Consider the following 461,373-nt stretch of genomic DNA (forward strand, 5'->3'; position numbering starts at 1 on the left):
GTTATCTAATTTCGGCAATGTTCGATCGAGACGTGACTGTTTGAACTTGTATAATAAATCTACAATTTCTCCCAATGTCACTTTAAATACATTTGGTACTGTAGGTACACCATTTTCAATCGTTGGATTTCCTTCAATAGCACGTTTTATTTCAGCGACGATATCATCCACGTAGTTTAGCGTTAGTTCAACATTCCGATTATTAACTTGAATCTCTTCGTTACGTGCAATTTTGTAACAAAATGTTGCTATCACAGAGTTATAATTCGGCTTACACCACTTACCGAATAAATTTGGCCATCGATAAATATAAACCGTATTGCCATACTCTTCGGCATACTCTCTTAATAGCTGTTCACCTTGCAACTTACTCTCACCATAAGGATTATCTTGTGTTGCTTGTATTGAAGACGATAATAATATCGCTGGCTTTTTCGTATTTCTAGTTAATATATCAAGTACATGATCTAAATAACTCACGTTTCCTAAGCTGAATTCTTTGTCATGTTCAGGTCGATTAACTCCCGCTAAATGCACGACAAAGTCTGCTTTCAACAACGCTGACTCTAATTCTTCCTCTTTAGTTTGTCGATGTACTTCGAAAATATGATGATCTGTCGTTGATGTTAAATCTGCTTTCAAGTTTTTTCCTACAAAACCCTTTGCTCCTGTAATTACAATATTCAACGTCAATCTCTCCTATCTCATTGAAGCTTTATAATCATTCAATTCGTTTCTAACATATTCTAGTGTTAAAAGTTTTTCTTTTATCTCTTCCACCGTTAAAATATGTGTATTATCGGAGTTATATTCATAAGATTGCGTAATCTTTTCGTTACCGGTTTCAACATAATTACTATAATTTAAATCTCTGGAGTCTGCCGGCACTCTAAAATAATCACCCATATCTTCACATTGTGCGTATTCTTCTCTCGTCAACAATGTTTCTGCTTTTTTCTCTCCATGTCGCGTACCAATGATTTCAATTGCATTATCAGCTTCAAACAATTCTAATAATGCGGTCGCAAGATCCCCTACCGTTGAACTTGGTGCTTTTTGAACCATAATATCGCCTGTCTCTGCATGCTTAAATGCATGAACAACTAGTTCTACCGCATCTTCTAAGCTCATTAAAAATCTTGTCATATCAGGATCTGTAATCGTTAAAGGTTCTCCAGCTTTGATTTTATCGATAAACAAAGGAATTACTGAACCTCTTGAAGCCATTACATTACCGTATCTTGTACCGCAAATAAGCGTTTGTTCACTACGAATATTTCTTGATTTAGCTACGAATACTTTTTCCATCATTGCTTTCGAAATACCCATAGCATTAATAGGATACGCTGCCTTATCTGTAGATAAACATATGACTTTTTTAACATTTTGATGAATAGCACTTTGTAAGACATTTTCTGTACCAATAATATTTGTCTTCACTGCCTCAACTGGAAAGAATTCACATGACGGCACTTGTTTTAAAGCTGCTGCATGGAATACGTAATCAACATCTCGCATTGCTGTTTCTACACTTTGACTATCACGCACATCACCAATGTAGAACTTTAATTTTGAATTATTATATTTTTTTCGAATGTCATCTTGTTTTTTCTCATCGCGTGAAAAAATACGAATTTCTTTAATATTAGAATCTAAAAACCGTTTCATAACAGCATTACCGAATGATCCTGTGCCCCCAGTAATTAATAAAATTTTGTCATCGAACATAATTATCTCCCTTTTTGCCATTGGCATAGTTAATAATTTTTTCTTTACTAAAGTCATTGACGATGTCTTGAATAATCGCTTCAACTTCATTACATTTCATATGTTGTACTTTGCCACGATAAATTTTTTCAAATACTTGTTCAGGGTGAATTTCATCCTTATTCATCAATTCTTCATACATTTTTTCACCAGGTCTAATCCCTGTAAAAGTAATGCGTATATCGTCTTCTTTCTTACCACTTAACTTAATTAAATTTCGTGCTAAATCTACTATTTTCACTGGTTCTCCCATATCTAACACAAATACTTCGCCACCTTCTGCTAATGCCCCTGCCTGCAAAACTAGTCTAGAAGCTTCAGGAATTGTCATAAAGTAACGTGTCATTTCAGGATGTGTCACAGTAACTGGCCCACCTTCTTCAATTTGACTTTTGAAAAGTGGAATCACAGATCCTCTCGATCCAAGTACATTACCAAATCTCACTGCAACAAAATTTGTTCGATGCGTTTCATCATTTAAACTTTGAATAATCATTTCTGCAATTCGCTTTGAAGCTCCCATGACATTAGGTGGATTAACGGCTTTATCCGTAGAAATCATAACGAATTTCTTTACCTCTGCATTTTTAGCAGCTTCAGCAGTATTTTTCGTACCTAAAATATTATTACGTACTGCTTCTTCAGGGTTGTCTTCCATTAACGGCACGTGCTTGTGTGCTGCTGCATGATAAACTGCGTATGGTTTATACATTTCCATAATTTCAAACATACGCGCTCTATTTTGCACATCCGCTATAATAGGAACGATATCAACATTTTTTCCGAAGCGATTTCGCAATTCACGATTGATTAAATAAATACTGTTTTCACCATGGCCAAGTAGAATAATACGTTCTGGATAGAAATTACAAACTTGTCTACAAATTTCTGATCCTATTGAACCTCCAGCGCCCGTAACTAAAATAGTTTTATTCGTCAATTCATTTGATATCATATCCATATCTAATTCAACAGGATCTCTGCCAAGTAAATCTTCTACTTCAACTTTTTTCAGTTGGTTCACTTCTAACTCACCAGACATGACGTCTTCTATATTTGGCATTTTCAATAACTCTACGCCATCCATATGGCAAATATTATTAATTTCTTTCAAACGCTCTTGACCAATAGTTGGAATTGCAATGATAATTTTTTTAATCTTATATTTCCTCACTAGTTCTGGAATATCCGCGATTTTACCTTGGACTTTTACACCCTCAGTAATTGTGATATTACGTTTATGTTCGTCATCATCGACTGCTAATACCGGTTCAAGTTTCATTTCGTCACTTTTCAACATTTGTCTAATCAGCATTGAACCTGCTTGACCAGCACCAACAACTAAAGTTGGCTTCTTATTAAATGACTTACCTCCAAGGTATTTCCGATAAATACGCCAAAATAACCTTGAGCCACCTATTAAAATCAAGTGCATCATCCATGTAATTAAATACAACCTAAAAAACGGTCTATTGCCTGTAACAATTGTCACGAACACCATCGTAATAACGATAGATGTCGTCACAGCTTTAACAATTAAAATCAATTCACTCACACTGGCATATTCCCACGCTCGATGATACATATTAAAAATAAATGCTGAAATATGATGCGATATGAATAGTGATATAGCTGCCAATATTAATAATTTGACAGAATATGTTTTGAAATACGGTTCTAAAATGTAATAACTTACGAATACTGAAAATGTCACTATCAGTGAATCGATTAATGCTAGTATTAAAAGCCGCAATTTCACAGATAAATGTGCCATAAAACCCCTCATTTGCTGTTTATAACCCAAACCATCTTTTCTGTTTATAATCTTGTTGTGGCATTCGTTTAGGAATTTTTTTATCATCAACAACTAACTTCGCATTACTAATAAATCCGTTCATATCTTCATAATAATCACGTAATTTCTTATCATTAAATAAGTCTTTCATTAAGAACGGTCTGATTTCTGTGTTATGCGCATCTGAACCGATGAAATGTGTCAGATTGTTTTCAATCATTTGAATTGCTAATTTTCTAATTTTTTTACCGGAAATACCCGCTAATGACGCCGTTGTCACTTGACTTAAAGCACCTTTGTTAATTAAATCGTATAGTATGTCAAGGTTTTGACTTATTGCTTTATTCCGCTCTGGATGTGCAATAATCGGTACAAAGCCTTTACTCTGTAATTCGAAAAATAATTGATCAGTATAGTGTGGAACTTCATTTGATGGAAATTCTATTAGTAAATAGCGTGAATCATTAATACCGGTAATAACTTTTCGATCAATATCATTAAGGATTTGATCGGTAATTCTTATTTCCTGACCATAATAAAACTTTAGATTTAGTGCTTGTACTTCCTCTAAGCTTTCAATATGGTTTAAACATGATTTCACTTTTTCTATAGGTGTGGTATATCGAGGATGTAAGTGATGTGATGTTACAATGATTTCTGTAACACCTTGTGTTGTCGCTTGTCTTAAAAGATCCAGCATCTCTGTTTCATTTGTCGGACCGTCATCGATATTCGGCAATATATGGTTATGAATATCAATCATACCTATTCATCTCCATAATAGTGATAATAACTAGAAGACTTATCTACTTTTGCCTTATTTAAAATGACGCCTAGAATATTACTGCCTGCTTTTTCCATAAGTGTTTTAGCTTTTTTAACTTCATTTTTATCATTTTTTTCACTATCAATGACTAACAGACTATCTTTAATAGCACGTGCATATAGTTGTGCATCAGTCACGGTATTAACTGGCGGTGTATCGACAATAATGATGTCATAACGCTCATTGAAAAGATTAACTAACTCTTTAAATCTTTCAGAACCAATTAATTCTGTTGGATTAGGAGGTACAGGACCAGCTGTTAGTAAATCTAAATTATCAATTTCTGTCGTCGTAATAGCTTCTGACATAGTCGTTCTACCAATGATTAAATTCGATAATCCATTATTATTTTGTTCATTAAAAATATAGTTTTGTGTTGGCTTACGCATATCCCCATCGATAATTAACGATTTATAACCTGCTTGTGCATAAGTAATCGCTACATTGGATACGACTGTACTTTTACCTGCACCAGGCTTTTCAGAAGTAACCAATAAGCGCTTTACTTCACCATTTGCTTTTGAAAACATGATGTTTGAACGTATACCTCGAAACTTTTCACTAATTGTTGATTTTGGTTTTTCATACACAAATAGTGTTGTTGTCGTATTTTCCTTTTTTGACATAAGTAGCAACCATCCTTAATTAAATTTTTGAATTGAACCCAATACAGGCAATCCTAATTCTTTCTCTACATCTTCTTCATCTTTAATTCGCTTATCAAAAATTACTTTGAAGAAGATATATATAAGCGCGACAACTAATCCTAAAAAGAGTGCACCGATTAGATTCACTACAGTTTTTGGTGCGACTTTAACTGCTGTACCGTCTGCTTTAGATAAAATTGATACGTTATCCACACTCATAATCTTCGGAATTTGTTTACTTGTAACTTTAGCGAAGCTATTCGCAATTTTTTCCGAATCTTGTTTATGACCACTTTTAACTTGGATGTTGATAAGTTGTGTATTTTCTTGGTTTGTAATTGTCAACATACTCGATAATTTAGATGGTGAATACTTATCATTTAAGTCCTTTGACACCTCATCTAAAATTCTAGGACTTTTAACAATTTCTTTATACGTATTTACAAGTTGAATATTACTTTGAACCTCTTGCGCCATAAACTGAGGATTGTCACCCTTAGTTTGATTCACTAAAATTTGAGTATTAGCTTGATATTTAGGTGATAAGACGAAAAATGTAACAATAGCGCTAATAATTAAAAATAATAGCGGTAAAATAATTAAAATCTTCAAGTTTTTTTGTAATACTTCTTTAATTTTTGTTAATTCTAATGTACTTTCCATTATTTACCTCCCTTAAAAATTTTCATTAAAATTGGTATTATATATATAGTATTTACATATTACATATCGTTTAAACAATTAATTACTTTTAAACCGCATTATTTTCGCCTTTTTATTTATATGAAATTAAAAATAATTATACTCTAAAGTAGTAATAGTTTGTGAAAAGTGTACCAATCTTAATACTTTCTTTATTAAAAAAATTGATTGTCTAGGTTGTATCTCTCTGAAGATTTGGCAATAAAGAAAAGCCGATAACCGTATAATGATTATCGACTTTAAGTTTATGTGGCATTTTTTACTTTTGTAATTTCAGGTGAGTTAGATGATTATTATCAGATAGATTATTGCTTATAATCATATGATGTTTGAATGATATCTTTGATTTCACTGATTAGCGCTTCTTTAGGATTAGCAGTTGTACACTGATCTTCAAATGCGAGCTCTGCCATTCTATCAATTGACTCATTTAATTCTTCTTCAGACACACCTTGTGATTTCAAATTCATTTCAATTCCGACTGATTGACCTAATTCGTAGACAGCTTTAGCTAATGATTCTACGAGTGCTTCTGTCGTATTACCTTTTAATCCTAAGAATTTGGCAATATCTGCATAATCTGTATCTGCTCTGAAGAACTCATATTTAGGGAATAATGCATGTTTTTGCGGGTCTTTGGCATTATAACGGATAATATGCGGTAGTAATATCGCATTCGCTCTACCATGCGGAATACCATATTCCCCACCAATTTTATGCGCAATTGAGTGTGCAATGCCTAAGAATGCATTTGCAAATGCCATACCAGCCAAAGTTGATGCGTTATGCATTTTCTCTCTTGAAACTTTATCACCTTTTTCAACAGATGATTTTAAATATTCGAACGTCAATTTAATCGCTTGTAGACTCAAACCTCTTGTGTAATCTGAAGCCATTACAGATACATATGATTCCATTGCATGCGTTAGTACATCCATTCCTGTATCTGCTGTAACGCTTTTTGGCACACTCATCACAAATTGAGGGTCAATAATTGCAACATCAGGTGTTAAAGCAAAATCAGCCAACGGATATTTTACATTTGTTTCACTATCTGTGATAACTGCAAATGGTGTTACTTCTGAACCTGTACCTGATGTCGTAGGGATACAAATGAACGTCGCATTTTCAGGCATGCCTATTTTATAAGTACGTTTACCGATGTCTAGGAACTTTTGTTTAGCACCGAAGAATGATGTCTCAGGGTGTTCAAAGAACATCCACATTGCTTTTGCAGCATCCATCGCTGAACCACCACCAAGTGCAATGATTGTATCCGGTTGGAAATCAACCATCATTTCCAGACCTTTATATACTGTATTCGTTGATGGGTTCGGTTCGACTTCGCTAAATATTTTAATTTGAGGCTGTTCCGTTCTTTGTCTTAATACATTCTCAACTGTTTTTGTATAACCGAATTCGACCATACCAGGGTCACAGACAATCATCACTTTTTCAATCTTGTCCATTGTTGTTAGACTCATGATTGCATTTTCTTCAAAATAAATTTGAGCAGGCACCTTGAAAATTTGAGTATTATTACGTCGTTTAGCAATTGTTTTAATGTTTAATAAATCTGTCGCACTAACATTATGTGAAATTGAGTTTCTACCGTACGAACCACAACCTAATGTTAAAGACGGAATCAATTCGTTATACATATCACCAATACCTCCAACCGCTGATGGTGTATTTACAAGTACACGACAAGCTTTCATTCTTAGTCCAAAATCTTTTTGTAATGTTTCATCTTCTGTATGGATAACGGCTGTGTGTCCTAATCCACCAAAATGTAGTGTGTCTTCACAAATTTGAAATGCTTGTTTTGTAGATTGGGCTTTTACTAAGGCTAATACTGGAGATAATTTTTCACGAGATAACGGATAGTCTGAACCTACACCGCTAATTTCGGCTATGATAAGTTTTGTATTTTCGGGGACAGGTATACCTGCTAATTCAGCTATTTCAACTGCAGATTTACCGACAATATCAGGTTTAATACTTGTTTTTTGTTCATTCATAATTGCATTTTCTAAGCGTTGTAATTCATCTTTTTTAACAAAGTATGCTTGATGTGCTTTAAATTCATTAGTAACATCTTTATAAATTTCTTTATCAATGACTACAACTTGTTCAGAAGCACAAATCATACCATTATCAAATGTTTTTGAACCAATGATATCATTTACTGCACGCTTAATGTGTGCTGTTTTTTCAATGTAAGACGGCACGTTACCTGGTCCCACACCTAATGCCGGTTTGCCAGTTGAATATGCAGACTTAACCATGCCCGAACCACCTGTTGCTAGAACTAATGCAATACCTTTGTGATTCATTAATTGTTTTGTTGCTTCGATAGAGGGCACTTCAATCCATTGAATAATATCTTTAGGTGCACCTGCCTTCATTGCCGCTTCTAATACAACTTCTGCTGCACGCTTCGACGATTCTTGCGCACTTGGATGGAATGCAAAAATGATTGGATTTCCTGTCTTAATTGCAATCATCGCTTTAAAAATAGTTGTCGACGTAGGATTTGTTGTTGGCGTAACACCACAAATAACACCAATTGGTTCCGCTACATACGTTAATCCTTTTTCTTTATCTTCACCAATAATCCCTACTGTCTTATTGTCTTTTATTGAATTCCATATATATTCAGAAGCGTATAAATTTTTAATCGCTTTATCTTCGTATATACCTCTTCCAGTTTCTTCATGTGCTAATTTTGCTAGCACCATATGTTGATCAACAGCTGCTAAGCTCATTTGATGAACAATATGATTAATTTCTTCTTGTGACTTTTTAGATAATGCTTCTAATGCCTTTTTCCCTTTGTCAGCTAGAGCATCAATCATAATTGCCACTTCTTGTTCTTTCGATCCACGATTTTCTTTTTCAGGTATAGTTAACATATACAACCACTCCTTTATACTTTGTGAATTATTTCACAAACATTATAGTACATGTCTCTCAGGATATAAAGAAAATTCTATACAAAAAAGTTTAATTTCGAATATTATTTGAACAAATATCAAATTTTAAAATAAATGTTTTCATGAAATCATTGTTATTTCGGTGTTTTTAGAATGATTTTATAATCATAATTTTTTCAATGACATAATTTATTCATAATTATATATTTAATTCTGAATATTCTTTAATAGCCTAAAAAGCTTGTTATATCGCACAAAACACAACATTAAAAGGTCCTTGTCGATACCTATCAACAGATGTTGCAAATAAAAACCTCGAACTGAAATGATAATCTTTTCAGCTCGAGGTTTAAATATTGGTGTCTTATTTATATAGATTCGTTATATTATATTCTCTATTTTCATTAACATAATCCTTAAAGAGTTTTAAATTAATACCTGCTAGATGATTCAAAAATGTTTCATCAACTTTTAAATAATTCAATAATTTTTGTGGTGTCAGTATATTTCTATCAAAATACAACTTTAATAAACTATTCATTTTGACAGGACGTGACATTTCAATCACGTCGTCTAAAGGCTCTTTACTTTTATAGCCTTTTTTATTTAATGATGCCCAAAAATATCTGTACTGAGTACTAGACATTAGACCTAGATAATAGGCTCTCATTGCAATTGCTTGTATAGAAACATACCATTTTTCTTTCAATACAGCTAAATAATCAGGATTTGATTTTTTTGTCATTTGATCAAAGTCTTTTTTAAACGCTTCTTCAGGTAGTAAAAATTCAGAGGCGAAAATATCTGCCTCATGTTCAATTGTCTTATATTCTTCAGGAGATAATAAATCGAATTGAATATGACGATGTAGAACGAGATGTCCCAGCTCATGTGCAAGATCAAAATTCCTTCTAACTGCTACCCCCTTATTTGTACCCAGTATAATAAAAGGTGTCTGATCTTTACTCCAAAAACTATATGCGTCTATACTATCATTAATTCGCTTTTCGTAGATAACTATACCCGCTTTTTCAAGCATAAATAATAGTGCTTCATTGCTTTCGTCTTGAAGAATTTTAGCCCTCACAACTTTAGCAGTTTCTTTTATGCTTTCTTTTTTATTTAGTGATTCTAAATTGCCATTCAACAAGTCATCTAAATTATTTATTAAAGATAAAATAATATTATCCGGTATCTTTACAAAGGAAAATAAGTAGCTAGTTAAATTAGATAAATACATTGCTTGATAATATTGCTTATTTAATAGTTTCGTAGATACTTTATAATTTTTTGCTCTAAAAGCTATACTATGTTTATCGACAGAATTTATTAGGAGCTCTTCGGGCTGCTCGCTAATAAAGTAGCTAGATTTAACATTAAAAATAGATGTCATATCATAAATTTTATTAATTTCTGGCATCATATTTTTTGTTTCATATTGCCAAATTGCTTGTTCACTTACATTTATTTTTTCTGATAATTCTTTTCTACTTAGAGCATTAAGCTTTCTCACGTATTCTAAATTCTTGCCAATAAACATTAACTTCACCTTTCGCTTTCAATCATATCGTTATCTTCATCGATACTGATACCAAATGCATGTTCTACATCTATGAATTCTAACTCTCCATCGTTTTTAAGTACTTCTAACTCTTCTTCGTCAATATGATAATCTTCTCTTTCTACTATTACTTTGTCTAACAATGGTGTCAAATCATCAACCATAATTGCAGAATTTGTTTCTGGATTTGGCAACCATTGTTTGATTGCAGCTAATTGCTTTGATTCTTTATCAATACGATATGTAATAATTAAAAAATAAGAATTAATATCTCTATTACTGCCTTCTTTTATATTAAATAATATACTATCTGCAGTCATTTGATGCCTAATTTTAAAATCTTCTCCAACAGTATCAAAATTAATGCCACTATTCTTAGCTATAAGTCCCTCTAGGTAGTTTTTACTTTTTTGATTCTTATCAGCAACTAAACTCTTCCCTACGCTTACATTTTTTTCATCAAAGTAATCTTCATTTTTCAATATAAACATGATATTATTTTTCTCTTCATCCTTATTAAATATAAACTTTAAATACTTCCATGATGGTCCAGCATTTTCTTTAATATACTTAACAAAATTTTCCAAATGCTTAGCAACTTGATTTTCAATATGATTAGATTTGGTGTACACATAGGCATCACTAATCACCATACGTTTCTTGACTTCATTTCTCTCATTAACATAGTCCTTATATCCCGCGAAAATTCCTTTAACAATAGATTCTCTTACTTCTTGTTTAATTGTTTCCAAATTAATCACTTCATAATATTAAGTTATATAAAATATAAGCCTTGTTTTTTGTAAAATCAACATTTTTCTTAAAGTATATTGGTGTTTAAGAGTGATTAGTTTAAACAAAAACAAAAACTTACCCGATTAAAATCAAGTAAGTTTTACATATATCCGTCACTTTTCAACTTTAAAATCAACAACTTGCGGGATGCGCATCAATTTATTATTTGATAAAAAATCAATAAGTAATTGTGCGCCTTCAACTTGAATATCTTTTACAACTGGCGCGTCGATATACATATCATACTGACCACCGCCAACTGCACGATAATTATTTACACAAATTGTATATGTCTGCTTTAAATCAACTGCGTGACCTTGAATCATCATATTGCTCACACGTTGTCCCTTTGGTCTTCCAACATGAATGGTATAACTTACGCCACCATATATATCATAATTAAAGTGTTGGGGTTTGGGTTCAAGGAAGTCTGCGCTCACACTTACTTCATCATTTTTCACGTCAAAATATTCTGCTGATCGTTCAATGGCTTGTTTAAGTTTGAAACCACTTACAGCTAAAACTTTAAATGTATTTGGAAATGGGTAATTGTTAATAACATCTCGCATCGTCACGACTTGCTTGAAACCACTAGCAGAATCAAACAAAGCTGTACAGGCAACATCTGCTCCACTTTTTTCTAATAAAGCGTAATTCATAAAATTAGTAAAAGGATGCGGAGCTACACGTGCCTCAAATGCATGATTAATCATCATATCATATGGCAATGTTGTAATTTCGTAATCTAACCAGTCCTCTAGCTGCTTTCGTATATGTTGGTCATCTTCATCAATAGTAAATGTGGGATCATCTATAACAGGAAGTAATTCACATGATTCAACGGATACATTTTCATATTCATCAGTACTCAAGACAACTTTGCCTACAGTTGTACCTCTCGTACCAGGTTGAATCACAGCCGTTTGCTTAAACCTTTCAGCAATTTGTCGATGTTGGTGACCCGTAATAAAGATATCTATATCTTTAGAAAACGCTTCTAACATGCCATATCCTTCATTTTCACCCGTTAACACTTCGGTCGGCGTACCACTTTCTATATCCTTTTCAAATCCACCATGGTAACAAACCACAATGATATCTGCATATCGCTTCATTTCAGGTAAGTGTTGTTGAAGTGTTGCAAAAGCACTATGAAACGTAAGTGACTGAATATGCTCTGGTTGTTCCCAATGGGGAATAAATTGTGTCGTTAAACCTATCACACCAACCGTTTGATCTCCAACCTGAAAATACTGCACACCGTTATCAGTCAATGTACTATCATTTTCATAAATATTAGCGCACAAAACTGGATAATTGAGTCTGCGTAAAGTGTCTTTTAAGTATGGTAATCCATAATTAAATTCATGATTACCAAGCGTACCAAAGTCGAATGCCATTCGATTATAAAAATCAACTAAAGGCTGGCTACTGCCGCTATGCGCGATTAAGTAATTACAAAATGGTGACCCTTGCAAAAAATCACCATTATCTATTTTAAAACTTTGGTCATACTGCCTTCTGTCTTGTTCTATAACATGATTCGCTAGTAACAATCCCATAGGCTGATATTGATTTCTACTCGTAAAATCTGTTGGGAAAATATAACCATGTACGTCACTCACGACATAAAATGCTATGTTTGACATCCTCACTCACTCCTTCAATCACAAACATCTTTCTTATTTCTATTATATATTTATTTGAAGTCTGTTGTAATCAAGGTTTTGTCACCGAGTTTTAAACGAATCTTTGAACCTTCCATACTTTCGAGTACTTTGGCATTGACCTTAATTGTGGCATTTCCGTTTTCATCTGCTTTAACTGTTGGCAAAGTACTGTAACCTGGCGGGTTATAATCGTTATCTTTACTTGAAAATTGTCCGATTTGACGTCCTCCTTCTTTGTAAATACCAACTCTAAGATTTTCAAGTGTTTGATTTGCTTCAAATCCTTTTAAATGTATTGTCACTTCAAATGGCTCATTTACAGAAACATTTTGCGGGATATCAAATGATACTTTTTCGGTCTGATTTGGTGGCGTATGATCATCTGGTGTGTTTGGCTGAGGATCCGCGCCTTTTTCACTGCCATAACTACCTGCTTTAAATGTTGTTGGGTCATACCATTTATAACCACTCGGCGGTTGTGACCATGGCTCTTTTTCAGGCTCAGTTGAACGCTCTGGTCGTTCAAAATCAAGCAACTTAGTCTTTGTATCTAATGTTAGGCCACTCGCCTTAAGTGATTTCCCATCATTATCTTTAGACATCCAAGCTGTTATATTATTTAATAGCTTACCGTTGTCTTGTTCTTTAAAACCATCATATGTTTTCTTCTTTTCTCCATTATCTTCTCTCACATATTTGGGCGAACTATCTTCCACAAGTGATGAATCACCGATAAATGCTGCTTTACCTTTTCCAACTTTAGAAATTGCTACATAGGGACCTTCTGCTTTACCGCCCCCATTATAAATACCTTGATCTACAGCATGTGACCATTTACTTTTCGCTGGCAATTGTTCTGGTGTATACACAATACCTTTTGCTTTCTCTGGATTAGTAATTGCTAATGTCGAACCGGCATGCATAGATACAGATTTCACACCTTCAGTAATACCAAAACTTTCTTTTGAAGAAACAATATTGCTCGTATTTAAATCACCTAGTGCATTATATCGAAAACGTACGCCAAAGTTTGTAGATAACCAATCTGAACTTTTCACACCTTGCATTGCAGTAGAACTTTTTTCTTCTGCATTCATACCTTTCGACATATCTTCATACGCTCCACGTCGATAACCATTCATTGCCTCTGATGAATCAATACGATTTAAATTTCGGTCAGCATTGTAATGGTCTGAAATAAAGACAACATTTCCCCCTTGTTTCACATAGTTAACAATTGCTGCCTGTTCTGATTCTTTGAAAGGAATGTTAGCCTCAGGAATTACAAATATTTTGGAACTTTTCAAACTTGCTTCTGTTATGTTCGAATGACCATCAATAGCTTTAACGTCATAACCTTGTTTTTGTATTGAATCCGCATAATCTGAAAATGCACCATCACTAACCCAATCTGCAGCACCAGCTGTTTGACCATGAGAACGATCGAATAATACTGTTTGCTGTTGCTTTGTAGGTTGCGATTCATGCGTTATAGCTAAAGATTGCGGTAAAGCACTTAATGATACCGTTGCAACAATTGCAGAGACAGTTAATGACTTATATATATTTTTCATTTTTTGAGGCTCCTTTTAAAATAAATTTGTTCTTGAATTATAGGATAAATATATGTTTGAAATGGGCAATTTAACGAAAATTTTACAAAATCTTATCACACTCTTAAAGAAAGTTATTAAAATTCATTTTTATAAAATACTTTTTAGCATTTAAATGTGGTACGCTATAAGTGTAATTTCATTGCATACATATTACACGATTAAGAATGTGAAGGGGACAGTTATCAAATGAAAAATTTTAAGTGTTTATTTGTATTAATGTTAGCAGTCATTGTTTTTGCAGCAGCATGTGGAAATTCAAGTTCTTTAGATAATCAAAAGAACGCTAGTAATGATTCGGATTCTAAATCAGGAGGATACAAACCTAAAGAATTAACAGTTCAATTTGTACCTTCGCAAAATGCTGGAACATTAGAGGCTAAAGCAAAACCATTAGAAAAATTACTATCTAAAGAATTAGGGATTCCAGTTAAAGTGTCTGTATCAACTAACTACAATACAATTGTTGAAGCTATGAAGTCTAAAAAAGTTGATGTTGGTTTCTTACCACCAACGGCATACACATTAGCACATGATCAAAAAGCAGCTGATTTATTATTACAAGCACAACGTTTTGGTGTAAAAGAAGATGGTTCAGCAAGTAAAGAACTTGTAAATAGTTATAAATCAGAAATTCTTGTTAAAAAAGACTCAAAAATTAAAAGCTTGAAAGATTTAAAAGGTAAGAAAATTGCCTTACAAGATGTAACATCAACTGCTGGATATACATTCCCACTTGCGATGTTAAAAAACGAAGCAGGTATTAATGCAACTAAAGATATGAAAATTGTGAATGTTAAAGGTCATGACCAAGCAGTTATCTCATTATTAAATGGAGATGTAGATGCTGCAGCTGTATTTAACGATGCACGTAATACTGTGAAAAAAGACCAACCAAATGTATTTAAAGACACACGAATTTTAAAATTAACACAAGCTATTCCGAATGACACAATTTCTGTAAGACCAGATATGGATAAAGACTTCCAAGAGAAATTGAAAAAAGCTTTTATAGACATTGCTAAATCAAAAGAAGGTCACAAAATTATTAGCGAAGTTTATTCACATGAAGGATACACAGAAACGAAAGATTCAAATTTCGACATTGTAAGAGAGTACGAAAAATTAGTTAAAGATATGAAATAATCATTATTTAACCAATGAATCATTATCGAATTTGGTATTAAAAGCTTTCGTTCAATAGATATATTCTAGATTAATATTGAAAAGCTAGGCGCTAAACTGAAACAGATATAGAAAGGTGTCGCTGTACATTTGAAACTATTTGTACACAGAAACCCAATGTCTATGATATTTCAGTTTACCTTGGCTTTTCTTTATTAAAGAAAGGTGTCAAACATGAGTCAAATCAAATTTAAAAACGTCAGTAAAGTCTATCCTAACGGTCATGTAGGCTTGAAAAATATTAACTTAAATATTGAAAAAGGTGAATTTGCAGTCATTGTCGGACTATCTGGTGCTGGGAAATCCACGTTATTAAGATCTGTAAATCGTTTGCATGATATCACGTCAGGTGAAATTTTCATTCAAGGTAAATCAATCACTAAAGCCCATGGTAAAGCATTATTAGAAATGCGCCGAAATATAGGCATGATTTTCCAACATTTTAATTTAGTTAAACGGTCAAGTGTATTACGAAATGTACTAAGTGGACGTGTAGGTTATCACCCTACTTGGAAAATGGTATTAGGTTTATTTCCAAAAGAAGACAAAATTAAAGCAATGGATGCACTAGAACGGGTCAACATCTTAGATAAATATAATCAACGCTCTGATGAATTATCAGGTGGCCAACAACAACGTATATCTATTGCACGTGCGCTATGCCAAGAATCCGAAATTATTCTTGCAGATGAACCAGTTGCTTCATTAGACCCATTAACAACGAAACAGGTTATGGATGATTTAAGAAAAATCAACCAAGAATTAGGCATCACAATTTTAATTAATTTACATTTTGTTGACTTAGCAAAAGAATATGGCACACGCATCATTGGTTTACGTGATGGTGAAGTTGTCTATGATGGTCCTGCATCTGAAGCAACAGATGACGTATTTAGTAAAATATATGGACGTACAATTAAAGAAGATGAAAAGCTAGGAGTGAACTAACATGCCTTTAGAAACACCTACAAAGTATGACTCCCTTTTAAAGAAAAAGGTTTCTTTAAAAACGAGTTTTACCTTCATGTTAATCATTGTGCTTATCATTTGGAGCTTCATTTATACGGGGTTTAATTTTGGAGATTTAATGATAGGAATACCTCAAATAGGTGATCTATTCAAACAAATGATTCCACCTGATTTCGAGTATTTACAACAAATTACAACGCCAATGTTAGATACCATTCGAATGGCTATCGTAAGTACAGTATTAGGTAGCATCGTTTCAATACCAATTGCGTTATTATGTGCTAGCAATATCGTTCATCAAAAGTGGATTTCAATACCCTCGCGCTTTATTTTAAATATAGTTCGTACTATTCCAGATTTGTTATTAGCAGCAATCTTTGTGGCTGTATTTGGAATCGGTCAAATTCCAGGGATATTAGCATTGTTTATTTTAACTATCTGTATTATTGGAAAATTATTATATGAATCATTGGAAACGATAGATCCAGGTCCAATGGAAGCAATGACGGCTGTTGGCGCTAATAAAATAAAATGGATTGTTTTCGGTGTTGTACCACAAGCCATATCGTCATTTATGTCATACGTATTATATGCATTTGAAGTAAATATACGTGCTTCAGCTGTGCTTGGATTAGTCGGCGCTGGCGGTATTGGATTGTTTTATGATCAAACACTTGGTTTATTTCAATATCCAAAAACAGCAACGATTATTTTATTTACTTTAGTTATCGTCGTCGTCATTGATTACATCAGTACGAAAGTGAGGGCACATCTCGCATGACACAGGAAATAGAAAAATATAATGTTCACACAAAAGCACACAAACGAAAATTGATTAAAAGATGGCTTATTGCAATTGTCGTCTTAGCTATTATCATCTGGGCATTTGCAGGTGTACCAAGTTTAGAACTTAAAAGTAAATCATTAGAAATCTTAAAATCCATATTCAGCGGATTATTCCATCCTGATATCAGCTATATCTATATACCAGATGGCGAAGACTTATTACGTGGTTTACTTGAAACCTTTGCGATAGCCGTTGTAGGTACTTTCATCGCCGCAATTATCTGTATTCCATTAGCATTTCTAGGTGCAAATAATATGGTAAAGCTACGCCCAGTTTCAGGTGTTAGCAAATTTATTTTAAGTGTTATACGTGTCTTCCCAGAAATTGTAATGGCACTTATATTTATCAAAGCTGTTGGCCCAGGTTCATTTTCAGGTGTATTAGCTTTAGGTATCCATTCCGTAGGTATGCTTGGGAAACTTTTAGCTGAAGATATTGAAAGTCTAGATTTCAGTGCTGTAGAATCATTAAAGGCCAGTGGTGCGAATAAGATTAAAACACTCGTATTTGCAGTCATACCACAAATTATGCCTGCCTTTCTATCACTCATACTTTATCGCTTTGAACTAAACTTACGTTCAGCTTCTATACTGGGGCTAATTGGGGCTGGTGGTATCGGGACACCACTCATATTTGCCATTCAAACACGTTCTTGGGACCGTGTAGGTATTATATTAATCGGTTTAGTACTAATGGTCGCAATTGTCGATTTAATTTCCGGTTCAATCCGAAAACGTATTCTTTAACATTAAATCAGGATACTCCTGAATAAGAGGTCCTACCGTCTTACGTTTCTCTATTATAATAAAAACAGCAGTGAAGAAAACTATTATTATAGTTAACTTCACTGCTGTTTTTATTATATCTAAATTTATTCTATTTTAATTCCTTTAAATAACTTTTACCGAACTCTGGTAATGTTACGTTGAAATTATCTGCTATAGTTGCACCGATAGAGCTGAATGTAGTATCACTTTCTAGTGCATGACCACCTTTAAATTTCGGACTGTACATAATTACTGGGATGTATTCTCTCGTATGGTCCGTACCTGGCGCTGTCGGGTCATTACCATGGTCTGCTGTAATAATTACTAAATCGTCTTCTTTTAAGTTGCTAAACAGTTCTGGCAAGCGATCATCGAAATCTTTAATTGCTTGTGCATAACCCGGTTTATCACGACGATGACCGTATAATGCATCAAAGTCTACTAAGTTTAAGAAGCTAATACCTGTGAAATCTTTCTTAACAATTTTCATCAATTGATCCATACCGTCCATGTTACTCTTTGTACGAACCGCTTCTGTTACACCTTCACCATCATAAATGTCATTAATTTTACCGATGGCAATGACATCATAACCACCGTCTTTCAAATGATCTAAGACAGTTTTACCAAATGGTTTTAACGCATAGTCATGTCGATTAGATGTACGTGTAAAGTTTCCTGGTTCACCAACATATGGACGTGCGATAATACGACCAATTAAATATTTAGGGTCTTTTGTCAACTCACGAACCTTTTCACAAATATCATATAACTCTTCTAATGGGATAATGTCTTCATGTGCAGCAATTTGCAATACTGGGTCTGCACTTGTATAAACAATTAAGTCACCAGTTTTCATTTGGTGCTCGCCCCACTCATCGATAATTTGCGTACCCGATGCCGGTTTGTTAGCAACAACTTTACGACCTGTCATTTCTTCAATTTGTTGAATTAACTCTTCAGGGAATCCATTAGGGTATACTTTAAAAGGCTGCATAATATTTAATCCCATAATTTCCCAGTGACCAGTCATTGTATCTTTACCAACTGAAGCTTCACTCAATTTAGTATAGTATGCTTCTGGTTGTTCAACTGCATTTACTACTGGTAATTTATCGATGTTCCCTAGACCTAACTTTTCAAGGTTTGGTAAAGTTTGATCGAAGCCTTCTAAGGTATGTCTTAAAGTATGTGAACCTTCATCTTTAAAATCAGCTGCGTCTGGCGCTTCACCAATACCTACTGAATCCATTACGATTAAATGTACACGATTAAATGGTCTTGTCATAGCTATCACTCCCAAATTTTATATATATTAGTAATCTGAATCTGCTTCTAAACCTTGCATAATTTGAACGCCTGCGCTCGCACCAATACGTGTCGCACCCGCTTCAACCATTTTATTGAAATCTTCTAAATTACGTACGCCACCTGATGCTTTTACTTCTACATCTGCACCTACTGTATCTTTCATTAATTTAACGTCTTCTGCAGTCGCACCGCCACCTGCAAAACCTGTTGAAGTTTTAACGAAGTCCGCACCAGCCGCTTTTGTTAATTCACTCGCTTTTACGATTTCGTCATGGTCCAACAATACCGTCTCAATAATCACTTTTACTGTGTGACCTTCCGCAGCTTTAACCACTGCTTCAATGTCTTGTTGTACATCATCAAAACGCCCATCTTTTAATGCGCCGATGTTGATGACCATGTCAATTTCATCTGCACCATTTTGAATTGCATCTTCTGTTTCAAATACTTTCGTTGCAGTTGTCGACGCACCTAATGGGAATCCTATTACCGTACAAACTAGCACCTCTGAATCAGCTAGTCGCTCTGCTGCATATTTAACATGCGTTGGATTCACACATACAGATTTAAAATTGTATGCTTTCGCTTCATCGATGATTTGATCGATTTGCGTACGTGTTGACTCAGGCTTCAATAAAGTGTGATCTATATATTTCTCAAATTTCATACTTACTACTCCTCGTGTTATATAATCTCTTTATTTAATTTTACTATAAATACGAATATATCTCGCGAATTTATATCTATTTATTTTTCAGATTGTGTCCAACGATTTAAGATGACGAATAAAACTAATCCGACAATACTCATTAAACCTAAAATAATTAAAATAATACCGAAATGTGAACTTAATGCATCATTGCCTGGGAAATTTAATGCTTTAAAATCGATTAAAGCCGCAGCAATCGCAATACCTACAGATACCGCCACATTAATAATTAAATTATAAAAACCAATAGCCACACCTGTCATATTAAGATCTATTGTTTTAATGGCTTCGTTAAGTAAAGGTGCATACATTAAAGCAAAGCTACCTGCAAAGAATATCATAGAAATGACGAAGATTGAAATGTGATTACCTACTGCAAATGCAGGTAAAATCAAGCTCAGTGCGATTAAAATAATTGCTGTGATAATCGCTTGTTTTGAATTAAGATATTCGCCGATTTTACCACTTAGTGCACCAACGATGACTGCTACAATATAACCCGGTACTAATAGCAGTGATGTTGTGTCTAGCTGAAGATGATAAATTTGTTCCATTATGAATGGGAACGTAAAAATATAACCCAATTGGATGGCATACATTACAAATACTATAAATAAAAATGAAGCATAACGTTTATTTTGGAAAAATGATTTGTTTACTAATGGACGTTGCGCATTTTTAATATATATCGCAAAAACGATAATCGCAATTAAGGCACCAATCATATATAACCAATTAAAGTTCGTAATAAACAGCATAACTGTTGTAGCGATAGTTGCCACTAGAATTAAGCCAACAAAATCTAAATGAGCTTTATTTGTATTATTTTCTTTTGGTAATAATTTAAATAGGAATGGCAACGTAAATACTACGATTAATGCAATTAAAAACATATTTGTCCAGTGTAAATACGTAGAAATAAATCCACCTGATAATGTACCGATAACTAATGACAAGGAATAACTGCTCGTACTTAAGCCAAGGTAAGTCTTCTGGTCCTCTTTAGAAAGATACTTTGCAACATATATCACATATAATGTCTCTGCAGCAGCTAAACCTGCAGTTTGAATAATACGTCCAACTAAAAGTAATGCGAATTGATGTTGGAAAATGTAACCAATAATTGATCCGATAATGATTAATATCACGCCATAAATAAATAGTGTGCGTATACTAATGGCATCAGATAATGAAGCGTATACTACAGCGCCAATACCAATTACTAAACCGGCTAATGTCGCTTGCCAACTTACTGTCGTTACTGAAATGTTTAAGTCATCAGCAATGGCTACAGAAATCAATTTGAATGAGTTGTCTATAACCAAACTGAATACAAATAAGAATAATAAAATAGGTACTGCTTTCTTTATTTTAGAATATTCAACATTCATAATCATCTACACCAATGACAGTGCAATTTCAATCATATCTGTAAATGCACGTTCCCTTTCCTCAGGTGTTGTTGACGTTTCATGAATTAAATGATCGCTCACTGTGAACACACCTAATGCTTCGACACCAGCGTAAATTGCATTCATGTATAATGCAGCTGATTCCATTTCTACACCTAAAATACCCATACGCATCCAACGTTCACTCGCTGTTGTATCCGCGTTATAGAAAATATCACTTGATAACACATTACCTACATGATGACGTACACCTTTGTCACGTGCTGTTTCAACAGCTTTTTCTAATAACTGATAAGAAGCAATTGGCGCAAAATGACCTGGTAATTGATATTGTTGAACGTAATTTGAATCAGTAGAGGCACCTTGTGCAACAATCACATCATATAAATCAATGTTTTCTTGCATCGCGCCACAAGAACCAACGCGAATTAATTTTTTACAACCAAATGTATGAATTAATTCATAAGAGTAAATGCCAATAGATGGCATACCCATTCCTGAACCCATGACAGAAACTTTTTTACCTTTATATGTTCCGGTAAAACCAAACATATTTCGCACTGTATTGAACTGTTCCACATCGTCCAAATATGTTTCTGCAATGAACTTAGCTCTTAACGGATCTCCTGGCAATAGAACCGTTTCTGCAATTTCGACGTCATTCATTGGTTTAATGTGTGGTGTTGATTTCATAAAATATTCCTCCCAATATTTGTATAGTAATTTGTCTATTTGTCTAACCATGTATATAATAATATTTTTTAAAAGCGCTTTCAAGCATTACATTTTGACAATATTAAGAACATTTTACAGTTATCTCTACTGATCTTGCATAAAACCAATGTTCAAGTTGTTTCTATGTTTAATTTTTATAATTTTTCCAATTCGAGTAAAAATTATTGTATGATGAGAATGATTAAGTAACTTTATGGAGGTTGTCTACGTGACGCAAACACAACCAAAATTTTTAACGATTTATAATACGTTATATAAAGAAATTCAAATAGGAAAATATCCGAGTGGCCATGCATTACCTACTGAAAAGGAACTTTGTGCGCGCTTTGATGTCAGTCGTATGACTTTGCGCCAAGCTATAAAATTGTTAGCCGAAGATGGCATCGTAGAGAGTACAAGAGGGAAGGGACACTTTGTTATTCCACAAACAAATGCCCAACACGCTTCAAGTATGGATCAATTTAAGCATCCACTTGATCAAATATTATTAGATCGTGTATCTATGTCATCAATTAATTATCGTGTTGATTTAGAAAGTGAATATACAAATCATTTGTTTGCAAACCATCCTTCTGCCGTCATTGCAATGGAACGCTATTATCAAAAAAAGGACAACCATTCTAAGCAAGCTGATGCATTTTGTTTTACCTTTATACCGTTAAATGTCATTGACACATTTAAAGTGAATACACAAAACGAAGACGACATGAAGACGTTCGTTGAGCAAACGATTTATAGCAATGCATATCAATCAGATTTAAAAATGTCTATTACCAAAGCGCCCCACTTCAAAAATCATAGTCACGTGTTTGATGGTGATACACATTGTTGGCTGATTATTGAAACATTGTACGCACAAACGCCCTATCCGATTATGATTAATAAGTGGTATATTCCACAGGAAATATCTGAATTAACACTGACACGTATAAGACAATCGGATTATTAAAATTATTGAAAAAAAATCATGTGATGACTGTTTAGCTATTGTTTAATCGACAATAACTTTCAGGTAATCACATGATTTTTCTACTTTAAAACGTATGATGTTTATTTATTTGTTGAACGTTGTCTAAATGCTAAGAATAACCCAGATACTAATAGTAGTGCGGCAATACTTGCAGTAAGAATACTTGATGTCATACTTTCACCAGCAGCTGGTAAAACTTTTTTGTTACTTTGGTTCATTTGATGGTTTGATGATTGCATATGACCTTGTTGCATGTGTGGCTGTTGGTTCATGTGTGTGTTCTGATTCATATGACCTGTTTTATTTTGCACCATTTCACTACCACCATGATTAACACCATTTGCATCTACATTCGTTTGATAAAAATTGCCATCTTTTGTTACAGGTAACGCATGGCCATTCATATCTCTAACAGCATGTGGTTTAAATACCCCTACATTAGTTGTAATTATCACATTGTATTTATCAGCAATATTTTGCGTCGCATCATACAATTTCATATTATAGTCTTGCATATTACTGCCAGCGCTTAATTGGGGTAAAGCTTTCTCTAATTCAGTATATTGTGCTTGCGTCATTCCTTGTGGTACTACTCCGCCATAAGGGCGATGATTTTGTACATTTTGGCTTTGTTTATTCGACACATTCATTGAAGTTGTGTCAGCATGCGCATTTTGAAAAGGCATACTTGAGAATACTAAAGTGCTTGTTACAATTAAAGAACCTACTGTTGCTAATTTTTTCATTGTCTTTTCCCCTTATATTACAATTTGATTACATTTATATTATCATATGATTACAAAAGAAATGCAACAAAATTTTTGAATCATTACAATTTTTTATAAAAATTTCACTTTAGATTCACAATAATTACTTATTTTGTCAATTTATTTAATGTCAATATGTTGATTAATCAATAGTGTTGTCTGATGTATATAGCATTTAAGTCATCGTTATAGTCAACAATAATAAGGTATTTCGAGTTGAAATTTATCTTATTATTTTGCCACTTTTACGCGCTATCCCATTACACAAAAACGAATAAGTAAAGATATTAAGTACAAAAAAGGTGAAACACCTAATAGATGCTCCACCTCAATTATATTAAGTTATATTATTTTGCTGCTTGGTATAATTCATCAACTTTTTTCCAGTTAACAATATTCCAAAATGCAGTCATATAGTCTGGACGTTTATTTTGATATTTCAGATAGTAGGCATGCTCCCAAACATCAAATAGTAAGATTGGTGTTTTGCCTTCTGTTAATGGATTATCTTGGTTTGGCGTTGTCACAATTTCTAATTTTCCATCATTAACAACTAACCAAGTCCAACCTGATCCAAATAATGTTGTTGCTTTATTTGCAAATTCATTTTTAAATTCATCTAAAGTGCCCCACTGCGCTTTAATGTCGTCTATTACGCCACCTTTTTCTTCAGAATTAGGTGATAGTATTTCCCAGAATAATGAATGGTTAAAATGACCACCGCCATTATTACGGACTGACATCCTCATCGCTTCCGGTACCTTGTCTAAGTTAGCAATCATATCTGCTAGTGATTGATGCTCTAACTCTGTTCCTTCAACTGTTGCGTTTAATTTCGTCACGTACGTATTGTGATGTTTGTCGTGATGAAACTCCATTGTTCTTTGATCTATATATGGTTCCAATGCATCATATGCATATGGTAAATTTGGTAATTTAAATGCCATAAGTATATTCCTCCTTTTATGAATATACTTTTATAATAATTAATTTCGGGTGTGTTTTGCAATAATTATTATTTATTTGTTATATCCAATTATATAAAATTTAAATATTCGAAATTGATATAATATTTAATATTGAATGCAAAAAGGCATTTAACTGCTTTTGTTTCCCGCTTTTAAAGAGAATTAAAAAAGACAACTTCCATTTTTCAATAAGAAATTGCCTTTTCTTCTTATTCTTAAATTTCTAAAGTATAGCGTTACCGATACTTAAATTGTTTTATGTCGAAGATGCCTCAATATTTGCCATACGTATTGATTTTTCATAGTCATCATTAATAAAAGATAAACTACTATACCAATCGCAATTAATAGCAGCGTAGCGTACATTGTAGGAGGCAAATAATGATTGACCACACCAAGCACAATAAACATCATAACGGCAGCAATGACACATTGAATCGTACTTACAATATTCAACTTCACATTGATTTTAGTAATATCAATAAATCGCCAAATGAGCAAGAAAAACTCTGTAATTAAACGCGCAATAGCAGCACCGTAAATTCCATAAAAATATATCAAAACAAGACATAATACTAAATTCATTACCGCACCAATAGTGATTGACGCATTATATAATCTTATTTTATTCACTATTAATAAATATTGCCTGCTTATCAACATATTTAAAGGAATGATTAATACAAGTATCGCTAAAATGGTCATCAATGGGACAGTTGATGCGAATTCCTCACCAAAGAACCATAAATAAAATGATGGCATAATTGCAATCAAACCAAAGACCATAGGTATTGTTAATATCAATTGAATATTCATATTATTAGCTAACGTTTTAGTTAAACTATGTGATTGCTGGATACACATTTTAGTAATACGCGGAATCATTACAAGATCAAATGTATTAATCATTATAATTGCGACCGTTAAAATATTAAATGCGTTAGAAAAGATACCAACTTGTTGGTATGTGCCTACTAAACCAAGAACAACGCAAGAAATACTAGTGTATAAGTTGAGTTGACCATTTGGTAATAAATATGCTAATGACGAACGAAACAATTGCCAGACGTGTATCCAATTAACCGAAACAAAGCTAATGTATCGTTTTAAATAGATAAACAAAGGTAATTGGTTTAATACTGTCACAATAGCAATAGTAAATACATACAATGATAAATCTGATTGATCTTTCACAAAGATAACAACGACACTTAATACAATAACAGACGCAACAATATTACTAAGGCTAGGTATTTTAAACTTTTCAGTTCCAGCATAAAACCATGAAATATCGAGTGCTGCACCTATAATATAGATTCCTTGTAGTAGGAAAATAAGATAGTAATCATCTATAAATATAGTAATTACGACCATATACATCGCAAAAACTGTTAACGCTAAAAATAATTTACTGACAAAGATATCCCAAAACTGCTGAGACAATTGCCGTTTGTCGTTAACGGACTTCGCGATAACTCTATTAAAATATAACTGAACGCCAACACTTGCAATCATCAAAAAGTATTGCACGATATTGAAAGAAAATGAAACAATACCCACACCACTGGGACCAAATGCACGTGAAATAATGGGTATTGTAATCAGCGGTGTCATCGTTCTAATCAATTGGTATAGCCCTTGATAAATAATATTTTCTTTTAGTGAATCACTCTTCATTACGATCCCTTTCCATCTTTTCATATTGAACAATAAAGACGATAATTCCTAAAATAAAAGCGACATATCTTGAGTTATTAAACGATACTGTTAAAAAGTAAATCAGCATCGTCAACATTACAACAATTGCTGTTACATTTTTCCCAGAAATATTGAATCTAAATAATTCAAATAATAAATAAATCATAAATATGATAAATAACGCACCGAATAAAATGCCCCATTCCGCAAAAATTTGCAAATATGTATTATGGGCAACAAGTAAAATACCATTAATTTGCGAGCCAATATGTACATAATCCACTAAGCCAACACCAAAACCTAATGTATATTTAATTACTGAAATGGCATTTATCCATACAACACTTCGCTCAGATCCACTATCATTTAATGATGCAAACCCCTCTTCAAAAATAGACGCCATTCGATCTAATGACGGTAAGGCATCAAGGTCGCTTAATTGGAATAAATAGTAGTTTATATTATAAAAGGTAAAACAAAGTAGAATTAACATAATCACTAACATACTCACAACACTTACTGCATTTCTACTAAATAACTTTTTAATAAAGAAATAAATGGCTAAGACGATTAATATGATAAACGCAGTCTTAGACCCCGTTGTAGTTAAAGACCATAGCAAAATACCACATGCAAGGACCTTGAATATGTAATTATGAATATACTTGTAAGCAAGTACCAATGTAATAATCTGTGTCATCGCGAAATAGTTAGGGTCATTCATTAATCCTTTTGAACGTATTTCATCAAAGTATAATAATTTCATTAGTAAAGGGGACTTGTTCAAACCAGCTATAATACAAAATAGACCTATAGTCACACTGCTTATAATATAAGAGGTAACGATCACTTTTTTGCTATTACCTAACTTAAAGATGATCATCCCTAAATAGAAATAAATGACTACAAATGCATATTTAACTGTAGATGCAAGAACTTCCTTAACCGTAATAAATATCAAATCATCAAAAAATAGTAAACAAAGCGTAATAATCATACGATATGTATACAAAATAATGAAAAACTGTAAAAAATGATTTGCCTTTAATAAATGGTTGGCGAAAAACAGTAAATAAACTAATATTAGTAATGTGATAAAGTCAGCTATAGAAACATTCACACCGGCAATAACCGAAGATTGCTGAATAAAAACCGCTAAACCGATAAGTAACAATGTTAGATATTTACTATTGTGTTGATTTTCCATTATAAACGTCTTCCACTTCTTTAATCATTTTCTCCTCTGTAAAACATTCTAAATAACGTTTTCTAGATTGGTTACTCATTTTGATGTAATCACTGTCTATTAAATATTTTTCCAGGACTTTGGCAATAGTTTCAGGTTGATTGTTCACTATACATATACCATTATCAGTTACTAATTCCGAAATGCCACCAACATGACTAGCGATGACAGGCAACCCTGTAGCCATCGCTTCGATAATGCTAATTGGCAAACCTTCATGCTTACTTATTAAAATAAACGTATCGTATTGTGATAATAAATGACTCGCATTAATGACATTGCCCAAAAATGTGACATCATTTTCTAACCCAGCTTGTACAACTTGTTGCTGACAATCATTTAATGTAGGTCCATCGCCTATAAATGTAAAATGCGCATGATTACTGTTATGTAATTTCAATATCTCTATTGCCGCGATTAGATTTTGTGGCAATTTTGGATAAGCAAATCTTGCAATCATAACAAATTGATGTTTTGTCGAGTCATTAATCTGTAAATCTTGTTTATTAGGCAACATTCCAACAACTTCGCCAATATTGTTATGTGATTGGCTTTTTAGCGTTTGCTTAACAGCGGGAACATCTGCAATTCCATTATGTATAGTGGTTAATTTCAATCGATTAAATCGATATTTTAACGCTAACTGTTTATCGAAATCTGAAACACAAATAATGCTATCTGTAATACGTGACATTAATTTTTCAATAACTAGATATAGAAATTTTTTAGCTGGTTTAACACCCTCTGTAAAAGCCCATCCATGCGCAGTAAAAACTACACGTGTGTCTTTCGATTTCGAAATGAACTTCGCAATTCGTCCGACCGTTCCAGCTTTGGAAGAATGTAGATGGATAACATCAGGTTTAATTTTCGAGAATAACTGTGCTAACACTTTGACAGCTAAAATATCTTGTTTAAAGTCAATTGGACCTACTAAATGTTCGATAATAATTACATTGACTCTTGCATCTAGTTGTTCAATCATTGGTCCATGATTGCCTACAATGACATAAACATCATGGTGTACGCAAAAATGGTTAGCGAGTTGAATGAGATGTGTTTGTGCACCACCATTATCTGCTTTAGTAATACAATATATAATTTTCAACTGTTACAAACCCCTTTAATGCTATACTTTCAATTTCTTAACATGGCTATCTCATCAGATGAATAGTATTTATAGCCATGCAAATCAATGATGGCAAATATTTCTTAATGCCATTTGATACTGTCTCAAGGGATTCCTCGTTATACTGTAACAATTGGTCACAATCTTTAAAATGTAACTTTTATTTAAACTTATTAAGCAAATTAAGACTACCTTGAGCCTTCCCCTGTAATAACAACCATCAATGTTCTAATTGATATATATAATTCCATCATTAAGCTACCTTTATGTATATATTTCATGTCATATTTTAATTTTTGTTGTGGTGTTAAGTCATATCCACCTTGAATTTGCGCAAGACCTGTTAATCCTGGTGTAACAAGACATCTTTGCTCAAATCCTATTATTTCTGAACTAAATAATTCTACAAATTCTGGACGTTCCGGGCGTGGTCCAATAAAACTCATTTCCCCTTTAACAACATTAATTAGTTGTGGTAATTCATCAATGCGTGTTTTACGAATAAACTTCCCGACATTTGTTATACGATCATCATCTTTATCAGCCCATTGCGCACCGTTTTTCTCTGCGTTTTTACACATCGAACGTAATTTGTATATTTTAATTAATTTACCCATCTTCCCAACTCTAACCTGACTATAAATAGGGTTTCCTGGCGAATCTATGACGATAGCAATGGCGAATATGAACATAATCGGAAATGTTAAAAATAATAAAACGATACTTAATACCAAGTCAATCGCACGTTTGATTGGAAAATAGCCCTTTTTTACTTCTTCTAGTGTGTCTAATTTTCTTTGATAGGCGTAACCCTTATTATGGACAGCTTCAATGCCAATTTCACGACATTTCCACTTCTTTCGCTGTAACTTCTTCAATATTATCTACCTCAAAATTAAAGTAATCCTTTAAGCCTGTTTCCACAGTGTATTTAGGAACAAATCCTAATGCTTTTAAATTAGAAATATCTGCATAAGAATGCTTAATATCTCCCTTTCTTGCTTCTTTAAAATCATGCTCGACTGATTTTCCATATAATTCACCAATAATGCGATAAACCTCTAGCAAATTCGTAAATGTACCCGTACCAATGTTATAACCATGTCCAACCGCATCTTTATGCTCCATAATTAAGCGCACAGATTGAACAACATCATAAACATAAACAAAGTCTCTCGTTTGCAGACCATCGCCAAAAAATGTAAAAGGCTTGTTATGTTCAAATGAATCGAACATTTTTGAAATCACACCTGAATATTGAGACTTAGGATCTTGCCTTGGCCCAAATACATTAAAGAATTTAACAACAGCTGTTGGAATGTTATATAGCGAGCAATAATTTAATGTCGTACGTTCGCCGTAATATTTATCTATTGCATATGGTGATAATGGTAGAATTAATGATTGATCACTTTTAGGTAAATCAGGTAAATCACCATAAACGGCTGCAGATGATGCAAAGATGAATCGTTTTATATGACTGTTATATTTTTTAATGGTTTCTAATAATTTCAACGTTGCTACGACGTTTATTTCTTGAGATAAGATAGGTTTCTCAACCGACTCAGCGACACTAACTAATGCTGCTAAATGAATAACATAATCAAATTGATATGTCTTCATGATTTGTTCAACTGCATCATATTCACGAATATCTAATTCAAACACATGATCGTCAGCCAAACTTTTAATATTTTCTCGTTTACCTGTTCTATAGTTATCTAGAACATAAACATCATAATCTTGTTGCAAATCATCTACTAAATGTGACCCAATAAAACCAGCCCCACCAGTTATCAAAACTTTTTCCAAATCTTCCACCTCATTTATACATTAAAAATATATCACAAAAACATAAAGTATTGTAAGCTTTTTATCGGTATTTTTTATTTATAAAAATAAAATGCGATAACTTTGTGAATTTTTATGTAGATAAATTAGATAGTGGTGTTTTATGATGTTTTAGCGTAACTATGCTTGATAGAATTTAGTAATGCTTTCAACTGATGCATTAGACTGTGACATCATAACTCACTTAAGAGCTTCTGTTATTAATTTTCTACTAATACAATCCCTTCTAAGTGCACTAAAAAATCCTTACTGCTAAGTGATTAAACTTAACAATAAGGATTTATTTATTATTAATGGATGATTATTAACGGAATCTCATACCACCATCTACAATAATTGTTTGTCCAGTAATGTAATCAGAGTCTTTACCAGCTAAGAAGCTCACTACATTTGAAACATCTTCGGGTTGTGAAACTCTGCCCAAAGCAATCTGACTTGTAAATTGTTCCCAACCCCATGCTTCAGGTTTACCCGCTTCTTCGGCTGTTGCCACTGCGATACTTTCCATCATTGGTGTTTGAACGATACCAGGTGCGAAGGCATTCACAGTAATACCTTCAGACGCTAAATCTTGTGCGGCTACTTGTGTTAAACCTCGCACTGCGAATTTTGTACTGCAATATAAAGACAAGCCTGGGTTACCCTCAACGCCTGCTTGAGATGTTGCATTGATAATTTTACCGCCATGATTGAATTTTTTAAATTGTTCATGTGCGGCTTGAATACCCCATAGCACACCTGCAACGTTCACGCCATATACTGTTTTAAACTGTTCTTCAGTAATTGTATCGATTGGTGTTGTTGGTCCAAGGCCGGCATTGTTAACCATGACATGGAAATCGCCAAATTGCGCTGCAGTTTGTCTTACTGCATTAAATACATCATCACGGTTTGATACATCTGCTTTGATAGCAATAGCTTTTGTACCATCACTTGATAATTTAAGTGCAGCTGCTTTTGCCCCTTCTTCATTGAAATCAACAACTGCTACTTTGAAACCATCTTCCACTAAACGTTCTGCAATTTTAAAACCAATCCCTTGTGCTCCGCCAGTTACTAATGCTACTTTGTTGTTTGTCATAAAGATCACTCCTCAAATTACTTTCCTTTAATTACATTTTACTCCTCTTCATTTGAATAGTACAACAAAGGTAACTCCATTTAACAAAATATTCAGATATTTAAGGTATAGTTAAACGCACTACCTTTAGTGATTGGCAATGCGTTTAAATGTCGTTTTAAAAGTGTTTATGTTGAATATTATTTTTTAAGTCTCTCGATTAGTTTGTCATCAATCTTTTTTCGAGACATGGTCTTTTGATTCAATCGGCGGTTCCGTATTATCACTGTCAACTTTAGTTGTAGCTTCATCTTTATGTACTTCTTCGTTTAATCCTTCTAGGTTTTTAGTCGTGGGATTTTTAAACTCAGGATGTTCCATCATGTCTTGACTATCAAGTTCCTTTTTACACGTGTCTTTATGTGATGCTTGATTTGCGTTCCCTTTACTTTTTTGAATAGTGGTAGTATCTGATGTAGATACTAATTTTTTTCTACCTAAAATAGATATGGCTGAAACAAACCAGAGTATTGCAGATACAAAGTTGCATAATACTAAAGCGATAATAGCCAATACAATTAATATGACACCATTTGAAATCCTTTCTTTAAATAAGTCAGATGCCAATACGATGACAGGTACGATTGAAAGTATAATTACAAATATAGAAATTATTGCCGATATAACTATCGTTACTATTAAATAATCAGCTCTGCTACCTGACAATAAATAGAAAAGGCCGAAAATTAGTCCATAGCAAATTACAAACCCACATAAAGTTATAGCCATGAGTACTATATAAGCTATTTGAAAATATAAACCTATCTTTATGAATGATTTTTCTACATTTTTTTCCATGTCTATTCCCCATTTATTTAATATTTATACTTTACCTTAATATACCTTATTTTATTTAATTTTTATATGCAAAATACAAAAATGGAGAACTTCAATATTTATAAAATATCAAAAGTTCTCCACACTATATTGTTTTATTATATTTTCGCTATTAATAGGCTAAATCATCATATTTCCCTCAACATCACAGTAAAACTATTGCTCCACCAAGTATACTTTTTCAGTATAACATCTCATATTGGCAAACTTATCTGCTAAAAACTGCTTCCAATTGCGCAGTTGTTCAACATCATCATCTTGTTTAAGTAATGCCAGTGGTACTTGAAGATTAAGACATCGTCCTGAAATATTAAAGCGTGTCACACCTGCTGGCACAGTTTCCCCTTTATGAACAACCGCTTCAATTTCCTTATAACTCAATGGCTGATACTTCATGAGTACATCTTGTTGAGAAAGACAAGGATATGTACCTTGTGCAATTCTCTCTACAGAACAACAACCACTATAACTTGCGACAACCTTTTCCCATACTTGAAAATGTGCTTCGCCTAAATCTTTTGTATACAAATATTGTTCTGTATCACCATGACACATCGTAATAAATGGCGCTTCTTGTCTTGTCTCAGTAGTCCATGGTAAGCGATGTTCTTGTTGTAACGTTTCCCACCACACACCAAATGGAACTTTATGTTGCCATGTACTAATTGAATATTGTGTTTCATGGATTTCTTGCACTGGAACTTTCTTACATCCTAACGCTTTCAAACTTGTATACCGATGCACACCATCTATAACCATATATCTACCATGTTGCATCGCTGTCACTAAAATAGGATGACGTATAAAATCATCTGCTTCAATACTACTTTTCGTTTTTTCCAATCTTAAAGGTTCGAATGTTTCGTGAAGATCAATCTTATCTACTGGTACCAATTTTAAATGTTCATGAATATGATTCAATAGTTATTCATCCTCCTTTGTTTGCGTTAAATAAATAAATTCAGGATGTGGATGGCTTAAGAAATCGTGATGTGAAATAGACCATCCGTATGCACCTGCATATTTGAAAACAATAACGTCGCCTGTACTGATTGCCTCTATCTGTATTTCTCTAGCAAAGACATCTTTCGGTGTACATAATTGACCGACTAACGTTGTGTCCTGTCTCGAAATTGAAACTTTTTCAAATGAATATGGATTGTCCTTATAGCGATAAATGTCAAAAGGATGGTTATGCTGCCAAGATACCGGCAGTCTAAATTGTTGCGTACCTCCTCTTAAAATGGCATACCAAGCACCATGTACTTTCTTAATGTCTAGCACTTCTGTCACATAGTAACCAATATGTGCCACAATAAAGCGCCCACATTCAAAGTTCAATGTCACATCTTCCATTTCTTGCTCAACGATAAGTGTTTTAAAATTTTCTACAAAATTATCCCACTCAAATTGGCTAGTTAAATCTGCATAGTTAACGCCTATGCCACCACCAAGATTGATATGTTTGAGAGGAAATTGATGTTTTTCAGACCATGCCTTTGCTTTTTTAAAATAAAGTTTCACTACATCGACATGTAAATTCGAGTCTAAATTGTTAGAAATAGAATGAAAATGAAATCCATCTAGATGAATATTTGGCATTGCTAGCGCAGCTTCAATGACATCATCAACTTCGTCTTCAGAAATACCAAATTGTGTTGGGCGTCCTGCCATATGCAACGTTGCATTGGGAAATGGTCCTGCTAAATTAACACGCAATAAAATGTGTTGTGTCTTATCTTCATCTTCTAAGATGGCATTTAGCCGTTGTAATTCATGCATACTTTCAACATGAATACGCTGAACACCTTCACTTACTGCATATCTTAGTTCCTCGTCTGTCTTACCAGGGCCACCAAAAATAATATGATTTGCTGGTTTAAAAACAAGACCTTTTGCTATTTCACCTTGAGATGCAACTTCGAATCCTTCAACATACTGACTAATTGTATCTAGGATTGTTCGTTCACTATTTGCTTTCATTGCATAGTACATCTGACAATTACTAGGCAATGACGATGTAATATGTTGCAAATGATGTTCCAGTCCGACTAAATCATAGATATAATGACAAACTGGATGAGATTGTGCTTTTAACTGTTCAATAACAGGTTGAACTATACGCATTAGTCTTCATCCCCCTTCTGTTTAGACGTCGCTAGAGATGCACTTAAATGGCGATATATTTTTCCGCGATCATCACCTAAAATAAATGTTTGTACACCTTGTGCCTGCCATTTTGCAATATCTTCATCTTCACGTGGTAATGCACAAAAATGTTTACCATGTGCATTCACAACTTCAAAAATATGTTGAACATGTGATGTTACTTGATCATCACGCGTTTGCCATGGTATGCCAAGTGACTGGGATAAATCTGCGGCACCTTCGACTATCATGTCTAAACCTTCGACTTGTGCTATATCGTCAATGGCCATAACCCCTTCAACATCTTCTATCATGGCAATCACCATAATATGCTCATTAGCCATCTCCATTGCATCAAGTAATGGTGTACGTCCAAATCTTGCCATGCGACCACCATTCAAACTTCTTAATCCTTGCGGGTAATAACGACTTAATTTCACAATATGCTCAACTGTCTCACGATCTTTAACGTGTGGCACAATAATACCTCTCGCACCCATATCCAACACTTTAATGATATCTCTATCTATCACTGCAGTGACACGTACAATTGGTATAATATGCGCTGCTTCAGCTGCACGAATTAAATGCGCTAGTGTCTCATCATTAATCGCCACGTGTTCTGTATCAATCACAACAAAGTCATACCCGCTTGCTGCGATAACCTCTATCATCAATGGGTCCGGTATAGAATTAAAAATGCCATAAACTGAATCACCATTGTTTAATCTATGTTTCAGAGATAGTTGTTGCATCAGTAATACCTCCTACACCTAATGGATTTGTAACATGATGAATTCTTAACTCGGAGTCACTTAATAATCGACGTGTCGTTAACTTTTCAACTTGAATCGTAGGTTCAAACAAATCAAAATGTTGATAGTTATTCAGCTCTGGAAATGCTTCTTGATACGCCTCAATGATGCCTTTAACCCATTTCCATTGCAGCTTCTCATCGATACCATATTGCTTTTCAATAAATAAGATGATTTCGGCGATATTAATAAAGAAAAATGCATCATGTAAAAAGTCACGTACTAAACGTTCATCATCTGTTTCAATAAATGAATTACTATTCACTTTTTTATGTGCTTCTGGCATTGGCTTTAATGTCAGGTGTGAAGCAGCTTCACTTAAATGCTCACGCTTAAAACGAACACCATCATGGAAATCTTTTAAGGCAATACGTGTAGGCCAACCATTTTCATGAATGAGCATCATATTTTGTGCATGCGATTCAAAGGCAATACCGTGATAATAAAGCATATGAATCATTGGACGAATCGCTACAGCTAAAAATTGCTTTGTCCAAGCTTCAGAACCATATTGTTTAATCCAATTTTCAATGAATGGTACACCATCCTTATCACTCGCATAAAGTGCATTAAATGGTATCGCATCCTCTTCATCGATTAACATATGATATATATTTTCACGCCATATAACACCTAACGCACCATAAACTTGAGTTTGTTTATAAGGCGAAAGTTGTGTATTTAAATAAGACTGTCCTAAGACTTCCCCTAGAAAAGCTGTCTTTAATTCATCTTTTAAATACGTATCTTGTTGCTGTATCTGCTTTAACCAATCCGTAATTTGCGCTGCATTTTCAATTGTATGAGGCGCCAACACTCGTTTCGTTGAAGTATTCGTTATACTTATTGGTACCTTTAAATAATATTTTGTCGTGTCTATTGGCGACATCGTACGAATCGATTGTTGAGGGTGATATAGCTCATCACTTTCCCCTAACCATAGTACTGTGCCATTAAGCCTTTCTTCAGCCAAATCAACTTGAATGACATGTTCAAACTGCCATGGGTGTACAGGTATCATCTCAACATCATTTACATGTTTGCCAGACGCTTCAATTTGCTGTACAAAATGTTCATAAGTCTTATCGCCAACTTGTTGACGTAACATTTCGTTAACTACAACATTTCTTGATACCGTCGTTTCTACTTTATCTTTGTCGATAGCTAACCACTGCAGTTTAACGTTTGGTACAAAGTCAGGACCAAATTTCAAATTATCACTCAACGTAAATCCTAAACGTGATTTGTAACTTGGATGATACTGATGCCCTTCCATCGCATAAAATTCATAGTCGTTAAATGTCTCAGGTGTTGCTGGTGGGTTTGATTCTCGATACTGCATACTTTGCGTATCTTTTAGTTCTGTCTGTAATAACTCGACAATAAATTGTTCTAGCTTTTCATCATTTTTAGGAAATGTAAATACAACCTCTCTCAGTAATTGTGTATAGTCTGTTGTTGTATCTGCCTCATCTCCTACGACACGCTCAATTGGTGATGTGATACGTATACGATCAAAGCTATGTGTCTTTTCAGCAGTAAAACGATACTCTGAATCATTTCCTTCTATTGTAAAATAACCGACACCATCTTGATATGACGCTTTATACACAACAATATTCTCATAAATAAGCGATGATACCAATTGGTACATCACTCTAGTCTTTACACGATTAAGAATTGTTTGATTCACAATACGATACCTCCTTGTTATGACAAATTGGATTTGGTATATGTGTATAAATAGGGTTTGCACCACAATCATTCAATTTACTCATCAAATTCGCTTTAGCCGCAATGGTCGGCGTTTGATATAAATCTTCTACACAGTCAATAAATACTGCGTTATTCGCATATTCTTTTTTCCAAGTCATAAGACGATGCGCTACAAGTTTCCATAACACAACTTCATTTCTAGTCGCTTTACCAATAGTTGATACTAAATGTCCTAAGTGATTTACTACAACGTAATATTTAAGACGATGCCACGCTTCATCATGTGCATATACAACAGGGCTAGATGCTGCAACAACATTTGGCACAAGCTGTTTTTCAGTAGCAATCGTTCTAGATAGACAAATACCTTCTAAATCTCTGACATAGCACACTTCTGGTATGCCATCTTTTAATTCAATTAATGTATTTTGTACATGTGCTTCTAGACTAATGCCTGTGTTACTAAACAGCTTTAATATCGGCAATAATGTACGATCCAAATAACATTCAAGCCATGCTTCTGGTGCTAAACCACTTTGCTCAATCACTTGTGATAACTTAGAGGTCGGTGAATCAGGCATCGTTTCAAATAATGACGCCAATACATGAATATCTTTATCAGCATGGTAATTCGGTATCCCTTCACGAACAATCATGGCACTATTTGTTAATAAATCCATTTCAGGTTCAACTGTTTGCCCTAATGGATTCGGTAACAATGCACGATATCCTTCTTCAAACATCAATTTAAAATGGGGTGTTTCAACCTCATCTTTGACTGATGCGATAACTTGCGCGGCATCAATTGTCCGTTCAATCTGTTCAAGGTCATTCGTACGTATAAAATTAGTGATTTTAACGTGTATCGGTAATTTCAAATAAATGTTTAATGCTTTTGAAAATACAGTTCTAACCGAAGACGTCGGGTACACTGAATCACCGGAAACGCCAAGGTCTTTTATCAAACCTTGTTCACTATATTGCATATACTGTGGATGCTGTCGCAACACATTGATTTGATAAGGATGTATTGGTAATAAAATAAAATCTTTGGGTATCTCTGATATGTCTATATCTGCTAATTGATACAACACTTTCTCAACCTGATCTTCTTTACCTTCTACATAGCGCGTGAGCAGAACATCTTGATGCACAGCTAAATAATGCAATTGGAATGATGTATGACATTCGGGTGCATATTTCTCTAAATCTGCTTCTGAAAACCCACTTGCACTCTTAGGAGTCGGATGAAATGGATGACCTAAATATAAAGATTGTTCTGAAACGATATAGCGATCCTCTGCGTAGTCTATTGTGTTACTTTGCAAATAACGCGCCGTGCGATGAATGCTATTATCGATGTCAGACATAATTTGCGCCATATGTTGTTGCACTGCCGTTTGATTATCTGCACTTTGAGCCATATGTTGCAAAATACGCGCAATGGCTTCTTTATATGTTGTTAATTTCTTACTTTTACCATCAATAAGCCATACTTCTGGATGATACATATGATGCCCCATCGCAGACCAATAAGCGAATTGACCTGTTAACGTTTCGAGCTCAGATAATTGTATAGACCATTGATGATTTTGAGGTGGTACTTGATATAAATTTTCTTCTCTAAAATATTCATTTAAAATACGTTCGATAGCCGCATACGCTGCATGTTGTATTAATTCTTTATTTTGCACTTTTTTGTTTCAACTCCCATAATTTCATTAATGTGTGATCGTTGATTTGATTAGTGATGGTTGAACAAATTAAAAATAAACTACTTACAGCAAATACTATGCCCATAACGATAAACGTAGTAGCTGGTGTAGTATAACTTGTAATGGCAGCGCCACTAAGACTACCAATAATTTGACCAATAACTAACATACTATTTGTCGTACCAACAAATGTGCCTTTAAGTTGTTGATGACACGCATTCACGACGACAAACATGACACTTTGAATCAATGCACTATATGTTAATCCTTGAAGTATTCTTGCAGCCATTAAAAATTCTACATTCGTCGCTAAACCTTGCAGTATCGCACTACAACCACATGCAATCGTGGCAAATATATATACTGATTTAACATATGATTTATCATTAAAGCGCCCCCATAAAGGCGCGCTTAATATCGAAGCCGTCCAAAATGCGGACTGTAAAAATCCAATCACACTACGGTCATCTATCGCTGTATGATTCACTGATGAAGCAAGTGGTGATAATGCAGTTAGCATGCCATACATAGCAAAGTTTGCTAAAACGCCAACGATAATAAATCGACATGTTTGTTGTGTGCATAATAGACATTGAAATGAACGGCGAATACCTTTATTAATATTTGGTGTTTGTGATTTTGGCATATGTGTCGTTTCAATCAATTTTAATGCACCGAAAATACAGACAATAAAAGTAATAACGGCAATACTCATCAGTAACGCACTAAAACCTAATATCGAAGCTGTAACACCGCCAATTAATGGTCCCACAAGAGACCCTGCGCTGACTGAACTTTGCAGTCTTCCTAATACCTTTCCACGATCTTCAGCTGGCGCCTCTGCACTCGCAAACGCACTTGATGCATCAACAACACCACCAAATAGTCCCTGCAATAACCTCACAAGTACAAACTGTAATGGTGTAGTACACAATGCCATTAAAAATAAACATACCGCCAAACCAAGTAACGCTCGTAGCACCATCCATTTTCGACTGATCTTATCACCTAGCTTCCCCCATATCGGCGAAGCTATCATCGTCGTTACAGCTGGAGCAGCAATCGCTATACCACTCCACAACTGTATTTCTACGACTGATAGATTTTGTAGTGATGCCATATAAATTGGCAATAATGGCACAAGTACTGTCAGTCCAGCAATCGCTATAAACTGACTGAGCCATAAAATGCGAAAGTTACTGCGCCATATAGACTGATTAATCATATGTCACCATTGGATTTGGTACGGTAGTTAAACCTGAAGGCATACTACCTCCACCACTATCACGTTGATATAGCAATGGTAATAAAATTTGTTTAAATGGCCACGTCTGTTTATCAAATAAAATATGTCTGACAGCTAGCTGATCAGTTGTAACCCAGGAAATAGTTGCCACTTCATTTTTTAAAATTTGTTTTAACAACGACATAAGTTCATGCTCACTTACACCAAATAAATCTTGAATTGCATCAATAATGGCATATAGATTTACCGATACAGCTAATGTTTGAAAATAAGCAAAGAATGTTTCCAAATCTTCATTAATTAGCGTATTAGGTGTATCTTCTCTGACGACATACTTCGGCAATGAAAGCTGATGTGCTGTTAGCCATGGTTTATAAATTCTGACAGTATCATGATCACGTAACACGCATTTTTGTACACGTCCATCTTCAAATGACAACAATATATTTTGACCATGCAACTCTGGTAATGCGCCGTATTGCATAAATGATAGTGTTACCTTTAAAAAGACTTGTGCGATATCTTCAAATAACGTCATGACATCTTTTTTAGAAATATTATCTTTTCCACAAATCATTTGATATAAGGTGCGATCATTTGCCGCGAGTGCTGCCATTGACACTAGCTGTTGCGTATCATTTTTGGCTAGCACTTCGGGATATTTTCTTAGCTGAACAGTTAAATGACCTAATTGATCTTTGAAAATATCATTATCTTGACCCATATATGACCACCAAGCTGTTTCATCACAAACTGTGACATACTTAGCTAACATGGCATCTTTTTCTATAAGTTGACGTAATAATCGTTCGGCTTGTTCTCCGTTTTTCATGTAACGCGTAGGCGTTAGCCTTAATGCGCCTAATGACTGCATTGCAAATGGCACTTTAACATGGTTATACGGCGCTGCGATATTAATTAATGAACGCATACTTGAAGCCGATAGATAATCTCCAAATTTTAATGGTAATGGTACAACCAATTTTTCCCTAATCTCTTTCGCAAAGACGTTCGGCAAAATATGTTGATATTGCCAAGGATGTACAGGAAATAGTACATAGTCATCTATTGATAACCCTTGATCATGTAACATATCTGTCGCTTGTTCTTTTATAGGTGCTGTCAATGATTCTAATTCATCAATATTTGCAGTATCGCCATGAATCATTTGTGTCTTTTTAACTGCTGCAACCATTAAAGGAAATGATTGATTTAATTCAGCTTGATACACTTGATAATCCGCTTCTCTTAATCCTCTTTTTTCTTTAGCTAATGGATGAAATGGACGATCTTTTAAACTTGCAAACTGTTCGGACATCACAAAAGGATGCGACGCTAAATCTAATTCTGATAATTGTTTAGCAAGCTGTGTGGCAGCAGTAGTCAGTCCTTCTTCAACGCGAGCCACTTCCCATTCATGACTTAAATCACAATTCATATTAGCGATTGTTTGCCAAAATTCAGCTGCCGTTAAAGGTTGCTTAGACGCCCTTCCCTCTATCGTAATTGGTTGTGAACTTTCATAACGAAACATATTTAAAGCACTAAAATAAACAGGTATCTTTATTTGTTGTGTTTCACGTTTGTATATCAAAATGGTTTGTCCATTTTCTTTAGTAATCTCACTATTCGATACAATACCGGCTATATCTTCAAATAATAATGCATCAACTAAATCCCTTAATATTATCGTTTGTGCTGTATTGACTGCTGTATGATTCTGCAATGTTCAGACACCTCGCATTCTTAATATAGGTTCAATGTTGTCCCAATATTTTGTTGTTGTGCCTGTTGATAAATAAAGTAAGCACTTGAAATATCTTCGATAGCCATACCCATCGGATTAAGTAATATGATTTCATCATCGTCTTCACGTCCTGGTGTGTCACCTGTCACAAGTTGCCCTAGTTCAGCATGAAGTGCTTCTTTGCTGAATTTACCTTCTAACACCAATTGGTTAATAGTTTTCTTTTCTCGATTACATTGTGACCAGTCATCTACTACGACTTTGTCAGCTTTAATAAAGACTTCTTTATGCACATCCATGATAGAAATGTTGCTAATAAATGCACCCTTTTGTAACCAATCATATTCAATATATGGTTGATCCGTTACGGTACATGTAATGACTACTTCACCATTTGATACTGCTTCTTTAGCATTTTCTGTCGCAATAAAATTAATTTCCGGACGCTGTTGTTGCCATCTATCAACAAAGCGTGCACACGCTTCAGAGAATTGATCGTAAACAAAAACGCGTTCAATATGATCGAATTGCTCTAACATACTTTGTAATTGCTTGTCTCCGATTAGCCCGCAACCAATGATTGTTAAGTCTTTAAATCCTTTTTTAGCCAAATGCTTAGCTGCAATCACTGAAACTGCTGCAGTACGCATACTACTAATCAAACTTGCTTCCATAACTGCAATTGGATAATTCGTTTCTGGATCATTCAAAATAATGACACCACTTGCACGCTCCATATTACGTTTCGATGGATTGTCGTGCTTACTACCTATCCACTTAATACCTGAAATTGCGTGTTCACCACCGATATGACTTGGCATTGCAATAATTCGATCTGCGATGTGTCCATTTTCAGGATCCTGTCTTAAATACGGCTTAAGCGGTTGTACAAAATCATTGTGCGCATGCGCTGTTAATGCTTCTGTTAATGCGTCAACATAAACTTGTGAATGATTTCCTCCCGCTTGTTCAATATCTGATCTATTTAAATACAACATCTCTCTATTCATTCTGATTTAACTCCTTGTCTTGATTTCATTTTTTCTAACCATGTATCTGAATAAACTAAATCTAAGTAACGATCGCCTCGATCTGGTAAAATCGTGACAATTGTTGCACCTTCTTCAATTGACGTTATCAACTGCTCAATCGCTGCAATAATCGAACCTGTTGAACCTCCAGCAAATATACCTTCATAATCAATCAGTTTTCGACAGCCCAAAGCAGATTGATAATCATCTACATGGATCACTTGATTAATTTCTGATCTATTCAATATTTCGGGTACACGACTAGCACCGATACCAGGTAATTCTCTATTAATAGGTTTGTCACCAAAAATGACTGACCCTTTCGCATCAACAGCAACAATTTGTGCGTTTGGATGCACTTCTTTAATTTTTCTACTCATACCCATAATGCTACCTGTCGTGCTGACTGGCGCGACAAAATAATCTATAGGTTGCTTAATTGTTTCAACAATCTCTGTGCCTGCACCATGATAATGGGATTGCCAATTTAACTCATTCGCATATTGATTAATCCAATATGCATCGTCAATAGTGGCTAACAGTTCTTGCACCTTTGCAATACGAGTCATTAAATAACCCCCATGTGCATCAGGTTCTTCAACCATTTCTACATTGGCACCATAACTTTTAATAATTTTCAAATTTGTTGGTGATATTTTAGGATCAACAACACACGTGAGTTTTAATCCCTTGATTTTAGCTATCATTGCCAACGCAATGCCTAAATTACCAGAAGTACTTTCAATTAAATGTGTATTCTCAGTGATTAAACCATGTTTAATACCATGTTCAATGATGTACTTGGCAGGTCGATCTTTCATGCTGCCTCCAGGATTCATATACTCTAACTTTGCAAACACTTCATGTTTCGGAAATAGTTGATGAAGTTGAACCATAGGTGTTTGCCCTACAGAATCTAACAATGAATCGTGACATGCTTGACTTTTTTCAATCAAAAGCGCTTCCTCCTCAAATTTAAAATTCTATAATATTGTGTGTTACCTAATTGATAATGATTCTCACTATCAAGTAATTAGGATTATATTTTTTATGCATTTATATGTCAAATAATTATAAGTTGCATGTAAATCATAAATATTTTATTGACTTAGGAAAAAATTTAATTCATACTAAACCGTGATAATGATTCTCATTGTCATACATCACGAAGGAGGCTAATTAGTCAATGAATAAAGTAATTAAAATGCTTGTTGTTACGCTTGCTTTCCTACTTGTTTTAGCAGGATGTAGTGGGAATTCAAATAAGCAATCATCTGATAGCAAAGATAAGGAAACAACTTCAATTAAACATGCAATGGGTACAACTGAAATTAAAGGGAAACCAAAGCGCGTTGTTACACTATATCAAGGTGCCACTGACGTCGCTGTATCTTTAGGTGTTAAACCTGTAGGTGCTGTAGAATCATGGACACAAAAACCGAAATTCGAATACATAAAAAATGATTTAAAAGATACTAAGATTGTAGGTCAAGAACCTGCACCTAACTTAGAAGAAATCTCTAAATTAAAACCGGACTTAATTGTCGCGTCAAAAGTTAGAAATGAAAAAGTTTACGATCAATTATCTAAAATCGCACCAACAGTTTCTACTGATACAGTTTTCAAATTCAAAGATACAACTAAGTTAATGGGGAAAGCTTTAGGGAAAGAAAAAGAAGCTGAAGATTTACTTAAAAAGTACGATGATAAAGTAGCTGCATTCCAAAAAGATGCAAAAGCAAAGTATAAAGATGCATGGCCATTGAAAGCTTCAGTTGTTAACTTCCGTGCTGATCATACAAGAATTTATGCTGGTGGATATGCTGGTGAAATCTTAAATGATTTAGGATTCAAACGTAATAAAGACTTACAAAAACAAGTTGATAATGGTAAAGATATTATCCAACTTACATCTAAAGAAAGCATTCCATTAATGAACGCTGATCATATTTTTGTAGTAAAATCAGATCCAAATGCGAAAGATGCTGCATTAGTTAAAAAGACTGAAAGCGAATGGACTTCAAGTAAAGAGTGGAAAAATTTAGACGCAGTTAAAAACAACCAAGTATCTGATGATTTAGATGAAATCACTTGGAACTTAGCTGGCGGATATAAATCATCATTAAAACTTATTGACGATTTATATGAAAAGTTAAATATTGAAAAACAATCAAAATAATTAAGGAGTTTTACGATGCTACTTAAACCAAAATACCAAATCGTTATTGCTGGTTTATGTCTTGCAATAGTAGCTATCTTAAGTTTAATGATTGGAAATACGCTTGTGTCACCAGGTACGGTGATACAGGCGTTATTCAACTTTGATAGTGAAAACGATTTACATGATGTTGTCACTGGTGCACGGGCGTCGAGAACAATCATTGCGCTATTGACAGGCGCCGCACTAGCAGTCTCAGGTTTGTTGATGCAAGCACTTACACGAAACCCAATAGCATCGCCGGGGCTTTTCGGTGTCAATGCAGGCGCAGTATTTTTTGTCATCTTTAGTATTACATTTATCCAAATTCAATCTTTTAAAATGATTGTTGTCATCGCGTTTTTGGGTGCTATTGTTGTTACAGTCTTAGTCGTTGCACTAGGGATGTTTAGACAAACCCTATTTTCACCTCACCGTGTCATTTTAGCGGGTGCCGCGATTGCGATGTTATTTACAGCTTTTACTCAAGGCATTCTCATTATGAATGAAACAGACTTACAAGGCCTATTATTCTGGTTGAGTGGCTCCGTTTCATTACGTAACATTTGGGATATCCCATGGATTATTCCGCTTGTATTGATACTTATTTTAATTGCATTTAGCATGGCTGCACACATCAACATCTTGATGACAAGTGACGACATTGCCACTGGACTCGGACAAAACATAAAATTAATCAAATGGATGATTATAATGCTCATTAGTATGCTAGCAGGCATCTCGGTTGCTGTAGCTGGATCAATCGTCTTTGTAGGACTTATTGTACCGAATATTAGTAAACGATTATTACCACCAAACTATAAGTATTTAATTCCTTTTACTGCATTAACCGGCGCAATCCTAATGATTATCTCAGACATTGTTGCTCGTATTATTATTAAGCCACTAGAGTTGCCTATCGGTGTCGTTACCGCTGTCATTGGCGCTATTGTCTTAATCTATCTTATGAAGAAAGGACGTCAACGCTTATGACCGAAAAGATTAATAAAAAGGACAATTACCATCTCATCTTCGCGTTAATCTTTTTAGCCATCGTTTCAGTGGTAAGTATGATGGTTGGTTCAAGCTTTATACCATTACAACGCGTACTGATGTACTTTATAAATCCAAATGACAGTATAGATCAATTCACTTTAGAAGTATTACGCTTACCTCGCATTACACTTGCGATATTAGCTGGTGCAGCACTAGGGATGAGCGGTTTAATGTTACAAAATGTCTTGAAAAATCCAATTGCCTCACCAGATATTATCGGAATCACAGGTGGTGCTAGCTTAAGTGCTGTTGTCTTTATTGCATTTTTCAGCCATTTAACGATACATTTACTTCCTCTATTTGCTGTATTAGGTGGCGCAATTGCAATGGTGATTCTATTAGTGTTTCAAACGAAAGGTCACATTCGACCGACAACACTCATAATCATCGGTATTTCAATGCAAACATTATTTATTGCACTTGTACAAGGGCTACTTATTACAACAAAGCAACTATCTGCAGCCAAAGCTTATACTTGGTTAGTCGGAAGTCTTTACGGTGCAACGTTTAAAGATACATTCATTTTGGGTATGGTAATCGTAGCTGTTATTCCGTTGTTATTTCTTGTTATACCTAAAATGAAAATATCTATACTTGATGACCCTGTAGCGATTGGCTTAGGTTTACATGTACAACGTATGAAGCTGATTCAATTAATCTCTTCTACAATACTCGTATCTATGGCAATCAGTTTAGTAGGAAATATTGGGTTTGTCGGTTTAATTGCACCACACATCGCGAAAACAATCGTTCGCGGAAGTTATGCTAAAAAGTTACTAATGTCAGCAATGATTGGTGCCATATCAATTGTTATCGCAGACTTAATTGGACGCACCCTATTCTTGCCTAAAGAAGTGCCGGCAGGTGTATTCATTGCTGCGTTTGGTGCACCATTCTTCATATACTTATTATTAACCGTGAAAAAGTTATAAAGATATTATTAAAACAAAATGACCTCACAACAACGTTAGCAAAATGATTCAGCTAACTAACAGTTGCGAGGTTTTTTTATACATATAGTTGTTGTTAATGTTAACAAGCGTCGACTTTCTTAATTACATATTAATACTTTATATACAAATAACACCGACTCATATTCTATAATATCAATCAATATTCTTCGATTTTTCAAATATCGATAACTATTTCTTATTTAAATATAGTGTTTGATAATGTCATTTATTCAAAAACACAAATTTTAATAAAAATATCATATTATTTTTAATTGTAAATTATGGATTATTTTTCTTATTATATTGTGTTATATTAAAATAAAGTGCATATACAAGGAGATAGAACAATGAAATATAATAACCATGACAAAATTAGAGATTTTATAATCATTGAAGCATATATGTTTCGTTTTAAGAAAAAAGTCAAGCCTGAAGTCGATATGACTATAAAAGAATTTATATTACTGACTTATTTATTTCATCAGCAAGAAAACACACTTCCATTTAAGAAGATTGTTTCAGATTTATGTTATAAACAATCGGATTTAGTACAGCATATAAAAGTACTTGTGAAACATTCATATATTAGTAAAGTTCGAAGTAAAATTGATGAGCGTAATACTTACATTTCAATATCTGAAGAACAACGAGAGAAAATTGCAGAACGTGTTACATTGTTTGATCAAATCATTAAACAATTTAATCTTGCAGATCAAAGTGAATCACAGATGATACCAAAAGATAGTAAAGAATTTCTAAACTTGATGATGTATACAATGTATTTCAAGAATATTATCAAAAAGCATCTAACATTAAGTTTTGTAGAATTCACAATTCTAGCTATTATCACTTCTCAAAATAAAAACATCGTTCTTCTTAAAGATTTAATTGAAACAATCCACCATAAATACCCTCAAACTGTTAGAGCTCTCAATAATTTAAAAAAGCAAGGCTATCTAATAAAAGAACGCTCAACTGAAGATGAAAGAAAAATTTTAATTCATATGAATGACGCGCAGCAAGACCATGCTGAACAATTATTAGCTCAAGTGAATCAATTATTGGCAGATAAAAATCATTTACATCTTGTTTTTGAATAATATCTCTATTACGCAAGTGTGCTGTATTCTAAAGTGCACTTGTGTTTTCTATTTTTTAATAAAACCTCAGCACATTATGAACAACTTTCTATTTTCTATATCTCTTAAAACCATTTCCGAAATTAAACCTCAGCACATTCAAAATTCCATTTTATTCTTAAAAATATTTTTTAACTCATATGTAATAAACCGCTTTCATTATAAAAAATATCTATATATTTTATCTGTTTTTATTAATCGGAATAGCGTGATTTTGCGGTTTTAAGCCTTTTACTTCCTGAATAAATCTTTGGACAAAATTTTTATTTTATAAGTTGTAAAACTTACCTTTAAATTTAATTATAAATATAGATTTTAGTATTGCAATACATAATTCGTTATATTATGATGACTTTACAAATACATACAGGGGGTATTAATTTGAAAAAGAAAAACATTTATTCAATTCGTAAACTAGGTGTAGGTATTGCATCTGTAACTTTAGGTACATTACTTATATCTGGTGGCGTAACACCTGCTGCAAATGCTGCGCAACACGATGAAGCTCAACAAAATGCTTTTTATCAAGTGTTAAATATGCCTAACTTAAACGCTGATCAACGTAATGGTTTTATCCAAAGCCTTAAAGATGATCCAAGCCAAAGTGCTAACGTTTTAGGTGAAGCTCAAAAACTTAATGACTCTCAAGCTCCAAAAGCTGATGCGCAACAAAATAAGTTCAACAAAGATCAACAAAGCGCCTTCTATGAAATCTTGAACATGCCTAACTTAAACGAAGAGCAACGCAATGGTTTCATTCAAAGTCTTAAAGACGATCCAAGCCAAAGCACTAACGTTTTAGGTGAAGCTAAAAAATTAAACGAATCTCAAGCACCGAAAGCTGACAACAATTTCAACAAAGAACAACAAAATGCTTTCTATGAAATCTTGAACATGCCTAACTTGAACGAAGAACAACGCAATGGTTTCATCCAAAGCTTAAAAGATGACCCAAGTCAAAGTGCTAACCTTTTAGCAGAAGCTAAAAAGTTAAATGAATCTCAAGCACCGAAAGCTGATAACAAATTCAACAAAGAACAACAAAATGCTTTCTATGAAATCTTACATTTACCTAACTTAAATGAAGAACAACGCAATGGTTTCATCCAAAGCTTAAAAGATGACCCAAGCCAAAGCGCTAACCTTTTAGCAGAAGCTAAAAAGCTAAATGATGCACAAGCACCAAAAGCTGACAACAAATTCAACAAAGAACAACAAAATGCTTTCTATGAAATTTTACATTTACCTAACTTAACTGAAGAACAACGTAACGGCTTCATCCAAAGCCTTAAAGACGATCCTTCAGTGAGCAAAGAAATTTTAGCAGAAGCTAAAAAGCTAAACGATGCTCAAGCACCAAAAGAGGAAGACAACAACAAGCCTGGCAAAGAAGACAACAACAAGCCTGGTAAAGAAGACGGCAACAAACCTGGTAAAGAAGACGGCAACAAACCTGGTAAAGAAGACAACAAAAAACCTGGCAAAGAAGACGGCAACAAACCTGGTAAAGAAGACAACAAAAAACCTGGCAAAGAAGATGGCAACAAACCTGGTAAAGAAGACGGCAACAAGCCTGGTAAAGAAGATGGCAACAAGCCTGGTAAAGAAGATGGCAACAAGCCTGGTAAAGAAGACGGCAACAAGCCTGGTAAAGAAGATGGCAACAAGCCTGGTAAAGAAGATGGCAACAAGCCTGGTAAAGAAGATGGCAACAAGCCTGGTAAAGAAGACGGCAACGGAGTACATGTCGTTAAACCTGGTGATACAGTAAATGACATTGCAAAAGCAAACGGCACTACTGCTGACAAAATTGCTGCAGATAACAAATTAGCTGATAAAAACATGATCAAACCTGGTCAAGAACTTGTTGTTGATAAGAAGCAACCAGCAAACCATGCAGATGCTAACAAAGCTCAAGCATTACCAGAAACTGGTGAAGAAAATCCATTCATCGGTACAACTGTATTTGGTGGATTATCATTAGCGTTAGGTGCAGCGTTATTAGCTGGACGTCGTCGCGAACTATAAAAACAAACAATACACAACGATAGATATCATTTTATCCAAACCAATTTTAACTTATATACGTTGATTAACACATTCTTATTTGAAATGATAAGAATCATCTAAATGCACGAGCAACATCTTTTGTTGCTCAGTGCATTTTTTATTTTACTTACTTTTCTAAACAACTTCTGAAACGCCTCAACACTTTCTACTCTGATTACATATACGACATTTTTAGACATTAAAAAATCGAACTAGACAAGATGCTCATTGCATTTCGTACTAGTTCGATTCATGAATAATTAGATTTAAAATGTCATTTGAATCCAAGTGACAACATTATTTATATTTAGAATATTAACGTTAGTATAAACGTCCAAACACAAATAAAGGCAACAAATATAATACTGTATTTTAACGTCATTTTTAATAATGCAGATTCTTCACCAACTTTTTTAACAGCTGCAGTCGCAATGGCAATTGATTGTGGTGAAATAAGTTTCGCTGCTACACCACCTGCAGTGTTAGCCGCCACAAGTAATGAACCGCTTGTTGAAATTTGTTGTGCCACTGTCGCTTGAATAGGTGCGAATAAAGTATTGTTATTTACAACTGAACCAGTCATAAACACACCAATCCAACCTAATACTGGAGAGAATAATGGGAAAATTGCTCCCGCTTTAGCAATACCTTGTCCAATTGCTACAGTCAAACCACCGTATGTCATAACTTTAGCAATAGCTAGGATAGCTGAAATTGTAAGGATCGGTAACCATAATTCTTTAATTGCTTCGACCAATAAAGCACCTGCACTTTTCCATTTTAACTTCGTAATTAAAATTGTAATAATTACTGTTAATAAAATCGCTGTCCCAGTTGCACCAATTAAATCGAGACGCAACGCAATTCCTTTAGGCGATAAATCACTCACAGTATTTGGAATTGGCAATTTTATTACTAAACTTTCAAGTGCACCTCCAGGTTGGAATAATTTTTTGAAGAATGGTGCACTCCATACTAATACAAAGGCAGTTAAAATGACGAACGGACTCCAAGCAAAGACAATTTCTTTAGGCGTTCGTTTTTGAATTTTATGTTCAGACGCTTCCAATCTGAAAATGTTTTTCGGTTTAAATTTACGACAAACAAATGCTAACACCACCATTGTTGCTAGTGATGGAATAATGTCTGCTAGTTCTGGACCATGGAATATTGTTAATAATAATTGTAATCCAGTATATGTACCACTCACTGTTAAAATGACAGGTAAAATTTCTTTAATACCTTTCATACCATCTACAATGAATACTAAAACAAATGGAATAATAAAGTTTAAAATTGGAAGTGTTAATGCTGAGTATCTCGCAACATCTAATGTTGTAACGCCTCCACTTAAGTTAAACGTATCAATAATACTAACTGGTAAACCAATTGCACCAAAGGCACCCGCCGCACCATTAGCAATTAAACATAACATCGCTGCTTTTAATGGTTCAAATCCAAGTTGAATTAATAATACTGCACAAATCGCAATTGGCACACCAAATCCTGCTGCACCTTCTAAAAATGCGTTGAAACAAAATCCAATTAATAATAGTTGGATTCTTTGGTCCTCTGAAATACTTGCAATACTATCTTGAATAATAGAAAATTGTCCTGTTTTAATAGAAACTTTATATAACCAAACTGCCATTAAAACGATATATCCTATTGGGAAAATACCGGCAACAACGCCTTCTGTAATCGCACCTGCTGATACACGCGCTGGTAATTCAAATACAAATAAAGCCACAATCAATGTAACAACCAAAGTTGTCAATGCTGCATAAATGCCTTTCATTTTAAAAACGGTTAAGCATAATAAAAATAAAATAATAGGTACTGCTGCAACTAAGGCTGATAATCCAACATTATCGAATGGATTTACAGTAAGTAGTGTCATAATGACTCCCTCTCTTTATATAAAATATTTATCATCCTGATTAATCTACAACCTATTTCAACTTATATTTTGCGATGATCACATATTTAAAATGTAACACTCCTATATGTGACAGGCAATCGAATTTTTACAAAAAGTTCACAAAATATACACAATATTTAACTATAATAAATAATATATCATTTTAATTATAAATACTAGATATTATTTATAATAATCTCAGGAATCCGCTTCAAAACTGCATCATGACAGTTTATATTTTTATTGAGAATCTCTCATTTTATGAATTGTAGGAAGTAAACAAAATATGACAAGCGTCAAACCAATGATAATGATAAATATCATATTAAACCATAGTAAATTGAATTGATGATGGTGTTGTATTTGCCAAATTTCTAATACTGTGAAGATAGACATATAGCTCATAATCTCTAAATTTAACGTACTTAAAAATAATTTAATCGCTCGAATTTCACGTGGTGTATGATTATAATGTGACCATTTGGCAAATCGTTCATAGTATCTACCTGCAATGAAAAATATAAGCCAAATCACTATAAATGCGCTATTAATCAAAAGCAGCACCCATTTATCAGCAAAGTTATCAGCATCCCCTGCTAAATTATAGTGAATAGGTACTTTGGTTGGTAATTTTGAATAAGTCACTACTGTATAGCACATCATAGCTAAGTAAATAAGTAGACTTAATATTGTAAAAGACCTGATTTTAGACATTCTATCGCCTCTTTCTTTACATTTTATGTATAACACTCTGCCTATTTTACCTTTTAATTACATTACCCCAAACGATTAAACAATATGTAATGATACTATAATTGCGTCAGGAGTATCCGCTTGTTAAATGTACATAGCTTATATTTAGCTGTTTAACATGCCACATAATGATTCGAATTATTCCAAGTCCCGCACCTCAGAATCAAAAAACATTCGAGTGATAAAATTTTAAAAATCAAAAATATAAAAATGATCTAATTTCGTCAAATTTACCAATATAAATACTAATATTTGCAATTCACAAAGGGGTATAGTCTGAGTGTATTCTAATACGAAAGGACTTGGTGGATATGTATTACAGTTATGGAAATTATGAAGCATTTGCGCGCCCTAAAAAACCTGAAAATGTAGAAAACAAATCCGCTTACTTAATCGGATCTGGTCTAGCTTCACTTGCTGCAGCTTGTTTTTTAATAAGGGATGGTCAAATGGAAGGTTCTAAGATTCATATTTTAGAAGAGTTACCCAAAGCGGGCGGTAGTCTTGATGGTGAAAATATGCCTTTAAAAGGCTATGTTGTCCGAGGTGGTCGTGAAATGGAGAACCACTTTGAATGTTTGTGGGATTTATTCAGATCTATCCCTTCACTTGAAATTGATCATGCGTCAGTATTAGATGAATTCTATTGGTTAAACAAAGAAGACCCTAACTATTCTCGCTGTCGTGTTATTGAGAAACAGGGTCAACGTTTAGTCACAGATGGAGACTTCACTTTGACTAAAACGGCGATTAAAGAAATTTTAGATTTATGCTTAACGAATGAAGAAGATTTAGATGATGTCAAAATAACAGATGTATTTTCCGACGATTTCTTTAATTCAAACTTTTGGATTTACTGGAAAACGATGTTTGCATTTGAACCGTGGCATTCTGCAATGGAAATGCGTCGCTATCTAATGCGATTCGTTCATCATATTGGTGGTCTCGCAGACTTTTCAGCTTTAAAATTCACTAAATATAATCAATATGAATCCTTAGTATTACCTATGGTTGAATATTTAAAATCGCATGGGGTTCAATTTGAATACGATGTAAAAGTAAAAGATATTAAAGTAGATGTTACGACAAGTCAAAAAATTGCCCGAGAAATATTAATTGACCGTAATGGTAATGCAGAATCTATTAAACTGACTATAAACGATCTTGTCTTTGTGACAAACGGTAGTATTACAGAAAGCTCTACTTATGGTGATAATGATACACCAGCGCCACCAACTGACGAATTAGGTGGTAGTTGGACACTATGGAAAAATTTAGCACGACAAAGTCCTGAATTTGGTAATCCTGATAAGTTTTGCCAAAATATTCCTAAAAAAAGTTGGTTTGTTTCTGCAACATCGACAACAAACAATAAAGATATTATCGATACAATAGAAAGCATTTGTAAACGTGACCCTCTTGCAGGCAAAACGGTTACTGGCGGAATTATTACAATCAATGATTCTGCATGGCAAATCAGTTTTACAATCAATCGTCAGCAACAGTTTAAAGACCAACCTAAAAATGAAATATCTACGTGGATTTATGCCTTATATTCAGATGTAAACGGCGATTATATTAAAAAGCCAATCACAGAATGTAGTGGTAATGAAATATGTCAAGAATGGCTATATCACTTAGGTGTACCAACTGACAAAATTGAAGACTTAGCAAAACATGCATCTAATACGATTCCTGTTTATATGCCATATATTACCTCTTATTTCATGACGCGTGCTATCGGCGACAGACCTTTAGTCGTCCCGCATCAATCACAAAATTTAGCATTTATTGGTAACTTTGCAGAAACAGAGCGAGATACTGTATTTACAACAGAATATTCGGTTCGTACTGCCATGGAAGCTGTTTATCAATTACTAAATATAGATCGTGGTATTCCAGAGGTCATCAATAGTACATTTGATCTTCGCGTCTTAATGGATGCCGTATACGAACTGAATGACCATCAAGATTTGCGCGAGATTACTAAAGATTCGAAAATGCAAAAACTCGCATTAGCAGGATTCCTTAAAAAGATAAAAGGTACGTACATTGAGTCATTATTAAAAGAGCACAAATTGTTATAACGAAAACCATTAATAGATTTTTATTTGGTGATTTCAAATCATGGAGTGGGATAGAAATCATATGTTCACAAACTTTATTTCATTATCCCACTCACATGATTTTTTTGATGACACATAATTGCATGATTGATTGCATCATTTTGTTAAACAAGTGATTACAAACCTGCCATTTCACACTGAAAATTTACATAATAAGTGACGATATTTTACAAGTCATATACAAATAACATATATTGTTAAATAATTTTACCTAATCTTAACATTAAATTTACAATTATAAGCGATAATCAAAATATAAAGCTTATTTGAGGTGAAATAATGGAAATGTCGGTTACAGAAGTCATTTTCTCCTTTTTAGGTGGTTTAGGTATTTTCCTTTACGGCTTAAAAATCATGGGAGACGGACTTCAAGCATCAGCAGGAGACAGGCTACGAGATATTTTAAACAAATTTACATCAAATCCAGTATTAGGTGTTATTGCAGGTATCGTTGTAACTATTTTAATACAAAGTAGTTCAGGTACGACAGTTATCACAATCGGACTGGTAACAGCTGGATTTATGACGTTAAAACAAGCCATTGGAGTGATAATGGGTGCTAATATCGGAACAACGGTAACAGCATTTATTATCGGTATAGATTTAGGCGAATATGCAATGCCAATTTTAGCATTAGGTGCATTTTTAATCTTTTTCTTTAAGCGCTCTAAAATCAATAACATTGGCCGCATACTATTCGGTTTCGGTTCTCTATTCTTCGGTCTAGAATTTATGGGTGATGCCGTTAAACCTTTAGCATCATTAGATGGATTTAAGCAATTAATGCTTGATATGTCTACAAATCCAATACTTGCTGTCATTGTCGGCGCAGGGTTAACAGCACTAGTTCAAAGTTCAAGTGCGACGATTGGTATTTTACAAGAATTTTATCAACAAGATTTAATTAGCTTAAACGCAGCAATCCCTGTGTTACTAGGCGATAATATTGGTACAACGATTACAGCTATCTTAGCTAGTTTAGCCGGCTCAATCGCTGCAAAACGTGCGGCGCTTGTACACGTCATCTTTAACTTAATCGGGGTAATTATCTTCACAATTTTCTTGCCAGTTGTGATTCATTTGATTAGTTTGTTACAAGATGTATGGCACTTAAAACCAGCGATGACGATTGCAGTATCACATGGTATCTTCAACATAACAAATACTTTGATTCAATTACCATTTGTAGCAGGTTTAGCATGGATAGTTACAAAGCTTGTCCCAGGTAAAGATATTGCTGATGACTATAAACCTCAGCACTTAAACAAAGATCTTGTTTATCACGCACCTGGTGTTGCATTACAAGAAACTCAAAAAGAATTACAAAATGTGGGTCAGATTGTCTTATCAATGTTTGAAGACATTCGCGAAATTACAAAAGACGACAAAAAATTAATCAAAAAGCTTGAACAAAAGCATCAAGCTGTTGAAACAATCAATGATAGTATTCGAAATTATTTAGTTAGAATTTCTACAAAAGCCATTACGAAGGCAGACGTTGAGCGTTTAGCAGTTATGTTTGATGTCAATCGCTCTATTTTAAAAGTAGCAGAGCTAACAGAAGAGTATGTCGCTCAATTAAAACGCCAACATGATGAAGATATTCGCATTACAGAAGATGCACAACGCGGTATGGATAAATTATTCAACCATGTTGCTGAGTCATTTGATAAAGCCATTGACATGTTAGATGTTTATGACAAAACGAAAAAAGATGAAATTGTAGAGCGTAGTAGAGAATCATTTAATATTGAACATAAACTACGCAAAGGTCATATTAAACGCCTTAATCGTGGTGAATGTACAACAAAAGGCGGATTACTATATATCGATATGATTGGTGTTCTTGAACGTATCGGTTATCATTCACGAAATGTTTCTGAAGCACTTGTTGGTCTTAACGATGATGTACCTACAGATGAAGAAATTGCAACAACTGAAATTTAATTTTTAATGTCTTATTTATATTCATATTTTTTAAAATTAGAGATTCAGATGCATGTAAAAAGCCAATCCAACATTCATGGGTTGGCTTTTTTGTTTAGCAAAATTTATTATCTTAAATCGGCTAGAACCACTGATATAATAATGCTTCATTAGTATGCGGTAAGCATGACGGACACTGTTCTCGGAGTCTGACCCCGAAACGTTTAATATACACTTTTACACGTCGCCTTCATTGAAGCGAATTGCCATAACCTTCACATTATATATAGTTCTTTCCATATAAATGTCCAAATTTTTAGAACAACGCAATAAATAACCATCCACCTAACTTATCAAAAGTTTAAGTGGATGGTTTTTTATTTATATTTATATTAGTGTTAATCCAATCATAGATTTATCTATATGCACTGCTCTATACATTTCCTCATTTAATTTGCTTTATTTTCATTTAAATCATTATCAAAACACTGGGCATGTCATCGTTATTATTTCGCATCTTTGACACGTTTATCATCATTAGGAATCGCAAATAAAATTGCGATAAATGCCATGATTCCCATTAATACGTTAACCCAAAGTGCAATCATCGCACCTGTATGAATGCTCGTTGCAGCAACTGCACCGGCATATACTGCACCACTAATTGCGACACCGAATGCACCACCAAGTGATGAAGCCATTTTATAAATACCTGAAGCAACGCCAACTTTATCTAACGGTGCATTTGAAATAGCTGTATCTGTAGAAGGTGTTGCATAAATACCTAAGCCTAGTCCAAAACATAAATATCCTACGACACAACTGATAACATAAAATATGCCTGGTAAGAATACTAATGAAATAAGTGCAATACCAATGATCACAATGAATGTACCTAATAACATTGGTCGCTTAGAACCCATTTTTTGTAATAATTTTTCACCAACTCTAATCATCAATAACACCATGATTAAATAAGTGATTGATAAGTATCCTGCCTGCAATGCTGTATAACCTAAACCTTGTTGTACGAATGTATTCGCTACAATTAATGTACCTGCAACACCGTTTAATAAGAAGTTCGAAATCGTTGCACCTGTATATGGTTTATTTTCAAATAATTTAAAATCAATAAGCGGATTATCTACTTTTTTCTCAACATTTAAGAAAATAAAGAATGCTACAATTACGATTGCAATCAAACCAAAGAACCATAATGATGTATAACCAAGTGCTGCACCTTTAGTAATGACAACGTTTAAACTTAATAACATAACTACTAGAACAATTAGACCTGCAACGTCAAATTTATGTGTATTGGTAACTTCTGATTTCGTTTCAGGCGTCCCTTTGATGAGTAACATTGAAAGTACGGCAACGATGATTGAGAAGATGAAAATCCATCTCCAACCCATAGTTGTCGCAACTGCCCCACCGAAGAGTGAACAGATACCACTTCCACCCCAAGAACCGATAGACCAATAGCTTAAGGCACGCTGACGTTCAGCACCCTCATAATAAGTTTTCATAATGGCCAATGTGGAAGGCATAATACACGCTGCTGATACGCCTTGTATAATACGGCCTAAAATTAGCAATGCTGGTAAATTTGTAATAATAATTAATGCTGAACCAATAATACTTAATAATAAGCCGATATTTGTCATTTTCACGCGTCCAATTTTATCTGCTAGGCCGCCTGCTCCAACAACAAACATGCCTGAAAATAGTGCGGTTAGACTTACCGCAATACTAATTGTTCCCATGTCTGCACCAAAACTTTGTTGTAAATTTGGCACAACATTTACAAGTGATTGTGCAAACAACCAAAATGTAATAACACCTAATACAATACCTAAGATTAACTTGTTGCCCCCGCGATACGTTTCATTCATGTTAGTTATCTCCTTTAAGGTAATCTAAAACAACTGTCCCTACAGCTTCTGCCGAAATAAGTAATGATTTTTCTGAAATCTTAAATTTAGGATGATGATGTGGGTAAATTTCACCATCTTCCACAGCTGCACCTGTATAAATAAAGGCACTTGGTCGTTCCTTAGCATAGTATGCAAAGTCTTCTGAAGGTGGTTGTGGTTCACATATTTCGACACCAAATTCAAGGTCTGCTTCTTTTAGCGTCTTAGCCACGTACTCAGTAAACTCTGGATCATTATATAATGCAGGATAATCATCGTTATATTCTAATGTGCAAGTTACACCATACAATGCTTCTAATCCTTTTGATAAACGTTTAATTTCTTTTTCAATTGTTGCTTTTGTAGCATCTGTTAATCCACGTACATCACCTTCAATTTCAACAACATCTTTAATAACATTGAATTGACCTTTACCGTCAAATGAACCGATTGTGACAACACCGGTTTCAAATGGACTTAGTCGTCTAGATACAACTGTTTGTAACGCTGTGACGAAGTAGCTACCTGCAACAATGGCATCATTGGCCATATGTGGTGATGAACCATGACCACCTTTACCTTGAACTTTCAATTTGAAGAATGCGCGTCCTGTTTGAACATAACCAGGTCTGTAATACACATTACCTGTTTCCATTGTGCTCATGACGTGTACACCTAATACATGATCAACACCGTCTAATACACCATTTTCAATCATTGCTTTAGCACCACCTGGTGGTACTTCTTCAGCTGGTTGATGTATCACAACGACTTTTCCTGTAAAACTATCTTTCATTTCGGCAAGCGTCTCTGCTAATACAAGCATGTATGCTGTATGTGCATCGTGACCACATGCGTGCATAACACCTTTATTTTGTGATGCAAAAGATAATCCTGTATCTTCAGTAATGGGTAATGCATCAAAGTCTGCACGGATTGCTAATGTTTTACCAGGTTTCCCTGAATCAATCGTTACTTTAATTCCACGTGGTCCGACATTCGTTTCTACTTCTACATCTTTACCTTTGTAAAATTCAGCGATGTATTTCGCCGTTTCATCCTCATGAAAAGATAATTCTGGATGCTGATGTAAATAACGTCTGATCTCAATCATTTTGTCTTCTTTTGATTTTAAAGCTTCAATTAATTGTTGATTCATATCATTCATCTCCTTAGTTACATCATATATGATTGATCATTATTTATATTGCCAACAACAGAGATGTTAACCATTAATTTTTTGCAATTTTAACTTTGAATACAAAAAATCACAAATTATGTATAACAAAATTTGCGATTTGTGATCATTTTATGAACTTGGGTAACGTTTTACTTCAATTAAGTGAATCCCATTCGTAATCATTTTAATGTTTAATGCCAGCGTATCCGTCACATCTATATCGTACACTTCTAATTTTGGAAAACTCATTCGATTAACGTAATCTATAGAGTCCTTGTCCATGCCATGTATCGTATGATGTTTTCGCCAAAGATTAAATAATGCACCATTTTCTTTATCTAAGGTAAAATGTTTAATCTTATATATACCTTCTTCTAGGGCATTTATGTTCAAATGAATCATTTCCGTCGCACGCATATTCATTTGATTGTCCAACGCTAAGTATGGATTAAAATGCTTTGCATCATATAACAATATTTGAAAATTTGAATCAGTTCCCGTGACAATACATGTATCATCAGAATATAAAATATTGCTTGTTAATTTATTAAATAACAATGCCGTGAAATAGACCGGACGTTTTCCATTATATTGATGAAACAGTTCAATAGAATTCATATAATCCCGTTCATTTTTACAATGACTGACGTGCAAATCATAATTCAACCAATACCCGATCCCCTCTACCTTTGAGCTTAATTTTAATAATTGCTCAATGATGATACCACCTCTAAAATATTCGCCGTTTGTAATAAATGTATCACCCGTCAATGTATTCCAATTGAGTAAAATGAGTGGACGCTTTAGGTGATGACGATGCATTAAGTCGATAAGGTAATTCGTTTTATTAATAATCATTTGACTCGCGGTTTTAAATTCATCATCATTCATTTTATTAAAATCAACAGCATCATTTGAATTAGCATCAAATACAAAATGGTCGATGTGTGGCTCAAGTCGTTTCAACAATGGTAGATGTCTTTCCGTAGCTTGATCTAAGTGAACGTACAAGCCACCATTGGGGAATAATGCTTTAAAATAATCAATCATTTCAATCAAAGAATTGTGCAATGTCGTCACATACAAGTTGAACTTCAAATCTTTTCTATGACTGACATGCAGGGCAACGTGATGGATAAATACTTTGAATGCATCGATATAATCTCGTGAGTCATACTGATTCAAATGCATGGTTAGACTAAAATTATGATCTAATAAAAAGTCTAAACACAAATCAATATCATAAAATATATTCGAAATTTCTGCATCATACGTGAATGGCGCATTGAGCTTTTTCATAATATATGGCATCACATCATATGCTAATACTTCATTGACTTGAAAATCACTATGACATGTAAGCAACTGTGATTGATACTGTGTATTGAGCAAATTCCTCAAATAGCCCACTTGAATAATATGATTAAATTGATTTAGTTGGTGATTGGTTGGTTGAAAGGTAATCTCTTTATAGTTCACCTTTTCAATATCTTCAATGAAATGATTCATTTCTTCAATGTAGTCATTTAAAAGTAATATCAATTCACGGTCGTGATAATTATGTTGTGCCGATTGCTGATTTTCAGTGATTGCTGGACGATCACCTCGATATTGTTTAGGCGTTTGATGCGTAAAGTGTTTAAATGTTCTCGCAAAGCTCGCTGCACTTGAAAAGCCATTTTGCAATGCAATATCAGTAATCGTTTCATCTGTGTATGTCAAATCGAGTTTCGCATGCTCAATTCGCGTCGTATTTAAGAAATGCTGGAATCCTACACCTAGCGATTCTGCAAACTTTTTAGACAGATGGCTCTCTGACCACCCAACATATTCGCTTAATTCCGAAAGGCTTAAGTCTTCATGAAAATGTAACTCGATATAGTCGCATACTTGATTCACTTTATCATCATTTAAGATACTTTGGTTCGAATGATATGTACGCGGAACATAATGAATCATATGCATAAGCAACTGAATGACAAGTTGTTGCTCAGTCAATTTAGACAACTCATTATGTCGAATATGTGTTGAAACCAGTCTTGCCATTATATTTCTCAGTTGATGTATATTTTTTGTTGTGGTCGCATCTGTTAAGTGAAAATATAGACAATGCACATCATCAAACTTGTCTGCTAAATATTTCATTTGGAATTGGATATAACATATGATGCCATCTTGTTGAAGTTGAAATCGATACAAGTCGCGGTGGTTAATGATGAAAATGTCGCCACTGTTGCATTGCGTCATATTATTTTCATCATAAATGTGTGCCTCACCTTTAATAACAAAACCAATCATTAAACCATTGAGCCTTTTGAAATCTAACATACTCTCAGTTTCTACTCGAATTAAATAATCACGTTGCATACTATCCCTCAATTCAGTAATATGAATACGTTTATTTTACATTATTTTACAGCAACATATTTGAATTTCATATTGAATCGTGTGTGTGGATGATTATTTATCCTCACTTGGTTCAAGATGTAGGCTATCACTAAAGTAAATATTTTCTCCTTTTTTCTCTACAAACGTAAATTCAATATCTTTATATCCAACTGATGAGCCTTTTAAATTACCTGTACCTTTCAACAATAACTTTGGTGCTTTATTTGTTGGTATATCATATCTTTTACGTAATTGCTTTACATTATAATCATCATTCGTTAATTGATATTTGGCTGAATAACTCGGCACCTCTGGATTATATGAAATATCTCCATCTTTGTACTTCGACAAATCTTTAAAGCTGCCATATTGCGCGAAGAACTTAAAGTTCTCGATTTCTTTTTTTATGTTCTCATCTTTGATATCTTTTGTTGGAATGATTTTATTATCGACCATTTTAACAGGATACTTTTTTTCGTTATCACGATGTATACCTTTATCTTGTCTTTCTATAACATCAACATAGTAATAGCCATTTGTTGTTCTTGAATTTCTATTCATATATAAAACCATACCTTTTACGTTCATATCTTTTCCATTAGGTTGAATCGACATTGACGAACGAACAATCCATGTACCTTTATCATTTTTATCAAATTGATCATCACGATAACCTTCTTTATCGTATAAATCCTCTAGATTTTTAATCGGATACATACTCAATGTCTTCTCAAAACTTTTCTTAATTTCCGCTTCTTTACCCATGCCGCAACCAGCAGTAATACTAATGACTAAAAACAGAAGATTAATACCTAGCACTAATTTGTTTAATCGTTTCATCATCTTACAACTCTCTTCTTTTTAAAATGATTTACTTTTGCAAATTACATATTAATATCAATTTATAACACTTTTTCACTTTAATATTATCAAAAATTCCACAAACAATCTGTTCAATTTATAATATTGTTGAATCATTACTTATTTTCAAAATAAAAACGAGTAGTGAAAATAATTAGAATCTAACTATTTTCATACTCGTCTTAATATCATTATTGAATCCTTATTTATTACTATCTATAATTTCGCTTACGATATCATCATATCCAGGCCACGGATACCCTGCATAGTCAACAATCAGCCAACCCGTTCTAGCTTTCCCATTTGCTTTAATCGTTTTTGCAATTTCAGGATTTATATGTGATGCATAGTTATAAGTACTATTAAATGCGCTGCCTCCAGACGCTACACTTAAGAAATTCACATATACATTGTCTTTGTTACTATCCGTTTTTGCTTTAGCCAATAAATTTTTAACAGCTTCAACTTTTTTATCATAGTAATCTTTATACTCATCTTGTACTTGTAAATTTAAGCTACCATTATTAATTTTCGTTTCAAATGTCGCGTTATCTGCCCATTGAATGCCAGACGTGTCAGCACCATAACCACTTTTTATGTATGTACCACCCATTCTATTGAATAGGACAATTTTACCTTTTGTCTCTTTTAAAGTAGGGTTCGCGTTACTTCCTGTGTAAAAAAGATTCTGATATTGCGGGTTATTATAATAATATTCTCTAAAAATCTCTTCAAATGTCTTCGTAACTTTAGAATCGCTATCGTAGTCCTTTTTCATAGACATCACAATTGTTTCGTTTGGATAGGCACTCAAATAATATTTAGCATCATCGAGAAATTTTCCTAATTCATGATGCAGATAAACCATGCCGTGATGAACTGAAATCATATTATCAGCACTTGCTCTACCTCTAATATCAAAAAACCTGACTCCTGACTTCATTTGAGTAAGGTAATCTTTATCTTGAGTCTTTGCCCAAACTGATTTTACCGGGTCAGTTAAAGTGAATGAGCCACTATCATGTGAGCCTGGCATATTAATCTCAGTTAAATGTTTGCTTTCATCAAGTTTACTCATCCAATTTTCTGGACTTTTACTCAACGAATCTAACGCATGTGCTGAATGATACCAACCACCCATCACTACTAAAATGATACTTAAAAACAAAGTCTTAATACACTTTTTCATAATATCAACTTCTTTCTATATTTAATACATTAATTATACATCTTTTTTAAATAAAAATATGTGTAAAATTTTAAAACTTATTTAATTGATGTTTTAATAATGTATTATAGGAATTATTGACATATGATTAAAAATCCTTAGAATAGTTCTTTACATATATAAGTTAAAAAAGGAGCTAGCTTTATAATCGCCAGCTCCTTATCGTTATTTTTTATCTTCCATTGTGTAACATACGAGGCCAAATATAATACCACCTATGCTCCAAACGATTAAATCACTTCTAGTATTTCCTAAGTCAGTGAAACCGTATATATCAGCTACAGTGCCTGCTGTCAGCGCCAATGATGTAAATAAAATTGCTACTAAAATTGATTTTAGTTTAACGAAATCCTTACTATTTTTCTTATTTTCTTTATCTTTGCCACGCTTAACATCGTACTCTTTCAAGAAACGCAGTCCAATTAGTGATTCAATTAAAATCAAAACGATGATGATTTGAGTGGTGATTGATAGTTTAGGCTCCAAAATGTGAATGAATATGTTAGAAATTACTAACGCAAGCAAAACGAGCATTGAATATGCATATAAAATAATAAATTTTGCCCCTTTTAATTCTTCAGTTGTTTCATTCTTGTCTGTTTGAGATCCACTTATTGCATTTAATATCCAGTTGTTAAATTTCTTCATTATTCAATTTTACTCCTTTTAAAATGTATAAATTGCGCGGTAATTAAGTATCACTTGATTAGCCTATAGAAATGCTGTCATTTCATTTTACATTTCTTTCTTTAAAAATGGTCTCATAAAATGGTTTCGACTGTATTCTTTGCATGTCACCAATTACATAAAACTCTTTTTTAGCCCTTGTCACTGCAACATTTAACAAGTTTGGTTTTTCGCATGACCAGTTCACAGCACCATCTTGAGTATTATCAGTACCTATTACAAAATACACCTTTTGAGCCTCTTTACCTTGAAAAGTATGAACAGTACCAATGGATTTATCGACCCATTGATTAATTTTTGTACGTTCAATATCAATTCTAGTCGGTAGTTGTTGCTTTAATATACGTTTAACCTGTTTTTGTACTGCTGAAAATGGTGATATTACAAATGAACTCGGCTCATTTTTACCTTCCTTAATCGCTTCAAACCAATCATTAGCTAGTAATTCCAATACTTTTTCGCCATGCTCTTTCACAAATTGTTTTTGTACTGAGTTTCCTTTAACGTCATACCAACCGGTCTTACCTACGTTTGTAATATTACTAGGTAGCACCATTTTATTATTATAAGCAATTTGATTAGCTATCGTGAACATGGGTTTTAAACATCGTCTGTGCACCCATAAAGGTATGCCTATCCACGTTTTTTGATTACTATCAGTAGCATCAGATTTCCAAAAGCCATATTGATTAGCGTTGTCAGCGACAGACTGCACAGAAGCTTCTTTAGAAACTAGATATTCCGGAACATTATAATTTTTACGAATATTATCAATTAAATGGCTTTCTAAAGTAACAACAGGTTCAATTTGAATCGGATCACCTACGGCTACAACTTTTTTCGATCTAAATAATGCTCCCACAGCTGCTTGAGGTATTGCTTGTCCTGCTTCATCAATAAATAAGTAGTCTATGAAATCTTTTGGTATGCCCCCATACATAGATTTAAAGCTTGCAAACGTCGTACTAACTACTGGAAATATTAAATGCATCACATTCCATGCGTTGTGTACTTTATCTGGATTTGCATCAATTAATTTCCTTCTACTTTTAAAATCATTAATCGCATAATAAATAGTTGTATTATTAGCAATCAATAATAATTTATGCAATATCATTGCTCTTAAAAAGAGCATGGCACGTCTGTATTGAAGTTCGTCACTCGTCCACAAATTAGTAACTTGGCGCTCATCATAATTGTTGTCACTCCAAAAATCTTTTTCTGGAATTGTAATTTTTGACTCAATACGATATGCTTCTAACTCTTGTAACTGTGAATTTAACTCGTCTAATTGCAACTGTACTTTAGTTAATTGTTTAATTAATTTCTCTTTTTCTTTTAGTTTGCTAACAAGGTCTTCATTTTTAATTTTTTTACATTTCTCTAACTCTATCTGTTGTCCTAATAATTGTTGCTTCTCTGCATTATGTTTTTTATATCTTTCATCTTCTTCTGAATTAAATATCGCCTTCAGCTTGTTAACAAACCCTTTGTTACTATCTCTGATGGATTTAATTAACTCATTTAAAGTTTCGAGTTGCTTTGTATTATAATTAATTCGATCATCCAAATCTTCAATTTCTTTATTGTCACAAGATATTTGAATTTCTAAATGATTCAACTTTTCCTTAACATTCATTTTTTTGCTATTTAGTTCATGTTCAACCTTAGAGTAAGACTCACAATTTTTATAAACATCATAGGCTCTAATAGATTCTTCTTTTAACATTTCAACATGCCTCAACTCTTCTAAAAATGCACGTTGATGTGATTGCCATTCACTCATTAACTCGTTATAACTCATACGATTATTCTCATTTTGTAGTAATTTAGCAAAGCCAATATCATTCGCATCTTGTTTTAACATATGACTCAATACTTGGTTAATATTAGTACTTTTACCAAATACTCCAGAAAATAAGCCCCAGGCACTTTCACCAATCAAATCTTCAGCTATTTCAGCAAAATCTTTTAATTCATGTGCTAAATTTGCATAATTCTGTTCATATTTAGGGAATTTACATTTTTCGGGATTTCTTATAATTTCTTCAATTTTCGGTAAATCTTTAGATATATTTTCAACAGCTCCATTATTACTAGATGCGACTACCATCTTATATTTAGCAATAGATTCCTTAAGTAAATAGACATATTTATCATCTGTTTCATGAGTTTTTGTTTTGACAAATGCATCTTTAGGATTATTTAGTTTGGCTAACTCTTTACCTCTTTCAACTACTAGATGCGCAAATATATCTTTTAATAAAGTAGTCTTACCTGTCTCTGGTGGCCCATTAACTGAACTTATCCTTTCATTACCACTCGTAATTTGGTTTACAGCAAGTTGTTGCATTAATGACAATCTAAACTCAGTCTGTGATGGCCAGCGTCCATCAGGCAAACGTGAAGGATGTAAAAATTTGTCGAACATTTCTTTATTTTCATCCACTTCTATGCGCTTACTTTCTTCTACACCCTCAATGTAATCAATTAAAGTTTGATTGGGAGATTTTCTTGCTTTCTCAATATCACTTATGAAGAAGCTATTAAATTCTGGCTGTGGTAAATCACTATCTTTCACATATTCTATTGCTACATAATGTGCAAATAATCCATCTTTCTTTGAATTTAATACAGAAAAATACTCATCATAAGCTATGTCCATCTTCTTCAATTTAAATTCATTAATTGGTTCATCCGCTAAAATTTCTTTTACTTTTTGAACAAATTTTTCAACAGAATCATTAAATTTTTCTTCTATATTAGCATTTTTATTCTTTTCAATTTCTTTCAATGCACTCATAATCATCGGAATATGTATAGAATCAACTATCACTTGACCGTGTTTATCTATATTAAATGTGTAACCATAACAGTGTGTCCCATTTGGATTATGAATATCTGAATAATCATCAAAAATATCCTGAATTTTCAAATTAATTTCATTATAGCGGAAACAGTGTCTGTAAAATTTAAAAATGATTTCGCCAATCTCTGATTTTTCTTCTGATATAATAAAGCGTTCATCATTCCATATTTCAAAATATTCATCAAAACTTTGAAGTTGCGCTTGCTTTGCACCATTTTTAAAATTTTCAGCTGAGAGTATATCTTCCGCTGTAAAATTTACTTCTCCTGGACTTAAAGATTCAATTAACAACCAAGCCGATAACGTATCATTTAGCAATTGACTCATGAAATCCCACCTTGTTCCCTGTTTGTTTTTTACTTAATGCTATTTTAACAAATAATTTAATCATATTAGTGTTTTTTCAAAAATATTCATATATTATCATTACCATATTTATTCAACAAATGTTTGTAAAATCCTCACTAATAAAATTAATCGATATGACCATAATTCATTATCCAATAAATGACTATAAAAATTTCTTCTATGCCTTCATTTCCAACTAAATTTGAACATCAAAAAAAGAGCACTCCTGAATGAGCACTCTCTTAATTATCTTTCCGTTATATTTGTATTGTCGACGGTTTCGATTTTTTTATTTTTATTTGTAGCTTTTTTCGCAACAATTAACAACGTTGAAAGTACTGCTAAAGCTAAATAAGCATAACCGCCCGCTTGTTTCATTACAAAACTACCGTAATAGTATCTTACGCCACCTTCGTCCATATAAATTTTCGTAGTGTGAACCAAAACTAGAGATAAGCCTAGATAAATTGACAAACCAATCGTAGTGTAAGCCATGTATTTTTTAAATGTCTGTTTTTTCTTTTTTGTTTATAAAGTGGTAGGAAACATAAGCCATATGGCATTAAAAAAATGATACCTGCAATACCAAAGGTAAATATAACCAGCAAAAAAAGAAACTCTGATACTATATAATATAGATAAAATTGAGAAATACCAGCCGTAGCCAAGATTAGAAATAAAAAAGTAGTAGCGAATTTATATGTCTCACTTACTTTATTAACTTTGTTAAAAAAGTTATCAATTGCTTTATTCTTTTTTGAAATATGTACTATACCTTCTATAATCATCCAAATAATACCACCAATAACTAACAAAGCAAAAACTGGGATTACGAGACTAATTAACATATCGTTCACCTGCTCACCTCTATTTTCAAATAATTGTGATTGAATTGAATCATTCTAGTTTTGTAAAGTTACTTATTCAATTTATTATATTTATAAGCTCTATGATAACAAAAATACTGTTTGTGTATAACAATAAATCGAGATACTCAATAATTTGATAATATGGAAATGATGCTTTTCAAAATAGTTGAGCATGGCAATTTATGATTAGTTTTTCAAATCATTTTTTATGCACTCAAATAAATTAGTAATATTTGTTGCTTCGGCAAAGTCTGGAATTAATATCATTTCTTTAGCACCAGGATACGGCGATACTAATGCATTATCTTGAAATTGATGACGTGCACTTTTAGTCGCCTTGACCAATAATCTATTATCATACAAACCACCTATAACCACACCATCATAATAAACAATATATTCTCCCATCATCTTTCTAGTTTTAACAGCATTTGAATTCACATGATTTAAAAATAAATCATTTACATCTTTCTCAGTCGCCATTGTAATCGCTCCTTCAGTTTTATGTTTAATCACATTCGTGTTAATGAATCATTTCGAGTTGCTCTTAATTTTATCTATAATTATATGCGTAGTTAAAATCAAACCTATGGAAAAGAAAATAATGATAACAATGTTAATAAATATAGTTATAAAATTATAATTCGGCAGATACACGAATAGTAGAAACATAGGTACTATAAAAAAAGTCATACCAACCTAAACCTTTTAAAGATTGCTTTAAATCTTCCATAATATCACCTTTATAAATTTGCCTTTGTTATAAGATAACGTATAAATCACATTACTGTATATGTAGCCAAAGAAAATTCTGAATCATAATAATAAGTAGTGTATCATTAATAATGAACAATTTAACGCGATAATCCTTGATTTGTATATTGATCAACTTACCACAACATTCATTTTAGACTACTCGTAGACTTCCCTTTCAAATGGTTGTATCAACTAAAATTCCTTTTGTATAAGTTCGTCTTTTGTGGTAATATCATCATGCATAAAAAATCGAGATACTAATTATAAAGAGGGTATAAATATATTATGAAGGAAAATTTTTGGAGTGAATTACCACGTCCATTTTTTATTTTGGCGCCAATGGAAGACGTTACAGATATCGTCTTTCGACACGTTGTAAGTGAAGCAGCTAGACCGGATGTGTTTTTCACTGAATTTACAAATACCGAGAGCTTTTGCCACCCTGAAGGCATACATAGTGTGCGCGGACGCTTAACTTTTAGCGAAGATGAACAGCCGATGGTCGCTCACATATGGGGAGATAAGCCAGAACAGTTCCGTGAAACGAGTATTCAATTAGCTAAAATGGGCTTTAAAGGCATTGACTTAAATATGGGATGTCCTGTAGCAAATGTTGCTAAAAAGGGTAAGGGTTCCGGCTTAATCTTAAGACCTGACGTCGCTGCCGAAATTATTCAAGCAACTAAAGCAGGTGGACTTCCGGTAAGTGTTAAAACACGCCTTGGTTACTATGAAATCGATGAATGGAAAGATTGGTTGAAGCATGTCTTCGAACAAGACATTGCAAATTTATCTATTCATCTTCGTACACGTAAAGAAATGAGTAAAGTAGATGCACATTGGGAATTAATCGAAGCTATTAAAAATTTACGTGACGAAATTGCACCAAACACATTGTTAACAATTAACGGTGATATTCCCGATAGAAAAACAGGACTTGAACTTGCAGAAAAATATGGCATTGATGGCGTCATGATTGGTAGAGGCATTTTCCATAATCCATTCGCTTTTGAAAAAGAACCACGCGAACACACATGCAAAGAACTATTAGATCTGTTGAGATTGCATCTATCATTATTTAACAAATATGAAAAAGATGAAATACGACAATTCAAGAGTTTACGTAGATTCTTTAAAATCTATGTGCGTGGCATAAGAGGCGCTAGTGAACTTCGCCATCAATTGATGAACACACAATCAATTGCAGAAGCACGAGCACTACTAGATGAATTTGAAGCCCAAATGGACGAAGACGTTAAACTAGAATTATAGTATGAGTAATAAAGGTTGAGGAGGAATTTAAGTTTTCTCCTTTTTGTTTGTGTTAAAGTCTTTTTGGTATGAACTAGGGTGATTTAAAACAACGTATATTTATACGTTATAAACATTTTTTCAATACAATTTCATCTCTAATTTCAATGCCATTTTCACCCATTTCAGGAATCGACGGCTTTATTTTCCTAGCTTCTGTTACAGCATCAAAAATAACGTCTGTGATTCTATATTTATTTTTTTGATAGAAATAGAGTGCCTTAATATTTTCATTTGTAGTAATAACACTGATACTTCTTTTACTCATATCTGAGGCAATTATTTCAGCATAATTAAGTAAATGACTACCAATACCCTTGTTCTCTACAAAACTATCTAAAGAAATGATTTCAATATACTCATCATAAACTTTATACGTTAGTAGCCCCACGATATCATTATTTTTATAGGCAACAATACATGGCAACTCAGACAAAATGTAACTACCTGTTGAGACTACCATTTTATTATCGAAATTTTTTTCACTCAACAAGATAGATAAAATATTATTACTCATTTTGTTGTAAGATTTATATTCCAAAATAAGTCACTTCTCTCTGTTAATAATCCTTATTAGTTGAAAATGATGATTTAACAATGCACACTTTTGATTCTTTAAACATGTGCATTTTAAAATTATCTTTAGATATAAATGCGAATTTTGAAGTTGCTACTCTTTTTGGTTTACTAAAATAAAAGTTGATATAAAGAAACCTGAACATGAGAACAAATAAAACGAAATTCATGGCAATCTTAAACCTCTAAAAATAGCATTTTGAAACCACTAATCATAATTAATAGCTTTATTATTTTAAATCTTTAATATTATCGAAAAGTCAACTTACAATAATGTGCCGGTTGGGGTGTCTGAGAGAGCACCCTAGGAAGGGACCCGTCATCAAAAATTCAATTTATAAAATTTTACACTAATGTGTTAGACGGGCATAGCGAAGCCATTTAATAGCGCGTTATTTAGTGATTCAAAAAATACTTCTATTTTTCAGAACATATTATTTTAGATATAAATCTAGTAATTTGTCTAAAAATTGTTGTTTTGTTAATTTTTGGTTATGTTTTACAAAATAATAGAAATCTGAAGAAAATGCATTGAGCATTAGATTAAGTTTAAAATCCAAGTCTGCTATGGAATGAACATTTTCGAATTGTTGAATTAATAAGTTTTTTAGTCGCTCAAAGAATGGAATATTAATTACAGAACTAGAGTGTGAACTGGATTTTTCTATAAAATTTAATGTTGTGAAATTTGCTTCTTTTAAATCTAGATACTTTGTTAATATAACATTGATTTTATCTCGCACGGGCCACTGTGTATTTTCCGCTAAAATATCTTCTATTTCTATAAACATTTGATCGACTTTTTTATCCATAATAGCCTGACACAACAATGTTTTACTTTCAAAATGACGATATAATGTACCAACTCCAACACCTGATATTTTAGCAATATCTGACATTTTCTTAGTACTTATATCTTCACCCTGTTCTAGTAAATCTTCCATTGTAGTTAAGATAATCTGTTGGTTATATTCGGCATCACTGCGTTTTTTTCGTTGATTTTTTTCCATTATATTCCTCTTTTTAACGTTGTTTTTAACTTTCTAATCTATCAATTTTAACATCTAAATTAAATGCTTCTTCTAAAAATTGTCTATCATTCTCAGGTGTTACATCATATTATTCTTTCTTTTGTTGCTTAGTTAAAGTTATATTATTTTGTAACATTGTAGCACGACCAAAAAGATTTAATCATTGTTACTAACTAGCGTTTCACAAAAATAGCATTAGGATTAATTTCATTATATTCAATATTGTAAACAAAGTCATGAATATGACGAGGTGTTAATTCCACTTCATAGTGTGATCCAAGTTATTGTCATTATCTTTCCCCATTTTTCGAACATAAAATAAATAATCGTTGACGTAAATTGCATGGAAATCACCGTTCATATCATGAATGACTGGACTATTATCTTTTGGAACAATTGGCATGACACTAAATGGCAAGTCTCCAAAGTCAGCACCTGTAACATAATCAACGCCATCAATAGGTATGATTAAAGACACGTGAGAACCTTTTAAGCTTTTTCCATCACCATGGGTATGGATAGTTGAAGAAACTATATTTACAGTAAATCCTTTATATTCAAAATACACGTTAAAGAAATTATTCATTTCATAATAAAAGTCACCGTGTTGATGGTTCACTACATTATTTTAAATATCTTTTACTTCTGCAGAAACTTTCATCCCATTTTGAACATCCATATTTTTGAACGGGACAGTTAACACATATTGTTTTAAATAATAATTAAGCGTCTCTAAACTAAGCGTGTTATATCTTGTATTATCACCATTTAAATATTGTTCTAATCCTTCAAAATTTATATAAACTACCTCCTTCATTATTGCGTTTTTCATTTTATCAGATACCTATTATCATACCCTTGAGTTATTAAATTGACAAACGGAACGTATTCCGTATAAAATAAATGATAGTAGGTTCCACTTAAAAGAGAGGGAGGCGTCAAAATTTGAGGAATGTATATGCCTTTAATATAGATTTGAAACAACGGAACCGTGTTATAGCTGTCGTAATGATTGGTGCTTTTGTTGGTGTGCTGAATCAAACTTTGATGACTACGATACTTCCAGAAATTATGAAAGATTTTACGGTATCAAGTAGTACAGCACAATGGCTCACGACAATTTTTATGCTAGTCAATGGGATTATGATTCCTATCACAGCATTTTTAATTGAACGTTTTACATTACGTTCTTTATTTTTTAATGCAACATGCTTTTTAATGATTGGTTCATTTATTTGTATGCTAGGAATCAATTTTCCAATGTTATTATTAGGACGTAGTATTCAAGCCTTAGGTGCTGGTATACTGATGCCACTCACACAGACACTCCTTTTCATTATGTTTCCACCTGAAAAACGTGGAATGGCAATGGGAATGTTCGGTCTTGTAATAGGTTTTGCACCCGCGATTGGACCAACTGCAGCTGGTTGGTTCGTCAATATTTTCGATTGGCGCTATCTGTTCCTAGTCGTATTACTAATAGGTATGATTGATTTTGTATTCGGGTATCTATCATTGCCAAATATAACGGAACTAAGTAAACCAAACTTAGACAAACTATCCGTTATTTTATCGACGGTTAGCTTTGGTGGCTTACTATATGGTTTTAGTACAGCAGGAAACTTAGGTTGGTCACATCCAATGGTTTATATAACTATTATTGCTGCCATAGTTATATTAACGGTATTTATTTTCCGACAATTAAAACTGGAATCGCCATTGTTAGAGTTTAGAGTATTTAAATATAACGACTTTTCAGTGGCAATGATTTTAATTGTACTAATGTTCATGTTATTTATAGGGAATTTAACAATCTTACCAATTTATATGCAAACGATGATGAAATGGTCCCCGTTAGAGTCAGGACTTATTTTATTACCTGGTGGGTTAATTATGGGACTGTTATCGCCTGTCACTGGTAAATTATTCGATAAAATTGGTGGACGTATCTTGAGTATTATGGGGATGCTAACGATTATGATTGGTGCATTATTAATGGCTCAATTTAGTCAAAATACAACACAACTATATGTGATTATTTCATTTTCAGTTACCATGTTAGGTAATGCTATGATCATGACGCCAATGACAACTCAAGCTTTAAATGCTTTGCCACGTCAATACATTGCACATGGTACAGCCATGAATAATACGATTAGACAAGTGTCAGCTGCAATAGGTACTGGTATCTTGGTCACATTGATGACAGGATTAGGAAAAACCTCTTCATTAAGTGGTAGTCAAGGACTTATTCATGGTCTAGATATTACATTCTATGTCGTCGCATTGATTGCCTTTATAGGTACTATCATTGCATTCTTTATTCGCAAACATTAATTATTTGGAGGATTTTAAAATGTTATTAAGACACGTCATTAACACATATGTAGGTAGTAAAATTTTTAAAAGCAGTTTACCAAAAGTACAAAATAGTGATGAAATGGCTCAACAATTCGAACAAGGCTTTGGTTTATCTCGTAGATCAATGAGATTAGCTGGCGCTTTCGAAATGATTGGTTCACTTCTTTTATTTACTTCTATTTTCGGTAAATTAGGGAAAAAATTAGTAGTTGTTGGTACGATTATGATTAATATTGTTATGGGTACAGCTATTTATAACCATTATAAAGCTGGGCATGGTTATAAAGGTGCACAAGCTGCTTCTAAATTTTTCTTTTTAAATGTATTAAGCTTACTAGAAGTGTTAAGCTTAACTCGTAATAAATAAGCTATTGGCAATAAGCAAATTATGAATGACAATTTTTAATGGAGGGGATAATATGACTGAAACAAAAGCGATTGATACACACGCACATTTATGGAATGAAGACTATTTAGACAAACTTGGCAAATTAGGTAGTCAAGGTACTGAAGTTGCTAAAGGGATTAATCAATCTGCGTCTAAAGAAGATTTAGAGAAACGCTTCAAAATGATGGACGATGCTGGCGTAGATTTACAAATTATTTCTGCGACACCACAATCTCCACAATGGGGTACTAAAGAAGAAGCTCACCAAAGTGCTCAAGAAATTAATGACTTATATGAAAGATTAGTTCAACAATATCCGGATCGTTTCTTGGCATATGGTGCTGTCTCACTACCCTATGTCGATCAAGCTATTGAAGAAGCCCAAGCCCTTTTGAAAAAAGATGAATTTGTGGGCATTGCCATTCCAACTATAGTAAAAGATAAGGTCTCTGTTGCTGATAAACAATTTGAACCTTTCTTTGCAGCGATGAATGAGCTCAATGCTACAATTTATATTCATCCAACAGGTTGTGGCGCTCAAAGTCCGTTAGTCAATGACTATCAATTAGAATGGGTTATTGGTGCACCGTTAGAGTCTACCTTTATTACATTACAATTGATTAAAAATGAAATTCCGCAAAAATATCCAAATATTAAATTCCATATTTCACATTTAGGTGGCGCTTTACCATTCTTCATGACTCGTATTAAAGACAATTATGAAGATTGGAATGCCTTTAATATTGATCCTTATGAAGTATTAAATCGACAATTTTGGTATGATACAGCAAACTTCCACGAACCTTCATTGATTAACTCTATTGAGACATTTGGTAAGGATAAATTTATGATGGGGTCAGACTTCCCTTACTTCCAAGATGAAAAATATACACGCGGCGTAGACTATATTAAAAACAGTAATATTGACCCTGACACGATTAATGGTATATTAAGAGGCAATGCGATTGAATTTTATCAAATTGAAGAAAACCATAATCACTAGCGTTTTATTCTAGAGACATTATATTATGGTATAAACTAAATAAGTTAGAATAACGCTACTTTACTTTCTATATAAATATTAATGGAAATGAAGTAGCGTTCTTTATGCTTTAATGATTGAATGGTTATATTTGTTTATATGTTTTTTGAGACATTTTTTATAGAGGTAAGGAATAAATGATAGATTATAATGATACAACATTGGTATTAATTGATTTACAAATTTGAATAAATGTATTTATGAAGCGATGAGTTAATTTAGAAAGGAGATAGCATTATGGCATATTGCAATTCTTTTTTCGAATTTCATAATTCTTTTGAGCTATTTCAGTAGCATAATTACGTTTTTTGTTTAATACTTTTTAATTTTACAAGTAATATTTCATTTTCGAGTTGGGAATTGTCATTTAGTAATAAGATTGCATCAGCAGCTATAATTGATCGTTTTGTTCACCATTCAAAAGTATTTAAAATTACTGGAGAATCAAATCGATTAAAAGATTATAAAACCGAAAAATCATTAAATATATGACAATCTTAAACCGCTAAAAAACGACATTTTCAAACCGCCATAAAACAGCATTTTTGAACCGCTATTGACAAGTTAATTACATTCGTATTATTTACTACTGCACAGCAACATTTAGGAGCAATATTAAGGCAATCTGAATAAAAAAAGGATTTTTGGGTAATCACACTTTTTAATTACTTTGTAATATTTTAGTTACGAATATTTTTTTGGTAAGAGCATTTATATGTTTTTTATTTGAGCAATTATTATTTAATAAGCAACTTTTCAAGATAGTTTAATGCCTTTTGAAAAGTTGCTATATATTTCATTATTTAAAAGCGATTTTACGAATAAGTTCATTTGTAATTTCTTTCTCATTATTAATTGCATGAAGAATTTGTATTTGCTGTTCTCGTGTAACATACATACCTTCAAGTGAAAGGTTTTTAGCGATTTGTTTATTAATCTTTGAATCAATAGTAATCATGATATCGCCTCCTATATATCACTTTTGTATCGTTTATCACTTAACAGGGCTATTATGCCTTACCTAATAATCTTATTTAAAAATTGGTCATACAACTATAAAATTAACTTTCACAAATTGCAATTACTGTTATACGACTAATCACTTTTAAGACTAACGTATCTATTTCGCTAATAAACTTTTGAAAATGATGATTTAACAATGCACACTTTTGATTGTTTAAACATGTCTATTTTAAAATTATTTTTAGATATAAATGCGAATTTTGAAGTTGCTACTCTTTAAGGTTTACTAAAATAAAAGTTGATATAAAGAAACTTGAACATGAGAACAAATAAAACTAAATTTATGACAATCTTAAACCTCTAAAAAACAACATTTTGAAACCACTAATCATAATTAATATCTTTATAATTTTAAATCTTTAATATTATTTTAGTAAAAATATATCATTAACTATCCCATTCAACTGTTTTTTAATAATAGTAAAATTACAGTTCAAATCTAATGTCTTAATAATGATTTGACTACCACTCATATGAAATTTATCGTTCAAAACAATATTTTCGTCTGTTTTAGCATATAACAACATTCCTGAGACCTGTATTGCTTTCTTTTTTAAATTTAATTGTTGGTTTTTCACGTAAGTAAATATTTGATACAGGTTAGTTGAATGGATCTTTTTAGTATCATAATAATTGTGTAATGTATTTTTATAAAATTTTGCATCGATAATTAGACATTTATCTTTATATCTCAACATAATATCACTTCTCATTACAGGAAGCATATTCACGTTATCATCATTATCTAATGACCATTGAATATTTGATGATGTTACAACAAGCTCTGGAAATTCTTTTTTATAGTACTCTAGAATAAATTTTTCATATAGCCGAGATATTTGTTGTTCGTCTACAAATACCATAAGATCATTTTGTCCCTTGCTTTCAGTTTGTATTACTCCTTGAAAAATTAAATAGCATATAGATATTAACATTTTATACGTCTGATTATTTCGATCAAACGAATGATACCATTGAATATTTCTATAATCTAAAGTATCAACATTATTAAAATGAACTAATAACTTTCGGAGCTTTATCTTATTCTTTCTAGAAATATCTGTTTTTATTAAACATTTCATTGTAGTTTTTAAAATCTTGTTCATGTATGTATTTAATGAAAATTCATCATAAATACAATTAATACGTTGACTTAAAACTCCTAAGCCTTGTATAGAATTCTTAACATCAACTTTTCCCCTAATAACTTTTAGAGAATCTGTCTGTTCTATATATTCATGATGAAGTCCACTATTTAACTGACTTGATATACCTTTTATAAGAATAGCTGAATATAAATCAAATATATTTTCAAATTGTTCTGTTGCTAACTTCTGATAGCCTTTTTTGTTAAGTACTGTAAATGCATAAGATAACATATAATAAATATTTTTAATATTAATCATTATTTATTGAATTCCTTAACTTTTCAGACCATACATTTATTTTTGAAGGTTCATCAAACCAATATTCTTCTAACATAGGAATAATCTCAAATTCTATAATATTAGAAAGCTCATCTTTGTCGATACATTCAATATTGCTAAAATAACTATGACCAATAACAAAGCCATTACCTAACATATCGTCTTGAACAATCTCTTTATTTAATCCTTCAATACAATTAATTACTGACTCTAATTCAGTATTATTAATTGCTTTAAGAAGTTTTTTGAATTTAGTTGTATGAAACGCCGGTTGCATATTATAAAACGCAAAGCGTCTGCGTAATGCATAATCTAAAATTGCTAAACTACGATCTGCTGTATTCATCATTCCCACAATATAAATATTTCTAGGTACAGAAAATCTCTCACCGATATAAAGTAATATTAGTTCTTCATCTCTTTTATCACTTTCAATCAACATAAATAATTCACCAAAAATTTTACTCAGATTACCCCTATTAATTTCATCAATAATTAAAAAATATTCATTATCGCGGTCTTTATCAGCTTTCTTACAAAAATCATAGAACGTCCCTGTAGTCAGTTCAAAACCTGAACTAGTAGGTCTATATCCCATAATAAAATCTTCATATGAATAACTTTGATGAAATTGAATTAATTTAATTCGTTCTTTACACTTACTGCCAATCAATGAATAAGCAAGACGTTTTGCAAGAAAAGTTTTTCCTACACCAGGCGGTCCCTGTAGAATGACATTTCGCTTTCTTCTTAAAAGTTGTACTAACCTATCATAATCACTTTCATCAATAAAAACTTCATCTAAGAATTCTTGTTTTCCATATGGTATAACTTTAGTTGTTCTACTTCTATTTTGTATTATATTGTCATTTTCACTGACAACAATTTCTTTGATATTAGAATCAAATTTGTTTCTATTAGCTTCATTTATCATTTCTGAATAATGCCAAGACTCATAACTTAAATCAATAAAATCATTAATCTCTACTTCCTGGCACTTCAAAACTTGCTTTAACATATTTATCAATTCTAAATAATGTCGACCTGTTAGTTTTTCTTTTGGTTTAAGTTGTTCATTAATCAATTCTTTAGGGAGTTTATATGTATCAAAAATGTACCAAATTGAACGTGAATCAAAGTTAGCAAAAGTTTCAGGTGCAATCCAGTACAAACCACTCGTAATCTTACTATTCCCATTTCCTGTTTTAGTAATATTCTTATCAAAACTATGTATAAATTTTAATTTATTATCTTCTGAAGGATAATTCGCAAAATTTAATGCAGCAGTAAATAAGGTCCACAAGGTCTCTATATCATTATCTTTTCCATAATCTTTAAAATTATAATATGTAGCATTCAGATTATTGACTGTTGGAATACTGTCAAAAACTGACGGAATTTTGGACTTAATATTCAATTCCGAAGCTAATTCTGTTAATATTTTTACCTTATTAGTTTCTCTCATGGAATTTTTATTAAATAATGCAAATATTGTAAAAGGATCTATGTCCATCAATACATTATCACTTGCTAAAGTAGGGAATTTTATTCCCGTTTTTTTATATACTTCCTTCACTATTTCAATTAATTCATAACGTTTATTTTGATAATCTGTTAACTTATCAGCTAATTCTTTATAATAGCTAACCCACGTTTTATCTATACACTTCATCACAATATCCCCTCCGTTGTAATTACAATGTATTATGGAAAGATAGAAAATACTACTTTTCAAAATTATCCCCTTGCAAATAAAATTTTCTATAAATCTATTAGTTTACTAGATTAATAAATTTCAATGTCGCTAAGTGCATTTTATTCTTGTTATTATTTAATTTGAAAAACCTGCTTAAATAATGATAATCACTTACATAAACATCGTACTTTATGATAAGTCACAAGGTAAAAAACTCCTCCGCTACTTATGATACGCTTCTGCTTATCGGTTGATGATGAGGTTTTTACGGAAATTCTAAATTTAAAAACCATTCTTCTAACTCATTAATTATTTCGTCAATACTAACTTCTATAATATTTTCATTTCTATTACCTCTACTATTATCATATTTAAAACGATTGTTTTTTAAATCAACTTTATTTATTTCGTGAGCAAGGGCATCTCTCAATTTGGTATGAGGTATTGCTGGTAGATCTGTATTGTAAAAATTTTTTACTAGTTCTTTTCTACCATTTCTTGTACGTATATTTTTACTTATATACTGTTGAATAATTTTTTCATACGCTTTATCTATTAAATTTTCATCTCTTTCAGGTAAATTAGAAACAATTAATGAACTAACATAGCTCTCCGATAATACAAATATTGTTAACATCAATGATTTTTTTACTAACTCGTCTTCTTCATTTAAAATTTTAGATTTAATTTTATCTATTTCATTTTTATACTCGACGGATTGTAATATTAAGTGCAACACCTATAAAAATTCATAAAAAATGCCCATAATTGGCACTTTGTTGTAAGATGTTAATAACCACAAAAACACATACAAGGAGTGCCAACATGAGCTATAACCATCTTACACTAACTGAACGCGCACGTATAGAGGTTTTACGTCAAGAAAATTATTCTTTAAGATCTATTGCACGTAAATTAAAACGATCTGTATCTACTATCTCACGTGAAATTAGTAGGAATAATTTAAATCAGTCATATCAAGCTGAAACAGCTCAAAAAAATTATGAAACCAAAAGAAAACTTTGTGGTCGTCCTACTCGATTTACTCCAGAACTTGGTAATATCATTAAATATTATTTAAAATGCCACTGGTCTCCTGAACAAATCGTAGGTCGTCTATTACAAAACCAAATCTGTTTTAAAACCATCTATCGATGGATTAACTCTAATATGATTAATTTCGAACTTATTTCATGCCTTCGTCAAAAAGGAAAAAGACAGAAACCTAAAGAAACTAGAGGTAAGTTTAATATTGGCCGTCCTATTTCACAACGTCCTAAGGAAATAAAGAAACGTAATACATTCGGTCATTGGGAAGCTGACACAATTGTATCCAGCAGAGGCAAAAGTAAAGGGTGCATTGCTACTTTCGCAGAAAGAAAATCACGTTATTATTATTGTGTACTTATGCCTGATCGTTCCTCTAATTCTATGGAGACGGCAATTAATAACCTTATCAAACATCTACCTAAAGGTGCCGTTAAAACTATTACTGTCGATAGAGGGAAAGAGTTCTCTTGTTATCAAAATATTGAAAACCAATTTAATATTAATGTCTACTTCGCTGATCCATATTCCGCATGGCAAAGAGGTACAAATGAAAATACCAATGGTTTACTAAGAGAATTTTTCCCTAAGAAAACAGACTTAGCTAAAGTAAATCAAGAGCAACTTAACTATGCATTAGACTCAATTAATTATCGACCAAGAAAGTGTTTAAATTGGAAGTTTCCTTATGAAGTTTTATGTGATGAACTGTTGCACTTAAATTGACAAATCAACACTCATTAAAATTTATTTCTTTAATAAAATAAAGGTCTTCATCCATTTCTAGTGACCAGTATTTAGATGATTCTGGCATTCCTTCATCATACTCGTATTGTATACCTTGAGGAATTTCGTACTTTTCAAATAATTCTGTTATTGAACTCTTCAACCTATCCACTGTAGGGATTTGAACCTTATAATCCATAATTGAATCTATAAAATCCTCTGTACTAATTTCTTCATCTTCCTTTATAATAATTGCTTCATCACAAATAGCTTCGTATAATCCTTTTTCAATATTTTGTATAACCTTTAAAATTTCATAAAATTCAAACGGATTTTTAGAACTCCCAAATGGTATGTCCAACCCTAATAAACTCATTACTTCTTCAACTTGGAAATCTTCGTAATCAACGAAACTAGGCCAATCTATATATCCACCAAACACAAAACCATCTTTATTTGATTCTATATCATCATATGGTTCTAAAATCTCTTTTAGGCTTTCTAAAAAGCTATTGTCCATTATTTATCTCCTTTTAAAATATCCTCAATTATTGGTTTAATTCCAATAGATATAATATCTTTAATTAATCTTTGAGCATGATATCTGTTAACAGAATATGCTATCTCATTGAGAATAATCGTTGCAATTTCTTTTACTCTAAATGAAAAGCTATCCTTCAAGATTTCATTGGTATGTCAACATTTTTTTAGACAGTTTTCATGTGTAGATTTTTAAATGCCACTGGCGTCAAATACTGTAATGAAGAATGTGGTCTAAAATTGTTGTACCAATTTACATAATCAAATAATTCTGTTTTTAACTGTTCTAAGTTTTCAAATTGCATTTGTTTTACAAATTCGGTTTTCATTGCTTTCATCGTTGCTTCCGCAACTGCGTTATCATAAGGACAACCTTTGGTACTTAATGAACGTTTGATTTTAAATGTTTCTAGGACTTCATCTATCAAATGATTATCAAATTCTTTGCCTCTATCAGTGTGGAATAGTTTGATTTGTTCAAGATTATGATTTATTCTGCTGATTGCTTTTGATACTAAATTTGCGTCCTTATTTTTACCTGCACTGTAACCAACAATTTCTCTATTAAATAAATCTATAAATAAACATATGTAATGCCATGTTCCTGCGACTTTTACATATGTCAAATCACTTACTAATGTCTCCATTGGTTGTTCTCTATTAAAAGCGCGATTCAAATGATTTTTAATTAGTTTTTCATTAGTTTCTTTTGGATGATTTTTGTATTTAGCTTTCGTATAAACAGAAACTAGATTATATTTTTTCATGATACGACCTATCTTTCGTCTTGATACAGTATGACCCTTGTCATTTAAATGATTTTTAATTCGTCTTGTAGCAAAGACTTTTCTATTAGCATTAAAAATATTTATGACGGCACGTTCTACGTTTGAATCATCTTTAGTGATTTTATTATCTTTTCTTTTTATAGAATCATAATAGGTACTTCTTAGTATTTTTAAGACGTTACCCATTGCTGATACTGAATATTGATGTGCATTCTTTTGAATGACTTCTATTTTCGTCCCATGATCAACGCTGCTTGCTTTAAAATATCGTTCTCCATTTTTAAATGTTGAACTTCTTTGCGTAATTTTATTAACTCTTTTTCTTCATCTGATAAGTTATCTTGGTGATTGAATGTACCCGTGTTTTGATATTGCTTTATCCATTTTCCTAACGGCGAAGGTGTTAAATCATACTCGCGTATAATTTCATTCCTAGGCTTACCATTTTCATATAATCTAACCATTTGTAACTTAAACTCTGAACTAAATAATCTTCTTTCTCTTGTCATAATCAAATGAAATTCCACAGGTATTTACGCTTCTGTCGAAGCTTATAAATAATTCATTATTCTACCTCTATTTGGAGCTAATCTTCTCACTGTAGTAAACATAGGTGATAAGTTACTACAATCTGCTTCGTGTATCAATAAGTTTCTATTTCTTCTAAATTTTATTTTCAGCATACTTATAATAGTTCAATTTATGTTCTCCATGAATTTTAAGTTCTTTTCAAATAAAAAATTATACGACCATTAATTCAATCCTTCATAGCATCATAATGAGCTTTATCTACATCTTCAATATACCTCATCAAAAATTTTGCTGAACCAATTACATCTATTGCTCTGTATGGTTTATGTGACAATACATTTATAATTGTTAAAAATGATCCTAACTTTATTTTTTTGTTATTACTCATTTCATTGCCTGTCATTTTTCTATAAACTTCTTCAATTTCTGGTTGGTTTGATTTCTGAGCTAGGTCACTATTTTTTAACTTAAAACTTAAAAATTCTTCAAACACTCTTCTAATGCTATTTATTGAATGATAGTAATAACAATCTTCCTCAACTATGTCCTTTTGACTTTTTCTCGATAACTCGTAAATCTCTTGAAATAACTTTTTATAAGGCGTCTTTACTTTCTTAAATTTTTCTAAAAAACTAGTTCCCTGATGATCTTTGTACACTTCATAAAAATTATGATCTTCCCCTTTTAATCTATAAGTTATATCACAAAAGTCATTCCAAGAATGGGTAAATATAAATATTTGATTAAATTTGCTTTTAAGTACTTTTTTAATTAATTCTAAAACGTAAAATCTATTTGCTTCGTCGAAGCTATTAATAGGATCATCAATGATTAACGTTTTAATGTTACTTTTAATGGTTTCTTGTTTCTCATCCTCAAAAAGTTCAAAATAAAAGAATAAAAATGCTATTAGATTTTTCTCTCCTTCACTTATATCTTTTATATTTAGTGATATATTTTCTAAATCATGATAAAGATAATAATTTTGTGTAGTTTCATCAGATTTCAACCTAATATGTAAATTAATACTTTCAAATACACCATTTAAGTAAATTTTAAAATCATTATAATCCGATTGATTTTCATGTAATTTCGATATTTTTGCATTAATTTCCTCATTTAGTTGTTCTTGCTTCTTACATTCATTTTCTTCATATTGAATACTTGAAAGTTCTTCTCTTATACTTTGATTCTCTAATATTTCTAAACTTATAGAGCCAGTAACTATTACATTTATATTTTCTGTTTTTTTATTTAATTCTTTTAATTTTATTTTCTTCTTTTCCTTACATTCCTCTTCAATTTCAGATAATCTGCTTATTAATGTAATGTAATCATCAGAAGGAAATTTAAGATTGTCATTCTCCATATTTCCTAATTTTTGTTTTAAAATTCTCTTAATTTCATCAATTGAGTCTCCCAAACTTTCTTCTACTGACTTTTGGACCCCTAATTCATTAACAAATATATCAATATTAGATAAATATTGTTCATAATTATCCGATAATTGTTCAATTGATTTTTCGACATCTTTAAGATAATCAAAATCTTTTTTCTTTTCATTTAATAAATATATTTCTATTTTTTCTTTAATCAAATTATAATTTAAATTGTTTCCACAAAATTTACATATACTCTCTTCAACATTATGCAATTCTAAACCATTACGCAACCAATCTATAACTTCAAAACTAGGAATTTTTATATCTGTATAATTATTTTGTAAAATCTTTGTTAATCTATCTACATCATAAGTTTCAATTTTTAGGCTTGGAATCATAACTTCATAAATGCTATTATATTTATTATAAAGTGTTTCATCATTCGCTACAAAATTTCTTATACTTTCTATATTATGCTCTATTTTTTTAGCATCTTTTAAATTTTTTTCATAAATAGCTATTACTTCTTCTATACTTTTATTTGATGATTTTAATGGTATTTTAAGATTCCCTTTTCTTGACTTATGTATTTCGTTTATTAGTTCTCTTAACTTCCTTCTCTTCTCAACTAGTAACTTTTTAGTATCCGTCATATCAACAACTTCATTTTTCAGCTTGATTATTTTATTTTCAATTTCTACATTTTTTGTACCAAATGTCGCTTTTACCCCTTTAAATTTATTGGAATCTTCTAGTAAAAGAAGTTCATGAATATAATCAGTGTAAAAATACCTCAAGCTATCTGGATTATTTTCTTCTATTATTTCTTTAATACCTCTAGCTAATGAAGTTTTTCCCCTCCCATTAACTCCGTATATTATATTTATAGCATTGAATTTTAATTCTTCCTTCATACTGTAATTTTTAAAAGACTTTTTTGAAAAATCAGTAATTAATTCCAACATTATATTCCCCTTTTGTATAATATATTCACATCACCTTTATGATGTTATATTTTATTTTTTTGCTGTTTTTATCACCATATTGAATTTATACTATATTAATAGTTACTCCATTTTTAGTTTTATTTGTGATACGCCTCTCCACGCATAATCTTAAATGCTCTGTACACTTGTTCAATTAACACAACCCGCATCATTTGATGTGGGAATGTCATTTTGCTGAATGATAGTGCGTAGTTACTGCGTTGTAAGACGTCCTTGTGCAGGCCGTTTGATCCGCCAATGACGAATACAAAGTCGCTTTGCCCTTGGGTCATGCGTTGGTTCAATTCTTGGGCCAATCCTTCGGAAGATAGCATCTTTCCTTGTATTTCTAATGTAATGACTGTTGATTGTGGTTTGATTTTGGCTAGTATTCGTTGGCCTTCTTTTTCTTTTACTTGCTCAATTTCTTTGTCGCTCATATTTTCTGGTGCTTTTTCGTCTGGAACTTCTATGATGTCTATCTTGGTGTATGGGCCTAAACGTTTTTCATATTCTGCTATGGCTTGCTTCCAATATTTCTCTTTTAGTTTCCCTACAGCTAAAATGGTGATTTTCATGTCGTTTGGTCCTCCAAATTGTTATCAACTTTCCAGTTATCCACAAGTTATTAACTTGTTCACACTGTTCCCTCTTATTATACCAATATTCTTTGCAGTTTTTGATATTTTTCTGACATTCATGCCCAATTTTTAGTGTATAACCTGTGTATTTGTGGATAACTCTGTGGGCATTGTGGGTATTTCTCTTTAAATTGTACACAATTCTGGATAACTATCCCCATTTCTGTGGATAAATACCTTGATGTCTTATTACTTATCCCCGTTTTTATATCCCATATTTATCAACGGTTATAGCTTTTTTTCATAAAAAAACACTACCGTACCTCTTGTTTAAGAAATACAGTAGTATTGTTTTCAATATATTTTAGCTAGCTTTTCTACGTCGTACAGTCGCAATTAAACCTATACCTGCTACTAATACAAACATCGCTGCTGGGCTTGAACTTTGATCAGTTCCAGTTTTTGGTAACTGCTTCTCATGTGTGCTACCTTTAGGCGCTGACATGCTAGCCAATTGTTTCCCGCTCTTACTTGATACAGCAGTTCCTTCCAATGCGCGATCAGAACCTTCTCTACCACTACTAACAGTTCCTCTATGCGCTGGCAACAATACAACTTTACTTGGCGCTGGTTGTTTCGCTGGATCCATCACTTTGTCTTTACCAATTGGTTGTGCATCTTTACCAGACTCACTACCTTTGCTACTTTGTTGTCCTTTAGCTGGTTGTTCACTTACTGCTGGTTTACCTAATAACATACGTTGTGGTTCTGTCGTATCATACTTAGCTAAGTTAGCTGTTTTTAAATAACTTGCTAGTACTTGATCTAATGAAATACCTTCTTCTCTAGGGCCACCGAACATACTATATCCGTCGCCACCTGATGCTGTGAAGTCATTCATCGTTACGTGATATACACGTTTTAAATCAATATTTTCAAACTTACCTGTCTCTTTATTTAAAATTTGAATAGCATTAATTCGTTTGCCAGACGGTTTATTCATATCATAGTAAACACGGATTGAATCAGAGATATGTAGTAAACCGCCATTCGCTGTTAATACTGTCTTACCATCTTTTTGTGTTGTTGGTGCGCCTAAACTATGTTCAAAAGCCGTCCAGACGTCTGAACCTTTTACATCAATTTGCGCAATCGTATTTCCAAATGGTAATACTGAAATTAAATCATAGCGTGTCACCTTACCTTTTGCGATAGAGGCACGAATACCTCCACCATTTGTCACGGCAAAGTCAGTCTTTTTAGAGAAATTCTTAACGCCATATGCTTCCATAGCATCTGCAATCGCGTTTCCTAAATTTGTTTCACGCGTTCTAACGTCATCTCTTTCTCCTTTGAAATCAATCGTATTATTTGGAATAATAACCTCTGCTGTTTGTGCTCTAAATGTTTGATCAGCTTGATTAATTTGTTCAGCTAATGCTTTGTTCGGTGTTACATTTTCAACGTCTTTAACATTAATCAATGATGGTTTAATATTTGATACCTCTCCATTGCGGTAATTAAATGTAATCTTACCGATATTCGCAAGTGCTGTACCTGTTTGTGCTAATGCATCATTGTTATAAATTTGACCATTTTGAAGTACGGTATGTGAATGACCATCAATGACTGTAATACGTTTCTTCAATTGTGGATTTTGACTTAATTGTTTCACTAAGTAATCGCCACGCCATGTTTCTTGTGTTGAAGGATCAATACCTAAATGAGATATAACAACAAATGTATCTACGTCTTTATAAATACGCATCATTTCTGCTGTCACACTTTGTAATGGATCTCTAAATTCAACACCTTTAATGCCTTCAGGCCTTGTTTTCGTCTTTGTTTCTGGTGTCGTTACGCCAATAATTCCATAACGAATACCATTTTTCGTTACAATCGTTGAAGGTTTAAATGCGCGTTTTCCATCTTTATAAACGTTAGTACTTAACATCGGGAAGTCTAACATACCCTCTAACTTTTTCAACTGGTCGTATCCAAAGTCAAATTCGTGGTTACCGACTGCCATAGCATCATAACCTACTGCATTCATCGCTTTAGCCATTTCTTCACCTTTAGACTGGTTTGAAAGTGGTAAACCTTGGAAGGCGTCTCCTGCGTCTAACATTAAATCAGGCTTTTCTTGTTCTTTTACTGTTTTTAATTTAGCCATACCGATGACACGCCCTTTTTCTTCGGCTAGTCGGCCATGGATATCATTTGTATGTAATATTTTATGTGTTGTTGTTTGTGGTACATTGGTAGCAAACATTCGTGGTGAAAGTGATGCTGTTTTAGCATTTGATAATTTGAATGTTGCTGTGCGAGTTGGTTTTTGTGTTGAGGCTTGTTGTGTATCTACATCGCGCGTTTCGTTTACTGTTGTTGAAACTGCTGTAGATGGTTTGTTAGATGGTGCGTTGGATGTTACTTTGTTGTTTGTATCATCAGCTGTTCCCTGTGCTGATGCTGATACGTTGGTTGCCGCTTCTTCACCATAATGATGAGCCGCTTCCTTTGTTGGCGGTACTTGTTGCTTATCTGTTGTTGCTTTGTCTATCGTTGTTACTGCATGTGCTTTCATTGGTGTATGTTGCTCAGCCGCGCTCGAGACTTGCCATAATCCCATTGCACTAAAAAGCAAAACGAGCCATACACTTGTTTTAAGTAATAAAGCTTTCATTTCGTTCCCTCCATTAACTGTCATACACCAATATATTATCATAATCCTTATATTAAAATGATTGATTTTATGTAAATTATTTATAAATTACATTTAATATCGAATTATTTTTTGCGTTTCAACTAGAACCTTAATCTCAACAACAGCCATTTCCCACCAACAACATAAAAAAACACCCGATAAAGTCGTTTCACAGCAGTGCGGAACTTTATCGGGTGACTCTCATTTATATTGTATATATTGGCGTTGGAATAGCTTTATCCGTATCACATAGCAATACTTCTTTTTCCGTATCAATATCGTGTTCGTTCAATACTTGGCCAACACTCATACGCGCCAAATCTTTCATGTTATTATCTTGTGATAAATGCGATAGGTAAATACGTTTCGTGTTACCTGTAATCACGTCTGTCATCGCATGACCCGCATCCTCATTAGATACATGACCCATATCGCCTAAAATACGTTGTTTCGTCTTCCATGGATAACGACACATTCTCAACATATCGACGTCATGATTACTTTCAAAAATAAACGCATCGCTGCCACGTATCATACCTTTCATACGATCAGACACGTAACCCGTATCCGTTAAAATCGTAAACTTCTTATAGTTATTATGGAAAATATAAAATTGCGGATCTATCGCATCATGTGACACGTTAAACGATTCAACATCGAAACCTGCAATAGATTTCGTTTCATAAGGATTAAAAATGAATTTCTGATCCATAGGGATGCGACTATCTTTCTTTTCAATTGCCTGCCAAGTCTTTTCATTCGCATAAATTGGCAATTGATATTTACGCGCCAAAACACCTAATCCTTTAATATGATCAATATGTTCATGGGTTACTAAAATACCATTTAAATCTTGAATATTACGGTCAATTTGACTAAACAATTCTTCCATTTTCTTGCCAGTCAAACCAACATCAACTAATAGACTACCTTTTTCATTTTCTACAAAAGTGGCGTTACCTGTACTACCACTTGCTAATACACTCATGCGTATCAAGCGGCTCATCCTTTCTATTTAAGCAGTCAATCTCTCTATATGACTGCAATATACATCAGTGCAAATACACGATTTTCCCTACAGAAACTATCAGTATATTAGCTGTTTTGTATACCTTTCCTATTCTGTAACTTTAGTTCATCGACCGGTCTCTTATAATTAAATTTTGATAATCACGTGCAATGAATGTCCTAATTATTATAACAATGATTAGACAAATACTAAAGTTTTTAAAATAGCAGTTACGTTAATTTTACAATGCGGTTCTACTTAATATATGAATAAATGCGCATGTTAGGACGCAAAAACGTCAGCCATAATAAACCATACCAGCAAAAAGCTAGCACCGCTTCTCACATATGATGAGCTTGCAATGCTAGCTTATTACGATTCATATTAATGATTAATAATTTTAGGGCTATTATTTGTCGCTTCAACATAGTAAGTATTCGTTTTATCCTTACCGTCATGCTTCACTTTAATTTCCCAGTTTGGTTGTAACAATTGAACATTCGTTTCGTTCACGACTGAGTAGTAACCGAGTCTAGCATTAATGACTTCATCACCTTTTTTCAAGTAACGATTATAATATAATGCCTCGATTGCTTTTCTCACACCAATCACTTGATGCTTCTTATCTGCACCATCTGTGGGCTTAATGTCATCCATCATTGATTGTTTATAACTAGTCGCTTTATTATCTTCTATATTAAAGTTCAACATCGCTTTACTATTATTCAAAATCGGGAAATTATCATACGTTTGTTCGTATTTTACAGAACCAGAACTAATCTCACTTAATTGATATTCTGAACCTTTGAACACACGTTTGTTAACATAATCTTTCAAATCTTTTAAGTTATTGTCACTGACCTTTACCGATTGGCTAATGTTTGCATTTAATAATTTTCCACCATCTGATGTGGTCAAATCCGAATCGCCCTTAGCTTTAGAACTAAAGTCTTTTGAACGCCCCGTAATTTGTTCTAATTGTATGCCTTTAACTGATTTATTTAAAATACTAGCCGGTACTTTGATTTCTTCTTGTTGAAAATTAACTTCATTGTTACTCTCAACTTCATTAATGTGTGAGCGATTGACTTTATTAACATAAATCGATACTAATACGATGTTGACAAGAATAAACACGAAAATGAAAAGTGTCTTCGTCAGTTTCCAGTTCATTTATTCAAGCCTCCCATCGTTATAAACATACCATTCGCCATCATATTCTACATACCAACGCGGTACGAGTTCACTGTTAATCTGCACTTCAATGTGATTATGATCCGGATTATCTTGCATTTCGTAACCGATAGCGATGTTTGTTACTTTTTCAAAATTAATATCACTATTGTTCGCTAAGCTTGAACGTACAGACTCTAATTTCGGCAACGATTTATTATCCTCACTATTTAACACAACATCGGTGCGCAGTAACGAACGACGATAATCAAAGACGCCCTTTTCACCCCAAGTGACTTGAATTTGATTAGCGCCTTCTTTATTAAACGTTGGATAACCATTAAGGAAACGTTGATATGTTAGCTCGCCTGACTGATTATTCGTACTAAACAATCTGAAGTCTTCGTTTAAGAAACCACCATGACCATTAATAAAATCAAAGGTTCCTGGAATCGTTTCTTCCATTTTGCTTGAACTTGCTTCATCTTCGGACAAGTTTTTATAATGGTATTTTTCATTTTTATCGTTATAGTTTGCGACACCTGTATTATTGTTGTAAGTTGTAACACCACTCTTTGAACTACGAACGATGGTTGAATCGTCAAATAGTATAGCATTCATTTTCTCAACACTAATCGTGTTAAATACCATGCGATATGTTTTTAACTTTTCAGGTTTACTTGGTGCAAAAACATGCGTCGTACGATCAATTGTATCTTTGTTTGTGATGATATCTGTGTATGGTTGCATATCTTTTTTCACTGTTGCTAATGCATCTAAAAAATGATCATTTTTCGTTGTAGTTGTTAATTTTACGTAATCGTGGCGATCTTTGCTTATAGCATAAAGCACGATATTATCATCAGCATCATGATCTATGACCAAACGATTGAAATTGAAATGATTTGGTACTTTCGCATTCATGTTCAGTACTTGGCCAAGATATGTTGATAACGGTAAATCATACGTAAAATCGAATAATGTAAAATCACTGCTCAAATCAGGAATCATCAAGTTATGATCACGACGAACATGTTCCACGGACTTCACTTCTTTATTTTTTAAAGGTTTCGTCAGCTTATTTACATTAGATACCGTCGCAATCGTACCTTCTGGATGATCATTTTTCGAATGAATAATCTGAAATGGCGTAATAGTTGTATCCATTTTGGCTGTCATAGGTGTCGTTAAAGGTTTCGTTTCACTCTTCTTACTATCTGTATTGTCGACATTTGCAATATCAGGCGAAAAGTTCCATACCATATATGTCAATACGACACTCATCAAGACGAGTAGCGCTAAAATGACAGATTTAATATGTTCCTTATTATTCATCCCAATCACCGTCTTCAATGACTTCACATGGAAGTGTGATAAAGATAGATGTGCCTTGACCTTCTACACTGTTTGCCCAAATACGACCATTGTGAGCTTCCACGATCTCTTTCGAAATGGCTAGTCCTAATCCAGTACCACCCATTTTACGCGTACGTGCCTTATCTACACGATAGAATCGGTCGAATATCTTATCGACTTTATTGATAGGAATACCGATGCCATTATCTTTAATACGAATCGTCATTCGATTATAAAGTGGATTTTGTTTCACGTGGAACTCGACACGTTTATCGCCTCTAGAATATTTCATCGCATTTGTAATGACATTATCAAATACTTGCGTCATTTTATCAGGATCAAATTCTGTGAAAATCGTCTTTTTCGGAATATCTCGAATAAATGTTGTATCTTTCGTAGACATTTCATGTCGATTAATAATTTTATTAATGAACATGTTAAAGTCGATAATTTCTTTATTGATTTGATCAGACTCATTATCCATTTTAGATAACTGTAGCAAGTCATTGACCAGTCGAATCATTCGTTCTGTTTCTTCACGGGTAACAGATAAAAATTGTGGCGCAAGTTCCTCATCTTTCCATGCACCTTCTTCAAGTGCTTCAATGTAACTATTCATAGAAGTTAAAGGTGTACGTAACTCATGTGATACATTGGCAACAAATTCACGACGCTCACGTTCAACTTGTTGTTGTTCAGTCACGTCATGTAACACAGCGATATAACCCGTTACAAATCCTGTTTCCTGCACAATCGTACTAAAGTTAACACGTGCGATTAGACCTTCTTCTTCATTTAAATCTAATAAGAAACTATCATTATTCTCTTGAATTTCTTCAAGTTTAAATTCATCTTCAAGACTTAATACACTTAACATGTAATATCCGATGATGTCTTCTTTCGCCATACCAAGCATCTTAAGTGCCATATCATTGACAATACGAATACGTCCACGACGGTCTGTTGCAATAATACCATCACTCATATGGGTGATAACTGAGTCCAGTCTACGTTTCTCACTTTCAGTATTAGCCTGCGCTTCTTGTACACGTTTAGACAAGTTATTAAATGCTAAAGCTAATTCGCCAATTTCATCATTACCATAAATCTTCACACGTTGCGTATAGTTACCTCTGGACATTTCAACCGTCTGGTTACGCATATCGGTGATTGGTTTGGTAATCGTTCGCGCTATAAAGAATCCTAGGATGACTGTGATTAATAATGAAATAGCTGTACCAACAATGAATATTTGATTTATATTATTTAATTGGTTATAAACGTCATTAATTTTTGATTCGATATAAATATTACCAATTACCTTTTTATCGACTTTAACGGGGATATTATATACCCAGACACGGTCCTTACCACCGCCATAATCTTTTAAAATTAAATGATCGTTTGATTGTCCTAGTGATAGTGCTTTTTGGACAGAACTATCATTCGCTTTTTGATTGATTAGACTACGGTTAGACTGCTTCGTCGTCGCAATAATAATTTGGTCTTTATCTATAAAACGAATTTCTCCAATTTCTTGACGGTTGGCATACTCACTTAATAAATTTTGAATATCTTTTTGTGCATTTACGGAGCCCTTTTCGTCATATACTTTTTCAATACTAATTTCTAATTGCTTAGCGTACTGCGTAATATTCTTCTTAAAATTATCAAGCAGCTCTTTTTCAAGGTTATTTGTAAAATACAGCCCGATAATTTGCATACCAATGATAATCAGTAATACATAAACAATTACAAGTTTAGTATGAAGGGATTGTAGTTGTTTTAGCCACTTCATTCGTTTCGACCTCTACTCATGTTGTTGGAGGAAATATCCAACGCCTCTACGCGTCACAATATATTCAGGATGTGACGGATCATCTTCAATCTTTTCACGTAAACGACGAATCGTTACATCGACTGTACGTACATCGCCAAAGTAATCATAGCCCCATACTGTTTGTAATAAATGTTCACGTGTCATTACTTGTCCCATATGTTTTGACAAATAATGGAACAATTCAAATTCACGATGTGTTAATTCAATATCTTCGCCACGTTTTTTAATAGAATATGCGTCTGGATAAATCACAATATCTTTAATTGTGATTTCATTCGTTACATTTCCAGTGTCTTGTGCTGGTTGTGAGTAATGACGACGTAAGTTCGCTTTCACACGTGCGATTAATTCACGCGTACTAAACGGTTTCGTTACATAGTCATCTGCACCTAGTTCTAAACCAAGCACTTTATCAATTTCTGAATCTTTAGCAGTAAGCATTATAATTGGCATTTCGTATTTTTTGCGCACTTCACGACATACTTCCATACCATCACGACCAGGTAACATGATATCTAGTAATACGATGTCTGGTTCTTCTTCATAAATTAAGTCGACTGCATCATTACCATCGTATGCACAGTACACATCGTATCCTTCTTTTTTTAAGTTAAATTCTAAAATATCAGCAATCGGTTTTTCATCATCAACTACAACAACTTTTCTAGCCATTTGCATAAACCTCTTTTCTTAAATCATTAATATTATTTTATCATTTTTTGTTCTTTATCGTTTATGTTTGTGTAAAAAATCACAGGATGTCGCTTACTATTTTTGTTATTGTGCGCATTTTCCGTCTTATAACGTATAGTAACCTATTATATAATTTACCATTTATAAGCTATTAATTCTATTTTCCAATATAAACTTATATATTAATATTTTTTATTAATTTCTCACGGCGGATTATGATAATGATTAGTCTTTCCCTATAATATGACCACGAAATCATTTTTATATTATTAAAGGTGCGAAAAAATCGGGATTCCTATTGGTGTGGATGTGAGGAAAATAAATACTATTATATTTATGTTAAGTGAGCTCTTTTGGTCTATCACTATGAAAAAGTATGTTAATAAAGGCACATGGTAATCTAATTAAAAAATTTGTTTTCTATATTTGTCTTTAATACATTGCAACTGAATTACCAGAAGTTTATACATTATAAAGAAAATGGACGAACAGATAAATCAATATGATTATCATTCGTCCATATGTCTTTTATTAATATAATATTAAACGCAAAAAATGCCTATCCTCTTGGATAGGCATTTGTACGGTCTCGACGGGAATCGAACCCGCGATCTCCTGCGTGACAGGCAGGCGTGTTAACCGCTACACTACGAGACCTAAAAAATGGTGACTCCTACGGGACTCGAACCCGTGTTACCGCCGTGAAAGGGCGGTGTCTTAACCGCTTGACCAAGGAGCCGTTCTTAAGCACAAGATAGATTATAGCACAGCCAATCTTGCCATGACAAGATATTTTTTACATAATTTTGCTATTATTTTTTGAAGAATGTTATAAGTGAAAAATTGCATTTTATTGGCAGTCTATTTATTATAATAATTACGCTATTTTTGAAATTTTTCTATTTTAGATACTTGCATTCACACTTACGTCTACTCTATTTTAATAGTCATTTTCGACATCAGACTTCCTACATTCAAGTATTTTATCTTAATTTTCATTAAATATCATCTAATCTTCTAAATTATGACTAGCAAATACCACCTTTACGTTAGTATTTTTTATCTAAATAATCGAATCGATACAGAAGCAAACATAACAAAAGCCTCCTACCAATAAAGATAGAAGGCTCATGTATTTATAATCATTGTGTATGACTTATATAAAGTTTTACCACAATTCTTTTAATAGATTTGTTTGTTCTCTATCTGGACCAACTGAGAAGATAGAAATTTGTACATTACATAATTCTGAAATACGCTCTAAATATTTACGTGCATTTTCAGGTAATTCTTCTAAAGTACGCACACTTGTTACGTCTTCTGTCCAACCTGGTAGCTCTTCAAAGATTGGTTTACAACGTTTTAATTGATCTAAGTTTGCTGGGTACTCAGTAATTTCTTTACCGTCTAATTCATAAGCTGTACAGATTTTCACTGTGTCTAGGCCTGTTAAAACATCAATTGAGTTAATAGATAAATCTGTAATACCACTTACACGACGAGAGTGACGTAATACAACTGAATCAAACCAACCTACACGACGTGGACGTCCTGTTGTTGTACCGTATTCACGACCAACTTCTCTAATATGATGTCCATCTTCATCGAATAATTCAGTAGGGAATGGACCATCACCAACACGTGATGTATAAGCTTTACATACACCAATTACCTTTGAAACGAATGTAGGACCTACACCTGTACCAACAGTAACGTTACCTGCAATTGGATTACTTGATGTAACGAATGGATATGTACCATGGTCGATATCTAACATTACACCTTGCGCACCTTCGAAAAGTACCTTTTCATCTGCTACAAATGCATCGTCTAAGATTTTTGATGTGTCTGTTACAAATTCTTTTAGACGTTGACCTGCTGCATAATATTCTTCAAAGATATCATCAAATGATGGGCATGTTTCGTTAAACATGCCTTTGAAATATGCTTGTTTATATTCAATGTTTGATTTTAATAATCTTTCGAATGTTTCTTTTTCAAGTAAATCTGCCATACGAATACCGATACGTTGAACTTTGTCTACATATGCTGGACCGATACCTTTTTTAGTTGTACCAATCTTATTATCACCGCGTAAACGTTCTTCATATTCATCTTGTGCTAAGTGATATGGTAAAATCACTTGTGCACGATTAGATATACGTAAATTACTTGTAGGAATGCCACGTTCATTTAATCCGTCTAATTCTTTCAATAGTGCAACTGGATCAACAACGACTCCGTTACCGATTACCGCTAATTTGTCTTTGTAAAAGATACCAGATGGTACTAAATGTAATTTATATGTTTCTCCGCCAAATTGAATGGTATGGCCTGCATTATTACCACCTGAAAAACGCGCGATAACATCTGACTGTTCTGCCAAGAAATCCGTTATTTTTCCTTTTCCTTCGTCTCCCCATTGTGTCCCAACTACTACGATTGATGACATGTGAGCACCTCCAAGTTTTTCTCATTTAACCATTTGATATTCTACCAATATCGAGACCATAATGCAAATAAAAATCGAACATTGATTTTCAGCCTTTTTAAAAGAAAAATCATTTTAACAAATCGTCTTCAACGTCCTCAAAACCCTTTAACAGAGTCTTTGACAGCACTAATTCATCACTTCCAATACACAAACTTAACATATATCAACCCGTTCAGAACAAAATAAAAACCGTACAATTTTATCACTAAAATGATTATTGTACGGAAAAACTTTTTTTACATCATATCAGCATGTGCATAATCGATATCTGTAAATTTATTATATTGTTTCATAAAGTGTAACTTAACTGTGCCTGTTGGACCATTACGTTGCTTAGCAATGATGATTTCAATTTCGCCGTTTTCATCATTCGTTTGCGGCTCGAAACCACCATCATCGTCATCATCTTCATCGCCACCACGGTTATAGTAATCATCACGGTATAAGAATGCAACGATATCGGCATCTTGCTCAATCGAACCAGATTCACGAATATCACTCATCATTGGACGTTTATCTTGTCGTTGTTCAACACCACGAGATAACTGACTTAATGCGATAACTGGACATTCTAATTCACGGGCTAATGCTTTTAATGTACGAGAGATTTCAGAAACTTCCTGTTGTCTGTTATCAGACGCACGTGAACCACTACCTTGAATCAACTGTAAGTAGTCAATCACAATCATGTCTAAGCCATGTTCTTGCTTTAATCGACGACATTTAGAACGTAGATCATTAATTCGAATACCCGGTGTATCATCAATAAAAATCTTCGTACGTGATAATTTACCTACCGCTATAGTAAAACGACTCCAATCTTCCTCAGTCATAGTACCGGTTCTTAAGCGGTTTGAGTCAACATTACCAGAACTACAAATCATACGTGTGGCTAACTGATCAGCACCCATCTCTAGTGAGAAAATACCAACTGTATACATATCTTCATGCGTTGCAACTTTTTGTGCAATATTAAGTGCGAACGCAGTCTTACCTACAGATGGACGCGCTGCAAGGATAATTAAATCATTTCGGTTGAACCCTGCTGTCATTTGGTCTAAATCTCGATATCCTGTAGGAATACCTGGTGTTTGACCACTATTTTGATCAAGCTCTTCAGCTGTTTCATATACTTGTCCTAAGACGTCTCGAATGTCTTTAAAGCCATCGCTTTCACGAGAAGATGATAGCTCTAAAATTCGACGTTCTGCATCACTTAAAATCGCATCTAGTTCAAGTTCATCATTATATCCATCATTGGCAATACTATCTGCAGTTTGAATTAATCTACGTTTTAATGCATGCTTAGAAACGATATCAGTATAATACTGAACATTTCGCGTCGTTGGTACATTTGTAGATAACTCTGCAAGATATTGCGGGCCACCCGCTTCATTCAACGTACCTTCCGTCGATAATTGATCCATCAATGTTACAACATCAATTTCTTTATTATCTTCATTTAAGTGCATCATTGCACGGAAAATATGTTGATGGGCACCCCTATAAAATGACTCAGGAAGCAACACTTCCTGAGTAGTATTAATCAATTCTGGATCTATAATAATTGAACCTAAGACAGACTGTTCAGCTTCATTGTTATGTGGCATTTGATTTTGCTCATACATTCTATCCATGAATGGTTACACCTCTTATTTCAATCCAACTTTATTGTTCAACTGTGTGTACGCGAATTGTACCTTCAACTTCTTTATCTAATTTAACAGGTACATTCGTATATCCTAGGGAATGAATTCCATTTGGTAAATCCATTTTACGTTTATCAATTTTAATATCATGTTGTGCTTTTAGTGCTTCGGCAATTTGTTTTGTGCTTACTGATCCAAACAATTTACCACCTTCACCAGTTTTTGCTGATACTTCAACTTCAATGTTTGATAAAGTTTCTTTTAATGCTTTAGCATCTTCAATTTCTTGTTGGCGTTCTTGTTTTGCACGTTTTTTCTGTAACTCTAATTGTTTCAGGTTACCTGGTGTTGCTTCTACAGCATAATTCTTTTTCAATAAGAAGTTATTTGCATAACCTACTGGTACTTCTTTAACTTCACCTTTTTTACCTTTACCTTTAACATCTTGTGTAAAAATTACTTTCATGCATCTTCACTCCTACTTAATTGTTCTGTAATTGCTTGTTGTAATTGCGCTATCGCCTCTTCGACTGTCACACCTTTAAGTTGTGTTGCAGCATTGGTTAAATGTCCACCGCCACCAAGTGCTTCCATTGTTAACTGGACATTTACTGAACCGAGTGAACGCGCAGATATACCAATCAGATTATCTTCACGTCTCGCAACAACATATGATGCTTCAATACCTTCTAAACTTAACAGTTCATCTGCTGCTTGTGCAACTGTTACTGGATGATAAATTTTATCGTCTGAACCATGCGCAATGGCTATGCCATTATCTTCAACTTTTACAGTTCGAATTAATTCAGATCGATTAATGTAAGTATCCACATCATCTTTTAAGAAATGTTGCGTTAAAATCGTATCTGCACCATGTGCACGTAAATAACTCGCTGCATCGAATGTTCTTGATCCTGTTCGTAATGTAAAGTTTCTTGTATCTACAATAATACCTGCATACATCACTGTTGATTCAAGACGCGTTAAACGTTGTTCTGTTGGTTGATATTCCAGTAATTCTGTTACAAGTTCTGCTGTTGAACTTGCGTATGGTTCCATATATATCAACAATGGATTAGAGATGAAGCTTTCACCACGTCTATGATGATCGATAACAACTTTACGGTTTGCTTTATTTAAGACATTTTCATCTAAAACCAGTTCCGGTTTATGCGTATCAACAATCACTACGGTTGTCTTAGATGTCATCATATCCCAAGCATCATCTGATGTAATAAATCGCTCTCTTAACTCTGGCTTTTTATCAATTTCGTTCATCACGCGTCGTAATGTTGGATCAATGTCAGTCTCATTTAATACGATGTATGCTTCTAAATTATTCATCATTGCAAATCTAGACACACCGATTGCTGCACCAATTGCATCTAAGTCAGGACGTTTATGTCCCATGATAATGACTTTGTCACCCTCTGCAAGGATGTCTTTTAACGCATGTGAGATAACACGTGCTCTTACACGAGTACGTTTCTCCATCGGGTCAGTCTTACCGCCATAGAAGCGCACATTACCATTAATACTTTTAATTGCAACTTGGTCACCACCACGTCCTAATGCTAAGTCTAGGCCTGATTGTGATAATTCACCTAAGTCGATTAAATTTTCAGTGCCTTCACCAACACCGATACTTAATGTTAATTGGGCACAATAACCAACACTTTTTTCACGTAATTGACTCAAGATATCAAATTTAGATTCTTCTAAGTCAGCTAATATTTTTTGATTTAAATAGGCTACGAATTGATCGGAACTATACCTTTTAAAGAATATATTATACTCAGTTGCCCATCGACTAATGACACGCGTTACCATTGAATTGATCTCCGAACGCTGCGTATCATTCATATTTTGCGTAATCTCATCGTAGTTGTCTAAAAATAATGTCGCAATGATTGGTTTAGAATTTTCATATAGTTCATTTGTTTGTACTTGTTCAGTTATATCAAAGAAATAGAGGCAGTGATCATTCTCAGAATAACGTACTTGGAAATGATACTGATTATATTCTATTTCAACGGATTTCACTCTATCTAATTGCTTTAAAATGTTTGGAAATACTTCATTTACAGATTCAGAAATGACATTTGCTTCCATATGATCTGTCATAAATTGGTTAACCCATTCGATGTGATCATTTTCATCTAAAACAATGATACCAATTGGTAAATGTTTGATTGCTTTATTATTTGTTGTTGAAATTTGAGCACTCAAACCATCTACATAACTATCCATTTTCATTAAAGCTTGTCTGAATAAAACGATGCTAACAATAATCATCACGACAAGAACGATAGATGCAATTAATGCTATAAGGCTATTAAAGATAAACCATACACCCATTAAAACAATTGCTGTGATGATCATGATGACAAATGGTATTAGTAAAGCTTTCTTAGTGGACTGCCGATTCATTATTCCACCTCTATTCACTTTTTAGAATTATTTTTCATGATTCGCTTCAAATTCAAACTTAAATCGATAACACCAAGTAGTCCTACAATATGCGTCGTAGGTGTCAGTATTGTACCGATAACCAATAGTAAAATCGTTACTGCATTCGGCAAACCTTTCGCTTTACCAAAGAAATGAATAACACTTAAACCTTGAATATACATCACTAATGATAACACAAGTTGGAAATTTAAAAGAATGCTCTGGAACACACTCGGTTGACCTGTAAATAATAAACATATGATAACAATAATGTATATCCATAATAAAATACCGCTCATTTGCCACGCGAAAAGTGGCTTAAATACAGGTGTAGCGATTTTAAATTTTCGTAAAATCGGAAATGTAACGATTAAGTTAATTAAGACGATTAAAAATGTAATGATAATGATGAAACCTGGTAATTGAACGGTCGCTTGTCTAAACCCTTCTTCTAATATTTGGGTCATATTCGCATCGGCACCGCTCATCGTAATCGCTTCATGTAATGTTTGCTTGAAAGGTTTTACTATGCTCGCTGATGGTGGAATTCTTCCGAATGTTTGTAGTAACATAAAGGCGATTAATGAAATTAAGCTCATCGCTACGGTTGTTACGTATAATATTCTTTCTTTAGACGTTCTTTCTTTGAGCAATTGACCAATAATTAAACTTGCAATTAAGACTAATATGATAGCACTTAAAACGAAAGTATTACCTAAAACAGTTGTTATAATTACTGTAATAAGTGCACTAATCCCGAAAGATTGTATTGATTTATTCCATAAAACGATACCTGGTATGGTTGCAAATAATGCAAATATTAGTCCTAAACCAGGCACTAGATATAAAGCTAAAGCGACAAATACCAACGTAATCGTTGCAATCATTGTTGCTTTAGGTTGTATTTTTGAAAACACATAAGCCACTCCCATATTTTTAACTATAGCTATTATTTTAACCTCTTTAATGGAAATTAACAATTTATAGATTGTATGCTTCTATTTCATTTAATTGAATAATAACTTTCATGTTTTATAAGTAATTAACATACTCATTTAAATCGCTTTTGTGTGCTTTCATTTTCAACATGATTATTTAATCCCACTACATAGCAATCAAGCTTGATTTAGATTTACAATTCATTTCCACTCTCATGTACTCTAGATGTTTTTGAATATGATAACTGTGATTTAGTGGCTTCATTCTTTGAAAATATATACATTATTACTTGCGCTTAAAATGCTTTAAATTTAAGAAATGATATAAGTTAGGTGCCCAGGTACTAAAGTTTAGTAGGAATCCATCATGCCCAACGTTATCAGGTACAAAGAAATGACGATGATATTTAAAACGTTCACCTAAAGCACGAACTTGATCATCCGGATATAGCAAATCATCTATAAAGCCCATTGTTAAGACTTTCGTTTCTAAATTTTTAAAAACATGCGTTACGTCTGTGCGACCTCGGTCAATGTTGTGACTATCCAATACATCTAGCAGTGTCAGATAACAATTCAAATCGAATCGTTCTTTAAATTTATTACCTTGATGTTGCTGGTATGCGACTACTTCATCCGGTGTGAAACGTTCATCATAACTTTTCGATGATCGATATGTCAAAAAACCTAATTGGCGTGCAATACTTAGACCTTCCTTACCACCAAGATGAATGGCCTGACGCGTAATTTCATTGAAAGCTCTACTATAAGATGATGTTCGACTTGTTGCAGCAAGAATAATGGCTTTATCTACTTCAAACTGTCGATTGTAAAGTAGTTCCATTGCTTGCATACCTCCAAGACTTCCCCCTATTAAAATATTAATTTTGTCATAACCAAGCGCTTGTATACCTCGTTCATTCGCTCTAACAATATCTCTTAATGTTAATTTTTTAGGAAAATGAGGGTCGTTTAAAGGTGAACTTGAACCGAAAGGACTACCAATAACATCAAATGTTAAAAATTGATAGTCATGAATAGGCACATATCCCCCATCAATAATTTCTCGCCACCACCCCGGATAATCATCTGTTCCATATGTTAAATGATTGCCAGTTAATGCATGACAAACTACAACTAATGGTTGTCCATGATAACCGACATGCTCATATCTCAAACGCAAGTTATCTATGACTTCCCCAGATTCTGTTATAAATTCCCCTAAATTTAAAGTATCTACTGTGTAATTTGTCATTGTTCTTTCCTCCTTAAACAAAAAACTTCTCACCCTATTGAAAAGTAAGAAGTCTTTATACTTATCATTCGAGTAACTCGTTGGTTTTAGCACCGTGCTATAAAGTCGGTTGCTGAAGTATCACAGGGCCAAGTCCCTCAACTTCTCACAATAAGAAATATGAAATTGTTATGTGTTAGTTGAGATTCAGTAATGAATTACTTTTATCATTTAAAATGTTGTTATCATTGTCATGCGTTAGCCAAATCGCTTACGTATACACGATTCCCAATCTTAACATAGATGATTTGTATATCAGAATTTTCTGATTACTAACAGTTTACCTAAGTTTAAATATCTGTTCAATGATTTTCAGTTATTTTTAAAAGAAAAATCGTAATGCTGCCATGATAACAATCCCACTAATAATTGTAATAGTTAAACTACGCGTGATTATAGATAAAATAACCGTCGGAATGAGCGCGATAATGTAAGGGATGTTTAATGTATACCCCTCACCATGAGGCGTCTGTTGAATAATGCTGTCAATGACAAGTGCCGTAAATAGTGTGATTGGGATAAATGATAGCCATCGAACCACGACATCAGGCAATTGCACTTTTGAAATCATGATAAAAGGTATAATTCGAATTAATAGCGTTACGATTCCACACAATAAAATAAGTATTAACATGTTCATATGAGTTATCATCGTTCCATCATCACTCCTAACGCTGCTGAAATTGTGGCTGCAATTAATATTGCTAGATATGAAGGCATAAACATACTTAGCGATAACATCATTACTATGACGGCAATAATGAGTACTATGTAAATTCTTAAACGCGATTTAGTAATTGATTCAAATTGTGCAATGGCTAAAAAGATAAACATAGCCGTGATAGCAAAATCTAATCCTAATGCTTGTGGATTCGAAATATACTCGCCAAACAATGCACCTGCTACACATGGAATTACCCAAAATAAATATGCTGTAATATTAAGACCATGCATCCAACGATCATTGATAGCTTCTCCTTTTAAATAAGGTGTAATGGCGACACCAAACGTTTCGTCAGTTACTAATGAACCTAATCCAACACGGTTCCAAAACCCATATGTCTTGAAGTTTGGTGCAAGCGACATACTTAAAAGGAACATTCTTGAATTTACGATAAATACAGTTAGTACAATCGCTGATATCGGTGTACCTGCTATAAACAACGCGCACATAATAAATTGCGCAGCACCGGCATATATAACAAGACATAACAAGATAATTTCTAAAATACTAAAGTTTTGAGATGAAGCCACGATACCAAATGAAATACCAACACCGGCATAACCCAATAATGTTGGGATACACTCTTGCACGCCTTGTCTAAAACTCAAATGTGTTGTCATCTCAATTACCTCCTTTTTCACTTTATATTTATATAATTACGAAAAAATAATATACCTAGTCTAATATAGTTCTATATGACAAGCAATAACGTTAGACTCCGGTTTGTCTGAGGTTAGACATACCGGAGTCTTTAATCGGCTTCATATCAGCTTTTTAGTTTTGAGAATTTTCAATATTTTATTTAATACTACCTCCATATTTTCTACGGGTTTGTAGTTGTTTTTAAGTACTAATTTTATAATTTTTTATATCTAATGATGAGTCTGGGATATTGATTCATGTCTCTAACACTTTCGATAATCCCCCCTACCCTACTGCATCGATATTACTCATACTACATCAACGAAATCAGTTTTTTATCACTTAATTTCCCATAATAGTGATGCTCAAAATTGTTACGTTTTAGATTGTTTTAGTTCATCATAATTATCCCGTATTGTTGCTATAATGAAATGCGTTCACCCCATTAAACAACAAACTTAATTTATTGTTGTTATGTGCATTGGCTCACTATTATACTTTTACAGCACAAAAAAAGTGGCGACAGCTTCGTCACCACTTTTTAAAATATTATTTAAAGTATCTTGGCCTTGCTTTAAGTATACGTAGATATATACTTTTTAAAGCTTGTAGCTAAAGTCTTTATTTAACTGGTTTTGAAATTTGTGTTTTACCACCCATAAATGGTACTAATGCTTCTGGAATTGTTACTGTTCCATCTTCATTTTGGTAATTTTCAACAATAGCAGCAAATGTACGTCCAACTGCTAAACCACTACCATTTAATGTATGTGCTAATTCTGGTTTAGCTGCTTTGTCACGCTTGAAGCGGATGTTAGCACGACGCGCTTGGAAATCCGTACAGTTTGAGCATGAACTAATTTCTTTATAATCATTGTAGCTTGGTAACCAAACTTCTAAATCATATGTTTTGCTTGCACTAAATCCAATATCACCTGTACATAAAATAACACGACGGTATGGTAAACCTAACTCTTCTAAAATTGCTTCTGCGTTTGTTGTCATTTCTTCTAAAGCATTCCATGAATCTTCAGGTTGTTCAAAACGTACCATTTCCACTTTATCGAATTGATGTAAACGAATTAATCCTCTTGTATCTCTACCTGCTGATCCTGCTTCACTACGGAAACATGCAGATTGACCAGTGAATTTTTCAGGAAGTACACCTGGTTGAATAATTTCATTACGATAGAAATTCGTTAATGGTACTTCAGCAGTTGGAATTGTATATAATCCTTCTTTTTCTACTTTAAATAAATCTTCTTCAAATTTAGGTAATTGACCTGTACCATACATTGTATCTGCGTTTACAAGCTGTGGTACCATCATTTCTGTATAACCATGTTGTGTTGTATGTTTTGTAATCATATAGTTCATTAAAGCACGCTCTAATTGCGCACCTTCATTTGTTAAATATACAAAACGCGCACCTGAAACTTTTGCTGCACGATCAAAATCAGCCATTTTCAATTCTTCTACAATATCCCAATGTGCTTTTGGTTCAAATGAAAACTCACGTGGTGTACCCCACTTTTTAACTTCAACGTTATCTTCATCAGATTCACCTTGAGGTACATCATCACTTATTAAATTTGGAATACGACAAAGGATACCTGTCATTTTACTATCAATTTCATTTAATTGACTATCTTTTTCTTTAATATCGTCACCTAATGTGCGCATTTCAGCAATCACATCATCAGCATTTTCTTTATTACGTTTTTTTAATGCGATTTCTTCGCTTACTTTATTACGACGTGCTTTCATTTCTTCTGTTGCACTAATTAATTTACGTCGTTGCTCATCCAATTCTAAAATTTCATCTACAACTTTTGGATCATCTCCGCGTAATTCAATTTTGCTCTTAACTGTGTCAGGCTCATTTCTGAATAATCTAATGTCTAACATTAACCTTCATCCTTTCCCAAATAATTATCATTTATTATGGAATGACGCACGTCTTTATTTTTTAGAAAATAAAAAAAGACCACATCCCTACAAGGGACGTGGTCTACGCGTTGCCACCCTATTTAACAATTTAAGTTATAAAGATACACTAAACCTAAATTGCACTTCACTAAAATAACGGTTATCACCGATTGTTCTTTTAAATAAGTAGGTAGATTCATATATATGTTGATTCTTGTTCACACTAACCACAAGCTCTCTGATATCGAACACTATATATTACTTGTCCTACGAACAATGTCTTATTAAGTTATTTTTAATATAGCAAACTATATTTGCTTTTTCAAGTAACGATTTCAAACATCAATCATGTCGATTTAGTGACATGCAGTCGTTTGATAAATTGATTGCTTTAAATACTGTGCAACCGCTTCAATATCTTTATGAAATTGACGGTCATATGTAATGGATGGCACGATACTTCGAAACTCATCATACTTGCGACGTGTTTTTGGTGATAATCCTTCGACACCTTTCAACTCTGCTGCTTGTAATGCAATAACACATTCGATTGCCAACACACGTCTTGCATTTTCAATAATTTGATAACCATGTCTAGCAGCTGTAGTTCCCATAGATACGTGATCTTCTTGGTTCGCAGATGAAGTGATAGAATCAACACTCGCTGGATGCGCTAAAGTTTTATTTTCAGAAACGAGACTTGCAGCAGCATATTGCATAATCATCGCGCCACTTTGCAATCCTGGCTCTGGACTAAGAAATGCTGGTAAATCACCATTTAATTGAGGATTTACTAGTCGCTCTAGACGACGTTCCGATACGTTTGCTAATTCACTTACACCTAATTTAAGATGATCTAATGCAAAAGCAATAGGTTGTCCATGGAAGTTACCACCCGAAATAACAAACGTTGCATTTGCTTCCTCAAATATAAGTGGATTATCATTAGCCGCATTCATTTCAAATTCTAATTGCTGTTTAACATAATTGAATACTTGAAAACTCGCGCCATGGATTTGTGGTATACAACGCAATGTATATGCATCTTGTACACGTATTTCTGCTTGTCGCGTCGTTAATGTTGATCCTTCTAACCAATCACGCATACGCGCTGCCACATTAATCTGTTCTTGAAAATTACGAACAGCGTGCACATCATGTCGATATGCATCTATAATGCCATTAAGAGACTGATGCGTTAATGCAGCAATCCATTCAGATTGGTAACCTAAATCTTCTGCTTCTATATAACTAATGACACCTTGAGCTGTCATAGCTTGCGTACCATTAATCAATGCTAAACCTTCTTTAGCCTGAAGGTTCAAAGGTTGTCTATTTAATTCTCTTAATACATCGTCACTATCCTTTTCTTCACCTCTGTACAATACTTTCCCTTCACCAATTAATGCTAATGCTAAATGTGATAATGGCGCTAAATCTCCTGATGCACCGAGAGAGCCTTGCTGTGGGATTATCGGTATAATACGTTCATTTATAAAAAATTGTAATTGTCTCACTAATTCTAAAGTGGCACCTGAATGACCTTTTAATAATGTATTCAATCGTAAAATCATCATGACTAATGCTACTTCTTTTGAAAATGGCTCACCTAGTCCACAGGCATGTGAGCGTATCAGATTCATTTGTAATTCGTTATATTGCGTCGGGTCTATACGTACATCACTAAATAACCCAAAACCTGTAGTGATACCGTAAACCGTTTCCTCATTTTCAATAATACGTTCAACTACTGCTCTACTTTTTTTGACACGTTCTAACGCATCATCAATAATTTCAATCTTTGATTGTTGTTGTAAAAATGATTTAATATACTCAATTGTTAGTGTTTCACCATCTAAATATAAAGTCATATATGTTACCCCCTTGTTTATATTAAGTAACCCATCCTTCTTGAAGTATACGTTTTCATTTTTATTGAAACAATGGTTTTACGTACATTTATAACCTATTATCAGAGCACTATTGTAGTGCGTTAAAGGATATTAAGATTGTTGTAAGCATATTTAATAATTTATCTATTGACGAATTGCATATACAGGTATAGTATTTTCTATTGTATTTAACGACAAATAATAATGAATTCAGAAATTTATAATACATTTTGTTAAAAGTTACTATATATTTTTAAAATTGAATAAATTCGGAAAAGGCTTTTACATGGGAGGTTATATCACTATGGAAACGTTAAATTCTATTAACATTCCTAAGCGTAAAGAAGATTCACATAAAGGTGATTATGGCAAAATTTTATTAATTGGTGGATCTGCTAACTTAGGTGGTGCCATTATGTTAGCGGCTCGTGCATGTGTATTTAGCGGTAGTGGTTTAATCACTGTAGCTACACATCCAACAAATCATTCAGCATTACATTCTCGTTGCCCAGAAGCGATGGTTATTGATATTAATGATACGAAAATGTTGACGAAAATGATTGAAATGACTGACAGTATACTAATTGGTCCAGGTCTTGGCGTTGATTTCAAAGGAAATAATGCCATTACATTCCTACTACAAAATATACAACCGCATCAAAATTTAATCGTAGACGGCGATGCCATCACAATCTTTAGTAAATTGAAACCACAATTACCTACATGTCGCGTGATTTTTACTCCGCATCTCAAAGAATGGGAACGATTAAGTGGTATTCCTATTGAGGAACAGACATATGAGCGTAATCGTGAAGCAGTTGATCGTTTAGGCGCAACTGTTGTACTTAAAAAACACGGTACTGAAATTTTCTTTAAAGATGAAGACTTTAAATTGACAATCGGTAGCCCAGCAATGGCGACTGGTGGTATGGGCGATACACTTGCTGGTATGATTACAAGTTTTGTTGGTCAATTTGATAACTTAAAAGAAGCGGTTATGAGTGCCACATATACACATAGTTTTATTGGCGAAAATCTTGCAAAAGATATGTATGTGGTGCCACCATCAAGACTTATCAATGAAATACCTTACGCAATGAAACAATTAGAAAGTTAGTCATTACTAATCATTGAATATAGTATAGCATTACTTTCTAGCATAAAAATAAGACCCCCCTACATATAGGGAAGTCTTATTTTTTTATTATTCTTCATCATCATCTGATGATTGTTGTATGTCTTCTTCAACACGGTCCATGAAATCTTGTCTTACTTCAATACGTCCATCTTCATCATTTACTTCTGAATCAATCACTTCAGTATGAATTGCATTTCCTGGTGTTTCATCATTTACAACCGCTTCACGTTGTTGTTCAGTACCATCTTCAGATACAGTAGATTGTTCATCTTCATTTTCTTCGTCTGCATCCTCTTTTACTTTAGCAACCGTTGAAACAAATTGATCATCGCCTAAGCGAATTAAGCGAACACCTTGTGCTGCACGACCATTTTGAGAAATATCTGCAACATCTAGTCGAATAATGACACCTGCATTAGTAACAATCATTAAATCTTCTTCACCAGTTACTGTAGTGATACATACAACATTACCATTACGCTCAGTAATCGTAGCTGTTTTAATACCTTTACCACCACGATTTGATAAACGATAGTCATTAACTGGCGTACGTTTACCATAACCATTTTCAGTAACTACTAATACTTCATCAACACTGTTTGCATGAGCTACATCAAGCCCTACAACTTCGTCACCTTCACGAAGTGTAATACCTTTCACACCCGTTGCTGTACGGCCTAAAGGACGTAATGTTGATTCAGGGAATCGAATTAATGATGCATGTGATGTACCAATCAAGATATCTTCTTGACCACTTGTTAAGCGAACTGCAATTAACTCATCATCTTCTCTGAACGAAATCGCAATCTTACCATTTCTATTTATTCTTGAGAAGTTACTTAATGCTGAACGTTTAACGACACCACGTTTAGTTGCAAACACTAAGAAGTTATCTTCACTTTCAAGGTCTTTAACAGCAATCATTGTACTAATGATTTCATCATTTTCAAGTTCAATAGCATTCACTACAGGAATACCTTTAGACTGTCTTGATAACTCAGGCACTTCATAACCTTTTAGTTTGTATACACGACCTTTGTTAGTAAAGAACAATACATGGTCATGTGTACTTAAAGTTACCAATTGACTGACAAAATCTTCTTCCAATGTATTCATACCTTGAACACCACGACCACCACGGTTTTGAGCACGATATGTAGATACCGGCAAACGTTTAATATAGTTATTATGGCTCAAAGTAATTACAATTTGTTCTTCTGGAATTAAGTCCTCGTCCTCTAAGTCTTCAAATCCACCTAATTGAATTTCAGTACGACGATCATCACCGAAGCGATCTCTAATTTCAGTCAATTCATCTCTAACTAACTGTAATAACACTTCTTCATCAGCTAAGATTGCTTCTAATTCACTAATATAATTTAATAACTCATTATATTCAGCTTCAATTTTGTCTCTCTCTAAACCTGTTAGACGTCTTAAACGCATGTCTAAAATAGCTTGAGCTTGTTTTTCAGAAAGTTTGAAGCGTTGTTGCAAACTTTCCATTGCGACTTTATCTGTTTCTGATTCACGAATCGTTGAAATAATTTCATCGATATGATCTAACGCAATACGTAACCCTTCTAAAATGTGGGCACGATCTTTAGCTTTACGTAAGTTGTATTGCGTACGTCTTCTAACAACTGTCTTTTGATGCTCTAAATAATGTACTAACGCTTCTTTTAAATTAATCAGCTTCGGTCTACCATTCACTAGAGCAATCATATTCACACCAAATGATGTTTGAAGAGGTGTTTGTTTGTATAAGTTATTTAAAATGACACTAGCATTGGCATCCTTACGCACATCAATAACGACACGCACACCAGTACGTAAACTTGTTTCATCACGTAAATCAGTAATACCGTCAATTTTCTTGTCACGAACAAGCTCTGCAATTTTTTCAATCATACGAGCCTTATTCACTTGGAAAGGAATTTCAGTGACAACAATACGTTGACGTCCGCCTCCACGTTCTTCAATAACTGCACGAGAACGCATTTGAATTGAACCACGACCTGTTTCATATGCGCGTCTAATACCACTCTTACCTAAAATAAGTCCAGCAGTTGGGAAATCAGGACCTTCAATATCTTCCATTAACTCAGCAATTGAAATATCAGGATTCTTACTTAAGCTAAGTACACCATTGATCAATTCTGTTAAGTTATGTGGTGGAATATTCGTTGCCATACCTACCGCGATACCTGATGCACCATTGGCTAACAAGTTAGGGAATCGAGCAGGTAAGACTGACGGCTCTCTTTCATTACCATCATAGTTATCGATAAAATCTATTGTATCTTTATTAATATCACGTAACAGTTCAAGTGTGATTTTAGTCATACGTGCTTCAGTATAACGCATTGCTGCTGCGCCATCTCCATCCATTGAACCAAAGTTACCTTGGCCATCAACAAGCGGATAACGATAACTGAAATCTTGAGCCATACGTACCATTGCTTCATAGATAGATGAGTCACCATGAGGGTGATATTTACCCATTACGTCACCAACGATACGTGCTGATTTTTTATATGATTTATCCGGTGTCATACCTTGTTCATTTAATCCATATAGTATACGACGATGTACTGGTTTTAAACCGTCACGAACATCTGGCAATGCACGAGCAACGATAACACTCATCGCATAATCTAAAAATGATTCACGCATTTCACTGGTAATATTTCGTTCATTTATTCTTGATTGAGGTAATTCAGCCATCAAGAGTTCCTCCTTCAAAAGTTCAGTTCACAGCGCTTAGAAGTCTAAGTTTGCATAAACTGCATTATCTTCTATAAATTGTCTACGGTTTTCTACAACGTCACCCATTAACATTTCAAATGTTTGGTCCGCTTCAATCGCATCTTCAAGTTTTACTTGTAAAAGAGCGCGGTGCTCAGGGTTCATTGTTGTTTCCCATAATTGATCTGCATTCATTTCTCCAAGACCTTTGTATCGTGCAATAGACCATTTTGGTGTTGGATTCAATTCAGATTTAAGTTTATCAAGTTCCCTATCATTGTATACATAATACTTTTGTTTACCTTGTGTCAGTTTATACAACGGTGGCTGTGCAATATACACATAGCCTGCTTCAATTAACGGTCTCATAAATCGATAGAAGAATGTTAATAACAATGTTCTAATATGCGCTCCATCCACATCGGCATCAGTCATAATGACGATTTTGTGATATCTTGCTTTCGCTAGATCAAAGTCGCCACCGATTCCTGTACCAAATGCTGTGATCATTTGACGAATTTCATTGTTATTCAAAATTCTATCTAATCGTGCCTTTTCAACATTTAATATCTTACCTCGTAATGGTAAAATCGCCTGCGTTCTAGAGTCACGACCAGATTTTGTAGACCCCCCGGCAGAGTCCCCTTCGACTAAGAAAATCTCACATTCTTCAGGACTTTTACTAGAGCAATCGGCTAATTTACCTGGAAGACTTGCTACATCTAACGCTGATTTACGACGTGTTACTTCACGCGCTTTTTTCGCAGCAACACGTGCACGTGCCGCCATAATACCTTTTTCAACCACTGTACGTGCGACTTGTGGATTTTCATATAAAAATCGTTCAAAGTGCTCTGAGAATAATTTATCTACAACTTGACGCACTTCAGAATTACCTAATTTTGTCTTCGTTTGACCTTCGAATTGAGGATCACCATGTTTGATAGATATAATTGCTGTCATACCTTCACGTGTATCTTCACCAGAAAGTCTATCTTTGTCTTCTTTCATAATCTTGCTACTTAAACCATAACTATTTAAGACACGCGTTAATGCACGTTTGAATCCGTCTTCATGCGTACCACCTTCGTACGTATGAATGTTATTTGCGTAAGTTAAAAGATTTGTGGCATATCCTGAGTTATATTGAATCGCAATTTCTACTTCAATATCATCTTTAGATTGATGAATATAAATCGGCTCATCATGAATAGGTTCTTTATTTTCGTTCAATAACTCAACATAAGATTTAATACCGCCCTCATAGTGATAGGAGTCTTCTCTAACGTTTTCTTCATCACGTTCATCTCTTAATGTGATTTGAATTCCTTTGTTTAAGAAAGCAAGCTCTCTAATACGTTGCTGTAATGTTTCATAGTTGTATACAGTTGTCTCTGTGAAGATTTCTCCATCTGCTTTAAAACGAATGACAGTACCTGTCTTATCAGTTGTGCCAACTTCTTTTAAGTCAAATTGAGGTACACCTTTTTTATATGCTTGATGATATATAGTCTCATTTCTGTGTACATATACTTCTAAGTCTTGTGACAATGCGTTTACAACTGATGAACCAACACCATGTAAACCACCAGATACTTTGTATCCGCCACCGCCGAATTTACCACCAGCATGTAAAACAGTTAAAATAACTTCGACAGCTGGACGTCCCATTTTTTCTTGAATATCAACTGGGATACCACGTCCGTTATCCGTTACTTTAATCCAGTTATCTTTTTCAATAACAACTTCAATTTGATTTGCATAACCAGCTAATGCTTCATCGATACTATTATCGACAATTTCCCACACTAAATGGTGCAAACCTCTCTCTGAAGTCGATCCTATATACATACCTGGTCTTTTACGTACTGCTTCTAAACCTTCTAATACTTGTATTTGCCCAGCACCATAATTATCCGTGTTGTTTACATCTGACAATGCAGTCACCATCGCTTTCTGTTACTTTATAATTTCACCTTGATTAATACGATACAATTTAGCGTTATTCATGATTTCATGATCAATACCATCTACAGATGTCGTAGTGACAAATGTTTGTACTTTATGCTGAATCGTACTTAATAAATGCGTTTGACGCGAATCATCTAATTCACTGAGTACATCGTCTAATAATAAGATGGGATATTCCCCAACTTCGATATTCATTAACTCAATTTCAGCTAATTTAATGGACAAAGCCGTTGTACGTTGCTGTCCTTGAGAACCATATGTTTGAGCATCCATGCCATTCACATCAAAACTTATATCATCTCGATGTGGTCCGAATAAGCTAATGCCTCGTTCTTTTTCTCTTTGCATATTATCGCTAAGAATAGACATAATTTCTTCAAGTCGTGCCGCTTCATTTTGAGCATAATCAAATTTAAGACTAGGTAAATAATTCAGCGACAACGCTTCTTTATCATTTGTGATACCAGCATGAATCGGTTTAGCTAACGACTCTAGCTCTTGAATAAAATGTGCACGTTTATCAGTTACTTTCATTGCATATTCAGCAAACTGTTGATTTAATACTTCCAACATTGTTAAGTCCTTTTTTTGGCCTAATTGTAACTGCTTTAAGTAATTATTCTTTTGCTTTAAAATACGTTGGTATTGAGCTAAATCATTTAAGTAAACAGCAGAAATTTGGCCCAACTCCATATCTATAAAGCGTCGTCTTATTTGAGGAGAGCCTTTTACAATATTCAAATCTTCTGGCGCAAATAGAACCACATTGAGGTGTCCAATATATTGAGTTAGACGACTTTGCTCTAAGTGATTCACTTTGACTTGTTTACCTTTTTTAGTTATAAACATTGTTAATGGCATCGTGCCGTGTCTATAACTAAGCTCACCTTCTATTTTAGCATAATCAGCATTAAAACGTATGAGTTCCTTATCATTACTCGTTCTATGACTTTTTGCTAAAGCTAAGGTATAAATTGATTCAAGTAAATTTGTCTTTCCTTGTGCATTTTCTCCAATGAGGATATTCACGTCAGGATGACATTTCAACGTAACCTCATCATAGTTACGATAATTTTCTAATTGGAGTGTATTTAACTTCATTGTTCACCTTGATGAATGATTAAGAAAGAACCAGCATCTTCAGGTAATTCTGGGATATCTATACGATCTTGATGTTCTAACTTTTTACCGCGACGTGTTTCACGCACTCCATTAATTAATACTTCAACGTCTTGCAAGAACCATTTTGCTTGACCACCAGATTCAATAATCCCTTCTGTTTTTAGAAATTGACCTAAATTAATGTCTCCTTCTACTACAACTTCTTGAACCAAAATAATCACTCCATTTCTTTGTATGTCATTAATATATTATACCTTTTTTTGTCACAAATTTCATTTAAAATAGAGGTGGAAACCGTTTACATATAAATAATTAATTCTTATTTTTTGGCAATACTGTCATTTTCAATTTTTTAACGCTATTTAACGGCGTTTAACTTTTATATTCAACTTGTTATTGACTATTAAAATTTTGAATTTAAAGGGCATATAAGCACACTTATTAAATTCTGGATACATTTGTCATAAATTTAATTGGCGTCTTTTATTTGCTGTTTAAAATGCTGTCAAATTTATTTTACATACGAATCTAGAATTATTTTTGCCAAAAAATAAAGGATGACGTTTTAATTAATCACGTCATCCTTTATTTATATTTATTTTTAGTAAGTTCTGATTGGTAAAATTAATTGCGTTACCGAGTCGTCACCTTTTGGTTTTAGAATAAATGGTTTCATTGTACCGAAGAATTCAACTTCAACCTCATCATTATCGATTGCTTTTAAAGCATCCATCATATATTTAGAGTTGAATGAAATTTTCAGGCTACCACCTTCAACATCGTTTGCATCAACTTCTTCTTTTACAGTACCAATTTCTGGTGATGTAGAAGACAATTCAACAACGTCATCACCTGTACTTAATTTAATAACGTTATTACCACCTTCACGTGCTAATAAAGATGCACGATCAATCGCATGATAAAACTCCCCATTGTCTATACTTAATTTAATTTCATAGTTTTCAGGGAATAAACGTGTTGTATCAGGATAATGTCCTTCTAATAATCGAGAAATAAAGTTCACATTTCCAACTTTAAATAAAACTTGGTTTGAAGCAAAGAAGATATCAATGTCTTCTTCATTGTCAGACATAATTTTATTTAATTCAGCTAAAGCCTTACCTGGAATGATGACATTTTTGTTTTCAGAAACATCTTCTAACTGCAACTTTCTTACAGCCAAGCGGTGTGAGTCAGTCGCTGTGCATATTAATTCATTTTCTTGTATAAGCCAGTTCACACCAGTTAGTACTGGGCGTGTTTCTGAGGTGGACACTGCAAAATTCGTTTGTGCAATTACGTTTTTAAGCACTTTTACCGACAATTGAATTGCGTCATCTCTAGAAACTTGAGGTAATAAAGGATATTGATCTGGATCTAAGCCACTTAAATTAAATTCAGAATGACCTGATGTAATTAATGTCTGGAATTGTTCATTTGTAGATAATTTAACATCTTTACCAGGTAATTTTTTTATAATATCAACAAAGAATCGTCCAGGAAGTACTACTGAGCCTGTTTCTGAAATATTGACAATATCTTCGCCATCTACAGTTTTAGGAATAGTGATTTCTATTGAAATTTCAGAGTCTGAACCAGTTAATATAACTTCATGTTCTTTTGCATCGATTTTGATACCAGTTAATATAGGTAATGTTGTTCTTGGTGAAATAGCTTTTAATGTGTCATTTAATTGTGTAATAAAATAATCTCTTTTAATAGTGAATTCCATCATTAATTAAAACTCCTTCCAGTCGTTTATATATAATTATATAGGTTTTAAGTTCTTAGTAATAGTAGTAGGTGCTGTGGATTGGTGGATAAGTCTTAAAAACATAGATTTGGCGAAGTTATACACATGTTGATAACTTGTGTATGGCGTGTATGACTTTTAAACATTATCCACAAAATGAGTTTTGCTCATCTTGCCACATTAGCATATAGAAATGTAAAAAATGATTGTTATTATTAGTACTGTTATATAACAGATTACATTTCCCAAAGTTTCCTACTTATACATTTCTTATTTCTTTTTCAAGATTCTCTACTTCTTGTTTAAAAATAGGATCTTCTTTTAAATCTTTAGATATTTTTTCATGAGCATGAATGACGGTCGTATGATCACGCCCACCAAATTCTTCACCAATTTTAGGTAATGAGAAATCTGTAAGCTCTCTAGACAAGTACATAGCTATTTGACGTGGATATGCAATTGACTTTGTACGTTTTTTTGCACTGAAATCTTCAATTCTAACATTATAGTACTGGCCTACAATTTTTTGAATATCTTGGATGGTAATCTTTTTAGATTTTGGTGCTTGAATGATATCTTTTAAAGCTTCAGCAGTTAATTCAGTTGTAATTGGTTTTCCTAATAATTGTGAATATGCAAGTAAACGTGTTAATGCACCTTCTAATTCACGAATATTAGATTGAATTTGATTTGCTATATAATTTAAAGCTTCTGGTGGAATATCTAATTTTTCTTCTTCAATTTTCTTCTGCAAAATTGCCATTCGAGTTTCATAATCTGGTGGCGTAATATCAACAATTAGCCCCCATTCAAAGCGCGAACGTAATCGATCTTCTAATTGTGCAATTTCCTTTGGCGGTCGATCACTCGAAATAACTATTTGCTTGTTATTCTGATGCAATTCATTAAAAGTATAGAAAAATTCTTCTTGTGTTTGTACTTTATTTTGTATGAACTGAATATCATCGATTAATAAGACGTCGATATTACGATATCTTTCTCTGAAAGCTTCACCTTCGTTATCACGAATTGATTTAATAAATTCATTTGTGAATTTTTCACTTGATGTGTAAATCACTTTGGCATCTGGATTATTATCTAAAACATGATGACCAATGGCATGCATTAAATGGGTTTTTCCTAAACCAACACCTCCATAGATAAATAATGGATTGTACGCTTTGGCTGGTGCTTCGGCCACAGCTAAACTCGCTGCATGTGGGAAGCGGTTACCAGGTCCGATTACAAAAGTGTCAAATGTGTTATGGGCATTGAATTGCTCTCTACCAAGCACATGATTATCCTCAGTTGTTTCAGTAGAAGGTTTTGTTGCTTCTTTTGGAGTAGCAGTTTCATTATTACTATAATTTGCTAATTCTTCAGTAGTAATAAAGTGAGGTTTTACTTCATAGCCTACAACATCAAATAAGATTGCTTGGATAATTTCAGCATATTGTTGATTTAACCAATTTGCATTAAAAGGAATACTCGATAATACGATAGCTTCACCATCTTTGATCGTGTAAAGCTCAGTATCTTTTAGGAAAGTTGAGTAACTTACAGCTGATAATTTTTCTTGAGCAATTTCAAGCACTTTTTCCCAAATTTCTTTTTCCGACATAAATTTACTCCATCTTTCTTAAATTTTTAAGTTATACACAAAAATAACAACCGTGGATAACTTCTAAACACACCATGTTAATAATTATCCACAAGTTAATAACAATCGGTGGATAACTTTATCCTGCTTATTAGTTATGCACAGTATTTTTATGTAAATATCAATAAATAAATCCTTATAAAATCATGAGTTGGACGACTTATCCACACAATTATACTTTTTCAGTTCTCTATATGTCAAATACCTGTGAATATGTTGCTAAAAATAGTATAACTTTGTGTGTAATTTCTAATTATCCACAATTCTAAAAAGTATAAGTGTTCATAAGTGGATAACTTTTCCTTCTATAGAGTATCTGTTAGTGTGTGTATCAAAACAGCTTGGGAAATAATTTATAAAGTATGTATAAGAACTGTATAAGGTATTCAAACATTGTAAACACTCATGCTTTGGATCAAACTCATGGTGATGTTATGAAATTTGATTGCTCGCATCGTGTATTTCTATCTTTAATCGATAAAAGTAAAAAAATTGAGCAGTAGTATAAAATGAACTTGCGTTATAAAAAGGATTTTGTTATATTGTAGTAGTTGCTTGAATTATGACTAGATAATCAATGAGCTAATACGAGAATTTTAATCTAAGAAACGCAAAATCTTATCTATTAAAGTGATCAGAGTCTGCATAATCTGGTATATTAGATAACTGTATAAAGATGGAGGTGTTTTGCATGGTAAAACGTACTTATCAACCAAATAAACGTAAACATAGTAAAGTTCATGGTTTCAGAAAACGCATGAGCACAAAAAATGGCCGTAAAGTTTTAGCGCGCCGTCGTCGTAAAGGCCGTAAAGTTTTATCTGCATAAGATCACTGACTCATCAGTGATCTTTTTTTTCGTTTAAATTAAGAATAAATAGAAATTTATGTTATAAGCTCAATAGAAGTTTAAATATAGCTTCAAATAAAAACGATAAATAAGCGAGTGATGTTATTGGAAAAAGCTTACCGAATTAAAAAGAATGCAGATTTTCAGAGAATATATAAAAAAGGTCATTCTGTAGCCAACAGACAATTTGTTGTATACACTTGTAATAATAAAGAAATAGACCATTTTCGCTTAGGTATTAGTGTTTCTAAAAAACTAGGTAATGCAGTGTTAAGAAACAAGATTAAAAGAGCAATACGTGAAAATTTCAAAGTACATAAGTCGCATATATTGGCCAAAGATATTATTGTAATAGCAAGACAGCCAGCTAAAGATATGACCACTTTACAAATACAGAATAGTCTTGAGCACGTACTTAAAATTGCCAAAGTTTTTAATAAAAAGATTAAGTAAGGATAGGGTAGGGGAAAGAGAGGAAAACATTAACCACTCAACACACCCCGGAGTCTTACCTCAGACAAACGTAAGACTTACCTTAGAGTTATAATAATTTACTTTAAAATGTATTCACATCGTTGAAGGAGGCGAGTAGCAATATGGATTTAGATACAATTACGAGTATTTCAACACCAATGGGTGAAGGGGCAATTGGAATTGTTCGATTGTCTGGACCGCAAGCCGTTGAAATTGCTGACAAATTATATAAAGGAAAACATCTTTTAAATGATGTTCCATCACATACGATTAATTACGGTCATATTATTGATCCAGAGTCTAAAGAAGTGGTTGAAGAAGTTATGGTGTCTGTGTTAAGAGCACCAAAAACATTTACACGCGAAGATATTATAGAAATTAATTGTCATGGTGGTATTTTAACGATTAATAGAGTGCTGGAACTTACTATGACATATGGCGCTAGAATGGCTGAACCAGGTGAATTTACAAAACGTGCCTTTTTAAATGGTCGTATTGATTTATCTCAAGCTGAGGCAGTTATGGACTTTATTCGCTCGAAAACAGATAGAGCTTCTAAAGTTGCGATGAATCAAATTGAAGGTCGTCTAAGTGACTTAATCAAAAAACAACGTCAATCTATATTAGAGATACTCGCTCAAGTGGAAGTGAATATTGATTATCCTGAATACGATGATGTTGAAGATGCGACTACTGAATTTCTTTTAGAGCAGTCTAAAGAAATCAAACAGGAAATTAATCGTTTATTAGATACCGGTGCGCAGGGTAAAATTATGCGTGAAGGTTTATCTACAGTTATTGTTGGTAAACCAAATGTAGGTAAATCATCGATGTTAAATAATTTAATACAAGATAATAAAGCGATTGTAACTGAGGTAGCAGGTACGACTAGAGATGTCTTAGAAGAGTACGTCAATGTTCGTGGCGTGCCATTAAGATTAGTTGATACTGCTGGTATACGTGAGACAGAAGATATAGTAGAGAAGATTGGTGTTGAACGCTCTAGAAAGGCTCTTAGCCAAGCGGACTTAATTTTATTTGTATTAAACAATAACGAAGCATTGACTCAAGAAGATTACACATTATATGAAGTGGTTAAAAATGAAGATGTAATCGTAATTGTTAATAAAATGGATTTAGAGCAAAATATAGATATTAATGAAGTTAAAGATATGATAGGCGATACGCCATTAATTCAAACTTCAATGTTAAAACAAGAAGGTATTGATGAATTAGAAATACAAATTCGAGATTTGTTCTTTGGTGGAGAAGTACAAAATCAAGATATGACTTATGTTTCTAATTCAAGACATATTTCATTATTAAAACAAGCAAGACAAACGATACAAGATGCGATTGATGCAGCAGAATCTGGTGTGCCTATGGATATGGTACAAATCGATTTAACTAGAACTTGGGAAATATTAGGAGAAATTATTGGTGAGACTGCAAGTGATGAACTCATCGATCAGTTATTCAGTCAATTCTGCTTAGGTAAATAGTAATTGAAATAGACGGAATACCGTCTTAAGAAGGCTAGTAAGATATCAAATAAGGAGGTTTATATTGTGGTTCAAGAATATGATGTAATCGTTATAGGTGCGGGACATGCAGGTGTAGAAGCAGGTTTAGCATCTGCAAGACGTGGTGCTAAAACATTAATGCTAACAATAAATTTAGATAATATTGCATTTATGCCATGTAACCCATCTGTAGGTGGACCAGCTAAAGGTATCGTTGTTCGTGAAATTGATGCTTTAGGTGGACAAATGGCAAAAACAATCGATAAAACACACATTCAAATGAGAATGTTAAATACTGGTAAAGGACCTGCTGTAAGAGCACTAAGAGCGCAAGCAGATAAAGTACTTTATCAACAAGAAATGAAACGCGTGATTGAAGATGAAGAAAATTTGCATATAATGCAAGGTATGGTAGACGAACTTATTATAGAAGATAATGAAGTTAAAGGTGTACGTACAAATATTGGTACAGAGTATTTATCTAAAGCAGTAATTATTACAACGGGAACATTTTTACGTGGTGAAATCATTTTAGGTAATATGAAGTATTCAAGTGGACCAAATCACCAATTACCATCAATCACATTATCAGACAATTTAAGAGAACTTGGTTTTGATATTGTTCGTTTTAAAACAGGTACACCACCGCGTGTAAATTCAAAAACAATTGACTATTCGAAGACTGAAATACAACCAGGTGACGATGTGGGTCGTGCATTCAGCTTTGAAACAACAGAATATATATTAGATCAATTGCCATGTTGGCTAACGTATACTAATGCTGAAACACACAAAGTTATCGATGATAATTTACATCTATCTGCAATGTATTCAGGGATGATTAAAGGAACCGGGCCACGTTATTGCCCTTCAATTGAAGATAAATTTGTTCGATTTAATGATAAGCCGCGACATCAACTTTTCTTAGAGCCTGAAGGTCGTAATACAAATGAAGTATATGTGCAAGGATTGTCTACAAGTCTTCCTGAACATGTGCAACGTCAAATGTTAGAGACGATACCAGGTCTTGAAAAAGCAGATATGATGCGTGCCGGCTACGCAATTGAATATGATGCGATTGTGCCAACGCAGTTATGGCCTACACTTGAAACGAAAATGATTAAAAACCTATACACTGCAGGTCAAATTAATGGTACATCTGGTTATGAAGAAGCAGCAGGACAAGGATTGATGGCAGGTATTAACGCTGCAGGTAAAGTGTTAAACACAGGCGAAAAGATATTAAGTCGTTCAGATGCATATATAGGTGTATTAATCGATGATCTTGTAACTAAAGGTACTAATGAACCTTATCGTTTACTAACATCACGTGCAGAATATCGTTTGTTACTACGTCATGATAATGCTGATTTGAGATTGACGGATATGGGATATGAACTTGGTATGATTTCTGAAGAACGATATGCACGTTTTAATGAAAAACGTCAGCAAATTGATGCGGAAATTAAGCGTTTATCAGATATTCGTATTAAACCAAACGAACATACGCAAGCGATTATTGAACAACATGGTGGTTCTCGCTTAAAAGATGGTATTTTAGCTATCGATTTATTACGCAGACCTGAAATGACTTACGATATAATTTTAGAAATTTTAGAAGAAGAACATCAATTGAATGCAGATGTTGAAGAACAAGTAGAAATACAAACAAAATATGAAGGTTATATCAATAAATCACTACAACAAGTTGAGAAAGTTAAACGTATGGAAGAGAAGAAAATTCCAGAAGACTTAGATTATAGTAAGATTGATAGTTTGGCGACTGAAGCGCGAGAAAAATTATCAGAAGTAAAACCTTTAAATATTGCACAAGCTTCTAGAATATCAGGGGTAAATCCAGCAGACATATCTATATTATTGATTTACTTAGAACAAGGTAAACTCCAAAGGGTGAGTGACTAATGACTGTAGAATGGTTAGCAGAACAATTAAAAGAACATAATATTGAATTAACTGAGACTCAAAAACAACAGTTTCAAACATATTATCGTTTACTTGTTGAATGGAATGAAAAGATGAATTTGACAAGTATTACAGATGAACACGATGTATATTTGAAACATTTTTATGATTCCATTGCACCTAGTTTTTATTTTGATTTTAATCAGCCTATAAGTATATGTGATGTAGGCGCTGGAGCTGGTTTTCCAAGTATTCCGTTAAAAATAATGTTTCCGCAGTTAAAAGTGACGATTGTTGATTCATTAAATAAGCGTATTCAATTTTTAAACTATTTAGCGTCAGAATTACAATTACAGGATGTCAGCTTTATACACGATAGAGCAGAAACATTTGGTAAGGGTGTCTACAGGGAGTCTTATGATGTTGTTACTGCAAGAGCAGTAGCTAGATTATCCGTGTTGAGTGAATTGTGTTTACCGCTAGTTAAAAAAGGTGGACAGTTTGTTGCATTAAAATCTTCAAAAGGTGAAGAAGAATTAGAAGAAGCAAAATTTGCAATTAGTGTGTTAGGTGGTAACGTTACAGAAACACATACCTTTGAATTGCCAGAAGATGCTGGAGAGCGCCAGATGTTCATTATTGATAAAAAAAGACAGACGCCGAAAAAGTATCCAAGAAAACCAGGGACGCCTAATAAGACTCCTTTACTTGAAAAATAATGCATAATCCTTTACAACTAACATAAAAGGAGCGAATGGATAATGAAAAAACCTTTTTCAAAATTATTTGGTTTGAAAAACAAAGATGACATCATTGGACATATTGAAGAAAATCGCAATAGTAATGTTGAATCCATTCAAATTGAACGTATCGTTCCCAACCGTTATCAACCAAGACAGGTATTTGAACCAAATAAAATTAAAGAACTTGCTGAATCAATACATGAACATGGTTTATTACAGCCTATTGTTGTAAGACCGATTGAAGAAGATATGTTTGAAATTATTGCTGGAGAGCGCCGATTTAGAGCAATACAATCACTAAATTTACCTCAAGCAGACGTTATTATTCGTGATATGGATGATGAAGAGACGGCTGTTGTGGCATTAATTGAGAATATTCAAAGAGAAAATTTGTCTGTTGTTGAAGAAGCGGAAGCCTATAAGAAATTATTGGAAATTGGTGATACAACGCAAAGTGAATTGGCAAAAAGTTTAGGTAAAAGTCAAAGCTTTATTGCAAATAAGTTGCGTTTATTGAAGTTGGCGCCGAAAGTACTACTTCGCTTAAGAGAAGGTAAAATTACTGAACGCCATGCGAGAGCGGTATTATCATTGTCTGATAGCGAACAAGAAGCGTTGATTGAGCAAGTCATTGCACAAAAACTAAATGTGAAACAGACTGAAGATAGAGTACGCCAAAAAACTGGGCCCGAAAAAGTCAAAGCACAAAACCTTCGCTTTGAACAAGATGTCACGCAAGCACGAGATGAGGTAGGCAAAAGTATCCAAGCGATTCAACAAACAGGATTACATGTTGAGCATAAAGACAAAGATCATGAAGATTATTATGAAATAAAAATTCGAATATATAAACGTTAGTAGTAGGATGTCGTATACATGATGACTAACACATAAAAGACAAAGCTAAGATCATTACAGCTTTGTCTTTTTTTGTTTTACGTGAAACATAAAAATTTATATTTATATGTTGATCAGGCTGGGACATAAATCAATGTTCTATGCTCTACGAAGTTATATTGGCGGTAGTTGACTGAACGAAAATGCGCTTGTAACAAGCTTTTTTCAATTAAAGTCAGGGGCCCCAACACAGAGAATTTCGAAAAGAAATTCTACAGGCAATGCGAGTTAGGGTGTGGGTCCCAACACAGAGAATTTCGAAATGAAATTCTACAGGCAATGCGAGTTGGGGTGGGACGACGAAATAAATTTTGCGAAAATATCATTTCTGTCCCACTCCCTAATTTGAGCTGGATATACCTTTATTTGAACCCTTTATTGCTAGTTTATGAAAGTATCATGAAAGCTTTATGAACATCGCTTGAGTTGCCTTTACAGTAGAAAATTTAAGTTTTACACTTTGTGTGAATGATACGTTTTGTATTGAATTAATTATAGAAAGGTACGTTGAAGATGTTTTCAATTGGAAGTGCAATTCTTCATTTTGTCATTGGTGGTATCGCTGTTGCATTAGCTTCAATTATTGCTGATAAGGTAGGTGGTAAGTTAGGAGGTATTATAGCTACTATGCCGGCAGTCTTTCTTGCGGCTATTATCGCATTAGCTTTGGATCATCGTGGTACGCAATTAGTGGAGATGTCGATGAATCTTAGTACTGGAGCAATTGTCGGTATTCTGTCTTGTATATTAACTGTATTTTTGACATCTCTCTATATTAAGCATAAAGGTTATCGGAAAGGCGCAATATTCACAGTTGTTTGTTGGTTTGTTATTTCCCTCGCAATATTCAGTATTAGACATTTATAGTTTGGAAAATGCGTGATAATTAGTTGTATTCAGTTATTAAGTAATAAATTATTGGAGGCAGAACATCATGAAATTAACATTAATGAAATTTTTTGTGGGGGGATTTGCAGTATTATTAAGTTATATTGTATCTGTAACACTACCTTGGAAAGAATTTGGCGGTATATTTGCAACGTTTCCGGCAGTATTTTTAGTGTCTATGTTTATTACAGGTATGCAATATGGTGATAAAGTCGCTGTGCATGTAAGTCGTGGCGCAGTGTTTGGTATGACAGGGGTATTAGTTTGTATTTTAGTTACATGGATGATGTTACATATGACGCACATGTGGTTGATTAGCATTATTGTTGGTTTCCTAAGCTGGTTCATCAGTGCAGTATGTATTTTTGAAGCGGTAGAATTTATAGCACAAAAAAGATTAGAAAAGCATAGTTGGAAAGCTGGAAAATCGAATAGTAAATAGTGTGAACGTAATCTCTTAAATAGGACTAACTTCGCAAGCATTGAATAGCATGGAAAAGTTGCATCATTAATAAATAAGTTGGCATTGAGAAAATTACAAGCGCGTAATCATACAGGTCTGTCTTAAGGGAGTCTTCGAACCCTGATGTTGTAGTATGTCAAAACATTTAGTCAATCATATAGGTGACTTGATTTAACTTTATCTGATAGTCTGATTGTAATGATTGTACTAATTGAATGGAGGCGTATGTAATTGAATCTGAGTAAACAAATTAAAAAGTATCGGGAACGAGATGGTTATTCACAAGAATATCTTGCTGAAAAGTTATATGTATCTAGGCAGAGTATTTCTAATTGGGAAAATGACAAAAGCTTACCAGACATACATAACTTATTAATGATGTGTGATTTGTTCAATGTAACTTTAGATGATTTAGTAAAAGGGACCATTCCATTTGCACCTGATATTAAAGCGCAACGAAGTCTTAACTTATGGACATATGTGATGCTTATTTTCATGACACTAGCTGCAATTTTAACAGGACCTTTAGTTGTTTATTGGAATTGGGCTTGGGGTATAACGGTGATAGTCATTTATGGAATAGGTTATTATGCATCTATGAAAATAGAAGACTTTAAAAAAGTGCATAAAATGGATAACTACGATCGAATTGTTGCTTTTATGAATGGAAAAGATCCTAGTGAAGTACAAACGACTAAAGCTAGAAATATAAAAACAGGTGTACTTTCTTTCATAGCATTTGTTGGTGCAATCATTCTTATAGCTTTGATTAGTATGCATCTGGCAAATAAGTTTTTATAAATCATCGTGGTATGGCCTCATATTATTTATATTATCTAAAATAGCATAAAAAAATACCAACAAGATTTAGAACCTTGTTGGTAATCAAAGCGATTCATTTATAATGAGTCGTTTTATTTTGTAAGATTAAACAGTTTGTACGTTAACTGCTTGGTCTCCACGTTGACCTTCAGTGATTTCGAAAGTAACTTTTTGACCTTCTTCTAAAGTTTTGTAGCCATCGCTAGCGATACCTGAGAAATGTACGAATACGTCTCCGCCATTTTCTTGTTCGATGAAACCAAAACCTTTTTCTGCGTTAAACCATTTTACTGTACCGTTATTCATATAGAAAACCTCCGTGTGCTTTTGCACTTAATATTTGTAACAAATTCATAACTAAAAAAGAGGATATTCTAAACAAATACACTACAATTTAATTCACGAGCTTTTATTACGTAAGTCCAACTATACGCTCATATTGGCATAATGTACAGTGTTTTTTGAAAATAAATTTAAAAAGATTTTTAAAAACCTTAGAAACGTTGATTTAAAGGGGTTTATAAGCATTTGAAAATTTATCAATTATATTGATATATCGGTCTAAATACTGATACCATTTTTATCTTTTGTAAAATGATTGACGTTGTATATCTTATAGAGCTCTCCAAAATATATATCTGTTAATTTATCAAAAAAATATTGACAAATTGGTGAATATAAGAAAATATAAATAATATACATATATATGTATAAATTCAAGTTAATGAGTTTTTATCTTTCTAAACAGTCTTATTGCAGAAAGAGTTAACTAAAAATTATAGGTGTCATATGAGTCGTAATTTAATACATTTATCCATAGGGGTCGCTATATTTATAATTTCTTTCTCGTTTTATTTATTAAATCAACCAAATAATTGGGCATGGAGCAGTCTAAATATATGTATAAATGATTCAAAGCCATCCAATGTAAAAGTTACTATTTTAGATACGGGTATTAATAATACAAGAATAAACAATAATTTTGTTACAAAAAGATACAATGCTATAAACAATCATAATCAAATAACTACAGATAGTAATCACGCCACTCAAGTAGCAAGTATTATCACATATGGAGAACATAAAGAAAAGTTGATTGGTATCAGTAAATCAGTAAGTATTTATGACGTTAAAGTATTAGATGATAACCTTAAAGGCGATATAGACAACATAATAAAAGGCATAACTTGGAGTATCAAAAATGACGTAAATATTATTCATATGAGTTTTGGCTTTCAGCGTTACAATAAAGAATTACATGATGCTATAAAGAACGCTAAAAATAAAGGTATTATCTTAGTAGCCGCAGCAGGGAATAACATGGATGATTATAGTGACTATCCAGCACGTTTTAACGAAGTATATTCTATCACAGCAATAGACAAAAACAATAAGCCATTTATATATGCACCTACTAAAAAAATCGATTTTAAAGCTCCTGGCGTAGACGTATATACAAAAGGATCAAAAGATGAGTTACTTACTGTAAATGGAACATCTTTTGCAGCCGCCTATTTCACTGCTTATCTGACAAATAATCTTGAATTCCGAAATGACTTACCACATATTTTAAAAGAATATCCAATAAAATAACGCATCAAAGGAGAAAACATGAAAAACAAGATAATTATCCTATTTCTAGCAATTATTATAACTTTTACTTACGGAAACTTTGCAGAAGCTTCTGTGGTTATAAAAGAAGCTAATATTAACAATTCGAATAGTAAAATAAACACAAATAAAATTAACGAGAATATTTACAGTAAAAATAATCGTAATTACATTGACAATAACTTTAAATCTAAAGATTTAAACATTGAAAGCAGTTTAGAACACGACCTAAATACAGATAAAATTACTGTAGATGCTTCATTAAAAGATAATTATAATAATAAACTTGATAAAACTTATGATGTTAAATTTTTAAGGATTGTTAATGAAAATGACTTTAAGGCAGAATTTACCGACCAAGATACGGGAGAAAAAATAATATATGATACGAATGAGGTTAAAGCTTCAATTGCACCTGTAGTGGCTGTATTAGTAGGATTCATCGCCAAACAAGGACTTAAGAAAGCTATTCAAAAATATGGTAAGACAGTTGTAACATCAATGATTCGTACAAGCCCTCAAGTTGCCGCGCAGGCAGCTAAAAAATTGGGTTATTCTGCTACAAAGCATGTATCCCATGGCAAAAAAGTGTTCAAGAAAAATAGTAAAGGGCGTCCTCAATATATATCTGTCGATAAAGATGGACACCGAGGAGGAGCATGGAAAGGTGCAAGCAGTATTAAGAATTTAGGTAGCAAGAAAACAAGAAGTGGTACATACGATGCTAACCTAAAAAGAATTGGAGATTAAAATGATTATTAACCTTGAAACACAACAAATACATTTTGATTTAGAACATGAAATTCCCTATTTTCAATCACCTGAGAAAAATAGGATACGCTTAGATATTGATGTTCTCAATAAAAAGCAAATTTCTAATATTATTAATGTTATATTTAATAACCAATCAAAGACGAAATGTACATTTTTGTCTGAATACTTATATCCTGTTAAATTTAGAGAAAAAACAAGAATTGGTCGTTTTTTTAATATTACTAACTGGTACGAAGAAATCCATTCTGCCGATGAGAAGTATGTTATTGCAACTATTAAAAATATAAAAAACAAAGACTTAATTGATTATTCTTTATATATTAAAAAAGGTTTAGTGGAGCCATTTATTGTATTCTATAATCAAGAAAATATATTCTACATTAGCAATGCTGTTATAGATATCATCAGTGTATCCAAAGATACTCTTGGTTATATAAAGTCAGAATTCAATGATCACTGTGCTTCGCCATACTGATTTTATAGCACAGAGAAAAGCCGTAGTTTCGAAGAGACCAACGGCTTTTTTATAAATCTTTAGATTGTCAAATTAAGCTGGACAGTTTATCATCTTTGATGAAACTCATAAATACTTCCAATGGTGTTCTATAACCTAAAGATTTTCTAGGACGATGATTGATTTTTTGAGCAACACTGATGATATGATCATCCGTTACTAAATTGAAATCCAGTTCCTTATCTAATCCACTGCGTCTAAGTATTCCGTTAGAATGTTCATTTAAACCTCGCTGTGCTGGCATGCTTGGATCAGCAAAAAATATAGATATATCGTGACAGTTACATATTGTTTTCCAGTTTGAGAACTCCTTACCACAATCAAAAGTAATTGATTTAAATATATGAGAAGGTAAAGCAGAAAACATTGAGTTCAGAGCATTTTCTATATCAGTTGCCTTACGACCTAAGGATCGTAAGGTGATAATCATCTTGGATACTCTTTCTACCAAAGTAATGATTGCACTACCATGACGACCAACAATAGTATCTCCTTCGAGATGTCCAAACTCCTTATTGAATAAAGGGAACTCTTCTATTCTTTCAGAAATATGTCTTTTAAAAGTCTATCCACCTCTTTTTTCAGAATGGCCATTTGGCTTTCTTTTACATTTCATAGGTAAATCATGTACAGCAAAAATGTTCTCTTTAAACATTCTGTAAAGTGTTTTAACAGAACAATTGATCGTGTGTTCACCTCTGCCAATAATAGTATCAGGTGTCTATCCATCAGCTACGTTCTCTCGGATATAATCTGACTGTTCTTCTGGAAGCACTATTCTATGTCTCCCACAATTAGACTTTCTTTGTTTGTATTCTTGATAATATTCAAGGGCAGACATACCCGACTTAAAAGCATTGATTACGTTATAAATTGTCTGTCTAGAACGTTTCAATCTACTCGAAATCTCTTTAACTGAAAGATTCTAGTGATAATATGAGTCTATGAACGTAAGTTCATCCGTGTTAAGGTGTGTATAGGCCATTCTGTACTAACTCCTTATGTTTTCTTTGGTAGGAAATACATATTGAGTTTAGCACAGAAGGCTTATTTACCTTTTTCTTCGCGGCGTTTTAAATAATAAGCGCCACCTAATAAACCAGCTGGAATACCTATAATTGGTGTTGTAACGGTGCTTAAGACAATAACAATAATTGCTAAAGCAATAACGTTATACCAAGTTACAGTCAAGTTTTTTAAATCCTCGTATGATTGTTTTACTAATTCTCTAAATTTCATGATTCAATCTCTCCTTTTTATAAATCAGTTAATAGTTATACTGCATTGCTTAAAATCAAAATCTCAATGAATCATCTTTTAATCACAAGTGTTAAATGGTTTTCTTAATCAATTTATTTGAATGTACAAAAGCGATTAAAGCAAAAACAATGTAAATGAGTGTGTATACAATGATTACTATAATAACCGGCATGAAGGATATATTACCCATCAATTTCATAAATGCTATTGCGGCGAATACTGCATGTAATATAGCAATCAATAATGGTAAACCGAAGTTGAAAGTAATTTTTAGTAATAATCCTTTAAGCATATCTGTGTGCGTAAAGCCTATGCGTTTTAATATTCTGAAGTTACTTAGTTCATCCTCAGTTTCATCCATTTGTTTAATATAAATAATACATCCAGCTGCTACTAAAAATGCTAATCCTAAAAATGAAGTAACGAATATTAGAATACCGTTAGTAGCATCGACCTCTTTTTTCATGTCATCATAAGTGATGATTTTGTCTCCAAACTGTTTTGCAATTGCTTGAGCTTTTTTCTTTTGTGATGTTTGTTTAATATCATATCCATAAAAAGTATGAACGTTATTTTGTGTTTTCAATTGCTGATACTTTTCTGGACTTACTTCAATGACAGGTGAATTAAAGCTTAGATTTAAAGGATAAACCTTGTCTTTGTCTTCTTGTGTAACACGAAAAGTCTCGTTCTTTGTACCTTTTACTACTAAATCATTGTTTAAATGAATATTAATCACGTTAGGAAGTGATTTTGTATTTGTAATGATGGCATTGTTACCAGTTAACTTTGTATTTGCACTTAAAATAGAATTCGTGCGACCTGAATCACTACCATTTTCCAAAGTAATAACCTGATCTTTAACATTATCTACAGTAATAGTTTCATAATAATTTTTAGAAAATGTAATATGTTGTTGGCTTAGTTTAGATTCAAATTGTTGCGCATCTTGAGAGGCGACCACGTTAAAATCATTGGGTGCCATAGATGTAAGGGTTTGATCGGTATTTGATTTAGATAATGCTGCGAAACACAATACAGTTACTGTAACTGCAGAAATAATTGCAATGATAGTTAAAGACATGGCATTTTTCTTCATTCTGTACATAATAGAAGATGTAAATACAACATCTGTAATAGATACGCGTCCATTTTTAGATTTTTTCAAAGTTTTAAAAATTAGTGACACGGAACTTCTGAAGAATAAATAGGCACCTACAACCGTTAAAAATAAAATGATAAACGGTGATGTCATAGCCATAGTTAGTGCTTTGAACGTACCAAACATTTCTGTCGCCATATAATATCCTAGTGCAATCATAGCAATACCTAATACGCCTGAAATGACTTCTATAACTGTAACTTTCGCAGTTGTAACATCAGTCTTAACTGAGTCTTTCATCATTGATAAGATACTGCGTCTTTTTAAAAATAAACTGCTTTGAAATAAAATCAGTATATACGCAATAATTAGCATTAAAATAGTTAAAACAAGGGCCATAGGTTCGAAATGTATCGATAAGTTAATCGATAATGACATCAATTTAGATACAATGGAAAGCAATAATTGTGCACCTGCAATGCCACATAATACACCGACAACACCTGTGATTATAAATACAATCATTTGTTCAAGTGCTAACATTTTCAAAATGTTTTGTCGTGTTAAACCAATCAACTGAAATAGCGCAAATTCACGTGTACGACGTTTCACGAATAAATGATTGGCATACATTAAAAAGATGACAATAATGATAAATAAAAATATTGATCCGACTAAAGCACCTTTCTTAATGATAGCCATCGAGTCGTCATTATTTACACCTTTAGTAAACTGTAAGGTTGTAAAACTGAAATATAAGACGATGCTAAAAAATAATGAAAATAAATACATTGCATAATGTTTTAAGTTTTGACGTAAGTTTTTTAAAACGATATGGTTAAATGTCATTTGAGACACCACCTAATACTGATTGAAGATGTACAATGTCTTCATAAAAGGCCTGTTTAGAACGTCCTTCCTGATAAAGTTGTGTATGAATTTGGCCATCTTTTAGCATGATGACACGTTCTGCAAAACTTGCTGCAACCGGATCATGTGTAACCATGACAATTGTGGTATCAAACGATTTATTCATTTCTTCCAAACGTTGTAATAAATCATTTGCACTTTTCGAGTCGAGTGCGCCTGTTGGCTCATCTGCAAATATGATTTGTGGTTTGTGAACAAATGCTCTCGCTGCTGCAGTTCTTTGTTGTTGACCACCAGATAATTCGCTAGGGTATTTATTTCCTAGGTCATAAATACCTAATGCTGTTGTGATTGCTTTATAATTTTCTTCCATTGTTGCTTTCGACATTTTTTGAACAGATAAAGGTAACATAATGTTTTCTTTAACAGTTAATGTCGGCAGAATACTGTAATCTTGGAAGATGAAACCTAATGATTCTTTACGGAATTTGGCAAGTGCTTTTTGATTAAGTTTATTAAGCTCTTGTCCGTTAGCAATCACGCTACCGCTAGAAATTTGGTCAATTGAACTTAGTACATTTAATAAGGTTGTCTTACCTGATCCAGAAGGCCCCATAATCGCAACGAATTCGCCTTTTTGTATGTCAAAGTTAATATCTTTAAGTGCTTGAAATGTGTGCTTTTTACCGTATGTTTTTGAAACATGTTGCACTGATAATATCGTCATAGTATCACTCCTTTTGTATTTAAATTCATTTTAAATAATAAGTAGAACAGTAGCCTTTATCTAAACTTACAATTCAATGTTTGAATCTTACATAGTTGAAAGATATTAATATATCGTGATTTTCTCGGGTGAATTTGGATTATTGGAAAGCAGTTCAACTAATTTGAGCATCACAGTATTTGCACTGAGGAAATGTTTCTATAAGTTAAGATGAGGGAATTTAAACAATGAATAATAGTGACACTAATTAAAATATAAAGAAGGCGTTGTTTGAAAGGAAATGATTGTTATGGAAAAAGGAAATCAAGGAATTAAATGGTCTAGTTTGATTATGGGTGTGTTGTTATTAATGTTAGCAGTTGTTATTTTTACATTCCCAATTGAAAACTTTTATGCAATCACATGGTTAATTGGATTATTTGTATTGATTAATGGTGTGATTCAAATTGTTTATCGTAGAAAAGCCAAAGCTTTAGTTGGTGGTAACCAAAATTGGATTCTGTTTATGGGGATTGTAGATATTCTATTTGGTCTTATTGTCATTTTTAATGTTGGTGCTAGCTCGGCATTTTTTATCTACATGTTTGCATTTTGGTTTATTTTTAGTTCTATTGCTGGATTATTTACGTTTTCAGGTAGTGGTAGCTTAAAACTAATTTCAGTGATTTTTAATTTATTAGGTATTGTTTTCGGTGTCATTTTATTATTTAATCCATTAATGGGTATCGTCTTTATTTCGACGATGATTGCTATTGCATTTGTATTCGTAGGTGTCATTTATGTTGTAGATGCACTTGCTTAAGTAAAATGAAGCGGTTCAAAAGAAGGGTGTGGCATGAAGTTTGTGCCATATCCTTTTTGTTGTGTTTGCACAGAGTGTCAATAAAGAAATACTTTTTCTTTAGAAATTAGTATTTTTTATGCATGCGTTTTACGCATGAATGTCTATTTATAAGTACACACGAGCTCTGGCTAATGTGTGAGAACCACTAAATCATTAATTGTTAGTGGCGCTGTATCATTTTTTCCCACATCCTAACGAACATGTGTATTAAAAAAGGACGTTACCTACATTAAAGTAAGTTACGTCCGTATTTTTATGATTAATTGTCGCTGTTTTCAAGTCGACTAATTGTTACATTTAATCCAAAATATTTTGTTAAAAATTGTTTATAGTTATCTTTTGTGATAGCTAACTTTTCTGGCGTTCCATCTTTTGTTAAAGTTAAATGGTTTTCAGACATTGTAGCACGTCCAAATGATTGTGGCATTGTAATTAATAAATGTTTTACAAATACTGAATCAGGATGTGTTTGATTATATTCAATGTTTTGATCGAATTCTTCTATTTCTCTAGCCTTGAATTCAGCTTCGTATTTTGTATGCCAATGATTATTTTCATATTTTTGAACATAGAAAATGTCCTTATCCTCACTGTTGAAAATAGCGCGGAATGTCCCACTGATATCAGTGATCTGCTGTGTATCATCTGGTAAAGTAATCGGTATGGCATTTAGAGGTAAGTCTCCAAAGCCGACATCGGTTACATAAAAGACATTATTAATAGAAACAACAAGTGATGCATGTGAACCGTTTTGACTACGACCGCCACCGGGTGTATGAATGGTAGCCGACATTAATTCTGGGTTAAATCCTTTTTGTTGTAAATATGCTTTGAAAAATGTGTTTAACTCATAACAAAAACCACCGCGTTTATCATGAACAATTTTATTGAAAAGTGCATCGATATCTACAGATATTGGTTTACCATTTTGAACATCAATATTTTCGAAAGGCACCGTTAACATAAAGCGAGTCGCATAATAATTTAATGCTTCAATACTCGGTTGATTATAACGAGTTGGTTCAATTTGTAGATAATCTTCTAACTTTGCAATATTCATTAGTATATCGCCTCCTGTATTAAAGACTATAAGAGAATTGTAAACAGAAATGCTAAAATTTTAAATAATAAAGCACTGGATTTTACAAGATCTATTTTAGATAGAAAAATACGCTCTCAAAATGAGGTCATCTCTAAAAGAAACGATTTAAAGATGACTACTGAGAGCGTATTCTAAAGGAGTCAGTATGCAGGGTGTCTAAAAACGCAATAATAAAAAGATGATTGCAAGACAAGTTACTTTATTTAGACCATTTGTGTTCTATGCGACCAAACTTCCAAATTAAACTCGAAATAAGCCAAGTAATTAAAAATAAAGCGACTAGAATATAGCCTAAATAATCAAATTCGATTGAACTAATAAATGCCCAAAATGCACCGTGTAAGTCTAGCTTATCAGCAAGAATTTGCAGCAATTCAATCATCCCAATCACTAATGCAGCTATGACGGATATCGCAGTAATCGTTATATTGTAATAGATTTTGCGAATAGGATTGAAGAATGCCCAATTATAGGCATATTTCATTACAACACCATCTAAAGTATCCAACAAACTCATACCTGATGCGAATAAAATTGGTAAAGATAAGATTCCGATAAATGAAATGGCCTGTTGTGACGCGCCTGAAGAAAGAGCGAGTAACGCAATTTCACTAGCTGTATCAAAACCAAGTCCAAATAAAAAGCCAAGTGGCAATACGTGCCAACTACGCGTGATTAATTTGAAATAAGGTCCTACAAATCGAGAAACAAATCCTCTAGATTCAAGTAATGCATCGACTTCAGCTTCTTCAATGTGTTCACGACGTAATTTAGCGAACAAGTTAATTAAAGAGATTAAAATAATTAGATTCAACACACCGATAAGCACTAAAAAGAAACCTGATACTAGTGTACCAATCGTTCCACCAATATCTTGGAAATGTGGTAATTCATCTTTAGCCCATTTTACAGATACCCCTAAAAAAACAGCCATTAAAAATACAACAGATGAATGTCCAATTGAAAAGTAGAAACCAACACCAGATGGATCTTTGCGTTGCTGTAATAATTTGCGAACCGTATTATCTATCGCGGCGATATGATCAGCATCAAATGCATGACGTAAACCTAATGTATATGCAAGAATCCCCATACCAAATAAGATATGATGGTCTTTTCCAGCAATCCATAAAAAACTAAACCCAATAACGTGTAACAAAATGACAATAGCTATGTATGGTAACCAGCTTAAGCGCTCATTTTTAAAAACAGTCAAAATATATCCTTCTTTCATAACATGATATTTAATCATACTGTATGTTCAATGTGCACTCTAGTAATAAGTGTTCATATAACAAAAATGTTATGCAAAATTATTTGTTATATAAAAATATACATGTAAAAGCAAAAGAATTTTTTGCGATATATAATTTGAGTCATTAACCAACAACAATGTAAGATGTCACTTTGCTTAACTTGGCATCCTTTTTATGATTTTCAAATTCAAAAAAATGAGCAAAATGAATCTCTTTACCAGTTTTTAATATTTGACTACCGTGCATGGAACCGAAATAGCCATGTGTGATGATGGATTGAATATTGAGCGAAGCAATCTCTTTATAATGATTAGATAGTTCTTGAATTAATATTTGAGGTCCATAAATGTCAAAGTGTCCAGGCACAGACCAAATAAATTCTGTTGTAACCAGTGAACGTAATAATTCAATATCTAATGCTGCTGTAGCAACTATAAAATCTATCATTTGTTGACGTTTAGGGGCATGATTGCATGGCACGTCTCCTGTTAATAAAAAAGGTAATGATGAATGAACTTCCGTTTTAAAATGTAGTTGGTGCTGAAATAAAGCTTGTTCCAATATTGATATAGCTTTAGGACCAACGCCATGCATCTCCATTAGAGATGACTTTGTATATTGTGATACATCTTCTAATGTGTATATACCTTGTGAATTTAATGCACGTGTTGCAGGCTTTCCAATTTTAGGTAAAGTCATTTGTATCCATCCTTTATGTTGTTTGGTAGTCTTTCTGGCAATATACCCTGATTTGTACAGAATTATTTATAAAATTAATATTGTTTAGTGGTTGGCGAATAAATGTGGAAAATATAAACAAAATGATATCTTTATCGAAATATTATTAGTAAAATCGTTATATTAGCTTAACTAAGTGAGCGTAACATGTTAAAAATTTGGGAGAGTAAGGAGGTATGTAAGTGAATACAGAATATAAAAAAGGTATATTTTTAGCACTTAGTGCTTACATTCTGTGGGGAATACTACCTATATATTGGCAGTTCGTTGATGCAATAGGCGCATTTGAAATTTTAGCCTTTCGTATTATATTTTCAGTAATATTCATGATTTTCATACTCGCGGTTGGACAAAAACAACGCAATGCATTTCAACGAGATATGAATCAATTGTTAGCCAAGCCCATTCAATTACTAGCAATTGTCGTAGCGGGTTATGTTATCACATTAAATTGGGGTACATTTATTTGGGCTGTAACGAACGGTCACGTACTACAAACAAGTTTAGGTTATTATATAAATCCACTTGTTAGCATTTTGCTCGCACTTATCTTTTTAAAAGAAAGATTCAATAAATTTGAATGGCTAGCCATTTTATTCGCATTCATCGGTGTATTATATATGACGCTCAAGATTGGAGAATTCCCAATCGTCTCTATTATATTAGCGTTATCCTTTGGTACATACGGATTATTAAAAAAAGTAGTACATATTGATGCCATCAGCAGTATTACGATTGAATGTATTGTTACCGCACCTGCTGGACTCATATACGTTATTTATTTATGGCAGCAACATCAGATGTCATTTGGATTGAACATGTCATCATTTTGGTTATTATTTTCTGGTGCTATTACGGCAATACCACTAATCCTATTCTCAGCCGGGGCAAAACGTATTCCACTTTCGCTAATAGGATTTATTCAATACGTTGGACCAACAATAATGTTTGTACTCGGCATATTTGTTTTCAAAGAGCCTTTTAGTATAGATCAATTAATTACGTTTATATTTATTTGGACAGGTATTGTGTTATATAGTCTTTCTCAATACATTAAATTGAAGAAACATCCGGTCGCAAAAACCCTATAAAATGCGAGGAGAGATAATTATACATGTTTTCAACTTCCTTTGTGCTATGTTAAGGTGAGACTGAGGTATGTGTGCAGTAATAGTGACAGCCGTATAAATTTGAAACATTAAATATAAAATAAAGCACTTTCGTTGAATTCATAATTAAATGAATTTAAGCGAAAGTGTTTTTTGTTTGATGATTTATGATACATAAGTAATGTTAATCAATGAAGCGGATTAATATAGAAATGTATTTTATGTGATGTTACGTAATGACTTAAATCTTTATACAAATTTTCAGTGAAGTACGCAATGATTTAAAGGATAAACGTATTTTAAAAAGGGGAGTCTTGATTTAGCAAAGATTGATTTTAAATACAAATTAAAAACAGGCTGGGACATAAATCAATGTTCTATGCTCTACGATGTTATATTGGCAGTAGTTGACTGAACGAAAATGCGCTTGTAACAAGCTTTTTTCAATTCTAGTCAACCTTGCCGGGGTGGGACGACGAAATAAATTTTGCGAAAATATCATTTCTGTCCCACTCCCTAATTTAAACATTTTAAAATATACCAATTACTTTCATCCAAAGTGATCCTAAACCAATCCAGATAATAAAGTAGACGAAACCTAATATTAAGTTCATTGTCCACCAACGTTTTTGAGTCACGTAACCTGAAGAGAAGAGAATCGGCGCTGGACCACTACTATAGTGTGTTGTTGAAGCTAATAGGTTACCAAAGAAACCTAACATTAATGCACTGAATAATGGTGGTGCACCGGCTGCGATGGCAACGCCTAGTAATGCTGCATACATAGCACTGATATGTGCTGTAGAACTTGCAAATAAGTAATGTGAATAGAAGTAGAACAATATTAAAATGACCAGTACTATAGGCCAGCTTAATCCACCAAGACTTGTAGCAATGGATTTACTTAACCAAGGAATAAATCCAAGCTTGTTCAATTGGTCGGCCATTAACACTAACACTGAGAACCATACTAATGTGTTCCAAGCACCTGTTTCGTTTAAAATGTCTTGCCATGTTAAGACGCCTGTCAATAATAACAATGCTAGCGCAATAAAGGCCGTTAAAGTTGCATCAATATGAATGAAACTTCCGACAATCCATAGTGTTAGAGCAATGACAAAAATACCAATCATAAATTTTTCAGCTAAAGCGATTTTACCCATAGTCGCTAATTCATTTTCAGCCCAACTTTTAGCATTTGGTGTTTCTTTAACAGTTGGTGGATAAATTTTATAAATGATAAAAGGTACAACAATTAAGGAAACAAGTCCAGGAACTAAAGCAGCTAAGAACCAATTCATCCATGTAATGTGAACATTAGATGTGCTAGATGCTAAATTTTGTGCAAGGGGATTACCGGCCATTGCAGTTAAAAACATAGCCGCAGTAATTAAGTTACCTTGGAATTCTGTGAAAACTAGAAATGCACCCATTTTACGTGATGATTCGTCTTTCGGTTTCGAACCAAATGATTCAGAAAGTGATTTGATAATTGGGAACATGATTCCACCTGCACGCGCGGTATTACTTGGTGTAGCAGGCGCTAGAATTAAATCTACACCGACGATAGAATATGCTAAGCCTAATGTTTTTTTACCAAATAATTTGACGAAATGAAGTGCGATACGTCTACCAAGACCTGTTTTCACAAATCCTCTTGAAATGAAAAAGGCCATAGCAATTAACCAAATGCTATTATTACCAAAACCAGCGACAGCCGTTTTCATGTCAACAATGCCAACGAGTACCATGATTGTAAATCCAATTATAGAGACAGCCCCAATTGGCATCGGTTGTGTAATACAAGCAATGATTGTCGCGACGAATATTGCGAACATATACCATGCTGTTGGATCCACAGTATCCGGTTTAAAAGGTGTAAGTGCCCAAATTAGGAGACCTACAACGATAGGGAGTATAAACTTACGATATTTAACCGTGTTTTCCATGTTAAAACGTCCTTCTTTCTATGTTTTATACATATTTCAATTTAAGAATAAAGCTAACTACAAAAGATGTACAGTAATAATTAAATATAAAATTAAATTAACGAAATCATTAATATAATTATTTTTCGAGAAGCAGTGAAGAACTGGTATAGTTGGTGTTTATTAAATTTAAAAGATTTTGAAAATGAACTAATATACTAAGAAATTAATTGATACAAGTTAACTTCATGCACTTGTATTCGTTATACTGTATATATTTTGCATAATAAAATAATAATATGAATTTTTGATAAATTTCATTGAATAAGAACTAAATTAGTTTATAATTTATTATTAGTATCCTGTGGATATGACATAGAGTATAAGGAGGGGTTTTTATGAACAAAAATGTGTTGAAGTTTATGGTCTTTATAATGTTATTAAATATCATCACACCTTTATTTAATAAAAATGAAGCATTTGCAGCACGAGATATTTCATCAACGAATGTTACAGATTTAACTGTATCACCGTCTAAGATAGAAGATGGTGGTAAAACGACAGTAAAAATGACGTTCGACGATAAAAATGGAAAAATACAAAATGGTGACACGATTAAAGTGGCATGGCCGACAAGTGGTACAGTAAAGATAGAGGGTTATAGCAAAACAGTATCATTAACTGTTAAAGGTGAACAGGTGGGTCAAGCAGTTATTACGCCAGACGGAGCAACAATTACATTCAATGATAAAGTAGAAAAATTAAGTGATGTTTCGGGATTTGCAGAATTTGAAGTACAAGGAAGAAATTTAACGCAAACAAATACTTCAGATGACAAAGTAGCTACGATAACATCTGGGAATAAATCAACGAATGTTACGGTTCATAAAAGTGAAGCGGGAACAAGTAGTGTTTTCTATTATAAAACGGGAGATATGCTGCCAGAAGATACGACACATGTACGATGGTTTTTAAATATTAATAATGAAAAAAGATATGTATCGAAAGATATTACTATAAAGGATCAGATTCAAGGTGGACAGCAGTTAGATTTAAGCACATTAAACATTAATGTGACAGGTACACATAGCAATTATTATAGTGGACCAAATGCAATTACTGATTTTGAAAAAGCCTTTCCAGGTTCTAAAATAACTGTTGATAATACGAAGAACACAATTGATGTAACAATTCCACAAGGCTATGGGTCACTTAATAGTTTTTCAATTAACTACAAAACCAAAATTACGAATGAACAGCAAAAAGAGTTTGTTAATAATTCACAAGCTTGGTATCAAGAGCATGGTAAGGAAGAAGTGAACGGGAAAGCATTTAATCATACTGTGCATAATATTAATGCTAATGCCGGTATTGAAGGTACTGTAAAAGGTGAATTAAAAGTTTTAAAACAGGATAAAGATACCAAGGCTCCTATAGCTAATGTAAAATTTAAACTTTCTAAAAAAGATGGATCAGTTGTAAAGGACAATCAAAAAGAAATTGAGATTAAAACAGATGCAAACGGTATTGCTAATATTAAAGCGTTGCCTAGCGGAGACTATATTTTAAAAGAAATAGAGGCGCCAGCACCGTATACATTTGATAAGGATAAAGAATATCCGTTTACTATGAAAGATACAGATAATCAGGGATATTTTACGACTATTGAAAATGCAAAAGAGATAGAAAAAACAAAAGATGTTTCTGCTCAAAAGGTTTGGGAAGGCACTCAAAAAGTGAAACCAACGATTTATTTCAAGTTGTACAAACAAGATGACAATCAAAACACAACACCAGTAGACAAAGCAGAAATTAAAAAATTAGAAGATGGAACGACAAAAGTGACATGGTCTAATCTTCCGGAAAATGACAAAAATGGCAAGACTATTAAATATTTAGTTAAAGAAGTAAATGCTCAAGGTAAAGATACAACACCAGAAGGATATACTAAAAAAGAAGATGGTTTAGTGGTTACTAATACTGAAAAACCAATCGAAACAACATCAATTAGTGGTGAAAAAGTATGGGACGACAAAGACAATCAAGATGGTAAGAGACCAGAAAAAGTCAGTGTAAATTTATTGGCTAATGGAGAGAAAGTAGAAACGGTAGATGTAACATCTGAAACAAACTGGAAGTACAAATTTAAAGACTTACCGAAGTATGATGAAGGAAAGAAAATAGAATATACAGTGACCGAAGATCACGTAAAAGACTACACAACAGACATCAACGGTACGACAATAACGAACAAGTATACACCAGGAGAGACATCGGCAACAGTAACGAAAAATTGGGATGACAATAATAACCAAGACGGAAAACGACCAACTGAAATCAAAGTTGAGTTATATCAAGATGGAAAAGCAACAGGAAAAACAGCAACATTAAATGAATCTAATAACTGGACACATACGTGGACAGGATTAGATGAAAAAGCAAAAGGTCAACAAGTAAAATACACAGTCGAGGAATTAACAAAAGTTAATGGCTATACAACGCATGTGGATAACAATGATATGGGCAACTTGATTGTGACGAATAAATATACGCCAGAAAAACCGAATAAACCAATCTATCCTGAAAAACCAAAAGACAAAACACCACCAACTAAACCTGATCATTCTAATAAAGTTAAACCAACTCCCCCAGATAAGCCATCAAAAGTGGATAAGGATGATCAACCTAAAGATAATAAAACCAAACCTGAAAATCCTCTAAAAGAATTACCAAAAACTGGTATGAAGATTATAACTTCATGGATTACATGGGTATTTATAGGTATATTGGGATTGTATTTAATTTTAAGAAAAAGATTTAACTCATAAACCATTATAATTATTTTTATAGATAAGGCTATTCTTAGTTCTATGTATAATACATGATATTAATAGGTCACTTTTAATCTGTATGTAAGCAGACTAAGAGTGGCCTTTTAAAAAATAAAAAAATCCGTTAACGTGTTGTTAACGGTTAATAAGCACATATTTATTTAAAATTTTTTAATATACGAGACATCTCTTCAATTTTACCAGCATGAAGTGGGATGTGAATGGCATTTAATACTAATAACTCTTCTAAGTTATTACAACCGACAATTGGTTGTTTCAATTCAATTGCTAAATCATCTTCAGTTAGATTTCGTGCACGTTCAGGTAATGTTTGGAGACTTTCTAAAATCGTTTCAATACTCGGTACTTCATCCTTCCATTCATCTGGAGACGAACCATTTCCGAATAAAGGTCTATATATATTTAAATCAATATTCTCTTTACCAGCAACAGCTAAGGCTGATTCAAAAATTGTTAATACATGCCCAAATTGCCAATGAATGGTATTAGAAAAAGGCTTATGATAATCATCAAGTACCTTTTCAACTTTCCAAGTATCATACACATTTACTAAATATCCTAAACCCATATCAATGACATCAAATACTGTTTTTGTAGTCATTATTAATTCCGCCCCCATAAATAAAACATACTTCCGTAAGTATTACCCTATTAACAAATTTGTTAGTTATTTAAGGAATGTATTTTGTTTGTGCATTTATAACTATTGCGTTGTGCCTAGGGCTAGGTGTAAATCCTCATCATTAGAAATAGCTTCAATAGCTGCAGTCAAACCTGCAACTATCTTTTCTAATGGCATAGATGGTGTATCGGGTTTACCAACGACTTGCTCTGGTATATATGGCACATGAATAAAACCGAATCGAAGGTGAGGGTAATGCTTATCTTGTAAATAACCTAAGTGATAAAGTACGTGATTACATACGAACGTACCTGCACTATTTGAAAGTGCTCCAGGAAGTCCTTGGTTAATAATACTTTGAGTCATTGCTTTAACTGGTAAATTTGAAAAATAAGCTGGCGCACCGTCTAAATGAATGGCTTGATCAATAGGTTGAAAATCATCATTATCTGGAATACGTGCATCATCAATATTAATGGCGACACGTTCTGGGGTAATGGCATTTCTACCACCAGCTTGTCCTATAGCTAGTACAACATCATAATGATTAGATGCCAACGTTTTATTTATAATAGTATCTACTTTCTTAAAAGAGGTTGGTAGTTTTAATTTATCGATTGTATGTGTGCCAATAATATTTTCTAGTTGAGTCACAGCTTCCCAAGAAGGATTAATATCTTGATTGTCAAAAGGCGCGAACCCTGTTACTAAAATGTGCATTTTAAGACACCCCGCAGTATTAAAATTTAATTTAGTATAACATGCGCATAATTAAAAACATATCAGGTTATGCATGCGCATAAAAAAACAGCCTTGAAAAACCTTTATAAATCGGATTTTCAAAGCGTGTTTTGAAAGGTATTTAATTAATACTAAGCATGTTGATGTAAATCATCAAAGTTTGTTAAACGTTGTTGCCACTCATTACCACTAATATTATTTGCTTGAACATAACGATTACGCTCATGTTTAGCACAATCATAAGAGCATGCACCTAAATATTTAGCTTCGTTTTCTTCAGAAACTAATATTTGTTTATTACATTCTGGGTTAGCGCAATTAATATAACGTTCACATGGTTTGCCATCAAACCAATCCTTACCAATAATCGTTTTTTCAACTTGGTTGATATCAACACTGATACGATCATCAAATACATACATTTTACCGTCCCAATATTGACCTTTTGTTTCAGGGTCTTTACCATATGTAGCTATACCGCCGTGAAGCTGCGCTACATCTTCGAAACCTTCTTTTAATAACCAGCCAGAAAATTTTTCACATCGAATGCCACCAGTACAGTACGTAACCACTTTTTTATCTGCAAATAACGCTTTATTCTCTTTAATCCAGTCAGGCAAATCTCTAAAGCGCGTGATATTTGGACGAATTGCACCTCGGAAATGACCTAAATCAAATTCATAATCATTACGTGCATCAATAATGACTGTGTCATCATCTTCAAGAGCTTTTCTAAATTCTACAGGTGATAAATATTGGCCAGTTGTGTGTCTTGGATCGACGTCTTCTTCTAAATCTAAAGCAACAATCTCTTTTCGAGGACGTACATGCATTTTCTTAAAAGCATGTCCTTCAGCTTCATCAATTTTAAACACCATATCTTTGAATCGTTCATCGGCATGCATATGTGCCATATATTGTTCGGTTTCTTCTTTTGTACCAGATAATGTGCCGTTAATACCTTCTGTAGAAACAAGAATTCTACCTTTTAAATGGTGTGCTTTACAAAAGGCTAAGTGATCCTGAGCAAACTGTTCAGGGTCATCAATCGTCGTATATTTATAATATAAAAGAACTTGATAGTTCATAGGTTAATCTCCTTCTAAAAACATGTTATAAGCATGTTAATTTTTAAAATAAAGCGTCAATACGCATATTTGTCTACGTCCATCATTTTAACAGAGTTGTATTGTCATTCAATATTTCTAGCTTGAAATCAGCCACTAGACCGATAAAATAGATAAATGAAAACGTTATCATTTGATTTGATAGTTACCTTGTTTAAAATGAAAATGATAGTTAAAACGAATGAAATGAAAGGAATGATCATGATGTCACAACAAGATTTACCTACATTATTTTATAGCGGGAAGTCTAATAGTGCTGTTCCAATTATATCTGAAAGTGAATTACAAACAATTACAGCTGAACCATGGCTTGAAATTTCCAAGAAAGGATTGCAACTAGAAGGATTGAACTTTGATCGGCAGGGACAACTCTTTTTATTGGATGTATTCGAAGGAAATATTTTTAAAGTAAATCCAGAAACTAAAGAAATTAAGCGGCCTTTTGTAAGCCATAAAGCAAATCCTGCAGCAATCAAAATACATAAAGATGGCCGATTATTTATTTGTTATTTAGGAGATTTTAAATCTACAGGAGGCATTTTTGCAGCGACAGAAAATGGTGACAACATACAAGATATCATTGAAGATCTATCAACAGAATATTGTATTGATGACATGGTATTTGATTCTAAAGGTGGGTTTTATTTTACAGATTTTAGAGGATACTCTACCAACCCACTAGGAGGCGTTTATTATGTTACGCCAGACTTTAAAACAGTGACGCCGATTATTCAAAATATTAGCGTAGCAAATGGTATTGCTTTAAGTACAGATGAAAAAGTACTATGGGTAACAGAAACTACAGCCAATCGATTACATCGCATTGCACTTGAAGATGATGGTGTGACGATACAACCATTTGGAGCTACCATACCGTACTATTTTACAGGTCATGAAGGACCAGACTCATGTTGTATCGATAGTGACGATAATTTATACGTAGCAATGTATGGTCAAGGTCGAGTGTTAGTTTTTAATAAAAGGGGTTATCCAATAGGACAAATATTGATACCAAGCCGAGATGAAGGGCATATGTTACGTTCTACGCATCCGCAATTTATACCTGGCACAAATCAACTCATCATTTGTTCCAATGATATAGAAATGGACGGAGGATCTATGCTTTATACGGTTAATGGCTTTGCAAAAGGGCATAAAAGTTATCAGTTTCAATAAGATCTGCCTGAATGAAGGGCGTCTTAATATAAGTTTAAATGTTAAAATAGTGAATCATAAATTAAAGAAAAATGAGCTTGGGACATTAAGTTCTTAGGCAATGTAAAAAAGCTGATTTCTATTAATTATTTGATAGAAATCAGCTTTTTTTAAATGTATTTGATAATATACAGCTCGTCGAGCTACTATTTTCCTTATATTAAGTGCCATTAATACAAAACCTAGCTCTCGTTTAACTTTATTTATTCCTCGAACTGACATTCGAGTGAAACCCAAAATAGCCTTCATAAATCCAAAAACAGGCTCTACATCAATTTTTCTTTGACTATAGATTTTTTTCGTTTCTGGTTCAGAAAGCTTTTGATTAATTTGGGCTTTAAAGTATTCCCAATTATAATTCTTCATGATTTTCTTATTGGATTTCGAATTTGGCTTCATGCATTGTTGCCTCAAAGAACATGCTGAACAGTCATCGCATTCATATAGTTTGAAGTCACGTTTAAAACCATATCTATCATTACGGTATGCATATCTTTTAAAACCTATTCTTTTGTTATTAGGACATATAAATTCATCATTAAGTTCGTCATATTTCCAGTTTTGAGTGTTAAAAATGTCACTTTTAAACTTTCTCGTTTTATCTTTAATAAACATACCATACGTAATAAGTGGCGTTTTATTAAAATCATCTATAATAGCCATATAGTTTTGCTCACTACCATAACCTGCATCAGCTACAATATACTCCGGTAAATAACCGAAGGTATTTTGAATCATTGTTAAAAATGGAATTAAAGTTCTAGTATCTGTCGGGTTTTGAAATAGGTCATAGGATAAAACAAATTGAGAATTTGTCGCTATTTGTAAATTGTATCCTGGCTTAAGTTGGCCATTTTTCATATGGTCTTCCTTCATTCTCATAAAAGTTGCATCATGATCAGTTTTAGAAAAGCTATTTCTATCTTTAAGAATCGATTTTTGTTCTTCATATTTACTTTTTCTTTCGGAATAATCATCAAATTTCTTTTTGAACTTCTTAATCTCAGTTCTTTTTTTACGGGTCTGTTTTCTAATTTGAGTACAATCTTCGTTCTGAATAGAATGATTTAAATCTTCGATTTCTTTATCTAAATGACTACCAATTAAATCTATTTCTTCTATTGTTAAATCGCTATCTCCATCTTCTTTTATCTCTGGTATTATTTTTTCTTCAACTAAGTCACGATATAATGCTTTTGAATTTTCGTTCAATTTCGATTCGTGATTTTGAATACTTTTCTTCCACACAAATGTATACCTATTGGCATTAGCTTCTACTTTTGTACCATCAATAAAAATTGAATTATCATCAATAAGATTTTGCTTTAAACATTGACTATGAAACTGAATAAATAAAGATTCAATTAATGCATCAGTATTAGGATTTACTCTAAAACGATTAATAGTTTTATAAGAAGGTGTTTGATTTTGAGCTAACCACATCATTCGAATACTGTCATGAAGTAATTTCTCTATTCTACGACCAGAAAATACAGATTGAGTGTATGCATATAAGATAATTTTTAACATCATTTTTGGATGATAGGATGTTGCGCCACGATGATGTCTGAATTCATCGAATTCGCTATCAGGTATCGTTTCAACAATTTCATTAACATATCGTGAAATATCATTTTGAGGAATTCTAACAGAAGTTTCTATTGGTAGTGTAAGTTGGGTCATGTTATAATTTTTATACATAAGGCACCTCGTTAATTTAGTTTAGTGGTATTTATTAAATTATACGAAAGTGTCTTATTTTTTTAAAGTATTTCAAAGTAAAATTACATGTTAATACGTAGTATTAATGGCGAGACTCCTGAGGGAGCAGTGCCAGTCGAAGACCAAGGCTGAGACGGCACCCTAGGAAAGCGAAGCCATTCAATACGAAGTATTGTATAAATAGAGAACAGCAGTAAGATAATTTTCAATTAGAAAATATCTTACTGCTGTTTTTTTAGGGATTTATGTCCCAGACTCATTTCGTATATATTAAAATCAATGAGGATTATGAGATGAGGTTATTCTGAGATTGAGAATTCAGCTGATGCTTCGAATTTAACATCTTTACCTAGCATTACTCCACCAGTTTCAAGTGTTTGGTTAAAGTTAATGCCATATTTTTCTCTGTTGATTATACCAGTAACAATAATACCTGTTACTTGAGAACCATCCATAGGATTTTTACTTACGCCGTTAAACTCAACGTCGAATGTTTCTTCGTTAGTGATACCTTTAATTGTTAAATCACCTACAACTTTGCTTTCTGTAATTGATTTTGTCACAAAAGTGATTTTATCAAATTCATCAGTACCAAAGAAATCACCAGATTTTAAGTGGTTATCACGTGCTTCGTTTTTAGTGTTAATTGAGCTTGGAATAATTGTTGCAGTAGCTTTTAAAGTGCTGAAGTCATTAATATCTCCTTCAACAGCGACATCAAATTGATCGAATGAACCTTTCACTTTAGAAACCATTAAATGTTTAATTTGGAACTCTAAACTACTGTGTGCACCATCAAAAGTAAAGTTTGTCATAATATAAAACCTCCATATTTTTATCTCTTAGATATATTTTTTATACTTGATATACATACGATACCACTTGAAAAACAAAGATGCAAGCATTTTATTTCGAATTCGAATATTTTTTTATGATGCATATAAAAGACATATCTATAAAACACCACACTATTGTTATACCCTAGTCAATTAATTCAAACATAAATAAGTGTAACCAACGTTCAATAAATTTAGTTAATGAGATAAATCTGACTATTATTATCATTTTTATAGTCGCTACTATTGACTTTGTAACAAGTGACTCGTACTATTTTAATATAATTCTGAAAATTCAAAATATATAACCTTAAATATGTAGATAATATTTTTTGAAGTTTTAAAAAAAGGAGGCATTTTATGGGAAATTATTTGGTATTGCAATCAGATTTTGGACTTAGTGATGGCGCTGTAAGTGCAATGTATGGAGTTGCATATACTGTAAGTGATGATATACGTGTCGAAAACTTAACGCATGATATACCACCGTATGACATTTGGGTAGCGTCATATCGTTTATATCAAACTGTAAAATACTGGCCTAAAGGCACAGTTTTTGTATCAGTGGTAGACCCGGGTGTAGGTAGTGATAGGCGGAGCATTGCTTGCTTAACATATTCAGGTCATTACATTATTACACCTGATAATGGCTCTTTAAGTCATATCAAACATTATGAAGGTATTAAAAAAGTTATCGAAATTGATGAAGTGAAAAGCCGATTGCCTCATTCGGAAGAAAGTCATACTTTTCATGGTAGAGATGTTTATGCATACAATGGAGCGAGATTAGCTGCAAATAAGATAGCGTTTGAACGTCTCGGTCAGGCAATTAATGTTGATAGTATTGAGGCATTAGAAATAAGTGAAGCGACAAAAAATGAGGATTCTGTTACAGGAAGTATTGATATTTTAGATATCAGATTTGGGTCATTATGGACAAATATTCCATTGACATTCTTAAAATCCTTGGAAATTGTTCATGGCAATAATTTGGTGGTAACAATTTATCATCAAGATAAGAAAGTCTATCAAAATATTATTAAATTTGCGCGATCGTTTGCAGATGTTAATGTGGGTGAACCTCTTGTGTATGTTAACTCGCTAGTAAATATTGGTGTAGCGGTCAATCAAGACTCATTTTCAGATTTATATCATATTGGTACTGGAAATGATTGGACGATTCATTTATCTAAAGCACCATCGATTTAATGAATTTTTTATGTGAGGAGTAATGAAGATGAAAAAACAAGATATTTCAGTTAAAACTGTTGTTGCAATTGGTATAGGAGCAGCGGTCTTTGTAATTTTAGGGCGTTTTGTTGTAATACCAACAGGGTTTCCTAATACGAATATAGAAACATCTTATGCATTTTTAGCATTAATATCTGCAATATTTGGACCTTTTGCTGGTTTAATGACTGGATTAATTGGTCACGCTATTAAAGATTTCACTACATACGGTAGTGCCTGGTGGAGTTGGGTTATTTGCTCGGGAATTATAGGCTGTTTATATGGATGGATTGGCCTAAAATTAAATCTTTCTTCAGGACGATTTTCTAGGAAGTCGATGATTTATTTTAATACCGGTCAAATTATTGCGAATATTATTTGCTGGGCACTTATTGCACCAACATTAGATATTTTGATTTATAACGAACCAGCTAACAAGGTTTATACACAAGGTGTTATCTCTGCAGTATTAAATATTATTTCAGTTGGCATTATTGGGACAATATTATTAAAAGCATATGCTTCATCTCAAATAAAAAAAGGTAGTTTACGTAAAGAATAATTATTTTGTTGAATCAGATATGTAAATGAATGTAGAAAGGTAATGATATATCATGACTGAACCAATTATCTCGTTCAAAGACTTTAGTTTTCAATATCATAGTCAAGCAACACCTACATTACAGAATATAAATGTTGATATTTATCCGGGAGAAAAAGTATTAGTAGTTGGTGCTTCGGGTAGTGGTAAATCGACTTTTGCAAATTGCATAAATGGATTAATTCCATTTAAAACTAAAGGTAACGTAACTGGGGAACTACATATAAATAATCAAGATGCAACTGTTAGTTGTTTACATAAAAGATCTAATGTTGTTGGTACAGTTTTACAAGATACAGATGGACAGTTCATAGGCTTAACAGCAGCTGAAGATATGGCCTTTTTATTAGAAAATAATTGTGTTGAACAAGATGATATGAAGAAAAACGTGAGTTATTGGGCTGAAAAAGTTGATATGATAGAACATTTAAATCACCGACCGCAAGATTTATCTGGGGGTCAAAAACAACGCGTTTCATTAGGTGGTATATTAATCCATCGTACCCCTATTTTAATATTGGATGAGCCACTGGCCAATTTAGATCCTGCGACAGGACATGAAACGCTGAGATTGTTAAATAATATTCATGAAGAAACAAAGTCAACGATGATTATTGTCGAACATCGATTAGAAGAATCATTAGATGATACGTTTGATAGAGTTCTTCTTTTTAAAGATGGAAAAATCATCGCTAATACAACGCCTAGTGATTTGCTAAAATCATCTAAGCTTAAAGAAGCAGGAATACGTGAACCATTATACTGTACAGCGCTTAAATATGCAGAAGTAGATGTTGAATCCATTGATAACTTAGCGAATTTACGTGAAGTTTGTATGAGTGAACATGTTAAATTTAAAGTGAAAAAATGGATAGATAAAACATCTTCAAATGATGATAATAAGTACAAATCTGAACCGCTATTAGAATTAAATGAGGTGTGTGTTCAATATAGTGACTATAGTAATAGTGTACTTAATAATGTTCAATTAAATGTTTATAGAAGAGAAATGCTTAGTATAGTTGGTCACAATGGTGCCGGCAAATCAACACTTGCTAAAGCAATTTGTGGATTTTTAGATATAACAGGTAATATCCAATTTTGTAATAAGGGATTTAATCAATTGTCAATTAGCGAACGATCTGAATTCATAGGTTATGTGATGCAAAATCCAAATCATATGATTTCCGAAAAAATGATTTACGATGAAGTAGCATTAGGGTTAAGAGCACGAGGTATGAAAGAATCAGATATAAAGATACGAGTAGAGAATGTGCTCAAAATATGCGGACTTTATGCATTTCGGAATTGGCCAATTGCAGCTTTAAGCTATGGTCAAAAAAAGAGGGTCACTATAGCATCTGTTTTAGTCTTAAATCCGGAAATAATCATATTGGATGAACCGACTGCTGGTCAAGATTTCTATCATTATAATGAGATAATGTCATTTTTAATTGAGCTAAACAGACAGGGGAAGACGATTATTATGATTACGCATGATATGCATTTATTGTCTGAGTATAGTTCAAGAACAGTTGTATTATCAAAAGGTCAAGTCGTTGCTGATACCACGCCAGTATTGGTTTTAAATGATAAAAAAATCTGTGAGATTGCATCATTGAGACAAACATCGCTATTTGAAATGGCCGAATATATAGGGATTAGCGAGCCACAGAAATTAATACAATTATTTATTAACCATGATAGGAAGGTGAGACGCCAATGAATCAATATAATACTATAGGTTTTCACCCGGGAAATAGTCGTATTCATCAATTAAATGCGACTGTTAAACTTTTATTCTTATTAGTTGTTTCTATTTCTGCAATGGTGACTTATGACACAAGATATTTAATTTTAATTAGTGTTTCATCTATTTTATTGTTCAAATATGCTCATATTGAATGGAAACAAGTTCGTTTTGTTGTTAAATTTATTCTGTTTTTCACAATATTAAATATTATTGCCGTATATATATTTGATCCTGAATATGGTGTGAAGATTTATAATCAGCGTACAGAGTTAATCAATGGTATTGGTCGATTTACGCTAACATCACAGGAATTATTCTATCTGTTTAATCTAATATTAAAATATATTAGTACAGTTCCTTTAGCGTTAATATTTTTATTCACAACGAATCCGAGTCATTTTGCTGCAAGTTTAAATCAGCTAGGTGTGAATTATAAAATCAGTTATGCAGTATCACTAGCATTAAGGTATATTCCAGATATTCAAGAAACATATTTTAATATTTCACAAGCGCAACAAGCAAGAGGATATGATAATTCGAAAAAGGCGAAATTTACTAGCCGTGTTAAAGGTATCAAACGCATTGTGTTACCTTTAATATTTTCTAGTATCGAAAGAATTGACACTATTAGTACTGCTATGGAGTTAAGACAATTCGGACAGTATAAAAGGAGAACCTGGTACGTCAAAAAACAATTAAAAAAAGATGATTATGTTGTTTTGTGTTTGACGTTAATACTTCTGATGTTAGTAGTTACATTATTCTTTTTAAATAATAGTCGATATTTCAACCCGTGGCATTAGTATTCATATAAATAGTCTTTAAATAGAAATAGGAGGGAGACATTTAATGATAAATACTGAAAGATTAAATTTAATGATTCCAAGTTCCTCGCATTTAATTGATCTTTATAATATTTGTAGTCATCCACAAGCAAATATATACACTCCCAAAGGTTTACATAATTCCAAATTAGACACACAACGGTGGATTGAAAAATGGCAAAACCATTGGCAACAATATCAATTTGGTTACTTTGTATTGGTGAAAAAAATAGATTGTAGTGTTATTGGTATTTGTGGATATGAATATCGACAATTAAAGCAAGAAACAGTATTAAATTTATTTTATAAATTACATCCAAGTTTTGAAGGACAAGGGTACGCATGTGAGGCTATTACAGCAATCACAAATTTTGTGAATTATATCGATCAAGAAACAGTAAAAGTTATCAGGACAAATAAGTGTAACCAACGTTCAATAAATTTAGCAGAAAGACTTAATTTCAAGCGAGACGATACAATGGACGACATTATCAATCAAGGAGATATTGTGTTTTATAAATAAAATACTATGACATTATCTAAAAAATAAAATTAAAATCCCAACAGTTTCTTAAAAAGTTATGAGCCACATAATAAAAATGTTATAATTGTGCATAATAAAACATAGGGAGAATGTTTAATGCATAAAAAATATTTATTGCTATTTTTTCTGTTATTATCAGTTGCATTGTTATATAGCTGTTCCAAGCAAAATGAGAAAGCTCAAAATAAATCTGTTAATCCAAATGAGTATGCAATGCATAAATCGAAAATGGATGAACATTGGGAAACATATCACGGCCAAGTTTATCATGTGTTTTATCATCCATTAATTACAGACCCAAAAGTTGCGTTTACAGGAGATACACACCAAGCTAAGGGCAACAATGATTGGATGATTACTGTAAGTGAATTTAAAAAATCATTGAACGAATTATATAAAAATAATTACATCATCGTTAATCCACATGATGTATACGACTTATCATCTCATCATGTAAAAGCCAAAAAAGTAAAATTGCCGAAAGGTAAAAAGCCGCTAATCATCTCAATTGATGATATGAATTACTATAGTTACATGAGACACCATGGTTATGCTGACCGCTTAGTACTTGATAAAAATAAGCATGTTGTATCTGAAACGACAGACTCAAAAGGCCATGCTACTTATTCTGATGACAATGATATCGTGCCAATTTTAAATAAATTTGTAAAAGAGCATCCAGATTTTTCTTTAAATGGTGAAAAAGGTGTTGTTGCTTTAACCGGTTATGAGGGTGTATTAGGATATCGCACGAATGAATTAACGAGTAAAGATTATACAAAGAATAAAAAGGCAGCTGAGGAAGTTGTTCGCGCAATGAAACGGGATGGATGGTCATTTGCGAGTCATTCATATGGTCACATTAATTTTGAAAAAACATCTTTAGATGGTATTAAACGTGATACTAAAAGATGGAAAGATGAAGTTGAACCAATTGTAGGTAAAACAGATATGTTTGTATTTCCACATGGCGCACAGGATAGACATACACAAGCGTATGATTATTTGGTCGATAAAGCAGGCTTTAAATTTATTGCAGGTGTCGGTCCAAACAATTTTACAGATATATCAGCAACGAACGTTTACCAAGATAGGGTTGCGATTGATGGTCTAAACTTATTTGAATTTAAATATAAACTCAAACCGTTTTTTAATCCTGAAAATGTATATAGTAAACAAGATAGACAATTCTTTAAAGGTAATCGGGATTATGAAGAATAGTTAAATTTAATAAAAAGATAGAAAGAAAATAACTTTACATAATAAGGCAAGGACAATATGTGCAAGAAGTACAACTTCAATATAAAAATCTTGGTTAAGCATTTTTATAGGCACAAATGTCTTGCCTTTTTCTTTTGAAAAAATTTAAAACCAATACACCGAATTTTCTGAAAAATGTTGTAATGTATTGCTAAAAATGATAAGTTATTAAGCATATTACACTTTAGTATGGTAGAGAAGTAAAGTGAACAACAAAAATACCAGGTGATTTTAAATACAGTATTGAAAGTAAAGGGTGGTCGAGTGAATAATTCAGAACAATTAATTGCGTTAAAAGAATCGGAAACAGCATTTTTAAAATATTTTAATAAAGCAGATTATGAGTTAGTTGATTTTAGTTTGGTTGAAAAGTTGGACTGGAAACAATTGAACCATGAGGATTTGCAGCAGATGGGTGAGCGAAATTTTTGGCAACATGAGCATCAAATTTATGCACTTCGAAATGATTTTACAGATCAATTATTGCGTTATTACTCAATGTATCCAACTGCAGCAACAAAAGTGGCATACACAGGTTTAATCATTCGGAATAATGAAGCGGCTGTACAAGTTGGTTTGGAAAACTATGCACCATCATTAGCGAATGTACAACAGAGCTTAAAGCTATTTATTCAGTTTATTCAACAGCAGTTGAGAGACAACGTGCATTTTGTTGTATTGGGACATTATCAATTGCTTGATGCGTTACTCGATAAATCGTTACAAACACCAGACATACTATCAATGATTGAGGAACGTAATTTATCGGGATTGGTTACATATTTGTCGACTGAACATCCAATCGTGCAAATCTTGAAAGAGAATACGCAACAACAATTAAATGTATTGGAACACTATATTCCAAATGACCATCCAGCACTCGTTGAATTAAAAATATGGGAACGTTGGTTACATACACAAGGTTACAAAGACATCCATTTAGATATTACTGCGCAGCCACCTAGATCCTATTACACAGGTTTATTTATTCAATGTCATTTTGCTGAAAATGAATCTCGAGTTTTAACAGGTGGTTATTACAAAGGAAGCATCGAAGGGTTTGGATTAGGATTAACACTTTAAGTAAGGGAGTATGCACAATGTTAAGAATCGCCATAGCAAAAGGGCGTCTAATGGATAGTTTAATTAACTATTTAGATGCAATTGAATTTACGACATTATCAGAAACATTAAAAAATAGAGAACGCCAATTATTATTAAGTGTAGATAATATAGAATGCATTTTAGTAAAAGGGAGTGACGTGCCAATCTATGTGGAACAAGGAATTGCAGATATTGGTATCGTTGGTAGCGACATTTTAGATGAGCGTCATTACAATGTTAATAATTTGTTGAATATGCCTTTTGGAGCATGTCATTTTGCGGTTGCAGCGAAACCTGAAACGACCAATTATCGTAAAATCGCAACGAGTTATGTTCATACTGCTGAAACATATTTTAAATCAAAAGGCATTGATGTCGAATTGATTAAATTGAATGGTTCTGTTGAATTAGCTTGTGTCGTCGATATGGTAGACGGAATTGTCGACATCGTTCAAACAGGTACTACGCTAAAAGCGAACGGACTGGTTGAAAAGCAACATATTAGTGATATCAATGCAAGGTTAATAACTAATAAAGCAGCTTATTTTAAAAAATCACAATTAATAGAGCAATTTATTCGCTCTTTGGAGGTGTCTATTGCCAATGCTTAATGCACAACAATTTTTAAATCAATTTTCATTAGAAGCACCATTAGATGAGTCATTGTATCCAATTATTCGCGATATTTGTCAGGAAGTTAAAGTTCATGGAGATAAGGCTTTGAAAATGTATAATCTAACATTCGATCATACGAAAACAGATCATTTAGAAATTAGTCATGAACAAATTAAAGCAGCATTTGACACATTAGATGAAAAAACAAAACAAGCATTACAACAAAGTTATGAAAGAATTAAAGCATATCAAGAAAGTATTAAGCAGATGAATCAACAGTTAGAAGAATCAGTGGAGTGCTATGAAATATACCATCCACTAGAAAGTGTGGGTATTTATGTGCCTGGTGGCAAAGCAAGTTATCCATCAACGGTTCTAATGACAGCGACTTTAGCACAAGTAGCGGGTGTAGAAAATATTGTTGTTGTGACACCACCTCAACCTAACGGAGTATCCCAAGAGGTATTAGCTGCATGTTATATTACGCAAGTTAATCAAGTGTTTCAAGTTGGTGGTGCTCAAAGTATTGCTGCATTGACTTATGGAACAGAAACGATACCTAAAGTTGATAAGATTGTAGGTCCAGGTAACCAATTTGTTGCATATGCCAAAAAATATTTATTTGGACAGGTAGGTATTGATCAAATTGCAGGACCAACAGAAATAGCACTGATTATTGATGACACCGCAGATTTAGATGCCATCGTATATGATGTATTTGCGCAAGCAGAACATGATGAATTAGCACGTACATATGTCATTAGTGAAGATGCGCAAGTCCTTAAAGATTTAGAATCACGTATTGCTAAAGCATTGCCTAATGTGGACAGATACGACATTGTTTCTAAAAGTATCGCTAATCAACACTACCTTATCCATGCTAGTAATTTTGATGAAGCATGCCACGTTATGAATACAATCGCGCCTGAACATGCGTCGATTCAAACAGTAAATCCTCAACCATATATTGAAAAAGTGAAATATGTGGGCGCATTGTTTATTGGACATTATTCGCCAGAGGTCATAGGTGATTATGTCGCTGGACCTAGTCATGTATTACCTACAAATAGAACAGCTAGATTTACCAATGGGTTATCGGTCAATGATTTCTTAACACGGAACACGGTCATTCATTTATCAAAAGATACATTTGATCAAATTGCTGATTCAGCACAACATATTGCTCATGTTGAAGCATTATACAATCACCAACAGTCTATTTTAATACGTCAGTCTTAGGGGAGTGTAAATGAAATGATTTATATTGATAAAAATGAAAGTCCAGTTACGCCGTTGGATCAAAAAACAATGACGTCTATTATTAGTGCAACGCCATATAATTTATATCCTGATGCAGCATATGAACAATTCAAGGAAGCTTATGCTAAGTTTTACGGATTATCGCCTGAACAAATTATTGCAGGAAATGGCTCTGATGAATTGATTCAAAAGTTAATGCTGATCATGCCAGAAGGTCCGGTATTAACGCTAAATCCAGATTTTTTTATGTATCAAGCATATGCGGCACAAGTAAATCGTGAAATTGCATTTGTAGATGCAAGATCAGATTTAACGTTTGATTTGGAAACCATTTTAACGAAAATCGATGAAGTACAACCATCATTTTTTATTATGAGTAATCCACATAACCCTTCAGGCAAGCAATTTGATACGGCATTTTTAACAGCTATTGCAGATAAGATGAAAGCAATAAATGGATACTTTGTCATTGATGAAGCATATTTAGATTATGGCAAGGCATATGATGTTGAAATGGCACCACACATTTTAAGAATGCGCACATTATCAAAGGCGTTTGGAATTGCCGGCTTAAGGTTGGGTGTATTAATGAGTACTGTTGAAACGATACAGCGTATTCAAACAATAGAACATCCATATCCATTAAATGTATTTACGCTAAATATTGCGACTTATATTTTTAGACATAGAGAAGAGACAAGTCGATTTTTAACAATGCAACGACAGTTAGCTGAGCAGTTAAAACAAATATTTGATACACATGTTGCAGATAAAATGTCAGTATTCCCATCAAATGCTAATTTTGTACTTACTAAAGGTTCAGCGGCGCAACAATTAGGACAATACGTATATGAACAAGGATTTAAACCTCGTTTTTATGATGAGCCGGTGATGAAGGGCTATGTAAGATATTCAATTGCAACAGCATCACAGTTAAAGCAATTAGAAGAAATTGTTAAAGAATGGAGTGCAAAATATGATTTATCAAAAACAACGAAACACAGCTGAAACACAACTAAATATTTCAATATCAGATGACCAGTCACCATCGCATATTAATACAGGTGTGGGCTTTTTAAATCATATGTTAACCTTGTTTACGTTTCATAGTGGACTATCGTTAAACATCGAGGCACAAGGTGATATCGATGTAGATGATCACCATGTAACTGAAGATATCGGCATTGTTATTGGCCAATTGTTACTTGAAATGATTAAAGATAAAAAGCATTTCGTTCGTTATGGAACGATGTACATTTCAATGGATGAAACATTAGCACGTGTCGTTGTGGATATAAGTGGGCGCCCATACTTATCTTTCAATGCAACGTTAAGTAAAGAAAAAGTTGGTACGTTTGATACGGAGTTAGTAGAAGAATTTTTTAGAGCAGTCGTAATCAATGCAAGATTAACAACGCATATTGATTTAATTCGTGGAGGTAATACACACCATGAAATTGAAGCTATATTCAAAGCATTTTCCCGTGCATTAGGCATAGCGCTAACTGCAACTGATGATCAGCGTGTGCCGTCATCGAAAGGTGTGATTGAATGATTGTCATCGTTGATTATGGATTAGGGAATATTAGTAATGTAAAACGTGCTATTGAACATTTGGGGTATGAGGTGGTTGTCTCAAATAAGCAAAATATAATCGATCAAGCAGAAACAATCATATTACCGGGTGTCGGTCATTTTAAAGATGCGATGTCAGAGATAAAGCGATTAAATCTCGATGCAATATTGGCTAAGAATACTGATAAGAAAATGATCGGTATTTGTTTAGGCATGCAATTAATGTATGAGCATAGTGATGAAGGCGATGCATCTGGATTAGGGTTTATCCCAGGAAATATTTCGCGTATCCAAACAGAATACCCAGTGCCGCACTTAGGTTGGAATAATTTAGTGAGTAAGCATCCTATGTTAAATCAAGATGTTTACTTCGTACATTCTTACCAAGCGCCGATGTCAGAAAATGTCATTGCATATGCGCAGTATGGGACTGATATTCCAGCAATTGTTCAATTTAACAATTATATTGGTATTCAATTCCATCCTGAAAAAAGCGGTACATATGGGTTACAAATTTTGCGTCAGGCAATACAAGGGGGATTTATAAATGATTGAATTATGGCCAGCGATTGATTTGATTGGGTCAACAAGTGTGAGGTTAACAGAGGGTAAATATGATAGTGAAGAAAAAATGTCGCGTTCGGCTGAAGAAAGTATTGCTTACTATAGTCAATTTGAATGTGTGAATCGTATTCATATCGTCGACTTGATAGGTGCTAAGGCACAGCATGCCCGAGAGTTTGATTATATTAAGTCATTGAGGAGATTAACAACCAAAGATATTGAAGTAGGTGGTGGCATTCGCACGAAGTCACAAATCATGGACTACTTTGCCGCAGGAATTAATTATTGCATAGTTGGAACGAAAGGTATTCAAGATACAGAATGGCTTAAAGAGATGGCACATACATTTCCAGGTCGCATTTATTTATCTGTTGATGCTTATGGAGAAGATATTAAAGTGAACGGATGGGAAGAGGACACAGAGTTGAATTTATTTAGTTTTGTGAAACAGTTATCGGATATACCTATTGGAGGCATTATTTATACTGATATCGCTAAAGATGGCAAAATGTCCGGACCTAACTTTGAATTAACTGGTCAATTAGTAAAGGCAACGACGATTCCTGTCATCGCGTCTGGTGGTATTAGACATCAGCAAGATATTCAACGATTAGCGTCGCTAAATGTTCACGCTGCTATTATAGGAAAGGCTGCACATCAAGCATCATTTTGGGAGGGGCTAAAATGATTAAAAAACGTATCATTCCATGTTTAGATGTCAAAGATGGTCGTGTCGTTAAAGGGATTCAATTTAAAGGATTAAGGGATATTGGGAATCCTGTTGATTTAGCAATGTATTACAATGAAGCGGGTGCTGATGAGTTAGTATTTTTAGACATCTCTAAGACGGAAGAGGGTCATAGCTTAATGCTAGAAGTGATTGAACAGACAGCGTCACGCTTGTTTATCCCTCTTACTGTAGGGGGTGGGATTCAAAGCCTTGATGATATTACCCAATTGTTAAATCATGGTGCAGATAAAGTATCATTAAATTCAAGTGCTTTAAAAAATCCACAGCTAATTAAACAAGCGAGTGATAAATTCGGTAGACAATGCATCTGCATAGCAATTGATAGCTATTATGATCCTGAAAGAAAAGCACATTATTGTTGTACGCATGGCGGTAAAAAATTGACAAATATTAAAGTATATGACTGGGTACAGCAAGTAGAACAGTTAGGTGCAGGTGAGCTCCTCGTTACAAGTATGGGGCATGATGGTATGAAACAAGGCTTTGATATTGAGCATCTTGCAAAAATAAAATCCCTTGTAAATATTCCAATCATTGCTTCTGGTGGTGGTGGCAATGCACAACACTTTGTAGAATTATTTGATCAGACGGATGTTTCTGCAGGTTTAGCTGCAAGTATATTACATGACCGAGAAACGACGGTTCAATCTATTAAAGAAGCGATACGGCAAGGGGGTATAGCAGTAAGATGACCAATTACAAAATTGATTTTAGCAAAGGTTTAGTGCCAGCAATTTTACAAGATAATCAAACAAAACAAGTATTGATGTTAGGTTATATGAATCAAGAAGCTTTTGATAAAACGATAGAAGATGGTGTGGTATGTTTCTATTCGCGGTCGAAACAACGCCTATGGACAAAAGGTGAAACATCTGGTCATACGCAACGTGTTAAAGATATTCATGTAGATTGCGATAATGACACTATTTTAATTGATGTCATACCAAATGGACCAACATGTCATACAGGCAGTCAAAGTTGTTTCAACACAGAAGTTCCATTTTCAGTACAAACATTAGCGCAGACAGTTCAAGATAGTGCCCAATCCAATAATGAAAAGTCATATACGAAATATTTATTAACAGAAGGTATAGAAAAGATTACAAAAAAATACGGTGAAGAAGCTTTTGAAGTCGTAATCGAAGCAATTAAAGGTGACAAAAAAGCATTTGTAAGTGAAGTAGCAGATGAACTTTATCATTTATTTGTCTTGATGCATGCGCTAGGCGTTGATTTTTCAGAAATTGAGGCAGAATTAGCGCGTAGACATCATAAGCGCAATAACTTTAAAGGCGAACGACAAAATATCGAACAGTGGTAAAGCAAGTATGGACTGAGATATAGAGAAAAGGATCATGGCTTATACACTTACAAATATTGTGGGAAACGTGACATTTTCAAGTTTAAAATACGACACCAACATATTTTAACTATGAATGCTGTGATGGTACTAAAGTTGCGAACTCGTTATAGATAACTAGTGGATAATCACGATACGAAACCAAAGATAATTTGAAAAGTGAATTGAGCAACTCAGGAATAGATGTCACTGTTAAAGATGTTGAAAAGTATATGAATCGATATAATGAAGTTATGAAGGGAAAAATGGCGAAAAAGCTAAAAAGTTATGTTTGTCGTTACTACCTATTAATATCATAGTTGTCTTTATATTCTTTGTATTTATACTGTGAATAAAAATATATCTAGCCTGAAATAGAAATGTCATAGCCTATTTAAAAGACAATCTCCATTAGAACTAAGATGTGCATCCCGAAAGTTGGACTAAAAAACTAACTTTATGGGGTGTATTTTTATGCTAATCATCATAAATTCGAGATTAAGTTAAAGGTAGTTCAATAGTAATTAAACAATAAATTAAAAATAGTAGGATACTTACTTTGAGGGAAGAAAATTAACTGTATATATTTAATGTAGGAACAAGCGTAATGGCTTATCCTAATACAATCATTGTAGAAGAAATGATATTTTTAGGTTTAAAATACAACACCAGCAAACATTATAACTGTGATAGCTCATAAATCTCCCCATACAGCTAATCTAAAAAAATAATACATCATTGGAATCAAGACCCAAGCATGTAAATATTAAAAATCACAAAAGATATATGTAAAAAAGTTACAATTTGCATAATTAAATTGTGTCTAATTATTGACTAATTAAATTTTGCCAAATATAATATTAATTAATAATTTGAAATGGTTAGCGTATACACTTTAAATTCTCTTTGGAGAATATATTTTTTAAATAAAAATGTAAACGCTTTCTCATCAAATTAAACAATAGAAAGGATGGTCATTATGAGTGCTTGGTTAAGTAAATTATTTGAGTTTATTCCTCGAATAATTATCAATTTGTTTATCTAAAATAAAAAAATAGAGGTGCTGACAATGATGAAAAGTCAAAATAAGTATAGTATTCGTAAATTTAGTGTAGGTGCATCTTCCATTTTAATAGCTACATTACTATTTTTAAGTGGTGGACAAGCACAAGCAGCTGAGAAGCAAGTGAATATGGGAAATTCACAGGAGGATACAGTTACAGCACAATCTATTGGGGATCAACAAACTAGGGAAAATGCTAATTATCAACGTGAAAACGGTGTTGACGAACAGCAACATACTGAAAATTTAACTAAGAACTTGCATAATGATAAAACAATATCAGAAGAAAATCATCGTAAAACAGATGATTTGAATAAAGATCAACTAAAGGATGATAAAAAATCATCGCTTAATAATAAAAATATTCAACGTGATACAACAAAAAATAACAATGCTAATCCTAGGGATGTAAATCAAGGGTTAGAACAGGCTATTAATGATGGCAAACAAAGTAAAGTGGCGTCACAGCAACAGTCAAAAGAGGCAGATAATAGTCAAGACTTAAACGCTAATAACAATCTACCTTCACAAAGTCGAACAAAGGTATCACCATCATTAAATAAGTCAGATCAAACAAGTCAACGAGAAATTGTTAATGAGACAGAAATAGAGAAAGTACAACCGCAACAAAAGAATCAAGCGAATGATAAAATTACTGACCACAATTTTAACAATGAACAAGAAGTGAAACCTCAAAAAGACGAAAAAACACTATCAGTTTCAGATTTAAAAAACAATCAAAAATCACCAGTTGAACCAACAAAGGACAATGACAAGAAAAATGGATTAAATTTATTAAAAAGTAGTGCAGTAGCAACGTTACCAAACAAAGGGACAAAGGAACTTACTGCAAAAGCGAAAGGTGATCAAACGAATAAAGTTGCCAAACAAGGGCAGTATAAAAATCAAGATCCTATCGTTTTAGTGCATGGTTTCAATGGGTTTACAGATGATATTAATCCTTCAGTGTTAGCTCATTATTGGGGCGGTAATAAAATGAACATTCGCCAAGATTTAGAAGAAAATGGTTACAAAGCTTATGAAGCAAGTATAAGTGCTTTTGGAAGTAACTATGACCGCGCAGTTGAACTTTATTATTATATCAAAGGCGGTCGTGTAGATTATGGTGCAGCACATGCAGCAAAATATGGACATGAACGTTATGGAAAAACATACGAAGGAATTTACAAAGACTGGAAACCAGGACAGAAGGTACACCTTGTTGGACATAGTATGGGTGGTCAAACGATACGTCAACTAGAAGAATTACTGCGTAATGGTAGTCGTGAAGAAATAGAGTATCAAAAGAAACATGGTGGCGAAATTTCTCCACTATTCAAAGGTAATAATGACAATATGATTTCATCAATTACTACTTTAGGAACGCCACATAATGGAACGCATGCTTCAGATTTAGCTGGTAATGAAGCTTTAGTGAGACAAATTGTATTTGATATCGGTAAAATGTTTGGTAATAAAAATTCAAGAGTAGACTTCGGGTTGGCTCAATGGGGTCTAAAACAGAAGCCAAATGAATCATATATTGATTATGTCAAACGCGTTAAACAATCTAATTTATGGAAATCAAAAGATAATGGATTTTACGATCTGACGCGTGAGGGTGCAACAGATTTAAATCGTAAAACGTCGTTGAACCCTAACATTGTGTATAAAACATACACTGGTGAAGCAACGCACAAAGCATTAAATAGCGATAGACAAAAAGCAGACTTAAATATGTTTTTCCCATTTGTGATTACTGGTAACTTAATCGGTAAAGCTACTGAAAAAGAATGGCGAGAAAACGATGGTTTAGTATCCGTTATTTCTTCTCAACATCCATTTAATCAAGCTTATACAAATGCGACGGATAAAATTCAAAAAGGCATTTGGCAAGTAACGCCTACAAAACATGATTGGGATCATGTTGATTTTGTCGGACAAGATAGTTCTGATACAGTGCGCACAAGAGAAGAATTACAAGATTTTTGGCATCATTTAGCAGACGATTTAGTGAAAACTGAAAAGGTGACTGATACTAAGCAAGCATAATTTATAAAGTAAAGGGAGGAATTAATAATGACTGCAGACTTCTTTCAATTAATCGGATCATTATTTAGAATTCTAAAAGAGTTATTCAAGTAATACCTTGGCGGGACCCCAACAAAGAGAAATTGGATTCCCAAATTCTACAGGCAATGCAAGTTGGCGGGGCCCCAACAAAGAGAAATTGGATTCCCAATTTCTACAGACAATGCAAGTTGGGGTGGGACGACGAAATAAATTTTGCGAAAATATCATTTCTGTCCCACTCCCATTGGCATTTACGTAGTTTAAATGTGCAATTAGAATATATGTATAACAATATTAAACACGCGGTAAAACGAAGTCAGTCAATTCAAACTGATTTCGCCCACCGCGTGTTTTTAACATAGCTTAATAATTAATAAGCATTAATGTTCAATTTATATGGTTGTTTTCCAATAATAAACCTAAAGATATAGAATTCACGCAATATCATACCGACACCTATACATAATCCTAAAATGAATAGTAGTGATATCGCTAGAAAGACCATTGTATTATCCTCAAATATATTTGTATATGCAAACAATGAGTCTAGAATGATTGGATGTAATAAATAAATAAAGAATGAGAAAGCACTAATCATTTGAATCGTATTAAATAACATTGTTTTAAAATGCGTGCAAATACCCAAGATAACAATAAACATAATACTATTATATGGTGTTAATGAATATGAAAAGCTGGTAACGTTCCAATAGTCTCCATTTGCTAACGCAATAAACACAAAATAAGTAGCTACAGCTAATACAATCATAATAACTAAATAACGTTCTAAGAAATTTAAAACACGTTCGTAGTTATAACCCATATATGCACCTAAAAAGAAATAAAAAATCCATCCGAATATTATAGTGTTTTCACTTAATGGATAATAGTGTAGCACGGTATCGTGAAACGCTGTGTTGTTCGTAAAGTAATATAAAAATGATTGCTGTAAAATAAAAGATAACAATAATAATATTTTACTGTTGAATAGGTTATAGTTAATTTTAAAAATGATATAACTCAAAATAAAGAATTGCATGATAACAACGATAAAATAGCCATACCATTGACCTAATAGGACATTTTCAATAAATTGTTTTTGAAAACTTGTGTCAGTTAATAATGATTCACTATAACTGTAAAACAAACCCATTAATATGTAAGGAATCAATATATATTTTACGCGTGTAGTTAAGTATCTATAGGTGACTTTTTGGTAATTCAAGGTTGTCAGTAACTGTGACAAGATAATAAAGCAAGGTGTACCAAAAATGACAATATTACGAATATAGAACTGTAGTACTAAAGATCCTCCTTCCATATTCTCATGTTTTAAAGTAATTTGTGTTAATAAATGTGTAACAATAATAATTGCACATATAATGGCACGTAAATATACGAGCTCAAGTCTAATCTTTTTCATGGAATCCGTCCCATCTCTTAATTAAATGCTCAAAAGCATCATCACTAATTAATATTCTAGGGATGTAATAATCATTGGAGTTCGGAGTGACTGCTTTTTCCTCTAATGAAAAACCGTATTTTAACCCAGCTTTTTTGATTACCGGTAATTTATCGTCATTCATCAAGCCATAAGGATAGGCTATAGTTTTCTGCGACTTTTTAAAGTTTTTAGTTAGATATTTTTCACTTTTGTTTAAATCTTTTATGATTGTAGCTTCAGAAGCTTTCATTAATTTTGACTTATTATTTTTAGATAAGTTATGCATATCGTGGGTATGTGTTTCAAATTCCCATAACCCAGTTTTATACATTTCTTTTAGTTCTTTTTTACTAATCATATCGAGGTTGTGAAAGTTTTCTTCCCCAACATGACCTGTGATAATAAACCCAGTTGCCGGTATTTTATATTTTTTTAAGATTGGATAAGCATTTTCATAAATAGTTTCATCCATATCATCAAAGTTAATCCATACACTTCGTTTTGGAAACTTACCTTTTTTCTTGTAATATAAAAATTCTTTCAAAGTTAAAAATTTAGCATCATGTGATTTTAGCCATTTTATTTGAGATTCAAATTGTGATTGGCTAACACTATAATTTTTAATTTCTTTACTACTAGAAAAGAAGTAAATGAAATTATTCAGAAAATTCGCTTTTCTTACACGGTGATAATTTAATGCCAGAGCACTATTTTCTTTATATTTCAGTTTTTTAGGTGGATCGTCATCTGCATTTGCAATATGATGACCATCCAGTGTGCTTACAGGCAATATGATCAAGATACTCAACACTAAAATTATTAATTTTCTATACTTCACGATTCTCTTCCTTTCTGCCATTTTTGAATCAATATGCTAATTGTAAAAAAAACAAAAATGATAATCGCGAAAATGCCCATAGTTTCAAATATATCTAAAATTTCAGTATTTTCAATGTTTAAAGCAACACGTATTGTATTGATACTTTCGTCATGAATTTCAAATATAGTACCAATATAAACGAGTAGAACAACTAAACAATATATCCAAAAGACACACGATATAGCGATAAGTGCTGTTTCTCTTATAATGTTTAGCGATGATTTTAGCGTTGGGTATTCCCTCTGTCTGGGCTTGACCATGTTGCGTAACCACCTTTCTTACGTTTTAATGCTTTTGGAAATGCGACAAGAACTACTGCTGCGTTAATAATCCAGTATACTGTCGGATACCAACTTACAAATATGAGTCCAGCCATATTCTTTTTCTCGTAGCGACTATCAATAAAGAGTGCGACTGTAAATTGAATAACGTTTATAAAAGTCATAGTAAATGATGATAGTAGAAATATTGAAAAACTATATGTCATAAATGTATAGTCTAAGAAGTTTGCTGTTATGAACAAATAGCCTAAATATAGAAGCACTATATATACCCATAAAATTGAGATGATTTGCTCAAACATCAAAATATATAAAGGAAACCTTTTCGTTTTCATTGTGCTAAAAAAGTCTCGTAGTAATACTTCGTGTCCCCCTTGAGCCCATCTCACGCGTTGCTTCCAAAGACCTCCCAATGTTTCTGGAACCAACATCCAACACATGGCAAGCGGTTCATACTTAATACGATATCCACGTAAATGCAATTTCCAAGAAACTGCAATATCTTCGGTAATCATATCAGTATCCCAGTAGCCAACGTCGACAACTGCACTTTTTTTAAATAGAGTGAAGACACCCGAAATAGTATTGACTGCGCCAGCAAGTGTCTGACTTCGCTTAATACAGCCAATTAAACTTGCATATTCTATCGTTTGAATTTTACCTAAAATAGAACTCTTATTTCGAATTCTAGGATTACCTGTAACTGCACCAAGTTTTGGATCATGTTTGAAATTTTCAATCATATAATATGGTGCATCTTGATCAACGATAGTATCTGCATCCAAGCACATTACATAATCATATGAAGCCTGTTTAATGCCTTGATTGAGTGCATTGGCTTTACCTCTGTTTTCTTGTAAATCGACGAAAATAAAGTCATTATTTTCTTTAATTTTATAGATGAGTTCTGCTGTATTATCTGAACTTCCATCATTAATGATAATAATTTCTTTTTTCTCGTATTTGAGTGCAAGAACATTAGACAACGTATCTTCAATCGTTTCACTTTCGTTATAACAGGCAAGTAAAAATGTAATGCCTTCTAATTCATCCACATTTATGTCAGGCTTCTTGTTCAATGAATATCTAATTTCTCTAGTAAAATAGAAATAAATTGAACCGACAATCCAGTAAATAGACATAAATACAGGATAAAAAAGCAAAAAGTTAAAAAATTGCAATTTCTTTACCTACCTTTCGTTAGTTAGGTTGTAAGCCATATGGTAATTGATAGTATTTTAATTTGCAATAGATTGTTGTTATAATTAAACGGAAATATTTGTAATTGCAACTTAATTTTCCTGTAACATAGTGTGATTAATTTTCAGTAGGGGGTTTTAAAAATTGAAGGATAAGATTATTGATAACGCAATAACCTTATTTTCAGAGAAGGGGTATGACGGTACAACACTTGATGATATAGCTAAAAGTGTAAATATAAAAAAAGCGAGTTTATATTACCATTTTGACTCGAAAAAAAGTATTTACGAACAAAGTGTTAAATGTTGTTTTGATTACCTTAATAATATTATTATGATGAATCAAAATAAATCGAACTATTCAATTGATGCTTTATATCAATTCTTATTTGAGTTTATTTTCGACATCGAAGAAAGGTATATTAGAATGTATGTTCAATTATCTAATACGCCTGAGGAATTTTCTGGAAATATTTACGGACAAATACAAGATTTAAATCAATCATTAAGTAAAGAGATAGCAAAATTCTATGATGAATCAAAAATAAAGATGACAAAAGAAGACTTTCAGAATTTAATATTGCTGTTTCTTGAAAGTTGGTATTTGAAAGCATCCTTTTCGCAAAAATTTGGAGCAGTGGAAGAAAGTAAAAGTCAATTCAAAGATGAAGTGTATTCGCTACTAAATATATTTTTGAAGAAATAATTTTTGTTACTAGTTTGTAATAATTAACTTACTTTTGTAAAAAAAGACATGAGATTATTTTTTTAAATCTATATAAAGTTGACAATACAACTCGAAATTGAGAATATTAAGATGTATATGAATTTTATAAATTAAATACAATACATTAATATAAATATCAATTGTTGCAAAATACGATTTGTTCAATGATTTGATAATATTATTCTTTATATTTGTGAATGGTTAAGTTTGTCTTTGAACATATTATAAAAGTGTAATGTTCCCCTGAAAAGAATAAGTTGTCATCTAATTACAGGAAATCCGCATAAATTAGATGAAATGGAAAGTAATAATTAATAATTTATTGATAAGCGCCTATGTGATGGTAAATCATGACATAGGCGCTTTTTTTATAAGTTTAAAATGTAAATAAAAATTATATAAATTACCCACATCTTTTTAAAAGATGTGGGCTTTATCATCATTAACCCAACTCACAGTGACGGGTTACGCAAAGTATTGAATTACCGAGTACGGGCACGCTCGGTGTTGTAAAGAGCAAATAATCAAGTAATGATGCTGCTTCTACTCGATTATAAGAAAGCCATAATAGAGACGATGGTATCTAGGTTTATTACTGATAGGTTTGGATATTTGAAGTTGGGCAATATTATATCTCAAACGAAAATATAAATAAATTATACATAACGACCAAGAATCATGATATAATTTTAAACGATAAAATATTTATATAAAAAATTAGAGAAAATGTAGTTGTGTATTTTTGTGGTCGTTAAACTAGATATAATTGTCCGATTTATAAAACATACATAATGAATACAATGATTGATTATGTGGAGGAAACCATGAAAGAAAAGTTTGATTTAGTAAAACTATTAAATATTCTAAAGAAGAATATTAAATTATTGCTTATTTTACCGGCAATATGTCTTGTAGTAAGTGCGGCATTAACCTTTTTTGTTATGCCTGACAAATATACTGCTTCTACTCAAATATTAGTAAACATGAAAAAGTCCTCAAGTGATTTAGCTTTCCAAAATGTTCAAAGTAGTTTGCAGTCTGTTAATACATATACGGAAATTATCAAAAGTCCAAGAATTCTAGATAAAGTATCTAGAGAGTTTGATGGTCAGTATTCAACAGCTGAGTTGAATTCGTTTTTAAAAGTAACCAATCAAACAAACTCTCAAATTATTACTGTATCAGTTACAACTGGGAATAAATCTGAATCTGACAAAATTGTTAATAGAATATCTAAAGTTTTTGCACATGACATGCCTAAAATTATGAGTGTTGATAATGTTACAATACTTTCCTCAGCACATGATAATGCTGTAAAAGTATCTCCAATAGTATCTGTTAACTTAGTAATCAGTATCATTGTTGGTATTGTTTTAGCAATATTGATTATTTTCTTAAAAGAATTATTAGATAAGCGTATTAAGACGGAAGAAGATGTTGAATCGCAACTAGGATTACCTATTTTAGGTTCAATACAAAAATTTTAATTTACGAGGAATTACCATGACGAATACACGAAGAAGTACATCAAGTTTAATTGTCCATGAACAACCAAAGTCACCTATTAGCGAGAAATTTCGAGGCATAAGATCAAATATTATGTTTGCAAATCCTGACAGTGCAGTTCAAAGCATTGTAATCACTTCAGAGACACCAGGCGCAGGTAAGTCTACAATTGCAGCAAATTTAGCAGTTGCATATGCACAAGCAGGATATAAAACATTAATCGTAGACGGGGATATGCGTAAACCTACGCAGCACTATATTTTTAATTTGCCAAATAATGAAGGCCTATCAAGTTTATTGCTAAATTGGTCAACTTATCAAGACAGTATTATCTCAACTGAAATTGAAGATTTAGACGTCCTGACGTCTGGACCGATTCCGCCAAATCCATCAGAGTTAATCACATCAAGAGCATTTGCGAATTTGTATGACACATTATTGATGAATTATAACTTTGTAATTATCGATACGCCACCAGTGAACACAGTTACAGATGCGCAATTATTTTCAAAGTTTACCGGCAATGTTGTCTACGTAGTTAATTCGGAAAATAATAATAAAGATGAAGTTAAAAAAGGAAAAGAACTTATTGAAGCAACAGGTGCTAAATTATTAGGTGTAGTCTTAAATAGAATGCATAAAGATAAAAGTGCTAGTTACTATGCATATTATGGGACTGATGAATCATGATTGATATTCATAACCATATATTAGTTGATATAGATGATGGTCCTAAGACAATTGAAAAGAGTATTGCACTATTAAAGCAAGCTAAGGATGAAGGTGTAACAAGTATTGTAGCGACACCTCATCATTTGCATCCGAGATATGATAATACATTTCAACAAGTGCTTGTGAAATTGGCGGAGTTAAGAACGCATCCAGAAGTTCAAGCATTGGATATTAAATTATTTCCCGGGCAAGAAATTAGAATTACAGATTCGATTCTGCAAGGCTTAGATAATGGTAGTATTCAAGGTATTAATCGTTCGAAATATTTACTAATTGAATTTCCAACGGGCGAAGTACCACATTATACAAAACAATTGTTTTTTGAAATACAATCGAGAGGCTACATACCAATCATTGCACATCCTGAAAGAAATAGAAGTATCGCCAAAAATCCAGAAATATTATATGAACTTGTTGCAAATGGGGCATTGAGTCAATTAACATCGAGTTCTTTAGTTGGTGGATTTGGAAAAAACATTCAAAAGTTATCATTACAATTTATAGAATGTAATTTGGCTCATTTTGTAGCTTCAGATGCACATTCATGTGACCAAAGACCATTTTTGATGCAAGAATTATTTCACAATCATAAATTGAAGAAATATTCGAATGACATTGAAGCATTACTTCGAAATGCCAGTTCAGTAATCAATGATAATTTTGTTTATCTAGACAGACCGACTAAGCCAGGAAAAGTGAAGTCGTTTTTGAAATGGTTTTAACTAAATATATTTTTTCGAATTAGACTGGTATACATGTACCAGTCTTTTTGAGTATGCTTAAAATGAATTATAATTATGATTATTTGCTAATTCGTATAATACAACTTGTCTAATTGATTAAGGTGAATGGCTTTTAATAAAAAGACTCGTTTTTTATAGTGAAGGTAGTTTGAAAATAATGAATATAATGATGAAGGTATTATATTTGATATATAAGGCTAAGGAAGTGTTTTTATGGTATTAAGAAAAGTAATCATGCAGGACTTAGATCAAATTATTGCACTTGAAAATATTGGTTTTTCACCGGAAGAAGCTGCAACACCAGAGGCATTGAAATTGAGAATTGTACAAATTCAAGAAACTTTTATTGTAGCTGAAAAGAATGATGAAGTGATTGGATATATCAACGGTCCTGTCATAAAAGAGCGTTACATTAGCGATGATTTATTTAAAAATGTCCCCGCAAATAATAGTGAAGGTGGTTATATTAGTGTGTTAGGTCTTGTTGTAGCACCAAATTATCAAGGTCAGGGTATTGCAGGTCGCTTACTAAACTATTTTGAAAATCTTGCTAAGAATCAACATCGACATGGTGTAACGTTAACATGTCGAGAATCATTAATTTCTTTTTATGAAAAATATGGTTATCGTAATGAAGGTGTATCAGAATCATGTCATGGCGGTATTAAATGGTATAACCTTGTTAAAAATATAAAAAAGGATGATGAGGTGTAAATATGGCAGTTGTTTATGTAGCAGGAGGGTGTTTATGGGGTGTTGAAGCATTTTTCACAACAATACCTGGAATTATACATACAGAAGCAGGAAGAGCAAATGGAAGAAGCTCTAAATTAGACAGTCCGTATGATGGTTATGCTGAATGTGTCAAACTTCATTTTGATGATCGTATGTTAACAATTACAGACATCATGAATTATTTATTTGAAATTATTGATCCATACAGTGTGAATCGACAAGGAAATGATATTGGAGAAAAGTATCGAACGGGTTTATATAGTTGTGTAGATGACCACTTAATTGAAGCGCGTCAGTTCATTGAACGACGTAAAGACAGAGATAAAATTGCAGTGGAAGTCTTACCGCTGTCTAACTACATTAAAAGTGCTGAAGAACATCAGCAACATTTAGAAAAATATCCAGAAGATATGCATATGTGTCATATTTCAATAGATTTGCTAAATAAATACAAGTGATTTTCAGAGGAGAATAGATGTTTAAATTAACCGAAATCGGAGAAATACCTAGATATACTAAGAAAAGAGGTAGGTATTATGCATACGTTTGATGCACAATCATTAACTGCTAGAGAAAACTATAAATTATTAATTGGTTCAATTATTCCACGACCTATAGCTTTTGTTACAACATTAAATCAAGATGCATCAGTAAATGCAGCACCATTTAGTTTTTTTAATATAGTTAATAATCATCCGCCAATGATTGCTATTGCAGTTCAACGTGCAGGAGGTAAGAGAAAAGATACTGCATTGAATATAGAACGGACTGGAGACTTTGTTGTGCATATTACAGACGAAGATAATGTTCAAGATATTAATGAGACTGCAGCGCCGTTAGCATATGGTGACAGTGAGTTGAGTCGTACAGAATTATCACTTTTAACATCTACAACGATTAAGACGCCAGGAATTAAAGACGCGAAAATGAGATTCGAATGTAAACTATCGCAAATGATATTGCTTGGAGATGTATTAGATGGGGCTGACTTAATAATAGGCGAAATTGTAACTTATCATATTGATGACAGTATTTATGAGGGTAATTTTAAAATCAATCCACACGCATTACAGGCTGTTTCTCGTTTAGCCGGAAATGATTATGCTAAATTAGGGGGAATATTTACAATAGATAGACCTGAAAAATAACAAAACACATGCTATAGCGGTGTACCGTTTATGGATTGTATCAAAAGTACACAGGTGCTAAAGTATGTGCTTCTAAAATGAAGACTATTTTTTATTACAAGAAAATGTATCTAGTAAACTTAAAGTAGCAAGACCTAATAAATCTAATGCATGTTGTGCACCTTTTTTACCTTGGCCAGCTTCGAAATGTTTGTAAGCAGCTGCACTTAAAATACCTATTGTTGATAGCGAAGCAAGGCGAGAAATGTTTTTATTGATAAAGCTAGCTGAGTATAAAGCAGCAGTAGTTGCTTCTGCAATGCCGACGTATTTTACAAGTTCTTTTTGCAAACCAAAAGTATGTTCAAACAGTTCAATCATACCCTTATCTTCTTGCAATTTAGGTTTACTGGCTTGGTATAGCTCTTTCGCAAGTTTTAAATTGGTCACGTAACGTAAAATCATATTTTTATTCCTCCCAATATTTGATTTTTTGAAAAACGGTTGTTTTATCATTTTACCCGTTTCTTCAAAAATGAATCTCTTATGTAACATGTGTAGTTCAGGAATGTTTGCTATGGAAATATAATTCTGTTCACTCAAAATGTATGAAATTAATGTGTAGTTTTATCGAGTTGCTATTTTAATTTGGTTAGATTGTTTTTTAGAGAAGCGGTACTATTTTTAAGTGCATCAACAGATTTACCTTCGTTTTGAGACATTGCGTTTATAACAGCATGAAGTTCCGTTTCTAACATGTCGGCGTCACCTTTAGCATTAGAACTTAATACTTTAATATCTCTTAAAAGGCTATCTGATAGTAGTGCATTTTTGCCAGCTACCAATTTCGAATTGTAATTCCAACCGCTACTTAACTCAATAGCATCTAAATGGGTTATATGATTATTTGTTCTCATTATACTTTCCTCCCTCGATGGAAATTACATTAGTATCCGATTTTAAACGGCCATTTCCATCTACCATTGACGGGGAAACATCATCTTTATAAAACTGTACAAATTTTGTGCTAGGATATGATTGCATAACGTCATTTATAGATTTTTGTAGGTTCCAAACATAGTTAGCAACAGTCTCTCTGTTCTCACCTTTATCGTAATAGGCAATAAACTCGGACTTCATATTTTTTTGTATTTGAGGATATTTATTAATCAAAGATTGTAATTGTTGATTTAATGCATCTCCTTTTAAGTGCATAACAGGTTTGAATTCTTTTTTGAACTTATCCAAATCATCGATACTGTCTGTGTTGAAATTCAAAAATTGTTTAGTAACACCATTGAATTCTTGTTTCTTTTGAAGTTTTTCATTCATGGCATAATAACCGTTTTTCTCAACTTCTGATTTGAATTTTAATCGAGCTTGTTCAATTTCAGGTTCATAACGCTTATACATCATGGCTGCAACTGCCGCTGATGTTTCATTTATATGACCAGGTGTAAATGTTGTGATAGCTATGCCATTTCCAGACTCAACAAATATCAGTCTAAATTGAAAGGGAACGTCATAATTGACAGTACCGACGACTACTAAACCATCTACCTTACTTTTTCGCTAAATCCAGATTTATTAGTATAGGCCTCAACTAAATTAATTTTACAATCATAACCAAATGTATCTTTCACATAGTCTTTATATTTTTTTATCGCTTCACCTTTATGTTTTTTCAGAAATACTTCATTTCTTTTTTTATGTTCACCAATATATTTACCATCATAATTTTTGACGCTAACCGTCTTTGGAATATCTTTTGTTTGGTTCTTTGATATGAAAGAGCAACCGCTTATTATGATTGATGTGCATAATAAGATTCGCATAATTTTTCTCATATCTTCATTAGCTCCTTTGTATTAGCTGTTTTTCAGTTGATAGGCAAATTATACAAAAACTAAAATAATGTTATTCAATATTATTATAAGCTAATCTTGATTATATTAACTAATATTAATTAAATTAACAAAAAACATCATTAAATATTAATTGCATAAATCCTTATCTAAAATTTTCGAATCAAGAACACAAATTATAAGCAACCACGTCATATATAGTTTCTTCTTATAAATAAATTGATTATTTATATTAGACGCTTATGTCATGAGAGCGTAACCTTAAATGTAATTACTAATAAGGGGTGAGGATAGAATGAATTATTCGCCGAAGCAAGGTGTAAGGAGTCATGGCTTACCACACGATCCATTTAAAAGTAGTACAGTACCACGTCCAATAGGGTGGATCTCTACTGTATCGAAAGATGGGAAAGATAATTTAGCACCTTATAGTCAGTATCAAAACTTAACATGGGATCCGCCTATGGTTATGTTCGCAGCAAATCAATCTGTTCTTGGTGATCATGAGCGTAAAGATACAGTAAAAAATGCAGAAGAGACAGGGTGGTTTGTATGGAACATGGCCACGTATGATTTAAGAGAAGCTGTTAATTTATCGTCGAAGGCACTACCACCTGAAGAGGATGAATTTGAATATGCAGGTGTGACGAAAGAAGCATGTATAGAAGCACCAGGTTATCGAGTCAAAGAATCGCCAGTACATTTTGAATGTGAGTACGTTCAAACGATTCGTATTCCGACAGGAGACACTGTATCAACCGTTGATATTGTTATAGGAAGAGTTGCTCAGGTTCATATTGACGATAAGTTCATTCTTGATAATGGTAAATTAGACATTAAGTCGATTAAACCTATTGCTAGGTTAGGATATTATGATTACACGGTTGTGAATGAAATATTTGAAATGAAAGCACCATCAGCTTCTAAAGAAGAGCTTGCAGGTTTAGAAGGAAGAAATTTTGATAATCAATCAGATAACAAGGAATAGTGAATTCAATCATTTTCAATACATCGAAACTACACATTGAAATTAGTTTCGATGTATTTTTATATTTCAAAACCGGGAAGCGATATGTCGCTATATTTATAATTTCAAAGAAGAATTTTTTAGAAATTCAGATATATAACACTAGGTTTATTGAAAATATATTGATATTACTTTAATATTAAAGATGTAATATAAATATAATATTTATCTTTTAGTTGTAAATTGACTATTAATGAATAAAAGGTGGATGATAAATACATTTTAATAAAAAGACATTTTTACTAAATAAGTAAAAGTTATCTAAATTGATAAACATTGATTTCAAAATTATATAAACATAATAAGGCATGTTATTCAGAATATAGTTAAAATATTATACTAAATCCCACACAATAAAGAAAGCGATTTCATCAAAGAATATACTTTTGAGAAAAAATGGATTTTGACAAATTAAGTATTTTTTATTTAAAAAAAGAGTTGTATTAAATTGAATAGTGGCATATATTATAATCTAATGAATGTAAAGATAATACAAGGAGTTATTACATGAGTAAAAGACAGAAAGAATTTCATGACAGCTTAGCAAATGAAAAGACAAGAGTAAGACTTTATAAATCTGGAAAAAATTGGGTAAAATCCGGAATTAAAGAAATTGAAATGTTCAAAATTATGGGACTACCATTTATTAGTCATAGTTTAGTGAGTCAAGATAATCAAAGCATTAGTAAAAAAATAACGGGATACGGACTGAAAACTACAGCGGTTATTGGTGGTGCATTCACAGTAAACATGTTGCATGACCAGCAAGCTTTTGCGGCTTCTGATGCACCTTTAACATCTGAATTAAACACGCAAAGTGAAACCGTAGGCAATCAAAACTCAACGACAATCGAAGCATCAACATCAACAACCGATTCTACTAGCGTAACGAAAAATAGCAGTTCGGAACAAACATCAAATAGTGACACAGTCTCAAGTGAAAAGTCTGAAAATGTCACTTCGACAACTAATAGTACAAGCAATCAACAAGAAAAATTGACATCTACATCTGAATCAACATCCCCAAAGAATACTACATCAAGTTCTGATACTAAATCTGTAACATCAATTTCAAGTACAGACCAACAAACTAATACATCAACAAATCAAAGTACTGCATCAAATACTACTTCACAAAGCACAACGCCAGCTTCAGCCAATTTAAACAAAACTAGTACAACGTCAACCAGCACAGCACCTATCAAACTTCGAACTTTCAGTCGATTAGCTATGTCAACTTTTGCATCAGCTGCAACGACAAGTGCAGTAACCGCTAATACGATTACGGTTAATAAAGATAACCTCAAACAATATATGACAACGTCAGGTAATGCTACTTATGATCAAAGTACCGGTATTGTGACGTTAACGCAGGATGCATACAGCCAAAAAGGTGCTATTACATTAGGAACACGTATTGACTCTAATAAAAGTTTTCATTTTTCTGGAAAAGTAAATTTAGGTAATAAATACGAAGGTAATGGAAATGGTGGAGATGGTATCGGCTTTGCCTTTTCACCTGGTGTATTGGGAGAAACAGGATTAAATGGTGCGGCAGTAGGTATCGGTGGTTTGAGTAATGCGTTTGGCTTCAAATTGGATACGTACCACAATACATCTAAACCGAATGCAGCAGCAAAAGCGAATGCAGACCCATCTAATGTAGCTGGTGGTGGTGCGTTTGGTGCCTTTGTTACAACAGATAGTTATGGCGTTGCGACAACGTACACATCAAGTTCAGCAGCTGATAATGCTGCAAAGTTAAAAGTTCAACCTACGAATAACACGTTCCAAGATTTTGATATTAATTATAATGGTGATACAAAAGTTATGACTGTAACGTATGCAGGTCAAACATGGACACGTAATATTTCAGATTGGATTGCAAAAAGTGGTACGACCAACTTTTCGTTATCAATGACAGCCTCAACAGGTGGCGCGACAAATTTACAACAAGTACAATTTGGAACATTCGAATATACAGAATCTGCTGTTACACAAGTGAGATACGTTGATGTAACAACAGGTAAAGATATTATTCCCCCAAAAACATATTCAGGAAATGTTGATCAAGTCGTGACAATCGATAATCAGCAATCTGCATTGACTGCTAAAGGATATAACTACACATCTGTCGATAGTTCATATGCGTCAACTTATAATGATACAAATAAAACTGTAAAAATGACGAATGCTGGACAATCAGTGACATATTATTTTACTGATGTAAAAGCACCAACTGTAACTGTAGGCAATCAAACCATTGAAGTGGGTAAAACAATGAATCCTATTGTGTTGACTACAACGGATAATGGTACTGGGACTGTGACAAATACAGTTACAGGATTACCAAGCGGATTAAGTTATGATAGTGCAACGAATTCAATCATTGGAACACCAACAAAAATTGGTCAATCAACAGTGACAGTAGTATCTACTGACCAAGCAAATAACAAATCGACGACAACTTTTACAATAAATGTTGTGGATACGACAGCACCAACAGTGACACCAATAGGAGATCAATCATCAGAAGTGTATTCACCAATATCCCCGATTAAAATTGCTACGCAAGATAATAGTGGGAATGCAGTAACAAATACAGTCACAGGATTGCCGTCTGGATTAACATTCGATAGCACAAATAATACTATTAGTGGTACACCAACAAACATTGGTACAAGTACTATAACAATCGTTTCTACAGATGCGAGCGGTAACAAAACGACGACAACTTTTAAATATGAAGTAACAAGAAATAGCATGAGTGATTCCGTATCAACATCAGGAAGTACACAACAATCCCAAAGTGTGTCAACAAGTAAAGCTGACTCACAAAGTGCATCAACGAGCACATCAGGATCGATTGTGGTATCTACTTCAGCTAGTACCTCGAAATCGACAAGTGTAAGCCTATCTGATTCTGTGAGTGCATCTAAGTCATTAAGCACATCTGAAAGTAATAGTGTATCAAGCTCAACAAGCACAAGTTTAGTGAATTCACAAAGTGTATCATCAAGCATGTCAGGTTCAGTTAGTAAATCAACATCATTAAGCGATTCTATTTCGAACTCTAGCAGTACTGAAAAATCCGAAAGTCTATCAACAAGCACATCTGATTCATTGCGCACATCAACATCGTTAAGTGATTCAGTAAGCATGAGTACATCAGGAAGCTTGTCTAAGTCACAAAGCTTATCAACAAGTACATCTGATTCGGCTAGTACATCACAATCGGTAAGTGATAGTACATCAAATTCAATTAGTACATCAGAATCATTGAGCGAGTCAGCTAGCACCTCGGACTCTATCAGTATTTCAAATAGTATAGCCAACTCTCAAAGTGCGTCAACAAGCAAATCAGATTCACAAAGTACATCAATATCATTAAGTACAAGTGATTCAAAATCGATGAGTACATCAGAATCATTGAGCGATTCAACGAGCACAAGTGATTCAGTATCTGGATCACTAAGCATAGCAACATCACAAAGTGTCTCAACAAGCTCATCAGACTCAATGAGCACGTCTGAAATGATAAGCGATTCTATGAGTACAAGTGGATCATTAGCTGCATCAGACAGTAAATCAATGTCCGTAAGTAGTTCGATGAGCACGTCTCAGTCAGGTAGTACATCAGAATCATTAAGTGATTCGATAAGTACATCGGATTCTGACAGTAAGTCATTATCATTGAGTACAAGTCAATCAGGTTCAACAAGCACATCAACATCAACAAGTAGTTCAGTACGTACGTCGGAATCACAAAGTACGTCTGGTTCAATGAGTGCAAGTCAATTCGATTCAACAAGCATATCAACGTCGTTTAGTGATTCAACAAGTGATAGCAAATCAGCATCAACTGCATCGAGTGAATCAATATCACAAAGTGTCTCAACAAGTACATCTGGTTCGGTGAGTACTTCGACATCGTTAAGTACAAGTAATTCAGAACGTACATCAACATCTATGAGCGATTCCACAAGCTTAAGTACATCAGAGTCTGATTCAACGAGCGACTCAACGTCGACGAGCGATTCTATCAGTGAAGCGATATCTGGTTCAGAGAGTACGTCTATATCATTAAGTGAATCAAATAGTACAAGTGATTCAGAGTCGAAAAGTGCATCTGCTTTTTTAAGTGAATCATTGAGTGAAAGCACATCCGAATCAACATCAGAGTCATTAAGTGGCTCCACAAGCGATAGTACGTCTTTATCAGATAGTAATTCTGAATCTGGTAGCACATCAACATCATTAAGCAATTCAACAAGTAGCAGTACATCTATTTCAACGTCAATAAGTGGTAGCGCATCAACATCAGCGTATAAGAGCGATAGCGTTTCAACATCATTGAGCACATCAACGAGTACAAGTTTGTCTGACTCTACAAGTTTGTCAACATCATTAAGTGATTCAGCAAGTGGTAGCAAGTCTAATTCACTAAGTGCATCAATGTCGACAAGTGATTCAATCAGTACAAGAAAATCAGAGTCATTAAGTACATCGACATCATTAAGCGGTTCAACGAGTGAGAGTGAATCCGGCTCAACATCATCAAGTGAAAGTAAATCCGATTCAACATCAATGAGCCTGAGCATGTCCCAATCAATATCAGGAAGTACAAGTGTGTCAACATCAGAAAGTTTGTCTGACTCAACTAGTACATCATTGTCACTGAGTGCCTCAATGAATCAAAGCGGTGTAGACTCAAACTCAGCAAGCCAAAGTGCCTAAACCTCAACAAGTACAAGCACGAGCGAATCCGATTCACAAAGCACATCATCATATACAAGTCAGTCAACAAGCCAAAGTGAATCCACATCGACATCAACGTCACTAAGCGATTCAACAAGTATGTCTAGAAGTACGAGCCAATCAGGTTCAACAAGCACATCAGCATCATTAAGTGGTTCAGAGAGTGAATCTGATTCACAAAGTATATCAACAAGTGCAAGTGACTCAACATCAGAAAGTACATCAACATCGCTCAGTGACTCAACAAGTACAAGCAACTCAACATCAGAAAGCACATCGAAGGCAATTAGTACATCAGCAAGCGCAAGTGAATCCGATTCGTCGTCAACATCATTAAGTGATTCAACGTCAGCGTCAATGCAAAGCAGTGAATCCGATTCACAAAGCACATCAGCATCATTAAGTAATTCACAAAGCACATCAACATCAAACCGAATGTCGACTATTACAAGTGAGTCAGTATCGGAAAGTACATCAGAATCTGGCTCAACATCAGAAAGTACAAGTGAATCCGATTCAACATCAACATCATTAAGCGATTCACAAAGCACATCAAGAAGTACAAGTGCATCTGGATCGGCAAGTACATCAACATCAACAAGTGACTCTCGTAGTACATCAGCTTCAACTAGTACTTCGATGCGTACAAGTACGTTGGATTCACAAAGTATGTCGCTTTCAACAAGTACATCAACAAGTGTGAGTGATTCAACGTCATTATCTGATAGTGTGAGTGATTCAACATCAGACTCAACAAGTACGAGTACATCTGGTTCGATGAGTGCGTCTATATCGTTAAGTGATTCGACAAGCACATCAACATCGGCTAGTGAAGTAATGAGCGCAAGCATATCTGATTCACAAAGTATGTCAGAATCTGTAAATGATTCAGAAAGTGTAAGTGAATCTAATTCTGAAAGTGACTCAAAATCGATGAGTGGTTCAACAAGCGTAAGTGATTCTGGCTCATTGAGCGTCTCAACGTCATTAAGAAAATCAGAAAGTGTAAGCGAGTCTAGTTCATTGAGTGGCTCACAATCGATGAGTGATTCAGTAAGCACAAGCGATTCGTCATCATTAAGTGTATCGACGTCACAAAGAAGTTCGGAAAGCGTGAGTGAATCTGATTCATTAAGTGATTCAAAATCGACAAGTGGTTCGACTTCAACAAGTACATCTGGTTCATTGAGTACATCATCATCATTAAATGGTTCAGAAAGCGTAAGCGAGTCTAGCTCGCTAAGTGATTCAATATCAATGAGTGATTCTACTAGTACAAGTGACTCCGACTCATTAAGTGGATCAATATCTTTAAGTGGTTCCACAAGTCTTAGCACTTCGGATTCATTAAGTGATTCAAAATCATTAAGTAGCTCGCAAAGTATGAGTGGATCAGAATCAACGTCAACAAGCGTGAGTGATTCTCAGTCAAGCTCAACAAGTAATAGTCAATTTGACTCTATGAGCATCAGTGCATCTGAAAGTGACTCAGTGTCTACAAGTGATTCGTCTAGCATCAGTAGATCAAATTCAACGAGTACTTCACTTTCAACATCTGACTCAATGAGCGGAAGCGTATCAGTTTCAACATCGACAAGTTTAAGTGACTCAATATCAGGTTCAACAAGTGTAAGTGACTCGAGCTCAACGAGTACATCAGAGTCGCTAAGTGATTCTATGGCACAAAGCCAGTCAACAAGTACAAGTGCATCTGGTTCCTTAAGTACATCGATATCAACATCAATGTCAATGAGTGCAAGTAAATTGACATCACAAAGCACGTCGGTGTCGACATCATTATCAACATCAGACAGTATCAGTGATTCCACTTCAATAAGTATCAGTGGTTCACAAAGTGCTGTAGAATCAGAATCTACAAGTGATTCAACTTCTATCAGTGACTCAGAATCATTAAGTACATCAGATTCAGACTCGACATCGACAAGTACATCTGGCTCAACAAGTGGTTCAACATCAACAAGCACATCTGAATCGCTAAGTATGTCTGGTTCAGATTCAACGAGCGTATCTGACTCAACATCAACAAGTATGTCTAACTCGACTTCAATGAGCAACTCAACATCAACAAGTATGTCCGGCTCAACAAGTACATCTGAATCTAACTCAATGCATCCGTCAGACTCAATGAGTATGCATCATACACACAGCACGAGCACATCTCGCTCATCAAGTGAAGCAACAACGAGCACGAGTGAATCTCAGTCTACATTAAGTGCAACATCTGAAGTGACTAAACATAATGGCACGCCAGCACAAAGTGAAAAAAGATTGCCAGATACAGGTGACTCAATAAAACAAAATGGATTACTAGGTGGCGTTATGACATTATTAGTTGGTTTAGGTTTAATGAAGAGAAAGAAAAAGAAAGATGAAAATGATCAAGATGATTCTCAAGCATAAATTGAATTTATAGTTGGCTAAAATTAAAAAGACTGGGGCGTTGTTCACTAAAAAATCTATATCAGATTTTAATAATTAGTGAAATAACCTTAGTCTTTTTAATGTTTTTGATATAAAAGAGGTGCAACATGTTAAAACTTTTACAACAATACGAATATAAAATTATATATAAACGTATACTTTACACATGTTTTATCTTGTTTATTTATATATTAGGTACAAACATTTCCATCGTTTCCTATAACGATATGCAAGTAAAACATGAGTCATTTTTTAAAATAGCTATTTCTAATATGGGTGGAGACGTTAATACTTTAAACATTTTCACTTTAGGATTAGGTCCGTGGTTAACATCAATGATTATCTTGATGCTGATTTCTTATCGGAATATGGATAAATACATGAAACAAACAAGTCTTGAGAAGCATTATAAAGAGCGCATCTTAACATTAATTTTAAGTGTTATTCAAAGTTATTTTGTGATTCATGAATATGTTTCGAAAGAACGTGTTCATCAAGACAATATTTACTTAACAATCTTGATTTTGGTTACTGGAACGATGTTATTAGTTTGGTTAGCTGACAAAAATAGTCGTTACGGCATCGCAGGACCAATGCCGATTGTAATGGTTAGCATTATTAAATCAATGATGCATCAAAAAATGGAATATATAGATGCAAGTCATATTGTGATTGCGTTGTTAATCACTCTTGTGATAATCACATTGTTTATCTTATTATTCATTGAATTAGTAGAAGTGAGAATACCATATATCGATTTAATGAACGTTTCCGCAACAAATATGAGATCTTATTTATCTTGGAAAGTTAACCCTGCAGGCAGTATTACTTTAATGATGAGTATTTCAGCATTTGTTTTCTTGAAAAGTGGTATTCATTTTATTTTATCTATGTTTAATAAAGACGTTTCAGATGATATGCCAATGATGACATTTGATAGTCCAATTGGTATTTCGGTGTATTTAGTGATTCAAATGTTATTGGGTTATTTTTTATCGAGATTTTTAATCAATACTAAACAAAAATCCAAAGATTTCTTAAAGAGTGGCAATTATTTTTCAGGAGTTAAACCTGGTAAGGATACAGAACGTTATTTAAATTATCAAGCACGACGCGTATGTTGGTTTGGATCGGCATTAGTTACAGTCATTATTGGTATACCACTTTATTTCACATTGTTTGTACCGCATTTATCTACTGAAATTTATTTCTCAGTACAACTGATTGTATTAGTTTACATCAGTATTAATATTGCAGAAACAATTCGTACATATTTATATTTTGATAAATATAAGCCATTTTTAAACCAGTATTGGTAAGGAGGTAATTATGAAATACTTTATTCCAGCTTGGTACGATGACCAACGATGGTGGCAAGACACGACTGTGCCGTATTATCAACTACAAAATAAGACGGAATTTGACGATATGATTAGTTTGATGGGGATGCACCTTGAAAATGACTTAGATTATCGTCTGATTGTTCTCAATCATGCACCAAATTTAAGAACATTTTTACATCGATATGACTTATATGAGACAAAGTATTGGTCTGTGTTTGATGAAATTCAAGGATTCAGTCACCATGCGCCACAAGCGATTAATTATCATCACTTAAAATGGCCGGATGATGTTGAGTTTGTGTACACGCCGTATTTATTAAAATGTGTGACGAGTGAACAGACCTATACAAATATTTATTTTAGTCAAGAAGGGTATTCAATTTGGTTTGAAGAATTTGAAAGAGATCAGTTACAACGGCGTTATATTTTTGATGACAGAGGTTATTTATCAGCTATACGTTATTTTGATGATCAGGGAGAGGCTTCTTACCAAGAATATTTAACGATTAATGGAGATTGTGTACTTCATGAAGATTTGAAAAATGGCAGAGTCACTGTTTCAAAAAGATATCAACATCACTATCAACAAACAGAATATAACAATATGGCTCAACTAATTGAAGAAAAATTTCAAGCAATGATTGCACATCAAATACATGAAGATGATCATGTGATTGTGGCTTCAGATGCTAGGCACAATCGACAAATAGCCAATCATATTCCGGCGAAATCATTAAGTTATTCATTTTTTAAAAATAGAAATGAAACTGTGTCGGATGAGGAATATCAATCTATCGTAAAGAATGCCCATTTAATTGTTGATAGTGTGCAACTAGAACGTGATTTAATTAGTCATCAAGAGAAGTATCAGCGAGAGAATACAATGATTCGAATCACGCCATTTGAAACGAGACAATCACCTAATATAAGTAGTCAATTGATGGAAACATTTATAGGTGTATGGATAGACGGTATGAGTGACGTTGATTTGCAACAAATGATGCAACGACTTGTGGATTATATCGCACAAGAAGATAATTACCGTTTAATTTTATTAACGCGCCATCAAAATGATATACCGATGTGGCTTCGTGAATGTATTACGTCGGTAAATGAGGAATACCAAGCTAAACAGAATGCCGATGTTAATGTTTCAGCATTAATGACACCTGAAGATCAAGATGACATCATTGCTGTTAAGACGATACATGCTGAACATGATGTTGTAGAAGCATTGCGGACGTTGCGACTTGTGATAGATATGTCAAAAGAACCTGATTTGTATTTACAAATTAGTGCAATTAGCGCTGGGATTCCACAAATTAATGGTCAACAAACAGATTACGTCTCTGATTATGACAATGGCCGTATTATAAATACAGTTGATGAATTAGATGATGCGTTAAATTATTATTTATTTTATTTGAAAAATTGGAATTATGCGTACGCCTATTCTTTAAAATTAATAGATGCATATGCTTCTAAGAATATTATTAATCAGCTCGATGAGTTAATAGAAGGTGAAAATGATGCCACGTAAATTTAGAGTTTTGCAAATTGGAGGAGACGATTTAGAACCTATTTTCCAACACAAAAAAGGTGTGAGTTGGGATTACTTCGATATTGGATTGTTTGAATTTGATAGTGGTTATGTAGAGGCTATTGAAGCGATTGTTGAAGCAGAAGGACGCTTTGATTTTATCTATATTCAAGCACCATACTCGGAGACATTAACGAATTTATTACAAATGATAAGCGAACCATACAATACGTATGTTGATGAATCATTTTGGTCTGTTGAATATGAACAAGACGAAAATGTCCAAAAATACGTTGTTCAACCATTACATTACCGGAACATTGAAGAACGTAATAATAAATTAGAGGCAGTTAGCTTCTCAGGACAGTATGGAGATAAGGTTTCTCCTAAGTTAGCACTTGTTCATCCGAATTTTAAAGGAGATGTCGTTTACCAAGGTAATTCAGAGCTCACGTTGAGTGGAGAATTTGGAAAAGAATTTAAACCTATCGCATCTTGGCAAAATAATCTCGTTTACGATAAAGATAAAGTCATTCAAATATGGCCAGAATTTGATATTGATGGTGCGGTCGAGTTGCAATATACATTTAGATTGATTCAAACTGGCGCTGATGGTGCATTAATTGAACAAATCATATTGACTGATGATATGTTAGACAGTCCTTTAGAGATACCTACGAAACCATTTGATGCTTATATAAGTGTAACTGTTAAGGCGCGAGGGAACGGGACGGTACATTTAGGACCTATACACAAACGATGGTCTAGATTAGACATGGGTCAATTTTTACTCGGTGGTAGTCGTTTTGTAGATAGTCAACGACAGGAATTTATTTATTATTTCCACCCTGGTGATATGAAACCACCACTAAACGTATATTTTAGTGGTTATCGAACAGCGGAAGGTTTCGAAGGATATTATATGATGAAACGTATGAATGCACCCTTTTTACTAATCGGCGATCCTCGTGTTGAAGGTGGTAGCTTTTATATCGGTTCATCTGAATATGAACAAGGTATTATCAATGTTATTGAAGAGACATTAGAAAAGCTGAATTTTAAATCACATGAATTAATATTATCTGGTTTATCTATGGGGTCATTTGGTGCCTTGTATTATGGTGCTCAGTTAAATCCTCAGGCAATTATTGTTGGTAAACCACTTGTTAATATTGGAACGATTGCTGAACATATGCGATTACTTAGACCAGAAGAGTTCGGTACAGCATTAGACGTCCTGGTGTCTAATGAAGGTGATACATCTCAAGCGTCGATACAGGCATTAAATCAAAAATTTTGGCAAACATTTCAAAAGAAATCATTGTCACAAACTGTTTTTGCCATAGCATATATGCAACATGATGATTATGATCCACATGCATTTCAAGAGCTACTACCTGTATTGACAGCACACCAAGCAAGAGTGATGAATCGCAGTATTCCTGGGCGACATAATGATGATTCACCTACCATTGCAAGTTGGTTTGTTAATTTTTACAACATTATTTTGGAAGACAAGTTTGGGAGAGTTCAACATGCTGAAAAACAAAACATTTAAAGTTACTTGGAATTATATTTCACAAACTACATTTATGTATGGCTCAAAAGTATCATTTTCAAATGGTGAAGTAACTTTTATAAATCCTTTGATGCCCTCTGGATTACCGATTCATGAGTGGTTGATGTTAAAACAATTTTCAAAATATAAAAGTGCACCAAGTTTACCAATTTTGCGTAGAGGACAGCATTATAAATTGCATTTTGATTTTGATGCAACGCCTGCTGGTTCAGTGTATTTTATCATCATTTTTTATAATAAAAATGGCACAAAACTAAGTACTGAGATTGTAAAGTCAAATAGTATTACGATTCAATATCCTGATGAAGCCTATGCTTATAAAATAAAAATGATGAATGCAGCATCGACGAGTCTTATATTTAGATGTTTAACAATTACAGAGATGACGCATCAAGATAATTTAGAATATAAAAGCATGCGGGTGACGAAGATAGGCGATGACCAATATGGAAATGATAGGATCAATGTCATTATTGCAGAACCATCTGACGCCTATCCAACTATTTCGAATGATTTTTTGAAATCGTTTGGTCATGTTTGGCTCGTTGAACGTTGGATGGACGACAATATCGAGGGAAATATTAAGCAACTAAAGAATGATTTGCAAAGTCAAGATACCCTAAAGGCAATTAATTTGATTAGTTATGGGTCAAAGTCAAATGTTTTTGCAACTTATGTCGCTCAGCATTTGGATTGCAAAGTGTATCGTACAAGCCATGAAGATGATGATTTAAAAGAATGGTTTACAGAACATGTCCCAGGAAATCATGAACTAAAAGATACAAATGTCGAGGTTTATTTTAAAGAAGAGCAAGACAACCATCTAAATTATATGTCACGTTTAATGAATCCAGTACGATTTTTAGATTACTTAGATGTATCGAAACTGAATGGTGGGGAAGTAAATGAAACATAAACTAGATGTTACGATAAACGAATTAAGACTAAAGTCGATTAGAAAAATAGTGAAACGCATCAATACATGGAGCGATGAAGTTAAATCATATTCTGATGATGTGTTAAAACAAAAGACACTAGAATTTAAAGAACGTATAGCATCAGGAGTTGATACACTAGACACATTGTTACCTGAAGCTTATGCAGTGGCACGTGAAGCGAGCTGGAGAGTATTAGGTATGTATCCTAAAGAAGTTCAGTTAATCGGAGCGATTGTATTGCATGAAGGTAACATTGCGGAGATGCAAACAGGCGAAGGTAAAACATTAACAGCAACGATGCCTTTATATTTAAATGCACTTTCGGGAAAAGGAACATATTTAATTACAACGAATGATTATTTAGCGAAGCGTGATTTTGAAGAGATGCAACCATTATATGAATGGTTAGGTTTAACTGCTTCATTAGGTTTTGTTGATATTGTGGATTATGAGTATCAAAAAGGGGAAAAACGTAATATATATGAACATGATATTATATATACAACTAATGGACGTCTCGGTTTTGATTATTTAATTGATAATTTGGCAGATAGTGCGGAAGGGAAATTTTTACCACAATTAAATTACGGTATTATTGATGAAGTGGATTCAATCATTTTAGATGCTGCGCAAACACCATTAGTTATTTCGGGCGCACCAAGATTACAATCAAATCTATTTCATATTGTGAAAGAGTTTGTAGATACATTGATTGAAGACGTGCATTTTAAAATGAAGAAGACCAAAAAAGAAATATGGCTGTTAAATCAAGGTATTGAAGCGGCACAATCATACTTTAATGTTGAAGATTTATATAGCGAACAAGCGATGGTCTTAGTGCGTAATATTAATCTAGCACTGCGCGCGCAATATTTGTTTGAATCTAATGTCGATTATTTCGTATATAATGGTGATATTGTTTTAATTGACCGTATTACAGGTCGTATGTTACCGGGAACTAAGTTGCAAGCTGGACTCCACCAAGCTATTGAAGCGAAAGAAGGTATGGAGGTTTCAACAGATAAAAGTGTTATGGCAACAATTACCTTTCAGAATTTATTTAAACTTTTTGAATCATTTTCAGGTATGACAGCTACAGGAAAATTAGGCGAATCAGAGTTCTTTGATTTGTATTCAAAAATAGTCGTACAAGTACCAACTGATAAAGCGATTCAACGTATCGATGAACCAGATAAAGTGTTTCGTTCAGTTGATGAGAAAAACATCGCAATGATTCATGATATAGTTGAACTTCATGAAACGGGGCGACCGGTTTTACTCATAACGAGAACTGCTGAAGCGGCTGAATACTTTTCAAAAGTATTTTTCCAAATGGATATTCCTAATAATTTACTCATTGCGCAAAATGTTGCAAAAGAAGCGCAGATGATAGCTGAAGCAGGGCAAATTGGTTCCATGACTGTTGCGACTAGTATGGCAGGTCGAGGCACAGATATTAAACTTGGTGAAGGTGTCGAAGCATTAGGTGGATTAGCTGTTATTATTCATGAACATATGGAAAATAGCCGTGTAGACAGGCAATTACGTGGTCGTTCTGGTAGACAAGGGGATCCAGGATCATCTTGTATATATATTTCACTAGATGATTATTTAGTTAAGCGATGGAGCGATAGTAATTTAGCGGAAAATAATCAATTATATTCATTAGATGCACAACGATTATCGCAAAGTAGTTTGTTTAATCGCAAAGTTAAGCAAATTGTAGTTAAAGCGCAGCGTATCTCGGAAGAACAAGGGGTTAAAGCTCGTGAAATGGCTAATGAATTTGAAAAAAGCATTAGTATACAGCGAGATCTTGTATACGAGGAACGCAATCGAGTTTTAGAAATAGATGATGCTGAGAATCGAGATTTTAAAGTGTTAGCTAAAGATGTGTTTGAAATGTTTGTAAATGAGGAAAAGGTGCTAACAAAATCGCGTGTTGTCGAGTATATTTATCAAAATTTAAGTTTCCAATTTAATAAAGATGTGGCTTGTGTTAATTTTAAAGATAAGCAAGCTGTAGTAACATTTTTATTAGAGCAATTTGAAAAGCAAATAGCTTTGAATCGTAAAAACATGCAAAGTGCATATTATTATAATATTTTCGTTCAAAAAGTCTTTTTAAAAGCAATTGATTCATGTTGGTTAGAACAAGTCGACTATTTACAACAATTAAAAGCAAACGTTAATCAACGACAAAATGGGCAACGTAACGCTATTTTTGAATACCATAGAGTTGCATTAGATTCATTTGAAGTTATGACACGAAATATCAAAAAAAGAATGGTGAAAAATATTTGTCAAAGCATGATTACATTTGATAAAGAAGGTATGCCAGTTATACATTTTCCATAAACGAAAAGGGGTAGCGCATGACAATATATAATATAAACTTTGGTATAGGCTGGGCGAGTAGCGGTGTTGAATATGCACAAGCTTACCGTGCTAAATTATTGAGACGCACAAATCAAGACACTAAATTTGTGTTTTTAGATTTTATACAGTCAGAGAACATACAGACATTAACGCAAAACATTGGGTTTGAAGATCAAGAAGTTATTTGGTTGTATCAGTATTTTAGTGATATTTCTATAGCACCAACAACGTACACGTTAGATGACATTGAACGTGAGCTTGGTCATGATATTAGTTTTAGAGAAAGAAATGGTAAGATAGTCCGCCTATATTTTAATGGGAAATCATCATTTGTAACATGTTATCTGCAAAATGAACAAAAAGACATTGTGGATCGTGCAGAATTTGTAATTAATAGTATGTTAGTACGTAAAGATTTTTATAGTTATACACGCATATTTTCTGAGTATTATGCACCAGCTGATAATAAAGCGAAATTATATATGCGACAATTCTATAATGAAAATGGCTCCATCACTTATAACGAATATATTGATGGAGACAGCTCTATATATGTGTTTGAAGATGCGGTGTTGTATAACAAAACGGAATTTATTGCATACTTTTTACAACGATTGAATTTAACCCGAGACGATATTGTCATATTAGACCGCGCTTCTGATATTGGTCAGGCTGTTTTGCAGCATAAAGGTGATAGTAAAGTTGGTGTTGTGATTCATGCTGATCATTATAGTAATAATATGATGAGCGAGCAGCATATACTATGGAACAATTATTATGAATATCAATTTTCAAAAGCTAAATACATTGATTTCTTTATTACAGCGACAGATATTCAAAATCATATGGTTTGTCGACAATTTGAGCAATATCAAGGTTATCGCCCACGTGTTTATACTATTCCGGTGGGAAGCATTGATGCATTATCATATCCAACATTATCAAGAAAGCCATACGCGATGATTAGTGCATCTCGTTTAGCAAATGAGAAACATATTGATTGGCTTGTCAAAGCAGTTATCGTGGCTAAACGACAAGTGCCAGAATTAACATTTGATATTTATGGAGAAGGTAGTGAGAAGACGCGACTGCGTAAAATTATTGATACACACCGCGCGCAAGATTATATTCGTTTACTAGGTCATGTTAAACTTGATGAAATTTATACTGATTATGAGTTATTTCTTTCTGCATCAACTAGCGAAGGTTTTGGATTAACACTAATGGAAGCGGTAGGCTCAGGACTAGGTATGATTGGATTAAATGTGAATTATGGTAACCCAACCTTTATTCGAGATGGGGAAAATGGCTACTTGGTACCTTTTGATACCGATGAAGATAGTGTGGATGATGTTGTCGCAAAACTAGCTCATGCCATTGTAATGTATTTTAACAATGGACCCCAGACACCACATTACATCTCTTATGAAGTGGCACAGCAATTTATGACTCAAGATATTATTTTAAAATGGGAAACATTAGTTCAAGAGGTGCTGCATGATTAAATTATTTGATTACTTTAACGGTCATTCACGAAAGTTATATGAGTCTTTTAAAGCCAGTAAGTTGGAGGAAGATTTAACAATTGTACTCAATGACAATGGTTTTTTACCGGACGATGTTATATCACCGTATCAATTTTTTGCAGATAATCATAATACAGAAAATATGAAACCACGATTTTTTAATCAGGTTACTGTACCAGCTTTTTGGGAAATTAAAGGTAACAACAATTCGGCTACAATTAATGATATGGGACGTCTACGAGGCAAAATATTTTATCAAAGTGGAGAGCGCCCTAGAATTGTTAGTCGTGTCGAATGGTTTGATGACCAACAACGTGTCCGATTTGTCGATTATTATTCTAAGAATGGTATTAAATTTGCACAAACTGTTTACGATTTAAATCGTAAAGCGATCTTGAAGAAATATATGACAGCAGAAGGTAAAGAAGTGATTTATGAAAATTTTGTAACATCTGATGTCATATTGGATTGGCAAGGAAAGTCTTACTTTTTCCCTTCAAAGCTCGCATTCGTATTATTTTTTATCAAGCAACTTGAAATTACGGAACATCATTTCGTTATTAACTCACTAGCCCTACCATTTTCAGTGTTATATAATTTGCCATCAAATGGTAGTGATGTTTTGGTATGGCAAGAACAGTGCGATGGTAATGTCCCGGGAAATATGCAATTGATGTGTAAAGGTGATATGAAACGACATTGTAATATTATTATTCCAGATAAAAACGAATATGAAACGATGCTCAATATAGCAGACGCAAAGGTTAAATCTCGTATTTTACAAGGCGGATATCTATATAATTATCGTAGTCGTAATAGATATACTAAAGAAATTGTAATATTAACTAACTCGGATCAACTTCGTAACATCAAGGTATTGGTTGAAACTTTACCAGATTTTAAGTTTCACATCGCTGCTATTACAGAGATGTCTGATAAGCTAATGCAACTTGATCAATATGCTAATGTGCACTTATACCCATCTATTAATATAGACAGGGTAAATGAACTATACCAGTTATGTGATATTTATCTTGATATTAATGAGGGTAATGAAATTTTAAATGCGGTGGAACAAGCGTTTGACTATGAGTTGTTGATTTTAGGTTATCGTCAAACAGCACACCATGCTAAAGTAACACTATCAGAGCACTTATTTGAGCATAATGATGAGATAACAATGGAAAGTAAAGACCAATTAATACAAATGTTAGAAAGTTTGAAAGATCAACAACAGTTTCGAGATGCTTTATTAGCACAAAAAGCACATGCACACGAAATCTCGCGTGAACAATTCGAGCAAGTTTTTAAACAGGCGTTCGAAAGCTAAAAAGAAAAAGCAGTCTAAAATAAAACATCATTTAATATAAAAGATTTGACGTAATATGATGTTAGCGACATGGACAATATGATATTACGTCATGCTTGTTTTGTTTACTTAAATATAAGCTAAGTAATAAGTAGATAATTACTAACAACAATAACTAGATAGATAAGTGTAAATTTCTTGTAAACAGGTATATAATAGTATGTAATTCTTTTAAGGAAGTAAGTGAGAAAGGAGTATGTTGATGGCTAAATATCGAGGGAAACCGTTTCAATTATATGTAAAGTTATCGTGTTCGACAATGATGGCGACTAGTATCATTTTAACGAATATCTTGCCGTACGATGCCCAAGCTGTATCTGAAAAGGATACTGAAATTTCAAAAGAGCTATTATCTAAGCAAGATTTATTAGACAAAGTTGACAAAGCAAATCGTCAAATTGAGCAATTAAAACAGTTATCGGCTTCATCTAAAGCACATTATAAAGCACAACTAAATGAAGCGAAAACAGCATCGCAAATAGATGAAATCATAAAACGAGCTAATGAGTTGGATAGCAAAGACAATAAAGGTTCTCAAATTGAAATGAACGGTCAAAGTGATATAGACAGTAAATTAGATCAATTGCTTAAAGATTTAAATGAGGTTTCTTCAAAGGTTGATAGGGGTCAACAAAGTGACGAGGACGATCTTAATGCAATGAAAAATGATATGTCACAAACGGCTACAACAAAACATGGAGAAAAAGATGATAAAAATGATGAAGCAATGGTAAATAAGGCGTTAGAAGACTTAGACCATTTGAGTCAGCAAATACACAAATCGGAAGATTCAGCAGTGTCTACAACAGATAATAATCATGAAGTAGCTAAAACGCCAAATAATGATGGTTCTGGACATGTTGTGTTAAATAAATTTCTTTCAAATGAAGAGAATCAAAGCCATAGTAATCGACTCACTGATAAATTACAAGGAAGCGATAAAATTAATCATGCTATGATTGAAAAATTGGCTAAAAGTAATGCCTCAACGCAACATTACACATATCATAAACTGAATACATTACAATCTTTAGATCAACGTATTGCAAATACGCAACTTCCTAAAAATCAAAAATCAGACTTAATGAGCGAAGTAAATAAGACGAAAGAGCGTATAAAAAGTCAACGAAATATTATTTTGGAAGAACTTGCACGTACTGATGATAAAAAGCATGCTACACAACGCATTTTAGAAAGTATATTTAATAAAGACGAGGCAGATAAAATTCTAAAAGATATACGTGTTGATGGTAAAACAGATCAACAAATTGCAGATCAAATTACTCGTCATATTGATCAACTATCTCTGACAACGAGTGATGATTTATTAACGTCATTGATTGATCAATCACAAGATAAGTCGCTATTGATTTCTCAAATTTTACAAACGAAATTAGGAAAAGCTGAAGCAGATAAATTGGCTAAAGATTGGACGAATAAAGGATTATCAAATCGCCAAATCGTTGACCAATTGAAGAAACATTTTGCATCAACTGGCGACACGTCTTCAGATGATATATTAAAAGCAATTTTGAATAATGCCAAAGATAAAAAACAAGCAATTGAAACGATTTTAGCAACACGTATAGAAAGACAAAAGGCAAAATTACTGGCAGATTTAATTACTAAAATAGAAACAGATCAAAATAAAATTTTTAATTTAGTTAAATCGGCATTGAATGGTAAAGCGGATGATTTATTGAATTTACAAAAGAGACTCAATCAAACGAAAAAAGATATAGACTATGTTTTATCACCAATAGTAAATCGTCCAAGTTTACTAGATCGATTGAATAAAAATGGGAAAACGACAGATTTAAATAAGTTAGCAAATTTAATGAATCAAGGATCAAATTTATTAGACAGTATTCCAGATATACCCACACCAAAGCCAGAAAAGACGTTAACACTTGGTAAAGGGAATGGATTGTTAAGTGGATTATTAAATGCTGATGGTAATGTATCTTTGCCTAAAGCGGGGGAAACGATAAAAGAACATTGGTTGCCGATATCTGTAATTGTTGGTGCAATGGGTGTACTAATGATTTGGTTATCACGACGCAATAAGTTGAAAAATAAAGCATAATTATATTGGGGGAAGTGCATCTATATATTTTTTAAGTATATAAGACGTCTTATTTCCCCCTTAAATTATTGTGAAGTATATGCAAAATGCAATGAATAGATTGTCCATCATTTTAACGTTATAATGAATTTAACGACTTAGAACTACACAAGTAAAGGAGAATGAAGATGTCTCGAAAAACGGCGCTATTAGTTTTGGATATGCAAGAAGGTATAGCGAGTAGTGTACCTAGAATAAAGAATATTATTAAAGCGAATCAGAGAGCAATTGAAGCAGCAAGACAACATCGAATACCAGTCATTTTCATACGTTTAGTGTTAGATAAGCATTTTAATGATGTCTCCTCGAGTAATAAAGTGTTTTCAACAATTAAAGCTCAAGGATATGCGATTACTGAAGCAGATGCATCTACACGAATACTTGAAGACTTAGCACCACTAGAAGATGAGCCGATTATTTCTAAGCGACGCTTTAGCGCATTTACAGGTAGTTACTTGGAAGTTTATTTACGTGCAAATGATATTAATCATTTAGTATTAACGGGTGTCTCTACAAGTGGAGCTGTATTGAGCACGGCATTAGAAAGTGTAGATAAAGACTATTATATTACTGTTTTAGAAGATGCTGTTGGTGATAGATCAGATGATAAACATGACTTTATTATTGAACAAATTTTATCACGCTCATGTGACATTGAATCCGTAGAGTCATGGAAAAGTAGTTTATAGTAAATATAACGTCAATTAAAGCTCGGCAGTAATGTTTGAGAATAAGTACATTTGCTCATATTTATAAAATGTGTGAGATGGCAATTGAAACGGATATGTTGAGGAACATTAGAACATAAAATAATATATTTATATAAAATGACCCGAGGCGTTCGAACTGAATGCCTCGGGTTTAATTGAATAAGAAATCGGACTTATGAACAGAAATATGTTTAAGTCCGAACTCCTTGTTTATACTTATAAATTTTACGGGTTTAATAATATTTATTTACCTGTAATATATGATAATTCTTCAGCGGCAGCTGCATTGATAGTTCTATGAGAAATGATACCTAATCCTTTAACATTGGATTCTGAAATAACGATAGAACCATCACTGTTAACTTTTTCAACAAATGCTACATGACCGTAATGTTGATCTGCACCAAATTGTCCAGCCTCAAATACAACAGCAGCATGACGTTTTGGTGTATGACTTACTTGATAATCACGGTATTGAGCTCGATTATTCCAATTATGTGCATCACCTAAATCACCTGAGATAGATGTACCAAATTGTTTCATACGGTTATATACGTACCAAGTACATTGGCCATGTGGATATGGCATATTATCAGATACCTCGCGGAAAGGTTTGAATTCATCTGATGAATCATCATAATCCTTGATAGAACGTTCATATTTATCTAAATCTGGCATACGTTCATCGTCAAACTGAGTTAATTGATAGTGTTTAATAATACTGTTTAATTTCTTAGCATAGTTTGGATCTGTAGCATATGTTTTAGATAAGTGTGATGTTGCATCTTTATAAGAATCGGCTTCCGATTTCCATGTTGGTTTATAAATTGTTCGATTGCCATCAATACCATTTTTAATAAGGTCAGAGTAATCTTTTAGTGATTCTTTCGTGCTTGGATATTTTCGGAATCCAGCATTAATACTATACAATTGATTACCATCAGCTTCTAATGTGTTAAAAGGAACAGAATTCCCTTCAAAAGCACCTTTGATACCGAATAAATTATGGTTTGGTGACTTAGCTAAAGCACTACGACCTGAGTCAGATTCTAAGATTGCTTGGGCAATCATGACAGACGCATAAATATCGTTATCTTGACCAATGCGGTGTGCATCTTTAGCAATTGATTTGACAAATTGACGTGTATCTTTTGAGTCAACAACGTTAAATTGTCCACTATCATCATTGTTAGATATACTAGGATCTGTTTCGAATAGTGATGTTGCACGTGTATCCTTTTGATTAACATCGTTATTGAATGATTGAGCAGGTTTAGATTTATGTTTCAATTCATCTTGTGTTGGTAACTGTGGATTCTTTGTATTAGATTTTTCATTTTTGTCTTTTTTAGATTGAGATGCGTAATCTTTTTGTGTTTTCTTTGCATCTTCACTGTATTGATCCAAAATAGAATCTAAAGCCGAATCTGACATTGATTGATTATCTTTCGATGAAGATTTTTGATTTACTTTATCGTCACTTGCTGGTTGACTATTTGATTGATTTGGTTGTGTTGGCTTTGGCGAATTTGGTTGCTTATTAGATGTACTTGGTTTTGTATTGTTTGATTTAGGTGCTTTTTGATTGTCTGCTTTATCTTGTTTAGATGATTGCGTATCCGTATCATTTTTGATGCTATTATCACTGTTTTTATTCGAATCATTTGTTGACTTTTCACCATTACGAGGTTGTTCGTAATCAGAAATATCCGAATTTAAATTGAATAAGTTTTGGATTAAAGTTGTTAATGAGTAATTATCATCGTATTTATTTTTGGTTAGCAATTGGTTTATATTGGTTTGTGGTAAATTCTTATAAATAAAATCAATGATATTGTTAGAGTCTGAAGTGCTGTCGTCTATAGTTTTAACTTTTTTGTCGTTATTGTCTTGGTTACTAGTATTATTGTTGTCTGCTTTATCAATATCTTTACTTGTAGTATCCTTAGAAGTTTCATCATCAGTAGATTTTTTGGAATCATGAGATGTTGTCTTAGCTGTAGTATCTTTTTGAGGTGTGTCAGCATAAGCGGTAGGTGAAACTAAAGTAGGTAATACGAGCGTAGTTGATAGCAAATAAATTAAAATTTTATTTTTAGGCATATTTCGTATTCTCCCTTGAAAAATATAATAATTAAGTGTGATAATAAACTATGATTTGTTATAATTTATCGTATGCTGAAAATAGTTGATAGGTATCAATCGACTAAATATCTTCCAGTAAATTGATTATACTAATTCACAACGCAAAAATAAATTAATTTACAAAAAATATATAAAAAATATGAATAATTCCTACATAGGAGTGTGACAATGAAGAACGCATTTAAATTATTTAAAATGGATCTGAAGAAAGTAGCTAAGACGCCAGCTGTGTGGATTATCTTAGCAGGCTTAGCTATTTTGCCATCGTTCTACGCTTGGTTTAACTTATGGGCAATGTGGGATCCATATGGCAACACGGGACACATCAAGGTCGCAGTCGTTAATGAAGATAAAGGCGACACAATCAGAGGGAAAAAAGTTAATGTCGGTAATACGATGGTTAACACACTCAAGAAAAATAAAAGTTTTGATTGGCAGTTTGTAAGTAGAGAGAAAGCTGATCATGAGATAAAAATGGGTAAATATTTTGCAGGTATTTACATCCCATCTAAGTTTACACATGAAATTACCGGGACACTACGTAAGCAGCCTCAAAAAGCAGATGTAGAATTTAAGGTGAATCAGAAGATTAACGCTGTTGCGTCTAAGCTAACAGATACTGGTTCGTCAGTTGTCGTTGAAAAAGCGAATGAACAATTTAATAAAACAGTAACTCGAGCATTATTAGAAGAAGCTAACAAAGCAGGTTTAACTATTGAAGAAAATGTGCCGACAATTAATAAGATAAAAAATGCGGTATATTCGGCAGATAAAGCTTTACCTAAGATTAATGACTTTGCGAATAAAATTGTATATTTGAATAACCACCAAGCGGATTTAGATAAATATGCGAATGATTTTAGAAAACTAGGAAATTATAAAGGTGATATTTTAGATGCTCAGAAAAAATTAAACGAAGTCAATGGTGCTATTCCGCAACTTAATGAAAAGGCTAAGTTGATATTAGCTTTAAATAATTATATGCCGAAAATTGAAAAAGCGTTAAATTTTGCAGCTGATGACGTGCCAGCGCAGTTCCCTAAAATTAATCAAGGACTTAACATTGCGAGTCAAGGTATTGATCAAGCTAATGGACAGTTAAATGATGCCAAAGGCTTCGTCACACAAGTTAGAAGTAGAGTCGGTGATTATCAAGAAGCAATTCGACGCGCGCAAGATTTGAATCGAAGAAACCAGCAACAGATTCCTCAAAATAGCGCGGCGAACAACGAAACATCAAATAGTGCACCTGCAGCTGGTAATGGTGTAACATCAACGCCACCAAGTGCACCAAATGGCAATACTACACCAAATAATAATGTTACGCAAAATACCGCACCAAATAGTAATAATGCACCTGTATCGACTACACCACAAAGTACAAGCGGGAAAAAAGATGGTCAAAGTTTTGCAGATATAACAACAACACAAGTCAGCACAGCTAACGAGAACACACAAAATATTACAGATAAAGATGTTAAATCAATGGAAGCGGCATTAACGGGCTCTTTATTATCATTATCAAATAATTTAGATACCCAAGCGAAAGCCGCACAAAAAGATAGTCAGGCATTACGTAATATTTCGTATGGCATTTTAGCATCGGACAAGCCATCTGATTTTAGAGAGTCTTTAGATAATGTTAAGTCCGGTTTAGAATACACAACTCAATATAATCAACAATTTATCGATACATTAAAAGAGATTGAGAAGAATGAAAATGTTGATTTATCAAAAGAAATTGATAAGGTAAAGACAGCTAATAATCGAATTAATGAATCATTAAGGTTAGTTAATCAATTAAGTAATGCATTAAAGAATGGTAGTTCAGGAACTGCTGAAGCTACTAAATTACTAGATCAACTGTCAAAACTAGATTCATCATTATCATCATTTAGAGATTATGTTAAAAAAGATCTTAACAGCTCTTTAGTATCAATATCACAACGTATTATGGATGAATTGAACAAAGGGCAAACGGCATTGTCTAATGTTCAGTCTAAGCTAAATACAATTGATCAAGTCATCAACAGTGGTCAATCTATTTTAAAAAATGGTAAAACACGTATCGATCGTTTACAAACAGTATTACCAAGTATTGAACAACAATACATTAGTGCTATTAAAAATGCTCAAGCAAACTTCCCGAAAGTGAAAAGTGATGTAGCGAAAGCAGCTAACTTTGTACGTAACGATTTACCACAGTTGGAGCAACGTTTAACCAATGCGACTGCAAGTGTGAATAAAAATTTACCAACGTTATTAAATGGTTATGATCAAGCGGTAGGATTACTAAATAAAAATCAGCCACAAGCGAAAAAGGCTTTATCAGATTTAGCTGATTTTGCACAAAATAAATTGCCAGATGTTGAAAAAGATCTGAAAAAAGCGAATAAGATTTTCAAGAAGTTAGACAAAGACGATGCAGTCGATAAATTAATCGACACACTTAAGAATGATTTGAAAAAGCAAGCGGGTATTATTGCAAATCCTATTAATAAGAAGACTGTTGATGTTTTCCCAGTTAAGGATTATGGATCAGGGATGACACCATTCTATACTGCATTATCGGTATGGGTAGGCGCACTCTTAATGGTAAGCCTATTAACTGTTGATAATAAACATAAGAGCTTAGAGCCAGTGTTAACGACACGACAAGTATTCTTAGGTAAAGCAGGATTCTTTATAATGCTTGGTATGTTGCAAGCACTCATTGTATCGGTTGGAGATTTGTTAATCCTAAAAGCAGGAGTTGAGTCACCTGTATTATTCGTACTTATAACGATTTTCTGTTCGATTATTTTCAACTCAATCGTATATACGTGCGTATCATTACTTGGTAACCCAGGTAAAGCCATTGCAATCGTATTGCTTGTATTACAAATTGCAGGTGGTGGAGGTACATTCCCAATTCAAACGACACCACAATTTTTCCAAAACATTTCGCCATACTTACCATTTACGTATGCAATTGATTCATTACGTGAAACAGTAGGCGGTATTGTTCCGGAAATCTTAATTACAAAATTAATTATATTAACGTTATTTGGCATAGGATTCTTCGTTGTAGGTTTAATTTTAAAACCTGTAACAGATCCATTGATGAAGCGCGTATCTGAAAAAGTTGACCAAAGTAACGTTACAGAATAAAAATTAAATCCACACATTAGGGTTATAGCTCCTTAATGTGTGGATTTTTATGTTTTTAGACAGAAGAGATAGTAATTTCTGTCTTTTATGGGACGGGTGTTATCATTGCTATTATCCAGGATGACTTACTATAGCACTAATATTACCGACAAAGTGAATATCCTCATCTTCCGTAGTTAAAATAAAGCTAGAACCTTTTTGGATGTCATAGTGCTTATCGTTTACTGCTAAAGTGCCAGTACCATCGATAATTGTAACTAAGCAATAAGCATGTGGTTTATTGAATTTTAAATCTCCATGAATATCCCATTTATATACTGCAAAATATTGATTATCTACAAATTGAGTTACAGTGTGTGTGTCGATGTGAGTTGTTATAGGAGTAGTATTTGGTTCATGATTGCCTAATTCAATCACATCTTTACTTTGCTCTAAGTGCAAATCACGCAATTGACCATTTTGATCTCGTCTATCATAGTCATAAATACGGTATGTCGTATCGGATGATTGTTGTGTCTCTAAAATTAAAATACCCGAACCAATGGCATGGACAGTGCCAGCAGGAACATAATAAAAGTCACCGGACTTAACAGGTATACGTTTGAAAAGACTGTCAAATTCATGATTATCAATCATGTCGGTTAACGTTTGTTTATTATGTGCATGTACGCCATATATAATTTCAGCACCTGGGGCTGCATCTAAAATATACCAACATTCTGTTTTACCTAGTTCGCCTTCGTGTTTTAAAGCGTAATCATCATCCGGATGAACTTGAACAGATAATTTATCATTGGCATCTAATACTTTAGTTAGCAGAGGGAAACTATCTCGTGAATCATTATCGAATAATTCACGATGTTGTGACCAAAGTTGATCTAGGGTCATATCCTTGTATGGACCATTGATAATTGTATTAGGACCATTTGGATGTGCAGAAATTGCCCAGCATTCACCAGTTGTTTCATTAGGGATATCATAGTTAAATGCTTTTAATGCATGACCGCCCCAAATTCTGTCTTTAAAAACGGGTTGTAAAAATAATGCCATAGTTAAAACTCCTCTATATTTTCATTAATAAGTTATAAATTTCTGTAGTACTGTTTGCATTAATTAGTGATTGGCGCGTCTCATCATTCATTAACGCTTTAGATAAGCGCTGAAGTATTTTTAAATGTGTATCCTGACTGTTGTTTGGTACGGCAATTAAGAAAATCAATTGAGGTAGACTACCATCTAGACTTTCCCATTTAACACCATGATTATTTTTCATAACAGCTACAATCGGTTGTTTTACAACATCAGACTTTGCATGTGGAATGGCCACGTTCATGCCAATAGCTGTCGTAGACTCCATTTCACGTTCTAGGATTGCATTTTTTAAATGCGATGTGTGCTCTACATAACGGCACACTTTAAGTTGATGAATCAACGTATCGATTGCTTCGTTTCGAGACATGTTATGATCAGCAATAATGATAGTTTGTTGATCAAACACATGAGAAGGTTTATTGAGATGTGAATGTTTCGCGGTGTTATCTACATTGTCAACCTCTGTATCATGTTGTGTTATATCTGTATCATGAAGTTGCGTATGTTGCGCTGGTGCATCTACTGCTATAACTGGTGTGCGACGTTTTAATAATAGTACAGTAATCATTGTGACAAGACTACCTACTATCACTGCAAAGATAAACCATAATATATGATCAATACCACCTAATACAGCCACTATTGGACCTCCATGTGCCACTCTATCTCCAACACCACCGATGGCTGCAATGACTGATGCAATCATCGCTCCAATCATGTTAGCAGGTATAATGCGTAGTGGGTCTTGAGCTGCGAAAGGAATAGCACCTTCAGTAATACCAAATAGTCCCATAGTGAAGGAAGCCTTACCCATTTCTCTTTCGGAATGATTGAATTTATACTTTTGAACAAACGTTGCTAAACCAAGACCGATTGGTGGTGTACATACAGCAACTGCGACCATACCCATAACGGCGTAATTACCTTCAGCAATAAGTGCTGAGCCAAATAAAAATGCTACTTTGTTTACTGGACCGCCCATATCGAAGGCGATCATCGCACCTATTATCATCGCAAGTATAATAATATTAGCACCTTGCATACTTTTTAACCAGGTTGTTAATGCCTCAAAAATATTAGAAATTGGTGCACCGATTAAAAATATAAATATCAATCCTACAACGACCGATGAAATAATGGGAATAATAATGATAGGCATAATTGGTGCCATCGCTTTTGGAACTTTAATATCTTTAATCCACTTTGCGATATAACCTGCTAAGAAACCAGCAACAATACCACCTAAAAATCCTGCGCCTGCATCACTGCCATAAAAACTACCGTCAGCAGCGATAGCGCCGCCAATCATACCAGGAACAAGACCGGGCTTGTCAGCGATACTAACAGCGATATATCCAGCTAGTATTGGGACCATAAATTTAAAGGCTAAACTACCAATGTTTTCAATGGATTTCCAAAATGAATCATCCGGTATGACTAATCCTTTTGATGTCGTTTCACCGCCTAGAGTCAGCGCGATGGCGATAAGGAGTCCACCAACTACGATAAAAGGAACCATAAACGATACACCGTTCATTAAATGTTGATACACCATTTGAATACCACTTTTAGACTTACCGCGATCTTTCGAATGATAATTTGTTTCAGATTGATAAATAGGCGCATCTTGATTAATGATACGTTGAATTAGACCTCTCGGATTATGAATCCCTTCGCGAACATTTTCATTAATCAACCGTTTACCAACAAATCGGGACAGATCAACTTGTTTATCAGCTGCAATTATGACACCGTCAGCTTCTTCGATGTCTTGCGTAGTTAAAACATTTTCAGCACCAACACCGCCCTGTGTCTCTACTTTAATATCCACACCCATTTCTTTTGCTACCTGCTCAAGTTTTTCTTGAGCCATATATGTATGTGCAATGCCATTTGGGCATGAGGTAATAGCTACAATTTTCATAAAATCATCTCCTTTTCCATATTGTAAGCGTATTCTTGATGCTAAAAAAAAGAATAATTACCGTTACTAGTGGCAATTATTCTTGTAAGTATTCAAATAACTGTTGCTTTAAACTATGATTATCTAAACTACATAAATGGTTCACTGAATCATCATCCAAGTTAGCAATTAATTGCATCATTTGTTTTGTAAAAGCTGTGTCTTTTTGTGAAATTGCTAAGAAAAAGACGAGTTTGACATCGTGTTGTCGCCATGGAAAAACATCTTTTGTGCGAAAAATAAGCACATGTGATTGTAAAACTTTTTCAGGATCTCCATGAGGAATCGCCATAAAATTACCTATGTATGTAGAAGATGATTTCTCACGCTCTAAAGCTGATTCGATATATCCTTCTACAATCGCATGATGTGCTTGTAATATTTTTTGAGCTTCTTCAAAAATTTGCACAGTATGTCGTGGTTTTTGTTCAGTATTTACGACAAGGAAATTAACAGTGTCCATATGATGATGTGCTTGAACCGGATTTTGCTTTTGCTTCACAACGTGTATGATTTTGTGACGGTCATCCTCAGAAAATAATGGTGCAACCTTGATAGTTGAAAGGTGCTTAGGGAGCATTTGTAAAGTTTGCTTTGGGATATCGTGAGTTGTAATTAGTAAATCAACATTGTCAAAGTGATAGTGTGTTATATTTTCTAGTTTAATCGTATTTATCACTGACAACTCTTCGGATAAGTTATTTATTTTAGTTTCTAAAAAATTCGACACACCTAGACCATAATAACAAGCAATGACTACATTTAATTGTGTTTTGGTACGACGCTCGATGGCAGCTTGAAAATGAATTGTTAAAAAGGCAATTTCATCTTCGCTCATCTCTATATCAGTATCAATTGCTAATTTATCAATCGCTTCAAAAAGTGTGTTGAACACAAAGGGATAAAGTTTTTTAATCTCTATAACTAAAGGATTGTTTAAATAAATGTTTTGAGTGATACGTAAATATGCTTTACTAAAATGATTATATAAATTTTGTTGTAAAATCGAATCTTCATTGAAAGGTACATGAATACGTTGCTGCATCAATTCGATTAAGCGATCAATATAACTTTGTATAAATATACGTTCTATGCCAATATCGAGTTTATTAAAATGATAAGCAATAAAGAATGAAAACATATTGATTACTTTTTCATTCAAGTCATAACCTAATCTTTCGTTGATTTGCTTAATGCAAGATTGAGATATCAATTTTGCATCGTGGTTTAACGTGTCTAGCTCACTTAAAGATTGCTTACGTTTAATGATTAAAATGAGATGAATTAAAAGCTGTTGTATTTGAATATCAGTTGTTTCAATACTATGTTGTTGAAGTGTCTCTTGTATAATATGCGAAATCATCCTTTGGTGTGAATCAGGTAATTCATTTAAAATTAGGTCTTCAACATGTACATGCCCTGATGATAATTGATTTAAATGGATGATGGCATTAGTGATATCATTATCTGTTCCATCGACCACAATACCTTGTTTTTTCTTAATTGTTAAAGCGATATTAAATTTTTGACACCATTGTTGAATTCGAACGAAATAGTCGTTGAGCACAGTTTTAGATAATAGATAATCTTGCTCTAGTTGTTGCAATGTCTGTGATTTATTGTGCATTAGCAGTTGATACGCCATAGATAATAATAGTTTTTCTTTATATGATTGAATATGCGTGTAACGTTCAGTTATCGTTTCTAAGGTATACTGCGATGTATTTAATTGATATCCTTTAGATTTAATACTTACGATGATATCATCCATAAAATTGCTATTGATAACATGGATATCATTGCGAACTGTGCGGTTTGAAACATTGACATGTTCAGCAATTTCATTAGAACTAATGTGCTTTGATGGGTTTTTAATAAAAAACTGGAGTAGTTTTAAGTGTCTATCAAGCATTTAACATGTACCTCCTTTCTAAATTTTTCGTGTAAGCGTTTTTAAATGTGTATTAATATTATTAAACATGAGAGCTTATACATACGTCAATGACATTAAAGCGAACTTTTATATGAATTTAACAAAGTGAGAATTATGCAAATAAAGAACAGCAGTAAGATATTTCAAATAGAAAAATATCTCATTGCTGTTTTTCTGAATTTATGTACCTGATACTTGTGGACGTATCAGGTAAATGATTAATTTTTAGATGATTGCGGTTGTGATGGTGATGCCTGCTTAGAAGACTCGTTTGTATTAGCATTATTAGATTTGTTTGGGGCCGGTGTATTCTGTTGTTTATGATTTTGGTTATTCGTTGAAGGTTGACTGCTACCGCCCTGATTTGAATTTGATTGATTTGAATTTGATTGATTCGGATTAGATGGTTGTGTATTCGCTGGTGCTGTTGAACCGTTATTTTGGACAGTTGATGGCGTAGATGATTGATTGCCATTAGTAACACCGTTGTTGTTGTTTTGATTTTCATTTGTGTTGTTTGTATTCTCGTCTTTTTGATGATTTACTTCAGTATCTTTCTTTTGATGGGTAGCTTTATTATCTTGCTCATTATTATGATTTGATGATGTAGAATGATTTATTGCAGCATAAATAGCGAATCCAAGTGCACCAATTAACAAGATGATAACAACAGTAATAAGAAATTTTTTCAAATGTAACGCCTCCGTTTATAATAAAAATAGTCATACATTGCATGGCATCATGCTTTCAATGTCGATAAAATGATGTTAACTATAAAACTTGAAATGCGGACGATATTAATATTTGTGTCAGTTTTTTATGTACTTCAAATAAGTATAACAAAACTGTTATATATTTATAAATATAATCAATAGTATTTTATTGTACAAGCAAGTTATAATAATAGTAATAAGATTGAAAAATTTGTATGGAAAAGAGAGATAAATATGAATCAAACAACTAAACTTTGTGCAGCAACGACATTAGCATTAGGTACTTTAATTGGCGCAACAGTTGTAGGGACTGCATCACCAATACATCAAGAAGCACAGGCGGCAACAACACCTTACTATACTTATCATGGATATATCGGTCATAACGCTAATTTTATAATGGATAAGCATTTTATTAACGCTATTAAATATGACAACGTGACATTTAATGGTATTAAATTAGCGAAGACAAATGCGACAAAAAAAGTAGAGAAATACGATCAAACTTTTAAAGGTGTAACTGCAAAAGGAAATGAAGCGAATCAATTACAATTTATCGTTAAAAATAATATATCACTAAAAGATATTCAAAAAGCTTATGGTAAAGATTTGAAAAAAGAGAATAATAAAACGAAAGAATCTGATAGCGGTATTTTTTATTATCAACATTCTAAAAAGTCATTAGGCATTTGGTTTGTTGTTGATCATAATAGAGTGGTTGAAGTTACAGTGGGACATACGCCATACAAAACGAGTAAATAATAAAGTAAATATAGGGGCTAGTATGTGAGGAATGATGTCACATACTAGTCTTTTTTGATTATATGATGGTAGTTTTCGTGTCTCCATGATATTGAAATATATAGATTTAATCATGCGCAGTTAAGTAGTCAGCATATATATTTCACATGTTGATTAAGTATGTGTTGTACTAATTTTTTGATTGTTAATAATTTCACAAAAATAAAGCCTTGATAAATTTTAAAAGATAATTAAGTGCAATTTTCAAAATTTTATTTAGTCACAGATAACATTTTTAAAAAAGAAAAGAATCAATAAATAAAATCAACGAACAAAAAGTATAGAAATAAATAGAAATAATCGTTTACTTTTCTGAAAAATTAAATTAATATTTTATTTATAAGCTGTTTTTAAAATTTCAGGAGGAATGAAATGTGAGGAAATTTTCAAGATATGCATTTACAAGTATGGCAACAGTAACGTTGCTGAGCTCTTTGACACCTGCAGCACTAGCGAGTGATACGAATCACAAACCAGCAACTTCAGATATTAATTTTGAAATCACGCAAAAGAGTGATGCAGTTAAAGCATTAAAAGAGTTACCTAAATCTGAAAATGTGAAAAATCATTATCAAGATTACTCTGTTACAGATGTAAAAACAGATAAGAAAGGATTCACGCATTACACGTTACAACCGAGTGTGGATGGTGTGCATGCGCCTGACAAAGAAGTGAAAGTGCATGCGGACAAATCGGGTAAAGTCGTTTTAATCAACGGTGATACTGATGCGAAGAAAGTAAAGCCGACAAATAAAGTGACATTAAGCAAGGATGAAGCGGCTGACAAAGCATTTAACGCAGTTAAGATTGATAAAAATAAAGCTAAAAACCTCCAAGATGACGTTATCAAAGAAAATAAAGTCGAAATCGATGGTGACAGTAATAAATACATTTACAATATTGAATTAATTACAGTAACACCAGAAATTTCACATTGGAAAGTTAAAATTGATGCAGACACAGGAGCAGTTGTTGAAAAAACGAACTTAGTTAAAGAAGCAGCAGCAACTGGCACAGGTAAAGGTGTGCTTGGAGATACAAAAGATATCAATATCAATAGTATTGATGGTGGATTTAGTTTAGAGGATTTGACGCATCAAGGTAAATTATCAGCATACAATTTTAACGATCAAACAGGTCAAGCGACATTAATTACTAATGAAGATGAAAACTTCGTCAAAGATGATCAACGTGCTGGTGTAGATGCGAATTATTATGCTAAACAAACATATGATTACTACAAAAATACATTTGGTCGTGAGTCTTACGATAACCATGGTAGTCCAATAGTCTCATTAACACATGTAAATCATTATGGTGGACAAGATAACAGAAATAACGCTGCATGGATTGGAGACAAAATGATTTATGGTGATGGCGATGGCCGCACGTTTACAAATTTATCAGGTGCAAATGACGTAGTAGCACATGAGTTAACACATGGCGTGACACAAGAAACGGCGAATTTAGAGTATAAAGATCAATCTGGTGCGTTAAATGAAAGCTTTTCAGATGTTTTTGGATACTTTGTAGATGATGAGGATTTCTTGATGGGTGAAGATGTTTACACACCAGGAAAAGAGGGAGATGCTTTACGAAGCATGTCAAACCCAGAACAATTTGGTCAACCATCTCATATGAAAGACTATGTATACACTGAAAAAGATAACGGTGGTGTGCATACGAATTCTGGCATTCCAAATAAAGCAGCTTATAACGTAATTCAAGCAATAGGGAAATCTAAATCAGAACAAATTTACTACCGAGCATTAACGGAATACTTAACAAGTAATTCAAACTTCAAAGATTGTAAAGATGCATTATACCAAGCGGCTAAAGATTTATATGACGAGCAAACAGCTGAACAAGTATATGAAGCATGGAACGAAGTTGGCGTCGAGTAAAAATATATAAACAAGAAGAAGTAATGTTAAACACTTATAAATAATTAAATTTTAAATACAGCTTATATAAGGGTTATACCTACATTGATAATTGACTTTGTAGGTGTACCCTCTTTTTGTAATTAGATGAGAGGAGTATGAGGGTTGTCTGCCGAAAGACTACTCGGCAGTCTAAAATCATTACTAGTAGTAAATATGTGATAATTAAATGCTGACTTAGAATACAAAATTCATTTTAAAAGTTGTCACAAAAAATTTACATGTATTTTTATTATCTTTTGCAAAACAAAGTGTTAAATTATAAATGAAACATGCATGAATTTATTTTTTAATACAAGAAACGTAACTACCAAAGGAGTTTACAATATGAAGAAAAGTAAACGATTAGAAATTGTTTCTACAATAGTTAAAAAGCATAAGATTTATAAAAAAGAACAAATCATTTCATATATTGAAGAATATTTTGGTGTAAGATATAGTGCAACAACAATTGCTAAAGACTTGAAAGAACTTAATATATATCGTGTCCCTATCGATTGTGAGACATGGATTTATAAAGCTATTAATAATCAAACAGAACAAGAGATGAGAGAAAAGTTTAAACATTATTGTGAACATGAAGTACTTAGCTCGATTATCAATGGCGCATATATTATAGTCAAAACCTCACCAGGTTTCGCTCAAGGCATTAACTACTTTATCGATCAATTAAATATTGAAGAAATATTAGGTACGGTGAGTGGAAATGACACTACATTAATCTTAACTGCATCAAATGATATGGCAGAATACGTATATGCAAAATTATTTAAATAGACATGTATCAAATGAATAATAAAAATTTGTTTTGTATCACGTGTACACAAGTTAGTTACTACATATTAACTTGTGTACGCGTTTTTTTATGGAAAGAAAGAATTCATAGTCATTCATTTGACTGTATAAAAAACTTTATACAACATGTTTTTGTGGGTGTTTTTGAATAAAAAATGTATATTTTAACCCAAAATACCTTTATTTATGTATAAAAATCCATTATTATGTATTGTATAACAAAAAGATATGAAATTTTCGACTTTCTTTATGTGAATATAATCACATGTAAGCGTTTGAAGATTGTCTATACTCTAAATGAATTCAAAGATAAAAGGAGGAAATAGACATGACAGATGGTCCAATTAAAGTAAATAGCGAAATTGGAGCTTTAAAAACTGTGTTACTTAAGCGTCCTGGAAAAGAATTAGAAAATTTAGTGCCTGATTATTTAGATGGATTACTATTTGATGATATTCCATATTTAGAAGTAGCTCAAAAAGAGCATGACCATTTTGCACAGGTGCTAAGAGAAGAGGGTGTTGAAGTACTTTACCTTGAGAAGTTAGCAGCTGAAAGTATTGAAAATCCTCAAGTAAGAAGTGAATTTATTGATGATGTATTAGCAGAGTCTAAAAAAACAATATTAGGTCATGAAGAAGAAATTAAGGCATTATTTGCGACACTTTCTAATCAAGAACTTGTAGATAAAATAATGTCAGGAGTACGTAAGGAAGAAATTAATCCGAAATGTACACATCTAGTAGAGTATATGGATGATAAGTATCCATTCTATTTAGATCCAATGCCAAACCTTTATTTTACTAGAGATCCACAAGCCTCAATAGGACACGGTATAACAATCAATCGGATGTTCTGGAGAGCACGACGACGAGAATCAATATTTATTCAATATATTGTAAAGCATCATCCTAGATTTAAAGATGCGAATATTCCAATCTGGTTAGATCGAGATTGCCCATTCAATATTGAAGGCGGCGATGAACTTGTTTTATCTAAAGAAGTCTTGGCTATAGGCGTTTCAGAACGTACATCTGCACAAGCTATTGAAAAGTTAGCGCGACGTATTTTTGAAAATCCGCAGGCGACGTTTAAAAAAGTAGTAGCAATTGAAATTCCAACTAGTAGAACATTTATGCACTTAGATACAGTATTTACAATGATAGATTATGACAAATTTACAATACATTCAGCCATTTTAAAGGCAGAAGGCAATATGAATATATTTATTATTGAATATGATGACGTAAATAAAGATATTTCCATCAAACAATCTAGTCATTTAAAAGATACTTTAGAAGACGTTCTAGGTATAGATGATATCCAATTCATTCCAACAGGAAATGGTGATGTCATTGATGGTGCTAGAGAGCAATGGAATGATGGCTCAAATACATTATGTATAAGACCAGGTGTTGTAGTGACTTACGATAGAAACTATGTATCGAATGATTTATTGAGACAAAAAGGTATAAAAGTCATTGAAATATCTGGTAGCGAGTTGGTACGTGGACGTGGGGGTCCTAGATGTATGAGTCAACCACTATTCAGAGAAGACATTTAACGTAATAAATTATAGAAGCGAGGGTGAAAATAATGACAGAAATTCAAAAACCGTATGATTTAAAAGGCAGATCATTATTAAAAGAAAGTGATTTTACCAAAGCAGAATTCGAAGGACTTATTGATTTTGCAATTACATTAAAAGAGTATAAGAAAAATGGTATCAAGCATCACTACTTATCTGGAAAAAATATTGCACTACTATTCGAAAAGAATTCGACGAGAACGCGTGCAGCGTTTACAGTTGCGTCTATTGATTTAGGTGCGCATCCAGAATTTTTAGGGAAAAATGATATTCAATTAGGCAAAAAAGAATCTGTAGAGGATACTGCGAAAGTATTAGGTAGAATGTTCGATGGTATTGAATTCCGTGGTTTTTCACAACAAGCTGTTGAAGATTTAGCGAAGTTCTCTGGTGTACCGGTGTGGAATGGATTAACAGACGATTGGCATCCTACACAAATGTTAGCTGATTTTATGACAATAAAAGAGAATTTTGGATATCTGGAAGGAATAAACTTAACTTACGTTGGAGATGGACGTAATAATATTGCGCATTCATTAATGGTAGCAGGTGCTATGTTAGGTGTTAATGTAAGAATTTGTACACCTAAATCATTAAATCCAAAAGATGCATATGTTGATATTGCAAAAGAAAAAGCGAGTCAATATGGTGGTTCAGTCATGATTACGGATAATATTGCAGAAGCAGTTGAAAATACAGATGCTATATATACAGATGTTTGGGTATCGATGGGTGAAGAAAGTGAATTTGAACAACGTATTAATTTATTAAAAGACTATCAAGTGAATCAACAGTTGTTTGATTTAACAGGTAAAGATTCAACGATATTCTTACATTGTTTACCAGCATTCCATGATACAAATACACTTTATGGACAAGAAATTTATGAAAAATATGGATTAGCTGAAATGGAAGTTACAGACCAAATCTTTAGAAGTGAACATTCAAAAGTGTTTGATCAAGCTGAAAATAGAATGCATACAATTAAGGCAGTAATGGCAGCAACATTGGGGAGTTAATCACTAAATGGAACGATATGAATATGATGTGTCTGATGATATAAGTATCAAGTACAGACACCTCATATTGGTATTAAAGGAGAAATGAATATGAACGAATCAGGAGATAACAAACTCAGTAAATCTTCTTTAATTGGACTAGTTATAGGATCCATGATTGGTGGCGGTGCGTTCAATATAATGTCTGATATGGGTGGTAAAGCCGGTGGATTAGCCATTATTATTGGTTGGATTATTACAGCTATAGGAATGATTTCATTAGCGTTCGTATTTCAAAATTTAACCAATGAACGGCCGGAGCTAGACGGTGGTATTTATAGTTATGCTCAAGCAGGATTTGGCGATTTTGTAGGCTTTATCAGTGCTTGGGGATATTGGTTCTCAGCATTTTTAGGCAATGTTGCCTATGCAACACTATTGATGTCAGCAGTTGGTAACTTTTTCCCGATTTTTAAAGGAGGCAACACATTACCAAGTATTATTGTCGCCTCGTTACTACTCTGGGGTGTGCATTTCCTAATTTTAAAAGGTGTTGAAACAGCAGCCTTTATCAATAGTATTGTTACTGTTGCAAAGTTAATACCGATTTTACTTGTAATCATATGCATGATAATTGCATTCAATTTTGACACTTTTAAAACAGGCTTTTTCGGTATGACGTCAGAGGGTGTATTGCCATTTAGTTGGGCGAGCACAATGAGCCAAGTTAAAAGTACGATGCTAGTGACAGTTTGGGTGTTTATCGGTATCGAAGGTGCAGTAATTTTTTCTAGCAGAGCTAAAAATAAAAAAGATGTAGGTAGTGCCACGGTTATAGGACTTATATCAGTTTTAATTATCTATTTCTTATTAACTGTATTAGCTCAAGGCGTGATTTTGCAAAATCATATTTCTCAATTAGATTCGCCAAGTATGGCACAGGTGCTTGCATCTATTGTAGGTGGTTGGGGACCTACACTTGTAAATATTGGTTTAATTATTTCGGTACTAGGTGCATGGTTAGGATGGACATTGCTTGCTGGTGAATTACCTTTCATTGTTGCAAAAGATGGATTATTTCCAAAATGGTTTGCTAAAGAAAATAAAAATGGAGCACCTGTAAATGCACTGCTTATTACCAATATATTAGTACAATTATTTTTAATAAGTATGCTATTTACACAGAGTGCGTATCAATTTGCATTTTCACTAGCATCAAGTGCTATTTTATACCCTTACATGTTCAGTGCATTTTACCAAGTTAAATACACTTTAGAGCATCGACAGCAAGCAACTACTAAACAATGGACGATTGGTATCATAGCCTCAATTTATGCTATATGGCTTATATATGCAGCAGGTATCAATTACTTATTACTGACGATGTTACTTTATATTCCAGCTCTTCTTGTTTATTCAATCGTTCAAAAGAATAATCAGACACGTTTGATTAAATCAGACTATATTCTTTTTATGATTATTATCGTACTTGCAGTTATCGGGTTAATTAAGTTATTGATGGGAACGATAAATGTTTTTTAAAAGGAGCGACAAAAATATGAAAGAGAAAATTGTCATTGCATTAGGCGGTAATGCGATACAGACAAAAGAAGCAACAGCTGAAGCACAACAAACAGCTATTAGACGTGCGATGCAAAACCTTAAACCTTTATTTGATTCACCAGCGCGTATTGTCATTTCACATGGTAATGGTCCACAAATTGGAGGTTTATTAATCCAACAAGCTAAATCGAACAGTGACACAACGCCGGCAATGCCATTGGATACTTGTGGTGCAATGTCACAAGGTATGATAGGCTATTGGTTGGAAACTGAAATCAATCGCATTTTAACTGAAATGAATAGTGATAGAACTGTAGGCACAATCGTAACACGTGTGGAAGTAGATAAAGATGATCCACGATTTGATAACCCAACTAAACCAATTGGTCCTTTTTATACGAAAGAAGAAGTTGAAGAATTACAAAAAGAACAGCCAGGCTCAGTCTTTAAAGAAGATGCAGGACGTGGTTATAGAAAAGTAGTTGCGTCACCACTACCTCAATCTATACTAGAACACCAGTTAATTCGAACTTTAGCAGACGGTAAAAATATTGTCATTGCATGCGGTGGTGGCGGTATTCCAGTTATAAAAAAAGAAAATACCTATGAAGGTGTTGAAGCGGTTATAGATAAAGATTTTGCTAGTGAGAAATTAGCAACGCTGATTGAAGCAGATACCTTAATGATTCTTACGAATGTAGAAAATGTATTTATTAACTTTAATGAACCTAATCAACAACAAATCGATGATATTGATGTAGCAACACTGAAAAAATACGCGGCACAAGGTAAGTTTGCGGAAGGATCGATGTTGCCAAAAATAGAAGCTGCGATACGATTTGTTGAAAGTGGGGAAAACAAAAAAGTTATCATTACCAATTTAGAGCAGGCATACGAAGCTTTGATTGGTAATAAAGGTACACACATTCACATGTAGCACTTTATCACGCGACAAAACATTAAATATGTTTCTCCGTTGATTCAAATGAAAAAGTTGTCTGCTGACACTTTGCAAGGTTTGAAGGAGTTTAACTTATGACAGAAAACTTTATTTTGGGTAGAAATAATAAATTAGAACATGAACTAAAGGCATTAGCAGATTACATTAATATCCCATATAGTATATTACAACCATATCAAAGTGAATGTTTTGTCAGACATTATACGAAAGGCCAAGTTATTTATTTTTCGCCACAAGAAAGTAGCAATATTTACTTTTTAATTGAAGGTAACATTATTAGAGAACATTACAATCAAAATGGAGATGTATATCGTTATTTTAATAAAGAGCAAGTATTATTTCCAATCAGTAACTTATTTCATCCGAAAGAGGTTAACGAATTGTGCACAGCATTAACCGATTGTACAGTTCTTGGATTGCCTAGAGAATTGATGGCCTTTTTGTGCAAAGCTAATGATGATATATTTTTGACACTTTTTGCATTAATAAATGATAATGAGCAGCAACACATGAACTATAACATGGCATTAACAAGTAAATTTGCTAAAGATCGAATTATCAAATTGTTATGCCATCTATGTCAGACAGTAGGATACGATCAAGATGAATTTTATGAAATCAAACAGTTTTTAACTATTCAACTCATGAGTGATATGGCTGGGATTTCCCGGGAAACAGCTGGTCATATTATTCATGAACTTAAAGATGAAAAACTTGTTGTTAAAGATCATAAAAATTGGTTAGTAAGCAAACATTTATTCAATGATGTATGTGTTTAATATACAATGTAAAATGAATAAGTTGAACATGAGGTCTAACGTACATTTATACGTTAGGCCTTTTTTGTTAGCATGATGATTAATTTAATATGTTAGTTAAATTTGATTGTTGAAATTACAGTAAAATTTAAGGTGATGAAAAATTTAGAACTTCTAAGTTTTTGAAAAGTAAAACATTTGTAATAGTGTAAAAATAGTATATTGATTTTTGCTAGTTAACAGAAAATTTTAAGTTATATAAATAGGAAGAAAACAAATTTTACGTAATTTTTTTCGAAAAGCAATTGATATAATTCTTATTTCATTATACAATTTAGACTAATCTAGAAATTGAAATGGAGTAATATTTTTGAAAAAAAGAATTGATTATTTGTCGAATAAGCAGAATAAGTATTCGATTAGACGTTTTACAGTAGGTACCACATCAGTAATAGTAGGGGCAACTATACTATTTGGGATAGGCAATCATCAAGCACAAGCTTCAGAACAATCGAACGATACAACGCAATCTTCGAAAAATAATGCAAGTGCAGATTCCGAAAAAAACAATACGATAGAAACACCTCAATTAAATACAACGGCTAATGATACATCTGATATTAGTGCAAACACAAACAGTGCGAATGTAGATAGCACAGCAAAAACAATGTCTACACAAACGAGCAATACCACTACAACAGAGCCAGCTTCAACAAATGAAACACCTCAACCGACGGCAATTAAAGATCAAGCAACTGCTGCAAAAATGCAAGATCAAACTGTTCCTCAAGAAGCAAATTCTCAAGTAGATAATAAAACAACGAATGATGCTAATAACATAGCAACAAACAGTGAGCTTAAAAATCCTCAAACATTAGATTTACCACAATCATCACCACAAACGATTTCCAATGCGCAAGGAACTAGTAAACCAAGTGTTAGAACGAGAGCTGTACGTAGTCTTGCAGTTGCTGAACCTGTAGTAAATGCTGCTGATGCTAAAGGTACAAATGTAAATGATAAAGTTACGGCAAGTGATTTCAAGTTAGAAAAGACTGCATTTGACCCTAACCAAAGTGGTAACACATTTATGGCGGCAAATTTTAAAGTGACTGGACAAGTGAAATCAGGGGATTATTTTACAGCGAAGTTACCAGATAGTGTAACTGGTAATGGAGACGTGGATTACTCTAATTCAAATAATACGATGCCAATTGCAGACATTAAAAGTACGAATGGCGATGTTGTAGCTAAAGCAACATATGATATCTTGACTAAGACGTATACATTTGTCTTTACAGATTATGTAAATGATAAAGAAAATATTAACGGACAATTTTCATTACCTTTATTTACAGACCGAGCAAAGGCACCTAAATCAGGAACATATGATGCAAATATTAATATTGCGGATGAAATGTTTGATAATAAAATTACTTATAACTATAGTTCGCCAATTGCAGGAATTGATAAGCCAAATGGCGCGAACATTTCTTCTCAAATTATTGGTGTAGATACAGCTTCAGGTCAAAACACATACAAGCAAACGGTATTTGTTAACCCTAAGCAACGAGTTTTAGGTAATACGTGGGTGTATATTAAAGGTTACCAAGATAAAATCGAAGAAAGTAGCGGTAAAGTAAGTGCTACAGATACAAAACTGAGAATTTTTGAAGTGAATGATACATCTAAATTATCAGATAGCTACTATGCAGACCCAAATGACTCTAACCTTAAAGAAGTGACTGGTGAGTTTAAAGATAAAATTTCATACAAATACGATAACGTAGCAAGTATTAATTTTGGTGATATAAATAAAACGTATGTTGTATTAGTGGAAGGTCACTATGATAATACTGGTAAAAACTTGAAAACACAGGTTATTCAAGAAAATATTGACCCAGCGACAGGTAAAGACTACAGTATTTTCGGTTGGAATAATGAGAATGTTGTACGTTATGGAGGCGGAAGTGCTGATGGTGATTCAGCAGTAAATCCAGTTGATCCAACACCGGGACCACCAGTTGACCCAGAGCCAGAACCGGAGCCAACGCCGGATCCAGAGCCAAGTCCAGAGCCAGAACCGGAACCAACGCCAGATCCAGAGCCAAGTCCAGAACCAGATCCGGATTCGGATTCAGATAGTGACTCAGGCTCAGACAGCGACTCAGGTTCAGATAGCGATTCGGATTCAGATAGTGACTCAGACTCAGATAGTGACTCAAACTCAGACAGTGAGTCAGATTCAGACAGTGACTCGGACTCAGATAGTGACTCAGATTCAGATAGCGATTCAGATTCAGACAGCGATTCGGACTCAGACAGTGAGTCAGATTCAGATAGCGACTCGGATTCAAACAGCGATTCGGACTCAGACAGTGACTCGGACTCAGATAGTGACTCGGACTCAGATAGTGACTCAAACTCAGACAGTGAGTCAGATTCAGACAGTGACTCGGACTCAGATAGCGACTCGGACTCAGATAGCGATTCGGATTCAGACAGTGACTCAGGTTCAGACAGTGAGTCAGATTCAGACAGCGATTCGGATTCAGATAGCGACTCGGATTCAGATAGTGACTCGGACTCAGATAGTGACTCAGATTCAGACAGCGATTCGGATTCAGATAGCGATTCAGATTCAGACAGCGATTCAGAATCAGACAGCGATTCGGATTCAGACAGTGACTCGGATTCAGATAGCGACTCGGATTCAGACAGCGATTCGGACTCAGACAGTGACTCCGATTCAGATAGCGATTCAGAATCAGACAGTGAGTCAGATTCAGATAGCGATTCAGAATCAGACAGTGACTCAGACTCAGACAGTGAGTCAGATTCAGACAGCGATTCAGACTCAGACAGTGAGTCAGATTCAGACAGTGAGTCAGATTCAGACAGCGATTCGGACTCAGATAGCGACTCCGATTCAAGAGTTACACCACCAAATAATGAACAAAAAGCACCATCAAATCCTAAAGGTGAAGTAAACCATTCTAATAAGGCATCAAAACAACACCAAACTGATGCTTTACCAGAAACAGGAGATAAGAGCGAAAACACAAATGCAACTTTATTTGATGCAATGGTGGCATTATTAGGATCATTACTATTGTTTAGAAAACGCAAGCAAGATCATAAAGAAAAAGCGTAAATACTTTTTTAGGCCGAATACATTTGTATTCGGTTTTTTTGTTGAAAATGATTTTAAAGTGAATTGTTTAAGCGTAAAATGTTGATAAAGTAGAATTAGAAAGGGGGCATGACGTATGGCTTATATTTCATTAAACTATCATTCACCAACAATTGGTATGCATCAAAATTTGACAGTCATTTTACCGGAAGATCAAAGCTTCTTTAATAACGATACAACTGCTAAACCATTAAAAACTTTAATGTTGTTACATGGATTATCAAGTGATGAAACGACATATATGAGATATACAAGCATAGAAAGGTATGCGAATGAACACAAATTAGCTGTGATTATGCCCAATGTGGATCATAGCGCATATGCTAACATGGCATATGGTCATAGCTATTATGATTATATTTTGGAAGTATATGATTATGTTCATCAAATATTTCCACTTTCCAAAAAACGTGATGACAATTTTATAGCAGGTCACTCTATGGGAGGATATGGCACAATTAAATTTGCATTAACACAAGGGGATAAATTTGCCAAAGCTGTACCATTATCTGCTGTGTTTGAAGCGCAAAATTTAATGGATCTAGAGTGGAATGATTTTTCAAAAGAGGCCATAATTGGCAATCTTTCAAGTGTTAAAGGAACTGAACATGATCCGTATTACTTGCTAGACAAAGCTGTAGCTGAAGATAAACAAATTCCAAAATTGCTCATTATGTGTGGTAAACAAGACTTTTTATATCAAGACAATTTAGATTTTATCGATTATTTATCACGCAAAAATGTTCCTTATCAATTTGAAGATGGACCAGGAGATCATGATTATGCATATTGGGACCAAGCGATTAAGCGTGCTATAACATGGATGGTGAATGATTAATTATTTCCTGGAAAATATGTGCCTACATTAAATACACAGAGTGAGTGATACAAACTATTTACGCACGACTAACATTTCTGAGTGTTTAAATTAATTTTGTATTAATATGATTGGTGCAATTTGCTGATACACAAAAATGTTTCTCGTGAAACTTAGATTTAGCTTATAGTTTTATCATCATTTGTATGACTTACATTATAAATTTTATTATAATGAGGTTAACGCTTTGAAAGGAGTCATCATCATGTCGACCAATAAAAACGATTATGAGCATATGTTGTTTTATTTTGCATATAAAACGTTTATTACTACCGCTGATGAAATTATAGAGAAGTATGGTATGAGCCGTCAGCATCATCGTTTTTTGTTTTTTATCAATAAATTACCTGGTATTACTATTAAATCATTACTAGAAATATTAGAAATTTCTAAACAAGGATCACATGCAACACTTCAAAAATTAAAAGAGCAAGGTCTCATTATTGAAAAAGTTTTAGAGACTGATCGACGTGTCAAAAAATTATATTCGACGGATAAAGGCGATCAACTCATTGCTGAATTGAACAAGGCGCAAGATGAATTATTGCAAAATATATATCAACAAGTCGGTTCGGATTGGTATGATGTGATGGAAGCATTGGCTAAAGGGCGACCTGGCTTTGATTTTATTAAGCATTTGAAAGATGAAAAAGAAAGCTAGCATCAGAAATGTTGAAAATCTTCGCATTCTTAAATTTAAAAAATATGTCAAAAAGTGTATAATAAAAACATATAATTTAATTGAACTCAGTTTCAACACATCTTAGAAAGGAGTTTGAATGATGAAAAAATTAGCAGTTATTTTAACATTAGTTGGCGGTTTATACTTCGCATTTAAAAAATACCAAGAACGTGTTAACCAAGCACCTAACATTGAGTACTAAATTAAACCATAAAAAATTCCCGAACATCTTGTTATAGTGCTCGGGAATTTTTTTATGCTTTACTTGAATATATCAAATATTATTTTTGCGCTTTCTGTATTTTCGATATTACCACTAAATGATTCTGATCTAGGTCCATAAGCGTAAGTATTAACATCTTCGCCTGTATGTCCATCGGAAGTCCATCCTGTATAAGATTTATCATTTACTGGCTTCTGAATTGCGTGTTGTAAGGCTTTTGTTTGTTTTTCTACATCTGCAGATTTTTCATCTTTTTCTTTTTTAAGTAGTCTTTTTAGCTTTTTATTCTCTTTTTTAACTTTTTTCATATCATCTTGTGAAAATTCAAAGCCATAACCTTCATTAATAACTTTTTCAGGGTCTTCACCTTTAGCCATTTTTTCTGTCATATATGATCCAGAGTGTTTCATCGATTTAATCGGTTGAGGATTCCATTCGTATCCTTTATCTTTACCAATTGTTAGACCACCAGTAGAGTGATCTGCTGTTGCAACGACAAGTGTATCTTTATGTTTCTTAGCATATTGAATGGCGTCATCGAATGCTTTTTCAAAACCTTCCATTTCAGACATGACTCCTGTAATATCGTTAGAATGCGCTGATTTATCTATAGAAGCACCTTCGACCATTAAAAAGAAACCTTTTTTATTACGCTCAAGCTTACTAAGTGCACTTTGTTGCATATCAGCTAATGATGGTTCGTCTTTAGAAGCATCTATTGCAAGTGGCATATTTTTATCTGCAAACAAACCAAGCACTTTATCTTTATCAGATTTTGATAACTCCTTACTGTTCGTGGCAAGGTCGTAACCATCTTTTTTGAATTTTTTATCTAAATTGCCATTACTTTTACCGAAATATTTAGCGCCACCGCCTAATAAAACATCAACTTTATGCTTTCCGTTGATTTTATCTTTATAAAATTGTTTAGCGATTTCGTTTTTATCATCTCTAGAAGTCACGTGTGCAGCATATGCTGCTGGTGTTGCATCTGTTAATTCAGCTGTTGAAACAAGACCAGTCGACTTACCTTTTTCTTTTGCACGTTCAAGCACCGTCTTTACTTTCTGCTTGTTACTGTCAACACCGATGGCACCATTATATGTCTTATGACCAGAACTAAAGGCTGTTCCGCCAGCTGCAGAATCAGTAATATTCTGTTTTGGGTCATTTGAATATGTACGATTTGTGCCTTTTAAATATGAATCAAAAGCAGTAGGGGTCATTTCTTTAGCATGAGGATCATTTTTATAATAACGATAAGCTGTGTTAAATGATGGACCCATGCCATCGCCAACTAAAAAGATAACATTTTTTGGATTTTTAGTATTACCAACCGCGAAACTTTCATCTTTAGAACTTTTATCGGATTGCGCAATTGCAGGTGTGACAGAGCTAAAAACTGTTGACACGATAATAAGGTTAGCAACTGCAAATTTTGTGGCTTTTTTAACTGATAACATAAGACATCCTCCTGAGTATATGACTATGTCTTCAGTGTAAAAGAGGAATTTTGAGCAATTATGTAGTTTTAGTTAAAAATATGTAAACAGAGTGATTTAGAATAACAAAAAATGAATATATATGACAATTTGTTATAGAAAGCGTTAGAATAGAAGCGTGTGAAAATATAGAATTAAATATAATTTGAGGTGGAAAAATGATACTAGTAATGTTATCTCCATTATTAATCATATTCTTTATAGTGTTGTCTATTTTAGAAGAGCGTAAACGTACGAAGAAAAAGCAACTCGAGAAAGAAAAAGCAAATACACTAAATCAAAATACAAATGACACGGAAAGTTCAAATCAAGAGCCGTCATTGCAGCAGGCTAAAGAACAAAAAGATAACAAAGGATAATTCAATTGAAGGAAGAAGATTATAGATGAAAATATTAATTGTTGAAGATGATTTTGTTATAGCAGAAAGTTTAGCATCTGAACTTAAAAAATGGAATTACGGTGTTATTGTCGTTGAACAATTTGATGATATACTGTCTATCTTTAACCAACATCAACCTCAGCTTGTATTGCTAGATATTAATTTGCCAACGTTAAATGGTTTTCATTGGTGTCAAGAAATCCGAAAAACATCTAATGTGCCAATTATATTTATTAGTTCCCGTATTGATAATATGGACCAAATTATGGCAATACAAATGGGGGGAGATGATTTTATCGAAAAGCCATTTAACTTGTCATTAACGATTGCCAAAATTCAAGCATTATTGAGACGAACTTATGACTTGTCAGTAGCTAATGATTCATTGACGGTTAAAGGTTGTACATTAATATTAGATGAAGCAAAAGTCGTGTATCAAGAACAAAGCATACAGCTATCTTTGACTGAATTACAAATATTAAAGTTATTATTTCAAAATGAAGATAAATATGTAAGTAGAACTGCTTTAATTGAAAAATGTTGGGAATCAGAAAACTTCATAGATGATAACACATTAGCTGTTAACATGACGCGCCTGCGTAAAAAATTAAATACTATTGGCGTTAATGATTTTATCATTACAAAGAAAAATGTCGGATATAAAGTATAGGGTGAATGCAATGACCTTTCTTAAAAGTATTACTCAGGAAATAGCAATAGTCATAGTTATTTTTGCTTTATTTGGCTTAATGTTTTACCTGTATCATTTGCCATTAGAAGCATATTTACTAGCACTTGGCGTTATTTTATTATTATTACTCATATTCATAGGTATTAAATATTTAAGTTTTGTAAAAACTATAAGCCAACAACAACAAATTGAAAATTTAGAAAATGCGTTGTATCAGCTTAAAAATGAACAAATTGAATATAAAAATGATGTAGAGAGCTACTTTTTAACATGGGTACATCAAATGAAAACACCCATTACTGCAGCACAACTGTTACTTGAAAGAGATGAGCCTAATGTTGTGAATCGTGTTCGTCAAGAGGTTATTCAAATTGATAACTATACAAGTTTAGCACTTAGTTATTTAAAGTTATTAAATGAAACTTCTGATATTTCTGTCACTAAAATTTCGATTAACAATATCATTCGCCCAATTATTATGAAATATTCAATACAGTTTATTGATCAAAAAACAAAAATCCATTATGAACCTTGTCATCACGAAGTATTAACTGACGTTAGATGGACCTCTTTAATGATAGAACAATTAATAAATAATGCACTTAAGTATGCGAGAGGTAAAGATATATGGATTGAATTTGATGAGCAATTCAATCAATTATACGTAAAAGATAATGGTATCGGTATTAGTGAAGCGGACTTGCCTAAAATATTTGATAAGGGCTATTCAGGTTATAATGGCCAGCGGCAAAGTAACTCAAGTGGGATTGGTTTATTTATCGTAAAACAAATTTCAACTCACACAAACCATCCTGTTTCAGTCGTATCTAAACAAAATGAGGGTACAACATTTACGATTCAATTTCCAGATGAATAAAAACTTTCAATATTGTAAGCATACTAGTAACATTTTTTCACTAATTTAAATGTTATTAGTATTTTTTTGTTTTAATATAGAACTAACAAAGAAATGAGGTGCATGCCATGTTGCTAGAAGTGAAACATGTAAAAAAGGTTTATGGTAAAGGTTTGAATGCTACGACAGCACTTAATCAAATGAATTTATCAGTTGGAGCTGGTGAATTTGTTGCAATTATGGGTGAGTCTGGGTCAGGGAAGTCTACACTACTAAATTTAATTGCTTCTTTTGATGGATTAACTGAAGGTGACATTATTGTGGATGGCGCACATTTAAATAATATGAAAAATAAAAGTAAAGCATTGTATCGTCAACAAATGGTAGGTTTTTTTTTTCAAGATTTTAATCTTTTACCAACAATGACGAATAAAGAAAATATAATGATGCCATTAATTTTAGCTGGTGCTAAACGAAAAGATATAGAACAAAGGGTACATCAGTTGACAGTACAATTACATTTAGAGGGATTCTTAAACAAATATCCTTCTGAAATCTCAGGGGGTCAGAAGCAACGTATTGCCATTGCACGTGCATTAGTTACTAAACCGACGATTTTACTAGCCGATGAACCTACAGGTGCACTGGATTCAAAAACATCAAAAGCATTGATGAAGTTATTTCAAGAGATTCATCAATTGGAACAGACAATTTTAATGGTAACTCATTCAAATATCGATGCGTCTTATGCAGAGCGAGTCATTTTTATTAAAGATGGGCGTCTATATCATGAAATATATCGTGGTGAAGAAAGTCAATTAGTTTTTCAACAGCGAATAACAGATAGCTTAGCACTTGTGAATGGAGGAAGTGTCAATATATGAAGTTAAGATTGTTATGGCACATAGTACGACGTCAATTTATTACGCAGCGACTTGTAATCATTCCATTCATTTTAGCGGTAAGTGTACTATTCATGATTGAATATACGCTTGTATCAATTGGGTTAAATAGCTACATAAAACAGAAGAATGACTTCCTAGTACCATTTATTATCATAGCTAATTTTTTTATGGCGCTTTTAACTTTTATTTTTATTTTCTATGCAAATCACTTTATGATGTCACAAAGACGAAAAGAGTTTAGCATTTTTATGACATTGGGCATGACCAAGAAAAGTATGCGTTTAATTGTAGTGATGGAAACTATCTTACAATTTATGATAATTTCAGTCATTAGTATTGCCGGCGGATACTTACTTGGTGCGATATTTTTCTTGTTTATACAGAAAATAATGGGCAGTGAAGTTGCTACGTTAAGGTATTATCCATTTGATACTGTAGCGATGTTTATTACTTTGATTATCATTGCTGTATTAATGGGCATGCTACTTATATTCAACTTGTTCAGTATTAATTTTCAACGACCGATAACTTATCAACATCGTTCCGATTCCAGTGTCATATCACGATGGTTGCGTTACGTTTTAATTGTTATAGGAAGCGCAGCACTATATTTAGGCTATTTTATTGCATTACAACAAGATACGACGTTTGGTGCTTTTTTTAAAATATGGATTGTCATAGGATTAGTTATTATCGGTACTTATGCATTTTTTGTAGGTATAAGTGAAATAATTATTAGTATATTGCAGCAGGTATCAAAAGTTTACTATCATCCACGGTATTTTTTTGTGGTAGTTGGGATGCGTGTACGTCTTAAAATGAATGCAGTCAGTCTTGCAACAATCACTTTGCTGTGTACATTTTTGATTGTAACGCTCACAATGACACTAACAACCTATCGCGATATGAATCATACCATTATGAAGTTGATTACCAATGATTATGATTTGTCATTTAACGACAATTCTAAGTCACAAATAGAACGTCAACAAACGATTGAGCATATTAAACGTGATATACAGGGTTCGGTTAATGCAAAAGACTTCAAAGTATATGAAACGACATTATTTAGAGCTTCTTTAGAAAAGAATCGTGCTTATTACAAGTTAAAACAGGCTAGTGATGATATTCCAATAGACTTCATTGGTAATGAAGGCTCGATATTTTCTAAGCAATCAGTAATGATCACAGCACTTACTGTGCAAGATTATAATCGATATCACCAAAACAAATTACACTTAGACAATCAAAGTATAGGTATGATTACGAATGTACCTATTTTTAAAAAGCAGTCTAAGGTCGGTCTTAATAATGAAGTCTTTAAAGTGAAACAACTTGATGCACATGCGTTAAATTTGATGATGATTCAAGATAGTATGGTTTTAATTGTTAAAGATAACAATCAATTACAAAAAGTAAAAGGATTTTATGCACATGAACAAAAGAAGTCGACAATATCGATAAACTTTAATGTATCTGGAAAGACGAAATTAACAACATCACAAATTCAAAAGCTTTCGAAAAAGTACGATGCATCAATAAATTCTAAATCAGAAATGCTAATGGTTTGGGATCGTCTGACAGGTGGACTAATATTTATAGGTGGCGTGGTATCAATTGTACTTGTCATTGGAATATTTCTAATGATGTACTATAAGCAAGTTTCAGAAGCCTATGCAAATCAGCACAATTATGACATTATGAAAAAACTTGGTTTAGATAATGGGAGAATATCAAAGATAACACGAAATCAAATGACTTTCTTGTTCGCAATACCAATAACAGTAGCACTGATTCATACATTAATTTCTAGCAACATTGTTTATACGTTACTAAATATGCTAGGGATTAATAACCATCATATATTTTTAACATGTTACGTACTAGCTGTCATTATAATTTCGTTTCTATATATGGCGATGTACAAAATAACTTCCTACATTTATGCTAAAGTTATTCATCAACAACGCAATTAACCATGTTTCAGTGAAATCACAATCAATCATGTGTTTTCACTGAAATATATTATATGAAAAAGAAAACCTAAAAATACTACAAATAACAATAACAATTTTCAACCGATAAGATAAAATGTCTTATCGGTTTTTTACTTGTATGACAAGTTATATTTTTGAAATATCAAAAATATATAGCTTGTTTATATAAAATGATTTAAAATGTTTTATAACAACATATTTTATGCAACACATAAAATGGGTAACTAACATCACGAAATCATTGTATTTGTAGTTACACTGATGAAGCGATGTCACAAAGAAATGTCGTTATCAAACGAAGCCCGAAATACATACTGATACTCGAAGTAATGTAACGATAAATAACAATGATAACGATTGATTACTACGCAAAAATATATGTAAATTGACGATTTAAATGCAATTCGTATATATTTTCCAATGATTTACACATTAAAATGTTTGAAAATTGTCACAATTCAGTCTAATTTTAAAGGAAATTAAAATTAAATTAATTACAAAATTCAAAAATCATACATCGTGTCATTTGGATATTGAAAAAGATGAGTCAAATTTATTTCATATATTTTCCAATAACAAATGATTATATCTAAATATACAATCAGAAATATATGTATAGAAATATCAATATGAAAAATAATATGATTAAAAATAATGAATGGCATACTTATAAAGTGTCTAAATATTGGTGGTCAATATTACTTGCAAATACGAATGTTAAGTAATGAAGACAATGCTGAAAAAACAATAAGTGGAAACTCTATATAGAATGTTCGTTTTTATTTTTAATAATTGAATAATCATTATTGATGATTTAATATGTATTCGGTCGCACACGATACAAAGTGACTTGTTTTAATGATATGCAATAATATGACGTTTATCGTCGCGTGTAACAATGTATGAGTGTGTCAGTTTAATTTTAAAAGGGTTATAAGGATATTTAATAAGATAAAGGAGGGATTAATAAACAATCACATGTGAAGTTTTTAAGGATTAAATGAGTTGGGCAGCTCTTTAATCCATAGTTATAACGAATTTTAAATTGTTAGATTTAACGTATGGTATCAGTATGTATGAGTTTAACTTAAGTATTAATCTATAGTTTAAAGAGCGGTCTAATTGTCTTTTTAAAAATAGAAAATAAGGATGATTATAATGAGGGGTTATAACGAAAGATATTGTAGCTGGACTAATACAGCTATACAATGTGATTATTTTAATAAAGTAAGACAGGTGAAAAAAGACGGTAAATCGGATAGGTTGAGCAACAACATAAACTCGAACATTATTTATCGTGTGTTTGAAAAATGTATCACGCTATATAATGTGTATTCGCGGTGTAAACGTGCACTTATTTTATCAGAACATTCTAAAAAGAACATATTCAATATAAAAAAGGCTGTGTAGGGGTGTCTTATGAATAATAGAAATGTGTATGATATCGAAGTAAGTGATTATAAAGGCTTAACTTATAAATTAGAAGCATTTAGAGGTAAAGTGATTTTAGTTGTTAATACTGCAACAGAATGTATATATAGCGAACAATTGAAAAAACTAGAGACTTTGTTTCAAAAATATAAGGATCGTGGGTTTGTAGTGTTGAGTTTTCCGAATAATAATTTTGACAATCGACAACCAGGTTCTAATGAAGAAATCTTGAAAATTAGTCGTGAGAAATTTGGTGTTACATTTCCAGTGCTAGCTAAAATATCTGTGAACGGGAACGATGAACATCCGTTATTTACGCATTTAAAGAATGAACAACCAGGAATCTTTGGGTCCCCAATAAAATGGAATTTCACAAAATTTATAATCGATCGACAAGGCAATGTTGTAAATCGATTCTTGCCAATGGAAGATCCATTGGATATATCGGCAAATATAGAAATATTATTGCAAGAATCTTCATCTTAAATTTAAAATTGAGCGCTTAGTATGCAAATAACACAAGAGCCTCTTAATGATGTACTAATAGTATGTCATTAGGAGGCATTTTATATTTAGAAAATCAGTAATTTGACCTATTTTACTGAAAGGCTGATTTGGTACATAATAAATAGTAAATAAATAAAAAATAACAACGATGCATGACTGTATGCATTAATAACTGACACGACATAATCAAAGTTTTGTCTGAATTACTGTGTCATTCAAACCACATGAAGGTTGTAAATATTTGTAAGTATAACTATCAGACACAACTCAAGTTTGTTTTAATTTATACCATACATATTAAAAAATTGACTGAACTATCGATGAAAAATGAGTCAATCATCTATTTCAAGTTTATTGAGGTGAAAATATTTGAAATTAAATACATCTAATAGTCCATTTACAGAAAAACAAGTCACAGAGATTAACAATCTGCTGCAAACATTAACAGAGAGCCAACAACAGTGGCTTAGTGGTTTTTTACTAGCTAATAGTAACGATACGACAAGTGATAGTAATCAACAACAATTAGAGACAGAAGTGTGGCAACAATCACAAATATCAGAAGAACAAGAAACTTCAACAACGTATATGTTACAAAATAAAGAGCCACATATCGAAGCTAATCAGCGGCATGTCACAGTGCTATATGGTTCTGAATCAGGTAATGCCATGCGTTTAGCTGAAATTTTTTCAGAACGATTAAGTGATATTGGACATCAAGTTGTTTTGATGTCAATGGATGAATATGATACGACAAACATCGCACAGTTAGAAGATTTATTTATTATTACGTCTACTCATGGTGAAGGAGAACCGCCTGATAATGCATGGGATTTCTTTGAATTTTTAGAAGACGATAACGCACCTAATTTAAATCATGTGAGATATTCAGTACTAGCTTTAGGTGATCAAACATATGAATTTTTCTGTCAAGCCGGTAAAGATGTAGATGCTTTACTAGAAAATCTAGGCGCTGAGCGTATATGTAAGCGTGTAGATTGTGATATTGATTATGAAGAAGACGCAGAAAAGTGGATGGCAGACATCATTAATATTATTGATACCACATCAGAAGGTATTCAAAGTGAATCGGTGATAAGTGAATCAATTAAGTCTGCCAAAGAAAAGAAATATTCTAAATCAAATCCATACCAAGCAGAAGTATTAGCGAATATCAATTTAAATGGTACCGATTCAAATAAAGAAACACGACATATAGAATTTTTACTTGATGATTTTAGTGAATCATATGAACCAGGAGATTGTATAGTAGCATTACCGCAAAACGACCCTGAATTGGTTGAAAAACTAATATCCATGTTAGGTTGGGATCCGCAATCTCCGGTGCCAATTAATGATCATGGTGATACAGTTCCTATTGCTGAAGCACTAACATCACATTTTGAATTTACTAAATTAACATTGCCATTATTGAAAAATGCAGATATCTATTTTGACAATGAAGAATTATCTGAACGTATTCAAGATGAGTCATGGGCGCATGAATATGTTATAAATCGGGACTTTATAGATTTAATAACAGATTTTCCAACTATAGAATTACAACCTGAGAATATGTATCAAATCCTTAGAAAATTACCACCAAGAGAGTATTCGATTTCTAGTAGTTTTATGGCAACGCCAGATGAAGTGCATATTACCGTTGGTACGGTTCGTTATCAAGCACATGGACGTGAGAGAAAAGGTGTATGCTCGGTTCATTTTGCTGAGCGTATTAAACCAGGCGATATAGTACCAATTTATTTGAAGAAAAATCCGAACTTCAAATTTCCGATGAAGCAAGATATACCGGTAATTATGATTGGTCCAGGTACTGGTATTGCTCCTTTTAGAGCATATTTACAAGAACGTGAAGAACTTGGTATGACTGGAAAAACATGGTTGTTCTTTGGTGATCAACACCGTAGTTCTGACTTTTTATATGAAGAAGAAATAGAAGAATGGCTTGAAAATGGAAACTTAACACGCGTAGATTTAGCATTTTCAAGAGACCAAGAACACAAAGAATATGTACAGCATCGTATAATGGAAGAAAGTGAACGTTTCAATGAATGGATTGAGCAGGGCGCAGCAATCTATATTTGTGGCGATGAAAAATGTATGGCGAAAGATGTCCATCAAGCCATTAAAGATGTATTGGTAAAAGAACGTCATATTTCTCAAGAAGAAGCTGAGACGATATTGCGTCAAATGAAACAGCGACAACGTTATCAACGCGATGTTTATTAATGCTTCAATGTGTTAAATGTTTTAAGGTGAAATGACGTAAAAAGATATAAAGGATGTAGCGCAATATGAGTATGCCATTGATGATAGATTTAACAAATAAGAACGTGGTTATAGTAGGTGGGGGTACAGTTGCAAGTCGTCGGGCACAAACATTAAGTCAATACGTTGAACATATGACGGTCATCAGTCCGACAATCACTGAAAAACTTCAAAATATGGTAGATAAAGGTGTCGTCATATGGAAGGGAAAAGAGTTTGAACCAAGCGATATTGTAGACGCGTATCTAGTTATTGCAGCAACCAATGAGCCACGTGTCAATGAAGCGGTAAAACAAGCCTTACCTGAGCATGCCCTTTTTAATAATGTTGGAGATGCATCAAATGGCAATGTTGTATTTCCAAGTGCACTACACCGAGACAAGCTAACTATTAGTGTATCTACAGATGGCGCAAGTCCTAAGTTGACAAAATCGATTATGGCAGAGCTTGAGGCGTTATATCCACCATCATATAGTTCGTATATCGACTTTTTATATACTTGCCGACAGAAAATAAAGTTACTAGATATAACATATAACGAAAAGCAACAGTTACTGTCACAAATTGTGTCACAAGAATATTTAAATCATGACAAACAAGCTCAATTTTTAGCGTGGTTGGATGTAAGACAATAATAGCGGGCCGTCTAACCGTCTAAGGTAAGTCTTCTTATTTTAACTTTAACGCTTAATCATTGAAATTAAGACATGGGTGGCTTTGTGAATAGTCTAATAATGAAGGATTTAAGCGATAATGATATGCGTTTTAAATATGAATATTACAATAGAGAAAAAATACGTAGAACAAACTTAATAAAATAGATGGATAAATTGAAATCTGGTTGAAGTCGTGACTATCATAGCGACCTTTAGCCAGATTTTTTGTGCAATAGAAAGCAATAATAAAAATGATAAATCAAAATGAAATACAGGACAGGATATACAAGGATTAGTCATGCCATGTTATCAAGTAGGAAAATCAAACTTCACTATTGATAGTTACACAAAAAAGAAATTTTTGATAAAATGAGTTAACTTAAATATAAAAAATTATATTAATTATTATATTTAAGTTAAAGAGGGGGATTATGTAAATTGTATTAAAAGTGGAGGGAGAAAATAATATGAATAGTGATAATATGTGGTTAACAGTAATGGGGCTCATTATTATTATTTCAATTGTAGGTTTACTCATTGCCAAAAAGATAAATCCAGTTGTAGGTATGACAATCATACCTTGCTTAGGGGCAATGATTTTAGGATATAGTGTGACAGATTTGGTTGGATTTTTTGCTAAAGGGTTAGATCAAGTCATCAACGTTGTTATTATGTTTATCTTTGCCATTATTTTCTTTGGCATCATGAACGATAGTGGTTTATTCAAGCCGCTTGTCAAACGCTTAATATTAATGACACGAGGCAATGTCATTATTGTCTGTGCAATGACAGCTTTAATTGGCACAATAGCCCAATTAGATGGTGCCGGTGCGGTAACATTTTTGCTTTCTATTCCTGCCTTATTACCTTTATATAAAGCGTTAAATATGAATAAATATTTATTGATTCTACTATTAGCATTAAGCGCGGCGATTATGAACATGGTACCTTGGGGAGGTCCGATGGCGCGGGTAGCTGCTGTTTTAAAAGCTAAAAGTGTCAATGAATTATGGTTTGGATTAATACCTATTCAAATAATAGGTTTCATTCTTGTTATGTTATTTGCGGTTTATCTTGGATTTAAAGAACAAAAGCGTATTAAAAAAGCAATAGAGAGAAATGAATTACCGCAAACACAAGATATAGATGTACATAAATTAGTTGAAGTATATGAACGAGATCAAGATGTAAGGTTTCCTGTAAAAGGACGTGCACGAACAAAACCATGGATAAAATGGGTGAATACAGCTTTAACTTTAGCTGTTATTCTAGCGATGTTAATAAATATTGCGCCACCTGAATTTGCATTCATGATAGGTGTCTCATTGGCGCTTGTTATTAATTTTAAATCAGTGGATGAACAAATGGAGCGATTAAGAGCGCATGCGCCGAATGCATTAATGATGGCTGCAGTGATTATTGCAGCAGGTATGTTTTTAGGTGTACTAAATGAAACCGGTATGCTTAAAGCGATTGCGACGAATTTAATCAAAGTGATTCCTGCAGAAGTAGGACCATACTTGCATATTATTGTAGGTTTACTTGGCGTACCATTAGATTTATTAACTAGCACAGACGCTTATTATTTTGCTGTGTTACCGATCGTCGAACAAACAGCAGGGCAATTTGGTGTACCATCTGTATCAACTGCTTATTCAATGGTCATAGGGAATATTATAGGTACATTTGTCAGTCCGTTTTCACCAGCCTTATGGTTGGCAATTGGTTTAGCAGAGGCAAACATGGGCACGTATATTAAGTATGCATTCTTTTGGATTTGGGGATTCGCCATCGTTATGTTAGTAATTGCAATGTTGATGGGAATTGTGACGATTTAAGTATGAAAAAATAGAAACTATGCTCCCGTTACAAAATGAAATAATAGTTGCATAAAGATGTCGAAATGACGGAACGATTCGAGAACAATTTTAAAAATTAATGAAATAATTGTGTAGAAATATGAATTTCACTAAATGTTAATAACTTTGTGACGTTTTAGTTAACAGACTAATAAAAATTTGAAAATACTATATATAGTGGTATAACGTAATGAGTAGACACAATATATAGGAAGAAGGGGTAAAATGAATCAAATCGAAGAAGCATTAACGGGTTTGATTTCTAAAGATCCTGCTATTGTTAACGAAAATGCCAACAAAGATAGTGATACATTTTCAACAATGAGAGATTTAACAGCAGGTATCGTTTCTAAATCTTACGCATTAAATCATTTATTACCAAAGCATGTTGCAGATGCACATCAAAGAGGGGACATACATTTTCACGACTTAGATTATCATCCATTCCAACCATTAACAAACTGTTGTTTAATAGATGCTAAAAATATGCTACATAATGGATTTGAAATAGGCAACGCGAATGTAACTTCACCAAAATCAATACAAACTGCATCAGCGCAGCTTGTACAAATTATAGCCAATGTTTCTAGCAGTCAATATGGTGGCTGTACGGTTGACCGCGTTGACGAATTACTTAGTACATATGCACGACATAATGAAGAACAACATAGGAATATCGCAAAGCAATTTGTCAAAGAATCTGAAATTGATCGTTATGTTGATCAACAAGTCACTAAAGACATCAATGATGCGATTGAAAGTTTAGAATATGAAATTAATACCTTATATACATCTAATGGACAGACACCTTTTGTAACATTAGGATTCGGCTTAGGTACAGATCATTTAAGTCGCAAAATTCAACAAGCTATCTTAAATACTCGTATCAAAGGCTTAGGAAAAGACCGCACGACAGCGATTTTCCCGAAACTTGTATTTTCAATTAAAAAAGGAACCAACTTTAGTCCGCAAGATCCGAACTATGACATTAAACAATTAGCATTAAAGTGTTCAACGAAACGTATGTATCCAGATATTTTAAATTATGACAAACTCGTAGAAATATTAGGCGATTTCAAAGCGCCAATGGGTTGTCGTTCATTTTTACCAAGTTGGAAAGATGCGGAAGGTCATTTTGAAAATAATGGTCGTTGTAATCTTGGTGTTGTTACACTTAATTTACCTAGAATGGCATTAGAATCTGCCGGTAATATGACGAAATTCTGGGAAATCTTTTATGAACGTATCGATGTGTTACATGATGCATTACTTTATCGTATAAATCGTTTGAAAGATGCTGTACCGAATAACGCACCAATTTTATATAAAAGTGGCGCTTTTAACTATAAATTAAAAGAAACAGATGATGTTGCTGAGTTATTTAAAAATAAACGTGCAACGATTTCAATGGGCTATATAGGGTTGTATGAAACAGCTACTGTTTTCTATGGTCCAAACTGGGAAACATCTCAAGAAGCAAAAGCATTTACGCTTGAAATTCTTAAAGAAATGAAACGTTATCAAACGAAATGGACAGAATTATATGACATTTGGTTCAGTATTTACAGTACGCCGAGTGAATCGCTAACGGATCGTTTTTGTCGTTTAGACCAAGAGAGATTTGGAGATATTAAAGACATTACAGATAAAGGATATTACCAAAACTCTTTCCATTATGATGTACGTAAAGATGTTACACCTTTTGAAAAGTTAGATTTTGAAAAAGATTATCCTTATTATACGAGTGGTGGTTTCATTCACTATTGTGAGTATCCGAAACTGCAACACAATTTGAAAGCACTAGAAGCAGTATGGGACTACTCTTATGACAAAGTTGGTTACTTAGGTACAAATATTCCGATTGATCATTGTTATGAATGTGATTACGATGGAGATTTTGAAGCTACTGAAAAAGGATTTAAATGCCCGAACTGTGGCAATGATAATCCTAAAACAGTTGATGTCGTTAAACGAACATGTGGTTACTTAGGCAATCCAGTTCAACGTCCAGTAATTAAAGGCCGTCATAAAGAAATTTGCGCACGAGTAAAACATATGAAAGCGCCTAAAGAATGACACTTTTAGACATTAAACAAGGGCAAGGTTATATTGCTAAAATAGAATCAAATAGCTTTGTTGACGGTGAAGGAGTAAGATGCAGTGTTTATGTATCAGGATGTCCATTTAATTGTGTTGGATGTTACAACAAAGCCTCACAAAAGTTCAGATATGGCGAGAAATACACTGATAAAATATTAGCAGAAATATTAGATGATTGCGATCATGATTATATATCTGGGCTAAGTCTATTAGGTGGCGAACCATTTTGTAATTTGGATATTACATTAAATCTTGTCAAAGCATTTCGAGCACGTTTTGGAAATACAAAGACAATTTGGGTATGGACTGGATTTTTATATGAATATTTAGCAAATGATTGTACAGAACGTCGAGAGTTATTATCATACATTGACGTTTTAGTAGATGGGCTATTTATACAACACTTATTCAAACCTGATTTACCATATAAAGGTTCTTTAAATCAACGCATTATAGATGTACAACAATCACTCTCGCATGCGCGTATGATTGAATATATTGTTAGTTGAATATGTATTAGAAGTCAAGGTAACATCCGTTGCCTTGGCTTCTTTTTAGGTTAGGCACATAATTGAAAGTTGATAAAAGCAATTCTTTAGAAAAACATATTGATAGAATATGACCTAACAATCATTTTGATACTAATACTAAAAGTTGCATATACATTTTAAAAAAAGTTGAAAGAGAAAAGTGGTACTTTAGTGGGAAGGAAGTCTAACTTTTTGGTAGCGTTTTACAATAAATAAATAAATAAATAAATATTCGTTAATAACGTATAAATATTCTTAAATGCCATCCTAGTAAAATTTGTTAAATTCGTTAAATCATAACTTAACACAGTTGTTTTAGCGCTATTAAAGTTTTGTTTATTACGAGAAAAATTATATAAATATTCAATAATTGCCAACTTTCAAATTGTATGAAATTTGCATTATTATTAAATATTAGTTATTGTCAATTTTGTGAATCAATATAATTATTACATTTTGAGATAAATCGAAACAGGATTCATAAAATTAATAATTAGGGGGAGCACAATTGAAAAAAGAGAAAGTTATGGACTGGACGACCTTTATAGGGACAGTAGCTGTACTTCTTTTTGCAGTTATACCTATGATGGCTTTTCCAAAAGCAAGTGAAGATATCATCACTGGTATTAATAGTGCCATTTCTGATTCAATTGGTTCGATATATTTATTTATGGGGCTGGCGATTTTTTGCTTTGTAATGTATATCGCATTTGGTAAATATGGTAATGTCACACTTGGTAAAGCAAGTGATAAACCAGAATTTAATACATTTACATGGGCGGCAATGCTGTTTTGTGCAGGCATAGGCTCTGATATTTTATACTGGGGCGTTATTGAATGGGCTTTTTACTATCAAGTTCCACCAAATGGCGCGAAAAGTATGAGTGATGAAGCACTCCAATATGCGACGCAATATGGTATGTTCCACTGGGGACCAATTGCTTGGGCTATTTACGTTTTACCAGCATTACCAATTGGTTATTTAGTGTTTGTTAAAAAACAACCGGTGTATAAAATTAGTCAAGCTTGTCGCCCGATTTTAAAAGGTCAAACAGATAAATTTGTAGGTAAAGTTGTAGATATCTTATTTATCTTTGGATTGCTAGGTGGTGCGGCAACATCACTAGCGTTAGGTGTGCCATTAATTTCTGCAGGCATAGAAAGATTAACTGGTTTAGATGGTAAAAATATGATTTTACGTTCGGCCATTTTATTAACAATCACGGTTATATTTGCCATTAGTTCATATACAGGATTGAAAAAAGGTATTCAAAAGTTAAGTGATATCAACGTTTGGCTATCATTTGTACTTTTAGCCTTTATATTTATTATTGGACCGACTGTTTTTATTATGGAAACGACAGTGACAGGGTTCGGAAATATGTTGAGAGATTTCTTCCATATGGCAACATGGTTAGAACCATTCGGTGGTATTAAAGGTCGAAAAGAAACGAATTTCCCACAAGACTGGACAATATTCTACTGGTCATGGTGGTTAGTATATGCGCCATTTATCGGTTTATTTATCGCTAGAATTTCAAAAGGTCGACGCCTTAAAGAAGTCGTGCTAGGAACAATTATTTATGGAACGCTTGGATGCGTATTATTCTTTGGTATTTTTGGTAACTATGCTGTGTATTTACAAATTTCTGGACAGTTTAATGTAACACAATATTTAAATACACATGGTACAGAGGCAACCATTATTGAAGTGGTGCATCATTTACCATTCCCATCATTGATGATTGTACTATTCTTAGTATCTGCTTTCTTATTCTTAGCAACAACATTTGATTCGGGTTCATATATTTTAGCGGCAGCATCTCAGAAAAAAGTGGTAGGCGAACCATTACGTGCCAATCGTTTATTCTGGGCGTTTGCATTGTGCTTATTGCCATTTTCATTGATGCTAGTTGGTGGTGAACGTGCATTAGAAGTATTGAAAACTGCATCAATACTGGCAAGTGTGCCATTAATTGTTATTTTTATTTTCATGATGATATCATTTTTAATCATTTTAGGACGCGATAGAATTAAACTTGAAACGCGGGCTGAAAAATTAAAAGAAGTTGAACGTCGCTCATTGCGAATCGTTCAAGTATCAGAAGAAGAACAAGACGATAATTTATAATTCAATTAATGATGCATAAGATTTTGAATTTTATAAGTATATGATTAATCGTGATATTAAGCAAAAACGGTAATTTCTATTTATTGAGATAGAAATTACCGTTTATTTCGTGGACCTATTGCATTGTTTTCATCATGCATAATCATCATTGTCGTTGTTTGAGTCAATTTTAATTTTTAGAATCAGAAGACTGTTCTGGAATTGGGAAATATTTAAAAATTTCACCGCTTTCAATCGCTTCGGTTAACTGTTCTAACCATTCGTAATAAACATGTGTATGATCAAGCTGAGCTTTAATTTTGTGTGCCTCTTGTGTTTCAGCTTCAGTTAAATCACTGCTTTCAAGTAATGGATTGATAATAGCTTGAGCATCTTTTACTGCTTCGACATTGATATCAATTTCACGCTGAAATTTTTTAGTGAAAAAGTTTCGGAAAAAGATGAAAAAGTCTTTCTCGGCGATAAAATGTTGTTTGCGGCTTCCTCTCGTAAATTGTTGTTTAACAATATCAAATTCCTGCAATTTCTTAACGCCAGCACTCATACTTGGTTTGCTCATTTGCAATTGATGACGCATTTCATCAAGCGTCATACTGCCTTCAAACACCATAGTGCCATATAAGTTTCCTACACTTCTATTAGTGCCATACAAATCCATTGTCTGTCCAATTGAATTAATTACAATATCTTTTGCTTGTTCTAATTGTTGCTGTTTGTTCTGAGAACGAGTCATCATTGCACCTCCGTACATCATTTTGGTCACGTTAAAATAAATACTAATACATTATAAAACCTTTTCTAAAAAAAGACATTAAAAATATTTAAAGCATTAAAGTTAAATGTTTCGTTAAATAAAAATCTAACGAACTTACAAAACTTAATTCTTGAGTTGTTTTGTAAATTGACACATTTTTCATTTCTATGCTAACATAAGTTTGTAAAATTCGTTAAATAAAAATTTAACAAACTTAACGGAGGTTGTTGAATGGAACTTTTAAAACATTTATCTCAGCGTCAATATATTGATGGTGAGTGGGTTGAAAGCGCGAATAAAAATACAAGAGATATTATCAATCCTTACAATCAAGAAGTGATATTTACGGTTTCTGAAGGGACAAAAGAGGATGCAGAACGTGCAATCTTAGCTGCAAGACGTGCGTTTGAGTCTGGTGAATGGTCGCAAGAAACTGCTGAAACAAGAGGTAAAAAAGTACGTGCCATCGCGGACAAGATCAAAGAACATCGCGAAGCGTTAGCACGATTAGAAACATTAGATACTGGAAAAACGTTAGAAGAATCATATGCAGATATGGATGATATTCATAATGTGTTTATGTATTTTGCTGGATTAGCAGATAAAGATGGTGGCGAAATGATTGATTCACCAATACCAGATACAGAAAGCAAAATTGTTAAAGAACCAGTAGGTGTAGTTACACAAATTACACCTTGGAATTATCCGTTATTACAAGCATCATGGAAAATTGCGCCAGCGCTTGCTACGGGTTGTTCACTAGTTATGAAACCAAGTGAAATTACACCATTAACAACAATACGTGTTTTTGAATTAATGGAAGAAGTTGGTTTCCCTAAAGGAACAATTAATCTTATTCTTGGTGCAGGTTCTGAAGTTGGTGACGTAATGTCAGGTCATAAAGAGATTGACCTAGTATCATTTACAGGTGGCATTGAGACTGGTAAGCATATTATGAAAAATGCTGCTAATAATGTTACGAATATTGCCTTGGAACTTGGCGGTAAAAATCCAAACATTATCTTTGATGATGCTGATTTTGAATTGGCGGTAGACCAAGCGTTAAATGGTGGATATTTCCATGCAGGTCAAGTTTGTTCAGCAGGATCAAGAATATTAGTACAAAACAGTATTAAAGACAAATTTGAGCAAGCACTTATTGATCGCGTGAAAAAAATCAAATTAGGTAATGGTTTTGATGCTGATACTGAAATGGGACCAGTGATTTCAACAGAACATCGTAATAAAATCGAATCTTATATGGATGTAGCTAAAGCAGAAGGCGCAACAATTGCTGTTGGTGGTAAACGCCCAGATAGAGACGATTTAAAAGATGGTCTATTCTTCGAGCCAACAGTCATTACAAATTGTGATACGTCAATGCGTATTGTACAAGAAGAGGTTTTCGGACCTGTCGTTACTGTAGAAGGCTTTGAAACTGAACAAGAAGCGATTCAATTAGCGAATGATTCTATATATGGTTTAGCAGGTGCTGTATTTTCTAAAGATATTGGAAAAGCACAACGCGTTGCTAACAAGTTGAAACTTGGAACGGTGTGGATTAATGATTTCCACCCATATTTTGCACAAGCGCCATGGGGTGGATACAAACAATCAGGTATCGGTAGAGAATTAGGCAAAGAAGGCTTAGAAGAGTACCTTGTTTCAAAACACATTTTAACAAATACAAATCCACAATTAGTGAATTGGTTTAGCAAATAAAAATTAGATAAGGTGAGTGCCATTGTAAGAACACAAGACACTCACTTTGTTTTGTATAAGTGGCGAAATGTTGATTGATAATTTGGACTAAACGCAAAATGAATCATAGATTATTTCATGACTGTTAGTAACAATCATAAAAGGAAAATCGAGTGTTTTGGTTAGCTAAGTTTAGCAATTCAACGATAACCAATCAGCCACTAACAAATATTTCATGCAATACTCACTTTGAAATACAACAAACTTTGGAGGTCATAACGATGAGTAACAAAAATAAATCATATGATTATGTCATCATTGGAGGAGGCAGTGCAGGTTCTGTACTAGGTAATCGTCTGAGTGAAGATAAAGATAAAGAAGTCTTAGTATTAGAAGCGGGTCGCAGTGATTATTTTTGGGATTTATTTATCCAAATGCCTGCTGCGTTAATGTTCCCTTCAGGCAATAAATTTTACGATTGGATTTATTCAACAGATGAAGAACCACATATGGGCGGTCGTAAAGTAGCACATGCCCGAGGTAAAGTTTTAGGTGGATCAAGTTCGATTAATGGCATGATTTATCAACGCGGTAATCCAATGGACTATGAAGGCTGGGCAGAACCAGAAGGTATGGAAACTTGGGATTTTGCGCACTGTTTACCGTATTTTAAAAAATTAGAAAAAACATACGGTGCAGCGCCTTATGATAAATTTAGAGGCCATGATGGACCAATTAAGTTAAAACGAGGGCCAGCAACGAATCCTTTATTCCAGTCATTCTTTGATGCAGGTGTTGAAGCAGGCTATCATAAAACACCTGATGTGAATGGATTTAGACAAGAAGGTTTTGGACCGTTCGATAGTCAAGTACATCGTGGTCGCCGAATGTCAGCTTCAAGAGCATATTTACATCCAGCTATGAAGCGTAAAAACTTAACCGTTGAAACACGTGCCTTTGTTACTGAAATTCATTATGAAGGTAGAAGAGCAACTGGTGTTACGTATAAGAAAAATGGCAAACTACATACCATCGATGCTAATGAAGTCATCTTGTCAGGTGGGGCATTCAATACGCCACAATTACTACAACTGTCTGGTATCGGCGATTCAGAATTCCTAAAATCAAAAGGCATTGAGCCACGTGTTCATTTGCCTGGTGTGGGTGAAAACTTTGAAGATCACTTAGAGGTATACATTCAACATAAGTGTAAGGAACCTGTATCATTACAGCCAAGCTTAGATATCAAGCGCATGCCATTTATTGGTTTACAATGGATTTTCACACGTACTGGTGCAGCAGCATCTAACCATTTTGAAGGTGGCGGATTTGTACGTTCAAATAACGAAGTTGATTATCCTAACTTAATGTTCCATTTCTTACCAATAGCTGTAAGATATGATGGTCAAAAGGCAGCGGTCGCACATGGCTATCAAGTTCACGTAGGACCAATGTATTCAAACTCTCGTGGCAGCTTGAAAATCAAATCTAAAGATCCATTCGAAAAACCAAGTATCCGCTTTAATTATTTATCAACAGAAGAAGATAAAAAAGAATGGGTAGAAGCAATTCGTGTAGCAAGAAATATCTTATCTCAAAAAGCAATGGATCCATTCAATGGTGGAGAAATTTCACCAGGACCAGAAGTGCAAACAGACGAAGAAATTCTTGATTGGGTTCGTAGAGATGGTGAAACAGCATTACACCCATCTTGTAGTGCTAAAATGGGTCCTGCTTCAGATCCAATGGCAGTAGTTGACCCGTTAACAATGAAAGTTCATGGTATGGAAAATTTACGTGTAGTTGATGCATCAGCTATGCCACGTACGACAAATGGCAATATACACGCACCTGTTTTAATGTTAGCTGAAAAAGCAGCAGACATTATACGTGGCAGAAAGCCTTTAGAGCCACAATATATTGATTATTATAAGCATGGTGTTCATGATGAAAATGAAGGTGCAATCGAAGTAAAACCATACGCTAAATAAATTGATATAGTAGACTTTTAGTCTGGCATCTATTGTATTGGTGCCAGGCTTTTTTGCGTTTTATCTAAATGAGAAGTTAATGTGTTGTTCAAAAACGGTGTGTGAGAATATGAACTGAAAATAGAGTTAATTGTACATTGTGATGATTAATTGACCTAATTGACAGACATTAAAAGAGTGTACAACCTTAAAAAGTTCACTAAATAGACATTTAATTGTGTTTTCTTGAAAGCTTTCGTGGTAGGATTTATATAAGTAAATTGAGAGAAGGAATACTATGAGCTTTTACGAATATATACAAACATTTAAAGATGATAAAACACCATTAGGCGAATTAGCGATTTGGATTAAAGAAGATGATTCATTCCCAAAACAAGAGAAGCTAACAGAAAACATTTTGTCTTATTTTCATCAAATGTCCAATATAGATCATGAGTTTTTAGAAATTGTAAAAAGATCACTTTCTCTGTATGATCAATTAAAATCGTAAAATTAGAGATAAAGTTAGCTAAAATACAAGGCCGGTAATTTCATAGATGAAGTTGTCGGCTATTTTCATGACTAATGTTAAATAATGATCATGGAATTGAAGACACAAAAATAATGGGCGACGCCTGTCCCCATTTGTATGGAATATTAATACTTTTTACAAAGCCTTATCTTTTAAAAAGAAGTCAAACTATGATTGTAATTAATAAATACGGGAATGAATTAGTAATAGATATAAAGTAATATGACCAAAAATATAAATGAAATGAAGGCATTTATTATGAACATTTATGATGAATATAGAAGTTATGTAATAGAAGAACTGGATGATTGTCTCACAATACAAAAAAATAATGACACTGCATATTACGATGTGCTAGAAGCGATAAATGATTTATCAAATGATACATTATGTGTGTTAAATCATTTATATATTAACGAAGGACAAGAAGAAACATTCGAGCAAAAATTTTTGCAACGTAATAAGCATTTGCAAAACGTTGATGGGTTTAAAGCATTAAGGTTTTTAAGACCTAGAACAGCTGGTAGACACTATATCATTATTACGCTGTGGGAAAATAGGCAAGCATTTTATCATTGGCAAAATTCAGCTGAGTACAAGCATACACACAAGCATCGTGGCACTTCGAAAGGTGCAGATGTAAAAATAATTAATCGTGAATTATCATACAATATTCGTATTGAATTAGCTGATATGCTCTAGCCCGAGATATCAACCCTCAATCATTTGAAAGTCCTTGAATGCTATGTCATGTCAAAGCGTAGTGTCGAGGACTTTGGTATTTAACCCTATTTAATTGAAAATTCTGTAAAGATAGGCGTATGATATATATAATTCATTTATAAAATTACAATGTTCATCACAGGAAAAGTGGATGTATGAAAGGAAGTTAGTTATGCAAAAGTCAGCTCTATTCGCGCCTGAAAAATATAACATTATTTCGGAAATCGAAAAATATAGCCACATACCAGATAAAAAGGCAATTTTATATCATAATACTGAAGGCGAAGATATATCAGTCACTTACCAACAGCTCATTGAACAGTCTAATAAAGTAGGTAATGTTTTAGCATCGCACGGTTTATCTAAAGGCGATAAAGTACTCATTATGATGCCACGATCTATTGCGACATATGAATTATATATTGCTGCTTTAAAATTAGGTGTTGCAATCATTCCATGTTCTGAAATGCTAAGAACTAAAGATTTACAATACCGTATCACACACGGTGAAATAAATGCTGTTATTGCACTAGAGCCATTCACAGTTGAATTTGAAAAAATTAAAGAATATGATGCGTTAACTAAATTTGTTATTGCCGGTCAAAAAGATGGATGGATTTCACTTGAAGCTGAAAAAGAAAACGCAAGTAACAAACTAGAAATGGCAGATACGACGCGTGATGATATGGCGATTCTGTCATATACATCTGGTACAACTGGCAATCCTAAAGCCGTTACACATTGTCATGGATGGGGATTTGCACATTTACAAATGGCACCAAAACATTGGTTATGTATTAATGAAGATGACTTAGTTTGGGCAACAGCAGCACCAGGTTGGCAAAAATGGGTATGGAGTCCTTTCTTATCTGTATTAGGTTCAGGTGCAACTGCTTTTGTATTTAATGGAAGATTCAGCCCTGAGACATACTTAGAATTGCTTCAAAAATATCAAATTAATGTTTTATGTTGTACACCGACAGAATATCGTATGATGGCTAAATTACAGAACTTAAATGATTATGACTTAACGCATTTACATAGTGCCGTTTCTGCAGGTGAGCCACTAAATCGAGAAGTAGTTGAACAATTCAAGAAATACTTTAATTTAACTGTAAGAGATGGATATGGCCAGACTGAAAGTACCTTGCTTATAGGCTTTTTAAAAGATACACCACAAAGGATTGGATCAATGGGTAAAGGCATTCCGGGTAGTTCGGTCACTGTAGTAGATGATGAGGGGAATAGCGTACCTGCTAATACGAAAGGGAATATTGCAGTACCACTTGATTTGCCAGCACTTTTCAAAGGATATTATAAAGAGCCAGAACGTACGGCGAAAGCGCAAACAGGTAAATACTACATCACTGGTGACTTAGCTCATGTAGATGATGATGGTTATTTCTGGTTTGAAGGACGTCGAGATGACATTATTATTAGTTCAGGCTATACGATTGGGCCTTTTGAAGTTGAAGATGCGTTAACGAATCATCCAGCCGTTAAAGAATGTGCTGTAGTAGCAAAACCTCATGATATACGAGGAAATATTGTTAAAGCATTCGTTATTTTACAGGACCATACTGCGGGTGATGATACGCTAGTTAAAGAACTACAACAATTTGTTAAAAATGAAGTTGCACCATATAAATATCCAAGAGAGATTGAATTCGTTGACGACTTACCAAAAACAAACTCAGGTAAAATTCGTCGTGTTGAACTACGAGATGCTGAAATAGAAAAATGGCAACAACAAAAAGATAGCAATCAATAAACATAGCAAAGCAGTCCAATGCGTAAGGTATGATGATACGCACTGGACTGCTTGTTTATTTATGATGTTCTTTGTCGTCTAGTTATAAATATTAAAATTAGTTTAGAAACAAGCGCAACCAGTATTAAGAATGAGAAAATATAAGATGTTAAACCTCGAATATCCCAGTTTAATAAAAAAACATTACTATCACCGGCATTAAGTTGAAACTCAGTATGTGTTAAAACGATAATCACAATGCCTATAAGTGCAAGATTCAAAATAATTTACAATATTAAAGGTAATTGAAGTGATTTTCTTGGATGCATAGGCATTGAATCTCCTTTTTATGATTGATTTTACACTTATATTGTATCAAAATAGAGTATAGGTTTAAAATGCTATAAGCCAAATGTAGATTAAAACAATCGTTAGCTATTTGTTGTCAAATAATTATGATTGATTTGATATTTATCTTCTATGAATAAAAGATTTAATATATTGCAAAGTTAATGAATAATTATAATTTACATTTACCACTGCTTGCTTTAACATATACATGTAAGCACTAACTATAGTATTTTGTTACAGCGTATCAATTAAAACAGGAAGTTATCTATGGCGTTGATATTTTAAAGAAATATGTCAGTTTTATGTAACTTTCATATTGATGATACACATTTACAATTTTTGGAGAGGTGAAACCAATGGCTAAGTCTAATAGTAAAGACATCGTTTTAATTGGAGCCGGTGTACTTAGCACAACATTTGGTTCAATGTTAAAAGAAATTGAGCCAGACTGGAATATCCACGTTTACGAACGCTTGGATCGTCCTGCAATCGAAAGTTCAAACGAAAGAAATAATGCTGGTACGGGTCATGCAGCATTATGTGAGTTGAACTACACAGTTTTACAACCTGATGGTTCTATCGACATCGAAAAAGCGAAAGTGATTAACGAAGAGTTTGAGATTTCAAAACAATTCTGGGGTCACTTAGTGAAAAGCGGTAGCATCGAGAACCCAAGAGAATTTATCAATCCATTACCACACATCAGTTATGTTAGAGGTAAAAACAATGTTAAATTCTTAAAAGATCGTTACGAAGCGATGAAAGCTTTCCCTATGTTCGATAATATCGAATATACTGAAGACATCGAAGTAATGAAAAAATGGATTCCATTGATGATGAAAGGCCGTGAAGATAACCCTGGTATCATGGCGGCAAGTAAAATTGACGAAGGTACAGATGTAAACTTCGGTGAATTAACACGTAAAATGGCTAAAAGCATTGAAGCACATCCAAATGCTACTGTGCAATTTAACCATGAGGTTGTTGATTTTGAACAATTATCAAATGGTCAATGGGAAGTTACTGTTAAAAATCGCCTAACTGGTGAGAAATTCAAACAAGTAACTGACTATGTATTCATCGGTGCTGGCGGTGGAGCAATTCCATTATTACAAAAAACAGGTATCCCTGAAAGTAAACATTTAGGTGGATTCCCTATCAGTGGTCAATTCTTAGCTTGTACAAACCCACAAGTTATTGAACAACACGATGCCAAAGTTTATGGTAAAGAGCCACCTGGTACACCACCAATGACTGTACCTCATTTAGATACGCGTTACATTGATGGTCAAAGAACATTATTATTTGGACCATTTGCTAATGTTGGACCTAAATTCTTGAAAAATGGTTCTAACTTAGATTTATTCAAATCAGTTAAAACATACAACATTACAACTTTATTAGCAGCAGCTGTTAAAAACTTACCTTTAATTAAATACTCATTTGATCAAGTGATTATGACAAAAGAAGGTTGTATGAACCACTTACGTACTTTCTATCCAGAAGCACGTAATGAAGATTGGCAATTATACACTGCTGGTAAACGTGTACAAGTTATCAAAGATACACCTGAACACGGTAAAGGATTCATCCAATTCGGTACAGAAGTGGTTAACTCACAAGACCACACTGTAATCGCATTATTAGGTGAATCACCAGGGGCTTCAACTTCAGTTTCAGTTGCGTTAGAAGTATTAGAACGTAACTTCCCTGAATACAAAACTGAATGGGCACCTAAAATCAAGAAAATGATTCCATCATACGGTGAATCATTAATTGAAGACGAAAAATTAATGAGAAAAATCCGTAAACAAACTTCAAAAGACTTAGAATTAGGTTACTACGAAAACTAAATTCTAATAGTTATATTTAAAATCGGACAACTGAGAAATCTTAAAGATTTTTCAGCTGTCCGATTTTTTTACGTAATCTAATACATACGGCAAAATCAACTTTAATCAAAAAGACTCATACACAATGCCTTTAAAGCACATGTATGAGTCCTTTTTAGTAGTTTATATCAAAAAATACGTTTAATGTATAAATTAGTTTTTGTTTACAGATGCGTCGTAGATTGATTCTACAGCGTCACCTAATGCTTTATCGAATTCTTCTTTAGATTGTCCAGCTCTTAAATCACTAGCTAATGCGCGTGAGAAGCTTGCGATAAGTTCAGCGTTATCTTTAAGTAATTCATTAGCTTTTTCTCTGCTGTAACCACCTGATAATACAACGATACGAACAACGTTTGGATGCTCAGCTAAGTCTTTGTATAAGTTAGCTTCAGTAGGAATTGTTAATTTTAACATAACTAATTGATCAGCATTTAAGCTGTCTAAACCTTTTTTAAGCTCAGCTTTTAATACTTTTTCAATTTCAGCTTTATCTTTTGCGTTAATATTAACTTCTGGTTCGATAATTGGCACTAACCCTTTAGCAATAATTTGTTTAGCGACTTCAAATTGTTGTTCAACAACGTCTTTGATACCTTGTTCATTTAATTCTAAAATATTAGAACGCATTTTTGTACCAAAAATGTGACGCTCGTTTGCACGATCTAATAAGCTATCTAAGTTGTCGATTGGTTTCATTAATTGAACACCATTTTGCTCTTCAGCAAGACCTTTGTCTACTTTTAAGAACGGAACAACACCTTTGTCAGCTAAGTAATCTGCAGTGTATTTGCCTTCTACTTCGCGATCCATTGTTTGTTCGAAAAGAATAGCACCTAAAATTTTATCTGGTGAGAATGAAGGTGAAGTTACCACACGTGTACGCATATCGTGAACAAGTTGGAACATTTCGTCTTCATTGCTATATTGATCTTCGTTTACACCATATTCTTTAAGTGCTTTTGGTGTACTACCACCACTTTGGTCTAATGCGGCAATAAAGCCTTTTCCATTTTTCATTTTTTCTAATTGCTCTTTATTCATACTTTCCACTCCTTAACTTTTCAATACACCTCCAGTATGATAAAAATGAGAACATTTCTCAAGTCATAAACCTTGAAAAGTGTATAAAATGTGAAAAATAATTGTCAGTTTAATTAAAAATATTATTTTATTCTAGGTATGACTAACGCCATTAATGACATGAAGAAAATATGTGTAATAATCCAACCGATTAATTCTGTCACACTAAATTGAAAAATTGGACGTTGCGCAATAAATACTAAAAAGGGATACAATGCTATAAATAAGAAAACTAAAGGGATATAACATAGATAGTAAAGCCTTTTAGAAGTATGAAACAGCAACACAAATACAAAATAAATGACGCTACCAATTAGTAAGTGACATATTATTTCTAGAGTATATGGTGTATTGTCAGAAGGAATTAGAAAATCTAAATTCAATAACAAAGCTTTTAAATGTGATTGATTGCTTATTATGTCAAACAACATGGTCATCCATAGCAACATGAATGATATGAAAATAGCAGCAATGAAATGGAACAATACCTTTAAACGCATTCATATCACCTCAGAGTCAAATGGAATATAGTAAACAATTCCCTAATCGAACAAAATTATGCGCATAAATAAAGTAGATTGATATAAAATTCTTAATTATCAGAATATATTTACAAATCTGAATTTTATTAGTATATTGGATAGTATTCATAATGACATGACAGTATTTTCACGTGATATCAAATCGAATGTGGTTATCGATGTAGGGAAGGTAATTATGTGAATAAGGTCTGTCAATGGGAGGGGAATGTATATGAGTAAAGCACATCAATTAATTCAAGAGGATGAACATTATTTTGCGAAATCAGGACGTATTAAATATTATCCGTTAGTTATTGATCATGGATATGGAGCAACATTGGTTGATATTGAGGGAAAGACATATATCGATTTGTTATCGAGTGCGAGTTCTCAAAACGTAGGTCATGCACCTAGAGAAGTAACAGAAGCGATAAAGGCACAAGTTGATAAATTTATTCATTATACACCAGCATATATGTATCATGAACCGTTGGTACGTTTAGCTAAGAAGCTTTGTGAGATTGCACCTGGAGATTTTGAAAAAAGAGTGACCTTCGGATTAACTGGATCAGACGCAAATGATGGCATCATTAAATTTGCCAGAGCATATACAGGGCGTCCTTATATCATTAGTTTCACTAATGCATATCATGGTTCAACTTTTGGCTCGTTGTCTATGTCAGCTATTAGTTTAAATATGCGCAAACATTATGGTCCGTTATTGAATGGCTTTTATCATATTCCGTTTCCAGATAAATATCGTGGTATGTACGAGCAGCCACAAGCTAATTCAGTAGAAGAATATTTAGCACCCTTAAAAGAAATGTTTGCGAAATATGTACCTGCTGACGAAGTAGCATGTATTGTTATTGAAACGATACAAGGCGATGGTGGACTTTTAGAACCAGTTCCAGGGTATTTTGAAGCGTTAGAAAATATTTGTCGTGAAAATGGTATTTTAATCGCTGTCGATGATATTCAACAAGGTTTTGGGAGAACAGGTACATGGAGTTCAGTCTCGCATTTTAATTTTACGCCTGATTTAATCACTTTCGGAAAATCTTTAGCAGGTGGTATGCCTATGTCAGCAATTGTTGGACGCAAAGAGATTATGAATTGTTTAGAAGCACCAGCACATTTATTTACAACAGGTGCTAATCCAGTTAGTTGTGAAGCTGCATTAGCCACAATTCAAATGATTGAAGATCAGTCGCTTCTTCAGGCTAGTGCGGAAAAAGGGGAATATGTTAGGAAACGAATGGATCAATGGGTATCTAAATACAATAGTGTAGGCGATGTTAGAGGTAAAGGCCTGAGCATTGGTATTGATATTGTTTCCGACAAAAACCTCAAAACACGTGATGCCAGTGCGGCACTTAAAATTTGTAATTACTGCTTTGAGCATGGCGTAGTTATTATAGCTGTAGCAGGAAATGTGTTGCGATTCCAACCGCCATTGGTAATAACATATGAGCAATTAGACACGGCGTTAAACACTATAGAAGATGCACTGACTGCTTTGGAAGCAGGAAACTTAGATCAATATGACATATCTGGACAAGGTTGGTAATAGCGATTATCTTAATATAAAATAAAAAATCATTTCCACATCTGGATGTTAATCAGATGGGAAATGATTTTTTTAATTTTTATTTTGGTGGGTGGTATTCAGCTACGTCATTTTTCTTAGAATGTCTAAGTCCATAACTTAAATATAGAATGATACCAACAATAAACCAAATTAAAGTGTATAATTTCGCTTCGAATCCTAATCCCCAGAATACTAGCAATACTAAAACAAATGTAACTGCTGGTAACACAGGATATAAAGGTAATTTAAACGCAGGAGTTGGTAAATCTTTACCTTCACGCTTTCTCAAACGATACATTGCTAATGAAACGAACATAAATGCAACAAGTGTACCGGCTGAAATTAATTGTGCTAAAAATGCGAATGGGAACATAGAACCAATTAAAACACCAATAATAGTAAGTATAACTAGTGCACGATTAGGTAAATGTTTGTCGTTTAAGTGGCTTAACCATGAAGGTAATAAGCCGTCACGTCCAAATGAATAAAGTAAACGTGAGCCTGCTAACATCATACCAATTAATGCTGTAAACATACCGATAACAGAGATAGCTTGAACAATAGCTGCTACAACACCATGACCACTTTGACGTAAAGCCCAACCAACAGGTTCAGCATTGTTTGCGTATTGTGAGTAATGGAACATACCAACTAACACAAGTGCTACAGCAATAAATAATACGATAGCAATACTTAAAGAACCAAGAATACCTCTAGGCATTGTCTTTTGAGGGTCAAGTGCTTCTGCTGAGTTTGCTGCGATAGAATCGAAACCGATATACGCTAAGAAAATCATTGAAACACCAGCATATATGCCTTGCCATCCACCAAAGTCACCTGTAGCAGTTACTTTGTGTTCTGGAATAAATGGCACATAGTTACTAACATTTATTGCTGTTAAACCTACGATTACAAATAAAATAATAGCTAATACTTTTAAAATAACTAAAATGTTTTCCATACGTGCTGCTTCCGACATACCACGTGATAGTAATAATGCAGTTAATAAAATAACGATAGCAGCAATAATATCGATAAAACCGCCATTTGTACCAAATGGATTTGATAATGCTGCAGGTAATTCGATGCCAATTGGTTTCACAAGTCCGCGTAAATTCGCTGAGAATCCTGATGCAACAAAGGCTACGGCGATAAAATATTCAGCTAATAAAGCCCAACCGGCAACCCATCCAAAGAATTCACCAAATAATACATTGACCCAAGAATAGGCTGAACCTGCAAATGGCATAGCGGCAGCCATTTCTGCATAAGTAAATGCAACTAAACCAGCAACAATAGCAGCGAGTAAGAATGATAACGCAACGGCCGGTCCTGCATGTTCTGCAGCAACAATGCCAGGTAGCGTAAAGATAGATGTCGATACAATTGTTCCTACACCTAAAGCTAAGAAATCACGCACCCGAAGTGTACGCTTTAAATGACCATCTTTATTTTGATAGATAGCCGGATCCTCTTTTCGTGCTATTTTATTGAAAAAACTTCCCATAAACTTTCCTCCCAAACCTTCATAAACAATTCTATACGGTGTTTTTTAATATGTTATATCATAGCACAAATAATCAATATTTTGTCTAAAAATTCTGAAAAAACACAACTTTATGTTACTTATTAATGACTTGTCTTGATAACATCCATAGATTTTTTAAATGATAAAACTGATTATAACAGATATTAAATGAATAAGTACTATTTTTGCTAATTTTCTAACAATTTTGCGCATTATATTTTTAAAATCAATTTCATGTTTATGTCTGATTGCCTAGTTTGTATGAAATGTAATTCTTTGACTATAAAAAGGTGCATCAAATATGATGAGAGTAAGGCGAAAAATAGGAGGTTATATAGTAAGTCATTTAAGTCGAATAGCCATCCTTTTTAAAATGAAAAAAATAGAAAGCTCAATAGTTTGTTAAAGCCTTTAAATAGCGTCATTACGCAATTTTAGAATGCTAAAAATTGTCACAAATTTCAAATTACGTGCTAAAGCTTGAGATATCAATATTTATTGGCGTTAGAGTGTAATTTTACTCCGCTTACATCTCAGTTTTATGTTTGTAATTTGGTAGCATAATATTATAATAAAATAAAATTGTTAATCTTTAATTTCAGTATAGATATTTTTACGTGTAGTCACGTGTAAAATAAATTCAATTAGGTTAGGAGACATAATTATGAAAACATTTGGTAAAAAGGTTGTATTAATCGGAGATGGATCTGTAGGATCAAGCTATGCCTTTGCAATGGTTACGCAAGGTGTTGCTGATGAATTTGTAATTATTGACATTGCAAAAGACAAAGTAAAAGCAGATGTTCAAGATTTAAACCATGGTACAGTCCACAGTCCTTCACCAGTTGATGTGAAAGCAGGTGAATACGAAGACTGTAAAGATGCAGATTTAGTTGTTATTACAGCTGGTGCACCTCAAAAGCCAGGTGAAACTCGTTTACAATTAGTTGAAAAAAATACTAAGATTATGAAGAGCATTGTTAAGAGTGTAATGGATAGCGGCTTTGATGGATATTTCTTAATCGCGGCAAACCCTGTAGACATTTTAACAAGATTTGTAAAAGAATATACTGGATTGCCAGCAGAGCGTGTTATCGGTTCAGGTACTGTATTGGACAGTGCACGTTTACAATATTTAATTAGCCAAGAACTTGGTGTTGCACCTTCAAGTGTTGACGCTAGTATTATTGGTGAGCATGGTGATACTGAACTTGCAGTTTGGTCACAAGCAAATGTAGCAGGTATTTCAGTATATGACACATTAAAAGAACAAACTGGTAGCGAAGCTAAAGCGGAAGAAATTTATGTAAATACACGTGACGCTGCTTATGAAATTATCCAAGCTAAAGGGTCAACATACTATGGTATTGCATTAGCATTGATGCGCATTTCAAAAGCCATTTTAAATAATGAAAATAATGTCTTAAATGTTTCTATACAATTAGATGGTCAATATGGCGGTCACAAAGGCGTTTACTTAGGTGTACCGACATTGGTTAACCAACATGGCGCAGTTAAAATTTATGAAATGCCATTAAGTGCAGAAGAACAAGCATTATTCGACAAATCAGTTAAAACATTAGAAGATACTTTCGATTCAATTAAATATTTATTAGAAGACTAAGCCTATTTTAAGTATTAATTAGAAATATATTAATGGTAAGAGGATCTATTAGTGTTGCGGTAACATGTGGCACTGATAGATCTATTTTTTTAGCAAGCATTGATAGAGGGAATACTTTTGCGTAAAATAATAATTGAATAAAGTATTATGACTCGTGAAAATTTAGTGACATGAATAGAAATGTCGAGGCGTCATTGAGTATAAAGGAAAGTAGTTCTGCATTAATCACGAAGTAGAGCATGACAACGAGGAATAACTATAGGGAGATGGTTTTGGAATGACGAATGTCTTGTATCAACATGGTACATTAGGTACGTTAATGGCTGGCTTACTAGAAGGAACAGCTACAATTAATGAATTGTTAGAACATGGAAATTTAGGGATTGCAACGTTAACAGGGTCTGATGGCGAAGTAATATTTTTAGATGGGAAGGCATATCATGCTAACGAGCATAAAGAATTTATAGAATTAAAAGGCGATGAGAAAGTACCGTATGCATCGATTACTAATTTTAAAGCGAGTAAGACATTTCCATTGCAACAATTATCACAAGATGATGTATTCGCACAAATTAAAAATGAAATGTTAAGTGAGAATTTATTTTCGGCTGTTAAAATTTATGGCACATTTAAACATATGCATGTACGAATGATGCCTGCTCAGCAACCGCCATATACACGTTTGATTGATTCAGCACGCAGACAACCTGAGGAAAAAAGACAAGATATTCGTGGTGCCATTGTTGGATTTTTTACACCAGAATTATTTCATGGCGTAGGGTCTGCTGGTTTTCATATACATTTTGCGGATGATGAAAGAGCTTATGGTGGACATGTTCTTGACTTTGAAGTGGATGACGTTGTCGTTGAGATACAAAACTTTGAAACATTCCAGCAACATTTCCCGGTAAATAACGAGACGTTTGTTAAAGCGAAAATAGACTATAAAGATGTGGCAGAAGAAATTAGAGAAGCTGAATAGTCTAATATAATTAAAAGACCTTAGCGATATTAGGAACAGGTGGTTCTAAATGCATCGTTAAGGTCTTTTTATATTATATATGTGCTTACATATTTTGTTGATACGCGCGTAAAAAGCTATAAATAGTATCAAGATATGGGGTGTCAAGATTGTGTTCACGTGCACGTCGATAAATAAAGCCTTGAATCGCTTCGACTTCAAGAGGTTGCTGATGCACAATGTCGTAATACATGCTCGTTCCCATTTCATCGGGATAACCTTGATATATAGTCATAATAGTATCGACAGTTTGTTCTGAAAAGTTTAACCCCTCTGCCTGTGCAACACGACAACCATCTAGTAATAGCTGTCTACACAGTGTACGTATTTCAGGATTATGCATGATTGCAACTGTCTGTCTACCGAGTGCTGTGATAGAATTAATGCCCAAGTTAACTAACAATTTATACCAAATAGCTTGTTGAATATTTGCTTCTAGTACAATGTCGATTTGACTGTCTTGGACCAAATCTCTAAATTGTCGAGTTAATGCATTATCTTGTATACGTAATTGATAATCTCTGAAGTGCGTAACAACATCGCCTTTCTTTTGACCACTTATATAGACAACTGCTTGGCATACGTTTTTAAATGGAATATGTTCGAGTTGACCATAACCATTTTGGGCTAAAATGATGAGCGTGTCCTCATGTGCAAGATGAGTTAAATGAGGAATAACTGCATCAAGTTGATGTGTTTTGACTGCAATAATAATAACATCAAATGTGTTTGTGACATCTTCATAACCTTTTACAACAATATCTTGTGCAGGTGCATGTGGTACAGTATAATATGTTATTGTTTTGGCGTGTCTCCCGATAAGCGTTGTATGAGGCAATGATTGTTGTAATTCATAGACAATAGTTGTACCGACAGCGCCTGGGCCGATAATCGCAACTGATAACATCTTCTTCTTTCCTTTCTATAAAAGATTCATTATACTATTTCTAATAATACTGCAAAAAGAGGTTGAATAACATTGAAAACAGTAAGTCAATTAATAGATATGAAACAAAAGCAAACTAAAATTTCTATGGTAACAGCTTATGATTTTCCAAGTGCTAAACAAGTGGAAGCAGCGGGTATTGATATGATTCTTGTTGGGGATTCACTTGGTATGACTGTATTAGGTTATGAAAGTACCGTACAAGTGACGTTAGCAGATATGATTCATCACGGTCGTGCAGTAAGAAGAGGCGCACCAAATACATTTGTAGTTGTTGATATGCCGATTGGTGCAGTAGGCATCTCTATGACACAAGACTTAAATCATGCTCTAAAGCTTTATCAGGAGACGAATGCAAATGCAATTAAAGCAGAAGGAGCGCATATTACACCATTTATTGAAAAAGCAACGGCAATTGGTATTCCTGTTGTTGCACATTTAGGATTAACACCTCAAAGTGTTGGCGTTATGGGGTATAAATTACAAGGTGCAACGAAAGAAGCAGCGGAGCAACTTATTTTAGATGCGAAAAATGTAGAAAAAGCTGGTGCAGTTGCGTTAGTACTTGAAGCAATTCCAAATGATTTAGCAGAGGAAATTAGCAAGCACTTAACAATTCCAGTCATTGGTATTGGTGCAGGAAAAGGTACAGATGGTCAAGTATTGGTTTATCACGATATGTTAAATTATGGTATTGAACATAAAGCGAAATTTGTGAAGCAATTTGCTGATTTTAGTGTTGGTGTGGATGGTTTAAAGCAATACGATCAAGAAGTTAAATCTGGTGCATTTCCATCAGAAGAATATACGTATAAAAAGAAAATTATGAATGAGGTTAATAACAATGACTAAGCTGATTACTACGGTAAAAGAGATGCAACACATTGTTAAAGCAGCCAAACGCTCAGGCACAACGATTGGTTTTATCCCAACAATGGGTGCCTTACATGATGGACATTTAACGATGGTACGCGAATCAGTTAGTACAAATGATATTACAGTTGTGAGTGTATTTGTTAATCCATTACAATTTGGTCCAAACGAAGATTTCGATGCTTATCCGAGACAAATTGATAAAGATTTAGAATTAGTATCAGAAGTAGGGGCGGACATTGTTTTTCATCCTGCAGTAGAAGATATGTATCCAGGTGAATTAGGTATTGATGTCAAAGTAGGTCCATTAGCTGATGTGTTAGAAGGAGCGAAGCGTCCAGGGCATTTTGATGGGGTGGTAACAGTAGTTAATAAGCTATTTAATATTGTTATGCCGGATTATGCTTATTTTGGTAAAAAAGATGCCCAGCAATTGGCTATTGTCGAGCAAATGGTAAAAGACTTCAATCATGCCGTTGAAATTATTGGTATTGATATCGTTCGAGAAGCAGATGGTTTGGCGAAAAGTTCAAGAAATGTTTATTTAACGGAGCAAGAACGACAAGAAGCGGTACATTTAAGTAAAAGTTTGCTATTAGCACAAGCGTTGTATCAAGACGGTGAACGTCAAAGTAAAGTAATTATAGACAAGGTTACTCAATATCTTGAATCACATATAAGTGGACGCATTGAAGAAGTTGCTGTTTATAGTTATCCTCAATTAGTAGAACAACACGAAATAACTGGACGCATATTTATCTCGTTAGCTGTCAAATTTTCAAAAGCGCGTTTAATAGATAATATAATAATTGGAGCTGAATAAAGTGATAAGAACAATGATGAATGCTAAAATTCATAGAGCAAGAGTGACTGAGTCAAATTTAAATTATGTAGGTAGCATTACGATTGATTCAGATATATTGGAAGCGGTAGACATCTTGCCAAATGAAAAAGTAGCCATCGTGAATAATAATAATGGTGCACGTTTTGAAACATACGTAATAGCTGGTGAAAGAGGTAGTGGTAAAATTTGTTTAAACGGTGCAGCGTCAAGACTTGTTGAAGTAGGCGATGTAGTCATAATCATGACTTATGCACAGTTGAATGAAGAAGAAATTAAAAACCATGCACCTAAAGTAGCAGTAATGAATGAAGACAATGTCATTATTGAAATGATTCATGAAAAAGAAAATACGATAGTGTTATAAAATTAAATAGCCATCAATAATAAAAAGGGCCACACCTTGGTTTAAGATTCCAAGCGTGTGGCTTTCTCTTGTTATACAGTCCTATCACTATGTCACTTTTAATCAAAATCGACCGTAATTGTTGCATATCAATTAACGATAGGAATGATTAATTGTGAATCATATTTACTACCAGTATAAATCATGTGCATGCCTTTATTTACGGTTTCTTCATGTTCATAACGTGTTTTCATGCCAGGGGTACTATTACCAATTACAATTTCACTACCTTTTACAACAACTTCCAATGTTTCGCCTTGTTTAAATAGCGTGCCTGAAGGTAACAATTCGATTTCAACAGGTACAATCTCATCTTGTGACAACTTTAATTCTGTTTCATGTTTATGCCAAGGTTGCGCGATTGTGGATTTTTCTTGATCTAATTCACGATGTGATACGCGTAACCAACCAGTAGCTACTTGACCATTTTCAATATGATTAAAATCAGGGAAGTTAACTTCATTACCACGACGATCTAACTTTTTAATACCTGTAAATAAATCCATATCGTCTGAGTCTGTAGTGCTTACCCATAGTTTTAAGTTCATGTTTCCAACTAACTCAGTATCTTTGTCAAACGTATATTTAAAACTTATATCTTGTCGTTTATCTTCAGAGTCATATTGTGCGACATGCGCGCTACTGATCTTTGCATGATTCAATGTGTGATTTTCAGCATTCAAATACAATGGTGTATATTCTGTGTTAGGTAAAGGGAACGCTGACGCTGATTTGAATTCGCCTTTATAAAATTGATCTCTAACTTCATAAATGACATGAGGCGTATCTTTCCAATCGTTATTTTCTTCTTTAAGGTAAAAATCAAAGAATGATTTTTGGCGTTCGAGATTTTCTCTAGCATAGTAACTTTCCCACTCTTTACGTCCATGCACATATAGCCATTTTTCTTCTGATGCTGCTTGTTTAAATCCTTCAAAAGAGCCACGGTTGTGCAAACCTTGTGTAGACCAACTAGCACATGTTAGTAGAGGTGTTTTAATTTGTGATAATGGCACTTGACGCTGTTTCCAAAAATCATCGAACAAAGGGTGTTCTTGTTGTGCTTGAATCAAATCTTCGATATTTGGATTATCTGTCCATCTCGCAAAAATACCTTGAGTCCAGAAACGATAAAAGCCAGTATCCGTTATACCTCCGTGAAAGGCTACTTCTCTATACATATCATTTAAGCCTTCCCAAGGAATCATTGCTTTTAAATGTGGTGGATTTAATGATGCGACCCACCATTGAGTCACCGCAAGATAAGAAACGCCATTTGTCCCGATGTTTCCATTACTCCATGACTGATTTGCTGCCCACTCAATCACTTCGTAATAATCTTCCGCTTCTCTTTTTGACCATGGAGATAAGACGCCTTTTGATTTGTCACTACCGCGTAATGCAACTTTAACTACAACATAATCATTTGGCACCCAAAATCCTGGGTCTGGTGATTCTTCAGGTGTAAAACTAGATGTCGGAATGGCGCCTAATGTTGGCCAAAGGGCACCCATATTTGTGATTTTAGGCTTATTATCTTTACCGTAAGTATCTGCAGACATAACTACAGGGAATTTGCCATCTTTATTTGGTCTGAAAATATTAATATATAATTTTTCGCCATCGCGCATTTCCACAGTGACATCTTTTTCCATAATCATTTCTTGATTTCCATATTGAACACTGTCGACAACGATGTGGTTAATACCGGCTTTCACTTCATTGACATGAGTTACAGTTAATTTTGGATTTCCTAGTAAATGTTGGTTCATTGTTATCACCTTTTTCTGTTTGTTTGTATCACCTATATTAAACAGGTAAACATTGTGTGCCAATCATCAATGTTGGAGATTTGTAGGATAATGAACATAACATTTATAATTGTTTATAATCATTGGGGAGGACTTGATACAAATGACTATAGATCGACGTATTAGAAAATCACAAGTTGCAATGAGAAATGCATTTATTGAACTTTTACATCAACACCAATTAGAAGAGATTACTGTGCAACAAATTGCAGATTTAGCTGATGTTAACCGTAGTACATTTTATACGCATTATTATGATAAGTATGATTTGCTTGAAAAATTAGAGGACCAGCAGTTGGAGGAAATAAGAGACTTCATTCATGATGAGAAGTTAAATGGAGCAGTTAAGTTATCCACGGATAACATACATCAAATTATGACCGTTTTAATAGAAATGATAGAAAAAGACATCGCATTTTATCAATTGATGTTTCGTATGGGTAAAGATTCAAATATCCACGAAAAACTTTATGATTTAATTATGTGTCATTTGCAACGTTATAAAAATGAAAATGATCAAATTAATGGTATACCATTTTCCTATTTCATGAGTTATGTTTCAGGTGCGGGATTGTCTTTGATAAGACATTGGGTAGAAGATCCAAACCGTATAGACAAAGTTGACTTAATAAGGCATTTTAATACGATTGTCAATCAAGGGCCAGCAACGATAATTAAAAATATACAATAAAAAAAGGCAAGCCATGAATTAAGAGTGGCTTGCCTTGCTAAATAACATAAGCTTATTAAATGATATCTTTATCAATAACGTTATTGTTGGATTGCAGTATAGTCTTGACCATGTAACATCCAACGAACACCGTATTTATCGGTAAAGATGCCCATTTTGCCACCCCAGAATTGGTCAGCAAACGGTAATTCTATTTCAATTGAAGAATGATCTTTAATTTGCTCATAGAATGCTTCAACTTTATCAGCATTTTCCTTATTGTTAACATCATAATCAATTAATAATGATATGCCATTATTAATTTTGTCAGCGCGACCAAAAGAATCAGAACATAGCACTTTTACACCAAGCACTTCAAACTCAGCATGCATAGTTGCTTCTTGTGCATCTTCCTTAGTCATACCAAAATGTGACGCTTGTTCTTCGCCAACTTCTAAACGTTTAACGTCAGTTGCACCAAATACTTCTTCGTAATATGCAAGGGCTTCTTTTGAATTTTCAAAAGCGATATAAGGGAATAATGCTGTCATGTAAAACACCTCAATGTATTATTTTTATTACTAACACTATATTACATTAAAAAATGGCAAAAGTATAACTTTTACGATGAATTGAAGTCAATCTTTTGTAAAATACACGATAAATTGTAAGATGAAATTGATTTAAATGAAGTAAACATATATATATGACATACAAAAAATGAAAATGACACAGAGACGTATGTGTTGTTTAGTGTTTTAAAATTCAAGTTTAAAAAATGCTTTTAGATACATAAGGGATTTTCAAAATATAAATGCATTAAAATGAATTTCTAACTTTTTTGACTGACATTTAATATGAATCATATATAATAGAAGTTAATGATTAAATGTGGGAGGTTAAATCATGATTAATGCTGAACCTATTATCAGTAAAATGAAAAATCAAAAAATTAATTATGACAAGGTGTTGAAGAAATTAATCGGGCAGTGGGAAAGAGAAGCAATCAGACCTAAAATCTTATTGCATAGTTGTTGTGCACCTTGTAGTACATATACATTAGAGTTTTTAACACAATATGCAGACATTGCAATTTATTTCGCGAATTCAAATATTCATCCGAAAAATGAATATTTACGACGTGCTAAAGTGCAAGAACAATTTGTGGAAGATTTTAATCGCAAGACTGGTGCGAATGTGAAGTATATTGAAGCACCTTATGAACCGCATAAGTTTGTGAAAATGGTGAAGGATAAAGAATTAGCTGATGAAAAAGAAGGCGGCTTACGTTGTACCGCTTGTTTTGAAATGCGTTTGGATATTGTAGCGAAAGCAGCTGTAGAACATGGCTATGATTATTTTGGCAGTGCAATCACGTTATCACCTAAAAAGAACGCACAATTAATCAATGAACTTGGTATGGATGTCCAAAAAATATACGATGTGAACTATTTGCCAAGTGATTTTAAGAAAAGTAAAGGTTATGAGCGTTCCATAGAAATGTGTAATGACTATAATATCTTTAGGCAGTGTTATTGTGGATGTGTCTTTGCAGCGATGCAACAAGGTATTGATTTTAAAACAGTTAATAAAGAAGCGAAAGCATTTTTAGAACAATATCCAGATTAATCATTGGAAATAAGATAAAAGGCAGGCGCATATACAAGCCATGCCCTATTAAAAATTATCAAATAGAAACCCGAGACTTTAGTGAAATGAATCATACTAAAATCTCGGGTTATTTATATCATCGTAAATATTGTAGCTATCATGAATAACTGGATTCTGAGACATAAAACAATGTCTCACTCTAATTACATCATTTTATGAACAAATCTTATAATTGCTAAAATGACAATGATAAGTGTTGAAATAAGTGAAAACACTTTAAACTTTTTGTAGTCATTTTTCGTTTCATTTTCTCCTGTTTTCATCATTTCACGTAGCTCTTGCTCGATTTCTAAATCAAGATCTGTTTTACGATAACCATTCAAACCTTGACGTTCATCTTCTTCAGGTTGATTTTGTTGCTGTGTGTCTTTGTTGTCAGAAGTCGCTACTGTTTTTTTATTATCTGTTTCTTTAGTCATAACAAACGCCTCCGTTATAAAACGCTATATTTAATGATATGTGATATTTAAGCCATTATTTTGAAAAATGGTGATAAATATATCTTCTTGAGTTATATCATAATTTTAATAAGACGATTCAGCAAGTTTTAAAGTGTTATTTGACTACGTTGGATTAGGCATCTAGTCCTATAATATCACTGACATTGTCAAAATGATGATCTTTTAAGTAACGTGTGATGCCTTTGTTCATTTTCTTAGTTAAACCTGGGCCTTCAATAACAAGTGATGAATAAATTTGAATAAGTGACGCACCGTGACGCATCATTTTGATTGCATCTTCAGTACTGAATACGCCGCCTGTACCTATAATTAAAAATTCACCATTTGTTTGCTGATAAGCATACTTAATCAATTTTAAATTACGTTCAAATAATGGACGACCACTCAAACCGCCTTCTTCGACTTTATTAGCAGAAGTTAAACCATCTCGTTGTCGCGTTGTGTTTGCTAAGATGATACCGTCAAATGTCTCAGTAATCGCTGGTAATAGTGCTTTTAAGCCATCGAAATCCATATCAGACGTTAGTTTTAAGTAAATTGGCACTGTTACATCGTGCTGTTTTTTAAATGTTGTCAAAGCTTGACATAACATTGAAAATTCATCTTTATCATGGAAATTTTGAAGGTTTTCAGTATTTGGAGAACTGATATTGACTGTGAAAAATGAAACGTCGTGTTTAAACGTATCAATGACTTTTATATAATCTTGATAACGCGCTTCATAAGGTGTCATTTTATTCACACCAACATTGATACCAACAGGTACTTGATAAGCATTTTTACGCAAATGACTGAGTGCTTTGTTCATACCAATATTATTGAAGCCCATACGATTTATCAAGGCATCATCTTCTAATAATCTGAACATGCGTGGTTGAGGGTTACCCGGTTGAGGTTTAGGTGTGATACCACCTAATTCTAAAGCACCGAATCCAAGGTGTTCCAATGCTTTTGGTACTTCGCAAGATTTGTCGAAACCAGCTGCTAAGCCAATTGGATTGTCGTACGTATTACCTTGTATCGTTTGTGATAACGTTGGATTCTTATAAGTAAATAGTTTATCGACGACTGGGAATAAAACTGGAAATTTTTGTAACGTTTTTAATGCATCGATAGTTAGTCCGTGTGCTTTTTCGGGTTCGATTTTGAATAAGAAAGGTTTAATTAATTTGTACATGAGTATGCTCCTATTTCATTATATTTGAGGCTTACTATCCTCAACTTAATATATGTGAAATATATTCTTTTAATAGACTAGCATTTCCCTACATAATTTCCTAGTTAAAACTAAAAAGTTTTGAAAATTGACGCAAGTACCACAAATAAAATTGAGATTAAATCATCCTAATTAGGCAATATAATAGTATAAAGTAAGCGTAATGGAAGGTGTTTGTATGAATGAACAATGGTTAGAGCATTTACCTTTAAAAGATATTAAAGAGATTTCACCAGTGAGTGGTGGCGATGTAAACGAAGCATATCGAGTCGAAACGGATACGGATACATTTTTCTTACTTGTCCAACGTGGACGTAAAGAATCATTTTATGCTGCAGAAATTGCAGGTTTAAATGAATTTGAACGTGCAGGTATCACGGCACCTAGAGTAATTGCAAGTGGCGAGGTTAACGGTGATGCGTATTTAGTGATGACGTATTTAGAAGAAGGGGCTTCAGGGAGTCAACGCCAATTAGGGCAACTCGTAGCTCAATTACACAGTCAGCAACAAGAAGAAGGCAAATTTGGCTTCTCATTACCTTATGAAGGTGGCGATATTTCTTTTGATAATCATTGGCAAGACGATTGGTGTACCATTTTTGTCGACAAGCGCATGGATCATTTGAAAGATGAGTTGCTAAATAGAGGGCTATGGGATGCCAACGATATCAAAGTATATGACAAAGTGCGACGTCAAATTGTGGCGGAATTAGAAAAGCATCAAAGTAAACCATCTTTATTACATGGTGACCTATGGGGTGGCAATTATATGTTCTTACAAGATGGTCGTCCGGCGTTATTTGATCCAGCACCATTATATGGTGACAGAGAATTTGATATCGGTATTACAACGGTATTTGGTGGTTTTACGAGCGAATTTTATGATGCGTATAATAAACATTATCCACTCGCAAAAGGTGCATCCTATAGACTTGAATTTTATCGTTTATATTTATTGATGGTACATTTATTGAAATTTGGGGAGATGTACCGTGATAGTGTTACGCATTCTATGGATAAGATTTTACAAGATACAACAGATTAGTTATTACGTTAGATTAAGATAATAATATGCACAGATAATTTTATAATGAGAAGGCCTTCAGCTGCCTCAATAAAAATATTTGTGCTTTTTTATTGTTGGAAAATAAAATTTTAATCTCTATTGTTAATTTCTATAATACAAAACAAGATTGAGTTGCAATAAAAGTGATTTTCTAACTTTTTGTTCAATAAAATTCTAGGAATGATACATATTTATTGATACAATAATTTTGAATATAATCACAAAACAATATTTAAGTATAATTGAATGTTTGAATATCATATATTGATACAGTTTCTAATAATTTTAAAATAATTTAAATGGGAAGAGGTGTAAATGATGAGTACAGTTCAAAGTGATATTTTTAAGACTAATAGTGCATCATCATCTATTAAAAGCGCTGTTGAAACATGTAATAATGTGTCGAAACCGGATAAAGATGAAAGTACAACAGTAAGTGGAAATAATAATGCTCATAGTGTGATAGATGATTTGATTAGTAAGAATCAATCTGTTGCTGAAGCAATACGAACTGCGAGCGATAATATACAAAAAGTTGGTGAGGCTTTTGACCAAACTGACGTAATGATTGGTAATGAAATTGGTAAAAATTAAAACGTGGTGAAATGATGTCGAATAAACTTGATGGAATCAATAAGATGATCACAGCGAAACATAAGCAAATGGATGACTTATATGATGAAAAGCAAGAGGTTAAAGCATTGATAGATGAAAGCGATGCGCTTAATCATTCGATAGAACAATTATATCAACATTTAGGTGAGCGTTATTATAGTAGCAATATGGCTAGTCGTATGGAACAGTTCCGCGATGAATTTCATTTTGCGAAACGACGTTCAACGGAAGCGTTATACGAGCAGCAACAGCAAATTCAACATGACATTCGTAAAGCGGAAGAAGAGATGATTGACTTGGAAATGCGAAGAAATATCGAAATCGAGATGGTGACAAAGGAGGAAAATAAATGGAAACAATAGGAAGCATTATTTATTTAAAAGAAGGTTCGCAAAAGTTAATGATTATTAATAGAGGACCAATTGTAGAAATTGAAAATCAAAAGTATATGTTTGACTATTCTGCATGTAAATATCCGATTGGTGTTGTGGAAGATGAAATTTATTATTTTAACGAAGAAAATATAGATTCAGTTATTTTTAAAGGTTATTCTGATCAAGATGAGGTTAGATTTCAAGAGTTGTTTGATAATATGAAACAAAATTTGGATAGTGAAATACAACGTGGAGAAGTTACGCCACAATAAAGAAATACTTTATATTTATTGGAGGGACGCCGAAATAAATTTTGTAAAAATATCATTTCTGTCTCACCGCCAAAATGTTATCTCCAAGTACTGAGGCTGGATGATACCATGAAATGTCATTCATAATCATTTGAACTAACCGTTGCATCCTTAAATTTAATAAAAAAGACACATACCAACTTCCGAAATGTAGATGAATTCTCTACAATAGCGGAAGTTTTTCTTTTAATATTGAAATTTCTCAAGGATAGGTCTATACTTTATAAATCGTAATTATTACGATTTATAATCAAAAACAATAACTTGAAATAGATCATTGAGGGAGTGTTAATATGCAACATCATAAAGTGGCTATTATCGGTGCCGGTGCTGCAGGTATAGGTATGGCCATTACCTTAAAAGATTTCGGTATAACAGATGTCATTATTTTAGAAAAAGGAACAGTAGGACATTCATTTAAACATTGGCCGAAATCGACCCGTACGATTACGCCATCATTTACGTCTAATGGATTTGGCATGCCTGATATGAATGCAATTTCCATGGATACTTCACCAGCATTTACTTTTAATGAAGAACATATTTCCGGAGAAACATATGCTGAATATTTACAAGTGGTTGCCAACCATTACGAGCTGAATATCTTTGAAAATACAGTTGTCACAAATATATCTGTAGATGATGCATATTATACGATTGCAACGACAACAGAGACATATCACGCGGATTATATCTTTGTCGCAACAGGTGATTATAATTTCCCTAAAAAGCCATTTAAATATGGTATTCATTATAGTGAAATTGAAGACTTTGATAACTTTAATAAGGGGCAATATGTGGTTATCGGAGGTAATGAAAGTGGCTTTGATGCTGCATATCAACTTGCAAAAAATGGCTCTGACATCGCACTTTATACTAGCACAACCGGTTTAAATGATCCGGATGCTGATCCTAGTGTTAGATTGTCACCTTATACACGTCAGCGACTAGGTAATGTCATTAAGCAAGGAGCTCGCATTGAAATGAATGTGCATTATACAGTTAAAGATATTGATTTTAACGATGGACAGTATCATATCAGTTTTGATAGCGGACAAAGTGTGCTTACGCCTCATGAACCAATAGTAGCAACTGGCTTTGATGCAACAAAAAATCCAATCGTTCAACAATTATTTGCGACAACAAATCAAGATATTAAATTAACAACACATGATGAATCGACACGTTATCCGAATATTTTTATGATTGGTGCAACAGTTGAAAATGATAATGCCAAATTATGCTATATCTATAAATTCAGAGCGCGATTTGCAGTACTTGCACATCTTTTAACACAGCGGGAAGGCTTACCAGCTAAACAAGAAGTCATTGAAAATTACCAAAAAAATCAAATGTATTTAGATGATTATTCATGTTGTGAAGTGTCATGCACATGTTAGAAGTGAAATATGATATGAGAACGGGGCATTATACGCCCATACCTAATGAACCTCATTATTTGGTTATTAGCCATGCGGATAAACTTACCGCAACAGAAAAAGCGAAATTAAGATTATTAATCATAAAACAGAAATTAGATATTTCATTGGCAGAAAGTGTAGTTTCTTCGCCTATAGCGAGCGAACATGTGATAGAACAATTGACACTATTTCAACATGAACGACGACATTTAAGACCTAAAATAAGTGCGACATTTTTAGCCTGGTTGTTGATATTTTTAATGTTTGCATTGCCAATCGGTATCGCTTATCAATTTTCAGATTGGTTTCAAAATCAGTATGTATCAGCATGGATAGAATATTTAACTCAAACAACATTGCTCAATCACGATATATTACAGCATATATTATTTGGTGATTATGGTGTGCTATCACTTGGAACATATTCGCTCGTATGGGCATTGCCGGTCGTAATATTGATTAGCTTATCAACTGCTGTAATTGATCAAACAGGATTTAAATCATGGATGATATGGGCAATTGAACCTTCAATGTTACGGATAGGATTACAAGGTAATGATATCGTGCCACTATTAGAAGGATTTGGATGTAATGCAGCAGCTATTTCACAAGCAGCACACCAATGCCATACCTGCACGAAGACACAGTGTATGAGTTTAATAAGCTTTGGTAGTTCTTGTAGTTATCAAATAGGTGCGACATTATCTATTTTTAGTGTAGCTGGAAAGTCATGGCTATTTATGCCGTACTTAATATTAGTACTTTTAGGTGGCATCTTACATAATAGGATATGGTTGAAAAAGAATGATCAACAACTTAGCGTTCCGCTACCTTATGATAGGCAATTACATATGCCAAATATACGTCAAATGTTGCTACAAATGTGGCAAAATATACAAATGTTTATCGTTCAAGCGCTACCTATTTTTATCACAATCTGTCTTATTGTTAGTATTTTATCACTAACGCCAATTTTGAATGTTTTATCACAAATATTTACACCTATATTATCGTTATTAGGCATCTCGTCAGAATTGTCACCAGGGATTTTATTTTCAATGATTCGAAAAGACGGCATGCTCTTGTTTAATTTGCATCAAGGCGCCTTATTACAAGGAATGACAGCAACACAGTTACTACTACTTGTGTTTTTTAGTTCAACATTTACAGCGTGCTCGGTCACAATGACGATGCTTTTGAAACATTTAGGTGGTCAGTCAGCACTAAAATTAATTGGAAAGCAAATGGTGACATCATTGTCTTTAGTTATTGGTGTAGGCATCATTGTTAAAATAGTAATGCTGATTATTTAAAAAAGAAATGAACTATAACTGAATATAGAGTCATGTCAGTCAATAGGAAAGCTATCTTGGAATATGCTATTCATATGAAGTATAAGAGGAGAGTCGCAGATGAAAATAGTTATTATAGGTGGGTTTTTAGGTGGCGGTAAAACGACTGTCTTAAATCATTTGCTCGCTGAATCATTAAAGGAGTCGCTGAAACCGGCAGTTATCATGAATGAATTTGGCAAAATGAGTGTTGATGGTGCCTTAGTATCTGAAGACATACCTTTAAGTGAACTGACAGAGGGGTGTATCTGTTGTGCAATGAAAGCAGATGTATCAGAACAGTTACATCAATTATATTTAAAAGAGCAACCAGACATTGTATTTATTGAATGTAGTGGGATTGCAGAACCAGTCTCTGTCTTAGATGCTTGTTTAACGCCCATTTTAGCTCCGTTTACAACAATTACACATATGATTGGTGTTGTAGATGCAAGCATGTATAAACACATAAAATCATTTCCAAAAGACATCCAAGGCTTATTTTATGAGCAATTAGCATATTGTTCTGTCTTATTTGTTAATAAAATAGATTCAGCAGATGTTGAAACGACGAGCAAACTATTGAAAGATTTAGAAGTTATTAACCCAGAGGCCGATATACAAGTTGGTATGCATGGCAGCGTCACTTTGCCAATATCAGTTAGCCAAATGACAGCAACTTCTGACAATAAACATGAATCATTACACAAAACAATAAATCATCAATTTGTGCAATCACCAGCCAAATGTACTAAAGCACAGTTTATAAAACGTTTAGCATGCCTTCCGACTCATATTTATAGGTTGAAAGGGTTTATGACATTTGAAGACACCGCACATACGTATCTCATTCAATTTACACAAGGACAATATGAATTAACACCTGTAGCATTTTCAAAAAAAGTGCCAGAATATTTGGTGCTTATCGGAAAGGGTATTTCAAAAGAAGACTATCAATGTTTGGAACAGTAGTGTTTTCAGTGGAAGAGAATGGTTAACATGCCTTCATGTATAATAACGAGTTGATTTGAACGTTTAAGCGTAAATAAAAATAAGCTTGGTCAGCCATCAAATATAATTTGAAAACTGTCCAAGCTGTTTTATTAGAGAACGATCAATTAACCCCACATATTTAATAATACATCAGCAAAGCCTTCAGGTTTTTGAATATAACCTAAGTGACCGCCTGGAATATCTACAATAGGTATGCCAGTTTCTTTATTTATATAAAAGTTAACATCTTGTGGGAAGGAGCCTCTAGAATCTGTCCCATTTAGTAAGGTGATTTTATCGCTGTATTTTGTGAAATCATCCAAAGTAATATCTGAATGCGTATATTGTCTAATTTCAAATTTTGACCAGAACATCGTACGTTTGTACTGTTCTATACGTCCTTCTTCAGTATCAGCAGGTTGAGACATCATTTTTGCATCAATTGGTGCGATATTTAATGTTTCACCAAATGTTTTCATACCTTTTTCTAAGCCTTCTGTTAAAATTTGATGCACAATGTCATCATTTTTATCTTTCCAATAAGTACTGTCTGGTAAAAATGTATTAATTGGTGGTTCATGAAATGCAATCTTTTTAACGACTTCAGGGTAATCTTTTAACACATGCATCGCAACGATTGAACCTGAACTTGAACCTAATATATAGACAGGTTCATCACTTAATGACTTTGCAAGTTCGGCAATGTCCTGTGCGTCGCGTTTGACACGATAATCACTGTCAGGGTTAGAAGCGGAATCAGGGAGTGGTTCAGCTAACTCGCTTTCTCCATAATCACGACGATCAACGGCTACAACAGTAAAATGGTCTTTTAACTGTTCTGCAAGAGGTAGAAAAATGTCTCCGGTACCGTTTGCACCAGGAATAAAGATGAGCACGGGTCCTTGTCCGACTTGGTGGTAGCGTAATTTAGCGCCTTGTAATTCTAAAGTTTCCATATTCAATGACCTCCATTTGTTAATTGTTAGATGATAAACCTAATAATTTAGCACCATTTGTATAACTTATTTTCTCTTTTTCTTCATCTGTTAAACCCAGTTCATCTAAAAATACACCTAATTTTTCAGGCTCAATATATGGATAATCAGCAGCATAAAGAATTCTATCAATACCTGCTTCTTTCTTGACTAAATCAAACTGTGGCTTCGTTAACATACCACTCGGTGTGATATAAAAATTATTTTTAAAGTAATAGCTTACAGGGTGGTTCAAATGTTCAGCGAATAAAGCTTCATCCATACGTTCTAAGAAGAATGGGATAAACTCACCCCAATGTCCAATAATCATATTTAACTTTGGATAACGATCAAAAATGCCGGATAATACTAGATGTATTGCATGAATACCAACATCAATGTGCCAACCATAACCAAAACAAGCAAATGTTGCCGCGGTTACTTCAGGATAATTTCCTTTATAGTATGATTGATAAATGTCACTGTTAACTGGCGCGGGATGTAGATAAATCGGTACGCCTAAATTTTCAGCTGTTTTGAAAATAATGTCATATTTGTCTTGATCAAGAAAACCATCTTGTGCACGTCCCATAATGAGCGCACCTTTGAATCCTAAATCATTGATGCAACGTTCGAATTCTCGCGCTGCGGCTTCAGGCTCATTGATAGGTAAAGTTGCAAAGCCTACAAAGCGATTGGGATATTGTGCAATATAGTTTGCCAATTGATCATTTGCTTTTTGACATAATTCAATGGCTTTCTGACCAACTAAATTTGAAGGAGACCCATTTCCATAAGATAAGACTTGAATTTGAACGTCTTGATTATTCATAAATTGGATACGTTCATCATGATGTGATAATTCGTCGGCATTTGTAAAACCTGTCTTTTTTTCAAGGCCTTCTAACATTACTTTCATCGGCACACCTTTAGGATCTGCCGATATCGCATTCATCGTTTCTTTTTGAATATCTTCAATGACATAATGTTCTTCAAACGTAATACTTTTCATTTGATTCGCCTCCATATTGTTTTGCATGTATATTGCATCTATTGCAGAAGCATTTTTTATTTACCTCTAAATTCAATATTTGTAACATAAATTTGGATTACCAAGGCATTTCACCATTCCCATTAATAAATGTACCTGTCGGGCCATCTGCATCAATGGTTGCTAATTGAATGATTGGCTTGATCCCTTCAGAAACATGTTTTGAATTATTACTAAAATCACCAACTAAATCAGTGTTTGTAGCACCTGGATCAGCAGCATTGATTTGCATATTTGGTAATCCTTTAGCGTATTGTAATGTTAGCATTGTTACTGCCGATTTAGACGAACAATAAGCTAATGAATTCACTTTAGATTCAGCTGTTTCGGGGTTTGTAACCATTCCAAATGAACCTAAACCACTTGATACGTTGACGACAACAGGTTGTTCAGATTTTTCTAAGAGAGGGACGAATGTGTTCATCATTCGAACGATACCAAATACATTCGTTTGATATACTTCTTCAACGTCACGAGGTGTCAATTTAGAAGGTGTTGAAAATTGACCAGATATACCTGCATTGTTAATGAGGATATCAAGACGACCTTCTTTTTCAGCAATCATGTTATAAGCATTTTTGACAGAGTAGTCACTTGTAACATCTAACTGTACATAATGAACACCTAATTTTTGAGATGCTTGTTGTCCTCTTACGTCATTACGAGAACCTATATACACTTTGTAGCCCAATGCTTTAAGTGCCTCCGCACTTGCATAGCCTAATCCTTTATTACCACCTGTGATTAACACAATTTTAGTCATTACGTTCCACCTCATCTAAATAAATGTTTAATAAATAATTTCTATACGCTTCAATTGAAATATTGCGATGTTCTATTTGGAAATCAAATACACGTGTTGATAATGCTTGCAACAGCATATCTGTTTTGAACTTCGTGTAAATGTCGTCATCGCTTTTAAACAAGTCATAATAAAAATAAAATAATTCTTGATAAAATGCGCTTTGGTAAAAACGTAATTTATTGTTGCCTGCTTCAATACATTGCAGTAGTGCCTTATGGTCGATTTTAAATTGTAAAAGATAATCTAACGACACTTGCATAACCTCATAATTAGAATGATAGTCATCTTTAATTTGCTTAAAATGAGTGATAAAAATATCAAGGTCTCTTTGTATGACGTAGTAGCATAAATCGCTTTTATCTTTAAAATGTCGATACAATGTCCCCATACCGATACCTAGTTCTTTAGCAATACGATTCATACTAATGTTTTCAACGCCTTCTTCATCAAAAAGTTTGTGCGCTATTTCTTCAATTCGTTGCCTATTCTCTTTTGCATCTTTTCGCATGATTCCACCTACTTATAGTTCTCTAAAATTGACAAACGGATAACTCTCCGTTTATTATAAAACGTGTTAAGAAAGTTAGCAATGAATTTGCAATAACTATTAAATATCATAAAAGAAAAGAGTGTTGCGTATGTCTTTAAATAAAGAGCAAAGACGTATTACAGCTGAAGAATTGCAAGCACATTTTGAAGAATCTACCTTATCGGTTCAAATGATTGCAGGAAAACTGAATGTTACTACAGAAGATGTGGAAAAAGCATTAGCTATGAAAGCGCCACTAGGCATTTTTAGTCATCAATTACAACGATTTATTCATTTAGTATGGGATGTCAGAGATGTAATAAATGACAATATTAAGGAAAATGGACAAACACCAGAACCATATACGTATTTAAAAGGTGAAAAAGAGGACTATTGGTTTTTAAGATAAAAGGGGAGTGGATCTAAAATGAAAGATATTTTAGTAATAGGCGCAACAGGGAAGCAAGGTAATGCAGTTGTAAAACAGTTGTTAGAGGATGGATGGTATGTAAGTGCATTAACTAGAAATAAGAATAATCGTAAACTTTCAGACATAGGACATCCGCATTTATCAATCGTTGAAGGTGATCTGAGTGATAGTGTTAGTTTGCAATCAGCGATGAAAGGGAAGTATGGTTTATACAGTATTCAGCCAATCGTTAAAGATGATGTTAGCGAAGAATTAAGACAAGGTATGAAGATAATTGAAATAGCTGAGCAAGAAAATATTCAACATATTGTGTATAGCACTGCGGGAGGGGTTAATCGAAATCGAACAGGCCCACACTTTGAAGTACTAGCAAAAATAGAAAATAGATTAATGGAATCTAATATAAATGCAACAGTTATCAAACCATCATTCTTTATGGATAATTTTTTACGTATTGCTAAAGTCGAAGATGAACGTATTACATTACCAGAATTTATTAATCCGAATATAAAATTCACAATGATTTCTTCTATTGATATAGCTAAAATTGCATCGTATGTTTTTGAACATCCACAAAGCTTTACGCATCAATCAATAGAGATTGGTTCCGATGAAGTTACATTAAGTGAAGCAGCAACAATTTTTAGTGAAGTGACAGGTAAATCGACTGTTATAGAAGGAGAATTTGTTAGTGGTGTTGCAGAAAAGCAATGGTTGGAAGAAAAAGGTTATGAAGTAGACTTTGAATTAATGGCTGAAATAAATCCAACAAGATTATCATTAAGTGATTGGCTTAAAGTCCAAGACTATAATAAGTAATGAATGGGGTGCAATCATGATTCAATCAATGTGGTTTAATTTGCATGTGCAAGATTTAGAAAAGAGCGCACAGTTTTATAAAGCGTTAGGATTTAAAATAAATAGAAACCCACAAATGTTAGATAAAATGGTAGGCATTCAAATAGGTCAAACAACCGTAATTTTAATAGAAAACAAGCATTTTCAAAATGTAAGTCAGCAAAGCCTTAACACTGAACCAAATGAAGTGATGATTTCTTTAGGTGTGAATACAAATGAAGAAGTTGACCAGTTGGTGAATAAAGTGAAAGAAGCGGGTGGCACAGTCGTTCAAGAACCAACAGTAAGCCAAGGGTTTTATGGTGCAATGTTCAAAGATCTTGATGGACACCATTTTAATTTTTTAGTCTGCTAAAATGAAATTCTCAAAAGAATAAATAAAAAGCCCATACAGAGATGAAGTGAAATGCTCCCTTCAAAGTAGACATTGAAAAAATGAAAACTTTGAAGGGAGCTTTATTTATGTCAATAAAACCTAAAGTAGACATAGATGTACTGCTATATATGTTTCAAGAATATGAAAAAGGCGTGTCGTTTCAATACTTAATCGATACATTACAATTAGATATTAATGTCAATACTTTGTATCCTAAGTATAAATATTATAAAACCCATGGTATTGAAACACTACTTACACAAAAACAATACAATCACTATTCAAAGGAACTAAAATTAAAAGTTGTAAATGAATATTTGAATTCAAATCAATCAACCCAAGACATCGCAATCAAATACAATATTCGTAGTTCGACACAAGTCAAAAATTGGATAAAAATGTATACTGTAGGAAAAGAGATTAAGAATCAATCTCCTAAAACTGGGGTGTATATCATGAAAGCAAGAAAAACCACATTTGAAGAACGTGTAACAATTGTTGAATATTACTTGAATCATAAACAATCTTATAGAGAAGTTGCAGAACACTTTAATATCTCATACGGTCAAATTTACCAGTGGGTTCATAAGTATCAAGCACATGGTAAAAATGGATTAGTAGATGGCAGAGGCAAAGGAAAACCCAAATCTATGATGACGCCAGAAGAACAAAAAGAAGCTGAAATTCAAGCATTAAAAGCACAAAATCGATTATTAGAGATGGAAAATGACGTTTTAAAAAAGTTTCAAGCATTGGAAAGAGAGATGATTCAAAGAGAAAACAAATCACGGCATACAAAACGATCGAAGCGTTAAAACATCAATACCCTATCCAACGCTTGTGTCGTATTTTAGGCATTTCTAGAGCGAGTTATTATAAGTGGGTACATTATCAATCGAGTGAACTTGAATTAGAGAATGAACAGCTTAAGCGAGAAATAGAATCAATCTATCATAAGTATAATGGTATTTATGGCTATCGTCGCATTTATATCTATATTCGCTTAAAACTAGGTAAACAAGTAAACCGAAAGCGAATTTATCGTTTGATGAAAGAACTTAATTTAAAAGCAGTAATACGTCAAAAGCGAAAACCTTATCGACGTTCAACGCCACAAATCACATCAGAAAATAAGCTTAATCGACAATTTGACATTGATACGCCAAATAAAGTTTGGTTAACAGATGTAACAGAATTTAAAATCAAAGAAGGTAGTAAGATATATTTGAGTGCCATTTATGACTTAGGTGCTAAACGTATTGTTAGTTATGAGCTAGGCCCTTCTAACAATAATCAATTAGTATTTAAAACATTCAATCAAGCGATAGAAAAAGTAGAAAATACCAAAGGTATTTTATTTCATAGTGACCGAGGTTTTCAATATACATCGAAAACATTTAAACATATGTTGGATGAATGTGGCATGATTCAAAGTATGTCACGTGTTAGCAAATGTATCGATAACGGTCCAATGGAAGGTGTATGGGGTACAATAAAAAGTGAAATTTTTAGAGGAAATAAGCACTTTAAATTTAATAGTGTAGAAGAAGCTACAAAAACAATTCATGATTTTATTCTTTTCTTTAATCATGAAAGAATTACATTAAAAATGGCTGATTCTGTATAACAACAAAACCAACCATTAATTTTAATTATTTAATTGTCTACTAGACTGGGTGCAGTTCAAAGCGTAATGTGCGCATGTCGTAAGAGACATGGTGCGACACATTAGTGTCTTCAATCAGTATGGGCTTTGTTTATGAGGTCAGTTGGCACCTTAAGTGCAATACCTCGTGAGCAAATATTAATTTTGAATATAACCGTATTGTTGGCGAAGATCATAAACTTTATCTGGTGTGACATCCTGACCGATTGGATCAACCACTTTTATTGTGGAAAATGTTGTTAATACTTGTCCCCGGATCATGCTTAAGTAGTCTTGGCGCAATGCATGTTGTTCTTGTTTTTCAGCTACAGTAAGTGGTTGTACTTTTTCTTTATTTGCAAGTTCATTAATTCTATCTAAAATTTTCATATTGTCATATCCTCCTTAGAATCAAGTGTTGATATATTTTGAGATTATTTCTATCAGGTAATTTATCAACACATTCAGTAATGTTTTTAGTTTCTGGGTCTTTTGACCAGCAGATTTTTGGAATTAAAATAAGGGGTTTGAGACACGATTTTAATAGTAGTACGACGGCAAAGTGATGTTATTGAAGTGCCGTTTGATATACATGTCTGCAATGTTGTTTTATAAGACAGGATGACGTAACTGAGCAAAGAAATGAGCATTGTCGAATGACATCGTGTGTCTTATTAAAATTGCAATGGCCATCGCATAGGTATATTCACAGTCGATTTTCTTGATTTCTACATTATCATAATACGTAGTGTAAAAGTTATACGACAGTCGATAGTCGATTCGCTTATTACCACGAGCAATTATTATGTGCTGCTTCAACTTCGACTTCAATTTACTTGTAATGAATGTCATTAGACTCTGACTATTCTGATTAATATTTAATCTGTTATGCGTGTGTTCAAACCCTTGAGGTTCATCTGTCTCGCTCACGCCAATCCCTCCTATCTTAGTATTTAAACAACGCGTATCAACTATGCGACATGTGTTGTTTAGACATACTATACTACTATGTCGTACGTTTGCCAATAAACACGGACATATCATTTGTTGCCTAAACAACATATTGCCTGAAGTGTTGTTTAAGTACGCAAAAACAAAAATGCTTGTCACTAAAATCTATATGTTTTAATGACAAGCTTATTTTCATTCAGTTAACGACTGCCAATATGGCTTTGTAGAGTATAGGACGTTGATTTATGTCCTAGACACGGCTAATCAATCGTAATACGTTAAATTTTATTGTGTGTACAAGTATGAACCTAAGTCACATAGTGATTTCAAGATGCATGACTAAATACCAAGTTTTATTAAAAATGTGCTATATGATGAATTAAAAATGGAAGGTTGCGATCGATAAACACATCGGCTGTTTCTTGACTCGTGTTAAACCAATGTAATGCTAAGCCTGATATACCAGCTGCTAAAAAACTCCCACTATTTACAATGATATCTCGTTGATGCTCTGGGTAGCTGTTTTCTAACATAATCGCAAAAATATCTTCTAATTCATTATTAATACGTTGATGTGCTTTGTTGCAAAATGCTTCACTATTTAATTCGCAAGACTTTGCAGCATCTTTGATATAACTCGCAATTGAAATGAAAATATTACGCAGTACCTTTTCATTAATGACATTAGAAATGCTCAAGTTATCATTCAAGTCTTTTAAAATGGTTACAGACAATGTGTAGTCTAGGAGGTCTTCTTTATCAGTGAAATGAGCGTAAAATGTTGCACGATTTAACGTAGCAATATCAGTGATATCTTTAACTGTAATTTGAGACAATTTCTTTTCTCTAGAAATTTTAAGAAAAGCATCGACAAGCAATTGTTTGGTTCTAACGATTCTTGGATCTATGGATTTACTTTCCGTCATTTGTTCACTACCTAACATCTGTTGTTTTAACACTTATTATCAGTATCTTCTATTATGTTGTCAATTGTGTTGATGATATGTAAGTGCTGATACGCTCCTAACAAATAATGTATCTTTTTGGTAAGCATTTGAATGTCTTTCTTCTATTATATTAATGGATTTTAAAAATGAAGATAAAATAAAAAGTGTATTGTAACAATATGATTGAAAAATTGCCAATTTCTTTATCTAAAAATTCAGAATTTTGTGATATACTATTTTTCATAGTCTTGAGTTATAGATGATACTGCTAGCCTAAATATAACAACATCGGCATGCACATCTTAGAATTTAAGCTAGTGGCAGCTTATAACTTAAGGCTCTTTATTATTTGCATAAAGATGTATATACATAAATGGAAGGATGATATTATGACATCAATTAAAACAATTACACCCAAAGATTTTATATTTAGAGTTTTATCAGGTGTCGCCATAGGTATTGTTGCGGGTTTAGTTCCTAATGCGATACTTGGAGAAATTTTTAAATACTTTATGGATTATCATCCGATTTTTAAAACGTTATTAGGCGTTGTCGTTGCAATTCAATTTACAGTACCTGCTTTGATTGGTGCATTGGTTGCCATGAAATTTGACCTATCGCCATTAGCAATTGCTGTTGTGGCAAGTGCAGCATATGTAGGAAGCGGTGCAGCGCAGTTTAAAAATGGTGCTTGGATGATTACGGGTATTGGTGATTTAATTAATACAATGATTACAGCAGCGATTGCAGTGTTGTTCATTTTACTTATTCAACATCGTGTAGGTAGTATGGCTTTGATTGTATTCCCAACAGTTGTTGGCGGTATTTCAGGTGCAATTGGTATTTTAATATTGCCGTATACGAAAATGATTACAACAGCCATCGGTAATATGGTTAATGGTTTTACAGAATTACAACCAATTGTCATGAGTATTTTGATTTCAATGGTATTTAGTCTTATTATTATTTCGCCACTATCAACTGTGGCCATTGCCTTTGCGATAGGTATTACAGGTTTAGCAGCTGGATCAGCGTCAATTGGTATTTCCGCGACTGAAGCAGTATTGATAATTGGTACAAGTAAAGTAAATCGTTTAGGGGTGCCGTTATCCGTCTTCTTTGGAGGCGTTAAAATGATGATACCTAATATGGTGAAATATCCAATTCTTATGTTACCAATATTGACGACAGCCATTGTATCAGGCTTGGTATCAGCATTAGTAGGTATTCATGGAACGAAAGAGTCAGCTGGATTTGGTTTTATAGGAATGGTAGGACCGATTAATGCATTTAAATTTATGGAGGTTGATTCTGCTTGGTTGAGTGTCTTACTAATTGTAGTAGCGTTCTTTGTTGTACCATTTGTAACAGCTTGGCTTGCAGATATCATTTATCGTAAAGTGTTTCGTTTATATACTAATGATATTTTTAAATTCATGGGATAAGGACAATATGTTTTTTGAAAATATTAGACCAAAAATTATTTAATGTTATTGTGAATTGCGAGAATAAAGTTTAGCAATATAATTGAGCTGCAGTTTATTTGTGCTTATAAAAGATAAGTCAATACACAAAAGATATGTGTTTTAAAACTTTGAATATATAACAATAATAGCAATCAATACATGTGAGGGAATCTATGTATTGATTGCTTTTTAATTGTGTTTAATTAATCAATTTAAGTTATATTTGATGACGGTAATGTTACAGGCGTGTAACAAAAATACAATCTGTAATATTACGAAAGCTGTAATAGTTGAGCTAAATATAGTAAAAAACTTATGCATTTATGCTTATTTCAAGGATTGATTAGATTCTAAAAGAAACATATTTCACATTACAGTATAAAACAACCATATTTCAACATTACAAATAACACCTGATATTGTAATGTTTTGTAAAGAAAGTGTAATTTACTTGCTACTTTTTTATGATATAGTGAGTACCGTTGAAAGAAATAAAAGACAATTTAAACTTGCACTACGACATTCAAATTCAAAATATAATTACTAAAAACATAAACTTACAATTATTACTGGAGGATTTTTTACTATGAAAAAGACAATTATGGCATCATCATTAGCAGTGGCATTAGGTGTAACAGGTTACGCAGCAGGTACAGGACATCAAGCACACGCTGCTGAAGTAAACGTTGATCAAGCACACTTAGTTGACTTAGCGCATAATCATCAAGATCAATTAAATGCAGCTCCAATCAAAGATGGTGCATATGACATCCACTTTGTAAAAGATGGTTTCCAATATAACTTTACTTCAAATGGTACTACATGGTCATGGAGCTATGAAGCAGCTAATGGTCAAACTGCTGGTTTCTCAAACGTTGCAGGTGCAGACTACACTACTTCATACAACCAAGGTTCAAATGTACAATCAGTAAGCTACAATGCACAATCAAGTAACTCAAACGTTGAAGCTGTTTCAGCTCCAACTTACCATAACTACAGCACTTCAACTACTTCAAGTTCAGTGAGATTAAGCAATGGTAATACTGCAGGTGCTACTGGTTCATCAGCAGCTCAAATCATGGCTCAACGTACTGGTGTTCCAGCTTCTACATGGGCTGCAATCATCGCTCGTGAATCAAATGGTCAAGTAAATGCTTACAACCCATCAGGTGCTTCAGGTTTATTCCAAACTATGCCAGGTTGGGGCCCAACAAACACTGTTGACCAACAAATCAACGCAGCTGTTAAAGCATACAAAGCACAAGGTTTAGGTGCTTGGGGATTCTAATTCCTTCATAATAAATAAAAGTAATGTTTAAACATTAAATATATAGCTCTTCCCATAGAAATTGGGGAGAGTTTTTTTATTAGAAATTAAAGTCTGATTCATAGGTTAGGATGTTATTTTATTATTCCTGACGATTTTAATGTCATGATAGAAGAATTAATGTTACTATTAAATTAGAATAAGGCGAAATATACAATATACCATGATTCTTTTTACACAAATACTTCAATATGGAGTGAGTATTTGTCATTTCATATGGTTAAATTTGAAAGAGAGGTGGAAAGATATCACCGTGTATATATTTTAATAACAGTGCGCGGTAATTTATTCATTATAGAAATTTTGAAAAAGTAAATTCCGAATAGCATATCTTAATGATTCTGTTACAGTAAGATGCATAAAATATAAAACGAACCTTTTTTTGTAAAAATATAATGAAAATAACAGTTATTTTGCTAAAAATTCAAGAATCTATGATAATCTATGTTATGTAGTAAAATCGACAAATTTATATGTGGTTTGCAGTAATGAAATTAACTGTAATAATTGTTTTCTACTTAATAAAAAATTTAAAACTATCTTAATTAAGGGTTAAATCAATTAATGAAAATCAGTGCAATATTTTATTTTCAAAAATATTGTGATATGCTACAAAATAGAGAAAAATAAATGGGGCGTTTATTAACATGGATACAAAAGACTTTAAACGTTTAGAAAAAATGTATTCCCCGCGATACTTACCCGGATTAGATGGATTGAGGGCATTCGCAGTTATAGGAATCATTATTTATCACTTGAATGCACAATGGTTAAGTGGGGGCTTTTTAGGAGTAGATACATTCTTCGTTATTTCAGGTTATTTAATAACAAGTTTGTTGATAAGTGAGTATTATCGGACGCAAAAAATCGATTTGCTAGAGTTTTGGAAGCGACGATTGAAACGACTCATTCCGGCAGTGTTATTTTTAATCTGTGTCGTGCTTACGTTCACCTTGATATTTAAACCGGAATTGATTATACAAATGAAACGAGATGCTATTGCAGCTATATTCTATGTTTCAAACTGGTGGTACATTTCACAGAATGTAGATTATTTTAACCAATTTGCTATTGAACCACTCAAACATTTATGGTCTTTAGCCATTGAAGAACAATTTTACTTGCTTTTCCCATTGGTTATCACGTTCTTATTACATAGATTTAAACCGAGAAATATTATTCAAACGCTATTTATTGTATCGTTGATTTCTTTAGGACTTATGATAGTGATTCATTTCATCACTGGAGATAATTCACGTGTGTATTTTGGGACAGATACACGACTGCAAACTTTATTGCTTGGTTGTATATTAGCATTTATTTGGCCTCCGTTTGCTTTGAAAAAAGATATTTCTAAAAAGATTGTCGTATCATTAGATATTATAGGGATATCTGGTTTTGCGGTTCTAATGACTTTGTTCTTTATAGTTGGAGACCAAGATCAATGGATCTATAATGGAGGATTTTACATTATATCATTTGCAACTTTATTCATTATTGCGATTGCGGTACATCCTTCTAGTTTATTTGCTAAATTTTTAAGTATGAAACCTTTACTAATTATAGGTAAACGATCATATAGCTTATATTTATGGCATTATCCTATCATTGTTTTTGTGAACAGTTATTACGTACAAGGACAAATACCGGTATACGTTTATATTATAGAAATTTTGTTAACAGCGTTAATGGCTGAAATTTCGTATCGCTTTATTGAAACACCTATACGTAAAAAAGGATTTAAAGCTTTTGCATTTTTACCTAAAAAGAAGAGTCAATTTGCTAGAACTGTGTTAGTTATCTTATTATTGATTCCATCTATCATCGTTCTCAGTGGGCAATTTGATGCGCTTGGTAAACAACATGAAGCTGAGAAGAAAGAGAAGAAGACGGAATTTAAAACAACGAAGAAAAAGGTCGTTAAAAAAGATAAGCAAGAGGATAAGCAGACGGCGAATAGTAAAGAGGATATTAAAAAGTCATCACCACTATTAATTGGTGACTCGGTTATGGTGGATATTGGTAATGTCTTTACTAAGAAAATACCAAATGCACAAATTGATGGTAAAGTTGGACGGCAACTCGTTGATGCTACACCAATTGTGAAATCGCAATATAAAGACTATGCTAAAAAAGGTCAAAAAGTTGTAGTAGAGCTTGGTACAAATGGGGCATTTACGAAAGATCAATTAAATGAACTATTGGATAGTTTTGGAAAAGCAGACATATATTTAGTTTCTATTAGAGTACCTAGAGATTATGAAGGTAGAATAAATAAATTAATTTATGAGGCAGCTGAAAAGCGCTCTAATGTACATCTAGTCGATTGGTATAAAGCTTCTGCAGGTCATCCGGAGTACTTTGCATATGACGGTATTCACTTAGAATATGCAGGTAGTAAAGCGCTGACTGATTTGATTGTAAAAACGATGGAAACACATGCTACAAATAAGAAATAATTTGATGCACTAAACTTTTGAAATATTACATTACTTCTGATATTTATTATCAAAAAGGATGTATTTCATTAAAAGTTTAGTGCTTTTTTATTTTCAAATCCCATGTTAACGGTGCAGAAAAAGTGTTGTAAACATTCTAATTGGTATATTACATTCAATGATGCTTTGTTAGGAACAGATTACATTATGATAACAAAGACCACAAGGTACCTAATCTCTGTTATAGTTTGTTTTGTCGCAAAACTATAAAAGTTATAATTATTTGCATACTAAAAAAATAAAAAATACAAAATTTAAAATAATTGAGTCGCTAATGACTATATGTATAGAGTGTTTTGATTATTGGGAGGATATTTAATTATGAAAAAAATCGTTACAGCTACAATCGCTACAGCAGGACTTGCCACTATCGCATTTGCAGGACATGATGCACAAGCCGCAGAACAAAATAACAATGGATATAATTCTAATGACGCTCAATCATACAGCTATACGTATACAATTGATGCACAAGGTAATTATCATTACACTTGGACAGGAAATTGGAATCCAAGTCAATTAACGCAAAACAACACATACTATTACAATAACTACAATACTTATAGTTATAACAATGCATCTTACAATAACTACTATAATCATTCATATCAATACAATAACTATACAAACAATAGCCAAACAGCAACAAATAACTATTACACTGGTGGTTCAGGTGCAAGTTATAGCACAACAAGCAATAATGTTCATGTGACTACAACTGCAGCGCCATCTTCAAATGGTCGTTCAATTTCTAATGGTTATGCATCAGGAAGTAACTTATATACTTCAGGACAATGTACTTATTATGTATTTGATCGTGTTGGTGGGAAAATTGGTTCAACATGGGGCAATGCTAGTAATTGGGCTAGCGCAGCTGCATCATCTGGCTATACAGTGAACAATACACCAAAAGCTGGTGCTATCATGCAAACAACACAAGGCTATTACGGTCATGTTGCTTACGTTGAAGGCGTTAACAGCAACGGTTCTGTTCGTGTTTCAGAAATGAACTATGGACATGGTGCTGGTGTGGTTACATCTCGTACAATTTCAGCAAACCAAGCAGGTTCATATAATTTCATTCATTAATCAAATGTAAATCAAATGACGTCAATATTCTCTAACATGAGAGTATTGGCGTTTTTGTTTTATATAAATATAAATATAAATGAGAGCGGTTTATTCACTGATCTTTAGGGAACTAAGTAATAAAATGATAATTTATACTATGTCAGTATGATTGAGAGTGATTCAATTTAGATGAAAATCATGAAAAAATATATCAAAACAGCATTTTTCTGTAGTATGTATTGGTTAATTGTTCAACTAAATATAGCAAATTTAGGTACAAGAATTCCTGACAAGTATTTTCGTCAGAAGCATATAATATTTAAATCATTTAACTTTGAGAAGCATGGAAAATTTTGGAACAAATGGTTTTACGTAAGAAAATGGAAGCATAAGATTTTAGATGGTCATAAGCTTAATCGAAATATATATGATCAGCGTCATTTAATGACAATCAATATTGATGAAATCGAAAAAATGATTATAGAGACAAAGAGGGCAGAGTTGATTCATTGGATATCGATACTTCCAGTCATTATATTCAATAAAGGCCCTCGTGTAGTAAAGTATATAAATATTTTCTATGCAATGATAGCTAATGTTCCAATCATTATTGTGCAACGCTATAATCGACCGAGATTAACGCAGTTACTACGCATATTAAAACGAAGAGGTGAACGTCATGACTAAACATATCATCGTTATTGGTGGTGGCTTAGGTGGGATTTCTGCAGCAATTCGAATGGCACAAAGTGGCTATTCGGTCTCATTATATGAACAAAATAATCATATAGGAGGCAAAGTGAATCGTCATGAGTCAGATGACTTTGGCTTTGATTTAGGTCCATCTATTTTAACGATGCCTTATATTTTTGAAAAATTATTCGAATATAGCAAGAAGCAAATGTCAGACTACGTTACAATCAAGCGATTGCCACATCAATGGCGTAGCTTTTTTCCAGATGGAACGACTATCGATTTGTATGAAGGTATTAAAGAAACAGGTCAGCATAATGCGATATTGTCGAAACAGGATATAGAGGAACTGCAAAATTATTTGAATTATACAAGACGAATCGATCGTATTACTGAAAAAGGGTATTTTAACTATGGTTTAGATACACTATCTCAAATTATTAAATTTCATGGGCCATTAAATGCACTTATTAATTATGATTATGTACATACTATGCAACAGGCCATAGACAAGCGTATCTCGAATCCATACTTGCGACAAATGTTAGGCTATTTTATCAAATATGTAGGTTCTTCATCGTACGATGCGCCAGCTGTATTATCTATGTTATTCCATATGCAACAAGAGCAAGGCCTTTGGTATGTAGAAGGTGGAATCCATCATTTAGCCAATGCCTTGGAAAAGCTAGCGCGTGAAGAAGGTGTCACAATTCATACAGGTACACGTGTGGACAATATTAAAACATATGAAAGATGTGTGACGGGTGTCAGATTAGATACAGGTGAGTTTGTAAAGGCAGATTATATTATTTCAAATATGGAAGTCATACCTACTTATAAATATTTACTTCACCTTGATACTCAACGATTAAACAAATTAGAGCGGGAATTTGAGCCAGCAAGCTCAGGATATGTGATGCATTTAGGTGTTGCTTGCCAATACCCGCAATTAGCACATCATAATTTCTTTTTTACGGAAAATGCTTATCTCAATTATCAACAAGTTTTTCATGAAAAGGTATTGCCAGATGATCCGACCATTTATTTAGTAAATACGAATAAAACTGATCACACACAAGCGCCAGTAGGTTATGAAAATATCAAAGTCTTACCACATATTCCATATATTCAAGACCAGCCTTTTACAACTGAAGATTATGCGAAGTTTAGGGATAAAATTTTGGATAAATTAGAAAAAATGGGACTCACTGATTTAAGAAAACACATTATTTATGAAGATGTTTGGACACCGGAGGATATTGAAAAAAATTATCGTTCTAATCGTGGTGCAATATATGGTGTTGTAGCAGATAAAAAGAAAAACAAAGGATTTAAATTTCCTAAAGAAAGTCAGTATTTTGAAAACTTGTACTTTGTAGGGGGATCAGTAAATCCTGGTGGTGGCATGCCAATGGTTACATTAAGTGGGCAACAAGTCGCAGACAAAATAAACGCGCGAGAAGCGAAGAATAGGAAGTGATATCTATGAAATGGTTATCACGAATATTAACAGTAATAGTGACCATGTCTATGGCGTGTGGTGCATTGATATTTAATCGTAGACATCAGCTAAAGGCGAAAACGCTGAACTTCAATCATAAAGCATTAACAATTATTATTCCGGCTAGAAACGAAGAAAAAAGAATAGGTCATTTACTACATTCGATAATACAACAGCAAGTTCCAGTAGATGTCATTGTTATGAATGACGGATCGACAGATGAAACAGCATGTGTAGCGCGTTCATATGGTGCGACTGTAGTAGATGTTGTTGATGATGCTGACGGCAAATGGTATGGGAAATCACATGCTTGTTATCAAGGTGTGACGCATGCATGTACGAATCGTATTGCTTTTGTAGATGCTGATGTAACTTTCTTAAGGAAAGATGCTGTTGAAGCGTTGATTAATCAGTATCAATTACAAGGTGAAAAAGGATTGTTAAGCGTACAGCCTTATCATATAACAAAGCGTTTCTACGAAGGGTTTTCAGCAATATTTAATTTAATGACAGTCGTTGGTATGAATGTATTTTCTACCTTAGACGACGGTCGGACTAACCAGCATGCATTTGGACCGGTGACATTAACAAATAAAGAAGATTATTATGCAACTGGAGGTCATAAAAGTGCGAACCGTCATATTATTGAAGGATTTGCTTTAGGAAGTGCATATACTTCACAATCATTGCCCGTAACAGTTTATGAAGGATTTCCATTTGTTGCATTTCGCATGTATCAAGAAGGATTTCAGTCATTACAAGAAGGATGGACAAAGCATTTGTCGACTGGGGCAGGTGGCACAAAGCCTAAGATCATGGCAGCAATTGTGTTGTGGTTGTTCGGTTCTATTGCGAGTATTTTAGGGCTATGTCTTAGTTTAAAATATCGCCAAATGTCTGTAGGAAAAATGTTAACAGTTTACTTGAGCTATACTACACAATTTATTTATCTGCATCGAAGGGTCGGCCAATTTTCTAATTTATTAATGGTATGTCATCCATTGTTATTTATGTTTTTTACTAAAATTTTCATCCAATCTTGGAAACAAACGCATCGTTATGGTGTAGTTGAATGGAAAGGTCGTCAATATTCTATATCTAAAGAACAATAAATCAAGGTAATGGCATTTCAATATAGGAGGACTAGTATGACAATGATGGATATGAATTTTAAATATTGTCATAAAATCATGAAGAAACATTCAAAAAGCTTTTCTTACGCTTTTGACTTGTTACCAGAAGATCAAAGAAAAGCGGTTTGGGCAATTTATGCTGTGTGTCGTAAAATTGATGACAGTATAGATGTTTATGGCGATATTCAATTTTTAAATCAAATAAAAGAAGATATACAATCTATTGAAAAATACCCATATGAATATCATCACTTTCAAAGTGATCGTAGAATCATGATGGCCCTTCAGCATGTTGCACAACATAAAAATATCGCCTTTCAATCTTTCTATAATCTCATTGATACTGTATATAAAGATCAACATTTTACAATGTTTGAAACGGACGCTGAATTATTCGGATATTGTTATGGTGTTGCTGGTACAGTAGGTGAAGTATTGACGCCGATTTTAAGTGATCATGAAACGCATCAGACTTACGATGTCGCAAGAAGGCTTGGTGAATCGTTGCAATTGATTAATATATTAAGAGATGTCGGTGAAGATTTTGAAAATGAACGGATATATTTTAGTAAGCAACGATTAAAGCAATATGAAGTTGATATTGCTGAAGTGTACCAAAATGGTGTTAATAATCATTATATTGACTTATGGGAATATTATGCAGCTATCGCAGAAAAAGATTTTCGAGATGTTATGGATCAAATCAAAGTATTTAGTATTGAAGCACAACCAATCATAGAATTAGCAGCACGTATATATATTGAAATACTGGACGAAGTGAGACAGGCTAACTATACATTACATGAACGTGTTTTTGTGGAGAAGAGGAAAAAAGCAAAGTTGTTTCATGAAATAAATAGTAAATATCATAGAATATAGGTGGTTGAATAATGAAGATTGCAGTGATTGGTGCAGGTGTCACAGGATTAGCAGCGGCAGCCCGTATTGCTTCTCAAGGTCATGAAGTGACGATATTTGAAAAAAATAATAATGTAGGCGGGCGTATGAATCAATTAAAGAAAGATGGCTTTACATTTGATATGGGCCCCACAATTGTCATGATGCCAGATGTTTATAAAGATGTATTTACAATGTGTGGTAAAAATTATGAAGATTATATTGAATTGAGACAATTACGTTATATTTACGATGTGTATTTTGACCGCGATGATTGTATAACGGTGCCTACAGATTTAGCTGAATTACAGCACATGCTAGAAAGTATAGAACCTGGTTCAACGCATGGTTTTATGTCCTTTTTAACGGATGTTTATAAAAAATATGAAATTGCACGTCGCTATTTCTTAGAAAGAACGTATCGCAAACCAAGTGACTTTTATAATATGACGTCACTTGTGCAAGGTGCTAAGTTAAAAACGTTAAATCATGCAGATCAGCTAATTGAACATTATATTGATAACGAAAAGATACAAAAGCTTTTAGCGTTTCAAACGTTATACATAGGAATTGATCCAAAACGAGGCCCGTCACTATATTCAATTATTCCTATGATTGAAATGATGTTTGGTGTGCATTTTATTAAAGGCGGTATGTATGGCATGGCTCAAGGGCTAGCGCAATTAAATAAAGATTTAGGCGTTAATATTGAACTTAATGCTGAAATTGAGCAAATTATTATTGATCCTAAATTCAAACGAGCCGATGCGATAAAAGTGAATGGTGACATAAGAAAATTTGATAAAATTTTATGTACGGCTGATTTCCCTAGTGTTGCGGAATCATTAATGCCAGATTTTGCACCTATTAAAAAGTATCCACCACATAAAATTGCAGACTTAGATTACTCTTGTTCAGCATTTTTAATGTATATCGGTATAGATATTGATGTGACAGATCAAGTGAGACTTCATAATGTTATTTTTGCAGATGATTTTAGAGGAAACATTGAAGAAATATTTGAAGGGCGATTATCGCATGATCCTTCTATTTATGTGTATGTTCCTGCGGTTGCTGACAAATCTCTTGCACCACAAGGACAAACAGGTATTTATGTTTTAATGCCAACACCAGAACTTAAAACAGGTAGCGGAATCGATTGGTCAGATGAAGCATTAACAGACCAAATAAAAGATGTTATTTATCGTAAATTAGCAACTATTGAAGTATTTGAAGATATAAAATCGCATATTGTTTCAGAAACAATCTTTACGCCAAATGATTTTGAGCAAACGTATCATGCGAAATTTGGTTCGGCATTCGGTTTAATGCCAACTTTAGCGCAAAGTAATTATTATCGTCCACAAAATGTATCGCGAGATTATAAAGATTTATATTTTGCAGGTGCAAGTACGCATCCAGGTGCAGGCGTTCCTATTGTCTTAACGAGTGCGAAAATAACTGTAGATGAAATGATTAAAGATATTGAGCAAGGCGTGTAAGGGAGTAGTCTAAGAGAAAGATGTGAGAAAAGTATAAGGGGAACGTAAAAGGCATAGTGAAATAAGTATGTGCTTAAGAAGTTTTATTTAACAATGAATGACGCCTGTTAAGGTTCACGTTTGAATACGTACCTTGATGGGCGTTATACTTTATATAAGCATATCTAACTGGTTGCGCATGCGGATATGCATGGCAGTTAAATCCTAACGATTGAGCGTATATTAATCTGAAAATTCCTAATATTGACAATAATATTGTACCTACCTAAAATGAAAATAAATTCATTCAATACAACGTGTGTCATAAGATCTGTTGAAGATAACGGTGAATGGCGATGTCATTGTAACCATCTAAATGAGAGTGATACAAGTTGTTAGGATTATGATAGTCGCCCAGGCTATGTTTAATGATAGAGGAGGAATTTGATGATCTCTAACAAATTAGCAAATATCCCTGATAGTTATTTTGGGAAAACGATGGGACGTAAAATCGAACATGGACCATTGCCATTAATTAATATGGCAGTTGGAATCCCTGATGGGCCCACGCCACAAGGTATTATTGATCATTTTCAAAAAGCACTAACTATTCCTGAAAATCAAAAATATGGTGCTTTTCATGGTAAAGAAGCGTTCAAGCAAGCTATTGTAGATTTTTATCAAAGACAATATAATGTGACGTTAGATAAAGAAGATGAAGTATGTATTTTATATGGTACAAAAAATGGATTAGTGGCAGTACCAACATGTGTTATCAATCCAGGAGACTATGTATTACTACCTGACCCAGGCTACACTGATTATTTAGCAGGTGTACTTTTAGCTGATGGCAAGCCTGTTCCGCTTAATTTAGAACCGCCGCATTATTTGCCAGATTGGTCCAAAGTTGATTCAAAAATAATAGATAAAACAAAACTCATTTATTTAACGTATCCAAATAATCCAACTGGATCGACAGCTACGAAAGAAGTTTTTGATGAAGCGATAGCTAAATTTAAAGATACAGACACTAAAATCGTGCATGATTTTGCTTATGGTGCCTTCGGTTTCGACGCTAAAAATCCTAGTATACTTGCTTCGGAAAATGGGAAAGATGTTGCGATTGAAATTTATTCCTTGTCTAAAGGTTATAACATGTCAGGTTTTAGAGTCGGTTTTGCAGTTGGTAATAAAGATATGATTCAAGCTTTGAAAAAGTACCAAACGCACACAAATGCTGGGATGTTTGGTGCATTACAAGATGCCGCAATATATGCTTTGAATCATTATGATGATTTTTTAGAAGAACAAAGCAATGTATTTAAAGCACGTCGTGACCGATTCGAAGCCATGCTTACAAAAGCTGATTTGCCATTTTTTCATGCTAAAGGTGGCATATATGTATGGTTGGAAACACCGCCTGGTTATGACAGCGAGCAATTTGAGCAATTTTTAGTGAAAGAGAAGTCAATACTTGTTGCTCCAGGGAAACCATTTGGAGAGAATGGTAATCGTTATGTGAGAATCTCATTGGCGTTAGATGACCAGCAATTAGACGAAGCTGCAATAAGATTAACAGAACTAGCATATTTATATGAATAATAAAGTTAAGGGTGATGTTAAAATGACAAAAATTAAAATCATGAGTGTACGTGATGAAGATATGCCTTATATCAAGGCGTGGGCAGAGAAACATCATGTTGAGGTAGATATTACTAAAGAAGCATTAACTGATGACAATGTTGAAGGTGTCGCTGGTTATGATGGCTTATCGCTATCACAACAAATACCATTATCAGAGCATGTTTATAAACGATTAAATGAACTAGGTATTAAACAAATCGCACAACGTAGTGCTGGATTTGACACATATGATTTGGAGTTAGCAAACAAGTATAACTTGATTGTGTCAAATGTGCCGTCATACTCTCCGAATTCAATTGCGGAGTTTGCTGTGAACCAGGCTATTAATGTGGTTCGTCATTTTAATCAAATTCAAACGAAAGTGCGAGAGCATGATTTTAGATGGGAACCTACTATTTTATCGAAATCCATTAAAGATTTAAAAGTAGCTGTTATTGGTACAGGTCGAATTGGCCGTGTAGTAGCCGATATATTTGCCAATGGTTATCAAAGTGATGTGGTCGCATACGACCCGTTTCCTAATGCTAAAATTGCAACGTATGTCGATTACAAAGATACGATTGAGGAAGCGGTTGAAGGTGCTGATATCGTGACATTACATGTACCTGCAACGAAATATAATCATTATCTATTTAATGCTGAATTATTTAAACATTTTAAAAAGGACGCAGTATTTGTCAATTGTGCGAGAGGTTCTTTAGTAGATACTAAGGCTTTATTAGACGCATTAGACAATGGTGTGATTAAAGGTGCAGCACTTGATACGTATGAATTTGAACGCAAACTTTTCCCAAGTGATCAAAGGGGCAAAACACTGAACGATCCATTGTTAGAATCGTTGATTGACAGGGAAGATGTCATATTAACACCACATATTGCGTTTTATACTGAAGCTGCAGTTGAAAATCTAATTGTTGATGCATTAGATGCAACATTAGATGTATTGCAGACTGGAGATACTAGGTTACGAGTAAATTAAAAATCGAACTGATGAGATAATTTGGATTGTTGGGATTCTCATCAGTTCGATTTTTTAATTTGGTGTTGATGACGTTGAATATTGCCTAATTAAACGACATCGTAACCTTGATCTTCAATTGCGTCTTTCATTTGAGATACAGCAACTTTACTGTCATCATATTGAACACTTACTTGACCATTTTCAAGGTTAACTTCAGCTGAAGTGACACCGTCAATATTATTTAATGCAGATTCAACAGCACTTTTGCAGTGACCACAGCTCATACCTTCAACATTTAAAATTTCTTGTGACATAGCATTCACCTCCTTTTAGAGCCACTTATTATTTATAATAATTAGTGGCTCTTATGCAGTTGGAGCGAAGATCCAACTGTAAACCATAGTGTACTTATTATTTATAATAATTAGTGGCTCTTATGCAGTTGGAGCGAAGATCCAACTGTAAACCATAGTGTACTTATTATTTGTAATAATATTGTAGAGTCTGAGACATAAATCAATGTTCAATGCTCTACAAAGTTATATTGGCAGTAGTTGACTGAACGAAAATACGCTTGTAACAAGCTTTTTTCAACTCTAGTCAACCTTGCCGGCGGGGCCCCAACATAGAGAAATTGGATTCCCAATTTCTACAGACAATGCAAGTTGGGGTGGGACGACGAAATAAATTTTACGAAAATATCATTTCTGTCCCACTCCCAAGATACACTAATTCGCCAAGCGAAAAGTGTAACTATATATGCAGTTGGAGCGAAGATCCAACTGTAAACCGCGACATTATAGAGCCAATCACTAGCCTATCTCAGAATCACCAACGAATCCTTCATTATTAAGGAATCTAGGCATCTTTACGGCGTGGTTCTAATCGCATCTTTTTCAATCTAAGTGCGTTTGTGACAACACTTACTGAACTTAGTGCCATTGCAGCACCAGCAACCCATGGCGCAAGTAAGCCTAATGCAGCTATAGGGATACCGGCAATATTATAGCCGAATGCCCAAAATAGATTTTGACGAATATTACGAATGGTTGCTTTACTTGCATAAATGGCTTTAGGAATAAGCATCAAGTCGCCACCAAGAATAGTAATATCAGCCGCTTCAATAGCAACTTCTGTACCTGTACCAATGGCGATACCGATATCAGCTTTAACTAATGCAGGTGCATCATTTACACCGTCACCAACCATCGCAACCTTCTTACCTTGTTGCTGTAGTTTCGTTATTTGTGCAGCTTTTTCTTCTGGTAAAATATCTGCAATAACAGTATCTATGCCTACTTGCTTTGCAATGGCTTGAGCAGTGTTTTTATTATCGCCAGTTAACATGGCAACTTCAATGCCCATATCATGCAATTGTTTTATAGCATCTTTGGCATGATCTTTTACAGTATCTGCCACTGCGATGATACCAGTTAATGAATAATTAACAGCAATGAGCATAGCAGTTTTACCATCTCGTTCATAATGTGTTAAATCATCAGAAATATGCTTAGGCAAGCTAATATCATTGTCAGCCATTAATTTACGGTTACCAACCAATATATGGTGATGATCAATCGTTGCTTCAATACCATGGCCAGGTACTGCTTTAAATGTTGTTGTCTCAGTTAATGTTAATTGCTTTTCTTTTGCATAATTGACAATGGCTTCTGCCAATGGGTGTTCAGAATCTTTTTCAGCAGTAGCAAGTAGTTGTAGCGTTTGATCGTCACCATGATAATCTGTCACGACTGGACAACCATTTGTAATGGTACCCGTCTTATCTAAAACGATGGTATCAATTTGATGTGTGCGTTCAACAAACTCGCCACCTTTAAATAAAATACCATTTTCAGCAGCGCGACCAGTACCTACCATAATAGAAGTTGGTGTAGCAAGTCCTAATGCGCATGGACAAGCAATGACGAGAACGGAAATACTCGCAACAAGTGCAGGTTCAAATGTACCTGGTGTAACTAAAGTAATCCACACGATAAATGTTAATAGTGCGATACCAACAACGATAGGAACGAAATAACCAGAAATAATATCTGCCAATCGCTGAATCGGCGCTTTAGAACTTTGAGCTTCTTCGACAACTTTAATAATATTTGCCAATGCAGTGTCCCCGCCAACTTTTGTTGCTGTCATAGTAATAGTACCGTTTTTGTTCATCGTTGAACCAATTACAGTATCATCAACATTCTTCTCAACAGGGATAGATTCACCTGTTAACATAGATTCGTCGATGGCAGTCATACCTTTAATAATTTTGCCATCAACAGGTATCTTTTCACCTGGTTTAACGATAAGTGTATCTCCAACATGTACCTCATTTAGAGGAATCATCACTTCATTACCGTCTTTTAAAATGCGTGCTTCTTTAGCTTGTAAACTTAATAATTCGCCAAGCGCATTGGTTGTTTGAGACTTCGCTCTAGCTTCTAAATACTTACCGAATAAGATTAAGGTAATTAGTACGGCGCTTGTTTCAAAGTATAAATGCGGTTGTGTTGTTGAGCCATTTAGCCAACGAACCATTTCATAAATACTGTAAAAATATGCTGCACTTGTACCAACAGCAACAAGTACATCCATATTGGCGCCACCATTTCTTAAATTTTTATAAGCACCTACATAAAATTGCCATCCAATAATAAATTGTACAGGTGTAGCTAAAATAAATTGGAACCATGGATTCGTAAATAGTGCTGGTATATGCATATTGAAAAGATGTACAAACATTAACATTAATAGCGGTAAAGATAATACTGCTGATATGATAAGCTTAATCAATTTATGTTGTAGCGCTTCAGCTTTGCGTGACGTTTGATCTCTATTATTATCTTTAATAGATGCGTCATAACCTAATTTTTGAATGCGAGTGACAAGTTTATCAGCATCTGTTTCTTCAGGATAATAGTCAACTTTAGCTTGCTCCGTTGTTAAATTGACCGTTGCATTTTGAACGCCGTCCATTTTATTTAACACTTTTTCAATACGGCTTGAGCATGCAGCACAAGTCATGCCTGTAATGTCTAATTCGACAGTTTCTACAGCGACACCGTAACCTAAATGTTGAATCGTATTAATAAATTCTTGGACATCATGTTGATCAGGGTTATACTCAACAGTTGCTTTCTCTGTAGTTAAATTCACTTGGGCATTAACGTCATCAAGTTTATTCAGTTTCTTTTCGATACGATTTGAACATGCGGCACAAGTCATACCAGTGATATCTAATGTTGTTTTTTTCGTATTAGCCACATTATTGCCTCCCTGTGATTCATTGTTACACGTCTAATGTACCCCCTATAGGTATATAAGTCAATCGTTGCGTTTTACTTTTACCAATTTTAAAAAGAAAAAGAGAGATTGCCGTGCAAACATTGCACAACAATCTCTCTATTTAGCATCTATATAAAAGAAGTCGTAATTAATATTAAAGGATGTATGAATGAAAGGTAAAACTTAAATGACTTCTGGATTTGTAATTCTTAGGTGACTTAAAAGAAATCAGATGGGTTAAATTCTTTCGCATGTAAATTTTTGAAATTATTAAGATGGATGACTTTATCGTCATCTTTGTTGTCTGACAACTGACGACTTGTGTCGTTTGTCATTTCGTAATCTTGTATCGTTTTAACTAAACCTAGAATGATTAAGATAGCAACTGTGCCTGTAATTAATATTCTCATCGCTATCATACTCCTTTATATTTCTCTTACTCACATTTTACGTTAATAGATTAAAAAATGAATGCGTCTGTAGTATTGAATTTATCTACTACTTTAGCAGTATTTGATGCGAGAATGGTATAGATAAGAGTGATAAGGTTATGATTTCATAATGTTATAGCTTATTAGTTGCATAGGCGAATGTTTATTTGATTAACTATTAAACAAGTAAATAAGTTATTAGGAGTTGAAAGGTGTAATGACTGAAAAAGAAAAAATGTTAGCAGAAAAATGGTACGATGCAAACTTTGATCAAGACTTAATCAATGAACGTGCACGAGCGAAAGATATTTGCTTTGAATTAAATCATACAAAGCCGAGTGACAAAAATAAAAGAAAGGAATTAATCGATGAATTATTTCAAACAACAACAGACAATGTAAGTATTTCGATTCCTTTTGATACAGATTATGGTTGGAACGTTAAACTAGGAAAAAATGTCTATGTAAACACCAATTGTTATTTTATGGATGGTGGACAGATTACAATTGGCGATAATGTTTTTATAGGACCTAATTGTGGATTCTACACAGCAACACATCCACTTAATTTTCATCATAGAAATGAAGGATTTGAAAAAGCAGGACCAATTAATATTGGCAGTAATACTTGGTTTGGCGGACATGTAGCCGTGCTTCCGGGAGTGACGATTGGAGAAGGCAGTGTGATTGGTGCTGGTAGTGTTGTCACCAAAGATATTCCGCCACACAGTTTAGCGGTTGGAAACCCTTGTAAAGTCGTTCGTAAAATTGATAATGAGGTACCATCAGAAGCATTGAACGATGAAACACTAAATTAGTTGTCATGACACTTCTAAATTTTAAAAAGTAACCAATCAATTTCAAAATACTTGAGAATAAGGGATAAAGCATAAAAATGAAAGCGATTGCAAAACCGACCTTACTCATAGTAAAATGAGTTTAAATGATGTTATATCATTAAATCAAAGGGTTAAACCACTTTCAAAATTTATAGGGGGTAAGTGTACATGGTAGTAGAATTTAAAAATGAACCTGGTTACGATTTTTCAGTCCAAGAAAATGTGGATATGTTTAAGAAAGCATTGAAAGACGTGGAAAAAGAATTAGGTCAAGACATACCATTAGTGATTAATGGAGAGAAGATTTTCAAAGATGACAAAATTAAATCAATCAATCCTGCAGACACATCACAAGTGATTGCAAATGCATCAAAGGCAACAAAACAAGATGTTGAAGATGCATTTAAAGCAGCGAACGAAGCTTATAAATCTTGGAAAACATGGTCAGCAAATGATCGTGCAGAGCTTATGTTACGTGTTTCGGCAATTATTCGTCGTCGAAAAGCGGAAATTGCAGCAATTATGGTTTATGAAGCAGGTAAGCCATGGGATGAAGCAGTTGGTGATGCAGCTGAAGGTATTGATTTTATTGAATACTATGCACGTTCAATGATGGACTTGGCTCAAGGCAAGCCAGTACTTGATCGTGAAGGTGAACACAATAAATATTTCTATAAATCAATTGGTACAGGTGTTACAATTCCACCGTGGAACTTCCCGTTTGCGATTATGGCTGGTACAACTTTAGCACCAGTTGTGGCAGGTAATACAGTGTTATTGAAACCTGCTGAGGATACACCTTATATCGCTTATAAATTAATGGAAATTTTAGAAGAAGCAGGATTACCAAAAGGCGTAGTTAACTTTGTTCCTGGTGATCCGAAAGAAATTGGTGATTACTTAGTTGATCATAAAGATACGCATTTTGTTACATTTACAGGATCACGTGCGACAGGTACTAGAATTTATGAACGTAGTGCCGTTGTTCAAGAAGGTCAAAACTTCTTGAAACGTGTTATCGCTGAAATGGGCGGTAAAGATGCCATTGTAGTTGATGAAAATATTGATACAGATATGGCAGCAGAAGCTATTGTAACGTCAGCGTTTGGTTTCTCTGGTCAAAAATGTTCAGCATGTTCACGTGCAATTGTGCATAAAGACGTTTATGACGAAGTATTAGAAAAATCAATTAAACTAACAAAAGAATTAACGTTGGGTAATACTGTAGACAATACGTATATGGGCCCAGTTATTAATAAAAAACAATTTGATAAGATTAAAAATTATATTGAAATTGGTAAAGAAGAAGGTAAATTAGAACAAGGTGGCGGCACTGATGATTCAAAAGGTTACTTTGTAGAACCAACAATCATTTCAGGACTTAAATCTAAAGATAGAATCATGCAAGAAGAAATTTTTGGTCCAGTTGTTGGCTTTGTGAAAGTTAACGATTTTGATGAAGCAATTGAGGTTGCAAATGATACAGATTACGGTTTAACTGGTGCAGTGATTACAAATAATCGCGAGCATTGGATTAAAGCGGTAAACGAATTTGATGTAGGTAATTTATACCTTAACAGAGGCTGTACTTCAGCAGTTGTTGGATACCATCCATTTGGTGGTTTCAAAATGTCAGGTACGGACGCTAAAACAGGTAGCCCAGACTACTTATTACACTTCTTAGAACAAAAGGTTGTTTCAGAAATGTTCTAATGCTTCATAATGAACAAGGGCCATCCATTGCGGTTGGCTCTTTTTATTTATAACTTTAAAAATTAAGTAATAGCAACCATATTTTTAGAAAAGGATTCTAGGTATAAGAATGTGAGATACGTTATTTCAATAATAATGGGAATTGTATTAGCAATTTGGTCATTTAAACAACTGAGTCAAAGTCATTTAGATAGCGGATTTATGTTTTTCTTCATAGTTTATGTGTTGTATATCAGTTATTTTAATAGCGATAAGCACGATAAAAATAAAAAACGATAGTAGTACACGAATTCATTAACGTGTACACTATCGTTTTTATTATGAATGTTGGTAACGCTTATGAGCCTCTAATTTACTATTTAATCTTAATATTAATGACCTTATGGAAAATGTTATCAATATCTTCGCCAGGCCAGTCAATTTTTTCATCTTTTATCCAATGTATAAAACCTTCAATCAACGAGTCATAAATATAAAATATGAGATTATCTGGGATGTCGCTGTCAATATCGATACGGTCTCTATTATTTTTGATATCGTTATGCATAATTTTAATGCAGACATTTTTTAATACTTTATTAAATTCAGCGTCTTCTTCTTGGAATTCTGCGATTTCTCTCAAATCCTCTTTATTATTAATCGTATCACTCATCGTTTGGAATGGATGATTAAGACGGTCACTGATATCTCTAGCAAAGTAGTCTTTAGTCAATTGATTGAACAAATACTCTAGAAGATCATATTTATCATAAAAGTGTTTATAAAATGTTGTGCGGTGTACGAGTGCGTTGTCGCAAATTTGATTGACAGTAATCGTTTGGAATAATTGCTGTTCTAACAATTGTAGCAAGCTACTCGACAATGCTTTTTTTGTCTTTATAACTCGTAAATCAGTCTCTTTCATCTACATTTCTCCTTTGTGTGTAGTTTAATATACAAAATTTTCCAATTGATTCTTTAAGAGGTCGGTGATAGATACTATAATCAAACAATAATCTACACTGTATAGTTAAACTATAACGTTGATTTTAAAAGGAGGCAATATACTTTGGCAAAATTTTTATATAAGATGGGGACATTCATCGCAAAATATAAATGGTCCGCGGTCATTGCATGGATAGTGATTGTAGCTGCAATATTGATACCACTTGCTACAAATGCACCGAAATTTGACAATGATATTAAAATGACAGGACTAGAGTCGTTAGATACGAATAAAAAGATTGAAAAACATTTTAATCAAGATAGTGAAAAGGCACAAATACGTGTTGTCTTTAAGACGACTAAAGATGATGGTATTGTGCAACCGAGTATTACTAAAGATATTAAGAAAACGTTAGATGATATTAAAAAAGATGACAAGCACATTGATAAAATATCAGATCCTTATGAAAATAAGCAAATTAATAAAGATAAAACAACTGCATTTGCAGATATCACATATGACGTTAGTCAAACATCTTTAAAAGATGGCTCTAGAGATAATGTTAAAAGTCATTTGAAAGACTTACGTGACAATCATAATGTACAAACAGAGTTAACTGGTACAGGAATGACATCTACAGAAGTAGGCGGTAATTCTGAACTAGTTGGTATTATTGTTGCATTTGTTGTACTGTTAATCACATTCGGTTCAGTTATTGCTGCAGGATTACCAATTATAAGTGCATTAATTGGTTTAGCTTCTGGTGTAGGTATTATCAGTTTGTTAACTTATGCATTCGATATACCAAATGTCACACTGACATTAGCCGTAATGATTGGACTAGCAGTTGGTATCGATTATGCATTATTTATTTTATTCAGATATCGACAAGTTATGAAAACTGAAACAGATTACATTAAAGGCATTGGTCTTGCAGTGGGAACAGCAGGTAGCGCAGTCATCTTCGCTGGTGTGACAGTTGTGATTGCCGTATGCGGTTTATCGCTAGTTGGTATAGATTTCTTAGCAGTGATGGGGTTTGCTTCGGCAATTAGTGTTATATTTGCTGTATTCAGTGCACTGACTTTATTACCTGCGTTAATTAGTATTTTCCATAAACACATTAAAGTGAACAAATTGCAGTCTAATTTTAAAAAAGATATTGATACGCCGTGGTCTAAATTTATTACTGGTAATGCACTTGCAGCAGTATTATTAGGTTTAATTATATTAGTTGCAGCGGCTATTCCAGTTAGTCATATGCGTCTTGGCATTCCGGATGATGGCGTAAAGCCAGCAGATTCTACTCAGAAAAAGGCATACGATATTATTTCAGATAAGTTTGGCGAAGGATTTAATGGCCAAATACCGATGCTGATTAACGTTAAAGATAAAAAAGATGATCCACAAGGATTACAACAAGATTTACAATCTATGTATAAAGATATTAAAGATAAGAAAAATGTGGATATTGTTACGCCGCCACAAATGAGTAAAGATAATGATTACGCTTTGATGGTCGTGATACCTAAGCAAGGGCCTAATGCAGAAAGTACAAATGACTTAGTGCATGATTTACGAGATTATAATAAAGATGCGCAAGATAAATATGGATTTAAAACGGAAATTTCAGGACAAAGTGTCATTAATATTGATATGTCTAAAAAGTTAAATGAGGCGATACCTTTATTTGCAACAGTAATTGTTGTATTGGCATTTTTCTTATTAATGATTGTCTTCCGTTCAATCTTAATACCGTTAAAAGCAGTTTTAGGATTTGTCTTGTCATTAATGGCAACACTAGGTTTTACAACCTTTGTGATGCAAGATGGCTTTATGAAAGGATTATTCGGTATAGAAACGACAGGACCAATGCTAGCCTTCTTGCCGGTTATTACAATTGGTATACTATTCGGCTTAGCAATGGATTACGAAGTCTTCCTTATGTCGCGAATTCATGAAGAATATAGTAAAACAGGGGATAATGATTATTCTATCAAAGTAGGATTGAAAGAAAGTGGTCCTGTTATTGTAGCAGCTGCATTAATCATGTTTAGTGTCTTCTTTGCGTTTGTATTCCAAGAAGATGTCATGATTAAATCAATGGGTATGGCATTAGCGTTTGGTGTACTCTTTGATGCCTTCGTAGTCAGAATGATGTTAATTCCTGCATTAACTAAATTGTTTGGAAAAGGTTCGTGGTATTTACCAGCATGGTTGAATCGTATTATTCCACGAGTTGATATTGAAGGACATGCACTTGAAAAATATAAAACGGTTGAATCACAGGAATCTGAAGCTAAAGATAGTAAGGAAACATACGACACAACCTTTAAAGTATATCCACAAGGTGCAACAAATGTATCGAAACATCAAGATGTACATGGACAAGATGATGCACGTTCAATAGTACTAGATGATAAAACGATGGCATTGTACCAAGAAGTGAAACAGCAATCAGCAAGTTCATTGTTCTTATATGATGCTTTAATGGATTATCAAAACAAGCATCAACTAAATTCAAAACAACAAGCCACGAATATAGAACAGTTGAATAAAAATATTGAAAAGCTCAATCAATTGTTAGAAAAAAACTTAAGAAATAAATCATAAAATAACATGTACATGCCTCCGCTTTAAATGTCTATCAATGACATTTGAAGTGGGGGTTTTTGCATGGAAGCGATTATACAAAACATTTTTGCAATGTCACAAATTTTACATGAAAAATGAAAATTATTTAAATAAAGTATTGCGAGCTACAATTTTAAGGGTTATGATTTTTAAGTGATAATGATTATTATTTCTAATAGGAGAGCGAAATAGTATGTTAAACATTAAAAATGGTGAAATGAATAAGGCTTATAAAATAAAGCGAATGGATATTGCTAATGAGAATATGTTGTATCGTCTAAGTGCCTTTGGGTTAACAGATGACGCTATCATAACGATTAAACAAAAATGTTTATTTAAAGGGCCATGTATTATTGAAGTAAACGGACAACAGTTAAGTATTAGACATTGCGATGCTTGTTCTATTGCATTAGAAGAATAGGAGCCGGACGAATGGAAAATTATTGTATTTTAGGAAATCCTAATGTTGGTAAAACATCTTTGTTTAACGCTTTAACTGGTTCGTATGAATATATAGGCAACTGGAGTGGCGTAACGGTAGAGAAAAAAGTAGGGAAGCTTAAAGAAAATGTAGGACAATTAATTGATTTACCAGGTACATATGATTTATCGCCGATTTCTAAAGATGAAACTGTAGTGACAGACTATTTATTAAACGATTCTTTTTCAGGAATCATTAACATTGTTGATGCGAGTCAACTAAAAAGAAATATGCAATTAACAGTACAATTGTTAGAACTTAATCAACCAATATACATCGGATTAAATATGATTGATGTAGCTACAAAGCGCGGGATAAAAATCGATTATCATAAATTGATGAAAAAGTTAAAAACACCTATTTTTCCAGTTGTGGCACGTACAGGCAAAGGAACTAAACATTTACTTGGCGAAATAAAGCATCTAGGGGAAGGGTATCAACCGCATTTTAAAATCAATTATGGTGAGAAGATTGAAGAGACAATTAAAAATATGTGTCAAATAATAATGACAGAGACATCTCATGATAAATATCAAGCTAGATTTATTGCGATTCAATTCTTACTAAATAACATGCAAATTGCAAATGAACTTAATTCAGAGGTTGTAAATAAATTGTCGAGTTTACGTGATCAAGTTGCTGAACAAGTAGAGGCTGTATCTGTTCGTCGAGAGATGGAACGTATACGCAATCATTATATTGAGACGTTATTGCAAGACGTGGTAACGTATCCAGATGAAGATAAGCAATATTTCAGCTCTAGAATAGACAAGATATTAACACATAAATATATAGGGATGCCTATTTTTCTAGCGATTATGTGGTTGATCTTTCAAACTACATTTACATGGATTAGCACACCTTTGTCGGATCAACTCGATGCATTTATAGGTGGTACATTTACGGATAGTGTGAAGACGATTATGAATTATCTTGGCGTTATACCATTTTTACAAGATTTAATTACAGATGGCATTATTGCTGGTGTAGGATCAGTATTAGTCTTTGTACCACAAATTGTTGTGCTCTTTTTCTTTATATCTTTATTAGAAGATTCAGGTTATATGGCACGTATTGCGGTTTTAATGGATCGTATTATGGAATCGTTCGGTTTAAGCGGGAAGTCTTTTATACCGATGATTATCGGATTTGGTTGTAACGTACCGAGTATTATGGCTGCGCGCAGTATTGAAAATGAAAAAGAGCGTTTAACAACGATATTAATTGCACCATTCATGTCATGCTCTGCTAGACTGCCAGTGTATGCATTGTTCGTAGGTATCTTTTTCAAAGAAAATCAATCTTTAGTAGTATTAAGCTTGTATGTTTTAGGTATTATTATGGCATTTTTAGTCAGTACAGTACTTACTAAGACAGTTTTAAAAAATGATAATGCAATCTTTATTGTGGAGTTGCCAACATACCGTGTCCCTTCCATTAAAACGTTGTGGCGTAGTACTTGGGAAAAGGCTAAGGGCTTTGTTCGTAAAGCAGGTACATTTATTTTTGGCGGCTCAGTAGTCATTTGGCTATTAAGTTATGTAGGACCACATGGTATCAATGTGAATATCAATCAAAGTTTTTTGCATATGGTTGGTAGCTTCTTTGGTATGTTAGTGCAACCGCTCGGATTTGGAACATGGCAAGCAGGTGCTACGTTAGTGCCAGGATTTTTAGCAAAAGAAGTTATCGTAAGTTCGATGGCGATTATCTATTCATCAGGTGATGCAGGCCTTGTTAATGTGATTCAAAATCAATTCACACCGCTATCTGCGTATGCATTTATGATATTTATACTATTGTATATTCCTTGTGTTTCTACAGTGGCAGCAATCCGTAAAGAGACTTATTCATGGAAATGGACGGCACTTGCAGTTGCCTATCCTCTAGTCACTGCATATGTCTTAACATTCATTTTTTATCAAGTCGGACATTTATTTGTTTAAGGAGTGGTTAAAGTGTCAGTCATTATTAACATTTTAATTTTTTTAGCAATTTTCGGATATGCCTTGTATACACTAGTGAAATTTTTCAAACGTTCGAAACAAGGAAAATGTGGTACATGTGACATTGATCGTGATTGTTGTGGAACAGAACAACACACAGCGAATCATTTTCCTGGGAAATAATTTAAAAAATGAGCACAGGCGAGGGCGTCCTGATGCTCATTTTTTGATACGCTATATGTTAAATTGTCGTTATTTACCTTTTACGACTAATTCGTTATCCTCAACATCTATATCCACATGTTTAACGTCTGTATGATCTAAATAATAATCTGTTATTTTGTCACGCACTTGTTGTTCAACAATACGTCTTAATGGGCGTGCGCCTAATTCTTCATCATAACCTTCTTCAATTAACCAATCTTTCGCATCTTGTGAAACGTCCATCGTAATACCTTTTTTATCTAATGTAACTTGTACATCGTCTAATAACAAGTTGACGATATCTTGTAATGCATCTTTATCTAAATGTAAGAATTCAACGATGCCGTTGAAGCGGTTAAGGAATTCAGGGCGGAAGAATTTTTTCATTTCATGCATAATATCTTTTTCTTCAGTGTCATTGCCATTGCCAAAGCCAGCATTTGATGTACAAATAATAATTGTATTTTTAAAGTTGATGACATTACCTTGACCATCAGTCAAATTACCATCATCCATCACTTGAAGTAATAATGTTAATATTTGTGGATTAGCCTTTTCAATTTCATCAAATAGAATGACTGAATATGGATTGCGTCGTACTTTTTCAGTTAATGTATTTGAATTATCGTCATAACCGACATAACCAGCAGTTGTACCAATCATTTTAGAAACAGCAGTAGTATCACTATATTCACTCATATCAAGTCGAATCAGTGCCTCTTTATTACCAAATAAATCAATGGCTAACTGTTTGGCAAGCTCTGTTTTACCCACACCAGTAGGACCGACAAATAGGAAGCTACCAATTGGACGATTACCATCATCAAAACCAGCTCGATTACGACGAATGGCACGAGAAACCATTTCTACAGCTTTATCTTGACCGATGATTTTACTTCTTAAACGACTAGAAATATTTTTTCAACGTTCAATGTCATTGGCATCCATTTGAGATACAGGAATACCAGTTAATCGTTGAATGGTATCAGAAATATCATGCACCGTTGCTACTGCAGTATGTTCACCATTACTGTTTTCTAATTTATCTTGTAGAGATTTAATTTCTTTTTGAATGTCATCTGCTTTTTTATATTCTTCAGCACTTACAGCTTTACGCTTATCATGTTCCAATTCAGAAATACGTTTTTCAGTCGTGACTTTATCAATAGCAGGACTTTGTGCAGATAAATGTGCAGCTGTAATATCTAATACATCGATTGCTTTGTCAGGTAATAGGCGTTGTGGAATATATTGAATGGATAAGTCTACACATGCCTTTAATACGTCATCAGGTAATTTGACTTGATGGTGTGTTTCAAATTTTTCGCGAATTCCTTTTAAAATTTCAACCGTATCTTTTGCGCTTGGTTCGTTAACCAGTACCTCGTTAAAACGACGTGTTAATGCAGCGTCTTTCATGATATTATTGCGATATTCATCTTGAGTCGTTGCACCTATAATTGAAATTTCACCACGACTTAATGCTGGTTTTAAAATATCAGATAACCCTTTGCTACCTGAATCACTTCCTGTGGCACCGGAACCGATGATTTGGTGAATTTCGTCAAAGAAGAGCACAGCATTTTGTGATGACTTAACGCCTTCAACTAACTTTTGGATGTTTTCTTCAAAGGCGCCACGATATTGCGTTCCAGCTTCAAGCGATGAAATATCTATAGATATAATTTCTTTATCTTTGATTGCTGCAGGTACGTTCCCTTCAACGATTGCTTGCGCTAAACCTTCGACAATCGCAGTTTTACCAACTCCAGCTTCTCCGACTAGGATAGGATTGTTTTTAGTGCGTCTACTTAAGACTTCTGCAGTTTCTTGGATTTCTTTATCACGACCGATGACTGGATCTAATAATCCGTCACGAGCCTCTTGCGTTAAGTTACGACCAATTTGTTCTAAATAATTGCCATTGCCACTTTGTTGACCTTGTTGTCTTAGTGCTGCTTGTTGAAAAGCTTGCGCACTTTGTTCGGCAGAATGATTACCACCTTGTTGCGTAAATTGTGCTAATTCTTCCGGTGAAACTTCTTTACCATTAATATAGTATTTCTTGTTACTAGTCTGATTTGAGTTTTGCATGTCTTGCATCATTCTTCGTAAAATAGAATCGAAGTCACTATTGAAAAAATTGTTATTCATAAACATCACCTCTAAAATTTTAAACTATTAAGTAAAAGAAAATATATTGAAACTATATGCAAACTATAAACAATGGCAATTCTATTTTTCCACCATTGTAGTTTTAAAAACGGCGCATTGTAGGCACTTTATGAACTTTTTGTGTAATTTTTGAAGTAAGTAAGAATTTAAAAGTAAATATTAATCAATGGTTAAGAAACGTATGTGTTGATACATAGTTAATTAAGAAATGGTATATTGTGTTGGTAGTCTATGTGAATTTTGATTTGGAAGTGAATAGTTGATCTTGATAAAGCATAAAGTGTTAATCATTTTCATAAAGTTAAATGAATAGTATGATGATGAAAAAGGAGTGTGTGTTTATGGTATATAAGAGTTACTATGATTCTCCTGTAGGACGATTGGAACTTGTGAGTGATGGGGTAAGTCTGACCGCTGTTTTGTTTGAAAATCAACAAGATGATGGTACTAGGGAAGAAAATACGTCTTTAGCGATATTTAAAGAGGCGACACAGTGGTTAGACGCGTATTTTAAAGGTGACAATCCTGAAATCACAATACCTTTAAAGCCAACAGGTAGTCATTTTCAACAGTGTGTTTGGAATGAATTAAGACAGATTCCTTATGGGACGTTAACAACGTATGGTGCTATTGCCAAAAAAGTAGGCAAGCTGCTTGATAAGCCAAAAATGTCAGCCCAAGCGGTTGGAGGTGCAGTCGGAAGTAATCCATTATCTATTATCGTGCCATGTCATCGCGTTGTCGGTAAAACGGGTAGCTTAACAGGATTCGGTGGAACGATTAATAATAAAATTAAGCTGTTAGAGTTGGAGAATATCGATATGTCAAAGCTTTATGTACCAAAACATAGCACGAAGCCGTAACGTATAAAGGATTCAGGCAATAGGAAAACTTTAATAATGTGTCAAATAGGCATTATGAATTCATTCAAGACGAAGCATTATAAATAAAAAACAGCAGTAAGACGATTTCAATGAGAAGCTGTCTTACTGCTGTTTTTAGGTTATATTTAAATGTCTTTCAAATACACAGATTACTCTGGTCTGTGATATTCGCGAACGTTATTTTCAATATTTGATAAGTAGAAAATATGACGATCTTCATGAACAGCATCTTGTTGTTCGTCAAAGTCTACGTCATCAAAACGTTTGAAGAATGTTTCATATGCATCAACAGATACTTCAGTACGGTTATTTAATAATGCTTTGTGCGCAGCCTGATCTAAATGATCTTTGTAGCCTTCAACTAATGTCGCACTATAAAATTCACCAACTGAACCTGAGCCATAACTGAATAAACCAATTGTTTCACCAGCTTGTAAATCACGATTTTCAAGTAATGATATTAGGCTTAAATATAATGATCCAGTATAAATATTACCGACATAACGGTTATAATCTACAGCATCTTCATATCCTGAACGTAAACGCTCTTGAGTTGTTTCATCAGCGTTATCAATGATTGACTCTAATGCCTTTTTACCCATTTTTGTAAATGGAACATGGAAGCATAGTGATGCGAAGTCAGCTAGTGACTTACCTTGACGTTTTGCGTATTCATTCCAGCTTTGTTGGAATGAGCGGATATAAGCATCTTTAGATAATGCACCATCAACTAATGGATATTTATGTCCAGTTGGACGCCAGAAATCATAAACGTCTTCAGTGTAAGCAACAGCATCTTCATTTAATGCCAAAATGCTTGGATTATGTGAAATAACCATCGCAACTGCGCCAGCACCTTGTGTTGGCTCGCCGCCTGAATTCAATCCATAACGTGCTGTATCTGTAGCAATAACTAATACTTTTTCATTCGGTCTAGTTGCTAAATAATCTTTAGCTAATTGAATTGCTGGTGTTGCAGCATAACAAGCTTCTTTCATTTCAAAGCAACGTGCAAAAGGTTGAATACCTAATAAGTTGTGAATTTGAACAGCGGCTGCTTTAGCAGCATCAACTGCTGATTCAGTTGCCACAATTACCATACCAATTTTCTTTTTATCTTCGTCTGTTATAATGTCCTTAGCAGCGTTAGCGCCCATTGAAACGATGTCTTGATTTACAGGACTAACAGCCATTTCAGTTTGACCTATTCCAATTAAAAATTTGTTTGGGTCTACTTGGCGTGCTTCTGCTAATTTAGCCATGTCTACATAGTACTTTGGAACGTAAAAGTTTATTTTGTCGATACCTAATGTCATAAGGTTTTACATCCTTTCAAATTTATAAAAGCAACACTTGTATCATATCAGAATATGCTAATCTTATACAAAGAAATACACTAAATTTAAAAATGATTTGACGTTTCTTGTAAGCGTTTTAATTTACCTTGCTTTATTTTAAAGTCAAAACGACAATTATTCAATTGAATTTTAAGACGAATAACGTTATTTTATGGTAAAAATAGTAGTGATTGAAATGTTAAAAAATTATGTGAAGTAAAAGGAGTATGTCCATGCAAAGTTTAGATAAGAATTTCCGACATTTATCTCGTCAACAAAAGTTACAACAATTGGTAGATAAGCAATGGTTATCAGAAGAGCAATTCAACATTTTATTGAATCATCCATTAATTGATGAGGAAGTAGCAAATAGTTTAATTGAAAATGTCATCGCGCAAGGTGCATTACCCGTTGGATTATTACCGAATATCATTGTGGACGATAAAGCATATGTTGTACCTATGATGGTGGAAGAGCCTTCAGTTGTCGCTGCAGCTAGTTATGGTGCAAAGCTAGTGAATCAGACTGGTGGATTTAAAACGGTATCTTCTGAACGTATTATGATAGGTCAAATCGTCTTTGATGGCGTTGACGATACTGAAAAATTATCAGCAGACATTAAAGCTTTAGAGAAGCAAATTCATCAAATTGCGGATGAGGCATATCCTTCTATTAAAGCGCGTGGTGGTGGTTACCAACGTATAGCTATTGATACATTTCCTGAGCAACAGTTACTATCTTTAAAAGTATTTGTTGATACGAAAGATGCTATGGGCGCTAATATGCTTAATACGATTTTAGAGGCTATAACTGCATTTTTAAAAAATGAATTTCCGCAAAGCGACATTTTAATGAGTATTTTATCCAATCATGCAACAGCGTCCGTTGTTAAAGTTCAAGGCGAAATTGATGTTAAAGATTTAGCAAGGGGCGAGAGAACTGGAGAAGAGGTTGCCAAACGAATGGAACGTGCTTCTGTATTGGCACAAGTTGATATTCATCGTGCTGCAACACATAATAAAGGTGTTATGAATGGCATACATGCCGTTGTTTTAGCAACAGGAAATGATACGCGTGGTGCAGAAGCAAGTGCGCATGCATACGCGAGTAAAGATGGTCAATATCGTGGTATTGCAACATGGAGATACGATCAAGAACGTCAACGTTTAATTGGTACCATAGAGGTGCCTATGACATTGGCAATCGTTGGCGGTGGTACAAAAGTATTACCAATAGCTAAAGCATCATTAGAGCTACTAAATGTAGAGTCAGCGCAAGAATTAGGTCATGTAGTTGCTGCCGTTGGTTTAGCACAAAACTTTGCAGCATGTCGCGCGCTCGTTTCTGAAGGTATCCAGCAAGGCCATATGAGCTTGCAATATAAATCTTTAGCTATTGTTGTAGGTGCAAAAGGTGATGAAATTGCGCAAGTAGCTGAAGCATTGAAGCAAGAACCTCGTGCGAATACACAAGTTGCTGAACGCATTTTACAAGATTTAAGAAGCCAACAATAATCAAATGCGAATAGCGATTTTAAAGAAAAGTTTAAGTCAGTCCATCGTAGCGCTTAAATAAATTAATATGAACAAAAAATAAAAAACTTCTATCACACGCATACAGGAATTTGAAGCGTTCGTGATAGAAGTTTTTTGATTAGTAAATATAGTTAAAGTTACGTGCTGCCTTTTTGCTTAGTACACGTGTATTGTATTTTAATGGGCGATAAAAGTTGTATTCTGAAACTTTAATACTACCGTTTTTATATACTTGTTCAACAACTGCGACATGTCCATAATATCCTGCAGTTGATTGCATGACAGCAAATTTTCTTGGTGTACGACCAGTCGCATATTTTGATTTACGTGCATTGTAATACCAATTTTTGGCATTGCCCCATCTATTAGAAACAGGTTTACCGACTTGTGCGCGACGTTTAAATGCCCGCCATGTACATTGGTTTTTACTATAATAATTAACTGCGGCATGCGATTGATGCGTTTGTTCGACGGATTGATAAGTGAAATCTGCTGAGAAAAGGACTGCAAAAGCAATTAGTAAACGAAAAAGTATCTTTTTATATTTCATTTTTATCTCCCAAGTTAATTTTTTCTTTATTCAACGTTATTTATGATAGCAAAATTTTTTTAGAAAACAATGCAAGCAATCAACAATAAAAGTAACTGTAATGAAGCTGTCATATAAAGTGTTAAATTGTAATAAAAATGGATTTTTTCATAAAATGTAGAAATTTATGTATCTAACAATTAAGTGTCATAGTGATACAAGGATGTCAGGATTGATTAACAGCGGATATTAGTGGGAAAATATAAAATGATTTAAAAGAAAAGGTACGTGGTTCTATAACTGAAAGAAAATAGCAATCACAACATATAAATGAAGCGATAACATTAAAAACAGCGCCCTGCAATCAGAGCGCTAACATGAGATGATGTGACTCCATGTATTCATGTATCATTGTACATTTGTGAATTGGTTGAAAACTGATAGTGCCCGTTTAATTACAGGTACTGAGATGCTTTCAGGACATGGATTTGTTCGAAAATATGACAATATTTCACTATGGCTCTTCACTTCTCTAGGGAAATTGCTATCTTGATTAATCCAATCAACCAATTCACCTAATGGTGTGTCATCACCAAGAAAACTTTGCATAAATTCGTAAAAGCTCAATACCTCACCTCGAATAACAAACTTGAGCCATTAATATAATACCATAAAAGAATGTGTATTTTACATAAAACTTTTTATAAAGCAATTTTATAAATCTAAATTTATTGAATGTTTAAGAAGTTGTGTATAATGAAATAAACGTGTTGAAATAGTTAGGATGATGTTAGTGGATATCAAACATATGAAATATTTTATTGAAGTCGTAAAGCAAGGAGGCATGACTAATGCTTCCAAATCATTATATATTGCACAACCTACAATTAGTAAAGCAATTAAAGATATTGAAAATGAAATGGGTACGCCCTTATTTGATAGAAGTAAAAGACATTTAATACTTACCGATGCAGGTCAAATTTTTTATGAGAAAAGTAAAGAAATTGTTGCACTATACGATTATTTACCATCTGAAATGGAACGCTTGAATGGACTGGAAACAGGGCATATAAACATGGGCATGTCGGCAGTCATGAATATGAAGATTCTTATAAATATTCTTGGTGCATTCCATCAACAATATCCAAATGTTACATATAATTTAATAGAAAATGGCGGAAAAACGATTGAGCAGCAAATTATCAATGATGAAGTAGATATAGGCGTGACCACTTTGCCAGTGGATCATCATATTTTCGATTATACTACCCTAGATAAGGAAGATTTGCGACTTATCGTGAGCAGAGAGCATCGACTCGCAAAATATGAAACTGTTAAACTCGAAGATTTAGCAGGTGAAGACTTCATTTTATTTAATAAAGACTTTTACTTGAATGATAAAATTATTGAAAATGCTAAAAACGTTGGCTTTGTTCCGAATACTGTAGCGCAAATTTCACAATGGCATGTTATAGAAGATTTAGTTACGAATGAATTAGGTATTAGTATTTTACCAACATCAATTTCAGAGCAACTAAATGGAGATGTGAAGCTACTACGCATTGAAGATGCGCATGTACATTGGGAATTAGGTGTTGTTTGGAAGAAGGATAAACAATTAAGTCATGCCACAACGAAATGGATAGAATTTTTGAAAGATCGTTTAGGCTAACATATTAATAAAGCACTCATTATTTGTGATTCCTCATTACTTGGATCATTGAAATAATGAGTGTTTTTTTGTGAAAATGAAGTGAAATTTAGAGAGCGTTTCCATAGAAAATAGTAATACAAACCATAAAAAAAGAGTATTTTTATATTGTGTACGCCATCTTTATAATAGTTATTGTAACAATTTAGACATATTTAGAAAGGGATGGCGCCATGCACAAAGTCCAATTAATAATCAAATTATTACTACAACTAGGAATCATCATTGTGATTACTTATATTGGCACAGAAATTCAAAAGATTTTTCATCTTCCCTTAGCCGGCAGTATTGTTGGTCTATTTTTATTTTATTTACTATTACAATTTAAGATTGTACCGCTAACTTGGGTAGAAGACGGTGCAAACTTTTTATTAAAGACGATGGTCTTTTTCTTCATACCGTCAGTTGTAGGTATTATGGATGTTGCTTCCGAAATTACGCTAAATTATATACTCTTTTTCGCAGTCATTATCATAGGAACATGTATCGTTGCATTATCTTCAGGTTATATTGCTGAAAAAATGTCTGTTAAACATAAGCAACGTAAAGGTATAGATGCTTATGAATGATTACGTGCAAGCCTTGTTAATGATTTTATTGACTGTCGTTTTATATTATTTCGCTAAAAGATTACAACAAAAATATCCAAATCCATTTTTGAATCCAGCATTAATTGCATCTTTAGGAATTATTTTTGTCTTACTTATCTTTGGAATTAGTTATAACGGGTATATGAAAGGTGGCAGTTGGATCAACCATATTTTAAACGCAACGGTCGTATGTTTAGCGTACCCACTTTATAAAAATAGAGAGAAAATTAAAGATAATGTCTCTATCATTTTTGCAAGTGTATTAACTGGCGTCATGCTAAATTTCATGTTAGTGTTCTTAACACTTAAAGCATTTGGCTATTCTAAAGACGTCATTGTAACATTATTGCCCCGATCTATAACAGCCGCTGTTGGTATAGAAGTGTCACATGAACTTGGTGGCACAGATACGATGACCGTACTTTTTATTATCACAACGGGTTTAATCGGTAGTATTTTAGGTTCGATGTTATTACGATTTGGAAGATTTGAATCTTCTATCGCCAAAGGTTTAACGTATGGGAATGCGTCACATGCATTTGGCACAGCTAAAGCACTGGAGATGGATATTGAATCTGGTGCATTTAGTTCAATTGGGATGATTTTAACTGCAGTTATTAGTTCGGTGTTAATACCTGTTCTAATCATACTGTTCTATTAATTAGAAAAAGACACTAAGAAAGGGAGGCTATTAGTAATAATGGCAAAAATAAAAGCAAATGAAGCATTAGTTAAAGCATTACAAGCATGGGATATAGATCACTTATATGGTATTCCAGGTGATTCAATCGACGCAGTGGTCGATAGTTTACGTACAGTGAGAGATCAATTTAAATTTTATCATGTACGTCATGAAGAAGTAGCAAGTTTAGCAGCTGCTGGTTATACAAAATTAACTGGTAAAATCGGTGTGGCATTAAGTATCGGTGGCCCTGGTTTAATTCATTTATTAAATGGTATGTACGATGCCAAAATGGATAATGTACCGCAATTAATATTATCTGGACAAACGAATAGTACAGCACTTGGAACGAAAGCATTCCAAGAAACAAATTTACAAAAATTATGTGAAGATGTAGCCGTTTATAATCACCAAATTGAAAAAGGTGACAATGTGTTTGAAATCGTTAACGAAGCAATTCGTACGGCATATGAACAAAAAGGTGTAGCTGTTGTTATTTGTCCTAATGACTTATTAACTGAAAAAATTAAAGATACAACGAATAAACCAGTAGATACATCAAGACCAACAGTAGTATCACCAAAATATAAAGACATCAAAAAAGCGGTTAAATTAATTAATAAAAGTAAAAAGCCTGTCATGTTAATCGGTGTTGGTGCGAAACATGCGAAAGATGAGCTACGTGAATTTATTGAAATGGCTAAAATTCCTGTCATTCATTCATTACCAGCTAAAACAATCTTGCCGGATGATCATCCATATAGTATCGGTAACTTAGGTAAAATCGGTACTAAAACATCTTATCAAACAATGCAGGAAGCGGATTTATTAATTATGGTTGGTACAAACTATCCATATGTGGATTACTTACCTAAGAAAAATATTAAAGCCATTCAAATTGACACAAATCCTAAAAATATCGGACATCGTTTCAATATTAATGTAGGAATTGTTGGAGATAGTAAAATTGCGTTGCATCAGTTAACTGAAAATATTAAACATGTTGCTGAAAGACCATTCTTAAACAAAACGTTAGAACGTAAAGCGGTTTGGGATAAATGGATGGAACAAGATAAAAATAATAATAGTAAACCATTACGTCCAGAACGATTAATGGCATCAATCAATAAATTTATTAAAGATGATGCAGTGATTTCAGCAGATGTAGGTACAGCAACAGTTTGGTCAACTCGATACTTAAACCTTGGTGTAAATAACAAGTTCATCATTTCAAGTTGGTTAGGTACAATGGGTTGCGGTCTTCCAGGTGCGATGGCATCAAAAATTGCATATCCAAATAGACAAGCCATCGCAATTGCTGGTGACGGTGCATTCCAAATGGTGATGCAGGACTTTGCAACAGCTGTACAATATGATCTACCTTTAACAGTGTTTGTTCTAAATAATAAGCAATTAGCGTTTATTAAATATGAACAACAAGCTGCTGGTGAATTAGAATATGCGGTTGATTTCTCTGATATGGATCATGCCAAATTTGCTGAAGCAGCAGGTGGTAAAGGTTATACAATTAAAAGTGCTAGCGAAGTAGATGCTATTGTAGAAGAGGCACTAGCACAAGATGTACCAACAATTGTAGATGTTTATGTTGATCCTAATGCTGCGCCATTACCAGGTAAAATTGTAAATGAAGAAGCGCTTGGTTATGGTAAATGGGCATTTAGATCTATTACTGAAGATAAACATTTAGATTTAGATCAAATTCCACCTATTTCAGTTGCAGCAAAACGTTTCTTATAACTGATTGAAAGGTTATCACAATTGAATTGAACTATAAAAACGGTAATTTCTATTTCAACAAAATGGGAATTGCCGTTTTGTTTATTTATCACAAATGATTGTACTGAATTGATGATAAAATTGTGAAAAAGTTGTTGAAAACGCTTTTACAAATATGTATAATAGCTATGAATTACATATCACTTGCGTGTTACTGGTAATGCAGGCATGAGCAAACAACCGTACTATGAGAATAGTCTTGTTTGTTCATGCCTGCTTTTTTGTACATGGAAGCGGAAATTGAGATAGGGGATGTTTATATGTTTAAGAAATTGTTTGGACAATTGCAACGTATCGGTAAAGCATTAATGTTACCTGTTGCGATTTTACCAGCAGCTGGTATTTTATTAGCGTTTGGTAACGCAATGCACAACGAACAATTAGTAGAAATTGCACCATGGTTAAAAAACGATATCATTGTAATGATTTCGTCGGTCATGGAAGCAGCAGGACAAGTTGTATTTGATAACTTGCCATTATTATTTGCAGTTGGTACAGCACTTGGATTAGCAGGAGGAGACGGTGTTGCAGCATTAGCAGCGCTAGTAGGTTACTTAATTATGAATGCAACAATGGGGAAAGTGTTGCATATTACAATTGATGACATTTTCTCATATGCCAAAGGGGCAAAAGAATTAAGTCAAGCAGCGAAAGAACCAGCACATGCCTTAGTATTAGGTATTCCAACATTACAAACGGGTGTGTTTGGTGGTATTATCATGGGTGCTTTAGCCGCATGGTGTTACAACAAATTTTATAATATTACACTACCACCATTTTTAGGATTCTTTGCAGGTAAACGATTTGTACCGATTGTGACATCGGTCGTAGCAATTGCAACAGGTGTGGTTTTAAGTTTTGCGTGGCCACCAATTCAAGATGGATTAAATAGTTTATCGAATTTCTTATTAAATAAAAATTTAACATTAACAACTTTTATATTCGGTATTATTGAACGCTCATTAATTCCATTTGGTTTACATCATATTTTCTATTCACCGTTCTGGTTTGAATTCGGAAGTTATACAAATCACGCAGGTGAATTAGTTCGTGGTGACCAACGTATTTGGATGGCACAATTGAAAGATGGCGTACCATTTACTGCTGGTGCATTTACTACTGGTAAATATCCATTCATGATGTTTGGTTTACCAGCGGCGGCATTTGCTATTTATAAAAATGCACGACCAGAACGTAAAAAAATCGTGGGTGGTTTAATGTTATCAGCAGGATTAACTGCATTTTTAACTGGTATCACTGAGCCATTAGAATTTTCATTCTTATTTGTAGCACCAGTACTTTATGGAATTCACGTATTATTAGCTGGTACATCATTCTTAGTAATGCATTTATTAGGCGTTAAAATTGGTATGACATTCTCAGGTGGTTTCATAGATTATATTTTATATGGTTTATTAAACTGGGATCGTTCACACGCATTATTAGTTATTCCAGTCGGTATTGTATATGCTATCGTGTATTACTTCTTATTCGACTTTGCAATTCGTAAGTTTAAATTGAAAACACCAGGTCGTGAAGATGAAGAAACTGAAATTCGTAACTCTAGTGTCGCAAAATTACCATTTGATGTCTTAGATGCAATGGGTGGAAAAGAAAACATTAAACATTTAGATGCATGTATTACACGTCTGCGCGTAGAAGTGGTTGATAAATCAAAAGTAGATGTAGCAGGTATTAAAGCTTTAGGCGCATCAGGTGTATTAGAAGTTGGAAACAATATGCAAGCTATCTTTGGTCCAAAATCAGATCAAATTAAACATGATATGGCGAAGATTATGAGTGGTGAAATTACAAAGCCAAGTGAAACGACAGTGACTGAAGAAATGTCAGATGAACCAGTTCACGTAGAAGCACTTGGAACAACAGACATCTATGCACCAGGTGTCGGTCAAATCATTCCATTATCAGAAGTACCTGATCAAGTATTCGCTGGTAAAATGATGGGTGATGGTGTTGGCTTTATCCCTGAAAAAGGTGAAATTGTAGCACCGTTTGATGGTACAGTGAAAACAATCTTCCCTACGAAACATGCGATAGGATTAGAATCTGAAAGTGGTGTCGAAGTACTTATTCATATTGGTATCGATACAGTGAAACTGAATGGTGAAGGATTCGAAAGTCTGATTAACGTTGATGAAAAAGTAACACAAGGTCAACCATTAATGAAAGTGAATTTAGCATACTTGAAAGCGCACGCACCAAGCATCGTTACACCAATGATTATTACAAATCTTGAAAATAAAGAACTTGTCATTGAAGATGTCCAAGATGCTGATCCAGGTAAGCTAATTATGACAGTCAAATAATGATTGAAAATGAAATAGCATATCAAATGAATGAACTTTTAGTCATTCATAGTGCGTATGCGAAGTAGCGAGTTGAAAGAGAATACGTTACAAAAGGCAGTAGCTTAAAATGAAGCTACTGTCTTTTTAGTGCGCAATGATGTATAGCAGGTGTGTTGATGAGAATAAGTTAAATATTAGTGTTAGGTATAGAAAACATTGCTTATGTTTTTGTCACATTTTAGAAAAATGCATCTTCGCGACTAGCCAAATTAATAGCGTCATTGAAAAGTTTGATTTTCCGTAATAAAGTTCAATTGCTTGTATTTTTATCATGAAAGTAATAAAAATAAATTAACATGATTTTAAATCTATTTGTAAGATAAGGAGATTTGTCATTATGACAACAGAAGGTCTATTAGTTGCAGAGAAAGAAATCGAAGTGAATGGTTACGACATTGATGCGATGGGTGTCGTTAGTAATATCGTTTATATTAGATGGTTCGAAGATTTGAGAACAGCGTTTATTAATCAGCACATGAATTACTCAACAATGATCAATCAAGGCATTTCACCTATACTTATGAAAACGGAAGCAGAATATAAAGTACCTGTCACAATACATGACAAACCAGTAGGCCGTATTTACTTAGTTAAAGCAAGCAAGATGAAATGGGTGTTTCAGTTTGAAATTGTGTCCGCACATGGCGTGCATTGTATTGGTACACAGACAGGCGGTTTTTACAGATTGAGCGATAAGAAGATTACCTCTGTGCCACAAGTATTTCAAGACATTTTAGCAACAAAATAATGACTTCATTTTAAAATATAAAAAGTAAGAAGGTGTTCGAAATGGTTAAGCAATTAAATAGTGTCGAAGCATTCCGTGAATTTATTCATCAATATCCGTTAGCAGTTGTACATGTCATGCGCGATCAGTGTAGCGTGTGTCATGCCGTTTTACCACAAATTGAAGACTTGATGCAATCATACCCCAATGTGCCATTAGCTGTGATTAATCAAAGTCAGGTGGAAGCTATTGCTGGAGAATTAAATATTTTCACTGTACCTGTGGATTTAATTTTTATGAATGGAAAAGAAATGCATCGTCAAGGGCGTTTTATCGATATGCAACGTTTTGAACATCATCTTAAGCAAATGAATGATAGTGTGAATAACGATGTCGATGAGCATGAATATCGCAAATGATTAGTATTGCTAAGATTATGTAGACATTATAACTTATTTCCCAGTAAATATTGGTAGTAATAAGAATCAGCATGGTACATTAATACTATAGTAGAAATCATCAAAGAGGAGTGACGACAAATGCGTAAAAAATGGTCTACACTTGCGTTTGGATTTTTAGTAGCGGCATACGCACATATTAGAATTAAAGAAAAACGCAGTGTGAAAAGTTATATGTTAGAACAAGGTATACGATTATCTAGAGCTAAGCGTCGTTTTATGTATAAAGAAGAAGCGATGAAAGCATTAGAAAAAATGGCGCCACAGACAGCAGGTGAATATGAGGGCACCCATTATCAGTTTAAGATGCCAGTAAAAGTGGATAAGCACTACGGTTCAACCGTTTATACCGTTAACGATAAACAAGATAAGCATCAACGCGTTGTATTATATGCACATGGAGGCGCATGGTTCCAAGACCCACTCAAAATTCATTTCGAATTTATTGATGAACTTGCAGAAACACTCAATGCTAAAGTCATCATGCCAGTATATCCGAAGATTCCGCATCAAGATTATCAAGCGACGTATGTGCTTTTTGAAAAGTTGTACCATGATTTATTGAATCAAGTAGCAGATTCTAAACAAATCGTTGTAATGGGTGACTCTGCGGGCGGTCAAATTGCTCTATCATTTGCTCAATTGTTAAAAGAAAAACATATTGTGCAACCAGGACATATTGTATTAATTTCACCAGTTTTAGATGCAACGATGCAGCATCCTGAAATTCCTGACTACTTAAAGAAAGACCCAATGGTAGGTGTGAATGGCAGTGTGTTCTTAGCTGAACAATGGGCAGGGGACACACCTTTAGATAACTACAAAGTATCGCCAATTAATGGTGACTTAGATGGTTTAGGTCGTATTACATTAACTGTTGGCACAAAAGAAGTACTGTACCCAGATGCTTTGAACTTATCGCAATTGTTGAGTGCAAAAGGTATCGAACATGACTTTATACCTGGATATTACCAATTCCATATTTATCCAGTATTTCCGATACCAGAGCGACGACGCTTTTTATACCAAGTGAAAAATATTATTAACTAAAATAAAAAACTCTGATATCACCTATAAGGTAACTACGTTGTTAAAAATAGTTACTTGCTAAAGTGATTATCAGAGTTTTCTTATTCATCTAATGTTTCAGGTTGTCTTTTAAGGGATAGTAATAAAATTAAAATCATAATAAGAATGATGCCTACGATTTGAAATGGTTTGAATGCCACATGTAACCATAGACTGCTTGCGATAACGGCTACGACAGGTTCAACAGTTCCGAATAATGTTGTTTCTTTCGCTGATATGTATTGTAAACTGTCGATAAAGAAATAAAATGCGAGTGCGGTACCACCGATAATACCAAAGATTAAAATAATATAATTGATATGTCCCATTTAGTGATATCAATGTGCCAAATTGGATGGCGTAAATTCATCGCAACACCAGAAATAAGCATTGCCCACCCGACAATTAGAATCGAACCGAAGCGGTTAAGTAGGTCTGAAGGATAAATTGTGTAAAAAGCGAGTGCTACACCAGCTAAAATACCCCAGAATAAACTTGCAGGATTGACGACTAAATTAGAAAATGAACCATTCGTTAATAATAAAAATGTTCCTAATAGTGTCATGATAATAGCAAGCACATCAAATAATGTTAGTTTTGCAACGCCTCTTATGACAAACCAAATAATAATATAGACTGGCGCAATGTATTGTAGTAATGTTGCAATCGCAGCATTACCTGTATTAATAGATGCCATATAAGCATATTGTACAACTAACATGCCCAGTATACTGAAGATAAGTAATTTGCCTAACATACGTCGATCTTGGAATACGCTAAATATAGAACGTTTGGGTTGCATCATTTTGTACATAATAAGTAAGAAAACACCACTGACTACAAGTCGAGCAGTGACGTACCAATCGACATTAATATTCTTATATTTGAACAAGAAATCAGAAACAGTACCACCTAATCCCCATAAACAAGCACCGACAATGGCAAGTATAATTCCTTTTAAACGCAAAGCTGAATGATTATTCACCAAGTATCTCACCCCTTTAAAACTTAACACCAACAACATAAAATATGTCAGTGTATGATAATGATTTAATTCATTATATCGACTTTTAAGAAAGAGTGAAATGAGAAAATAAAAAAAATCATCTAAGATGTAGTGGTCTGGATGATAGATAAATGAATCGATATGGGAAATGAATGTTGAAACACAGAGGATAAACTATTTAAATGAGATTTCAGGAAGACTCAAATGTTTTTGCGTAAGAGATCCATGATGAGAATGCTGACTATCTAAAACGAAATGTGATACATCATGTCCAGTCATACTCGTATATAAAATAATGACTAAATAAGAAGTGAACGTTATAAAGATAAGTGCTAAATAGATAGAAATTGCAACTTTAACGGAATGACTCAATTGCACCTTTATCGCCTCCACTAAGTTATACTAAATATTTTCATCTTCAGTATAACCAACCATTGTTAAGTTGATGTAAATTTAGCTTTAAAAAAAGTAAAGATTCAACCTATAGACTATCATCATTCCTATCAGAAAACTAAAAATAATATCCTACTTTAATTATCTTATTGCAAATATATGTGTAATAAGTTATTTTTGAATATAGTGTGCGGTTTTATAAACACAGCACAAAAATAAGAAATAAATAGCTCGAAAGATAAAATGTATAAATATTAAAAGTTTTTAGAAATATTACTTACTTTCAGATGTAAAAAAGTTATCAAAAAACTGTCACACAACTGTTTGAAATATAGAGTAAAAAGTTAATTAGTAAATATTAATGACAACATAAGTAGTTTTTGAAACAATCCATTTTAAAAATCTTTCACAAATATCAAATATTTCACTTAAATATTTGATTTGATAACAGATAAAAGTTGAAAACGTTTTCTTAAGGGTGTACGATGTTTATGGTCTGAAAATAAAATAAACATAGAGAGAGGTTTTTGGGAAATGGATATTCTGTTAGGTGTAGGCACATTAGTCTTGGTTTTAGTGATCATGACGCTATTTTTAAAGTATGCACCGTACGGTAAACAAGGACTACAAGCATTATCCGGTGCAGCTTGTGCGACATTTCTACCACAAGCATTCTTAAGTTACGCTATTGGTGGCGTATTTGATATTAAATTTCTACAAGATATTGGGGATTTAGCAGGAAGTTTAAGCGGTATCGCAGTAGGTATTCTAACGTGCTTAAACTTAGGCGTTGCACCAGTATTTGCGGTCATTGTTGGTTTAGTATTACATGACTTTAAATTATTACCAGCATTCATCGCAGCTTATGGCGTAGCTTTTTTAATTAAATGGATTGAAAAGAAAGTTCCAGAAGGCTTGGACTTAATTGTGGTGATCTTATTTGCACCAGCAATTGCTTTCGGACTTGCATCAATCATTACACCTGGTGTGCTAGCAACATTAAAACAAATAGGTAGTGCTGTCACTGCGGTAGGTGATAACAATCCATATGCATTAGCGGTCATTTTAGGACTAGTGATTCCTGTTACAGGTATGACACCGCTAAGTTCAATGGTATTAACAAGTTTATTAGGACTGACAGGTGTTCCTATGGCTATTGGAGCACTAACATGTACAGGTAGCTCATTTGTTAACCTTATTTTATTCCGAAAATTAAACATTGGTGGACCGTCAAAAGCATTTGCAGTTTGTATTGAGCCATTGACGCAAATTGATTTAATAGCGCAATATCCAGTACAACTATATGGTACAAATGCACTGATTGGGGTCGTCAACGCATGTATCGTGACATTTAGCGGACTAGTAATAGGTGTCAAAGGTATGGCAACACCAATTGCAGGTGCCATCGTATTATTTGGCTTTAATAATGCAGTGACATCAATTGTAACAATCGCAACAGTGATTATTGTCAGCATTGTCTTAGCCTATATTATTGGAACACTAATTAATAAGTTTAATTTAATGAATATCAACTTTAAAATGCCGAGCAAAAAGAATCATATTAAGGAGAGTGTTTAATTATGGCAAAGAGCTATGATTATCAAAGTGCTTTCGATATTATCGGACCAGTTATGATGGGACCTTCAAGTTCTCATACGGCTGGTGCAGTAAAGATTGGGAATTCAGCACGCGCAATATTGGGAGATATTCCTAAAAATATTGAAATACATTATTATGAATCATTTGCTCAAACACACCAAGGACATGGTACAGATGTCGCTATTGTGGGTGGAGCAATGGGATATTCAACATTTGATAACCGAATTAAATCTTCATTAGAAATTGCAGCTGATGATGGTATTAAAATAGATATCGTCGAAGAAGAAGGCGATAGTATTGGTCAACATCCAAACTGTGCTTATATTAAATCATTTCGTAATGATGGTCGCTACATTGAAATTATCGGTATTTCAATCGGTGGTGGTACAATTAAAATTAAAGGTATTCATATAAATGGACTAGAAGTAGATTTAAATCATGGATTACCAATTTTAGTTGTTGACGGAAATATGACTAAAGCACAAGTAAATCATTTCATTAATGATATCAACGATATGAAATTAGACTGTAAAGATGAATTTATTATGATAGATGAAGATAAATGCTTGGTTGTAATACCATTAAATAAAGCAATCTCAGAATCGACATTAAATACAATTAAAGAGAAATACAGTGACGTAAACGTTTCCTATATAAATTAGAGGGGGAATAAACATGTTTGATTCAATTAGAGAGACTATAGATTATGCCGTAGAAAATAATATGTCATTTGCGGATATCATGGTTAAAGAAGAAATGGAATTAAGCGGTAAATCACGTGATGAAGTGCGAGCGCAAATGAAACAAAATTTAGATGTCATGCGAGACGCAGTAATAAAAGGGACGACAGGTGATGGCGTTGAAAGTGTAACGGGCTACACTGGTCATGACGCTGCTAAACTACGTGATTATAATGAAACACATCATGCTTTGTCTGGATATGAAATGATTGATGCAGTCAAAGGTGCCATTGCAACAAATGAAGTCAATGCTGCGATGGGTATTATTTGTGCAACGCCAACAGCTGGTTCCTCGGGTACCATTCCCGGTGCACTTTTTAAATTAGAAAAAACACATGATTTAACAGAAGAGCAAATGATTGACTTCTTATTCACTTCAGCATTGTTTGGGCGTGTCGTAGCAAACAATGCAAGTGTAGCTGGTGCAACAGGTGGCTGCCAAGCTGAAGTTGGTTCAGCATCTGCAATGGCGGCAGCTGCAGCAGTAGCTATATTCGGAGGATCACCAGAAGCATCCGGGCACGCTATGGCATTAGCGATAAGTAATTTATTAGGTTTAGTTTGTGACCCAGTAGCCGGACTTGTTGAAATTCCTTGTGTTATGAGAAATGCAATTGGTTCGGGTAACGCTTTAATTTCAGCAGATTTAGCATTAGCAGGTATTGAAAGTAGAATCCCTGTTGATGAAGTTATTGAAGCAATGGATAAGGTTGGTCGTAACCTTCCTGCATCATTACGTGAAACTGGATTGGGTGGACTAGCAGGCACACCAACTGGCGAAGCAATTAAACGTAAAATCTTTGGCACAGCTGAAGATATGGTTAAAAATAATTAATGAGATAACAATAAAATATTGATAAAAAAGAAGCATCTGTCTGGATCATTAGTACCAGATAGATGCTTCTTAATTATCTTTCATAAAGTTGAAAAATTTATGGGAAATGCATGCTAATCAAAATAGTGATTGCAAAAGCGCCCCCGTATATCTAAAATAACTTAAAAGGAGTGATGATATGCTAAGACTATCAATCATCTTTATAGCATTCATCATTAACACAACGATTACATATGGATATACGACTGAGGGAACGTGGGTCAATCTATTATTTAAATCTTTATCGCTCAGCATGATTATCGTTTTCATGTTCTACTATATTCGTTTTGTTATTGAGAAAAAGCGTTAAATCAAAGCTATGGGGATAGTATTTGAAAAGAATAAATAAAAGGGACGATGTAAATCAATGTAATATGCTCTACAAAGTTATATTGGCAGTAGTTGACTGAACGAAAATGCGCTTGTAACAAGCTTTTTTCGATTCTAGTCAGGGGCCCCAGCACAGAGAATTTCGAAATGAAATTCTACAGGCAATGCGAGTTGGGGTGGAACGACGATAAAGAAATACTTTTTCTATAGAAAAAGTATTTCTTATGCATGAGTTTTACTCATGTATTCCTATTTTTAAGTACACATTAGCTGTGGCTAATGTGTAAGAACCACTACATAATAAATCATTAGTGGCTCTTTATCATTTCTGTCCCACTTCCCTGAGAAGTTTAAAATTTTATATGTTGGCTTGTTATGTTAAGTGAATTAACATGGTTGTCTTGTTTATATTATGTGATTCAAATATTACTAGTCTTGTAAATCTAATTCGTAAAATGCTAAATCTAACCATTGATTAAATTTAAAACCTACATTGGTCAGTGTGCCGGCATGCTTAAAAGCAAACTTTTGATGCAACTGAATACTCGCTTTGTTGGAAGCATCAATGCCTGCAACTAGTGCACGATAACCTTTAGCTTTTGCTTCCACAATTAAATGGTGTAGCAATTGACTAGCAATACCTTTTCCTCTAGCTGAAGCATCGACATAAATAGAATGTTCGATTGTATATAGGTATGCTGGCCAAGGTCTAAACGAACCGAACGTCGCAAACCCTAAGACACTTCCATTTTCCTCAAATACAAAGATAGGCTCATGCTTACGTTGTTTCGTTTCAAACCATGCGACACGTTCGTCTATGGTTTGTGGTTCATAAGTATAAACAGCTGTAGTATTGATAATGGCATCATTGTATATCGCTAATATAGCGTTTAAATCCTCTTTTTTAGCGCATCTAATCATAACAATTCCCCCTTAGTAATTATTAAAAGCGTTTCGTTATTTGAATGCAAATATGTGTAATGAAATCTAACGTGACAATATATGTGCAAATTTAATATTATAAAATGAATTGCTATGAGTCATTTTATAATTAATGGTATACTATATGAAATGTTAATAGGCATTGTGAAATGTATAAAAGGAGCCTTAACGTATGAAAAAATGGACAAATCGATTAATGACAATCGCTGGTGTAGTACTTATCCTAGTGGCAGCATATTTGTTTGCTAAACCACATATCGATAATTATCTTCACGATAAAGATAAAGATGAAAAGATTGAACAATATGATAAAAATGTAAAAGAACAGGCGAGTAAAGACAATAAGCAGCAAGCTAAACCTCAGATTCCGAAAGATAAATCAAAAGTGGCAGGCTATATTGAAATTCCAGATGCTGATATTAAAGAACCAGTATATCCAGGACCAGCAACACCTGAACAATTAAATAGAGGTGTAAGCTTTGCAGAAGAAAATGAATCACTAGATGATCAAAATATTTCAATTGCAGGACACACTTTCATTGACCGTCCGAACTATCAATTTACAAATCTTAAAGCAGCCAAAAAAGGTAGTATGGTTTACTTTAAAGTTGGTAATGAAACACGTAAGTATAAAATGACAAGTATAAGAGATGTTAAGCCTACAGATGTAGAAGTTCTAGATGAACAAAAAGGTAAAGATAAACAATTAACATTAATTACTTGTGATGATTACAATGAAAAGACAGGCGTTTGGGAAAAACGTAAAATCTTTGTAGCTACAGAAGTCAAATAATCCATTGTGATAATGGATGAATATTAAGTAGAAAACAGTCTTGATTGAGAGACTGTTTTTTTGTTTGGTGTGAGGTAAAAAGTAATTTAATATCCAGTGTAATGTGTTTTGCATATATGAAAGCAATTTCAAAATGTGAATATAGGTTCATTGTGGTATGACAAACTTCATTGCTTGTCATGAGATGGATATAATGAAGACGACTAAAAGAGCAATGAGGAGGATAATCATGGTTAAGGCTATTGCGGTAGATATGGACGGGACGTTTTTAGATTCAAAAAAGACATACGATAAACTTAGATTTGAAGCGAATTTTACTGAACTTAGAAATAGAGATATTACATTTATTGCTGCGAGTGGTAATCAATATGCGAAGTTGAAGTCTATTTTCGGGGATAGAGATATGTATTTTATTTCTGAAAATGGTGCAGTTATTTATAAAGGCAATGAGTTATATAATTATAAAAGCTTTAATCGTCAGGTGTTTCAACAGGTTGTCGATTACTTAAATATGAACCAAAGTATTGATCAACTCGTCATCTGTGGTTTGAAAAGCGCGTATATTTTAAAACATACTTCTGAAGCATTTAAAGAAGATACGAGATTTTATTATCATCAGTTAAAAGAAATTGACAGTCTACAACAATTACCTGAGGATGATTATGTCAAAATAGCATTTAATATTAATCGTGAGACGCATCCGAATGTTGACGAAGAAGTAGCAACGCAATTCAGCAATGATATTAAACTTGTCTCAAGTGGGCACGATAGCATTGATATTATTATGCCAAACATGACTAAGGGGCAGGCATTAAAACGATTGTTAGATAAATGGGGAATGTCTTCTTCAGAGCTCATGGCCTTCGGAGATGCGAATAATGATAAAGATATGCTAGCATTCGCTAAGCATAGTTATGTGATGGAAAACAGTCATGATGAAGAATTGTTCAATATTGCCTCTGCTGTCGCTCCAAGTAATGATAAGCAGGGTGTTTTAACGATTATCGAACAAGAAGTGTTGAAAAAGTAGGAAGTAGATTATCAATGAAGCAGCTATCATGATACTAAATACATGTTAAATGAAAACTTTGAATACGAATCATCAAATATTAATATATCTCAAACAGGTTAGGCAATAATGCCATAGTAAAATAAGCGCACTAAAATCATTTGAATAGATGATAAAATAAAGCGGATTTTAATCAAATCGATTTTGATACAGATATACAAAATAAAACAATTCATGATTTTGAATACTTTTCTTCCACGCAAATGTATACCTATTGGCATTAGCTTCTACTTTTGTACATCAATAAAAATCGAATTATCATCAATAAGGTTTTGCTTTAAACATTGACTATGAAACTGGATAAATAAAGATTCAATTAATGCATCAGTATTAGGATTTACTCTAAAACGATTAATAGTTTTATAAGAAGGTGTTTGATTTTGAGCTAACCACATCATTCGAATACTGTCATGAAGTAGTTTCTCTATTCTACGACCAGAAAATACAGATTGAGTGTATGCATATAAGATAATTTTTACATTATTTTTGGATGATAAGATGTTGCGCCACGATGGTGTCTGAATTCATCGAATTCACTATTAGGTATCGTTTCAACAATTTCATTAACATATCGCGAAATATCAATTTGAGGAATTCTAACAGAAGTTTCTATTGGTAGTGTAAGTTGGATCAAGTTATAATTTTTATACATAAGGCACTTCATTAATTTAGTTTAGTGGTATTTATTAAATTATACGAAGGGACCCAACACAGAAAATTCAAATTATTGAATTATACATTTATGTGCAAGTTTGGCAAAGTGTCTTATTTTTTAAATTATTTAAAAGTAAAATTACATGTTAATACGTAGTATTAATGGCGAGACTCCTGAGGGAGCAGTGCCAGTCGAAGACCGAGGCTGAGACGGCACCCTAGGAAGGGACCCATCATCAAAAATTCTATTTATAGAATTTTACAGTAATGTGCCAGATGGGCATAGCGAAGCCATTCAATACGAAGTATTGTATAAATATAGAACAGCAGTAAGATATCTTCTAATTGAAAATTATCTTACTGCTGTTTTTTAGGGATTTATGTCCCAGCCTGTTTAAATATATATTAATTTAAACGTGTTTCACATGTACCAGTGTTAATGACAGATAATGCTGCGTTTAAACCACCTTCAACAAGGTTTTGTACTGCTTCATCAGAGAAGAAAGCAATATGTGGTGTTACTAAAATTCTTTCATGTTCGATTAACTCTAATAATGTTTTATCGTCAATGTCTTTGTTAGTCCAGTCATTTGTGAAGTATGCTGCTTCATTTTCATAAGTATCAATCGCAGCACCTAACAAAGTACCATCGTTCACTGCATCGATTAAATCAGGTGTATTGATGACTGCACCACGTGCTGCGTTAACTAAGATTGCACCTTTTTTCACATGATCAAACATTGTTTTATCGAATAAATGATAGCTTTCTTTGTTCGCTGGAACATGTAAAGAAATAATATCGGCATCTTTAATAGCTTCTTTAACACTATCTTTATAAGTTAAAAAGTCTAAATCTTTATTAGGATAAGCGTCATAAGCTGTAATTGTAGCACCAAATCCTGCATATATTTTAGCTGTAGCAGCACCGATACGACCCGTACCGATAATTGCAACAGTCATATTTTTAACTGGTTTAGACATGATTTCTGCTTGCCAAGTAAAATCATGTGCTTGTACACGGCGTTCAATATCTGGGAAGCGACGCACTAATTGTAGGGCGATAGAAACAGAATACTCTGCAATTGTTTCAGGTGAATAACTAGGAACGTTAGATATCACAATGTTGTGTTTTTTAGCTAAATCTAAATCATACATATCAAATCCAGCAGTACGTTGTGCAATTTGTTTAATACCGTAAGATTCTAATTTAGGATAAACGTCATTTTCTAACTTACCAAATTGCATTGTAGTTACGCCATCGTAATCTTTTAATTGATCGACTGTAGCACTTGATAATAGCTCTTTAGAAGTAGTTACTTCGACATTATTCTTTTTCCCCCAATTTAATGCCATCTCTTTCTCATAATCACGCGTACCAAAGAACATAATTTTTGTCATTATTAAAAACCTCGCTTTTAAAAGATTGAAAAGTAAATGAGTGAAATTAAAGATTATGCACATTAAAATCACGCCACAATTTAATTGTGAAAAATATCACGAATATATTATAACACTAAATTTTCCAAAATTCAAAAGTGTGTTTTATTGCAGAAAACTTATAACATGTGCACAAGTTATAGTGAATTGCAAACGGATTACTTTAGTCTTTTTAAAACATGAAGTATAATTTGTATAGCAATAAATATAAAAATTGGAGGCTATGTTCAATGAGCAATATGAATCAAACAATTATGGATGCATTTCATTTCAGACATGCTACTAAGCAATTCGATCCACAAAAGAAAGTTTCGAAAGAAGATTTTGAAACAATATTAGAGTCAGGTAGATTGTCTCCAAGTTCTCTTGGGTTAGAACCTTGGAAGTTTGTCGTGATTCAAGATCAAGCGTTACGTGATGAATTAAAAGCGCACAGTTGGGGCGCAGCGAAACAATTAGATACAGCGAGCCATTTTGTGCTAATTTTTGCGCGTAAAAATGTAACGTCAAGATCACCGTATGTACAACATATGTTAAGAGATATTAAAAAATATGAGGCACAAACGATTCCAGCTGTTGAACAAAAATTCGATGCATTCCAAGCAGATTTCCATATTTCTGATAATGATCAAGCCTTGTATGACTGGTCAAGTAAACAAACGTATATCGCATTAGGCAATATGATGACGACAGCCGCATTGTTAGGTATTGATTCATGTCCGATGGAAGGTTTTAGTCTGGATACAGTGACAGACATTTTAGCAAATAAAGGTATCTTAGATACTGAGCAATTTGGTTTATCAGTGATGGTTGCATTTGGCTACAGACAACAAGATCCACCGAAAAATAAAACACGCCAAGCATATGAAGATGTTATTGAATGGGTTGGACCAAAAGAATAAATAGAATACAGTATGTCTAAATATATAAAATTAAAAAGTTAGCAATAAAAAAAGCCTGCGATTACATAAATGAATCGCAGGCTTTTGCGTGAAAAAATTGTATTAATAAAGTATGGATGATTATTTTTCTGGAACAAGGTCAGTATTTGAATGAACTGTGATGTCAAACCCTTCTGGTGCCGTAAATGTATGTGTTGAGGCGTCGGGTTGATAAATATCAACATGTGTTAATCCATAACTTTGTGCATTGTTTTGTCTTGCTTGATTGGATTGCCAAGTATTAGCAGCAATATGATGGTGATAATGATTCGTTGACATAAATAGCGCACGTGGAAAATCAGACACATGTTGGAATCCTAATTGTTCAATGTAACATTGATATGCTGCGTCTAAGTCATGTGTTTTTAAATGTAAGTGTCCAATCATGCCTTTTGCTGGCATTCCTTGCCAACCTTCATCAGTACGATGTGTTAATAAGGTTTGGCTATCAACTTCTAAAGTATCCATTTTAACTTTGCCATTTTGCCATTCCCATGAAGATGAAGGTCTATCGCGATAGACTTCAATACCATTACCTTCGGGGTCGTTGAAATATAAAGCTTCACTTACTAAATGATCACCAGCGCCGATGCCCATATTTTTTTGTGCCACGAAATATAAGAAGTTAGCTAGATCCTCAGTAGTTGGTAATAAAAATGCTATATGAAAAAGTCCTGCTTCTCGTGGGGAAGTCTGACGGCCGTCTTCTAATAAATGTAACGTTAGAGTATGGCCACCAGTCCCAACAGATAATACGGTTGTGTTATCGTCAGAACTTTTAACGGATAGTCCTAAAATGTTTTTGTAAAATGTTGTCATTAAGTCTAAGTCTCTTACGTTCAGTTCAATGTTTGTCACTTGTGTTGCTGTTTTATCGTGAAATGCCATTATGAATCGCCTCGTTTTCTATTTTTCTATAAGTTAGTATAAAAAGTATACCAGAAAAGAAAATGAATTGACAGCAAAAAGTTTGAAATGCAAAATAACATGATGTTTCGCAATTTTATATTGATACGAACAAATAAAAAAGCGATGGCACTGGCGCACCATCGCGAGGTTTATTTAACCAAGATACACATCTTGATATGAATCTTCTTTTTCTAACATATGTTTGGCAAATGAACATGAGGCAATGATTTTTAAATGATTTTCGCGAGCATGTTCAACAACTGCTTTAACTAGTTTTTTGCCAACACCTTGACCACCGAGTTCATCAGATACGCCTGTATGATCAATGTTAATTTCATTATTATCCACAAAACGGTATGTGATTTCAGCTAAAGCATGATTTTCATCATCACCAATATAGAATTTGTTCTCGCCTTGTTTAATTTCAAGGTTACTCATACATATCAACTCCTATCATGATTGATTATAGTATTTCCCTATTCTATTTTAACTTAAACGAAGTCAAAGGTGCATGACAGTCATGTGACGACATTGCCACATCTATGTAGTCGTTTTTATTAAGTGCAATTTGAAATAAAGATGAAAACACGTATCTTGACATTAAATTCATTCAGCTATATAATTTATCTCGAAATCGAAATAAATTAAAAAGTTGGTGATGATATGGATCGAACGAAACAATCGCTCAATGTCTTTGTCGGAATGAATAGGGCGTTAGACACATTAGAGCAAATTACAAAAGAAGACGTAAAGCGATACGGCTTAAATATTACTGAATTTGCAGTGCTCGAGTTGCTTTATAATAAAGGTCCGCAACCAATTCAACGTATTAGAGACCGCGTATTAATCGCAAGTAGCAGCATTTCATATGTTGTAAGTCAATTAGAGGACAAAGGTTGGATTACACGTGAAAAGGATAAAGATGATAAACGTGTATATATGGCTTGTTTAACTGAAAAAGGTCAAAGCCAAATGGCAGATATTTTCCCTAAGCATGCTGAGACATTAACAAAAGCGTTTGATGTGTTAACAAAGGATGAATTAACAATCTTACAACAAGCGTTTAAGAAACTAAGTGCACAATCTACAGAAGTGTAAGGCGTGCACTAAAATTTTACATTAAAATATCTCGGTTTCGAGATAAATACACTAAAAATATAAAGAGGGTATATAAAATGACAAATAATCATGAATTACTAGGTATTCACCATGTCACAGCAATGACAGATGATGCAGAACGTAATTATAAATTTTTTACAGAAGTATTAGGAATGCGTTTAGTTAAAAAGACAGTCAATCAAGATGATATTTATACGTATCATACATTTTTTGCAGATGACGTTGGTTCGGCAGGTACAGACATGACGTTCTTTGATTTTCCAAATATTACAAAAGGGCAGGCAGGAACAAATTCCATTACAAGACCGTCTTTTAGAGTGCCTAACGATGACGCGTTAATGTATTATGAACAGCGCTTTGATGAATTTGGTGTTAAACATGAAGGTATTCAAGAATTATTTGGTAAAAAAGTGTTGCCATTTGAAGAAGTCGATGGCCAAGTGTATCAATTAATTTCAGATGAGTTAAATGAAGGGGTGGCACCTGGTGTACCTTGGAAGAATGGACCGGTTCCAGTAGACAAAGCGATTTATGGATTAGGCCCCATTGAAATTAAAGTAAGTTATTTTGACGACTTTAAAAATATTTTAGAGACTGTTTACGGTATGACAACTATTGCGCATGAAGATAATATCGCATTACTTGAAGTTGGCGAAGGAGGCAATGGTGGCCAGGTAATCTTAATAAAAGATGATAAAGGGCCAGCAGCACGTCAAGGTTATGGTGAGGTACATCATGTGTCATTTCGTGTGAAAGATCATGATGCAATAGAAGCGTGGGCAACGAAATATAAAGAGGTAGGTATTAACAACTCAGGCATCGTTAATCGTTTTTATTTTGAAGCATTATATGCACGTGTGGGGCATATTTTAATAGAAATTTCAACAGATGGACCAGGGTTTATGGAAGATGAACCTTATGAAACATTAGGAGAAGGGTTATCCTTACCACCATTTTTAGAAAATAAAAGAGAATATATAGAATCGGAAGTTAGACCTTTTAATACGAAGCGTCAACATGATTAATTGGAATGAGAGGGATTTGTGATGGAACATATTTTTAGAGAAGGACAAAATGGTGCGCCGACGCTAATATTATTGCATGGTACAGGTGGTGATGAGTTCGATTTATTACCATTAGGCGAAGCATTGAATGAAAATTATCACTTGTTAAGTATTAGAGGACAAGTTTCAGAAAATGGGATGAACCGTTATTTCAAACGTCTTGGTGAAGGTGTTTATGATGAAGAAGATTTGGCATTTCGGGGACAAGAATTGTTAACGTTTATTAAAGAAGCTGCTGAACGTTATGATTTTGATATTGAAAAGGCTGTACTTGTTGGATTTTCAAATGGATCAAATATAGCGATTAACTTAATGTTGCGTTCAGAAGCACCATTTAAAAAAGCATTGTTATATGCACCGTTATATCCAATTGAAGTAAGGTCAACAAAGAAGTTATCAGATGTCAGTGTGTTGCTTTCTATGGGGAAACATGATCCAATAGTGCCATTAGCTGCAAGTGAACAAGTCATTAACTTGTTTAAGACACGTGGGGCACAAGTCGAAGAAGTTTGGGTGAATGGTCATGAAATTACAGAAACTGGATTAACGGCTGGTCAACAAATACTTGAGAAATAACAGTTCTATTAAGAAGCGGACAGATGGAAAAGATTTTTACTTTTCATCTGTCCGCTTTTTTGATTTTGAAGTGTTGTACTAAATTTTACAATAGTATAGATATTTTAATCGATATGAGATTTGCCGGTAATACGCTTAATTAAACCTTTATAGAGTACAGGTATGAGTAAGATGAAACCGAACAATCCCATAATAGGGAATACTTTTCCAATTAATGAAATGAAACCGATAAATGTACTAATATAAGTGATGACAGCCATTGTAATAATAATGATGAAGTAACGTCTGCTAAATGGAACGCTGAAACGTGACGCAAATGCATACATTAATCCAACAACAGTATTGTAGATGACAAGTATCATAATGACAGACATAATAATACCGATTGACGGAGACATTTGTGTCGCTAATTTTAATGTAGGTAAATCGACGTGTTTAATTTTATCGAATTGAGAAATTAAACCTAGGTTAATCATCATGAGTAAAAATGTAATAATTAAACCGCCAATCAAGCCCCCGTATAACGTTGAGTCACGATACTTAACTTTACTACCCATCACTGATAAGAAGCTGAAGGCAGCAGCAATTTGCAAGCTTGCATAGTTAATCGCATCAAACCACCATCCAGGTGATAATGATTTCTGCTTATGAATCTGAGCATCATTATTAGCGGCAGTAAAATCAAAATGACTCGTTGTGAAATAGTAGACCGCAATCATAATGACAATCGCAATTAAAAATGGTGTAACACCGCCAAGCACAGCAATTAAACGATCGAATTTTAGAAACAGTGTTGCTAAAATAAACACGACTAATATGAGTGCGCTCAGCCAATACGGTAAGTTGAAACTTTGATGAATGGTTGACGCGCCACCTGCAGTCATAATAATAGCTAAAGACAACATAAACATTGTCAAAATAATATCAAAACCTCTTGCAATAGAGGGATATAAGAAATAGTTAATTGAATCAGAATGATTTCTAGACTTTAGATGATGACCTGTATGCATGACAATCATTCCACCTAAAGTAATCAATAGTCCTGTCACAATAATGCCTGAAATGCTATACGCGCCATGACTTGTGAAAAACTGGGAAATTTCTTGACCAGTAGCAAAGCCGGCACCAACGACAACACCAACAAAGGCAAATGCCACAATAATGGACTCTTTTAAGATGCGCATGATTTAAAAATGTCCCTTCGTAATTTTAAGTAATATAGAAAATGTAACATACATGTGAATGAAAAATATAGTACTAATATAGTATTTTGTTAAATTGGAGTAGAAGCAAGGGCGTCGATCATTTTATTAATTTATTAGTTAATTTTGCATTTTTTTACTGTAATGTTGTAATAATACAGTTAACAAGGAACTAGCATAGATACACCAATCCCCTCACTACTCGTAATAGTGAGGGGATTTTTTCGGTGTAGCTAGGTCGCCTATTTACCATCGCGTTTGCGTAGCCAATGCGTAAACACAGCACCTCTAAATAAGTGTACGACACGTGCATCAAAAGTCGTCTTTAGTCTAAGTAACGATCATGCATTAACATTTTCAAAATATCTATTTGAGCCTGAAGCTCTTTACCTTTATTTGTATTGCGGATTTTTTTACGTTGTAATTCTTTATCAACAATCCGTTTAATTGACAGTTCGTCGATACCTTCGGAAAGAATTTTTTCTTTTGCGTTAAATTGTTGATGTGCAACGAGTTGCATTCCGAATGAATTATACAACAATGTATAGCCTGCAATGCCAGTTGTTGACTGATAAGCTTTTGAAAAGCCGCCATCAATGACAAGCATCTTTCCATCAGCTTTGATAGGATCTTCGCCATTAATTTCTTTCACTGGTGTGTGACCATTAATAATGCGTCCTTCATCTGGATTTAATCCGAAATCACTGAGCATTTTACGAACCATATTCACATCTTCACGAAGATGATAGTACGGATTCTTTTCTTCTTTATGAGAAGCTTTATCTGCAATAAAGTATCGTTCAAACGTAGTCATCGCACGTTTACCAAATAGTGAAGAGTATTTCCCAGTCCATAAATACCAAACTAAATCAGTGGATAAGTCATCAGTATTTTCTTTTTCATCAAATGATTTACGGACATGATATTCAAACACATCTAATAACTCTTGGCCACTGTATGTCTGACCATCAATTTCGAATGATTCCATCTCACCATTTTCATCAACTGGAATACAACCATGAATGAGTAAATTGCCATTACAAGGTAAGTAAAGTGAGCCTTTACGCATCAAGAAAGACATATGACGACGTAATTTTTCAGATTGCTGGAATGACAATAATAGTTTGTTCATGACTTCTTCTTCTTCAGGTAGTAACTTTGCTGGGTTATCACGGTTAACAGTTTGGAAGCATGTATCTTTTAATGGATATGTTTTTCCGTATACTGTTATTTCATTAGTATCATAATTAACTTTTTCAAGTACAAGTCGTTCGTCCATTTCAAAGTTTGGACGTCGCTTAATAACCGGTATTTCCAGTTTGAATTGAATCATCGCAATTGCTTGATGAATTTTAGTAATCTGACTTTCTTCGCGTTGAGTTAAACGTTCATGTTTGTCAGGCCTTTTTTTAGGTTTAAAAGCAGGATTATCTGCATCATAGTATTTTTCGGCTAATGTTAGCAAAGGTCTTAAATTAATACCGTATGCATCTTCAACGATATCTAGATTGTCATAACGTGCACAAATACGTAGTAAATTAGCTAAACATACTTTAGACCCTGCATACGCACCAACCCACAGCACATCATGATTACCCCATTGAATATCCAGAGAATGATAATTAATCAGCGTGTCCATGATTTTATCTGGTTGCGGGCCACGATCATAAATATCGCCGACAACGTGTAAATGATCGACGACTAAGCGTTGTACAGAATACGCAAGCCCTATAATTAAATCATCCGCTTGCTTAAGCTCAATCACTTGGTTTACAAGTGTTTCGTAGTAAGATTTTTTATTTTTAAATTCGTTGTTCTTATATAATAACTCTTCTACGATGAAAACGTATTGCTCCGGCAAGGCACGTCGAAGTTTTGAACGCGTATATTTTGAAGAACAATATTTAATTAGCTGAATGAGGTGTTCAATCGTCGTAATATACCAAACATTTAATTGTCCATAATTTTGAAAATCACATTTAATAAGTTGCAATTTGTCTTCTGGATAGTAAACAAGGGCAGTCAAATCGTTAAGTTCTTTCGTTGATAACTTGTCTTTGAAAATATCATTAATTTTCGCTCGCACGTTCCCAGAACCGTTGCGTAATACGTGTTGGAAAGCTTCATATTCACCATGTAAATCGCTGACGAAATGCTCCGTACCTTTAGGCAATTCTAAAATAGATTCTAAATTAATAATTTCAGTCGCAAGCTTTTCTGGAGTATCGAAATGTTGAGATAATAAATCCAAATATTTCTTTTTTAATTCTCTTTCAGTAATTTGAGTCATTGTGTGTCACTCCTGTAGTATATTTCAATCATTGGTTTGTAAAATTAATACGCTTACAATGATTATCAAGAAAATGTTAACATTTTTCAATAAGTATGCTTGAATTGATAAAAATAGAGTAAACATATTGTGAATTTTAGTGTTGAGAATCTGTGGTTGTATCATTCATATTAGTAGCGTTGAAGTGTACCCGCATAAATATGAAGTGATAAAGTTGTTGAAGCGGCGTTGAAATATCATGATAGAGATATAAGCATCCCATCCGGGAGAATAATTTTTATATTAAAGCAGAGTTGAAATAGCTTGGCAGAGATACGATTATCGTTTAAGTGAGCATATTTTGTACATTACAAGTGGGGGGATTTTGAAATATATTAAAGATAGAATGAGTGGCATGCTGACATATCAAAAATCCCTGCACCATTATTTGGGTGAAGGGATTTGAAAATAATTTTGAATTACGATGAAATATGTGTGTATTTATTCATCTAATACTTTAAGTTACTAAATATTTTTCTTCTTGAAAATAAATACTACAAGTATTAAGAAAATAGAAATATAAGCAATATTACCAATAAACAATTCATGAAGTTCTAATTTCGTCGACTTACTAAAGCCTTTTTCAACTGTTTGAAGCATAATATTCATCATATTAATAGGATTCCACTTTAGCCAGTCTATTTTTTCTAAAAGTGCCGTTTGAATAACTGCTAAAATAGAACTTGCAAAATAAAAAACAATACCTACAGCAATGGCTACACCCGTTGAATTAGTTGCAGATGATAATAGCAACGTTAAGCTTAAAACTAACCAAACACCAACAAATGTACCTAAACTAACTAATAATAATTGATTCAATAAAGATAATTGATTACCGCTACTTTCAAATATATTTAAATCATTAAAGAATAAAGACCCAATAACAATTGAAGCAATAATTGTAATAACAAAATAAATTAAAGAAATAATAAATAATGTGATGATTTTGCTAACAATCATAGTTGTTCTTGAATATTCACGATAGAGTAAATTTTTAATCGTACCGTAATGAAATTCCATTGAAATGATTGTACTTGCTTGAATAATTAATAAAAATGCAAACCATGAAAAACCATTATAAGCAGATGTAAAAGATTCCTGTGGTGTAAAAATTTCATTGTATTTTGTAGCAATATAACCTTGAGCAACCATTAGTAGAATAAAGACAATAGGTGCGATAAAAGTTGATTTCTTTTTAAATAATTTGAAACATTCTTGTTTAATTAAAGTTCCCATTTTATGCTTGATCCTCCCTTTCTATGATGTCTAGTAATACATTTTCTAAATCATTATCTTTAAATTGTTTAAGTTCTTCTTCCGATGTTTCTGTAACAATTTTACCTTTGTTAATAATAAGGATAGAGTTTGTGATTTTAACTAATTCACTTAAAATATGACTCGAAATTAAGAAAGTGACACCTTCTTGCGCTTTTTGGACAATCAATTCACGTACATCTCGCACAGCTTTTGGATCTAAGCCATTCATTGGTTCATCTAAGATAATAAATTGAGGTTCATTTAAAAATGCTATAGCAATTCCTAATTTTTGTTTCATACCAAGAGAATACGTTTTAGCTTTTTTATGAATGTATTCATCCATATGAAGTTGTGAGACAATTTTATCGATATCTTGAGTGTTTTTTGATTCATTCAATAACTTCAAGTTTTCATATCCAGACATAAAAGGATATATTCCTGGATTTTCAATCAATGCACCGATATTGCTTTTGCTATCCTTGCTGTTAATAACATTAAAATTCCCGCTTTGGAAACTAGAGTAACCTAATATAACTTTCATTAAAGTTGTTTTACCTGCACCATTCGCTCCAACAAGACCAACTATTTGTCCGCGTTTCAGCTTAAATGATACATCGTCGAGAATCGTTTTATTACCTATCTTCTTTGTTAAATGTTCTATTGTTAAAACATCCATATCACTATCTCCTTTGCTATTAAATAATCTGAATCTTAAGATTATATATACAAAATTAATTTTATCACATAGCAAGTGTTATAAAAATATGGATTTAAAAAACTTAAATAATATAAAATATAAATATTAATATGAGTATTTTTGCAGCATGCAAATGGCATTGCTAAATTTATTAAAATGCGCAATTTGTTATGAGTGACTTTTTTGAATAGAAGACATATTAAAGTGACGAAAACAGTTTGTGTGGAAGACAGGGTAAATTCTGCTTATATAAAATGATAGTTTGTATTATAGATGGATTTGTGAGATGGGTATACGGAATTAAATAAGTAATAAGTAAGATAGGTTGTGTGACTGAATATTTTCTTAAGTTTTAGGTTGTCAAATTAAGTGCAACAATTCGCCACATAAAAATTAAAAAAGGGAATTTCCAATCAAAACATTTTTTGGGGAATTCCCTTTTTAATAGTACTCATTATTATCTTTTAATAAAACTTCTATATTCATACAATGAAATAATATTTGATGATATAGATCATATTGTCAATATTTGTAAATGTGTATAATATCCCAATATCTTATAACAAAATGCATTTTAGGTTTTTTATGAAATGTAATGCGTATTGTGCTTAATATTATAACACGCATGTATAAAATGAATTATATAAAGGGTGATAAATGTTAACTAAGTTCGTATTCTATTTATAATTTCACTTAATTTTTTTAAGCTTTGGTCAATTTCTTCCTTGTCGATATATGAGTATGAAAAGCGGATATAGCTTTTAGAGTTAATGTCATATATTTCTCCTGGGTGTATTAGTATATTTTCTTTTATTGCTTCGTTAAATAAGAGCTTTATATTTACTGGAACAGATAGCTTAAACCAGATATAAAATGAGCCTTGGGGTTCATTCCAATATCCAAACTTAGATAGATGTTTCTTTAATGACTTTATAAAAATAGATTTTCGTAATTTTAGTTCGATTTTTAATTTATATAAATGATCTTCATGATAATTACTTAACCACGTTGTGGCAATATACTGTGATATAGAACTTGCACCATAATCATTTTGCATTTTTAAATCGGCTAAATGATGAATTACTTTTTCATCTGCTATAATCCAACCAATACGTAAACCGGGACTTACAGTTTTAGATAAACTACCTAAATATAAAACATTATCACTATTTTTTAAAGCTTTCATAGAAATTTGTTGGTTAGGGCTGAACCATAAATCAGAGTATATACTATCTTCCACAATTGGAATACCTTCTTTATGACATTGATCTATAATTTTTTGCTTCTCTTCTTTACTATAAGTATTTTGAGTAGGGTTATGCAGCGTAGGTATACAGTAAAAAATACTGTGCCTATAATCACTATTTAATTTAAAGATATTGTTAATATTCTGTTTGATGTAATTGATGGACAAAGGAATAATTTTCGCTCTGATATTATGCCAAGTACGTATGGAATTAATGTATGATGGTGTTTCAATTATAATTTTAGATTGTGGAATTAACAGTCCGTCTGCAATTAGTTTTAAACCTTGTACAGCACCGGATGTAATACATATATTATTGATATTACAATCAACTCCTCTTCGCTTCATATACTTTACTATTTCTATCCTTAACTTTAGATTTCCTTTAGGTTCTTCATAGTTAGTTTGTAAAGATTCTTCAATATCATTAGTTAATATTTTTTAAATATATGGTTTGGAATTAGTTTTGGTGATAGTTCTCCAGTACCTAATCGGACGATATCAGTATTAAATTCTATTTCATTAATTTTTTGAATATAATACTGGTTATTTTTAGAAAAGCTGTTGCCTATATAATCTTGCCAATGAATATTATTGGTAATATAAGAATTCCATTTATACTGGGATACATAAATACCTTTTTTTTCAATTGTATCTAAGATGCCATAGCTTTTTAGAATATCTAAAGCTTGTATAACTGTGGATTTATTTACATTATAGTACTTAGCTAATTTTCTTTGCGAGTACAATTTATCTCCAGGAGATAAAATACCGTTGTTAATTTTATTAATAATATCATCAATAATTTTTTTATATTGAAATTTAGTCATAAATGTCATCCTCAATCTGGTTGGAATTTTTATTAGAATCTGGTAGGTTTTTTAATTTTCAGATTATTATAACATATTAAATAAGGGAGGCGGTTAAATTGACACTAAAATTAGAAAAAGCTGTATTTTCAATGGAGATAAAAAAAGATTTGAAGTTATTAATGAAAAAGGATAATTACCACAATATTTTCGCTTTGATTTTTGACTGGTTGGTAATTCTCGGGAGTGCATGTATAAGTATCTATATGAGTAATCTCATTATTTATATTATAAGTATTATTTTAATTGGAAGTCGAATGAGGGCGTTTGATAACTTAATGCACGAAGCATGTCATCGTTCATTATTTACAAATAAGTTTTATAATAAATGGATTGCTTGTCTTTTAGTAGCATTCCCTATATTTACAAGCTTTACTACATATTGTAATTCTCATTTTAAACATCATAGAAATTTATGGGATGAGGAAAAAGACCCAGATACTAAACGATATCGCATTGTAGGTTTAGATAAGCCGCAAAAAGATGTGAAAAAATTTATAATTAATCACATTGTAAAGGTACTATTTTTATTCCATGTGCCTAAATATGTTTTAGGTACAGTTTCAGCTAACTTATACAGTAGGGATACACCTAAATCAGAAATATGGACTAGAAATATTTTCTGGGTAACAATTATTACGTTATCAATTATGTTTAATTTTTGGTTATATGTTATTCTTTATTGGTTTATACCACTTTTAACAACTTTTCAGATTATTCGTTATTGGGCAGAAATGGCTGAACACTCTGGATTGAATAATGATAGTGAGTTAACAGCAAGTCGGAATACTTTTGGTATGCCTTGGACAATATTTTTATTTCATCCTCACCATGATAATTTTCACTTAGTTCACCATTTATTCCCAGCAATTCCACATTATAATTTGAAAAAAGCACATATTATATTAATGAAAGATCAAAAATATAGAGAAGCACACCATTGTACTGGGTTCTTCAAGACGACACTACCGGGTTTTTATAGTGTAGTAAAAGATATTTGTACACCGAACATTGTTGGGAAGGGGGAGGATGCGAATTGATACAACCAGTTTTACACGGTATTTTATTAGCATTGGGGCTTATTTTGCCCCTAGGAGCGCAAAACGTGTTTGTATTTAATCAAGGTGCTAATCAAAAAAAAATGATAAACGCATTGCCGGTTGTTATAACGGCTGGATTATGTGACACTTTTTTAATAATAATTGCTGTACTGGGTGTTTCACTAATATTAATGTCATTACCAGTTCTACAATTATTTATTTATATAGTTGGTTTGTTTTTTCTATTGTACATGGCTTGGTCTTTATGGAAAGAAAAGCCTAACACTCTAGAGAACTATGAACCGATGAGTACAAAAAAGCAAATAGGTTTTGCTATATCTGTTTCGTTGTTAAATCCACATGCAATTATGGATACAGTTGGTGTAATTGGATCAAGCGCATCTGTCTATTCTGGTTTAGAAAAGATACTTTTTTGTATTGCCACAATTATGGTTTCTTGGCTATGGTTTTTTCTGTTAGCAATATTAGGTAAGGTTTTAGGTTCTATAGATAGAACAGGTAAATATATATTATTTTTAAATAAAATCTCTAGTATAATAATAATTGCTGTTAGTATTGTTATTGTAAAAAATATATTAAAGTTAATTTTATAATATAAAAGTGCATATTAGTTATAATTGGAAAAACAGTAAGTGATATTTAAAAATGAAAAGATTTTAATATTATAATTAATCTTGAGGTGTTGAGCTCCTTAGAATTAGTTGACAAAAAAGATTGGAAATCTTAACTGAAAAAATGTAACATTATTATGAAATTATATAAAAATATAAAGAAGAACCTCGGAGGAATAAATTCGAGGTTCTTCTTTATGCTAACAACAATATTATTTTACTCTCTTACGTTTGCCAATGTAACGTATAGCAAAGTAAATGACTGCGATAATGATGACAACATACATAATACGTGAATATGTATGAAGACCAGTCATCAACATACCAAAGCTATCGCTCAACGTGCGTCCTAGTAAAATTAAACCGAAGTTCCAAATTGTTGTACCTATTAATGAAATAACGGTAAATGTCACAACATTCATGCGGTTTACACCGGCTGGAATGGTAATCAATACACGTAATACAGGTATAAAACGACAGATAAATACAGCCCATACGCCATACTTTTTAAACCAATCATTTGCTCGCTTTAAATCCTTACTTTTCAATTTAATCCACTTACCGTGTCGATCAATAAAGCGATATAGACGTTCTTCTGAAATCAAACGACAGATATAATATAAAATTAACAGTCCTATAAACGATGCGATGGTTGCAATAATAAATAAGGTTAAAATTGATAAATGTGATTTAACAGACATAAGACCAGCAAATGTTAGAATAATTTCCGATGGTACGATAGGTAAAACATTTTCTAATAAAATTAATATAAAAATGGCTGCATACCCAAAACGACTAATAAATTCAGTGATAATTTGTTCCATTATTAAAAATAAGCTCCTTTAATTTTCAGCAATTGCAGACAAATAGAAACTGGATAAATTCAAATGAATAATGAATGATGTCGTATGCGATGTTGAAACAAGCATTTGTCTTAAAATGTATTATAAGCAATAAATCAAAAAATTGCTTGCTATAAGTACGAAAAGTCAACAAATGATCATCTAAATAACAGGCGCTGCACAATGAATGAGTAATGTAGTTTTATGCAATTTAAAATGAATGTCAAATATGTAAGAAAGCCTGCAATATACGTTTTAAAACACTAGTATTGCAGTATTTTTAATTAACAAATGATAGGCTACTATGTAACTAAAAGTTCCTTTATATCGTTTTAATAGCAAAAGTTAAGCGGAATTTAATAAAATTTTTATAGATTCTATTGTAAACGCTTTCCATGTCTGATAATATTATAAAAAATAACTTTGGTACAATTTTGTGACAAAGTAGGGGTGGACATGCCAGATGTCCGAAAATTTTAACGTTTCAGGGTAAGTTTTAAAAAATTAATTAATTAGGGAAGTAGGAATAGTTATGAAGGAAAAACGAACTAACGTAAGGTGGATGTTCGCGCTTGCGTTCTTCTTTATTGGGGTTATTGCGTATATGGATAGAGCAAACATTTCATATATCGCTAAGCAAATGATGGATGATTTAGGGATGACAAAACCACAATTTGGTTTATTGGCATCATTCTTCTCTCTAGGTTATGCATTAATGCAAGTACCATCGGGGATGTTGGCTGAAAAATTCGGTCCACGTAAGATGATTACAATTGCATTAGTTTGGTGGAGTGCATTTACAATCTTAACGGGTATGATTAAGAACCACGGTTTAATTTATTTAGTGAGATTCTTATTTGGTGTAGGTGAGGCGCCAATGTACCCTTCTAATGCTGTGTTTAACTCATTTTGGTTCTCTAAAAATGAAAAAGGTAGAGCATCAAGTGCATTATTAGCAGGATCATATTTCGGACCTGTATTAGCACCAATAGTTACAATTGCTATTGTTAACGCATTTAACTGGCAAGCAGTATTTTATATTTTTGGTGCAGTAGGGATTTTAATGGCTGTATTATGGGCGATTATTGCTAAAGACTTACCTGAGCAACATAGAATGGTTAATGAAGCGGAGAAACGTTTCATTATGGAAAACCGTGATATCGTAGCTACTGAAAAGTCATCACCACCATGGAATGATTTCTTTAAACGTTTTAGCTTCTATGCAATTGCAATTCAATACTTTGTTGTACAATTTATCATTACATTATTCTTAATTTGGTTACCGACGTATTTAACAGAAGTATTCCACGTTAACTTTAAAGAAATGAGCATTAGTTCATTACCTTGGTTATTAATGTTCTTCTTAATCTTATCAGCGGGTGCAATTTCTGACCGTGTATTAGGATTAGGTCGTTCAAAATTCGTAGCTAGAGGTGTAATTGCAATCGCAGGATTTATTGTATTTGCAGTTTCAATTATCTTTGCTGTACGTACAGGAAATTTATATGTAAGTATTTTCTGGTTATCACTAGGTCTTGGTGGTATCGGTATTTCAATGGGTATGAGTTGGGCAGCAGCAACTGATTTAGGACGTAACTTCTCTGGTACAGTATCAGGATGGATGAACTTATGGGGTAATATAGGTGCATTAATCAGTCCGCTATTAGCAGGTCTATTCGTAGAACATTTAGGTTGGACAATGACATTCCAATTGTTAATCGTTCCAGCAGTAATCGCTGTGATTATGTGGTTCTATGTGAAACCAGATCAACCTTTAATTGTTAGTGATGATAAAGCAATAGAAAAATAATTTAATCATGCAATAAGCTTTCACATAGTTGGGGCTTATTGCTTTTTTCGTTGAAATTGAAAAATTTTAAAACAGATATGGTTTAAGATGAACGGGAAGTTATTAAAATAATATATGTAGAAGAAATAAAGTTTTAAAACCTTAGTCAGGTAACTATTGTAAAAGTACAAATAAATTTTAACTAGCGCAAAGGTGGGCGACCAAAGGTTCAACGATGTTAAATAACATTAGAAAATAATTTTAATTGGACTTTAAAAGTTTTTAAATTTAGATAATTGAGCATAAGGTGTTATAATGACATATGTTGCGTAATTGAAATTTATAGCAACATACTCAAATTAACTATGCTAATAAAATGATTATGGAAATATTTTGACGAGGAAGGGAGAAGTCGAAATGACATCTTTTTGACATCACTTATAAAAATTAATCGACTTAACTTAGACTTTTATAAAGGGATAAGACAAGGACTGTTAATGATTATTCCTGCAATCATCGGTTACTTATGTGGTAATTTCCAATTTGGATTATTAGTTGCAACCGGAACTCTAGCACATATCTACGTTTTTAAAGGTCCGTCGCGATCTAAGCTGCGAACTGTAATAATTTGTAATTTAGCGTTTGCAATATGCATGATACTTGGTACGCTAACAGCCACAACGCCGCTCGTTTTTGGAATGACATTATTAATTGTTACGGTTATACCATTTTATATATTTACCGCCTTGAAAATTGCTGGACCGTCATCGACATTCTTCATTGTGACATTCAGTTTACCCATTAACTTACCTATAGCACCTGAAGAAGCATTATATAGAGGCTTTGCGATTTTAGTAGGTGGTGTACTTGCCACTATGATGGTACTCATCACAATCTTATTGTCTAAAAACAAAGCTGAAGAACAAGCCATTCAAAACGATTTTAAACTCATATCTAAGTTATTGCATGCTTACAATGATAAATCTGCATTTTCACAAGTAGCAAAAACAGCGGTGGATAGTTTTAAAGCGTCGGATAAACTACTCATCACTTCTAATTCAAGTAGTGATAAATTAAGCGGACGTTTCCAAAAATTATTGTTATTACACACATCAGCACAAGGGATATATTCTGAATTATTAGAGCTGAATGCTAAACAAATCAGACCATTGCCAGATGAGTTAATTGAAATGATGGATCATATCATTACACAGCGAGATGATCGCAATAAAAATGTGAGATATTGGCGCAAAGAAGTAACAGTAACAGAGGAATTTCAAAACTTATTCAACCATATCTTGAAAATTGACGAAATGGTGCATGCAAATGAAGCACGTATCGCATATGAAGCTGAAATGCGAAAACCTTTATATAGTAAGCGTATTTATCAAAATTTAACATTAGATTCAATCGTGTTTAGAAATACATTGAGGTATGCAGCGATTATGATGATAGCGATATTTATCGCGTTAATGTTCGATTTTGAAAAAGCATATTGGATACCTTTATCCGCACATACAGTATTATTAGGAACATCAACTATACATGCAATTGAGAGAGGTATGGCACGTGGATTAGGCACCATTTTAGGTGTGCTAGTACTTTCAGTTATATTGTTGTTTTCAATACCAACACCTGTTGCAGTCATTTTAATGGGCATTGCAGCATTATTTACTGAAGCGTTGGTGGGAGCAAATTATACAATTGCAGTAGTTTTTATTACAATACAAGTTATTTTAATGAACGGATTAGCATCACAGAACTTAACAATTAACATTGCGTTTCCAAGAGTTATTGACGTTGCAATGGGTATTGTGATTGCAATCATAGGTTTATTTGTCCTTGGGCAACGTACCGCATCCGCATTGCTTCCTTATGTAATGGCTGAAGTTGTTCGTAAAGAAGCAACGCTCTTCCATTATTTATTTTCTGAAAACCAATATAAAGATGATGTGTATCAGAAAAACACGGCTATGAACCTATCTGTGAAATTAAATAATATGACGCAAGTTTATAATGCAGCTAATGGTGAATTATTTAGTGATAAAACATTGATTCAAAATTATTATCCTAGCTTATTCGCATTAGAAGAAATTAGCTTTATGTTAAATAGAGCCATGGCTAATGAAGATAGACTTACAATAAATGAACAATTAATGGGCGAGTATTTAGCAACATTTGAAAACATCGCTAAGCATTTAGAATTAAATACAGAATTAGAAATAAAGATATTACCAGATTTACCACAGTATAATTATATTCAATCAGCAATGATGAATATTCAACACAATGGTTTTCGTGAGAGAGACAAGAACGTTTAAAATAAATTATTTATCAGGTCAGACTAACGTTTGTCTGAAGTTATTATGACGGGAGTCTAAAAAATTGTGTTTAATATGTTTCATTTTATAATTATGGTGGCATTTAACATGAATTATAACATATTGGAGGTTAAGGAAATGCCCTTTACAATGAAAGGTTACCCCGAAAAATGGAAAGAATTTGAAGTAATTAAACGGCAAAAGGCGATAGAAATTGCGAATGCAATGTTAAAAGAAGGATATCTTGAAAAAGATGTTGTTCCTATTGCGGCGAAAAAAGCGAAAGATTGGTATCGAGCGTTATCGAAAGAAGAAATCAAAGCATTAGAAGAAGAGAACTTCGTACAATTCCATACAGCAACAATGGAAAAACCAGAGGTGGATAGTGAATATGCAACAACTGATAATGAAGAACATATTCAAGAACAATCAAATCAAGATAAATCGTACTTTGATAGCGAATCAATTGGCAACCAAAGTGGTGGCGTTCGACAAAGAGAACCGCTTATGGATGGTCCGCATCCAAAAGTTGTGGAATCATTTAAAGACGTATAACATCTCTATCAATTAAGCACTTGTACCTATATAACGGTAACAGGTGTTTTTTTGCGTTAAATCATTTTAAAATTACTTCCTATAATTGAAGGTTTTGATACATAATTCGAATTGTTTGAGTTTCTTTGTGCTGTTTCAGTATCAGCCCAAAGTTCGATAGTGTATTAGTATTATCTTAATAAAATGTTAGGTACAATAAAGATGATTATATATCGGAGGTAAGTATAAAAATGTATGTAGATCGAAAACCATCACTATATTTAGAGGATTTGCGACATGATTTTAAAAATAGTTTAAGTAAATTTGAAAATGGTGATGAAGCATTTGATACGTTATTAGGTTTCGTAGAGTTAGATCATATTTATTCATCAGCACTAAAGGAAATAAGCACAAAACTGAGTATTTTAGATGACAATTTCAATCACATTTATAAACACAATCCTATACATCATATGGAGCGACGTGTGAAAGAAATGCGTAGTTTAATAGAAAAGCTTAATCGTAAAGGATTACAGATTAGCGCAGAAACTGCCAAAGAACATATACTGGATATTGCGGGAATTCGCGTAGTATGTAATTACTTAGATGATATTTATTTGATTGAAGAGATGTTGCTTAAACAAGAAGACGTACAATTGATAAAACGTAAAGATTATATTCAGCACCCTAAAGAAAATGGTTACCGCAGTTTACATATCGTTGTATCCATTCCAGTCTTTTTAGCAGAACGCGTTGAGGTATTGCCTGTTGAAATTCAAATTAGAACAATAGGTATGGATATGTGGGCAAGTTTAGAACATAAAATACGTTATAAAAACAAGGCAGAGACGGAAAAGTATCGAGATTTATTGAAAGAATGTGCGACAGAGATTACTGAAGTTGAAAATAAATTACAACAAATTCATTCTGAAATAACAGAGTAGACGTTTAGTAGGTGTGTTGCTTAATTTGAGTGATTTTGTAAATCAACATGGTATGAAATCACAAAAATAAGACGCCTAGTATAATAAATTTCTTAAAAATGTGGAAATTATACTTGCTCGTGACGTCGGGTCATCAACTATGGTGATTGTAGGAGGTGGAATCTATGTCTAACTATTCGACTGGAGAACTCGCAAAATTATGCAATGTGACAACACGAACGATTCAATATTATGATCGCAAAGGTATTTTGAAACCACAAGGATTTACAGAAGGAAAGCGTCGTGTGTATACAGAACAACAGCGACAAACATTAGAGTTAATCTTATTACTTAAAGATTTAGGTTGTGCGTTAAGCGATATAGATATGTTGCTAAAAGGTGAAGGTACTTTGAAGACACTCAATACCTTACTAACTATGAAACAACAAGAAATTAATCAACAAGTCAAACAGCAACAAGCGGTATTAGACAAAATTAAAAATGTTCAATATTACGTAAATGAAGCGTCGACGTCTCCAATCACACATTTAAAAGACATAGAGCATGTCATGAGTAAATCAGCTGAAATGAAAAGTATTCGTCGTAACATTTGGATTAGTGCTGGTATTATAGGAATAATTCAATATTCTAGCATTTTGAGTTCAATCTTGATGAAAAACAAATGGCCGTTCTTAATTGCTTTACCATTTATGATCGGTTATGGCATTGGTATTACTATCTACTATCAACGCAAAGTTGCCTATTTATGCCCTAACTGCCAGCATATATTCTCACCGTCTTTGTGGGCAGTTATCAAAGCGAAACATACTGCGACAACACGTCGATTCGAATGTCCAAACTGTCATGAAACGCATTATTGCATTGAAGTACCTAAAACACATATGGGTACAGAATAATTAGACACATCCCACATACAACATAACAATTAAATCATTCGTGTGATAGTGACCATTCCCTTTAAATTTACATTGAAGAGGGGTGGTCACTATTTTATTACGCGTAAAGAAAGCGCTTGCAAACACTTAAGAACTATATTAACATACTTGTATACAAGTATGTCGTGTAATGAAGGAGTGGCTTTGATGATGTATGGATATCCAGAGAAATGGTTGGAAGGTATGACAACTGGAGAAGGTATCGCAGCAGAATTACGCTTAGGCATTGTGAATGGTCACATAGCTGAAGGTACGTTACTCACTGAAAATCAAATGGCAAAGCAATTTAATGTGAGTCGTTCGCCAATTCGAGATGCATTTAAATTATTGCAACAAAATCAACTCATCCAATTAGAAAGAATGGGTGCACATGTGTTGCCGTTTGGGGAACAAGAAAAGAAAGAAATGTACGATTTGCGACTGATGTTAGAGTCATTTGCATTTTCAAGAGTTAAAAATCAAGAGCGACTACCTATCGTAAAAGAAATGAAGAAACAACTTGAAATGATGAAAGTGGCAGTAAAATTTGAGGATGCAGAATCATTTACGAAGCATGACTTTGAATTTCATGAAACATTAATCAAAGCATCTAATCATCAATATTTAAACTCATTTTGGAGTCATTTAAAACCAGTAATGATGGCGCTCGTTTTAACATCCATGCGACAACGTATGCAACAAAACCCGCAAGATTTTGAACGCATACATCATAATCATCAAGTGTTTATTGATGCAGTGGAACAATACGACAGTCAAATTTTGAAAGAAGCGTTTCATTTAAATTTCGACGATGTTGGTAAAGATATTGAAGGATTTTGGTTGAATTAAAATGAAAAGAAAGAAGGATTTGTCATGAAATATATGATTGGTGTCGACATTGGAACGACGAGTACCAAGTCAGTCTTATATGATGAAAATGGAACTTTCATCATGAAACATCAAATCGGCTATGATTTACACACACCAAACGTTGATGTCTCAGAAGAAAACCCAGATGAATTATTTGATGCGGTATTAATGACAATTAAATACATAATGAGGGAATCGAAAGTTAATCAAGATGATATTAAATTTGTGTCATTTAGTGCGCAAATGCATAGCTTGATTGCGATGGATCAGCAACATCAAAGATTAACAAATAATATTACTTGGGCAGATAACCGCGCTGCAAAATATGCAACAGTAATAAATGAAGTGCATGATGGCAATGCGATTTATCAGCGAACAGGTACGCCTATTCATCCTATGTCGCCATTAGCGAAGATTTTTTGGATGAAACATGAATGGCAAGATGTATTTCAACGAACTGCTAAGTTTGCAGATATTAAAACATACATTTTCTATCATTTATTTGATAGATATATCATTGATTATTCAATGGCTTCCGCAACAGGGATGTTTAATTTAGAAACATTAGATTGGGATGTTGGGGCATTAGAATTGCTTGGTATTTCCGAGGAAATGTTGCCGGAATTAGTGCCAACAACGTATGTGATGAAAGGTATGAAAGAACGTTATGCAACATTAATGGGGCTTAATGAAGATACACCGTTTGTTATTGGTGCGAGTGATGGGGTCCTTTCTAATTTGGGTGTCAATAGTGTTGGTAAAGGAGAAGTTGCTGTCACAATCGGTACATCTGGGGCGATTCGTACTGTGATAGATAAACCACGTACTGATTACAAAGGTAGAATATTTTGTTATGTCTTAACAGAGGACCACTACGTCATTGGAGGCCCTGTAAATAATGGTGGTGTCGTATTGAGATGGTTGCGCGATGAGTTGTTAGCAAGCGAAGTCGAAACTGCGAAACGTCTCGGTGTTGATCCTTATGATGTTTTAACTCAAATTGCAAAGCGTGTTAAACCAGGTGCAGATGGTTTAATATTCCATCCCTATTTAGCTGGAGAACGTGCACCGCTTTGGAACGCAAATGCAAGAGGTTCATTCTTCGGTTTAACTTTATCTCATAAAAAAGAACATATGATTCGCGCTGCATTAGAAGGTGTTCTTTACAATTTGTATACCGTCTATCTTGCGCTTATTGAAGTAATGAATGAAACACCTAAGATGATAAAAGCAACAGGTGGTTTTGCGAAAAGTGAAGTATGGCGTCAAATGATGTCAGATATATTTGACACAGAGTTAGTGGTTCCTGAAAGTTATGAAAGTTCATGCTTAGGTGCCTGCGTACTCGGGCTTAAAGCTGTAGGTGACATTGAAGATTTTTCAATCGTTTCATCGATGGTCGGTGCCACAAACAATCATACGCCGATTGAAGAAAATGTCGCTGTTTATCAAGAGCTCGTATCCATTTTTATCAATTTAAGTCGTTCTTTAACAGAGAATTATGAACAAATTGCAGATTTTCAACGCAAACATATGGCTGAAAATAAAACACAATAAATACGTCACTCAAGCATCTTAGATAAAGTTGTTGTGCCATGACTACTATATATTATGTGGAATACGTGCGCGACGACGGTGTTACATTCTATTGAAAAGAGAAAGAGGGGAATGTCATGTTTAACGAAATATGGCCGTTAATCAGTGTTGTTTTAGGTATAATTATTTTATTAGTATTAATCATTGGGTTTAAATTAAATACATTTATTTCATTAATTATCACATCGATGATTACAGCGTTAATGCTAGGTATACCATTGACTAAAATTATGGAGACGATTGAGAAAGGGATGGGCAGTACGCTCGGCCACATTGCACTGATATTCGGTTTAGGTGCCATACTTGGGAAATTACTTGCTGATGGTGGTGGTGCAACTCGAATTGCAGACACGTTGATTCAAAAATTTGGTCAAAAACATGTACAATGGGCAATGCTTGTTGCAGCATTTATCGTCGGGATTGCATTGTTCTTTGAAGTAGGTTTAGTCTTACTGATTCCATTAGTATTTACAGTAGCAAAACGCGCAAATGTTTCAGTGTTAAAACTAGGATTACCTATGGTAACAGCTTTATCAGTGACACATGGCTTTTTACCACCACATCCAGGACCGGTAGTCATCGCAAAAGAATTAAAGGCGAATGTAGGAGATGTATTACTATACGGTATGATTATTGCCATTCCAGTTACACTCATTGCAGGACCTATATTTAACAAAGTTGCACAAAAAATGATTCCGTCTGCGTATACACGAGAAGGCGATATTTCAGCGTTAGGTGCACAAAAAGAATTTACGGATCAAGAGATGCCAGGATTTGGTATGAGTTTATTAACAGCAACATTACCAGTCATATTAATGTTAGTGTCTACGATAACGCAACTTGTAACCGGGCACGACAAACCTACAAATCTATTTGAATCTATCATTTATATGATCGGAACAGCAGGGACAGCCATGCTAATAGCAGTATTATTTGCAATCGTTACGATGGGATTAATGAGAAAACGTAAGATGAATCATATTATGGAATCAGTGACGAATGCGATTTATCCAATCGGAATGATGTTATTGATTATTGGCGGTGGCGGTACATTTAAACAAGTATTAATTGACGGTGGTGTCGGAAATACAATTGCTAAAATGTTTGAAGGTACAGAGATGTCTCCGATTTTACTAGCTTGGATTGTTGCAGCTGTGCTACGTATCGCATTAGGTTCGGCTACAGTAGCTGCGATTTCAACTACAGGTATTGTCTTACCATTATTACAATCATCAGATGTAAATGTTGCATTAGTTGTACTAGCGATTGGTGCAGGTAGTGTGATTTTGTCTCATGTTAATGACGCAGGATTCTGGATGTTTAAAGAATATTTTGGTTTAACTGTAAAAGAAACATTCCTAACATGGTCATTATTAGAAACGATTATTTCCGTTTCAGGTATCATCTTCATTTTATTCATCAGCTTATTTGTTTAACTAAATATTAAGTAAACGTGTTTTTAGGTAATTACAATATATTGCCTCGAAACACGTTTATTTTTATGCAGAAAATCGTCTGAAATACTCAGAATCCGAACGATATAAAAATATATTGGTTGTTTTAGTGTAATGAAAGGCGTTTCAAGACATGTTTTTGTGCGTATTGTACAGGCGATAATTATGAAACGTTTAGTATGTTGTTTTAAATTAGATAATGATGAATTTAATTTAAAAAATAAGTATAAAAAATACAAGCCTTGTGTGACAAGGGTTTCTGACGACTTGGATACAATTTATAAGTATATTTCAAATAATAAAATTATCAATTAACATAAAATTAATGACAATCTTAACTTTTCATTAACTCGCTTTTTTGTATTGCTTTTAAAAACCGAACAATATAGACTTGCATTTATTAAGTTTAAAAAAATTAATGAATTTTGCATTTAAAGGGAGATATTATAGTGAAAAACAATCTTAGGTACGGCATTAGAAAACATAAATTGGGAGCAGCATCAGTATTCTTAGGAACAATGATCGTTGTTGGGATGGGACAAGATAAAGAAGCTGCAGCATCAGAACAAAAGACAACTACAGTAGAAGAAAATGGGAATTCAGCTACTGATAATAAAGTAAGCGAAACACAAACAACTACAACTAACGTTAATACTATAGATGAAACACAATCATACAGCGCAACAGCAACAGAACAACCGTCAAACGCAACACAAGTAACAACTGAAGAAGCACCAAAAGCAGTACAAGCGCCACAAACTGCACAACCAGCAAATGTAGAAACAGTTAAAGAAGAGGTAGTTAAGGAAGAAGCGAACCCTCAAGTTAAGGAAACGACACAATCTCAAGACAATAGCGGAGATCAAAGACAAGTAGATTTAACACCTAAAAAGGCTACACAAAATCAAGTAGCAGAAACACAAGTTGAAGTGGCACAGCCAAGAACGGCATTAGAAAGTAAGCCACGTGTGACAAGATCAACAGATGTAGCGGAAGCTAAGGAAGCTAGTGACGCGAAAGTGGAAACGGGTACAGATGTGACAAGTAAAGTTACAGTGGAAGATGAAAGTAAAATTGAAGCGCCAAAAGGAAATAATGTTCAGCCTCATGAAGGGCAACGTGTAGTATTAAAGTATAAACTGAAATTTCAAGATGGGTTGAAAACAGGCGATTATTTTGATTTTACATTATCAAATAATGTAAATACACATGGTGTAGCAACTACAAGAAAAGTTCCAGATATTAAAAATGGATCATTAGTTATGGCTAAAGGTCAGGTATTAGATAATGGCCGAATTAGATATACATTTACTGATTACATCAAAGATAAAGTAAATGTTACAGCTAATTTAGAAATAAACTTATTCATAGATCCTAAAACTGTACAAAGCAATGGACAACAAACAATAACTTCAAAATTAAATGGCAAAGAAACATCAGGAACTATGCAAATAACATATAAAGATGGTGTTAAAAATCAATATACAAATGTAAATGGTTCGATTGAAACGTTTGACAAAGAAAAAAATAAATTTACACACGTAGCATATATTAAGCCTATAAATGGAAACAATTCAGATAGTGTTACTGTAACGGGTATGTTGACACAAGGAAGTAATGAGAATGGAACACAACCAAATGTTAAAATATATGAGTATGTTGGAGTTGAAAATGGGCTACCACAAAGTGTTTATGCAAATACAGTGGACAGCACACAATTGAAAGATGTAACGAATCAAATGGGTGATAAATTGAAAGTACAAAACAATGGTAGCTACTCATTAAATTTTGACAAATTAGATAAAACATATGTAATTCATTACACCGGAGATTACTTAAATGGTACGAGTGAAGTGAACTTTAGAACTCAATTAACTGGATACCCTGAAAATCGCTATAAAACATATTATTATTATAACAATGGCTATACATTAACATGGGATAATGGATTAGTTTTATATAGTAATAAAGCTAATGGTGATGGAAAATATGGTCCAATCGTAGACTCCAATAACTTTGAGTTCTCTGAAGATAGTGGTAATGGTTCAATCAGCGGACAATACGATGCGAAGCAAATTATTGAAACAGAAGAAAATCAAGACAATACACCGCTTGACATTGATTACCACACAGCTATAGATGGTGAAGGTGGTTATGTTGATGGATACATTGAAACAATAGAAGAAACGGATTCATCAGCTATTGATATCGATTACCATACTGCTGTGGATAGCGAAGCGGGTCACGTTGGAAGATACACTGAGTCCTCTGAGGAATCAAATCCAATTGACTTTGAAGAATCTACACATGAAAATTCAAAACATCACGCTGATGTTGTTGAATATGAAGAAGATACAAACCCAGGTGGTGGCCAAGTAACAACTGAGTCTAACTTAGTTGAATTTGACGAAGAGTCTACAAAAGGTATTGTAACTGGCGTAGTGAGCGACCATACAACAGTTGAAGATACGAAAGAATATACAACTGAAAGTAATCTGATTGAACTAGTAGATGAACTACCTGAAGAACATGGTCAAGCACAAGGACCAATCGAGGAAATTACTGAAAACAATCATCATATTTCTCATTCTGGTTTAGGAACTGAAAATGGTCACGGTAATTATGGCGTGATTGAAGAAATCGAAGAAAATAGCCACGTTGATATTAAGAGTGAATTAGGTTATGAAGGTGGCCAAAATAGCGGTAACCAGTCATTCGAGGAAGACACAGAAGAAGACAAACCGAAATATGAACAAGGTGGTAATATCGTAGATATCGATTTCGACAGTGTACCTCAAATCCAAGGTCAAAATAATGGTAACCAGTCATTCGAAGAAGATACAGAGAAAGACAAACCTAAGTATGAACAAGGTGGTAACATCATTGATATCGACTTCGACAGTGTGCCACAAATTCATGGATTCAATAAGCATAATGAAATTATTGAAGAAGATACAAACAAAGATAAACCTAATTATCAATTCGGTGGACACAACAGTGTTGATTTTGAAGAAGATACACTTCCAAAAGTAAGTGGTCAAAATGAAGGTCAACAAACGATTGAAGAAGATACAACGCCGCCAACACCAGAAGTACCGAGTGAGCCGGAAACACCAACGCCACCGACACCAGAAGTACCAAGTGAGCCGGAAACGCCAACACCACCGACACCAGAAGTACCAAGTGAGCCGGAAACACCAACGCCACCGACACCGGAAGTACCGAGTGAGCCAGAAACACCAACGCCACCGACACCGGAAGTACCGAGTGAGCCAGAAACACCAACGCCACCGACGCCAGAAGTACCAAGTGAGCCAGGCACACCAGTACCACCAACACCAGAGGTACCAGCTGAACCTGGTAAACCAGTACCACCCGCAAAAGATGAACCTAAAAAACCTTCTAAGCCAGTGGAACAAGGTAAGGTAGTAACACCTGTTATTGAAATCAATGAAAAGGTTAAAGCAGTGGCACCAACTAAACAAAAACAATCTAAGAAATCTGAACTACCTGAAACAGGTGGAGAAGAATCAACAAACAAAGGTATGTTGTTCGGCGGATTATTCAGCATTCTAGGTTTAGCATTATTACGCAGAAATAAAAAGAATCACAAAGCATAATCAATCCAAAATTGACAGGTTTATTTCATAATTTATATGAAGTAAGCCTGTTTTTTTTAGATTAAATCAAATTTCTACATAGAAAATTAGAGTGTTTTCTGATTGCTTCATCTGTTTATGTCTGATGATTGATAACGAACTGAGAGATAAAGTTAGAATTTAAAACTAGTTTGTAAGTACAAATTAGATTGGATCAATAAGACAAATTTGATAAATGCAATTATTAACTAGATGCAAATTTAGTTAAATTTAAAATGTCGTCTTGAAATACGGCTGTTTCTGTATAAATAATCATTAAAATCAAATAAAAACCGAACGATATAAAAATTATAGTGACGTTATTAATACAATGAAAGGCGTTTCAGTGACTTGTTAATGATGCATTGTACAGGCGATTATTATGTATGCTTTAGTATATTGTTTTAAATTAGATGAATTTGAATTTAATTTAAAAAGTAAGTATAAAAAATACAAGCTCGTTATATCAAGGTATTCAAGAGTTTTGTATGCAATATATATGTGTGTTCCAAATAATAAAAAACCCATTATACATAAAGTTAACAACAATCTTAACTTTTTATTAACTCGGTTTTTTTTATTGCTTTTAAAAACCGAACAATATAGAATTGCATTTATTGAGTTAAAAAATAAATGAATTTTACATTTAAGGGAGAATATTATAGTGAAAAGCAATCTTAGATACGGCATAAGAAAACACAAATTGGGAGCGGCCTCAGTATTCTTAGGAACAATGATCGTTGTTGGAATGGGACAAGAAAAAGAAGCTGCAGCATCGGAACAAAACAATACTACAGTAGAGGAAAGTGGGAGTTCAGCTACTGAAAGTAAAGCAAGCGAAACACAAACAACTACAAATAACGTTAATACAATAGATGAAACACAATCATACAGCGCGACATCAACTGAGCAACCATCACAATCAACACAAGTAACAACAGAAGAAGCACCAACAACTGTGCAAGCACCAAAAGTAGAAACCGAAATGAAATTACAAGAAGATTTACCATCGGAAAAAGTTGCTGATAAGAAAACTACAGGAACTCAAGTTGACACAGCTCAACCAAGTAACGTCTCAGAAATTAAACCAAGAATGAAAAGATCGGCTGACGTTGCAGAAGTGGCAGAGAAAGAAGTAGTGGGAGAAGCTAAAGCGACAGGTACAGATGTAACAAGTAAAGTGAAAGTTACTGAAAGCTCTTTAGAAGGACATAATAAAGATTCGAATATTGTTAATCCGCATAATGCTCAAAGAGTAACTTTAAAATACAAATGGAAATTTGGAGAAGGAATTAAGGCAGGAGATTATTTTGATTTCACATTAAGTGATAATGTTGAAACACATGGTATATCAACACTGCGTAAAGTTCCAGAGATAAAAAATTCAACAGAAGATAAAGTTATGGCAATAGGTGAAGTTATAGCTGAACGTAAAATTCGTTATACATTTACTGATTATATAGATAACAAAAAAGATTTAACTGCTGAATTATCTTTAAATCTATTTATTGACCCTACAACAGTGACAAAGCAAGGAAAACAAAAAGTCGAAGTAACACTAGGTGATAAAACGATTGAAAAAGAGTTCGATATCAAATATTTAGACGGTGTTAAAGATAGAATGGGTGTTACTGTTAATGGGCGAATTGATACTTTAAATAAAGCAGATGGGAAATTTAGCCATTTTGCGTATGTGAAACCTAACAACCAGTCGTTAAGCTCTGTCACAGTAACTGGTCAAGTAACATCTGGATATAAACAAAATGCTAATAAGCCAACAGTCAAAGTATATAAACACATTGGTTCGGATGAATTAGCTGAAAGTGTTTATGCAAAGCTTGATGATGTCAATAAATTTGAAGATGTGACTGAGAAAGTAAATCTATCTTACACAAGTAATGGTGGGTACACATTGAACCTTAGCGATTTAGATAATTCGAATGACTATGTAATTAAATATGAAGGTGAATATGATCAAAATGCTAAGGATCTAAATTTCCGAACACATCTTTCAGGTTATCATAAAAATTACCCATACTATCCTTATTACTCGTATTATCCAGTTCAATTAACTTGGAACAACGGCGTTGCATTTTACTCTAATAATGCTCAAGGCGATGGTAAAGATAAACCAAATGATCCTATCATTGATAAGAGTGAACCAATTGAATTAGACATTAAATCAGAGCCGCCAGTGGAGAAGCATGAATTGACTGGTACAATCGAAGAAAGTAACGATTCTAAGCCAATTGATTTTGAATATCATACAGCTGTTGAAGGTGCAGAAGGTCATGCTGAAGGTATTGTAGAAACTGAAGAAGATTCTATTCATGTAGACTTTGAAGAATCGACACATGAAAATTCAAAACATCACGCTGATGTTGTTGAATATGAAGAAGATACAAACCCAGGTGGCGGTCAGGTTACTACTGAATCTAACTTAGTTGAATTTGACGAAGAGTCTACAAAAGGTATTGTAACTGGCGCAGTGAGCGACCATACAACAGTTGAAGATACGAAAGAATATACAACTGAAAGTAATCTGATTGAACTAGTAGATGAACTACCTGAAGAACATGGTCAAGCACAAGGGCCAGTCGAGGAAATCACTGAAAACAATCATCATATTTCTCATTCTGGTTTAGGAACTGAAAATGGTCACGGTAATTATGGCGTGATTGAAGAAATCGAAGAAAATAGCCATGTTGATATTAAGAGTGAATTAGGTTACGAAGGTGGCCAAAATAGCGGTAATCAGTCATTCGAGGAAGACACAGAAGAAGACAAACCTAAGTATGAACAAGGTGGTAACATCATTGATATCGACTTCGACAGTGTGCCACAAATTCATGGATTCAATAAGCATAATGAAATTATTGAAGAAGATACAAACAAAGATAAACCTAATTATCAATTCGGTGGACACAACAGTGTTGATTTTGAAGAAGATACACTTCCAAAAGTAAGCGGTCAAAACGAAGGTCAACAAACGATTGAAGAAGATACAACGCCGCCAACACCACCGACACCAGAGGTACCAAGTGAGCCAGGCACACCAACACCGCCAACGCCAGAAGTGCCAAGTGAGCCAGGTAAGCCAACACCACCAACACCAGAGGTACCAGCTGAACCTGGTAAACCAGTACCACCTGCTAAAGAAGAACCTAAAAAGCCTTCTAAACCAGCGGAACAAGGTAAAGTAGTAACACCTGTTATTGAAATTAATGAAAAGGTTAAAGCAGTGGCACCAACTAAACAAAAACAATCTAAGAAATCTGAACTACCTGAAACAGGTGGAGAAGAATCAACAAACAAAGGTATGTTGTTCGGCGGATTATTCAGCATTCTAGGTTTAGCGTTATTACGCAGAAATAAAAAGAATCACAAAGCATAATCAATCTAAAATTGACAGGTTTATTTCATAAATTATATGAAGTAAGCCTGTTTTTTAAAATTAAATCAAATTTCCCAAGAAATAATTACATACTCAATGACACTATGAAGGCGTTCTAATTAGTGTTAAAATGACGTTGATACATAGATTTAATACTTAGGAAAAGGAGCACATTAACTTTGAAAAAAATAAAAAAGGCAATCATTCCCGCTGCTGGTTTAGGGACTAGATTTTTACCAGCAACTAAAGCGATGCCAAAGGAAATGCTTCCTATCTTAGATAAACCGACAATACAATATATCGTTGAAGAAGCTGCAAGAGCTGGAATTGAAGATATTATTATAGTGACAGGTCGCCACAAACGCGCGATTGAAGATCATTTTGATAGTCAAAAAGAATTAGAAATGGTGTTAAAAGAAAAAGGTAAATCTGAATTACTAGAAAAAGTTCAGTATTCAACGGAACTTGCGAATATTTTTTATGTAAGGCAGAAAGAACAAAAAGGTTTAGGGCATGCGATTAGTTCTGCGCGTCAATTTATCGGCAATGAACCATTTGCGGTATTATTAGGTGACGATATTGTTGAATCTGAAGTGCCAGCAGTGAAACAGTTGATTGACGTTTATGAAGAAACGGGGCACTCAGTTATAGGTGTTCAAGAAGTTCCGGAAGCAGATACTCATCGTTATGGAATTATTGATCCATTAACTAAAAATGGACGTCAGTATGAAGTGAAAAAGTTTGTTGAAAAGCCAGCACAAGGTACGGCACCATCAAACCTAGCTATTATGGGGCGATATGTATTAACGCCTGAAATTTTCGATTATTTAAAAACGCAAAAAGAAGGCGCAGGTAACGAAATTCAGTTAACAGATGCGATTGAGCGTATGAATAATGATAACCAAGTGTATGCATATGACTTCGAAGGCGAACGTTATGACGTTGGAGAAAAATTAGGCTTCGTTAAAACTACCATAGAATATGCATTGAAAGATGACAGTATGCGAGAAGAATTAACACGATTTATTAAAGAATTAGGTTTATAACATTAAAAAGCATAAATGATTCTATATTAATGCAACTTTGTATTCGTACAAGGTTGTATTTTTTTCGCAAACAATTGCTTGCTGAAAGCGCACCATTAAATCTAACCAACACACTATCACAAACATTTATGGATATTTTGTAATTTTATAAAAGCAAACGTAGAATAATGCGATAAGTAATAATGCTATCGTTAAAAATAAGAATGACAATGCAATAAAATCATATTCGAAGCATAGAATTGCAGACATTAAAAATACTGCACTCAAACTGATACATAGCGCAAATATATATGCAATTTGGGTCTTGTGTTTATCTGCAATGGTCGTTTGATTTATAAAAGAGATTAGTGTGAAATCTTTAGTTATTGCGACATAAATGCCTAATATAACCATACTGATACAGAACACGATAGAAAATACGATGTTGACGGTCATTGTTGCACCTTCCCGATAGAATATAATGTACTGTCTTTTAGTGATTGATGCGTTTCTTATATATGTATGTTTCTAAAAAACAGTACGTTTTTATCAATTTTTAATTTATTAGTTGAATGAATGGGGTTATGAAAAAGGAAGTTTTAATCTTTTGTCATGAAATAAATGGGATGAATATCACGACTAGAAGTAATGTTACGAACAGGAGCGTATAAATCTAGAGACGCTAAATTCGACATAGTATGTTGCTCAATTATGGCTGATGATGAATTTAAAGTATGTGCGTTGGAACTGTCGGATTTTTGTTCATAATGTTTTGCATATTGTGCCATGATGAATAGTGTAAAAATAAATAAAACAATAAGAGATATAATGCCCATAATCAAAAGTATTTGTTTAGAGCCTTTCATTATTTCACATCCTTTCTAAAATATATTTGTAACTAAATTTAAAATAGTTATTTTTGTAATTCTAAACCTTTTTCATCGCGAAAACAATTAAATAGGTCGCGGTATTAATTATTATATTATTACCGCTTAATATGAAAAATACATGAAAATTAATTTTCTAATATACTTTTGAAAAATTATTACAAATTAGCCCCTTCAAAACGCGAAAACATAAGGATTCTAGTTTCAAAAGGGCTGATAAGTATAAAATGAAATGTAATATTTCGATGTTTAAAATTTTTAATTAGCTAAAAATCATCGCATTAATTTTTTGAGCTACATCATCAAAATCCGGACATTTTAACGACACATATAATTTAATTTTAGGTTCAGTACCAGAAGGACGTAAAGCGATAAATCCTTCGTCAAATAAGACACGAATAACATTTGACTTAGGAGAATCAATCTGCGACGTTGTATCTTTATCCAACTGATAAACCTCGCTAGTTAAATAATCTTCAATTGCTTTCACTTTCAGTCCTTGAATCTCTTGCGGTGGATTTGAACGGAAATGTGTCATAATTGATTCAATTTTTTTCTTACCTTCTAAACCTTCTAGCGTATGCGAGAATAATGTATCCTCATGTCTACCAACAGTTTGATAAATCTGTTCTAATTCATCTTTCAATGTTTTGCCATATAATTTTAACTCAGAAGCGTATTTTATAATGAGTGGCACAATTTGTACGGCATCTTTATCACGTACAAAAGGCTCTGATAGAAAACCGTAACTCTCTTCAAATGCGAAAATCATATTTTGATGATCGTCCAGTTGTCTTATTTCCTGAGCAATAAATTTAAAGCCCGTCAGCACCTCTTTGTATTCAACATTATTATAGCGTGCTAATGACTTTGTTAACTCACTACTTACAATAGATTGAATCATTAAGCGGTGACGTAATTGAGACGTTTGTTGAATACGATAATTAAGTAACAGCGCACCAATTTGGTTGCCATTAAAATATGTGATATGACCGTGTGCATCACGTTCAGCAATACCAAGACGATCCGCATCAGGGTCAGTTGATATTAATAAGTCTGCATGACTTTTATTTGCAAGTTCGACTGCTTGATCAAAAGCGCGATGATCTTCAGGATTAGCACTTTGAACTGAGCTAAAATTCGGATCAGGTTTACATTGTGCTTCTACAAGATTGAATTGATTGAAATTCAAAGATTTTAATAACTCAGGTACAATCGGAACACTTGTACCATGCAAACTAGTGAACACAACTTGTAAATCAGATTTAGGAATATAGCCAATCATATTTTGAATGTGTTTCATATAGTCATCAGTTACAGATTTCGGGAAAGGCTTGATATAAGATGTATTTTGTTTTGAAATAGGTATATCAATCTGTAATGGATCGCCAACTTCTTCGATATAACGACTTACAAGCTCAGATGCATCGGTCGATAGTTGCGCGCCATCAGAACTATATACTTTAATGCCGTTATAGTCTTTCGGATTATGACTTGCTGTAATCATAATGCCAGCAGTAGTATTAAGATTGCGCACCGCGAACGATAATTCCGGTGTCGTTTTATATGTATCAGGTAAATAAACTATTATTTGATGGTTTGCTAATACATTAGCAATGATTTGGGCGAATTCAGTTGAAAGATGTCTAATATCATAATGAATGACTATTGTTGGATTGTTTGTTTGGGCATTTAAATAACGCGCTAAACCTAATGCCAATTTTTCAATAGTAAACTTATTAAGTCGACCTTCACCAAGACCGAATTTTCCGCGTATACCCGCAGTACCAAACGTTAATTTACTTTCAAAACCTTCTCGCTGTTCAATGTCAGATTGTTGCTCATAAAAATGTTTAACTAAACTATCATTAGCTCTTTTTATCCATAACTCTTTATCCATTGTTGCTAAACATCCTTTCAAAATCTCAGTTAGACTTAATAAAACATGAAAACTAAAGCCCTTACATTTATGTAATGAATTATAAAGAAATACGCCCCAAAAGTAAAAAAACACAGCCCCAAGACAATACTTTTCACAAGTATTATATAATAGATGTGTATGAAAATGCATGGAGTAGAGCGTTCATGTGAATGTAAAATATTAATTTTTAATATTGATTTATATATAGTTTTGTAATTTTTGATAGAATAACAATTAAGATGATTTTAAATTGAAGGGTGAGTCTTATGAAAAAAGTAATCAATGTAGTAGGAGCTATTATTTTTTCTGATAACAAAATTCTTTGTGCACAGAGAAGTGAAAAAATGAGTCTGCCTTTAATGTGGGAATTTCCTGGCGGTAAGGTTGAAAAGAATGAAACTGAAAAAGACGCTTTGATTAGAGAAATTAGAGAAGAAATGAAATGTGATCTAATTGTTGGAGACAAAGTTATAACTACAGAACATGAATATGATTTTGGAATTGTTAGGTTAACAACATACAAATGTACTTTAAACAAAGAGTTACCAACTCTAACTGAACATAAGAGTATTGAATGGTTGTCAATAAACGAACTTGATAAATTAAATTGGGCCCCAGCGGATATACCAGCCGTTAATAAAATTATGACTGAGGGATAATATGAGTAGATTACTAAATGATTTCAATCAATCTTTACATAAAGGGTTTATAGACAAACATATTTCTCATAAAGGGAATTATACACCGAAGCTTTTAGTAAATAATAAAAATGAAAAAGTTCTTTCAACAATTATAGATGAACTTCAAAAATGTGAAACGTTCTATTTTTCTGTGGCTTTTATAACAGAAAGCGGTTTAGCCAGCTTAAAGGCTCAACTATTAGATTTAAGCAATAAGGGTGTTAAAGGGAAAATATTAACATCTAATTACTTAGGGTTTAATAGTCCTAAAATGTATGGAGAATTACTTAAATTAAAAAATGTAGAGGTAAGATTAACCGATATTGCTGGATTCCATGCCAAAGGATATATTTTTGAACATAAGGATTATAGTTCTATGGTAATAGGAAGCTCTAATTTAACATCGAATGCGTTAAAGGTTAATTATGAGCATAATGTTTTACTGTCTACTATGAAAAATGGGGATTTGGTTGATAGTGTAAAAAATGAATTTGACTTGTTATGGCAAAACAGTACCCAACTGACTCAGCAATGGATTAATTCATATAAAGAATCATTTGAGTACCGCTCCTTAGAAAAATTGGCGGAGGTTGAACAAACTCAAATGCTGCTAGCTGATAAGGTGAAAAAATCAGTGGAAATTGTACCGAATTTAATGCAAGCAGAAGCATTAAGGTCATTAAAAGCTATTAGGGATAAAGCCAAAGATAAGGCGTTAATAATATCTGCAACTGGTACAGGTAAAACGATTTTATGTGCATTAGATGTTAGAGAAGTAAACCCTAATAAATTTTTATTTATTGTTCATAATGAGGGAATTTTAAATAGAGCTAAGGAAGAATTTAAAAAAGTATTACCTACAAAAAATGATAGTGATTTTGGATTGTTGACAGGCAAACATAGAGATGTCGATGCCAAATATTTATTTGCAACAATTCAAACATTATCTAGAGATGATAATTTTAAGCAGTTTGATGAAAAAGAATTTGATTATATTGTTTTTGATGAAGCACATCGTTCTGCTGCATCTACTTATCAACGAGTATTTAATTACTTCAAACCTAAGTTTATGCTGGGTATGACTGCAACACCAGAAAGATCAGATGAATTAAGTATATTTGAAATGTTTGATTATAATATTGCTTATGAAATAAGGTTACAAGCAGCATTAGAAAGTGATATTTTATGTCCATTTCATTATTTTGGTGTGACTGATTATGTACATCAAGGTATTAAAGAAGATGATGTAACTAAACTGAGATATTTAACTTCTGATGAAAGAGTTAATTATATTATTCAAAAGACAGATTACTATGGATATTCAGGTGAAATTTTACAAGGATTAATTTTTGTAAGTAGCAAAAAAGAAGCTTATGATTTAGCGGATAAACTAAGTTCAAAAGGGATTAAAAGTGTTGCTTTAACAGGAGACGATAGTGTTAATTATCGCCAAATTGTAATAGAAAAATTAAGAGAAGGTAAGATTAACTATATTATAACTGTAGATCTATTTAACGAAGGTATTGATATTCCAGAAGTCAATCAAGTTGTAATGCTGAGACCAACTGAGTCTAGTATTATATTCATTCAGCAACTTGGTAGAGGGTTAAGAAAAAGTTCAAATAAAGAGTATGTTACAGTAATTGATTTTATTGGTAATTATAAGACAAATTATTTAATTCCGATTGCGCTTTCTGGGGATCAATCGCAAAATAAAGATAATTATAAGAAGTTTTTAACGAATAACGATTCGATTAATGGAGTATCTACAATTAATTTTGAAGAAGTTGCTAAAAAACAGATTTACAATTCATTGGATGCAGTATCATTGAATCAAAATAAATTAATATTAAAAGCTTATGAAGAAGTTGAAAATAGATTGGGACACATGCCGTTACTAATGGATTTTATACAACAACATTCAATAGATCCAAGCGTTATATTTTCTAAATTTAGTAATTATTACGAATTTTTAGTAAGGTATAAAAAAATAGATGCTTTATTGACGGAAAATGAATCTAAAAATCTGGTTTTCTTTTCAAGACAAATAGCACCTGGATTGAAAAGAATCGATAGTATAGTTTTAGAAGAACTTTTAAAAAATGAATTAACATATGATGAATTAAAAAATAAAATGTTGAACGAAGTTAAGGATATAACAGAAGATGATATAGATACTTCATTAAGAATTTTAGATTTTTCATTTTACAACGCAGGAATTGAAAAAATCTATGGAAGTCCCATTATAGAATGTAATGAAAGAATGATAAGACTAAGCGATGCATTTACTAATGCTCTAAGTAATCAAACATTTAAAATATTTTTAGAAGATCTTATTGAATTATCAAAGTATAACAATGAAAAATACCAAAAAGGTAAAAATGGACTGATTTTATATAATAAATATTCAAGAGAAGATTTTAGTAAAATATTTAATTGGAGTAAAAATGGTTCGTCTGTAATCATGGGATACATGATAAGAAGCCAAGAAATGCCAATATTTATCACTTATGATAAGCATGAGGATATAAGTGATAGCACAAAATATGAAGATGAATTTTTAAGTCAAGATGAATTAAAATGGTTTACTAAATCTAATAGAACGCTAAAATCAAAAGAAGTTCAGAAAATTTTGTCCCATAGAGCAAAAGGAATTAAAATGTATATTTTTGTACAGAAAAAAGATGATGATGGTATATATTTTTATTATTTAGGAACTGCTGGATATATAGAAGGTTCAGAGAAGCAAGATAAAATGCCGAATGGTTCAAACGTAGTAACTATGGATTTAGCACTCGATAAAGCTGTCAGAGATGATATATATCGCTATATAACAAATTAATGTAAACCGAAAAATGAATGTTAGTAAAGATGTATTTAAACATCAATTTTAACAAGTAAAGACATTGAGTTTCAGTGTTATTATTTTAAATATAAGCGCAATTTATCTTAATTAATTAGTTGGTTAGGCCAATAAAAATTATAAAGATATTTGCGCTTTTTTAAATAATTTGTGATGTTAATATGTGAAAAATACAACTAACAATTAAAAGCCACGAGGATTTAATCATAAAATTTCCTCTAGTATTATTAATATTGGAATTTGAACTTAACTTTGCATCAAAAATAAAAATGGGGATGTGAAATGATGATTCATTCAAAAAGGTTGAAAATGTGTCTATGCTTGATAATACTATCTGTTTTTATAGGGGCTTGCGGAATGAAAAAAGAAGAAAGTAGTAAAGATAAACAAATTAAAGAAAACTTCAACAAAACGTTGAGCCTGTATCCAACTAAAAATCTTGAAGACTTTTATGATAAGGAAGGATTTCGTGACGAAGAGTTTGATAAAGGAGATAAAGGCACTTGGATTGTTGATTCTGAGATGGTAGTTGAGCTGAAGGATAAAAAAATGGAATCTAGAAGTATGGTGCTCTATATAAATCGTAATACTAGAACAACGAAAGGTAATTTTATTGTTAGAGAATTGTGGGAAGATAGTAAAGGGTATGCACAAAGTAAAGATACAAAATATCCAGTGAAAATGGAACATAATCGAATTATCCCAACCAAACAGATAGCTGATGATAAATTAAGAAAAGAAATCGAAAACTTTAAATTTTTTGTACAATACGGTGACTTTAAAGATATTAATGATTATAAAGATGGTGACATTTCATATAATCCAAATGTACCTAGTTATTCAGCAGAATATCAATTGAGTAACAATGACTACAATGTGAAGCAACTTAGAAAGAGGTATAATATACCAACTAAGAAAGCACCTAAATTATTAATAAAAGGTGATGGTGATTTAAAAGGATCATCTATAGGACACAAAAATTTAGAGTTTACCTTTGTAGAAAACAAAGAAGAAAACAAAGAAGAAAACATCTATTTTACGGATAGTATTAATTTCAAACCTACTGAATAGGGTTAATAGAAGTTTGGAATGAAAATTCCATAAAGTGTTCAAAATAATTTTTCTTTAGTTGTAAATATTAAAAACTGAGTCAGTATTAAAAATATAAGGTGGAGAAATGATGATTCATTCAAAGAAATTAACGCTCGGTATATGTTTGGTATTACTCATTATATTGATTGTAGGTTATGTCATTATGACAAAAATAAATAGTCGAAGCGCCCAAATTAAAGACACATTTAATCAAACATTAAAATTATATCCAACCAAAAATCTCGATGATTTTTACGATAAAGAAGGCTTTCGAGATCAAGAATTTGACAAAGGAGACAAAGGTACATGGATAATCAGCTCTGAAATGAATATTCAATTAAAGGGAGAAAGTTTAAAATCAAGAGGAATGATTCTATATATGAATAGAAATACAAAAAGGACAACAGGTTATTTTTTTGTAAGTGAAACAAAAGGAAAAACGTATGAAAAAGAAAAAAATATCCAGTCAAAATGGAACATAATCAAATTATCCCAACGAAGCCAATACAAGATGACAAGTTGAAAAAAGAAATTGAAAACTTTAAATTTTTTGTACAATATGGCAATTTTAAAGATATTAATGATTATAAAAATGGTGATATTTCATATAATCCTAATGTGCCAAGTTATTCCGAAAAATATCAATTGAGGAATGATGATTATAATGTGCAACAGTTAAGAAAAAGATATGACATACCAACGAAACAAGCACCGAAAATGTTATTAAAAGGCGATGGTGATTTAAAAGGCTCATCTGTAGGGTCTAAAGAGTTAGAATTTACTTTTGTAGAAAATAAAAAAGAAAACATCTATTTTTCTGATAGTATTAATTTCAAACCTACTGAATAGAGTTAATAGAAATTTGGAATGAAAATTCCATTAAGTGTTAAAAAATTTTTCTCTTTAGATGTATAAATTAAAGATTGAGTCAGTATTAAAAATATAAGGTGGAGAAATGATGATTCAATCAAAGAAATTAACGCTCGGTATATGCTTGGTATTACTCATTATATTGATTGTAGGTTATGTCATTATGACAAAAACAAATGGTCGAAACGCCCAAATTAAAGACACATTTAATCAAACATTAAAATTATATCCAACCAAAAATCTCGATGGTTTTTACGATAAAGAAGGCTTTCGAGATCAAGAATTTAAAAAGGGTGATAAAGGTACTTGGATAGTTAATTCTGAAATGGTAATCGAGCCAAAAGGTAAGGATATGGAAACGAGAGGAATGGTGCTCTATATCAATCGCAATACTAGAACCACAAAAGGGTATTATTTTATAAGTGAAATGACAGATGACAGTAACGGCAGACCAAAGGATGATGAAAAAAGGTATCCGGTAAAAATGGAACATAATAAAATCATACCAACGAAGCCACTACCGAATGACAAGTTAAAAAAAGAGATTGAAAACCTTAAGTTCTTTGTACAATATGGCAACTTTAAAGATATTAATGATTATAAAGATGGTGATATTTCATATAATCCTAATGTACCAAGTTATTCGGCAAAATATCAATTGAATAATGATGATTATAATGTCCAACAGTTAAGAAAAAGATATGATATTCCAACCAAACAAGCGCCGAAACTATTATTGAAAGGTGATGGTGATTTAAAAGGATCATCAGTAGGATCAAAAAATATAGAATTTACCTTTGTAGAAAATAAAGAAGAAAACATCTATTTTACGGATTCTGTACAATATACTCCAAGTGAGGATACAAGGTATGAGTCAAACTGAATATCAAATAAAACCTGATAATATAACAAGTAACTCTGAAGAAACAAGTTCGATATCTAAAGTGAGCTGTGAAATATAGGTAGTCATTTCAAAAAATTTAAAGGTGAATTTGATAATGTAGCTCAAGGAGATTGGGTTAAAAAGGCGAAGAATGAACTGGATGATATTAGTAAGAAATTAAAAAATATTCAAAGAACGGAAGTTTAATATTCTAGCCGATTCCTGAAACTAAGACAGCGTGTGTTCATTCATGCCATTATCAATATAAGCACCACAACAAAAAAGCTTCTAATGTGATACAGGAACCTCATATTCCGTATCATGTTAGAAGCTTTTAATGTCTAAAGAACATCTACATTTTATCATATTTTCTGACTTATTAAACTTTTATATAATTAACTATTTCTTAATTTTCCAAAATAGTGATAAATTTGTGAAATGCATCACAAACCCCTTTATTTATTTAGAAATTCATGTAATATTAGACTTGTAAGAAGTTAATAAATAGAGAGAGACGAGAGAGTTTATATAAATAATATATAAACATTGGAGTGATGATTATGAGAAAAGAGATTGAAGCGCTTATTTTCTCAGACGTAAGTAGCTATGATATTTACGTGAACACTGGTGTAAATCAAGGATTAATTGGTGACATCAAAGATGGTTACCTAACTATTGATTCTATGCCTTACATTGATGCTGAGCGTTTGTATCACTTTGCTATGGAACGTAAATCGTTAGTCACTAACTAGTTCTTATTGCCAATGATTACTACCCCTAGTCGGCGGCAATTGAAGTGTGATTGATGTAACTTGCCCTCGTTGGTGAGCAATTGAGGGCAGACCCCTTTAATTAAGTAAACCCTAACTCCCCACAAATCTGGAACGATACTAAAAGCCACGTCCTATATTGGATGTGGCTTTAGTCATGTCTATATTGAATTTTAGTATGATTACCTACAAGATTATATATAACTGTATCATGTCCACGATATATAAACGAAATGATATTAGAATCCTTCATTTTCAACTTGTTTGAAATTACGTTTAATGCCATTGTATGAATACACAACATTATACAGTTTCACTTGGGCATCATGTGCACTTGAGAAGGGCATTCTTACATCATCTAATTTTTTGATTTCGTGTCGAAATGCTTTCTCGGCTTTTTGTCTTTCTGCAAGCGACATACTTAGCCATTCTTCTTTGCTAAATAAATCCTCGAATCTAAAATCAAATGCAGTTCTTTTACTTTCTGCTCTCAGTGCTAACACACGCTCATGATATGTCACAATAACTCCCCCATTTCTAACAGCCTTGCCATTGTTTACTAATACTTATAACTTTAGTACTAACTTTCGACTTTTACAATAAAGAATTGACAATTTTTCAACATTTTTAAAAATAAAAAATATGAACAACGATTATTTGTATATTTTGAATAACTTAAAAATGTACTTTATCAGTGTAAATAAATCGAGTTAGTATAACCAGAATATGAATTGTGATACGCTTTTTAAAAGTATAAATAGTAATATGTACTTATGATGTACCCTAAAAAAATAAAAAGAATCAAAGGAGTCGATCATTATGACAGTATTAACAGATAAAATAGCAGTAGTTACAGGTGCAGGTAGTGGTATTGGAGAAGCAATTGCAACATTACTACATGAAGAAGGGGCGAAAGTTGTCTTAGCCGGTAGAAATAAAGATAAACTACAAAATGTGGCGAATCAATTAGCTCAAGATAGTGTGAAGGTAGTGCCAACTGATGTAACGAAAAAAGAAGAAGTCGATGAATTGATAAAAATGGCACAACAAACATTCGGTGGTTTGGATATTGTCATCAATAGTGCGGGGCAAATGTTGTCGTCTAAGATTACTGATTATCAAGTAGATGAATGGGATAGTATGATTGATGTTAATATCAAAGGCACTTTATACACGGCAAAGGCTGCATTACCAACTATGTTAGAACAATCAAGTGGCCATCTTATTAACATTGCATCTATTTCTGGCTTTGAAGTAACGAAAAGCAGTACGATTTATAGTGCGACGAAAGCGGCAGTTCACACTATTACTCAAGGATTAGAAAAAGAGTTGGCAAAGACAGGTGTTAAAGTAACAAGCATTTCTCCAGGAATGGTTGATACAGCAATAACTGCCACATACAATCCAACAGATCGTAAAAAACTTGAGCCACAAGATATTGCAGAAGCAGTATTATATGCATTAACACAACCAAAGCACGTTAACGTGAATGAAATTACAGTGCGTCCTGTATAAAAAGGTGTTTGAGGTGTGGGAGGTAGGCATTTAATGTAATAGCTATCGGTTTTGTTAATATTAGTAAGGCAATAATGATATAAAAGCATGATAGGAAATTATTCCTTGCACAATTCTCAGTAACTGGTGATTTTAACAATCGAGTGAGTGAAGGCGACGATATTAGTGCTATGATTTATAATCTATAATGTTCATAATTACAGAACTATAAAAACTTTTTCATTTTCCACCACATTTTAGGAGTTGCTTTAATGACCAAAAAACATGTTTTTATAATTATTGGTGTTATTTTATGTATATGTATAGTTGCTACAGTCATTTATTTAAAAGTGAAATATGACGAAAAAGAAAAGCAAAAATCAATTTATTATAAAGAACAACAAGAGCGTATTACACTCTATCTCAAGCATAACACTAAAGAACCGAACACGATCAAATCTGTACATTTCACAAGTTTAAAGACAGGACCTATGGGCGATGCCGTAATTGAAGGTTACATCAATGAAAACAAAAAAGCTGATTTTGTTGCATATGGGTCTCCAGAACATCATTATCAATTTGGTGGAAGTTTGATCAAAAGTAAAAATTTAAGCACGTTATTAAAACCAGCACATCAAACCAAATCACCTGATGAGATAAAAAAGGAATTAGAGTCTAAAAAGAACGACCGCTAAAACTATGCGGTCGTTTTAATTTTGCTTTCAAGTTAATCATACTTACACATAAAAATGAAAAGTTGAATTTTTAGTACAATTTCCACTGAATTTATCTGTTAACCACTTCATAACCGCAATATTCCGATGATCTTAGATGAACTTTATATCAACACTTTTAATTGCTTTTCCTTGACCTAGATTAAAATTATAGTTTTTCTTTGTAAGAGCGTGTTATGTAGTATCATAAACATGTAAACTGTATAAAATCCCACCACATTTTAGGAGCTGGTGATATATGTTGAAAAAGAAAATTTTAATGTTAACTAGTATTATATTAATCATATTAATTAGTGTTGCAAGTATCTATTTTAAAATGAAATATGATGAAAAAGAAAAACAAAAATCAATTTATTATAAAGAACAACAAGCGCGCATTACACTTTATCTTAAGCATAATACTATAGAACCGAACACAATCAAATCTGTACATTTCACAAACTTGGAAACAAGTCCTATGGGAAGTGCTGTGATTGAAGGTTACATAAATGAAAATAAAGAAGATGATTTTGTTGCCTATGCATCACCTGAAAATAACTTTCAATTTGTAGGTGATTTAATTAAAAGTGAAAGATTAAGTGAGTTACTAAAACCAGCGCATCAATTAAAATCACCAGATGATATAAAAAAAGAACTAAATAAAAAGTAGAGTCACTAAAGTTAGGAGTTACTTTAATGAACAAAAAACATGTTTTTATAATTATTGGTGTCATTTTATGTATATGTATAGTTGCATCAGTCATTTATTTAAAAATGAAATTATGACGAAAAAGAAAAACAAAAAGCACTTTACTACAAAGGACAACAAGAGCGCATTACACTTTATCTCAAGCATAATACCAAAGAACCCAATACCATCAAATCTGTGCATTTCACAAGTTTAAAGACAGGACCTATGGGCGATGCAGTAATTGAAGGATACATCAATGAACACAAAAAAGCTGATTTTGTTGCATATGGGTCACCTGAAGAAAACTATCAATTCACTGGAGGATTGACAGGAAGTAATGAAGTCTTAGGAAAATTGAAGAACGCTGAAAATTTAAAATCTCCTGAAAAAATTAAAGAAGAAATAAACAAAAAGAAAAACACTAAACAGTGATTTTCACGTAATATTTAGCTTGATTTGTACATGTTTAATATCGATTGCTATCGAAGATATTTATGTTAGTAGGGTGTCGAATTTTATAGAAGCGGAATATCATATCGTTCAATTCTCAGTAATAGTTAATTCTAATATTCACGTTGTTGGATACGACGATAGTGGTACTATGATTTATAAACTATAACATTAATTATTACAGAACTATAAAAATTTTTCATTTTCCACCTTACATTAGGAGCTGGTGATACATGTCGAAAAAGAAAATTTTAATATTAACTAATATTATGTTAATCATATTAATCAGTGTTGTAGGTATCTATTTTAAAATGAAATATGACGAAAAAGAAAAACAAAAATCAATTTATTATAAAGAACAACAAGAGCGCATTACACTTTATCTCAAGCATAATACTATAGAACCGAACACGATCAAATCTGTACATTTCACTAACTTGGAAACAAGTCCTATGATTGAAGGTTACATAAATGAAAACAAAAAAGATAATTTTACTGCTTATGCTACACCAGAACATAATTATCAATTTGGTGGCGCTATGATAGAAAGTGAAAGATTAAGTGAATTACTAAAACCAGCACAGAAATTAAAATCGCCTGATGATATAAAAAAAGAGCTAAACAAAAAGAAGGGTCACTAAAAGTTGGAGGTGGTTAAATGTCCAAAAAACATGTTTTTATAATTATTGGTGTTATTTTATGTATATGTATAGTCGCTACGGTCATACATTTTAAAATGAAATATGATGAAAAAGAAAAGCAAAAAGCAATTTATTATAAAGAACAACAAGCGCGTATTACACTTTATCTCAAGCATAACACTAAAGAACCGAATACGATCAAATCTGTACACTTCACAAAGTTGGAAACAAGTCCTATGGGAAGTGCAGTGATTGAAGGATACATAAACGAAAACAAAAAAGATGATTTTGTTGCTTATGCATCGCCTGAAAATAACTTTCAATTTGTAGGTGATATAATACTAAGCAAAAATTTATCGGAAATAATTAAAATAAAAACAAAATCACCTGACGAAATCAAAGAAGAATTAGACAAAAAAGAAGGCCGCTAGGGTCTTCTTTATTTTTGATTTAATCTTCCAATAATCTATTTCATTGCTATCGAAGGTGTTTCGCAATTAATATAAATCACTTCATCATCACCAATACTTCGCCAGTTTTTTTACAGTACATTAACACAAGTGAACCCTATTAATATAAATGAAATAATAGTTTGGCCATTATAAAAACATTATATACCGAATAACAATGGCGATGACGTGATTTATTGACATTATCAAATTTTCTCAAATGTGTGTGATTTTTTATAAAAAAGGGTAGAGCAAGGTATAATATCCTTTCAATCTGTTTTCATATTTTATATATTTTTTAAATATAAGCGCTAAATGTTTTAACTAAAGCACAGATTGACAAGATGTTATACAGAATTTCAAATTCTATCCAATATTGTTCGAAGTGTAGTATCACTGGATTGGTATTAAACAATGTAAAGGAGAGATTGCAAATGCCGTATAATTACAAGAAACAAAATGGAGAGTTAATGTCTGTAATGAGCCAAGGTGAAAAGTTTATTCATCAATCACCCGTTAATGATGAACTTAGTGCATTGATTAAGTTATTAATTTCAAAAATTAACGGTTGTCATTATTGTGTTGATATCCATAAAAAAGAATTAAAGGAATTGGGTGTAACACAAATGAAAATTGATGAAGTCTTGAGTTTTAGACATTTAGATTTATTTACTGATCAAGAAAAAGTGACGCTTGAATTTGCAGAAATGTTAAATTCAATCAAAGACTTTAAGAAGTTTGAAATTATTGACCGGCTAAAATCATTTTATGATGAAGAACAAATTATTGATCTTGTCTTTGTTGTAAACCAAATTAACGGTTGGAACAGACTAAATATTATTAGTGATAAACTATAATTGTTCATATAAATACAGAGTTTCATCTCGAACGCTATATCATAACAAATCATGCCACTATACAGGTCAAATCTTGTATAGTGGCATTTTAAATTATCCCCTTGAGTGCTGTTATTTAACGAATATCGGTCCACCTGGTCCAACAGGGATACCTAATAAGAACCAAATAATGACAAATACTGTCCACGCAATACTTAGCGCGATTGAATACGGCATTAAACTAGAAAGTAAGGCTCCGAGTTTCATGCGTTTATCGTATTTTTGTGCATAAGTTAATAGTAAAGGTAAGTACGGCATCATCGGTGTAATTGGATTGGTAATTGAATCTCCTACACGGTAAATGACTTGTGTAAATGCGGGGTGAAAGCCGATAAGGATTAACATTGGTACGAATATCGGTCCTAAAATACCCCATTTAGCCGATGCGCTTCCGATTAACATGTTGACCATTGCACTCAGTACAATAATACCTAGTATCAATACAATACCGTTTTGATGTTCTAATAATTTGGCACCTTTAACAGCAGCGATAATTCCTAAATTACTCCACTTTAAATACGCAAGTAGCTGTGCTGCAAAAAACACAATAACGATAAATGTTCCCATTGATCCTACAGCATCGCCAAACATTTTACCTAAGTCTTTTGTATTTTTAATTTCTTTGCTTAAAATCCCATAAACTAATCCAGGTACTAAAAATACAACAAGAATAATTAATCCGACACCGTTAATTAATGGCGCATCGTCTAGTAAGCTGCCTGTTTTAGCATTTCTTAAAAAGCTATGTTCAGGAATGGCTGTAATAATTAATAAAATAATTGTGACTATGAAACTGATATTTGCCCATTTTAAAGCATGTGCTTCTTTGTCAGTAATATGTGAAGACGTTTCTTCATGATCATCATGCATTAAACGATCATCATATTGACCTAACCTAGGAATAATCAGTTTAGTTGTAACTAGCAATATCGTAGGAAGTAATACAACGACACTCACTGCGATAAAGTACCAGTTCATAGCAACATTTGTTTTAATAGAATCTGAAACGATACGTGTTGCTGGTTCTGTAAATGAATAGACTAAAGCATCTTGCATACCAACAACTATATTTGCGGCAAAGCCACCTACAGCGGAAGCATATGCCATCGTTAGTCCAGCGATAGGGTGATAGCCAATTTTAATAAAAAGCATCGCTGCGAGCGGCGGCAAGATAATTGTAGCAGCATCGCCGGCTGTACTACCTAAAATCCCAATTAATATAATAGTCGGTAAAATTAAGAAACGTGGTGCGCGATTCACAACAGAAATCATTAACTTGTCGAAGTATCCTGTTTTCTCTGCAACACCTATACCAATCATCATTGCTAGTACTAAGCCTAATGCTGGGAACTCTGAGAAATTTTTAATCGTATCATTCATTATCATTGTAAATCCATCATGGCTAATTATATTTTTAATATAAATGGTTTGATGCGTACCTGGATGCTTAACAGATACATTAAATAATGAGATAACCCACGTCATAATGGCTAAGCCCACACACATTAAAAAGAATAAAACGCTAGGATCTGGCAATTTATTTCCAATTTTTTCAACACTATTCAAGAAACGATTGACGATAGACCCCTTTTGTTGATGTTTTGATGTCATCAATGATTCCCCCCCTTTGTTAAATATTTAAAGTGTAACAAAAAATACTCTCAAAAGTAACAATTTTCAGAAAATGAAAAATCTAATATTGTTAAATATTTTGAGTTATTCAATAGAAATTGTATAGCAGAGAGTAGCTAAGACTGCCTGGAGACTTAGCTATTAGGTTTATGAAGCATTGAACAGTGGAAAATAAGGACTGTAAGTTTAAGATATGTTGTATAGGAGTGACTGAATGAAACGTTTGGAAAATAAAGTTGCAGTCGTAACAGGAGCAAGTACAGGTATCGGACAAGCTTCTGCAATCGCTTTAGCTCAAGAAGGTGCGTATGTATTGGCGGTAGACATAGCTGAAGCGGTATCGGAGACTGTCGATAAAATTAAAAGTAATGGTGACAAAGCAAAGGCTTATATTGTGGATATTGCAAGCGAACAACAAATTGACAATTTTGCATCAGAAATTAGAGAACAGATTGGGCATGTTGATGTGTTATTTAATAATGCCGGTGTGGATAATGCGGCTGGTAGAATTCATGAGTATCCAACAGATGTATATGACAAGATTATGAATGTAGATATGCGTGGAACATTTTTGATGACGAAAATGATGTTACCTTTAATGATGACTAAAGGTGGCTCTATTGTTAACACATCTTCATTTTCAGGACAGGCAGCAGATTTGTATCGCTCAGGATATAATGCTGCGAAAGGGGCAGTGATTAATTTTACTAAATCCATTGCAATCGAATATGGTAGAGATGGCATTCGAGCTAATGCAATTGCACCAGGTACAATTGAAACCCCGTTAGTAGATAAACTGACAGGTACTAGCGAAGATAAGGAAGGCAAAGCGTTTAGAGAAAATCAGAAATGGATGACACCGCTGGGACGTTTAGGCAAACCAGAAGAAGTAGGCAAGCTCGTTGTCTTTTTAGCATCTGATGAGAGTTCATTTATTACTGGTGAAACAATTCGCATTGACGGTGGTGTTATGGCTTACACATGGCCTGGTGAGATGTTGAGTGATGATTCGTGGAAGCGGACATTGGAATAATTGTTTTAAAATCGATATCCAGTGGAAAATAATTTGGCATGAAGTAGGCAATGTATGCATATTGTCGCAATGACAGACATATGAAATAGGGGGATTTAACATGAATATTAGACATATAAGAAATGCCACGGCCGTGATTGAGTATGGAGGTAAACGCGTTTTGATTGATCCAATGCTAAGTGACAAAGGCGCATTTGAACCATTTCCAAATTCACCGAGACAAGATGAAAACAATCCACTTGTAGAACTACCATTAGCAATTGAAGATATCATTAACAACATCGATTTAGTAATTTTAACACATTTGCATATTGATCATTTTGATCCGAAAGCGATTGAAGTATTGCCAAAAGATATTAAAATTTATACACAAAACGAAGCAGACGCTAGTGAAGTGGAGGGTTATGACTTTACAAACGTTTCGGTATTTAATGATGTGACACACATTGGAGAAATTGAGTTGATTAAAACAGATGCTCAACATGGGCATGGTGAAATCTTGAAAATGACAGGACATGTTCACGGTTTAGTGCTGAAACATTCTGAAGAGCCAACGTTATATTTAGCTGCTGATACGGTTTGGTTCGACGGTGTTGAGAAGACTTTAAAAGCGCATCATCCAGATATCATAGTACTTAATGGTGGTGCAAATCAATTCTTTGAAGGCGGGCCGTTAGTGATGGATGAACATGATGTATTGAAAGTCGCTCATACATTGTCGCTTGCTCAAATAGTTGTTGTGAATATGGAAGCGGTCAATCATTGGCATTTATCTCGTGAAGAGCTGAATGAATTTATAAATTCTAACGACTTAGGTAATAGAGTTGTTGTACCAAATGACGGGGAATTATTAACCTTTGAAAAATAAATATTTGTTTATTTGATGAAATGTATTGCTTAAAGCTAGTTTTAACGTATTTTACGTTGAAGCTGGCTTTTTTGTTTGATAAAAATTTTCAAAAAGACTTGAATTTGCTGAGAATGCGATGTTTATGGAGGGATTCATAAAATATAAATGTGCTTTCATTTACAACCTTTATTGACAATGATTCTCAACTAATATAGTATATAATCAAATCGTAATAGTTACGATTTGTTTTCTGCAACTTTTTTGAAGTTTTAGTTGAGGTGAAAACAGTAAAAGCATCTAAGTGAATGTAGTTAACGGACAACTGCATTCGCTTGTAGAGCCACAAGAAGCAACTTTAAATAAGGTTTACGGTTGCATGTTGATGCAACAACCGATTACTAAGTCATGCTTTCCACTTTGCGGATTAGCATGACTTACCTAATAGATGGGAAACTATTAGGTTCATCTTCTAAAAAATTACAGGTATAGAGGAATACAGTTGTTTGCTTCGCAACAACTGCATATAAAGCCATGCTTTTCGCTTTTGCGGATTAGCATGACTTACCTAATAGATGGGAAACTATTAGGTTCATCTTCTGAAAAATCACTTAAGGTAAAAGAGCTAGAGGAATACAGTTGCTTGCTTCGCAACAACTGCATAAGAGCCTCTAGTAATTAAAATTACAGAGGCTCTAAAAATACATCTAAAGGAGTGTCGTATGAATCGGCAGGTTATAGAATTTTCTAAGTATAATCCTTCGGGGAATATGACGATACTTGTTCATTCAAAACATGATGCTAGTGAATATGCATCTATCGCCAATCAGTTGATGGCCGCAACACATGTATGTTGTGAACAGGTAGGCTTTATAGAATCAACACAAAATGATGATGGCAATGATTTTCACTTAGTTATGAGCGGTAATGAATTTTGCGGTAATGCGACGATGTCATATATACATCATTTGCAGGAAAGTCATTTGCTTAAAGACCAACAGTTTAAGGTGAAGGTATCTGGCTGTTCGGATTTAGTGCAATGCGCAATTCATGACTGCCAATACTATGAAGTTCAAATGCCACAAGCCCATCGTGTTGTGCCAACAACAATTAATATGGGTAATCATTCATGGAAAGCAATAGAAATTATTTATGAAACATATGTACATTATGTGATTCCAGTTAGTCAAGTAACAACAGAAATTCAACATTTGGTTGAAACTTATGTGCGTGAGCAACAATGGAATCACAAATATAAAACAGTAGGTATGATGCTTTTTGATGAACAACGTCAATTTTTACAGCCATTAATCTATATACCAGAAATCCAAAGTTTAATTTGGGAAAATAGCTGTGGTTCTGGTACAGCATCAATTGGGGTTTTTAATAATTATCAACGTAATGACGCATGCAAAGATTTTACAGTACATCAGCCAGGGGGCAGTATTTTAGTGACATCAAAGCGATGTCATCAATTGGGATATCAAACTTCAATTAAAGGACAGGTTACAACTGTAGCTACAGGAAAAGCATATATAGAATAAGGAGCCTACAATGAATAACTTTAATAATGAAATCAAATTGATATTACAACAATATTTAGAAAAGTTTGAAGCGCATTACGAGCGTGTATTACAAGACGATCAATATATCGAAGTATTAGAAACATTGATGGATGACTATAGTGAATTTATTTTAAATCCTATTTATGAACAACAATTTAATGCTTGGCGTGACGTTGAAGAAAAAGCACAATTAATAAAATCACTGCAATATATTACAGCGCAGTGTGTTAAACAAGTGGAAGTCATTAGAGCTAGACGTCTATTAGACGGACAGGCGTCTACCACAGGTTACTTTGACAATATAGAACATTGTATTGATGAAGAGTTTGGACAATGTAGTATAGCTAGCAATGACAAATTATTGTTAGTTGGTTCAGGTGCATATCCAATGACGTTAATTCAAGTAGCAAAAGAAACAGGTGCTTCAGTTATCGGTATTGATATTGATCCACAAGCCGTTGACCTAGGACGCAGAATCGTTAACGTCTTAGCACCAAATGAAGATATAACAATTACGGATCAAAAGGTATCTGAACTTAAAGATATCAAAGATGTGACGCATATCATATTCAGCTCGACAATTCCTTTAAAGTACAGCATTTTAGAAGAATTATATGATTTAACAAATGAAAATGTCGTAGTTGCAATGCGCTTTGGTGATGGCATCAAAGCAATATTTAATTATCCGTCACAAGAAACAGCGGAAGATAAGTGGCAATGTGTGAATAAACATATGAGACCACAGCAAATTTTTGATATAGCACTTTATAAAAAAGCAGCTATAAAGGTAGGTATTACGGATGTCTAAATTATTAATGATAGGCACTGGTCCGGTCGCAATCCAATTAGCGAATATTTGCTATTTAAAATCAGATTATGAGATTGATATGGTTGGACGTGCCTCAACATCAGAAAAATCAAAACGCTTATATCAAGCGTATAAAAAAGAGAAACAATTTGAAGTCAAAATACAAAACGAGGCGCATCAACATCTGGAAGGTAAGTTTGAAATTAATCGTTTGTATAAAGATGTTAAAAACGTTAAGGGTGAATACGAAACGGTTGTCATGGCATGCACAGCAGATGCTTATTATGACACACTACAGCAATTGTCGTTAGAAACTTTGCAAAGTGTCAAACATGTCATTTTAATTTCACCGACATTTGGATCGCAAATGATTGTGGAACAATTTATGTCTAAGTTCAGTCAGGATATCGAAGTGATTTCATTTTCAACTTATCTTGGCGATACACGTATTGTTGATAAAGAAGCACCTAATCATGTGTTGACAACAGGTGTAAAAAAGAAATTGTACATGGGATCGACACATTCAAACTCAACAATGTGTCAACGAATCTCTGCTTTAGCTGAGCAGTTGAAGATTCAATTAGAAGTCGTTGAATCGCCACTGCATGCTGAAACGCGAAACAGCTCGCTTTATGTGCACCCACCACTATTTATGAATGACTTTTCATTGAAAGCCATTTTCGAAGGAACGGATGTACCGGTTTATGTGTATAAGTTATTTCCTGAAGGACCGATAACGATGACACTAATCCGTGAAATGCGTTTAATGTGGAAGGAAATGATGGCTATTTTACAAGCATTTAGAGTACCGTCAGTCAACCTGCTTCAATTTATGGTGAAGGAAAATTATCCAGTACGTCCTGAAACTTTGGATGAAGGTGATATTGAGCATTTCGAAATCTTGCCAGATATCTTACAAGAATATCTGCTTTATGTAAGATATACCGCAATCCTTATTGATCCATTTTCACAGCCAGACGAAAACGGACATTACTTTGATTTTTCAGCTGTACCATTTAAGCAAGTCTATAAAAATGAACAGGATGTTGTTCAAATTCCAAGAATGCCAAGTGAGGATTATTACAGAACAGCGATGATTCAGCATATTGGGGAAATGCTAGGTATCAAAACGCCAATGATTAATCAGTTCCTAACTCGCTATGAAGCAAGTTGTAAGACGTACAAGGATATGCATCAAGATCAACAACTATCTTCTCAATTTAATACAAATCTATTTGAAGGAGATAAGGCACTCGCCACAAAATTTTTGGAAATCAATAGAACGCTTTCATAATAAGGGTTTGAAGTTTTATAATAGAAAAAAATTATTGAATTATGTTTGACATTTACATAAAAATAAGCAAATAATTGAGAAAAATAATCATTACGATTTGATTAAGTAATGCAACTTATCAATTTAGAAAGAGGAAAAGCAAATGAGAAAACTAACTAAAATGAGTGCAATGTTACTTGCATCAGGGCTAATTTTAACTGGTTGTGGCGGTAATAAAGGTTTAGAGGAGAAAAAAGAAAACAAGCAATTAACGTATACGACGGTTAAAGATATCGGGGATATGAATCCGCATGTTTACGGTGGATCGATGTCTGCTGAAAGTATGATATACGAGCCGCTTGTACGTAACACGAAAGATGGGATTAAGCCTTTACTAGCTAAAAAATGGGATGTGTCAGAAGATGGGAAGACATACACGTTCCATTTGAGAGATGACGTTAAATTCCATGATGGTACGCCATTTGATGCTGACGCAGTTAAGAAAAATATTGACGCAGTTCAAGAAAACAAAAAATTGCATTCTTGGTTAAAGATTTCAACATTAATTGACAATGTTAAAGTTAAAGATAAGTACACGGTTGAATTAAATTTGAAAGAAGCATATCAACCTGCATTGGCTGAATTAGCGATGCCTCGTCCATATGTATTTGTATCTCCAAAAGACTTTAAAAACGGCACAACAAAAGATGGCGTTAAAAAGTTCGATGGTACTGGTCCATTTAAATTAGGTGAACACAAAAAAGATGAGTCTGCAGACTTTAATAAAAATGATCAATACTGGGGCGAAAAGTCTAAACTTAACAAAGTACAAGCAAAAGTAATGCCTGCTGGTGAAACAGCATTCCTATCAATGAAAAAAGGTGAAACAAACTTTGCCTTCACAGACGATAGAGGTACAGATAGCTTAGACAAAGACTCTTTAAAACAATTGAAAGATACAGGTGACTATCAAGTTAAGCGTAGTCAACCTATGAATACGAAAATGTTAGTGGTCAATTCTGGTAAAAAAGATAACGCTGTCAGTGACAAAACAGTCAGACAAGCGATTGGTCATATGGTAAACAGAGATAAAATTGCCAAAGAAATTTTAGATGGTCAAGAAAAACCAGCAACTCAATTATTTGCGAAAAATGTAACAGACATTAATTTCGATATGCCAACACGTAAGTATGACCTTAAAAAAGCAGAATCATTATTAGATGAAGCTGGTTGGAAGAAAGGTAAAGACAGCGATGTTCGTCAAAAAGATGGTAAAAACCTTGAAATGGCAATGTACTATGACAAAGGTTCTTCAAGTCAAAAAGAACAAGCAGAATACTTACAAGCAGAATTTAAGAAAATGGGTATTAAGTTAAACATCAATGGCGAAACATCAGATAAAATTGCTGAACGTCGTACTTCTGGTGATTATGACTTAATGTTCAACCAAACTTGGGGATTATTGTACGATCCACAAAGTACTATTGCAGCATTTAAAGCGAAAAATGGTTATGAAAGTGCAACATCAGGCATTGAGAACAAAGATAAAATATACAACAGCATTGATGACGCATTTAAAATCCAAAACGGTAAAGAGCGTTCAGACGCTTATAAAAACATTTTGAAACAAATTGATGATGAAGGTATTTTTATCCCTATTTCACACGGTAGTATGACAGTTGTTGCGCCGAAAGATTTAGAAAAAGTATCATTCACACAATCACAGTATGAATTACCATTCAATGAAATGCAGTATAAATAAAGGAGCGTTTAGATGTTCAAATTTATCTTAAAACGTATTGCGCTCATGTTTCCATTGATGATTGTAGTAAGTTTTATGACATTTCTATTGACGTATATTACAAATGAAAATCCAGCTGTGACAATTTTACATGCACAAGGAACGCCAAATGTAACACCAGAGTTGATTGCAGAAACGAATGAGAAGTACGGTTTCAATGATCCATTATTAATTCAATATAAAAATTGGTTACTTGAAGCGATGCAATTTAATTTTGGTACAAGCTACATTACAGGTGATCCTGTTGCTGAACGCATTGGTCCAGCATTTATGAATACATTGAAATTAACAATGATTTCAAGTGTTATGGTGATGATTACATCAATTATTTTAGGTGTAGTTAGTGCATTAAAAAGAGGAAAGTTCACTGATCGTGCGATACGTTCAGTGGCTTTCTTTCTAACTGCATTACCATCATATTGGATAGCTTCAATACTTATTATTTACGTTTCAGTGAAGTTAAACATATTGCCGACTTCTGGATTAACAGGTCCAGAAAGTTACATATTGCCAGTGATCGTTATTACGATTGCCTATGCTGGTATTTACTTTAGAAATGTTAGACGCTCGATGGTGGAACAATTAAATGAAGATTATGTACTTTATTTAAGAGCAAGCGGTGTGAAATCTATCACGTTAATGTTGCATGTGTTGCGTAATGCTTTACAAGTTGCGGTATCAATCTTTTGTATGTCTATACCAATGATAATGGGTGGACTAGTTGTTATCGAGTATATCTTTGCATGGCCTGGATTAGGTCAATTAAGTTTAAAAGCAATACTTGAACATGATTTTCCAGTCATTCAAGCATATGTATTAATTGTAGCGGTATTATTTATTGTATTTAATACATTAGCAGATATCATTAATGCGCTATTAAATCCAAGATTAAGGGAGGGCGCACGATGATAATTTTAAAACGATTATTACAAGATAAAGGTGCAGTGATTGCTTTAGGCATTATTGTATTATATGTCTTTTTAGGATTAGCAGCACCACTTGTGACATTTTATGATCCTAACCATATCGATACAGCAAACAAATTTGCTGGCATGAGTTTTCAACATCTACTAGGTACTGACCATTTAGGTAGAGATATTTTAACTAGGTTAATTTATGCGATTAGACCAAGTTTGTTATATGTCTTTGTTGCACTATTTGTTTCTGTACTTATTGGATCTATTTTAGGATTCTTATCAGGATATTTCCAAGGGTTTGTTGACGCCTTAATCATGCGTGCGTGTGATGTTATGTTGGCATTCCCAAGTTATGTTGTAACGTTAGCATTAATTGCATTGTTTGGTATGGGTGCCGAAAATATTATCATGGCATTTATTTTGACGCGTTGGGCATGGTTCTGTCGCGTTATACGTACAAGTGTTATGCAGTACACTGCTTCTGACCATGTAAGATTTGCTAAAACAATCGGTATGAATGATATGAAAATTATTCACAAACATATTATGCCGTTAACATTAGCAGATATTGCTATCATCTCTAGTAGTTCGATGTGTTCAATGATCTTGCAAATATCTGGCTTTTCATTTTTAGGATTAGGTGTCAAAGCGCCTACTGCAGAGTGGGGCATGATGCTTAACGAAGCTAGAAAAGTGATGTTTACACATCCTGAAATGATGTTTGCGCCAGGTATTGCCATAGTGATTATAGTCATGGCATTTAACTTCTTATCCGATGCTTTACAAATTGCCATTGATCCCCGCATCTCTTCTAAAGATAAACTTCGTTCTGTGAAAAAAGGAGTGGTGCAATCATGACATTGTTAACAGTTAAGCATTTGACGATTACAGATACCTGGACAGATCAACCACTCGTGAGTGATGTGAATTTTACATTAACTAAGGGTGAAACTTTAGGCGTTATTGGAGAAAGTGGTAGCGGTAAATCAATTACATGCAAATCGATTGTAGGTTTAAATCCAGAACGATTACGCGTAACAGGTGATATAACCTTTGATGGTAAGTCAATGTTGTCGTTATCGGAAACACAATTGAAAAAATACCGTGGTAAAGATATTGCGATGGTCATGCAACAAGGTAGTCGTGCCTTTGATCCATCAACTACTGTCGGTAAACAAATGTTTGAGACTATGAAAGTACATACGTCAATGTCTACACAAGAAATTGAAAAGACATTGATTGAATATATGGATTATTTAAGTTTGAAAGATCCTAAACGTATATTAAAATCATACCCTTACATGTTATCAGGAGGAATGTTACAGCGATTGATGATTGCTTTAGCGTTAGCTTTGAAACCAAAGTTAATCATTGCTGATGAGCCGACAACGGCTTTAGATACAATTACACAATATGATGTACTGGAAGCATTTATAGATATAAAAAAACACTTTGACTGTGCGATGATTTTCATTTCACATGATTTAACGGTTATTAACAAGATTGCAGACCGTGTTGTTGTGATGAAAAATGGTCAACTGATTGAGCATGGTACGCGTGAATCAGTCTTGCATCATCCAGAACATGTTTATACGAAGTATTTATTATCCACTAAGAAAAAGATTAATGATCATTTTAAACATGTGATGAGGGGTGATGTACATGATTAAAATTAAAGATGTTGAAAAGTCATATCAAAGCGCACATGTTTTTAAGCGTCGTCGAACACCTATCGTGAAAGGTGTGTCATTTGAGTGTCCAACCGGTGCGACGATTGCGATTATCGGAGAAAGTGGTAGCGGTAAATCGACGTTGAGTCGTATGATATTAGGTATTGAGAAACCAGATAAAGGTTGTGTAACCTTAAATGATCAACCGATGCATAAGAAGAAAGTGAGACGTCATCAAATTGGTGCTGTATTTCAAGATTATACGTCATCATTACACCCATTTCAGACTGTTAGAGAAATCTTATTTGAAGTGATGTGTCAATGTGATGGACAACCTAAAGATGTTATGGAAGTCCAAGCAATTACATTGTTGGAAGAAGTTGGTCTATCTAAGGCATACATGGATAAATATCCTAATATGTTATCAGGTGGAGAGGCACAGCGTGTTGCGATTGCGCGCGCAATATGTATTAACCCTAAATATATTTTGTTTGATGAAGCCATTAGTTCACTCGACATGTCAATTCAAACACAAATATTAGATTTATTGATTCATTTACGTGAAACGCGTCAGTTGAGTTATATTTTTATCACACATGATATTCAAGCTGCCACGTATTTATGTGATCAATTAATTATTTTTAAAAACGGAAAAATAGAAGAACAAATTCCGACAAGCGCATTGCATAAAAGTGACAATGCTTATACAAGAGAATTAATAGAAAAACAACTATCATTCTAAGGAGTGAGATAATGAAAGGTGCAATGGCTTGGCCCTTTTTGAGATTATATATATTAACATTGATGTTCTTTAGTGCCAATGCAATCTTAAACGTGTTTATACCTTTACGAGGGCATGATTTAGGCGCAACGAATACGGTTATCGGTATCGTTATGGGGGCATACATGTTAACAGCAATGGTATTTCGACCATGGGCAGGACAAATTATTGCTCGTGTCGGTCCCATTAAAGTATTAAGAATTATTTTGATTATCAATGCCATAGCTTTAATTATTTATGGTTTTACTGGCTTAGAAGGTTATTTCGTAGCACGTGTTATGCAAGGTGTGTGTACGGCATTCTTTTCTATGTCTTTACAGCTAGGTATTATTGATGCATTACCGGAGGAACATCGTTCTGAAGGTGTATCATTGTACTCGCTATTTTCAACGATTCCAAACTTAATCGGACCATTAGTTGCCGTAGGTATTTGGAATGCAAATAATATTTCACTATTTGCAATTGTCATTATCTTTATCGCATTAACAACAACATTCTTTGGCTATCGCGTGACCTTTGCTGAACAGGAACCCGATACGTCAGATAAGATTGAAAAAATGCCGTTTAACGCTGTAACTGTTTTTGCGCAATTTTTCAAAAATAAAGAGTTGTTGAACAGTGGTATTATCATGATTGTTGCATCGATTGTATTTGGTGCAGTTAGTACATTTGTACCGTTATACACAGTGAGTTTAGGATTCGCGAATGCGGGAATCTTTTTGACAATACAGGCCATCGCAGTTGTTGTGGCAAGATTTTACTTAAGGAAATACATTCCGTCAGATGGTATGTGGCATCCTAAATATATGGTATCTGTACTATCATTATTAGTAATCGCGTCATTTGTAGTAGCATTTGGTCCGCAAGTAGGTGCAATTATTTTCTATGGCAGTGCAATATTAATAGGAATGACACAAGCAATGGTGTACCCAACATTAACATCATACTTAAGTTTCGTCTTACCAAAAGTAGGTCGTAATATGTTGTTAGGTTTATTTATTGCCTGTGCAGACTTAGGTATATCGTTAGGTGGCGCATTGATGGGACCTATTTCCGATTTAGTAGGATTTAAATGGATGTATCTAATTTGTGGTATGTTAGTCATTGTAATAATGATTATGAGTTTATTGAAAAAACCAACACCACGCCCAGCAAATAGTCTTTAATGAAGTGAATTAAAGCATATTAAGTTAATGAATATTTAAATTTTAAAAGGTATATTGAGCATGGCGATTCATGTGCTTCATGCTAGGACATGAAACATTCTATATGGCTCGTTTTTAGAACGACAGTATATCTAAATAAAGCACGCTTAAAAGTGAGTTGTGATACTGACTTTTAAGTGTGCTTTTTGATGTGTATGGATAATGGATAATACTCTGAAAAAATTTACATGAAAATATGCAAAGCGAGTATAACTGCTAATTGATAGAAATAGCTCACCATAAAATTACGGTTTGATTTTAAATATAAGTAAGTCGCACTACTAGCTAGTATCAATGCTGGAATGAATTCCCACCATGTATTAATGTATGGATAATAGTACAGTGTTTCAAGGATAACGGATAATACTATTGTAATCTTTAAAGGTATTAATCTGCTTAATTCTTGAATTAAAATATGACGGAAAATAAGTTGACAAATCAAAGTATTTAATATAATGGTTAACGAAAATATAGCTATTAAACTGATGGAACCATATTCTCTAATGAGCGGGTAAATGTCAAAGACAGTAAAGGAATCTACATTTAGTGCGAAAATAGCGAAATGATTTAAAAGTAAAAAGAGTACGATACTTAATGTAAATGATATAAGAATATGCCATTTATATTTAGCACTGGCAACGATTTGCATACGTATCATTGGAACAAATGCATCTTCATGCATCCGACGAAAAATAGCTAGTGAAATAATAACTGCGAGTAAATAGCTAATGTTCATTGAAATAGGAAAAGAGAAACCCCATGGGGCTTGTTGAGTGAATACAGCTACTAACCCAAAAGTTAAAAAAACGATAATGATTGGCAAGATGTTAACCAAAAATATATAAAGGAAAATAAATCCAATATCACGTTTGAAAAAACGCGATTGTTCGGTAGCGTATTCTTCTTCTATGTAATGTTTATTTGTATTTGACATAGTATACCTCTTAAATAGTTGTATTATATAGATACTTTAGCACATATTACTTTGTATTGTATGTTTTATACATTAAAATTTAAAATGAAAAACATATCATAAAATTGTTTTATAAAATGAAGCGCTTCCATTGTGTTTTATTTTGTAAGGTGTATCATAAATATTGAATTGAAATTTTTTGGGGGAGGGATTGTAATGACGTTTCTTACAGTCATGCAATTTATAGTTAATATTATCATTATAGGCTTCCTGCTTACGGTCATGGTTATCGGGCTTATTTGGTTAATTAAAGATAAAAGACAATCACAACATAGTGTATTAAGGAATTATCCTTTACTAGCACGTATTAGATATATTTCAGAAAAAATGGGACCGGAATTACGTCAGTATTTATTTTCTGGGGATAATGAAGGGAAACCTTTTTCACGTAATGATTATAAAAATATCGTTTTGGCTGGAAAATATAACTCTCGTATGACCAGCTTCGGTACTACTAAAGATTATCAAGACGGCTTTTACATACAGAACACAATGTTTCCGATGTAACGTAATGAGATTTCAGTAGATAATACAACATTGTTATCAACATTCATTTATAAAATCGCGAATGAGCGTTTATTTAGTCGTGAAGAATATCGTGTACCGACAAAGATTGATCCGTATTACTTAAGTGATGATCATGCAATAAAATTAGGTGAACATTTAAAACATCCGTTTATTTTAAAACGTATCGTAGGACAATCGGGTATGAGTTATGGAGCCTTAGGAAAAAATGCCATTACAGCTTTATCTAAAGGTCTAGCTAAAGCGGGCACTTGGATGAATACAGGTGAAGGTGGCTTATCAGAATATCATTTAAAAGGTAATGGGGATATAATTTTCCAAATTGGTCCCGGTTTATTTGGTGTTCGTGATAAGGAAGGTAATTTTAGTGAAGGTTTATTTAAAGAGGTCGCACAGTTAACTAACGTTCGCGCATTTGAGCTGAAGTTGGCACAAGGTGCTAAGACTCGTGGTGGTCATATGGAAGCTGAAAAGGTAAACGAAGAAATTGCTAAAATCCGAAATGTTGAACCTTATAAAACAATCAATTCACCTAACCGTTACGAATTTATTCATAATGCTGAAGATTTGATTCGTTTCGTCGATCAGTTGCAGCAATTAGGTCAAAAACCAGTAGGATTCAAAATTGTAGTAAGCAAAGTTTCAGAAATTGAAACACTTGTACGTACGATGGTGGAATTAGATAAGTATCCAAGCTTTATTACGGTTGACGGTGGTGAAGGTGGTACTGGTGCAACATTCCAAGAATTACAAGATGGTGTTGGCTTACCGCTATTTACAGCTCTACCTATTGTGTCTGGCATGTTAGAAAAATATGGTATTCGAGATAAAGTGAAATTAGCGGCATCTGGTAAGTTAGTGACACCAGATAAAATTGCGATTGCACTAGGTTTAGGTGCAGATTTTGTTAATATTGCACGTGGCATGATGATTAGTGTCGGTTGTATTATGAGTCAACAATGTCATATGAATACATGTCCTGTAGGTGTTGCAACGACAGATGCGAAAAAAGAAAAAGCATTGATTGTTGGAGAAAAGCAATATCGTGTCACAAACTATGTAACAAGTTTGCATGAAGGCTTATTCAATATTGCAGCAGCTGTTGGCGTATCAAGCCCTACAGAAATTACTGCTGATCATATTGTATATCGAAAAGTCGATGGTGAATTGCAAACGATACATGATTATAAATTAAAACTCATTAGTTAACTTATTTATTTCGGGAAAATGAAAGCAGCGGATTTTAGCGTTACTGCAAATAATTTTATATTAGTAGTGGATGTTGGTCACACAAGAATTTCAAATATTAAAGCCCTCAGAATATGAATTAAGGTTTGTAACCTTAGTCTTATCTGAGGGCATTTTTATGTTATAAACTATTTGTCGTCCATTTTATCTTTTTCTTTTAAGCCTCTGTGCTTTAATTGCTTTTCAAGTTTTTCAAAACTAATATCTTTATTTTCTTTAGTTGAAACACCAAGACGTTTATTTAATTTTTTCATGTCAACTTCTGTGTAATCTATGTCTAAGTGTTCAATTGCTTTTTTATCTTTATAGTCTACTTTGTATTTTACGCCTTTAAGGTCTTTGAAAATACTTTCAGATTTGGCGAATAACTTTTTGGCTTCGTCTTTATCCATACCTAGATCGTCATATTTAATTGTGTTGATTGTAGACTGTTTTAAAACTTTATCATCTTTATATGTGATAGAAGTTAGTACATGTTTACCACTAACATCACCTTCATATGTTTTGGTTTGTTCTTTACCACAAGCTGATAATGCAATGACACAAACTAATGCTACTACAATTAATGAACATAATTTTTTCAAAGTCAGTCGCCTTCTTTCGATATTTGTATTATAAAGAAATTATAACATTTACTAAAAAATGATGTTATTCAAAAATTTAAATTTTGATAATTTTTTTGTAAATATGAGGTTTTTGAAGCGGATTTCTCACAAAGTTTTTAAAAATATTTAAGCCTGAAAACGATAAAACGGTAGAGAACGTAGTGTGTTCCACTGCTGATTTCTTTTTGAGCATTATAGACGGTATGTTGGAAGAAAAGAACAAAAGCTTGTGTACGATAGTATATAGGGACTAAGATTACGACGGATGTGTCGGTGATATTGACGTACTTAAATACGTACGCTATAATTAGCGTATCAGAAGACAAAGGAGGGTTTATATGATTATCACTAGCCCTACAGAAGCGAGAAAAGATTTTTATCAATTACTAAAAAATGTTAATAATAATCACGAACCAATTTATATTAGTGGCAATAATGCCGAAAATAATGCTGTGATTATAGGTTTAGAAGATTGGAAAAGTATACAAGAGACAATATATCTTGAATCTACTGGTACAATGGACAAAGTAAGAGAAAGAGAAAAAGATAGTAGTGGTACAACAAATATAGATGATATTGATTGGGATAATCTGTAATGAGCAATTACACGGTTAAGATTAAAAATTCAGCGAAATCAGATTTAAAGAAAATAAAACATTCTTATTTAAAGAAGTCATTTTTAGAAATTGTTGAGACTTTAAAAAATGATCCGTATAAAATAACACAATCCTTTGAAAAATTAGAACCTAAATATTTAGAGCGATATTCAAGAAGAATTAACCATCAGCACAGGATCGTCTATACCGTAGATGATCGAAATAAAGAAGTATTAATACTATCGGCATGGTCACATTATGATTAATGGATATTCAACATCTGAATAAGTTTAATGATAAGTTAAATAAAGAAACTAGTATTTAAGTGTAGGAGAAATTGCGGCGTTAATGCGTTGTTATCTCTACACTTTTTATTTTTTTAATAGCGCAAGACTAAACAGATTGAAATTAAAAACAATAAAAGATTAACGTATTATAATAAGAAATTTTAAATTGTGACTTTTTCGGAATATTAAATTTTGTAAATATGAGTTTTTTTAAGCGGATTTCTCACAAAGTTTTTAAAATTATTAAGCCTGAAAACGATAAAGCGGTAGGGAACGTTTTTCTGAAAGTTAGTGATACAATAGTTTTAAGTTGAAATACAGGAGGATGAATAACATGAATCAGTCAGTCAAATTACTTAAACATTTAACAGATGTAAACGGCATTGCTGGTTATGAAATGCAAGTTAAAGAAGCAATGCGTAACTATATAGAGCCTGTCAGTGATCAAATTATTGAAGATAATTTGGGTGGCATTTTTGGAAAGAAAAATGCTGAGAATGGTCAATACTCAATTATGATTTCTGGCCATATGGATGAAGTTGGTTTTATGGTAACAAAGATTGATAAACATGGTTTTATTTCATTTACGCCAGTTGGTGGATGGTGGAATCAAGTCATGTTATCTCAAAAAGTAACGATTACAACAGATTCAGGCAAAGAAATTAGAGGTATCATCGGTTCTAAACCGCCGCATGTCTTAACGCCTGAAGAACGTAAAAAGCCAATGGAAATCAAAAATATGTTTATAGATATTGGTGTTAGTAGCAAGGAAGAAGCTGAAGAAGCTGGCGTTGAAGTAGGCAATATGGTTACGCCATATAGTGAATTTGAAGTGCTTACAAATGATAAATATTTAACTGCGAAAGCATTTGATAATCGCTATGGCTGTGCATTAGCTGTTGAGGTATTAAAACGTTTAAAAGATGAAAATATTGGCATTAACTTATACAGTGGTGCCACAGTGCAAGAAGAAGTTGGGTTACGTGGTGCGAAAGTGGCAGCGAATACAATTAAACCAGATTTGGCGATAGCCGTCGATGTGGGTATTGCTTATGATACACCAGGTATGTCAGCTCAAACGAGTGATAGTAAACTAGGCGGTGGTCCAGTTGTTATTATGATGGATGCTACAAGTATTGCGCACCAAGGTTTGCGAAAGCATATTAAAGATGTAGCTAAGAAACATAACATCGAAGTACAATGGGATACGACACCAGGTGGAGGTACAGATGCGGGAAGTATTCATGTCGCAAATGAAGGTATTCCAACGATGACAATAGGTGTCACGTTACGATACATGCACTCTAATGTATCGGTACTCAATGTAGATGATTATGAAAATTCTGTCCGTCTTGTTACTGAAATTGTCCGTTCATTGAATGATGAAACTTATAAAAATATCATGTGGTAGTCAAATCCATAAATAATAAAGAAAGTCTTTAATATGATGTCATGCAAGAACTAAGTTAGATGCTTAGTTAGCATGAGATGTCATGTTAAAGGCTTTTTATTTTTATAAAGATGAGACTAAGTCACTGCAGTGTACTTCAATTTTCACATAAATATTAAAAAAATTTTCCAGAATGAAATGGCACTAAATTTTTCAAAAATGGGAATACTATATTTGATATGTTTTATTAGAGCGATTTTAATGGGTAATAAGCATTGACTAGGCCGACTTATAGGTAAGCACGCTATTCAAGAAAAGGATTACCCTATTATATCGAAATAACTCATGATACGAGGAGGGGTAAATATGTTGTTAGAGATAAAAGATTTAGTGTATGAGGCAAGTGATAGAGTCATACTAAATCATATTAATTTAAAAGTAGATAAAGGTGAAACCATTGCAATTATTGGTCCTTCAGGTAGTGGTAAAAGTACATTTCAAAAATTAATATGTAATTTAATTAGCCCAACCAGTGGAACGCTTTACTTTAAAGGTAAACCATATGATGATTACGAACCAGAAATATTACGCCGACACATTAGCTATTTAATGCAACAAAGCGATTTGTTTGGTGAAACGATTGAAGACAATATGATTTTTCCGTCTCTTGCGCGTAATGATAAATTTGATAAAAAACGTGCTAAGCAATTAATTAAAGATGTAGGATTAGGACACTATCAATTAAGTTCTAAAATAGAACATATGTCAGGTGGCGAGCGTCAAAGGATCGCGATTGCACGCCAATTAATGTATACCCCAGACATCCTTCTATTAGATGAATCAACAAGTGCGTTAGATATTAATAATAAAGAAAAAATAGAAAATATCATTTTTAAATTAGCAGATCAAGGCGTGGCAATTATGTGGATTACCCACAGCGATGACCAAAGTATGCGACACTTTCAAAAGCGTATAACCATTGTTGATGGTCAAATTTCTAATACAGAGGAGTTGAACCAACATGAGTAATACAGCATTAGGACTGACGGCATTGCTATTAGTTATTCCAATTATTATTTCTTATAAAGAAGGTCTACATATTATTAAAGATTTGATTGTGGCGACACTACGTGCGGTCGTACAATTAATCATTTTAGGATTCTTACTGCACTATATTTTTAAAATTAATGACAAATGGCTATTAGTATTATGTGTATTTGTCATTATTGTCAACGCATCATGGAATACGATTAGTCGATCATCACCTGTCATGCACCATGTCTTTTTGATTTCCTTTGTGGCTATCTTTGTTGGAACGGCATTACCGCTTGTAGGTACTATTGCGACAGGGGCCATTCAATTTACAGCCAATGAAGTTATACCTATCGGCGGCATGCTTGCAAATAATGGCTTGATTGCAATTAATTTAGCTTACCAAAATTTAGATCGTGCATTCGTACAAGATGGTACTAATATTGAATCTAAATTATCACTTGCAGCTACAACTAAATTGGCTTCTAAAGGTGCAATACGTGAAAGTATTCGTTTAGCTATAGTGCCAACAATTGATTCGGTTAAAACATATGGGCTTGTGTCGATTCCTGGTATGATGACAGGCTTAATTATTGGTGGCGTACCACCTTTACAAGCGATTAAATTTCAATTGTTAGTCGTGTTTATTCATACAACTGCGACCATTATGTCTGCTTTGATTGCGACATATTTAAGCTATGGTCAATTTTTCAATGCAAGACATCAATTAGTAGCACGAAATACGGATGTTAAGAGTGAGTCATGATAGCAATTGCTGGATGTGATTTAGAGCTTCGCTATAGTTGTAATGAAGTGACGCGCACATATAGTAATGTTATTATTTAGCGCAGCGAAAATATTCATAAAGGCACGCATACTTTGTAGTCAGTTATATGTTCTGACATATAAAGCGTGCGTGCTTTTTTGGAGTCATTGTTGAAACTGAAGTAATTATACATAATTATTAAATGACATACTTGTGTTAATTTTTCAAATACTGAAAAACAATTTCAATAATTTTCCAATTAAGCACAGAAAATTAAAGCAAAATATTATATAATAGAACGGTTATATATAAAATTGTGTTGCACACATTTTTTAATAAATCGTTATTCTAAGGGAAATGAATATCGGAAATTTTGTTGAAAGGAGTTTTAAAATGTCAATCATGCGACTATTTACATTCATTTTAAGTATTTTTATCGTAGGAATGGTTGAAATGATGGTTGCAGGAATTATGAACTTGATGAGTCAGGACTTACATGTATCAGAAGCTGTCGTTGGTCAATTAGTGACAATGTACGCTTTAACATTTGCGATATGTGGACCTATTCTTGTTAAATTAACGAACCGTTTTTCATCAAGGCCTGTATTATTATGGACATTACTTATATTTATCATTGGTAATGGCATTATTGCTGTAGCGCCAAATTTTTCAATATTAGTAGTTGGTAGAATTATCTCATCTGCAGCAGCAGCACTAATTATCGTAAAAGTATTAGCTATTACAGCGATGTTATCAGCACCTAAAAATCGTGGCAAAATGATTGGACTTGTCTATACAGGGTTTAGTGGTGCCAATGTTTTTGGTGTACCAATTGGAACGGTTATCGGCGATTTAGTAGGTTGGCGCTATACATTTCTATTCTTAATTATTGTGAGTATTATTGTTGGCTTCTTAATGATGATCTATTTACCGAAGGATCAGGAAATACAACGAGGCCCTGTGAATCATGAGGCACCATCTCATGAAAATCATGTTACTTCGAAAATATTAAGACCTGCTGAAGTAGCAAAATATTTAATTATTACGTTTTTAGTATTGATTGCAAACTCAGTGACATTCGTCTTTATAAATCCACTTATTTTATCTAATGGTCATGATATGTCATTCGTTTCATTAGCACTTCTAGTAAATGGAATCGCTGGCGTTATTGGAACATCATTAGGTGGTATATTCTCTGATAAAATTACAAGTAAGCGTTGGTTAATGATTTCTGTTTCTATTTTTATCGTGATGATGTTACTTATGAATTTGATCTTACCTGGTTCAGGTCTATTGTTAGCAGGACTATTTATTTGGAATATCATGCAATGGAGTACTAATCCAGCAGTGCAAAGCGGTGTGATTCAACATGTTGAAGGCGACACAAGCCAAGTAATGAGTTGGAACATGTCTAGTTTAAACGCTGGTATTGGTGTTGGAGGCATTATTGGAGGCTTGGTCATGACACATGTTTCTGTTCAAGCTATCACGTATACGAGTGCCATCATTGGCTCATTAGGATTAATCGTTGTTTTCACATTGAAAAATAATCATTATGCTAAAACATTTAAATCATCATAATTCTCATATGAAAAGCACGCCTGCTATCAAATTCAGGTGTGCTTTTTTAGATGCGATAACGTTATTGATATGTGCGATAATAGCGACGTTCATTATGATACATCGGCCAAGGCATTTTACCGCTTTTAGCAAAATTAGCTAAATCATTTTGCATTTGTCGACTTAAAAATTTAAGGTGAGCAGTTGTTGGATATTGATGTGCTGCTAATATTTGTAAGTTTCCGAACCAAAATACCATATCTAGAATATGGTAAGCACTGCGATAGTGTGCACTAGAAGTATCATGCCATGCAAATTCAGCAAGCCATAGTTGTGCGTTTGAATCTTGTATATTGAGTTGTTGTAAAAATTGCTTCATCGGCTGTTTGAAATAACAATGTGTAATCGCTAAAGATTGTTGCTTCGCCGTCTGAACATCTTCGTATTTTAAAGGAATATCATTTAATTCCATAATGTCGATAAAGCGTTGCGGCGATAATTTTTTTTGTTCACTAGTAATATAAATATCGCCTTCATCTTTTGTATAACATGCAAAAATTGGTTTCGTTGTTGGATAATTATTTTGTATATAATCTGTTTTAATAGGCGCATATATTAAATCAAGCCCTTTAGAAGGTCCTCGAGATTGTTTTAGCTTCGCCATCAGCATAAGAATATCATCTGTCGATAATGACGTAACATCATCTGTATCTAAATAATCGAGCATCAATTTTTGGAAATGTTGTGCTTTATTGCGTGCACTCTCAAGGGTGTCTAATCGTAGTGCGCCACTTAGCAAAACGACTTTATGGAAGTATGGCTCAATGTCAGGTATTTTAAGTAAAGTCCAAATGCTCATACTGCCTGCAGACTGACCCATTAAAGTAATGTTATTAGCGTCGCCACCGAAGGATTCAATAAATTGATGCACCCATTTTATGACATTGATTTGATCTGAAAGTCCATTATTGGAATGAAAACCTTTATTAAAATATGACCAGTCTAAATATCCTAATGCGCCTAAACGATAATTGCATGTAATAACGATAATGTCGTTATTTTGTACTAAATGTGCCGGTTGATAGAGTTCGGCTGTACCATGACCATTTTCAAAACTACCACCATAAAAATAAATGATGACAGGTTTCTTCGACTGATCATTATGTTGTTTCCAAATATTTAAATATAAACAGTCTTCATGTTCAGTAAAAGTTGCAGATTGTGAGGAGAAAAAATCTTCTAATTTGTTGTCTGGTTGCGGTGGGATGGGTTGTATTTCAGTTGCATCAATTGGCTCTGACCATTGTGTTTTTAACGTAGAATGTTTAAAGCGATTGTCATGAACTGGTGGTTCTGCATAAGGAATGCCTAAGAAGATATCTAAACCATCTTGTGTAATACCATGAATTTGACCACCTGTAGTATTAATCTTCATATTTATTAACCTCCTTTATCATCCCCAATTTAATCATACCACGGTCTATGGATGATAGGTGACAAGTATAACAAGACAATTTTGTGGCTGAATCAGACGAGCTTGATATCTGTTTTAACTCAAACCATTTTCAGCATTATATGATGTTCTTCTACAGTGACATTTCATTACAATATCACTCTCGCTATCTTGTTATGTTAGTTATTTATAACCCATTTTCAAAATAAAAAACCAACCAAGATGTTGAAATCAATGGTTGGTTAATGTGTGTGTTGAAATCATATATGGCACTGCATTTTAAAATATTTAATAAGATGACTTTGATTCATTATTTAGTGACTCGCGCATCTTTGTATTGATTCGTGTTGCGCGACGGAAATAGACGCTTTCAAATGAACTCGTTGTACCGATGTAATAGAAGATAAGCGCCACAATAATAATAACGATAAAGTCAAATGGATAGTGAATCATATTTAAGCCTTTAAATTCTTTGCTTCCTATAAATGACAGTATTGATAGCACGATTAAATATACAATAATCCATAAGCTACCACCAATTTGTTTCTTTGTATTACGCCAATTCATACGATATTCATAGAAGAAGTAGATTGGTAAGCCAAGTATAATGATTAAAATTACTTCAGCCGTTGTTGGCCACATTGCCCAATATATAGCTAATGAAGCTAATACAAATGATAATGGTGCCATTACTTTTAAAATTTTTGCTCTAAATGGACGAGTCATTGTTGGTCCCATTTTTCTTAATGCAATCACTGTCGTTGGGCCAGTTAAATAGGCTACTAAAGTTGCAGTAGAAATAACTGCTGCTAGCGTACCCCAATCTCTAAATAACGTAACCATAATCATACTAATGATGGCATTAAAGATGATTGCTACACGTGGAATATGATATTTTTCGTTCATCTTCCCAAGAAATTTAGGGATATGTCCATTTTTCTCCATTGCTCGTAAAACTCGACCTGTAACGGCGACAAATGAGACGCCAGTACCGAATGGTGATACAAAAGCTTCAATATATAGTAAAATTGCGAGCCAATTAATTCCTAATAAGATAGCTAAATCAGCAAATGGTGAATTGAAGTTGATGCCATTCCATCCACTATGTTGTAACATTGATTGAGGCATAGAAGTGATAAACGTACTTTGTAAAATGATGTACAACACTGCACTGATTGACAGTGAAATAGCGATGCCTCTTGCGATATTTTTTTCAGGATTTTTAATTTCTGAACCCATATTAATAATTGTCTGGAATGAATTGAATGAAAAAATAATCCCTGATGCTGTTGTTGCAGCAAAAATCGGTGCACTTCCGTAAGGCATAAATGTGCTTGCTGAATGGCCGTAATTTGAAGTGTCGAATCCTGATAACATTAACATGATGATGGTTAACATGGGTACGCCTAATTTAAATACAGAAATTAAACTCGTAAATGATGTTAAAAGTTTTACGGACCAATAGTTTAATAAAGAAAAAATAACAATGATGAGATATACAGCTAGCAATCCGTATGTGCTAATAGAGCCATTTTCCATTAAATGTTTCATTGGTTTCGCCCAATGCCACGGCCAAGAACTCATATATTGAACAGCTGACACAGCTTCGATAGGTATTATTGTCACCAAAGACACCCAATTCGCCCAAGCAGCAATAAAGCCTAATAATGAGCCATGTGTATACTGGGCATAGTTACTCATGCCACCTGATTGAGGAAACATTGTGCCGATTTCAATGTAGTTATAGGCAATGGTTCCAATGACTAGGAATCCAAGAACCCATGATATGATTGCTGCTGGTCCAGCTATTGATGATGCTTCCCACGCACCAAATAGCCAACCAGATCCTATTAAAGAGCCTAACCCTAATAAGACTAATTGGGATAGATTGATTTTTTCGTTGTGCAATTGCTTGTCTTTAATCATAAATACTCCTTCGTTATTGCCGAAAATTCAAAAAATAGTATGCGAAAAATTATACGCTTATTATAATAATAGTCAAATGCATTTTTTGTAAGAATGCAAAAGCATTTGTAAAATTAGTTTTTTATAAAATTAGGATATATAATACAATGTGTATTGAAAAATAAAATGGAAGTGATGACTATGAGTGAGAAACAATCGAATGAACAAGTTGAGGCATTTTTAAATAAAGAGAGTCAATGGCAAGAAGAATATAAATATTTGAGAGCGTTAATCTTTAATGAAACAGAATTAGAGGAAGCGTATAAATGGATGCATCCTTGTTACACGTTGAATAATAAAAATGTAGTACTTATCCATGGCTTCAAAAATTATGTTGCACTATTATTTCATAAAGGTGCCATTTTGGAGGATAAATATCATACACTCATTCAACAGACTGAAAAGGTGCAAGCAGCTCGTCAGTTACGATTTGAAAATCTAGAAGAGATTCAAGCACGTCGAGAAGAAATTAAATACTATATTGCTGAAGCAATTAAAGCTGAAAAAGCTGGTAAAAAAGTTGAAATGAAGAAAACAGAGGAATATGTTATTCCTAAAGAGTTAGAAGCTAAGTTCGAAGAAATGCCACAGCTAGAGTCGTCATTTTATAAATTGACACCAGGCAGACAGCATCAATACATTTATCACATTGGACAAGCTAAACGCAGTGAAACAAGACAAAAGCGTGTTGAAAAGTATATTAACCAAATACTAGAAGGTAAAGGGATGCATGATAAGTAATTAATGAGTAAAAGCATACCGGTTATACAACAACATACAAGATGACACGAAACAACCAATGGCTCATGCTGTTGGTTGTTTTTTAGGTGTGCCTATCATGGGCAACACTTTGACGGTGGAATTCCGTTACAGGCTTGGGAGTAGGAACTGTTAGCATAAGGCAAGGGTGTCTACAATGAATGATGAAGATATTGAAATATAAGGAGGACTTTGTGAGTGGCGGGTGGGCGTTTGTCCGCCTGTAACAATGGATGCGTGTGCATTATTACAAAAATTCGACTTTTGCAATAATATTTCACATTTTTGACACTTTTTTGCTATAAAACAACCAATTGAGCGATAATAAATTCGCTTTTGAAAAATATGAGTTATCTATTTAGTTGCAAAAGATAAAATGATAATGTTTAATAACATCATATAGAGTATGTTAGTTTTAAATGTCGAATATACGAATGTGCAAACAAAGTAATCGGTAGAAATTCAACATACATAGCGCCGTTTACTGTTAAGTATTCACATTACAGATGAAAAATATAAAATTCTACATAATCAAGACCATGATGTGTACTTGTTTAACTTATGACTCTATTTGTTTAACAATTGCGATGATGGTCTTTTTATTTTATGCGTATCATTCGTCATATTTTTTATGAGGAAGGAGAAATGATTATGTTAAGTATTAAGCATTTAACGAAAATCTATTCTGGTAATAAAAAGGCAGTAGATGACATCTCTTTAGATATTCAGTCTGGGGAATTTATCGCATTTATTGGAACCAGTGGAAGTGGCAAAACGACTGCTTTAAGAATGATAAACCGTATGATTGAAGCGACAGAAGGACAAATTGAAATTGATGGTAAAGACGTTCGGAGTATGAATCCTGTCGAATTACGTAGAAATATTGGCTATGTTATTCAACAAATTGGCTTAATGACTCATATGACGATTAAAGAGAATATTGTGTTGGTACCCAAATTGTTGAAATGGACTAAAGAAGAAAAGGATAAACGTGCAAAGGAATTAATTAAACTTGTGGATTTACCGGAGTCATTTTTAGAGCGTTATCCAGCAGAACTATCAGGTGGGCAACAACAACGTATCGGTGTCGTAAGAGCACTTGCGGCCGAACAAGATATTATTTTAATGGATGAACCTTTTGGAGCATTGGATCCTATTACGAGAGATACGTTACAAGATTTAGTTAAAACGTTACAACGAAAATTAGGCAAGACGTTTATCTTTGTAACACATGATATGGATGAAGCGATTAAATTAGCAGACAAAATTTGTATTATGTCAGAAGGTAAGGTGGTGCAATTTGATACACCGGACAATATTTTAAGACATCCCGCAAATGATTTTGTACGTGATTTTATAGGACAAAATAGACTGATTCAAGACCGTCCCAATGACAAGACTGTAGAAGGTGTAATGATTAAACCAATCACGATACAAGCAGAAGCAACACTGAATGACGCCGTTCATATTATGAGACAAAAACGTGTTGATACTATTTTTGTAGTAGATAGGGATAACCATTTACTAGGATTCTTAGATATTGAAGATATAAATCAGGGTATACGTGGACACAAAAGTTTACGAGAAACCATGCAACAACATATTTATACCGTTCAAATTGATTCTAAGTTACAAGATTCTGTACGTACGATTTTAAAAAGAAACGTTAGGAATGTACCTGTCGTAGATGATCAACAGCGTTTAGTAGGACTGATTACGCGTGCCAATGTTGTTGATATTGTATATGACACGATTTGGGGCGATAGTGAGGATACAGTGCAAGCAGAATATGTGGGGGAAGACACTGCGTCCTCAAAAGTGCATGAGCAACACACTACTAATGTCAAAGTACGTGACATAGGAGATGATAAATCATGATCGAGTTCCTACATGAACATGGTGGACAGTTGATGTCGAAAACACTGGAACATTTCTATATTTCTATAGTGGCATTATTACTTGCCATCATTGTTGCAGTACCTATAGGCATTTTATTATCAAAAACAAAGCGAACTGCCAATATTATATTAACTGTGGCAGGTGTCTTACAAACTATTCCAACACTAGCTGTACTTGCTATTATGATACCGATTTTTGGTGTTGGTAAAACGCCTGCAATTGTAGCGCTATTTATTTATGTATTATTACCTATTTTAAATAACACGGTACTCGGCGTTCAAAATATTGATAGTAACATTAAAGAAGCTGGAAAAAGTATGGGAATGACACAATTTCAATTGATGAAGGATGTTGAATTGCCGTTAGCCTTACCGCTTATACTAGGCGGTATTCGCTTGTCGTCTGTGTATGTAATTAGTTGGGCTACACTTGCAAGTTATGTAGGTGCGGGTGGATTAGGTGATTTCATTTTCAATGGTTTAAATTTATATGATCCACTGATGATTGTAACTGCAACGGTACTCGTTACTGCACTAGCATTAGGTGTTGATGCCTTATTAGCTTTAGTTGAAAAATGGGTAGTTCCCAAAGGCTTAAAAGTATCTGGATAATTAGGAGGCTAAGATAATGAAGAAAATTAAATATATACTTGTCGTGCTTGTCTTATCGCTTACCGTATTATCTGGATGTAGTTTGCCCGGACTAGGTAGTAAGAGCACGAAAAATGATGTCAAAATTACAGCATTATCAACAAGCGAATCGCAAATTATTTCACATATGTTACGGTTGTTAATAGAGCATGATACACATGGCAAGATAAAGCCAACATTAGTAAATAATTTAGGGTCAAGTACGATTCAACATAATGCCTTAATTAATGGGGATGCTAATATATCAGGTGTTAGATATAATGGCACAGATTTAACGGGAGTTTTGAAGGAAGCACCAATTAAAGATCCTAAGAAAGCAATGATAGCCACACAACAAGGATTTAAAAAGAAATTTGATCAAACATTTTTCAATTCGTATGGTTTTGCGAATACGTATGCATTCATGGTAACGAAGGAAACTGCTAAAAAATATCATTTAGAGACAGTTTCAGATTTAGCAAAGCATAGTAAAGATTTACGTTTAGGTATGGATAGTTCATGGATGAATCGTAAAGGCGATGGCTATGAAGGATTTAAAAAAGAGTATGGTTTTGACTTTGGTACAGTGAGACCAATGCAAATAGGTCTAGTCTACGACGCATTAAACTCAGAGAAGTTAGACGTTGCATTAGGTTATTCTACAGATGGTCGAATTGCCGCGTATGATTTGAAAGTACTTAAAGATGATAAACAATTTTTCCCACCTTATGCTGCGAGTGCTGTTGCAACAAATGAATTATTACGCCAACACCCAGAACTTAAAACGACGATTAATAAGTTGACAGGAAAGATTTCAACTTCAGAGATGCAGCGCTTGAATTATGAAGCGGATGGTAAAGGTAAAGAACCTGCTGTCGTCGCAGAAGAATTTTTGAAAAAACACCACTATTTTGATAAACAGAAAGGTGGTCATAAGTAATGGAAGGTAATTTATTACAGCAATTATTCAATTATTATGTTACGAACTTTGGCTATCTATGGGACTTATTTTTCAAACACTTATTAATGTCTGTCTATGGTGTGCTGTTTGCAGCTTTAATTGGTATTCCATTGGGAATCTTGCTTGCAAGATACACAAAACTTTCTGGATTTGTAATTACAATTGCAAATATAATTCAAACAGTTCCAGTCATTGCAATGTTAGCTATTTTAATGTTAGTCATGGGCTTAGGCTCAGAAACAGTAGTTTTAACAGTGTTTTTATATGCGTTACTTCCAATTATAAAAAACACTTATACTGGTATAGCTAGTGTTGATGCGAATATTAAGGATGCTGGCAAAGGTATGGGAATGACACGCAATCAAGTGCTACGAATGATTGAATTACCGTTATCTGTTTCGGTTATTATCGGTGGCATTCGTATTGCCTTGGTTGTTGCGATAGGTGTTGTTGCCGTTGGATCATTTATAGGAGCACCTACGCTTGGTGACATTGTGATTCGTGGTACAAATGCGACGGATGGCACAACGTTTATTTTAGCAGGTGCGATTCCGATTGCTATCATTGCAATCGTCATTGATGTACTATTAAGATTTTTAGAAAAACGATTAGACCCAACGACACGACATCGTAAAAATCAATCTAATCATCGGCCGCAAAGTATTAATATGTAATAGTAGAAGATGTTTATAATTTAGCGATTCCGTTTCATGATTTATAAAAAATGAGGCTACTCAAGGAGATCAAATAATCTTTGAGTAGCCTTTTTATAGGTTGTGTTTGTATGCGTTTACACTAAAATAGAAATTATTATCATGAAAGTTTTTGGATAAAAAGCGTTGATTATTATAAAAATACTAAAAAATGAGATGTTTTATTTATAATTTTCTGCAAATTTATGATATTGTTTCTTAATATATCATATTAAAAATTTGTTTTTCTTAAACATAGGAGGCTTATCTAATTCATGGACACATCAAAACAATTTAGAGGTGACAACCGATTGCTTTTAGGTATCGTTTTAGGGGTTATTACCTTCTGGCTATTCGCGCAGTCACTTGTTAATCTTGTTGTCCCATTACAATCAACATATAGTAGTGACGTTGGAACGATAAATATCGCTGTTAGCTTATCTGCCTTATTTGCTGGTTTGTTTATCGTAGGTGCTGGTGATGTTGCTGATAAATTTGGTCGCGTCAAAATTACTTATGTAGGATTGATATTAAATGTTGTAGGTTCATTACTCATCATTATTACACCTTTGCCAGCATTTTTAATTATAGGTAGAATAATTCAAGGTTTGTCTGCAGCATGTATTATGCCATCCACACTTGCTATTATTAACGAATATTATATTGGTACAAGAAGACAACGTGCCTTAAGCTATTGGTCTATTGGTTCTTGGGGTGGTAGTGGTATTTGTACGTTGTTTGGTGGCTTAGTGGCTACATATATAGGTTGGCGTTCAATATTTGTTGTTTCAATTCTATTAACATTATTAGCAATGTACTTAATCAAACATGCACCTGAGACTAAAGCAGAACCAATCAAAGGTATGAAAGCAGAAGCTAAAAAGTTTGACGTTATCGGGTTAGTCATTTTAGTAGTGACAATGTTAAGTTTAAATGTAATCATTACACAGACGTCCCATTTTGGTTTAGTTTCACCGTTAATTCTAGGTTTAATTGTAGTGTTTATCTGTTCATTAGTTGGTTTTGTATATTACGAAAATAAAATAAAGCACCCACTCGTTGATTTTTCAATTTTTAAAAATAGAGGATACAGTGGTGCAACTATTTCAAACTTCTTATTAAATGGTGTAGCAGGTGGTGCACTTATCGTCATTAACACGTATTATCAACAACAATTAGGATTTAATTCTTCGCAAACGGGTTATATTTCATTAACGTATTTAATAGCAGTGTTGTCTATGATTCGTGTAGGTGAAAAGATTTTATCTCAACATGGTCCGAAACGCCCACTATTACTAGGAAGTGGCTTTACAGTGATTGGGTTAATCTTATTGTCGTTAACATTTTTACCAGAAATGTGGTATATCGTATCTAGTATAGTTGGATATTTATTGTTTGGTACTGGTTTAGGATTATATGCTACACCATCAACTGATACAGCAGTTGCTAGTGCGCCAGATGATAAGTCGGGTGTTGCTTCAGGCGTATATAAAATGGCGTCATCATTAGGAAATGCATTTGGAGTAGCAGTATCTGGTACGGTTTATACTGTGTTAGCAGCTAATTTAAATTTGAACTTAGGTGGTTTCACAGGTATGATGTTTAATGCCTTGCTAGCAATTGTTGCATTTTTAGTCATTTTACTATTAGTTCCTAAAAATCAAACGAATTTGTAAAACTGAAATGAAAGCAAGTTATTATGTAGGGATTTTAAAGGAAATTTTGTGAAAGTAAGTTTATCATACACACTTAATGTTGCGTATTGACGTTTAATGTTAGGTGTGTTCTTTTATAGACGATAAAAGCTGTGTGTATATTAAGCGAATGATTTTCAAATTGACGCTAATATGCGAAAGTAGTATTTTAAAAATGAACAACAACGATGAAGAGGGGTTTATAGGATGAAAATTGCAATTGCTGGATCGGGTGCATTAGGTAGTGGCTTTGGTGCCAAACTATTTCAAGCAGGATATGATGTCACACTTATTGACGGATATACATCTCATGTTGAAGCGGTTAAGCAACATGGATTAAATATAACGATTAATGGAGAGGCATTCGAGTTAAACATTCCAATGTATCATTTTAATGATCAACCGGACGAAAGCATTTACGATGTTGTCTTTCTATTTCCAAAGTCTATGCAATTAAAAGAAGTGATGGAAGCTATGAAGCCACATATTGATAATGAAACGATTGTCGTATGTACGATGAATGGTTTGAAGCATGAAGAAATCATTGCGCAGTATGTTGCTCAATCACAAATTGTCAGAGGTGTTACGACTTGGACGGCAGGTCTTGAAAGCCCTGGACACAGTCATTTACTTGGTAGTGGACCAGTTGAAATAGGTGAACTAGTTGATGAAGGTAAAGAAAATGTTATAAAAGTTGCTGATTTACTTAACGAAGCGGAATTGAATGGTGTCATTAGTAAAGATTTATACCAATCGATTTGGAAAAAGATTTGTGTTAATGGTACGGCAAATGCATTAAGCACAGTGTTGGAGTGTAATATGGCATCACTGAATGAAAGTAGTTATGCGAAGTGTTTGATTTATAAATTAACGCAAGAAATAGTGCATGTAGCGACGATTGATAATGTTCATTTAAATGTTGATGAAGTATTTGAATATTTAGTTGATTTAAATGAAAAAGTTGGTGCGCATTATCCATCCATGTATCAAGATTTAATTGTTAATAATAGAAAGACTGAAATTGATTATATTAATGGCGCAGTTGCAACATTAGGTAAACAACGTCATATTGAAGCACCAGTCAATCGCTTTATTACTGATTTAATTCATACTAAAGAAAGTCAGCGACATGCACAGGATTAATTAGTGTTTTTAGGTGTGATTGCAAGGAAATGACAATCACGTGATATTACGGTCATTATTAAAATTGAAATGTAATAAATAAAGAACAGCAGTAAAGTACTTTCAAATTGAAATGATCTTGGTGCTGTTTTTCTTGATTGGTCTTCGTCATAATTCAGATTTGTCATAGGTCTACGACATACTACTAGCATTTGCTAGACAGTTTTTACGACGACACTTTGAAAAAAATTGAGGCAAATCATTTGGAAGTCTTACGTGAATTTTGTACACTCATCAAGCAAGTAATTATATTAAAAGACAAATAGAGAAAAGGTGTTTATAATGAGTAAAATTTTTGTAACTGGTGCAACGGGCCTTATTGGCATTAAATTAGTTCAAAGACTAAAAGAAGAGGGGCATGAGGTTGCTGGTTTTACTACATCTGAGAATGGTCAACAAAAGCTAGCTGCTGTTAATGTAAAAGCATATATTGGTGATATATTAAAAGCTGATACCATTGATCAAGCGTTAGCAGATTTTAAACCAGAAATCATTATCAACCAAATTACGGATTTAAAAAATGTTGATATGGCAGCAAATACGAAAGTACGTATTGAAGGTTCTAAAAACTTAATTGATGCGGCGAAAAAGCATGATGTTAAGAAAGTAATTGCCCAAAGTATTGCCTTTATGTATGAACCGGGCGAAGGATTAGCAAATGAGGAAACTTCACTTGATTTTAACTCAACTGGAGATAGAAAAGTAACGGTTGATGGTGTGGTTGGTCTAGAAGAAGAAACGGCCCGTATGGATGAATACGTTGTTTTACGTTTTGGCTGGTTATATGGTCCAGGTACTTGGTACGGAAAAGATGGCATGATTTATAATCAATTTATGGATGGTCAAGTGACACTTTCAGATGGCGTAACATCATTTGTGCATCTTGATGATGCAGTTGAAACATCTATTCAAGCTATTCATTTTGAAAATGGTATCTATAATGTAGCAGATGATGCACCTGTTAAAGGTTCTGAATTTGCAGAATGGTATAAAGAACAACTTGGTGTTGAACCAAATATTGATATTCAACCTGCGCAACCATTTGAACGTGGCGTAAGCAATGAGAAGTTTAAAGCGCAAGGTGGTACTCTGATTTATAAAACTTGGAAAGATGGCATGAATCCAATTAAATAATCGGTTTCTGCATATAGCATGTTAATAATGAAGACTTGTTCAAATCGCTAATCCTCATACATAAATATGTATGTTTCGGATTGATGTGCGATTGAACAAGTCTTTTTTATGGTTTCTTAATTGTCGTTGTATGTAATATTAACAGAAGTGTAATTAACATACTGAATAATGCAATAAATGCTGTAGTTAACGTTAATTTAATTTCTATTGGCAGCCAAGTCAGTACAAAAGACCAGTTATTGCTACCGAGAATGAGATATGGTAATGCATATAATATGAGTGCTATAGCGATACATAAACATAAAGTTAGCCAACTTAAAAATGTGGTAAGTTTTGATTTGCGCAGGATGATTTTCCCGTGACGCATTTGCCAAGCACGATAAGCTGAGAATATAAATGCTAATAAAATAAGTGTTGTCATCAAAACGGTAACAATATTAAATTGATCTTTATATTGATTGAGCATAGACGCAACTGTCGAATATCGCTTGTGATTTACAATTTGTGTGTTAAGATGCTCAACTAATTTGGGTACATATTCCGAATTTAGATTTGCAAGCACAACAATTCCATAATTTTGTTTTGGATTTAGTAAAATAAATGATGAAAAGTTATCGAGCGTTCCTGAATGAAACACTAAATGTTCATCATTATTAGTAAACCAGCCGGAAGCATATGCATTGGCATTAGGTTCACCAATTGTTGATGATAAATTTTTATGTGATTGTTGAACTAATGATTTGTATTTATCAGGTGGATTAAGTTGGAATTTTATCCAATGTTCCAAATCTTCAGTTGATGTCATCATATATGCTGATGGTGTATCCCAAAGGTTAAATTCAGGTTTAGAGACGACAGGTGTCGAACCTTGTAATTCGTAGCCAATAGCATCATGTTTTGATTTGTTATTGTTTTGTTTGAATGATGTATGTGTCATATGCAAAGGCTTGAGCCATGAATTTGTAATATATTTTGTATAGGATTGCTTCGTAACGTTTTGGATAATTAAACCTAATAAATCATAGTTCATATTTGAGTATTCAAATTCTTCTCCGGGCTTATGATGTAATTCATCACCCATAATTGCACGGGTTACATCATTTAAACGATTATTTTTATTTGTTACGGAGTCTTCGCTTGTAATATCACTAGGTATACCACTTGTTTGAGCCAAAAGTTGCTTAATCGTAATAGTTTCATTTTGACCATTATAGTTCATTTTAAAATGAGGCACATGTTTGGATACGTCATCATTTAAGTTTAATCGACCTTCTTGAGCTAATTTTAAAATTGCAAGACCTGTGAAAGCTTTCGTATTAGAAGCAATTTCATACTTTGTTGTGGGAGAAGCTTTGACTTTTTTATCAACATCTTGATAACCATAACCTTTATTTAAAAAAACTTTGCCATTTTTTACTATTAAAATTGATGCTCCAGGAATATGTCCCTTTTGTAAATCATGTTCGATAATTGTATCTATTTGTTGTTGCGAATCATTGGTTAACCGTGTCTTCGTATTGCTATTTAATGTTATATATATAGCAATTGAAATGGCGACTAAAATGATAATAGAAATGGATAGAAAATACAGTTTTTTAGTAGTCATAAACGTTCCTTTTTATATGTTAAATTTACTTAAGTGCCTAATGAGATTTATTTTATTATACCAGTTCTATTGAATAAATTAATTAAAGAGGTATATTTACCATTATTTTTGACACCTTATATGTTAATAGGTGTATAATTACATAAAAAATATTAATTAACTCTCTATACTTTTTGGAAGGATAGGCGTATAGTGATATCCATCAAAAAGTATAAAAAGGAATAGGAGATTATGTTCAATCAATTTAAAAGACTTATTATAGGGCAACCTAAAAAAAACAGAGAACTAAAAGACGAAAAGATATCGAAGTTTAAAGGGTTAGCGATTCTTTCGTCGGATGCATTATCTTCAGTGGCTTACGGTCCCGAACAAATACTGATTACATTATCAGTAGTGGGTGCAGTTGCAACTTGGTATACTTTACCGATTGCAGGTGCTGTTCTGATCTTATTAGCTGCTTTAATTATGTCTTATAGGCAAATTATTTATGCATATCCTAAAGGTGGCGGCGCGTATATGGTGTCCAAGACCAATTTAGGAGAAAAATGGGGATTGCTTGCAGGAGGCTCATTATTAGTCGATTACATACTGACTGTCGCTGTTAGTATATCATCTGGTGCTGATGCATTTGTTGCTGCATTCCCAAGTTTATATGGGCATAAAGTACTGATTGCATGTTTACTTGTACTTTTTATTTTAATATTAAATTTACGTGGTTTAACTGAATCTGCCACCGTATTATCCTATCCAGTATATCTTTTCATTATAGGGTTAGTGATATTAATATTTATAGGTACTTTCCGTGTGGCGACAGGTGATATTCAACCACATATGCATGCATCAGTAGGAACTGCGGTTCCTGGAGTAACATTATTCTTGCTATTAAAAGCATTTTCATCAGGGGCTTCATCATTAACAGGTGTTGAAGCTATTTCAAATGCGGTAACCAATTTTAGAGAACCAAGTGCTAATAATGCTGTAAAAACGTTAATTGCTATGGGTTCAATTTTAGCGTTTTTATTAGTTGGTATCGTTGGTTTAGCATACGTTTATGGAATTATGCCACAAACGGAAACGACAGTTTTATCACAATTAGCTATGCAAATATTTGGTGATAATGCTGCCTTCTATTTTGTACAGGCAACGACCGTGATGATTTTGGTATTAGCAGCCAACACTGGATTTACAGCTTTTCCGATGTTAGCGGCTTCAATGTCTAAAGATAAATATATGCCTAGAATGTTTACTGTTAGAGGTGATCGCTTAGGCTACTCTAACTCGATTATTATTTTAGGTGTATTAGCCATTATTTTAATTATTGTATTTGATGGTATGACTGAAGATTTAATTCCATTGTATGCGGTTGGTGTATTCATTCCATTTACACTAGCACAATTCGGTATGGTTATTAAATGGATTCATGAACGTCCTAAGAATTGGTTAAGTAAGTTGTCTGTGAACTTACTTGGTGGTATCGTGACATTTATTGTTTTTATGATTTTACTCATAACTAAATTTAGCCAAGTTTGGCCGATACTTATTTTCTTGCCGTTCGTGGTGATTTTCTTCTTGAAAATTAACAAACATTATCGAGATATCGCAGAACAATTACGTTCTGATATTGATGTTCATAATGTAGAAGTAGTAGATCGTAATTTAGCAATTGTTCCGATAACAAGCATTACAACTGCAGTTGATAAGTCTATTTATTACGCACAAATGCTTGCGAATAATGATGTTATTGCAGTACATGTATCATTTGGAGATGAAGATGAAAAAGCATTCCAAGAGAAATGGAAACGTCATTTCCCAGATGTAAGATTAGTTATTTTACACTCGGAATATCGCAGTATTATACGACCAATTTCACGTTTTATCGATAAGATTAATCGTAAAGCCAACGATCAAAACTATATGATTACAGTAGTGATACCAGAATTTATTACTAAGAAACGTTGGCATAATTTATTACACAATCAAACTAGTTTGCGTATGAAATTGTATTTAATTTATCAAAAGAATGTTAACGTATGTACAATTCCATTTAAACTTAAAAAATAGATTCTATAATCAAATCGGATTGATGAAAGGTTATTTACTTTTCATCAATCCGATTTTTTGATGTTGACTATAAAAACCCCGTACATATGAGATGATAATGACTTTGTCTCATATGTACGGGGGTGTTGTTATGTCTTGCTTAATCTTTGGACTGTAAAGACAAGACAATTTCGTTGTAATTGATATTTTCTCGAATTTGAGCTGCAACGATATTGTTGATTTTATTTTTGCGAATTAATTCATCTAAAAGATGACGTTGTAAGTACAATGCTTCCAATTTGTGGTTATGGAACATAGCTTGCGGTATGATTTGATTGCTGTTTTCTTGACGTTCTTTTCGACGTTGTGCACGCCACTTTAATGAGCGACTCATATCATAGTAATGATTAATGACTAAGCTAACCTCAAGTACATTTGTACTATTTTGTTCTTCTTTTAAGCGTAAAATAATATTGTGATTCACAATACGCATAATTTTTTGAACATCTTTGAATGAATTTTCAAATTCTTGCTTCTTAGATTCTTTGTTTAAGGCTTTGTAGTGCTTCATCGCTTTAAGTCTAAGCCATAACATCTTGAAGAAGTTTGCAAATTTTTCAACAAATGATGCAGTACGGTGTGTCTCTGTTAATTCGACAATATTGCGGTAATTATTAATATCCTGGTATGTTGCCTTACCTTTATCGATTAAACGCTCAAGTGTAGATGTTTCGATTACTTTTGCAATATCTTCTAAACGTTTGAGTTCTTTTGTATTTTGATTATCAGGTTCTGAATTTAATAAAAATAACAATTCTCCATAGTATTGGTTTAATACTGGGCGATAATTTGTATCGTTTTTGTCTTTTTTACTTTCGTTTTTAAAATGCTGGATCACTTTTTGAACAATGAAAATTTTGGCAGATTGATAAGTCATACCTTTAAAAGTAGTATCTTCGGCAGATGGTGTAATTAAAGGTAAAACAATTTGCGCTAAAATTAAACTAATTAATACCATGAAAGATGCAATAAACAATAGATCATTACGGTATTCAAAAGCTTGCCCTTGTGTAATAATAAACGGCAATGTAAGTGCCATTGAAAGTGAAATTGTACCGTGAATACCACACATCGTCATAATAAATGCGTAACGCACACGAGAAGGTGGTGTTTCATGTGAATCATGTTCCTCGTCTAGATAAGATTGTATATTTTTCGGGAAATAAAAATCTTTGTACCAGAAATAAACCCAAACAAATCGACATGCATAAATTGCAATAGCGATTAATATAGTGATCACTATTAAAAATGAAAAGTTGTCAGGCTCTGTTTGGAAAATATCTATGACTACAGTAGGAATCATAAAACCTAATACAACAAATACAAAACCATTTAAGGCATAACTAAATGTGTTCCAAATTTGATGGTAATTCATTTGTAGTTCCGTTTGTGCTCTAATTAAACGGTCGCGTTCTAAACCATGGATTAGACCTGCGATTACAACTGCAATGATACCTGAAGCATGAACTTCTTCTGCTAAAAAGTATACGACAAAAGGAGTTAATAATTGAATAAAAGTTAAGGTATTGTTATCTTTTAAACCTTTATTAGCGGTTAAGTCTATACGTATTCTAACGACAACGAATCCAATAATTGCACCAATAAGTACACCTAGTATTGTTGAAATGATAAATTGTTCAATAGCTTGGAATAATGAAAAGGTACCAGTTACTAATGCTGTAACAGCGATTTTGAAAGAAATGATACCTGCAGCATCATTGAGTAAAGATTCACCTTCTAAAATCGTCATAGAACCTTTAGGTAATAATTTTCCGCGTGTAATAGCAGATACTGCTACTGCATCAGTAGGACATAAAATTGCTGCTATTGCAAAAGCGGCTGGCATTGGTAAGGCAGGCCAAATCCAATGTATAAAATAGCCAACACCGACTACAGTTGCAAACACTAGTGCCATTGACATTAATAGTATAGGTTTGCGATATTCTAATAATTTTGTTCGAGAGACGTGGGTACCTTCCACAAAAAGTAGTGGCGCGATAACGGCAAACATAAATACTTCAGAATTGAATTGGAAATCAACTTGTATTGGAATAATGAAAATAACGACACCTAATGCAATTTGAATAAAGGCAGTAGGAATTTGTGGAAATCGATTATTGATAACCGAACTAATAATCACAGCAAAAATAAAAATTAAAAATGCTTCTAATAGTGCCATACAATACTCCTCAAAATTTTAATAGTTAATATTTTATCACTTTTAAGGCATAATGACATAGATATATTGATAAAATGAAGTTATTTTCAAAAAAACTCTAGTATCGGTTGAACTGATACTAGAGCGAGATGTTTAAATTATTGATTGTCATATCTGAAATGACCGCTGTCATTTTGTCGTTGTTCATATGCGAGCTTTTCAGCATTCGTTTTGTATTTTTTATAAAAGAAAAATAAAAATATAAACCAGAATGGCGAAATATAAATAGCTGCTCTTGTTTCGTCACTAAAGAATAATAAAATGAATACAAAGAAGAAGAAAACTAAAATAATGTAAGCAATAGGCTTACCACCAATCAACTTAAATTTACTGTTTTTATGTGCCTCAGGATGCTTTTTCAAATACATTAGATAAGCGACAATAATCATTGCCCAAACAACTAAAAACAACACAGTTGATAACGTTGTAACGTATATGAATAGTTGAATTGCATTAGGAAAAATGTAGTTTAACAAGGCTGCTATAAGTAATGCAATTGATGAAACTAACATTGATAAATAAGGCACGCCATGACTATTCGTTTTATTTAAAACTTTAGGACCTAACCCTTGTTGTGACAGTCCGAATAAGATACGACTATTCGAATAGATTCCACTATTTGTAGCAGAGGCCGCGGCAGTTAGCACGACAAAGTTAACGACACCTGCTGCAAATGGCACGCCGATTAATGTAAAGAGTTTAACGAAAGGGCTACTATTTGGATCGATATCATTCCAAGGTATGACTGACATAATTACTAATAGACCACCGATATAGAATAATAAAATACGGATAGGTACATTATTAATTGCTTTCGGTAAAGTCTTTTCAGGATCTTTCGTTTCGCCAGCAGTTACACCTATAAGTTCAATACCAATGAATGAATATACAGCAATTTGGAATGACATTAAGAAACCAAATGTCCCTCCAGGGAACATGCCGCCGTGACTGATTAAGTTTGTGAATGATGCATGTCCATAATGTGTTTTAAATGAGAAAAAGATTAATACAAGACCAACGATAACCATCGCAATAATTGTAACAACTTTAATAATAGAGAACCAAAACTCCAGTTCACCAAATAATCTGGCACCTAATAAGTTGAAGCTAATCAAGATTAAAACAATAAATAGCACGGTAATCCAATTTGGGACTTGTGGATACCAAAATGCAAAGTATTGTCCCATCGCAGTTAGGTCTGACATACTTGATACAATCCAACATAGCCAGTAAGTCCAGCCAATGACAAAGCCACCAAAAGGGCCTAAATATTCATTTGCAATATCAACAAATGAATTAAATCTTGTATTGCTCAACAACAATTCGCCTAATGCGCGCATAAAAGCGAATAGTACAACCCCAATAATCATGTATGTGAATAACAGTGATGGACCAGTTAAGGATATTGTTTGACCTGATCCTAGGAATAACCCAGTTCCAATTGCGCCCCCAATTGCTATCAATTGGATGTGTCTGTTATTCAACTCTCTATGCAATTTTCTTGCCATAATTTTCCTCCTCAGGATAAAGCAAATAAAAAAGTTGTGTGTAAGCGTTTTCTTAATTATAAATACTAAAGAAATCCATTTAATAAAGCAATTATTTTTTTAAATATAAGAAAAAACATTTGATAGTTAAGGGTATGATAACTAAAACTTATCGATTTTTTGAAAAGATATAAGTTTTTATGCAAAAATATAAAATAATCATCTAAATGAAGCAGTTAACTATATATATTAGATAAGCTATGGCATAATAAATAACATTTTAATTTGAGTAAAGAAGGTATGGGTATGAAGATAGGGACAATCGCCGATTTACATATTGATCGTCATAATAAAAAAACATCCGAAGATTACTTAGAGGCATTGGTTGAAATAGTTAAGTATAAAAATTTGGATATATTGTTGATTGCGGGGGATATCTCAAATCATTATCAATTGACGCACCAATTTATAACGCAATTGACAAAACAATTAGATATACCTGTGAAATTTGTTCCTGGAAACCATGATTTATGGGAAGTTGAAAGTATGACTACGCAAGACATTTGGAATAATTATAAGAGTATGTCACAGTGCTTGGTAGGAAAACCATTTATAGTAAATGAAGAATGGGCAATCATAGGACATACAGGTTGGTATGATTATAGCTTTGCAGCACAACGATTTTCATTAGATGAGTTACAAAGAGGAAAACATTATGGTGCGACTTGGCAAGATAAAGAACGAATATCTTGGGGCACATCAGATCAAAATTTATCTAAAATAGCGGCTGAACAAGTGAAGAAAGATCTATTAGAAGTAGGAAATAGAAGAGTGATTTTAGTCACACATGTTGTGACGCATCCTGATTTCATTGTTCCTATGCCGCATCGTATATTCGATTTTTATAATGCATTTATTGGGACAAGTGATTTCAATCCTTTGTATGCGATGTTCGATATACCATATAGTATTATGGGCCATGTTCATTTTCGGAAAAGTGTGATGGATGATGGCAGATGTTATCTCTGTCCGTGTCTAGGCTATCCAAGACAATGGCGTTCAGAAGATATTTACCAGGAAATAAATGAGACGATACAAATAATAGAAATTTAAAATGCGCAAACCTGACCCAGTTTGCGCATTTTATGTTTTACACACGCGAGTAATGTGTTTACTTACGTGTGTTTATTTTGTTTCTGATTTTCAATTGTATATGAATGTGGTTGCACATAAATGCACTTTCTTCCTGGTGAATTAAAGCTGTATTCCATTTTCTCTTTACGAATTTTAATAATTTGTTTGCGATTTGGAATGATGGCAGGTAAAACTAGGCCACGACGAATATGACTCCAAAGTGGATCGATATAATAGTAATAGTAATCATCGTACCCAATGAGTAACGTTACGTGAATATTTGAAACTTGTTTCGCTGGCTTGTTATCAAAGCGGAAAACACGTAGTAATGGTTTAGAACCAAGATTAGTATGGTATATTAACACAGGTTGACCTTGATCGATAATACCTTTAAGATCTTCTAAGGATTTACCAGTGCCGTCTACGATATTAGGATTGTATTTTTGTAAAAATGGTACATATGCATCTGGAAATATTGTTTGATGATAATTGCCAAGCTTAATGAATAAGTGATGTCCAACATAACCTTTATGTGGATTGTTCGGATGTGTCGGCCAATGTCTCATAATTTCTGTAGCAGGGATATGTTGGTTATTGTATTGCAACATCATGGCTGCGGAAACACCTTCACACCCCATGACCATAGGAATAGGAAATAGCTGACTGATAGGTTTAACTGGTAATATTTTTCGGTTCATAATATAGTCCTCGCATTGATTCAATAAATATTTAATATAATTATATAGCGTCAATGCAAAATGTCCTAAACATATGTTTTACATGAGTGAATAAAATTAATGGAGTGATAAAATGGAATATCAATTACAACAACTTGCGTCGTTAACGTTAGTAGGTATTAAAGAAACGTATGAAAATGGACGACAGGCTCAGCAACATATAGCAGGGTTTTGGCAAAGATGTTATCAAGAGGGAGTAATTGCAGATTTACAGTTAAAAAATAATGGTGATTTAGCCGGGATACTTGGCTTATGTATACCTGAATTAGATGGTAAGATGTCATATACGATTGCAGTTACCGGAGATAATAGTGCTGATATTGAAAAATATGATGTCATAACATTAGCAAGTTCAAAGTATATGGTATTTGAAGCACAGGGAGCAGTACCTAAAGCAGTTCAACAAAAAATGGAAGAGGTTCATCACTACATACATCAATATCAAGCAGATACGGTAAAATCAGCACCATTTTTTGAGTTGTATCAGGATGGTGATACTACAAGTGAAAAATATATTACAGAAATTTGGATGCCTGTTAAAGGGTGATTGAATAGAAATGTACTTGATATGAAGGCGTAATTTTAGTTGAAGATTCAATCTCATAATTCATAAAGAAGAACCCTGACAAAGATAGATATCTTTGCTAGGGTTCTAATTATGTTGAAGTGTTATGCGACATGTTGCTTTTTAATCATTTTAAAGTAAATGATTTGTAGACTGACTAATAGAATGGCTGTAATGAAGATAATAATCATATATGGTGATGTATTAAATTCGCCTTTTAAGCCAACTAATGGTGCAACAGCGCCACCTAAGATAAATTGGAATAAGCCAAGTAAACTTGATGCGTTACCACTGCCACCTGTTCGTTCTTCCATAGCCATTGTGAAACCAAGCGGTCCAATTGACGTCACAGGACACACATTTAAGAAGAATGCGATGAGTAAGACCCAAAGTGGTAAATGGAATGTAAGTGTCAGGATAATTAAAGCAACACCTACCACTTGTATAATAGTTAAAATGATTAATAATATGTGACGATGTAATTTTTCTACTAATAAAGCAACGACTTGACTGACAATGATTAAACCTACACCGTTAACAGCAAACATGATACTAAATTGTTGGGGTGTCATATTATACAATTTTTGAGTAATAAATGGCGATGCAGATGAATAACTAAATAGCATTACATAAGTTAAACCTTGTAATAGCATTGGAATAATAAATGCTGGTTTTTTCAAAAGACTTCCAAAGTCTTTAATGACGCTACTAAAATTCACCTGCTTTAATTCTTCTTTAGGTGTTTTAGGTAATTGAGAAGCGACGCCAATTAAAATGATGAGTGCCACAATTGTTAAAATTGTAAAAATAGAACGCCATGTTGCTACGGATAAAGCTAATCCACCGGCTAATGGTGCAAGAATAGTGATGATGCCATTAACTACCATTAAAGATGCTAAAAATTTAGCGAGTGCGTTGCCACTAAATTTATCACCAGCAGAGGCTTTGGCAATAACGATGACGCCACCACCTGTCAAACCTTGAATAAATCGTAAAGTTAAGAATAATGGCAATTGATCAACAAACATAGACAAACCTGATGCCAAAATGAAAATGATTAAAATGGATACAGCAATACGTTTGCGACCAAAAGCATCGGATAAAGGTCCAAAGATAAATTGGCCTAGTGCAAGACCAATCATTGTGAATGATAATGTTAATTGAATTTCTGATGTAGTAGAACCAAAATCACCTTGCACTTTAGGTAATGATGGTACGTACATATCTATAGTTAGAGGGCCAAAAGCGGTCATGACACCTAACGTGATTAGCAATAAAAATGAAAAATGCTTCGTTTTGGTTTTCGAAGATTGCATAAACAGACTCCTTAATTTATATAATTATATAAATTATATACGTTTTGTGTGTATTTGTATGTAGTTAGAATACAAGTTTATATAAAAAATCCCTATACTCTTAATGCATCATCACGAATAACGTAGTGATACAGATAAAGTATAGGGAATTAATGTTTATCATCAAAAGCAGGTTTAATAATTAATTAGCGCCACCATTGTCATCTTTAAATAAGCTTTCTAATTTAGATTTAATACTGTCGAATTTTGTATTAATATCATTTAACATGCTTTCAATTTTACCTTGGCTTGCATTGTTTTTAAGTGCATTATTTGCCTCTGTCAATTTGTTGATTTGGTCTTGATAAAATTGAGTTAGCTTAGAATCAGCTTTGTTTTGTTCTTGCTGCTTCAAGTTATCGATTTGATTTTGTAAATTTTTAATAATGTCATCAGTTTTTTGGTTGTTTTTAATATTTTCTTTAGCATTATCGACTTGCTGGTTAATTTGGCCGTCTTGATTTTCAACTTGTTTTTTATAATTTTGAGAGACTTTAGGGTCATTACTAACTTTATCGCTATCATTGTTAAGTAAGGCGCGTGTGACAAAAATAGCGACAATAATTAAGAGAATGGCAATAATGATATATAACCATTTTTTTGAACGGCGGGATTTCTCGTTTTCTTCTTCAAGAATTTGTTCTCTTCGATAATCTCTACCGTTATAGTATCGTTCTGGGTGTTCTTCAGGATCACCTTTAGCATATTGTTGTCTATACGATGCGTCTTCAGATTGACGACGATGATTTTGATTTTGATTGTCGTATTGATATGAATCACGGTATTTATCAGTTCTTTTCATGGGTTTCACCTCATTCAAGTTTTAACTGCAAATAATAAAGCTGATGATTTACTTTGACATTATTGTAATTTCAGAATACGAGCAATGTCAGTTGCAGTGTTTAATAAATTTTGTTCGCTATTTTGTAGGACATCTTCTAAAGTGCTAGGTGAAGAGATTATAGAATAGGCACTATCAATACCGAAATCGTAAACATGTTGATAATTTTCGCCTAGACTGCCACAAATCGCGATGACAGGAATATGATATTGTTTTGCAGCTAACGCAACGCCTACGGGTGTTTTACCAAAGATGGTCTGATAATCCATGCGTCCTTCTCCAGTAATAACGAGGTCTGCATCTTTAATTCTTTGATGAAAATCTGTAATGTCAAAGACGACATCAATACCTTTTGTTAAAGTTGTCTCACAAAACGCTAATAATGCTGCGCCCATACCGCCAGCTGCACCAGAACCTGGTATTTGATTAACTGACTTTCCTGTGCACATTTTTATCTTATCATGATAATGCGACATTGCGAAATCCAACTTTGGTATCATCTTTGCATCAGCGCCTTTTTGAGGACCATAAATATAGGTAGCACCATTTTCACCCAATAAAGGATTTGAAACATCGCAGGCCACTTTAAAGGTCACTTCTTTTAATCGCGAATCTAGATTGGTTATATCGATTTGTGCAATGTGAGCAAGATTATCACCATTCATTTGTAATAAGTCCCCGTTTACATCAGTAAACTTTACGCCTAGTGCACTTAGCATACCTGTACCACCATCATTTGTTGCACTGCCACCAATCCCTAAAATAATGGTCTTAGCACCATGATTTAATGCATCTTTAATTAGTTCACCGGTACCATATGATGATGTGTATAAAGGATTACGTTCCTCTTTTTCTAATAAATCCAAACCTGACGCTGCTGCCATTTCAATAATTGCAATTTGTTGTTCGTCTGCGCGTGCATAACATGCTTCAATAGGTCGCATTAAAGGGTCATTAACGATGACTGTATACTTAGTAGCACCTGTTGCATGCATTAAAGCATCTGTGGTGCCTTCACCACCATCAGCCATCGGAATGATATCATAATGAAGGGTTTTCCCATAAACATTAGTAAATGCCTGTTTTATAATATTGCCAACTTGCTGTGCGGTCATACTTTCCTTAAATGAGTCAGGAGCGATGACAATTTTTTGTAATTGCATAGTAGACATCCTCTCATTACTGTTGTCGCTCTTATTGTATATAAAATTACTAGTGAACTAAAGTAATCTCTATAGTGCTAATGAGTCGCGCGATAAATCAGTTACATTATAATGGCGTATAAGGATGAGGGGAAAGAGACTAAATTTGCTGTGAAAGGGTATAAAAACTGAAATAAGTATATTTGAAGAGAAGCGGATTGGCTCGCATATTCGAGTATGTTGGAGAACGCAGTTATACATATATTTTGATGTTGAGGAGTTACACATATGAAACTAACACAAACGCATGCTGAAATTTTAAAATTTATCATTGTTGGCGGCATTAATACGTTAAACTATTATGTTGTCTATTTATTGCTGTTAAAATTATTACACATTGAATATATGATTAGTCATATTACCGGATTTATAGTCGCTTTTGTGATTTCGTATTATTTGAATTGTTATTTTGTTTACAGGGTAAAACCTACTTGGAGAAAATTCATTAGTTTTCCAATTACGCAGATTGTCAACATAAGCTTACAAACAGTTTTATTATATGTATTTGTATCCTGGCTAAATTTGCCAGCAGAAATTGCACCATTTGCTGGTTTAATTATTACGATACCCATCACATTTATATTATCTAAATGGATTTTAAAAGATAGTAATTAAAGTAGCGTAAACCACTAAAAAATACTTTGGAAGGGTCTTAATATTGCGTGAAATATAATAAATAAATGATATAATATAATGGTCGCCTAACATCTCGGGCGTTACTTTAACGCAGAGAGGAGGTGTATGACGGATGTTCAATTTATTAATTGACATCATGACTTCAGCTTTAAGCGGCTGTCTTGTTGCGTTTTTTGCACATTGGTTACGAACGCGCAACAATAAAAAAGGTGACAAATAACCAACACCTAAATAAATCCCCTCACTATGGCAGTAGTGAGGGGATTTGGTGTATTTAGATGTTCAATTTATTATGTAACTAATTATAGCATTGATGAACAAGGTGTGCAATGTATTTTTGCAATATTACAATAAATGGATTTAATTACATTAGAATTAAGTATTTCGAAAAATGATTTAATAGTTGAGTCATAGGATCATTAGATAAAGCGAATAATCAATTATAGGGACATTGGGATACAAATCAATGTACTAGACTCTACAAGGCTATACTCAGGGACCCAACATAGAGAAATTGGATCCACAGTTTCTACAGACAATGCAAGTTGGCGGGGCCCCAACACAGAGTTTTACTCATGTATTCCTATTTTTAAGTACATATTAGCTGTGGCTAAGGATAAAGAATCATTACATAATAAATCATTAGTGGCTCTTTATCATTTCTGCCCCATAACCTTGTGAATTTTTAAAAGAAATGTGTCACAAATCCACGCGACATTGATAATCGTTATCAACTAATATATGATGTACTTGTAATAAGTATTAATTTTTAACAAATAACAAATTTATATTATGTATATCATCCAGTGAAATAAATAATATAAGCGGCTTAATTTAGATTATTAATTGAAAGGAGTTACATATACGATGAACAATCAGACAAATTGGATAAAGATACTCAGCGGATTTGCTTCTGATAGTAAATGGAAAATTATGTTATCAATTTTGTTGTCTATCATCAGTGTCTTTTCTGGATTAGTTCCATATTGGGCAGTCTTTAAAATTATTTTAATGATGATTAACAATGCATATACGATTAATTCGATTATGGTTTATATCTTTATTGTTTTAATCGCTTATATTTCACAAGTGTGTTGTTTTGGAGCGTCAACGATGCTATCACATATTACGGCATATGAAATTTTATCTGAAATTCGTAAAAAATTAGCTCAAAAATTAATGCCTCTCCCTTTAGGCGTAGTGGAATCTAAGAAAATAGGTGAATTAAAAAATATATTTGTCGATAAGGTTGAAACAATAGAATTACCTTTAGCACATATGATTCCTGAAGTTATAGGAAATTTACTTTTGTCAGCTGCTATCTTTTTATACATAATGCTCATTGATTGGCGTATGGCTAGTGCCTTATTAGTAACGATACCAATTTCAATTTTCGCTTTTAAAAAAGTTATGTCTGGATTTAATGAGACATATGCTGAACAAATGAAATCGAATAATTATATGAATAGCGCGATTGTAGAGTTTATCGAAGGCATTGAAGTGATTAAAACATTTAATCAATCTCAAAGTTCATATAAAAAATATAAAGATGCAGTAGATAATTATAAGATTCACACTTTGAATTGGTTTAAAAATACATGGGGGTATATGAATTTAGGAGCTAGTGTATTACCTTCAACATTTTTAGGGATTTTACCGGTCGGCATGTATTTGATATCTATTAACCAATTAAACTATGCGGAATTTTTCCTATGCATCGTATTATCTTTAGGTGTAGTAGCACCGATTAAGAATTTTACTAATTATGTAAATCATTTAAAGTCTATACAATACGCATTAACTGAAGTGAATCAAATATTAAGTCTAGAAGAGTTAGTATTGTCAACAAAATTTAAGAAGCCTCAACATTATGAAATTGCTTTTAATAATGTTGGATTTTCATATAACAAAGATAAGGACGATCTGGTCTTTAAGCATTTATCATTTACAGTACCAGAAAATAATTTCATAGCTATCGTCGGGGCATCTGGTAGCGGTAAGTCAACCATTGCCAAGCTTATATCACGATACTGGGATGTGACTTCAGGTGAAATTACGATTGGCGGTATAGATATAAAAGATATTGAATCGAAACAACTTAACGATTTAGTTGGTTTTGTTGGACAAGATAACTTTTTATTAAATCTTACTTTTAAAGAAAATATTAAACTTGGCAATCCAGAAGCTACGGATGAGGCAGTTGAAAAAGCTGCCAAGTTAGCACAATGTCATGAATTTATTGAAAAGTTGCCAGATGGATATGATACGAATGTTGGTACAGTGGGAGATAAATTGTCTGGTGGTGAAAAACAACGAGTCACTATTGCAAGAATGATATTAAAAGATGCGCCTATCATTGTATTAGATGAAGCGACTGCTTACGTTGATCCAGACAACGAACAAAAAATTCAAGAAGCATTAAATGTGTTGACGCAGGATAAAACATTGATTGTTATTGCACATCGGTTATCTACGATTCAACATGCAGATCAAATTATTGTTTTAGGTAAACAACAAATTTTAGAAAAAGGGTCACATCACTTATTGCTAAAATTAAACGGTAATTATAAGAAAATGTGGGATACGCACATGCATACAAAAGATTGGGGAATCAATACTGGACATAATTAAACTAATGAGAAAAGGAGGTCAAATATGTTTCAAATTACATTTAAAATTTTAAACTGGATAAGACCATATAAAGCAAGAATGATTTTAGGATTTAGCATGTCATTTTTAAATGCTATTTTTATTGCGTTACCTATCTTTTTAGTTGCAAAAATATTTAATAATGTGCTATCTCATAAACCTATTTATATGAAAGATATATTGAATGTTGTAATTATCATGGTTTTATTAGTGATTGGACGATTTATTACAGCATATTTCAAAAGCAAAAGCCATGAGAGCATCGCTTATGAAATGAGTGCGAAAGAACGTTTAGATATAGGGGATAAATTGAAAAATGTAAGGTTAGGTTATTTTAATTCGCATCATTCAAATGAGTTAACAACAATAGTAACAACAGATTTAACCTTTTTAGAAAACTTTGCTATGAAAATGGTGGACGTTGTTGTTAATGGATACATATTAATTACAGTACTCATATTGTCTCTACTTGTAGTTTCGTGGCAAGTATCATTATTAGCATGCATTGGCGTATTACTATCATTTTTTGCGATTCAATTATTAGAAAGAAAGAGTCGACAAAATGCGCCAGCGTATCATAATGTACAAAACCAATTAGTGGAAAAGGTATTGGAGGTTATTCGTGGTATTCAAGTAATAAAATCATTCGCGAAAGAAAATACGAGTCTTAAAAGTTTTAACCAAGCAGTCAATGGAAGTAAACGTATAAATACAAAAATAGAAATGCAATTTATCCCATTCAATTTATTGCATTTACTTAGTTTAAAAGTTGTTTCAATAATGATTGTATTAGTTGCATGCTTATTATATATGAATCATAGTATTGATTTACCTACCCTTATTATGATTTCAATTTTTTCATTTGTGATATTTGATAGTGTTGAAAATATTAATAGTGCTGCACACGTACTTGAAATGATAGATATGACGATAGATGATATTGAAAAGATAAAAAATGCTCCAGAACTGGATGAGAATGGAAAAAATTTGACGATTAAAAATGAAAATATCGCTTTTCAAAACGTGAATTTTTCATATGATGATAAACAAGTGATAAAGAATGTGAATTTTGAGATACCTACACAAACATCAACAGCAATAATTGGACCTTCAGGAAGTGGGAAATCTACATTATGTCACTTACTCTTGCGCTTTTATGATATCGATGATGGAAATATTCGCATCGATGGTGTTGATATTAAAGATATGACATTAAGTACGTTAATGTCGAAAATTAGTGCAGTATTTCAAAAGGTGTATTTATTTAATGATACGATTGAAAATAACATATTGTTTGGCGATCCAGGTGCAACGAAAGAAGAAATTATTCGTGCAGCGAAGCAAGCATGTTGCCACGACTTCATCATGTCATTACCTGAGGGATATCAAACAATGCTAAATGAAAAAGGTAGTAATTTATCTGGCGGAGAAAAGCAAAGGATTTCTATTGCTAGGGCGATATTAAAAGATGCACCAATAATTATTTTAGATGAAGCAACTGCAAGTATTGACCCTGAAAATGAACAGCTGATTCAAACGGCAATTAATGAATTAAGTAAAGGCAAAACAGTAATTACAATTGCACATAAACTTGAAACTATTAAAAATGCAGATCAGATTATAGTGCTCAATGAAGGTGAAATAATTCAAAAAGGTAGTCATGATGAATTAATTCGAAAACCAGGAATGTATCAAGACTTTATAAGAATAAAAAGTAAATCAGCAGGCTGGAAATTATAAATAATAGTTTAATATGGAATCAGAATTTGGAAATAAAAAGGGTGATAGATAATCAACAGCAAAATAAATCCCCTCACTAGGGCAATAGTGAGGGGATTTGGTGTATTTAGATGTTCAATTTATTATGTAACTAATTATAGCATTGATGAACAAGGCGCTCAACGTAATATTACAATTAATGGATTGTTTCACAACATGGTAAAGCTAGGATGTCTTTTTATTAAGAAATAATGCAATTATTAATTTTAACTGACATATTTTATCGAATCGCTGTTTATATCTGCCCGAATTCCGTATGAAGCCTTAGTCATTTCAATAGCAAGGTCAAAATTTTGCTAAAATTTATAGTTATACTGAGAAGTTTAAATTCATGTTTTCTTGAAAAACACGCGCCTTAAATGTAAACTTATTAATTATAAAAGTTTACATTCGGATTGAGGTGCTTATTTTTTATGAGGATTTTTATTACAAGTACGAATACTGATGTAGGCAAAACCTATGTTACAAAGCATTTATACCATGCTTTGAAAACACGTGGTCATCGAGTTTGTATTTTTAAACCATTTCAAACTGAGGAACGCCAAGACGGGACATTTCCAGATTTAGAAGTATTTAAAAATGAATGTGATTTAAGCTATGACATAACGTCACTTTATACTTTTAAGCAACCTGTATCACCACACCTTGCATTTAAAATGGCAAATCAAATTTTTCTAAATAAGCAGTGTGTATTAGATAAGGTAAAAGTTTTAGATAAGGAATTTGATTTTATCTTAATTGAGGGTGCTGGGGGAATTGCCGTACCAATATATGAAGGTACAGATGATTTCTACATGACTAAAGATCTAATCAATGATTGTGCAGATTGTGTCATCAGTGTGTTGCCATCAAAATTAGGTGCTATTAGCGATGCCATTGTTCACCAAGATTATGTTAATCAGAATGTATCGGCGAGTAATTTTTTAATAATGAATCGCTATACAGGCAGCTATATTGAAAAAGACAATCAAATTACGATTGGAAAATTAACAAATAAAACAGTCTATACATTTGAAGAACATGCCACGTATGAAAATTTCTCAGAAGCATTTTTAAAACAATTAATAGGAGTTAAAAATGAATTACACACAACAACTTAAACAAAAAGACTCAGAATATGTTTGGCATCCATTTACACAAATGGGTGTATATAGCAAAGAAGAAGCAATCATCATTGAAAAAGGAAAGGGTAGTTACCTTTACGATACGAATGGCAATAAATATTTAGATGGTTATGCATCGTTGTGGGTCAATGTGCATGGTCATAATAACAAATACTTGAATAAGGTAATTAAAAAGCAACTCAATAAAATTGCCCATTCTACGCTGCTAGGATCATCAAATATTCCGTCAATAGAACTTGCGGAAAAATTAATCGAAATCACGCCAAGTAATCTAAGAAAAGTATTTTATTCTGATACAGGCAGTGCGTCTGTTGAAATCGCAATAAAGATGGCATATCAGTATTGGAAAAATATTGATAGAGAAAAATATGCCAAGAAAAACAAGTTTATAACGCTAAATCACGGTTATCATGGGGATACGATTGGTGCGGTAAGTGTTGGTGGTATCAAGACCTTTCATAAAATATTTAAAGACTTAATATTTGAAAATATTCAAGTAGAAAGCCCATCTTTCTATCGCAGTAATTACGATACTGAAAATGAAATGATGACAGCTATTTTAACGAATATAGAGCAAATTCTAATTGAAAGAAATGATGAAATCGCAGGGTTTATATTGGAACCGTTGATTCAAGGTGCGACAGGCTTGTTTGTTCATCCTAAAGGCTTTTTGAAAGAAGTCGAGAAATTGTGCAAAAAATACGATGTCTTATTAATTTGTGATGAGGTAGCAGTTGGTTTTGGGAGAACTGGAAAGATGTTTGCATGCAATCATGAAGATGTTCAACCGGATATTATGTGTTTAGGTAAGGCGATTACAGGTGGCTACTTACCACTTGCAGCTACATTGACATCTCAAAAAATATACAATGCATTTTTAAGTGATTCGCATGGTGTGAATACCTTTTTCCATGGTCATACATACACCGGAAATCAAATCGTTTGTACGGTTGCATTAGAAAATATAAGACTTTATGAAAAATGTAAGTTATTGTCACAAATTGAAACGACATCATCAACACTTGAGAAACAGTTACATGCGCTGAAGCGTCATCGAAATGTTGGTGATGTAAGAGGACGAGGCTTAATGTTTGGAGTTGAATTAGTTACAGATAAAGATAGTAAAACGCCGTTAGAAATTGAAAAAGTAGAACGTATTGTACGTAATTGTAAAGAAAACGGGCTAATGATTAGAAATTTAGAAAATGTCATTACGTTTGTGCCAGTGTTAAGTATGTCAAATAAAGAAGTAAAAACGATGGTACGTATTTTTAAAAAGGCAGTACATAACATTTTAGATAGGAAGTGTTAATATGAATTTGGCTAAACGCATATTACAAGGGGAACAATTAACAAAAGAGACTGTATTGAAAATTTATGAGGATACTAATATTGATACCTTAGATTTATTAAATGAGGCGTATATTTTAAGAAAACATTATTTCGGTAAAAAAGTAAAATTAAACATGATTTTAAATGCTAAAAGTGGTATATGTCCTGAGAATTGTGGGTATTGTGGACAATCACGAGAAATTAAACAAAAACAGCGATATGCTCTAATTCCAGAGGAACAAATTATTGATGGAGCAAAGGTGGCACATGATAATCATATTGGAACATATTGTATTGTTATGAGTGGTAGAGGACCGAGCGATAAAGAAGTTGATCATATTAGTAACACTGTAAGAACGATTAAATCTCAACACCCGCAACTGAAAATATGTGCATGTTTAGGATTAACGAATGACGAACAAGCTAAGAAACTTAAGTCAGCTGGTGTAGACAGATATAACCATAATATTAATACAAGTGAAAATTACCATGATAACGTCGTGACAACGCATAGTTATAAAGATAGAACAGATACGATAGAACTAATGAAAGCGAATAATATATCACCATGTTCTGGCGTGATTTGTGGTATGGGAGAATCTAATCAAGATATTGTTGATATGGCATTTGCTTTGAAAGAAATGGATGCCGACAGTATTCCGATTAATTTTTTGCATCCAATCAAAGGTACAAAGTTTGGAAGCATGGATGATTTAACACCAATGAAATGTTTAAGAATCGTAGCATTATTCCGATTAATCAATCCTACGAAAGAAATTCGTATTGCTGGAGGAAGAGAGGTCAACTTACGTTCGTTACAGCCATTAGCATTAAAAGCGGCGAATTCAATATTTGTCGGTGATTATCTAATTACTGGTGGGCAACCGAACCAATTAGACTACGATATGATTAATGATTTGGGCTTTGAAATTGATTATGACACTTGTGAAAATAAGGAAAACAAGAATGATGTTTCAAGAGCAAATTGATTTATTACAACAGAAAGGGTTATATCGGTCGCTTAAATCGGTAGGGTATATAGATAGACAGTATATTGAAGTAGAAAATAAGCGATGTACGAACTATACATCTAATGATTATTTAGGATTAGGTCAAATAGCGTTTGATAAGGATGATTTCGAAAGTTTTATGCGGAAGTATAGTTATCACTTATCAAGTTCAAGATTGATTAGTGGAAGTTCGACAGTTTATGAAGAGATTGAATCAATGTTAGCAGGCTGGCTCGGATATAGTGCATGTACTATCTTAAATAGTGGTTATGATGCTAATTTGGCGTTATTTAATATTTTCAAAAATACAAATTGTGTCGTATTTTCAGATCAAGAAAATCATGCGAGTATTATTGACGGTATTAAGCTAAGTGGTTTAGAAAAAGTGATATATAAGCATTTAGATATTGCTGATTTAGAAAAAAGGTTAGCGGAATACCCTAATCAAAATATACAAAAAATAATCATATCTGATAGTGTATTTTCAACGAATGGCGACGTTGTGGATATTGGTCAATTAGTCTCATTAAAGCATAAATATAACGCAACACTGATACTCGATGTTTCACATAGTTTTGGAATAGAGAATTACTCGAATTATCAAGGCATAGATATACTCACTTCTAGTTTATCTAAAGCATGTGGTGCATACGGGGGTGTGATTTTAAGTTCAAATGATGTGAAGGATATGTTAATTAATCACGGTAGACCACTCATCTACTCAAGTAGTTTGCCAATTTATAATTTGTATTTTATAAAAAGAAATATTGAAAAGTTAATAAATGCTGATGATAGACGCACTAAATTAAATAGCTTGAGTAAATATTTTAACCAAAAGTTAAAAGCACTCAATGTTAATTATAATAGTTCAAACTCGCCGATTAAGTTTATTGAGTTTGATGACATAGAAGCGGCTGAGAACATTCATCAAACATTATTAAAGCATCATGTGTTTACAAGTTATTTAAGGTATCCAACTGTGACTAAGCCAATGTTAAGAATATCATTATCGTATTTTCATACTGAACAAGATATAGATAGGTTGTTTGAAATTTTGCATCAAGAAGATTGAGGTGATCGTCATGTATAGTATAAAAATGCGTTCTAGCAATCAAGATATTCATATTAGTGGTGCTGAAACGATTTGTGAGTTTGACAAAATAGAACAGACGGTACAAAGGTTTTATAATAAAGGTTTTTTTCATGAAAATGGGCAACCGGATTTTCTCAATATAAAAATACAAAAAATTATGGAACCGATTAAACAAATAAAAGCATTACAAATTATTGAGGATGATAAAGCGAATCTCCAACATTTAACACAAAAATGTGGTGTCACTGAACAAGCGCTAAATCAAGGGATGACATATATTAAAAATGAAACGGTTTATACAGGAGCTATTATTCTATCTGCTATATCTGGTAAACGTTTAGATTCATTTGGACATAGGGGGATTAGGGCAACACATTTTTCGTTTGAAGATATAAATAATAAAGGTGATCTTAATGAAAGAGTGACTGATGCCTTAGCAATTGCTAGTTGTATCAATGCGCATCCGTATGTCAAAGGAGAACTTTGCGTGTCCGATGACTTAACGTATACGACAGGTTATTTTGCCTCTGCTAAAATTGGTTACCATCGATTATTTGATATTAAACCAGTTAATACGAGATATGGAGGCAGAATAATATTTGTGGACGATCGTATTGATTTAAATCATTACATATTATTTTTAGAAAGCACACCGAAGCAAGTTGTTTATGAAACGGTATAGGGGTTTTAGTATGACATCAAAAGATATTACTCAAATTAGTGTCATTGCTGCGATTTTAACCATTTTGGCAGTTTTGAAAATACCATCCATTATACCAGGATTAGATTTTCAATTATCTGCACCAGCAGCATTATTGATATTAGCTTTCTTTGGAATTAAAAAGTACTTTTTAGGTGGATTATTATCTAGCCTATTATTACTAGTATTTGGCGTATTTAATCCGATTAATGTGATTATTTCTATTATATTTAGAGTTATAGCTATTGCAGTTGTTTATTTATTGAAAATAAATGTACTATCATTAGTTTTAGCAAGTGTATTAGGCAGTTTGGTATCAAGATTGATACTATCGGTCATTTTAAATTTACCTGTGTGGGTCGTGTTATTAAACGCGATTCCAGGCGTAATATTCACTTTAATTGTAGCTATTCCTTTATATCTCATATTGAGAAAAAGAATGGCAGTCTTACTAAGATAATAAATCAAAACACGGTCGTCACAATTACTGTTGGCGACCGTGTTTTACTAGTTATTTATTGTTTTCAGTTTCTTTTGTATCTAACAATTTCACTTTGTGATTTTCCCAATCAATTTCATATGTTGATTTAAATGTTCTAGTTTTAAAGTTTTTATAATTCGCGCCTGCCCAGTAGAAGCCATTCCAACGAATTTGGTATAAATCCATTTCACGTTGATAAGTTACTGTAATTTTAGATTTTTTAGCGCCATCTTGTCTGTGTGATAGTACGCTTAAAAATTCTGGATTGAAGTTACTTCTAGATAATAATGGCATTTGGTGTTGCGCTATGAAGTTTTGGCCAGCGTATGCACTGCTTTGTCTGCCAGCTAAGAAGAGTTCATTACCATATGTTGGGTGGAAGCTATCTCGTCCATAAGGTCCCCAACCATTATTCATAATTTTATGTGCTTCTACACCCCAACCGACATTTTTATAATTTGTGTTGCGACTTAATGTTGTTCTGTAACTTTCTTGTTTATAATTAATTGTTTCAGAAAAAGCAGTGTTTCCGTTAAGTCCGCCAGATAAACCATTAGAGATACTGATGTCACCACCAAATGTATAGCCTAAAGTGTTTTGAACTTGAAATTCTTCATTTTGATTTTTAGGTGCATAGTCTACTACATTAACCGAATCATTAGATTGTGAACTGATAGACACATTGTATTTTGCACCCCAATATATTTTTGAAAAGTCGTAGTCTTTAGGATTTGGTCTTTCATAACCTGAGTTAATATTACCTGCAGCTTTAAGCACTAAAGTATCTTTATCATAACTTTTATCTTTGATGAAATTGAATGTTAAAATCTGTGAAATTTTGAATTTATCTGAATCTGCTGTAGCTGTAGTTTTGTATAAAGTAACTTTATCATCTACTTTTTTGACGCTAACTGGTGTGATTTTGCCTTCAGCATTTGCAGTATTAGAAAGTAATAATAATGCCATAGACGTAGCAACGGATGATTTGACTAATTTATTCATGTTCATATCAATTCTGTCCTTTCACTTTGATTTCGTGAGTCTTCCAATTGACTTCATATTTCACAGTGTAGTTTCTATTTTTAAATGCATTATGGACTCTGTGACCATCTAAATAACTGTTGCCATAATGTGTTGATCTTTTAATGGCATGAGTGACATCCATATTTCTTCCATAAGTGATTTCAAATTCGCTCGTGTCGCTTGAACCTTTTTCGTGAGATACTGTTGCGATAAATGAAGGGTTAAATCCACTTTGTACAAGAGGTGGTAACTCGCTGTCTGGAACGAAATAATCTCTAGGATCTTTACTATGAGGTTTGTAGCCTACAAATAAATCGCTATCAAATGCTGATTTTTGACCTGATTCAGTGGCGAATGAATTCGCTTTGACGCCCCATAAAACACTTTTTGAGTTTTGTTGTTCTACTTCACTTACATAATTTTGTTGTGTATAGCTAATCGATTTAGAATAGTTAAATGATCCATTACCACCAAGTGATGGGGCTGATTGGAAATTACCACCAATATTGTATCCTAATGTCTGACTTACGTTTGTAGATTCAATTTTATTTTTCGGTAAATAATTGATTAAAGAAACATATTTATCATTTGTTTTCAAACCAATATTATATTGGAATGGCCAACGCATAGATTTAATATGATTTGTATTTTTATAGTTATAATATGTTGTTCGAGAGCTAATGAATCCTTGCATCTTTAAGATCAAAGCATCTTTGTTATATTTTTTATCCTTCACAAAGTCGAATTGGATATTTTGAGTCACGCCCCATTTATTACTTGTTTTATCTTCTGTCCTTTTGATAATTTCTACATCGTTTCCTTTACCGATGTCTTCAGTATCATTGGCAGCTTTAGCATTTTCTAATAACGGATTGGCAAGAGGGGCAAGTAAGCTTACAGATAAAGTTGTAGCTAATATTTTATTTTTAAGCATAATTTTCACTTTCTTTCTATAATTTTATTTAACTTAATTAAATAATAATATATTTTGGACGTTATTATAATTAACTGTTCATTAACAATTGACCATTATCAACTTTTTTTACAATTAAGTTAAAAATGCCATAATTCCGTTCAATTTAACCTTTTTTGTTTGGAATGCTAAAAGCTAATTTTGTGAGAAATATAGTTAATAAAACCTTGGTATTGTTGACAGTTGTAAACATTTTAAGGCAACCGATTGCACGAATGTCTTGCTTTTATTTTTAATTAATGTTTGTAAAATACAAATTGTTCTTTTTTGCGATTTTTGATGAATCCATCTAAAAGTTAATTATTTATTAACTTGAGAATATTTATTTAAGCTTTCAAGTTAAATTGTTTCATTTTTATTATTTGTGTATCTACTATGATGCGATACTTTGCTCTTATAAAAATCAGTTGTACGATAAAATAATTTAATGTTATGAGGCTGATTCAATATGTTAAAAAATCCTGAGACAAGTATGAAGTGTCCCAGGATTTTATAAAATGATTGAACTGTTTACTTAGGTGTGATGCTTTTAATTTTTACTTCATGTGTTTTCCAGTTCACTTCATATTTAACTGTAACGTTTCGGTTTTTAAAAGCATCATGTTTTCTATCAACGGCTAAACGATGTCTTGTCACGTATGCATATGTAGCATCCATGTTTCTGCCGTAAGTGATTTCAAACTCGCTTTTATCACCTTTACCTTTTTCGTGTGACAATGTTGTAATAAATGATGGATTAAAGCCACTTTGAATTAAAGGAGGTAGTTGATTATCTGGGACGAAATAGTCTCTTGCTGCTGGACCAGTTGGGTCTTGTGCAAATAAGTATTGATCATATGCAGATACTTGACCATTCGGTGTAACGAATGAATTTGCTTTCACTCCCCATTTAACACCTTTAGAGTTCTGACTTTCTACTTCAGTAACATAGTTTTTTTGATTATAACTAATTGTTTTAGAGTAGTTGAATGAGCCACTGCCTCCGATTGATGGCGCTGATTGGAAGTTTCCGCCGATATTATAGCCTAATTTCTGACTAACATCTGCTGAATCAATTTTATTTTTAGGAAGATAATTGATTAAATCAACATTAGAGTCTTTCGTTTTCAAACTGATATTATATTGAAATGGCCATATCATTCTTTTAATATATGGATATTTTTTTAAGTCTGAATATGTTGTTCTAGAGCTGATGAAGCCTTGCATCTTAACAACTAGGGCATCTTTGTTATATTTTTTATCTTTTACAAAATCAAATTGAATGTTTTGAGTTATAGCTAATCGTTTGCTAGTAATGTCTTGTGTTCTTTTGATGATTTCTGCACCTTGGCCGATATCTTCTATCTTATTTTCTGCTTTAGAAATTTCTATAAATGGATTGGCTAAAGGGGCGATTAAACCAACTGCTAAAGTTGCTGTTAATATTTTATTTTTAATCATAGAAATCACTTTCTTTCTATTTAATTTTAAGTTCATATATATAATAATCTATTTGTAAGCGTTTTCGAATTAACTATTCGTTAAAAGTTAATTACTATCAACATGTATTGAAGAGACATTTTTAGCATTGTTAAATGATGTTTTAGCATTATGTTATGTTTAAAAGATTTATTGGTCGCAGGCGTTTATATAGCTACATAACTATGTTTTGCAAGTCTTATTCTATTGAATTAATGTTTAATTAAGGTGCTTGAAGTGGTAGAGGAATGGATTGTGCAATAGTTTGTGAAAATTTGAAGTTAATAAAGTTGAGCTGATTCAACTAAATGATGAACTATTCGTTAACGATGTAAGGATTATTTAACAAGTTGCAGGTAAAAAAGTGAGCTGACAAATAGCGAAGAAACATTTAATTGATGGAAAATGAAAAAAGAACCGCAGATTCGATTGAGAATCAACGGTTCTTTTTAATCACGGTTTTTTACGAAAATTATTTAAATAATGATGTAAAACTAGAGAAGATATTTTTGATTGATTATTTCCAGAATGATTTGAATATGCCTGTTAAAGCGTTTTTGAAAGTTGTTGCTGTTTCTTGAGCTTTAATAGCTGTTTTTACTAATTCTGGTTTTTGGTAGAATGCGTATAACACTTTACCAGTGTTGATTGACTCAGTTACATAGTTTCTTACTTGTGCATATGATTTAGCTAAGTTCCCGCTTTCTTTGCTTACTTCAAGAGGTTTAATGTATGAACCATAGCCACTACCGATAGTTGTTAAAACTGTTTTATCAATCAAACCTTTATATTGGTAATATTTATTATAGTAGTACTTTGCTGTATCATATTTTTCTTTATAGCTTTTATAAGTATCTGTTAAATACTTGTAACCATAGTTAAATGAATCTTTTAATGATTGGTAGTAACCTAATAATTTAGATTGAGGAACCTCAACTTTTGGTGATTGAATTTGAGGGACTTCAACTTTTGGTGATTCTGCTTTAGGTTTTTCAATTTGTGGTGATTGAATTTGAGGAGCCTCAACTTTTGGCGCCACTTTCTTTTCAGCATCTTTTTGAGCTACTAATGCGTCTAATTGTTTCTGTAAATGCTTTTGTACATCCATAGGTGCTTTATTAACTTCACGTTGTGCTAAACGTCTGTTTTCAATTGAATCTTTTTCATTTAATTTTGAGATTGCATCATTTGCTGATTTCACACGCTCATCATGACGAACGATTGCTTTTTCAATTGAAACTTTTTCTACAAAGCGGTTATTTTTATCACGTAAATCTTTAGGTAATTTTGAGTTAGCTTCATATGCTGCTGATTTATCGTGTGGTGCTTTGTTATCTTGGAAATCTTTAATTGCTTTATCCGCATTTTCAATATTTTGACGTTCTTTAGCTTTAGAAGATTGTACTGATTCTACCCAAACTTGTTGGCTTCTATCAGGGTTTTCTTTAATTTGTGCAATGTAATTATTTTTTTCTTGTTCAGTTAAGTTATCATTTTTAAGAACATTGTAAAAAGCGTTTTGTTGTGCAACACGTCGGTCTGGGTTCTTGCTGTCTTTAAGTGATTCAGAGAATACTTCTTGTGCACGTTCTGGGTGTTCGCGTAATGTTTTGATGTATTGGTTACGTTGTTCTTCTGTGATACCTTTTAGATGTAATACTTGATAAAAAGCTTTTTGTTGATCTGTTACGTAGTTGTTTTGAGTTGTTTGGTGCTTAGTTGAAGTTTGTTGCGTGTTTTCACTCGCTTTTGCTTCCCCATTTGAAATCATTGTAGCTAAAGTAATTGTTGCTGCCCCAACTAGCAACTTCGAGATATATTTATTTTTCATGTGTATTCCCTTTCTTTTTACATATTAAATTTATTGTATGCTTTTAGAATTTATCACATGAGAATACAAATGGAAATTAACTAATTATTAACTAATGTTAACTAATAGATTAACTAGTGTTAACTATGTAAAAAAGCGTTTAATTCAGAACATTCAGCGTATTTTAAGTAAGAAAGTACTATATGGAGAAATGCAATAGTTTGCTAATAAATAGAGGAGAAAATTGTCTTTCGAAGAGAGTTTGGTAGAGTAGAAATCTCATTTGATTTGTCACTGATGCACTTTTTCTTCTATATAATTAGGTCAAGACATTAGATAGCTTCGCAACTCATGCATAGGGTCCCAACATAGAAACTTTCGAGACGAAAGTTAACAAACAGGGAGAGTTGGGCGCCTTTCTAACAAATAAATTTGAAGAAGACGGAGGAACGCAGTTGGACGTAAAAAGTCAACTGCATAAGCCTTTCTAGCTCATAAAATCCGCAGAAAATAAAGGAACGCATTAGATAGCTTCGCTACTAATGCATAAGCCTTTCTAGCTCATAAAATTCGCAGAAAGGCTAAAAAATATTTTTAGGGGTTGCGAATGAATAAATTAGTTTAATTTTATAAAAATTTATAAAAATTAAAAACGTTGTAAATTTAAAATAAATCATTCATAATATTGTTACTATACTAATTCAAGGTGGTTCAACGCATGTCTCATAATGAAAATCTTAAATTGGCGCAACGCGGTGCTTATTTGAGTTTGATTGTATATATAATCTTATCTATTGTTAAGTATGTCACGGGTTTTGTCTTTAACTCTGCAGCTGTAAGAGCTGACGCATTAAACAATATGACAGATATTATCGTTTCTTTAGCTGTTATTATTGGATTGAAAATTTCAATTAAACCTGCCGATCGAAATCATCCTTACGGCCATTTGAAGTCTGAAAATATTTCTTCATTATTGGTGTCATTTGTCATTATGTTTGTAGGTATCCAAGTAGTTATTCAAAATGCACCTCGTTTGTTCAAAGAAGATGACGTTGTACCTAACGCAATAACAATTATCGTCAGCTTAATCAGTGGTCTTGTAATGTTGATTGTATTTGCAGTCAATCAAAGACTAGCGAAAAGAACGAAAAGTAGTTCTTTAAATTCTGCTGCCAAAGATAATTTATCAGATAGTTTAGTCAGCATTGGAACGGCGATAGGATTAATTTTTACGCAAATCGGTTTCCCAATTGTCGATATTATTTTAGCAACATTGCTAGGCTTACTAATCGTTTATACTGGTTTTGGTATTTTTAAAGAAGCAATTTTTATGTTGAGTGATGGTTTCAATGAAACTGAATTAGAAGCGTATCGCAATGATATTTTAGAAGTTGATGAAGTACAAGAAGTTAAAAGTATTAAAGGGCGTTACCATGGAAGTAGTGTGTTTATTGATGTCACAATTGTTGTAGATGCTAACCTTTCCTTAGTAGAAGCGCATCAAATTTGTGATAATGTCGAACATCATTTGCACAAAAAAGGTATTTCCTCAGTATACGTTCACCCAGAACCAGACCATCTATAATGTATTTAAACGTCTTCATAGATATATAAATATCTGAGGAGGCGTTTTTATTACATTTATTTTTAGGAGCACCTAAAAATATTTTTTAAACCTTAGAAAAATGACGGACAAAGGTGTATAATATGATTTGTTATTAGGTGGTTATTGATTCATTTATGAATTAAAAAATGAAAATGGGGAATAGGATTTATGTATTTAATGTCTAGTGATAATTGATTTAATCATTGAATTTTAAAACATATTGAAAAGAAAATTGCTAAGATTAAATCATCTTAAAATATCCCTGAAATAACGTCCTAAAGATTAAAGGAAAGAGGTTATAAGTTATGCCAAAATTAATTTTATGTCGTCATGGACAAAGCGAGTGGAATGCTAAAAACTTATTTACTGGATGGGAAGATGTTAATTTATCTGAACAAGGTATTAATGAAGCGACTAGAGCAGGTGAAAAAGTAAGAGAAAATAACATTGACATCGATGTAGCTTTTACATCGTTATTAACACGTGCTTTAGATACAACGCATTATATTTTAACTGAATCTAAACAACAATGGATTCCTGTATATAAAAGCTGGCGTTTAAATGAGCGTCACTATGGTGGATTGCAAGGCTTAAATAAAGATGATGCTAGAAAAGAATTTGGAGAGGAACAAGTACATATTTGGCGTCGTTCTTATGATGTGAAACCACCTGCTGAAACCGAAGAACAACGTGAAGCTTACTTAGCTGATCGTCGATATAATCATTTAGATAAACGTATGATGCCTTATTCCGAAAGTCTGAAAGATACTTTAGTTCGAGTGATACCATTTTGGACAGATCATATTTCACAATATTTGCTAGATGGTCAAACGGTATTAGTTTCTGCACACGGAAATTCAATTCGCGCATTGATTAAATATCTTGAAGATGTGTCAGATGAAGATATCATTAATTATGAAATTAAAACAGGTGCACCGCTTGTTTATGAATTAACGGATGATTTAGAAGTTATAGATAAATACTACTTATAAAAAAGAGCTGCATGTACACAAGGAGTGAGTGTATATGCAGCTCTTAAATATGTGAAGTAATGTAAGGAAATAGTTAAGTATAGAGTTTATATTAACGAGCTAGGGATACTCGAAAATATAGTTAGACATACAATATAGTCAAATTAAAACAATTATTTCGCTCTTTTGTGTTGCTTAATAATCTTTAAAGCACGCTTTCTTGTTTTAATGTTAGGGCTATTTAAATTACGACGAGCAGTCTGTAAATCTAATTTCATCTCTATCCCTCCTTGTAAATATATTATGACCGATAACTACTCATATGTAAATAGTAATGATTACGTTTTAAAGAAATTGTAATAAAGTCGTGCTATTTTTTTTGAAAATGGGTATAATTACCGGATATCTAAAAATGTGTGTCGTTTTTTAGATGGTGAGGGGGAAGCTTTAAATGTCGAAGAAACAAAAATTAACGATGATTATTACTATGCTGATGGGTGGATTTTTTGGATTATTAAATGAAACACTATTAGTGACGGCTTTACCAAGTATTATGAAAGATTTTGAAATTTCATATACACAAGTTCAATGGCTGACAACGGCTTTTTTATTGACTAATGGGATTGTTATTCCTTTGTCCGCACTTGTTATACAACGTTATACAACAAGACAAGTGTTTTTAGTGGGTATTTCTATCTTTTTCTTAGGTACATTACTCGGCGGTTTGAGTCCGCACTTTGCAACATTATTAGTTGCTAGAATTATTCAGGCGTTAGGTGCAGGTATTATGATGCCATTGATGATGACAACGATTTTGGATGTTTTCCAACCGCATGAACGCGGTAAATATATGGGGATATTTGGTTTGGTAATTGGTTTAGCACCAGCTATTGGACCTACACTTTCAGGTTATCTTGTTGAATATTTTAACTGGAGATCGCTTTTCCATGTTGTCGCTCCAATTGCAGCTGTGACATTTTTAATTGGATTTAAAACGATAAAAAATGTTGGAACTACAATTAAAGTACCTATTGATTTTATTTCTGTCATTTTTTCTGTACTAGGTTTCGGCGGGTTATTGTATGGAACGAGTTCAATTTCAGAAAAAGGATTTGATAATCCTATCGTATTAGTATCTATGATTGGTGGTATTGTTTTAGTCGCATTATTTGTATTACGTCAATATCGGCTATCAACACCTTTATTAAATTTTGCAGTATTTAAAAATAAACAATTTACAGTTGGTATCATTATTATGGGTGTCACAATGGTATCGATGATTGGTTCGGAAACGATTTTACCTATCTTTGTGCAAAATTTATTGCATCGTTCAGCTTTAGATTCTGGGTTAACTTTATTACCAGGAGCAATTGTTATGGCATTTATGTCGATGACTTCGGGTGCTTTATATGAAAAGTTTGGTCCTAGAAAGCTTGCTTTAGTAGGTATGGCGATTGTTGTTATTACTACGGCTTATTTTGTTGTAATGGATGAACAAACATCAACAATCATGTTGGCAACAGTTTATGCGATTCGAATGGTTGGTATCGCGTTAGGATTAATTCCAGTAATGACACATACGATGAATCAATTAAAGCCAGAAATGAATGCACACGGTTCATCTATGACAAACACAGTACAACAAATTGCTGGTTCTATCGGAACAGCTGCATTAATTACTATTTTATCTCATGCAAGTAAAAACTTTTCTCCAACTATGTCAGACTATAATGGCATGAACAAAATTGAGATGATGAATCAAATTAAAATTGATACGATGTTACATGGTTATCACGCTGGATTTTTATTTGCGCTATTGATTACAGTGATTAGTTTCTTTTGTTCATTTATGTTACAAGGAAAGAAAAAAGAAGTTGATTCACATCAATAAATATAAGTTGCTAGCTATATAACGCTTTTTAGCAAATGTTCAACATATTGACTTATCTGGCGATTCAGATTAAAATATTTTTATTCCGATTAGAATAATAAGAATAAGGAGATATATTCTATGAAAAGACTTTTATTTGTGGTGATAGCTTTCGTTTTCATATTAGCTGCATGTGGGAACAATTCGTCTAAAGACAAGGAAGCTAGTAAAGATAGTAAGACAATTAATGTTGGTACTGAGGGTACTTATGCACCATTTAGTTTCCATGATAAAGATGGCAAATTAACTGGTTATGATATCGATGTTATTAAAGCAGTGGCTAAAGCAGAAGGATTAAAGCTTAAATTTAACGAAACTTCTTGGGACTCTATGTTTGCAGGTTTAGACGCAGGGCGTTTTGATGTAATCGCGAACCAAGTGGGTATTAATCCTGATAGAGAAAAGAAATATAAATTTTCTAAGCCTTACACATTCTCAAGTGCTGTTTTAGTTATTCGTGAAAATGAAAAAGATATTAAAGATTTTAATGATGTTAAAGGTAAGAAGTTAGCACAAACATTCACATCTAATTATGGTAAATTAGCTAAGGATAAAGGTGCTGATATTACAAAAGTTGATGGCTTTAACCAATCAATGGATTTATTATTGTCTAAGCGTGTTGATGGTACATTTAATGACAGTCTGTCATACTTAGATTATAAAAAACAAAAACCTAATGCTAAGATCAAGGCAATCAAAGGTAACGCTGAACAAAGTAAATCTGCATTTGCATTTTCTAAAAAAGTGGATGACGAAACAGTTCAAAAATTCAATGATGGCTTGAAAAAAATCGAGGAAAACGGTGAATTAGCTAAAATAGGTAAGAAATGGTTTGGTCAAGATGTTTCTAAATCTAAATAGTGAACAACTACATGCACTTGATGCTGCAAAACAAGCTTTTGGGCCTATGCTCGAAGGTTTGGTGAAATATTCAATTCCGATTACCCTCGTAACATTTGTATTAGGGTTAATCATTGCATTATTTACAGCATTGATGCGCATTTCAACGAGTAAAGTTTTAAGAAGTATTGCACGTGTCTATGTATCTATTATTCGTGGGACACCTATGATAGTACAATTATTTATCATCTTTTATGGTATTCCAGAATTAGGTAGATTATTAACCAATGATGCAGATAATCAATGGACATTGGCGCCTGTGGTCGCTGCCATTATTGGCTTGTCATTAAATGTAGGTGCGTATGCTTCAGAAATTATTCGCGGCGGTATTATTTCTATACCAAAAGGACAAACGGAAGCTGCATATTCTATTGGTATGACATATCATCAAACGATACAACGCATCATCTTACCGCAGGCAATTCGAGTATCTATACCTGCACTAGGTAATACATTTTTAAGTTTAATCAAAGATACATCATTACTAGGATTTATTTTAGTAGCAGAAATGTTTAGAAAAGCTCAAGAAGTTGCGTCTACAACATATGAATATTTAACAATTTATGTGTTAGTTGCGCTAATGTACTGGGTGGTATGCTTTATTATTTCAATAATCCAAGGTATCTACGAATCTTATATTGAAAGAGGGTATCGCTCATGATTCAATTGAACAATATCCATAAATCATTTAATGATGTTGAAGTCATCAAAGGTATTGATTTATCTGTTGGCAAAGGTGAGGTTGTAACCTTAATTGGCCGATCTGGGTCAGGTAAAACAACGTTGTTACGAATGATTAATGCGTTAGAAATTCCAACTGAAGGTACAGTATTTGTTAACGGCAAAACATATACATCTAAAGATAAAAAATCACAAATAGAAGTTCGTAAACAATCTGGTATGGTATTTCAAAGCTATAATCTTTTTCCGCATAAGACGGCATTAGAAAATGTAATGGAAGGTCTTATTACAGTTAAAAAGTTGAAAAAGGCTGAAGCTCGTGAGAAATCTCTAGAATTACTTGAGAAAGTTGGTTTGACACATGTCAAAGATCAACGACCTCATGCATTATCAGGTGGTCAACAGCAACGTGTTGCCATTGCGAGAGCATTAGCTATGAATCCTAAAGTGATGTTGTTTGATGAACCAACATCAGCGCTTGATCCTGAACTCGTGAATGATGTGTTAAAGGTGATTAAAGATTTAGCGAATGAGGGCATGACAATGGTCATTGTGACACATGAAATGCGTTTTGCTAGAGAAGTATCTAATAACATTGTATTCATTCATGAAGGTGTAATTGGAGAACAAGGGGCACCTGAAGAGATTTTTAACAATCCAAAAACTGAAGAACTAAAACGCTTTTTAAATGTTATTAATGAAGAATAAACAAATAGAACCACGTATCATGTTTTAATATGGCGATGATGCCATATACATGATGCGTGGTTCTTTGTTATATTCTAGATGTTACAGCATAAACTGTTAACGGCGTTTATGTTTTAAGTATGTTTGTAATTTGTAAAGTATAGGTTTGATTGGTTTAATAAAATCACCAATATATTCTTCTACGTGTGCGTTAAATCCTTTTTTGAATTGTTGTACGCCATAGTCTTCTGCTGACTCTGAAAAATCACCAGTAATGCCATAAAAATTATAGCGATCAATATGATGCGCTTTAGCAAACTTAATCATTTCCCACTGCAAATGGTAGGCACCCATATAAGCATTATATTTAGGATTTGAACCACTAGATAAGTAATAAACTTCATGTTCATTGTAGATAAACAAAGCAGAAGCTAAGTTTAACACTGCACCATCTTGTTCAATTTGTTCTATTGTATTATCGATTTTACGCTTATTGCTATTCAGCTGTTGTTCTAGCTGTGTGCGTTTCGTTTTATTTTTCTTTGAATTAGGACTTTCTTCCAATGCCTCTTCAACACCTGAGAGTTCAGCTGTTAATTGTTGTTGCTTTAATTGTAACGTTTTTAAATACTCGTTTAAATCAATATACGCCAACTTTAACATGGCGTGGTCATCGTATAACTTTTGCATTTCTTCAAAGTATGGTAACTCACGGAATTTGAAACCATGCTTTTCTTCGGCCATATGGAATAAGTCGAAAAAGGTTTGCGTTTCATCAATCGTTAACGTTTTAGTTTTGACACCAATATCATATGTTTTTTTAATATTACGTCTCGTTTGATAATCCATTTCTTTTAATAACTGGTCTTCTGTTTTATCCTTTAAATCTAATACAGATAACCAACGGATTTGACTCATTGAATCATAACCGACTGGAAAGCCTTGATGCTTATAGCCTAATGTGTCCATTGTTCTAACAAATGCTCGGTTGTCATAAGACTTAACAATTTCACCGTCTGCATTGCGTAAATTTTCAATTAAATATGGATCTACAAGGACATATAAACAATTTTGTTTCTTTAAATATGACGTTAATGCTTTAAAGAAAAATGCTACTAATGATTGATTTGTATAATCCATCACTGGCCCGCGATGAGTATAAAAATATTTGAAAAATTTAAGTGTGCGTGCTTCTGTCAATAAGCATCCTGCAATCACTTGACCATTGTCATCTTTAACCCCTACAAGATGCACATCGCCTTTTAAATCAACTCTATGATTGTAATGAATAGCTGATTGTGTGTAATGTGAAAAATGCTTTGTTGTAAACGCATTGAACTCATCCGAAGTCAACGTTACAAAGTTCATTTTATCCCATCCCTCTCTGAATTGAACTGTAATTTTTGAATTTATATATAATGCTATTTTTTTATTTTATCAAAAACTGATTGCAAATACACATAGAAAATGAAATATATTTTTCTTTGACTATACATAACTGTTATTTCTTTGGATATTTATATTAAATGTATTGGTAGTAGTTGTAGCGCATTGATGTTTGACGGTGTATAGTATTAATTATATTGAAAGTTAGTTGGAAGTTGATAGTAGGAGTGGGAGCATTGAAGCGATTTGTGGCGACGGTATTATTATTACTAGTCTTTATATCAGGATGTGGTAATGATAAATATGTGAAAGAAATAGATGAAGCAGTTAAAATTCAAAATCAAAAACAAGAACAACTTGCCAAAAAAGGCAACGGTGATCGTGTTGATCATTTTGAACGCAAAGATGCTAATATTTATGTCTATGATAAGGATAAAATTATCATTTTAGCTTATAAACCTTTGAGTAATGATGATGAAGTGCATTATTATGCATATGATTTTAGTGATAAACGTGTATCATATAAGCAAGATTTTGATTCGAGACGATATTATCAACAACATGATGCGGATTATCATGAAGAAAATATGACGAACTAGATATGAACAGGAGTTATTATGACTAAAAAATTACTAACATTATTTATAGTGAGCATGTTAATTTTAACAGCTTGCGGTAAAAAAGAATCAGCAACGACATCTTCGAAAAACGGCAAACCATTAGTTGTCATATATGGCGACTATAAATGTCCTTATTGTAAAGAATTAGATGAAAAAGTCATGCCAAAGTTTCGTAAAAATTATATAGATAATCACAAAGTGGAATACCAATTTGTCAATTTAGCTTTCTTAGGTAAAGACTCAATTGTTGGTTCACGTGCGAGTCATGCAGTATTGATGTATGCACCTAAATCATTTTTAGATTTTCAAAAGCAATTATTTGCTGCCCAGCAAGATGAAAATAAAGAATGGTTAACAAAAGAACTATTAGATAAACATATTAAACAACTGCATTTAGATAAAGAGACGGAAAATAAAATTATAAAAGATTACAAGACAAAAGATAGCAAGTCTTGGAAAGCTGCAGAGAAAGATAAAAAAATAGCTAAAGATAATCATATAAAAACGACACCAACTGCATTTATTAATGGCGAGAAAGTTGAAGATCCATATGATTATGAAAGTTATGAAAAATTATTAAAAGATAAAATCAAATAGTCTTAATTGTTGAGATAAGTAAGTGATACCAATTTATTAGGACAATATGAAAGGCAATTTCTATTAGCAATATGATAGAGATTGTCTTTTTAATGTATGAAGTCTAAATAGGTGGAAATTATCATGTAAACATTGTTTAGTAGGGAATCAGTACAGGATAGGTATTGATTCTTCCCCGTGCAAAATCTTGATTAGTGGTTTTTTCTGTGTCTCTTGTTTTATTGTACAAATATTTGTACAATTGGGGTGTGTTAAAAGGAGGCGATAAATATGATTATTAAAAATTATTCATACGCTCGACAGAATTTAAAGGCACTTATGACAAAAGTAAATGATGATAGTGATATAGTAACTGTAACATCTACTGATGATAAAAACGTAGTAATCATGTCAGAATCAGATTATAACTCCATGATGGAAACACTTTACCTCCAACAGAATCCAAATAATGCTGAACACTTAGCTCAATCAATTGCAGATCTAGAACGT

Annotated in this window: 392 protein-coding genes, 2 tRNA genes, 26 pseudogenes, 1 riboswitch and 1 other annotated feature (2 of these 422 running past the window's edge); of the genes and pseudogenes, 245 read left to right on the forward strand and 175 right to left on the reverse strand. The window is 33.3% G+C overall.

The window, feature by feature from the left end; translation table 11 throughout:
* From cap8F to NST10_RS09375, 11 genes are all read right to left on the reverse strand, one after another.
* A protein-coding gene (cap8F, locus tag NST10_RS09325; protein WP_001028294.1) for a type 8 capsular polysaccharide synthesis protein Cap8F crosses the window boundary here: on the reverse strand, positions 1-687 show its 5' portion. Its footprint begins 423 nt before the window's first position; the window shows 687 of its 1,110 coding nt (coding positions 1-687); the start codon lies at positions 685-687; the stop codon falls past the left edge of the window.
* 12 nt (positions 688-699) lie between these two features.
* Positions 700-1,728 (reverse strand): type 8 capsular polysaccharide synthesis protein Cap8E, encoded by a 1,029-nt coding sequence (gene cap8E / locus NST10_RS09330; protein WP_000459062.1) that lies wholly within the window; start codon positions 1,726-1,728, stop codon positions 700-702.
* Positions 1,718-3,541: a type 8 capsular polysaccharide synthesis protein Cap8D gene (gene cap8D, locus NST10_RS09335; RefSeq protein ID WP_000940769.1), complete on the reverse strand. Its 1,824-nt coding sequence runs from the start codon at positions 3,539-3,541 to the stop codon at positions 1,718-1,720. The genes cap8E and cap8D overlap by 11 nt, the downstream gene beginning before the upstream one ends.
* 19 nt (positions 3,542-3,560) lie before the next feature.
* A complete protein-coding gene (gene cap8C, locus NST10_RS09340) occupies positions 3,561-4,325 on the reverse strand; it encodes a type 8 capsular polysaccharide synthesis protein Cap8C (RefSeq protein ID WP_000565300.1) in 765 nt (254 codons plus the stop codon).
* 2 nt (positions 4,326-4,327) lie between these two features.
* Entirely contained in the window at positions 4,328-5,014 is a 687-nt protein-coding gene (cap8B, locus tag NST10_RS09345) for a type 8 capsular polysaccharide synthesis protein Cap8B (RefSeq protein WP_000037317.1), read from the reverse strand.
* 15 nt (positions 5,015-5,029) lie between these two features.
* On the reverse strand, positions 5,030-5,698 hold the full coding sequence (gene capA / locus NST10_RS09350) for a capsular polysaccharide type 5/8 biosynthesis protein CapA (RefSeq protein WP_000446302.1): 669 nt from the start codon (positions 5,696-5,698) through the stop codon (positions 5,030-5,032).
* 344 nt (positions 5,699-6,042) lie between these two features.
* Positions 6,043-8,652: a bifunctional acetaldehyde-CoA/alcohol dehydrogenase gene (gene adhE / locus NST10_RS09355; RefSeq protein WP_000955797.1), complete on the reverse strand. Its 2,610-nt coding sequence runs from the start codon at positions 8,650-8,652 to the stop codon at positions 6,043-6,045.
* Positions 8,653-9,037: 385 nt separating this feature from the next.
* Complete coding sequence (locus tag NST10_RS09360; protein WP_000469818.1) at positions 9,038-10,213, reverse strand: XRE family transcriptional regulator; 1,176 nt, start codon at positions 10,211-10,213, stop codon at positions 9,038-9,040.
* A gap of 5 nt (positions 10,214-10,218) precedes the next feature.
* Positions 10,219-10,986 (reverse strand): hypothetical protein, encoded by a 768-nt coding sequence (locus NST10_RS09365; protein WP_000447775.1) that lies wholly within the window; start codon positions 10,984-10,986, stop codon positions 10,219-10,221.
* Between the two features lie 156 nt (positions 10,987-11,142).
* Positions 11,143-12,678 carry a bifunctional UDP-sugar hydrolase/5'-nucleotidase gene (locus tag NST10_RS09370; RefSeq protein ID WP_000065044.1) on the reverse strand — a complete coding sequence of 512 codons (1,536 nt, stop codon included), beginning with the start codon at positions 12,676-12,678 and terminating at the stop codon, positions 11,143-11,145.
* A 50-nt stretch (positions 12,679-12,728) separates the two neighbouring features.
* On the reverse strand, positions 12,729-14,273 hold the full coding sequence (locus NST10_RS09375) for a hypothetical protein (RefSeq protein ID WP_000790531.1): 1,545 nt from the start codon (positions 14,271-14,273) through the stop codon (positions 12,729-12,731).
* A gap of 228 nt (positions 14,274-14,501) precedes the next feature.
* On the opposite strand from NST10_RS09375, the gene NST10_RS09380 reads away from it, so the two are divergent.
* The 4 genes from NST10_RS09380 to phnE (NST10_RS09395) all read left to right on the forward strand — a co-directional run bounded on the left by NST10_RS09380 (position 14,502) and on the right by phnE (NST10_RS09395) (position 18,059).
* Positions 14,502-15,458, forward strand: coding sequence for a phosphate/phosphite/phosphonate ABC transporter substrate-binding protein (locus tag NST10_RS09380; protein WP_339209633.1), 957 nt, complete (start codon positions 14,502-14,504; stop codon positions 15,456-15,458).
* Positions 15,459-15,671: 213 nt separating this feature from the next.
* On the forward strand, positions 15,672-16,445 hold the full coding sequence (gene phnC / locus NST10_RS09385) for a phosphonate ABC transporter ATP-binding protein (RefSeq protein WP_000078278.1): 774 nt from the start codon (positions 15,672-15,674) through the stop codon (positions 16,443-16,445).
* A 1-nt stretch (position 16,446) separates the two neighbouring features.
* A complete protein-coding gene (phnE, locus tag NST10_RS09390; protein ID WP_001127863.1) occupies positions 16,447-17,247 on the forward strand; it encodes a phosphonate ABC transporter, permease protein PhnE in 801 nt (266 codons plus the stop codon).
* Complete coding sequence (phnE, locus tag NST10_RS09395; RefSeq protein WP_000191133.1) at positions 17,244-18,059, forward strand: phosphonate ABC transporter, permease protein PhnE; 816 nt, start codon at positions 17,244-17,246, stop codon at positions 18,057-18,059. Before phnE (NST10_RS09390) ends, phnE (NST10_RS09395) begins: the two co-directional genes overlap by 4 nt.
* 130 nt (positions 18,060-18,189) lie before the next feature.
* Here the strand turns inward: phnE (NST10_RS09395) and deoB are convergent, their stop codons facing one another.
* The 4 genes from deoB to deoD form a co-directional block, all read right to left on the reverse strand.
* On the reverse strand, positions 18,190-19,368 hold the full coding sequence (deoB, locus tag NST10_RS09400; protein ID WP_000197806.1) for a phosphopentomutase: 1,179 nt from the start codon (positions 19,366-19,368) through the stop codon (positions 18,190-18,192).
* 27 nt (positions 19,369-19,395) lie between these two features.
* A complete protein-coding gene (deoC, locus tag NST10_RS09405; RefSeq protein ID WP_000667286.1) occupies positions 19,396-20,058 on the reverse strand; it encodes a deoxyribose-phosphate aldolase in 663 nt (220 codons plus the stop codon).
* Positions 20,059-20,138: 80 nt separating this feature from the next.
* Positions 20,139-21,491, reverse strand: a complete 1,353-nt coding sequence (tet(38), locus tag NST10_RS09410; RefSeq protein WP_303661509.1) for a tetracycline efflux MFS transporter Tet(38) — start codon at positions 21,489-21,491, stop codon at positions 20,139-20,141.
* Positions 21,492-21,497: 6 nt separating this feature from the next.
* Positions 21,498-22,205 (reverse strand): purine-nucleoside phosphorylase, encoded by a 708-nt coding sequence (deoD, locus tag NST10_RS09415; RefSeq protein ID WP_000843296.1) that lies wholly within the window; start codon positions 22,203-22,205, stop codon positions 21,498-21,500.
* 235 nt (positions 22,206-22,440) lie between these two features.
* On the opposite strand from deoD, the gene NST10_RS09420 reads away from it, so the two are divergent.
* Positions 22,441-23,196 carry a GntR family transcriptional regulator gene (locus tag NST10_RS09420; RefSeq protein WP_001793808.1) on the forward strand — a complete coding sequence of 252 codons (756 nt, stop codon included), beginning with the start codon at positions 22,441-22,443 and terminating at the stop codon, positions 23,194-23,196.
* Between the two features lie 101 nt (positions 23,197-23,297).
* Here the strand turns inward: NST10_RS09420 and NST10_RS09425 are convergent, their stop codons facing one another.
* The 20 genes and pseudogenes from NST10_RS09425 to sbnA all read right to left on the reverse strand — a co-directional run bounded on the left by NST10_RS09425 (position 23,298) and on the right by sbnA (position 44,207).
* A complete protein-coding gene (locus NST10_RS09425) occupies positions 23,298-23,489 on the reverse strand; it encodes an LPXTG cell wall anchor domain-containing protein (RefSeq protein WP_306298166.1) in 192 nt (63 codons plus the stop codon).
* A pseudogene (locus NST10_RS09430) lies at positions 23,422-23,963 on the reverse strand (hypothetical protein). Before NST10_RS09430 ends, NST10_RS09425 begins: the two are co-directional and overlap by 68 nt.
* Before the next feature lie 368 nt (positions 23,964-24,331).
* Entirely contained in the window at positions 24,332-24,931 is a 600-nt protein-coding gene (locus tag NST10_RS09435) for a superoxide dismutase (protein WP_000874681.1), read from the reverse strand.
* 267 nt (positions 24,932-25,198) lie between these two features.
* Positions 25,199-26,629 carry a lipopolysaccharide biosynthesis protein gene (locus NST10_RS09440; RefSeq protein WP_000834095.1) on the reverse strand — a complete coding sequence of 477 codons (1,431 nt, stop codon included), beginning with the start codon at positions 26,627-26,629 and terminating at the stop codon, positions 25,199-25,201.
* The gene (locus tag NST10_RS09445) at positions 26,619-27,857 is read right to left on the reverse strand and encodes an O-antigen ligase family protein (RefSeq protein WP_000431241.1); all 1,239 of its coding nucleotides are present in this window, start codon (positions 27,855-27,857) and stop codon (positions 26,619-26,621) included. Before NST10_RS09445 ends, NST10_RS09440 begins: the two co-directional genes overlap by 11 nt.
* The gene (locus tag NST10_RS09450; protein WP_000692497.1) at positions 27,838-29,004 is read right to left on the reverse strand and encodes a glycosyltransferase family 4 protein; all 1,167 of its coding nucleotides are present in this window, start codon (positions 29,002-29,004) and stop codon (positions 27,838-27,840) included. Before NST10_RS09450 ends, NST10_RS09445 begins: the two co-directional genes overlap by 20 nt.
* A 209-nt stretch (positions 29,005-29,213) precedes the next feature.
* Complete coding sequence (locus NST10_RS09455) at positions 29,214-29,903, reverse strand: sugar transferase (protein WP_000736089.1); 690 nt, start codon at positions 29,901-29,903, stop codon at positions 29,214-29,216.
* Positions 29,866-30,846, reverse strand: coding sequence for an NAD-dependent epimerase/dehydratase family protein (locus NST10_RS09460; RefSeq protein WP_001793810.1), 981 nt, complete (start codon positions 30,844-30,846; stop codon positions 29,866-29,868). Before NST10_RS09460 ends, NST10_RS09455 begins: the two co-directional genes overlap by 38 nt.
* Before the next feature lie 69 nt (positions 30,847-30,915).
* A pseudogene (locus NST10_RS09465) lies at positions 30,916-31,037 on the reverse strand (hypothetical protein).
* 143 nt (positions 31,038-31,180) lie between these two features.
* Positions 31,181-31,957: a (S)-acetoin forming diacetyl reductase gene (locus tag NST10_RS09470; protein WP_000183771.1), complete on the reverse strand. Its 777-nt coding sequence runs from the start codon at positions 31,955-31,957 to the stop codon at positions 31,181-31,183.
* 210 nt (positions 31,958-32,167) lie between these two features.
* On the reverse strand, positions 32,168-32,794 hold the full coding sequence (locus NST10_RS09475; protein ID WP_000414632.1) for an MFS transporter: 627 nt from the start codon (positions 32,792-32,794) through the stop codon (positions 32,168-32,170).
* A 195-nt stretch (positions 32,795-32,989) separates the two neighbouring features.
* Positions 32,990-33,754: a bifunctional transcriptional regulator/O-phospho-L-serine synthase SbnI gene (sbnI, locus tag NST10_RS09480; RefSeq protein WP_001015549.1), complete on the reverse strand. Its 765-nt coding sequence runs from the start codon at positions 33,752-33,754 to the stop codon at positions 32,990-32,992.
* 3 nt (positions 33,755-33,757) lie between these two features.
* Positions 33,758-34,960 (reverse strand): staphyloferrin B biosynthesis decarboxylase SbnH, encoded by a 1,203-nt coding sequence (gene sbnH, locus NST10_RS09485; RefSeq protein WP_001223717.1) that lies wholly within the window; start codon positions 34,958-34,960, stop codon positions 33,758-33,760.
* Positions 34,960-35,736: a staphyloferrin B biosynthesis citrate synthase SbnG gene (gene sbnG, locus NST10_RS09490; protein ID WP_001186805.1), complete on the reverse strand. Its 777-nt coding sequence runs from the start codon at positions 35,734-35,736 to the stop codon at positions 34,960-34,962. The genes sbnH and sbnG overlap by 1 nt, the downstream gene beginning before the upstream one ends.
* Positions 35,711-37,561 (reverse strand): 3-(L-alanin-3-ylcarbamoyl)-2-[(2-aminoethylcarbamoyl)methyl]-2-hydroxypropanoate synthase SbnF, encoded by a 1,851-nt coding sequence (gene sbnF / locus NST10_RS09495; RefSeq protein WP_001794515.1) that lies wholly within the window; start codon positions 37,559-37,561, stop codon positions 35,711-35,713. Before sbnF ends, sbnG begins: the two co-directional genes overlap by 26 nt.
* Complete coding sequence (gene sbnE, locus NST10_RS09500) at positions 37,470-39,206, reverse strand: L-2,3-diaminopropanoate--citrate ligase SbnE (protein WP_001179895.1); 1,737 nt, start codon at positions 39,204-39,206, stop codon at positions 37,470-37,472. Before sbnE ends, sbnF begins: the two co-directional genes overlap by 92 nt.
* Positions 39,196-40,452, reverse strand: a complete 1,257-nt coding sequence (sbnD, locus tag NST10_RS09505; protein ID WP_000610053.1) for a staphyloferrin B export MFS transporter — start codon at positions 40,450-40,452, stop codon at positions 39,196-39,198. Before sbnD ends, sbnE begins: the two co-directional genes overlap by 11 nt.
* The gene (sbnC, locus tag NST10_RS09510; protein ID WP_001179395.1) at positions 40,445-42,199 is read right to left on the reverse strand and encodes a staphyloferrin B biosynthesis protein SbnC; all 1,755 of its coding nucleotides are present in this window, start codon (positions 42,197-42,199) and stop codon (positions 40,445-40,447) included. Before sbnC ends, sbnD begins: the two co-directional genes overlap by 8 nt.
* A gap of 20 nt (positions 42,200-42,219) precedes the next feature.
* The gene (gene sbnB / locus NST10_RS09515) at positions 42,220-43,230 is read right to left on the reverse strand and encodes an N-[(2S)-2-amino-2-carboxyethyl]-L-glutamate dehydrogenase SbnB (protein WP_001078457.1); all 1,011 of its coding nucleotides are present in this window, start codon (positions 43,228-43,230) and stop codon (positions 42,220-42,222) included.
* Entirely contained in the window at positions 43,227-44,207 is a 981-nt protein-coding gene (sbnA, locus tag NST10_RS09520) for a 2,3-diaminopropionate biosynthesis protein SbnA (RefSeq protein WP_000570808.1), read from the reverse strand. The genes sbnB and sbnA overlap by 4 nt, the downstream gene beginning before the upstream one ends.
* A gap of 230 nt (positions 44,208-44,437) precedes the next feature.
* On the opposite strand from sbnA, the gene sirA reads away from it, so the two are divergent.
* From sirA to spa, 5 genes are all read left to right on the forward strand, one after another.
* The gene (gene sirA, locus NST10_RS09525; RefSeq protein WP_001045124.1) at positions 44,438-45,430 is read left to right on the forward strand and encodes a staphyloferrin B ABC transporter substrate-binding protein SirA; all 993 of its coding nucleotides are present in this window, start codon (positions 44,438-44,440) and stop codon (positions 45,428-45,430) included.
* Between the two features lie 15 nt (positions 45,431-45,445).
* Positions 45,446-46,441, forward strand: a complete 996-nt coding sequence (gene sirB, locus NST10_RS09530; protein ID WP_000925002.1) for a staphyloferrin B ABC transporter permease subunit SirB — start codon at positions 45,446-45,448, stop codon at positions 46,439-46,441.
* Positions 46,438-47,436: a staphyloferrin B ABC transporter permease subunit SirC gene (sirC, locus tag NST10_RS09535; protein WP_000136645.1), complete on the forward strand. Its 999-nt coding sequence runs from the start codon at positions 46,438-46,440 to the stop codon at positions 47,434-47,436. The genes sirB and sirC overlap by 4 nt, the downstream gene beginning before the upstream one ends.
* Positions 47,437-47,804: 368 nt before the next feature.
* A complete protein-coding gene (sarS, locus tag NST10_RS09540) occupies positions 47,805-48,557 on the forward strand; it encodes an HTH-type transcriptional regulator SarS (protein WP_000876758.1) in 753 nt (250 codons plus the stop codon).
* Between the two features lie 420 nt (positions 48,558-48,977).
* Positions 48,978-50,624 carry a staphylococcal protein A gene (spa, locus tag NST10_RS09545; RefSeq protein ID WP_339209669.1) on the forward strand — a complete coding sequence of 549 codons (1,647 nt, stop codon included), beginning with the start codon at positions 48,978-48,980 and terminating at the stop codon, positions 50,622-50,624.
* A gap of 328 nt (positions 50,625-50,952) precedes the next feature.
* Here the strand turns inward: spa and NST10_RS09550 are convergent, their stop codons facing one another.
* On the reverse strand, positions 50,953-52,545 hold the full coding sequence (locus tag NST10_RS09550) for an L-lactate permease (protein ID WP_000173891.1): 1,593 nt from the start codon (positions 52,543-52,545) through the stop codon (positions 50,953-50,955).
* Between the two features lie 261 nt (positions 52,546-52,806).
* Complete coding sequence (locus NST10_RS09555) at positions 52,807-53,280, reverse strand: DUF1648 domain-containing protein (protein ID WP_000036329.1); 474 nt, start codon at positions 53,278-53,280, stop codon at positions 52,807-52,809.
* Between the two features lie 350 nt (positions 53,281-53,630).
* Here NST10_RS09555 and NST10_RS09560 point away from each other — a divergent pair, with 350 nt between their 5' ends.
* Positions 53,631-55,406, forward strand: coding sequence for an oleate hydratase (locus NST10_RS09560; protein ID WP_000291835.1), 1,776 nt, complete (start codon positions 53,631-53,633; stop codon positions 55,404-55,406).
* 324 nt (positions 55,407-55,730) lie between these two features.
* The gene (locus tag NST10_RS09565; protein ID WP_001791319.1) at positions 55,731-57,392 is read left to right on the forward strand and encodes a Na/Pi cotransporter family protein; all 1,662 of its coding nucleotides are present in this window, start codon (positions 55,731-55,733) and stop codon (positions 57,390-57,392) included.
* A gap of 485 nt (positions 57,393-57,877) precedes the next feature.
* On the opposite strand, the gene norC is transcribed toward NST10_RS09565, so the two are convergent.
* The 10 genes and pseudogenes from norC to NST10_RS09615 all read right to left on the reverse strand — a co-directional run bounded on the left by norC (position 57,878) and on the right by NST10_RS09615 (position 70,450).
* The gene (norC, locus tag NST10_RS09570; protein ID WP_001006427.1) at positions 57,878-59,266 is read right to left on the reverse strand and encodes a multidrug efflux MFS transporter NorC; all 1,389 of its coding nucleotides are present in this window, start codon (positions 59,264-59,266) and stop codon (positions 57,878-57,880) included.
* Between the two features lies 1 nt (position 59,267).
* Positions 59,268-60,446 (reverse strand): M20 family metallopeptidase, encoded by a 1,179-nt coding sequence (locus tag NST10_RS09575; protein WP_001075804.1) that lies wholly within the window; start codon positions 60,444-60,446, stop codon positions 59,268-59,270.
* A gap of 150 nt (positions 60,447-60,596) precedes the next feature.
* Positions 60,597-62,834 (reverse strand): helix-turn-helix domain-containing protein, encoded by a 2,238-nt coding sequence (locus tag NST10_RS09580; RefSeq protein ID WP_001188463.1) that lies wholly within the window; start codon positions 62,832-62,834, stop codon positions 60,597-60,599.
* Between the two features lie 93 nt (positions 62,835-62,927).
* The gene (locus tag NST10_RS09585) at positions 62,928-63,698 is read right to left on the reverse strand and encodes a tandem-type lipoprotein (RefSeq protein ID WP_000977787.1); all 771 of its coding nucleotides are present in this window, start codon (positions 63,696-63,698) and stop codon (positions 62,928-62,930) included.
* A gap of 220 nt (positions 63,699-63,918) precedes the next feature.
* Positions 63,919-64,905: a phosphatidylinositol-specific phospholipase C gene (locus tag NST10_RS09590; protein ID WP_000710549.1), complete on the reverse strand. Its 987-nt coding sequence runs from the start codon at positions 64,903-64,905 to the stop codon at positions 63,919-63,921.
* A 204-nt stretch (positions 64,906-65,109) separates the two neighbouring features.
* Positions 65,110-65,592 (reverse strand): hypothetical protein, encoded by a 483-nt coding sequence (locus tag NST10_RS09595; RefSeq protein ID WP_000714376.1) that lies wholly within the window; start codon positions 65,590-65,592, stop codon positions 65,110-65,112.
* Positions 65,593-65,674: 82 nt separating this feature from the next.
* Positions 65,675-68,827: a DEAD/DEAH box helicase gene (locus tag NST10_RS09600; protein ID WP_339209678.1), complete on the reverse strand. Its 3,153-nt coding sequence runs from the start codon at positions 68,825-68,827 to the stop codon at positions 65,675-65,677.
* 267 nt (positions 68,828-69,094) lie between these two features.
* Positions 69,095-69,696 (reverse strand): annotated as a pseudogene (locus NST10_RS09605) (hypothetical protein).
* A 207-nt stretch (positions 69,697-69,903) separates the two neighbouring features.
* Positions 69,904-70,200: a TfoX/Sxy family protein gene (locus NST10_RS09610; RefSeq protein WP_000179900.1), complete on the reverse strand. Its 297-nt coding sequence runs from the start codon at positions 70,198-70,200 to the stop codon at positions 69,904-69,906.
* 48 nt (positions 70,201-70,248) lie between these two features.
* Positions 70,249-70,450 (reverse strand): annotated as a pseudogene (locus NST10_RS09615) (DUF6007 family protein).
* A gap of 308 nt (positions 70,451-70,758) precedes the next feature.
* Between NST10_RS09615 and NST10_RS09620 the strand changes: the two are divergent.
* Positions 70,759-71,745 carry a tRNA-dihydrouridine synthase gene (locus tag NST10_RS09620; protein ID WP_000662027.1) on the forward strand — a complete coding sequence of 329 codons (987 nt, stop codon included), beginning with the start codon at positions 70,759-70,761 and terminating at the stop codon, positions 71,743-71,745.
* Between the two features lie 106 nt (positions 71,746-71,851).
* Here the strand turns inward: NST10_RS09620 and NST10_RS09625 are convergent, their stop codons facing one another.
* The 4 genes from NST10_RS09625 to NST10_RS09640 form a co-directional block, all read right to left on the reverse strand.
* The gene (locus NST10_RS09625) at positions 71,852-72,325 is read right to left on the reverse strand and encodes a GNAT family N-acetyltransferase (RefSeq protein WP_000455978.1); all 474 of its coding nucleotides are present in this window, start codon (positions 72,323-72,325) and stop codon (positions 71,852-71,854) included.
* A gap of 469 nt (positions 72,326-72,794) precedes the next feature.
* The gene (locus NST10_RS09630; protein WP_000414485.1) at positions 72,795-73,370 is read right to left on the reverse strand and encodes a TetR/AcrR family transcriptional regulator; all 576 of its coding nucleotides are present in this window, start codon (positions 73,368-73,370) and stop codon (positions 72,795-72,797) included.
* A 274-nt stretch (positions 73,371-73,644) separates the two neighbouring features.
* Positions 73,645-74,010, reverse strand: a complete 366-nt coding sequence (locus tag NST10_RS09635) for an arylamine N-acetyltransferase (RefSeq protein ID WP_001016371.1) — start codon at positions 74,008-74,010, stop codon at positions 73,645-73,647.
* Positions 74,011-74,019: 9 nt separating this feature from the next.
* Positions 74,020-74,223 carry an N-acetyltransferase gene (locus tag NST10_RS09640; protein WP_000786141.1) on the reverse strand — a complete coding sequence of 68 codons (204 nt, stop codon included), beginning with the start codon at positions 74,221-74,223 and terminating at the stop codon, positions 74,020-74,022.
* A gap of 113 nt (positions 74,224-74,336) precedes the next feature.
* On the opposite strand from NST10_RS09640, the gene NST10_RS09645 reads away from it, so the two are divergent.
* The 4 genes from NST10_RS09645 to NST10_RS09660 all read left to right on the forward strand — a co-directional run bounded on the left by NST10_RS09645 (position 74,337) and on the right by NST10_RS09660 (position 77,674).
* Complete coding sequence (locus tag NST10_RS09645; RefSeq protein WP_001246797.1) at positions 74,337-75,728, forward strand: DHA2 family efflux MFS transporter permease subunit; 1,392 nt, start codon at positions 74,337-74,339, stop codon at positions 75,726-75,728.
* Positions 75,729-75,747: 19 nt separating this feature from the next.
* Positions 75,748-76,119: a DoxX family protein gene (locus tag NST10_RS09650; protein WP_000926750.1), complete on the forward strand. Its 372-nt coding sequence runs from the start codon at positions 75,748-75,750 to the stop codon at positions 76,117-76,119.
* 52 nt (positions 76,120-76,171) lie between these two features.
* On the forward strand, positions 76,172-77,143 hold the full coding sequence (locus NST10_RS09655; RefSeq protein WP_000140910.1) for an amidohydrolase family protein: 972 nt from the start codon (positions 76,172-76,174) through the stop codon (positions 77,141-77,143).
* A 378-nt stretch (positions 77,144-77,521) separates the two neighbouring features.
* Positions 77,522-77,674: an ATP-binding protein gene (locus tag NST10_RS09660; RefSeq protein ID WP_072387022.1), complete on the forward strand. Its 153-nt coding sequence runs from the start codon at positions 77,522-77,524 to the stop codon at positions 77,672-77,674.
* Positions 77,675-77,981: 307 nt separating this feature from the next.
* On the opposite strand, the gene NST10_RS09665 is transcribed toward NST10_RS09660, so the two are convergent.
* From NST10_RS09665 to NST10_RS09680, 4 genes are all read right to left on the reverse strand, one after another.
* A complete protein-coding gene (locus NST10_RS09665; RefSeq protein WP_000628287.1) occupies positions 77,982-78,140 on the reverse strand; it encodes a hypothetical protein in 159 nt (52 codons plus the stop codon).
* Between the two features lie 430 nt (positions 78,141-78,570).
* Positions 78,571-79,611 carry a 5-methylcytosine-specific restriction endonuclease system specificity protein McrC gene (gene mcrC, locus NST10_RS09670; RefSeq protein ID WP_000608221.1) on the reverse strand — a complete coding sequence of 347 codons (1,041 nt, stop codon included), beginning with the start codon at positions 79,609-79,611 and terminating at the stop codon, positions 78,571-78,573.
* Entirely contained in the window at positions 79,604-81,304 is a 1,701-nt protein-coding gene (locus NST10_RS09675) for an AAA family ATPase (RefSeq protein WP_339209685.1), read from the reverse strand. Before NST10_RS09675 ends, mcrC begins: the two co-directional genes overlap by 8 nt.
* A 289-nt stretch (positions 81,305-81,593) precedes the next feature.
* Positions 81,594-82,067: a hypothetical protein gene (locus tag NST10_RS09680; protein ID WP_000902830.1), complete on the reverse strand. Its 474-nt coding sequence runs from the start codon at positions 82,065-82,067 to the stop codon at positions 81,594-81,596.
* Positions 82,068-82,153: 86 nt separating this feature from the next.
* Between NST10_RS09680 and NST10_RS09685 the strand changes: the two genes are divergently transcribed.
* Complete coding sequence (locus tag NST10_RS09685; protein ID WP_000121211.1) at positions 82,154-83,101, forward strand: IS30-like element ISSau1 family transposase; 948 nt, start codon at positions 82,154-82,156, stop codon at positions 83,099-83,101.
* Between the two features lie 4 nt (positions 83,102-83,105).
* On the opposite strand, the gene NST10_RS09690 is transcribed toward NST10_RS09685, so the two are convergent.
* The 22 genes from NST10_RS09690 to hutH all read right to left on the reverse strand — a co-directional run bounded on the left by NST10_RS09690 (position 83,106) and on the right by hutH (position 110,676).
* Complete coding sequence (locus tag NST10_RS09690) at positions 83,106-83,621, reverse strand: hypothetical protein (RefSeq protein WP_000370465.1); 516 nt, start codon at positions 83,619-83,621, stop codon at positions 83,106-83,108.
* A 187-nt stretch (positions 83,622-83,808) separates the two neighbouring features.
* Positions 83,809-84,938, reverse strand: a protein-coding gene (locus tag NST10_RS09695; protein WP_088356251.1) for an IS3 family transposase whose coding sequence is annotated in 2 segments (ribosomal slippage) — positions 83,809-84,692 and positions 84,692-84,938 — 1,131 coding nt in all. Because the reading frame shifts where the segments join, the coding sequence is not laid out codon by codon here.
* Positions 84,939-85,186: 248 nt separating this feature from the next.
* Positions 85,187-87,307, reverse strand: a complete 2,121-nt coding sequence (locus NST10_RS09700; protein ID WP_000891228.1) for an AAA family ATPase — start codon at positions 87,305-87,307, stop codon at positions 85,187-85,189.
* Between the two features lie 119 nt (positions 87,308-87,426).
* Positions 87,427-87,906, reverse strand: a complete 480-nt coding sequence (gene rlmH, locus NST10_RS09705; protein WP_000704775.1) for a 23S rRNA (pseudouridine(1915)-N(3))-methyltransferase RlmH — start codon at positions 87,904-87,906, stop codon at positions 87,427-87,429.
* 367 nt (positions 87,907-88,273) lie between these two features.
* Positions 88,274-90,592: an LPXTG-anchored adenosine synthase AdsA gene (gene adsA / locus NST10_RS09710; protein WP_000645754.1), complete on the reverse strand. Its 2,319-nt coding sequence runs from the start codon at positions 90,590-90,592 to the stop codon at positions 88,274-88,276.
* 226 nt (positions 90,593-90,818) lie between these two features.
* A complete protein-coding gene (locus NST10_RS09715; protein WP_000088649.1) occupies positions 90,819-91,619 on the reverse strand; it encodes an MBL fold metallo-hydrolase in 801 nt (266 codons plus the stop codon).
* A 387-nt stretch (positions 91,620-92,006) separates the two neighbouring features.
* Positions 92,007-92,795, reverse strand: coding sequence for a two-component system regulatory protein YycI (gene yycI / locus NST10_RS09720; RefSeq protein ID WP_001104171.1), 789 nt, complete (start codon positions 92,793-92,795; stop codon positions 92,007-92,009).
* Positions 92,796-94,130, reverse strand: a complete 1,335-nt coding sequence (yycH, locus tag NST10_RS09725; RefSeq protein WP_001060146.1) for a two-component system activity regulator YycH — start codon at positions 94,128-94,130, stop codon at positions 92,796-92,798.
* Positions 94,123-95,949, reverse strand: coding sequence for a cell wall metabolism sensor histidine kinase WalK (gene walK / locus NST10_RS09730; protein WP_000871610.1), 1,827 nt, complete (start codon positions 95,947-95,949; stop codon positions 94,123-94,125). The genes yycH and walK overlap by 8 nt, the downstream gene beginning before the upstream one ends.
* Before the next feature lie 12 nt (positions 95,950-95,961).
* A complete protein-coding gene (yycF, locus tag NST10_RS09735; RefSeq protein WP_000101976.1) occupies positions 95,962-96,663 on the reverse strand; it encodes a response regulator YycF in 702 nt (233 codons plus the stop codon).
* Between the two features lie 605 nt (positions 96,664-97,268).
* Positions 97,269-97,341 (reverse strand) — tRNA-Asp (locus NST10_RS09740).
* 7 nt (positions 97,342-97,348) lie between these two features.
* Positions 97,349-97,423 (reverse strand) — tRNA-Glu (locus NST10_RS09745).
* A gap of 429 nt (positions 97,424-97,852) precedes the next feature.
* Positions 97,853-99,136: an adenylosuccinate synthase gene (locus NST10_RS09750; protein ID WP_000095328.1), complete on the reverse strand. Its 1,284-nt coding sequence runs from the start codon at positions 99,134-99,136 to the stop codon at positions 97,853-97,855.
* A 278-nt stretch (positions 99,137-99,414) separates the two neighbouring features.
* The gene (gene dnaB / locus NST10_RS09755) at positions 99,415-100,815 is read right to left on the reverse strand and encodes a replicative DNA helicase (RefSeq protein WP_000375647.1); all 1,401 of its coding nucleotides are present in this window, start codon (positions 100,813-100,815) and stop codon (positions 99,415-99,417) included.
* 31 nt (positions 100,816-100,846) lie between these two features.
* Positions 100,847-101,293, reverse strand: coding sequence for a 50S ribosomal protein L9 (rplI, locus tag NST10_RS09760; RefSeq protein ID WP_000864305.1), 447 nt, complete (start codon positions 101,291-101,293; stop codon positions 100,847-100,849).
* Positions 101,290-103,257: a cyclic-di-AMP phosphodiesterase GdpP gene (gdpP, locus tag NST10_RS09765; protein WP_339209724.1), complete on the reverse strand. Its 1,968-nt coding sequence runs from the start codon at positions 103,255-103,257 to the stop codon at positions 101,290-101,292. The genes rplI and gdpP overlap by 4 nt, the downstream gene beginning before the upstream one ends.
* A gap of 14 nt (positions 103,258-103,271) precedes the next feature.
* A complete protein-coding gene (locus NST10_RS09770) occupies positions 103,272-104,210 on the reverse strand; it encodes a YybS family protein (protein ID WP_001791031.1) in 939 nt (312 codons plus the stop codon).
* 292 nt (positions 104,211-104,502) lie between these two features.
* Entirely contained in the window at positions 104,503-105,471 is a 969-nt protein-coding gene (locus NST10_RS09775; protein ID WP_339209726.1) for an alpha/beta fold hydrolase family protein, read from the reverse strand.
* Positions 105,472-105,529: 58 nt separating this feature from the next.
* A riboswitch (SAM riboswitch) is annotated at positions 105,530-105,628 on the reverse strand.
* Between the two features lie 204 nt (positions 105,629-105,832).
* Positions 105,833-106,162, reverse strand: a complete 330-nt coding sequence (locus NST10_RS09780; RefSeq protein WP_000628050.1) for an AzlD domain-containing protein — start codon at positions 106,160-106,162, stop codon at positions 105,833-105,835.
* A complete protein-coding gene (locus NST10_RS09785; RefSeq protein ID WP_000207101.1) occupies positions 106,159-106,854 on the reverse strand; it encodes an AzlC family ABC transporter permease in 696 nt (231 codons plus the stop codon). Before NST10_RS09785 ends, NST10_RS09780 begins: the two co-directional genes overlap by 4 nt.
* A gap of 643 nt (positions 106,855-107,497) precedes the next feature.
* Complete coding sequence (gene serS, locus NST10_RS09790) at positions 107,498-108,784, reverse strand: serine--tRNA ligase (protein ID WP_000884337.1); 1,287 nt, start codon at positions 108,782-108,784, stop codon at positions 107,498-107,500.
* Positions 108,785-108,873: 89 nt separating this feature from the next.
* Positions 108,874-109,089: a binding site (T-box leader), on the reverse strand.
* Positions 109,090-109,161: 72 nt separating this feature from the next.
* On the reverse strand, positions 109,162-110,676 hold the full coding sequence (gene hutH / locus NST10_RS09795) for a histidine ammonia-lyase (protein WP_000177483.1): 1,515 nt from the start codon (positions 110,674-110,676) through the stop codon (positions 109,162-109,164).
* Between the two features lie 325 nt (positions 110,677-111,001).
* On the opposite strand from hutH, the gene NST10_RS09800 reads away from it, so the two are divergent.
* A complete protein-coding gene (locus NST10_RS09800; RefSeq protein WP_000449218.1) occupies positions 111,002-111,814 on the forward strand; it encodes an NAD(P)H-hydrate dehydratase in 813 nt (270 codons plus the stop codon).
* A gap of 87 nt (positions 111,815-111,901) precedes the next feature.
* On the opposite strand, the gene gyrA is transcribed toward NST10_RS09800, so the two are convergent.
* The 6 genes from gyrA to dnaA form a co-directional block, all read right to left on the reverse strand.
* Positions 111,902-114,562 carry a DNA gyrase subunit A gene (gyrA, locus tag NST10_RS09805; RefSeq protein WP_000819098.1) on the reverse strand — a complete coding sequence of 887 codons (2,661 nt, stop codon included), beginning with the start codon at positions 114,560-114,562 and terminating at the stop codon, positions 111,902-111,904.
* 36 nt (positions 114,563-114,598) lie between these two features.
* Entirely contained in the window at positions 114,599-116,533 is a 1,935-nt protein-coding gene (gene gyrB, locus NST10_RS09810) for a DNA topoisomerase (ATP-hydrolyzing) subunit B (protein ID WP_000255583.1), read from the reverse strand.
* 9 nt (positions 116,534-116,542) lie between these two features.
* Positions 116,543-117,655 (reverse strand): DNA replication/repair protein RecF, encoded by a 1,113-nt coding sequence (gene recF / locus NST10_RS09815; protein WP_000775113.1) that lies wholly within the window; start codon positions 117,653-117,655, stop codon positions 116,543-116,545.
* Complete coding sequence (gene yaaA, locus NST10_RS09820; protein ID WP_001789359.1) at positions 117,652-117,897, reverse strand: S4 domain-containing protein YaaA; 246 nt, start codon at positions 117,895-117,897, stop codon at positions 117,652-117,654. The genes recF and yaaA overlap by 4 nt, the downstream gene beginning before the upstream one ends.
* Positions 117,898-118,277: 380 nt before the next feature.
* Positions 118,278-119,411 (reverse strand): DNA polymerase III subunit beta, encoded by a 1,134-nt coding sequence (dnaN, locus tag NST10_RS09825; protein ID WP_000969811.1) that lies wholly within the window; start codon positions 119,409-119,411, stop codon positions 118,278-118,280.
* Positions 119,412-119,688: 277 nt separating this feature from the next.
* Complete coding sequence (dnaA, locus tag NST10_RS09830) at positions 119,689-121,050, reverse strand: chromosomal replication initiator protein DnaA (protein WP_001290430.1); 1,362 nt, start codon at positions 121,048-121,050, stop codon at positions 119,689-119,691.
* A gap of 730 nt (positions 121,051-121,780) precedes the next feature.
* Between dnaA and rpmH the strand changes: the two genes are divergently transcribed.
* The 9 genes from rpmH to NST10_RS09875 all read left to right on the forward strand — a co-directional run bounded on the left by rpmH (position 121,781) and on the right by NST10_RS09875 (position 129,651).
* Entirely contained in the window at positions 121,781-121,918 is a 138-nt protein-coding gene (gene rpmH, locus NST10_RS09835; protein WP_000240855.1) for a 50S ribosomal protein L34, read from the forward strand.
* Positions 121,919-122,038: 120 nt separating this feature from the next.
* Positions 122,039-122,392: a ribonuclease P protein component gene (gene rnpA / locus NST10_RS09840; protein ID WP_001789343.1), complete on the forward strand. Its 354-nt coding sequence runs from the start codon at positions 122,039-122,041 to the stop codon at positions 122,390-122,392.
* 143 nt (positions 122,393-122,535) lie between these two features.
* Positions 122,536-123,915, forward strand: coding sequence for a tRNA uridine-5-carboxymethylaminomethyl(34) synthesis GTPase MnmE (gene mnmE / locus NST10_RS09845; protein WP_000362509.1), 1,380 nt, complete (start codon positions 122,536-122,538; stop codon positions 123,913-123,915).
* A gap of 66 nt (positions 123,916-123,981) precedes the next feature.
* Positions 123,982-125,859: a tRNA uridine-5-carboxymethylaminomethyl(34) synthesis enzyme MnmG gene (mnmG, locus tag NST10_RS09850; protein ID WP_000249657.1), complete on the forward strand. Its 1,878-nt coding sequence runs from the start codon at positions 123,982-123,984 to the stop codon at positions 125,857-125,859.
* Positions 125,859-126,578, forward strand: coding sequence for a 16S rRNA (guanine(527)-N(7))-methyltransferase RsmG (gene rsmG / locus NST10_RS09855; RefSeq protein ID WP_000215590.1), 720 nt, complete (start codon positions 125,859-125,861; stop codon positions 126,576-126,578). Before mnmG ends, rsmG begins: the two co-directional genes overlap by 1 nt.
* 42 nt (positions 126,579-126,620) lie before the next feature.
* Positions 126,621-127,460 carry a nucleoid occlusion protein gene (gene noc / locus NST10_RS09860; protein ID WP_000742840.1) on the forward strand — a complete coding sequence of 280 codons (840 nt, stop codon included), beginning with the start codon at positions 126,621-126,623 and terminating at the stop codon, positions 127,458-127,460.
* Positions 127,461-128,012: 552 nt separating this feature from the next.
* The gene (locus NST10_RS09865) at positions 128,013-128,366 is read left to right on the forward strand and encodes a DUF3147 family protein (RefSeq protein ID WP_000491382.1); all 354 of its coding nucleotides are present in this window, start codon (positions 128,013-128,015) and stop codon (positions 128,364-128,366) included.
* Positions 128,367-128,433: 67 nt separating this feature from the next.
* Entirely contained in the window at positions 128,434-128,829 is a 396-nt protein-coding gene (locus NST10_RS09870) for a DUF3147 family protein (RefSeq protein ID WP_000779134.1), read from the forward strand.
* Positions 128,830-129,081: 252 nt separating this feature from the next.
* Positions 129,082-129,651 carry a helix-turn-helix transcriptional regulator gene (locus tag NST10_RS09875; protein WP_001054111.1) on the forward strand — a complete coding sequence of 190 codons (570 nt, stop codon included), beginning with the start codon at positions 129,082-129,084 and terminating at the stop codon, positions 129,649-129,651.
* Positions 129,652-129,777: 126 nt separating this feature from the next.
* Here the strand turns inward: NST10_RS09875 and NST10_RS09880 are convergent, their stop codons facing one another.
* Positions 129,778-129,978, reverse strand: a complete 201-nt coding sequence (locus NST10_RS09880) for a cold-shock protein (RefSeq protein ID WP_001059079.1) — start codon at positions 129,976-129,978, stop codon at positions 129,778-129,780.
* A gap of 483 nt (positions 129,979-130,461) precedes the next feature.
* Between NST10_RS09880 and NST10_RS09885 the strand changes: the two genes are divergently transcribed.
* The 3 genes from NST10_RS09885 to NST10_RS09895 are packed head-to-tail and all read left to right on the forward strand — an operon-like array spanning position 130,462 to position 132,532.
* Positions 130,462-131,265 (forward strand): S8 family serine peptidase, encoded by an 804-nt coding sequence (locus NST10_RS09885; RefSeq protein ID WP_339209766.1) that lies wholly within the window; start codon positions 130,462-130,464, stop codon positions 131,263-131,265.
* Between the two features lie 18 nt (positions 131,266-131,283).
* Positions 131,284-132,033: an SAR2788 family putative toxin gene (locus tag NST10_RS09890; protein WP_000790915.1), complete on the forward strand. Its 750-nt coding sequence runs from the start codon at positions 131,284-131,286 to the stop codon at positions 132,031-132,033.
* A 1-nt stretch (position 132,034) separates the two neighbouring features.
* A complete protein-coding gene (locus NST10_RS09895) occupies positions 132,035-132,532 on the forward strand; it encodes a hypothetical protein (RefSeq protein WP_000586234.1) in 498 nt (165 codons plus the stop codon).
* A gap of 67 nt (positions 132,533-132,599) precedes the next feature.
* Here NST10_RS09895 and NST10_RS09900 read toward each other — a convergent pair.
* The 4 genes and pseudogenes from NST10_RS09900 to vraD form a co-directional block, all read right to left on the reverse strand.
* A pseudogene (locus tag NST10_RS09900) lies at positions 132,600-133,412 on the reverse strand (IS30 family transposase).
* A 206-nt stretch (positions 133,413-133,618) separates the two neighbouring features.
* Positions 133,619-133,810 (reverse strand): peptide resistance ABC transporter activity modulator VraH, encoded by a 192-nt coding sequence (gene vraH / locus NST10_RS09905; protein ID WP_000672024.1) that lies wholly within the window; start codon positions 133,808-133,810, stop codon positions 133,619-133,621.
* A 91-nt stretch (positions 133,811-133,901) separates the two neighbouring features.
* Positions 133,902-135,782 (reverse strand): peptide resistance ABC transporter permease subunit VraE, encoded by a 1,881-nt coding sequence (vraE, locus tag NST10_RS09910; RefSeq protein ID WP_000143675.1) that lies wholly within the window; start codon positions 135,780-135,782, stop codon positions 133,902-133,904.
* The gene (gene vraD / locus NST10_RS09915) at positions 135,772-136,530 is read right to left on the reverse strand and encodes a peptide resistance ABC transporter ATP-binding subunit VraD (protein WP_000154162.1); all 759 of its coding nucleotides are present in this window, start codon (positions 136,528-136,530) and stop codon (positions 135,772-135,774) included. The genes vraE and vraD overlap by 11 nt, the downstream gene beginning before the upstream one ends.
* Positions 136,531-136,819: 289 nt before the next feature.
* On the opposite strand from vraD, the gene NST10_RS09920 reads away from it, so the two are divergent.
* A complete protein-coding gene (locus NST10_RS09920; protein ID WP_000410770.1) occupies positions 136,820-137,332 on the forward strand; it encodes an HdeD family acid-resistance protein in 513 nt (170 codons plus the stop codon).
* 301 nt (positions 137,333-137,633) lie between these two features.
* Here the strand turns inward: NST10_RS09920 and NST10_RS09925 are convergent, their stop codons facing one another.
* From NST10_RS09925 to NST10_RS09935, 3 genes are all read right to left on the reverse strand, one after another.
* Entirely contained in the window at positions 137,634-138,434 is an 801-nt protein-coding gene (locus NST10_RS09925; RefSeq protein WP_001017413.1) for an arylamine N-acetyltransferase, read from the reverse strand.
* 241 nt (positions 138,435-138,675) lie between these two features.
* The gene (locus NST10_RS09930) at positions 138,676-139,692 is read right to left on the reverse strand and encodes a HoxN/HupN/NixA family nickel/cobalt transporter (protein ID WP_000215635.1); all 1,017 of its coding nucleotides are present in this window, start codon (positions 139,690-139,692) and stop codon (positions 138,676-138,678) included.
* Positions 139,693-139,855: 163 nt separating this feature from the next.
* On the reverse strand, positions 139,856-140,431 hold the full coding sequence (locus NST10_RS09935; RefSeq protein ID WP_000174583.1) for a DNA-binding protein: 576 nt from the start codon (positions 140,429-140,431) through the stop codon (positions 139,856-139,858).
* A gap of 221 nt (positions 140,432-140,652) precedes the next feature.
* Between NST10_RS09935 and rarD the strand changes: the two genes are divergently transcribed.
* Positions 140,653-141,561, forward strand: coding sequence for an EamA family transporter RarD (gene rarD / locus NST10_RS09940; protein WP_001091175.1), 909 nt, complete (start codon positions 140,653-140,655; stop codon positions 141,559-141,561).
* A 548-nt stretch (positions 141,562-142,109) separates the two neighbouring features.
* Here rarD and NST10_RS09945 read toward each other — a convergent pair.
* On the reverse strand, positions 142,110-143,528 hold the full coding sequence (locus NST10_RS09945) for an anion permease (RefSeq protein ID WP_000432366.1): 1,419 nt from the start codon (positions 143,526-143,528) through the stop codon (positions 142,110-142,112).
* A gap of 377 nt (positions 143,529-143,905) precedes the next feature.
* Between NST10_RS09945 and NST10_RS09950 the strand changes: the two genes are divergently transcribed.
* Positions 143,906-146,335, forward strand: coding sequence for a Cna B-type domain-containing protein (locus NST10_RS09950; protein WP_001039408.1), 2,430 nt, complete (start codon positions 143,906-143,908; stop codon positions 146,333-146,335).
* Between the two features lie 160 nt (positions 146,336-146,495).
* Here NST10_RS09950 and bstA read toward each other — a convergent pair whose 3' ends face one another.
* From bstA to NST10_RS09965, 3 genes are all read right to left on the reverse strand, one after another.
* Positions 146,496-146,960, reverse strand: coding sequence for a bacillithiol transferase BstA (gene bstA, locus NST10_RS09955; RefSeq protein ID WP_000208922.1), 465 nt, complete (start codon positions 146,958-146,960; stop codon positions 146,496-146,498).
* Between the two features lie 102 nt (positions 146,961-147,062).
* Entirely contained in the window at positions 147,063-147,701 is a 639-nt protein-coding gene (gene pcp, locus NST10_RS09960; RefSeq protein WP_000547818.1) for a pyroglutamyl-peptidase I, read from the reverse strand.
* A gap of 152 nt (positions 147,702-147,853) precedes the next feature.
* Positions 147,854-148,810 (reverse strand): rhodanese-related sulfurtransferase, encoded by a 957-nt coding sequence (locus tag NST10_RS09965; RefSeq protein WP_001109292.1) that lies wholly within the window; start codon positions 148,808-148,810, stop codon positions 147,854-147,856.
* Positions 148,811-149,053: 243 nt separating this feature from the next.
* Between NST10_RS09965 and NST10_RS09970 the strand changes: the two genes are divergently transcribed.
* A complete protein-coding gene (locus NST10_RS09970) occupies positions 149,054-150,025 on the forward strand; it encodes an SMP-30/gluconolactonase/LRE family protein (protein ID WP_000082568.1) in 972 nt (323 codons plus the stop codon).
* Between the two features lie 93 nt (positions 150,026-150,118).
* On the opposite strand, the gene NST10_RS09975 is transcribed toward NST10_RS09970, so the two are convergent.
* Positions 150,119-151,765 carry an IS1182-like element ISSau3 family transposase gene (locus NST10_RS09975; protein WP_000277741.1) on the reverse strand — a complete coding sequence of 549 codons (1,647 nt, stop codon included), beginning with the start codon at positions 151,763-151,765 and terminating at the stop codon, positions 150,119-150,121.
* Positions 151,766-152,085: 320 nt separating this feature from the next.
* Positions 152,086-152,601, reverse strand: a complete 516-nt coding sequence (locus NST10_RS09980; RefSeq protein WP_000181127.1) for a YceI family protein — start codon at positions 152,599-152,601, stop codon at positions 152,086-152,088.
* Positions 152,602-152,982: 381 nt separating this feature from the next.
* Between NST10_RS09980 and NST10_RS09985 the strand changes: the two genes are divergently transcribed.
* From NST10_RS09985 to lip1, 16 genes and pseudogenes are all read left to right on the forward strand, one after another.
* Entirely contained in the window at positions 152,983-153,831 is an 849-nt protein-coding gene (locus NST10_RS09985; protein ID WP_339209779.1) for an S-adenosyl-l-methionine hydroxide adenosyltransferase family protein, read from the forward strand.
* Between the two features lie 28 nt (positions 153,832-153,859).
* Entirely contained in the window at positions 153,860-154,414 is a 555-nt protein-coding gene (locus NST10_RS09990; RefSeq protein WP_000743709.1) for an ECF-type riboflavin transporter substrate-binding protein, read from the forward strand.
* 52 nt (positions 154,415-154,466) lie between these two features.
* The gene (locus tag NST10_RS09995) at positions 154,467-156,179 is read left to right on the forward strand and encodes an ABC transporter ATP-binding protein (protein ID WP_000138663.1); all 1,713 of its coding nucleotides are present in this window, start codon (positions 154,467-154,469) and stop codon (positions 156,177-156,179) included.
* Entirely contained in the window at positions 156,176-157,009 is an 834-nt protein-coding gene (locus NST10_RS10000) for a CbiQ family ECF transporter T component (protein ID WP_001077828.1), read from the forward strand. Before NST10_RS09995 ends, NST10_RS10000 begins: the two co-directional genes overlap by 4 nt.
* A gap of 46 nt (positions 157,010-157,055) precedes the next feature.
* Positions 157,056-157,553, forward strand: a complete 498-nt coding sequence (locus tag NST10_RS10005) for a GNAT family protein (protein WP_000610969.1) — start codon at positions 157,056-157,058, stop codon at positions 157,551-157,553.
* Between the two features lie 117 nt (positions 157,554-157,670).
* A complete protein-coding gene (locus NST10_RS10010) occupies positions 157,671-158,795 on the forward strand; it encodes a polysaccharide deacetylase family protein (RefSeq protein ID WP_000549234.1) in 1,125 nt (374 codons plus the stop codon).
* Between the two features lie 303 nt (positions 158,796-159,098).
* Positions 159,099-159,917 carry an ATP phosphoribosyltransferase regulatory subunit gene (locus NST10_RS10015; RefSeq protein WP_001065582.1) on the forward strand — a complete coding sequence of 273 codons (819 nt, stop codon included), beginning with the start codon at positions 159,099-159,101 and terminating at the stop codon, positions 159,915-159,917.
* Positions 159,918-159,934: 17 nt separating this feature from the next.
* Positions 159,935-160,549: an ATP phosphoribosyltransferase gene (hisG, locus tag NST10_RS10020; protein ID WP_000944135.1), complete on the forward strand. Its 615-nt coding sequence runs from the start codon at positions 159,935-159,937 to the stop codon at positions 160,547-160,549.
* The gene (hisD, locus tag NST10_RS10025; protein ID WP_000930640.1) at positions 160,542-161,792 is read left to right on the forward strand and encodes a histidinol dehydrogenase; all 1,251 of its coding nucleotides are present in this window, start codon (positions 160,542-160,544) and stop codon (positions 161,790-161,792) included. Before hisG ends, hisD begins: the two co-directional genes overlap by 8 nt.
* A gap of 15 nt (positions 161,793-161,807) precedes the next feature.
* Positions 161,808-162,821 carry a histidinol-phosphate transaminase gene (locus NST10_RS10030; protein ID WP_000639198.1) on the forward strand — a complete coding sequence of 338 codons (1,014 nt, stop codon included), beginning with the start codon at positions 161,808-161,810 and terminating at the stop codon, positions 162,819-162,821.
* Positions 162,790-163,368, forward strand: a complete 579-nt coding sequence (gene hisB / locus NST10_RS10035; protein ID WP_000640272.1) for an imidazoleglycerol-phosphate dehydratase HisB — start codon at positions 162,790-162,792, stop codon at positions 163,366-163,368. Before NST10_RS10030 ends, hisB begins: the two co-directional genes overlap by 32 nt.
* Positions 163,365-163,943, forward strand: coding sequence for an imidazole glycerol phosphate synthase subunit HisH (gene hisH / locus NST10_RS10040; RefSeq protein ID WP_000635613.1), 579 nt, complete (start codon positions 163,365-163,367; stop codon positions 163,941-163,943). Before hisB ends, hisH begins: the two co-directional genes overlap by 4 nt.
* A complete protein-coding gene (gene hisA / locus NST10_RS10045; RefSeq protein WP_000571739.1) occupies positions 163,936-164,640 on the forward strand; it encodes a 1-(5-phosphoribosyl)-5-((5-phosphoribosylamino)methylideneamino)imidazole-4-carboxamide isomerase in 705 nt (234 codons plus the stop codon). The genes hisH and hisA overlap by 8 nt, the downstream gene beginning before the upstream one ends.
* A pseudogene (hisF, locus tag NST10_RS10050) lies at positions 164,637-166,024 on the forward strand (imidazole glycerol phosphate synthase subunit HisF). Before hisA ends, hisF begins: the two are co-directional and overlap by 4 nt.
* Before the next feature lie 159 nt (positions 166,025-166,183).
* A pseudogene (locus tag NST10_RS10055) lies at positions 166,184-166,394 on the forward strand (hypothetical protein).
* A gap of 720 nt (positions 166,395-167,114) precedes the next feature.
* Positions 167,115-169,157, forward strand: a complete 2,043-nt coding sequence (gene lip1 / locus NST10_RS10060; protein ID WP_000842032.1) for a YSIRK domain-containing triacylglycerol lipase Lip1 — start codon at positions 167,115-167,117, stop codon at positions 169,155-169,157.
* A 391-nt stretch (positions 169,158-169,548) separates the two neighbouring features.
* Here lip1 and icaC read toward each other — a convergent pair whose 3' ends face one another.
* From icaC to icaA, 4 genes are read right to left on the reverse strand one after another with little or no spacing between them, the layout of a single operon-like run.
* A complete protein-coding gene (icaC, locus tag NST10_RS10065; RefSeq protein WP_000723844.1) occupies positions 169,549-170,601 on the reverse strand; it encodes a polysaccharide intercellular adhesin biosynthesis/export protein IcaC in 1,053 nt (350 codons plus the stop codon).
* Positions 170,588-171,460 carry an intercellular adhesin biosynthesis polysaccharide N-deacetylase gene (gene icaB / locus NST10_RS10070; protein WP_000877367.1) on the reverse strand — a complete coding sequence of 291 codons (873 nt, stop codon included), beginning with the start codon at positions 171,458-171,460 and terminating at the stop codon, positions 170,588-170,590. The genes icaC and icaB overlap by 14 nt, the downstream gene beginning before the upstream one ends.
* Positions 171,457-171,762 (reverse strand): intracellular adhesion protein IcaD, encoded by a 306-nt coding sequence (gene icaD / locus NST10_RS10075; RefSeq protein ID WP_000240578.1) that lies wholly within the window; start codon positions 171,760-171,762, stop codon positions 171,457-171,459. The genes icaB and icaD overlap by 4 nt, the downstream gene beginning before the upstream one ends.
* Positions 171,726-172,964, reverse strand: coding sequence for a poly-beta-1,6 N-acetyl-D-glucosamine synthase IcaA (gene icaA / locus NST10_RS10080; RefSeq protein WP_001159430.1), 1,239 nt, complete (start codon positions 172,962-172,964; stop codon positions 171,726-171,728). The genes icaD and icaA overlap by 37 nt, the downstream gene beginning before the upstream one ends.
* Before the next feature lie 163 nt (positions 172,965-173,127).
* Here icaA and icaR point away from each other — a divergent pair, with 163 nt between their 5' ends.
* The 7 genes from icaR to NST10_RS10115 all read left to right on the forward strand — a co-directional run bounded on the left by icaR (position 173,128) and on the right by NST10_RS10115 (position 178,573).
* The gene (gene icaR, locus NST10_RS10085; protein WP_000653261.1) at positions 173,128-173,688 is read left to right on the forward strand and encodes an ica operon transcriptional regulator IcaR; all 561 of its coding nucleotides are present in this window, start codon (positions 173,128-173,130) and stop codon (positions 173,686-173,688) included.
* A gap of 845 nt (positions 173,689-174,533) precedes the next feature.
* The gene (locus NST10_RS10090; RefSeq protein ID WP_000659677.1) at positions 174,534-175,196 is read left to right on the forward strand and encodes a YveK family protein; all 663 of its coding nucleotides are present in this window, start codon (positions 174,534-174,536) and stop codon (positions 175,194-175,196) included.
* 16 nt (positions 175,197-175,212) lie between these two features.
* Positions 175,213-175,905, forward strand: coding sequence for a CpsD/CapB family tyrosine-protein kinase (locus NST10_RS10095; RefSeq protein ID WP_303661251.1), 693 nt, complete (start codon positions 175,213-175,215; stop codon positions 175,903-175,905).
* A complete protein-coding gene (locus NST10_RS10100; protein ID WP_000565312.1) occupies positions 175,902-176,669 on the forward strand; it encodes a tyrosine-protein phosphatase in 768 nt (255 codons plus the stop codon). The genes NST10_RS10095 and NST10_RS10100 overlap by 4 nt, the downstream gene beginning before the upstream one ends.
* A gap of 234 nt (positions 176,670-176,903) precedes the next feature.
* Positions 176,904-177,404, forward strand: coding sequence for a GNAT family N-acetyltransferase (locus tag NST10_RS10105; RefSeq protein ID WP_000244276.1), 501 nt, complete (start codon positions 176,904-176,906; stop codon positions 177,402-177,404).
* 2 nt (positions 177,405-177,406) lie between these two features.
* On the forward strand, positions 177,407-177,883 hold the full coding sequence (locus NST10_RS10110; protein ID WP_000301935.1) for a peptide-methionine (S)-S-oxide reductase: 477 nt from the start codon (positions 177,407-177,409) through the stop codon (positions 177,881-177,883).
* 78 nt (positions 177,884-177,961) lie between these two features.
* Positions 177,962-178,573, forward strand: a complete 612-nt coding sequence (locus tag NST10_RS10115; protein ID WP_000556740.1) for a flavin reductase family protein — start codon at positions 177,962-177,964, stop codon at positions 178,571-178,573.
* An 84-nt stretch (positions 178,574-178,657) separates the two neighbouring features.
* On the opposite strand, the gene NST10_RS10120 is transcribed toward NST10_RS10115, so the two are convergent.
* From NST10_RS10120 to NST10_RS10130, 3 genes and pseudogenes are all read right to left on the reverse strand, one after another.
* A complete protein-coding gene (locus tag NST10_RS10120; RefSeq protein ID WP_000603493.1) occupies positions 178,658-179,017 on the reverse strand; it encodes a hypothetical protein in 360 nt (119 codons plus the stop codon).
* Positions 179,018-179,190: 173 nt separating this feature from the next.
* Positions 179,191-179,469 (reverse strand): hypothetical protein, encoded by a 279-nt coding sequence (locus NST10_RS10125; protein ID WP_339209795.1) that lies wholly within the window; start codon positions 179,467-179,469, stop codon positions 179,191-179,193.
* Positions 179,456-180,399, reverse strand: a pseudogene (locus NST10_RS10130) (hypothetical protein). Before NST10_RS10130 ends, NST10_RS10125 begins: the two are co-directional and overlap by 14 nt.
* Before the next feature lie 313 nt (positions 180,400-180,712).
* On the opposite strand from NST10_RS10130, the gene NST10_RS10135 reads away from it, so the two are divergent.
* The 11 genes and pseudogenes from NST10_RS10135 (at position 180,713) to NST10_RS10185 (ending at position 202,132) form a co-directional block, all read left to right on the forward strand.
* The gene (locus tag NST10_RS10135; RefSeq protein WP_001109876.1) at positions 180,713-181,405 is read left to right on the forward strand and encodes a flavin reductase family protein; all 693 of its coding nucleotides are present in this window, start codon (positions 180,713-180,715) and stop codon (positions 181,403-181,405) included.
* A 546-nt stretch (positions 181,406-181,951) separates the two neighbouring features.
* Positions 181,952-188,623: pseudogene (sasA, locus tag NST10_RS10140) on the forward strand (serine-rich repeat glycoprotein adhesin SasA).
* Positions 188,624-188,751: 128 nt separating this feature from the next.
* Positions 188,752-189,963 (forward strand): accessory Sec system protein translocase subunit SecY2, encoded by a 1,212-nt coding sequence (gene secY2, locus NST10_RS10145; protein WP_000916107.1) that lies wholly within the window; start codon positions 188,752-188,754, stop codon positions 189,961-189,963.
* Between the two features lie 10 nt (positions 189,964-189,973).
* The gene (asp1, locus tag NST10_RS10150) at positions 189,974-191,527 is read left to right on the forward strand and encodes an accessory Sec system protein Asp1 (RefSeq protein WP_000873214.1); all 1,554 of its coding nucleotides are present in this window, start codon (positions 189,974-189,976) and stop codon (positions 191,525-191,527) included.
* A complete protein-coding gene (gene asp2, locus NST10_RS10155; protein ID WP_001137472.1) occupies positions 191,517-193,085 on the forward strand; it encodes an accessory Sec system protein Asp2 in 1,569 nt (522 codons plus the stop codon). Before asp1 ends, asp2 begins: the two co-directional genes overlap by 11 nt.
* Positions 193,063-194,022 carry an accessory Sec system protein Asp3 gene (gene asp3, locus NST10_RS10160; RefSeq protein ID WP_000916740.1) on the forward strand — a complete coding sequence of 320 codons (960 nt, stop codon included), beginning with the start codon at positions 193,063-193,065 and terminating at the stop codon, positions 194,020-194,022. The genes asp2 and asp3 overlap by 23 nt, the downstream gene beginning before the upstream one ends.
* Entirely contained in the window at positions 194,012-196,402 is a 2,391-nt protein-coding gene (gene secA2 / locus NST10_RS10165; RefSeq protein ID WP_000680966.1) for an accessory Sec system translocase SecA2, read from the forward strand. The genes asp3 and secA2 overlap by 11 nt, the downstream gene beginning before the upstream one ends.
* Positions 196,403-196,419: 17 nt before the next feature.
* Positions 196,420-197,928 (forward strand): accessory Sec system glycosyltransferase GtfA, encoded by a 1,509-nt coding sequence (gene gtfA, locus NST10_RS10170; protein ID WP_000158417.1) that lies wholly within the window; start codon positions 196,420-196,422, stop codon positions 197,926-197,928.
* Complete coding sequence (gene gtfB / locus NST10_RS10175; protein WP_000593166.1) at positions 197,921-199,279, forward strand: accessory Sec system glycosylation chaperone GtfB; 1,359 nt, start codon at positions 197,921-197,923, stop codon at positions 199,277-199,279. Before gtfA ends, gtfB begins: the two co-directional genes overlap by 8 nt.
* A gap of 241 nt (positions 199,280-199,520) precedes the next feature.
* The gene (gene sasF / locus NST10_RS10180) at positions 199,521-201,404 is read left to right on the forward strand and encodes a cell-wall-anchored protein SasF (protein WP_001151905.1); all 1,884 of its coding nucleotides are present in this window, start codon (positions 199,521-199,523) and stop codon (positions 201,402-201,404) included.
* Positions 201,405-201,571: 167 nt separating this feature from the next.
* Complete coding sequence (locus NST10_RS10185; protein WP_000088195.1) at positions 201,572-202,132, forward strand: isochorismatase family cysteine hydrolase; 561 nt, start codon at positions 201,572-201,574, stop codon at positions 202,130-202,132.
* Positions 202,133-202,396: 264 nt separating this feature from the next.
* On the opposite strand, the gene NST10_RS10190 is transcribed toward NST10_RS10185, so the two are convergent.
* Positions 202,397-204,256, reverse strand: a complete 1,860-nt coding sequence (locus NST10_RS10190; protein WP_001125631.1) for an amidase domain-containing protein — start codon at positions 204,254-204,256, stop codon at positions 202,397-202,399.
* A 210-nt stretch (positions 204,257-204,466) separates the two neighbouring features.
* On the opposite strand from NST10_RS10190, the gene NST10_RS10195 reads away from it, so the two are divergent.
* The gene (locus NST10_RS10195; RefSeq protein ID WP_000786119.1) at positions 204,467-207,448 is read left to right on the forward strand and encodes a YhgE/Pip domain-containing protein; all 2,982 of its coding nucleotides are present in this window, start codon (positions 204,467-204,469) and stop codon (positions 207,446-207,448) included.
* Between the two features lie 111 nt (positions 207,449-207,559).
* On the opposite strand, the gene manA is transcribed toward NST10_RS10195, so the two are convergent.
* The 4 genes from manA to NST10_RS10215 form a co-directional block, all read right to left on the reverse strand.
* Positions 207,560-208,498, reverse strand: coding sequence for a mannose-6-phosphate isomerase, class I (gene manA / locus NST10_RS10200; RefSeq protein ID WP_001173203.1), 939 nt, complete (start codon positions 208,496-208,498; stop codon positions 207,560-207,562).
* Positions 208,499-208,511: 13 nt separating this feature from the next.
* Positions 208,512-210,464 carry a PTS fructose transporter subunit IIABC gene (locus NST10_RS10205; protein ID WP_000706117.1) on the reverse strand — a complete coding sequence of 651 codons (1,953 nt, stop codon included), beginning with the start codon at positions 210,462-210,464 and terminating at the stop codon, positions 208,512-208,514.
* Positions 210,465-210,540: 76 nt separating this feature from the next.
* Positions 210,541-212,415: a BglG family transcription antiterminator gene (locus NST10_RS10210; RefSeq protein WP_000887007.1), complete on the reverse strand. Its 1,875-nt coding sequence runs from the start codon at positions 212,413-212,415 to the stop codon at positions 210,541-210,543.
* Between the two features lie 239 nt (positions 212,416-212,654).
* Positions 212,655-213,128, reverse strand: coding sequence for a hypothetical protein (locus NST10_RS10215; RefSeq protein WP_000714024.1), 474 nt, complete (start codon positions 213,126-213,128; stop codon positions 212,655-212,657).
* A 255-nt stretch (positions 213,129-213,383) separates the two neighbouring features.
* Between NST10_RS10215 and isaB the strand changes: the two genes are divergently transcribed.
* From isaB to NST10_RS10280, 13 genes are all read left to right on the forward strand, one after another.
* The gene (gene isaB, locus NST10_RS10220; protein WP_001077096.1) at positions 213,384-213,911 is read left to right on the forward strand and encodes an immunodominant staphylococcal antigen IsaB; all 528 of its coding nucleotides are present in this window, start codon (positions 213,384-213,386) and stop codon (positions 213,909-213,911) included.
* 413 nt (positions 213,912-214,324) lie between these two features.
* Positions 214,325-215,854 carry a zinc metalloproteinase aureolysin gene (gene aur, locus NST10_RS10225; RefSeq protein ID WP_001225040.1) on the forward strand — a complete coding sequence of 510 codons (1,530 nt, stop codon included), beginning with the start codon at positions 214,325-214,327 and terminating at the stop codon, positions 215,852-215,854.
* Between the two features lie 366 nt (positions 215,855-216,220).
* Positions 216,221-216,670: an arginine repressor gene (locus NST10_RS10230; protein ID WP_000748756.1), complete on the forward strand. Its 450-nt coding sequence runs from the start codon at positions 216,221-216,223 to the stop codon at positions 216,668-216,670.
* 2 nt (positions 216,671-216,672) lie between these two features.
* Positions 216,673-216,840, forward strand: a complete 168-nt coding sequence (locus tag NST10_RS10235) for a hypothetical protein (protein WP_001791298.1) — start codon at positions 216,673-216,675, stop codon at positions 216,838-216,840.
* Positions 216,841-217,016: 176 nt separating this feature from the next.
* Positions 217,017-218,252 (forward strand): arginine deiminase, encoded by a 1,236-nt coding sequence (arcA, locus tag NST10_RS10240; protein ID WP_000129413.1) that lies wholly within the window; start codon positions 217,017-217,019, stop codon positions 218,250-218,252.
* 32 nt (positions 218,253-218,284) lie between these two features.
* The gene (argF, locus tag NST10_RS10245; protein WP_000136159.1) at positions 218,285-219,295 is read left to right on the forward strand and encodes an ornithine carbamoyltransferase; all 1,011 of its coding nucleotides are present in this window, start codon (positions 218,285-218,287) and stop codon (positions 219,293-219,295) included.
* A gap of 90 nt (positions 219,296-219,385) precedes the next feature.
* A complete protein-coding gene (gene arcD, locus NST10_RS10250; protein ID WP_339209796.1) occupies positions 219,386-220,816 on the forward strand; it encodes an arginine-ornithine antiporter in 1,431 nt (476 codons plus the stop codon).
* A 16-nt stretch (positions 220,817-220,832) separates the two neighbouring features.
* Entirely contained in the window at positions 220,833-221,774 is a 942-nt protein-coding gene (gene arcC / locus NST10_RS10255; protein WP_000660023.1) for a carbamate kinase, read from the forward strand.
* A 98-nt stretch (positions 221,775-221,872) separates the two neighbouring features.
* A complete protein-coding gene (locus NST10_RS10260; RefSeq protein WP_000138218.1) occupies positions 221,873-222,577 on the forward strand; it encodes a Crp/Fnr family transcriptional regulator in 705 nt (234 codons plus the stop codon).
* Between the two features lie 349 nt (positions 222,578-222,926).
* On the forward strand, positions 222,927-225,710 hold the full coding sequence (gene clfB / locus NST10_RS10265; RefSeq protein WP_251357140.1) for an MSCRAMM family adhesin clumping factor ClfB: 2,784 nt from the start codon (positions 222,927-222,929) through the stop codon (positions 225,708-225,710).
* A 115-nt stretch (positions 225,711-225,825) separates the two neighbouring features.
* Positions 225,826-226,587, forward strand: a complete 762-nt coding sequence (locus NST10_RS10270) for an alpha/beta hydrolase family protein (RefSeq protein WP_000323448.1) — start codon at positions 225,826-225,828, stop codon at positions 226,585-226,587.
* Between the two features lie 244 nt (positions 226,588-226,831).
* On the forward strand, positions 226,832-227,287 hold the full coding sequence (locus tag NST10_RS10275) for a MarR family winged helix-turn-helix transcriptional regulator (protein ID WP_000106185.1): 456 nt from the start codon (positions 226,832-226,834) through the stop codon (positions 227,285-227,287).
* A gap of 121 nt (positions 227,288-227,408) precedes the next feature.
* Entirely contained in the window at positions 227,409-227,510 is a 102-nt protein-coding gene (locus tag NST10_RS10280) for an SE2200 family small protein (protein WP_000731972.1), read from the forward strand.
* A gap of 59 nt (positions 227,511-227,569) precedes the next feature.
* Here the strand turns inward: NST10_RS10280 and NST10_RS10285 are convergent, their stop codons facing one another.
* Complete coding sequence (locus NST10_RS10285) at positions 227,570-228,994, reverse strand: alkaline phosphatase (RefSeq protein ID WP_000953743.1); 1,425 nt, start codon at positions 228,992-228,994, stop codon at positions 227,570-227,572.
* Between the two features lie 197 nt (positions 228,995-229,191).
* Between NST10_RS10285 and NST10_RS10290 the strand changes: the two genes are divergently transcribed.
* The 8 genes from NST10_RS10290 (at position 229,192) to NST10_RS10325 (ending at position 235,779) form a co-directional block, all read left to right on the forward strand.
* On the forward strand, positions 229,192-229,392 hold the full coding sequence (locus tag NST10_RS10290) for a hypothetical protein (protein ID WP_000604727.1): 201 nt from the start codon (positions 229,192-229,194) through the stop codon (positions 229,390-229,392).
* Positions 229,393-229,417: 25 nt separating this feature from the next.
* Positions 229,418-230,083 (forward strand): nisin susceptibility-associated two-component system response regulator NsaR, encoded by a 666-nt coding sequence (nsaR, locus tag NST10_RS10295; RefSeq protein WP_000697879.1) that lies wholly within the window; start codon positions 229,418-229,420, stop codon positions 230,081-230,083.
* A gap of 10 nt (positions 230,084-230,093) precedes the next feature.
* Positions 230,094-230,981, forward strand: a complete 888-nt coding sequence (gene nsaS, locus NST10_RS10300; RefSeq protein WP_000143418.1) for a nisin susceptibility-associated two-component system sensor histidine kinase NsaS — start codon at positions 230,094-230,096, stop codon at positions 230,979-230,981.
* 107 nt (positions 230,982-231,088) lie between these two features.
* Positions 231,089-231,844, forward strand: a complete 756-nt coding sequence (locus NST10_RS10305; protein ID WP_339209797.1) for an ABC transporter ATP-binding protein — start codon at positions 231,089-231,091, stop codon at positions 231,842-231,844.
* Positions 231,841-233,841 (forward strand): ABC transporter permease, encoded by a 2,001-nt coding sequence (locus NST10_RS10310; RefSeq protein WP_339209798.1) that lies wholly within the window; start codon positions 231,841-231,843, stop codon positions 233,839-233,841. The genes NST10_RS10305 and NST10_RS10310 overlap by 4 nt, the downstream gene beginning before the upstream one ends.
* Positions 233,842-234,516: 675 nt before the next feature.
* Positions 234,517-234,630 (forward strand): hypothetical protein, encoded by a 114-nt coding sequence (locus NST10_RS10315; RefSeq protein ID WP_014937089.1) that lies wholly within the window; start codon positions 234,517-234,519, stop codon positions 234,628-234,630.
* Positions 234,631-235,011: 381 nt separating this feature from the next.
* Entirely contained in the window at positions 235,012-235,272 is a 261-nt protein-coding gene (locus NST10_RS10320; protein WP_001791293.1) for a hypothetical protein, read from the forward strand.
* 9 nt (positions 235,273-235,281) lie between these two features.
* A complete protein-coding gene (locus NST10_RS10325) occupies positions 235,282-235,779 on the forward strand; it encodes a glutathione peroxidase (protein ID WP_001065267.1) in 498 nt (165 codons plus the stop codon).
* A gap of 107 nt (positions 235,780-235,886) precedes the next feature.
* Here the strand turns inward: NST10_RS10325 and NST10_RS10330 are convergent, their stop codons facing one another.
* Positions 235,887-235,979, reverse strand: a complete 93-nt coding sequence (locus NST10_RS10330; RefSeq protein WP_031774855.1) for a hypothetical protein — start codon at positions 235,977-235,979, stop codon at positions 235,887-235,889.
* 190 nt (positions 235,980-236,169) lie between these two features.
* Between NST10_RS10330 and NST10_RS10335 the strand changes: the two genes are divergently transcribed.
* The 7 genes and pseudogenes from NST10_RS10335 to NST10_RS10365 all read left to right on the forward strand — a co-directional run bounded on the left by NST10_RS10335 (position 236,170) and on the right by NST10_RS10365 (position 243,422).
* Positions 236,170-238,050, forward strand: a complete 1,881-nt coding sequence (locus NST10_RS10335) for an assimilatory sulfite reductase (NADPH) flavoprotein subunit (protein WP_000775162.1) — start codon at positions 236,170-236,172, stop codon at positions 238,048-238,050.
* Positions 238,051-238,115: 65 nt separating this feature from the next.
* On the forward strand, positions 238,116-238,724 hold the full coding sequence (locus NST10_RS10340) for an NAD(P)-binding protein (protein ID WP_000062534.1): 609 nt from the start codon (positions 238,116-238,118) through the stop codon (positions 238,722-238,724).
* A gap of 72 nt (positions 238,725-238,796) precedes the next feature.
* Positions 238,797-238,910: a hypothetical protein gene (locus NST10_RS10345; protein ID WP_001806110.1), complete on the forward strand. Its 114-nt coding sequence runs from the start codon at positions 238,797-238,799 to the stop codon at positions 238,908-238,910.
* 302 nt (positions 238,911-239,212) lie between these two features.
* Positions 239,213-240,583: a CitMHS family transporter gene (locus NST10_RS10350; RefSeq protein WP_001083492.1), complete on the forward strand. Its 1,371-nt coding sequence runs from the start codon at positions 239,213-239,215 to the stop codon at positions 240,581-240,583.
* Between the two features lie 246 nt (positions 240,584-240,829).
* Positions 240,830-242,680 carry an anaerobic ribonucleoside-triphosphate reductase gene (gene nrdD / locus NST10_RS10355; RefSeq protein ID WP_001071721.1) on the forward strand — a complete coding sequence of 617 codons (1,851 nt, stop codon included), beginning with the start codon at positions 240,830-240,832 and terminating at the stop codon, positions 242,678-242,680.
* Entirely contained in the window at positions 242,677-243,213 is a 537-nt protein-coding gene (gene nrdG, locus NST10_RS10360; protein WP_000173336.1) for an anaerobic ribonucleoside-triphosphate reductase activating protein, read from the forward strand. The genes nrdD and nrdG overlap by 4 nt, the downstream gene beginning before the upstream one ends.
* A gap of 99 nt (positions 243,214-243,312) precedes the next feature.
* Positions 243,313-243,422, forward strand: a pseudogene (locus NST10_RS10365) (hypothetical protein).
* A gap of 15 nt (positions 243,423-243,437) precedes the next feature.
* Here the strand turns inward: NST10_RS10365 and NST10_RS10370 are convergent.
* The gene (locus tag NST10_RS10370) at positions 243,438-243,611 is read right to left on the reverse strand and encodes a hypothetical protein (RefSeq protein ID WP_303661244.1); all 174 of its coding nucleotides are present in this window, start codon (positions 243,609-243,611) and stop codon (positions 243,438-243,440) included.
* 131 nt (positions 243,612-243,742) lie between these two features.
* Between NST10_RS10370 and NST10_RS10375 the strand changes: the two genes are divergently transcribed.
* Entirely contained in the window at positions 243,743-245,365 is a 1,623-nt protein-coding gene (locus tag NST10_RS10375; protein ID WP_000711870.1) for a BCCT family transporter, read from the forward strand.
* Between the two features lie 169 nt (positions 245,366-245,534).
* On the opposite strand, the gene NST10_RS10380 is transcribed toward NST10_RS10375, so the two are convergent.
* Complete coding sequence (locus NST10_RS10380) at positions 245,535-246,098, reverse strand: GbsR/MarR family transcriptional regulator (RefSeq protein ID WP_000198597.1); 564 nt, start codon at positions 246,096-246,098, stop codon at positions 245,535-245,537.
* 88 nt (positions 246,099-246,186) lie between these two features.
* Positions 246,187-246,282 (reverse strand): hypothetical protein, encoded by a 96-nt coding sequence (locus tag NST10_RS10385; RefSeq protein WP_001789908.1) that lies wholly within the window; start codon positions 246,280-246,282, stop codon positions 246,187-246,189.
* Between the two features lie 68 nt (positions 246,283-246,350).
* Between NST10_RS10385 and betB the strand changes: the two genes are divergently transcribed.
* The 5 genes from betB to NST10_RS10410 all read left to right on the forward strand — a co-directional run bounded on the left by betB (position 246,351) and on the right by NST10_RS10410 (position 252,816).
* Positions 246,351-247,841 carry a betaine-aldehyde dehydrogenase gene (gene betB / locus NST10_RS10390; protein ID WP_000421699.1) on the forward strand — a complete coding sequence of 497 codons (1,491 nt, stop codon included), beginning with the start codon at positions 246,351-246,353 and terminating at the stop codon, positions 247,839-247,841.
* A 260-nt stretch (positions 247,842-248,101) separates the two neighbouring features.
* Positions 248,102-249,811, forward strand: a complete 1,710-nt coding sequence (betA, locus tag NST10_RS10395) for a choline dehydrogenase (protein WP_000066521.1) — start codon at positions 248,102-248,104, stop codon at positions 249,809-249,811.
* Positions 249,812-250,088: 277 nt separating this feature from the next.
* Positions 250,089-250,301: a sterile alpha motif-like domain-containing protein gene (locus NST10_RS10400; RefSeq protein WP_000011688.1), complete on the forward strand. Its 213-nt coding sequence runs from the start codon at positions 250,089-250,091 to the stop codon at positions 250,299-250,301.
* A gap of 279 nt (positions 250,302-250,580) precedes the next feature.
* Positions 250,581-251,024 (forward strand): antibiotic biosynthesis monooxygenase, encoded by a 444-nt coding sequence (locus NST10_RS10405; protein WP_001028789.1) that lies wholly within the window; start codon positions 250,581-250,583, stop codon positions 251,022-251,024.
* Between the two features lie 193 nt (positions 251,025-251,217).
* Complete coding sequence (locus NST10_RS10410; protein WP_001172340.1) at positions 251,218-252,816, forward strand: AMP-binding protein; 1,599 nt, start codon at positions 251,218-251,220, stop codon at positions 252,814-252,816.
* Positions 252,817-252,875: 59 nt separating this feature from the next.
* Here NST10_RS10410 and NST10_RS10415 read toward each other — a convergent pair.
* Positions 252,876-253,207: pseudogene (locus NST10_RS10415) on the reverse strand (hypothetical protein).
* 295 nt (positions 253,208-253,502) lie between these two features.
* On the opposite strand from NST10_RS10415, the gene lqo reads away from it, so the two are divergent.
* On the forward strand, positions 253,503-254,999 hold the full coding sequence (gene lqo, locus NST10_RS10420; RefSeq protein WP_001130051.1) for an L-lactate dehydrogenase (quinone): 1,497 nt from the start codon (positions 253,503-253,505) through the stop codon (positions 254,997-254,999).
* Positions 255,000-255,191: 192 nt separating this feature from the next.
* Here lqo and NST10_RS10425 read toward each other — a convergent pair whose 3' ends face one another.
* Both NST10_RS10425 and NST10_RS10430 read right to left on the reverse strand, forming a co-directional pair.
* The gene (locus NST10_RS10425; RefSeq protein ID WP_001031407.1) at positions 255,192-256,082 is read right to left on the reverse strand and encodes a fructose bisphosphate aldolase; all 891 of its coding nucleotides are present in this window, start codon (positions 256,080-256,082) and stop codon (positions 255,192-255,194) included.
* A 122-nt stretch (positions 256,083-256,204) separates the two neighbouring features.
* Positions 256,205-256,621 carry a hypothetical protein gene (locus NST10_RS10430; RefSeq protein WP_001237625.1) on the reverse strand — a complete coding sequence of 139 codons (417 nt, stop codon included), beginning with the start codon at positions 256,619-256,621 and terminating at the stop codon, positions 256,205-256,207.
* Positions 256,622-256,874: 253 nt separating this feature from the next.
* On the opposite strand from NST10_RS10430, the gene NST10_RS10435 reads away from it, so the two are divergent.
* A complete protein-coding gene (locus tag NST10_RS10435) occupies positions 256,875-258,212 on the forward strand; it encodes an aspartate aminotransferase family protein (RefSeq protein ID WP_000030061.1) in 1,338 nt (445 codons plus the stop codon).
* A gap of 79 nt (positions 258,213-258,291) precedes the next feature.
* Here the strand turns inward: NST10_RS10435 and NST10_RS10440 are convergent, their stop codons facing one another.
* Complete coding sequence (locus NST10_RS10440; RefSeq protein WP_339209799.1) at positions 258,292-259,740, reverse strand: amino acid permease; 1,449 nt, start codon at positions 259,738-259,740, stop codon at positions 258,292-258,294.
* Positions 259,741-260,425: 685 nt separating this feature from the next.
* On the opposite strand from NST10_RS10440, the gene NST10_RS10445 reads away from it, so the two are divergent.
* Both NST10_RS10445 and budA read left to right on the forward strand, forming a co-directional pair.
* Positions 260,426-261,385, forward strand: a complete 960-nt coding sequence (locus NST10_RS10445; RefSeq protein WP_000846637.1) for an L-lactate dehydrogenase — start codon at positions 260,426-260,428, stop codon at positions 261,383-261,385.
* Positions 261,386-261,662: 277 nt separating this feature from the next.
* Complete coding sequence (gene budA, locus NST10_RS10450; RefSeq protein WP_000186117.1) at positions 261,663-262,367, forward strand: acetolactate decarboxylase; 705 nt, start codon at positions 261,663-261,665, stop codon at positions 262,365-262,367.
* A gap of 85 nt (positions 262,368-262,452) precedes the next feature.
* On the opposite strand, the gene NST10_RS10455 is transcribed toward budA, so the two are convergent.
* Entirely contained in the window at positions 262,453-263,313 is an 861-nt protein-coding gene (locus NST10_RS10455) for an oxidoreductase (RefSeq protein WP_000953580.1), read from the reverse strand.
* A 72-nt stretch (positions 263,314-263,385) separates the two neighbouring features.
* Between NST10_RS10455 and panB the strand changes: the two genes are divergently transcribed.
* The 3 genes from panB to panD are packed head-to-tail and all read left to right on the forward strand — an operon-like array spanning position 263,386 to position 265,433.
* A complete protein-coding gene (gene panB, locus NST10_RS10460; protein WP_000860045.1) occupies positions 263,386-264,204 on the forward strand; it encodes a 3-methyl-2-oxobutanoate hydroxymethyltransferase in 819 nt (272 codons plus the stop codon).
* Positions 264,197-265,048, forward strand: a complete 852-nt coding sequence (gene panC / locus NST10_RS10465; protein ID WP_000163741.1) for a pantoate--beta-alanine ligase — start codon at positions 264,197-264,199, stop codon at positions 265,046-265,048. The genes panB and panC overlap by 8 nt, the downstream gene beginning before the upstream one ends.
* A 1-nt stretch (position 265,049) precedes the next feature.
* Positions 265,050-265,433 carry an aspartate 1-decarboxylase gene (panD, locus tag NST10_RS10470; RefSeq protein ID WP_000621532.1) on the forward strand — a complete coding sequence of 128 codons (384 nt, stop codon included), beginning with the start codon at positions 265,050-265,052 and terminating at the stop codon, positions 265,431-265,433.
* Between the two features lie 128 nt (positions 265,434-265,561).
* On the opposite strand, the gene NST10_RS10475 is transcribed toward panD, so the two are convergent.
* A complete protein-coding gene (locus NST10_RS10475; RefSeq protein ID WP_339209800.1) occupies positions 265,562-267,244 on the reverse strand; it encodes a CocE/NonD family hydrolase in 1,683 nt (560 codons plus the stop codon).
* Positions 267,245-267,300: 56 nt separating this feature from the next.
* Between NST10_RS10475 and NST10_RS10480 the strand changes: the two are divergent.
* Together NST10_RS10480 and NST10_RS10485 are read left to right on the forward strand one after the other, a co-directional pair.
* Positions 267,301-267,409, forward strand: a pseudogene (locus NST10_RS10480) (hypothetical protein).
* On the forward strand, positions 267,387-267,974 hold the full coding sequence (locus tag NST10_RS10485) for a TetR/AcrR family transcriptional regulator (protein WP_000151114.1): 588 nt from the start codon (positions 267,387-267,389) through the stop codon (positions 267,972-267,974). Before NST10_RS10480 ends, NST10_RS10485 begins: the two are co-directional and overlap by 23 nt.
* Positions 267,975-268,054: 80 nt before the next feature.
* Here the strand turns inward: NST10_RS10485 and NST10_RS10490 are convergent, their stop codons facing one another.
* Positions 268,055-268,504: a glyoxalase/bleomycin resistance/extradiol dioxygenase family protein gene (locus NST10_RS10490; RefSeq protein ID WP_339209801.1), complete on the reverse strand. Its 450-nt coding sequence runs from the start codon at positions 268,502-268,504 to the stop codon at positions 268,055-268,057.
* A 355-nt stretch (positions 268,505-268,859) separates the two neighbouring features.
* Between NST10_RS10490 and NST10_RS10495 the strand changes: the two genes are divergently transcribed.
* Positions 268,860-269,582 carry an epoxyqueuosine reductase QueH gene (locus tag NST10_RS10495; RefSeq protein WP_000606210.1) on the forward strand — a complete coding sequence of 241 codons (723 nt, stop codon included), beginning with the start codon at positions 268,860-268,862 and terminating at the stop codon, positions 269,580-269,582.
* A 185-nt stretch (positions 269,583-269,767) separates the two neighbouring features.
* On the opposite strand, the gene NST10_RS10500 is transcribed toward NST10_RS10495, so the two are convergent.
* Complete coding sequence (locus NST10_RS10500) at positions 269,768-270,043, reverse strand: hypothetical protein (protein WP_000159835.1); 276 nt, start codon at positions 270,041-270,043, stop codon at positions 269,768-269,770.
* 154 nt (positions 270,044-270,197) lie between these two features.
* On the reverse strand, positions 270,198-271,262 hold the full coding sequence (locus NST10_RS10505; RefSeq protein WP_000277421.1) for a quinone-dependent dihydroorotate dehydrogenase: 1,065 nt from the start codon (positions 271,260-271,262) through the stop codon (positions 270,198-270,200).
* 217 nt (positions 271,263-271,479) lie between these two features.
* Between NST10_RS10505 and NST10_RS10510 the strand changes: the two genes are divergently transcribed.
* From NST10_RS10510 to NST10_RS10540, 7 genes are all read left to right on the forward strand, one after another.
* A complete protein-coding gene (locus NST10_RS10510; protein ID WP_001005516.1) occupies positions 271,480-272,346 on the forward strand; it encodes a fructosamine kinase family protein in 867 nt (288 codons plus the stop codon).
* A gap of 336 nt (positions 272,347-272,682) precedes the next feature.
* Positions 272,683-272,961, forward strand: a complete 279-nt coding sequence (locus tag NST10_RS10515; protein WP_000987947.1) for a TIGR04197 family type VII secretion effector — start codon at positions 272,683-272,685, stop codon at positions 272,959-272,961.
* Between the two features lie 14 nt (positions 272,962-272,975).
* Positions 272,976-273,344 carry a hypothetical protein gene (locus NST10_RS10520; RefSeq protein WP_000066361.1) on the forward strand — a complete coding sequence of 123 codons (369 nt, stop codon included), beginning with the start codon at positions 272,976-272,978 and terminating at the stop codon, positions 273,342-273,344.
* On the forward strand, positions 273,332-273,628 hold the full coding sequence (locus NST10_RS10525; RefSeq protein ID WP_000447706.1) for a DUF4176 domain-containing protein: 297 nt from the start codon (positions 273,332-273,334) through the stop codon (positions 273,626-273,628). The genes NST10_RS10520 and NST10_RS10525 overlap by 13 nt, the downstream gene beginning before the upstream one ends.
* Before the next feature lie 332 nt (positions 273,629-273,960).
* A complete protein-coding gene (locus NST10_RS10530) occupies positions 273,961-275,067 on the forward strand; it encodes an NAD(P)/FAD-dependent oxidoreductase (protein ID WP_001163755.1) in 1,107 nt (368 codons plus the stop codon).
* Entirely contained in the window at positions 275,061-276,401 is a 1,341-nt protein-coding gene (locus NST10_RS10535; protein WP_000895198.1) for a nucleoside recognition domain-containing protein, read from the forward strand. Before NST10_RS10530 ends, NST10_RS10535 begins: the two co-directional genes overlap by 7 nt.
* 99 nt (positions 276,402-276,500) lie before the next feature.
* The gene (locus tag NST10_RS10540) at positions 276,501-277,391 is read left to right on the forward strand and encodes a GTP-binding protein (RefSeq protein ID WP_000706528.1); all 891 of its coding nucleotides are present in this window, start codon (positions 276,501-276,503) and stop codon (positions 277,389-277,391) included.
* Between the two features lie 146 nt (positions 277,392-277,537).
* Here NST10_RS10540 and NST10_RS10545 read toward each other — a convergent pair whose 3' ends face one another.
* The 4 genes from NST10_RS10545 to NST10_RS10560 all read right to left on the reverse strand — a co-directional run bounded on the left by NST10_RS10545 (position 277,538) and on the right by NST10_RS10560 (position 280,750).
* Positions 277,538-278,368 (reverse strand): alpha/beta hydrolase, encoded by an 831-nt coding sequence (locus NST10_RS10545; protein WP_000448898.1) that lies wholly within the window; start codon positions 278,366-278,368, stop codon positions 277,538-277,540.
* Positions 278,369-278,387: 19 nt separating this feature from the next.
* A complete protein-coding gene (locus NST10_RS10550) occupies positions 278,388-279,398 on the reverse strand; it encodes an amidohydrolase family protein (protein WP_000836424.1) in 1,011 nt (336 codons plus the stop codon).
* A 97-nt stretch (positions 279,399-279,495) separates the two neighbouring features.
* Entirely contained in the window at positions 279,496-280,200 is a 705-nt protein-coding gene (locus tag NST10_RS10555; protein ID WP_000161837.1) for an SDR family NAD(P)-dependent oxidoreductase, read from the reverse strand.
* The gene (locus NST10_RS10560; RefSeq protein ID WP_001224184.1) at positions 280,193-280,750 is read right to left on the reverse strand and encodes a TetR/AcrR family transcriptional regulator; all 558 of its coding nucleotides are present in this window, start codon (positions 280,748-280,750) and stop codon (positions 280,193-280,195) included. Before NST10_RS10560 ends, NST10_RS10555 begins: the two co-directional genes overlap by 8 nt.
* Positions 280,751-280,880: 130 nt before the next feature.
* Here NST10_RS10560 and NST10_RS10565 point away from each other — a divergent pair, with 130 nt between their 5' ends.
* From NST10_RS10565 to NST10_RS10580, 4 genes are all read left to right on the forward strand, one after another.
* Entirely contained in the window at positions 280,881-281,180 is a 300-nt protein-coding gene (locus tag NST10_RS10565; RefSeq protein WP_000055857.1) for a DUF2316 family protein, read from the forward strand.
* Between the two features lie 18 nt (positions 281,181-281,198).
* Entirely contained in the window at positions 281,199-282,020 is an 822-nt protein-coding gene (locus tag NST10_RS10570; protein ID WP_000651847.1) for an NmrA/HSCARG family protein, read from the forward strand.
* A 16-nt stretch (positions 282,021-282,036) separates the two neighbouring features.
* Positions 282,037-282,414, forward strand: a complete 378-nt coding sequence (locus NST10_RS10575; RefSeq protein WP_000616227.1) for a VOC family protein — start codon at positions 282,037-282,039, stop codon at positions 282,412-282,414.
* Between the two features lie 80 nt (positions 282,415-282,494).
* A protein-coding gene (locus tag NST10_RS10580) for an IS3-like element ISSau2 family transposase (protein WP_094409958.1) occupies positions 282,495-284,062 on the forward strand; the annotation gives its coding sequence in 2 pieces (ribosomal slippage) (positions 282,495-283,170 and positions 283,170-284,062; 1,569 coding nt in all).
* 177 nt (positions 284,063-284,239) lie between these two features.
* Here NST10_RS10580 and NST10_RS10585 read toward each other — a convergent pair.
* From NST10_RS10585 to NST10_RS10595, 3 genes are all read right to left on the reverse strand, one after another.
* A complete protein-coding gene (locus NST10_RS10585) occupies positions 284,240-284,470 on the reverse strand; it encodes a DUF896 domain-containing protein (RefSeq protein ID WP_000697134.1) in 231 nt (76 codons plus the stop codon).
* A 219-nt stretch (positions 284,471-284,689) separates the two neighbouring features.
* On the reverse strand, positions 284,690-285,190 hold the full coding sequence (locus NST10_RS10590) for a hypothetical protein (protein ID WP_001794490.1): 501 nt from the start codon (positions 285,188-285,190) through the stop codon (positions 284,690-284,692).
* 197 nt (positions 285,191-285,387) lie between these two features.
* Positions 285,388-285,957 carry a TetR/AcrR family transcriptional regulator gene (locus NST10_RS10595; RefSeq protein WP_001791286.1) on the reverse strand — a complete coding sequence of 190 codons (570 nt, stop codon included), beginning with the start codon at positions 285,955-285,957 and terminating at the stop codon, positions 285,388-285,390.
* Between the two features lie 154 nt (positions 285,958-286,111).
* Here NST10_RS10595 and NST10_RS10600 point away from each other — a divergent pair.
* The 12 genes and pseudogenes from NST10_RS10600 (at position 286,112) to NST10_RS10655 (ending at position 300,668) form a co-directional block, all read left to right on the forward strand.
* Positions 286,112-286,241, forward strand: a pseudogene (locus NST10_RS10600) (hypothetical protein).
* A 126-nt stretch (positions 286,242-286,367) separates the two neighbouring features.
* Positions 286,368-287,423 carry a PTS transporter subunit IIC gene (locus NST10_RS10605; RefSeq protein WP_000200680.1) on the forward strand — a complete coding sequence of 352 codons (1,056 nt, stop codon included), beginning with the start codon at positions 286,368-286,370 and terminating at the stop codon, positions 287,421-287,423.
* 607 nt (positions 287,424-288,030) lie between these two features.
* Positions 288,031-288,732 (forward strand): lytic transglycosylase IsaA, encoded by a 702-nt coding sequence (isaA, locus tag NST10_RS10610; protein ID WP_000751265.1) that lies wholly within the window; start codon positions 288,031-288,033, stop codon positions 288,730-288,732.
* Between the two features lie 686 nt (positions 288,733-289,418).
* Positions 289,419-291,230 (forward strand): acyltransferase family protein, encoded by a 1,812-nt coding sequence (locus NST10_RS10615; RefSeq protein ID WP_000379825.1) that lies wholly within the window; start codon positions 289,419-289,421, stop codon positions 291,228-291,230.
* 360 nt (positions 291,231-291,590) lie between these two features.
* Positions 291,591-292,358 (forward strand): CHAP domain-containing protein, encoded by a 768-nt coding sequence (locus NST10_RS10620; RefSeq protein ID WP_000725226.1) that lies wholly within the window; start codon positions 291,591-291,593, stop codon positions 292,356-292,358.
* A 180-nt stretch (positions 292,359-292,538) separates the two neighbouring features.
* A complete protein-coding gene (gene crtO / locus NST10_RS10625; protein ID WP_072386988.1) occupies positions 292,539-293,027 on the forward strand; it encodes a glycosyl-4,4'-diaponeurosporenoate acyltransferase in 489 nt (162 codons plus the stop codon).
* A complete protein-coding gene (locus NST10_RS10630) occupies positions 293,020-294,513 on the forward strand; it encodes an NAD(P)/FAD-dependent oxidoreductase (RefSeq protein ID WP_000160442.1) in 1,494 nt (497 codons plus the stop codon). The genes crtO and NST10_RS10630 overlap by 8 nt, the downstream gene beginning before the upstream one ends.
* A gap of 5 nt (positions 294,514-294,518) precedes the next feature.
* The gene (crtQ, locus tag NST10_RS10635) at positions 294,519-295,646 is read left to right on the forward strand and encodes a 4,4'-diaponeurosporenoate glycosyltransferase (protein ID WP_000871726.1); all 1,128 of its coding nucleotides are present in this window, start codon (positions 294,519-294,521) and stop codon (positions 295,644-295,646) included.
* A gap of 36 nt (positions 295,647-295,682) precedes the next feature.
* On the forward strand, positions 295,683-296,546 hold the full coding sequence (crtM, locus tag NST10_RS10640) for a 4,4'-diapophytoene synthase CrtM (RefSeq protein ID WP_000178319.1): 864 nt from the start codon (positions 295,683-295,685) through the stop codon (positions 296,544-296,546).
* A gap of 11 nt (positions 296,547-296,557) precedes the next feature.
* The gene (gene crtI, locus NST10_RS10645; RefSeq protein WP_000686175.1) at positions 296,558-298,066 is read left to right on the forward strand and encodes a phytoene desaturase family protein; all 1,509 of its coding nucleotides are present in this window, start codon (positions 296,558-296,560) and stop codon (positions 298,064-298,066) included.
* Between the two features lie 426 nt (positions 298,067-298,492).
* The gene (locus NST10_RS10650; RefSeq protein WP_000625053.1) at positions 298,493-299,647 is read left to right on the forward strand and encodes an aminotransferase class I/II-fold pyridoxal phosphate-dependent enzyme; all 1,155 of its coding nucleotides are present in this window, start codon (positions 298,493-298,495) and stop codon (positions 299,645-299,647) included.
* A 22-nt stretch (positions 299,648-299,669) separates the two neighbouring features.
* Positions 299,670-300,668 (forward strand): D-lactate dehydrogenase, encoded by a 999-nt coding sequence (locus tag NST10_RS10655; protein WP_000161364.1) that lies wholly within the window; start codon positions 299,670-299,672, stop codon positions 300,666-300,668.
* Positions 300,669-300,757: 89 nt separating this feature from the next.
* On the opposite strand, the gene copZ is transcribed toward NST10_RS10655, so the two are convergent.
* The 3 genes from copZ to cwrA form a co-directional block, all read right to left on the reverse strand.
* Positions 300,758-300,964 carry a copper chaperone CopZ gene (gene copZ / locus NST10_RS10660; RefSeq protein WP_000076662.1) on the reverse strand — a complete coding sequence of 69 codons (207 nt, stop codon included), beginning with the start codon at positions 300,962-300,964 and terminating at the stop codon, positions 300,758-300,760.
* Positions 300,965-301,508: 544 nt separating this feature from the next.
* Positions 301,509-303,917, reverse strand: coding sequence for a heavy metal translocating P-type ATPase (locus NST10_RS10665; protein ID WP_000024137.1), 2,409 nt, complete (start codon positions 303,915-303,917; stop codon positions 301,509-301,511).
* A 239-nt stretch (positions 303,918-304,156) separates the two neighbouring features.
* Positions 304,157-304,348 (reverse strand): cell wall inhibition responsive protein CwrA, encoded by a 192-nt coding sequence (gene cwrA, locus NST10_RS10670; RefSeq protein ID WP_001221404.1) that lies wholly within the window; start codon positions 304,346-304,348, stop codon positions 304,157-304,159.
* A 238-nt stretch (positions 304,349-304,586) separates the two neighbouring features.
* Between cwrA and NST10_RS10675 the strand changes: the two genes are divergently transcribed.
* The 3 genes from NST10_RS10675 (at position 304,587) to NST10_RS10685 (ending at position 307,199) form a co-directional block, all read left to right on the forward strand.
* Positions 304,587-305,186: a sugar O-acetyltransferase gene (locus NST10_RS10675; RefSeq protein WP_000136482.1), complete on the forward strand. Its 600-nt coding sequence runs from the start codon at positions 304,587-304,589 to the stop codon at positions 305,184-305,186.
* A 189-nt stretch (positions 305,187-305,375) separates the two neighbouring features.
* The gene (gene pruA, locus NST10_RS10680; RefSeq protein WP_000259692.1) at positions 305,376-306,920 is read left to right on the forward strand and encodes an L-glutamate gamma-semialdehyde dehydrogenase; all 1,545 of its coding nucleotides are present in this window, start codon (positions 305,376-305,378) and stop codon (positions 306,918-306,920) included.
* A 111-nt stretch (positions 306,921-307,031) separates the two neighbouring features.
* Positions 307,032-307,199, forward strand: coding sequence for a hypothetical protein (locus NST10_RS10685; protein ID WP_001791283.1), 168 nt, complete (start codon positions 307,032-307,034; stop codon positions 307,197-307,199).
* Between the two features lie 76 nt (positions 307,200-307,275).
* Here the strand turns inward: NST10_RS10685 and farR are convergent, their stop codons facing one another.
* Positions 307,276-307,824, reverse strand: a complete 549-nt coding sequence (farR, locus tag NST10_RS10690; RefSeq protein WP_000665237.1) for a fatty acid efflux pump transcriptional regulator FarR — start codon at positions 307,822-307,824, stop codon at positions 307,276-307,278.
* Between the two features lie 144 nt (positions 307,825-307,968).
* On the opposite strand from farR, the gene farE reads away from it, so the two are divergent.
* The 4 genes from farE to NST10_RS10710 all read left to right on the forward strand — a co-directional run bounded on the left by farE (position 307,969) and on the right by NST10_RS10710 (position 313,089).
* Positions 307,969-310,458, forward strand: a complete 2,490-nt coding sequence (farE, locus tag NST10_RS10695) for a fatty acid efflux MMPL transporter FarE (protein ID WP_339209802.1) — start codon at positions 307,969-307,971, stop codon at positions 310,456-310,458.
* Between the two features lie 214 nt (positions 310,459-310,672).
* Positions 310,673-310,900: a ferrous iron transport protein A gene (locus NST10_RS10700; protein WP_000932073.1), complete on the forward strand. Its 228-nt coding sequence runs from the start codon at positions 310,673-310,675 to the stop codon at positions 310,898-310,900.
* A gap of 11 nt (positions 310,901-310,911) precedes the next feature.
* Complete coding sequence (feoB, locus tag NST10_RS10705; RefSeq protein WP_339209803.1) at positions 310,912-312,906, forward strand: ferrous iron transport protein B; 1,995 nt, start codon at positions 310,912-310,914, stop codon at positions 312,904-312,906.
* Positions 312,907-312,918: 12 nt separating this feature from the next.
* Positions 312,919-313,089: a FeoB-associated Cys-rich membrane protein gene (locus NST10_RS10710; RefSeq protein WP_000111116.1), complete on the forward strand. Its 171-nt coding sequence runs from the start codon at positions 312,919-312,921 to the stop codon at positions 313,087-313,089.
* Between the two features lie 69 nt (positions 313,090-313,158).
* Here NST10_RS10710 and clpL read toward each other — a convergent pair.
* Positions 313,159-315,264: pseudogene (clpL, locus tag NST10_RS10715) on the reverse strand (ATP-dependent Clp protease ATP-binding subunit ClpL).
* 362 nt (positions 315,265-315,626) lie between these two features.
* Here clpL and NST10_RS10720 point away from each other — a divergent pair.
* Entirely contained in the window at positions 315,627-316,148 is a 522-nt protein-coding gene (locus NST10_RS10720; RefSeq protein ID WP_000262597.1) for a methylated-DNA--[protein]-cysteine S-methyltransferase, read from the forward strand.
* 170 nt (positions 316,149-316,318) lie between these two features.
* On the opposite strand, the gene NST10_RS10725 is transcribed toward NST10_RS10720, so the two are convergent.
* Entirely contained in the window at positions 316,319-317,485 is a 1,167-nt protein-coding gene (locus tag NST10_RS10725; protein ID WP_000172190.1) for a hydroxymethylglutaryl-CoA synthase, read from the reverse strand.
* A gap of 254 nt (positions 317,486-317,739) precedes the next feature.
* On the opposite strand from NST10_RS10725, the gene NST10_RS10730 reads away from it, so the two are divergent.
* The gene (locus NST10_RS10730; RefSeq protein ID WP_001191011.1) at positions 317,740-319,020 is read left to right on the forward strand and encodes a hydroxymethylglutaryl-CoA reductase, degradative; all 1,281 of its coding nucleotides are present in this window, start codon (positions 317,740-317,742) and stop codon (positions 319,018-319,020) included.
* 139 nt (positions 319,021-319,159) lie between these two features.
* On the opposite strand, the gene NST10_RS10735 is transcribed toward NST10_RS10730, so the two are convergent.
* Both NST10_RS10735 and NST10_RS10740 read right to left on the reverse strand, forming a co-directional pair.
* Complete coding sequence (locus NST10_RS10735; protein WP_339209804.1) at positions 319,160-319,591, reverse strand: CHAP domain-containing protein; 432 nt, start codon at positions 319,589-319,591, stop codon at positions 319,160-319,162.
* A 387-nt stretch (positions 319,592-319,978) separates the two neighbouring features.
* Positions 319,979-320,197, reverse strand: a complete 219-nt coding sequence (locus NST10_RS10740) for a sterile alpha motif-like domain-containing protein (protein ID WP_000011687.1) — start codon at positions 320,195-320,197, stop codon at positions 319,979-319,981.
* Positions 320,198-320,363: 166 nt separating this feature from the next.
* On the opposite strand from NST10_RS10740, the gene NST10_RS10745 reads away from it, so the two are divergent.
* The 8 genes from NST10_RS10745 (at position 320,364) to NST10_RS10780 (ending at position 328,954) form a co-directional block, all read left to right on the forward strand.
* Positions 320,364-321,242, forward strand: coding sequence for a LysR family transcriptional regulator (locus NST10_RS10745; RefSeq protein WP_000351761.1), 879 nt, complete (start codon positions 320,364-320,366; stop codon positions 321,240-321,242).
* Positions 321,243-321,454: 212 nt separating this feature from the next.
* On the forward strand, positions 321,455-321,850 hold the full coding sequence (gene cidA, locus NST10_RS10750) for a holin-like murein hydrolase modulator CidA (RefSeq protein ID WP_000549735.1): 396 nt from the start codon (positions 321,455-321,457) through the stop codon (positions 321,848-321,850).
* Positions 321,843-322,532, forward strand: coding sequence for an LrgB family protein (locus NST10_RS10755; RefSeq protein ID WP_001001018.1), 690 nt, complete (start codon positions 321,843-321,845; stop codon positions 322,530-322,532). Before cidA ends, NST10_RS10755 begins: the two co-directional genes overlap by 8 nt.
* Before the next feature lie 39 nt (positions 322,533-322,571).
* Complete coding sequence (locus NST10_RS10760; protein WP_001062662.1) at positions 322,572-324,311, forward strand: pyruvate oxidase; 1,740 nt, start codon at positions 322,572-322,574, stop codon at positions 324,309-324,311.
* Positions 324,312-324,610: 299 nt separating this feature from the next.
* The gene (ptsG, locus tag NST10_RS10765; protein WP_000473682.1) at positions 324,611-326,677 is read left to right on the forward strand and encodes a glucose-specific PTS transporter subunit IIBC; all 2,067 of its coding nucleotides are present in this window, start codon (positions 324,611-324,613) and stop codon (positions 326,675-326,677) included.
* 379 nt (positions 326,678-327,056) lie between these two features.
* Positions 327,057-327,467 carry a thioesterase family protein gene (locus NST10_RS10770; RefSeq protein ID WP_000206033.1) on the forward strand — a complete coding sequence of 137 codons (411 nt, stop codon included), beginning with the start codon at positions 327,057-327,059 and terminating at the stop codon, positions 327,465-327,467.
* 41 nt (positions 327,468-327,508) lie between these two features.
* Positions 327,509-327,865 (forward strand): thioredoxin family protein, encoded by a 357-nt coding sequence (locus NST10_RS10775; protein WP_000240663.1) that lies wholly within the window; start codon positions 327,509-327,511, stop codon positions 327,863-327,865.
* A 120-nt stretch (positions 327,866-327,985) separates the two neighbouring features.
* Positions 327,986-328,954 carry an alpha/beta hydrolase gene (locus NST10_RS10780; protein ID WP_001228158.1) on the forward strand — a complete coding sequence of 323 codons (969 nt, stop codon included), beginning with the start codon at positions 327,986-327,988 and terminating at the stop codon, positions 328,952-328,954.
* Positions 328,955-329,034: 80 nt separating this feature from the next.
* On the opposite strand, the pseudogene NST10_RS10785 reads toward NST10_RS10780, so the two are convergent.
* Positions 329,035-329,969 (reverse strand): annotated as a pseudogene (locus tag NST10_RS10785) (DMT family transporter).
* A 183-nt stretch (positions 329,970-330,152) separates the two neighbouring features.
* Complete coding sequence (locus NST10_RS10790) at positions 330,153-330,356, reverse strand: hypothetical protein (protein ID WP_001177186.1); 204 nt, start codon at positions 330,354-330,356, stop codon at positions 330,153-330,155.
* Between the two features lie 549 nt (positions 330,357-330,905).
* On the opposite strand from NST10_RS10790, the gene NST10_RS10795 reads away from it, so the two are divergent.
* The 5 genes from NST10_RS10795 (at position 330,906) to NST10_RS10815 (ending at position 333,894) form a co-directional block, all read left to right on the forward strand.
* Positions 330,906-331,949, forward strand: a complete 1,044-nt coding sequence (locus NST10_RS10795) for a PTS fructose transporter subunit IIC (RefSeq protein WP_000353634.1) — start codon at positions 330,906-330,908, stop codon at positions 331,947-331,949.
* Between the two features lie 2 nt (positions 331,950-331,951).
* The gene (sdaAB, locus tag NST10_RS10800) at positions 331,952-332,632 is read left to right on the forward strand and encodes an L-serine ammonia-lyase, iron-sulfur-dependent subunit beta (RefSeq protein ID WP_001140238.1); all 681 of its coding nucleotides are present in this window, start codon (positions 331,952-331,954) and stop codon (positions 332,630-332,632) included.
* Between the two features lie 13 nt (positions 332,633-332,645).
* Positions 332,646-333,545, forward strand: coding sequence for an L-serine ammonia-lyase, iron-sulfur-dependent, subunit alpha (sdaAA, locus tag NST10_RS10805; protein WP_000460421.1), 900 nt, complete (start codon positions 332,646-332,648; stop codon positions 333,543-333,545).
* 18 nt (positions 333,546-333,563) lie between these two features.
* Positions 333,564-333,662, forward strand: a complete 99-nt coding sequence (locus NST10_RS10810) for a hypothetical protein (RefSeq protein WP_031788498.1) — start codon at positions 333,564-333,566, stop codon at positions 333,660-333,662.
* Positions 333,663-333,723: 61 nt separating this feature from the next.
* Complete coding sequence (locus NST10_RS10815; protein WP_001549802.1) at positions 333,724-333,894, forward strand: hypothetical protein; 171 nt, start codon at positions 333,724-333,726, stop codon at positions 333,892-333,894.
* Positions 333,895-334,343: 449 nt separating this feature from the next.
* Here NST10_RS10815 and NST10_RS10820 read toward each other — a convergent pair whose 3' ends face one another.
* Complete coding sequence (locus NST10_RS10820) at positions 334,344-334,835, reverse strand: GNAT family N-acetyltransferase (protein ID WP_000617348.1); 492 nt, start codon at positions 334,833-334,835, stop codon at positions 334,344-334,346.
* Between the two features lie 193 nt (positions 334,836-335,028).
* Here NST10_RS10820 and srtA point away from each other — a divergent pair, with 193 nt between their 5' ends.
* The gene (srtA, locus tag NST10_RS10825) at positions 335,029-335,649 is read left to right on the forward strand and encodes a class A sortase SrtA (protein ID WP_000759366.1); all 621 of its coding nucleotides are present in this window, start codon (positions 335,029-335,031) and stop codon (positions 335,647-335,649) included.
* Positions 335,650-335,878: 229 nt separating this feature from the next.
* Positions 335,879-336,679, forward strand: coding sequence for a Cof-type HAD-IIB family hydrolase (locus tag NST10_RS10830; protein ID WP_000237521.1), 801 nt, complete (start codon positions 335,879-335,881; stop codon positions 336,677-336,679).
* Positions 336,680-336,889: 210 nt separating this feature from the next.
* On the opposite strand, the pseudogene NST10_RS10835 reads toward NST10_RS10830, so the two are convergent.
* Positions 336,890-337,370 (reverse strand): annotated as a pseudogene (locus NST10_RS10835) (transposase); the annotation flags it as partial.
* Between the two features lie 407 nt (positions 337,371-337,777).
* Positions 337,778-338,770 carry a D-lactate dehydrogenase gene (locus NST10_RS10840; RefSeq protein WP_000161541.1) on the reverse strand — a complete coding sequence of 331 codons (993 nt, stop codon included), beginning with the start codon at positions 338,768-338,770 and terminating at the stop codon, positions 337,778-337,780.
* Between the two features lie 269 nt (positions 338,771-339,039).
* On the opposite strand from NST10_RS10840, the gene NST10_RS10845 reads away from it, so the two are divergent.
* On the forward strand, positions 339,040-339,711 hold the full coding sequence (locus NST10_RS10845) for an NAD(P)H-dependent oxidoreductase (RefSeq protein WP_000069098.1): 672 nt from the start codon (positions 339,040-339,042) through the stop codon (positions 339,709-339,711).
* Between the two features lie 120 nt (positions 339,712-339,831).
* Here NST10_RS10845 and NST10_RS10850 read toward each other — a convergent pair whose 3' ends face one another.
* Both NST10_RS10850 and NST10_RS10855 read right to left on the reverse strand, forming a co-directional pair.
* On the reverse strand, positions 339,832-340,638 hold the full coding sequence (locus NST10_RS10850) for a VOC family protein (protein WP_000863968.1): 807 nt from the start codon (positions 340,636-340,638) through the stop codon (positions 339,832-339,834).
* A gap of 174 nt (positions 340,639-340,812) precedes the next feature.
* Positions 340,813-341,097 (reverse strand): GNAT family N-acetyltransferase, encoded by a 285-nt coding sequence (locus NST10_RS10855; RefSeq protein WP_000067112.1) that lies wholly within the window; start codon positions 341,095-341,097, stop codon positions 340,813-340,815.
* Positions 341,098-341,322: 225 nt separating this feature from the next.
* Here NST10_RS10855 and NST10_RS10860 point away from each other — a divergent pair, with 225 nt between their 5' ends.
* From NST10_RS10860 to NST10_RS10870, 3 genes are all read left to right on the forward strand, one after another.
* Positions 341,323-341,757, forward strand: a complete 435-nt coding sequence (locus NST10_RS10860) for a MarR family transcriptional regulator (RefSeq protein ID WP_000376235.1) — start codon at positions 341,323-341,325, stop codon at positions 341,755-341,757.
* A gap of 77 nt (positions 341,758-341,834) precedes the next feature.
* Entirely contained in the window at positions 341,835-342,803 is a 969-nt protein-coding gene (locus NST10_RS10865) for a ring-cleaving dioxygenase (RefSeq protein ID WP_000183734.1), read from the forward strand.
* Positions 342,804-342,824: 21 nt separating this feature from the next.
* The gene (locus NST10_RS10870) at positions 342,825-343,418 is read left to right on the forward strand and encodes an alpha/beta hydrolase (protein WP_000400028.1); all 594 of its coding nucleotides are present in this window, start codon (positions 342,825-342,827) and stop codon (positions 343,416-343,418) included.
* 104 nt (positions 343,419-343,522) lie between these two features.
* Here NST10_RS10870 and NST10_RS10875 read toward each other — a convergent pair whose 3' ends face one another.
* The 5 genes and pseudogenes from NST10_RS10875 to NST10_RS10895 form a co-directional block, all read right to left on the reverse strand.
* Positions 343,523-344,602, reverse strand: a complete 1,080-nt coding sequence (locus NST10_RS10875) for a hypothetical protein (RefSeq protein ID WP_303661161.1) — start codon at positions 344,600-344,602, stop codon at positions 343,523-343,525.
* Between the two features lie 343 nt (positions 344,603-344,945).
* Entirely contained in the window at positions 344,946-346,910 is a 1,965-nt protein-coding gene (locus NST10_RS10880) for a fructose-1,6-bisphosphatase (RefSeq protein ID WP_000192183.1), read from the reverse strand.
* Positions 346,911-347,414: 504 nt separating this feature from the next.
* A complete protein-coding gene (locus NST10_RS10885; RefSeq protein ID WP_000536961.1) occupies positions 347,415-348,185 on the reverse strand; it encodes an ABC transporter permease in 771 nt (256 codons plus the stop codon).
* Position 348,186: 1 nt separating this feature from the next.
* Entirely contained in the window at positions 348,187-348,882 is a 696-nt protein-coding gene (locus tag NST10_RS10890; protein WP_000382892.1) for an ATP-binding cassette domain-containing protein, read from the reverse strand.
* A gap of 685 nt (positions 348,883-349,567) precedes the next feature.
* Positions 349,568-350,979, reverse strand: a pseudogene (locus NST10_RS10895) (PLP-dependent aminotransferase family protein).
* 98 nt (positions 350,980-351,077) lie between these two features.
* On the opposite strand from NST10_RS10895, the gene NST10_RS10900 reads away from it, so the two are divergent.
* Positions 351,078-352,058 carry a fatty acid desaturase family protein gene (locus NST10_RS10900; protein WP_000172879.1) on the forward strand — a complete coding sequence of 327 codons (981 nt, stop codon included), beginning with the start codon at positions 351,078-351,080 and terminating at the stop codon, positions 352,056-352,058.
* A complete protein-coding gene (locus NST10_RS10905) occupies positions 352,055-352,672 on the forward strand; it encodes a LysE family transporter (RefSeq protein WP_000615895.1) in 618 nt (205 codons plus the stop codon). Before NST10_RS10900 ends, NST10_RS10905 begins: the two co-directional genes overlap by 4 nt.
* A gap of 230 nt (positions 352,673-352,902) precedes the next feature.
* Here NST10_RS10905 and NST10_RS10910 read toward each other — a convergent pair whose 3' ends face one another.
* Positions 352,903-353,514, reverse strand: a complete 612-nt coding sequence (locus NST10_RS10910) for a DedA family protein (protein ID WP_000435044.1) — start codon at positions 353,512-353,514, stop codon at positions 352,903-352,905.
* A gap of 550 nt (positions 353,515-354,064) precedes the next feature.
* Here NST10_RS10910 and NST10_RS10915 point away from each other — a divergent pair.
* The 12 genes and pseudogenes from NST10_RS10915 to galU all read left to right on the forward strand — a co-directional run bounded on the left by NST10_RS10915 (position 354,065) and on the right by galU (position 372,032).
* On the forward strand, positions 354,065-355,342 hold the full coding sequence (locus NST10_RS10915; protein ID WP_000660709.1) for an MFS transporter: 1,278 nt from the start codon (positions 354,065-354,067) through the stop codon (positions 355,340-355,342).
* A gap of 476 nt (positions 355,343-355,818) precedes the next feature.
* A complete protein-coding gene (locus tag NST10_RS10920; RefSeq protein WP_000586376.1) occupies positions 355,819-357,642 on the forward strand; it encodes an FUSC family protein in 1,824 nt (607 codons plus the stop codon).
* 138 nt (positions 357,643-357,780) lie between these two features.
* Positions 357,781-358,197 carry a DUF2188 domain-containing protein gene (locus NST10_RS10925; RefSeq protein WP_001117052.1) on the forward strand — a complete coding sequence of 139 codons (417 nt, stop codon included), beginning with the start codon at positions 357,781-357,783 and terminating at the stop codon, positions 358,195-358,197.
* Between the two features lie 230 nt (positions 358,198-358,427).
* Complete coding sequence (locus NST10_RS10930; RefSeq protein WP_000289134.1) at positions 358,428-359,120, forward strand: GTP pyrophosphokinase family protein; 693 nt, start codon at positions 358,428-358,430, stop codon at positions 359,118-359,120.
* Positions 359,121-359,284: 164 nt separating this feature from the next.
* Complete coding sequence (locus NST10_RS10935; RefSeq protein WP_000074001.1) at positions 359,285-360,016, forward strand: MerR family transcriptional regulator; 732 nt, start codon at positions 359,285-359,287, stop codon at positions 360,014-360,016.
* A 186-nt stretch (positions 360,017-360,202) separates the two neighbouring features.
* Positions 360,203-360,883, forward strand: coding sequence for a GntR family transcriptional regulator (locus NST10_RS10940; protein ID WP_000990133.1), 681 nt, complete (start codon positions 360,203-360,205; stop codon positions 360,881-360,883).
* A gap of 24 nt (positions 360,884-360,907) precedes the next feature.
* Positions 360,908-362,461, forward strand: a complete 1,554-nt coding sequence (gene gntK, locus NST10_RS10945; RefSeq protein ID WP_000876646.1) for a gluconokinase — start codon at positions 360,908-360,910, stop codon at positions 362,459-362,461.
* A 116-nt stretch (positions 362,462-362,577) separates the two neighbouring features.
* Positions 362,578-363,936 (forward strand): gluconate:H+ symporter, encoded by a 1,359-nt coding sequence (locus NST10_RS10950; RefSeq protein WP_000481410.1) that lies wholly within the window; start codon positions 362,578-362,580, stop codon positions 363,934-363,936.
* A gap of 381 nt (positions 363,937-364,317) precedes the next feature.
* A pseudogene (locus NST10_RS10955) lies at positions 364,318-364,420 on the forward strand (hypothetical protein).
* Positions 364,404-367,574, forward strand: a complete 3,171-nt coding sequence (fnbA, locus tag NST10_RS10960) for a fibronectin-binding protein FnbA (protein WP_339209814.1) — start codon at positions 364,404-364,406, stop codon at positions 367,572-367,574. Before NST10_RS10955 ends, fnbA begins: the two are co-directional and overlap by 17 nt.
* Positions 367,575-368,256: 682 nt before the next feature.
* Positions 368,257-370,986, forward strand: coding sequence for a fibronectin-binding protein FnbB (gene fnbB / locus NST10_RS10965; protein WP_339209816.1), 2,730 nt, complete (start codon positions 368,257-368,259; stop codon positions 370,984-370,986).
* 179 nt (positions 370,987-371,165) lie between these two features.
* On the forward strand, positions 371,166-372,032 hold the full coding sequence (gene galU / locus NST10_RS10970) for a UTP--glucose-1-phosphate uridylyltransferase GalU (RefSeq protein WP_000721337.1): 867 nt from the start codon (positions 371,166-371,168) through the stop codon (positions 372,030-372,032).
* Positions 372,033-372,158: 126 nt separating this feature from the next.
* On the opposite strand, the gene NST10_RS10975 is transcribed toward galU, so the two are convergent.
* From NST10_RS10975 to NST10_RS10985, 3 genes are all read right to left on the reverse strand, one after another.
* On the reverse strand, positions 372,159-372,467 hold the full coding sequence (locus NST10_RS10975; protein ID WP_001573690.1) for a hypothetical protein: 309 nt from the start codon (positions 372,465-372,467) through the stop codon (positions 372,159-372,161).
* Positions 372,468-372,610: 143 nt separating this feature from the next.
* Positions 372,611-372,877 (reverse strand): SaeRS system activator ScrA, encoded by a 267-nt coding sequence (gene scrA / locus NST10_RS10980; protein WP_000678764.1) that lies wholly within the window; start codon positions 372,875-372,877, stop codon positions 372,611-372,613.
* 283 nt (positions 372,878-373,160) lie between these two features.
* On the reverse strand, positions 373,161-374,969 hold the full coding sequence (locus NST10_RS10985) for a phospho-sugar mutase (protein WP_001793882.1): 1,809 nt from the start codon (positions 374,967-374,969) through the stop codon (positions 373,161-373,163).
* A gap of 116 nt (positions 374,970-375,085) precedes the next feature.
* On the opposite strand from NST10_RS10985, the gene NST10_RS10990 reads away from it, so the two are divergent.
* The 5 genes and pseudogenes from NST10_RS10990 (at position 375,086) to NST10_RS11010 (ending at position 381,207) form a co-directional block, all read left to right on the forward strand.
* A complete protein-coding gene (locus NST10_RS10990; RefSeq protein WP_000755954.1) occupies positions 375,086-375,478 on the forward strand; it encodes a (deoxy)nucleoside triphosphate pyrophosphohydrolase in 393 nt (130 codons plus the stop codon).
* Between the two features lies 1 nt (position 375,479).
* A complete protein-coding gene (locus tag NST10_RS10995) occupies positions 375,480-378,341 on the forward strand; it encodes a DUF3427 domain-containing protein (protein WP_000088715.1) in 2,862 nt (953 codons plus the stop codon).
* Positions 378,342-378,644: 303 nt separating this feature from the next.
* Positions 378,645-379,433 (forward strand): tandem-type lipoprotein, encoded by a 789-nt coding sequence (locus tag NST10_RS11000; RefSeq protein WP_339209822.1) that lies wholly within the window; start codon positions 378,645-378,647, stop codon positions 379,431-379,433.
* A 106-nt stretch (positions 379,434-379,539) separates the two neighbouring features.
* Positions 379,540-380,303 (forward strand): annotated as a pseudogene (locus NST10_RS11005) (tandem-type lipoprotein).
* A 109-nt stretch (positions 380,304-380,412) separates the two neighbouring features.
* Positions 380,413-381,207, forward strand: coding sequence for a tandem-type lipoprotein (locus NST10_RS11010; protein WP_000616191.1), 795 nt, complete (start codon positions 380,413-380,415; stop codon positions 381,205-381,207).
* Between the two features lie 3 nt (positions 381,208-381,210).
* Here NST10_RS11010 and NST10_RS11015 read toward each other — a convergent pair whose 3' ends face one another.
* Complete coding sequence (locus tag NST10_RS11015; protein ID WP_031788452.1) at positions 381,211-381,333, reverse strand: hypothetical protein; 123 nt, start codon at positions 381,331-381,333, stop codon at positions 381,211-381,213.
* Positions 381,334-381,767: 434 nt separating this feature from the next.
* Between NST10_RS11015 and NST10_RS11020 the strand changes: the two genes are divergently transcribed.
* Positions 381,768-381,959 carry a hypothetical protein gene (locus tag NST10_RS11020; RefSeq protein WP_001224379.1) on the forward strand — a complete coding sequence of 64 codons (192 nt, stop codon included), beginning with the start codon at positions 381,768-381,770 and terminating at the stop codon, positions 381,957-381,959.
* 138 nt (positions 381,960-382,097) lie between these two features.
* Here NST10_RS11020 and NST10_RS11025 read toward each other — a convergent pair.
* Positions 382,098-382,281, reverse strand: a pseudogene (locus NST10_RS11025) (hypothetical protein).
* Positions 382,217-382,498, reverse strand: a complete 282-nt coding sequence (locus NST10_RS11030) for a single-stranded DNA-binding protein (protein WP_000220932.1) — start codon at positions 382,496-382,498, stop codon at positions 382,217-382,219. Before NST10_RS11030 ends, NST10_RS11025 begins: the two are co-directional and overlap by 65 nt.
* A 298-nt stretch (positions 382,499-382,796) precedes the next feature.
* On the opposite strand from NST10_RS11030, the gene NST10_RS11035 reads away from it, so the two are divergent.
* The 7 genes and pseudogenes from NST10_RS11035 to NST10_RS11065 all read left to right on the forward strand — a co-directional run bounded on the left by NST10_RS11035 (position 382,797) and on the right by NST10_RS11065 (position 387,272).
* A complete protein-coding gene (locus tag NST10_RS11035; RefSeq protein WP_000217452.1) occupies positions 382,797-383,492 on the forward strand; it encodes an SDR family oxidoreductase in 696 nt (231 codons plus the stop codon).
* Positions 383,493-383,743: 251 nt separating this feature from the next.
* On the forward strand, positions 383,744-384,166 hold the full coding sequence (locus NST10_RS11040) for a DUF1433 domain-containing protein (RefSeq protein ID WP_000162204.1): 423 nt from the start codon (positions 383,744-383,746) through the stop codon (positions 384,164-384,166).
* Positions 384,167-384,443: 277 nt separating this feature from the next.
* Positions 384,444-384,854: a DUF1433 domain-containing protein gene (locus NST10_RS11045; protein WP_000914139.1), complete on the forward strand. Its 411-nt coding sequence runs from the start codon at positions 384,444-384,446 to the stop codon at positions 384,852-384,854.
* A gap of 26 nt (positions 384,855-384,880) precedes the next feature.
* Positions 384,881-385,307 (forward strand): annotated as a pseudogene (locus tag NST10_RS11050) (DUF1433 domain-containing protein).
* A 251-nt stretch (positions 385,308-385,558) separates the two neighbouring features.
* Positions 385,559-385,966 carry a DUF1433 domain-containing protein gene (locus NST10_RS11055; RefSeq protein WP_339209828.1) on the forward strand — a complete coding sequence of 136 codons (408 nt, stop codon included), beginning with the start codon at positions 385,559-385,561 and terminating at the stop codon, positions 385,964-385,966.
* Between the two features lie 17 nt (positions 385,967-385,983).
* On the forward strand, positions 385,984-386,397 hold the full coding sequence (locus NST10_RS11060) for a DUF1433 domain-containing protein (RefSeq protein ID WP_000037500.1): 414 nt from the start codon (positions 385,984-385,986) through the stop codon (positions 386,395-386,397).
* Between the two features lie 452 nt (positions 386,398-386,849).
* Positions 386,850-387,272, forward strand: a complete 423-nt coding sequence (locus NST10_RS11065; protein WP_001146762.1) for a carboxymuconolactone decarboxylase family protein — start codon at positions 386,850-386,852, stop codon at positions 387,270-387,272.
* Between the two features lie 111 nt (positions 387,273-387,383).
* On the opposite strand, the gene NST10_RS11070 is transcribed toward NST10_RS11065, so the two are convergent.
* Entirely contained in the window at positions 387,384-388,922 is a 1,539-nt protein-coding gene (locus tag NST10_RS11070) for an AbgT family transporter (RefSeq protein ID WP_000202030.1), read from the reverse strand.
* A 235-nt stretch (positions 388,923-389,157) separates the two neighbouring features.
* Between NST10_RS11070 and NST10_RS11075 the strand changes: the two genes are divergently transcribed.
* From NST10_RS11075 to NST10_RS11125, 11 genes are all read left to right on the forward strand, one after another.
* Positions 389,158-389,976, forward strand: a complete 819-nt coding sequence (locus NST10_RS11075) for an SDR family oxidoreductase (protein ID WP_000824929.1) — start codon at positions 389,158-389,160, stop codon at positions 389,974-389,976.
* A gap of 100 nt (positions 389,977-390,076) precedes the next feature.
* Complete coding sequence (locus NST10_RS11080; protein ID WP_001026125.1) at positions 390,077-390,844, forward strand: MBL fold metallo-hydrolase; 768 nt, start codon at positions 390,077-390,079, stop codon at positions 390,842-390,844.
* A 701-nt stretch (positions 390,845-391,545) separates the two neighbouring features.
* Positions 391,546-392,367: a histidine racemase CntK gene (gene cntK / locus NST10_RS11085; protein ID WP_001081692.1), complete on the forward strand. Its 822-nt coding sequence runs from the start codon at positions 391,546-391,548 to the stop codon at positions 392,365-392,367.
* A gap of 10 nt (positions 392,368-392,377) precedes the next feature.
* On the forward strand, positions 392,378-393,196 hold the full coding sequence (gene cntL, locus NST10_RS11090) for a D-histidine (S)-2-aminobutanoyltransferase CntL (protein ID WP_001058852.1): 819 nt from the start codon (positions 392,378-392,380) through the stop codon (positions 393,194-393,196).
* Positions 393,189-394,490 (forward strand): staphylopine dehydrogenase CntM, encoded by a 1,302-nt coding sequence (gene cntM / locus NST10_RS11095; RefSeq protein WP_339209832.1) that lies wholly within the window; start codon positions 393,189-393,191, stop codon positions 394,488-394,490. The genes cntL and cntM overlap by 8 nt, the downstream gene beginning before the upstream one ends.
* A gap of 142 nt (positions 394,491-394,632) precedes the next feature.
* Complete coding sequence (gene cntA, locus NST10_RS11100; RefSeq protein ID WP_001229077.1) at positions 394,633-396,231, forward strand: staphylopine-dependent metal ABC transporter substrate-binding protein CntA; 1,599 nt, start codon at positions 394,633-394,635, stop codon at positions 396,229-396,231.
* A gap of 12 nt (positions 396,232-396,243) precedes the next feature.
* Entirely contained in the window at positions 396,244-397,179 is a 936-nt protein-coding gene (gene opp1B, locus NST10_RS11105; RefSeq protein ID WP_000472237.1) for a nickel/cobalt ABC transporter permease, read from the forward strand.
* Complete coding sequence (opp1C, locus tag NST10_RS11110) at positions 397,176-398,045, forward strand: nickel/cobalt ABC transporter permease (protein ID WP_000584765.1); 870 nt, start codon at positions 397,176-397,178, stop codon at positions 398,043-398,045. Before opp1B ends, opp1C begins: the two co-directional genes overlap by 4 nt.
* Entirely contained in the window at positions 398,042-398,857 is an 816-nt protein-coding gene (locus tag NST10_RS11115) for an ABC transporter ATP-binding protein (RefSeq protein WP_000173876.1), read from the forward strand. Before opp1C ends, NST10_RS11115 begins: the two co-directional genes overlap by 4 nt.
* Positions 398,850-399,599 carry an ABC transporter ATP-binding protein gene (locus tag NST10_RS11120; protein ID WP_339209837.1) on the forward strand — a complete coding sequence of 250 codons (750 nt, stop codon included), beginning with the start codon at positions 398,850-398,852 and terminating at the stop codon, positions 399,597-399,599. The genes NST10_RS11115 and NST10_RS11120 overlap by 8 nt, the downstream gene beginning before the upstream one ends.
* An 11-nt stretch (positions 399,600-399,610) precedes the next feature.
* Positions 399,611-400,804, forward strand: coding sequence for an MFS transporter (locus NST10_RS11125; protein WP_000675407.1), 1,194 nt, complete (start codon positions 399,611-399,613; stop codon positions 400,802-400,804).
* Positions 400,805-401,027: 223 nt separating this feature from the next.
* On the opposite strand, the gene lnsB is transcribed toward NST10_RS11125, so the two are convergent.
* A complete protein-coding gene (lnsB, locus tag NST10_RS11130; RefSeq protein WP_339209840.1) occupies positions 401,028-401,777 on the reverse strand; it encodes a CPBP family lipoprotein N-acylation protein LnsB in 750 nt (249 codons plus the stop codon).
* Between the two features lie 195 nt (positions 401,778-401,972).
* On the opposite strand from lnsB, the pseudogene NST10_RS11135 reads away from it, so the two are divergent.
* Positions 401,973-403,550 (forward strand): annotated as a pseudogene (locus NST10_RS11135) (FMN-binding glutamate synthase family protein).
* A gap of 167 nt (positions 403,551-403,717) precedes the next feature.
* Here the strand turns inward: NST10_RS11135 and NST10_RS11140 are convergent.
* Positions 403,718-404,173: a YehR family lipoprotein gene (locus tag NST10_RS11140; protein WP_000732090.1), complete on the reverse strand. Its 456-nt coding sequence runs from the start codon at positions 404,171-404,173 to the stop codon at positions 403,718-403,720.
* Between the two features lie 359 nt (positions 404,174-404,532).
* On the opposite strand from NST10_RS11140, the gene NST10_RS11145 reads away from it, so the two are divergent.
* From NST10_RS11145 to NST10_RS11170, 6 genes are all read left to right on the forward strand, one after another.
* Positions 404,533-404,790: a type II toxin-antitoxin system Phd/YefM family antitoxin gene (locus NST10_RS11145; protein WP_000587617.1), complete on the forward strand. Its 258-nt coding sequence runs from the start codon at positions 404,533-404,535 to the stop codon at positions 404,788-404,790.
* Entirely contained in the window at positions 404,790-405,056 is a 267-nt protein-coding gene (locus tag NST10_RS11150; RefSeq protein ID WP_000074047.1) for a Txe/YoeB family addiction module toxin, read from the forward strand. Before NST10_RS11145 ends, NST10_RS11150 begins: the two co-directional genes overlap by 1 nt.
* 355 nt (positions 405,057-405,411) lie before the next feature.
* Positions 405,412-406,488, forward strand: a complete 1,077-nt coding sequence (locus tag NST10_RS11155) for a M42 family metallopeptidase (RefSeq protein ID WP_339209842.1) — start codon at positions 405,412-405,414, stop codon at positions 406,486-406,488.
* 345 nt (positions 406,489-406,833) lie between these two features.
* Entirely contained in the window at positions 406,834-407,496 is a 663-nt protein-coding gene (locus NST10_RS11160; protein WP_000923514.1) for an ATP-binding cassette domain-containing protein, read from the forward strand.
* Positions 407,489-408,265, forward strand: a complete 777-nt coding sequence (gene fetB, locus NST10_RS11165) for an iron export ABC transporter permease subunit FetB (RefSeq protein ID WP_000072154.1) — start codon at positions 407,489-407,491, stop codon at positions 408,263-408,265. The genes NST10_RS11160 and fetB overlap by 8 nt, the downstream gene beginning before the upstream one ends.
* Positions 408,266-408,658: 393 nt before the next feature.
* Positions 408,659-409,846, forward strand: a complete 1,188-nt coding sequence (locus NST10_RS11170) for an MFS transporter (protein ID WP_000026190.1) — start codon at positions 408,659-408,661, stop codon at positions 409,844-409,846.
* A gap of 61 nt (positions 409,847-409,907) precedes the next feature.
* On the opposite strand, the gene NST10_RS11175 is transcribed toward NST10_RS11170, so the two are convergent.
* Positions 409,908-411,260, reverse strand: a complete 1,353-nt coding sequence (locus NST10_RS11175) for a carboxylesterase/lipase family protein (RefSeq protein WP_000700902.1) — start codon at positions 411,258-411,260, stop codon at positions 409,908-409,910.
* A gap of 306 nt (positions 411,261-411,566) precedes the next feature.
* Positions 411,567-413,204 (reverse strand): APC family permease, encoded by a 1,638-nt coding sequence (locus tag NST10_RS11180; RefSeq protein ID WP_000588571.1) that lies wholly within the window; start codon positions 413,202-413,204, stop codon positions 411,567-411,569.
* Between the two features lie 180 nt (positions 413,205-413,384).
* Between NST10_RS11180 and NST10_RS11185 the strand changes: the two genes are divergently transcribed.
* The 10 genes and pseudogenes from NST10_RS11185 (at position 413,385) to NST10_RS11230 (ending at position 422,193) form a co-directional block, all read left to right on the forward strand.
* Positions 413,385-413,984: a YdeI family protein gene (locus NST10_RS11185; protein WP_001291513.1), complete on the forward strand. Its 600-nt coding sequence runs from the start codon at positions 413,385-413,387 to the stop codon at positions 413,982-413,984.
* A 34-nt stretch (positions 413,985-414,018) separates the two neighbouring features.
* A pseudogene (locus tag NST10_RS11190) lies at positions 414,019-414,128 on the forward strand (hypothetical protein).
* Between the two features lie 79 nt (positions 414,129-414,207).
* Positions 414,208-414,288 (forward strand): annotated as a pseudogene (locus NST10_RS11195) (hypothetical protein); the annotation flags it as partial.
* Positions 414,289-414,653: 365 nt separating this feature from the next.
* Positions 414,654-415,880 carry an ABC transporter ATP-binding protein gene (locus NST10_RS11200; RefSeq protein WP_000948990.1) on the forward strand — a complete coding sequence of 409 codons (1,227 nt, stop codon included), beginning with the start codon at positions 414,654-414,656 and terminating at the stop codon, positions 415,878-415,880.
* Entirely contained in the window at positions 415,877-416,512 is a 636-nt protein-coding gene (locus NST10_RS11205; protein WP_000569116.1) for an ABC transporter permease, read from the forward strand. The genes NST10_RS11200 and NST10_RS11205 overlap by 4 nt, the downstream gene beginning before the upstream one ends.
* Positions 416,513-416,528: 16 nt before the next feature.
* On the forward strand, positions 416,529-417,470 hold the full coding sequence (locus NST10_RS11210) for an osmoprotectant ABC transporter substrate-binding protein (protein WP_000721558.1): 942 nt from the start codon (positions 416,529-416,531) through the stop codon (positions 417,468-417,470).
* Positions 417,470-418,165, forward strand: a complete 696-nt coding sequence (locus NST10_RS11215; protein WP_000398941.1) for an ABC transporter permease — start codon at positions 417,470-417,472, stop codon at positions 418,163-418,165. The genes NST10_RS11210 and NST10_RS11215 overlap by 1 nt, the downstream gene beginning before the upstream one ends.
* A 293-nt stretch (positions 418,166-418,458) precedes the next feature.
* The gene (locus NST10_RS11220) at positions 418,459-419,859 is read left to right on the forward strand and encodes an MFS transporter (protein WP_000381275.1); all 1,401 of its coding nucleotides are present in this window, start codon (positions 418,459-418,461) and stop codon (positions 419,857-419,859) included.
* Positions 419,860-420,084: 225 nt separating this feature from the next.
* On the forward strand, positions 420,085-421,020 hold the full coding sequence (locus tag NST10_RS11225) for a 2-dehydropantoate 2-reductase (protein WP_000684046.1): 936 nt from the start codon (positions 420,085-420,087) through the stop codon (positions 421,018-421,020).
* A 321-nt stretch (positions 421,021-421,341) separates the two neighbouring features.
* On the forward strand, positions 421,342-422,193 hold the full coding sequence (locus NST10_RS11230; RefSeq protein WP_000034506.1) for an NAD(P)-dependent oxidoreductase: 852 nt from the start codon (positions 421,342-421,344) through the stop codon (positions 422,191-422,193).
* A gap of 106 nt (positions 422,194-422,299) precedes the next feature.
* Here NST10_RS11230 and NST10_RS11235 read toward each other — a convergent pair whose 3' ends face one another.
* Positions 422,300-423,799: a serine hydrolase domain-containing protein gene (locus NST10_RS11235; protein WP_000208581.1), complete on the reverse strand. Its 1,500-nt coding sequence runs from the start codon at positions 423,797-423,799 to the stop codon at positions 422,300-422,302.
* Between the two features lie 231 nt (positions 423,800-424,030).
* Here NST10_RS11235 and NST10_RS11240 point away from each other — a divergent pair, with 231 nt between their 5' ends.
* Positions 424,031-425,860 carry an APC family permease gene (locus NST10_RS11240; RefSeq protein ID WP_000483051.1) on the forward strand — a complete coding sequence of 610 codons (1,830 nt, stop codon included), beginning with the start codon at positions 424,031-424,033 and terminating at the stop codon, positions 425,858-425,860.
* A gap of 139 nt (positions 425,861-425,999) precedes the next feature.
* Here NST10_RS11240 and NST10_RS11245 read toward each other — a convergent pair whose 3' ends face one another.
* Entirely contained in the window at positions 426,000-428,078 is a 2,079-nt protein-coding gene (locus NST10_RS11245) for a sodium:proton antiporter (RefSeq protein ID WP_001185679.1), read from the reverse strand.
* 137 nt (positions 428,079-428,215) lie between these two features.
* Entirely contained in the window at positions 428,216-429,625 is a 1,410-nt protein-coding gene (locus NST10_RS11250; protein ID WP_339209850.1) for an amino acid permease, read from the reverse strand.
* 285 nt (positions 429,626-429,910) lie between these two features.
* On the opposite strand from NST10_RS11250, the gene NST10_RS11255 reads away from it, so the two are divergent.
* Positions 429,911-430,717: a metallophosphoesterase gene (locus tag NST10_RS11255; protein WP_000690209.1), complete on the forward strand. Its 807-nt coding sequence runs from the start codon at positions 429,911-429,913 to the stop codon at positions 430,715-430,717.
* A 62-nt stretch (positions 430,718-430,779) separates the two neighbouring features.
* Here NST10_RS11255 and NST10_RS11260 read toward each other — a convergent pair whose 3' ends face one another.
* Positions 430,780-431,436 (reverse strand): C39 family peptidase, encoded by a 657-nt coding sequence (locus NST10_RS11260; RefSeq protein ID WP_001080275.1) that lies wholly within the window; start codon positions 431,434-431,436, stop codon positions 430,780-430,782.
* Between the two features lie 112 nt (positions 431,437-431,548).
* Here NST10_RS11260 and NST10_RS11265 point away from each other — a divergent pair, with 112 nt between their 5' ends.
* Entirely contained in the window at positions 431,549-432,022 is a 474-nt protein-coding gene (locus tag NST10_RS11265) for a GyrI-like domain-containing protein (protein WP_000456496.1), read from the forward strand.
* A 122-nt stretch (positions 432,023-432,144) separates the two neighbouring features.
* Here the strand turns inward: NST10_RS11265 and NST10_RS11270 are convergent, their stop codons facing one another.
* The 3 genes from NST10_RS11270 to NST10_RS11280 form a co-directional block, all read right to left on the reverse strand.
* A complete protein-coding gene (locus NST10_RS11270; protein WP_001191919.1) occupies positions 432,145-433,356 on the reverse strand; it encodes a multidrug effflux MFS transporter in 1,212 nt (403 codons plus the stop codon).
* A 181-nt stretch (positions 433,357-433,537) separates the two neighbouring features.
* Positions 433,538-434,197 carry a membrane protein gene (locus NST10_RS11275; protein ID WP_000831298.1) on the reverse strand — a complete coding sequence of 220 codons (660 nt, stop codon included), beginning with the start codon at positions 434,195-434,197 and terminating at the stop codon, positions 433,538-433,540.
* 59 nt (positions 434,198-434,256) lie between these two features.
* Positions 434,257-435,399: a glycerate kinase gene (locus tag NST10_RS11280; RefSeq protein WP_001176855.1), complete on the reverse strand. Its 1,143-nt coding sequence runs from the start codon at positions 435,397-435,399 to the stop codon at positions 434,257-434,259.
* Between the two features lie 267 nt (positions 435,400-435,666).
* On the opposite strand from NST10_RS11280, the gene gtxA reads away from it, so the two are divergent.
* From gtxA to NST10_RS11335, 11 genes and pseudogenes are all read left to right on the forward strand, one after another.
* A complete protein-coding gene (gtxA, locus tag NST10_RS11285; protein ID WP_000779351.1) occupies positions 435,667-436,053 on the forward strand; it encodes a flippase GtxA in 387 nt (128 codons plus the stop codon).
* A 133-nt stretch (positions 436,054-436,186) separates the two neighbouring features.
* On the forward strand, positions 436,187-436,294 hold the full coding sequence (locus NST10_RS11290) for a type I toxin-antitoxin system Fst family toxin (RefSeq protein WP_000482647.1): 108 nt from the start codon (positions 436,187-436,189) through the stop codon (positions 436,292-436,294).
* 647 nt (positions 436,295-436,941) lie between these two features.
* On the forward strand, positions 436,942-438,705 hold the full coding sequence (locus tag NST10_RS11295; protein WP_339209856.1) for an ABC transporter ATP-binding protein: 1,764 nt from the start codon (positions 436,942-436,944) through the stop codon (positions 438,703-438,705).
* A 24-nt stretch (positions 438,706-438,729) separates the two neighbouring features.
* Positions 438,730-440,463, forward strand: a complete 1,734-nt coding sequence (locus NST10_RS11300; RefSeq protein WP_000486505.1) for an ABC transporter ATP-binding protein — start codon at positions 438,730-438,732, stop codon at positions 440,461-440,463.
* A 230-nt stretch (positions 440,464-440,693) separates the two neighbouring features.
* Positions 440,694-440,861 (forward strand): annotated as a pseudogene (locus NST10_RS11305) (hypothetical protein).
* Positions 440,862-440,915: 54 nt separating this feature from the next.
* Positions 440,916-441,602 carry a dethiobiotin synthase gene (gene bioD / locus NST10_RS11310; protein WP_001217911.1) on the forward strand — a complete coding sequence of 229 codons (687 nt, stop codon included), beginning with the start codon at positions 440,916-440,918 and terminating at the stop codon, positions 441,600-441,602.
* On the forward strand, positions 441,580-442,938 hold the full coding sequence (gene bioA / locus NST10_RS11315) for an adenosylmethionine--8-amino-7-oxononanoate transaminase (RefSeq protein WP_001110068.1): 1,359 nt from the start codon (positions 441,580-441,582) through the stop codon (positions 442,936-442,938). The genes bioD and bioA overlap by 23 nt, the downstream gene beginning before the upstream one ends.
* A gap of 1 nt (position 442,939) precedes the next feature.
* Positions 442,940-443,947 carry a biotin synthase BioB gene (gene bioB / locus NST10_RS11320; protein WP_001046650.1) on the forward strand — a complete coding sequence of 336 codons (1,008 nt, stop codon included), beginning with the start codon at positions 442,940-442,942 and terminating at the stop codon, positions 443,945-443,947.
* Complete coding sequence (locus NST10_RS11325) at positions 443,925-445,040, forward strand: pyridoxal phosphate-dependent aminotransferase family protein (protein ID WP_000971554.1); 1,116 nt, start codon at positions 443,925-443,927, stop codon at positions 445,038-445,040. Before bioB ends, NST10_RS11325 begins: the two co-directional genes overlap by 23 nt.
* A 10-nt stretch (positions 445,041-445,050) precedes the next feature.
* The gene (locus NST10_RS11330; RefSeq protein ID WP_000286868.1) at positions 445,051-445,743 is read left to right on the forward strand and encodes a 6-carboxyhexanoate--CoA ligase; all 693 of its coding nucleotides are present in this window, start codon (positions 445,051-445,053) and stop codon (positions 445,741-445,743) included.
* 10 nt (positions 445,744-445,753) lie between these two features.
* Positions 445,754-446,221: a QueT transporter family protein gene (locus NST10_RS11335; RefSeq protein WP_000200947.1), complete on the forward strand. Its 468-nt coding sequence runs from the start codon at positions 445,754-445,756 to the stop codon at positions 446,219-446,221.
* Between the two features lie 51 nt (positions 446,222-446,272).
* Here the strand turns inward: NST10_RS11335 and hlgB are convergent, their stop codons facing one another.
* The 4 genes from hlgB to sbi form a co-directional block, all read right to left on the reverse strand.
* Positions 446,273-447,250: a bi-component gamma-hemolysin HlgAB/HlgCB subunit B gene (hlgB, locus tag NST10_RS11340; protein ID WP_001056917.1), complete on the reverse strand. Its 978-nt coding sequence runs from the start codon at positions 447,248-447,250 to the stop codon at positions 446,273-446,275.
* Between the two features lies 1 nt (position 447,251).
* Complete coding sequence (gene hlgC, locus NST10_RS11345; RefSeq protein ID WP_000916697.1) at positions 447,252-448,199, reverse strand: bi-component gamma-hemolysin HlgCB subunit C; 948 nt, start codon at positions 448,197-448,199, stop codon at positions 447,252-447,254.
* Positions 448,200-448,748: 549 nt separating this feature from the next.
* Positions 448,749-449,678: a bi-component gamma-hemolysin HlgAB subunit A gene (gene hlgA, locus NST10_RS11350; RefSeq protein ID WP_000594516.1), complete on the reverse strand. Its 930-nt coding sequence runs from the start codon at positions 449,676-449,678 to the stop codon at positions 448,749-448,751.
* 535 nt (positions 449,679-450,213) lie between these two features.
* A complete protein-coding gene (sbi, locus tag NST10_RS11355; RefSeq protein WP_000792567.1) occupies positions 450,214-451,527 on the reverse strand; it encodes an immunoglobulin-binding protein Sbi in 1,314 nt (437 codons plus the stop codon).
* Between the two features lie 94 nt (positions 451,528-451,621).
* Between sbi and NST10_RS11360 the strand changes: the two genes are divergently transcribed.
* From NST10_RS11360 to NST10_RS11370, 3 genes are all read left to right on the forward strand, one after another.
* On the forward strand, positions 451,622-451,726 hold the full coding sequence (locus NST10_RS11360) for a hypothetical protein (protein WP_001791249.1): 105 nt from the start codon (positions 451,622-451,624) through the stop codon (positions 451,724-451,726).
* Positions 451,727-452,224: 498 nt separating this feature from the next.
* Positions 452,225-453,091 carry a cation diffusion facilitator family transporter gene (locus tag NST10_RS11365; RefSeq protein ID WP_000019127.1) on the forward strand — a complete coding sequence of 289 codons (867 nt, stop codon included), beginning with the start codon at positions 452,225-452,227 and terminating at the stop codon, positions 453,089-453,091.
* Between the two features lie 326 nt (positions 453,092-453,417).
* Positions 453,418-454,104: a 2,3-diphosphoglycerate-dependent phosphoglycerate mutase gene (locus NST10_RS11370; protein WP_001125210.1), complete on the forward strand. Its 687-nt coding sequence runs from the start codon at positions 453,418-453,420 to the stop codon at positions 454,102-454,104.
* A gap of 152 nt (positions 454,105-454,256) precedes the next feature.
* Here the strand turns inward: NST10_RS11370 and NST10_RS11375 are convergent, their stop codons facing one another.
* Positions 454,257-454,361 carry a putative metal homeostasis protein gene (locus NST10_RS11375; protein WP_000762708.1) on the reverse strand — a complete coding sequence of 35 codons (105 nt, stop codon included), beginning with the start codon at positions 454,359-454,361 and terminating at the stop codon, positions 454,257-454,259.
* Between the two features lie 173 nt (positions 454,362-454,534).
* Between NST10_RS11375 and mdeA the strand changes: the two genes are divergently transcribed.
* From mdeA to NST10_RS11395, 4 genes are all read left to right on the forward strand, one after another.
* On the forward strand, positions 454,535-455,974 hold the full coding sequence (gene mdeA, locus NST10_RS11380; RefSeq protein ID WP_000038955.1) for a multidrug efflux MFS transporter MdeA: 1,440 nt from the start codon (positions 454,535-454,537) through the stop codon (positions 455,972-455,974).
* A 120-nt stretch (positions 455,975-456,094) separates the two neighbouring features.
* Complete coding sequence (locus tag NST10_RS11385) at positions 456,095-456,874, forward strand: transporter substrate-binding domain-containing protein (RefSeq protein ID WP_000825937.1); 780 nt, start codon at positions 456,095-456,097, stop codon at positions 456,872-456,874.
* Complete coding sequence (locus NST10_RS11390; protein WP_283584958.1) at positions 456,855-457,574, forward strand: amino acid ABC transporter permease; 720 nt, start codon at positions 456,855-456,857, stop codon at positions 457,572-457,574. Before NST10_RS11385 ends, NST10_RS11390 begins: the two co-directional genes overlap by 20 nt.
* On the forward strand, positions 457,571-458,302 hold the full coding sequence (locus tag NST10_RS11395) for an amino acid ABC transporter ATP-binding protein (protein ID WP_000615467.1): 732 nt from the start codon (positions 457,571-457,573) through the stop codon (positions 458,300-458,302). Before NST10_RS11390 ends, NST10_RS11395 begins: the two co-directional genes overlap by 4 nt.
* Positions 458,303-458,398: 96 nt before the next feature.
* On the opposite strand, the gene fmhA is transcribed toward NST10_RS11395, so the two are convergent.
* Positions 458,399-459,649: a FemA/FemB family glycyltransferase FmhA gene (gene fmhA, locus NST10_RS11400; protein WP_001012237.1), complete on the reverse strand. Its 1,251-nt coding sequence runs from the start codon at positions 459,647-459,649 to the stop codon at positions 458,399-458,401.
* A 254-nt stretch (positions 459,650-459,903) separates the two neighbouring features.
* Here fmhA and NST10_RS11405 point away from each other — a divergent pair, with 254 nt between their 5' ends.
* The 4 genes and pseudogenes from NST10_RS11405 to NST10_RS11420 all read left to right on the forward strand — a co-directional run.
* Positions 459,904-460,266 carry a DUF4467 domain-containing protein gene (locus NST10_RS11405; protein ID WP_000819843.1) on the forward strand — a complete coding sequence of 121 codons (363 nt, stop codon included), beginning with the start codon at positions 459,904-459,906 and terminating at the stop codon, positions 460,264-460,266.
* A gap of 18 nt (positions 460,267-460,284) precedes the next feature.
* Complete coding sequence (locus NST10_RS11410) at positions 460,285-460,884, forward strand: DsbA family protein (protein ID WP_000162804.1); 600 nt, start codon at positions 460,285-460,287, stop codon at positions 460,882-460,884.
* A 6-nt stretch (positions 460,885-460,890) separates the two neighbouring features.
* Positions 460,891-460,991: pseudogene (locus tag NST10_RS11415) on the forward strand (hypothetical protein).
* Between the two features lie 163 nt (positions 460,992-461,154).
* A protein-coding gene (locus NST10_RS11420; protein WP_000584497.1) for a type II toxin-antitoxin system Phd/YefM family antitoxin crosses the window boundary here: on the forward strand, positions 461,155-461,373 show its 5' portion. Its footprint extends 33 nt past the window's final position; 219 of the gene's 252 nt are visible here — the first part of the coding sequence; its start codon is at positions 461,155-461,157; the stop codon falls past the right edge of the window.

Origin of the sequence: Staphylococcus sp. FSL W8-0305, from assembly GCF_037966415.1 — a bacterium.
GTDB lineage: Bacteria > Bacillota > Bacilli > Staphylococcales > Staphylococcaceae > Staphylococcus > Staphylococcus aureus.

What these genes read in the sequence shown, in the direction of transcription:
- sbnB (WP_001078457.1), bottom strand. Translation starts at nt 43,230, where the DNA reads ATGAATAGAGAGATGTTGTATTTAAATAGATCAGATATTGAACAAGCG.
- NST10_RS09935 (WP_000174583.1), bottom strand. Translation starts at nt 140,431, where the DNA reads ATGACTTTACCTAAAATTGGAAAGCCTGCAACACGTGCATTAAATTCA.
- NST10_RS10910 (WP_000435044.1), bottom strand. Translation starts at nt 353,514, where the DNA reads ATGGAACAAATTATCACTGAATTTATTAGTCGTTTTGGGTATGCAGCC.
- fmhA (WP_001012237.1), bottom strand. Translation starts at nt 459,649, where the DNA reads ATGAACTTTGTAACGTTGACTTCGGATGAGTTCAATGCGTTTACAACA.
- manA (WP_001173203.1), bottom strand. Translation starts at nt 208,498, where the DNA reads ATGGCATTATTTTTACAACCCGTTTTTAAAGACAGAATTTGGGGCGGT.
- argF (WP_000136159.1), top strand. Translation starts at nt 218,285, where the DNA reads ATGACAGAAATTCAAAAACCGTATGATTTAAAAGGCAGATCATTATTA.
- NST10_RS10925 (WP_001117052.1), top strand. Translation starts at nt 357,781, where the DNA reads ATGCCCTTTACAATGAAAGGTTACCCCGAAAAATGGAAAGAATTTGAA.
- NST10_RS10090 (WP_000659677.1), top strand. Translation starts at nt 174,534, where the DNA reads ATGAAAGAAAAGTTTGATTTAGTAAAACTATTAAATATTCTAAAGAAG.
- arcC (WP_000660023.1), top strand. Translation starts at nt 220,833, where the DNA reads ATGAAAGAGAAAATTGTCATTGCATTAGGCGGTAATGCGATACAGACA.
- NST10_RS09360 (WP_000469818.1), bottom strand. Translation starts at nt 10,213, where the DNA reads ATGTTTATTGGCAAGAATTTAGAATACGTGAGAAAGCTTAATGCTCTA.
- mnmE (WP_000362509.1), top strand. Translation starts at nt 122,536, where the DNA reads ATGGATTTAGATACAATTACGAGTATTTCAACACCAATGGGTGAAGGG.
- NST10_RS10510 (WP_001005516.1), top strand. Translation starts at nt 271,480, where the DNA reads ATGAATGAACAATGGTTAGAGCATTTACCTTTAAAAGATATTAAAGAG.
- vraE (WP_000143675.1), bottom strand. Translation starts at nt 135,782, where the DNA reads ATGACATTTAACCATATCGTTTTAAAAAACTTACGTCAAAACTTAAAA.
- bstA (WP_000208922.1), bottom strand. Translation starts at nt 146,960, where the DNA reads ATGACTACAAAAACAGTATTTGATGTCATTGATATGGGTTTAGGATAT.
- sbnH (WP_001223717.1), bottom strand. Translation starts at nt 34,960, where the DNA reads ATGCGTATAGTTCAACCTGTTATTGAACAGTTAAAAGCACAATCTCAT.
- NST10_RS10865 (WP_000183734.1), top strand. Translation starts at nt 341,835, where the DNA reads ATGACAAATAATCATGAATTACTAGGTATTCACCATGTCACAGCAATG.
- NST10_RS09555 (WP_000036329.1), bottom strand. Translation starts at nt 53,280, where the DNA reads ATGTCTAAAATCAGGTCTTTTACAATATTAAGTCTACTTATTTACTTA.
- lnsB (WP_339209840.1), bottom strand. Translation starts at nt 401,777, where the DNA reads ATGTCAAATACAAATAAACATTACATAGAAGAAGAATACGCTACCGAA.
- asp3 (WP_000916740.1), top strand. Translation starts at nt 193,063, where the DNA reads ATGCTGAAAAACAAAACATTTAAAGTTACTTGGAATTATATTTCACAA.
- arcA (WP_000129413.1), top strand. Translation starts at nt 217,017, where the DNA reads ATGACAGATGGTCCAATTAAAGTAAATAGCGAAATTGGAGCTTTAAAA.
- NST10_RS10650 (WP_000625053.1), top strand. Translation starts at nt 298,493, where the DNA reads ATGATCTCTAACAAATTAGCAAATATCCCTGATAGTTATTTTGGGAAA.
- NST10_RS10290 (WP_000604727.1), top strand. Translation starts at nt 229,192, where the DNA reads ATGATACTAGTAATGTTATCTCCATTATTAATCATATTCTTTATAGTG.
- NST10_RS09620 (WP_000662027.1), top strand. Translation starts at nt 70,759, where the DNA reads ATGAAGGAAAATTTTTGGAGTGAATTACCACGTCCATTTTTTATTTTG.
- arcD (WP_339209796.1), top strand. Translation starts at nt 219,386, where the DNA reads ATGAACGAATCAGGAGATAACAAACTCAGTAAATCTTCTTTAATTGGA.
- NST10_RS09690 (WP_000370465.1), bottom strand. Translation starts at nt 83,621, where the DNA reads ATGGACAATAGCTTTTTAGAAAGCCTAAAAGAGATTTTAGAACCATAT.
- NST10_RS10655 (WP_000161364.1), top strand. Translation starts at nt 299,670, where the DNA reads ATGACAAAAATTAAAATCATGAGTGTACGTGATGAAGATATGCCTTAT.
- NST10_RS09870 (WP_000779134.1), top strand. Translation starts at nt 128,434, where the DNA reads ATGAAATTAACATTAATGAAATTTTTTGTGGGGGGATTTGCAGTATTA.
- NST10_RS10030 (WP_000639198.1), top strand. Translation starts at nt 161,808, where the DNA reads ATGATTTATATTGATAAAAATGAAAGTCCAGTTACGCCGTTGGATCAA.
- isaA (WP_000751265.1), top strand. Translation starts at nt 288,031, where the DNA reads ATGAAAAAGACAATTATGGCATCATCATTAGCAGTGGCATTAGGTGTA.
- NST10_RS09440 (WP_000834095.1), bottom strand. Translation starts at nt 26,629, where the DNA reads ATGAAGAGTGATTCACTAAAAGAAAATATTATTTATCAAGGGCTATAC.
- NST10_RS09675 (WP_339209685.1), bottom strand. Translation starts at nt 81,304, where the DNA reads ATGAAGTGTATAGATAAAACGTGGGTTAGCTATTATAAAGAATTAGCT.
- walK (WP_000871610.1), bottom strand. Translation starts at nt 95,949, where the DNA reads ATGAAGTGGCTAAAACAACTACAATCCCTTCATACTAAACTTGTAATT.
- cntA (WP_001229077.1), top strand. Translation starts at nt 394,633, where the DNA reads ATGAGAAAACTAACTAAAATGAGTGCAATGTTACTTGCATCAGGGCTA.
- adsA (WP_000645754.1), bottom strand. Translation starts at nt 90,592, where the DNA reads ATGAAAGCTTTATTACTTAAAACAAGTGTATGGCTCGTTTTGCTTTTT.
- NST10_RS10535 (WP_000895198.1), top strand. Translation starts at nt 275,061, where the DNA reads ATGTTAGAAGTGAAATATGATATGAGAACGGGGCATTATACGCCCATA.
- deoC (WP_000667286.1), bottom strand. Translation starts at nt 20,058, where the DNA reads ATGAAATTTGAGAAATATATAGATCACACTTTATTGAAGCCTGAGTCA.
- NST10_RS10880 (WP_000192183.1), bottom strand. Translation starts at nt 346,910, where the DNA reads ATGACTCAAATTACTGAAAGAGAATTAAAAAAGAAATATTTGGATTTA.
- cap8D (WP_000940769.1), bottom strand. Translation starts at nt 3,541, where the DNA reads ATGGCACATTTATCTGTGAAATTGCGGCTTTTAATACTAGCATTAATC.
- crtQ (WP_000871726.1), top strand. Translation starts at nt 294,519, where the DNA reads ATGAAATGGTTATCACGAATATTAACAGTAATAGTGACCATGTCTATG.
- gyrA (WP_000819098.1), bottom strand. Translation starts at nt 114,562, where the DNA reads ATGGCTGAATTACCTCAATCAAGAATAAATGAACGAAATATTACCAGT.
- NST10_RS09470 (WP_000183771.1), bottom strand. Translation starts at nt 31,957, where the DNA reads ATGACAAACAACAAAGTAGCATTAGTAACTGGCGGAGCACAAGGGATT.
- NST10_RS09965 (WP_001109292.1), bottom strand. Translation starts at nt 148,810, where the DNA reads ATGAACTATCAAGTTCTTTTATATTATAAATATACGACGATTGATGAC.
- NST10_RS10550 (WP_000836424.1), bottom strand. Translation starts at nt 279,398, where the DNA reads ATGAAAAGTATTACGTTTGAAGAACATTATGTCATTGAAGATATTCAA.
- ptsG (WP_000473682.1), top strand. Translation starts at nt 324,611, where the DNA reads ATGTTTAAGAAATTGTTTGGACAATTGCAACGTATCGGTAAAGCATTA.
- cwrA (WP_001221404.1), bottom strand. Translation starts at nt 304,348, where the DNA reads ATGAGAATATTAATTACAGGCACAGTTGCTATCTTAATCATTCTAGGT.
- NST10_RS10820 (WP_000617348.1), bottom strand. Translation starts at nt 334,835, where the DNA reads ATGATTAGATGCGCTAAAAAAGAGGATTTAAACGCTATATTAGCGATA.
- sdaAA (WP_000460421.1), top strand. Translation starts at nt 332,646, where the DNA reads ATGTTTGATTCAATTAGAGAGACTATAGATTATGCCGTAGAAAATAAT.
- sirB (WP_000925002.1), top strand. Translation starts at nt 45,446, where the DNA reads ATGCTACTTAAACCAAAATACCAAATCGTTATTGCTGGTTTATGTCTT.
- phnE (WP_000191133.1), top strand. Translation starts at nt 17,244, where the DNA reads ATGACACAGGAAATAGAAAAATATAATGTTCACACAAAAGCACACAAA.
- NST10_RS09380 (WP_339209633.1), top strand. Translation starts at nt 14,502, where the DNA reads ATGAAAAATTTTAAGTGTTTATTTGTATTAATGTTAGCAGTCATTGTT.
- cidA (WP_000549735.1), top strand. Translation starts at nt 321,455, where the DNA reads ATGCACAAAGTCCAATTAATAATCAAATTATTACTACAACTAGGAATC.
- NST10_RS11280 (WP_001176855.1), bottom strand. Translation starts at nt 435,399, where the DNA reads ATGCAATTACAAAAAATTGTCATCGCTCCTGACTCATTTAAGGAAAGT.
- NST10_RS10410 (WP_001172340.1), top strand. Translation starts at nt 251,218, where the DNA reads ATGCAAAAGTCAGCTCTATTCGCGCCTGAAAAATATAACATTATTTCG.
- lqo (WP_001130051.1), top strand. Translation starts at nt 253,503, where the DNA reads ATGGCTAAGTCTAATAGTAAAGACATCGTTTTAATTGGAGCCGGTGTA.
- NST10_RS11180 (WP_000588571.1), bottom strand. Translation starts at nt 413,204, where the DNA reads ATGATTAAAGACAAGCAATTGCACAACGAAAAAATCAATCTATCCCAA.
- cntK (WP_001081692.1), top strand. Translation starts at nt 391,546, where the DNA reads ATGAATCGGCAGGTTATAGAATTTTCTAAGTATAATCCTTCGGGGAAT.
- NST10_RS11075 (WP_000824929.1), top strand. Translation starts at nt 389,158, where the DNA reads ATGAAACGTTTGGAAAATAAAGTTGCAGTCGTAACAGGAGCAAGTACA.
- NST10_RS10595 (WP_001791286.1), bottom strand. Translation starts at nt 285,957, where the DNA reads ATGACGGAAAGTAAATCCATAGATCCAAGAATCGTTAGAACCAAACAA.
- sbi (WP_000792567.1), bottom strand. Translation starts at nt 451,527, where the DNA reads ATGAAAAATAAATATATCTCGAAGTTGCTAGTTGGGGCAGCAACAATT.
- NST10_RS10430 (WP_001237625.1), bottom strand. Translation starts at nt 256,621, where the DNA reads ATGCGTTTAAAGGTATTGTTCCATTTCATTGCTGCTATTTTCATATCA.
- NST10_RS11210 (WP_000721558.1), top strand. Translation starts at nt 416,529, where the DNA reads ATGAAGAAAATTAAATATATACTTGTCGTGCTTGTCTTATCGCTTACC.
- NST10_RS11160 (WP_000923514.1), top strand. Translation starts at nt 406,834, where the DNA reads ATGTTGTTAGAGATAAAAGATTTAGTGTATGAGGCAAGTGATAGAGTC.
- NST10_RS10815 (WP_001549802.1), top strand. Translation starts at nt 333,724, where the DNA reads ATGCTAAGACTATCAATCATCTTTATAGCATTCATCATTAACACAACG.
- NST10_RS10780 (WP_001228158.1), top strand. Translation starts at nt 327,986, where the DNA reads ATGCGTAAAAAATGGTCTACACTTGCGTTTGGATTTTTAGTAGCGGCA.
- NST10_RS09750 (WP_000095328.1), bottom strand. Translation starts at nt 99,136, where the DNA reads ATGTCATCAATCGTAGTAGTTGGGACACAATGGGGAGACGAAGGAAAA.
- NST10_RS11185 (WP_001291513.1), top strand. Translation starts at nt 413,385, where the DNA reads ATGAGTGAGAAACAATCGAATGAACAAGTTGAGGCATTTTTAAATAAA.
- NST10_RS10735 (WP_339209804.1), bottom strand. Translation starts at nt 319,591, where the DNA reads ATGAAATATAAAAAGATACTTTTTCGTTTACTAATTGCTTTTGCAGTC.
- NST10_RS11205 (WP_000569116.1), top strand. Translation starts at nt 415,877, where the DNA reads ATGATCGAGTTCCTACATGAACATGGTGGACAGTTGATGTCGAAAACA.
- NST10_RS10775 (WP_000240663.1), top strand. Translation starts at nt 327,509, where the DNA reads ATGGTTAAGCAATTAAATAGTGTCGAAGCATTCCGTGAATTTATTCAT.
- yycH (WP_001060146.1), bottom strand. Translation starts at nt 94,130, where the DNA reads ATGAATAATAAGGAACATATTAAATCTGTCATTTTAGCGCTACTCGTC.
- opp1C (WP_000584765.1), top strand. Translation starts at nt 397,176, where the DNA reads ATGATAATTTTAAAACGATTATTACAAGATAAAGGTGCAGTGATTGCT.
- mdeA (WP_000038955.1), top strand. Translation starts at nt 454,535, where the DNA reads ATGTCGAAGAAACAAAAATTAACGATGATTATTACTATGCTGATGGGT.
- gyrB (WP_000255583.1), bottom strand. Translation starts at nt 116,533, where the DNA reads ATGGTGACTGCATTGTCAGATGTAAACAACACGGATAATTATGGTGCT.
- nsaS (WP_000143418.1), top strand. Translation starts at nt 230,094, where the DNA reads ATGACCTTTCTTAAAAGTATTACTCAGGAAATAGCAATAGTCATAGTT.
- NST10_RS09990 (WP_000743709.1), top strand. Translation starts at nt 153,860, where the DNA reads ATGAAAAAACAAGATATTTCAGTTAAAACTGTTGTTGCAATTGGTATA.
- NST10_RS10875 (WP_303661161.1), bottom strand. Translation starts at nt 344,602, where the DNA reads ATGCGCATCTTAAAAGAGTCCATTATTGTGGCATTTGCCTTTGTTGGT.
- opp1B (WP_000472237.1), top strand. Translation starts at nt 396,244, where the DNA reads ATGTTCAAATTTATCTTAAAACGTATTGCGCTCATGTTTCCATTGATG.
- NST10_RS10100 (WP_000565312.1), top strand. Translation starts at nt 175,902, where the DNA reads ATGATTGATATTCATAACCATATATTAGTTGATATAGATGATGGTCCT.
- NST10_RS10315 (WP_014937089.1), top strand. Translation starts at nt 234,517, where the DNA reads ATGAATGGCATACTTATAAAGTGTCTAAATATTGGTGGTCAATATTAC.
- pcp (WP_000547818.1), bottom strand. Translation starts at nt 147,701, where the DNA reads ATGCACATTTTAGTAACAGGGTTCGCGCCTTTTGACAATCAAGATATT.
- NST10_RS10620 (WP_000725226.1), top strand. Translation starts at nt 291,591, where the DNA reads ATGAAAAAAATCGTTACAGCTACAATCGCTACAGCAGGACTTGCCACT.
- crtO (WP_072386988.1), top strand. Translation starts at nt 292,539, where the DNA reads ATGAAAAAATATATCAAAACAGCATTTTTCTGTAGTATGTATTGGTTA.
- NST10_RS09600 (WP_339209678.1), bottom strand. Translation starts at nt 68,827, where the DNA reads ATGAGTCAATTGCTAAATGATACGTTATCGGCTTGGTTGTTAATTGAA.
- NST10_RS11225 (WP_000684046.1), top strand. Translation starts at nt 420,085, where the DNA reads ATGAAAATTGCAATTGCTGGATCGGGTGCATTAGGTAGTGGCTTTGGT.
- NST10_RS09975 (WP_000277741.1), bottom strand. Translation starts at nt 151,765, where the DNA reads ATGTATAAAAATTATAACATGACCCAACTTACACTACCAATAGAAACT.
- NST10_RS09595 (WP_000714376.1), bottom strand. Translation starts at nt 65,592, where the DNA reads ATGAAGAAATTTAACAACTGGATATTAAATGCAATAAGTGGATCTCAA.
- crtI (WP_000686175.1), top strand. Translation starts at nt 296,558, where the DNA reads ATGAAGATTGCAGTGATTGGTGCAGGTGTCACAGGATTAGCAGCGGCA.
- NST10_RS10950 (WP_000481410.1), top strand. Translation starts at nt 362,578, where the DNA reads ATGTTTAACGAAATATGGCCGTTAATCAGTGTTGTTTTAGGTATAATT.
- farR (WP_000665237.1), bottom strand. Translation starts at nt 307,824, where the DNA reads ATGAAAGAGACTGATTTACGAGTTATAAAGACAAAAAAAGCATTGTCG.
- NST10_RS11260 (WP_001080275.1), bottom strand. Translation starts at nt 431,436, where the DNA reads ATGAACCGAAAAATATTACCAGTTAAACCTATCAGTCAGCTATTTCCT.
- NST10_RS11390 (WP_283584958.1), top strand. Translation starts at nt 456,855, where the DNA reads ATGTTTCTAAATCTAAATAGTGAACAACTACATGCACTTGATGCTGCA.
- NST10_RS10500 (WP_000159835.1), bottom strand. Translation starts at nt 270,043, where the DNA reads ATGACTAAAGAAACAGATAATAAAAAAACAGTAGCGACTTCTGACAAC.
- NST10_RS11150 (WP_000074047.1), top strand. Translation starts at nt 404,790, where the DNA reads ATGAGCAATTACACGGTTAAGATTAAAAATTCAGCGAAATCAGATTTA.
- NST10_RS11080 (WP_001026125.1), top strand. Translation starts at nt 390,077, where the DNA reads ATGAATATTAGACATATAAGAAATGCCACGGCCGTGATTGAGTATGGA.
- NST10_RS11125 (WP_000675407.1), top strand. Translation starts at nt 399,611, where the DNA reads ATGAAAGGTGCAATGGCTTGGCCCTTTTTGAGATTATATATATTAACA.
- nrdD (WP_001071721.1), top strand. Translation starts at nt 240,830, where the DNA reads ATGAATCAAATCGAAGAAGCATTAACGGGTTTGATTTCTAAAGATCCT.
- hlgA (WP_000594516.1), bottom strand. Translation starts at nt 449,678, where the DNA reads ATGATTAAAAATAAAATATTAACAGCAACTTTAGCAGTTGGTTTAATC.
- rpmH (WP_000240855.1), top strand. Translation starts at nt 121,781, where the DNA reads ATGGTAAAACGTACTTATCAACCAAATAAACGTAAACATAGTAAAGTT.
- NST10_RS09575 (WP_001075804.1), bottom strand. Translation starts at nt 60,446, where the DNA reads ATGAATCAACAATTAATTGAAGCTTTAAAATCAAAAGAAGACAAAATG.
- NST10_RS11250 (WP_339209850.1), bottom strand. Translation starts at nt 429,625, where the DNA reads ATGGCAAGAAAATTGCATAGAGAGTTGAATAACAGACACATCCAATTG.
- NST10_RS10850 (WP_000863968.1), bottom strand. Translation starts at nt 340,638, where the DNA reads ATGGCATTTCACGATAAAACAGCAACACAAGTGACAAACATTGAACTG.
- hisH (WP_000635613.1), top strand. Translation starts at nt 163,365, where the DNA reads ATGATTGTCATCGTTGATTATGGATTAGGGAATATTAGTAATGTAAAA.
- feoB (WP_339209803.1), top strand. Translation starts at nt 310,912, where the DNA reads ATGGAAAATTATTGTATTTTAGGAAATCCTAATGTTGGTAAAACATCT.
- NST10_RS10105 (WP_000244276.1), top strand. Translation starts at nt 176,904, where the DNA reads ATGGTATTAAGAAAAGTAATCATGCAGGACTTAGATCAAATTATTGCA.
- NST10_RS10675 (WP_000136482.1), top strand. Translation starts at nt 304,587, where the DNA reads ATGACTGAAAAAGAAAAAATGTTAGCAGAAAAATGGTACGATGCAAAC.
- NST10_RS10235 (WP_001791298.1), top strand. Translation starts at nt 216,673, where the DNA reads ATGTATCAAATGAATAATAAAAATTTGTTTTGTATCACGTGTACACAA.
- NST10_RS11220 (WP_000381275.1), top strand. Translation starts at nt 418,459, where the DNA reads ATGGACACATCAAAACAATTTAGAGGTGACAACCGATTGCTTTTAGGT.
- vraH (WP_000672024.1), bottom strand. Translation starts at nt 133,810, where the DNA reads ATGAAATTTAGAGAATTAGTAAAACAATCATACGAGGATTTAAAAAAC.
- NST10_RS09995 (WP_000138663.1), top strand. Translation starts at nt 154,467, where the DNA reads ATGACTGAACCAATTATCTCGTTCAAAGACTTTAGTTTTCAATATCAT.
- NST10_RS10120 (WP_000603493.1), bottom strand. Translation starts at nt 179,017, where the DNA reads ATGATTTTACGTTACGTGACCAATTTAAAACTTGCGAAAGAGCTATAC.
- NST10_RS09370 (WP_000065044.1), bottom strand. Translation starts at nt 12,678, where the DNA reads ATGTCAAACATAGCATTTTATGTCGTGAGTGACGTACATGGTTATATT.
- sirC (WP_000136645.1), top strand. Translation starts at nt 46,438, where the DNA reads ATGACCGAAAAGATTAATAAAAAGGACAATTACCATCTCATCTTCGCG.
- NST10_RS11000 (WP_339209822.1), top strand. Translation starts at nt 378,645, where the DNA reads ATGATGATTCATTCAAAAAGGTTGAAAATGTGTCTATGCTTGATAATA.
- panC (WP_000163741.1), top strand. Translation starts at nt 264,197, where the DNA reads ATGACTAAGCTGATTACTACGGTAAAAGAGATGCAACACATTGTTAAA.
- NST10_RS09665 (WP_000628287.1), bottom strand. Translation starts at nt 78,140, where the DNA reads ATGATTACTATTGATTCAAAGATTAATAAACAAATCGCTAAAAACCTT.
- NST10_RS10380 (WP_000198597.1), bottom strand. Translation starts at nt 246,098, where the DNA reads ATGACTCGTTCTCAGAACAAACAGCAACAATTAGAACAAGCAAAAGAT.
- betB (WP_000421699.1), top strand. Translation starts at nt 246,351, where the DNA reads ATGGAACTTTTAAAACATTTATCTCAGCGTCAATATATTGATGGTGAG.
- NST10_RS11270 (WP_001191919.1), bottom strand. Translation starts at nt 433,356, where the DNA reads ATGCAATCTTCGAAAACCAAAACGAAGCATTTTTCATTTTTATTGCTA.
- noc (WP_000742840.1), top strand. Translation starts at nt 126,621, where the DNA reads ATGAAAAAACCTTTTTCAAAATTATTTGGTTTGAAAAACAAAGATGAC.
- NST10_RS10845 (WP_000069098.1), top strand. Translation starts at nt 339,040, where the DNA reads ATGAGCAATATGAATCAAACAATTATGGATGCATTTCATTTCAGACAT.
- NST10_RS11175 (WP_000700902.1), bottom strand. Translation starts at nt 411,260, where the DNA reads ATGAAGATTAATACTACAGGTGGTCAAATTCATGGTATTACACAAGAT.
- NST10_RS11145 (WP_000587617.1), top strand. Translation starts at nt 404,533, where the DNA reads ATGATTATCACTAGCCCTACAGAAGCGAGAAAAGATTTTTATCAATTA.
- NST10_RS10445 (WP_000846637.1), top strand. Translation starts at nt 260,426, where the DNA reads ATGAAAACATTTGGTAAAAAGGTTGTATTAATCGGAGATGGATCTGTA.
- secY2 (WP_000916107.1), top strand. Translation starts at nt 188,752, where the DNA reads ATGTTAAAACTTTTACAACAATACGAATATAAAATTATATATAAACGT.
- NST10_RS09420 (WP_001793808.1), top strand. Translation starts at nt 22,441, where the DNA reads ATGGAGGTTGTCTACGTGACGCAAACACAACCAAAATTTTTAACGATT.
- NST10_RS10485 (WP_000151114.1), top strand. Translation starts at nt 267,387, where the DNA reads ATGACTATAGATCGACGTATTAGAAAATCACAAGTTGCAATGAGAAAT.
- NST10_RS10110 (WP_000301935.1), top strand. Translation starts at nt 177,407, where the DNA reads ATGGCAGTTGTTTATGTAGCAGGAGGGTGTTTATGGGGTGTTGAAGCA.
- NST10_RS11200 (WP_000948990.1), top strand. Translation starts at nt 414,654, where the DNA reads ATGTTAAGTATTAAGCATTTAACGAAAATCTATTCTGGTAATAAAAAG.
- icaD (WP_000240578.1), bottom strand. Translation starts at nt 171,762, where the DNA reads ATGGTCAAGCCCAGACAGAGGGAATACCCAACGCTAAAATCATCGCTA.
- rplI (WP_000864305.1), bottom strand. Translation starts at nt 101,293, where the DNA reads ATGAAAGTAATTTTTACACAAGATGTTAAAGGTAAAGGTAAAAAAGGT.
- copZ (WP_000076662.1), bottom strand. Translation starts at nt 300,964, where the DNA reads ATGTCACAAGAAATTTTAAATGTTGAAGGTATGAGCTGTGGTCACTGC.
- NST10_RS09585 (WP_000977787.1), bottom strand. Translation starts at nt 63,698, where the DNA reads ATGATGAAACGATTAAACAAATTAGTGCTAGGTATTAATCTTCTGTTT.
- NST10_RS10495 (WP_000606210.1), top strand. Translation starts at nt 268,860, where the DNA reads ATGATTAATGCTGAACCTATTATCAGTAAAATGAAAAATCAAAAAATT.
- NST10_RS09920 (WP_000410770.1), top strand. Translation starts at nt 136,820, where the DNA reads ATGGAAAAAGGAAATCAAGGAATTAAATGGTCTAGTTTGATTATGGGT.
- NST10_RS09550 (WP_000173891.1), bottom strand. Translation starts at nt 52,545, where the DNA reads ATGACACTACTTACTGTAAATCCATTCGATAATGTTGGATTATCAGCC.
- NST10_RS11020 (WP_001224379.1), top strand. Translation starts at nt 381,768, where the DNA reads ATGAGAAAAGAGATTGAAGCGCTTATTTTCTCAGACGTAAGTAGCTAT.
- NST10_RS10440 (WP_339209799.1), bottom strand. Translation starts at nt 259,740, where the DNA reads ATGGGAAGTTTTTTCAATAAAATAGCACGAAAAGAGGATCCGGCTATC.
- deoD (WP_000843296.1), bottom strand. Translation starts at nt 22,205, where the DNA reads ATGAAATCAACACCACACATTAAACCAATGAATGACGTCGAAATTGCA.
- NST10_RS09780 (WP_000628050.1), bottom strand. Translation starts at nt 106,162, where the DNA reads ATGATAACTCATATGAACATGTTAATACTTATTTTATTGTGTGGAATC.
- capA (WP_000446302.1), bottom strand. Translation starts at nt 5,698, where the DNA reads ATGGAAAGTACATTAGAATTAACAAAAATTAAAGAAGTATTACAAAAA.
- rlmH (WP_000704775.1), bottom strand. Translation starts at nt 87,906, where the DNA reads ATGAAAATCACCATTTTAGCTGTAGGGAAACTAAAAGAGAAATATTGG.
- yycI (WP_001104171.1), bottom strand. Translation starts at nt 92,795, where the DNA reads ATGAACTGGAAACTGACGAAGACACTTTTCATTTTCGTGTTTATTCTT.
- NST10_RS10010 (WP_000549234.1), top strand. Translation starts at nt 157,671, where the DNA reads ATGCATAAAAAATATTTATTGCTATTTTTTCTGTTATTATCAGTTGCA.
- NST10_RS10890 (WP_000382892.1), bottom strand. Translation starts at nt 348,882, where the DNA reads ATGGATGTTTTAACAATAGAACATTTAACAAAGAAGATAGGTAATAAA.
- NST10_RS11115 (WP_000173876.1), top strand. Translation starts at nt 398,042, where the DNA reads ATGACATTGTTAACAGTTAAGCATTTGACGATTACAGATACCTGGACA.
- gdpP (WP_339209724.1), bottom strand. Translation starts at nt 103,257, where the DNA reads ATGAATCGGCAGTCCACTAAGAAAGCTTTACTAATACCATTTGTCATC.
- NST10_RS09980 (WP_000181127.1), bottom strand. Translation starts at nt 152,601, where the DNA reads ATGACAAACTTTACTTTTGATGGTGCACACAGTAGTTTAGAGTTCCAA.
- NST10_RS09655 (WP_000140910.1), top strand. Translation starts at nt 76,172, where the DNA reads ATGACTGAAACAAAAGCGATTGATACACACGCACATTTATGGAATGAA.
- sirA (WP_001045124.1), top strand. Translation starts at nt 44,438, where the DNA reads ATGAATAAAGTAATTAAAATGCTTGTTGTTACGCTTGCTTTCCTACTT.
- NST10_RS11045 (WP_000914139.1), top strand. Translation starts at nt 384,444, where the DNA reads ATGTTGAAAAAGAAAATTTTAATGTTAACTAGTATTATATTAATCATA.
- pruA (WP_000259692.1), top strand. Translation starts at nt 305,376, where the DNA reads ATGGTAGTAGAATTTAAAAATGAACCTGGTTACGATTTTTCAGTCCAA.
- NST10_RS11010 (WP_000616191.1), top strand. Translation starts at nt 380,413, where the DNA reads ATGATTCAATCAAAGAAATTAACGCTCGGTATATGCTTGGTATTACTC.
- budA (WP_000186117.1), top strand. Translation starts at nt 261,663, where the DNA reads ATGACGAATGTCTTGTATCAACATGGTACATTAGGTACGTTAATGGCT.
- NST10_RS10770 (WP_000206033.1), top strand. Translation starts at nt 327,057, where the DNA reads ATGACAACAGAAGGTCTATTAGTTGCAGAGAAAGAAATCGAAGTGAAT.
- NST10_RS10425 (WP_001031407.1), bottom strand. Translation starts at nt 256,082, where the DNA reads ATGAATAAAGAGCAATTAGAAAAAATGAAAAATGGAAAAGGCTTTATT.
- NST10_RS10210 (WP_000887007.1), bottom strand. Translation starts at nt 212,415, where the DNA reads ATGCTTGATAGACACTTAAAACTACTCCAGTTTTTTATTAAAAACCCA.
- NST10_RS10870 (WP_000400028.1), top strand. Translation starts at nt 342,825, where the DNA reads ATGGAACATATTTTTAGAGAAGGACAAAATGGTGCGCCGACGCTAATA.
- NST10_RS10515 (WP_000987947.1), top strand. Translation starts at nt 272,683, where the DNA reads ATGATGAGTACAGTTCAAAGTGATATTTTTAAGACTAATAGTGCATCA.
- NST10_RS10840 (WP_000161541.1), bottom strand. Translation starts at nt 338,770, where the DNA reads ATGACAAAAATTATGTTCTTTGGTACGCGTGATTATGAGAAAGAGATG.
- NST10_RS09375 (WP_000790531.1), bottom strand. Translation starts at nt 14,273, where the DNA reads ATGAAAAATATATATAAGTCATTAACTGTCTCTGCAATTGTTGCAACG.
- NST10_RS09685 (WP_000121211.1), top strand. Translation starts at nt 82,154, where the DNA reads ATGAGCTATAACCATCTTACACTAACTGAACGCGCACGTATAGAGGTT.
- NST10_RS11070 (WP_000202030.1), bottom strand. Translation starts at nt 388,922, where the DNA reads ATGACATCAAAACATCAACAAAAGGGGTCTATCGTCAATCGTTTCTTG.
- NST10_RS10575 (WP_000616227.1), top strand. Translation starts at nt 282,037, where the DNA reads ATGATTCAATCAATGTGGTTTAATTTGCATGTGCAAGATTTAGAAAAG.
- NST10_RS10565 (WP_000055857.1), top strand. Translation starts at nt 280,881, where the DNA reads ATGTCTTTAAATAAAGAGCAAAGACGTATTACAGCTGAAGAATTGCAA.
- gtfA (WP_000158417.1), top strand. Translation starts at nt 196,420, where the DNA reads ATGACAATATATAATATAAACTTTGGTATAGGCTGGGCGAGTAGCGGT.
- hisA (WP_000571739.1), top strand. Translation starts at nt 163,936, where the DNA reads ATGATTGAATTATGGCCAGCGATTGATTTGATTGGGTCAACAAGTGTG.
- NST10_RS10730 (WP_001191011.1), top strand. Translation starts at nt 317,740, where the DNA reads ATGCAAAGTTTAGATAAGAATTTCCGACATTTATCTCGTCAACAAAAG.
- NST10_RS11065 (WP_001146762.1), top strand. Translation starts at nt 386,850, where the DNA reads ATGCCGTATAATTACAAGAAACAAAATGGAGAGTTAATGTCTGTAATG.
- NST10_RS10115 (WP_000556740.1), top strand. Translation starts at nt 177,962, where the DNA reads ATGCATACGTTTGATGCACAATCATTAACTGCTAGAGAAAACTATAAA.
- NST10_RS09985 (WP_339209779.1), top strand. Translation starts at nt 152,983, where the DNA reads ATGGGAAATTATTTGGTATTGCAATCAGATTTTGGACTTAGTGATGGC.
- NST10_RS11300 (WP_000486505.1), top strand. Translation starts at nt 438,730, where the DNA reads ATGTTTCAAATTACATTTAAAATTTTAAACTGGATAAGACCATATAAA.
- NST10_RS10995 (WP_000088715.1), top strand. Translation starts at nt 375,480, where the DNA reads ATGAGTAGATTACTAAATGATTTCAATCAATCTTTACATAAAGGGTTT.
- NST10_RS11240 (WP_000483051.1), top strand. Translation starts at nt 424,031, where the DNA reads ATGTTCAATCAATTTAAAAGACTTATTATAGGGCAACCTAAAAAAAAC.
- NST10_RS10570 (WP_000651847.1), top strand. Translation starts at nt 281,199, where the DNA reads ATGAAAGATATTTTAGTAATAGGCGCAACAGGGAAGCAAGGTAATGCA.
- sbnF (WP_001794515.1), bottom strand. Translation starts at nt 37,561, where the DNA reads ATGATTGTGGTGCAAACCCTATTTATACACATATACCAAATCCAATTT.
- NST10_RS09475 (WP_000414632.1), bottom strand. Translation starts at nt 32,794, where the DNA reads ATGGAAAAAAATGTAGAAAAATCATTCATAAAGATAGGTTTATATTTT.
- NST10_RS10990 (WP_000755954.1), top strand. Translation starts at nt 375,086, where the DNA reads ATGAAAAAAGTAATCAATGTAGTAGGAGCTATTATTTTTTCTGATAAC.
- nsaR (WP_000697879.1), top strand. Translation starts at nt 229,418, where the DNA reads ATGAAAATATTAATTGTTGAAGATGATTTTGTTATAGCAGAAAGTTTA.
- NST10_RS10305 (WP_339209797.1), top strand. Translation starts at nt 231,089, where the DNA reads ATGTTGCTAGAAGTGAAACATGTAAAAAAGGTTTATGGTAAAGGTTTG.
- NST10_RS09895 (WP_000586234.1), top strand. Translation starts at nt 132,035, where the DNA reads ATGATTATTAACCTTGAAACACAACAAATACATTTTGATTTAGAACAT.
- NST10_RS10475 (WP_339209800.1), bottom strand. Translation starts at nt 267,244, where the DNA reads ATGAACCAACATTTACTAGGAAATCCAAAATTAACTGTAACTCATGTC.
- NST10_RS11245 (WP_001185679.1), bottom strand. Translation starts at nt 428,078, where the DNA reads ATGGCACTATTAGAAGCATTTTTAATTTTTATTTTTGCTGTGATTATT.
- NST10_RS10915 (WP_000660709.1), top strand. Translation starts at nt 354,065, where the DNA reads ATGAAGGAAAAACGAACTAACGTAAGGTGGATGTTCGCGCTTGCGTTC.
- gtfB (WP_000593166.1), top strand. Translation starts at nt 197,921, where the DNA reads ATGATTAAATTATTTGATTACTTTAACGGTCATTCACGAAAGTTATAT.
- NST10_RS10560 (WP_001224184.1), bottom strand. Translation starts at nt 280,750, where the DNA reads ATGCGAAAAGATGCAAAAGAGAATAGGCAACGAATTGAAGAAATAGCG.
- NST10_RS10605 (WP_000200680.1), top strand. Translation starts at nt 286,368, where the DNA reads ATGACATCAATTAAAACAATTACACCCAAAGATTTTATATTTAGAGTT.
- NST10_RS10190 (WP_001125631.1), bottom strand. Translation starts at nt 204,256, where the DNA reads ATGCCTAAAAATAAAATTTTAATTTATTTGCTATCAACTACGCTCGTA.
- NST10_RS10985 (WP_001793882.1), bottom strand. Translation starts at nt 374,969, where the DNA reads ATGCATTTTCATACACATCTATTATATAATACTTGTGAAAAGTATTGT.
- NST10_RS11325 (WP_000971554.1), top strand. Translation starts at nt 443,925, where the DNA reads ATGATGTTTCAAGAGCAAATTGATTTATTACAACAGAAAGGGTTATAT.
- dnaN (WP_000969811.1), bottom strand. Translation starts at nt 119,411, where the DNA reads ATGATGGAATTCACTATTAAAAGAGATTATTTTATTACACAATTAAAT.
- NST10_RS10630 (WP_000160442.1), top strand. Translation starts at nt 293,020, where the DNA reads ATGACTAAACATATCATCGTTATTGGTGGTGGCTTAGGTGGGATTTCT.
- rnpA (WP_001789343.1), top strand. Translation starts at nt 122,039, where the DNA reads ATGTTATTGGAAAAAGCTTACCGAATTAAAAAGAATGCAGATTTTCAG.
- NST10_RS11375 (WP_000762708.1), bottom strand. Translation starts at nt 454,361, where the DNA reads ATGAAATTAGATTTACAGACTGCTCGTCGTAATTTAAATAGCCCTAAC.
- NST10_RS10520 (WP_000066361.1), top strand. Translation starts at nt 272,976, where the DNA reads ATGTCGAATAAACTTGATGGAATCAATAAGATGATCACAGCGAAACAT.
- NST10_RS09775 (WP_339209726.1), bottom strand. Translation starts at nt 105,471, where the DNA reads ATGACAAATTACACAGTAGATACTTTAAATTTAGGGGAATTTATAACA.
- adhE (WP_000955797.1), bottom strand. Translation starts at nt 8,652, where the DNA reads ATGTTAACTATACCTGAAAAAGAAAATCGTGGATCGAAAGAACAAGAA.
- NST10_RS09640 (WP_000786141.1), bottom strand. Translation starts at nt 74,223, where the DNA reads ATGAAAAACGCAATAATGAAGGAGGTAGTTTATATAAATTTTGAAGGA.
- NST10_RS10005 (WP_000610969.1), top strand. Translation starts at nt 157,056, where the DNA reads ATGATAAATACTGAAAGATTAAATTTAATGATTCCAAGTTCCTCGCAT.
- vraD (WP_000154162.1), bottom strand. Translation starts at nt 136,530, where the DNA reads ATGACGATATTATCAGTGCAACATGTTTCAAAAACATACGGTAAAAAG.
- NST10_RS10615 (WP_000379825.1), top strand. Translation starts at nt 289,419, where the DNA reads ATGGATACAAAAGACTTTAAACGTTTAGAAAAAATGTATTCCCCGCGA.
- NST10_RS10545 (WP_000448898.1), bottom strand. Translation starts at nt 278,368, where the DNA reads ATGGAAACTTTAGAATTACAAGGCGCTAAATTACGCTACCACCAAGTC.
- gntK (WP_000876646.1), top strand. Translation starts at nt 360,908, where the DNA reads ATGAAATATATGATTGGTGTCGACATTGGAACGACGAGTACCAAGTCA.
- NST10_RS09865 (WP_000491382.1), top strand. Translation starts at nt 128,013, where the DNA reads ATGTTTTCAATTGGAAGTGCAATTCTTCATTTTGTCATTGGTGGTATC.
- NST10_RS10760 (WP_001062662.1), top strand. Translation starts at nt 322,572, where the DNA reads ATGGCAAAAATAAAAGCAAATGAAGCATTAGTTAAAGCATTACAAGCA.
- NST10_RS09970 (WP_000082568.1), top strand. Translation starts at nt 149,054, where the DNA reads ATGTCACAACAAGATTTACCTACATTATTTTATAGCGGGAAGTCTAAT.
- cntM (WP_339209832.1), top strand. Translation starts at nt 393,189, where the DNA reads ATGTCTAAATTATTAATGATAGGCACTGGTCCGGTCGCAATCCAATTA.
- NST10_RS11255 (WP_000690209.1), top strand. Translation starts at nt 429,911, where the DNA reads ATGAAGATAGGGACAATCGCCGATTTACATATTGATCGTCATAATAAA.
- NST10_RS11410 (WP_000162804.1), top strand. Translation starts at nt 460,285, where the DNA reads ATGACTAAAAAATTACTAACATTATTTATAGTGAGCATGTTAATTTTA.
- icaC (WP_000723844.1), bottom strand. Translation starts at nt 170,601, where the DNA reads ATGAAAAAGATTAGACTTGAGCTCGTATATTTACGTGCCATTATATGT.
- NST10_RS10230 (WP_000748756.1), top strand. Translation starts at nt 216,221, where the DNA reads ATGAAGAAAAGTAAACGATTAGAAATTGTTTCTACAATAGTTAAAAAG.
- NST10_RS09785 (WP_000207101.1), bottom strand. Translation starts at nt 106,854, where the DNA reads ATGACAACACATTTGAGTTTTAGACAAGGCGTGCAAGAGTGTATCCCA.
- NST10_RS10860 (WP_000376235.1), top strand. Translation starts at nt 341,323, where the DNA reads ATGGATCGAACGAAACAATCGCTCAATGTCTTTGTCGGAATGAATAGG.
- bioA (WP_001110068.1), top strand. Translation starts at nt 441,580, where the DNA reads ATGAATTACACACAACAACTTAAACAAAAAGACTCAGAATATGTTTGG.
- NST10_RS10125 (WP_339209795.1), bottom strand. Translation starts at nt 179,469, where the DNA reads ATGAGAACAAATAATCATATAACCCATTTAGATGCTATTGAGTTAAGT.
- betA (WP_000066521.1), top strand. Translation starts at nt 248,102, where the DNA reads ATGAGTAACAAAAATAAATCATATGATTATGTCATCATTGGAGGAGGC.
- srtA (WP_000759366.1), top strand. Translation starts at nt 335,029, where the DNA reads ATGAAAAAATGGACAAATCGATTAATGACAATCGCTGGTGTAGTACTT.
- NST10_RS09715 (WP_000088649.1), bottom strand. Translation starts at nt 91,619, where the DNA reads ATGAGCCGCTTGATACGCATGAGTGTATTAGCAAGTGGTAGTACAGGT.
- sdaAB (WP_001140238.1), top strand. Translation starts at nt 331,952, where the DNA reads ATGGCAAAGAGCTATGATTATCAAAGTGCTTTCGATATTATCGGACCA.
- phnE (WP_001127863.1), top strand. Translation starts at nt 16,447, where the DNA reads ATGCCTTTAGAAACACCTACAAAGTATGACTCCCTTTTAAAGAAAAAG.
- NST10_RS09560 (WP_000291835.1), top strand. Translation starts at nt 53,631, where the DNA reads ATGTATTACAGTTATGGAAATTATGAAGCATTTGCGCGCCCTAAAAAA.
- NST10_RS09435 (WP_000874681.1), bottom strand. Translation starts at nt 24,931, where the DNA reads ATGGCATTTAAATTACCAAATTTACCATATGCATATGATGCATTGGAA.
- NST10_RS10095 (WP_303661251.1), top strand. Translation starts at nt 175,213, where the DNA reads ATGACGAATACACGAAGAAGTACATCAAGTTTAATTGTCCATGAACAA.
- NST10_RS09590 (WP_000710549.1), bottom strand. Translation starts at nt 64,905, where the DNA reads ATGAAAAAGTGTATTAAGACTTTGTTTTTAAGTATCATTTTAGTAGTG.
- sbnG (WP_001186805.1), bottom strand. Translation starts at nt 35,736, where the DNA reads ATGCAACAACTATCTCTGAAACATAGATTAAACAATGGTGATTCAGTT.
- NST10_RS09650 (WP_000926750.1), top strand. Translation starts at nt 75,748, where the DNA reads ATGTTATTAAGACACGTCATTAACACATATGTAGGTAGTAAAATTTTT.
- NST10_RS09800 (WP_000449218.1), top strand. Translation starts at nt 111,002, where the DNA reads ATGGAAACGTTAAATTCTATTAACATTCCTAAGCGTAAAGAAGATTCA.
- NST10_RS11385 (WP_000825937.1), top strand. Translation starts at nt 456,095, where the DNA reads ATGAAAAGACTTTTATTTGTGGTGATAGCTTTCGTTTTCATATTAGCT.
- hlgC (WP_000916697.1), bottom strand. Translation starts at nt 448,199, where the DNA reads ATGCTTAAAAATAAAATATTAGCTACAACTTTATCTGTAAGCTTACTT.
- NST10_RS09950 (WP_001039408.1), top strand. Translation starts at nt 143,906, where the DNA reads ATGAACAAAAATGTGTTGAAGTTTATGGTCTTTATAATGTTATTAAAT.
- NST10_RS09925 (WP_001017413.1), bottom strand. Translation starts at nt 138,434, where the DNA reads ATGAATATTGCAAAGTTAGAAGATTATCTACAAATTGAACCAACTCGT.
- dnaA (WP_001290430.1), bottom strand. Translation starts at nt 121,050, where the DNA reads ATGTCGGAAAAAGAAATTTGGGAAAAAGTGCTTGAAATTGCTCAAGAA.
- serS (WP_000884337.1), bottom strand. Translation starts at nt 108,784, where the DNA reads ATGTTAGACATTAGATTATTCAGAAATGAGCCTGACACAGTTAAGAGC.
- NST10_RS11235 (WP_000208581.1), bottom strand. Translation starts at nt 423,799, where the DNA reads ATGACTACTAAAAAACTGTATTTTCTATCCATTTCTATTATCATTTTA.
- secA2 (WP_000680966.1), top strand. Translation starts at nt 194,012, where the DNA reads ATGAAACATAAACTAGATGTTACGATAAACGAATTAAGACTAAAGTCG.
- NST10_RS11395 (WP_000615467.1), top strand. Translation starts at nt 457,571, where the DNA reads ATGATTCAATTGAACAATATCCATAAATCATTTAATGATGTTGAAGTC.
- NST10_RS10270 (WP_000323448.1), top strand. Translation starts at nt 225,826, where the DNA reads ATGGCTTATATTTCATTAAACTATCATTCACCAACAATTGGTATGCAT.
- NST10_RS11055 (WP_339209828.1), top strand. Translation starts at nt 385,559, where the DNA reads ATGTCGAAAAAGAAAATTTTAATATTAACTAATATTATGTTAATCATA.
- NST10_RS10585 (WP_000697134.1), bottom strand. Translation starts at nt 284,470, where the DNA reads ATGAAAATTTTAGATAGAATTAATGAACTTGCAAATAAAGAAAAAGTA.
- NST10_RS10530 (WP_001163755.1), top strand. Translation starts at nt 273,961, where the DNA reads ATGCAACATCATAAAGTGGCTATTATCGGTGCCGGTGCTGCAGGTATA.
- recF (WP_000775113.1), bottom strand. Translation starts at nt 117,655, where the DNA reads ATGAAGTTAAATACACTCCAATTAGAAAATTATCGTAACTATGATGAG.
- NST10_RS09885 (WP_339209766.1), top strand. Translation starts at nt 130,462, where the DNA reads ATGAGTCGTAATTTAATACATTTATCCATAGGGGTCGCTATATTTATA.
- NST10_RS10540 (WP_000706528.1), top strand. Translation starts at nt 276,501, where the DNA reads ATGAAAATAGTTATTATAGGTGGGTTTTTAGGTGGCGGTAAAACGACT.
- dnaB (WP_000375647.1), bottom strand. Translation starts at nt 100,815, where the DNA reads ATGGATAGAATGTATGAGCAAAATCAAATGCCACATAACAATGAAGCT.
- NST10_RS10725 (WP_000172190.1), bottom strand. Translation starts at nt 317,485, where the DNA reads ATGACATTAGGTATCGACAAAATAAACTTTTACGTTCCAAAGTACTAT.
- NST10_RS10885 (WP_000536961.1), bottom strand. Translation starts at nt 348,185, where the DNA reads ATGGGAACTTTAATTAAACAAGAATGTTTCAAATTATTTAAAAAGAAA.
- deoB (WP_000197806.1), bottom strand. Translation starts at nt 19,368, where the DNA reads ATGACAAGACCATTTAATCGTGTACATTTAATCGTAATGGATTCAGTA.
- NST10_RS11290 (WP_000482647.1), top strand. Translation starts at nt 436,187, where the DNA reads ATGTTCAATTTATTAATTGACATCATGACTTCAGCTTTAAGCGGCTGT.
- NST10_RS09580 (WP_001188463.1), bottom strand. Translation starts at nt 62,834, where the DNA reads ATGCAACGTGATTATTTAATTCGAGTAGAAACTGAGAGTATGTTAGAT.
- NST10_RS10325 (WP_001065267.1), top strand. Translation starts at nt 235,282, where the DNA reads ATGAATAATAGAAATGTGTATGATATCGAAGTAAGTGATTATAAAGGC.
- hisD (WP_000930640.1), top strand. Translation starts at nt 160,542, where the DNA reads ATGCTTAATGCACAACAATTTTTAAATCAATTTTCATTAGAAGCACCA.
- NST10_RS11330 (WP_000286868.1), top strand. Translation starts at nt 445,051, where the DNA reads ATGTATAGTATAAAAATGCGTTCTAGCAATCAAGATATTCATATTAGT.
- hlgB (WP_001056917.1), bottom strand. Translation starts at nt 447,250, where the DNA reads ATGAACATGAATAAATTAGTCAAATCATCCGTTGCTACGTCTATGGCA.
- NST10_RS10525 (WP_000447706.1), top strand. Translation starts at nt 273,332, where the DNA reads ATGGAAACAATAGGAAGCATTATTTATTTAAAAGAAGGTTCGCAAAAG.
- NST10_RS11275 (WP_000831298.1), bottom strand. Translation starts at nt 434,197, where the DNA reads ATGAAAAGAACTGATAAATACCGTGATTCATATCAATACGACAATCAA.
- NST10_RS10720 (WP_000262597.1), top strand. Translation starts at nt 315,627, where the DNA reads ATGGTATATAAGAGTTACTATGATTCTCCTGTAGGACGATTGGAACTT.
- NST10_RS09880 (WP_001059079.1), bottom strand. Translation starts at nt 129,978, where the DNA reads ATGAATAACGGTACAGTAAAATGGTTTAACGCAGAAAAAGGTTTTGGT.
- NST10_RS10855 (WP_000067112.1), bottom strand. Translation starts at nt 341,097, where the DNA reads ATGAGTAACCTTGAAATTAAACAAGGCGAGAACAAATTCTATATTGGT.
- NST10_RS11365 (WP_000019127.1), top strand. Translation starts at nt 452,225, where the DNA reads ATGTCTCATAATGAAAATCTTAAATTGGCGCAACGCGGTGCTTATTTG.
- NST10_RS10260 (WP_000138218.1), top strand. Translation starts at nt 221,873, where the DNA reads ATGACAGAAAACTTTATTTTGGGTAGAAATAATAAATTAGAACATGAA.
- cap8B (WP_000037317.1), bottom strand. Translation starts at nt 5,014, where the DNA reads ATGTCAAAAAAGGAAAATACGACAACAACACTATTTGTGTATGAAAAA.
- scrA (WP_000678764.1), bottom strand. Translation starts at nt 372,877, where the DNA reads ATGAAAGGCTCTAAACAAATACTTTTGATTATGGGCATTATATCTCTT.
- lip1 (WP_000842032.1), top strand. Translation starts at nt 167,115, where the DNA reads ATGAAAAGTCAAAATAAGTATAGTATTCGTAAATTTAGTGTAGGTGCA.
- NST10_RS10000 (WP_001077828.1), top strand. Translation starts at nt 156,176, where the DNA reads ATGAATCAATATAATACTATAGGTTTTCACCCGGGAAATAGTCGTATT.
- asp1 (WP_000873214.1), top strand. Translation starts at nt 189,974, where the DNA reads ATGAAATACTTTATTCCAGCTTGGTACGATGACCAACGATGGTGGCAA.
- NST10_RS11230 (WP_000034506.1), top strand. Translation starts at nt 421,342, where the DNA reads ATGAGTAAAATTTTTGTAACTGGTGCAACGGGCCTTATTGGCATTAAA.
- fetB (WP_000072154.1), top strand. Translation starts at nt 407,489, where the DNA reads ATGAGTAATACAGCATTAGGACTGACGGCATTGCTATTAGTTATTCCA.
- cntL (WP_001058852.1), top strand. Translation starts at nt 392,378, where the DNA reads ATGAATAACTTTAATAATGAAATCAAATTGATATTACAACAATATTTA.
- sarS (WP_000876758.1), top strand. Translation starts at nt 47,805, where the DNA reads ATGAAATATAATAACCATGACAAAATTAGAGATTTTATAATCATTGAA.
- norC (WP_001006427.1), bottom strand. Translation starts at nt 59,266, where the DNA reads ATGAATGAAACGTATCGCGGGGGCAACAAGTTAATCTTAGGTATTGTA.
- NST10_RS11370 (WP_001125210.1), top strand. Translation starts at nt 453,418, where the DNA reads ATGCCAAAATTAATTTTATGTCGTCATGGACAAAGCGAGTGGAATGCT.
- cap8E (WP_000459062.1), bottom strand. Translation starts at nt 1,728, where the DNA reads ATGTTCGATGACAAAATTTTATTAATTACTGGGGGCACAGGATCATTC.
- NST10_RS09610 (WP_000179900.1), bottom strand. Translation starts at nt 70,200, where the DNA reads ATGGCGACTGAGAAAGATGTAAATGATTTATTTTTAAATCATGTGAAT.
- phnC (WP_000078278.1), top strand. Translation starts at nt 15,672, where the DNA reads ATGAGTCAAATCAAATTTAAAAACGTCAGTAAAGTCTATCCTAACGGT.
- rsmG (WP_000215590.1), top strand. Translation starts at nt 125,859, where the DNA reads ATGACTGTAGAATGGTTAGCAGAACAATTAAAAGAACATAATATTGAA.
- NST10_RS10405 (WP_001028789.1), top strand. Translation starts at nt 250,581, where the DNA reads ATGAACATTTATGATGAATATAGAAGTTATGTAATAGAAGAACTGGAT.
- NST10_RS10830 (WP_000237521.1), top strand. Translation starts at nt 335,879, where the DNA reads ATGGTTAAGGCTATTGCGGTAGATATGGACGGGACGTTTTTAGATTCA.
- NST10_RS10400 (WP_000011688.1), top strand. Translation starts at nt 250,089, where the DNA reads ATGAGCTTTTACGAATATATACAAACATTTAAAGATGATAAAACACCA.
- bioB (WP_001046650.1), top strand. Translation starts at nt 442,940, where the DNA reads ATGAATTTGGCTAAACGCATATTACAAGGGGAACAATTAACAAAAGAG.
- NST10_RS10940 (WP_000990133.1), top strand. Translation starts at nt 360,203, where the DNA reads ATGATGTATGGATATCCAGAGAAATGGTTGGAAGGTATGACAACTGGA.
- NST10_RS10975 (WP_001573690.1), bottom strand. Translation starts at nt 372,467, where the DNA reads ATGACCGTCAACATCGTATTTTCTATCGTGTTCTGTATCAGTATGGTT.
- sasF (WP_001151905.1), top strand. Translation starts at nt 199,521, where the DNA reads ATGGCTAAATATCGAGGGAAACCGTTTCAATTATATGTAAAGTTATCG.
- NST10_RS11265 (WP_000456496.1), top strand. Translation starts at nt 431,549, where the DNA reads ATGGAATATCAATTACAACAACTTGCGTCGTTAACGTTAGTAGGTATT.
- NST10_RS11060 (WP_000037500.1), top strand. Translation starts at nt 385,984, where the DNA reads ATGTCCAAAAAACATGTTTTTATAATTATTGGTGTTATTTTATGTATA.
- NST10_RS09565 (WP_001791319.1), top strand. Translation starts at nt 55,731, where the DNA reads ATGTCGGTTACAGAAGTCATTTTCTCCTTTTTAGGTGGTTTAGGTATT.
- NST10_RS10435 (WP_000030061.1), top strand. Translation starts at nt 256,875, where the DNA reads ATGAGTAAAGCACATCAATTAATTCAAGAGGATGAACATTATTTTGCG.
- crtM (WP_000178319.1), top strand. Translation starts at nt 295,683, where the DNA reads ATGACAATGATGGATATGAATTTTAAATATTGTCATAAAATCATGAAG.
- NST10_RS10340 (WP_000062534.1), top strand. Translation starts at nt 238,116, where the DNA reads ATGAGTATGCCATTGATGATAGATTTAACAAATAAGAACGTGGTTATA.
- NST10_RS10555 (WP_000161837.1), bottom strand. Translation starts at nt 280,200, where the DNA reads ATGACTAAAATTGTGTTAATCACAGGTGGTAATAAAGGATTAGGCTAT.
- NST10_RS10320 (WP_001791293.1), top strand. Translation starts at nt 235,012, where the DNA reads ATGATTATAATGAGGGGTTATAACGAAAGATATTGTAGCTGGACTAAT.
- NST10_RS10185 (WP_000088195.1), top strand. Translation starts at nt 201,572, where the DNA reads ATGTCTCGAAAAACGGCGCTATTAGTTTTGGATATGCAAGAAGGTATA.
- sbnD (WP_000610053.1), bottom strand. Translation starts at nt 40,452, where the DNA reads ATGATTAATCAGTCTATATGGCGCAGTAACTTTCGCATTTTATGGCTC.
- NST10_RS10700 (WP_000932073.1), top strand. Translation starts at nt 310,673, where the DNA reads ATGTTAAACATTAAAAATGGTGAAATGAATAAGGCTTATAAAATAAAG.
- bioD (WP_001217911.1), top strand. Translation starts at nt 440,916, where the DNA reads ATGAGGATTTTTATTACAAGTACGAATACTGATGTAGGCAAAACCTAT.
- mcrC (WP_000608221.1), bottom strand. Translation starts at nt 79,611, where the DNA reads ATGATTAATATTAAAAATATTTATTATATGTTATCTTATGCATTTACA.
- NST10_RS10505 (WP_000277421.1), bottom strand. Translation starts at nt 271,262, where the DNA reads ATGTACAAATTAATTAAACCTTTCTTATTCAAAATCGAACCCGAAAAA.
- NST10_RS10350 (WP_001083492.1), top strand. Translation starts at nt 239,213, where the DNA reads ATGAATAGTGATAATATGTGGTTAACAGTAATGGGGCTCATTATTATT.
- NST10_RS10135 (WP_001109876.1), top strand. Translation starts at nt 180,713, where the DNA reads ATGAATTATTCGCCGAAGCAAGGTGTAAGGAGTCATGGCTTACCACAC.
- NST10_RS11120 (WP_339209837.1), top strand. Translation starts at nt 398,850, where the DNA reads ATGATTAAAATTAAAGATGTTGAAAAGTCATATCAAAGCGCACATGTT.
- isaB (WP_001077096.1), top strand. Translation starts at nt 213,384, where the DNA reads ATGAATCAAACAACTAAACTTTGTGCAGCAACGACATTAGCATTAGGT.
- asp2 (WP_001137472.1), top strand. Translation starts at nt 191,517, where the DNA reads ATGCCACGTAAATTTAGAGTTTTGCAAATTGGAGGAGACGATTTAGAA.
- NST10_RS10275 (WP_000106185.1), top strand. Translation starts at nt 226,832, where the DNA reads ATGTCGACCAATAAAAACGATTATGAGCATATGTTGTTTTATTTTGCA.
- NST10_RS10490 (WP_339209801.1), bottom strand. Translation starts at nt 268,504, where the DNA reads ATGACAGCATTATTCCCTTATATCGCTTTTGAAAATTCAAAAGAAGCC.
- NST10_RS10385 (WP_001789908.1), bottom strand. Translation starts at nt 246,282, where the DNA reads ATGAAAAATGTGTCAATTTACAAAACAACTCAAGAATTAAGTTTTGTA.
- NST10_RS10795 (WP_000353634.1), top strand. Translation starts at nt 330,906, where the DNA reads ATGGATATTCTGTTAGGTGTAGGCACATTAGTCTTGGTTTTAGTGATC.
- NST10_RS10280 (WP_000731972.1), top strand. Translation starts at nt 227,409, where the DNA reads ATGAAAAAATTAGCAGTTATTTTAACATTAGTTGGCGGTTTATACTTC.
- NST10_RS10935 (WP_000074001.1), top strand. Translation starts at nt 359,285, where the DNA reads ATGTCTAACTATTCGACTGGAGAACTCGCAAAATTATGCAATGTGACA.
- NST10_RS10345 (WP_001806110.1), top strand. Translation starts at nt 238,797, where the DNA reads ATGGGTGGCTTTGTGAATAGTCTAATAATGAAGGATTTAAGCGATAAT.
- NST10_RS11335 (WP_000200947.1), top strand. Translation starts at nt 445,754, where the DNA reads ATGACATCAAAAGATATTACTCAAATTAGTGTCATTGCTGCGATTTTA.
- NST10_RS11155 (WP_339209842.1), top strand. Translation starts at nt 405,412, where the DNA reads ATGAATCAGTCAGTCAAATTACTTAAACATTTAACAGATGTAAACGGC.
- NST10_RS09700 (WP_000891228.1), bottom strand. Translation starts at nt 87,307, where the DNA reads ATGTTGGAATTAATTACTGATTTTTCAAAAAAGTCTTTTAAAAATTAC.
- NST10_RS09770 (WP_001791031.1), bottom strand. Translation starts at nt 104,210, where the DNA reads ATGGGAGTGGCTTATGTGTTTTCAAAAATACAACCTAAAGCAACAATG.
- NST10_RS09630 (WP_000414485.1), bottom strand. Translation starts at nt 73,370, where the DNA reads ATGGAAAAAAATCAACGAAAAAAACGCAGTGATGCCGAATATAACCAA.
- yycF (WP_000101976.1), bottom strand. Translation starts at nt 96,663, where the DNA reads ATGGCTAGAAAAGTTGTTGTAGTTGATGATGAAAAACCGATTGCTGAT.
- NST10_RS11035 (WP_000217452.1), top strand. Translation starts at nt 382,797, where the DNA reads ATGACAGTATTAACAGATAAAATAGCAGTAGTTACAGGTGCAGGTAGT.
- NST10_RS09425 (WP_306298166.1), bottom strand. Translation starts at nt 23,489, where the DNA reads ATGAACCAACAGCCACACATGCAACAAGGTCATATGCAATCATCAAAC.
- NST10_RS10920 (WP_000586376.1), top strand. Translation starts at nt 355,819, where the DNA reads ATGATTATTCCTGCAATCATCGGTTACTTATGTGGTAATTTCCAATTT.
- NST10_RS11040 (WP_000162204.1), top strand. Translation starts at nt 383,744, where the DNA reads ATGACCAAAAAACATGTTTTTATAATTATTGGTGTTATTTTATGTATA.
- hisG (WP_000944135.1), top strand. Translation starts at nt 159,935, where the DNA reads ATGTTAAGAATCGCCATAGCAAAAGGGCGTCTAATGGATAGTTTAATT.
- hutH (WP_000177483.1), bottom strand. Translation starts at nt 110,676, where the DNA reads ATGACTTTATATTTAGATGGTGAAACACTAACAATTGAGTATATTAAA.
- cap8C (WP_000565300.1), bottom strand. Translation starts at nt 4,325, where the DNA reads ATGATTGATATTCATAACCATATATTGCCGAATATCGATGACGGTCCG.
- NST10_RS11170 (WP_000026190.1), top strand. Translation starts at nt 408,659, where the DNA reads ATGTCAATCATGCGACTATTTACATTCATTTTAAGTATTTTTATCGTA.
- NST10_RS10195 (WP_000786119.1), top strand. Translation starts at nt 204,467, where the DNA reads ATGAAGAACGCATTTAAATTATTTAAAATGGATCTGAAGAAAGTAGCT.
- nrdG (WP_000173336.1), top strand. Translation starts at nt 242,677, where the DNA reads ATGACACTTTTAGACATTAAACAAGGGCAAGGTTATATTGCTAAAATA.
- NST10_RS10285 (WP_000953743.1), bottom strand. Translation starts at nt 228,994, where the DNA reads ATGTTATCAGTTAAAAAAGCCACAAAATTTGCAGTTGCTAACCTTATT.
- NST10_RS10930 (WP_000289134.1), top strand. Translation starts at nt 358,428, where the DNA reads ATGTATGTAGATCGAAAACCATCACTATATTTAGAGGATTTGCGACAT.
- NST10_RS11360 (WP_001791249.1), top strand. Translation starts at nt 451,622, where the DNA reads ATGTTAACTAATAGATTAACTAGTGTTAACTATGTAAAAAAGCGTTTA.
- NST10_RS11295 (WP_339209856.1), top strand. Translation starts at nt 436,942, where the DNA reads ATGAACAATCAGACAAATTGGATAAAGATACTCAGCGGATTTGCTTCT.
- gtxA (WP_000779351.1), top strand. Translation starts at nt 435,667, where the DNA reads ATGAAACTAACACAAACGCATGCTGAAATTTTAAAATTTATCATTGTT.
- NST10_RS11215 (WP_000398941.1), top strand. Translation starts at nt 417,470, where the DNA reads ATGGAAGGTAATTTATTACAGCAATTATTCAATTATTATGTTACGAAC.
- NST10_RS10455 (WP_000953580.1), bottom strand. Translation starts at nt 263,313, where the DNA reads ATGTTATCAGTTGCGATTATCGGCCCAGGCGCTGTCGGTACAACTATT.
- NST10_RS10310 (WP_339209798.1), top strand. Translation starts at nt 231,841, where the DNA reads ATGAAGTTAAGATTGTTATGGCACATAGTACGACGTCAATTTATTACG.
- NST10_RS10755 (WP_001001018.1), top strand. Translation starts at nt 321,843, where the DNA reads ATGAATGATTACGTGCAAGCCTTGTTAATGATTTTATTGACTGTCGTT.
- NST10_RS09890 (WP_000790915.1), top strand. Translation starts at nt 131,284, where the DNA reads ATGAAAAACAAGATAATTATCCTATTTCTAGCAATTATTATAACTTTT.
- NST10_RS09945 (WP_000432366.1), bottom strand. Translation starts at nt 143,528, where the DNA reads ATGGAAAACACGGTTAAATATCGTAAGTTTATACTCCCTATCGTTGTA.
- NST10_RS10205 (WP_000706117.1), bottom strand. Translation starts at nt 210,464, where the DNA reads ATGAAAATTGTAGCTATTACCTCATGCCCAAATGGCATTGCACATACA.
- hisB (WP_000640272.1), top strand. Translation starts at nt 162,790, where the DNA reads ATGATTTATCAAAAACAACGAAACACAGCTGAAACACAACTAAATATT.
- NST10_RS09445 (WP_000431241.1), bottom strand. Translation starts at nt 27,857, where the DNA reads ATGGAAAATCAACACAATAGTAAATATCTAACATTGTTACTTATCGGT.